General features: G+C 63.5%; 444 protein-coding genes, 8 tRNA genes, 6 pseudogenes and 1 riboswitch (1 of these 459 cut by a window edge). Of the genes and pseudogenes, 221 read left to right on the top strand and 237 right to left on the bottom strand.

What is annotated here, in order from left to right; translation table 11 throughout:
• Positions 1–150 precede the first annotated feature (150 nt).
• The 6 genes from ACVCNR_RS02625 to hemB form a co-directional block, all read right to left on the bottom strand.
• Positions 151–903, bottom strand: a complete 753-nt coding sequence (locus ACVCNR_RS02625; RefSeq protein WP_354192221.1) for an arginyltransferase — start codon at positions 901–903, stop codon at positions 151–153.
• Positions 904–953: 50 nt separating this feature from the next.
• Positions 954–1400: a fluoride efflux transporter CrcB gene (crcB, locus tag ACVCNR_RS02620; protein ID WP_447073728.1), complete on the bottom strand. Its 447-nt coding sequence runs from the start codon at positions 1398–1400 to the stop codon at positions 954–956.
• A gap of 86 nt (positions 1401–1486) precedes the next feature.
• Positions 1487–1548: riboswitch (Fluoride riboswitch) on the bottom strand.
• 36 nt (positions 1549–1584) lie between these two features.
• On the bottom strand, positions 1585–2055 hold the full coding sequence (locus tag ACVCNR_RS02615; protein ID WP_447073727.1) for an RDD family protein: 471 nt from the start codon (positions 2053–2055) through the stop codon (positions 1585–1587).
• 80 nt (positions 2056–2135) lie between these two features.
• Positions 2136–2489, bottom strand: a complete 354-nt coding sequence (locus ACVCNR_RS02610) for a DUF423 domain-containing protein (RefSeq protein WP_447073726.1) — start codon at positions 2487–2489, stop codon at positions 2136–2138.
• Between the two features lie 75 nt (positions 2490–2564).
• On the bottom strand, positions 2565–3827 hold the full coding sequence (locus ACVCNR_RS02605; protein ID WP_447073724.1) for an MFS transporter: 1263 nt from the start codon (positions 3825–3827) through the stop codon (positions 2565–2567).
• On the bottom strand, positions 3824–4855 hold the full coding sequence (gene hemB / locus ACVCNR_RS02600; RefSeq protein WP_354192227.1) for a porphobilinogen synthase: 1032 nt from the start codon (positions 4853–4855) through the stop codon (positions 3824–3826). The genes ACVCNR_RS02605 and hemB overlap by 4 nt, the downstream gene beginning before the upstream one ends.
• A 240-nt stretch (positions 4856–5095) precedes the next feature.
• On the opposite strand from hemB, the gene ACVCNR_RS02595 reads away from it, so the two are divergent.
• The 12 genes from ACVCNR_RS02595 to ACVCNR_RS02540 all read left to right on the top strand — a co-directional run bounded on the left by ACVCNR_RS02595 (position 5096) and on the right by ACVCNR_RS02540 (position 17458).
• Entirely contained in the window at positions 5096–6142 is a 1047-nt protein-coding gene (locus ACVCNR_RS02595) for an enoyl-CoA hydratase/isomerase family protein (RefSeq protein ID WP_447073722.1), read from the top strand.
• Complete coding sequence (locus tag ACVCNR_RS02590) at positions 6139–6564, top strand: DUF6163 family protein (protein ID WP_354192230.1); 426 nt, start codon at positions 6139–6141, stop codon at positions 6562–6564. Before ACVCNR_RS02595 ends, ACVCNR_RS02590 begins: the two co-directional genes overlap by 4 nt.
• 219 nt (positions 6565–6783) lie before the next feature.
• Complete coding sequence (gene ldtR, locus ACVCNR_RS02585; RefSeq protein WP_354192231.1) at positions 6784–7299, top strand: transcriptional regulator LdtR; 516 nt, start codon at positions 6784–6786, stop codon at positions 7297–7299.
• Between the two features lie 307 nt (positions 7300–7606).
• Positions 7607–8860, top strand: a complete 1254-nt coding sequence (locus ACVCNR_RS02580; RefSeq protein WP_354192232.1) for a L,D-transpeptidase family protein — start codon at positions 7607–7609, stop codon at positions 8858–8860.
• 195 nt (positions 8861–9055) lie between these two features.
• The gene (gene glyA, locus ACVCNR_RS02575) at positions 9056–10369 is read left to right on the top strand and encodes a serine hydroxymethyltransferase (RefSeq protein ID WP_447073721.1); all 1314 of its coding nucleotides are present in this window, start codon (positions 9056–9058) and stop codon (positions 10367–10369) included.
• Between the two features lie 215 nt (positions 10370–10584).
• Positions 10585–11049, top strand: a complete 465-nt coding sequence (gene nrdR / locus ACVCNR_RS02570) for a transcriptional regulator NrdR (protein ID WP_354192234.1) — start codon at positions 10585–10587, stop codon at positions 11047–11049.
• 3 nt (positions 11050–11052) lie between these two features.
• On the top strand, positions 11053–12177 hold the full coding sequence (gene ribD / locus ACVCNR_RS02565) for a bifunctional diaminohydroxyphosphoribosylaminopyrimidine deaminase/5-amino-6-(5-phosphoribosylamino)uracil reductase RibD (protein WP_447073719.1): 1125 nt from the start codon (positions 11053–11055) through the stop codon (positions 12175–12177).
• Complete coding sequence (locus ACVCNR_RS02560) at positions 12177–12794, top strand: riboflavin synthase (protein WP_447073718.1); 618 nt, start codon at positions 12177–12179, stop codon at positions 12792–12794. Before ribD ends, ACVCNR_RS02560 begins: the two co-directional genes overlap by 1 nt.
• 98 nt (positions 12795–12892) lie before the next feature.
• A complete protein-coding gene (gene ribH, locus ACVCNR_RS02555; RefSeq protein ID WP_354192237.1) occupies positions 12893–13357 on the top strand; it encodes a 6,7-dimethyl-8-ribityllumazine synthase in 465 nt (154 codons plus the stop codon).
• Positions 13354–13857 (top strand): transcription antitermination factor NusB, encoded by a 504-nt coding sequence (gene nusB, locus ACVCNR_RS02550; protein WP_354192238.1) that lies wholly within the window; start codon positions 13354–13356, stop codon positions 13855–13857. Before ribH ends, nusB begins: the two co-directional genes overlap by 4 nt.
• Entirely contained in the window at positions 13854–15092 is a 1239-nt protein-coding gene (locus tag ACVCNR_RS02545) for an MFS transporter (protein ID WP_354192240.1), read from the top strand. Before nusB ends, ACVCNR_RS02545 begins: the two co-directional genes overlap by 4 nt.
• Before the next feature lie 224 nt (positions 15093–15316).
• The gene (locus ACVCNR_RS02540; RefSeq protein WP_354192241.1) at positions 15317–17458 is read left to right on the top strand and encodes a sodium-translocating pyrophosphatase; all 2142 of its coding nucleotides are present in this window, start codon (positions 15317–15319) and stop codon (positions 17456–17458) included.
• Between the two features lie 124 nt (positions 17459–17582).
• On the opposite strand, the gene ACVCNR_RS02535 is transcribed toward ACVCNR_RS02540, so the two are convergent.
• Entirely contained in the window at positions 17583–18110 is a 528-nt protein-coding gene (locus tag ACVCNR_RS02535; protein WP_354192242.1) for an outer membrane protein assembly factor BamE, read from the bottom strand.
• Positions 18111–18233: 123 nt separating this feature from the next.
• On the opposite strand from ACVCNR_RS02535, the gene ACVCNR_RS02530 reads away from it, so the two are divergent.
• From ACVCNR_RS02530 to ACVCNR_RS02500, 7 genes are all read left to right on the top strand, one after another.
• Complete coding sequence (locus ACVCNR_RS02530) at positions 18234–18779, top strand: ubiquinol-cytochrome C chaperone family protein (RefSeq protein ID WP_354192243.1); 546 nt, start codon at positions 18234–18236, stop codon at positions 18777–18779.
• A gap of 1 nt (position 18780) precedes the next feature.
• Positions 18781–19323 carry a YceD family protein gene (locus tag ACVCNR_RS02525; RefSeq protein ID WP_354192244.1) on the top strand — a complete coding sequence of 181 codons (543 nt, stop codon included), beginning with the start codon at positions 18781–18783 and terminating at the stop codon, positions 19321–19323.
• Positions 19324–19438: 115 nt separating this feature from the next.
• On the top strand, positions 19439–20515 hold the full coding sequence (gene plsX, locus ACVCNR_RS02520) for a phosphate acyltransferase PlsX (RefSeq protein WP_354192245.1): 1077 nt from the start codon (positions 19439–19441) through the stop codon (positions 20513–20515).
• 7 nt (positions 20516–20522) lie between these two features.
• Positions 20523–21494 carry a beta-ketoacyl-ACP synthase III gene (locus tag ACVCNR_RS02515; RefSeq protein WP_354192246.1) on the top strand — a complete coding sequence of 324 codons (972 nt, stop codon included), beginning with the start codon at positions 20523–20525 and terminating at the stop codon, positions 21492–21494.
• A gap of 103 nt (positions 21495–21597) precedes the next feature.
• The gene (locus ACVCNR_RS02510; RefSeq protein WP_447073716.1) at positions 21598–21918 is read left to right on the top strand and encodes an integration host factor subunit alpha; all 321 of its coding nucleotides are present in this window, start codon (positions 21598–21600) and stop codon (positions 21916–21918) included.
• Between the two features lie 196 nt (positions 21919–22114).
• The gene (locus ACVCNR_RS02505; RefSeq protein WP_447073714.1) at positions 22115–22657 is read left to right on the top strand and encodes a MerR family transcriptional regulator; all 543 of its coding nucleotides are present in this window, start codon (positions 22115–22117) and stop codon (positions 22655–22657) included.
• An 89-nt stretch (positions 22658–22746) separates the two neighbouring features.
• Positions 22747–23070 carry an ElaB/YgaM/YqjD family protein gene (locus ACVCNR_RS02500; RefSeq protein WP_354192249.1) on the top strand — a complete coding sequence of 108 codons (324 nt, stop codon included), beginning with the start codon at positions 22747–22749 and terminating at the stop codon, positions 23068–23070.
• A gap of 61 nt (positions 23071–23131) precedes the next feature.
• Here the strand turns inward: ACVCNR_RS02500 and ACVCNR_RS02495 are convergent.
• Positions 23132–23208 (bottom strand) — tRNA-Pro (locus ACVCNR_RS02495).
• Between the two features lie 245 nt (positions 23209–23453).
• Between ACVCNR_RS02495 and ACVCNR_RS02490 the strand changes: the two genes are divergently transcribed.
• Positions 23454–23648, top strand: a complete 195-nt coding sequence (locus ACVCNR_RS02490; protein WP_447073712.1) for a DUF1059 domain-containing protein — start codon at positions 23454–23456, stop codon at positions 23646–23648.
• Between the two features lie 100 nt (positions 23649–23748).
• Here the strand turns inward: ACVCNR_RS02490 and ACVCNR_RS02485 are convergent, their stop codons facing one another.
• The 3 genes from ACVCNR_RS02485 to ACVCNR_RS02475 form a co-directional block, all read right to left on the bottom strand.
• Positions 23749–24345: a hypothetical protein gene (locus ACVCNR_RS02485; protein WP_447073711.1), complete on the bottom strand. Its 597-nt coding sequence runs from the start codon at positions 24343–24345 to the stop codon at positions 23749–23751.
• Between the two features lie 148 nt (positions 24346–24493).
• The gene (locus tag ACVCNR_RS02480; protein WP_447073710.1) at positions 24494–26026 is read right to left on the bottom strand and encodes an undecaprenyl-phosphate glucose phosphotransferase; all 1533 of its coding nucleotides are present in this window, start codon (positions 26024–26026) and stop codon (positions 24494–24496) included.
• Between the two features lie 107 nt (positions 26027–26133).
• A complete protein-coding gene (locus tag ACVCNR_RS02475; RefSeq protein ID WP_354192254.1) occupies positions 26134–26700 on the bottom strand; it encodes a polysaccharide biosynthesis/export family protein in 567 nt (188 codons plus the stop codon).
• A gap of 489 nt (positions 26701–27189) precedes the next feature.
• Between ACVCNR_RS02475 and ACVCNR_RS02470 the strand changes: the two genes are divergently transcribed.
• Complete coding sequence (locus tag ACVCNR_RS02470) at positions 27190–28005, top strand: tyrosine-protein kinase family protein (protein ID WP_354192255.1); 816 nt, start codon at positions 27190–27192, stop codon at positions 28003–28005.
• 12 nt (positions 28006–28017) lie between these two features.
• Here ACVCNR_RS02470 and ACVCNR_RS02465 read toward each other — a convergent pair whose 3' ends face one another.
• The 3 genes from ACVCNR_RS02465 to ACVCNR_RS02455 are packed head-to-tail and all read right to left on the bottom strand — an operon-like array spanning position 28018 to position 30285.
• On the bottom strand, positions 28018–28689 hold the full coding sequence (locus ACVCNR_RS02465; protein ID WP_354192257.1) for a DUF1345 domain-containing protein: 672 nt from the start codon (positions 28687–28689) through the stop codon (positions 28018–28020).
• Positions 28686–29150, bottom strand: a complete 465-nt coding sequence (locus ACVCNR_RS02460) for a YaiI/YqxD family protein (protein WP_354192258.1) — start codon at positions 29148–29150, stop codon at positions 28686–28688. The genes ACVCNR_RS02465 and ACVCNR_RS02460 overlap by 4 nt, the downstream gene beginning before the upstream one ends.
• A gap of 10 nt (positions 29151–29160) precedes the next feature.
• Positions 29161–30285 carry an S-(hydroxymethyl)glutathione dehydrogenase/class III alcohol dehydrogenase gene (locus ACVCNR_RS02455; RefSeq protein WP_447073709.1) on the bottom strand — a complete coding sequence of 375 codons (1125 nt, stop codon included), beginning with the start codon at positions 30283–30285 and terminating at the stop codon, positions 29161–29163.
• A gap of 190 nt (positions 30286–30475) precedes the next feature.
• Between ACVCNR_RS02455 and dnaE the strand changes: the two genes are divergently transcribed.
• Entirely contained in the window at positions 30476–33985 is a 3510-nt protein-coding gene (gene dnaE / locus ACVCNR_RS02450; RefSeq protein ID WP_354192261.1) for a DNA polymerase III subunit alpha, read from the top strand.
• Between the two features lie 125 nt (positions 33986–34110).
• A complete protein-coding gene (locus ACVCNR_RS02445) occupies positions 34111–34926 on the top strand; it encodes an ion channel (protein WP_447073708.1) in 816 nt (271 codons plus the stop codon).
• Between the two features lie 16 nt (positions 34927–34942).
• On the opposite strand, the gene ACVCNR_RS02440 is transcribed toward ACVCNR_RS02445, so the two are convergent.
• From ACVCNR_RS02440 to ACVCNR_RS02410, 7 genes are all read right to left on the bottom strand, one after another.
• The gene (locus ACVCNR_RS02440; RefSeq protein WP_447073707.1) at positions 34943–36295 is read right to left on the bottom strand and encodes a DNA polymerase IV; all 1353 of its coding nucleotides are present in this window, start codon (positions 36293–36295) and stop codon (positions 34943–34945) included.
• Positions 36296–36347: 52 nt separating this feature from the next.
• Positions 36348–36977, bottom strand: coding sequence for a leucyl/phenylalanyl-tRNA--protein transferase (aat, locus tag ACVCNR_RS02435; RefSeq protein WP_447073706.1), 630 nt, complete (start codon positions 36975–36977; stop codon positions 36348–36350).
• 90 nt (positions 36978–37067) lie between these two features.
• Positions 37068–38411, bottom strand: a complete 1344-nt coding sequence (gene accC / locus ACVCNR_RS02430) for an acetyl-CoA carboxylase biotin carboxylase subunit (RefSeq protein WP_354192266.1) — start codon at positions 38409–38411, stop codon at positions 37068–37070.
• Positions 38412–38421: 10 nt separating this feature from the next.
• Positions 38422–38895, bottom strand: a complete 474-nt coding sequence (gene accB / locus ACVCNR_RS02425; RefSeq protein WP_354192267.1) for an acetyl-CoA carboxylase biotin carboxyl carrier protein — start codon at positions 38893–38895, stop codon at positions 38422–38424.
• Positions 38896–38921: 26 nt separating this feature from the next.
• Positions 38922–39356: a type II 3-dehydroquinate dehydratase gene (gene aroQ, locus ACVCNR_RS02420; protein WP_354192453.1), complete on the bottom strand. Its 435-nt coding sequence runs from the start codon at positions 39354–39356 to the stop codon at positions 38922–38924.
• Between the two features lie 140 nt (positions 39357–39496).
• Entirely contained in the window at positions 39497–40273 is a 777-nt protein-coding gene (locus ACVCNR_RS02415) for a DsbA family protein (protein ID WP_354192268.1), read from the bottom strand.
• Between the two features lie 42 nt (positions 40274–40315).
• Positions 40316–41710 carry a M48 family metalloprotease gene (locus tag ACVCNR_RS02410; RefSeq protein ID WP_435521518.1) on the bottom strand — a complete coding sequence of 465 codons (1395 nt, stop codon included), beginning with the start codon at positions 41708–41710 and terminating at the stop codon, positions 40316–40318.
• A 147-nt stretch (positions 41711–41857) separates the two neighbouring features.
• On the opposite strand from ACVCNR_RS02410, the gene ACVCNR_RS02405 reads away from it, so the two are divergent.
• Both ACVCNR_RS02405 and ACVCNR_RS02400 read left to right on the top strand, forming a co-directional pair.
• The gene (locus tag ACVCNR_RS02405; protein WP_447073705.1) at positions 41858–43006 is read left to right on the top strand and encodes a pyridoxal phosphate-dependent aminotransferase; all 1149 of its coding nucleotides are present in this window, start codon (positions 41858–41860) and stop codon (positions 43004–43006) included.
• Positions 43003–43947 (top strand): glutaminase, encoded by a 945-nt coding sequence (locus tag ACVCNR_RS02400; RefSeq protein ID WP_435521519.1) that lies wholly within the window; start codon positions 43003–43005, stop codon positions 43945–43947. Before ACVCNR_RS02405 ends, ACVCNR_RS02400 begins: the two co-directional genes overlap by 4 nt.
• A gap of 81 nt (positions 43948–44028) precedes the next feature.
• Here the strand turns inward: ACVCNR_RS02400 and ACVCNR_RS02395 are convergent, their stop codons facing one another.
• On the bottom strand, positions 44029–46947 hold the full coding sequence (locus ACVCNR_RS02395) for an Rne/Rng family ribonuclease (protein ID WP_447073704.1): 2919 nt from the start codon (positions 46945–46947) through the stop codon (positions 44029–44031).
• 611 nt (positions 46948–47558) lie between these two features.
• On the opposite strand from ACVCNR_RS02395, the gene ACVCNR_RS02390 reads away from it, so the two are divergent.
• From ACVCNR_RS02390 to ACVCNR_RS02375, 4 genes are all read left to right on the top strand, one after another.
• Positions 47559–48824: an N-acetylmuramoyl-L-alanine amidase gene (locus tag ACVCNR_RS02390; protein WP_354192275.1), complete on the top strand. Its 1266-nt coding sequence runs from the start codon at positions 47559–47561 to the stop codon at positions 48822–48824.
• A gap of 199 nt (positions 48825–49023) precedes the next feature.
• Positions 49024–51480: a penicillin-binding protein 1A gene (locus ACVCNR_RS02385; protein WP_354192276.1), complete on the top strand. Its 2457-nt coding sequence runs from the start codon at positions 49024–49026 to the stop codon at positions 51478–51480.
• 134 nt (positions 51481–51614) lie between these two features.
• A protein-coding gene (gene prfB, locus ACVCNR_RS02380) for a peptide chain release factor 2 (protein WP_354192277.1) occupies positions 51615–52746 on the top strand; the annotation gives its coding sequence in 2 pieces (ribosomal slippage) (positions 51615–51680 and positions 51682–52746; 1131 coding nt in all).
• A 131-nt stretch (positions 52747–52877) separates the two neighbouring features.
• On the top strand, positions 52878–53528 hold the full coding sequence (locus ACVCNR_RS02375) for a YiaD family glycine zipper/OmpA-like lipoprotein (protein ID WP_447073702.1): 651 nt from the start codon (positions 52878–52880) through the stop codon (positions 53526–53528).
• A gap of 380 nt (positions 53529–53908) precedes the next feature.
• Here the strand turns inward: ACVCNR_RS02375 and ACVCNR_RS02370 are convergent, their stop codons facing one another.
• Entirely contained in the window at positions 53909–60397 is a 6489-nt protein-coding gene (locus ACVCNR_RS02370; RefSeq protein WP_447073700.1) for an apolipoprotein A-IV repeat region-like domain-containing protein, read from the bottom strand.
• A 298-nt stretch (positions 60398–60695) separates the two neighbouring features.
• Here ACVCNR_RS02370 and ACVCNR_RS02365 point away from each other — a divergent pair, with 298 nt between their 5' ends.
• Together ACVCNR_RS02365 and ACVCNR_RS02360 are read left to right on the top strand one after the other, a co-directional pair.
• Positions 60696–61061, top strand: a complete 366-nt coding sequence (locus ACVCNR_RS02365) for an Hpt domain-containing protein (protein ID WP_354192281.1) — start codon at positions 60696–60698, stop codon at positions 61059–61061.
• A 102-nt stretch (positions 61062–61163) separates the two neighbouring features.
• On the top strand, positions 61164–61484 hold the full coding sequence (locus ACVCNR_RS02360) for a 2Fe-2S iron-sulfur cluster-binding protein (protein WP_354192282.1): 321 nt from the start codon (positions 61164–61166) through the stop codon (positions 61482–61484).
• Between the two features lie 55 nt (positions 61485–61539).
• Here the strand turns inward: ACVCNR_RS02360 and ACVCNR_RS02355 are convergent, their stop codons facing one another.
• Positions 61540–63024 (bottom strand): MDR family MFS transporter, encoded by a 1485-nt coding sequence (locus ACVCNR_RS02355; RefSeq protein WP_447073698.1) that lies wholly within the window; start codon positions 63022–63024, stop codon positions 61540–61542.
• 45 nt (positions 63025–63069) lie between these two features.
• Entirely contained in the window at positions 63070–63684 is a 615-nt protein-coding gene (locus ACVCNR_RS02350; protein WP_354192284.1) for a DUF922 domain-containing Zn-dependent protease, read from the bottom strand.
• Positions 63685–63768: 84 nt separating this feature from the next.
• On the opposite strand from ACVCNR_RS02350, the gene folP reads away from it, so the two are divergent.
• Genes folP through folK form a run of 3 tightly spaced genes read left to right on the top strand, consistent with a single transcriptional unit; the run spans position 63769 to position 65484 of the window.
• Positions 63769–64626 carry a dihydropteroate synthase gene (gene folP, locus ACVCNR_RS02345; RefSeq protein WP_447073697.1) on the top strand — a complete coding sequence of 286 codons (858 nt, stop codon included), beginning with the start codon at positions 63769–63771 and terminating at the stop codon, positions 64624–64626.
• Positions 64627–64628: 2 nt separating this feature from the next.
• On the top strand, positions 64629–64988 hold the full coding sequence (folB, locus tag ACVCNR_RS02340; RefSeq protein ID WP_354192286.1) for a dihydroneopterin aldolase: 360 nt from the start codon (positions 64629–64631) through the stop codon (positions 64986–64988).
• Positions 64989–65037: 49 nt separating this feature from the next.
• The gene (gene folK, locus ACVCNR_RS02335; RefSeq protein WP_447073695.1) at positions 65038–65484 is read left to right on the top strand and encodes a 2-amino-4-hydroxy-6-hydroxymethyldihydropteridine diphosphokinase; all 447 of its coding nucleotides are present in this window, start codon (positions 65038–65040) and stop codon (positions 65482–65484) included.
• 18 nt (positions 65485–65502) lie between these two features.
• Here folK and ACVCNR_RS02330 read toward each other — a convergent pair whose 3' ends face one another.
• The 3 genes from ACVCNR_RS02330 to ACVCNR_RS02320 are packed head-to-tail and all read right to left on the bottom strand — an operon-like array spanning position 65503 to position 67046.
• On the bottom strand, positions 65503–66051 hold the full coding sequence (locus tag ACVCNR_RS02330; protein WP_354192288.1) for a DUF924 family protein: 549 nt from the start codon (positions 66049–66051) through the stop codon (positions 65503–65505).
• A gap of 57 nt (positions 66052–66108) precedes the next feature.
• The gene (locus ACVCNR_RS02325) at positions 66109–66813 is read right to left on the bottom strand and encodes a TIGR02281 family clan AA aspartic protease (RefSeq protein WP_354192289.1); all 705 of its coding nucleotides are present in this window, start codon (positions 66811–66813) and stop codon (positions 66109–66111) included.
• The gene (locus ACVCNR_RS02320) at positions 66810–67046 is read right to left on the bottom strand and encodes a DUF1289 domain-containing protein (protein ID WP_354192290.1); all 237 of its coding nucleotides are present in this window, start codon (positions 67044–67046) and stop codon (positions 66810–66812) included. Before ACVCNR_RS02320 ends, ACVCNR_RS02325 begins: the two co-directional genes overlap by 4 nt.
• Before the next feature lie 214 nt (positions 67047–67260).
• On the opposite strand from ACVCNR_RS02320, the gene ACVCNR_RS02315 reads away from it, so the two are divergent.
• A complete protein-coding gene (locus tag ACVCNR_RS02315) occupies positions 67261–68259 on the top strand; it encodes a nicotinate-nucleotide--dimethylbenzimidazole phosphoribosyltransferase (RefSeq protein ID WP_354192291.1) in 999 nt (332 codons plus the stop codon).
• A 17-nt stretch (positions 68260–68276) separates the two neighbouring features.
• Here ACVCNR_RS02315 and ACVCNR_RS02310 read toward each other — a convergent pair whose 3' ends face one another.
• Positions 68277–69797, bottom strand: coding sequence for a sensor histidine kinase (locus ACVCNR_RS02310; RefSeq protein ID WP_354192292.1), 1521 nt, complete (start codon positions 69795–69797; stop codon positions 68277–68279).
• A gap of 75 nt (positions 69798–69872) precedes the next feature.
• On the opposite strand from ACVCNR_RS02310, the gene ACVCNR_RS02305 reads away from it, so the two are divergent.
• The 4 genes from ACVCNR_RS02305 (at position 69873) to ACVCNR_RS02290 (ending at position 72392) form a co-directional block, all read left to right on the top strand.
• A complete protein-coding gene (locus ACVCNR_RS02305; protein WP_447073692.1) occupies positions 69873–70490 on the top strand; it encodes a thermonuclease family protein in 618 nt (205 codons plus the stop codon).
• 44 nt (positions 70491–70534) lie between these two features.
• Positions 70535–71146 (top strand): glutathione S-transferase, encoded by a 612-nt coding sequence (locus ACVCNR_RS02300; RefSeq protein ID WP_447073691.1) that lies wholly within the window; start codon positions 70535–70537, stop codon positions 71144–71146.
• 2 nt (positions 71147–71148) lie between these two features.
• Entirely contained in the window at positions 71149–71793 is a 645-nt protein-coding gene (locus ACVCNR_RS02295) for a uracil-DNA glycosylase family protein (protein WP_447073690.1), read from the top strand.
• A gap of 107 nt (positions 71794–71900) precedes the next feature.
• Positions 71901–72392 carry an Lrp/AsnC family transcriptional regulator gene (locus tag ACVCNR_RS02290; protein WP_354192298.1) on the top strand — a complete coding sequence of 164 codons (492 nt, stop codon included), beginning with the start codon at positions 71901–71903 and terminating at the stop codon, positions 72390–72392.
• Positions 72393–72515: 123 nt separating this feature from the next.
• On the opposite strand, the gene ACVCNR_RS02285 is transcribed toward ACVCNR_RS02290, so the two are convergent.
• The 4 genes from ACVCNR_RS02285 to ACVCNR_RS02270 form a co-directional block, all read right to left on the bottom strand.
• The gene (locus ACVCNR_RS02285) at positions 72516–73070 is read right to left on the bottom strand and encodes a hypothetical protein (RefSeq protein WP_447073689.1); all 555 of its coding nucleotides are present in this window, start codon (positions 73068–73070) and stop codon (positions 72516–72518) included.
• Between the two features lie 128 nt (positions 73071–73198).
• Entirely contained in the window at positions 73199–74305 is a 1107-nt protein-coding gene (locus tag ACVCNR_RS02280; protein WP_447073687.1) for a YcjF family protein, read from the bottom strand.
• Positions 74302–75777, bottom strand: a complete 1476-nt coding sequence (locus ACVCNR_RS02275; protein ID WP_447073685.1) for a YcjX family GTP-binding protein — start codon at positions 75775–75777, stop codon at positions 74302–74304. The genes ACVCNR_RS02280 and ACVCNR_RS02275 overlap by 4 nt, the downstream gene beginning before the upstream one ends.
• Positions 75778–75924: 147 nt before the next feature.
• On the bottom strand, positions 75925–76428 hold the full coding sequence (locus ACVCNR_RS02270) for a SixA phosphatase family protein (RefSeq protein ID WP_354192305.1): 504 nt from the start codon (positions 76426–76428) through the stop codon (positions 75925–75927).
• A 174-nt stretch (positions 76429–76602) separates the two neighbouring features.
• On the opposite strand from ACVCNR_RS02270, the gene dksA reads away from it, so the two are divergent.
• Positions 76603–77019 carry an RNA polymerase-binding protein DksA gene (gene dksA, locus ACVCNR_RS02265; RefSeq protein ID WP_354192454.1) on the top strand — a complete coding sequence of 139 codons (417 nt, stop codon included), beginning with the start codon at positions 76603–76605 and terminating at the stop codon, positions 77017–77019.
• A gap of 85 nt (positions 77020–77104) precedes the next feature.
• Here dksA and ACVCNR_RS02260 read toward each other — a convergent pair whose 3' ends face one another.
• The gene (locus ACVCNR_RS02260; RefSeq protein WP_354192306.1) at positions 77105–77788 is read right to left on the bottom strand and encodes a hypothetical protein; all 684 of its coding nucleotides are present in this window, start codon (positions 77786–77788) and stop codon (positions 77105–77107) included.
• Positions 77789–78023: 235 nt separating this feature from the next.
• Between ACVCNR_RS02260 and cckA the strand changes: the two genes are divergently transcribed.
• Positions 78024–80621: a cell cycle histidine kinase CckA gene (cckA, locus tag ACVCNR_RS02255; RefSeq protein ID WP_354192307.1), complete on the top strand. Its 2598-nt coding sequence runs from the start codon at positions 78024–78026 to the stop codon at positions 80619–80621.
• Positions 80622–80630: 9 nt separating this feature from the next.
• Here cckA and ACVCNR_RS02250 read toward each other — a convergent pair whose 3' ends face one another.
• On the bottom strand, positions 80631–80936 hold the full coding sequence (locus tag ACVCNR_RS02250) for a ribbon-helix-helix domain-containing protein (RefSeq protein WP_354192308.1): 306 nt from the start codon (positions 80934–80936) through the stop codon (positions 80631–80633).
• Positions 80937–81180: 244 nt separating this feature from the next.
• Here ACVCNR_RS02250 and ACVCNR_RS02245 point away from each other — a divergent pair, with 244 nt between their 5' ends.
• The 3 genes from ACVCNR_RS02245 to ACVCNR_RS02235 all read left to right on the top strand — a co-directional run bounded on the left by ACVCNR_RS02245 (position 81181) and on the right by ACVCNR_RS02235 (position 83804).
• Positions 81181–81576 (top strand): VOC family protein, encoded by a 396-nt coding sequence (locus ACVCNR_RS02245; RefSeq protein ID WP_447073683.1) that lies wholly within the window; start codon positions 81181–81183, stop codon positions 81574–81576.
• A gap of 77 nt (positions 81577–81653) precedes the next feature.
• Positions 81654–82184, top strand: a complete 531-nt coding sequence (locus tag ACVCNR_RS02240; RefSeq protein WP_447073681.1) for a gluconate 2-dehydrogenase subunit 3 family protein — start codon at positions 81654–81656, stop codon at positions 82182–82184.
• Between the two features lie 48 nt (positions 82185–82232).
• Complete coding sequence (locus tag ACVCNR_RS02235) at positions 82233–83804, top strand: GMC family oxidoreductase (protein ID WP_447073680.1); 1572 nt, start codon at positions 82233–82235, stop codon at positions 83802–83804.
• A gap of 54 nt (positions 83805–83858) precedes the next feature.
• Here the strand turns inward: ACVCNR_RS02235 and ACVCNR_RS02230 are convergent, their stop codons facing one another.
• Positions 83859–84245: a hypothetical protein gene (locus ACVCNR_RS02230; RefSeq protein WP_447073679.1), complete on the bottom strand. Its 387-nt coding sequence runs from the start codon at positions 84243–84245 to the stop codon at positions 83859–83861.
• A 265-nt stretch (positions 84246–84510) separates the two neighbouring features.
• Here ACVCNR_RS02230 and ACVCNR_RS02225 point away from each other — a divergent pair, with 265 nt between their 5' ends.
• From ACVCNR_RS02225 to ACVCNR_RS02160, 14 genes are all read left to right on the top strand, one after another.
• The gene (locus ACVCNR_RS02225; protein WP_354192313.1) at positions 84511–84696 is read left to right on the top strand and encodes a hypothetical protein; all 186 of its coding nucleotides are present in this window, start codon (positions 84511–84513) and stop codon (positions 84694–84696) included.
• Positions 84697–84772: 76 nt separating this feature from the next.
• Positions 84773–85645: a VOC family protein gene (locus ACVCNR_RS02220; RefSeq protein ID WP_447073678.1), complete on the top strand. Its 873-nt coding sequence runs from the start codon at positions 84773–84775 to the stop codon at positions 85643–85645.
• Positions 85642–86472 (top strand): 3-deoxy-8-phosphooctulonate synthase, encoded by an 831-nt coding sequence (gene kdsA, locus ACVCNR_RS02215; RefSeq protein WP_354192317.1) that lies wholly within the window; start codon positions 85642–85644, stop codon positions 86470–86472. Before ACVCNR_RS02220 ends, kdsA begins: the two co-directional genes overlap by 4 nt.
• A 110-nt stretch (positions 86473–86582) precedes the next feature.
• The gene (gene eno / locus ACVCNR_RS02210; protein ID WP_447073677.1) at positions 86583–87857 is read left to right on the top strand and encodes a phosphopyruvate hydratase; all 1275 of its coding nucleotides are present in this window, start codon (positions 86583–86585) and stop codon (positions 87855–87857) included.
• 145 nt (positions 87858–88002) lie between these two features.
• Complete coding sequence (locus tag ACVCNR_RS02205; RefSeq protein ID WP_354192455.1) at positions 88003–88314, top strand: FtsB family cell division protein; 312 nt, start codon at positions 88003–88005, stop codon at positions 88312–88314.
• Positions 88315–88496: 182 nt separating this feature from the next.
• Entirely contained in the window at positions 88497–89537 is a 1041-nt protein-coding gene (gene pdhA / locus ACVCNR_RS02200; protein ID WP_354192319.1) for a pyruvate dehydrogenase (acetyl-transferring) E1 component subunit alpha, read from the top strand.
• 12 nt (positions 89538–89549) lie between these two features.
• Positions 89550–90932, top strand: a complete 1383-nt coding sequence (locus tag ACVCNR_RS02195; RefSeq protein WP_447073676.1) for a pyruvate dehydrogenase complex E1 component subunit beta — start codon at positions 89550–89552, stop codon at positions 90930–90932.
• Positions 90933–90950: 18 nt separating this feature from the next.
• Positions 90951–92312 (top strand): pyruvate dehydrogenase complex dihydrolipoamide acetyltransferase, encoded by a 1362-nt coding sequence (locus tag ACVCNR_RS02190; RefSeq protein WP_447073674.1) that lies wholly within the window; start codon positions 90951–90953, stop codon positions 92310–92312.
• A 6-nt stretch (positions 92313–92318) separates the two neighbouring features.
• Positions 92319–92921, top strand: coding sequence for an SGNH/GDSL hydrolase family protein (locus ACVCNR_RS02185; protein ID WP_354192322.1), 603 nt, complete (start codon positions 92319–92321; stop codon positions 92919–92921).
• A gap of 2 nt (positions 92922–92923) precedes the next feature.
• On the top strand, positions 92924–93505 hold the full coding sequence (locus ACVCNR_RS02180; protein ID WP_447073673.1) for a GNAT family N-acetyltransferase: 582 nt from the start codon (positions 92924–92926) through the stop codon (positions 93503–93505).
• Between the two features lie 16 nt (positions 93506–93521).
• A complete protein-coding gene (gene lpdA / locus ACVCNR_RS02175; RefSeq protein WP_447073671.1) occupies positions 93522–94985 on the top strand; it encodes a dihydrolipoyl dehydrogenase in 1464 nt (487 codons plus the stop codon).
• A 137-nt stretch (positions 94986–95122) separates the two neighbouring features.
• A complete protein-coding gene (locus ACVCNR_RS02170) occupies positions 95123–95380 on the top strand; it encodes a GlsB/YeaQ/YmgE family stress response membrane protein (RefSeq protein ID WP_354192325.1) in 258 nt (85 codons plus the stop codon).
• A 132-nt stretch (positions 95381–95512) separates the two neighbouring features.
• Positions 95513–96484, top strand: a complete 972-nt coding sequence (lipA, locus tag ACVCNR_RS02165; protein WP_354192326.1) for a lipoyl synthase — start codon at positions 95513–95515, stop codon at positions 96482–96484.
• 12 nt (positions 96485–96496) lie between these two features.
• Positions 96497–96958 (top strand): type II toxin-antitoxin system RatA family toxin, encoded by a 462-nt coding sequence (locus ACVCNR_RS02160; protein ID WP_354192327.1) that lies wholly within the window; start codon positions 96497–96499, stop codon positions 96956–96958.
• Positions 96959–97195: 237 nt separating this feature from the next.
• Here the strand turns inward: ACVCNR_RS02160 and ACVCNR_RS02155 are convergent, their stop codons facing one another.
• A complete protein-coding gene (locus tag ACVCNR_RS02155; RefSeq protein ID WP_354192328.1) occupies positions 97196–97711 on the bottom strand; it encodes a CinA family protein in 516 nt (171 codons plus the stop codon).
• Positions 97708–98937 (bottom strand): bifunctional 2-C-methyl-D-erythritol 4-phosphate cytidylyltransferase/2-C-methyl-D-erythritol 2,4-cyclodiphosphate synthase, encoded by a 1230-nt coding sequence (locus tag ACVCNR_RS02150; protein WP_354192329.1) that lies wholly within the window; start codon positions 98935–98937, stop codon positions 97708–97710. Before ACVCNR_RS02150 ends, ACVCNR_RS02155 begins: the two co-directional genes overlap by 4 nt.
• A 139-nt stretch (positions 98938–99076) precedes the next feature.
• Here ACVCNR_RS02150 and dusB point away from each other — a divergent pair, with 139 nt between their 5' ends.
• The 6 genes from dusB (at position 99077) to ACVCNR_RS02120 (ending at position 107047) form a co-directional block, all read left to right on the top strand.
• Positions 99077–100099, top strand: coding sequence for a tRNA dihydrouridine synthase DusB (gene dusB, locus ACVCNR_RS02145; protein ID WP_447073670.1), 1023 nt, complete (start codon positions 99077–99079; stop codon positions 100097–100099).
• 26 nt (positions 100100–100125) lie between these two features.
• Positions 100126–101238, top strand: coding sequence for a two-component system sensor histidine kinase NtrB (locus tag ACVCNR_RS02140; RefSeq protein ID WP_447075621.1), 1113 nt, complete (start codon positions 100126–100128; stop codon positions 101236–101238).
• Entirely contained in the window at positions 101235–102689 is a 1455-nt protein-coding gene (gene ntrC, locus ACVCNR_RS02135; RefSeq protein ID WP_447073669.1) for a nitrogen regulation protein NR(I), read from the top strand. Before ACVCNR_RS02140 ends, ntrC begins: the two co-directional genes overlap by 4 nt.
• A 118-nt stretch (positions 102690–102807) precedes the next feature.
• Positions 102808–105090 (top strand): sensor histidine kinase NtrY-like, encoded by a 2283-nt coding sequence (locus tag ACVCNR_RS02130; protein WP_447073667.1) that lies wholly within the window; start codon positions 102808–102810, stop codon positions 105088–105090.
• Positions 105080–106441: a nitrogen assimilation response regulator NtrX gene (gene ntrX / locus ACVCNR_RS02125; protein ID WP_354192334.1), complete on the top strand. Its 1362-nt coding sequence runs from the start codon at positions 105080–105082 to the stop codon at positions 106439–106441. The genes ACVCNR_RS02130 and ntrX overlap by 11 nt, the downstream gene beginning before the upstream one ends.
• A 240-nt stretch (positions 106442–106681) precedes the next feature.
• Positions 106682–107047, top strand: coding sequence for a septal ring lytic transglycosylase RlpA family protein (locus ACVCNR_RS02120; protein ID WP_354192335.1), 366 nt, complete (start codon positions 106682–106684; stop codon positions 107045–107047).
• Between the two features lie 65 nt (positions 107048–107112).
• Here the strand turns inward: ACVCNR_RS02120 and gloA are convergent, their stop codons facing one another.
• The gene (gloA, locus tag ACVCNR_RS02115) at positions 107113–107553 is read right to left on the bottom strand and encodes a lactoylglutathione lyase (protein WP_354192336.1); all 441 of its coding nucleotides are present in this window, start codon (positions 107551–107553) and stop codon (positions 107113–107115) included.
• 183 nt (positions 107554–107736) lie between these two features.
• Between gloA and ACVCNR_RS02110 the strand changes: the two genes are divergently transcribed.
• The 3 genes from ACVCNR_RS02110 to ACVCNR_RS02100 all read left to right on the top strand — a co-directional run bounded on the left by ACVCNR_RS02110 (position 107737) and on the right by ACVCNR_RS02100 (position 109820).
• Entirely contained in the window at positions 107737–108333 is a 597-nt protein-coding gene (locus tag ACVCNR_RS02110; protein WP_354192337.1) for a cold-shock protein, read from the top strand.
• A 164-nt stretch (positions 108334–108497) separates the two neighbouring features.
• Entirely contained in the window at positions 108498–109031 is a 534-nt protein-coding gene (locus tag ACVCNR_RS02105) for a DUF192 domain-containing protein (RefSeq protein ID WP_447073665.1), read from the top strand.
• Between the two features lie 18 nt (positions 109032–109049).
• The gene (locus ACVCNR_RS02100) at positions 109050–109820 is read left to right on the top strand and encodes an alpha/beta fold hydrolase (protein WP_354192339.1); all 771 of its coding nucleotides are present in this window, start codon (positions 109050–109052) and stop codon (positions 109818–109820) included.
• A 21-nt stretch (positions 109821–109841) separates the two neighbouring features.
• Here the strand turns inward: ACVCNR_RS02100 and ACVCNR_RS02095 are convergent, their stop codons facing one another.
• Both ACVCNR_RS02095 and ACVCNR_RS02090 read right to left on the bottom strand, forming a co-directional pair.
• Positions 109842–110495, bottom strand: coding sequence for a hypothetical protein (locus ACVCNR_RS02095; protein WP_354192340.1), 654 nt, complete (start codon positions 110493–110495; stop codon positions 109842–109844).
• The gene (locus ACVCNR_RS02090) at positions 110492–110791 is read right to left on the bottom strand and encodes a DUF3572 domain-containing protein (RefSeq protein WP_447073664.1); all 300 of its coding nucleotides are present in this window, start codon (positions 110789–110791) and stop codon (positions 110492–110494) included. The genes ACVCNR_RS02095 and ACVCNR_RS02090 overlap by 4 nt, the downstream gene beginning before the upstream one ends.
• 249 nt (positions 110792–111040) lie before the next feature.
• Here ACVCNR_RS02090 and ACVCNR_RS02085 point away from each other — a divergent pair, with 249 nt between their 5' ends.
• Complete coding sequence (locus ACVCNR_RS02085; RefSeq protein WP_348779628.1) at positions 111041–111397, top strand: response regulator; 357 nt, start codon at positions 111041–111043, stop codon at positions 111395–111397.
• Positions 111394–112770, top strand: coding sequence for a PleD family two-component system response regulator (locus ACVCNR_RS02080; RefSeq protein ID WP_354192342.1), 1377 nt, complete (start codon positions 111394–111396; stop codon positions 112768–112770). Before ACVCNR_RS02085 ends, ACVCNR_RS02080 begins: the two co-directional genes overlap by 4 nt.
• A gap of 314 nt (positions 112771–113084) precedes the next feature.
• On the opposite strand, the gene ACVCNR_RS02075 is transcribed toward ACVCNR_RS02080, so the two are convergent.
• The 4 genes from ACVCNR_RS02075 to ACVCNR_RS02060 form a co-directional block, all read right to left on the bottom strand.
• Positions 113085–113408 carry a BLUF domain-containing protein gene (locus ACVCNR_RS02075; RefSeq protein WP_354192343.1) on the bottom strand — a complete coding sequence of 108 codons (324 nt, stop codon included), beginning with the start codon at positions 113406–113408 and terminating at the stop codon, positions 113085–113087.
• A gap of 131 nt (positions 113409–113539) precedes the next feature.
• Positions 113540–113707, bottom strand: a complete 168-nt coding sequence (gene rpmG, locus ACVCNR_RS02070) for a 50S ribosomal protein L33 (protein WP_035033210.1) — start codon at positions 113705–113707, stop codon at positions 113540–113542.
• A 135-nt stretch (positions 113708–113842) separates the two neighbouring features.
• Entirely contained in the window at positions 113843–115654 is a 1812-nt protein-coding gene (locus ACVCNR_RS02065; protein WP_447073663.1) for an LTA synthase family protein, read from the bottom strand.
• Positions 115655–116031: 377 nt separating this feature from the next.
• On the bottom strand, positions 116032–116454 hold the full coding sequence (locus ACVCNR_RS02060; RefSeq protein ID WP_354192345.1) for an HIT domain-containing protein: 423 nt from the start codon (positions 116452–116454) through the stop codon (positions 116032–116034).
• Between the two features lie 76 nt (positions 116455–116530).
• Here ACVCNR_RS02060 and ACVCNR_RS02055 point away from each other — a divergent pair, with 76 nt between their 5' ends.
• Positions 116531–116860: a DMT family transporter gene (locus tag ACVCNR_RS02055; protein WP_354192457.1), complete on the top strand. Its 330-nt coding sequence runs from the start codon at positions 116531–116533 to the stop codon at positions 116858–116860.
• On the opposite strand, the gene ACVCNR_RS02050 is transcribed toward ACVCNR_RS02055, so the two are convergent.
• From ACVCNR_RS02050 to ACVCNR_RS02040, 3 genes are read right to left on the bottom strand one after another with little or no spacing between them, the layout of a single operon-like run.
• The gene (locus ACVCNR_RS02050; protein ID WP_447073662.1) at positions 116829–118067 is read right to left on the bottom strand and encodes a GNAT family N-acetyltransferase; all 1239 of its coding nucleotides are present in this window, start codon (positions 118065–118067) and stop codon (positions 116829–116831) included. The genes ACVCNR_RS02055 and ACVCNR_RS02050 overlap by 32 nt on opposite strands.
• Before the next feature lie 46 nt (positions 118068–118113).
• Positions 118114–118839 (bottom strand): glycerophosphodiester phosphodiesterase, encoded by a 726-nt coding sequence (locus tag ACVCNR_RS02045; RefSeq protein ID WP_447073661.1) that lies wholly within the window; start codon positions 118837–118839, stop codon positions 118114–118116.
• A gap of 6 nt (positions 118840–118845) precedes the next feature.
• A complete protein-coding gene (locus tag ACVCNR_RS02040; RefSeq protein WP_354192349.1) occupies positions 118846–119310 on the bottom strand; it encodes a RidA family protein in 465 nt (154 codons plus the stop codon).
• Positions 119311–119447: 137 nt separating this feature from the next.
• Between ACVCNR_RS02040 and ACVCNR_RS02035 the strand changes: the two genes are divergently transcribed.
• The 15 genes from ACVCNR_RS02035 (at position 119448) to lpxB (ending at position 133998) form a co-directional block, all read left to right on the top strand.
• Positions 119448–120281 (top strand): cell envelope integrity EipB family protein, encoded by an 834-nt coding sequence (locus ACVCNR_RS02035; RefSeq protein ID WP_354192350.1) that lies wholly within the window; start codon positions 119448–119450, stop codon positions 120279–120281.
• Positions 120282–120291: 10 nt separating this feature from the next.
• Positions 120292–120576, top strand: a complete 285-nt coding sequence (locus ACVCNR_RS02030) for a DUF4031 domain-containing protein (protein WP_354192351.1) — start codon at positions 120292–120294, stop codon at positions 120574–120576.
• Between the two features lie 171 nt (positions 120577–120747).
• Positions 120748–121533: a 30S ribosomal protein S2 gene (rpsB, locus tag ACVCNR_RS02025; RefSeq protein WP_447073660.1), complete on the top strand. Its 786-nt coding sequence runs from the start codon at positions 120748–120750 to the stop codon at positions 121531–121533.
• Between the two features lie 118 nt (positions 121534–121651).
• Positions 121652–122572 (top strand): translation elongation factor Ts, encoded by a 921-nt coding sequence (gene tsf / locus ACVCNR_RS02020; protein WP_447073659.1) that lies wholly within the window; start codon positions 121652–121654, stop codon positions 122570–122572.
• A gap of 132 nt (positions 122573–122704) precedes the next feature.
• A complete protein-coding gene (pyrH, locus tag ACVCNR_RS02015; protein WP_354192355.1) occupies positions 122705–123427 on the top strand; it encodes a UMP kinase in 723 nt (240 codons plus the stop codon).
• 77 nt (positions 123428–123504) lie between these two features.
• A complete protein-coding gene (gene frr, locus ACVCNR_RS02010) occupies positions 123505–124059 on the top strand; it encodes a ribosome recycling factor (protein ID WP_354192357.1) in 555 nt (184 codons plus the stop codon).
• Positions 124060–124104: 45 nt separating this feature from the next.
• Complete coding sequence (locus tag ACVCNR_RS02005) at positions 124105–124839, top strand: isoprenyl transferase (RefSeq protein WP_435521520.1); 735 nt, start codon at positions 124105–124107, stop codon at positions 124837–124839.
• A complete protein-coding gene (locus ACVCNR_RS02000; protein ID WP_447073658.1) occupies positions 124836–125651 on the top strand; it encodes a phosphatidate cytidylyltransferase in 816 nt (271 codons plus the stop codon). Before ACVCNR_RS02005 ends, ACVCNR_RS02000 begins: the two co-directional genes overlap by 4 nt.
• A gap of 106 nt (positions 125652–125757) precedes the next feature.
• Positions 125758–126894 (top strand): RIP metalloprotease RseP, encoded by a 1137-nt coding sequence (rseP, locus tag ACVCNR_RS01995; RefSeq protein ID WP_447073657.1) that lies wholly within the window; start codon positions 125758–125760, stop codon positions 126892–126894.
• 213 nt (positions 126895–127107) lie between these two features.
• Positions 127108–129495, top strand: coding sequence for an outer membrane protein assembly factor BamA (gene bamA / locus ACVCNR_RS01990; RefSeq protein ID WP_447073656.1), 2388 nt, complete (start codon positions 127108–127110; stop codon positions 129493–129495).
• Positions 129496–129569: 74 nt separating this feature from the next.
• Positions 129570–130622 (top strand): UDP-3-O-(3-hydroxymyristoyl)glucosamine N-acyltransferase, encoded by a 1053-nt coding sequence (gene lpxD / locus ACVCNR_RS01985; protein ID WP_447073655.1) that lies wholly within the window; start codon positions 129570–129572, stop codon positions 130620–130622.
• The gene (gene fabZ, locus ACVCNR_RS01980; protein WP_354192362.1) at positions 130615–131079 is read left to right on the top strand and encodes a 3-hydroxyacyl-ACP dehydratase FabZ; all 465 of its coding nucleotides are present in this window, start codon (positions 130615–130617) and stop codon (positions 131077–131079) included. Before lpxD ends, fabZ begins: the two co-directional genes overlap by 8 nt.
• A 9-nt stretch (positions 131080–131088) precedes the next feature.
• The gene (lpxA, locus tag ACVCNR_RS01975) at positions 131089–131922 is read left to right on the top strand and encodes an acyl-ACP--UDP-N-acetylglucosamine O-acyltransferase (RefSeq protein WP_447073654.1); all 834 of its coding nucleotides are present in this window, start codon (positions 131089–131091) and stop codon (positions 131920–131922) included.
• Positions 131909–132820 carry an LpxI family protein gene (locus tag ACVCNR_RS01970; protein WP_447073652.1) on the top strand — a complete coding sequence of 304 codons (912 nt, stop codon included), beginning with the start codon at positions 131909–131911 and terminating at the stop codon, positions 132818–132820. The genes lpxA and ACVCNR_RS01970 overlap by 14 nt, the downstream gene beginning before the upstream one ends.
• On the top strand, positions 132817–133998 hold the full coding sequence (gene lpxB, locus ACVCNR_RS01965; protein WP_447073650.1) for a lipid-A-disaccharide synthase: 1182 nt from the start codon (positions 132817–132819) through the stop codon (positions 133996–133998). The genes ACVCNR_RS01970 and lpxB overlap by 4 nt, the downstream gene beginning before the upstream one ends.
• Before the next feature lie 85 nt (positions 133999–134083).
• On the opposite strand, the gene gltA is transcribed toward lpxB, so the two are convergent.
• Together gltA and gltX are read right to left on the bottom strand one after the other, a co-directional pair.
• A complete protein-coding gene (gene gltA, locus ACVCNR_RS01960; RefSeq protein WP_354192366.1) occupies positions 134084–135373 on the bottom strand; it encodes a citrate synthase in 1290 nt (429 codons plus the stop codon).
• A gap of 180 nt (positions 135374–135553) precedes the next feature.
• The gene (gene gltX, locus ACVCNR_RS01955; protein ID WP_447073648.1) at positions 135554–136975 is read right to left on the bottom strand and encodes a glutamate--tRNA ligase; all 1422 of its coding nucleotides are present in this window, start codon (positions 136973–136975) and stop codon (positions 135554–135556) included.
• Between the two features lie 268 nt (positions 136976–137243).
• Between gltX and ACVCNR_RS01950 the strand changes: the two genes are divergently transcribed.
• A complete protein-coding gene (locus tag ACVCNR_RS01950) occupies positions 137244–139634 on the top strand; it encodes a ComEC/Rec2 family competence protein (protein ID WP_447073646.1) in 2391 nt (796 codons plus the stop codon).
• Positions 139635–139961: 327 nt separating this feature from the next.
• On the opposite strand, the gene lexA is transcribed toward ACVCNR_RS01950, so the two are convergent.
• The 6 genes from lexA to ACVCNR_RS01920 form a co-directional block, all read right to left on the bottom strand.
• Complete coding sequence (gene lexA, locus ACVCNR_RS01945; protein ID WP_354192371.1) at positions 139962–140681, bottom strand: transcriptional repressor LexA; 720 nt, start codon at positions 140679–140681, stop codon at positions 139962–139964.
• A gap of 146 nt (positions 140682–140827) precedes the next feature.
• A complete protein-coding gene (locus ACVCNR_RS01940; protein ID WP_447073645.1) occupies positions 140828–142036 on the bottom strand; it encodes a molybdopterin molybdotransferase MoeA in 1209 nt (402 codons plus the stop codon).
• Position 142037: 1 nt separating this feature from the next.
• On the bottom strand, positions 142038–142541 hold the full coding sequence (gene moaC / locus ACVCNR_RS01935; RefSeq protein ID WP_354192373.1) for a cyclic pyranopterin monophosphate synthase MoaC: 504 nt from the start codon (positions 142539–142541) through the stop codon (positions 142038–142040).
• Positions 142538–143353 carry an indole-3-glycerol phosphate synthase TrpC gene (gene trpC, locus ACVCNR_RS01930; RefSeq protein ID WP_447073644.1) on the bottom strand — a complete coding sequence of 272 codons (816 nt, stop codon included), beginning with the start codon at positions 143351–143353 and terminating at the stop codon, positions 142538–142540. Before trpC ends, moaC begins: the two co-directional genes overlap by 4 nt.
• A 2-nt stretch (positions 143354–143355) precedes the next feature.
• Positions 143356–144366 (bottom strand): anthranilate phosphoribosyltransferase, encoded by a 1011-nt coding sequence (trpD, locus tag ACVCNR_RS01925; protein ID WP_447073643.1) that lies wholly within the window; start codon positions 144364–144366, stop codon positions 143356–143358.
• The gene (locus ACVCNR_RS01920) at positions 144363–146252 is read right to left on the bottom strand and encodes a SurA N-terminal domain-containing protein (RefSeq protein ID WP_447073642.1); all 1890 of its coding nucleotides are present in this window, start codon (positions 146250–146252) and stop codon (positions 144363–144365) included. Before ACVCNR_RS01920 ends, trpD begins: the two co-directional genes overlap by 4 nt.
• A 125-nt stretch (positions 146253–146377) precedes the next feature.
• Between ACVCNR_RS01920 and tpiA the strand changes: the two genes are divergently transcribed.
• From tpiA to pyrG, 4 genes are all read left to right on the top strand, one after another.
• Positions 146378–147142: a triose-phosphate isomerase gene (tpiA, locus tag ACVCNR_RS01915; RefSeq protein WP_354192377.1), complete on the top strand. Its 765-nt coding sequence runs from the start codon at positions 146378–146380 to the stop codon at positions 147140–147142.
• 153 nt (positions 147143–147295) lie between these two features.
• Positions 147296–147739 (top strand): preprotein translocase subunit SecG, encoded by a 444-nt coding sequence (secG, locus tag ACVCNR_RS01910; protein ID WP_447073641.1) that lies wholly within the window; start codon positions 147296–147298, stop codon positions 147737–147739.
• A gap of 211 nt (positions 147740–147950) precedes the next feature.
• Positions 147951–149066 carry a L,D-transpeptidase gene (locus ACVCNR_RS01905; RefSeq protein ID WP_447073640.1) on the top strand — a complete coding sequence of 372 codons (1116 nt, stop codon included), beginning with the start codon at positions 147951–147953 and terminating at the stop codon, positions 149064–149066.
• 135 nt (positions 149067–149201) lie between these two features.
• Positions 149202–150830: a CTP synthase gene (gene pyrG / locus ACVCNR_RS01900; protein WP_354192381.1), complete on the top strand. Its 1629-nt coding sequence runs from the start codon at positions 149202–149204 to the stop codon at positions 150828–150830.
• Positions 150831–150905: 75 nt separating this feature from the next.
• On the opposite strand, the gene ACVCNR_RS01895 is transcribed toward pyrG, so the two are convergent.
• Positions 150906–152354: a DEAD/DEAH box helicase gene (locus ACVCNR_RS01895; protein ID WP_447073638.1), complete on the bottom strand. Its 1449-nt coding sequence runs from the start codon at positions 152352–152354 to the stop codon at positions 150906–150908.
• A gap of 385 nt (positions 152355–152739) precedes the next feature.
• Positions 152740–153579: an SDR family NAD(P)-dependent oxidoreductase gene (locus ACVCNR_RS01890; RefSeq protein ID WP_447073636.1), complete on the bottom strand. Its 840-nt coding sequence runs from the start codon at positions 153577–153579 to the stop codon at positions 152740–152742.
• A gap of 199 nt (positions 153580–153778) precedes the next feature.
• On the opposite strand from ACVCNR_RS01890, the gene ACVCNR_RS01885 reads away from it, so the two are divergent.
• The 9 genes from ACVCNR_RS01885 to hflX all read left to right on the top strand — a co-directional run bounded on the left by ACVCNR_RS01885 (position 153779) and on the right by hflX (position 161511).
• Positions 153779–154813: a cysteine synthase A gene (locus ACVCNR_RS01885; RefSeq protein WP_354192386.1), complete on the top strand. Its 1035-nt coding sequence runs from the start codon at positions 153779–153781 to the stop codon at positions 154811–154813.
• A complete protein-coding gene (locus tag ACVCNR_RS01880; RefSeq protein WP_447075620.1) occupies positions 154813–155556 on the top strand; it encodes an alanyl-tRNA editing protein in 744 nt (247 codons plus the stop codon). The genes ACVCNR_RS01885 and ACVCNR_RS01880 overlap by 1 nt, the downstream gene beginning before the upstream one ends.
• Before the next feature lie 42 nt (positions 155557–155598).
• Positions 155599–156465 (top strand): 3-mercaptopyruvate sulfurtransferase, encoded by an 867-nt coding sequence (sseA, locus tag ACVCNR_RS01875; RefSeq protein ID WP_447073635.1) that lies wholly within the window; start codon positions 155599–155601, stop codon positions 156463–156465.
• Positions 156465–157034, top strand: a complete 570-nt coding sequence (locus ACVCNR_RS01870) for a GNAT family N-acetyltransferase (protein WP_447073634.1) — start codon at positions 156465–156467, stop codon at positions 157032–157034. Before sseA ends, ACVCNR_RS01870 begins: the two co-directional genes overlap by 1 nt.
• A 115-nt stretch (positions 157035–157149) precedes the next feature.
• Positions 157150–157707, top strand: coding sequence for an OmpA family protein (locus tag ACVCNR_RS01865; protein WP_447073633.1), 558 nt, complete (start codon positions 157150–157152; stop codon positions 157705–157707).
• A gap of 106 nt (positions 157708–157813) precedes the next feature.
• The gene (gene dapB / locus ACVCNR_RS01860) at positions 157814–158623 is read left to right on the top strand and encodes a 4-hydroxy-tetrahydrodipicolinate reductase (protein ID WP_447073631.1); all 810 of its coding nucleotides are present in this window, start codon (positions 157814–157816) and stop codon (positions 158621–158623) included.
• Positions 158624–158860: 237 nt separating this feature from the next.
• Positions 158861–159721: a D-amino-acid transaminase gene (locus ACVCNR_RS01855; RefSeq protein WP_354192391.1), complete on the top strand. Its 861-nt coding sequence runs from the start codon at positions 158861–158863 to the stop codon at positions 159719–159721.
• A gap of 139 nt (positions 159722–159860) precedes the next feature.
• Complete coding sequence (gene hfq / locus ACVCNR_RS01850; protein WP_035028646.1) at positions 159861–160097, top strand: RNA chaperone Hfq; 237 nt, start codon at positions 159861–159863, stop codon at positions 160095–160097.
• 10 nt (positions 160098–160107) lie between these two features.
• Positions 160108–161511: a GTPase HflX gene (hflX, locus tag ACVCNR_RS01845; RefSeq protein WP_354192392.1), complete on the top strand. Its 1404-nt coding sequence runs from the start codon at positions 160108–160110 to the stop codon at positions 161509–161511.
• A 49-nt stretch (positions 161512–161560) separates the two neighbouring features.
• On the opposite strand, the gene mazG is transcribed toward hflX, so the two are convergent.
• Positions 161561–162385: a nucleoside triphosphate pyrophosphohydrolase gene (gene mazG / locus ACVCNR_RS01840; RefSeq protein WP_354192462.1), complete on the bottom strand. Its 825-nt coding sequence runs from the start codon at positions 162383–162385 to the stop codon at positions 161561–161563.
• 54 nt (positions 162386–162439) lie between these two features.
• Positions 162440–162724 (bottom strand): annotated as a pseudogene (locus ACVCNR_RS01835) (GNAT family N-acetyltransferase); the annotation flags it as partial.
• A gap of 403 nt (positions 162725–163127) precedes the next feature.
• Here ACVCNR_RS01835 and dusA point away from each other — a divergent pair.
• Positions 163128–164099: a tRNA dihydrouridine(20/20a) synthase DusA gene (gene dusA / locus ACVCNR_RS01830; protein WP_447075619.1), complete on the top strand. Its 972-nt coding sequence runs from the start codon at positions 163128–163130 to the stop codon at positions 164097–164099.
• Between the two features lie 38 nt (positions 164100–164137).
• Here dusA and ACVCNR_RS01825 read toward each other — a convergent pair.
• Together ACVCNR_RS01825 and ACVCNR_RS01820 are read right to left on the bottom strand one after the other, a co-directional pair.
• Positions 164138–164211 (bottom strand) — tRNA-Gln (locus ACVCNR_RS01825).
• A gap of 157 nt (positions 164212–164368) precedes the next feature.
• Positions 164369–165302 (bottom strand): annotated as a pseudogene (locus ACVCNR_RS01820) (lysylphosphatidylglycerol synthase domain-containing protein).
• Between the two features lie 250 nt (positions 165303–165552).
• On the opposite strand from ACVCNR_RS01820, the gene ACVCNR_RS01815 reads away from it, so the two are divergent.
• On the top strand, positions 165553–166959 hold the full coding sequence (locus ACVCNR_RS01815) for a Ppx/GppA phosphatase family protein (protein WP_447073629.1): 1407 nt from the start codon (positions 165553–165555) through the stop codon (positions 166957–166959).
• Entirely contained in the window at positions 166956–167666 is a 711-nt protein-coding gene (locus ACVCNR_RS01810) for an RlmE family RNA methyltransferase (RefSeq protein ID WP_447073628.1), read from the top strand. Before ACVCNR_RS01815 ends, ACVCNR_RS01810 begins: the two co-directional genes overlap by 4 nt.
• A 6-nt stretch (positions 167667–167672) precedes the next feature.
• Here the strand turns inward: ACVCNR_RS01810 and ACVCNR_RS01805 are convergent, their stop codons facing one another.
• The gene (locus ACVCNR_RS01805; RefSeq protein WP_447073627.1) at positions 167673–169091 is read right to left on the bottom strand and encodes an MFS transporter; all 1419 of its coding nucleotides are present in this window, start codon (positions 169089–169091) and stop codon (positions 167673–167675) included.
• Positions 169092–169359: 268 nt separating this feature from the next.
• On the opposite strand from ACVCNR_RS01805, the gene guaB reads away from it, so the two are divergent.
• Together guaB and ACVCNR_RS01795 are read left to right on the top strand one after the other, a co-directional pair.
• Positions 169360–170862 (top strand): IMP dehydrogenase, encoded by a 1503-nt coding sequence (guaB, locus tag ACVCNR_RS01800; protein WP_354192400.1) that lies wholly within the window; start codon positions 169360–169362, stop codon positions 170860–170862.
• Positions 170863–170905: 43 nt separating this feature from the next.
• A complete protein-coding gene (locus tag ACVCNR_RS01795) occupies positions 170906–171328 on the top strand; it encodes an MAPEG family protein (RefSeq protein WP_354192401.1) in 423 nt (140 codons plus the stop codon).
• Between the two features lie 6 nt (positions 171329–171334).
• Here ACVCNR_RS01795 and rnd read toward each other — a convergent pair whose 3' ends face one another.
• Positions 171335–172492, bottom strand: a complete 1158-nt coding sequence (rnd, locus tag ACVCNR_RS01790; protein WP_354192402.1) for a ribonuclease D — start codon at positions 172490–172492, stop codon at positions 171335–171337.
• A 218-nt stretch (positions 172493–172710) separates the two neighbouring features.
• Here rnd and aspS point away from each other — a divergent pair, with 218 nt between their 5' ends.
• Positions 172711–174501 carry an aspartate--tRNA ligase gene (gene aspS, locus ACVCNR_RS01785; protein ID WP_354192404.1) on the top strand — a complete coding sequence of 597 codons (1791 nt, stop codon included), beginning with the start codon at positions 172711–172713 and terminating at the stop codon, positions 174499–174501.
• A 77-nt stretch (positions 174502–174578) separates the two neighbouring features.
• Here the strand turns inward: aspS and hspQ are convergent, their stop codons facing one another.
• Positions 174579–174902, bottom strand: coding sequence for a heat shock protein HspQ (hspQ, locus tag ACVCNR_RS01780; protein ID WP_354192405.1), 324 nt, complete (start codon positions 174900–174902; stop codon positions 174579–174581).
• Between the two features lie 120 nt (positions 174903–175022).
• On the opposite strand from hspQ, the gene ACVCNR_RS01775 reads away from it, so the two are divergent.
• Positions 175023–175982 carry an AEC family transporter gene (locus tag ACVCNR_RS01775; RefSeq protein WP_447073623.1) on the top strand — a complete coding sequence of 320 codons (960 nt, stop codon included), beginning with the start codon at positions 175023–175025 and terminating at the stop codon, positions 175980–175982.
• On the opposite strand, the gene ACVCNR_RS01770 is transcribed toward ACVCNR_RS01775, so the two are convergent.
• The gene (locus ACVCNR_RS01770; protein ID WP_447073621.1) at positions 175959–177185 is read right to left on the bottom strand and encodes a UbiH/UbiF family hydroxylase; all 1227 of its coding nucleotides are present in this window, start codon (positions 177183–177185) and stop codon (positions 175959–175961) included. The genes ACVCNR_RS01775 and ACVCNR_RS01770 overlap by 24 nt on opposite strands.
• A gap of 201 nt (positions 177186–177386) precedes the next feature.
• Here ACVCNR_RS01770 and pcsA point away from each other — a divergent pair, with 201 nt between their 5' ends.
• From pcsA to ACVCNR_RS01735, 7 genes are all read left to right on the top strand, one after another.
• A complete protein-coding gene (pcsA, locus tag ACVCNR_RS01765; protein WP_447073619.1) occupies positions 177387–178208 on the top strand; it encodes a phosphatidylcholine synthase in 822 nt (273 codons plus the stop codon).
• Positions 178209–178212: 4 nt separating this feature from the next.
• A complete protein-coding gene (locus tag ACVCNR_RS01760) occupies positions 178213–179190 on the top strand; it encodes a quinone oxidoreductase family protein (RefSeq protein WP_447073617.1) in 978 nt (325 codons plus the stop codon).
• A gap of 118 nt (positions 179191–179308) precedes the next feature.
• A complete protein-coding gene (locus ACVCNR_RS01755; RefSeq protein WP_447073616.1) occupies positions 179309–180901 on the top strand; it encodes an ABC transporter ATP-binding protein in 1593 nt (530 codons plus the stop codon).
• Entirely contained in the window at positions 180901–182007 is a 1107-nt protein-coding gene (locus ACVCNR_RS01750) for an ABC transporter permease (RefSeq protein WP_354192413.1), read from the top strand. Before ACVCNR_RS01755 ends, ACVCNR_RS01750 begins: the two co-directional genes overlap by 1 nt.
• On the top strand, positions 182007–182981 hold the full coding sequence (locus tag ACVCNR_RS01745; protein WP_354192414.1) for an ABC transporter permease: 975 nt from the start codon (positions 182007–182009) through the stop codon (positions 182979–182981). The genes ACVCNR_RS01750 and ACVCNR_RS01745 overlap by 1 nt, the downstream gene beginning before the upstream one ends.
• 46 nt (positions 182982–183027) lie before the next feature.
• The gene (locus tag ACVCNR_RS01740; RefSeq protein WP_354192415.1) at positions 183028–184095 is read left to right on the top strand and encodes a BMP family ABC transporter substrate-binding protein; all 1068 of its coding nucleotides are present in this window, start codon (positions 183028–183030) and stop codon (positions 184093–184095) included.
• A 134-nt stretch (positions 184096–184229) separates the two neighbouring features.
• On the top strand, positions 184230–184877 hold the full coding sequence (locus ACVCNR_RS01735) for a glutathione S-transferase family protein (protein WP_354192416.1): 648 nt from the start codon (positions 184230–184232) through the stop codon (positions 184875–184877).
• Positions 184878–184883: 6 nt separating this feature from the next.
• Here ACVCNR_RS01735 and ACVCNR_RS01730 read toward each other — a convergent pair whose 3' ends face one another.
• On the bottom strand, positions 184884–185531 hold the full coding sequence (locus ACVCNR_RS01730) for a TerC family protein (protein ID WP_354192417.1): 648 nt from the start codon (positions 185529–185531) through the stop codon (positions 184884–184886).
• Between the two features lie 232 nt (positions 185532–185763).
• Between ACVCNR_RS01730 and ACVCNR_RS01725 the strand changes: the two genes are divergently transcribed.
• Positions 185764–185853, top strand: a tRNA-Ser gene (locus tag ACVCNR_RS01725).
• A 576-nt stretch (positions 185854–186429) separates the two neighbouring features.
• Here ACVCNR_RS01725 and ACVCNR_RS01720 read toward each other — a convergent pair.
• The 19 genes and pseudogenes from ACVCNR_RS01720 to ACVCNR_RS01630 form a co-directional block, all read right to left on the bottom strand.
• A pseudogene (locus ACVCNR_RS01720) lies at positions 186430–187464 on the bottom strand (recombinase family protein); the annotation flags it as partial.
• A gap of 2 nt (positions 187465–187466) precedes the next feature.
• On the bottom strand, positions 187467–187856 hold the full coding sequence (locus ACVCNR_RS01715; protein ID WP_447073613.1) for an HVO_A0114 family putative DNA-binding protein: 390 nt from the start codon (positions 187854–187856) through the stop codon (positions 187467–187469).
• Positions 187853–188206 carry a toxin-antitoxin system TumE family protein gene (locus ACVCNR_RS01710; protein ID WP_447073611.1) on the bottom strand — a complete coding sequence of 118 codons (354 nt, stop codon included), beginning with the start codon at positions 188204–188206 and terminating at the stop codon, positions 187853–187855. Before ACVCNR_RS01710 ends, ACVCNR_RS01715 begins: the two co-directional genes overlap by 4 nt.
• Positions 188203–188523, bottom strand: a complete 321-nt coding sequence (locus tag ACVCNR_RS01705; RefSeq protein WP_447073610.1) for a hypothetical protein — start codon at positions 188521–188523, stop codon at positions 188203–188205. The genes ACVCNR_RS01710 and ACVCNR_RS01705 overlap by 4 nt, the downstream gene beginning before the upstream one ends.
• A gap of 484 nt (positions 188524–189007) precedes the next feature.
• Positions 189008–189229 carry a DUF2274 domain-containing protein gene (locus ACVCNR_RS01700; protein WP_447073609.1) on the bottom strand — a complete coding sequence of 74 codons (222 nt, stop codon included), beginning with the start codon at positions 189227–189229 and terminating at the stop codon, positions 189008–189010.
• Between the two features lie 2 nt (positions 189230–189231).
• Complete coding sequence (locus ACVCNR_RS01695) at positions 189232–190368, bottom strand: TraB/TrbI/VirB10 family type IV secretion system protein (RefSeq protein ID WP_447073608.1); 1137 nt, start codon at positions 190366–190368, stop codon at positions 189232–189234.
• The gene (gene trbG, locus ACVCNR_RS01690) at positions 190365–191360 is read right to left on the bottom strand and encodes a P-type conjugative transfer protein TrbG (protein ID WP_447073607.1); all 996 of its coding nucleotides are present in this window, start codon (positions 191358–191360) and stop codon (positions 190365–190367) included. Before trbG ends, ACVCNR_RS01695 begins: the two co-directional genes overlap by 4 nt.
• Positions 191357–192046, bottom strand: coding sequence for a conjugal transfer protein TrbF (gene trbF / locus ACVCNR_RS01685; RefSeq protein WP_447073606.1), 690 nt, complete (start codon positions 192044–192046; stop codon positions 191357–191359). The genes trbG and trbF overlap by 4 nt, the downstream gene beginning before the upstream one ends.
• Positions 192043–193404 (bottom strand): P-type conjugative transfer protein TrbL, encoded by a 1362-nt coding sequence (gene trbL, locus ACVCNR_RS01680; RefSeq protein WP_447073605.1) that lies wholly within the window; start codon positions 193402–193404, stop codon positions 192043–192045. The genes trbF and trbL overlap by 4 nt, the downstream gene beginning before the upstream one ends.
• Positions 193405–193406: 2 nt before the next feature.
• Positions 193407–193673, bottom strand: coding sequence for a putative entry exclusion protein TrbK-alt (gene trbK-alt, locus ACVCNR_RS01675; RefSeq protein ID WP_447073604.1), 267 nt, complete (start codon positions 193671–193673; stop codon positions 193407–193409).
• A 14-nt stretch (positions 193674–193687) separates the two neighbouring features.
• Entirely contained in the window at positions 193688–194464 is a 777-nt protein-coding gene (gene trbJ, locus ACVCNR_RS01670) for a P-type conjugative transfer protein TrbJ (RefSeq protein ID WP_447073602.1), read from the bottom strand.
• The gene (trbE, locus tag ACVCNR_RS01665) at positions 194461–196953 is read right to left on the bottom strand and encodes a conjugal transfer protein TrbE (protein ID WP_447073600.1); all 2493 of its coding nucleotides are present in this window, start codon (positions 196951–196953) and stop codon (positions 194461–194463) included. Before trbE ends, trbJ begins: the two co-directional genes overlap by 4 nt.
• A gap of 10 nt (positions 196954–196963) precedes the next feature.
• Positions 196964–197245: a VirB3 family type IV secretion system protein gene (locus tag ACVCNR_RS01660; RefSeq protein WP_447073599.1), complete on the bottom strand. Its 282-nt coding sequence runs from the start codon at positions 197243–197245 to the stop codon at positions 196964–196966.
• The gene (locus tag ACVCNR_RS01655; protein ID WP_447073597.1) at positions 197245–197577 is read right to left on the bottom strand and encodes a TrbC/VirB2 family type IV secretion system protein; all 333 of its coding nucleotides are present in this window, start codon (positions 197575–197577) and stop codon (positions 197245–197247) included. Before ACVCNR_RS01655 ends, ACVCNR_RS01660 begins: the two co-directional genes overlap by 1 nt.
• Complete coding sequence (gene trbB / locus ACVCNR_RS01650) at positions 197574–198554, bottom strand: P-type conjugative transfer ATPase TrbB (protein ID WP_447073595.1); 981 nt, start codon at positions 198552–198554, stop codon at positions 197574–197576. Before trbB ends, ACVCNR_RS01655 begins: the two co-directional genes overlap by 4 nt.
• Positions 198555–198700: 146 nt before the next feature.
• Positions 198701–199180 (bottom strand): CopG family transcriptional regulator, encoded by a 480-nt coding sequence (locus ACVCNR_RS01645; protein ID WP_447073593.1) that lies wholly within the window; start codon positions 199178–199180, stop codon positions 198701–198703.
• A 10-nt stretch (positions 199181–199190) separates the two neighbouring features.
• The gene (locus ACVCNR_RS01640) at positions 199191–201179 is read right to left on the bottom strand and encodes a conjugal transfer protein TraG (RefSeq protein WP_447073591.1); all 1989 of its coding nucleotides are present in this window, start codon (positions 201177–201179) and stop codon (positions 199191–199193) included.
• A 131-nt stretch (positions 201180–201310) separates the two neighbouring features.
• Positions 201311–202309, bottom strand: coding sequence for a LysR family transcriptional regulator (locus ACVCNR_RS01635; RefSeq protein ID WP_447073589.1), 999 nt, complete (start codon positions 202307–202309; stop codon positions 201311–201313).
• Positions 202310–202335: 26 nt separating this feature from the next.
• Positions 202336–202743 (bottom strand): DUF6194 family protein, encoded by a 408-nt coding sequence (locus tag ACVCNR_RS01630; protein ID WP_447073588.1) that lies wholly within the window; start codon positions 202741–202743, stop codon positions 202336–202338.
• 89 nt (positions 202744–202832) lie between these two features.
• Here ACVCNR_RS01630 and ACVCNR_RS01625 point away from each other — a divergent pair, with 89 nt between their 5' ends.
• Positions 202833–203372, top strand: a complete 540-nt coding sequence (locus ACVCNR_RS01625; protein WP_447073587.1) for a PadR family transcriptional regulator — start codon at positions 202833–202835, stop codon at positions 203370–203372.
• 50 nt (positions 203373–203422) lie between these two features.
• Here ACVCNR_RS01625 and ACVCNR_RS01620 read toward each other — a convergent pair whose 3' ends face one another.
• From ACVCNR_RS01620 to ACVCNR_RS01580, 9 genes and pseudogenes are all read right to left on the bottom strand, one after another.
• On the bottom strand, positions 203423–204850 hold the full coding sequence (locus ACVCNR_RS01620; protein ID WP_514373700.1) for a DUF3363 domain-containing protein: 1428 nt from the start codon (positions 204848–204850) through the stop codon (positions 203423–203425).
• Positions 204824–205285, bottom strand: a pseudogene (locus ACVCNR_RS01615) (relaxase/mobilization nuclease domain-containing protein); the annotation flags it as partial. The gene ACVCNR_RS01620 and the pseudogene ACVCNR_RS01615, both read right to left, overlap by 27 nt.
• 188 nt (positions 205286–205473) lie before the next feature.
• The gene (locus tag ACVCNR_RS01610) at positions 205474–205794 is read right to left on the bottom strand and encodes a hypothetical protein (protein ID WP_447073586.1); all 321 of its coding nucleotides are present in this window, start codon (positions 205792–205794) and stop codon (positions 205474–205476) included.
• Positions 205791–206723, bottom strand: a complete 933-nt coding sequence (locus ACVCNR_RS01605) for a lytic transglycosylase domain-containing protein (RefSeq protein WP_447073585.1) — start codon at positions 206721–206723, stop codon at positions 205791–205793. The genes ACVCNR_RS01610 and ACVCNR_RS01605 overlap by 4 nt, the downstream gene beginning before the upstream one ends.
• Positions 206720–207055, bottom strand: coding sequence for a DUF736 domain-containing protein (locus ACVCNR_RS01600; RefSeq protein WP_422866520.1), 336 nt, complete (start codon positions 207053–207055; stop codon positions 206720–206722). The genes ACVCNR_RS01605 and ACVCNR_RS01600 overlap by 4 nt, the downstream gene beginning before the upstream one ends.
• Positions 207056–207092: 37 nt before the next feature.
• Complete coding sequence (locus tag ACVCNR_RS01595) at positions 207093–207638, bottom strand: S26 family signal peptidase (protein WP_447073584.1); 546 nt, start codon at positions 207636–207638, stop codon at positions 207093–207095.
• Entirely contained in the window at positions 207635–208150 is a 516-nt protein-coding gene (locus ACVCNR_RS01590; protein ID WP_447073583.1) for a DUF2840 domain-containing protein, read from the bottom strand. The genes ACVCNR_RS01595 and ACVCNR_RS01590 overlap by 4 nt, the downstream gene beginning before the upstream one ends.
• 61 nt (positions 208151–208211) lie before the next feature.
• On the bottom strand, positions 208212–209288 hold the full coding sequence (locus ACVCNR_RS01585; protein ID WP_447073582.1) for a replication initiator protein A: 1077 nt from the start codon (positions 209286–209288) through the stop codon (positions 208212–208214).
• Positions 209289–209558, bottom strand: coding sequence for a helix-turn-helix transcriptional regulator (locus ACVCNR_RS01580; RefSeq protein WP_447073580.1), 270 nt, complete (start codon positions 209556–209558; stop codon positions 209289–209291). It abuts the gene before it with no gap.
• Positions 209559–210020: 462 nt separating this feature from the next.
• On the opposite strand from ACVCNR_RS01580, the gene ACVCNR_RS01575 reads away from it, so the two are divergent.
• A complete protein-coding gene (locus ACVCNR_RS01575) occupies positions 210021–210308 on the top strand; it encodes a DNA -binding domain-containing protein (RefSeq protein WP_447073579.1) in 288 nt (95 codons plus the stop codon).
• Between the two features lie 18 nt (positions 210309–210326).
• Here ACVCNR_RS01575 and ACVCNR_RS01570 read toward each other — a convergent pair whose 3' ends face one another.
• From ACVCNR_RS01570 to ACVCNR_RS01560, 3 genes are all read right to left on the bottom strand, one after another.
• Positions 210327–210851, bottom strand: a complete 525-nt coding sequence (locus ACVCNR_RS01570) for a DUF2285 domain-containing protein (RefSeq protein ID WP_447073577.1) — start codon at positions 210849–210851, stop codon at positions 210327–210329.
• 43 nt (positions 210852–210894) lie between these two features.
• Positions 210895–211110, bottom strand: coding sequence for a transcriptional regulator domain-containing protein (locus ACVCNR_RS01565; RefSeq protein WP_447073575.1), 216 nt, complete (start codon positions 211108–211110; stop codon positions 210895–210897).
• Positions 211111–211302: 192 nt separating this feature from the next.
• Positions 211303–211830, bottom strand: coding sequence for an antirestriction protein ArdA (locus ACVCNR_RS01560; RefSeq protein ID WP_447073573.1), 528 nt, complete (start codon positions 211828–211830; stop codon positions 211303–211305).
• Positions 211831–212312: 482 nt separating this feature from the next.
• Here ACVCNR_RS01560 and ACVCNR_RS01555 point away from each other — a divergent pair, with 482 nt between their 5' ends.
• From ACVCNR_RS01555 to ACVCNR_RS01535, 5 genes are all read left to right on the top strand, one after another.
• Positions 212313–214550 carry an ATP-binding protein gene (locus ACVCNR_RS01555; RefSeq protein WP_447073571.1) on the top strand — a complete coding sequence of 746 codons (2238 nt, stop codon included), beginning with the start codon at positions 212313–212315 and terminating at the stop codon, positions 214548–214550.
• Positions 214551–214573: 23 nt separating this feature from the next.
• Complete coding sequence (locus ACVCNR_RS01550) at positions 214574–216166, top strand: RNA-directed DNA polymerase (RefSeq protein ID WP_447073570.1); 1593 nt, start codon at positions 214574–214576, stop codon at positions 216164–216166.
• A gap of 169 nt (positions 216167–216335) precedes the next feature.
• On the top strand, positions 216336–217691 hold the full coding sequence (locus tag ACVCNR_RS01545) for a hypothetical protein (protein ID WP_447073568.1): 1356 nt from the start codon (positions 216336–216338) through the stop codon (positions 217689–217691).
• Between the two features lie 9 nt (positions 217692–217700).
• Positions 217701–218387 (top strand): hypothetical protein, encoded by a 687-nt coding sequence (locus ACVCNR_RS01540; RefSeq protein WP_447073567.1) that lies wholly within the window; start codon positions 217701–217703, stop codon positions 218385–218387.
• A 39-nt stretch (positions 218388–218426) separates the two neighbouring features.
• Positions 218427–219620, top strand: a complete 1194-nt coding sequence (locus ACVCNR_RS01535) for a hypothetical protein (protein WP_447073565.1) — start codon at positions 218427–218429, stop codon at positions 219618–219620.
• A 265-nt stretch (positions 219621–219885) separates the two neighbouring features.
• Here ACVCNR_RS01535 and ACVCNR_RS01530 read toward each other — a convergent pair whose 3' ends face one another.
• Positions 219886–220416: a dihydrofolate reductase family protein gene (locus tag ACVCNR_RS01530; protein WP_447073564.1), complete on the bottom strand. Its 531-nt coding sequence runs from the start codon at positions 220414–220416 to the stop codon at positions 219886–219888.
• Between the two features lie 254 nt (positions 220417–220670).
• On the opposite strand from ACVCNR_RS01530, the gene ACVCNR_RS01525 reads away from it, so the two are divergent.
• From ACVCNR_RS01525 to ACVCNR_RS01485, 9 genes are all read left to right on the top strand, one after another.
• Complete coding sequence (locus ACVCNR_RS01525; RefSeq protein ID WP_354192419.1) at positions 220671–221852, top strand: septal ring lytic transglycosylase RlpA family protein; 1182 nt, start codon at positions 220671–220673, stop codon at positions 221850–221852.
• A gap of 105 nt (positions 221853–221957) precedes the next feature.
• On the top strand, positions 221958–223124 hold the full coding sequence (locus ACVCNR_RS01520; protein ID WP_447073562.1) for a D-alanyl-D-alanine carboxypeptidase family protein: 1167 nt from the start codon (positions 221958–221960) through the stop codon (positions 223122–223124).
• A 43-nt stretch (positions 223125–223167) separates the two neighbouring features.
• Positions 223168–223842: a dTMP kinase gene (gene tmk, locus ACVCNR_RS01515; protein ID WP_447073560.1), complete on the top strand. Its 675-nt coding sequence runs from the start codon at positions 223168–223170 to the stop codon at positions 223840–223842.
• A complete protein-coding gene (locus ACVCNR_RS01510; RefSeq protein WP_354192422.1) occupies positions 223839–224879 on the top strand; it encodes a DNA polymerase III subunit delta' in 1041 nt (346 codons plus the stop codon). The genes tmk and ACVCNR_RS01510 overlap by 4 nt, the downstream gene beginning before the upstream one ends.
• Before the next feature lie 90 nt (positions 224880–224969).
• Positions 224970–226520, top strand: coding sequence for a methionine--tRNA ligase (gene metG / locus ACVCNR_RS01505; protein ID WP_354192424.1), 1551 nt, complete (start codon positions 224970–224972; stop codon positions 226518–226520).
• On the top strand, positions 226520–227320 hold the full coding sequence (locus ACVCNR_RS01500) for a TatD family hydrolase (RefSeq protein ID WP_447073559.1): 801 nt from the start codon (positions 226520–226522) through the stop codon (positions 227318–227320). Before metG ends, ACVCNR_RS01500 begins: the two co-directional genes overlap by 1 nt.
• On the top strand, positions 227317–228135 hold the full coding sequence (locus ACVCNR_RS01495; RefSeq protein ID WP_354192428.1) for an MBL fold metallo-hydrolase: 819 nt from the start codon (positions 227317–227319) through the stop codon (positions 228133–228135). Before ACVCNR_RS01500 ends, ACVCNR_RS01495 begins: the two co-directional genes overlap by 4 nt.
• Before the next feature lie 333 nt (positions 228136–228468).
• A complete protein-coding gene (locus ACVCNR_RS01490) occupies positions 228469–229845 on the top strand; it encodes an ISNCY family transposase (RefSeq protein ID WP_447073557.1) in 1377 nt (458 codons plus the stop codon).
• 344 nt (positions 229846–230189) lie between these two features.
• A complete protein-coding gene (locus ACVCNR_RS01485) occupies positions 230190–231566 on the top strand; it encodes an ISNCY family transposase (RefSeq protein ID WP_447073557.1) in 1377 nt (458 codons plus the stop codon).
• 270 nt (positions 231567–231836) lie between these two features.
• Here the strand turns inward: ACVCNR_RS01485 and ACVCNR_RS01480 are convergent, their stop codons facing one another.
• The 5 genes from ACVCNR_RS01480 to ACVCNR_RS01460 form a co-directional block, all read right to left on the bottom strand.
• The gene (locus ACVCNR_RS01480) at positions 231837–232526 is read right to left on the bottom strand and encodes a D-lyxose/D-mannose family sugar isomerase (protein ID WP_447073556.1); all 690 of its coding nucleotides are present in this window, start codon (positions 232524–232526) and stop codon (positions 231837–231839) included.
• Positions 232527–232569: 43 nt separating this feature from the next.
• Positions 232570–233322, bottom strand: coding sequence for a heme ABC transporter permease (locus ACVCNR_RS01475; RefSeq protein WP_354195628.1), 753 nt, complete (start codon positions 233320–233322; stop codon positions 232570–232572).
• A gap of 60 nt (positions 233323–233382) precedes the next feature.
• Entirely contained in the window at positions 233383–235164 is a 1782-nt protein-coding gene (locus ACVCNR_RS01470; protein WP_354195630.1) for a glucan ABC transporter ATP-binding protein/ permease, read from the bottom strand.
• Positions 235165–235438: 274 nt separating this feature from the next.
• Entirely contained in the window at positions 235439–244030 is an 8592-nt protein-coding gene (locus ACVCNR_RS01465; protein ID WP_447073554.1) for a glycoside hydrolase family 94 protein, read from the bottom strand.
• Between the two features lie 344 nt (positions 244031–244374).
• A complete protein-coding gene (locus ACVCNR_RS01460) occupies positions 244375–244716 on the bottom strand; it encodes a RidA family protein (RefSeq protein WP_447073552.1) in 342 nt (113 codons plus the stop codon).
• 214 nt (positions 244717–244930) lie between these two features.
• Between ACVCNR_RS01460 and ACVCNR_RS01455 the strand changes: the two genes are divergently transcribed.
• The gene (locus tag ACVCNR_RS01455; protein WP_354195636.1) at positions 244931–245269 is read left to right on the top strand and encodes a protein tyrosine phosphatase family protein; all 339 of its coding nucleotides are present in this window, start codon (positions 244931–244933) and stop codon (positions 245267–245269) included.
• 12 nt (positions 245270–245281) lie between these two features.
• Here ACVCNR_RS01455 and ACVCNR_RS01450 read toward each other — a convergent pair whose 3' ends face one another.
• The 3 genes from ACVCNR_RS01450 to ACVCNR_RS01440 all read right to left on the bottom strand — a co-directional run bounded on the left by ACVCNR_RS01450 (position 245282) and on the right by ACVCNR_RS01440 (position 249559).
• Entirely contained in the window at positions 245282–247330 is a 2049-nt protein-coding gene (locus ACVCNR_RS01450; RefSeq protein ID WP_447073551.1) for an oxidoreductase, read from the bottom strand.
• Positions 247331–247491: 161 nt separating this feature from the next.
• Positions 247492–247965 carry a DUF3828 domain-containing protein gene (locus ACVCNR_RS01445; protein WP_447073549.1) on the bottom strand — a complete coding sequence of 158 codons (474 nt, stop codon included), beginning with the start codon at positions 247963–247965 and terminating at the stop codon, positions 247492–247494.
• Between the two features lie 25 nt (positions 247966–247990).
• On the bottom strand, positions 247991–249559 hold the full coding sequence (locus tag ACVCNR_RS01440) for a trimethylamine methyltransferase family protein (RefSeq protein ID WP_447073548.1): 1569 nt from the start codon (positions 249557–249559) through the stop codon (positions 247991–247993).
• A 208-nt stretch (positions 249560–249767) separates the two neighbouring features.
• Here ACVCNR_RS01440 and mutL point away from each other — a divergent pair, with 208 nt between their 5' ends.
• Both mutL and ACVCNR_RS01430 read left to right on the top strand, forming a co-directional pair.
• Positions 249768–251603: a DNA mismatch repair endonuclease MutL gene (gene mutL / locus ACVCNR_RS01435; protein WP_447073547.1), complete on the top strand. Its 1836-nt coding sequence runs from the start codon at positions 249768–249770 to the stop codon at positions 251601–251603.
• 62 nt (positions 251604–251665) lie between these two features.
• Entirely contained in the window at positions 251666–251902 is a 237-nt protein-coding gene (locus ACVCNR_RS01430) for a DUF2093 domain-containing protein (RefSeq protein ID WP_354195646.1), read from the top strand.
• A 67-nt stretch (positions 251903–251969) separates the two neighbouring features.
• On the opposite strand, the gene lpxK is transcribed toward ACVCNR_RS01430, so the two are convergent.
• From lpxK to ACVCNR_RS01375, 11 genes are all read right to left on the bottom strand, one after another.
• Positions 251970–252998, bottom strand: a complete 1029-nt coding sequence (gene lpxK, locus ACVCNR_RS01425) for a tetraacyldisaccharide 4'-kinase (RefSeq protein WP_447073546.1) — start codon at positions 252996–252998, stop codon at positions 251970–251972.
• A 1-nt stretch (position 252999) separates the two neighbouring features.
• Positions 253000–254316 (bottom strand): lipid IV(A) 3-deoxy-D-manno-octulosonic acid transferase, encoded by a 1317-nt coding sequence (gene waaA / locus ACVCNR_RS01420; protein ID WP_447073545.1) that lies wholly within the window; start codon positions 254314–254316, stop codon positions 253000–253002.
• A complete protein-coding gene (locus tag ACVCNR_RS01415; RefSeq protein ID WP_447073543.1) occupies positions 254313–255080 on the bottom strand; it encodes a lysophospholipid acyltransferase family protein in 768 nt (255 codons plus the stop codon). The genes waaA and ACVCNR_RS01415 overlap by 4 nt, the downstream gene beginning before the upstream one ends.
• Before the next feature lie 23 nt (positions 255081–255103).
• Complete coding sequence (locus ACVCNR_RS01410; RefSeq protein WP_354195654.1) at positions 255104–255346, bottom strand: DUF4170 domain-containing protein; 243 nt, start codon at positions 255344–255346, stop codon at positions 255104–255106.
• Positions 255347–255427: 81 nt separating this feature from the next.
• Complete coding sequence (locus tag ACVCNR_RS01405) at positions 255428–256249, bottom strand: 3'(2'),5'-bisphosphate nucleotidase CysQ (protein ID WP_447073541.1); 822 nt, start codon at positions 256247–256249, stop codon at positions 255428–255430.
• Positions 256236–257579, bottom strand: a complete 1344-nt coding sequence (locus tag ACVCNR_RS01400) for a TldD/PmbA family protein (protein ID WP_447073539.1) — start codon at positions 257577–257579, stop codon at positions 256236–256238. The genes ACVCNR_RS01405 and ACVCNR_RS01400 overlap by 14 nt, the downstream gene beginning before the upstream one ends.
• A 108-nt stretch (positions 257580–257687) precedes the next feature.
• The gene (locus ACVCNR_RS01395; protein WP_447073537.1) at positions 257688–258533 is read right to left on the bottom strand and encodes a patatin-like phospholipase family protein; all 846 of its coding nucleotides are present in this window, start codon (positions 258531–258533) and stop codon (positions 257688–257690) included.
• Complete coding sequence (locus ACVCNR_RS01390; protein WP_447073536.1) at positions 258530–259876, bottom strand: M16 family metallopeptidase; 1347 nt, start codon at positions 259874–259876, stop codon at positions 258530–258532. The genes ACVCNR_RS01395 and ACVCNR_RS01390 overlap by 4 nt, the downstream gene beginning before the upstream one ends.
• Positions 259877–259879: 3 nt before the next feature.
• Positions 259880–261250 (bottom strand): M16 family metallopeptidase, encoded by a 1371-nt coding sequence (locus tag ACVCNR_RS01385; protein WP_447073534.1) that lies wholly within the window; start codon positions 261248–261250, stop codon positions 259880–259882.
• A gap of 71 nt (positions 261251–261321) precedes the next feature.
• Positions 261322–261876, bottom strand: coding sequence for a 16S rRNA (guanine(966)-N(2))-methyltransferase RsmD (rsmD, locus tag ACVCNR_RS01380; protein ID WP_447073532.1), 555 nt, complete (start codon positions 261874–261876; stop codon positions 261322–261324).
• Position 261877: 1 nt separating this feature from the next.
• Positions 261878–263746, bottom strand: a complete 1869-nt coding sequence (locus ACVCNR_RS01375) for a pseudouridine synthase (RefSeq protein WP_447073531.1) — start codon at positions 263744–263746, stop codon at positions 261878–261880.
• A 77-nt stretch (positions 263747–263823) separates the two neighbouring features.
• Between ACVCNR_RS01375 and ACVCNR_RS01370 the strand changes: the two genes are divergently transcribed.
• Positions 263824–264270, top strand: a complete 447-nt coding sequence (locus ACVCNR_RS01370) for a nucleoside deaminase (protein WP_354195666.1) — start codon at positions 263824–263826, stop codon at positions 264268–264270.
• 24 nt (positions 264271–264294) lie between these two features.
• Here ACVCNR_RS01370 and ACVCNR_RS01365 read toward each other — a convergent pair whose 3' ends face one another.
• The 3 genes from ACVCNR_RS01365 to ACVCNR_RS01355 all read right to left on the bottom strand — a co-directional run bounded on the left by ACVCNR_RS01365 (position 264295) and on the right by ACVCNR_RS01355 (position 269062).
• Positions 264295–264960 carry a hypothetical protein gene (locus tag ACVCNR_RS01365; protein ID WP_447073529.1) on the bottom strand — a complete coding sequence of 222 codons (666 nt, stop codon included), beginning with the start codon at positions 264958–264960 and terminating at the stop codon, positions 264295–264297.
• Between the two features lie 177 nt (positions 264961–265137).
• Positions 265138–268059, bottom strand: a complete 2922-nt coding sequence (gene ileS, locus ACVCNR_RS01360; protein WP_447073528.1) for an isoleucine--tRNA ligase — start codon at positions 268057–268059, stop codon at positions 265138–265140.
• A gap of 229 nt (positions 268060–268288) precedes the next feature.
• Positions 268289–269062: a MipA/OmpV family protein gene (locus ACVCNR_RS01355; protein WP_354196015.1), complete on the bottom strand. Its 774-nt coding sequence runs from the start codon at positions 269060–269062 to the stop codon at positions 268289–268291.
• Between the two features lie 202 nt (positions 269063–269264).
• Here ACVCNR_RS01355 and ACVCNR_RS01350 point away from each other — a divergent pair, with 202 nt between their 5' ends.
• Positions 269265–269819 (top strand): HdeD family acid-resistance protein, encoded by a 555-nt coding sequence (locus ACVCNR_RS01350; protein ID WP_354195672.1) that lies wholly within the window; start codon positions 269265–269267, stop codon positions 269817–269819.
• 10 nt (positions 269820–269829) lie between these two features.
• On the opposite strand, the gene ACVCNR_RS01345 is transcribed toward ACVCNR_RS01350, so the two are convergent.
• The gene (locus ACVCNR_RS01345; RefSeq protein WP_447073526.1) at positions 269830–270792 is read right to left on the bottom strand and encodes a bifunctional riboflavin kinase/FAD synthetase; all 963 of its coding nucleotides are present in this window, start codon (positions 270790–270792) and stop codon (positions 269830–269832) included.
• Positions 270793–270813: 21 nt separating this feature from the next.
• On the bottom strand, positions 270814–271674 hold the full coding sequence (locus ACVCNR_RS01340) for a TIGR01459 family HAD-type hydrolase (protein ID WP_447073524.1): 861 nt from the start codon (positions 271672–271674) through the stop codon (positions 270814–270816).
• A 232-nt stretch (positions 271675–271906) separates the two neighbouring features.
• Between ACVCNR_RS01340 and ACVCNR_RS01335 the strand changes: the two genes are divergently transcribed.
• Positions 271907–273841, top strand: a complete 1935-nt coding sequence (locus ACVCNR_RS01335; RefSeq protein WP_447073523.1) for a pilus assembly protein TadG-related protein — start codon at positions 271907–271909, stop codon at positions 273839–273841.
• A gap of 56 nt (positions 273842–273897) precedes the next feature.
• Here the strand turns inward: ACVCNR_RS01335 and ACVCNR_RS01330 are convergent, their stop codons facing one another.
• A complete protein-coding gene (locus ACVCNR_RS01330) occupies positions 273898–274716 on the bottom strand; it encodes a DUF2189 domain-containing protein (RefSeq protein ID WP_447073522.1) in 819 nt (272 codons plus the stop codon).
• Positions 274717–274913: 197 nt separating this feature from the next.
• Here ACVCNR_RS01330 and ACVCNR_RS01325 point away from each other — a divergent pair, with 197 nt between their 5' ends.
• The 4 genes from ACVCNR_RS01325 (at position 274914) to ACVCNR_RS01310 (ending at position 278089) form a co-directional block, all read left to right on the top strand.
• On the top strand, positions 274914–275429 hold the full coding sequence (locus ACVCNR_RS01325; RefSeq protein WP_447073521.1) for a CAP domain-containing protein: 516 nt from the start codon (positions 274914–274916) through the stop codon (positions 275427–275429).
• 170 nt (positions 275430–275599) lie between these two features.
• Entirely contained in the window at positions 275600–275896 is a 297-nt protein-coding gene (groES, locus tag ACVCNR_RS01320) for a co-chaperone GroES (RefSeq protein WP_035026152.1), read from the top strand.
• A gap of 68 nt (positions 275897–275964) precedes the next feature.
• The gene (gene groL, locus ACVCNR_RS01315) at positions 275965–277605 is read left to right on the top strand and encodes a chaperonin GroEL (RefSeq protein WP_354195685.1); all 1641 of its coding nucleotides are present in this window, start codon (positions 275965–275967) and stop codon (positions 277603–277605) included.
• A 304-nt stretch (positions 277606–277909) separates the two neighbouring features.
• A complete protein-coding gene (locus tag ACVCNR_RS01310) occupies positions 277910–278089 on the top strand; it encodes a CsbD family protein (RefSeq protein ID WP_354195687.1) in 180 nt (59 codons plus the stop codon).
• An 85-nt stretch (positions 278090–278174) separates the two neighbouring features.
• On the opposite strand, the gene ACVCNR_RS01305 is transcribed toward ACVCNR_RS01310, so the two are convergent.
• Entirely contained in the window at positions 278175–279293 is a 1119-nt protein-coding gene (locus ACVCNR_RS01305) for a metallophosphoesterase (RefSeq protein WP_447073520.1), read from the bottom strand.
• Positions 279294–279456: 163 nt separating this feature from the next.
• Between ACVCNR_RS01305 and fumC the strand changes: the two genes are divergently transcribed.
• The 3 genes from fumC to ACVCNR_RS01290 all read left to right on the top strand — a co-directional run bounded on the left by fumC (position 279457) and on the right by ACVCNR_RS01290 (position 281440).
• Positions 279457–280854, top strand: coding sequence for a class II fumarate hydratase (fumC, locus tag ACVCNR_RS01300; RefSeq protein WP_447073519.1), 1398 nt, complete (start codon positions 279457–279459; stop codon positions 280852–280854).
• A gap of 41 nt (positions 280855–280895) precedes the next feature.
• On the top strand, positions 280896–281024 hold the full coding sequence (locus tag ACVCNR_RS01295; protein WP_354195691.1) for a hypothetical protein: 129 nt from the start codon (positions 280896–280898) through the stop codon (positions 281022–281024).
• Between the two features lie 125 nt (positions 281025–281149).
• On the top strand, positions 281150–281440 hold the full coding sequence (locus ACVCNR_RS01290) for a Dabb family protein (RefSeq protein WP_354195693.1): 291 nt from the start codon (positions 281150–281152) through the stop codon (positions 281438–281440).
• A 19-nt stretch (positions 281441–281459) separates the two neighbouring features.
• On the opposite strand, the gene ACVCNR_RS01285 is transcribed toward ACVCNR_RS01290, so the two are convergent.
• The gene (locus ACVCNR_RS01285; RefSeq protein WP_447073517.1) at positions 281460–282017 is read right to left on the bottom strand and encodes a DUF1697 domain-containing protein; all 558 of its coding nucleotides are present in this window, start codon (positions 282015–282017) and stop codon (positions 281460–281462) included.
• Positions 282014–283270: a threonine ammonia-lyase IlvA gene (gene ilvA / locus ACVCNR_RS01280; protein ID WP_447073516.1), complete on the bottom strand. Its 1257-nt coding sequence runs from the start codon at positions 283268–283270 to the stop codon at positions 282014–282016. Before ilvA ends, ACVCNR_RS01285 begins: the two co-directional genes overlap by 4 nt.
• A gap of 191 nt (positions 283271–283461) precedes the next feature.
• Here ilvA and ACVCNR_RS01275 point away from each other — a divergent pair, with 191 nt between their 5' ends.
• The 5 genes from ACVCNR_RS01275 (at position 283462) to ACVCNR_RS01255 (ending at position 289121) form a co-directional block, all read left to right on the top strand.
• Positions 283462–284559: an alpha/beta hydrolase gene (locus tag ACVCNR_RS01275; RefSeq protein WP_447073514.1), complete on the top strand. Its 1098-nt coding sequence runs from the start codon at positions 283462–283464 to the stop codon at positions 284557–284559.
• A gap of 165 nt (positions 284560–284724) precedes the next feature.
• On the top strand, positions 284725–285837 hold the full coding sequence (locus ACVCNR_RS01270) for an alpha/beta hydrolase (RefSeq protein WP_447073513.1): 1113 nt from the start codon (positions 284725–284727) through the stop codon (positions 285835–285837).
• Between the two features lie 204 nt (positions 285838–286041).
• Positions 286042–287064 (top strand): tripartite tricarboxylate transporter substrate-binding protein, encoded by a 1023-nt coding sequence (locus ACVCNR_RS01265; protein WP_447073511.1) that lies wholly within the window; start codon positions 286042–286044, stop codon positions 287062–287064.
• Between the two features lie 76 nt (positions 287065–287140).
• A complete protein-coding gene (locus tag ACVCNR_RS01260; protein ID WP_447073510.1) occupies positions 287141–287602 on the top strand; it encodes a tripartite tricarboxylate transporter TctB family protein in 462 nt (153 codons plus the stop codon).
• Between the two features lie 10 nt (positions 287603–287612).
• Positions 287613–289121: a tripartite tricarboxylate transporter permease gene (locus tag ACVCNR_RS01255; protein ID WP_447073509.1), complete on the top strand. Its 1509-nt coding sequence runs from the start codon at positions 287613–287615 to the stop codon at positions 289119–289121.
• Positions 289122–289137: 16 nt separating this feature from the next.
• Here the strand turns inward: ACVCNR_RS01255 and ACVCNR_RS01250 are convergent.
• Positions 289138–289223 (bottom strand) — tRNA-Leu (locus ACVCNR_RS01250).
• A 92-nt stretch (positions 289224–289315) separates the two neighbouring features.
• On the bottom strand, positions 289316–290308 hold the full coding sequence (locus tag ACVCNR_RS01245) for an acyltransferase family protein (RefSeq protein WP_447073508.1): 993 nt from the start codon (positions 290306–290308) through the stop codon (positions 289316–289318).
• A 271-nt stretch (positions 290309–290579) separates the two neighbouring features.
• On the opposite strand from ACVCNR_RS01245, the gene ACVCNR_RS01240 reads away from it, so the two are divergent.
• Entirely contained in the window at positions 290580–291680 is a 1101-nt protein-coding gene (locus ACVCNR_RS01240; protein ID WP_447073507.1) for an NADH:flavin oxidoreductase/NADH oxidase, read from the top strand.
• A gap of 76 nt (positions 291681–291756) precedes the next feature.
• The gene (locus tag ACVCNR_RS01235; protein ID WP_354195711.1) at positions 291757–291996 is read left to right on the top strand and encodes a DUF2188 domain-containing protein; all 240 of its coding nucleotides are present in this window, start codon (positions 291757–291759) and stop codon (positions 291994–291996) included.
• Between the two features lie 90 nt (positions 291997–292086).
• Here ACVCNR_RS01235 and wrbA read toward each other — a convergent pair whose 3' ends face one another.
• Positions 292087–292686, bottom strand: coding sequence for an NAD(P)H:quinone oxidoreductase type IV (gene wrbA, locus ACVCNR_RS01230; RefSeq protein ID WP_354195713.1), 600 nt, complete (start codon positions 292684–292686; stop codon positions 292087–292089).
• A gap of 181 nt (positions 292687–292867) precedes the next feature.
• Between wrbA and ACVCNR_RS01225 the strand changes: the two genes are divergently transcribed.
• The 4 genes from ACVCNR_RS01225 (at position 292868) to ACVCNR_RS01210 (ending at position 295727) form a co-directional block, all read left to right on the top strand.
• Complete coding sequence (locus ACVCNR_RS01225) at positions 292868–293608, top strand: competence/damage-inducible protein A (protein ID WP_354195714.1); 741 nt, start codon at positions 292868–292870, stop codon at positions 293606–293608.
• Between the two features lie 69 nt (positions 293609–293677).
• Positions 293678–294511, top strand: a complete 834-nt coding sequence (locus tag ACVCNR_RS01220) for a universal stress protein (protein ID WP_354195715.1) — start codon at positions 293678–293680, stop codon at positions 294509–294511.
• 112 nt (positions 294512–294623) lie between these two features.
• Positions 294624–295121, top strand: a complete 498-nt coding sequence (gpt, locus tag ACVCNR_RS01215) for a xanthine phosphoribosyltransferase (protein ID WP_354195717.1) — start codon at positions 294624–294626, stop codon at positions 295119–295121.
• 111 nt (positions 295122–295232) lie between these two features.
• Entirely contained in the window at positions 295233–295727 is a 495-nt protein-coding gene (locus ACVCNR_RS01210) for an NUDIX hydrolase (protein ID WP_354195719.1), read from the top strand.
• A gap of 71 nt (positions 295728–295798) precedes the next feature.
• On the opposite strand, the gene tig is transcribed toward ACVCNR_RS01210, so the two are convergent.
• On the bottom strand, positions 295799–297271 hold the full coding sequence (gene tig / locus ACVCNR_RS01205) for a trigger factor (protein WP_447075617.1): 1473 nt from the start codon (positions 297269–297271) through the stop codon (positions 295799–295801).
• 362 nt (positions 297272–297633) lie between these two features.
• Here tig and ACVCNR_RS01200 point away from each other — a divergent pair.
• Positions 297634–297718 (top strand) — tRNA-Leu (locus tag ACVCNR_RS01200).
• A 111-nt stretch (positions 297719–297829) separates the two neighbouring features.
• Complete coding sequence (locus ACVCNR_RS01195) at positions 297830–297988, top strand: hypothetical protein (RefSeq protein ID WP_447073506.1); 159 nt, start codon at positions 297830–297832, stop codon at positions 297986–297988.
• 37 nt (positions 297989–298025) lie between these two features.
• On the opposite strand, the gene ACVCNR_RS01190 is transcribed toward ACVCNR_RS01195, so the two are convergent.
• Together ACVCNR_RS01190 and ACVCNR_RS01185 are read right to left on the bottom strand one after the other, a co-directional pair.
• The gene (locus ACVCNR_RS01190; protein ID WP_447073504.1) at positions 298026–298610 is read right to left on the bottom strand and encodes a GDYXXLXY domain-containing protein; all 585 of its coding nucleotides are present in this window, start codon (positions 298608–298610) and stop codon (positions 298026–298028) included.
• A complete protein-coding gene (locus ACVCNR_RS01185) occupies positions 298607–299722 on the bottom strand; it encodes a DUF2157 domain-containing protein (RefSeq protein WP_447073502.1) in 1116 nt (371 codons plus the stop codon). The genes ACVCNR_RS01190 and ACVCNR_RS01185 overlap by 4 nt, the downstream gene beginning before the upstream one ends.
• Before the next feature lie 237 nt (positions 299723–299959).
• On the opposite strand from ACVCNR_RS01185, the gene ACVCNR_RS01180 reads away from it, so the two are divergent.
• The 3 genes from ACVCNR_RS01180 to trmFO all read left to right on the top strand — a co-directional run bounded on the left by ACVCNR_RS01180 (position 299960) and on the right by trmFO (position 302042).
• A complete protein-coding gene (locus ACVCNR_RS01180) occupies positions 299960–300100 on the top strand; it encodes a DUF1127 domain-containing protein (RefSeq protein ID WP_354195727.1) in 141 nt (46 codons plus the stop codon).
• A 48-nt stretch (positions 300101–300148) separates the two neighbouring features.
• On the top strand, positions 300149–300289 hold the full coding sequence (locus tag ACVCNR_RS01175; protein WP_354195729.1) for a DUF1127 domain-containing protein: 141 nt from the start codon (positions 300149–300151) through the stop codon (positions 300287–300289).
• A 343-nt stretch (positions 300290–300632) separates the two neighbouring features.
• On the top strand, positions 300633–302042 hold the full coding sequence (trmFO, locus tag ACVCNR_RS01170; RefSeq protein WP_447073501.1) for a methylenetetrahydrofolate--tRNA-(uracil(54)-C(5))-methyltransferase (FADH(2)-oxidizing) TrmFO: 1410 nt from the start codon (positions 300633–300635) through the stop codon (positions 302040–302042).
• Between the two features lie 11 nt (positions 302043–302053).
• Here the strand turns inward: trmFO and ACVCNR_RS01165 are convergent, their stop codons facing one another.
• The 4 genes from ACVCNR_RS01165 to yajC form a co-directional block, all read right to left on the bottom strand.
• Positions 302054–302899: a phytoene/squalene synthase family protein gene (locus ACVCNR_RS01165; protein WP_447073499.1), complete on the bottom strand. Its 846-nt coding sequence runs from the start codon at positions 302897–302899 to the stop codon at positions 302054–302056.
• A 4-nt stretch (positions 302900–302903) separates the two neighbouring features.
• Positions 302904–303293, bottom strand: a complete 390-nt coding sequence (locus tag ACVCNR_RS01160) for an Mth938-like domain-containing protein (RefSeq protein ID WP_354195735.1) — start codon at positions 303291–303293, stop codon at positions 302904–302906.
• A 40-nt stretch (positions 303294–303333) separates the two neighbouring features.
• Complete coding sequence (gene secDF, locus ACVCNR_RS01155; protein WP_447073497.1) at positions 303334–305898, bottom strand: protein translocase subunit SecDF; 2565 nt, start codon at positions 305896–305898, stop codon at positions 303334–303336.
• 62 nt (positions 305899–305960) lie between these two features.
• The gene (yajC, locus tag ACVCNR_RS01150; RefSeq protein WP_354196021.1) at positions 305961–306296 is read right to left on the bottom strand and encodes a preprotein translocase subunit YajC; all 336 of its coding nucleotides are present in this window, start codon (positions 306294–306296) and stop codon (positions 305961–305963) included.
• A 177-nt stretch (positions 306297–306473) separates the two neighbouring features.
• Here yajC and ACVCNR_RS01145 point away from each other — a divergent pair, with 177 nt between their 5' ends.
• The gene (locus tag ACVCNR_RS01145) at positions 306474–307388 is read left to right on the top strand and encodes an ATP-binding protein (RefSeq protein ID WP_354195739.1); all 915 of its coding nucleotides are present in this window, start codon (positions 306474–306476) and stop codon (positions 307386–307388) included.
• A 142-nt stretch (positions 307389–307530) separates the two neighbouring features.
• Here ACVCNR_RS01145 and ACVCNR_RS01140 read toward each other — a convergent pair whose 3' ends face one another.
• The 4 genes from ACVCNR_RS01140 to serS all read right to left on the bottom strand — a co-directional run bounded on the left by ACVCNR_RS01140 (position 307531) and on the right by serS (position 311559).
• Complete coding sequence (locus tag ACVCNR_RS01140; protein WP_447073495.1) at positions 307531–308748, bottom strand: peptidoglycan DD-metalloendopeptidase family protein; 1218 nt, start codon at positions 308746–308748, stop codon at positions 307531–307533.
• A 107-nt stretch (positions 308749–308855) separates the two neighbouring features.
• Entirely contained in the window at positions 308856–309503 is a 648-nt protein-coding gene (locus ACVCNR_RS01135; RefSeq protein ID WP_447073493.1) for a protein-L-isoaspartate(D-aspartate) O-methyltransferase, read from the bottom strand.
• On the bottom strand, positions 309500–310255 hold the full coding sequence (surE, locus tag ACVCNR_RS01130) for a 5'/3'-nucleotidase SurE (protein ID WP_447073492.1): 756 nt from the start codon (positions 310253–310255) through the stop codon (positions 309500–309502). Before surE ends, ACVCNR_RS01135 begins: the two co-directional genes overlap by 4 nt.
• Positions 310255–311559, bottom strand: a complete 1305-nt coding sequence (gene serS / locus ACVCNR_RS01125) for a serine--tRNA ligase (protein WP_447073490.1) — start codon at positions 311557–311559, stop codon at positions 310255–310257. Before serS ends, surE begins: the two co-directional genes overlap by 1 nt.
• A 205-nt stretch (positions 311560–311764) precedes the next feature.
• Between serS and ACVCNR_RS01120 the strand changes: the two genes are divergently transcribed.
• The gene (locus tag ACVCNR_RS01120) at positions 311765–312460 is read left to right on the top strand and encodes a fumarylacetoacetate hydrolase family protein (protein ID WP_354195749.1); all 696 of its coding nucleotides are present in this window, start codon (positions 311765–311767) and stop codon (positions 312458–312460) included.
• A gap of 57 nt (positions 312461–312517) precedes the next feature.
• On the opposite strand, the gene ACVCNR_RS01115 is transcribed toward ACVCNR_RS01120, so the two are convergent.
• Both ACVCNR_RS01115 and ACVCNR_RS01110 read right to left on the bottom strand, forming a co-directional pair.
• Positions 312518–313018 carry a MaoC family dehydratase gene (locus tag ACVCNR_RS01115; protein ID WP_354195751.1) on the bottom strand — a complete coding sequence of 167 codons (501 nt, stop codon included), beginning with the start codon at positions 313016–313018 and terminating at the stop codon, positions 312518–312520.
• 164 nt (positions 313019–313182) lie between these two features.
• A complete protein-coding gene (locus tag ACVCNR_RS01110) occupies positions 313183–314475 on the bottom strand; it encodes a DUF445 domain-containing protein (RefSeq protein ID WP_447073488.1) in 1293 nt (430 codons plus the stop codon).
• Positions 314476–314629: 154 nt separating this feature from the next.
• Here ACVCNR_RS01110 and speB point away from each other — a divergent pair, with 154 nt between their 5' ends.
• The 3 genes from speB to ACVCNR_RS01095 are packed head-to-tail and all read left to right on the top strand — an operon-like array spanning position 314630 to position 317419.
• A complete protein-coding gene (speB, locus tag ACVCNR_RS01105; RefSeq protein ID WP_447073487.1) occupies positions 314630–315619 on the top strand; it encodes an agmatinase in 990 nt (329 codons plus the stop codon).
• Between the two features lie 28 nt (positions 315620–315647).
• A complete protein-coding gene (argC, locus tag ACVCNR_RS01100) occupies positions 315648–316580 on the top strand; it encodes an N-acetyl-gamma-glutamyl-phosphate reductase (RefSeq protein ID WP_447073486.1) in 933 nt (310 codons plus the stop codon).
• Positions 316577–317419, top strand: a complete 843-nt coding sequence (locus ACVCNR_RS01095; RefSeq protein WP_447073484.1) for an aminoglycoside phosphotransferase family protein — start codon at positions 316577–316579, stop codon at positions 317417–317419. Before argC ends, ACVCNR_RS01095 begins: the two co-directional genes overlap by 4 nt.
• On the opposite strand, the gene ACVCNR_RS01090 is transcribed toward ACVCNR_RS01095, so the two are convergent.
• Complete coding sequence (locus ACVCNR_RS01090; RefSeq protein WP_447073483.1) at positions 317403–318497, bottom strand: COX15/CtaA family protein; 1095 nt, start codon at positions 318495–318497, stop codon at positions 317403–317405. The genes ACVCNR_RS01095 and ACVCNR_RS01090 overlap by 17 nt on opposite strands.
• A gap of 152 nt (positions 318498–318649) precedes the next feature.
• Between ACVCNR_RS01090 and ACVCNR_RS01085 the strand changes: the two genes are divergently transcribed.
• A complete protein-coding gene (locus tag ACVCNR_RS01085; RefSeq protein ID WP_354195763.1) occupies positions 318650–318880 on the top strand; it encodes a DUF2842 domain-containing protein in 231 nt (76 codons plus the stop codon).
• Between the two features lie 73 nt (positions 318881–318953).
• Here the strand turns inward: ACVCNR_RS01085 and ACVCNR_RS01080 are convergent, their stop codons facing one another.
• Positions 318954–320792 carry a L,D-transpeptidase family protein gene (locus ACVCNR_RS01080; RefSeq protein ID WP_447073481.1) on the bottom strand — a complete coding sequence of 613 codons (1839 nt, stop codon included), beginning with the start codon at positions 320790–320792 and terminating at the stop codon, positions 318954–318956.
• 188 nt (positions 320793–320980) lie between these two features.
• Here ACVCNR_RS01080 and ACVCNR_RS01075 point away from each other — a divergent pair, with 188 nt between their 5' ends.
• Complete coding sequence (locus ACVCNR_RS01075) at positions 320981–321376, top strand: rhodanese-like domain-containing protein (RefSeq protein WP_447073479.1); 396 nt, start codon at positions 320981–320983, stop codon at positions 321374–321376.
• Between the two features lie 101 nt (positions 321377–321477).
• Here ACVCNR_RS01075 and ACVCNR_RS01070 read toward each other — a convergent pair whose 3' ends face one another.
• Positions 321478–322392 carry an alpha/beta hydrolase gene (locus tag ACVCNR_RS01070; protein WP_447073477.1) on the bottom strand — a complete coding sequence of 305 codons (915 nt, stop codon included), beginning with the start codon at positions 322390–322392 and terminating at the stop codon, positions 321478–321480.
• Between the two features lie 48 nt (positions 322393–322440).
• Between ACVCNR_RS01070 and ACVCNR_RS01065 the strand changes: the two genes are divergently transcribed.
• Positions 322441–322902, top strand: a complete 462-nt coding sequence (locus ACVCNR_RS01065) for a MarR family winged helix-turn-helix transcriptional regulator (RefSeq protein ID WP_354195771.1) — start codon at positions 322441–322443, stop codon at positions 322900–322902.
• A gap of 45 nt (positions 322903–322947) precedes the next feature.
• Here the strand turns inward: ACVCNR_RS01065 and ACVCNR_RS01060 are convergent, their stop codons facing one another.
• Positions 322948–323307, bottom strand: a complete 360-nt coding sequence (locus tag ACVCNR_RS01060; RefSeq protein ID WP_354195773.1) for a gamma-butyrobetaine hydroxylase family protein — start codon at positions 323305–323307, stop codon at positions 322948–322950.
• Between the two features lie 178 nt (positions 323308–323485).
• Between ACVCNR_RS01060 and moaA the strand changes: the two genes are divergently transcribed.
• From moaA to ACVCNR_RS01020, 8 genes are all read left to right on the top strand, one after another.
• A complete protein-coding gene (gene moaA, locus ACVCNR_RS01055; RefSeq protein ID WP_447073476.1) occupies positions 323486–324481 on the top strand; it encodes a GTP 3',8-cyclase MoaA in 996 nt (331 codons plus the stop codon).
• An 83-nt stretch (positions 324482–324564) separates the two neighbouring features.
• Positions 324565–325485 carry a DMT family transporter gene (locus tag ACVCNR_RS01050; protein ID WP_447073475.1) on the top strand — a complete coding sequence of 307 codons (921 nt, stop codon included), beginning with the start codon at positions 324565–324567 and terminating at the stop codon, positions 325483–325485.
• A gap of 11 nt (positions 325486–325496) precedes the next feature.
• Positions 325497–326114, top strand: a complete 618-nt coding sequence (mobA, locus tag ACVCNR_RS01045; RefSeq protein WP_447073474.1) for a molybdenum cofactor guanylyltransferase MobA — start codon at positions 325497–325499, stop codon at positions 326112–326114.
• Complete coding sequence (gene mobB, locus ACVCNR_RS01040; RefSeq protein ID WP_354195781.1) at positions 326111–326620, top strand: molybdopterin-guanine dinucleotide biosynthesis protein B; 510 nt, start codon at positions 326111–326113, stop codon at positions 326618–326620. Before mobA ends, mobB begins: the two co-directional genes overlap by 4 nt.
• Before the next feature lie 200 nt (positions 326621–326820).
• Positions 326821–327534: an ABC transporter permease gene (locus tag ACVCNR_RS01035; protein ID WP_354195783.1), complete on the top strand. Its 714-nt coding sequence runs from the start codon at positions 326821–326823 to the stop codon at positions 327532–327534.
• A complete protein-coding gene (locus ACVCNR_RS01030) occupies positions 327531–328361 on the top strand; it encodes an ABC transporter permease (protein WP_447073473.1) in 831 nt (276 codons plus the stop codon). Before ACVCNR_RS01035 ends, ACVCNR_RS01030 begins: the two co-directional genes overlap by 4 nt.
• A gap of 62 nt (positions 328362–328423) precedes the next feature.
• Positions 328424–329293 carry an NAD(P)-dependent oxidoreductase gene (locus ACVCNR_RS01025; protein WP_447073471.1) on the top strand — a complete coding sequence of 290 codons (870 nt, stop codon included), beginning with the start codon at positions 328424–328426 and terminating at the stop codon, positions 329291–329293.
• 104 nt (positions 329294–329397) lie between these two features.
• Complete coding sequence (locus ACVCNR_RS01020; protein ID WP_354195789.1) at positions 329398–329871, top strand: Lrp/AsnC family transcriptional regulator; 474 nt, start codon at positions 329398–329400, stop codon at positions 329869–329871.
• Positions 329872–329899: 28 nt separating this feature from the next.
• Here the strand turns inward: ACVCNR_RS01020 and ppx are convergent, their stop codons facing one another.
• Positions 329900–331435 carry an exopolyphosphatase gene (ppx, locus tag ACVCNR_RS01015; protein WP_447073469.1) on the bottom strand — a complete coding sequence of 512 codons (1536 nt, stop codon included), beginning with the start codon at positions 331433–331435 and terminating at the stop codon, positions 329900–329902.
• Positions 331432–333636, bottom strand: coding sequence for an RNA degradosome polyphosphate kinase (locus ACVCNR_RS01010; protein WP_447073468.1), 2205 nt, complete (start codon positions 333634–333636; stop codon positions 331432–331434). Before ACVCNR_RS01010 ends, ppx begins: the two co-directional genes overlap by 4 nt.
• A gap of 167 nt (positions 333637–333803) precedes the next feature.
• On the opposite strand from ACVCNR_RS01010, the gene ACVCNR_RS01005 reads away from it, so the two are divergent.
• Together ACVCNR_RS01005 and ACVCNR_RS01000 are read left to right on the top strand one after the other, a co-directional pair.
• The gene (locus tag ACVCNR_RS01005; protein WP_354195795.1) at positions 333804–334049 is read left to right on the top strand and encodes a zinc-finger domain-containing protein; all 246 of its coding nucleotides are present in this window, start codon (positions 333804–333806) and stop codon (positions 334047–334049) included.
• 51 nt (positions 334050–334100) lie between these two features.
• The gene (locus tag ACVCNR_RS01000; protein WP_354195797.1) at positions 334101–335303 is read left to right on the top strand and encodes an FAD-dependent monooxygenase; all 1203 of its coding nucleotides are present in this window, start codon (positions 334101–334103) and stop codon (positions 335301–335303) included.
• A 34-nt stretch (positions 335304–335337) separates the two neighbouring features.
• On the opposite strand, the gene ACVCNR_RS00995 is transcribed toward ACVCNR_RS01000, so the two are convergent.
• From ACVCNR_RS00995 to ACVCNR_RS00980, 4 genes are all read right to left on the bottom strand, one after another.
• A complete protein-coding gene (locus ACVCNR_RS00995; RefSeq protein WP_354195799.1) occupies positions 335338–336141 on the bottom strand; it encodes an amino acid ABC transporter ATP-binding protein in 804 nt (267 codons plus the stop codon).
• A 17-nt stretch (positions 336142–336158) separates the two neighbouring features.
• Positions 336159–337319, bottom strand: coding sequence for an amino acid ABC transporter permease (locus tag ACVCNR_RS00990; protein WP_447073466.1), 1161 nt, complete (start codon positions 337317–337319; stop codon positions 336159–336161).
• 3 nt (positions 337320–337322) lie between these two features.
• Positions 337323–338507 carry an amino acid ABC transporter permease gene (locus ACVCNR_RS00985; RefSeq protein WP_447073465.1) on the bottom strand — a complete coding sequence of 395 codons (1185 nt, stop codon included), beginning with the start codon at positions 338505–338507 and terminating at the stop codon, positions 337323–337325.
• Positions 338508–338606: 99 nt separating this feature from the next.
• Positions 338607–339635 (bottom strand): amino acid ABC transporter substrate-binding protein, encoded by a 1029-nt coding sequence (locus ACVCNR_RS00980; protein WP_354195805.1) that lies wholly within the window; start codon positions 339633–339635, stop codon positions 338607–338609.
• A gap of 444 nt (positions 339636–340079) precedes the next feature.
• Between ACVCNR_RS00980 and ACVCNR_RS00975 the strand changes: the two genes are divergently transcribed.
• From ACVCNR_RS00975 to ACVCNR_RS00960, 4 genes are all read left to right on the top strand, one after another.
• Entirely contained in the window at positions 340080–341252 is a 1173-nt protein-coding gene (locus ACVCNR_RS00975) for a cystathionine beta-lyase (protein WP_447073464.1), read from the top strand.
• Between the two features lie 55 nt (positions 341253–341307).
• Positions 341308–341384 (top strand) — tRNA-Pro (locus tag ACVCNR_RS00970).
• 111 nt (positions 341385–341495) lie between these two features.
• Complete coding sequence (locus ACVCNR_RS00965; protein ID WP_354195809.1) at positions 341496–341801, top strand: ETC complex I subunit; 306 nt, start codon at positions 341496–341498, stop codon at positions 341799–341801.
• A gap of 49 nt (positions 341802–341850) precedes the next feature.
• Positions 341851–341927 (top strand) — tRNA-Arg (locus tag ACVCNR_RS00960).
• 88 nt (positions 341928–342015) lie between these two features.
• On the opposite strand, the gene ACVCNR_RS00955 is transcribed toward ACVCNR_RS00960, so the two are convergent.
• Both ACVCNR_RS00955 and ACVCNR_RS00950 read right to left on the bottom strand, forming a co-directional pair.
• On the bottom strand, positions 342016–342267 hold the full coding sequence (locus ACVCNR_RS00955; protein WP_447073463.1) for a hypothetical protein: 252 nt from the start codon (positions 342265–342267) through the stop codon (positions 342016–342018).
• Between the two features lies 1 nt (position 342268).
• The gene (locus tag ACVCNR_RS00950; protein WP_447073462.1) at positions 342269–342520 is read right to left on the bottom strand and encodes a hypothetical protein; all 252 of its coding nucleotides are present in this window, start codon (positions 342518–342520) and stop codon (positions 342269–342271) included.
• A gap of 119 nt (positions 342521–342639) precedes the next feature.
• On the opposite strand from ACVCNR_RS00950, the gene ACVCNR_RS00945 reads away from it, so the two are divergent.
• The 5 genes from ACVCNR_RS00945 to ACVCNR_RS00925 are packed head-to-tail and all read left to right on the top strand — an operon-like array spanning position 342640 to position 345109.
• Positions 342640–343323: an SOS response-associated peptidase gene (locus ACVCNR_RS00945; RefSeq protein WP_447073461.1), complete on the top strand. Its 684-nt coding sequence runs from the start codon at positions 342640–342642 to the stop codon at positions 343321–343323.
• Positions 343324–343331: 8 nt separating this feature from the next.
• On the top strand, positions 343332–343814 hold the full coding sequence (locus ACVCNR_RS00940; protein WP_447073460.1) for a hypothetical protein: 483 nt from the start codon (positions 343332–343334) through the stop codon (positions 343812–343814).
• Entirely contained in the window at positions 343811–344011 is a 201-nt protein-coding gene (locus tag ACVCNR_RS00935; protein ID WP_447073459.1) for a hypothetical protein, read from the top strand. Before ACVCNR_RS00940 ends, ACVCNR_RS00935 begins: the two co-directional genes overlap by 4 nt.
• Positions 344012–344065: 54 nt before the next feature.
• Complete coding sequence (gene ku, locus ACVCNR_RS00930) at positions 344066–344908, top strand: non-homologous end joining protein Ku (protein ID WP_447073458.1); 843 nt, start codon at positions 344066–344068, stop codon at positions 344906–344908.
• A gap of 18 nt (positions 344909–344926) precedes the next feature.
• Positions 344927–345109: a hypothetical protein gene (locus tag ACVCNR_RS00925; protein ID WP_447073457.1), complete on the top strand. Its 183-nt coding sequence runs from the start codon at positions 344927–344929 to the stop codon at positions 345107–345109.
• 220 nt (positions 345110–345329) lie between these two features.
• Here the strand turns inward: ACVCNR_RS00925 and ACVCNR_RS00920 are convergent, their stop codons facing one another.
• From ACVCNR_RS00920 to ACVCNR_RS00690, 47 genes and pseudogenes are all read right to left on the bottom strand, one after another.
• On the bottom strand, positions 345330–345731 hold the full coding sequence (locus ACVCNR_RS00920; RefSeq protein ID WP_447073456.1) for a DUF1515 family protein: 402 nt from the start codon (positions 345729–345731) through the stop codon (positions 345330–345332).
• A gap of 73 nt (positions 345732–345804) precedes the next feature.
• Positions 345805–345993 (bottom strand): Rz1-like lysis system protein LysC, encoded by a 189-nt coding sequence (gene lysC / locus ACVCNR_RS00915; protein ID WP_447073455.1) that lies wholly within the window; start codon positions 345991–345993, stop codon positions 345805–345807.
• A gap of 10 nt (positions 345994–346003) precedes the next feature.
• A complete protein-coding gene (locus ACVCNR_RS00910) occupies positions 346004–346366 on the bottom strand; it encodes a hypothetical protein (protein ID WP_447073454.1) in 363 nt (120 codons plus the stop codon).
• Positions 346363–346620 carry a hypothetical protein gene (locus tag ACVCNR_RS00905; protein ID WP_447073453.1) on the bottom strand — a complete coding sequence of 86 codons (258 nt, stop codon included), beginning with the start codon at positions 346618–346620 and terminating at the stop codon, positions 346363–346365. The genes ACVCNR_RS00910 and ACVCNR_RS00905 overlap by 4 nt, the downstream gene beginning before the upstream one ends.
• Positions 346621–346622: 2 nt before the next feature.
• Positions 346623–347129, bottom strand: a complete 507-nt coding sequence (locus ACVCNR_RS00900) for a TIGR02594 family protein (protein WP_447073451.1) — start codon at positions 347127–347129, stop codon at positions 346623–346625.
• 149 nt (positions 347130–347278) lie between these two features.
• A complete protein-coding gene (locus tag ACVCNR_RS00895) occupies positions 347279–348442 on the bottom strand; it encodes a phage late control D family protein (protein WP_447073450.1) in 1164 nt (387 codons plus the stop codon).
• 4 nt (positions 348443–348446) lie between these two features.
• Positions 348447–348653 carry a tail protein X gene (locus ACVCNR_RS00890; RefSeq protein ID WP_447073449.1) on the bottom strand — a complete coding sequence of 69 codons (207 nt, stop codon included), beginning with the start codon at positions 348651–348653 and terminating at the stop codon, positions 348447–348449.
• 8 nt (positions 348654–348661) lie between these two features.
• A complete protein-coding gene (locus ACVCNR_RS00885) occupies positions 348662–349108 on the bottom strand; it encodes a phage tail protein (RefSeq protein WP_447073447.1) in 447 nt (148 codons plus the stop codon).
• Positions 349108–351258, bottom strand: coding sequence for a phage tail tape measure protein (locus ACVCNR_RS00880; RefSeq protein WP_447073446.1), 2151 nt, complete (start codon positions 351256–351258; stop codon positions 349108–349110). Before ACVCNR_RS00880 ends, ACVCNR_RS00885 begins: the two co-directional genes overlap by 1 nt.
• Positions 351259–351397: 139 nt before the next feature.
• Positions 351398–351658: a phage tail assembly protein gene (locus ACVCNR_RS00875; protein WP_447073445.1), complete on the bottom strand. Its 261-nt coding sequence runs from the start codon at positions 351656–351658 to the stop codon at positions 351398–351400.
• 71 nt (positions 351659–351729) lie between these two features.
• Entirely contained in the window at positions 351730–352242 is a 513-nt protein-coding gene (locus tag ACVCNR_RS00870; RefSeq protein ID WP_447073444.1) for a phage major tail tube protein, read from the bottom strand.
• Positions 352243–352257: 15 nt separating this feature from the next.
• The gene (locus tag ACVCNR_RS00865) at positions 352258–353721 is read right to left on the bottom strand and encodes a phage tail sheath subtilisin-like domain-containing protein (protein ID WP_447073443.1); all 1464 of its coding nucleotides are present in this window, start codon (positions 353719–353721) and stop codon (positions 352258–352260) included.
• A 167-nt stretch (positions 353722–353888) separates the two neighbouring features.
• Positions 353889–354353, bottom strand: a complete 465-nt coding sequence (locus tag ACVCNR_RS00860) for a hypothetical protein (protein WP_447073442.1) — start codon at positions 354351–354353, stop codon at positions 353889–353891.
• Complete coding sequence (locus tag ACVCNR_RS00855; RefSeq protein WP_447073440.1) at positions 354353–355945, bottom strand: pyocin knob domain-containing protein; 1593 nt, start codon at positions 355943–355945, stop codon at positions 354353–354355. The genes ACVCNR_RS00860 and ACVCNR_RS00855 overlap by 1 nt, the downstream gene beginning before the upstream one ends.
• A 10-nt stretch (positions 355946–355955) precedes the next feature.
• The gene (locus ACVCNR_RS00850; RefSeq protein WP_447073439.1) at positions 355956–359165 is read right to left on the bottom strand and encodes a DUF4815 domain-containing protein; all 3210 of its coding nucleotides are present in this window, start codon (positions 359163–359165) and stop codon (positions 355956–355958) included.
• 2 nt (positions 359166–359167) lie between these two features.
• On the bottom strand, positions 359168–359509 hold the full coding sequence (locus ACVCNR_RS00845; RefSeq protein ID WP_447073437.1) for a hypothetical protein: 342 nt from the start codon (positions 359507–359509) through the stop codon (positions 359168–359170).
• On the bottom strand, positions 359494–361953 hold the full coding sequence (locus ACVCNR_RS00840; RefSeq protein WP_447073435.1) for a phage head spike fiber domain-containing protein: 2460 nt from the start codon (positions 361951–361953) through the stop codon (positions 359494–359496). Before ACVCNR_RS00840 ends, ACVCNR_RS00845 begins: the two co-directional genes overlap by 16 nt.
• The gene (locus ACVCNR_RS00835) at positions 361950–362801 is read right to left on the bottom strand and encodes a baseplate assembly protein (protein WP_447073434.1); all 852 of its coding nucleotides are present in this window, start codon (positions 362799–362801) and stop codon (positions 361950–361952) included. Before ACVCNR_RS00835 ends, ACVCNR_RS00840 begins: the two co-directional genes overlap by 4 nt.
• Positions 362794–363177: a GPW/gp25 family protein gene (locus tag ACVCNR_RS00830; protein ID WP_447073433.1), complete on the bottom strand. Its 384-nt coding sequence runs from the start codon at positions 363175–363177 to the stop codon at positions 362794–362796. Before ACVCNR_RS00830 ends, ACVCNR_RS00835 begins: the two co-directional genes overlap by 8 nt.
• Positions 363074–363334, bottom strand: a complete 261-nt coding sequence (locus tag ACVCNR_RS00825; RefSeq protein WP_447073432.1) for a hypothetical protein — start codon at positions 363332–363334, stop codon at positions 363074–363076. Before ACVCNR_RS00825 ends, ACVCNR_RS00830 begins: the two co-directional genes overlap by 104 nt.
• 14 nt (positions 363335–363348) lie before the next feature.
• Complete coding sequence (locus ACVCNR_RS00820) at positions 363349–363852, bottom strand: phage baseplate assembly protein V (protein WP_447073430.1); 504 nt, start codon at positions 363850–363852, stop codon at positions 363349–363351.
• Between the two features lie 23 nt (positions 363853–363875).
• Positions 363876–364640, bottom strand: coding sequence for a hypothetical protein (locus ACVCNR_RS00815; protein ID WP_447073428.1), 765 nt, complete (start codon positions 364638–364640; stop codon positions 363876–363878).
• Positions 364640–365023, bottom strand: coding sequence for a hypothetical protein (locus tag ACVCNR_RS00810; protein ID WP_447073426.1), 384 nt, complete (start codon positions 365021–365023; stop codon positions 364640–364642). The genes ACVCNR_RS00815 and ACVCNR_RS00810 overlap by 1 nt, the downstream gene beginning before the upstream one ends.
• A 6-nt stretch (positions 365024–365029) precedes the next feature.
• Positions 365030–365497, bottom strand: a complete 468-nt coding sequence (locus ACVCNR_RS00805; RefSeq protein ID WP_447073424.1) for a hypothetical protein — start codon at positions 365495–365497, stop codon at positions 365030–365032.
• A 105-nt stretch (positions 365498–365602) separates the two neighbouring features.
• A complete protein-coding gene (locus ACVCNR_RS00800) occupies positions 365603–366616 on the bottom strand; it encodes a major capsid protein (RefSeq protein WP_447073423.1) in 1014 nt (337 codons plus the stop codon).
• Positions 366617–366625: 9 nt separating this feature from the next.
• On the bottom strand, positions 366626–367009 hold the full coding sequence (locus ACVCNR_RS00795; protein WP_447073421.1) for a head decoration protein: 384 nt from the start codon (positions 367007–367009) through the stop codon (positions 366626–366628).
• Between the two features lie 3 nt (positions 367010–367012).
• Positions 367013–368326, bottom strand: coding sequence for a S49 family peptidase (locus ACVCNR_RS00790; RefSeq protein ID WP_447073420.1), 1314 nt, complete (start codon positions 368324–368326; stop codon positions 367013–367015).
• Between the two features lie 6 nt (positions 368327–368332).
• Positions 368333–368596, bottom strand: a complete 264-nt coding sequence (locus ACVCNR_RS00785) for a hypothetical protein (protein WP_447073418.1) — start codon at positions 368594–368596, stop codon at positions 368333–368335.
• Complete coding sequence (locus tag ACVCNR_RS00780) at positions 368596–370203, bottom strand: phage portal protein (RefSeq protein ID WP_447073416.1); 1608 nt, start codon at positions 370201–370203, stop codon at positions 368596–368598. Before ACVCNR_RS00780 ends, ACVCNR_RS00785 begins: the two co-directional genes overlap by 1 nt.
• Complete coding sequence (locus tag ACVCNR_RS00775) at positions 370200–372101, bottom strand: terminase gpA endonuclease subunit (RefSeq protein ID WP_447073414.1); 1902 nt, start codon at positions 372099–372101, stop codon at positions 370200–370202. Before ACVCNR_RS00775 ends, ACVCNR_RS00780 begins: the two co-directional genes overlap by 4 nt.
• Positions 372102–372202: 101 nt before the next feature.
• Positions 372203–372790 carry a hypothetical protein gene (locus ACVCNR_RS00770; RefSeq protein ID WP_447073412.1) on the bottom strand — a complete coding sequence of 196 codons (588 nt, stop codon included), beginning with the start codon at positions 372788–372790 and terminating at the stop codon, positions 372203–372205.
• 130 nt (positions 372791–372920) lie between these two features.
• Positions 372921–373490 carry a hypothetical protein gene (locus ACVCNR_RS00765; RefSeq protein WP_447073411.1) on the bottom strand — a complete coding sequence of 190 codons (570 nt, stop codon included), beginning with the start codon at positions 373488–373490 and terminating at the stop codon, positions 372921–372923.
• 89 nt (positions 373491–373579) lie between these two features.
• On the bottom strand, positions 373580–374404 hold the full coding sequence (locus tag ACVCNR_RS00760; RefSeq protein WP_447073409.1) for a hypothetical protein: 825 nt from the start codon (positions 374402–374404) through the stop codon (positions 373580–373582).
• Between the two features lie 344 nt (positions 374405–374748).
• Complete coding sequence (locus tag ACVCNR_RS00755) at positions 374749–376398, bottom strand: phage/plasmid primase, P4 family (RefSeq protein ID WP_447075616.1); 1650 nt, start codon at positions 376396–376398, stop codon at positions 374749–374751.
• 176 nt (positions 376399–376574) lie between these two features.
• Positions 376575–377864 (bottom strand): DUF7146 domain-containing protein, encoded by a 1290-nt coding sequence (locus tag ACVCNR_RS00750; RefSeq protein ID WP_447073408.1) that lies wholly within the window; start codon positions 377862–377864, stop codon positions 376575–376577.
• The gene (locus tag ACVCNR_RS00745) at positions 377861–378208 is read right to left on the bottom strand and encodes a helix-turn-helix domain-containing protein (protein ID WP_447073407.1); all 348 of its coding nucleotides are present in this window, start codon (positions 378206–378208) and stop codon (positions 377861–377863) included. Before ACVCNR_RS00745 ends, ACVCNR_RS00750 begins: the two co-directional genes overlap by 4 nt.
• The gene (locus ACVCNR_RS00740) at positions 378205–378735 is read right to left on the bottom strand and encodes a hypothetical protein (RefSeq protein WP_447073406.1); all 531 of its coding nucleotides are present in this window, start codon (positions 378733–378735) and stop codon (positions 378205–378207) included. Before ACVCNR_RS00740 ends, ACVCNR_RS00745 begins: the two co-directional genes overlap by 4 nt.
• A gap of 13 nt (positions 378736–378748) precedes the next feature.
• The gene (locus tag ACVCNR_RS00735; protein ID WP_447075727.1) at positions 378749–379525 is read right to left on the bottom strand and encodes a hypothetical protein; all 777 of its coding nucleotides are present in this window, start codon (positions 379523–379525) and stop codon (positions 378749–378751) included.
• 67 nt (positions 379526–379592) lie between these two features.
• Positions 379593–380042 (bottom strand): annotated as a pseudogene (locus ACVCNR_RS00730) (DNA cytosine methyltransferase); the annotation flags it as partial.
• Positions 380043–380074: 32 nt separating this feature from the next.
• Entirely contained in the window at positions 380075–380329 is a 255-nt protein-coding gene (locus tag ACVCNR_RS00725; protein ID WP_447073405.1) for a helix-turn-helix domain-containing protein, read from the bottom strand.
• Positions 380326–380574 carry a hypothetical protein gene (locus ACVCNR_RS00720; protein ID WP_447073403.1) on the bottom strand — a complete coding sequence of 83 codons (249 nt, stop codon included), beginning with the start codon at positions 380572–380574 and terminating at the stop codon, positions 380326–380328. The genes ACVCNR_RS00725 and ACVCNR_RS00720 overlap by 4 nt, the downstream gene beginning before the upstream one ends.
• Complete coding sequence (locus ACVCNR_RS00715; protein ID WP_447073402.1) at positions 380571–380759, bottom strand: hypothetical protein; 189 nt, start codon at positions 380757–380759, stop codon at positions 380571–380573. Before ACVCNR_RS00715 ends, ACVCNR_RS00720 begins: the two co-directional genes overlap by 4 nt.
• The gene (locus ACVCNR_RS00710) at positions 380759–383578 is read right to left on the bottom strand and encodes a DNA methyltransferase (RefSeq protein ID WP_447073401.1); all 2820 of its coding nucleotides are present in this window, start codon (positions 383576–383578) and stop codon (positions 380759–380761) included. Before ACVCNR_RS00710 ends, ACVCNR_RS00715 begins: the two co-directional genes overlap by 1 nt.
• Positions 383575–383784 carry a hypothetical protein gene (locus ACVCNR_RS00705; protein ID WP_447073400.1) on the bottom strand — a complete coding sequence of 70 codons (210 nt, stop codon included), beginning with the start codon at positions 383782–383784 and terminating at the stop codon, positions 383575–383577. The genes ACVCNR_RS00710 and ACVCNR_RS00705 overlap by 4 nt, the downstream gene beginning before the upstream one ends.
• Complete coding sequence (locus ACVCNR_RS00700) at positions 383781–383993, bottom strand: hypothetical protein (protein WP_447073398.1); 213 nt, start codon at positions 383991–383993, stop codon at positions 383781–383783. The genes ACVCNR_RS00705 and ACVCNR_RS00700 overlap by 4 nt, the downstream gene beginning before the upstream one ends.
• Positions 383990–384493 carry a hypothetical protein gene (locus ACVCNR_RS00695; RefSeq protein ID WP_447073397.1) on the bottom strand — a complete coding sequence of 168 codons (504 nt, stop codon included), beginning with the start codon at positions 384491–384493 and terminating at the stop codon, positions 383990–383992. Before ACVCNR_RS00695 ends, ACVCNR_RS00700 begins: the two co-directional genes overlap by 4 nt.
• 316 nt (positions 384494–384809) lie before the next feature.
• A tRNA-Met gene (locus tag ACVCNR_RS00690) sits at positions 384810–384884 on the bottom strand.
• A 116-nt stretch (positions 384885–385000) separates the two neighbouring features.
• Between ACVCNR_RS00690 and ACVCNR_RS00685 the strand changes: the two genes are divergently transcribed.
• The 15 genes from ACVCNR_RS00685 to ACVCNR_RS00615 all read left to right on the top strand — a co-directional run bounded on the left by ACVCNR_RS00685 (position 385001) and on the right by ACVCNR_RS00615 (position 393900).
• On the top strand, positions 385001–385342 hold the full coding sequence (locus ACVCNR_RS00685) for a hypothetical protein (RefSeq protein ID WP_447073396.1): 342 nt from the start codon (positions 385001–385003) through the stop codon (positions 385340–385342).
• A 15-nt stretch (positions 385343–385357) separates the two neighbouring features.
• On the top strand, positions 385358–385663 hold the full coding sequence (locus tag ACVCNR_RS00680; protein WP_447073394.1) for a hypothetical protein: 306 nt from the start codon (positions 385358–385360) through the stop codon (positions 385661–385663).
• A gap of 193 nt (positions 385664–385856) precedes the next feature.
• The gene (locus ACVCNR_RS00675; protein ID WP_447073393.1) at positions 385857–386294 is read left to right on the top strand and encodes a helix-turn-helix domain-containing protein; all 438 of its coding nucleotides are present in this window, start codon (positions 385857–385859) and stop codon (positions 386292–386294) included.
• A gap of 290 nt (positions 386295–386584) precedes the next feature.
• The gene (locus ACVCNR_RS00670; protein WP_447073391.1) at positions 386585–387079 is read left to right on the top strand and encodes a hypothetical protein; all 495 of its coding nucleotides are present in this window, start codon (positions 386585–386587) and stop codon (positions 387077–387079) included.
• Positions 387079–387465: a hypothetical protein gene (locus tag ACVCNR_RS00665; protein ID WP_447073390.1), complete on the top strand. Its 387-nt coding sequence runs from the start codon at positions 387079–387081 to the stop codon at positions 387463–387465. The genes ACVCNR_RS00670 and ACVCNR_RS00665 overlap by 1 nt, the downstream gene beginning before the upstream one ends.
• On the top strand, positions 387465–387986 hold the full coding sequence (locus ACVCNR_RS00660; protein ID WP_447073388.1) for a hypothetical protein: 522 nt from the start codon (positions 387465–387467) through the stop codon (positions 387984–387986). The genes ACVCNR_RS00665 and ACVCNR_RS00660 overlap by 1 nt, the downstream gene beginning before the upstream one ends.
• Positions 387983–388651, top strand: a complete 669-nt coding sequence (locus ACVCNR_RS00655; protein WP_447073387.1) for a hypothetical protein — start codon at positions 387983–387985, stop codon at positions 388649–388651. The genes ACVCNR_RS00660 and ACVCNR_RS00655 overlap by 4 nt, the downstream gene beginning before the upstream one ends.
• On the top strand, positions 388648–388869 hold the full coding sequence (locus ACVCNR_RS00650) for a hypothetical protein (protein WP_447073385.1): 222 nt from the start codon (positions 388648–388650) through the stop codon (positions 388867–388869). Before ACVCNR_RS00655 ends, ACVCNR_RS00650 begins: the two co-directional genes overlap by 4 nt.
• The gene (ssb, locus tag ACVCNR_RS00645) at positions 388866–389348 is read left to right on the top strand and encodes a single-stranded DNA-binding protein (protein WP_447075615.1); all 483 of its coding nucleotides are present in this window, start codon (positions 388866–388868) and stop codon (positions 389346–389348) included. The genes ACVCNR_RS00650 and ssb overlap by 4 nt, the downstream gene beginning before the upstream one ends.
• A complete protein-coding gene (locus ACVCNR_RS00640) occupies positions 389329–389649 on the top strand; it encodes a hypothetical protein (RefSeq protein ID WP_447073383.1) in 321 nt (106 codons plus the stop codon). Before ssb ends, ACVCNR_RS00640 begins: the two co-directional genes overlap by 20 nt.
• Before the next feature lie 112 nt (positions 389650–389761).
• A complete protein-coding gene (locus tag ACVCNR_RS00635; protein ID WP_447073382.1) occupies positions 389762–390106 on the top strand; it encodes a YfdP family phage-associated protein in 345 nt (114 codons plus the stop codon).
• 26 nt (positions 390107–390132) lie between these two features.
• Positions 390133–391098 carry a DUF2303 family protein gene (locus tag ACVCNR_RS00630; protein WP_447073380.1) on the top strand — a complete coding sequence of 322 codons (966 nt, stop codon included), beginning with the start codon at positions 390133–390135 and terminating at the stop codon, positions 391096–391098.
• The gene (dnaN, locus tag ACVCNR_RS00625; RefSeq protein WP_447073379.1) at positions 391095–392219 is read left to right on the top strand and encodes a DNA polymerase III subunit beta; all 1125 of its coding nucleotides are present in this window, start codon (positions 391095–391097) and stop codon (positions 392217–392219) included. Before ACVCNR_RS00630 ends, dnaN begins: the two co-directional genes overlap by 4 nt.
• Positions 392220–392267: 48 nt before the next feature.
• Positions 392268–392771, top strand: a complete 504-nt coding sequence (locus tag ACVCNR_RS00620) for a dATP/dGTP pyrophosphohydrolase domain-containing protein (protein WP_447073377.1) — start codon at positions 392268–392270, stop codon at positions 392769–392771.
• The gene (locus tag ACVCNR_RS00615) at positions 392764–393900 is read left to right on the top strand and encodes a DUF5131 family protein (protein WP_447073375.1); all 1137 of its coding nucleotides are present in this window, start codon (positions 392764–392766) and stop codon (positions 393898–393900) included. Before ACVCNR_RS00620 ends, ACVCNR_RS00615 begins: the two co-directional genes overlap by 8 nt.
• On the opposite strand, the gene ACVCNR_RS00610 is transcribed toward ACVCNR_RS00615, so the two are convergent.
• Positions 393894–394157: a DUF982 domain-containing protein gene (locus ACVCNR_RS00610; RefSeq protein ID WP_447073374.1), complete on the bottom strand. Its 264-nt coding sequence runs from the start codon at positions 394155–394157 to the stop codon at positions 393894–393896. The two genes, ACVCNR_RS00615 and ACVCNR_RS00610, sit on opposite strands and share 7 nt — an antisense overlap.
• A gap of 47 nt (positions 394158–394204) precedes the next feature.
• On the opposite strand from ACVCNR_RS00610, the gene ACVCNR_RS00605 reads away from it, so the two are divergent.
• The 5 genes from ACVCNR_RS00605 (at position 394205) to ACVCNR_RS00585 (ending at position 398680) form a co-directional block, all read left to right on the top strand.
• Positions 394205–394924: a hypothetical protein gene (locus ACVCNR_RS00605; RefSeq protein ID WP_447073372.1), complete on the top strand. Its 720-nt coding sequence runs from the start codon at positions 394205–394207 to the stop codon at positions 394922–394924.
• Positions 394921–395193, top strand: coding sequence for a hypothetical protein (locus ACVCNR_RS00600; RefSeq protein WP_447073371.1), 273 nt, complete (start codon positions 394921–394923; stop codon positions 395191–395193). Before ACVCNR_RS00605 ends, ACVCNR_RS00600 begins: the two co-directional genes overlap by 4 nt.
• The gene (locus ACVCNR_RS00595; protein ID WP_447073369.1) at positions 395186–396307 is read left to right on the top strand and encodes a site-specific integrase; all 1122 of its coding nucleotides are present in this window, start codon (positions 395186–395188) and stop codon (positions 396305–396307) included. The genes ACVCNR_RS00600 and ACVCNR_RS00595 overlap by 8 nt, the downstream gene beginning before the upstream one ends.
• A gap of 373 nt (positions 396308–396680) precedes the next feature.
• Positions 396681–397435 (top strand): IS5 family transposase gene (locus tag ACVCNR_RS00590; protein WP_447073368.1). Its coding sequence is split into 2 segments (ribosomal slippage): positions 396681–397013 and positions 397016–397435, totalling 753 coding nucleotides; the frame shifts between segments, so codons are not numbered across the junction.
• Between the two features lie 291 nt (positions 397436–397726).
• Positions 397727–398680, top strand: coding sequence for a glycosyltransferase (locus ACVCNR_RS00585; protein ID WP_354195811.1), 954 nt, complete (start codon positions 397727–397729; stop codon positions 398678–398680).
• Between the two features lie 161 nt (positions 398681–398841).
• Here the strand turns inward: ACVCNR_RS00585 and ACVCNR_RS00580 are convergent, their stop codons facing one another.
• From ACVCNR_RS00580 to ACVCNR_RS00560, 5 genes are all read right to left on the bottom strand, one after another.
• Positions 398842–400380 (bottom strand): glycosyltransferase family 2 protein, encoded by a 1539-nt coding sequence (locus ACVCNR_RS00580; protein ID WP_354195813.1) that lies wholly within the window; start codon positions 400378–400380, stop codon positions 398842–398844.
• Positions 400381–400565: 185 nt separating this feature from the next.
• Entirely contained in the window at positions 400566–402068 is a 1503-nt protein-coding gene (locus tag ACVCNR_RS00575) for an alanine/glycine:cation symporter family protein (RefSeq protein WP_354195815.1), read from the bottom strand.
• Between the two features lie 281 nt (positions 402069–402349).
• Positions 402350–403039, bottom strand: a complete 690-nt coding sequence (gene hdaA, locus ACVCNR_RS00570) for a DnaA regulatory inactivator HdaA (protein ID WP_354195817.1) — start codon at positions 403037–403039, stop codon at positions 402350–402352.
• Between the two features lie 20 nt (positions 403040–403059).
• Positions 403060–404226, bottom strand: a complete 1167-nt coding sequence (locus ACVCNR_RS00565; protein WP_354195819.1) for an AI-2E family transporter — start codon at positions 404224–404226, stop codon at positions 403060–403062.
• Positions 404201–404755: a CDP-alcohol phosphatidyltransferase family protein gene (locus ACVCNR_RS00560; protein WP_447073366.1), complete on the bottom strand. Its 555-nt coding sequence runs from the start codon at positions 404753–404755 to the stop codon at positions 404201–404203. Before ACVCNR_RS00560 ends, ACVCNR_RS00565 begins: the two co-directional genes overlap by 26 nt.
• Before the next feature lie 179 nt (positions 404756–404934).
• Here ACVCNR_RS00560 and purM point away from each other — a divergent pair, with 179 nt between their 5' ends.
• From purM to ACVCNR_RS00540, 4 genes and pseudogenes are all read left to right on the top strand, one after another.
• On the top strand, positions 404935–405999 hold the full coding sequence (gene purM / locus ACVCNR_RS00555) for a phosphoribosylformylglycinamidine cyclo-ligase (RefSeq protein WP_354195823.1): 1065 nt from the start codon (positions 404935–404937) through the stop codon (positions 405997–405999).
• Positions 405996–406709, top strand: coding sequence for a phosphoribosylglycinamide formyltransferase (purN, locus tag ACVCNR_RS00550; RefSeq protein ID WP_447073363.1), 714 nt, complete (start codon positions 405996–405998; stop codon positions 406707–406709). The genes purM and purN overlap by 4 nt, the downstream gene beginning before the upstream one ends.
• A gap of 16 nt (positions 406710–406725) precedes the next feature.
• A pseudogene (locus ACVCNR_RS00545) lies at positions 406726–406923 on the top strand (SixA phosphatase family protein); the annotation flags it as partial.
• Between the two features lie 30 nt (positions 406924–406953).
• Positions 406954–407244, top strand: a complete 291-nt coding sequence (locus ACVCNR_RS00540) for a SixA phosphatase family protein (RefSeq protein WP_447075726.1) — start codon at positions 406954–406956, stop codon at positions 407242–407244.
• Positions 407245–407248: 4 nt separating this feature from the next.
• On the opposite strand, the gene ACVCNR_RS00535 is transcribed toward ACVCNR_RS00540, so the two are convergent.
• Entirely contained in the window at positions 407249–409126 is a 1878-nt protein-coding gene (locus ACVCNR_RS00535; RefSeq protein ID WP_354195829.1) for an ABC-F family ATP-binding cassette domain-containing protein, read from the bottom strand.
• A gap of 60 nt (positions 409127–409186) precedes the next feature.
• Positions 409187–409699, bottom strand: coding sequence for a DinB family protein (locus tag ACVCNR_RS00530; RefSeq protein ID WP_447073362.1), 513 nt, complete (start codon positions 409697–409699; stop codon positions 409187–409189).
• Between the two features lie 145 nt (positions 409700–409844).
• Between ACVCNR_RS00530 and ndk the strand changes: the two genes are divergently transcribed.
• A complete protein-coding gene (ndk, locus tag ACVCNR_RS00525; protein WP_354195833.1) occupies positions 409845–410267 on the top strand; it encodes a nucleoside-diphosphate kinase in 423 nt (140 codons plus the stop codon).
• 76 nt (positions 410268–410343) lie between these two features.
• On the opposite strand, the gene ACVCNR_RS00520 is transcribed toward ndk, so the two are convergent.
• The 6 genes from ACVCNR_RS00520 to ACVCNR_RS00495 all read right to left on the bottom strand — a co-directional run bounded on the left by ACVCNR_RS00520 (position 410344) and on the right by ACVCNR_RS00495 (position 415410).
• Positions 410344–411249 (bottom strand): YbaY family lipoprotein, encoded by a 906-nt coding sequence (locus tag ACVCNR_RS00520; RefSeq protein WP_447073361.1) that lies wholly within the window; start codon positions 411247–411249, stop codon positions 410344–410346.
• Positions 411170–411637 carry a molybdenum cofactor biosynthesis protein MoaE gene (locus ACVCNR_RS00515; RefSeq protein ID WP_447073359.1) on the bottom strand — a complete coding sequence of 156 codons (468 nt, stop codon included), beginning with the start codon at positions 411635–411637 and terminating at the stop codon, positions 411170–411172. Before ACVCNR_RS00515 ends, ACVCNR_RS00520 begins: the two co-directional genes overlap by 80 nt.
• A gap of 5 nt (positions 411638–411642) precedes the next feature.
• Complete coding sequence (gene moaD, locus ACVCNR_RS00510; RefSeq protein ID WP_354195838.1) at positions 411643–411894, bottom strand: molybdopterin converting factor subunit 1; 252 nt, start codon at positions 411892–411894, stop codon at positions 411643–411645.
• A 4-nt stretch (positions 411895–411898) separates the two neighbouring features.
• A complete protein-coding gene (pgsA, locus tag ACVCNR_RS00505) occupies positions 411899–412495 on the bottom strand; it encodes a CDP-diacylglycerol--glycerol-3-phosphate 3-phosphatidyltransferase (protein WP_354195840.1) in 597 nt (198 codons plus the stop codon).
• A 126-nt stretch (positions 412496–412621) separates the two neighbouring features.
• Positions 412622–414649 (bottom strand): excinuclease ABC subunit UvrC, encoded by a 2028-nt coding sequence (gene uvrC, locus ACVCNR_RS00500; protein ID WP_447073358.1) that lies wholly within the window; start codon positions 414647–414649, stop codon positions 412622–412624.
• Positions 414646–415410, bottom strand: coding sequence for an SDR family oxidoreductase (locus ACVCNR_RS00495; protein ID WP_447073356.1), 765 nt, complete (start codon positions 415408–415410; stop codon positions 414646–414648). The genes uvrC and ACVCNR_RS00495 overlap by 4 nt, the downstream gene beginning before the upstream one ends.
• A 418-nt stretch (positions 415411–415828) precedes the next feature.
• On the opposite strand from ACVCNR_RS00495, the gene ACVCNR_RS00490 reads away from it, so the two are divergent.
• On the top strand, positions 415829–416500 hold the full coding sequence (locus tag ACVCNR_RS00490) for an outer membrane protein (RefSeq protein WP_354195846.1): 672 nt from the start codon (positions 415829–415831) through the stop codon (positions 416498–416500).
• A 100-nt stretch (positions 416501–416600) separates the two neighbouring features.
• On the opposite strand, the gene ACVCNR_RS00485 is transcribed toward ACVCNR_RS00490, so the two are convergent.
• The 6 genes from ACVCNR_RS00485 to ACVCNR_RS00460 all read right to left on the bottom strand — a co-directional run bounded on the left by ACVCNR_RS00485 (position 416601) and on the right by ACVCNR_RS00460 (position 421266).
• Positions 416601–417197 carry a glutathione S-transferase gene (locus ACVCNR_RS00485; RefSeq protein WP_447073354.1) on the bottom strand — a complete coding sequence of 199 codons (597 nt, stop codon included), beginning with the start codon at positions 417195–417197 and terminating at the stop codon, positions 416601–416603.
• Between the two features lie 91 nt (positions 417198–417288).
• A complete protein-coding gene (locus tag ACVCNR_RS00480) occupies positions 417289–417732 on the bottom strand; it encodes a hypothetical protein (RefSeq protein ID WP_447073352.1) in 444 nt (147 codons plus the stop codon).
• Between the two features lie 52 nt (positions 417733–417784).
• A complete protein-coding gene (locus tag ACVCNR_RS00475; RefSeq protein WP_447073350.1) occupies positions 417785–418645 on the bottom strand; it encodes a 23S rRNA (adenine(2030)-N(6))-methyltransferase RlmJ in 861 nt (286 codons plus the stop codon).
• A complete protein-coding gene (locus tag ACVCNR_RS00470) occupies positions 418642–419247 on the bottom strand; it encodes a hypothetical protein (RefSeq protein WP_447073348.1) in 606 nt (201 codons plus the stop codon). Before ACVCNR_RS00470 ends, ACVCNR_RS00475 begins: the two co-directional genes overlap by 4 nt.
• A gap of 22 nt (positions 419248–419269) precedes the next feature.
• A complete protein-coding gene (locus ACVCNR_RS00465) occupies positions 419270–419719 on the bottom strand; it encodes a DNA polymerase III subunit chi (RefSeq protein ID WP_354195856.1) in 450 nt (149 codons plus the stop codon).
• Between the two features lie 38 nt (positions 419720–419757).
• Entirely contained in the window at positions 419758–421266 is a 1509-nt protein-coding gene (locus ACVCNR_RS00460; RefSeq protein ID WP_447073347.1) for a leucyl aminopeptidase, read from the bottom strand.
• A gap of 320 nt (positions 421267–421586) precedes the next feature.
• Here ACVCNR_RS00460 and lptF point away from each other — a divergent pair, with 320 nt between their 5' ends.
• The 6 genes from lptF (at position 421587) to rsmA (ending at position 429183) form a co-directional block, all read left to right on the top strand.
• Positions 421587–422786, top strand: a complete 1200-nt coding sequence (lptF, locus tag ACVCNR_RS00455) for an LPS export ABC transporter permease LptF (protein ID WP_447073346.1) — start codon at positions 421587–421589, stop codon at positions 422784–422786.
• Positions 422783–423871 carry an LPS export ABC transporter permease LptG gene (gene lptG, locus ACVCNR_RS00450; protein WP_447075614.1) on the top strand — a complete coding sequence of 363 codons (1089 nt, stop codon included), beginning with the start codon at positions 422783–422785 and terminating at the stop codon, positions 423869–423871. Before lptF ends, lptG begins: the two co-directional genes overlap by 4 nt.
• Positions 423872–424029: 158 nt before the next feature.
• Positions 424030–426306, top strand: a complete 2277-nt coding sequence (locus ACVCNR_RS00445) for an LPS-assembly protein LptD (protein ID WP_447075613.1) — start codon at positions 424030–424032, stop codon at positions 426304–426306.
• An 87-nt stretch (positions 426307–426393) separates the two neighbouring features.
• Complete coding sequence (locus ACVCNR_RS00440; protein WP_447073345.1) at positions 426394–427329, top strand: peptidylprolyl isomerase; 936 nt, start codon at positions 426394–426396, stop codon at positions 427327–427329.
• A 1-nt stretch (position 427330) separates the two neighbouring features.
• Positions 427331–428359, top strand: coding sequence for a 4-hydroxythreonine-4-phosphate dehydrogenase PdxA (pdxA, locus tag ACVCNR_RS00435; RefSeq protein ID WP_447073343.1), 1029 nt, complete (start codon positions 427331–427333; stop codon positions 428357–428359).
• On the top strand, positions 428356–429183 hold the full coding sequence (gene rsmA / locus ACVCNR_RS00430; RefSeq protein WP_354195867.1) for a 16S rRNA (adenine(1518)-N(6)/adenine(1519)-N(6))-dimethyltransferase RsmA: 828 nt from the start codon (positions 428356–428358) through the stop codon (positions 429181–429183). Before pdxA ends, rsmA begins: the two co-directional genes overlap by 4 nt.
• An 8-nt stretch (positions 429184–429191) precedes the next feature.
• Here rsmA and gmk read toward each other — a convergent pair whose 3' ends face one another.
• The 10 genes from gmk to ACVCNR_RS00380 form a co-directional block, all read right to left on the bottom strand.
• Complete coding sequence (gmk, locus tag ACVCNR_RS00425; protein ID WP_447073341.1) at positions 429192–429848, bottom strand: guanylate kinase; 657 nt, start codon at positions 429846–429848, stop codon at positions 429192–429194.
• 3 nt (positions 429849–429851) lie between these two features.
• Positions 429852–430742 (bottom strand): YicC/YloC family endoribonuclease, encoded by an 891-nt coding sequence (locus tag ACVCNR_RS00420; protein ID WP_354195871.1) that lies wholly within the window; start codon positions 430740–430742, stop codon positions 429852–429854.
• Positions 430743–430817: 75 nt separating this feature from the next.
• The gene (gene mltG, locus ACVCNR_RS00415) at positions 430818–432029 is read right to left on the bottom strand and encodes an endolytic transglycosylase MltG (protein WP_354195873.1); all 1212 of its coding nucleotides are present in this window, start codon (positions 432027–432029) and stop codon (positions 430818–430820) included.
• Positions 432030–432134: 105 nt separating this feature from the next.
• Positions 432135–433397 (bottom strand): beta-ketoacyl-ACP synthase II, encoded by a 1263-nt coding sequence (gene fabF, locus ACVCNR_RS00410; RefSeq protein ID WP_354195875.1) that lies wholly within the window; start codon positions 433395–433397, stop codon positions 432135–432137.
• 27 nt (positions 433398–433424) lie between these two features.
• Positions 433425–433661, bottom strand: a complete 237-nt coding sequence (locus ACVCNR_RS00405) for an acyl carrier protein (protein ID WP_035033204.1) — start codon at positions 433659–433661, stop codon at positions 433425–433427.
• A 195-nt stretch (positions 433662–433856) separates the two neighbouring features.
• Positions 433857–434594, bottom strand: coding sequence for a 3-oxoacyl-[acyl-carrier-protein] reductase (gene fabG, locus ACVCNR_RS00400; protein ID WP_447073339.1), 738 nt, complete (start codon positions 434592–434594; stop codon positions 433857–433859).
• A gap of 41 nt (positions 434595–434635) precedes the next feature.
• Positions 434636–435577: an ACP S-malonyltransferase gene (gene fabD / locus ACVCNR_RS00395; protein ID WP_354195880.1), complete on the bottom strand. Its 942-nt coding sequence runs from the start codon at positions 435575–435577 to the stop codon at positions 434636–434638.
• A 261-nt stretch (positions 435578–435838) separates the two neighbouring features.
• Positions 435839–438295, bottom strand: coding sequence for an ATP-dependent Clp protease ATP-binding subunit ClpA (clpA, locus tag ACVCNR_RS00390; RefSeq protein WP_447073337.1), 2457 nt, complete (start codon positions 438293–438295; stop codon positions 435839–435841).
• Positions 438296–438301: 6 nt separating this feature from the next.
• Entirely contained in the window at positions 438302–438628 is a 327-nt protein-coding gene (gene clpS, locus ACVCNR_RS00385) for an ATP-dependent Clp protease adapter ClpS (RefSeq protein ID WP_354196027.1), read from the bottom strand.
• A gap of 287 nt (positions 438629–438915) precedes the next feature.
• Positions 438916–439248: a phasin family protein gene (locus ACVCNR_RS00380; RefSeq protein WP_354195884.1), complete on the bottom strand. Its 333-nt coding sequence runs from the start codon at positions 439246–439248 to the stop codon at positions 438916–438918.
• Positions 439249–439530: 282 nt separating this feature from the next.
• Here ACVCNR_RS00380 and ACVCNR_RS00375 point away from each other — a divergent pair, with 282 nt between their 5' ends.
• Positions 439531–440925: a D-alanyl-D-alanine carboxypeptidase gene (locus ACVCNR_RS00375; protein ID WP_447073335.1), complete on the top strand. Its 1395-nt coding sequence runs from the start codon at positions 439531–439533 to the stop codon at positions 440923–440925.
• 51 nt (positions 440926–440976) lie between these two features.
• Complete coding sequence (locus tag ACVCNR_RS00370) at positions 440977–441255, top strand: hypothetical protein (RefSeq protein WP_447073333.1); 279 nt, start codon at positions 440977–440979, stop codon at positions 441253–441255.
• Positions 441256–441263: 8 nt separating this feature from the next.
• On the opposite strand, the gene ACVCNR_RS00365 is transcribed toward ACVCNR_RS00370, so the two are convergent.
• Entirely contained in the window at positions 441264–441701 is a 438-nt protein-coding gene (locus ACVCNR_RS00365) for a DUF1489 family protein (protein WP_354195890.1), read from the bottom strand.
• A gap of 87 nt (positions 441702–441788) precedes the next feature.
• Positions 441789–443192 (bottom strand): L-serine ammonia-lyase, encoded by a 1404-nt coding sequence (locus ACVCNR_RS00360; protein ID WP_447073331.1) that lies wholly within the window; start codon positions 443190–443192, stop codon positions 441789–441791.
• Positions 443193–443356: 164 nt separating this feature from the next.
• Here ACVCNR_RS00360 and ACVCNR_RS00355 point away from each other — a divergent pair, with 164 nt between their 5' ends.
• The gene (locus ACVCNR_RS00355; protein WP_447073329.1) at positions 443357–444118 is read left to right on the top strand and encodes a DUF599 domain-containing protein; all 762 of its coding nucleotides are present in this window, start codon (positions 443357–443359) and stop codon (positions 444116–444118) included.
• Here the strand turns inward: ACVCNR_RS00355 and ACVCNR_RS00350 are convergent.
• The 3 genes in view from ACVCNR_RS00350 to gatC are tightly spaced (at most 57 nt apart) and all read right to left on the bottom strand, a layout consistent with a single transcriptional unit that may run on beyond the window.
• Positions 444067–444867, bottom strand: coding sequence for a YdcF family protein (locus ACVCNR_RS00350; RefSeq protein WP_447073327.1), 801 nt, complete (start codon positions 444865–444867; stop codon positions 444067–444069). The two genes, ACVCNR_RS00355 and ACVCNR_RS00350, sit on opposite strands and share 52 nt — an antisense overlap.
• 23 nt (positions 444868–444890) lie before the next feature.
• Positions 444891–446372 (bottom strand): Asp-tRNA(Asn)/Glu-tRNA(Gln) amidotransferase subunit GatA, encoded by a 1482-nt coding sequence (gene gatA / locus ACVCNR_RS00345; protein WP_447073325.1) that lies wholly within the window; start codon positions 446370–446372, stop codon positions 444891–444893.
• Between the two features lie 57 nt (positions 446373–446429).
• Positions 446430–446526: the 3' portion of an Asp-tRNA(Asn)/Glu-tRNA(Gln) amidotransferase subunit GatC gene (gatC, locus tag ACVCNR_RS00340; protein ID WP_354195900.1), read on the bottom strand. It continues 191 nt past the right edge of the window; the window shows 97 of its 288 coding nt (coding positions 192–288); the start codon falls outside the window, past its right edge; its stop codon occupies positions 446430–446432.

Here is a 446526-nt window from a genome sequence, read left to right as displayed (position 1 = left end):
CTGTAAGTCTGTATTTTTACGCATGTCGTTATCCCGAAACCGGTTCCCACTTTCGGGCGACATGCTCCAAAAATTTCTGGAATATTACGGCAGAGCGGCCCGTCATTCGGGCGTTTTGCGTGTCCGGCAGGCCGGAGGGACGGGCCCCGCTTATTTCACCTGGTAGCGGTCCCAGCCCTTGGGGCCGAGATGCTCCTGCGGTTGGAAGCGCATCTTATAGCTCATTTTGCGTGAGCCATTGACCCAATAGCCGAGATAGACATGGGGCAGGCCCATGGCGCGGGTACGCTCGATGTGATCGAGGATCATGAAGGTGCCGAGCGAGCGCTCCTCCATGTCAGGGTTGAAATAGGAATAGACCATGGACAGCCCGTCGGCCATGCGATCGGTGAGGGCGACGGCGATCAGCTCGCCTTCGCCCTTGCCGGTGATGAAGCTGTCCGGCCCGCGCCGGCGGTATTCGATGATCTTGGTCTCGACATGGGTGTCCTCGACCATCATCGCATAGTCGAGCACGGTCATGTCGGACATGCCGCCGAGACGGTGGCGGGCGTCGAGATAGGAACGGAACAGGGAATATTGCTCGGTCGAGGGCTGGGCGTCGTGCATGGTGCCGACGAGGTCCTGATTCTGCTGCAGCACCCGGCGCATGTTGCGGCTGGGCGTGAATTCCTGTGCCAGGATGCGCACCGACACGCAGGCCCGGCAGGTTTCGCAGGCCGGGCGATAGGCGATGTTCTGCGAGCGCCGGAACCCGCCCTGCGTCAGCAGGTCGTTCATTTCCGCCGCCTTGTTGCCCACGAGATGGGTGAAGACCTTGCGTTCGAACTGGCCCTCCAGATAGGGGCAGGGCGAAGGCGCAGTCAGGAAGAACTGCGGCGATTGGGTCAGGTGCTGCGTCATCTGCAAGCGAACTCCAAGATATGAATAGCTTGGCCCGTTCTCCAAAAAATTCAAGACGTTTGCGCAGGTCCTGTTTCTTCCTCGATCGGCAGTTGAACGATGCGCACATCGCGGTTGAACCAGGTGGCGGCGAAATGGCCGATCGCGACCGCGCCGACGCACAGCACGACCGAGGCGATGATGTTGATCGCCGCCCTGCCCATGGCGCCGGACCGCAGCAGGTCCAGCGTCTGGAGGCTGAAGGAGGAGAAGGTGGTGAAGCCGCCGCATACGCCGACCATGACCAGCAGGCGCACGTTCTCCGAAACGGGATAGCGGCCATGGGTCAGTGTCAGCGTTCCGAACAGGCCGATGATGAAAGAGCCGAGAATATTGATGAGGATCGTGCCCCAGGGCAGCGAGCCGCTGATCGGCTGGGCGGCGGCGGACAGCATGTAGCGAGCCAAGCTCCCGACAGCGCCTCCCAGGGCCACGGCGAGGCAGGATGTGAAAGACATCGGCGTCAATTCCTTCTGACCGGGCGGGCACAAAAAAACCCGCCATGCGGCGGGGCTTCTTCAAGACGTACCCCTGCCGCGGTTTCGTTGCGACAGGAGCCATCAGCCGGGTCCGGCGGTTTCGGGGAGCTCCATCCCCATTTCCCTTTTAGCGTAAGCCGTATGGACGGCTCACGCAAGCCTGTCACCGGTCGGTGCGGATGACGACGGTGCCGAGCAGCAGGTCGTGCAGGGTGCGCTTGCGGTCGGCAAACAGCGTGACCAGCAGGATCAGCGGGGTCAGGATCACGTTGCCGGCCCAGAACAGCACGGAATGCACCACCGCGAAAATGCTGTCGACCGGGCGGCCATCCAGCCGTTCAAGGCGAAGGCTCATCAGCTTCATGCCGGTGGTGGCCTGGTCCTTGCTGCCCAGCGTGAACCACACATAGGTGAGCGCCACCAGCGGCACGAGAATGCCGAACAGCGCCCAGCCGAGCCCGAAGGTGAGCAGGCCGAGCAGCAGAACCAGAATGGCGAAGGGGATCGTGAGCAGGCCGACGAGGATATAGTCGATGACGAAGGCCAGCACGCGGCGTGTGCGCACGCCGTCATAGGCGCGCACGTCGTCCTGCCTCGTGGTGATGATCTCGCCGTCGAGCACGCGAGCGTTCATGGGCGTTTCCGAGCCTTTCCGTTTGCACGTCGTTACAGGCTTCAGATGGTGGGTGGGCGCGCGTTTTCAAGATTTTCGCGTCAATCGGCGGTTTTGACGCCGCGAAGCGCTGCCAGGGCGACCGCCAGCCAGCCGGCGATGAGCAGCGTGCCGCCGGTCGGCGCCGCGAAGGGGAACAGCCGCGTGCCCAGGAAGTCGCGCGCCAGCAGATCGCCGCAGAAGATGGCAAGGCCGAGCAGAAGCAGCAGGCCGGCCGCGTGCAGGGTGCGGCTGGCGGTGAGCAGGCCGATGGCCAGCAGGGCAGGCGCGTGCATGACGAGGAAGGAGGCGGCGGTGCCGGTGAAGGGGCCGCCGCCATGCGATGCGGCCGCCGAAAGGGCGACGCCGGCCGCGCCGCTGGTGCCGGCGGCAAAAACGAGGAGACGGTTGTTCATCGGCGGTTGCTCCTGCAAGAATCAGGTCGGCGGGATTTCCGATCCGCCGGCACTTTGTGCCTGGGGGCGGGCAAATCAATGCTGCAAATTGCCGTGCCGGGTTTGCGCCAGCCGGTTCCAGGCCGCGCCGCCGGCCAGAAGTGCCGCCGTGCCGAGGAAAACGGCCGGCATGCCGATATGGCCGCCGACGAAGCCGCCGAGCAGAGGCCCGACCACCTGTCCGGCATATTGGGCCGAGATCGAATAGCCGAGGACGTTGCCGCCGACGCCGTCGGGCACGTTATGGCGGATGACGCTGGTGATCGACGGCAGCAGGCCGCCGAGCGCCAGCCCCATCAGGAAGCGCAGCACGATGAGTTGCCAGCCCGCCGTGACGAAAGCCTGCGGGACCAGCAGCAGGGCGGCGACGGCCAGCGCGCCCACCACCACGTTCCAGTGCCCCGCGCGGTCGGCGAGCTTGCCGAGCCAGGTTGCCGACACGATGCTGCCGAGCGCCGCCGCGGACATGACGACGCCGGCGACCAGAGTGACATGGGCCTGATCCTCGACGAGTTGCGCGACATAGACGGTGATGATCGGTTCGATCGACATGTTGGCCAGCATCAGCAGCATGCCGGTTACCAGCATGGCGACAACCGGCCGCTTGTCCGGAATGGCGGCCCATGCGCCGGCCGGCCTTTCCGCGCTGCTTTGCTGCGGTCTGTGTTCTTCTTTCACCAACAGGGCCGTGGCCAGGAAGGCGAGGAAGATGACGCCGCCGGAAAGCAGGAAGGTGGCGCGGATGCCGATCAGCGGCGGCAGCAAGCCTCCGATCAGCGGGCCGACGAGATTGCCGGCCATGATGCCGGCCGACAGGACGCCGAGCGCCCAGCCGGAACGCTCCTTCGGGGTCTGCATGGCGACGAGGATGGTGGAGCCCGATGCATAGCCGCCGGCCAGCCCGACAGCCAGGCGCAGCAGCACGAGCTGTTCCACGCTTTGCACCATGCCCATCAGCGACATGCACACCGCCATGCCGAAGCTGGCGCGCACCAGCATCAGCTTGCGGCCGTAGCGGTCGCCGAGCCTGCCCCAGAGCGGCGCCACCAGCGCCGCGGCCAGGAAAGTGGCGCCATAGGCGATGCCGGACCATTGCACGATGCTGGCATGGCCATGCGCGCCGAGCTGCTCGACATAGAGCGGCAGGAAGGGAAGCAGCAGGGTCATCGCCACGATGGTGGAGAAGGAACCGGCGAAGCAGACGGCGAGATTGCGCCGCCAGTGACGGTCATGTGCCGTCGCCGCGGTGTTGTCGGATGGCTCTGTGGCTGTCGCTGTGGCGGGTCCCGGGCCGCTCACCCTTTCAGCATCTCGGCCACGGTCGGCGCGAAATAGGTGAGGATGCCGTCGGCGCCGGCGCGCTTGAAGGCGAGGAGCGATTCCATCATTGCCCGGTCGCCGTCGATCCAGCCATTGGCGGCTGCCGCCTTGATCATCGAATATTCGCCCGACACCTGATAGGCGAAGGTGGGCAGGGCGAAGCTGTCCTTGATCTGGCGGATGATGTCGAGATAGGGCAGGCCGGGCTTGACCATCACCATATCCGTGCCCTCGAGGATGTCCTGCTCGGTTTCGCGCAGGGCCTCGGCGGAGTTGGCGGCGTTGATGTAATAGGTCTTCTTGTCGCCCTGCAGCAGGCCGGCGGTGCCGATGGCGTCGCGATAGGGACCATAGAAGGCGGAATCGAACTTGGTCGCATAGGACATGATGGCCACGTCCTGGAAGCCGTTCTCGTCCAGCGCCGAGCGGATGACGCCGATGCGGCCGTCCATCATGTCGGAAGGGGCGATGATGTCGGCCCCGGCCGCGGCCTGAAGCACCGCGCCGGCCGCGATCTGCTCGACGGTCTCGTCATTGACGATGATGCCGTCGCGCAGCACGCCGTCATGGCCGTGGCTGGTGAAGGGGTCGAGCGCGGCATCGGTGATGACGCCGATTTCCGGCACCGCCTCCTTGATGGCGCGGGTGGCGCGGTTGGTGAGGTTGTCGGGGTCGAGGATCAGCGAGCCGGTGGTGTCGCGAAGCGAGACATCCACCTTGGGAAAGGTGGCGATCGCCGGGATACCGAGCCTTGCCGCGCGCTCGGCCTCGCGCACCGCCACGTCTACGGAGAGGCGGAAGACGCCCGGCATGGCGGCGATCGGCTCCTGCACGTTCTCGCCCTCGACCAGGAAGATCGGCCAGATCAGGTCGTCCACGGTGAGATGGTTCTCCTGCACCAGCCGCCGCGACCACGCGGCCTTGCGCATGCGCCTGAGCCTTCTGGAGCCGGTGACGTCGTCGACGGTGCGTGTACCTGCCGCTTTGGTGGGTGCGAACCTGTTCATGGCCAATCTCCCGGGAGCGGCTTCACATGCCAGTCCCGGTCCTTCTCTTGCGCAAACCGGTGGGCCCCCAGCGAGGCCGTTTTCCAGAAGCGTTCTAACATGGCTGCCGTCGCTGACCAATGCGACATCATTGTGCGAGGGCGCAATCGTGCGCGCCCGCCATGGCCGGCCGGCATTGACGCGCCTGCATGTGGCCCTTAGCACTTTCGCCTGAGAGCGTTTGAGAGGGAATCTGTGACGATGGATTTTGGCGGCGGCGATGAAATCCGCTTCGAGACCATGGGGCAGGCCGGCGTGGTGACGCTCACGCGCCCCAAGGCCCTCAATGCCCTCACCGGACGGATGGTGCACGCGCTGGCGGCCGCCCTCGATGTCTGGGAAAAGGACGCTTCCGTCCGCCTCGTGCTGGTTCGGGGCGAAGGGCGGGCCTTCTGCGCCGGCGGCGACATCATGGATGTCTATCGCGCCGGCAGGGCGGGTGAGCGCCATGTCGAATTCTTCGCGGACGAATACCGGATGAACGCCCAACTGGCGCGCTTTCCCAAGCCCTATGTCGCGTTGATCGACGGAATCGTCATGGGCGGCGGCGTCGGCATTTCTGCCCACGGCTCGCACCGGGTGATGACCGAGAACGCCATCGTCGCCATGCCCGAAGTCGGCATCGGCTTCTTTCCCGATGTCGGCGGCAGCCATGTCCTGTCGCGGCTTCCCGGCGCTTTCGGCATGTATATGGCGCTGACCGGAAACCGCGTGCGCCAGGGCGATGCGCTGGCCGTCGGGCTTGCCACGCAAACCATCAGATCGGAGAGCCAGCAGGAGCTTGTCGAAGCGCTCACGGCCTCCGGCGAGGTGGAGGAAGTGTTGGGGCGGTTTCATGTCGCGGTGCCGGCCGAGACCGATGCCGCGACCTTCGCCGCCATCGAGCGCCATTTCTCGCACGAGACGCTGGAAACGGCCCTCGCCAGCCTGAAGGAGGAAGCCGGGGCGGGCGACGAGTTCGCGTCGAAGACGCTCGCGACCATATTGTCGCGCTCCCCGACCAGCCTCAAGGTGGCATGGCGCGAGATCAGGCGAGGGGCGGACCTTTCCATGGACGATTGCATGCGCATGGAGTTCCGGGTGCTCAACCGCATGCTGGACGGCCATGACTTCTATGAGGGCATCCGGGCCGTGCTCGTCGACAAGGGCTCGACGCCTGTCTGGAACCCGCCGACGCTGGACGGTGTGAGCGATGCCGCGGCCGAAGCCTATTTCGCGCCGCTGGGAGACCGGGAACTGGTCCTGTGAGGGAGGAGCTTCCAGGCCGCGCCGCTTTGGAGCCAGGGACGATCGAGATCGCCTTTGCCGTGTTCCTGCGCCTCATCGCCTGCCTGTGCCTTGTGTCCGGCGTTCTCTACTGGATCCGGCTAATCGGCTATTATCCGGGCGATCTGTACCGCTTCGACCTGATGCCGGTGCAATGGCAGATCGCCGCCTCGGTGCTGGCGGTGCTGTTTCCCTTCGCGGCCGCCGGCCTGTGGATGCTTGCGTCCTGGGGGCCGGTCATCTGGTTCCTGTGCGCGGCCGGCGAGATCGCCATGCATGCCGGCTTTCCGCAATATTTCGGCCACCGGCCTTCGGTCGTCGTCACGCATGCGGTGGTCGCCGCGATCTATTGCGGCTTCCGCGCGGCGATGCAGAGGCGCCGGCGCGCCGAAGCCGTGCAATAGGCGCGTGCCGGCCCTGCCGGGCCCGCCGAACCGTTAGCTCATTTTTTAGGTTAATTGTCCCGTGAGGCGTGACTATTCATTAAGCGTCTTCGACGGCTGTCGCTGGTAAGCTCTTGTTAGCCTTGGTGTTTAAGTCGAATTTTATGAGTATTCGATAGTGTCGCGATCAAGGTGAGAAAAAACAAAAAATCACCAGGCGACAAACGAGAGGCAAAGACAATGAACAACCAGCGCTCGGCGGCGAAGCCCGCTAATGTATCGAATGAAAGCCAGGAAGGTATCCGTTCGCTGTACATGGAATCGCTTCAGCTTGTTGAACGGTTGCATCGCCGTCTTCTTGACGTGATCAAGGACGAATTCGAACGGGCAGGCCGCTCCGACATCAATGCCATCCAGGCGCTGCTTCTGTTCAATATCGGCAATGCCGAACTGACTGCCGGCGAGCTTCGCTCCCGCGGTTACTATCTCGGCTCGAACGTGTCCTACAACGTCAAGAAGCTGGTCGATCTGGGCTTCATCAATCACCAGCGCTCCAAGCTCGACCGCCGTTCGGTGCGCATCAGCCTGACCGACAAGGGCATGGACGTGGCGGATGTGGTGGCGCGGCTCTACGAGCGGCACGTCGGCTCCATCGAGCAGGTCGGCGGCATCAACACTGACGAGTTCAAGCAGATGAACCGGGCCTTGCAGCGCCTGGACCGCTTCTGGAACGACACCATCGCCTATCGCATGTAGGATTTCGTCGCGCACACGGATCGCGTGATCCGTTGACTGGCCGGGCGGTGCCGGAAAGGCACAAGACCCGGCCTTTGTCATTTGCGGCGGGGCTGAAAGCAGGGCTGCGCCACGTTGCCGCCATATTCGGATGGAAGCGAGAATGTCAGCAGATCGGGCGCGAATGTCCGGCGATAAGGAACCCGTTCAGGCGCGGCGCCTTCTCGGCGCCAAAGCGATGGCATGGTTGGCGAATTGTTAAGGTCGCAACCCTAGAGTGCCCGGCGGCATTGCCTGAACACTGACTGGAAGAATGTCTGGAACGCCCATGAAGACGAACCGTCGTTTGTTTCTGTCCGGGGCTTCGGCCCTTGCCGCCTCGATGATCGCAGGCGGCGCGCGTGCCCAGGATGCGGTCGGCGATATTCTCAGGGCCGCGGGGCAGGGCGGCTGGCGCGACACGTTCGACGCGCGTTCCAGCGGCAGCGCCAAGGTTCTGTCGACGCGCCCCATCTTCAGCCAGCAGACCATCGCCTATACCGAACAGGCCATCGCCCAATACAGCAACCTCGTTGCCCAGGGCGGGTGGCAGCCGGTGCCGGACACCAAGAAGCTCAAGATCGGCGTGATCGATCCGGACGTGGTGCCGCTGCGCCGGCGGCTGATGGTTTCGGGCGACCTTCCGCAGAATGCCGGCCTGTCGGAATCCTTCGATTCCTACGTCGATGCGGCGGTGAAGCGCTTCCAGATGCGCCACGGCCTGCCGGCTGACGGCGTGCTGGGCAAGTACAGCTATCTGGCCATGAACATCAACGCCCAGACCCGGCTTGGCCAGCTCGAAACCAATCTCGTCCGTCTGCGCGAGAAGGTCGGCACGCTCGGCAATCGCTATGTGCTGGTCAACATTCCCGCAGCCCAGATCGAGGCGGTGGAGAACGACCGCGTCGTGCTGCGTCATACGGCAATCGTCGGCAAGATCGACCGCCAGACGCCGATCGTGAACTCCAAGATCAACGAGATCATCGTCAATCCCTACTGGACGGCGCCCACCTCCATCGTGCGCAAGGACATCATTCCTCTGATGCGCAAGAACCCCAACTATCTCAAGGACAGCAAGATCCGCCTGTTCGCCCCCGATGGGAGCGAGGTCGATCCGATGATGGTGGACTGGTCGACCGAGGAGGCGGCGAAGTACCGTTTCCGGCAGGAGCCGGGAACCAACAACGCCATGGCTTCGGTGAAGATCAACTTCCCGAGCCCGGACGGCGTCTACATGCATGACACGCCGCAGCAGAGCCTGTTCGGCCAGATGATGCGTTTCGACTCCTCGGGCTGCGTGCGCGTCCAGAACGTGCGCGACCTGGTGACCTGGGTGCTGCGCGATACACCCGGCTGGAGCCGGCAGCAGTTCGAGGCGACCATCAAGAGTGGCGAGACCGTTCCGGTGGCCGTGACCAACCCGGTCCCCGTGCATTTCCTCTATGTCTCGGCCTGGTCGACCGGCGACGGCGTCGCGCAATTCCGTGACGACATTTATGGTTGGGACGGGGTCGATGAACTGAAGATTTCTTCGGCCCTGTAGCCGGGAAATACCAGAGCATATCGTAAAAGGGCTGTCCGTGTGGCGGCCCTTTTCTACAGGCGGGCCGGAATTGACCGCCTGGGCTATCGATAACCGGCGCAATAGGGCCAGGTAATTTCGCGGTGAAAGTGGCTAGGGCAGGGCAACTGTGCTAATGCGCCCCCGGGTCTACTCCAGTTAGGGAAACTTCCGGTAATGGCGATACAGTCGGCTGCATCCAGTTCGTTCAATTCCTTCTTCGAGACCACCCTCGCGGATGCCGATCCCGAGATTTTTGACGCTGTTCGCAACGAGCTTGGCCGTCAACGCCACGAGATCGAGCTGATCGCCTCGGAGAACATCGTCTCGCGCGCCGTGATGGAGGCGCAGGGCACCGTCCTGACCAACAAATACGCCGAAGGTTATCCGGGCAAGCGCTACTATGGCGGCTGCCAGTATGTGGACGTGGTGGAAGAACTGGCCATCGAGCGGGCGAAGAAGCTGTTCGACTGCAAGTTCGCCAACGTCCAGCCCAATTCGGGCAGCCAGATGAACCAGGCGGTCTTCCTCGCCCTGCTGCAGCCAGGCGACACCTTCATGGGGCTCGACCTGAATTCGGGCGGCCACCTCACCCACGGTTCGCCGGTCAACATGAGCGGCAAGTGGTTCAACGTCGTCTCCTATGGCGTGCGTGAGGACGATCACCTGCTCGACATGGACGAGGTCGAGCGCAAGGCGAACGAGACGAAGCCGAAACTGATCCTGGCCGGCGGCACGGCCTATTCCCGCATCTGGGACTGGAAGCGCTTCCGCGAGATCGCCGATGCCGTCGGCGCTTATCTGATGGTCGATATGGCCCACATCGCCGGCCTCGTCGCGGGCGGCATGCACCCGTCTCCGCTGCCGCACGCGCATGTGGTGACGACCACCACGCACAAGTCGCTGCGCGGCCCGCGCGGCGGCATGATCCTCACCAATGAGGAGGACATCGCCAAGAAGATCAATTCGGCCGTCTTCCCGGGCTTGCAGGGCGGCCCGCTGATGCACGTCATCGCCGCCAAGGCCGTGGCCTTTGCAGAGGCGCTGAAGCCGGACTTCAAGGTCTATGCGCAGAATGTGGTGGCCAACGCCAAGGCGCTGGCTTCCAGCCTGCAGGAAACCGGCCTCGACATCGTCTCGGGCGGCACCGACAACCACCTGATGCTGGTCGACCTTCGCCCCAAGAACGCCACCGGCAAGCGGGCCGAGGCCGCGCTTGGCCGCGCCAACATAACCTGCAACAAGAACGGCATTCCCTTCGACCCCGAAAAGCCGTTCGTCACGTCGGGCGTGCGTCTGGGTACGCCGGCCGGCACCACGCGCGGCTTCGGCCAGGCCGAGTTCCGCGAGATCGGCAAGCTGATCGCCGAGGTTCTCGACGGGCTGAAGGCGGCCAACTCCGATGACGGCAACGCCGCCGTCGAAGCTGCCGTGAAGCAGAAGGTCGTGGACCTGACCAACCGCTTCCCGCTCTATTCCTATCTCGGATAAGCCTGTAATCACGCTTTTGGAGCGGCTGCTGCGCTGAACGCGCGGCAGCCGTTTCATTTTGGGCGATCTCGCCGGTGTATGTACCCTGACGGCAGGTTTCCGCGCGAAGTCATATTGCGGACGCGACGACGTTGGATTTCTGCCTTCGCGCTTCCTACCTGAGCGGAAAGGCTTTAGCTTTCCCGGCACCGACAGAATCGCGAACAAGGCTTTCCATGCGTTGTCCTTATTGCCAATCCGAAGACACACAGGTGAAGGACTCGCGCCCCGCCGAAGACGGCTCGGCCATCCGCCGGCGGCGCGTCTGTCCCGATTGCGGCGGCCGTTTCACCACTTTCGAACGGGTGCAGTTGCGCGATCTGGTGGTAGTCAAGAAGTCGGGCCGCAAGGTTCCCTTCGACCGCGACAAGCTGCTGCGCTCGGTGGAGATCGCGGTGCGCAAGCGCAATGTCGATCCCGAGCGCATCGACCGGGCCGTGACCGGCATCGTGCGCCAGCTCGAAAGTTCGGGCGAGACTGAAATTCCCTCGGCGGAAGTCGGCCGTCTGGTGATGGAGGCGCTGAAGTCGCTGGACGACGTCGCCTATGTGCGCTTTGCCTCGGTGTATCGCAATTTCCGCGAGGCCAAGGATTTCCACGACGTGCTCGGCGAGCTCAAGGTCGACGAGGATATCGACTGAGCGATGGCTGGCGCTGCTGACACCGCACAAGAGAAACTGGACCGCAGGTTCATGGCTGCGGCCCTGCGCCTGTCCCGCCGCCATTCCGGCCGTACGTCCACCAATCCCTCGGTCGGCACGATCATCGTGCGCGACGATGGGGCGGGACCGATGATCGTCGGCACGGGCGTTACCGCCATCGGCGGTCGCCCTCATGCTGAGACGGAAGCTCTGGCCGAGGCCGGCGAGCTGGCGCACGGCGCCACCGCCTATGTGACGCTGGAGCCGTGTGCGCATCACGGCCGCACGCCGCCCTGCGCCGAGGCGCTGGTGACGGCCGGCATCGCGCGGGTGGTGGGTGCCGCCAGCGACCCCGATCCGCGCGTTTCGGGCAAGGGTTACGCCATATTGCGCGAGGCGGGTGTCGAGGTCACTGAACGCGTGCTGGCCCCGGAAGCGGCGAACCAGCTGGCCGGCTATCTCATGCGTTCCTTGAAGAAACGGCCGGAGGTCATTCTCAAGATGGCGCTTTCCAGCGATGGAAAGATCGGCGTCAGGGGCGAGGGACAGGTTCCCATCACCGGAGAGGTGGCGCGCCGCGAGGTGCATCTGATGCGGACCGAGGCGGATGCGATCCTGATCGGCATCGGCACGGCGCTGGAGGACGATCCGGAACTGACGGTGCGGTTGCCGGGGCTGGAAAACCGCTCGCCGGCGCGCATCGTGCTCGACAGCGAGATGAGATTGCCGCCGGCCTCGCGCCTGGTTTCGGGCGTGGACCGGGTGCCACTTTACATCGCCTCCAACCCGCTGATCGATGGACAGCGCCGCGCCTTACTGGAACGCCACGGCGTGCGCTTCATCGGCACGGAGGTGCACGAAGGCAAGATCGCGCTGCCTGAACTGCTGGAGGATCTGGCCGCGCTCGGCATGTCCAGCATCATCGTCGAGGGCGGAGCGTCGGTGGCGCAGTCATTCCTCGACGAGGGCCTCGTCGATCGCATCGTGCTGTTTCGGGGGCCGACAGAGGTCGGCGGGCAAGGCATTGCCGCGCCCATCGGGCCGGATACCATCCCGGCAGGTTTCCGCAAGCTGCGCGAGATGCAGTTCGACCAGGACGGTTTTGCAGAGTGGGTAAGGGCCATCTGATGTTCACGGGTATCGTCACCGATGTCGGCAAGGTTGCTGCGGTCGAGCCGCTCAAGGAGGGGGTGCGGCTGCGCATCGACACCGCCTACGATCCGCAAACCATCGATATCGGCGCTTCGATTGCCTGTTCCGGCGTGTGCCTGACGGTGACCGCACTGCCTGAAAACGGCTCCAATGCGCGCTGGTTCGAGGTCGAGGCATGGGAAGAGGCCCTGCGCCTTACCACGGCCGCGCAGTGGAAGGCGGGAACGCACATCAATCTGGAGCGGGCGCTGAAGATCGGTGACGAACTGGGCGGGCACATCGTTGCGGGCCATATCGACGGCACGGCCGAGATCGTGGCGCGGCAGGACGAGGGCGATGCGGTGCGCTTCACGCTGGAGGCGCCGCCGGAATTCGCCCGCTTCATCGCGCCCAAGGGGTCGGTGGCGCTGGACGGCACCTCGCTCACCGTCAACAAGGCGGAAGGCAGGCGCTTCGACGTGCTGCTCATCCACCATTCGCTGCAGGTGACCACCTGGGGCGAGCGCCAGGTCGGCGATCGGGTAAACCTCGAAATCGATACCATGGCGCGCTATGCTGCACGCTTGTCGGAAGCGGCGGCGCAGGGATACTGACAAGGCGAAAGCCTGACCCAAAGCATCCTCTTCGCGTGAGGCTTGCGGACTCACGCGCTTCGGCCTAATTGACCGGCTCGGCCGGAGACGCAGGGACCATGACCCAGGACAAGAAGAAAAAACTGCTCATCATCGAGGCTCGTTTTTACGACGACCTCGCCGACGCCCTGCTGGAAGGTGCCAAGACGGCGCTCGATGAAGCCGGCGCCGCATATGAGGTGGTTACGGTGCCCGGCGCGCTCGAAATTCCGGCGGTGATTTCCTTCGCGCTCGACGCCGAGGACGATGAGGGCGAGGGCTATGATGGTTTCGTCGCCCTCGGCACCGTCATTCGCGGCGAGACCTACCATTTCGAGATCGTCGCCAATGAATCGGCGCGCGCTTTGATGGACCTGTCGGTGCAGGAATCGATCTGCATCGGCAACGGCATCCTCACCACCGAGAACGAGGAGCAGGCATGGGCGCGCGCGCGTCGCAGCGAAGGCGACAAGGGCGGCTTTGCCGCGCGCGCGGCACTGACCATGATCGCGGTTCGCGATCGGCTTGGAGCTGAACGTTCGTGACGGAACCTGCTGACAAGACCCCGCAGATGCGGCATGCCAACAAGCGCGGCGCGGCGCGCCTCGCCGCCGTGCAGGCGCTCTACCAGATGGATGTCGCCGGCAGCGGGCTGCTGGAAATCACGGCCGAATACGAGGCCTTCCGGCTCGGCAAGGAAGTCGATGGCGCGCTCTACCGCGAGGCGGACGCGCAATGGTTCCGGGCCATCCTGGCCGGCGTGGTGGAGAAGCAGAAGACGCTCGATCCGATCATCCGCCAGGCGCTGACCGAGGACTGGCCGCTGTCGCGGCTCGATTCCACGCTGCGCGCCATTCTGCGCGCCGGCACCTATGAGCTGATGATGCGCGCCGATGTTCCGGTCGCCGTGATCGTCTCGGAATATGTCGACATCGCCAAGGCATTCTATGAAGAAGACGAGCCCAAGCTCGTCAATGCAGTGCTCGACCGCATTTCCCGCCGCGTGCGCGGCGAAGGACGAGGCAAGGGCAAGGAGGCTTCATGAGCGCATCGGGACAGGCAGCCACCGGCGCGCAGACGCCCGCCATCGAGCGGGAGGCACGCCGGACAGCGCTGATCCTGGCCGCCGCTCAGGCCATCGTCGGTTCGGCAGCGCCGATCTGCTTCGCGCTCGGCGCGCTTGCCGGCCACTACCTTCTGGGTCTCGACAAGTCCCTCGCGACCGCCCCGCTGACGGGCTTCAATGTCGGTGTCGCGGTCGGTGCGCTGCCGGCAGCGGCGATCGTGCGCCGGCTCGGCCAGCGCGACGGCTTCCTGACCGGAACCGGCCTGACGGCGCTTGGCGGCCTGATCGCCACCATCGCATTGTTCCAGTCCAGCTTCTGGATATTCGCATTCGGCCTGCTCGTGGTCGGCTTCGGCAGCGCATTCGTGCAGCAGTTCCGCTTTGCCGCCGCCGACAACGCGCCGCCGGCCTTCAAGGCCCGCGCCATCTCCTTCGTGCTGGCGGGCGGCGTGTTCACCGCCATGATCGGCCCCCAGGTGGTGATCTTCACCAAGGACCTGCTCGAACCGGTGATGTTCGCGGGGGCCTTCGCCGCGCTGATCGTGCTTGCGGGCATCGGTGCGCTGGTTCTTGCCCAATTGCGCCCGCGTCCTCTCGTCGAGAAGGCGCATGAGGCCGTGTCGAGCGGACGGCCACTGACCGAGATCATCGCAAAGCCGCGTTTCATCACGGCCCTGACCTGCGCCGTCGGTTCCTATGCGATGATGACCTTCGTGATGACCGGCGCGCCGCTGGCCATGGTCGGCTGCGGTTTCACCTCGGACGAGGCGACGCTCGGCATTTCCTGGCACGTGATGGCGATGTTCGCGCCGAGCTTCTTCACCGGCAGACTCATCAGCCGGTTCGGCGCGCCGACCATCGTTGCCATCGGCTTTGCGCTGCTCATCGGTTGCGGCCTCGTGGCGCTGTCCGGCATCCAGCTCTGGCAGTTCTGGACGGCCCTGATTTTGCTCGGCCTTGGCTGGAACTTCGGTTTCATCGGCTCCACCGCCATCGTGGCCGAATGCTACACGCCGGAAGAGAAGGGCAAGGTGCAGGGCTTCCACGATTTCGTGCTGTTCACCAGCGTCGCCTTCGCTTCGCTGATGTCGGGCGCGGTCTACAATGCCTGGGGCTGGGACATGCTCGCCTGGATACTGTTCCCGCTTTCGGGCCTGTGTCTCGTCATGCTCGTCCTGCAAACCATTGCCGACCGTCGCCACCGCGCGGCGTGATCTGCCCGACCGGGATCTGAAAAAGGGCTGACGATTCCGTCCTTTTGCGGCGCGAAATGATACTTTCGGGCGAAACCGGGGCAAAGCTCAACAATATCTTGACCTTGGCAGCCGGTTTCGCCTAAGCCGCTACATTAGGTCGCACTGCACAATGCAGTTCGGTCTGGTTGCAACGGCCCGGGGAGAGGGGTTCTTGCGGGCCATCATGTGAGGAAAATCCGGCAATGACCATGCTTTATGTCGTCATCGCCTGCGGCCTGCTTTCTGTCCTTTACGCCATCTGGGCGACTCAGTCGGTGCTTGCCGCCGACCAGGGCAACGCACGCATGCAGGAAATCTCCGCGGCCATCCGCGAGGGCGCGCAGGCTTACCTGACCCGCCAATACACCACCATCGCCATCGTCGGCGTCGTCGTCTTCGTGCTTGCGTGGTGGCTGTTATCCGCGACCGCCGCGTTCGGTTTCCTGATCGGTGCCGTGCTTTCGGGCGCCGCGGGCTTCATCGGCATGCATGTGTCGGTCCGGGCCAATGTGCGCACCGCGCAGGCGGCCTCCAACAGCCTGGCCGCCGGCCTCGACATCGCCTTCAAGTCCGGCGCGATCACCGGCCTTCTGGTTGCCGGCCTCGCGCTGCTCGGCGTGTCGGTCTACTACTGGATACTCACCGGGCCGCTCGGCCATGCCCCGGCCAGCCGCGATGTGGTCGATGCGCTGGTGGCGCTCGGCTTCGGCGCGTCGCTGATCTCCATCTTCGCCCGTCTCGGCGGCGGCATCTTCACCAAGGGGGCGGATGTCGGCGGCGATCTGGTCGGCAAGGTGGAAGCCGGTATTCCCGAGGACGATCCGCGCAACCCGGCCACCATCGCCGACAATGTCGGCGACAATGTCGGCGACTGCGCCGGCATGGCCGCCGACCTGTTCGAGACTTATGCCGTCACGGTCGTGGCGACCATGGTGCTCGCCGCCATCTTCTTCGGCAATGCGCCCAATCTCGGCGAGATGATGCTTTATCCGCTGGTCATCTGCGGCGCCTGCATCATCACCTCCATCGCCGGCACCTTCTTCGTCAAGCTGGGCTCCAACGGCTCGATCATGGGCGCGCTCTACAAGGGCCTGATCGTTACCGGCCTGCTGTCGATCGTCGGCCTGGCCATCGCCAACCAGCTGACCATCGGCTGGGGCGAGGTCGGCACCGTCAGCGGCATGGTCATTACCGGCGGCAATCTGTTCGCGTGCGGCCTGATCGGCCTGCTGGTGACGGCGCTGATCGTGGTGATCACCGAATACTACACCGGCACCAACAAGCGCCCGGTGAACTCCATCGCCCAGGCCTCGGTGACCGGCCACGGCACCAACGTCATCCAGGGCCTTGCGGTATCGCTGGAATCGACGGCGCTGCCGGCCATCGTCATCGTCGGCGGCATCATCGCCACCTTCCAGCTTGCCGGCCTCTTCGGCACGGCGATCGCGGTGACGACCATGCTCGGCCTTGCCGGCATGATCGTTGCGCTCGACGCCTTCGGCCCGGTGACCGACAATGCCGGCGGCATCGCCGAAATGTCGGGCCTGCCCAAGGAGGTGCGCCAGTCCACCGACGCCCTCGACGCCGTCGGCAACACCACCAAGGCGGTGACCAAGGGCTACGCCATCGGCTCGGCCGGCCTCGGCGCGCTGGTGCTGTTCGCGGCCTATTCGAACGACCTGCAATATTTCGCGGCCAATGCCGACCAGTATCCCTACTTCTCGGACCTCGGCACGGTTTCGTTCGACCTCTCGAACCCCTATGTGGTGGCCGGCCTCATCTTCGGCGGCCTGATCCCGTACCTGTTCGGCGGCATCGCCATGACGGCGGTCGGCCGTGCGGCGGGCTCGATCGTGGAGGAGGTGCGCAAGCAGTTCCGCGAGGATCCCGGCATCATGCAGGGCACCTCGAAGCCGAACTATGCGCGCGCCGTCGATCTGCTGACGAAGGCGGCGATCAAGGAAATGATCATTCCTTCGCTGCTGCCGGTGCTGGCGCCGCTGGTGGTTTATTTCGGCGTGCTGCTGATCTCGGGTTCCAAGGCTTCGGCCTTTGCCGCGCTCGGGGCCTCGCTGCTCGGCGTCATCGTCAACGGCCTGTTCGTGGCCGTGTCGATGACTTCCGGCGGCGGCGCCTGGGACAACGCCAAGAAGTCGTTCGAGGACGGCTTCACCGACAAGGACGGCGTCAAGCACCTCAAGGGTTCCGAAGCGCACAAGGCATCGGTGACCGGCGATACGGTCGGCGATCCCTACAAGGATACGGCCGGCCCGGCCGTCAATCCGGCGATCAAGATTACCAACATCGTCGCCCTGCTGCTGCTGGCGGTTCTGGCGCACGGCTGATTCGGCCTTCCGGCTGTCATCCCGGAAAAAAACCCGCGGGGAGCGATCTCCGCGGGTTTTTTGTGAAAGAACCGAAATCCGGCATCGGATCGTTCCGATGCCCGGGCGCGGCGGTCGCGTGCGATCAGTTGCCGGAGCCGCCGATCATGCTGCCGACCTGGCCGGGGTTGAGCTTGCCGGCGCCGCTGATGACCTGGGCGAGGAAGTTCTGGTCCTTGCCGGCGGTCGGGGTGGTGCGGCTGATGAAGTCGAACACCTTGCCGTCCTTCAAGCCGTAGTTGGCAATGTTGCTGACACGGCCGTCATCGCCGAAATAGACGGCAAGCACGCTCTGCTCCACCACCTTGGCGTTGGCGAAGGCGACCGGCCGCTTTCGGGTCTGGGAGATGTAGTAGAACACTTCATTGTCGAAGGTGGCGGTGGTGGAGGGCGTTCCCAGCGCCAGCAGCACCTGCTCGCGGCTGGAGCCGACCGGCACCATGTCCAGCGACTGCTGGTCGACGACATACCCCTGATGCAGCGTTTCGCCGGGGTTGAGGTCGCCGATCATCTTCGAACTGTTGCAGGCCGAAAGCACGGCGGCGACAGCCAGCAGCGATGCGAGCCCGGCAGGGCGCGACGAAAATGTCGACTTGAATCTCTTCACGCGCAACGACAACTCCATCCAATCAGCCTTGCACGCCCGCTTGCGCGAGGCCGCAAAAGCGGTAAACCAGCTTAGCCGCCGATGCAACAAGGCCATCCAAACAAGGGTCCCCGGGAGACCGTCTTTTCCATGTTCAAGCGTCTGTTCGGCGCCAAGCGCCAGGCAAATCGCGAAATCACCGACGCGCTCTACGGGGAAATCGTGGCAGCGGCGCGGCAGCCGCACTTCTATTCGCACTGGAACGTGCCGGATACGCCGCTTGGCCGCTTCGAGATGCTGTCCCTGCACATGTTCCTTCTCCAGCACCGCCTGCATGGCACGGAAGGGATGGCGCAGGAGGTCGCGCAGGTTCTCATCGACGAGTTCTTCCTCGATGTCGACCATTCGTTGCGTGAGCTTGGGATCAGCGATGTCGGGGTGCCGAAGCGCATGAAACGCCTGGCCAAGATGTATTACGGCCGCACCGCAGCCTATGCCGATGCACTGGAGAGGCGGGACGACGAGGCGCTGGTGGCCGCGCTGGGGCGCAACATCCGCCCGGATGAGGAATGGGCCGAATCGCGACGGCTCGCCGCCTATGTGAAAACGGCCGTCGCGGGCCTTGCCGCGCAGCCCGCCGAGGCCATCTGCGCCGGCAAGCTGCAGTTCCCACGTGCGGGCGAGGAAGGACAATGAGATGAAAGACACAGAAGAAAAAAGCCCCGTTTCCTTCCCGGTGCATGTCGCGCGCCTGCCGCAGAAGGGCCTGCCGGTGGTCATCGAGGCCGACGAAGCACAGCGCAAGGCGCTGGCCGAGGCGCATGGGCTGCTTTCGGTCGACAGCTACAGGGCCGAAATGCTGGTCACGGCCTGGAAGCGCAATGGCGTGAAGGTTTCCGGACATGTCGCCGCCGATATCACGCAGGCATGCGTGGTGACCCTGGAGCCGCTCAAGGCTCATATTGACGAAGCGGTCGAAGGCCTTTTCCTGCCGCAGGATTCGAAACTCGCCCGGCTGGAGCAGCAGGGAGAAATGGTGCTGGATGCGGACGGGCCAGACAGCCCCGAGACGTTCACCGGAGACACCATCGATGCCGGCGCCCTGGCGGAAGAATTTTTCGGGCTGGCCATCGATCCCTATCCGCGCAAGCCGGGCGTCACGCTGGAGGCTTCCGGCTCGGACGAGCCGGAAGAAAACGAGTTCCGCAAAAAATTGCGTGGCCTTCTCGGAAAAGACTGAAAGCCGGGCCATATCGCAAAAGCCAGTTGTGTGGCCGAGCAAAAACGCTATTTTCGCCAAAAATTCCGGCCAGCGAACAAACCTGCCCGACAACCAATAGTGAGATAGGGACGGCGTGATCAGAATTTCGATCGATGCGATGGGCGGTGATCATGGCGCAAGCGTGGTGATCCCCGCCCTGGCGACTGTCGCGGCCCGGCGTCCGGACATCAAGTTCATCATCTATGGTCGTGAAGACGCGGTTCGCCCCGAACTCGCGAAATTTCCCACGCTGGCTGCGGCGAGCGAGTTCGTCCATTGCGAGGTTGCCGTCCAGATGGACGATAAGCCGAGCCAGGCGCTGCGCCACGGGCGCGGCACCTCGTCGATGTGGAACGCCATCGAGGCGGTGAAGAACGGGCAGGCGGATGCCTGCATCTCGGCCGGCAATACCGGTGCGCTGATGGCGATGGCCAAGTTCTGCCTGCGCACCATGGCCAATGTCGACCGTCCGGCCATTGCCGCGATCTGGCCCAATGTGCGGGCCGAAAGCGTGGTGCTGGACGTGGGCGCGACAATTGGCGGCGACGCCCAGCAATTGGTCGATTTCGCCATATTGGGCACCGGCATGGCGCGTGCCCTGTTCGGCATAGAACGCCCGACGGTCGGCCTGCTCAATGTCGGCGTCGAGGAGGTCAAGGGCCAGGAGGAGGTCAAGGAGGCCGGGCGCATGCTGCGCGAGGCCGGGCTCTCCTCGCTCGACTATCGCGGTTTCGTCGAGGGCGACGACATCGGCAAGGGCACGGTCGACGTGGTGGTCACCGAAGGCTTCTCCGGCAACATCGCGCTCAAGACGGCCGAAGGCACCGCGCGCCAGATTGCCGGCTATCTCAGGGCCGCCATGGGGCGCTCCCTGCTGTCGCGCATCGGTTATATTCTGGCCAAGGGCGCGTTCGACCAGTTGCGCGAGAAAATGGATGTCAGCCGTTCCAATGGCGGTGTGTTCCTGGGCCTCAACGGCATCGTGGTGAAAAGCCATGGCGGTGCCGATTCGGCCGGATTTGCAGCGGCCGTGGAGCTTGGTTATGACATGGTCCGCAACAGGCTGCTGGAGCGTGTCCAGGCCGACATCGATCTGTTCCATGCCCACAACCCGCAAAGCCAGGCGACCGAGACCAGCAAACCCGTCGTCGAGACCGACGAAGAAGGATAGGTAGACCTTGATCAGATCAGTCGTGCGCGGCATCGGTTCGGCCTTGCCCCGTCGCATCATGAAGAACGCCGAGTTCGAGGGCATGGTGGAAACCTCGGACGAATGGATCGTACAGCGCACCGGCATCCGTCAGCGCCATATCGCGGCCGAGGACGAAACCACCGCTTCGCTGGGCGAGGCTGCGGCGCGCGCCGCTCTTGCCCATGCCGGACTGACGCCGGACGACATCGATTTGATCGTGCTGGCCACCTCCACGCCCAACAACACCTTTCCCGCCACCGCCGTCGAGATCCAGAACCGGCTTGGCATGCATCACGGTTTCGCCTTCGACATGCAGGCGGTGTGCTCGGGCTTCGTCTACGCCGTCACCACGGCGGATACCTATATTCGCTGCGGGCTTTCCAGGCGGGCGCTGGTCATCGGCTCGGAAACCTTCTCGCGTCTGCTCGACTGGGACGACCGCTCCACCTGCGTCCTGTTCGGCGACGGTGCCGGCGCGATCGTCCTGGAGGCCGGCGAAGGCGAGGGCACGATTGCCGATCGCGGCGTGCTGGCCGCGGCGCTGCGCTCGGATGGGCAGCACAAGGAAAAGCTCTATGTCGACGGCGGCGTCTCGACCACCGGCACCGTCGGGCACCTGAAGATGGAGGGCCGCGAGGTCTTCAAGCATGCGGTCGGCATGATCACTGACGTGATCGAGGCGACCTTCGCGCAGGCTGGAATCACCGCCGAGGACCTCGACTGGTTCGTGCCGCACCAGGCCAACAAGCGCATTATCGACGCTTCCGCCAAGAAACTTGGCATTGCCGAGGAAAAGGTGGTGATCACCGTCGATCGGCACGGCAACACGTCGGCCGCCTCGGTGCCGCTGGCGCTTTCCGTCGCGGTGGCCGATGGCCGCATCAAGCGCGGCGACCTCGTGCTTCTGGAGGCGATGGGCGGGGGCTTCACCTGGGGCGCGGTGTTGCTGCGCTGGTAGCGGTCATGCAACCCTGTCCAAACGGTCTTGACCTTTACGGATCAATTACTTAGGCTCCGCCGTCGTTTCTTGTGATCATTGTTTTAACGGATTGGACGGACGCATGGGGGGAAAGACGCTTACGCGCGCCGATCTTGCCGAGGCTGTTTACCGCAAGGTGGGCCTGTCGAGGACGGAGTTTGCCGAACTGGTCGAGGCGGTCCTCAACGAGATCTGCGAAGCCATCGTGCGCGGCGAGACCGTGAAACTGTCCTCTTTCGCCACCTTCCAGGTGCGCTCGAAGAACGAGCGCATCGGGCGCAACCCCAAGACCGGCGAGGAAGTGCCGATCCTGCCGCGCCGGGTGATGACCTTCAAGGCCTCCAACGTGCTGAAGAACCGCATCCTGCGCTCCCACCAGAACCGGGAAAAGAGCGGCAAGTAGCTTTTTTGCCTGCAAAAGTTCCGGACAGATGCGCCCGTCTTTTCGTCGGGCTTGAATGTTGATCCATAAACGGTTGGAATGAAGTCCGGTTCAGGTGCCGGCCGGTGAATCGATTCGGGCCGGCCGCCTGACAGCGGGACACGCCGCCTTTGCCTTTGCGCCCCGCTTGCTTGACGCATTTTCGTGAGGATCGGCCATGGAAAAGAGCCCCGACGCCTTTCGCACCATCAGCGAAGTCGCGGAAGAACTCGACCTGCCGCAGCATGTGCTGCGTTTCTGGGAAACCCGCTTCACGCAGATCAAGCCGATGAAGCGCGGCGGCGGGCGTCGTTACTACCGGCCGCAGGATGTCGAGCTCATCAAGGGCATCCGGCACATGCTCTATGACCAGGGCTATACCATCAAGGGCGTTCAAAAGCTGCTGCGCGAGAACGGCAACCAGTTCCTGGTGGCGATCGGCAACGGCGATCTGGCCGCCGTCGAGGCCATCGCCCAGCGCAAGCAGGCCGAGGCCGTGGAGCTCACGCCCGCCTCGCAGCCGCGCCCGGGCGAGGAGGAGCAGCTGGTCGGCCAGCCCAAGGCCAAGCCGAGCCGCCGGTTCTTCGGGCTCGGCAAGGCCGATGACGACGGGCCGGTGCAGGCCGATGGCGGCCGGCTTTCGCGCGACAACCGGGCGCTTTTGCAGGAGGCGCTGTTCGACCTTCTGGAATGCAAACGCCTGCTGGACCAGGTGCGCTGACAGCGGAAACAGCGGCCGCCGCTCCATCGGAACAAATCACGACGAGGGTCGTTGTCCTTCTTTCCAGTTTTCAGAAAGAAGGAAACAGCATGGCGTCTTTCTCGTCCCTTTCCGACATGGACCTCGAAAAGCAGGTTGCGCAGCTTTCGAAGGAGTTGACTTCGCTGAAGAAGCAGCTCTCGAAGCGCGGCAATCGCTATTACGATGAAGGCCGCGAGGCGCTTTCCGACTATCGCGACACGATCTCGGACTATTATGACGAGATTTCCGGCCGCATCGGCGAACATCTTCCCGATCTGCGCAAGAGGGCCCGGGCTATCGAGCACAGCGCCCGCGAGCATCCGGCGACCACGGCGGCCGTAGGCCTGATCGTGCTTGGGCTGGTCGCCTCGCTTTTGCTTTCCAGGCGATGAAATCATCGTTCCGGCCGCTTCGGCGGCCGGACTCTGCCTTCTTCGATCATGAAGAGAGAAATGGTCGGAGTGGCGGGATTCGAACCCACGACCCCTTGACCCCCAGTCAAGTGCGCTACCGGGCTGCGCTACACTCCGAACCGGGGGAAGCCTTATATTCTGCGCACTTGCGGCGCAAGGGCTAAAACGCCTTTCACCAACACAAGCCCATCATTTGCGGTGAATTGTAGCTTTCCGTGGCGCCATGGCGCCGGGAATCCCCAGCCTGTGCCTCTTGTCGCGAGAGGCCGGGAATCGGCTGCGTGCATATCTTGTGATTTTGTGGCTTTCCGGCACGAATTTATAATGGCGGCAGGAGGGGCTTTGACTTCGGGAGGAATGTTATGGCGAGGAAATATATCGACTGCCGCGAATTCCCGAGTGAGATGAAGTGCACGGTTGTCATTTCGGCCGATGGTGAAGACGAATTGATAGAGGCCGCGGTGCAACATGCGATTTCGGTGCATGGGGAGCATGATACTCCTGAGTTCCGCTCCGAAATCAGAAAGGCGATCCACGAAGGCGCGCCTGCCGCCTGAAACTGGTCCCGTATTCGAGCCCTTCGCCCGGTTCCGGCCGGGCGAAGGGCTTTATGGCAGCCGCTTCCTGATCCGCATCATCCCAGGCGGGACAGACTTTCTATTTCATGCCCATTTGCAGGCGTGGCGTGAAACGAATGTTGCGAATCTCGCTTTTCATCGTTTCATCCCGGTTGTTCAGCAGCGCTATCACGCGAACGAAGCGGGTTCCCGGCTGGAACTGGCTGTGGACGTCGTTGCCTTCGCCGCCGACGGTTCCAGACAAGGGCGCCCAGCCTCGTGCGGCGACGAGGTAATAGTCGTCCGCCGCAACGTAGCGATTGGGAGCGGACTTCGAGGACAGGCGCTTGCCGTCCTTGTCGTAGGCAACCACTCCCAGATAGGTCCTGGCGCCTTTTCGATCGTCGCCCTTGGCGGCAAGGCTGCGCACCTCGGCCGAAAGGTCGTAGGTGAGGGAGGGGTCGACCGGTATCAGCTGCGAGGTGACGGTGGTGGGTCCGTTGCCGGACAGAGGTGCCGTTTCGCCGGTGACCGTAGGGACCTGCCCGGCATCATTGGTGTGGGCATCGGCATCCGCTGTCGCGACCAGCCAGCCTCCTTGCATGGCGCCGAGGCTGACCATGCCGATGACGGCAAGAACGGAAACTATGATGCGCCCGTAGATTTTGGCGGCGCTGATGAATGCTCTGTCTTGCATCAGGGGCTGGCTGCTTTCGGTCCGCTATTGGGGTTGGCGGCGTATGCGGAGTAAGATCGCCTTGCCGGGCAAAGACCTTGACCGGAAAATGTGGCGACTCTCCGGACATGGCCTTCAAAGGCCGGCTGGATGATCGCGGGCAGCAATCTCAATAGGCGTTCTCGGTGTTGAGCAGGCGGATCGGCGTCAGCAGCAGGATCCTCAGATCGAACAGCAACGACCAGTTCTCGATATAGTAGAGATCGTATTCGGTGCGCATGCGGATCTTCTCATTGGTGTCCATCTCGCCGCGCCAGCCATTGATCTGCGCCCAGCCGGTGACCCCCGGCTTGACCTTGTGGCGGGCGAAGTAGCCATCCACGACCTCGGCATAGAGCAGATTGTGGGACTGGGCGGCCACCGCATGCGGCCGCGGCCCCACCAGCGACAGCGATCCGAACAGGGCGTTGAAGAACTGCGGCAGCTCGTCGATCGAGGTTTTGCGGATGAAGCGGCCGACACGCGTCACCCGAGGATCGTCGCGGGTCACGGTTTTCTTCGCAGTCGGGTCCGACTGGTCCGCATACATGGAGCGGAACTTGTAGACCTCGATCTCCTCGTTGTTGAAGCCGTGGCGCTTCTGCTTGAACAGGATCGGCCCCTTGGAATCCAGCTTGATGGCGATGGCCGTGGCGACCATGATCGGCGAGAACAGCACGATGCCGATGAGGCTGAAGACGATGTCGAAAGCTCGCTTGGCGACCGAATCCCAATCGTTGATGGGCTTGTCGAAGATGTCGAGCAGCGGTACCGAGCCGATATAGGAGTAGGCGCGTGGCCGGAACTGCAGGGAGCTGGAATGGGCGGACAGGCGGATGTCCACCGGCAGCACCCACAGCTTCTTGAGCAGTTGCAGCACCCGCTGTTCGGCGGTGATCGGCAGGGAGACGATCAGCATGTCGATGCGGGCGATGCGCGCGAATTCGATCAGTTCCGAGACGGTGCCGAGCTTGGGATAGCCGGCGACGAGAGGCGGAGAGCGCTTGTCGTCGCGGTCGTCGAAGATGCCGCAGATGCGGATATCGTTGTAGGGCTGCTGCTCGACGGCGCGGATCAGGTCCTCTGCCGCCTTGCCGCCGCCGACGATGACGGCGCGGCGTTCCATGCGGCCGTTGCGCGCCCATCTGCGGATCAGCCGGGCCATGGCGAGGCGCAGCGCAAAGATGGCGACGAAGCCGGCCAGGAACCACATGCCGAACATCAGCCGCGAGAAATCGGCGCTGACCTTGAGCATGAAGCCGGTGAGCGCCATCAGGGCGAAGGTTGCGGCCCACACCAGCAGGATGCGCGAGAAGGTGGCGAAGGGCCGCATCAGCGCCGCTATCTGGTAGCAATCGCTGAATTCCATGAACGTCACGGCGGCCAGCGAGCCGGCGGCGATGACCAGCCAATAGTCGGTGGCCATCTGGTTCGGCGCGACAAGGAACCAGTAAAGCACAACGCCGGATGCCAGCAGAACGGCGAATTCCAGGATACGCAGCGTGCCGCTGACCATCACCGGCGTTATCGTTTCATGGCCGAGCTGGGCGGCAACCTGCCGTGCCATCTCGTTCAGCGCGGCCGGCCGGTCGCTCTCGGTGGAGTCCCTGAGTTTGCGCACGGCTTCCGGCGAGAAGCGGCGTGCCGGATCGATATCGTTCATAGGCAGCCTGTCCAGTCACGGGTTCCATAGCAGGGCGGAGCTAAGAAACCGTTGAGTGGCAGAGTCGAGTTGTCGCTATCGATCAGGCAACGTCAAGGGCCGGGAAGTCAGAACAGGCGCTCGCGCACGTAGACGGTGTCGCCCGGCAGGATCGGGTCGGATGTCGGGACCCGGCCGGTTATGACCTTGCCGTTGATGTCTCGGGTGACATCGACGCTTTCCTGGTTGGCGCGCGGCGAGTAGCCGCCGGCAATGGCAATGGCCTTCTGGACGGTCAGGCCCGGCACATAGGAATATTGGCCGGCCGCACCCACTTCGCCCATGACGAAGATCGGGCGGTAGCGGTCGATCTCGACAGACACGTCCGGGTCGCGCAGGAAGCCTTGCCGCAGCTTGTTCGCGATCTGCTTCTCGAGCTGTTGCGCGGTGTGGCCGCGAGCCGGAATGGCGCCGACAAGCGGGAATGAGATATAGCCGGACTGGTCCACGCTGTAGGTGTTGGTCAGGCCCTCCTGCTCGAACACGGTCACGCGCACCCGGTCTCCGGCGCCGAGCTGATAGGGCTGGTCGAGCATCTCGTGGAACGCCGCCGGGGTGGGCCTGTAGCTGGAGCAGCCGGACAGGATCGCGGAAGCGGCGATCAGGGCGCTCAGCAAGAGGGCGGGTTTGCTCATGAACGACTCGACAGTTTCGATTGCCCGTGTATGGGCAACCTTTGGAACCGGCTCCGTTATCCTCCCATTAGGGTTAATGGCCGGTAAAATTCGCAAAGTCCTTGCCCGGCCTTGGCTGCATGCGCTTCTGTTCCGGGAGGATGGAGACGGCGTTGTGCCGATCTTAACAGCAGGGTTACCGCGACTGTCTACAGTGACGTGTCCGTTACCGGAGCAGGGTGCATGTCAGGACCCCGGTCGGCCCCGGCCGATGTGAGCGATAGCAGGTGTCGGCCCGCCAATGCGATCCGCAGATGGCGCGCTGCCCTTTTGCCGGGTCTCGCGGTGCTGGCCTTCTTGCTTGCCGGAGCGCTCGGGCAGCAGGCCGAGGCGAGCTTGCCGGCGGATATACGTGCTCCCGCCATGGCCCAGGCCAGCGGTCCCGAGACTTCTGGGGCGGAAACCACGGCTGGTGGACAGGCTGCAAAACCGGAGGAGCCTTGCCCGCCGATGATGCCGCTGCTTGCCGGCGCCTTGGCCGGCATACTCGTTGCCGTCGCGTTCTTCGTACTGCGGCGACGCCGGGCCCGGCAACCGGAGCCGGAAGCGCCGGGTGCTCGTGAGCCAGCGCCTGAAGCTTCGGCAATCTTGGCAAACGATGATGCACCGAAAGCGGAAACGGCCGATTCTCCGTCTTCCGGCGAATCTATACCAAGGGATGAGTCCTCCGAACCTGTCCTTGCCGCCGAATCCCAAAAGGCCGGATTGGAGCCGCTTACCATCGAATCTGTCGTGCGCAAGCTGGTCGATGGCGGTGCGGCCTCTGCGGTTTTCATCTCGCCGGAGGGGGACGAGGCAGCAGCCAGCGCGATCATGGTGGCGCGCGAAACCGCCGATCTTGGCTTGCGCGTCGCCCTGGTCGACCTGACCGCGTCAGGGGCGGCATCGCGGCCCATGCTCGATGATGCCGCCATGCCGGGCATCACCGACCTGCTTGCCGACGAGGCCCGGTTCAGCGACGTCATCCATGCCGACCACTATTCGAACTGCCACATCCTGCCGGTCGGCACGGCCGACCCTGTGCGGGCCATGCGGGCGGCGAACCGTCTTCCGGCCATCCTGCACTCTTTGGCCAGGGCTTACGACCTCGTCGTGGTGGAGTGCGGTCCGGCCGATTTGCGGGGCGTGGGCCGGCTGGGCCTGGAGGGCGCCGAAGTGTTCGTGAGCGTCCTGCGGGCGGATGACATCCGGGTCGGCAAGGCCGCTGCCGCGTTCCGCAGCCACTTCCCCGATGCCGCGTTGGTTGGGCCGGGAAGGGCAGTATAACCCGGCTTGCCGTCAGCTTCCCAGGCTGACGGCAAGGTTGACGGCCGCCGCGACGATCACCGTGTTGAAGAAGAAGGATACGATGGAGTGCGCAAGCACGATGCGTCGCATATGCGGTGTGGTGACGTCGGTGTCGGAGGTCTGTGCCGTCATGCCGATGACGGTGGAAAAATAAAGGAAATCCCAGCCTTGCGGGCGTTTCGTGCCGGGAAACTCGAGGCCGCCGGCGGGCACTCTCTTCTCCTGATCGGAGCCGGCATCGTCCATCCAGTAGATATGTGCATAGTGCAGCGCCGTCATGGCGTGGATGGTGAACCAGCCGAGCGGGATCGAAGCCAGCGCGAAGACGAGGCTGGCCGGATCCGTTCCCTGGTTGTTGATGACCTGGAAAAGGGCGCCGACGGCCACGCCGACCACAACCAAGGTGACGATGAAGATGACGGCCACGGGCTGGTCCGTCTCGCGGGCCTTGCGGCTGAGATATCCGGCGCTGAGCAGCGGCATCTCGGCCAGCACCAATGCGCTGTAGACGGCGAAGAACGCGTTGGCGCCGATGGAATAGGCCAGGGAGGCCTTCAGGAACAGTGCGGCGGCAAGGGCGATGAAGCCGACCACCGCCGAAATGCCGAACAGCGCATGCCTGTGGATGGGCAGCCAGCCGGAGCCTGACGGCAGTCCGCTCATGGCCGTGATCCCGAATTCAGCGCCAGCCGCACGATGCGGTCAAGTTCGCCGAGAAACCGGGAGCGGTCGCGCGGCGAGAAGGCGGCATTGAGACCCCTGCTTTCGCCGGTTTCACGCAGATGCTGCTTGAGGTCGCGCATGGCAACCGCCATGCCGATGGTCTCCTGCGTGAAGGGGCGCCCCGTGGGGCCGAGCACATGCGCACCGAGGGCAACGGTGCGCGCGGCCAGCGGGATGTCGGCGGTGATGACGACGTCGTTCTGCTGCGCATGTTCGACGATCCAGTCATCGGCCGCATCGGCACCGGACGAAACCACGACATTGCGGATTTTCGGGTCGCGCGAGGGGCGCAATCCGCCATTGGCGACGAAGACGGTCTCGAGGTCGAAGCGTTCGGCGACCCGCACGACCTCGGCCTTGACGGGGCAGGCGTCGGCATCGACGTAGATCACCGGCGCCATGCCTCGCTCCTCAATATATCACGACGCTTCGGATGCTTTCGCCCCTGTGCATGAGGTCGAAGCCGGTGTTGATGTCGTCGAGCGGCATGGTGTGGGTGATCATCGGGTCGATCTGGATCTTGCCCTCCATGTACCAGTCGACGATCCGCGGCACGTCGGTGCGGCCCCGCGCGCCGCCGAAGGCGGTGCCCATCCAGCTGCGCCCGGTGACCAGCTGGAACGGCCGCGTCGCGATCTCCTGGCCCGCCCCCGCAACCCCGATGACCACCGACTTGCCCCAGCCGCGATGCGAGGCCTCCAGCGCCTGGCGCATCACCTTGACATTGCCCGTGCAGTCGAAGGTGTAGTCGGCCCCGCCGATCTGATCGGCCCCGCGCCTGGTCAGGTTGACGATCTCGGCCACCACGTCCTCGACCTCGCTCGGGTTGACGAAATGGGTCATGCCGAACCGCTCGCCCCAGGCCTTCTTGTCGTTGTTCAGATCGACGCCGACGATCATGTCGGCCCCGGCCAGCCGCAGCCCCTGGATGACGTTCAAACCGATGCCGCCCAGCCCGAACACCGCCGCCGTCGCCCCGATCTCCACCTTGGCGGTGTTGATCACCGCCCCGATGCCGGTCGTCACCCCGCAGCCGATGTAGCAGATCTTGTCGAAGGGCGCGTCCGGGTTGACCCTGGCCAGCGCGATCTCGGGCAGCACGGTGAAGTTGGAGAAGGTCGAGCAGCCCATATAGTGGTGGATCTTTTCGCCGCCCACCGAAAAGCGCGAGGTGCCGTCGGGCATCAAGCCTTGCCCCTGGGTGGCGCGGATGGCCGTGCACAGGTTGGTCTTGCGCGACAGGCACGACGGGCAGGACCGGCATTCGGGCGTGTAGAGCGGGATGACGTGGTCGCCCTTCCTCAGGCTGGTCACCCCCTTGCCGACATCGACCACCACGCCCGCCCCCTCATGGCCGAGGATGGCCGGGAAGATGCCTTCGGGATCGGCCCCCGACAGGGTGAACTCGTCGGTGTGGCAGATGCCCGTCGCCTTGACCTCGACCAGCACCTCGCCCTCGCGCGGGCCCTCAAGGTCAACCTCCATCACCTCCAGAGGCTTGCCCGCTCCAACAGCTACAGCGGCACGCGTTTTCATTGAGTTCCTCCCTGCAACGCAAATCTGGTTGCCGCCAAACTAGCAGCAAGAGGCAGGCGTGCAAGCCGCCGCATGACGCTGGGACACTCAGCCGCCTGCGGGACACAGGTTGTGAACAGGGACGGGCTGGACTCGCGCCGTCCCGATCCCGACTATAAAGCTCTGTGAACGAATCCCCGGTTTGCGACATATGAGCGACGATCAATCCGTGAGTGAAAAGATGATGGCCCTGCCGGCCGCGGTTTCCGGGCGGATGTTCATCCATCTGCGCGTGCACTCGGCCTATTCGCTGCTGGAAGGCGCATTGCAGCTCGGCGCCATCGTCGGCCATGCGCTGAAGGACAATTGCCCGGCGGTTGCCGTTACCGACACCAACAACCTGTTCGGTGCACTGGAATTCGCCCAGAAGGCGACCAAGGACGGCATCCAGCCGATCATGGGGTGCCAGGTCGACCTCAGCTTTTCGGGCGAGCCGGCGGACGGCCCGCGCGATCGGCGCCGGGCAGGGCCGGAAATGGCGCCGGTGGTGCTGATCGCCGCCAACGAGGAAGGCTATGCCAATCTGGTGCGGCTGGTCAGCCATGCCTATCTGGACACGCCTTCCGGGGAGCCGGTGCATGTCACCAGCGACATGCTGGCCCAATACTGCGAAGGCGTGATCTGCCTCACAGGCGGGCCGCGCGGGCCGATCGGCGGTGCGCTCAAGGCTGACCGGCACGAACTTGCCGAATCGCGGCTCCTGTTCCTGAAGGACATGTTCGGTGACCGGCTCTATGTCGAACTGGAGCGCGTGTCCGGCTATGATCGCGGCGTGGAACAGCGCACGATTGAGCTTGCCTACAGGCACGAACTGCCGCTGGTGGCCACCAACGAAGCCTTTTTCCTAGAGCGGGAAGACTACGAGGCGCATGACGCGCTGATTGCCATTGCCGAAGGTTCGGTGATCGCGGTCGACGACCGCCGCCGCCTTTCGCCCGACAACTATCTGAAATCGCAGGCCGAGATGGCGAAGCTGTTCGCCGACCTGCCGGAGGCGCTCGACAATACCGTCGAGATCGCCATGCGCTGCTCCTATTATCCCAAGAATCGCAAGCCGATCCTGCCGCGCTTCGCCGGTGCCGATGTCGAGGACCCCGAGGCTGCCGAAAAGGCGGAATCGGAAGAGCTGAAACGTCAGGCGCGCGAGGGTCTTGCGCACCGCCTCGATGCGCATGGGCCGACCGCCGGCCACACGGTCGAGGACTACCAGGAACGGCTGGAGTTCGAGCTCGGCGTCATCGAGCGGATGAAGTTTCCCGGCTACTTCCTCATCGTCGCGGACTTCATCAAGTGGGCCAAGGCGCATGATATCCCGGTGGGGCCGGGCCGTGGCTCGGGTGCGGGCTCGCTGGTCGCCTATGCCCTGACCATCACCGACATCGATCCGCTGCGCTTCTCGCTGCTGTTCGAGCGATTCCTCAACCCCGACCGCGTGTCGATGCCGGACTTCGACATCGACTTCTGCCAGGATCGCCGCGAGGAAGTGATCCGCTATGTGCAGGGCAAATACGGCCGCGAGCAGGTGGGGCAGATCATCACCTTCGGAACGCTGCAGGCGCGCGCGGTGCTGCGCGATGTGGGGCGCGTGCTGCAGATGCCCTACGGTCTGGTCGACCGGCTGTGCAAGATGGTGCCGGCCAACCCCGCCAATCCGGTCAAGCTCAAGGACGCCATCGAGGCCGAGCCGCGCTTTGCCGAGGAGGTGGAGAAGGAGCCCATCGTCCAGACCCTGCTCGACATGGCGCAGAAGCTGGAAGGGCTCTACCGGCATGCTTCCACCCACGCTGCCGGCATCGTCATCGGCGACCGCCCCTTGTGGGAACTGGTGCCGATGTACCGCGATCCGCGCTCGGACATGCCGGTCACCCAGTTCAACATGAAGAAGGTGGAGGATGCGGGGCTGGTCAAGTTCGACTTCCTCGGCCTCAAGACGCTGACCGTGCTGGAGACGGCGGTGAAGCTGATCCGCCGGCGCGGCGTCGAGATCGACCTGTCCAAACTGCCGCTGGACGACCAGCAGACCTATGCCATGCTGTCGCGCGGCGAGACGGTCGGCGTGTTCCAGGTGGAATCGGCGGGCATGCGCAAGGCGCTGATCGGCATGCGCCCGGACTGCATCGAGGACATCATCGCGCTGGTGGCGCTCTATCGACCCGGCCCGATGGAGAACATTCCCACCTACAACGCCCGCAAGCACGGCGAGGAGGAAACGGCCTCCATCCACCCCAAGATCGACCATCTGGTGAAGGAGACGCAAGGCGTCATCGTCTACCAGGAGCAGGTCATGCAGATCGCGCAGGAGCTGGCCGGCTATTCGCTCGGCGAAGCCGATCTGCTGCGCCGCGCCATGGGCAAGAAAATCCGCGCCGAGATGGACAAGCAGCGCGAGCGCTTCGTCTCGGGTGCGGTCGAGCGGGGCGTGAGCAAGCCGCAGTCCAACTTCATCTTCGACCTGCTCGCCAAGTTCGCCGACTACGGCTTCAACAAGTCGCACGCCGCCGCCTATGCCGTGGTGTCCTACCAGACGGCCTACCTCAAGGCGCACTATCCGGTCGAGTTCCTGGCGGCGTCGATGACGCTCGACATGAACAACACCGACAAGCTCGCCGATTTCCGGCAGGACGCTTTGCGGCTCGGCATCGAGGTGGTGCCGCCTTCGGTGCTGACCAGCTATCGCGACTTCGAGGTGGGCGAGAACAGGATCTTCTATTCGCTGGCCGCGCTGAAGGGCGTGGGCGAGGCCGCCGTCGATCACATCGTGGAGAAGCGCAAGGAAGGCCAGTTCCGCAGCCTTGCCGATTTCTGCGAGCGCATCGACCCGAAGATCGTCGGCAAGCGCGTGTTCGAAAGCCTGATCATGGCCGGCGCCTTCGATTGCTTCGGCCACGAGCGCGCCGCCATGATGGCCGGCGTCGAGCGCATGATGGGGCTGGCCGCACTCGCCCAGCAGAATGCGACCTCGGGGCAGGGCGATATTTTCGGCGCCTCGCTCGGCGCGCAGTCGAATGCGCTGCACCTGCCGGTGGTCGAGCCATGGCTGCCGGCGGAGCGCCTGCATCGCGAATTCCAGGTGGTCGGCTTCTATCTCTCGGCGCATCCGCTGGACGAATACAAGCAGGTGCTGGAGAAGATGCGGGTGCAGAACTGGGCCGACTTCGCCGCGGCGGTGAAGCGCGGCGCATCGGCCGGGCGGCTTGCCGGCACGGTGACCTCCAAGCAGGAGCGCAAGACGCGCACCGGCAACAAGATGGGCGTGGTCAATTTCTCCGACACCACCGGCCAGTTCGAGGCGGTGATGTTCTCCGAAACGCTGGCGCAGTATCGCGACTTTCTGGAGGCCGGCAAATCGGTGGTCATCGAGGTGGGCGCGGAGGACCGGCCGGAAGGCGTCAATCTGCGCATCCAGGCCGTACGATCGCTGGACGATGCCGCCAGTCAGGTGCAGAAGCTGCTGCGCATCTTCGTGCGCGGGGCAGCGCCGGTGGATTCGGTGGCCGCGCGTCTTTCGCAAAGCGGCGAGGGACAGGTCAGCATCGTGGTGCTGAAGGAGGAAGGGCAGGGCGAGGTCGAAGTGGCGCTGCCCAACCGCTACCGCATCGATCCGCGCATCGCCTCGGCCATCGGTGCCGTGCCCGGCGTGGTCGACGTCGAGCTGGTATAGGCGGCAGCGTCACTGGACCGGCCTGCTGCGGCAGGCTGGAGCAACAGTCCGACTGTCCGATGTTGCTCTATCCGGTTGTTTTCGCCGGATTTGCGCAACGCCAGGTGATTCCACTTGATGGCAAAATGCTCTATCGCTTGGCGATGACCAAGCATGCCGAAGCAGAGCAATTGACGGGGGTCGCAGGGCTTAGGGACCGCCTGCGCAAACTCTATCACGGAAGTTCGCCCGCCGCATTCCGCTTCCGGATCGCGACGATCCTGATCGATCTGGCCATCATCGTCTTCTTCATCCTGACGCCGGTGTTGCAGGAGACGCCGAGCTTCCTGTGGATCGATTATCTGGTCGCGGCCCTTGTTGCCGCGGATATGGCGGGCAGGCTGCTCGCTTCCACGGACATGGTGCGGCTGATCCGCCAGCCCACGTCATGGATCGACATGTTCATCCTGCTCACGCTGCTGTTCCCGCAGGCGCTGGCCAATCTGGCGTTCCTGCGCATATTGCGACTGTGGTCGCTGTCGCGCAGCGGCTCCCTGTGGCGTCACTTCGAGATGAAGCGGCTGCGGCCATGGCGCGAGGCCAGTCACGCGGTGGTCAATCTGGTGACGTTCCTGTTCGTCGTCACAGGCTTCGTCTACACCTTCTTCTTCCGCAACGGGTCCGGCTTCGAGGGCTATGTCGACGCCATGTATGTGACAGTGGCGACCGTCACCACGACAGGCTTCGGCGATATCGTGCTGCCGGGCGTCGCCGGCAAGCTGACAGCCATCGTCACCATGATCATCGGCATCACGCTGTTCGTGCGGCTGGCAAGGGCGCTGTTCCGGCCGAACAAGGTCTTTTTTCCCTGCCCGCGCTGCGGTTTGCAGCGGCACGAGCCCGATGCCGTGCATTGCAAGGCCTGCGGCCATATCCTCAATATTCCCGACGACAACGACTGATCCGGGACACCCGGTCTCAGATGCGTTCCCATGGGTGGCGGACTTCCGGCTCGTCTTCCTCGCCGGGGCGGGCGGGCTTGCCGCGATGGCCCTTGCCGAAGGTGTAGCCGGTTTCGACGGCGCTGCGGCCGAACTTGTCGCGCAGTGCATCCATCGCGCCTTCGGCCAAGGCGCGCTTGTGGGAGAGCGTATCGACCAGATCGGGCGGGTCGGCCTTTCCGGAATCGCACAGGTCGGCCACGCCGATGCCCAGCAGGCGATATCGCGTTCCGTCGATTTCCTTGCGCAGCAGTTCGAGGCCGGTGGTGAAGATGCGGTCGGCAAGACGGGTCGGATCGCCGAGCTGGCGGTTGCGGGTGCGGATCCTGAAATCGCTCGATTTCAGCTTGAGCACCACGGTACGGCCAGCGAGGCTCGCCTTCTTGAGGCGCGCGGAGACTTTCTCCGACAAGGCGCGCAACACCGGCACCAGATCGTCGAGCTGCGAATGGTCCATGTCGAAAGTGGTTTCGGCCGATACGCTCTTGGAATCGCGGTCGGCGCTGACCACGCGCTCGTCCTGGCCTCGCGACAGATGATAGAGCCTGCTGCCCATGCTGCCATAGCGGCGCATCAGTTCGGCCTGATCCATTTTCTGGAGCTGGCCGATCAGGCGGATTCCGTCGCGCTCCAGCACGGAAGCGAAGGCCTTGCCGACGCCCCAGATCAGCGTGACCGGCTGTTCGGCAAGGAAACCGGTGGCTTCGGCTTCGCCGATGATCGAAAAGCCGCGCGGCTTGCGGAAATCGGAGGCCACCTTGGCGAGGAACTTGCAATAGGACAGGCCGACCGAGGCGGTGATGCCAACTTCCTTCTCCAGCGCCTGTGAAAAACGCGCCAGAACGAGCGCCGGCGGCATGCCGTGCAGCCGCTCGGTGCCGGCGAGATCGAGGAATGCCTCATCGATCGAGATCGGCTCGACCAGCGGAGTGAGCGCCTGCATCATCGCCCGCACCTCGCGCCCGACGCGGGCGTACTTCTCCATGTTGGGCTTGATGACGACCGCCTCGGGGCAAGCCTCCAGCGCCTTGAACATCGGCATGGCCGAGCGTACGCCGTTGATGCGGGCGATGTAGCAGGCGGTTGAGACGACGCCGCGTTTTCCCCCGCCGATGATGACGGGTTTGTCCTTCAGGCTCGGATTGTCGCGCTTTTCCACGGCGGCGTAGAAGGCGTCGCAATCGATATGGGCCAGATGCAGCTTGTACAGTTCGGGATGGCGCACGAGCCGCGGGCTGCCGCAATGCGCGCAGCGGCGCACGCCGCTCTGTTGCGGCGTCAGGCAGTCACGGCAGAAGCCGTGGTCGGGGTGATTGACGGCAGCGCGCATCGGTCGAACATACGAGGAACGTGTGGCATCCTACGCCAGCGGCGGCGGCGCTTCAACGGCCGGCGTTCGGCGTGAAGGTCACGGTGCCGACCAGTGCCTCGGCCAGCATGGTCTCATATTCGGCACGCGGGACGTCGATGGCACCGAAGCGCTTCAGGTGCTCGGTGGTGAACTGGGTATCGAGAAGCTGGTAGCCCTGCTGGCGCAGGCGCTCGACCAGCGCGACGAGGCACACCTTGGAGGCATCGACTTCCTTGGAGAACATGCTTTCGCCGAAGAAGACACGCCCCAGCGAAACGCCGTAAAGGCCGCCGACCAACCTGCCTTCGCGCCAGGCCTCGACCGAATGGCAGTGGCCCATATAGTGGAGTTGCACATAGGCCTCGCGGATCGGCCCGTTGATCCATGTCGAGGGGCGGTCGTCGCGTTTCTCCGCGCAGGCGTCGATAACCGCCTCGAAATCGGTGTCGAAGCGCACATCGAACGGGTTGTGCCGCAGCTTCTTGGTGAGGCTTTTGGGAATATGGAAGGCGTTGAGAGGGATGATGCCGCGAATCTCGGGCCGCACCCAGAACACTTCCGGGTCCGTTTCGCTTTCCGCCATCGGGAACACGCCCGAGGCATAGGCCTTCAGCAGGAGATCGGTCGGGATGCGGAAGCCGGGTGCGAATGGGCGGATCATGGCCGCCCCCTCCGGCAGGTCGCTTGTTCGAAAACACCCCCCTCGGCGAGGGGGGTGGAATAGCGGGCCCTGTCTGGCGCCGTCGGCAAGCTACTCTCCCTTGGCCAGGTACTTTTCCAGCCAATGGATATCATAGTTGCCGTCGGCAATGTCGTGGTTGCCGACGAGGTCGCGGAACAGCGGCAGCGTCGTCTTGATGCCGTCCACGACGAATTCGTCCAGCGCGCGGCGCAGGCGCATCATGCATTCCACGCGGTTGCGGCCGTGCACGATCAGCTTGCCGATCAGACTGTCGTAATAGGGCGGGATGCGATAGCCGGAATAGACGCCGGAATCGACGCGAATGCCGAGCCCGCCGGGCGTGTGGAAATGGGTGATTGTTCCCGGTGACGGCGTGAAGGTGCGCGGGTCCTCGGCGTTGATGCGGCACTCGATCGCGTGGCCGTGGAAGCGGATGTCCTTCTGCGTCACCGACAGTCCGCCGCCGGAGGCCACGCGAATCTGCTCGTGAACCAGGTCGATGCCGGTGATGGCTTCCGTCACCGGATGCTCCACCTGCAGGCGGGTGTTCATTTCGATGAAATAGAACTCGCCGTTCTCGTAGAGGAACTCGATGGTGCCGGCGCCCGAATAGCCAAGCTCGGCCACGGCGTTGGCGCAGATGGTTCCGATGCGCTCGCGCTGGGCCTCGTTGAGGGCAGGGGACAGCGCCTCTTCCCACACCTTCTGGTGGCGGCGTTGCAGCGAACAGTCGCGCTCGCCGAAATGCACGCCCTTGCCGGCGCCGTCACCGAACACCTGAAGCTCGATGTGACGCGGCTTTTCCAAGAATTTCTCGATGTAGACGGCATCGTCGCCGAAGGCGGCGCCCGCTTCCGAACGTGCGGTGGCCAGCGCCACTTCCAGTTCGTCCTCGGAACGCGCCACCTTCATGCCGCGCCCGCCGCCGCCGGCGGAAGCCTTGATGATGACCGGATAGCCGATGTCGGCAGCAATGCGCTTGGCCTCGCTCTCCTCGCTGACCGCGCCGTCCGAACCCGGAACGACAGGAATGCCGAGGCGCTTGGCGGTGCGCTTGGCCTCGATCTTGTCGCCCATGATGCGGATGTGGTCGCCCGAGGGGCCGATGAAGGTGATGTTGTGGGCGGCGAGGATGTCGGCGAACTTGGCGTTCTCCGACAGGAAGCCGTAGCCGGGATGCACGGCGTCGGCGCCGGTGATTTCACAGGCGGCGACGATCTGGTGGATGTTGAGGTAGCTGTCGCGCGAGGGCGGCGGGCCGATGCAAACGCTCTCGTCGGCAAGCCGCACATGCATGGCGTCGGAATCGGCGGTCGAATGGACGACGACGGTCTGGATGCCGAGCTCCTTGCAGGCCCTGAGCACCCGAAGCGCGATCTCGCCGCGATTGGCAATGAGGATTTTCTGGAACATGCCCAAGGGCCTACTCGATCACGACCAGAGGCTGGCCGAATTCGACCGGCTGCGCGTCCTCGATCAGGATTGCGGTGACGGTGCCGCCGCGCGGGGCGGGAATCTGGTTCATGGTCTTCATCGCCTCGATGATGAGCAGCGTCTGGCCTTCGCTCACCTTCTGGCCGACCTCGATGAACAGCTTGGCGCCGGGGGCCGGTGCCAGATAGGCGGTGCCGACCATGGGCGAAGGCACGGCGTTCTTCGAAAGGTCGGGCGCGGCGGGGGCAGCCGGCGCCGCCGGAGCCGCGGGCGCGGCCTGCGGGGCCGGGGCGGGCGCATAGGCCGGCGCGGCGACGGCGGCATGGACCGTCTGCGTGTGGCGCGAGATGCGCACCTTGAATTCCTCGTTCTCGACCTCGATCTCGGTCAGGTTGGTGTCGTTCAGGATTCCCGCCAGATCGCGGATCAGTTGCTGGTCAACACCGGTTTTCTTGTTTGTCATGGTCGAGCCTTCTTGTTGTGTGCCGGTTACAGTCGCGCAGCGAGCGCCTGCAACGCCAGCGTATAGCCGAGGGGGCCGAAGCCGCAGATCATTCCCACGGCGTTCGGCGCGATCATCGAGACGTGCCGGAACGGTTCGCGGGCGTGTATGTTGGAAAGATGCACCTCCACCACCGGCAGAGGCTGGATAGCCTTGACAGCGTCGAGGAGGGCGATCGAGGTGTGGGTATAGGCGGCGGCATTGATGACGATGCCGGCAGCCTTGTCGGCGGCCTCGTGGATCCAGTCCACCAATACGCCTTCATGGTTGGTCTGGCGGAAATCCACGTCGAGGCCGAGCGCGCGGCCCGCCTCGCGACACTGGTCGGCGATGCCGTCAAGCGTCTGCGTCCCATAAATGGACGGCTCCCGCTTTCCAAGCATGTTGAGATTGGGACCGTTCAGAATGAAAACAGTTTTCAATATGCCGACCTTGTCCTGTGGCGGAAGTCGATCACCCACGCCGGACCTTCTATAATGCGCTTAAACCGGTGCGAAAAGAGCGCAAGCCGCTTCTTTGCCTGTCCACAGCAGGCTCTGTCCGCAAAAGTCCCGTTCCGGGGTCAGAGCGCTTCCTTGGCGGCGGCGATCTTCTCGGCCAGCACTTCCTTGCCAAGCGCGCCGTAGATCACTTCCTCGCCCACCACATAGGAGGGCGTGCCGCTGACGGAGAGCTTGGTGGCCAGCTCGTAGGTCGCCGAAAGCGCCTGCGGAATGGAGGGATCCTTCATCTTGGCGCGCAGTTCGGCCTCGTCGGCACCTAGCGACAGCGCGACCTTGATGGCCTCCTCTTCCGTGGCGCGGCCTTCGCCGCTCATCAGGGCGCGGTGGAAATCGCCATATTTTTCCGGCTGCATGAGGTGGAAGGCCATGGAAACGATGCTGGCCTTCTGCGAGTCCGCGCTCAGGATCGGGAATTCCTTGAGCACGAAGCGCAGGTCGGGATCTTCCTTGGTCAGCGCTTCCATGTCGTCCATGGCGCGTTTGCAGTAGCCGCAATTGTAGTCGTAGAACTCGACGATGGTGACCTTGCCGTCCGGGTTGCCGACGACGCCGTCGAAGCTGGAATTGAAGATGGCGTCCTTGTTCTGTTTGATGGTGTCGAGATGGGCGAGGCGCTGCTGCTCCTGCTGCTTCGTCTCCAGCGCTTCCTGTGCTTCAAGCAGGACTTCCGGGTTGGCCAGCAGATAGTCGCGCACGATCTTCTCGACGGTCGCGCGATCCAGCGTTTCGGCATGGGCGGCGGGCGCGACGTCAAGGCCGCGATTGCCGGCCATGTAGCCGGTTGCAAGCAACGCAAGGCCCAGGGCCGTGGCGCCGAGCAGGCCTGTTCTCTTCATGGGGATCGTCCTTTCTGGTGCGCGGCGTGGCGCGGCATGGCGTTACTTGCGGGCAGACTTGCCCTGGTTGATGATGTCCTGCGCGCGCAGCCAGGCCGGGGAACCGGGCTTCAGCCGTGTCTGGGCACGGGCGGCGAACACGGCCGCGTCCCGATAGGCGCCGGAATAGTAGTGGCCCTCGGCCGTGGCAAGCTCGGCTTCCGCGACATTGCCGAGCATGCCCTGCGCCTGCGCGAGATAGCGATAGGCGGAGATGTTCTCGCGGTCGCGCTCCAGCCCCTTGTTGATCTGCGCCACGGCCTGCTTCACGGCATCGGGCGTGCCGATAGCCAGCAGCGCCTGCCCCTGCATGACCGGCAGCAGGCCGGACTTGGCCGGATCGAGCTGGATCGCCTTGCCATAGGCGGCGGCGGCTTCCTTCGGCCTGCCGGTCTTCATCAGGATATCGCCGCGCAACTCGTGGAAATAGGGATTGCCGGGCTGGGCCTTGACCAGCGCATCCGCCTTGCTCTGGGCGGAACGCAGGTTGCCATAGAGATAGGTGACCTGCGCGTCGCCATATTTGGCGGCCATAGTGCCGGGATTCTTGGCGATCATGCGCGAGGCCGCCGCCTGGCCCTGGGTGTAGGCCGCGATCTTGAAGCGCATCATGTCATGGCGCTGCTGCAAGGCGGCCGAATCGGCCTTGCCGTAATTCGGGCTGCGTTCGATCAGCGTTTGCAGGTTGGAGATGCGGTCCTGCGGCATGGGGTGGCTGACGCGATAGGGATCGACCCTTGCTCCCGACAGCGACAACGCGCTCTGGAAGCGCTTGAAGGTGGCGAGCATGCCCCTGCCGGACTGGCCGGTCGCATCGAGATAGGTGATGGCGGAGCGGTCGGCGGCCATTTCCTCGCCGCGCTGGTAGGACAACAGGCTGCGGCGCGCCACTTCGCTACCGCCGGTGGCAAGGCCGATGCCAGCGCCCGCCAGGCCGCGATTGTCCGAAGCGCCGCCGGCAACGATGGCGCCGGCGCCCAGGAGGCCGGCGATGATGGCCATGGTCTTGGCCCGTTCGAGCTGGTCGCGCAGCCTTTGCTGGTGGCCGCCGGCCAGATGCCCCGCTTCATGGGCGATGACGCCGATGATTTCGTTGGGCGTTTCGGCCTGCATCAGCGCGCCGGTGTTGATGAACATGCGCCGCCCGGCCACGAAGGCGTTGAAGCTCTTGTCGTTGACCAGAACGATCTGGATGCCGGCCTTGGAAAGCCCCGCGGCCTTGAAGATCGGCCGCGAATAGTCGCGCACCAGCGCCTCGATCTCGGCATCGCGGACGACCGGAACGCCCTGGGCAAAGCTCTGCGCAGTGGTCGAAGCCAGCATGGCGACGCCAAGCGTCATCGTGGCCAGCGCCTTGCCGGCCCGGACAAAAGGCCGGACGTTAATGGGCAGGTTCATCATTTCCGCTCCACTGGTAGCTGAGCCTTCGTGCGATGAAAAGGCGCCGCCGTAAAGTTCATGAACTTGTGATCCCCACAGCAATCGGGCAATTGTGCGGCGCTGCCTGCCGACCGGCGGGCCGGAACGGAACGAGGATTGGTACCAATGAATGTGTCGTCGTCGCGTCGCGGAGCGGTCGAGCCGTTCCATGCCATGGACGTTCTGGCCGGGGCGAACCGGCTGATAGCGCAGGGCATCGACGTCGTTTCGATGGCGGTCGGGCAGCCGTCCGATCCGGCTCCCGCCGCGGTTCGGCGCGCTGCCGCCGAGGCGCTGGAGCGCGGACGCATCGGCTATACGGATGCGCTCGGCCTGATGAGCTTGCGCGAAGCCATCGCGCGCCACTACGCGGAACACTATGACGTCGAGGTGTCGCCGGCCCGGATCGCTGTGACGACGGGGTCGTCGGCCGCCTTCAACCTCGCTTTCCTTGCCATGTTCGATGCCGGCGACCGCGTGGCGATCGCCGCGCCCGGCTATCCGGCCTATCGCAACATCATGGCGGCGCTTGGCATCGAGGTGGTCGAGATCGAACTGGACGGCGCTCCCTATCTGGACGCTGCCCATCTTCGAACGGCTCATGCGCAAAAGCCGCTCAAGGGCGTGCTGTTCGCCAGCCCGGCCAATCCTACCGGGGCCGTGATTCCCGAGCGCGAACTGGGCGAACTCGTCGCAACGGCCCGCGAGCTCGGCATCACCGTGATTTCCGACGAGATCTACCATCGGCTGGCCTATGGGGCGCCGGACAGGACCGCGCTTGCCTATGGCGGCGAGGTCACGGTCATCAATTCCTTCTCCAAATATTATTGCATGACCGGATGGCGCATCGGCTGGATGGTGCTTCCCGAAGAACTGGTGCGCCCGGTGGAGCGCATCGCCCAGAGCCTCTATATTTCTGCGCCGGAATTGTCGCAGATCGCGGCCATCGAGGCGTTTTCGGCCACCGAAGAGCTGGAGGCCGTCAAGGCGCGCTATGCGCAGAACCGTGAGCTGTTGATGCGCCGCCTGCCGGAACTCGGCTTTCCGCTGGCCGCGCCGATGGACGGGGCCTTCTACGCCTTCTGCGACGTCAGCCGCCACACAAACGACAGCATGGCGTTTGCCGGGCGCATGCTGGCTGAGGCGCATGTGGCGGCCACGCCGGGCAAGGATTTCGACCCGCAGCAGGGCCATCGCTACATCCGCTTTTCCTATGCCGGCAGCCATGCCGACATGATCGAGGCGCTGGCCCGCCTTGAGCGCTGGCTGAAATGACGGGGAGGCAGGGCGTGCCGGATCTTCAGGGCGTTCTGGATGAAATCGCCGCGGAAATGTCGGTGCGCACGGATCGCGGAGAGGTGGCCGCCTATATTCCGCAGCTCGCCAGGATCGATCCGGCCAAGTTCGGCATCGCGGTCGCGCTTGTCGACGGCCGGGTGTTGACGGCGGGGGATGCCGAGGAAAGCTTCTCGATCCAGAGCGTTTCCAAGGTGTTCACGCTCACGCTGGCGCTTGGCAAGGTGGGCGATGCGCTGTGGCGCAGGGTCGGGCGGGAACCCTCCGGCAATCCGTTCAATTCGATCGTGCAGCTCGAGCACGAAGCCGGCGTGCCGCGCAATCCCTTCATCAATCCGGGTGCCATCGTCGTCGCCGACATGTTGCTGGCCGGCCATCAGCCGCGCGAGGCCATCGGCGAAATCCTGCGCTTCGTCCAGTTCCTCGCCGACGATGACGGCATCGTCATCGACCATCAGGTGGCGGCATCGGAACGCGCCACCGGCTATCGCAATGTCGCGCTGGCCAACTACATGAAGTCGTTCGGCAATCTCGATCACGCGCCGGAACTGGCGCTGGGCGTCTATTTCCACCATTGCGCCATCGCCATGAACTGCCGGCAGCTTGCACTTGCCGGGCGCTTCCTTGCCGACCGGGGCCGTGGCGCCGGCGGCCATTCGGTCGTCTCGGCGGAGCGGGCGCGGCGCATCAGCGCCCTGATGCTGACCTGCGGCCACTATGACGGTTCAGGCGACTTTGCCTTCCGCGTCGGCATTCCGGCCAAGAGCGGCGTGGGCGGCGGCATCCTGGGCACGGTGCCGGGCGTCGGCTCGGTTGCGGTCTGGTCGCCGGGCCTCAATGCACACGGCAATTCGCGGCTGGGCACACTGGCATTGGAAAAGCTGGCGCGGGCGATGAACTGGTCGGTGTTCGGCGCCTGACTGCTTTCGAACGGCTCTTTAAGACAAAAAGCCCGGCTGGAAAGGACCATCCGGGCTTTTTTTCTCAATGGAAGTCAGAGTTTAAAAGAAACTCTTGCGCTGCCACCAGCCGCCGCGCTTCGGCTTTTCTTCCGCCGGGGCGGCATCCTCATTGGCAACGACGGACGAGACGACCGGTTCGGCCGGCACCTCGGCTGCGGCTACCTTGCGGCGGCTGCGGGTCGGCTTTGCCGGGGCTTCGGCGGGCTCTGCGTCCGCGGCGCCGTTCGGCAAGGGCGCATCCGCGGCAGCTTCGGCCTTGGCGGCGGGTTCTGCCGGGACGGGCGCGTCGGCTGCTTCCGCCGGGGCCTCGTCAGCCTTGGCCTTCTTGGTGCGGGTGGTACGGCGTGCACGCTTCGGCTTTTCCGCCGGAGCCTCTTCGGCCGGCGCGGGAGCTTCCTCTGCTTCGGCAACGGCTTCCGCTGGCGCTTCGCGTGCCGGGGCCTCGGCCACTTCCGGCTGGGTATCGGCGACAACCTCTTCCGTCACAGCGACCGCTTCTACTGCCTCGGCGGTCTCGCCGTCGGCCTGGGCGTCTTCGCCATTGCGGCTGCGGCGACCGCCACGCTTGCCGCGACGGCGCTTCTTGGACTGGGCATCGTCCGCCTTGGCCGCCACCGCCTCGCTTTCGGAGATGGCATCCTCCTCGTCGTCGTCGCTTCCGGTTTCGTCCGCGTCTTCCGACAGGCTGTCGGCGCCGGCTTCATGGGTCTGTTCGCCATGCTCGCGATCACGCCCGCCACGACGACGGCGGCGACGGCGGCGCTTGCGGTCGCGCTGGCTTTCGCCCTGGGCCTCGTCGCCTTGGGCGACGACGGCTTCCTCGACGTCCTCCTCTTCGACGATGATCTCGTCTTCGGCCTCGTCGTCATCGGCAAAGCCGGTCTGCGGCCGGATCTCGACAAAACCTTCCGGCTTTTCGGCGATCGCGCCGCGCGAGATGACATAGTGCTGCGAGGCGGTGCTTTCATCGGCCTCGACGGTAACCAGCACGCCGAAACGCTTCTCCAGCTCGATCAGCGTGCTGCGCTTGTGATTGAGCACATAGAGCGCCGTGGTGGCCGGGGTGCGCACGGTGATGTGGTGGCGTGAATCCTTGAGCAGGAATTCCTCGATGGCGCGAACCACCATCAGCGCAACGGAGGAATCCGAACGGACATGGCCGGTGCCGCCGCAGTGCGGGCAGGGCTTCATCGTCGATTCCAGAACGCTGGCGCGGATGCGCTGGCGCGACATTTCCAGGAGGCCGAAATGCGAGATGCGGCCGACCTGAATGCGGGCGCGGTCGTTCTTGAGATGCTCCTTGAGCCGCTTTTCGACGGCGCGGTTGTTGCGGCTCTCCTCCATGTCGATGAAGTCGATGACGATCAGGCCGGCCAGGTCGCGCAGGCGCAACTGGCGGGCGATCTCCTCGGCCGCTTCCAGATTGGTGTGCAGCGCCGTCTCCTCGATGGAGTGCTCCTTGGTGGAGCGGCCCGAGTTGACGTCGATGGAAACCAGCGCCTCGGTCTGGTTGATGATCAGGTAGCCGCCGCTCTTGAGCGTCACCTGCGGCTGCACCATGCGGTCGAGCTGACCCTCGATGCCGGAGCGTACGAAGATCGGCGTGGTGTCGCGGTAGGGCTGGACGACCTTGGCATGGCTGGGCATCAGCATGCGCATGAAGTCCTTCGCCTCGCGATAGCCCTCCTCGCCGGCGACCAGCACCTCGTTGATGTCCTTGTTGTAGAGGTCGCGCACCGAACGCTTGATGAGCGAGCCTTCCTCGTAGACGAGGGCAGGGGCCGTGGACTGGAGCGTCAGGTTGCGGACATTTTCCCACATCCGCATCAGATATTCGTAGTCGCGCTTGATCTCGGCCTTGGTGCGGCTTTCGCCGGCCGTGCGCAGGATGACGCCCATGCCTTCCGGCACCTCGAGATCGGTCATGATCTCCTTCAGGCGCTTGCGGTCCTGGGCATTGGTGATCTTGCGGGAAATGCCGCCGCCGCGTGCGGTGTTGGGCATCAGCACCGAATAGCGGCCGGCCAGCGACAGATAGGTGGTGAGAGCCGCGCCCTTGTTGCCGCGCTCTTCCTTGACCACCTGGACCAGCAGAATCTGGCGGCGCTTGATGACTTCCTGGATCTTGTACTGGCGGCGCGGCGGCTTGCGGCGGTTGCGGGCCTCTTCCAGCGCGTCTTCGGCGCCGACCGATTCGACCTCATGGTCGTCGCCATTGGAGGAAGCCACTTCCTCGACGGTGCCGCGGTCGCCGTTTTCATGCTCGGCCTCGGGCGCGGCGTCCTGCTCGGCAACCGGCTCCGATATCACGTCGGTTTCGATGGCGGCCGCGATGGAGGAAGGCTTGTCGCCGGAAGCTTCGGTTTCCTCGCCGGATTCCGCCTCGTCGGCTGCCTCTTGCGCTTCACCGGCCTCGGCTTCGCCCTGCGCATCTTCCTCGGCCTGGTCGGCCAGATCCGTCAGCTCGACGGAAACGGAAGCTTCTTCCTCGGTGCCAATGGTGTCATCGGCTTCGGTTTCGTCAGCGTTTTCGTTGCTGGCGGCTTCGACGCGATTCGTTTCCTCGCCATGGTCGCGGGCCTTGCTGCCGCGCCGGCGGTTGCGCCGGGAGCGGTCGCGCTCCTTGCGTTCCTCGCCGCCATGGTCCTCGTCGTGATCGGCCTGGGCGTCCTCGGCCTCGGCGGCCAGCAGCGCCTGCCGGTCGGCGACGGGAATCTGGTAGTAATCGGGATGGATTTCGGAAAAGGCGAGGAAGCCGTGACGGTTTCCGCCATATTCGACAAAGGCCGCCTGAAGCGAAGGTTCGACCCGCGTCACGCGGGCGAGATAGATATTTCCTTTGAGCTGCTTCTTGTCCTGGGATTCGAAATCGAATTCTTCAATGCGGTTACCGCGAACGACGACGACCCGCGTTTCCTCCGGGTGGGAGGCATCTATAAGCATCTTGTTGTTGGGCATTACTGCGTTTCCTCCCGGCAGCCGCCCGCGCCGGGCAGCCGGGCCATGCCCGCCGCTGCCGGTTCGAATGGGTAAGGGTGCCGGATAATTGTATGTCCCTGTGCTGTCCTCGAAGCGCAATGGCGGAACCGCCCGCTGCCGTTATGGCGCGGTGGGGTGCGGACCTTTCCATGATGGCGCTCGAAGGCATTTTGAGCCAGTGGACCTCTTGAACCAAAGCCCGGAAACCGGACCAGCTTGTTTGCTCTTGACCAGAGCCGGCCGGGCAGACCCGAGCCGTTTTCCTGAACGCAGACAACTCCCCGCCACGGGTTCATGCCTGCGAAAACCTTTTGTGACCAACCGCGAACCCATCGTCTCCGCGCGGAGGCTGCCGACTTTCGCCGTAATGCAGCGCGCTACGATAGGACGGTTCCGAGATTGCGGTAGTCCACCGCTGCTTTTAAGATTTGGCGAGGTGGAAGGCAACCCTGTTTTCGGATGCCGGCAAATAGGCCTTACGTCGGGTAAGGTCGCTTCTGAAAAGGCTTGGTTAACCTTCTCTGGCTACGAACTGTTAATCGAATTGCGTCGTATCGGCGCCACGATCAACGACAGGCAAAGCCGCCGCAATGGAAGCCACGCGTTACGATATAGGGTCGAATGCGCCAGCCGGCAAGGTGGCGGGCCTGTGCCGCCGCTTTGGCGCCGCCCTCATGCTGCTGGTGTTCCTCGCCGGACTGCAATGCCTGCTGCCGGCGCCGGTGCTTGCCGCCGATGGCCTCACGGCGACGGAATACAAGATGGCCGGCGACGCGACGCGCATGCGCATCGTGCTCAATTTCGACGGCGAGCCGTCGCCGCACTGGTTTCTGCTGCGTGCGCCGCACCGGCTGGTCATCGACCTGCCTTCGACCGAGATGAAGATCGCCACCGCCGACCTCAAGGCGAGGGGGCTGGTGGCGGGCGTGCGCTACGGCAAGACGGGCGAGGGCAATTCCCGCCTGGTCATTTCCGGCAAGGGGCCCTTCCTCGTCGACCGGCTCGACGTGCTCGAGAACGAGGACGGCGCAGGCCATCGTCTCGCGGTGGAAATTTCGGCGGCATCCGACCGTCAGTTCGAGGAAGCCCTTGCCGAACAGGCCCTGACAACCGCCTCGACGGTGGCGGGCGACAAGGGCGACCGCAGGGCCAAAACACCGCTGCGCCGGTTCACCGTCGTGCTCGACCCCGGTCACGGCGGCGTCGATGGCGGTGCGGAAGGCATCAGCGGCACGCAGGAGAAAGAGGTTACGCTGGCCTTTGCGCGTGAACTCAAGGCGAAGCTCGACGCCACCCGCAAATATGACGTCATGCTGACGCGCGACAGCGACGTCTTCCTCAGGCTGGACGAGCGGGTACGCATCGCGCGCCAGAACGAGGCAGATCTGTTCATCTCCATCCATGCCGATACGATCCGGCTGAAGGGCATTCGCGGCGCCACCGTCTATACCGTGTCCGACAAGGCCTCGGACGCCGAGGCGCAGGCCTTGGCCGAGCGCGAGAACCTTGCGGACCAGTTGGGCGGCATCGAGGTGAAGGTGGACAGCCCCGAGGTGGCCGACATCCTCTTCGATCTCATCCGCCGCGAGACCCATTCCTTCTCGATGAGCTTCGCCAATACGCTGGTGGGGGAACTGTCCACCACCGTCGGCCTGATCAACAATCCGCACCGCTTCGCCGGCTTCAAGGTCCTGCGCGCGCCCGACGTTCCCTCGGTTCTGGTGGAGCTCGGCTACCTCTCCAACCCGGAAGACGAGGCGCAGCTCATCAACCCGGAATGGCGCGACAAGGCAGCCTCCAGCATCATCAACGCCATTGCCGCCTTCGCTTCGGCCAAGGCGGCGGCGGGCGGCTGATGCCGGTTTCCGTTGCAAGGCGGCGTTGCAAGCGCACAACACAGTGCGATATTGTGGGCCTCTTCGAGAATCGAGTTTGCCCGTTGCCGCATTTTACCCACATCAGGGCGACAATGGTTCCCGATCTAGGACCTCCCAGGAGCCTTGCGCGCACCGTCGCGCCCATTGGGGAGGCGGCGGACTCTCGGACGGAGCGGGCATGATTCGGCTTATCGGCTATTTTTTCGGCATCGGCACAGCGCTTGCCCTGCTGGTTGCGGGCGCCGTGGCCCTTTATGTCGGGAATCTGGCGAAGGACCTGCCCGACTATGAGGTTCTGGCCAAGTACGAGCCGCCGGTGACGACGCGAATCCACGCCTCGGACGGCTCGCTGATGGCCGAATATGCGCATGAGCGGCGCCTTTACCTGCCGATCCAGGCCGTTCCGGACCGCGTCAAGGCCGCCTTCCTGTCGGCCGAGGACAAGAATTTCTACAATCACCCGGGCATCGACCCGACCGGCTTGGCCCGCGCCGTCGTTACCAATTTCCAGAACATGGGCTCGGGCCGCCGCCAGGTCGGCGCCTCGACCATTACCCAGCAGGTGGCGAAGAACTTCCTGCTCACCTCGGACCAGACCTACGAACGCAAGATCAAGGAAATGATCCTGTCGTTCCGCATCGAGCAGGCCTATCCGAAGGACCGCATCCTCGAACTCTATCTCAACGAGATCTTCTTCGGCCTCGGCGCCTATGGCGTGGCGGGCGCGGCGCTGACCTATTTCGACAAGTCGGTGAGCGAGCTGACCACGTCGGAAGCCGCCTATCTGGCGGCACTGCCCAAGGGGCCGTCCAACTATCATCCGTTCCGCCACACGGACCGGGCCATCGAGCGCCGCAACTGGGTGATCGACCAGATGGCCGAGAACAACTACATCTCGCGCGACGAGGCCGCCAAGGCCAAGGCTGAGGGGCTTGGCGTCAAGCCGCGCCGCAACGGCACCTATCTGTTCGCCGGCGAGTATTTCACCGAGGAAGTGCGCCGCGAGATCATCGCCCGCTACGGCCAGACCGCGCTCTACGAGGGCGGGCTTTCGGTGCGCACCACGCTCGACCCCGAGTTGCAGCGCGTCGCCCGCAAGGCGATGCAGACCGGCCTCATCAAATACGACACGCTGCGCGGCTATCGCGGGCCGGTAACGACCATCGACGTTTCCGGCGACTGGGGCGTGCCGCTGGGCGAGGTCAAGAACCTGGACGATGTTCCCGAGTGGACCCCGGCCGTGGTGCTGGAAAGCTCCGATTCCGGCCTGCGCATCGGCCTGAAGCCGGCGCGGCAGGTCTCCGGCGATCTGGTCAAGGAGCGTGTGGAGGCCACGGTCAGCAAGGAAGACATGTCGTTTGCCATGCGCCATGTCGTCGACGGCAAGCTCGTCAAGGCGAAGTCGCCGGCCGATGTGCTGAAGCCGGGCGACGTCATCTTCGTCGAAAAGCGCGAGGATTCCGAGAACGCCTACAGGCTGCGCCAGTTGCCCGAGGTCAGCGGCGGCATGATCGCCATGGACCCCCATACGGGCCGTGTGCTGGCCATGGTGGGCGGATTCTCCTACGCCCAGTCCGAGTTCAACCGCGCCACCCAGGCGATGCGCCAGCCCGGTTCCTCGTTCAAGCCGATCGTCTACGCGGCGGCGCTCGACAATGGCTATACGCCGGCTTCCGTGATCATGGACGGCCCCATCACCATCCAGAGCGGCAACACCACCTGGACGCCGAAGAACTATGACGGCCGCGCCGCCGGCCCGTCCACGCTGCGCTCCGGCATCGAGCGCTCGCGCAACCTGATGACGGTGCGGCTGGCCAACGACATGGGCATGAAGCTGGTGGCCGAATATGCCGAACGCTTCGGCGTCTACGACAAGCTGGCGCCCTATCTGCCGATGTCGCTTGGTTCGGGCGAGACGACGGTGATGCGCATGGTGTCCGCCTATGCGATCATGGCCAATGGCGGCCGCTCGATCAAACCGTCGCTCATCGACCGCATCCAGGACCGTTACGGCAAGACCGTGTTCCGCCATGACGATCGCGGTTGCGAAGGGTGCAATGCCAGCGAATGGCAGGACCAGCCCGAGCCCGAGCTGATCGACAATGCCGAGCAGGTGCTCGACCCGATGACCGCCTACCAGATCACCTCGATGATGGTGGGCACGGTGCAGCGCGGCACCGCCGCCACGGTCGCCGAGCTCGGCCGCCACATCGCCGGCAAGACCGGTACCACCAATGACGAGAAGGACGCCTGGTTCATCGGCTATACGCCGAACCTGGTTGTCGGCCTCTATATGGGCTTCGACAAGCCCAAGAGCCTTGGCCGCGGCACCACCGGCGGCGGTCTTGCCGCCCCGGTCTTCAAGGACTTCATGCGCGTGGCGCTGGAAGGCACGCCCAATGTCGACTTCAAGGTGCCGGACGGCATGAACCTCGTCTCCATCGACCGCAAGACCGGCATGCAGGCCAACCCTGGCCAGCCGGGCACGATCGTCGAGGCTTTCAAGCCCGGCACCGGCCCCGCCGATTCCTACTGGGTCATCGGCATGGGCGAGGACGGCTCGAACGGCTATGGGGAGGCACTGTCGCCGCAGGCCAACCAGGCCATCCAGTCCGGCGGCGGCGGCCTTTACTGACCGGCATCCCGGCAGCATCATACGGTTGGGCAGGCCATGCGCCTGCCCATTTCGCTTTACAGGCGTGGCCCTGCTGCCTATGTATCGCGCCAACCAATCAAATCACCGCAACAGCCAAGGGAACAGCGCCCGCCATGCGCGCCGAAACGCAGAACATCGTCGACGAAATCAAGCAGGCCATAAGCCTGCTGAGGAGGCATCTTTGACTGGGATCAGGCCCTGAAACGACTGGAGTACCTGAATGTCCTGGCGGAAGATTCCAGTCTCTGGAACGATCCGCAGGAAGCCCAGAAACTGATGCGCGAGCGCCAGAGCCTCGAGGACGGCATCGGCGCGGTGAAAAGCCTGACCCAGGCGCTCGAAGACAATCTCGAACTCATCGCCATGGGTGAGGAAGAGGGTGACGACAGCATCGTCACGGAGGCGGAGGACGCCCTGCGTTCCATGCGCGGCGAGGTCAAGGCCAGGCAGGTCGAGACCCTGCTTTCGGGCGAGGCGGACACCAACGACACCTATCTGGAAATCCATGCCGGCGCGGGCGGCACCGAGAGCCAGGACTGGGCCTCGATGCTGCTGCGCATGTACACGCGCTGGGCGGAGCGCCGCCGTTTCAAGGTCGAGGTGCTGGAAGTCCACGAAGGCGAAGAGGCCGGCATCAAGTCCGCCACCGTGCTGATCAAGGGTCATAATGCCTATGGCTGGATGAAGACGGAATCGGGCGTGCACCGTCTCGTGCGCATCTCGCCCTATGACAGCAACGCGCGCCGCCACACCTCCTTCGCCAGCGTATGGGTCTATCCGGTGATCGACGATTCGATCGTCATCGAGATTCCGGAATCGGAAGTGCGCATCGACACTTATCGCTCGTCCGGTTCAGGCGGCCAGCACGTCAACACCACCGATTCGGCGGTGCGCATCACCCATATCCCGACCGGCATTGCGGTTGCCTGCCAGGCGGAACGCTCGCAGCACAAGAACCGCGCCAAGGCGTGGGAGATGCTGCGCTCGCGCCTTTACGAGGAAGAGCTGAAGAAGCGCGAGGCCGCGGCCAATGCGACCGAATCCTCCAAGAGCGACATCGGCTGGGGCCATCAAATCCGCTCCTACGTGCTGCAGCCCTACCAGCTTGTGAAGGACCTGCGCACCGGGGTGGAATCGACCAGCCCTTCGGACGTGCTGGACGGCGATCTGGACGAGTTCATGGAAGCGTCCCTGTCGCACCGCATCAGCGGCAGCGAGGGGGCGGTGGTGGCCGATCTGGACTGAGTGGATGGCGGCCCGGGTGGCCGCCGTTTTTGTCCGGGGAGGTTCCGTATTTCGCCGTATTTTGTGTTAGAAGGGGCCGGAAGGGGTCAAGAGGCGCTTCGCGCGTCGCAGCTTATGAGGGACAAATCCTGATGAAGACCAGAACCGTGATCGCCATGGCCGTCGTTGGCGCGCTTGCAGCAGCCTGCACGACGGATTCTTATACCGGCCAGCAGAAAATCTCCAACACGGCCGGCGGCGCGGGCATCGGTGCTTTGGCGGGTGCGGCACTCGGCACTTTGGCCGGCGGTGACGACCGCCGCAATGCGCTGATCGGCGCGGGCGTGGGTGCGCTCGCCGGTGGCCTGGTCGGCGCCAAGATGGACCAGAACGAGGCCGAGCTGCGGGCCCAGTTGCAGGGCACGGGCGTCAGCGTCACCCGCGTCGGCGACCAGATCATGCTCAACATGCCGTCCGACATCACCTTCGGTGTCGACCAGGACGCGGTGCGCGCCGACTTCTATCCGGTGCTGAACTCCGTGGCGCTGGTGCTGCGCAAGTACAACCAGACGCTGGTCGATGTTTACGGCCACACCGATTCGACGGGCAGCGACCAGCATAATTTCGACCTGTCGCAGCGCCGTGCGCTGTCGGTGGCAAACTATCTGGCCGGGCAGGGCGTCGACCAGCGCCGCTTCGCCGTCAGCGGCTTCGGCAAGACCCGGCCGATCGCCAGCAACGCGACCGCCGATGGCCGCGCCCAGAACCGCCGTGTCGAAATCCAGCTTTCGCCGCTCACCTGATCGCGGCACCGGAACCGGCAGTAAAAATGGGCGGGTTTCCCCGCCCTTTTTTGTTGCCTGGTCGGGTGGATTCGACCGCGCGCTGGATGTGCCTTCGCTTTTGGTTTTTACGGAAACGGCCCCCATCCTTATCCTCTGCCCGCAAGCGGGAAGAGGAAGGCATCAGCGTCGTGCCACTCTCCTCTCCATGAACGGGAAGGAGGTCCCGGCTGGAGAATGAGGGGGTGATTCTGGCTTCGGCCGTTTCATCCGAAAACCGCTCCTGCTGCTGATCTGCGAAGGTGATTCGAGGCGCGTATCCGGGAGGGCCTGCTGTTTGACGGGAGCAAAAGAAAAGGGCGGGAAATCCCCGCCCTTTCCGTTTTCCCTGATCCGTTGTCTTACCGCAGGCGGCCGCTGGCGTGGGCCAGCATGGTGTAGACCTTGCCGGTATCGGAGGTGAGATAGGTCTGGGTCATGATGTTGTCGCGGTCGGTGCGGGCAACATCCTTCAGCAGCTTCTCGAAGTCCTCGCAATAACGGTCGACGGCGGCGCGGAACTCGGCCTCCGCCTGATACTTGCGGCGGATGTCGTCGAAGGTCTGCTGGCCCTTGAGCGTGTAGAGCCGGCGCGTGAACACGTCGCGTTCGCCACGGCGGTAACGGTTCCACAACTCGATCGACGCTTCATGGTCGATGGCCCGGGCGATGTCGACCGACAGCGAGTTGAGCGATTCCACCACGTGCAGCGGTGAACGCTCGGCCGGCTTTGCCGCGCGCGCCGTATCGGCCGGCTTGGCTCCGTCATCCCGCGAAGCGCCGCTCAGCAGGTCGCGAACCCAGCCGCCCTGTTGCTGCGGGCGGGTTTCGCCTTCGCGCAGGGCCGTTTCCGAACGCTGGTCGGTGTCCAGCGCGCCACGCAGGGCGGTGCCGCCGAGCGGATTGGCCGGGGCTGCCGGCTGTGCGGGCGAAGCGGCCCGGCGCGGCGGTTCGGCCGGTTGCGGGGCAGGGGCCGGTGCGGGGCGCAGGTTGCCGGACTGCGGAGTGTCCACGCTGCGGCCGGACTTGGCCACGATGGCGGACAGTTCCTTGAGCGCGTTGATCTGCTCGGAAACGGCGCGGCGGATCGCCGTCGTCGATTCCTTGGCCTCGGCCGGCATCTCCACCACGCCGCGCTTCAGCTCGGCGCGGGTGAGGTCCAGCTCGCTCTTGATGGAGGAGGCCGTCTGCCGCATCTCCTCGGTGGCGTCGGCGAAGCGCTTGGTCGCGGCCTCCACCACGTCGCCGATGGACGAGCGGATCTTGTCGGCCGATTCCAGCGTGCGGCTTTCGGCGGTCTGCAAGGTGCGTCCCACCAGCGCCTCGAAGGACTTCATGACCTTTTCCAGGTCCTCCGACTTCTTCACCAGACCGACGGCGAGGTCGTCCAGCGAGGTCTGGCGCTCCAGCGTATGCTCCAGATTGCTCTGGGCCGAGCTGAGCAGTTCGGACGCGCTGGACAGCAGGCGGCTGTGCTCGTCGAACTTGGTGGCGATGGAGGCCACCTCACGCAGCGTGGTGGACGACAGTTCGGTCAGGCGCGAGGTGTTGGAGTCGACCAGGCGCGCCGAGCTTGCGAAGGTCTGCGCGGCCTTTTCGGTGGTCGCGGCGAAGCTCTGCGTGCTGCCGGCCAGCTTTTCGTCGATCTCGCCGAGATTGGCAGCGGCCTGCTCGATGAGCTGGCCAAGCCCCTGGCTCGACGCGCCGAGGCGGCCGATGAGGTCGTTGATGTTCTCCGCGAGGGTCGCCCGCGCGTTCTCCACCGCAGACAGCGTTTCCGCCGTGCGGTTGGCGAGCGCGTTGGACAGTCTTGCATTTTCCTGGCGCAGCTTCTCCGTCGCCCGCTCGGTCGCTTCCTCCATGCTCTTCTGCAGTTCGGAGCCGCCATCGGCGAAACGCTCGACCAGCGGACGCGCCGTTTCGTCGAGGATGCGGGTGATCTCGGCCGAACGCGTGGCCAGCATCTCGTTGAGCTCACGCGTGTTGGTGCCGATGGTCTTCGCCGCCTCGTTGGTGCTCTGGCCGATATGCTGGCCGACGGCGCTGAAGGTTTCGGCGATGGTGTTGGCGCGCGCCACCAGTTGGTTCTCTGCCTGGGCGACCTGCTCGTCGAGCTTTTCGCCCATCGCTTCGGCGGAGCGGGCGAGGCGGTTCTCGACGCTCTCCACCTTTTTGCCGATGCGGCTGGCGACCGTCTCGGCACCTGCGGCAAGACGCTCGTCGGCGCCGGCAAGGGCCGCTTCAATCGAACGGGCCTGATCGGCAAGCGCCTTGCCCGTTTCGCTGGCATGCGCGGCCACCTGCCGCTCCGTCTCGGCGAAGGCGCCGACGATGCTGTCGGCGTGCTGGCCGATGGTCGAAGCCGTCTCGGCGATGCGCGACACCATGCGGTTGTCGGCCTCGTCGAACACGCGGGCGATCTCGCCGGCGCGGCTGCTGAGGGTTTCCGAGCCTTCCGTGATGCGCTGCGTCAGCTTCTGGTCGGCCGCGTCGAAGATGCGGCCCATCTCGGACGCACGGTTGGTGAGGGCTTCCGAACCTTCGGCGATGCGGGCCACCAGCTTCTCGTCGGCGGCGTCGAAGATGCGGCCCATCTCGGCGGCGCGGCCGGTGAGGGCTTCGGAACCTTCGGCGATGCGGGCGATCAGCTTCTCGTCGGCGGCATCGAAGATGCGGCCAAGGTCGGCGGCGCGGGCGGCCAGCGCCTCGGCGGAGTCGCCGATGCGGGTGCTGAGGCGGGCGTCGGCATCCTCGAAATTGCGCAGGATGTCGCCGGCGCGGGCGGCCAGCGATTGCGCCGTCTCGATGGCGCGCTGGGCAAGGCGCTGGTCGGCAACCTCGAAGCTCTCGACGATGGAGCCGGCCCGGGCGGCCAGGCTGTCGGCGGTTTCTTCGGCGCGGGCGATCAGCATGGAAGACGTGTCTTCCGCACGCGTGGCCAGACGGCCCTCGGCCTCCTCGAAGGCGCGGGAGATGTCCTGCGCCCGGGCGAGCAGGGCGGCGGACGTCTGTTCCGCGCGCTCGGCGATCTGGCGATCGGCATCGGAGAAGGCCATGCCGGCCTGCTCGTTGAGCGCCGCCGTGACCTCCAGCACCTTTTCGCGCAGGGCGCTGGCAACCGACACGGCGCTCTTTTCCAGCACGCCGCGGATATTGTCGACGCCGAGCGACAGGGCCCGCTCCATGGTTCCCGTGCGTTCCTCGATCACGCCGGTCTGGCGCTGGAAGGCATCCTCGATGCGGCTGATGTCGCCGGTGATCGAGTCGGAAATGCGGGTGCTGGTCGAGGCGATGCGATCGATGTGGTCACTGACGGCCGCATCGATCTCGCGGCGGGCATCCGCCAGCTTGTCGACTTGGCCGGCCAGCGCGTCCTCGATCAGGCCGCGGCTCTGGAAGATCTTCTCCAGATCGGCCTCAAGGGTGCGCTGCAGGATGTTGCGGCCTTCGGCCAGCTTCTCGACCTGCGTGGCAACCAGCCCGTCGATGCCGGCGCGGCTTTCGGCCAGCTTGGCGAGGTCTTCTTCCAGCACGCGCGACAGGGCGCTGCGGTCGATGGCCAGCCGGCCGGCATGCTGCTCGATGAGGGTGTTGACGCGTGCCAGTTCGGCATCCAGCGCCTGCGAAAGCTTGGCGCGTTCCTCGGCCATCTTGTCGGCCTGGTCGGCGATGGCCTGCTGAATGGTGCCGAGGTCGCCTTCAAGCGCGCGCTTGAGGAGATCGCGACCCTCGGCCAGCTTCTCGACCTGTCCGGTGACGAGGCCATCGATGCTCGAGCGGCTGTCCGCCAGCTTGGCAAGGTCTGCCTCCAGCGCGCGCTTGAGGATATCGCGGCCCTCGGCCAGCTTCTCGACCTGGGCGGCGACGAGGCCGTCGATGCTCGACCGGCTTTCGGCCAGCTTGGCAAGGTCTTCTTCCAAAGCCTTGGCCAGTGCCGCGCGCTCCTGCACCAGCCGATCGGCATGGGCGCCGACAAGGCTGTTGACGTTGCGCAAGTCGTCCTCGAGCGAGGTCGAGAAGCGCTCGCGCTCGCCGACGAGCTGCTGCGACTGCTCGGCAATCACGTTGCGGATGGTGTCCAGATCGCGTTCGAGTGCGGCCTTGAGGATATCGCGGCCTTCGGCCAGCTTCTCCACCTGCCCGGCGACGAGGCCGTCGATGCCGGCGCGGCTCTCGGCCAGCTTGGCAAGGTCGTCTTCCAGCGTCTGCGACAGCAGGTTGCGATCTCCGGCCAGCTTTTCCGAATGATCGGCGATCATGCGGTTGATGTTGGTGAGGTCGGTTTCGAGGGCGCGCTTGAGGATATCGCGGCCTTCGGCCAGCTTCTCGACCTGGCTGGCGACCAGACCGTCGATGCCGGCGCGGCTTTCTTCCAGCTTGGCGATGTCGGCTTCCAGGGCCTGGGACAACAGGCTGCGGTCGCCGGCCAGCTTCTGGGAATGATCGGCGATCAACTGGTTGATATTGGAGAGGTCGGCCTCCAGCGCGGCCTTGAGGATATCGCGGCCCTCGGCCAGCTTTTCGATCTGCCCGGCGACGAGGCCGTCGATGCCGGCACGGCTCTCCTCCAGCCTGGCGATGTCGGCTTCGAGCGCCTGCGAGAGCTGGCCACGGTCGCCGGCCAGCTTTTGCGAATGATCGGCGACCATGCGGTTGATGTTGGCGAGATCGGCTTCCATGGCGCGGCGCAGGATGTCGCGGCCCTCGGCCAGCTTCTCGACCTGTCCGGCGACGAGGCCGTCGATGCTCGAGCGGCTTTCGGCCAGCTTGGTCAGGTCGGCTTCCAGCGCGCGCGACAGGATGGTGCGGCCCTCGGCCAGCTTGCCGACATGTCCGGCAACCATTTCATCAATGTTTGCACGCGCTTGCACGAGTTTCTGCGAGTCTTCGTGCAGAGAATCGGCCAGCCGCCTGCGGCCTACCTCCAGCGTTTCGAGGTGAGTGCCCAGCGAGGCGTCGATGGCGGCGCGGGATTCGTTGACCTTGCGCAGGTCTTCTTCGAGCGCCTTCGAGATGAGATTGCGGCCTTCGGCCAGCTTCTCGATCTGGTTCGACACCATGGTGTCGATCTCGGCGCGCCCTTCGGCGAACTTCGCAAGGTCGTCGTGCAGGGCGGCGGCCATGCGTTCACGGCTCTCGGCCATCTCGATGCTGTGCTGGCGCACCGCTTCGTCGATGCCGGCGCGGGCATCGGCCAGTTTCTCGATGTCCGCGTCGAAGGCGGAGGAGACGGTGTCGCGGGCCGCCTCGAGGCGGCCGGCGAAGTCGCTGGCGCGGGCTTCCAGCATGGTCGAGGTCGAGGAGATCAGCTCGGCCATGTCGGTGCCGATCTGGCTGCGGCCCTGATCGATGAGCGAAGACAGCGAATCCTTGCCGGAGGTGAAGGCCTCGGCGATATCGCGGGTGCGCTCGGCCAGCGTCTCGTTGATCTGGCGGGCACGGGCCTCCAGCGCGGCATTGAGCTTCTGCGTTCCGGTGTCCAGCGCCTCGGCGCGGGTCTCGAACTCGCTGATGAGCGCCTGGCCGCGCTCGGCCAGCGTGCGCTCGATGCCGGAAAGGCTCGCCTCGAATTCGGAGGTGAGGGTGCGTGCGGCGCCGCCCAGCAGGGAGACCATGCCGGAGGTGCGGTCATCCAGCAGTTCGGTCAGCGAACGGGTCAGGCCGTCGGCGCTGTCGGTCAGCTTGGCGATGCGGGTGTCGAGCAGGGAGGCAAAGGCCTCGCCCGAAGTCGACAGGCGGTCGGTGATGGAATCCAGGCGGCTCTCGACCGAGTCGAAGATCGTCATGGAGCTTTCGTTGATGCGATCGATCAGGCTGTCGCCCGAAGACGTGATCGTCATCGTAAGCTGGGTCGAGGCGCCCATGATGCTTTCGCGAATGGCGTCGCCCGCAGAATTGATCTCCTCGCGCAGCGTTTCATGCGCCCCGGCGATGGAGGCCCGAACGCGCTCGGCATGGCCGATGACGGCCTCGCGCTCGCTGCCCAGACCGTCGACGAGCGAGCGGATGCGCGCCTCGTTCTCGGAATAGGAGCGTTCGATCTGGTTGACCTCGCTGTGGACGAGCGTTTCCAGCTCGACAGCGCGCGCCAGCGTGCGCTCGATGCCTTCGCCCATGGCGGCGACCTCGCGGCGCACCGCCTGGCCAAGCATCATGACGCGATCCTGGGCGAGGCTTTCGGGCTCGGCGAGGCGGAAGGCCATTTCGGTCATCGACTGTGCCGCGAGGCGCATGTCCTGCGCGCGGCGCACCATGGCGGCGAAGGCCCAGAACAGGACGATCGGCAGCACAGTCGCAACCAGGAAACCGATGAGCTGCGGGCGGGCCAGGAACTGCTCGAAGGAGCGGACCTGCCAGACGTCGGGGCCGAACACCAGATTGGCGAGCGCGGCCGCGCCGGCCACCCAGGCCAGCGACAGGAACGCCACGACCCAATAAATGGTGTTGGGCGCGCGGCGGTTCAGATTGTGGAGGAGGGACTTGTAGTCCTTCTGGCGATCGTCGTTGGCCGGGGCGAAGGCGGCCGGCTGCGTAGCCGGCGTTTCCACGGGGCGAAGATCGGCGGGTTGGGGCTGCGGCTCGGGTTCGGGCTCGGGGGCAGGCGGGGGCGCCGCGGCAACGACAGCGGCCGGCTGGGCTTCCTGTTCCTGCTTCTCCTGCGAGGTGCGGCTGGCCCGTGCCAGTTCGTCGGCCGCCTCCGCGATCTGCGCCTCCAGGTCTTCCATGGAGGCCGCGATATCGAGATCCTCAATATCCGCAGTGTCCAGATCAAGCTCCAGATCGAGGGCTTTTTCGAGTTCCTGGGCCACGTCCTTGTCGAGGGACTTCGCCGTCGTGGTTTTCTTCGCCATGCCTTCGCTACCCTGTACTAACTGCGTGGAGCGTCTTGTTTTGGTTTTTCACGCCCTGCGGAGAGGCCAAATATGGAGCCTCGTATCGTAATGACACAGGGGGGTAAATAAAACATGCATTCGTGCCGATGCGTAAAACTTTAAATATAAGGTTAACGGCCATGTGAGGCCGAAACCGCGGAAACGGTCGTTTTTCCGGTAGGCGGGGGCATCGGTTCTTAACCTGCTGTCCATCGGTTCCTGTCACATTGCGCGCCACCGCGGCCATGCCGGTCGACGCAGATCGGGAGTTGGGAGCTTGAATAAAGGCGGCCATGTGGCCAGTTCGGGACAGCCCGACGAAAGCTGTGGGAAAGTCCCTTCCGGCCCCATCGATCTTGCCCATCTGGAGCGCCAGACTATGGGCGACAGGGACCTGCAACGCGAGGTGCTGGACCTGTTTGCCGGGCACCTGAGGATGGTGTGGTCCCGAATCGGTGATGCCTCGGCCGAAGACCGGGCCGCATTGGCGCACGGGCTCAAGGGCGCCGCGCGCGGCATCGGCGCCTTCGCCCTTGCCGATTGTGCCGATGCGATCGAACGCGAACCGGGATCGGCGCACAATCTGGCGCGGCTCGGCGAGCTCATGGAAGAAGTCCTGGCTTTCGTCTCGCGGCCCGGCTAGGCGAATTTGTCTCCTGGCGCCATGGAATGGCGGTCTTGCGCCGCAGTTGACTTGGGCGAAGGAGTGATTATCTCCGCGGTGTCTTCCCCCTCAGGTGACTAAATGACCAAGCTGACATTCATAGCCCATGACGGCACCCGCTTTGACGTCGAAGCCGAAAACGGCTCCACCGTCATGGAAAACGCCATCCGCAATTCCGTTCCGGGCATCGAGGCCGAATGCGGCGGCGCCTGCGCTTGCGCCACCTGCCACGTCTATGTCGACGAGGAATGGACGGACATCGTCGGCGAGCCCGAGGCCATGGAAGAAGACATGCTCGATTTCGCCTATGACGTGCGTCCGAACTCGCGGCTGTCGTGCCAGATCAGGATCAGGGACGAACTCGACGGTCTCGTCGTGTCGGTTCCCGAGCGGCAAGGGTAACGGGTTTTTCTGCCGGACGGGGATCGCCCAGCGTCGCACCAATGCGGCCGACAGCTCATTCGGGCATGATCGGCGCCTGCGAGGCGTCATAGCCGCGCAGCGGCTTCTGCGGCATGAAGGCGAAGACCAGCAGCCCTGCCGCCAGCATGGCCGCCGTGGCCAGGAAGATCACCGAAAACGAACCGCGAGGGCCGGCGAGTTCGGCCGCCATCGCGCCTTCGCCGGCCAGCGGCAGATCGTTGCCGAGGGCGATTGCGCCCAGCGCCGCCACGCCGATGGCGCCGCCCAGGGAACGCAGGAAGGTCAACAGGCCCGTTGCGACGCCGAGATGCTGCCTGTCGACCGCGTTCTGCACCGCGATGGTGGAGACCGGGAAGATGGTCCCGATGCCGGCGCCCACGATTGCCGTGGCGATCTCCACTTCCAGCAGCCCGGCGTGGTCAGCCAGATAAGCCAGGATGCCCAGGCTCAGAATGGCACAGGCGATGCCGATATGGGCGATGCGCTTGTAATTGACCAGGCGCGGCACCAGGCGGCCGCTCATGCCGGCGCCGACGACTGTGCCAAGCAGCAGGCCCAGCATGGCGAGGCCGGTGTCGCCCGGTGACATGCCCAGCGTCGCCTGCATGTAGACCGGCAGATAGACGGCAAGGCCGATGCTGCCAGCCTGCAGCAGGAACATGGAGAAGGTTCCCGTCAGCACCACACGGTTGCCGAGCACGGCCAGCGAGACCAGCGGTTCGTTCGCCATCCGCAGCCGGAGGCCGAACAAGAACCAGATCCCGGCCGATCCCGCCAGCAGGCCGATGATCTGCGGATCGCTCCACGCATAGCGGTTTCCGCCCCAGTTGACGGCAAGCAGCAGCAGGGAAGTGGCGATGATGAGCAGAAGCGCGCCCCAGCCGTCGATGCTGTGCGTCGTGCCGGCTATGGCCAGCTTCTTCAACGGTTTGCTGGTTACGGCGATGGCGAGGATGCCGAGCGGCAGGTTGATCCAAAAGATCAGCGACCAGTGCAGATGCTCGGCGAAGCCGCCGCCCAGCAACGGTCCGGCGATGCTGGCCACCGCCCATGTGCCCGAAATCCAGGCGGCATAGCGCGCCCGCTCCAACGGCGGCACCAGGTCGCCGATCACGGTCTGGGTCAGCGCGAACAGGCCGCCGCCGCCCAGCCCCTGCACGGCACGCCCGGCAATCAGCACGAACATGTTCGGCGCCAGCCCGCATATGACGGAGCCGGCGAGGAAAATCAGGATCGCCGCGAAGATGACGGAGCGGCGGCCGTAGATATCGGAAAGCTTGCCGTAGAGCGGGGCCACGGCGGTCGCCGTCAGAAGATAGGCCGTCACGATCCACGACAGATATTCGGCATGGCCGAGCGAGGCCGCTATGGTGGGCAGAGCGGGAGCAACGATGGTCTGGTCGAGCGCGGCCAGAAGCATGGACAGGAGAACGCCGGCGATGATGACGTTCTTTTCGCGCTCGCTCAGCGAGAAGCTGGGCACGGCCCCTTTCGTTTGGCCACCGATCGGCTGGTCCATTGTTATTATTCTCCGATTTTTTGGTGCGGTGGTTCCTGGTGAACCCTAGCTCTGCCGGCCAGCTTTATCCATGCGCTCGATGCGGTAGCGCAGAAGGCGGAGCAGCCGGCTTTCGAAATTGATGGTTTCGACGCGGTCGAATTCGAGTTGCGCCTTGTCGTGGCGGTCAAGAATCCGGGTCGAGATTTCCTTAGCCCTGGCAGCGGCGGCTTCGCAAGACTTGAAACGCCCTGCCTTCCTCAGCGACTGCTCCATCTCGCGGGCATGCGCCTTGGCGATCTCGACATGGCGGTCCTCGTGCCGCTTGATGTCGGCAAAGAGCGTGTCCCAGAAGATGCGTACATCCCCATCCGCCCGGCTGCGCTGCCGCCATCTGGGCAGGACGACGCGGGCTTTCACCGTGGTGTCGGCCGAGACGATGCGGCAGTGCCGGCCATCATTGGCGTAGCCGATCTTGGTGGTGAAATTCATGCGCGTCGCGCCGGGATGACGAAGTCCGGTCGATTTCACATGCGGCCCGCGTTTCGACAGTTCACTTTCGATCTGGTCGTAGGTGGTGCCGCCGACGCCGAAATAGCTGTAGCTTTTGGCAACCGTCTCGGCTGCCGCCGGAGCCGCCATAGCGGCAAGGATCATCAGGGGAAGGAAAATTTTCTTCATAATGTTGTCTCTGGCCGCACCTTGCGTTACGGCGGCATTTGGCGCAACGGAAATCGGCTATTCGCCACAGACTGAGCGGCAAGCATGATGAGACGATGGCATCTGGCGCATGGACGCCATATCGATCTCGGCGCTCGTGCCGTGGTCATGGGCATATTGAACGTGACCCCGAACAGTTTTTCGGATGGCGGCCGCTACAACTCGTTGGACGACGCCGTGGCACAGGCGCGCCTGATGGTCGGGCAGGGCGCATCGATCATCGATGTGGGCGGCGAATCGACCGGACCCTCGGCCGCGCCGATCAGCGCGCGCGAGGAACAGGAGCGTGCCTTGCCGGTGATCGAGGCGTTGGCCTCGCTCCACGGCACGCTGATCTCCATCGACACCTATCGGGAAGAGACGGCACGGCTGGCCGTGGCGGCGGGCGCCCATATCGTCAATGACGTCTGGGGCCTGCAGCGCGAGCCGGGCATCGCGCGGGTCGCCGCCGAAACCGGGGCCGGGCTGGTCATCATGCACACCGGGCGCGGGCGCGAGAAGCTTGCCGACCCGATCGAGGATCAGTTCCTGTTCCTGCGCCGGTCGCTGGAAATCGCCCATGAGGCCGGCATTGCCGACGAGCGCATCGTGCTCGACCCCGGATTCGGGTTCGCCAAGGAGACGCCGGAAGACAATCTCGACCTGATGGCGCGCTTCGAGGAACTGCATGCACTGGGTTTTCCGCTGATGGCGGGCACCTCGCGCAAGCGCTTCATCGGCGTGGTCACCGGCCGCGAGGCGCCGCATCGCGATGCCGGGACGGCAGCCACCAGCGTCATCCTTCGCCTCAAGGGCGCGCAGCTTTTTCGCGTCCACGATGTCGCAATCAACATGGATGCCCTGGCCGTCGCCGATGCTATGCTGACGCGTCAAGCTCATCTCTCCGCCCGGTCTGGACAATAGACATGTATGTCATCCGCATGAAGAATTGCGCCTTCTTCGCAAGGCATGGCCTCCTGGACGAGGAGGAAAGGCTCGGCCAGCGCTTCTATGTCGATGCGGTGCTGCATGTCGAGCCGAGCAAGCCGCTCGAAGCCGATTCCATGGACGCCACGGTCGACTATGGCGTGGCCTTCCAGGTGATCGAGGAGATCATCACCGGCCGCCGGCGCTTCCTGATCGAGGCGCTGGCGCATGAGGTCGCCAAGGCGCTCGCGGCGCGTTTCCCGCAAATCCAGCGCGCCGAAATCACCGTCCGCAAGCCGAACGCGCCGGTGCGCGGCGTGCTCGATCATGTCGAGGTGACCGTTGCCTGGCCCCAATAGCCGCGTCTTCCTCAGCCTCGGCGGCAATCTCGGCGATCCGGAAAAATCGATGAGAACGGCGCTCAGGCTGCTGGACGCGCATCAGCAGGTGGAGGTGAGGGCCGTCTCCTCGCTCTACCGCACGCCGCCGTGGGGAAAGCTGGACCAGCCGGATTTCCTGAACGCCGCCGCCGAGCTTTCCACCACCTTGCAGCCGCATGAATTGCTGGAACTGTGCCTGGAAACAGAGCGCAAGCTGAAGCGGGTGCGTGAGGAGCGCTGGGGTCCGCGCCTCATCGACATCGACATATTGGTGTTCGGCGACCGTATCATCCAGGAAACAGGGCTGGAGGTGCCGCATCCGCGCATGCTGGAGCGCGCCTTCGTGCTGGCGCCGCTCGCCGAGATCGCACCTGACCTCGACGTCGGCGGCCGGCGCATCGACGGGCGGCTGGCGGCTGTCGACACTGCCGGCATTGAGCGGCTTGCCTCCGGCCGGGAGTGGTGGCGGGCCTGAGCGGACCGGCCTTCCGGCTCAGCCGGCGAAACCGCCGCCGTCGAGAAAAGCTTGCTCCTCGGGCGTCGTCTCGCGGCCCAGCGGGCCATTCCTGTGCGGAAAGCGGCCGAAACGCTCGATGATGTCGCGATGGTCCACGGCATATTCGAGATAGCTCGCGGCGTTGGCCTTGTGGAGTTCCACCGACAGCTTCTGGTCGGCGAGATTTTCCGAATGCTCGAACGGCAGGTAGAAGAAGACGCGAATCTGCTCGTCCACCGCCAGGTCATGCCCGGCCGCCACGGCCTTTGCCGCGAAATGGCGGGCCAGCGGATCGGTCGCGAACATGTGGCCGGTGCCGCGGAAGCAGTTGCGGGGAAGCTGGTCGAGCAGGATCATCAGGGCGAGCGCGCCTTCCGGCTCCTCGATCCAGTGGTCGAGTTCGCGGCGCGCGGCGGCATAGTGCAACTCGAGGAAGCGCGCCCTGAAATTGGCGTCGAAGGCAACGTCCTTGCGGAACCATGCCTCGGGGCCGGATTTACGCCAGAAATCGGTCACCATATGCGGGTCGGCAGTCGAAATATCCATGTCGGCTCCTGTCTTTGATCGAACATCGGATATGGAAAGCGGATCCGATGCTCCCGTTCAATCGCGAAGGATCATGCGGTCGCCGCGCACGTCGAAGCCGGACAGCGAGCCGATGAAGTTCATGCCGAGCAGGCTTTGCCGCAGGGCGCCGGGCGCGGCGATCAGTATCGGCATGTCGCGCCGCACGATGTTGCCGACGGCGATCTCGTCCGCGCGCACGGCCGAGGCATTGGTGATGCCGTTGGCGGTGGAGACCGGAACGGTGTAGCGCAGCGATACGACGTCGAAGCCCGCCGCGCGCGCATCCTCGGCGCTGAGCACGGTGGTCGTGGCGCCGGTATCGACCACGGCGTGCACGGGTCTGCCGTTGATCTCCAGCCGGGCCTCGAAATGGCCGCTGCGGCCCTTGTCCAGCGTCACGGTGGGGCGGCCGTCCTCTACGCCTAGCATCAACGGGCTGCCGGGGATCAGCCCGGCGGTGACACGATTGCCGAAGTCCTGCAATTCATAGCGGTACTGGTAGCCGGCAATCAGGGCCAGCACGATCAGGACCCACAGGCCGAAGCTGCGGGCCATATCGCCGAAGCGGTGGCCGGAGCGCAGAATCCCGGCGCCGATCACCGCGGCGAGCACGCCAAGCCATATGAGATTGGCGAAATCCTCGTTGATGAAGCCGAGCGTGCTTCCCGAATCGTGGTTCAGCATCAAAAGCACCACGGCCACGCCGATGACGACGAGGATGATCCACAGGCCGCGGCTCATCGGGAGGCCTCCGCCCGTTCGCGCGCCATGCGGGTACGACGGGTTTCGCGGCGCGGCTTGCGTTCCACGGTTTCGAGCCGGGCGGGCAGCAGGGCCATGATGTCGCGTCGCTCTTGCGGGGTCATCGAGAGCCAGCCGGAAATCTCGTCGCGCGTGCGCCCGCAGCCGAAGCAGTAGCCGGTTTTCATGTCGATGGAGCAGACGAGAATACAGGGCGACTCAATTGCCGTCATGGTTGTTCCCTTGGGCACCGGACCGAAAATGGGAATCGGTTCTCGAAAAATATCCGATGTCCGGACAAAGAGCAGGCTTCCATTCCACATGGTGCACCCGGCCGGGCGATGCAAGCCTTTCCGCCGCCGTCACCTTTTGCCGTTTTTGGCGATCGCGGTTGTCAGTCGGGCATGACGGGGCTATGCGGACGGCAGTTTTGCAAGGAGCCGCGCCATGGTCAGCGCATTGCCGTTTGAAGATTTCCGAACCCTTTTGGACAAGCTGCCTGGGCCTGACGGCCAGGCCGGGGCGAGTGTCCGCGAGGTGTTCGCCAAGGCGGCGCTGGCACAGGGGCCGCTTGGCCGGATGGAGGATATCGCCGTCTGGTTCGCCGGCTGGACCGGCCGCGCGCGCCCGCAAGTGACGCGTCCGCTGGTCGCCATCTTTGCCGGCACCCACGGCGTCGCGGCGCAGGGCATCTCCCCGCGTCCGGTTTCGGCAACGGCCGAAGCGGTGGAATTGTGTGCGGCGGGCGGCGCTGCGATCAACCAGGTGTGCCTGACCTATGACCTCGGCCTCAAGGTGTTCGATCTCGCGCTCGATCTGCCGACGGGCGACATCACCCGCGAGCCGGCGCTGAACGAGCGTGGCTGCGCCGCCACCATGGCCTTCGGCATGGAGGCGATCGCCGGCGGTTCCGACCTGCTTTGCCTCGGCGAGTTGGGCGTGGGCAATTCCACCGTGGCCGCCGCGCTGCTGGCGGCGTTGTTCGGAGGCGAGGGCAGGGACTGGGTCGGTCCCGGCAGCGGCTCCGATGAGACGGGTGTGGCGCGCAAGGCCGCCATCGTGGATCAGGCGCTGGCCCTGCACGGGCCGCATCTCGACGATCCGCTGGAAGCGCTGGCGCGCGTCGGCGGACGGGAGTTCGCGGCCATCGCCGGGGCTATCCTTGCCGCCCGCATCGAGCGTGTGCCCGTCCTCATCGACGGCTTTGCCGCCACGGCGGCGGCCGCCGTCCTGCACAAGGCGAATCCCGGCGCGCTCGACCATTGCCTGCTGGCCAGCCTGTCGACCGAACCCGGCCATCGGCGGGCCGCCGAGTTCATCGGCCTGCAGCCGCTGCTCGATCTCGGCATCGGCCATGGAGAGGGCGTGGGCGCGGCGCTGGTTGCCGGTCTGGTGAAGGCCGCGGTGCAGATGACGTCGGGCATGGCGGTGGCGCAGCGCGGCTGAGCAGGAGCGCTGCGGGCCTACCAGCCGGCGTTGGCGGCGACCTTGGTCGGCAGCGCCGGCAGCTCTTCCATGACACGCGACGGCGGGAAGATGACGATGGCCTCGGTGCCTTCGCGCAGCCGCGAATGCAACTCGAATTCTCCACCGTGCATGGCGACGAGGCCCTGCACGATCGGCAGGCCGAGGCCGGTTCCCTGTTCGGCGCTCTTGATGGCGATGGCGCCCTGGCCGAACACAGACAGCACGACCGGGATTTCGTCCTGCGGGATGCCCGGGCCGTTGTCCTTCACCGAAATGTACTGCCCGCCACCGGCCGTCCAGCCGACGCGCACGCGCACTTCGCCGCCGGTCGGCGTGAACTTGATGGCGTTCGACAGGAGATTGAGCAGGATCTGGCGGATGGCGCGCTCGTCCGCAAACAGGCGCGGCAGCGTCGGCTCGAACTCCTGGACGATGCGGATATCCTTGTTGCGTGCCCGCAGTTCCATCATGTGGCAACTGTCTTCGGCCAGCAGGGCAAGGATCACCGGCTCTTCCTGAAGCTGGTAGCGGCCGGCCTCGATGCGCGACAGGTCGAGAATCTCGTTGATGAGGTTGAGCAGGTGCTGGCCCGAATCGTGGATATCGCCGGCATAGTCGCGATAGGTCTTGTTGCCGACGGGACCCAGCACCTCGTTGGCCATGACCTCCGAGAACCCCAGAATGGCGTTGAGCGGCGTGCGCAGTTCATGGCTCATCGAGGCCAGGAAGCGCGACTTGGCGAGATTGGCCTCCTCGGCGCGGTGGCGGGCCTCGTCCGACATGGCCTTCGCGGTTTCCAGCTCGGCAATCAGCGCATCCTTTTCCGAGCGGAAGGAAAGCAGCATGACCGACGAGCGGTTCAGATGCCGCGCGACGTAGGACAGGAAGGGCAGGGCAACGACCAGCAGGCCCAGCATCATCATCTCGACGGGCGCCAGCGGCCATGTGGCGCCGTAGGCATAGGCCGCGACGGGCAGGGCGAAGGTTGCGATCAGGGCGCCGCTGAGCGACGCGGTCATGATTGCCGTGGCGGCCATGGCCAGCAGGAGCGTCACCGCCTTGACGATATGGAACTGCTCGACCGCACAGGATGCGCATCCCAGCACGGCGAAATGCGCCCAGCCGAGGCCGGCAAGCAGGTGCGCGAGCAGGAAGTTGCGCTTTTCGGCCCTGGGCTTGACGAGGGCGGCGTCGGTCTTGTCGATCCTCTGTGCCGCCAGGATCAGCGCCGTGTTGAAGAGCAGCGCCAGCCCGCCCCACACCAGTATCTGGCTGCCGACGCCGGCTGCCACGCCGGCGAGCATGACGACCAGGATCAATACCGGGATGAACAGCGCGCCGCCCATCATGGCGCGGGCGTGCAGTTTCAGCATCTCGCGGTCGAAATCGGGATTGCCGGCCTGTTGCGCCAGACGGTCGCGGGTCTTGCGCACAGCGCGCGCTACATCGCTGTTGCGATGCGGTCGGCGGCGGTCCACAATATTCTTGTCCGCTGTGGTTGAGCGTTGCAACGGCATCAATGGGTTCAATCTATGCGGCCAGCATGTTCAGCCGACACGCTACGATCGAATGCTTAAGACTTTGTTTTCCATATGAGCAGATCGCGTCGGCGTAACGGAGATCGGCGCTGGAGCCAGCGTCGGCGCAGCCCGGCACGGCGGTGGCTCGACTATGGGCTCACCATCGCCCTTTTCGCGTTGCTGGCGCTCCTCGTGGCGCGGCTGGACGCGGTCAACACCCGAACCGAGCAGGGCATGGCCAGGATCGTCGATGGCGATTCCATCGAGCTTGGCGGGCAGCGCGTGCGGCTGCGTGGCATCGACGCGCCGGAATATAGGCAGAACTGCACGCGCGAAGGCACGGAGTTTGCCTGCGGCCGGGAATCGCGGAATGCGCTCTTGCGGCTGACGCAGAACAAAACGGTGGTCTGCAGCGGCTGGCGCAACGATCAGTACGGCCGGCTTCTGGGGGACTGCACGGCGGATGGCATCGACCTCAACCGGACCCAGGTGGAGGCCGGCTGGGCTGTCGCCTATGGCGATTTCGAACGGGAGGAGGCGGCCGCACGGGCTGCCGGACGCGGCGTCTGGGCCGGCGAGTTCGAGCGGCCCCGGCATTGGCGTGACCGGCAGGGCGGCCAGCCCGAGCCGGAGCATGATGTTCTGGCCGGCATCGGTGACTGGCTGCGGCAATTGTTTCGTTTCTGGTGAGGGCAGCCCTATATTGCGGGCATGCCGATGACAGGGAGAAGTCGATGAAGCTGTTCGATGGCGGGCGGGCGCCCAATCCGCGCCGGGTGCGCGTATTTCTCGCGGAAAAAGGCATGAAGGTGCCACTCGTTCCGGTAGACATGGGCGCGATGGGCCATCGCGCCGACGAGATACGCGTGCGCAATCCCTTGCAGCGCCTGCCGGTTCTGGAACTGGACGACGGCACCATCTTGACCGAATCCGTCGCCATCTGCCGCTATTTCGAGGAGCTTCAGCCTCAGCCGCCACTGTTTGGACAGGGTGCGCTCGGCAAGGCGCAGGTTGAGATGTGGCAGCGGCGCATGGAACTGGAACTGATGATGCGGGTGGCGCATGCCTTCCGCCACATCCACCCCGCCATGAAGGAGTGGGAGGTGCCGCAGGTGCCGGAATGGGGCGAAGCGAATAAGCCGAAGGTGGTCGACTTCCTCCGGTTCCTCGACGGTGAACTGGCGGGCCGGGAATTCATTGCCGGCGATGCCTATTCGATCGCCGATATCACCGGCCTGATCGCCGTCGATTTCATGAAGCCCGCCCGCATACAGGTACCGGACGAGTGCGCGAATGTGCGGCGCTGGCATGAGGCTGTCTCGGCCCGGCCGAGCGCCGCTGCCTGACCATGGACATAAGCGAGCGGCCACCAGTCGTCGGCGATGATCTCGCCCGGCTGACGGCGCGGGTGCGGGCTTGCCGCATCTGCGTGGAACGGCCGCTCGGCAAGCCGCTTCCGCATGAGCCGAACCCGGTGCTGGTGCCGTCTTCCACGGCGCGCATCCTCATTGCCAGCCAGGCGCCCGGCACAAAGGTGCATCTGAGCGGCGTGCCGTTCACCGATGCTTCCGGCGACCGGTTGCGCTCCTGGCTGGGTGTCACCAGTTGCGAGTTCTACGATCCCGCAAAATTCGCCATCGTGCCGATGGGCTTCTGCTTCCCCGGCCAGGACGCCAAGGGTGGTGACCTGCCGCCGCGCCGCGAATGCGCGCCGGCATGGCGTGCGCCGCTGATGGAACTGATGCCGCAGCTCGACCTTATCCTCACCATCGGCATCTATGCGCAGAACTGGCACATGGGCCCGTTGCGCAAGCCTTCGCTGACCGACACGGTGAAGGACTGGCGGGCGATCTGGCAGGCGGAAGGCAGGGTCAAGGTTCTGCCCTTGCCGCACCCTTCCTGGCGCAATACCGGCTGGCTTAAGCGCAATCCCTGGTTCGAAATGGAATTGCTGCCATTCCTCAAGACGGAAATCCGGCAACGGATTGGCTGAGGTTTTGAGAATTTATCACTCGTCTTCCGCCGATATATCGGAATTTCTTTCTTGTTTAACGGCGTGTTCTGGCGGAAAATTGGGCATCTTTTCTACAAGGAGCGCTCATGGACCGCCTCGACCGAAAAATTCTGCGCCTCTTGCAGGAGGATGCCACGCTTGCCGTGGCCGATGTCGCCAAGAAGGTCGGCCTGTCGACCACGCCGTGCTGGCGGCGTATCCAGAAACTGGAGGAGGAAGGGGTCATCAAGCGCCGCGTGGCGCTGCTCGATCCCGTGCGGGTGAATGTGCGGGTCAACGTCTTCGTCTCGATCCGCACCAATTCGCACAGCCATGAATGGCTGCGCCGCTTTTCCGAGGTGATCCAGGAGTTTCCGGAAGTCGTCGAATTCTACCGCATGAGCGGTGATGTCGACTATCTGCTGCGGGTGGTGGTGCCTGATATCGCGGCCTATGACGCGTTCTACAAGCGCCTGATCGCCAAGATCGAAATCCGCGACGTGTCGTCGGCTTTTGCGATGGAGCAGATCAAGAACACCACCGAGCTGCCGCTCGATTACATGGTTCTCGACAAGGAATCGGGCGCCAACGCCGCTTGAAGCATGTCGCCCGAAAGTGGGAACCGGTTTCGGGATAACGATATGCGTAAAAACAGCAGCTTAAAGCGCAAGGAGCGAATCTGGAAGATCGCGACGTGCTTTAAGCGGTCCTTGGCAGGCTCGTCAGTTCTTGGCGAGCTTGCCGACAGGTGCACCATCGACGCGCTTGAGGTTCATGCCGATCACCGGCACCACCTGCTTGTCCACCTTGACCGAAACGGTGACGACCATCGACTGGTCGTCCGGGATACGGGCCTGCATCACGCCGTTGAGCTGGTTGCGGTTGATGGCGAACACGACCTTGCGGGTGTCGACCACATTGCCGGCCACGATATCGAGGCCGTTGCCGGACGAGCCGCCCATGAACGAGCCCTTGTAGCCGCCACGGCCCTTGTGCTCGACCGTCGCCGTCATCTGCTGGGTGAAGACGCCGACGCGGCATGAGCCGTCGAGCGTCATGCCGACCTTCAGTTCAGGCGTCGATCCGGTGAAGGTGCAGGTGAACTTGGTGCCCTTGTACTTGCCGGCGACGATCTCGCCCGGGCCGACCCATTTGCCTTCGACCGACTGGAAGAACTGCTTGTCGCGCTCGCCTGCCGAAGCGGTTGCCGGGAGCATTGCGGTTGCCGACACGGCCAGGGCCAGCGGCAGCACGGAAGACACGATCACGCTTTTCATCGAGGATACCCGGCAACGAAATACTGAGAGGAACCTTGCTCGAACCATGAACAAGAATGGTTAACGGTTTCTCACCATATGCCGGACAATTCGAATTTTCGCCAGCTTCCGTGGCGTCACAAAGTGTGTCAGCGCTGCGCGTCTTCTTGCGGTTTCCCGCGGTTTTCCTTGCCGGCGAAGGAGGTCAGGGCCGACAGGAAATCACTCATGCCGGGCCGCTTGAGCGCCTGGAAAGGCAGGGGTCGGGTGGTGTCCATGGCGGCCAACCCAATGCGGGCGGTCAGCATGCCGTTGACCACGCCTTCGCCCAGCTTGGCCGACAGCCTCGCGGCGAGGCCGTGGCCCAGTATCTGCTGGACGAAGCCGTCGCCCAGTGCGATGGAGCCGGTGATGGCCAGATGGGCGAGCACGCCGCGCGCCAGCCGGAAGAAGCCCAGCGTGCCGGGGCGGCCGCCATACAGTTCGGAAAGCCGCCGGATCAGCCGCGCCGCCTCGAAGGCGACATAGGCGATGTCGACCACGGCGCGCGGGCTCACCGCCGTGACCAGCGAGACGCGCTTGGCGGCGTCGAGGATCATGACTTTGGCACGGGCATCGAGCGGGGCGAGGATCTCGGCTTCGGCCAGCCGCACGAGGTCGGCGCCGTCGATGACCTCGCTGCGCAGCGCATCCAGCGCACGACGGCCCGCGGCGGTTTCCGGCTTGGAGGCCACGAAGGCGGACAGTTCATCCACCACGGCGCGCGCGGCCTTGGGGTCGTTGCGGGCGATGGCGTCCAGCGCGCGGCGCTGCATCTTCTCGACCTCGGCCAGGCGGGCGATGGCCCAGAACTCGCGGGCGAGCACGATGACGAGGGCGATCGCGCCGATCGCGGCCACGCCCGCCGCCAGCCAGCCCAGCCATGGGGTGCGCTCGAAAAGGGTGCGGATCAGGCCATCGACCCACAGGCCGACCGCCAGCGACACCAATATGCCCAGCGCGCTGAGCAGGATGCGCGCGGCCAGCGAGCGCTTGCGCGGCGCTGTGGCAGGCGGCGGCTCGGCCACGGCGAGATCCGGCTCGTCGAAAACATCATGCTCGGCAGCCACGGCCACGGCGAGTTCGACTGGCGCGGCACGCGGCTTGCGCGGAGCGGTCATTGTCGGTGCCTGCCGGACCTTCGCCGTCTCTTCGGCGCTCTCCGCCGGCTCCGGCGCAATGGGAAATGCGGAGGGTTTGCGGGGCGTGCTGCTCATGCCAGCCTGTCTCCGATCAGGAACTGCAAGGCGCGGTCGAGCCGGATGTGCGGCAGGGACAGGGTAACGCCCTCGGCCGTGCGTTCCAGCTTCGGGGGACGGAAGCGGACGAAGCGGATCGCCGGATCGGCATCGTCCTGCCTGTGGCCGTTCGACGTTTCAAAGACGGAATCAACTTTTTCCGGCAAGTCACCGGGAAATATGGCTGTTTCCGTCTTTCCGTCGAAGGCCTGGCCACCGATGGTTTCTCCGGCCAGCGGCGTGCCGAGAATGACGGGCAGGGTTTCGCGCCCCTGCTTGACGGTGCCTTCGCGGGTGGCGCGAACGGCGGCCATGGCGACCACGTCAACGTCGGCGCCGGTGAAATTGGCGCGTGCGATGGCCCTGTCCGCCAGCCGCCGCACGATGGCCTGCAAACGGTCGTGGCTTTCATGATGGAGATGGTCGGCCTTTGTGGCCGCGATGAGGATGCGGTCGATGCGCCTCGATACGAGGTCGGTCAGGAAATTGCCGCGGCCGGGGCGGAAGCAGGCGAGGATTTCCGTGACGGCGCGCTCCAGGTCGGCCATCGCGCCGGGGCCGGCGTTGAGCGCTTGCAGCGCATCGATCAGCACGATCTGGCGGTCGAGCCGGGTGATGTGCTCGCGGAAGAACGGCTTCACGACATGGGTCTTGTAGGCTTCGTAGCGGCGCTCCATCATGGCGCGCAGCGATCCGGGCCGTGCGCGGCGTTCTTCGCCGGGCGGCAGGGGCGCGAAGGTCAGCGCTGGCGAGCCTTCGAGGTCGCCCGGCATCAGGAAGCGGCCCGGCGGCAGGGTGGACAGGGCGCGGTCATCGAGCTTGCAGGCCTTGAGATAAGCCGCGAAACCGTCGGCCAGCCGCCGCGCGGTGACCTCGTCGGCGTCAGCATCCGCATCGATGGCAGCGGAAAGCGTCCGCCAGTCCTTCGAAAGGTCCGTACGTACCGGAAGCTCTGCCATTTCAAAGGTTTCACGAGAGAAGTCAGCGTAAGACTTTCCAAGCAGCGGCAGGTCGAGCAGCCATTCCCCGGGATAGTCGACGATGTCCAGCGACAGCCTGCCGGCGGAGAACATGCGGCCCCAGCCGGAAGCGGATTCATACTCGATGGTGAGCCGCAGCTCGGAGATCGCGCGGGTGGAATCCGGCCACAGGCGCTGTTCGACCAGCGTGGCGATATGATCCTCGTACTGGAAGCGGGGCACCGCGTCGTCCGGCTGCTCCTCCAGATAGGCCCGTGCGATGCGGCCGGATTTCTGCGCCTCGAACAGGGGCAGGCGGCCGCCATGGAGCAGATTGTGCACAAGGGCCGAGATGAAGACGGTCTTGCCGGCGCGCGAGAGGCCGGTGACGCCAAGGCGCGAGGTGGGCGAAAACAGCCCGGCGGCGCGGCCTGAAAGCGTGTCGAGCGCAATGCGCGCCTCGTCGGTGAATGTGGTCAGCGAGCTTGCCAATCCGGTTCCCGAACCTTGTCCAACTGCTTGAGATTACGCGTTTCCCGACGGATCGCGATGAAGGGCCGCATTCGATATCCTGCCCGATATAGGGCGCCGTTGCCGGCTTTGTAATAGGGGCCGGCCTAGCAATAGGGCAAGGCCCGGTCAGATGGTGACGGGCGTCAGGAAGGCTTCCAGATAGCCCTTGCCGGGTGCTGCCTGCGCCAGACTGCCTTCGAAGCGCAACACGGCCAGTCCCGAGGTCGGGAAACCGTAGTTCAGCATGTCGAGCGCGCCGGCCTCGCCATTGCCGGATATGGCGACGGTCAGATCCTCCATCATCGGGTTGTGGCCGATAACCAGCACCGAGCCCACATGACCGTGCGTTCTGACGGCATCGAGATAGAAGGCGGCGTCTTCCGTGTAGAGCGTGTCGAGGAAGACCACGCGGCCGGTGTCCACGCCGTTGGCTATTCCGGCCAGCGTTTCCCTGGCGCGGCGGGCGTTGGAGCACAGCGTCAGGTCGGGTTCATAGCCACAGTTGCGCATGATCGCGCCTGTGGCTGCCGCTTCCTCCATGCCGGTTGGATCGAGCGGACGGTCGAAATCACGCATTCCCGGCTGTGCCCAACCGGCTTTGGCGTGTCTCAGGAGATAGAGTCTGGCCACCAGCCCTCCCGTTTGTCCCTTATTCACAGGATTACCGATTGACGGAACCAAGCGCAACGCCGGGGAGAAGAGGGCGATCTTATACGATCGTGTGATGAGGGCAGACAAAGGCTTGTGCGGCCCTGCATGCGCGAATATATAGGCGCCAATTCTTGGGGCTGTCGGGTGAGTCGAATGAATCAAAACCTTGCTGCCGATTACGTACCCTCCGAAGACGAGCCGTTCATGAACGAACGGCAGAAGTCTTACTTCCGCAACAAGCTTATCGCCTGGAAGAACGATATCCTGCGCGAAGCGCGCGAGACGCTTGAAATCCTACAGCAGGAAAATGCCAACCTTCCCGATCTCGCGGATCGCGCCTCCTCGGAGACCGACCGTGCCATCGAGCTCAGGGCGCGCGACCGTCAGCGCAAGCTGATCTCGAAGATCGACTCGGCATTGCAGCGGATCGACGAGGGCACCTACGGCTATTGTGAAGAAACGGGCGAGCCGATTTCGTTGAAACGGCTCGATGCGCGGCCGATCGCGACCTTGTCCATCGAGGCGCAGGAACGCCACGAGCGTCGCGAAAAGGTCTATCGCGACGATTGAGCAACTTGTTCTCAGGCAAACAATGAAAAAGGCCGCCGGAAGGCGGCCTTTTTCATTGCGGTCATGGCATTGGGGGAGGCCGGGGCTAGCGCTTGCCGGTCGACAGTTCGCCGAGCAGCCTCGACATCTCGTCGTCCAGCGACGGCCCGGGCCTGGCGGGAGCCGGATCGTCAAGCGACAGGGCCAGTTCGCTGGCCAGCGAATCGTCGAGCGCGTCGTCGACCGACTGGACCGGCTGGCGCGGCTGTACGGGGATGTTCGCCCGTGGCGAAGGGTCCGCAACCGGCGGCGGGGCCGGCTCGACATGCCTTGCCGCGGGAGGTTGCGGCGCGATGGGAGCCGGGCGCGCGGGCGCTGAAACCGGTGCCTGCGGCGGCGCGGCGCGAGGCGGGGCAGGCGGCACCGGTGCTCTTGACGGCTGGTGGGGTACGGGCGCCGGTTCGCTGAGCGGCGCGGCGGCGCGCCTGGAAGCCGCCAGGCGGATGTCGCGCTCCACCACCACATCGGTCGGCCCGCCGATGAGAATCAGGTGTTCGACATCGTCCCGACGGACGAGGACAAGACGGCGATGGCTGTCGACGGCCGTGGCGTCCATGACTGCAAGCCGCGTCTTGCGGTTGCGTCCGCCGGCGACGAAGGTGCCGAAATTCATGCTGCGGATCGTCTTGACGATGAGCAGCACCACCGCGAACAGCACCAGCGCAGCCAGAACCCAGAAAATGGCAGTGCCATATCCGGCTCCTCCGGCACTATCGAGAAACTCAAACATCGGCACCCCCGAGAGCACGATCATGGAAACTGGCAGGACAGTAGAACGCTGCAACGCGGAACTGCAAGTTGCCGTTCCCGGCTTTCGGGCGGACTGCACCGCGATCTGCCCTTCCTGACCGCCAAACTGGCGTCATTTTCCGCTTACAGTTGCCCCTCGGGCCTTTTCCGGGCAAGGAGAATGTGATTCAACCGGTTCGGTTCGGCGAAGGGCAGGAATCGTAAGCAGGGGGCAAATGGCCAAGGACGCGCGCGCCGATTTCTATCCGATGCCGATGGTGGACCACAGCACGCGGCCGGGAACGGTCACGCGGCTCATCATCTTCATCCTGATCCTTATCGCCTCGGCGGTCGTCTTCGGCCTGTTCCGCGAGCGCTTCGGCGATCCCTTCCTGCTCGGCATGCTGGGCGTGCTGGCGATGATCGGCGTCGGCTTCCTGTTCGCCACCGCCATCGGTTTCATCCAGGTGGCGCCGCGCTCCACCGGTGACGAGCTTTCCAAGGCCTTCGTCGATTCGATGGCGCAGGGCCTCGTGGTCACGGATGCGAAGAACCGCATCATCTACGCCAACCGTGCCTATGCCGACATGACCGGGGCGGCCTCCGCGGCGGACATAAGGACCGTGGAAGGGCTGTTGTCGGATGCGCCGGAGGCATCTTCCGTCATCTATCGGCTGGCGTCCGGCCTGCGCGACGGCCAGCAGGGCGACGGCGAGTTCAGGCTCAACCAGTCGATCCGGCCCGGCGCCGAGCCCGGTGCGCGCTGGTATCGCGTCGAGGCCCGCCCGTTCCGGATTCCGGGCCAGCGCCAGCCTTTCAATGCGTGGAAACTGGCCGATATCTCGCGTGAGCGCGAGGAGCAGGAACGCTTCTTCCTCGACCTGCAAAAGGCCATCGATCATCTCGACAATGCCCCGGCCGGATTCTTCTCGACCGACGAGGACGGGCGCGTCACTTATGTCAACGCGACGCTGGCGGAATGGCTGGGCATCGACCTGGCCAGTTTCACGCCGGGTGCGGTGACCCTTTCGGATATCGTGGCCGGAGACGGCATGGCGCTGGTCCGCTCCGTCCGGCCCGATCCCGGCACGGCCCGCAATGCGGTGATCGACCTCGACCTCACCACCATGAAGGGCGAAGCCCTGCCGGTGCGCTTCCTGCACCGGGCAACTGCAAGCCGGGACGGCCACACCGGCCCGACACGCACCATCGTGCTGAACCGCACGGAAGGCGACGATTCTTCCGCCGATCTAAGAGCTTCCGAGGTTCGCTTCACCCGCTTTTTCAATTCGACGCCGATGGCCATTGCCGGTGTCGACCAGGCCGGGCGCATCCTGCGCACCAATGCGCCGTTCCTGTCGCTGTTCGCGTCGGCGGTGGACAGCGACGCGCTCGACCGGCGGGTGCGGCTGGATACCGTCATCCATGAGCGCGACCGGCCCGCCTTCGAGGCGGCGCTGGAGAAGGCGCGCCAGCGGCAGGCCGATATCGCGCCCATTGACACGGTGCTGCCGGACAACGAGGAGCGGCATATCCGCTTCTACGTCAATGCCGTGGCGGATGGCGACGGTGCCGAGGAGGCGGCGATCGTCTATGCCGTCGACACGACGGAGCAGAAGGCGCTGGAAGCGCAGATGGCGCAAAGCCAGAAGATGCAGGCCGTGGGCCAGCTTGCCGGCGGCATTGCGCACGACTTCAATAACGTGCTCACCGCCATCATCATGGCCTCGGACCTTCTGCTGACCAATCACAGGCCGTCCGACCCGTCCTTCCCGGACATCATGAACATCAAGCAGAACGCCAACCGCGCCGCCTCGCTGGTGCGGCAGTTGCTGGCCTTCTCGCGCAAGCAGACGCTGCGCCCGGAAGTGCTGACGCTGACCGATGTGCTGGCCGACCTGCGCATGCTGCTTGCCCGCCTCGTCGGCAACGACATAAAGCTTCGCATCGATCACGGCCGCGACCTGTGGCCGGTGAAAGTCGATATCGGCCAGTTCGAGCAGGTGGTGGTCAATCTGGCCGTCAACGCGCGCGACGCCATGCCGGGCGGCGGGGAACTGACCGTGCGCACCCGCAATGTGGCGACGGACGAGGCGAAGGCTTTCCCCTATCGCGAACTGGAAGCCGGCGACTATGTGCTGGTCGAGGTCGAGGATACCGGCAGCGGCATCCCGCCGGATGTGCTGAAGAAGATCTTCGAGCCGTTCTTCACCACCAAGGAAGTCGGCAAGGGCACCGGCCTCGGCCTTTCCATGGTCTATGGCATCATCAAGCAGACGGGCGGCTTCATCTTCTGCGATTCGGAAGTCGGCAAGGGCACCACCTTCCGCATCTTCCTGCCGCGCCACATTCCTGTCGCAGTCGCGCAGCCCGCGGGGGCGGCGGAGCAGAAGCCGGCGGCCAATGGCGCCGATGCCGCGGCGGCAGCGCCGGCCAAGCCCGCCGACACGGCGAAGGACCTTTCCGGGTCGGCGACCGTGCTGCTGGTGGAGGACGAGGATGCGGTGCGCATGGGGGGTGTGAGGGCGCTCACCTCGCGCGGCTATACGGTGCACGAAGCCTCCTCGGGCGTCGAGGCGCTGGAACTATTCGAATCTCTCGAGGGCCGGGTCGACATCGTCGTGTCCGACGTGGTCATGCCCGAGATGGACGGACCGACCCTGCTCGGCGAACTGCGCAAGCGCCAGCCCGATGTCAAGTTCGTGTTCGTTTCGGGCTATGCCGAAGATGCCTTCGCGAAGAACCTGCCGGAAGACGCCCAGTTCGGTTTCCTGCCGAAACCGTTCTCGCTCAAGCAGTTGGCGACAGTCGTGAAGGAAGTTCTGGAAGCTTAGCGGGGCGACTCAGGCCGCTTCGCGTTTCAGGGCTATCGCTTCTTCAGCCGTGGGCCGCGCCCCGCGCAGATAGAGCGCGCAGGTGGTACGCAGCATCGATGCGAAGTTCGGCACTTCGCCGCGAATTTCGATCGCTTCGTCATAGAGCTTCGAGATGAATTTGGGGGTCGTCAGCCCCTGGCTCTCGGCGATTTCGTCCAGCAATGTCCAGAAGGTCGCTTCGAGCTGGATGCTGGTGGAATGTCCGCCGATGCGAATCGACCTGTTGATCTGGCGATAACCCTCCGGATCCTGGCCGGCAAAAACCCTGCACATGATCAGGCCTCCCTGTCATTCCATCCTGGCCACCGGATTTTGTTTGGCACGGCCGCGCAGGATCAGTTCTCTGGTCTCTCAAAGGCACCATTTTGCCTTCTTGCACCCATTCTGGGTCCAAAAATCCCAAACGGCAATCACACTTTCGAGTTTCATGCCCCGTGGTAACCCGCTGCCACCATCTTTGCCGGGGCGGTCGCATAATCCGTGCAACGACAAACGCAGGTGAAAGGCGGAGCGCGCTTTGGCAAAGGCAATCCACAGCATGATCCGGGTGCTCGACGAGGCCCGGTCGGTCGACTTCTACAACAAGGCCTTCGGGCTGGACGTCGCGGAACGGCTCGATTTCGAGAGTTTCACCCTGATCTATCTCAGCAACACCGAGACCGGCTTCGAGTTGGAGCTCACCGTCAACAAGGGGCGCGAGGAGCCCTACCAGCTTGGCGACGGCTACGGCCATCTGGCCGTTTCGGTTGCCGACCTGGACAGCGAGCACGACCGGCTCGGCGCACTCGGCCTCAATCCGAAGAACATCGTCGAGTTCAACCGCGACGGCACGCTGCTGGCCCGGTTCTTCTTCATCGAGGACCCGGACGGCTACAAGATCGAGGTTTTGCAGCGGGGAGGCCGCTTCAAATAGGAGGTCGTGCCGCGCGGGAGACGCGGCGCCAGCCACAGCGCCTTTCCAAGGCGCTTCAGCAAGCAAGGGAGGAGAAAATGGTAACGGTTTACAGGCGCGAGCAGGGGCTTTCACGGCGTGAACTGCTCAAGCGCGGTGGCGTCGGTGCGCTGCTGGTCATCACCGGCAGCGCTGTCATCAGCCCCGAACATGCGTGGGGGCTGGAGACCTCGGCGCTCAAGCCGGAGACGATGGCGACGCTGATCCAGATGGCGCGCGACATCTACCCGCACGACCAGGTGCCGGACAGGTTCTACGCCATTGCCGTCAAGACCCATGACGAGCAGGCCGGCAAGGACACCGCGCACAAGGACCTCATCGAAAGCGGCATCGCCGATCTCGACAAGCGCGCCGGCGAGGGCGGCTATCGCGGGCTCGGCTGGGAGGAAGAGCGCGTCGAGGTGCTCAAGCAGATCGAGGAGACGCCATTCTTCCAGGCGATCCGGGGCGGGCTCGTGGTGGGCCTCTACAACCAGAAAGAGCTGTGGCCGATCTTCGGCTACGAGGGCGAGTCCTATTCGAAGGGCGGCTACATCACCCGCGGCTTCGACGACATCGAGTGGCTCTAGCGCCGCTCCGGTCCCTGAAGCTCGAATACGGATACATGGGAGGAAACCATGGCAGCACCTTATGATCTCAACGACGACAGCGTGGTCGTCATCATCGGCTCGGGCGCCGGCGGCGGAACGCTGGGCAACGAACTGGCACAGAAGGGCGTCGACGTCGTCATCCTGGAAGCCGGCAGCCGCATCGAATACGAGGATTTCATCAACGACGAATGGGACAGCTTCGCCCAGCTCTCATGGGGCGATCCGCGCACCGCATCGGGCGGCTGGCGGGTGGCGAAGGATTTTCCCGGCCTGCCGGCGTGGATCGTCAAGGCGGTGGGCGGCACCACCACCCACTGGGCCGGAGCCTCGCTGCGCTTTCAGGAGCATGAGTTCAAGACGCTGACCCATTACGGCAAGGTGGAAGGCGCCAACCTTCTCGACTGGCCGCTGACGCTTGCCGAGTTGGAGCCCTATTACGACAAGGCCGAGGACAAGATGGGGGTGACCCGCACCCACGGCATCGAAGGCCTGCCGGGCAACAACAATTTCAAGATCATGAAGGCCGGCGCCGACAAGCTGGGCTACAAGGAATGCCATACCGGCAACATGGCCATCAATTCGGCCGACCGCGACGACCGCATGGCCTGCCAGCAGACCGGGTTCTGCTTCCAGGGCTGCAAATGGGGTGCGAAATGGTCGACGCTCTACACCGAAATCCCCAAGGGCGAGGCGACGGGCAAGCTGGAGGTGCGCCCGAACAGCCATGTGGTGAAGATCGAGCATGACGACAGCGGCAAGGTCACCGGCGTCGTCTACGCCGACAAGGACGGCAAGTTGCAGGAGCAGAAGGCGCGCATCGTGTGCGTGGCCGGCAACTCCATCGAAAGCCCGCGCCTGTTGCTGAACTCGGCCTCCGCGAAATTCCCGGACGGTCTGGCGAATTCATCTGGGCAGGTCGGCAAGAACTACATGCGCCACACCACCGGCTCGGTCTATGCCATCTTCGACAAGCCGGTGCATTTCTACCGTGGCACGACCATGGCCGGCATCGTCCGCGATGAGGCGCGCCACGATCCCTCGCGCGGTTTCGTCGGCGGCTATGAGCTGGAGACGCTGGCGCTCGGCATTCCGTTCATGGCGGCCTTCCTGAATCCGGGCGGCTGGGGCCGCGGTTTCACCACGGCGCTCGACCATTACGACCATATCGCCGGCATGTGGATCGTCGGCGAGGACATGCCGCAGGAGCAGAACGCCATCAAGCTGCATCCCACGCTCAAGGACCAGCACGGCATGCCGGTGGCGGATGTGTGGTTCACCGATCATGCGAACGACATCGCCATGCGCAATCATGCGTTCCGGCAGGGCGCGGCGATCTACGATGCCGTCGGCGCGACGCGCATCATGCCGACGCCGCCTTATCCCTCGACCCACAATCTCGGCACCAACCGCATGAGCGAGAAGGCATCCGACGGCGTGGTGAACAAGCATGGGCAGACCCACGACATCAAGAACCTGTTCGTTTCGGACGGCAGTCAGTTCACCACCGGCGGCGCGGAGAACCCGACGCTGACCATCGTGACGCTGGCGATCCGGCAGGCCGACTACATTGCCCAGGAGATGGCGGCGAACAACATCTGAAAAACCCTCCCGCCGATTGACCCGGACACCCCAAGGTTCCGGGTCTCTTTTTGCTCAGCGGATCGTGCAGGTGGAGGCAGTGAAGGCGCCGTCCGGCTGGCGCATGATGATGTCGAAGGAGGCGCTGCGCGGGTCCCGCGAGGTCACCTGCGTCAGCGAAATGCTGTTGCCGCCCGACGTGAAGCCGCCAAGCGGGCCGAGCCAGGAAATCTCATCGTTCGGCTCGATCTGGTAGTTGTAGCCCTGCTGTGGGACCGGAAAATAGCTCGGCCCGGTATAGACGTCGCCCTTGATGGTGATGTCGCCGAGGCTGAGGAACTGCCCGAGCAGATAGACCTCGCAATGATAGACGCCGTCCGGCAATCGCTCGACGGCGTCTGCCGGCGAGGCGATCGCGCAGGCCATTGCGAGGCTGGTTGCAAGCGGCAAAAAGATCTTCATTGCCTTTTCCGACTGTTCCTCCCTTCGATAGCAGCGCTGCCGCGCAAGGCCAATCGCGCCATTCGGTGCAACTGTGGCGTGTCGGCGAATGCATGCTATCCTTTTTCCAGCCACTGTGAGTCGGCTGGTTTTCCGCGTCAACCGGGAATGGATTGGGGGGAGGCGTTTCAGGCGCCTGCAAGTTCCGCGCAAGCAAGTCTGCCTAGGATTCGTTCCGTGTCTGGGAGTTGTTCATGGGGTTGGACAAACGGGCAGGGGAAAAGGGATGGATCGTTTTGTCGAGGATTATCAGAAACGCCGGCTGACGGACCGGTTCGATATACTCACAGCTATCAATATCTTGAAATCGCAGGGATATCAGGACGACGAGCTGATCAGGGAGATCATCCGCGTCTTCTATGTCGATCTCGATACCTATCAGGAAGTGCTGGAACAGGCCCGCGCGGCCTGAACATTCCGGCAGGTTCCACGGGGTCGTGGCGCGTGCCGGCTTGAACGGCGCGCCGGAATGAGGCACACCGCCGGGAATGGCTCGCCCTCTCGATCACCTCGTTCTACCGACCGCCGATCTGGAGATCGCGCGCGAGCGGCTGGGCCGTCTGGGCTTCACCGTGGCGCCGCGCGGCGTGCACCCCTTCGGCACCGAGAATTGCTGCGTCTATTTCGAGGGCGGCACTTTCATCGAGTCGCTGGCCGTGGCGGATGAAGCCGCCGCTGCTGCGGCAGCGAAGACCGGCAACGTCTTCGTCGCGCGCGACCGCTTCTATCGCGAGAGTTTCGGCCCTGAGGGGTTTTCCGCCGTCGTCTTCGGCAGCGAGGACGCGGACGACGATCACCGCCGCTATGTCGAGTCGGGTATTTCGGCGGGCGACCGACTGGATTTTTCCCGACCCTTCGTCGATGCGTCCGGCAAAAGCGACATCGCTTCCTTTCGGCTTGCCTTCGCGGCGGAGCCCGGGATGCGCGGCACCTTCGTCTTTGCCTGCCAGCGGGTCAATGCGCCGCGTGTCGATCGCTCGGCCCTTCAGGCTCATGCCAATGGCGCAACGGGGATCGCGGAAATCGTCGCGGTGAGCGCCGACCCGGCCGGGATGGCGGACTTCCTGCGCGTTGCCGCCGATGCGGATGGTTCGGCGGCTAACGGCAGCGGCATTCTGGAACTGCCGAATGCCCGTATCGCCACACTGACGCCCGATCGCTATAGCCAGCGTTTCGGCCTGCCATGCGATCCGCACGGCAGCCTTGCCTTTGCCGCCGTGGTGTTTTCGGTGCGCGACATCACCTTCCTGTGGACGCACCTTGCGTCGGCCAATGTCGATCACGACATGCGGGGCAATCGCATCGTCGTTGCAGCCGCGCCGGGACAGGGCGCAGCCTTTATTTTCGAGGAGCATTCATGAGCACGCCAAACGCCGCGGTGAAAGCCGGAGCCGTCACCTTCGACAATCGCGCGCCGCTGGCGCTGATTGCCGGCCCCTGCCAGTTGGAGACGCGGCAGCATGCCTTCGACATGGCCGGCGCGCTCAAGGAAATGACCGGAAAGCTCGGCATCGGCCTCGTCTACAAGACGAGCTACGACAAGGCCAACCGCACCTCGCTTTCGGGCAAGCGCGGGGCGGGGCTGGAAGCCGCGCTGCCGATCTTCGACGACATCCGCAAGGAATTCGGCCTGCCGGTGCTGACCGACATCCACACCGAGGAGCAATGCGCCATCGTCGCGCCGCATGTCGATATCCTGCAAATCCCGGCCTTCCTCAGCCGCCAGACCGACCTGCTGATCGCGGCGGCGCGCACCGGCAAGGTGGTGAACGTCAAGAAGGGCCAGTTCCTCGCGCCCTGGGACATGAAGAACGTGGTGGCCAAGATCGTGGCCTCCGGCAATCCCAACGTGCTGGTGACGGAACGCGGCGCCTCCTTCGGCTACAACACTTTGGTGTCGGACATGCGCGCCCTGCCGATCATGGCGGAACTCGGCGCGCCGGTGATCTTCGATGCCACCCATTCGGTGCAGCAGCCCGGCGGGCAGGGCGGTTCCTCCGGCGGCGAGCGGCGTTTCGTGGAAACGCTGGCGCGCGCGGCGGTGGCCGTGGGCGTCGCCGGCGTGTTCATCGAGACCCATCAGGACCCCGACAATGCGCCTTCCGACGGCCCGAACATGGTGCCGTTGAAGGACCTGCCGCCGCTTCTCGAAAAGCTGATGGCGTTCGACAGCATCGCCAAGGGTTGAACTGTTTCGCCCGAAAGCGGCGGGCAGTCCTTCAGGAAGCGATTGCCTTTTGGCCTCCTCATTGGCTATGACGTGGCCCATCTTTTCAACAGCCGGAACGGGGATTTCGAATGACCGCTATTGTCGACGTCGTAGGCCGCGAGATTCTCGATAGCCGGGGCAACCCGACCGTCGAAGTCGATGTCGTGCTCGAAGACGGCTCCATGGGCCGCGCCGCCGTGCCTTCCGGAGCCTCCACCGGCGCGCATGAGGCCGTCGAGCTGCGCGACGGCGGGCCGCGCTATCTCGGCAAGGGCGTCGAGAAGGCGGTCGAGGCCGTCAACGGCGAATTGTTCGAGGCCATCGGCGGACTGGAGGCCGAGGACCAGATCCACATCGACCGCACCATGATCGAGCTGGACGGCACGCCGAACAAGGGCCGCCTCGGCGCCAACGCCATTCTCGGCGTGTCGCTCGCCGTTGCCAAGGCCGCGGCCGAGTCCGCCGGCCTGCCGCTCTACCGCTATGTCGGCGGTGCGCAGGCGCATGTGCTGCCGGTGCCGATGATGAACATCATCAATGGCGGCGCCCATGCCGACAACCCGATCGATTTCCAGGAATTCATGATCATGCCGATCGGCGCCTCGTCCGTCCGCGAGGCGGTGCGCTGGGGTTCGGAAGTTTTCCACACGCTCAAGAAGGGCCTCAAGGAAGCCGGCCACAACACGAATGTCGGCGACGAGGGCGGCTTCGCGCCGAACCTGAAGAGCGCCCAGGCCGCGCTGGACTTCGTCATGGCCTCCATCGAGAAGGCCGGCTTCAAGCCCGGCGAGGAAATGGCGTTGGCGCTCGACTGCGCCTCAACCGAGTTCTTCAAGGACGGCAACTACGTCTACGAGGGCGAGAAGAAGACCCGCGATCCCAAGGCGCAGGCCAAGTACCTGGCCAAGCTGGCGGCCGACTACCCGATCATCTCGATCGAGGACGGCATGGCCGAGGACGACTGGGAAGGCTGGAAGTATCTGACCGACCTGATCGGCAAGAAGGTGCAGCTCGTCGGCGACGATCTGTTCGTGACCAATTCGGCGCGCCTGCGCGACGGCATCCGCATGGGCGTCGCCAACTCGATCCTGGTCAAGGTCAACCAGATCGGCTCGCTGTCCGAGACGCTGGACGCGGTCGAGACGGCGCACAAGGCGGCTTACACCGCGGTCATGTCGCACCGCTCGGGCGAGACCGAGGATTCCACCATCGCCGACCTCGCCGTGGCGACCAATTGCGGGCAGATCAAGACCGGCTCGCTGGCGCGCTCCGACCGTACGGCCAAGTACAACCAGCTCATCCGCATCGAGGAAGAACTCGGCCGTCAGGCGCGTTACGCCGGCAGCTCGATCCTCAAGGGCTGAGCCAGACACACTTCCATAGCGACGGATCGAAAAGGGCGGGGCAACCCGCCCTTTTTCATTGCCCGTATGTGCTGCGGGCACGCGGCGTAACCGTCCATTAAGCACAATCGGCGACAAGAAGGTGAAAGGGACCTTGAGCCGAACCATGTGGACGCGTCAGTACAAGCAGAGAAAGACCGGACGGCTGATCATTCCCGTCCTGTGCGCGGCCTTTGTCGCCTATTTCGGCTTCCATGCCTATCACGGCCAGTACGGCATCAATTCTCGCGAGCGCATGGAGGAGCAGACCGCGCGCCTGCAGGCTCAACTCGGCAAGTTGCAGGCCGAGCGCGCGGAGCTTGAGAAGCGGGTGCGCCTGTTGCATGATGGGACCTTGGAAAAAGACATGCTGGACGAACTGGCGCGCAAGGCGCTGAATCTGTCCAACCCGGACGAAGTGATCATCATGCTGCGCTGAAAAGCCAGTTAACCGAATTTGGGTTAATCACTATAAATTTCAATGAATATAAATGCTTAGCTGCATGTCAGCCATGCATTTTCTACATGGCGAAATGCAGATATGCATGATAGCTTCCCGCTCTATCAGTGGGGAGGAAATCTCCCGCAAGTCCGACAAGAGACGCCCTTAGGGAGAAGTATATGGCCACCGCAGCCAGAAAAGCGCCTGCCAGATCGAAGGGCGACAGCAAGTCGCCGACCATAGCCGCGCCCAAGCCGGCGGAATTCAGCAAGGAACAGGAACTCTCCGCTTATCGCGAGATGCTGCTCATCCGGCGTTTCGAGGAGAAGGCCGGCCAGCTTTACGGCATGGGCTTCATCGGCGGCTTCTGCCACCTCTATATCGGTCAGGAAGCCGTCGTCACCGGCATGAAGATGGCGCTGATCGAGGGTGACCAGATGATCACCGCCTATCGCGACCACGGCCATATGCTGGCCATGGAGATGTCGCCGCGCGGGGTGATGGCCGAATTGACCGGACGCCAGGGCGGCTACTCCAAGGGCAAGGGCGGCTCCATGCACATGTTCTCCAAGGAGAAGCAGTTCTATGGCGGCCACGGCATCGTCGGCGCGCAGGTGCCGCTCGGCACCGGCCTTGCCTTCGCCAACCGCTATCGCGGCAACAAGAACGTGTCGCTGACCTTCTTCGGCGACGGCGCCTCCAACCAGGGCCAGGTCTACGAGAGCTTCAACATGGCCTCGCTGTGGAAGCTGCCGGTGGTCTACATCATCGAGAACAATCGCTACGCCATGGGCACGTCGGTGACGCGCTCCTCGGCCGAGACCGACTTCTCGCAACGCGGCGCCTCCTTCAAGATCCCCGGCGTCAAGGTCGACGGCATGGATGTGCGCGCGGTCAAGTCCGCCTCCGACATGGCGGTGGAATGGTGCCGCAACGGCAACGGCCCGATCATCCTGGAGATGAACACCTACCGTTATCGCGGCCACTCCATGTCCGATCCGGCCAAGTACCGCTCGAAGGAAGAAGTGCAGAAGATGCGCTCTGAGCATGACCCGATCGAGCAGGTGAAGGCGCGTCTCCTCGCCAAGAAGTGGGCGAGCGAGGACGAGTTGAAGCTTATCGACAAGGAGGTGCGCGACATCGTCGCCGACGCCGCCGAATTCGCACAGAACGATCCCGAGCCGGATGCGTCCGAGCTCTGGACGGACATCGTCCTTTAAGGGAGGGGGCACATGCCGATCGAAATTCTCATGCCAGCTCTCTCGCCGACGATGGAAGAGGGCAATCTGTCCAAATGGTTGAAGAACGAGGGTGACCAGGTCGTCGCCGGCGACGTGATCGCCGAGATCGAGACCGACAAGGCGACCATGGAGGTCGAGGCAGTCGACGAAGGCACGCTGGGCAAGATCCTGGTCCCGGCCGGCGCCGAGGGCGTCAAGGTCAACACGCCGATCGCGGTGCTGTTGCAGGATGGCGAAAGCGCCGGCGATATCGGCAATGCGGCCGCTCCTGCCAAGGCCGAGGCGCCGAAGGCCGAAGAGAAGTCTGAGCCGGAAGCCGCGAAGCCGGCCCCGGTCGCCGCCGCGCCCAAGGTCGAAGTCGCCGCCGATCCCGATATCCCGGCCGGCACCGAGATGGTGTCGATGACGGTGCGCGAGGCATTGCGGGATGCCATGGCCGAGGAGATGCGCCGCGACGCGGACGTCTTCGTCATGGGCGAGGAGGTCGCGGAATATCAGGGCGCCTACAAGGTCACGCAGGGGCTGTTGCAGGAGTTCGGCGACCGCCGCGTGGTCGACACCCCGATCACCGAGCACGGCTTCGCCGGCGTCGGCGTCGGCGCCGCTTTCGCGGGCCTCAAGCCGATCGTTGAGTTCATGACCTTCAACTTCGCCATGCAGGCGATCGACCAGATCGTCAATTCGGCGGCCAAGACGCTCTACATGTCGGGCGGCCAGATGGGCGCGCCGATCGTCTTCCGCGGCCCGAACGGTGCCGCGGCCCGCGTCGCAGCCCAGCACAGCCAGGACTATGCCGCCTGGTACAGCCATATTCCCGGCCTCAGGGTCATCCAGCCCTACACGGCGGCCGACGCCAAGGGTCTGCTCAAGGCGGCGATCCGCGACCCCAACCCGGTCATTTTCCTCGAGAATGAAATCCTCTACGGTCAGCATTTCGATGTGCCGAAGCTGGATGATTTCGTGCTGCCGATCGGCAAGGCGCGCATCCACAAGGTCGGCAAGGACGTCACCATCGTCTCGTGGGGCATCGGCATGACCTATGCGATCAAGGCCGAGGCGGAACTCGCCAAGATGGGCATAGATGCCGAGATCATCGACCTCAGGACCATCCGGCCGATGGACCTCGATACCGTCATCGCATCGGTCAGGAAGACCAACAGGCTGGTGACGGTGGAGGAAGGCTATCCGCAGTCCTCGGTCGGCGATTTCATCGCCAATCAGGTGTCGCGCCAGGCTTTCGATTTCCTCGACGCGCCGGTCATCACCGTCGCGGGCAAGGATGTGCCCATGCCCTATGCGGCCAATCTCGAAAAGCTGGCCTTGCCGAACGTCGATGAGGTCGTTGAGGCGGTCAAAGCCGTCACCTACCGGTAAGGCGCGAGGGAGGACGATATGCCGATCAACATCACCATGCCGGCGCTCTCCCCGACGATGGAAGAGGGCAACCTGTCCAAGTGGCTGGTCAAGGAAGGCGACAAGGTCTCACCCGGCGACGTGATCGCCGAGATCGAGACCGACAAGGCGACCATGGAGGTCGAGGCGGTCGATGAGGGCACCGTGGCCAAGCTCGTGGTGCCTGCCGGAACCGAAGGCGTGAAGGTCAATGCACTGATCGCCGTTCTGGCCGAAGACGGCGAGGATGCGCAAGCGGCCGCCAAGGCCGCCGGCGGTGCGCCGGCCAAGGCCGATGCACCGAAGGCGGAAGCGGCCAAGACCGAAAGCGCGCCCGCGCCGGCCGAAGAACCCAAGGCGGCGGCTTCCGCGCCCGCTAGGCCGGAGGCGAAGGCCGCGGCCAAGGAGACGGATCGCGTGTTCGCTTCGCCCCTGGCCCGCCGCATCGCCAAGGATGCCGGCCTCGACCTTTCCGGGATTTCGGGCTCGGGTCCGCAGGGGCGGGTGGTGAAGGCCGATGTCGAGGCGGCGATTGCCGGCGGCGGGGCCAAGGCGGCCGCTCCGGCTGCGGAAGCCGGCGCGCCTGCCGCAGCCGCGCCGGCGGTCAAGCCGATGTCGGACGAGGCGGTGCTCAAGCTGTTCGAGGAAGGCTCCTACGAGTTGATCCCGCACGACAATATGCGCAGGACCATAGCAAGGCGTCTGGTCGAGGCGAAGTCGACCGTGCCGCACTTCTACCTCACCTTGGACTGCGAGCTGGATGCTTTGTTTGCGCTGCGCAAGCAGCTCAACGACGCCGCCCCGGTGAAGAAGACCGAAAAGGGCGAGGAGCCGGCCTACAAGCTCTCCGTCAACGACCTGATCATCAAGGCGCTGGCGCTGGCGCTCAAGGAGGTGCCCGACGCCAACGTGTCGTGGACCGAGGGCGCGATGGTCAAGCACCGGCATGCCGATGTCGGCGTGGCCGTCTCCATCCCCGGCGGGCTGATCACGCCGATCGTGCGCAAGGCGGAGGAAAAGAGCCTGTCGTCGATCTCCAACGAGATGAAGGACCTGGCGGCGCGGGCGCGGACCCGCAAGCTGAAGCCGGAAGAGTATCAGGGCGGCACCACGGCGGTGTCGAACCTGGGCATGTTCGGCATCAAGGACTTCGCCGCCGTCATCAACCCGCCGCATGCGACGATCCTGGCGATCGGCGCGGGCGAGCAGCGGGCGGTGGTGAAGGGTGGCGAGGTCAAGGTCGCGACGGTGATGTCGGTGACCTTGTCGACCGACCACCGGGCGGTGGACGGGGCGCTCGGCGCCGAACTCGTCGGCGCCTTCAAGCGCCTCATCGAAAACCCGATGAGCCTGGTGGTGTAGCAACGCATGCGGACGGTCCTCTGCTATGGCGACTCGCTGACCTGGGGCTACAATGTCGAAGGTCCGTCGCGCCACGCACTGGAGGACCGTTGGCCGACCGTCCTGCAACGGGAACTCGGCGAGGGCGTTCATGTCGTCGCCGAGGGGCTGAACGGACGCACCACCGCGTTCGACGATCATCTGGCCGGCGCCGATCGCAACGGCGCCCGCTTCCTCCCGACGGTGCTGTCTTCGCATGCGCCGCTCGATCTGGTGATCTTCCTGCTTGGCACCAACGACATGAAGCCGTGGATCCATGGCCAGCCTTTCGCGGCCCGGCAGGGCATGCGCCGCCTGATCGGCATCGTGCGCGGCCATGACGACCCGCTGGGTCATCCCGAGCCGAAAATCCTCATTGTGGCCCCTCCCGTCGCCGCGCCGGGCGAAAAGGGCATGGGGGAACTCGCCGGCTACTACGAAAACCTAGCCGATGAAACGGGCTGCGGTTTTTTCGACGCTTCCGCCGCTGCCGGCGTGACGCCTCTCGACGGCGTGCATCTCGATGCCGAGAACACGCGCAAGCTCGGCGAGGCGCTGGCGCCCGTCGTGCGCGTCATGCTGGAGCTTTGAGCATGTCGCAGGACACCATCATCCGGCCGGCCGAGAAAAGCGATGCGGCGGAACTGGCCATACTGGTCGATATTTCCTCGCACGGCTTCGCCTCGTGGTTCTGGTATGGCGCGGTTCTGGACGGAACCAAGGAAACCGCCTTCGAGCAGGGCCGTTGCTTCATGCGCTCCGACACGCTTGCGGCCGCCTGGAAGGACGCAAGCGTCGCGATGGTCGGAGACGAGATAGCCGGTGTGATCATCGGCCATCCGATCGAGCCGTCCATCATGGATGAGAAGGCCCCGCATCCGGTGGTGGAGCCGATCCTGGAATTGCAGAAGACGATTGCGGGCCACTGGTTCATCGACAGCCTCGGCGTCTATCGGCACCAGCGCGGCAAGGGGCTGGGCAAGTGGCTGCTTGCCCATGAGATCGCGCGTGGTGGGGAGAGGCCGGTCAGCCTCATAACCGAAAGCGACAATGAAACCGCGCTCGGACTTTACAAATCCAACGGATTTTCGGAGGTGATGCGGCGGCCGGCCGTGCCGCTCTCCGAAAACGGCAAGCAACATGATTGGGTGCTGCTGACGCGCAGCGCTGCTTGAGGAAAGGCAGATATCCATGGCCGACACTTACGACGTCATCATCATCGGTTCCGGTCCGGGCGGTTACGTCACGGCCGTGCGCGCTGCGCAACTCGGCCTCAAGACGGCGATCGTCGAGCGCGAGCATCTGGGCGGCATCTGCCTCAACTGGGGCTGCATTCCCACCAAGGCGCTGCTGCGCTCGGCCGAGATCAAGCACTATGCCGAAAATCCCGGCGCTTATGGCTTGAAGATCGACGGCAAGGTCAGCGCCGACATCGGTGCCGTGGTGGAGCGCTCGCGCGGCGTGTCGCGCCGGCTGAACGGCGGCGTCGCCTTTCTCATGAAGAAGAACAAGGTCGACGTGATCTGGGGCGAAGCGAAGCTTTCCAAGGCTCCCGCTGAAGGAAAAGCCGGCGAGATCGTGGTGTCAAAAAGCTCCAAGAAGCCCATGGAGCCGCAGCCGCCGGTTCCAAAAGGCGTCAAGGGCGAGGGCACGTACCAGGCTAAGCACATCATCGTCGCCACCGGTGCGAGGCCGCGCGCGCTGCCCGGCATCGAGCCGGACGGCAAGCTGATCTGGAGTTATTTCGAGGCCATGGTGCCGAAGGAAATGCCCAAATCGCTGCTGGTCATGGGCTCCGGCGCCATCGGCATCGAGTTCGCCTCGTTCTATCGCGCCATGGGTGCCGAGGTGACCGTGGTCGAGGTGCTGCCGCAGGTCATGCCCGTCGAGGATGCCGAAATCTCCAAATTCGCCCAGAAGCAGTTCGAAAAGCAGGGCATGAAGATCCTGCTCGAGGCCAAGGTCGCCAAGGTCGAGAAGGGCGCCAACTCCATCACCGCCCATGTCGAGACCAAGGAAGGCAAGGTCGAGAAGATCACCGCCGACCGCATGATTTCGGCCGTGGGCGTGGTCGGCAATATCGAGAATCTCGGGCTGGAAGCGCTCGGCGTGAAGACCGACCGCGGCTGCGTGGCGGTGGACGGCTATGGCCGCACCAATGTGCCGGGCATCTACGCCATCGGCGACGTCGCCGGCCCGCCCATGCTGGCGCACAAGGCCGAGCATGAAGGCGTGATCTGCGTGGAGAAGATCGCCGGCGTGCCGGGCGTGCATGCGCTCGACAAGTCGAAGATCCCCGGCTGCACCTATTGCAGCCCGCAAGTCGCTTCCGTCGGTCTCACCGAAGCCAAGGCCAAGGCGGAAGGCCGCGACATCCGTGTCGGCCGTTTCCAGTTCGCCGCCAACGGCAAGGCCATCGCGCTGGGCGAGGACCAGGGCCTGATCAAGACCATCTTCGACAAGAAGACCGGCGAGCTGCTCGGCGCCCACATGGTCGGCGCGGAAGTGACCGAACTCATCCAGGGCTTCGTGGTGGCGATGAACCTCGAAACCACCGAGGAGGAGCTGATGCACACGGTGTTCCCGCATCCGACCCTGTCGGAGATGATGAAGGAAAGCGTGCTCGACGCCTATGGGCGTGCGTTGAACGCCTGAGCCGGCCTTCGAAGGGCATCGGAACGAGCCGAAAAGCGGACGCCACTTTTCAGCCCGATGCCCCGGCCGGCGGTGGAACAAGATGCGAGGCAAGACGTTGCATATGAATTCTAATCCTTTGCGGAAGGACCATTCATATGGACGTCAACGGTGTGGGCTGGATCGCGGCGATAGTGGTCGGCGGGGTCGCCGGCTGGCTGGCCGAAATGGTGATGAAAAGCAACATGGGCGTCCTCATGAACATCGTTCTGGGGATCGTCGGCGCGATAGTGTTGAACGCGATATTGCAGGCTCTGAACATCGGCTCCTTCGGCGTCGGCTGGCTGGCCTATCTAATCACGGGCTTCATCGGCGCGTGCATTCTCATTTTCGTGGGACGAATGGTGCGCCAGTAGCGCTTCCGTCCGATCTGCGTTCAGACAAGGCCATGGCGGCACCCTCCGCCATGGCCTTTCTTATTCCGGCAAAACGTCCTAGATGACAGTGGGCGCGGACGTTCTCCGCCCCGGTACAGAATTGGATCGGACATGGTCACCATTCTCGACAATATCGCAAATCCGCCGCGCGTGAGGCACCCCGAGAAGGCGCATCGCCCGGACCAGGAGGTTCTGCGCAAGCCGGAATGGATCCGCGTCAAGGCGCCGGTGTCCAAGGGTTATGCCGAAACCCGCGAGATCGTGAAGTCGAACAAGCTGGTGACGGTGTGCGAGGAGGCCGGCTGCCCCAATATCGGCGAATGCTGGGACAAGAAGCACGCCACCTTCATGATCATGGGCGAGATCTGCACGCGCGCCTGCGCCTTCTGCAACGTCGCCACCGGCATCCCGACCGCGCTCGACGGAAACGAGCCCGAGCGGGTGGCCCATGCGGTGCGCCAGATGGGGCTCACGCATGTCGTCATCACCTCGGTAGACCGCGACGACCTACCGGATGGCGGGGCGCAGCATTTTGCCGATGTGATCCATGCCATCCGTGCCGCATCGCCCGCCACGACCATCGAGATCCTGACGCCGGACTTCCTGCGCAAGGATGGAGCCAATGCGCTGGAGATCGTGGTTGCCGCCAAGCCCGACGTCTTCAATCACAACCTGGAAACCGTGCCGTCCAACTATCTGACGGTGCGCCCCGGCGCGCGCTATTTCCACTCCATCCGCCTGTTGCAGCGGGTGAAGGAACTCGATCCATCCATTTTCACCAAGTCCGGCATCATGGTGGGGCTCGGCGAGGAGCGCAACGAAGTGCTCCAGCTCATGGACGACCTGCGCACCGCCAATGTCGATTTCATGACCATCGGCCAGTACCTCCAGCCGAGCCGCAAGCATCACCCGGTCAAGCGTTTCGTGACGCCGGAGGAGTTCAAATCCTACGAAACCGTCGGCAAGACCAAGGGCTTCCTTCTGGTGTCGTCGAGCCCGCTGACGCGTTCCTCTCACCACGCCGGCGAGGACTTCGCGCGGCTGAAGGCGGCCCGCGAAGCCGCGCTTCGGAAGTCGGCCTAAGCTTTCCGTTTCATGCCCAAGTTCGAGGCCACCCGCCAAGTCGCCCATTCGCCTGACGAGATGTTTGCACTCGTGGCCGATGTCGAGCGTTATCCGGAATTCCTGCCGCTGTGCGAGGCGCTGACTGTCCAGTCACGCCGCGAGCGCGACGGCAAGACGCTGCTCGTGGCTTCGATGAGCGTCGGCTACAAGGCGATCCGCGAGACGTTCACCACGCAGGTGCTGTTGAAGCCGGCCGAGCGGGCGATCGACGTCAAATATATCGACGGTCCATTCAAATACCTCAGCAATATCTGGATATTCGAGCCGGACGGCGCCGGCTGCCTGGTGCGCTTCTTCATCGATTACGAATTCAAGAGCCGCCTGCTCAGCGCGGTGATGGGCTCCATGTTCGACCGTGCCTTCCGCATGTTCGCGGAAGCCTTCGAAAAGCGCGCCGATGCGATTTACGGGCGCTCGGCGGAGACGGCCTGAAGGGTTGCGGCCCTCAAGGTTCGCCGGTCGCTCCAAAGTCGAGAATGACGAGGATAAAACCTTTCCGTCATTCCCGGCCTCGAAATGAGAGAAGCGAATGGAGAGTGTAGGGAATCCATGCCAGACCCTCGAAGGTTACGGAATGGATCCCGGCTCGCGGTCGCTATCGCTCCCTTGGCCGGGATGACGGATAGCAAGGAGTAGAAGGCAGGCAGTGCCACCCCCACCGGAATTGCTCTACCCCAACGCCTTGAGACCCATGTTCAGCGCATGCTTCACCGTCTCGCGGCGGATGAAGTCGCGGCCGTGATTGTCGAAGATGCGCTTTTCGACATGGACGGGACGATCCGTCATCGCCAGTCCGAACCACACAAGCCCGACCGGCTTTTCCGCGCTGCCGCCGTCCGGCCCGGCGATGCCGGTGACGGCAAGCGCGATGCCGGCGCGCGAATGGGCGAGGGCGCCTTCAGCCATTTCGGCGGCCGTTTCGGCCGACACCGCGCCATGGTCGCGCAACGTCTGTTCCGATACGCCCAGCATCTCCATCTTGGCTTCGTTGGAATAGGTGACGAAACCGCGGTCGACCATGGAGGAGGAGCCCGGGATATCGGTCATGGCGGCGATGATGAGGCCGCCGGTGCAACTCTCCGCGGTGGCAGCCAGTATGCCGCTGCGCTGGCACGCCTTCAGGAAGTGGTCGGCCAGTTCGCCGACATCAGCCTGCTTGACTTCTCCGACACCTGCCTCGGTCATGCGGGAACCTCCCCCGGATAGATGACGCTGGCCGTTGCGATCGCGGCGATGCCTTCCTCGCGGCCGACAAAACCCAGCTTCTCATTGGTGGTGGCCTTGATGGAGATGCGCTCACCCGCAATGCCCAGCATGGATGATAGTTCCGCCACCATCGCCTCGCGATGCGGACCGACCTTGGGGGCTTCGCAGATCAGCGTCACGTCGGCATTGGCGATGCGGCCGCCGCGTGCGCGCACCAGCGCCACGGCATGTTCCACGAACCGGCGTGAGGCCGCGCCTTTCCACTGGGGATCGGAGGGTGGGAAATGCGTGCCGATGTCGCCGGCCCCGCAGGTGGCCAACAGGGCGTCGGTGAGGGCATGGAGACCGACATCGGCGTCGGAATGGCCGGACAGCTTGCGATTGTGCGGGATGGAGACGCCGCAGAGCACCACATGGTCGCCGGCCTCGAAGGAGTGCACGTCGTAGCCATTTCCGGTGCGCACATCGGGAAAGCTTGAGCCGGTGCCTTTAAGCCTTTGGTCTGCCATTGAAATATCCCTTGCCCATGTGAGCTTTACATTGTCCGGCGAGCCCGGCACCAGCATGACCGGCAGGCGCGCCCATTCGGCGATGGCCGCGTCGTCGGTGAAGTCGTGGCGGCCGAGCGCATGTGCCTGTTCATGCGCCGCGACGATCGGCCCATAGGGAAAGCCCTGCGGTGTTTGCGCCCCGTGCAGGCCGGCGCGCGGCACCGTCTCGCCCACCATGCCGCCGAACGCTTCCCGCTTCAGCGTGTCGGCAACGGGAAGTGCGGGCAAGGCGCCCTGCTTCTCGGTGATCGTGTCGATGGTGCGGGTGATCAGTTCCAGATCGCAGAACGGGCGCACCGCGTCGTGAATCAAGACCTTGGCGGGTGCTTGCTCATGAAGGGCGAGAAGGCCGAGACGCACCGATTCCTGCCGCGTCGGCCCACCAATGACGATGGTGATGCGATCGTGGTAATCCTCCGCCGCCTTGCGCAGCAGTTCACCGTCGTCGGCGTGGATGGCGACGACCACCGTGTCCACCTGAGGGTGGGAGAGGAACGTTTCCAGCGTGTGGGCAATGACGGCGCGGCCGCCGATGAGACGGTATTGCTTGGGGCCATCGGCCTGTCCGGCCCGCTCACCGCGGCCGGCGGCGACGATAACCGCCGCGATCCGGCATTTTTCTTGTCCCACGGAAATGTCGGTTCCCTCAGCCATTGCGGAGGCTTAGTCGGGCGACGGCCGGAAGGCCAGTCTTTTCACGCGCCCGATGCGGAACAGGCGTGATTGTGCATTGCATCATTTCCGAGGATTGTTTAAACAATGGGCATCAAAATTATTTGCATGGTTTTTGTGCATGCCTGAGCGGGCAATCCTGTCCACGCCTTTGAATATTGGTGGTGTCGAAATTCGCAATCGCGTCTTTCTGGCGCCGATGTCGGGTGTCACGGACGAGCCTTTTCGCAAGCGGGCCTATGCCCATGGGGCGGGCCTCGTCGTTTCCGAAATGGTTGCCAGCGGTGAACTGGCCAGGGGGCGCGCCGGCTTCAACCTGCGTATCCGCCATTCCGGCCTGCCGGTGCATATGGTTCAGCTTGCCGGGCGCGAGGCGGCACATATGGCGGAGGCGGCGCGCATCGCCGTGGGCGAGGGCGCCGACATCGTCGACATCAATATGGGCTGCCCTGCCAAGAAGGTGACCGGCGGCTATGCCGGATCGGCCCTGATGCTCGATCTCGACCATGCGTTGTCGCTGATCGAAGCGGTTGTCGATGCCGTCGAGGTGCCGGTCACGGTCAAGATGCGGCTTGGCTGGGACGAGAACGTGCTGAATGCCCCCATTCTGGCGCGCCGCGCCGAGGAGGCCGGCGTGCGGATGGTGACCGTGCATGGGCGCACCCGCTGCCAGTTCTACAACGGCAAGGCCGATTGGCGGGCGATCGCGCGCATCAAGGCTGCCGTTTCCATTCCCGTGGTGGCGAATGGCGATGTCGGATCGTCCAGCGATGCCGCCGCCATCCTTGAACAGTCCGGCGCCGATGCGATCATGGTCGGCCGCGCCCATTACGGCGCACCGTGGACGGCAGGCGAGATCGTGGCCGACGTCTCCGGCGCATCCATGTCCGGTATCCCCCACGCGCGCGACGAACTCGCGGACTACGTGACTGCGCATTACGAGGACATGCTGTCGCTCTACGGCACTGAAAGCGGCTTGCGGCAGGCGCGGAAGCACCTTGGCTGGTATCTCGACCGCCATGCGCCGATCGTCGCGCCGGAGCAGCGCAAGGCCTTGCTGACGTCCGGCGAGCCTCGGGCGGTCGTTACCCTGCTTCGCCAGATTTTTGCCGGGCAGGACAGCAATGTGAGGAGTGCGGCATGAGCGCGCTGCCGATCCAGCCGGGGGATATGGACGACGCCGCGCAGATCCTGCTCAACACCATCCGGCGGCCGGTGATCATGGTCGATCCGGAGGGCTACATCTCCTTCGCCAACGCAGATGCCGAGGATTTTTTTCGTTCCAGCGCCTCCGTTCTGGCGCGCAGCACGTTGTCGAAGCTCATTCCCTTCGGCAGCCCTTTGCTTGCCCTTGTCGATCAGGTGCGCGAGCGCCGCGCGCCGGTCAATGAATACCGCGTCGATATCTCCTCGCCGCGCCTCGGCATCGAGAAGATGGTGGACCTCTATGTCGCGCCGGTTCCGGAGTTCCAGGGGTCGGTGGTCGTGATGTTCCAGGAACGCTCGATGGCCGACAAGATCGACCGCCAGATGACCCATCGCGGGGCGGCGCGCTCGGTGACGGGCCTTGCCGCGATGCTGGCGCATGAGATCAAGAACCCGCTTTCGGGCATACGCGGCGCCGCGCAACTGCTCGAACAGTCGGCCTCGGACGAGGACAGGGCGCTGACGCGGCTGATCACCGAGGAGACCGACCGCATCGTGGCGCTGGTCGACCGCATGGAGGTGTTTTCCGACGAGCGGCCGATCGACCGCTATCCGGTCAACATCCATGTCGTGCTCGACCGGGTGAAGGCGATCGCCAGGAATGGCTTCGCAAGGGGCCTCACCATTGTCGAGGACTACGACCCGTCGCTTCCGCCGGTCTACGGCAATCGCGACCAGTTGATCCAGGTGTTCCTCAATCTGATCAAGAACGCGGCCGAGGCGGTGGGCAGCGATCCGCTGGGCGAGATCGTGCTGACGACCGCCTTTCGCCCGGGTATCCGCATGTCGGTGCCCGGCACGCAGGAGCGGGTGTCGCTGCCGCTGGAGTTCTGCGTGCGCGACAACGGGCCGGGCGTGGCCGATGACCTGCTGCCGATCCTGTTCGACCCCTTCATCACCACGAAACCGAACGGCTCGGGGCTCGGCCTCGCACTGGTCGCCAAGATCGTGGGCGAGCATGGCGGCATCGTCGAATGCGAGTCGAACCCGCGCGGAACGACCTTTCGCGTGCTGATGCCGGCATGGAAGGAGACGGTGCCGGACGAACAGGACCTTGGCGAAGGAAGTAACAGATGAGCGTGCATGGCCAGATCCTTGTCGCTGACGACGATGCTGCGATCCGCACCGTTCTCAACCAGGCGCTGTCGCGGGTCGGGCACGAGGTGCGCGTCACGTCCAACGCCGCCACGCTGTGGCGCTGGGTGGCGGCGGGCGAGGGCGATCTGGTGATCACCGACGTGGTGATGCCGGACGAGAACGCCTTCGACATGCTGCCGCGCATCCGCAAGGCACGGCCGGAACTTCCCGTGGTGGTGATGAGTGCGCAGAACACCTTCATGACCGCGATCCGCGCCTCGGAAGCCGGCGCCTATGAATATCTGCCGAAACCCTTCGACCTTACCGAACTGCTCGGCATCGTGCAGCGCGCGCTGGCCGAGCCGCGCCGGCCGAAAGCCGAGCCGCGGCTGGAGGACCAGCCCGACACCATGCCGCTGGTCGGCCGCTCCGCCGCCATGCAGGACATCTACCGCATGCTGGCGCGCATGATGCAGACGGACCTCACGGTGATGATCACCGGCGAATCCGGCACCGGCAAGGAACTGGTGGCGCGGGCGCTGCATGAATATGGCCGCCGCCGCAACGGGCCTTTCGTGGCGATCAACATGGCCGCGATCCCGCGCGACCTGATCGAATCCGAACTGTTCGGCCACGAGAAGGGAGCTTTCACCGGCGCCCAGAACCGCTCGACCGGCCGTTTCGAGCAAGCCGAGGGCGGCACCCTGTTCCTCGACGAGATCGGCGACATGCCGATGGAGGCGCAGACACGGCTGCTGCGCGTTCTCCAGCAGGGCGAATACACGACCGTCGGCGGCCGCACGCCGATCCGCACGGATGTGCGCATCGTCGCCGCCACTAACAAGGATCTGCGCGCCCTGATCAATCAGGGCCTGTTCCGCGAGGACCTGTTCTACCGGCTCAATGTCGTGCCGCTGCGGCTGCCGGCGCTGCGCGAGCGGTCCGAGGACATTCCCGATCTGGTGCGCCATTTCTTCAAGCAGGGCGAGAAGGAGGGCTTGCAGGCCAAGCGCATTGCCCCGGCCGGTGTCGAGGCGATGAAGCGCTATCCATGGCCGGGCAATGTGCGCGAACTGGAAAATCTGGTGCGCCGCCTTGCGGCGCTCTATGCGCAGGACGAGATTTCCGCCGATATCGTCGATGCCGAACTGAGCGCTGGCGAGAGGCCTGACCCTGTGGCGGGCGCTGCCCTTATCCCGGAAAACCTCTCCATCGGGCAGGCGATGGAGCACTATCTGCAACGCTATTTCGCCTCCTACGGCCCGTCTCTGCCACCGGCCGGGCTCTATCAGCGCATTCTGGCGGAGGTGGAGCACCCGCTTGTGCTGGCGGCAATGACGGCGACACGCGGCAACCAGATCAAGGCGGCGGAACTGCTTGGCCTCAACCGCAACACGCTGCGCAAGAAGATCCGCGAACTGGGCATCAGCGTCTACAAATCGGCAGGCTGATCCGGCATTCGCCGCGCACGGATAGTATCCGGACAGCGAGCCACAATGTCGCCTGTTTTGTTGCATAATCGCCACATTGTTGCATACATGTAACGCGATTCATGATGCCATAGGCGGTATGACGACTCACATACTCAGCACCGGCCGAGTGCGCCTGCCGAAAAGCCGTGCCCAGGAGGGACGGCGGCTGCTTGCGTTGCCGGGTATCCTCGCAATATTGGGTGCGCTGCTGACGGCCGGCGTATCGTTCGCGATCCTTGTCGGTGCGACGCCGATCGTGCCGGACAGCCAGATCACGCTCACGCTGATCGCCGCCAACGCCCTCTTCATCCTGGTTCTGACGGCGCTGATCGGCCGCGAGATCCACCGCATCGTGCTGGCAAGGCGGGTCGGCAAGGCGGCGTCGCGCCTGCATGTGCGCATCGTCACCATGTTCGCGCTGGTGGCGGCTATCCCGGCGATCATGGTCGCCATCGTTGCCTCGATCACGCTCAATGTCGGGCTCGACCGCTGGTTCGAGATCCGCACCAAGACCATCATCAATTCCTCGCTGTCGATCGCCGACGCCTATGTGCAGGAAAATGCCCGCAACCTGCAGGGCACCACGCTGTCCATGGCCTACGACCTCGACAATGCGCGCACGCTCTACGGGCTCGACCGCACCGGCTTTCTAGACCTCATGAACAAGGAGGCGGCCGGCCGGGGGCTTGCCCATGCGGCGCTGGTGCGCTCCGACGGCTCCTTCGTCATGAGCGCGCAGACCCGTGCCGATTTCGCCATGCCCGAGCCGCCCGAAGGCGCCATCCAGGAGGCGGAAAACGGGCCGCCGCTGCTGATCGCACCCGAAACCCGCAACATCATGGGCGCCATCGTCAAGCTCAGGGAACTGGAAGGGCTGTTCCTCTACACGATCCGGGTGATCGATCCCGAGGTCATCAAGGCCCGGCAGATCGTGCGGTCCAATGTCGATGAATATCGGGGGCTGGAATCCAACCGGCGTCCCTCGCAGATCGCCTTCGCGTTGCCTTACCTTTCGATGACGCTCATCATCATCCTGTCCGCCGTCTGGACCGGCATTGCCGTCGCCGACCGGCTGGTGCGGCCGATCCGCCAACTCATCGGCGCGGCCGACGAGGTGGCCACCGGCAATCTCGACGTCTCGGTTCCGGTGCGGCCTTCCGATGGCGATGTCGCCTCGCTCGGCGCCACCTTCAACAACATGCTGCTGGAACTGAAGTCACAGCGCAACGAACTGCTGACGGCCAAGGACCAGATCGATGAGCGCCGGCGCTTCTCCGAAGCGGTTCTGGAAGGCGTGACGGCCGGCGTTATCGGTGTGGATGCGGAAGGCATCGTCACCATCGTCAACCGTTCGGCCGAGACCATGCTGGCGATCGATGCGGAGACGGCCATCGGCCAGAACTTGTCCGTGCTGCTGCCGCTCGTCGGCCGGGCCTTCGAGATCGGGCGCAAGTCCGACAAGCCGGTCTACCGCGAGCAGGTAACCTTCTACCGGGCCGGGGCCGAGCGCACCTTCAACATCCAGGTCACCATGGAAGAGGAGGAGGAGGACGACGCCTCCAAGTCCTATGTGGTCACGATTGACGACATCACCGATCTTGTGCAGGCGCAGCGCTCCTCCGCCTGGGCGGACGTGGCGCGCCGCATCGCGCATGAGATCAAGAACCCGCTGACCCCGATCCAGCTATCGGCGGAGCGCATCAAGCGCCGCTATGGCAAGGTCATCACCGAGGACCGCGAGGTCTTCGACCAGTGCACCGACACCATCATCCGGCAGGTGGGGGATATCGGGCGCATGGTCGATGAATTCTCGTCCTTCGCCCGCATGCCCAAGCCGGACATGAAGCCGCTGGACCTGCGCGAGCCGCTGCGCGAAGCCTCGTTCCTTGTCGAGGTCAGCCGGTCCGACATCAGGTTCGAGCGCGATTTCGGCAACGAGCCGCTTTACGGCACCTTCGACAGCCGGCTTCTGTCGCAGGCCTTCGGCAATGTCATCAAGAACGCATCCGAGGCCATGGAGGGCGTCGAGCGCCCGGACGGCACGCCGAACACGATCCGGATACGCGCTGCCCGCCAGGGCGAGGGCATCCGGATCGACGTGATGGACAACGGCAAGGGCCTGCCGCGCGAGCATCGCCAAAGGCTGCTCGAGCCCTATATGACGACGCGCGACAAGGGCACCGGGCTCGGCCTCGCTATCGTCAAGAAGATCGTGGAAGACCATGGCGGGCGCCTGGAACTCCACGACGCACCACAGGAATTCCATGGCGGCAAGGGCGCCATGGTCTCCATCATTCTACCGGCCGCCGGAGATATCGCCCCCGCCTCCGGCAACCCACCCTCTGAAAAAGAAGCTGTAAAGGTCGAAAATGGCGTCTGATATTCTGATCGTCGACGACGAAGAAGACATTCGCGAGCTGGTTGCGGGCATCCTCAGCGACGAAGGCCACGAGACGCGCACGGCGCATGACGCCGACAGCGCGCTGGCGGCGATAGCGGAACGCGCGCCACGCCTGATCTTCCTCGATATCTGGCTACAAGGATCGCGGCTGGACGGCCTGGCGCTGCTCGACGAGATCAAGACGCTGCATCCCAACCTGCCGGTGGTGATGATTTCCGGCCACGGCAATATCGAAACCGCGGTTTCGGCCATCCGCCGCGGCGCCTATGATTTCATCGAAAAGCCGTTCAAGGCCGACCGCCTGATCCTGGTGGCGGAGCGGGCGCTGGAGACCTCGAAGCTGCGGCGCGAGGTTTCCGACCTCAAGCAGCGCAGCGGCGAGACGTTCGATCTCATCGGCATGTCGTCGGCCATGAGCCAGTTGCGCCAGACCATCGAGCGGGTGGCGCCGACCAACAGCCGCGTCATGATCATCGGCCCCTCCGGCTCCGGCAAGGAACTGACGGCCCGCGCCATCCATGCGCTGTCGTCGCGCAAGAGCGGTCCGTTCGTGACGCTGAGCGCCGCCACCATCACGCCCGAGCGCATGGAGATCGAGCTGTTCGGCACCGAGTCCAACGGCACCGAGCGCAAGGTCGGGGCGCTGGAGGAGGCGCATCGCGGCATCCTCTACATCGACGAGGTGGCGGACATGCCGCGCGAGACGCAGAACAAGATCCTGCGCGTTCTGGTCGAGCAGCAGTTCGAGCGCGTCGGCGGCACCAAGCGCGTCAAGGTCGATGTGCGTATCATCTCCTCCACTGCGCAGAACCTCGAGGCGATGATCGCCGACGGCCGCTTCCGCGAGGATCTCTACCACCGCCTTGCCGTGGTGCCGGTGATGGTGCCCGGCCTTGCCGAACGGCGCGAGGACATTCCCTATCTGGTCGATCACTTCATGAAGCAGGTGGCCCGGCAGGTGGGCATGAAGCCGCGCCGCATCGGTGACGATGCCATGGCGGTGCTTCAGGCCCACAACTGGCCCGGCAATGTGCGCCAGTTGCGCAACAACATCGAGCGGCTGATGATCCTCGTGCGCGGCGACGACATCGAGGCGCCGATCACCGCCGATCTCCTGCCGGCCGAGATCGGTGACGTGATGCCGCGCACGCCCGGCCAGTCGGATCAGCACATCATGGCGCTGCCGCTGCGGGAGGCCCGCGAGCAGTTCGAGAAGGACTATCTCATCGCCCAGATCAACCGGTTCGGCGGCAATATCTCGCGCACCGCCGAGTTCATCGGCATGGAGCGGTCTGCGCTGCATCGAAAGCTGAAATCGCTTGGTGTGTAATAGTTCCAAAGAATAACTTTCGGCGGATGGAAATACTGCCCCAGGGTGTTGAAAATATCGCATATTAATACTTGATTAATATCGCCAACTGCGGTGAGAGCCGATCTCGGCCGGCACCCTGACAAACTGTTTCGACCGGTCTCCAAAAGTGTGCCGACGCGGCGAATCAGGGGGTTGAACGCCTTATTTGCCGCCTCATTCCTTGTCTAGTGGCTCCACACGATTAATGGAGCAATTTTAATGACAAGAAGGAGAGGGCAGGCGCTGGCCTTGGCCGCCATTGCCGCGGGCATGATGATGGCTGCTTCCACGACTGATGCCTCGGCGGCGATGCAGTGTGGCCGCGCGTCGTGGTACGCCTTGCATTCCAAGACCGCTTCGGGCGAGCGGATGAACCCCTCGGCGCTGACCGCCGCTCACCGCACGCTGCCGTTCGGCACCCGCCTCAAGGTGACCAACAAGAAAAACGGCAAGAGCGTCGTCGTGCGCATCAACGACCGCGGCCCGTTCGTGAAGGGCAGGGTGCTTGATCTGTCCAAGGGAGCGGCAAGCCAGCTCGGCTTCATCCGTTCGGGCCATACATCCGTGTGCATGGCACGCGCCTGAACCGGCACCAACCGCATTCGAAGGCCGCTGTGAACGCAGCGGCCTTTTTTGTTACCAGCTTCCGGTTACCAGCTTCCGGTGTTGGGCATCGAGGCCCAGGGTTCGGCCTTTTCCTTCGCCGCGCCCTTTTGCAGCAATTCGATCGAAATGCCGTCCGGCGACTTTATGAACGCCATGTAGCCATCGCGCGGCGGGCGGTTGATGGTCACGCCCTGATCCACCAGCCGCTGGCAGGTTTCATAGATGTCATCGACCTCATAGGCGAGATGGCCGAAATTCCTGCCGCCCGAATAGGCCTCGGAATCCCAATTGTAGGTGAGTTCCAGCAGAGGCGCCTTGTCGGCGCGGCCGCTGGCTTCATCATGTGCCGCTGCCAGGAAGATGAGGGTGAAGCGGCCCTGCTCGTTCTCCTGCCGGCGCACTTCCTTCATGCCCAGCTTGTTGCAGTAGAAATCGAGCGCGGCGTCGATGTCGGCGATACGGACCATGGTGTGCAGATAACGCATGAAAACCTCCTGACGGAGCCGCAACATAGGGTCGCTCGCACCGGGCGGCAACCACGGGCGCTTGCGCCGCAACCGAATGATACGTGCAAAATGCATCTCGGCTCTTGCACAGATGCGAAGCGGCAATGCTATCCTTCCAAAGAAGAATCAGTTGCGCGTGCTAGATACAAAGGGGGCATTCTTATGGGGGAAAAGGCCTCTTTCACAGATCGGAGTCGAAGCGAGGTCGATACTGCCGCAGGGCAGGACGGCAGTGCGAATACCGATCTGACCGAGGTTTCCGGGGCCATAAAATGGTTCGACGTCGCCAAGGGCTATGGCTTCATCCTGCCGGATGACGCCCATCTCGGCGATATTCTTCTGCATGTCACCTGCCTGCGCCGCGACGGGTTCCAGACCGCGCAGGAAGGCGCGCGCGTGGTCTGCCTCGTCAAGCAGGGCGAGCGGGGGCTACAGGCGTTCCGGGTGCTGTCGATGGACATGTCCACCGCCGTGCACCCCACCGAGCTGCCGAGCCAGCGCACCCATGTGACGGTGACGCCGGAGAGCGGCCTTGAGCGCGCGCTGGTCAAGTGGTTCAACCGCACCAAGGGATTCGGCTTTCTCACGCGGGGGGAAGGCACCGAGGACATCTTCGTCCACATGGAGACACTGCGCCGCTTCGGCGTGACCGAACTGCGGCCGGGTCAGGTGGTTCTGGTGCGTTTCGGGCGCGGGGACAAGGGCCTGATGGCGGCCGAGATCCACCCCGATGTAGGCACCCTGCCGGTATCGCACTGAAGCCGGTTGGCGCTTCTGCCGCTTCCTTGAGCAGGATGCGGTCAGGCTGGATCGGATAATCGCGCTAACCCTTTATTTGAGCCGCATTTATGCGATGCCGAGCCTGTCCCTTGGCTGTAAAAGTGCTTTAGAATGCGGCCGAGAGTTTGCGAGCGAGGCGTTTCATGACCGCAAGGCGTTGGAGTTCGGTGGCCGGCGCTCTGGCGTGGCTGGCGGTTCTGGTGAGCGCTCCGCCGCCCTCTTTTGCCCAGAATTCGGGCGATGCCGTTCAGCAACCCATGCTCCTGCCTGTCGATCCCGAACCGCTGGTGATCGCGACAAAGGCCGGCCCGCGTTCTTTCACCATCGAGGTGGCGGCGGATGCTTCCGAGCGCGCGGCGGGGCTGATGCATCGCCAGTCCATGCCGGACGATCGCGGCATGCTGTTCGTCTTCGAGGAAACCCGGCCGGTCAGTTTCTGGATGAAGAACACGCCGATGCCGCTCGATCTCGTGTTCATCGCGGAGAATGGCCGCATCGAGGCGGTCCTGCCGGGAGAGCCCTATTCGATCGCTCCCATATCGCCGGGCAAACCCGCCCGTTATGTGCTTGAACTCAAGGCCGGAACGGCCGAAAGAGAAGGCATTGCCGAGGGTGATGTCGTCAACCATCCGAGGGTGACGGCGTCCGGGTCAGGACAGTCCTCGTCGGGCGGCTGAAGCAGAACGGGTGTAAGCATGCAGTTTTTCGCGCACGATGGTTTCGATCTGGCTTTTCTCGACCGCCAGCCGGCGAGGGGAAAGGGCGATCCCGTCCTGCTCATTCATGGCTTCGCTTCCAGCCACTATGTGAACTGGGTATCGCCGGGCTGGTTCAAGACCCTGAACGATGCCGGCTACCGGGCAATCGCGCTGGACAATCGCGGCCATGGCGCATCGTCCAAGAGCTATGACGAGGCCGATTACACGCCGACGAAAATGGCCTCCGATGCGGTCGCCCTGCTCGATCATCTGGGCATCGATAAGGCCCATGTCATGGGCTATTCGATGGGTGCGCGCGTTTCCGCCTTCCTCGCACTGGAAGCGCCGGAAAGGGTCGCGACGCTGGTGTTCGGCGGGCTCGGCATCGGCATGATTGACGGTGTGGGCGACTGGGACCCGATTGCGGCGGCCCTGCTTGCGGAGGATCCTTCGAAGATCACCCATCCGCAGGGCCGGTCTTTCCGTGCCTTCGCCGACCAGACGCGAAGCGACCGCCGGGCGCTGGCCGCCTGCATCACCACCTCGCGCGAACTGCTCACCGAGGAAGACATGTCGCGCATCACCCAGCCGACGCTGGTCGCCGTCGGCACCAGGGACGATATCGGCGGTTCGGCGGAGGAACTCGCGGCGTTGATGCCGAATGCCACGCCGTTCCCCATCGAAGGGCGTGACCACATGCTGGCCGTGGGCGACAAGACGTTCAAGAAACGGGTGGTGGAGTTCTACGCCGAACACCCGCTGGATTGAAATCCGGGCTGCTTGCTGCGTTCAGAAACCGAGCGCCGTGGCGATCTTCGGCCTGGCGTCATGCCAGTCGTGCACGACCGTGATGTCGTCGGGCAGCGGCGGCAGGAACTCGCGCAGGCTGTTGTCGGCCATCAGGTGGAAAAGATTGGCATCCGACACGGACTCGCGCGCCGAAATCAGGTTTGGCGGCTGGTCGTCGACGAAGGCGATGGGCCGGTTGCTTGGCCCGCGCAGCCTTGCGACGGCGGGGCCCTTGGCCATTTCCGTGGTCAGCAGCGGATAGGACAGGCCAAGCGCATCGAGATGCGCCCGGCGCGCCTCGCGGTGCTTGTGCGGCATTGCCGTCAAAAGCACGATCTCGACGCGGTCCTCGAAACTGGCCAGCGCTTCCGGTGCTCCATCGGTGATGCTTTGCCAATCCGCCTGGCCGGTGAAGAAATCGTCGAGCAGGGCGGTGACCTCGGCCTGCTCGACCAGCCTGCCGGTCGTCCTCTCGGCGATATTGCCGGTGAGCCGGAAGGAAGCCATGGTCAGGTGCAGGCCGCGCTTTTCGAGAAAGCGGGGAAAGGGGCGGATGAACTCCAGCAGAACGTCATCCACGTCGAGGATCAGGAGAGGCCTGTCGTCGGAGGAGAGTTCTTCAATCTGGCGAAGGGTTTCGGGATCGACGCTCATATCGAACTTTCATAGTTGGTGTCGCCTAATGGCAGGTGGCGAAGCGCCTGGTCTACCACAGCGGGAGGTGTTCCCGCTGCGTCGCAGAAACGCATCAGGGTGGGCTCATGCGCCAGTATGAACTGGAGGACTCCAGCCAGAAAGCCGGGTTCGCGGGCCGCGCGCCGGATCGAATCCGCGCCGATGCCGGTGATGGCAAGGAAACGTGGCAAAAGTTCGGGGTCGGCCGCAATGAAGCCAAGCGCTTCGATGGCCAACGCCTCCGCGTTCTGGTGCATTGACGCCTTGTCTGCCATTGTTACCCTTCTTCCTGCCGGGATGGTCGAATCGTTCCGGCAGGGTATGCCAATTGCCACGCACGGCAAGTTTTGCACGCCGCCTGTGGAAGGCTGGCCGATCCGACGCTTTTTCGACGGTTGATTTCCGTTTCATCAATCATCTTGGGATAGCGTGGCAGTCGGGTTTGGTGCGGTCCGGCTGGGCGCAGGGGCGACGTCATTCGAGGGAATGGCTGTCGGGACGGGAAGTCGATGCCGAAGAAAGTAATGATCGTCGAAGACAACGAGCTCAACATGAAGCTCTTCCGCGACCTCATCGAGGCCAGCGGCTACGAGACCGTGCGCACGCGCAACGGCCTCGAGGCGCTCGAACTGGCGCGCACCCACAAGCCCGATCTGATCCTGATGGATATCCAGCTTCCCGAAGTGTCGGGGCTGGAAGTGACCAAATGGCTGAAGGAGGATGACGAACTCCACGTCATTCCCGTCATCGCCGTCACCGCCTTCGCCATGAAGGGTGACGAGGAACGCATCCGCCAGGGCGGGTGCGAGGCCTATATTTCCAAGCCGATCTCGGTGCCGCGTTTCATCGAGACGATCAAATCCTATCTGGGGGATGCATGACCGCACGCATCCTTGTCGTCGACGACATTCCTGCCAATGTGCGGCTCCTGGAAGTCCGGCTGCTCGCCGAATATTTCGAGGTCGTAACCGCGAATTCGGGTCCCGAAGCGCTGGAGATCTGCGAGGCGAGCAAGGTCGATGTGGTCCTGCTCGACGTGATGATGCCGGGGATGGACGGTTTCGAGGTGTGCCGGCGCCTGAAGGCCGATCCCGCCACCGCGCATTTGCCTGTCGTGATGATCACCGCGCTCGACCATGTTGCCGACAGGGTGCGCGGGCTCGAGGCCGGCGCCGACGACTTCCTCACCAAGCCGGTGAACGATCTTCAACTGATGACGCGGGTGAAGAGCCTCGTGCGGCTCAAGATGCTCACCGACGAACTGCGGCTGCGCACCGTTACCGCCACCAATATCGGCCTCGACAGCCTGCTTTGGTCCGTGGACAAGGATGCGGAAGAGCCGGCGAGGGTGCTGCTCATCGACGAGCGCCGCGAGACTTTCGAACGCATACGCGCCAAGGTTGGCGGCGACGTCGAACTGGAGGTCGCGACCGATCCGCATGCCGGGTTTTTCCAGGCGGCGGAAGGCAACCATGAATGCGTGATCGTCTCGACGGCATTGTCGGATGTCGATCCCTTGCGCCTGTGTTCGCAATTGCGGTCGCTCGACCGCACGCGCTTCCTGCCGATCATATTGCTGGCCGACCGCGAGGACGATCACCGCATCATTCGCGGGCTGGAACTGGGTGTGAACGACTATCTGGTGCGGCCCATCGAGCCGCACGAACTGACGGCGCGGCTGCGCACGCAGATCAGGCGCAAGCGCTATAACGACCAGTTGCGGGCCAGCGTCACCCAGTCTCTGGAAATGGCGGTGACCGATGCGCTCACCGGACTGCACAACCGGCGCTATCTCGACAGCCATTTGCAGACGCTGTTCGATCGTGCCGTGGCGCGCCGGCGCCCGCTATCGGTGATGATGGTCGATCTGGACCGCTTCAAAGCCATCAACGACACCTATGGCCACGATGGCGGCGACGACGTCCTGCGCGAATTCGCCCGCCGCCTGCGCCAGAACATGCGCGGCATCGATCTCATCTGCCGGTTCGGTGGCGAAGAGTTCGTCATCATCATGCCGGATACCGACGGGTCCGTCGCGGAGAAGGTGGCCGAGCGCATACGCGCCGAAATCGCCCGTGTTCCCTTCGCCATCGGCAAGCAGGGCCAGTCGGTCGAGGTGACCGTCAGCGTCGGCGTTTCTTCTGTGCAGGGGGTGGCGGACAGTGTCGCCGGCCTGTTGAAGCGCGCCGATATGGCGCTCTACGAGGCCAAGAGGAACGGCCGCAACCGGGTCGTGGCCCGCGCGGCGGCGTGAAAACCGGCCGCAACCGCGGCTCGCCAGGCAAATATGGTTTCTGATTTACCTTAATTCGGTCGCTTCCGTTGCCTTGGTTAAGAAACGGTTGATTTTCATGTTGCCTTGCGCGACGTTGCATCAGATGGGCGTCGGGGTAGTGTATTCCTTTGCGCCGCATGAATGCCCCATGTTTCTCAGGTCCGCCGCATCTCCTGGGTCCGTGGGGTCGGCCGGCCGGCCTTGGCGTTTAGTGGCCTCCTCGTACCGCTGCCATAGCCGACCGGCCCCCAATCCACCCGGATCAGGGCTGCCAAGCGGCAGGATCGTTTCCTTTAAAGCGAGAAGGCCAGGGTGACGATGTCGACCATCGGCCGGCGCACCATGCCCCAGGCCTCGAAGCGCGGCTTGTCGATGGGGGCGACGTCGAGTTCGACCACGCCGAAATGACGCTGGTCGCGCTGGATGGACTCGAACAGCTTTTCGACGGCTTCCTTCGGACCTTCCAGAATCTGGCAGACGCGCTCGCCCTCCACGGCAAGAATACCGGTTATGTGGTTCCTTTTGTTGAAATCCGCCGCCTTTTCGGTGAGTTCGCCTATGTCCGCTTCGGTGATGTGCGGCTTGAAGGTGGAGGTGTAGGCTAGGCGGATGAGCATGCGGGCAGGCCTTATGGTCGGGGACGCCGGAGGCAGTCTCCCTCAAACGCCGACGAAAGTCACCAGACCCTAACGGCACAAACAAAAATGCCGCCCGATGGGCGGCCTTTTTGCAGATCAGGGGACGAAGATTACTTGATCTTCGTTTCCTTGAACTCGACATGCTTCTTCACGACCGGGTCGTACTTGCGGAAGGACAGCTTGTCCGTCTTCGTGCGGCTGTTCTTGCTCGTCACGTAGAAGAAACCGGTGTCGGCGGTCGAAAGGAGCTTGATCTTGATGTTCGCGGCTTTTGCCATGATTTTCGTCCGTTTATGTTCCTGGGGTTAAGCCGCAACAGCACGGGGCGGCGCCCGGAAGCGGAAACTTGGCGCGACACATAATGAATGTGCCCGGAATGTCAAGTCTCCGCTCGCCTTTCGGTCGGTTCCGCCTCAACTCGTATGTGCGACCAGATCGCCGATGGTTTCGGGGAAGAAGGCCGGCGCGCCGTGATGCTTGCCGAACATCATGTCGTACTGGAGGTAGCGGAAATCGCGGATAGCCGGGTCGATTTCCTTCTGCCGGGCCCAGTCCAGGGTCGGCTCGCCGTTTGCGCTGAGCAGCAGGGAACGTTCGACGACGCTGTACTGCTGGCGCAGGTCACTGAGGAAGCCGGTGTAGTAGGGATGGCTGATGCCAGCGGTCTTGAAGACATGCAGCGGCAGGAAGGCGGGGCTTACCGCGCCGAGGTCCTTCGCCTGGCCCGAACGATTCGACCATACGACCAGCGGTGTCGTGCGATGCAGGCGCATGTTCTCCGGCGTGTCCCTGCGCGGCGCTACGTTCGTCTTGAGGAAGCCGGTCTCGACATAGACGGGGCCGAGCGGCGGCAGATGGTCGCCGAAGAAGGCGATGACGGTCGGCCGCTCGCGCTTGCTGGCCCAGTCGATCAGGCGCTGCAGTTCGCGGTCCGAATCGGCCATGCCCTCGGCGAAACTCTGGAGGGAGGAGCGCGCCCAGTCGCTGGTCAGGGCGTTCACGCTGTGGGTGGCGTTGCCGTAGCGGTTCGGCTCGTAGGGGCCGTGATTCTGCAGGCTGACGGCGAACAGGAACAGCGGGTTCTCGGCCGCATCGGCTGACGCGATGATCTCGTCGGTCATCGCCTCGTCGGAAATCAGCAGCCCGCGCTTGGCGTTGCTTGCCATGGTCTTTTCCGAGCGGAATTCGTCAAAGCCGAAGGCCTTGTAGACATTGGACCGGTTCCAGAACCATTCCGTGCCGGGATGGATGGCAAGCGTCTGGTAGCCCTCGGAACGCAGGAAGGTCGCCATCGAAGGCAGCGGCTTGCGCACATATTGCTGGTAGGGAATGCTGCCGGCGGGCAGGAAGGCGTTGGAGAAGCCGGTCAGCGCCTCGAACTCGACATTGGCGGTCATCCCGCCGAACTCGGGCGAGAACATTTCGCCGGACTGGAGCGCGCGGGTCGAGGGGATCGGGTCCGGTGAGATGGTGACGCCGGGGAGCTTGCCCGCATCCCAGAACGATTCGCTCATCACCATGATGATGTCGGGGCGCTCGTCCGGCAGGGCGGAATCGACGGCGGGCTTCGGCATGGCATCGATCGCCTTGTCCGAATAGCCATTCGGCGCCGCGACATGCGCCATCGGTACGTTGAGGGCGAAGGCGAGCGTGAAGCCGTTGCTGGCGTAGTTCTCCTTCTGGTCCCACATCATCGGGATGATCTGGAGGCGGTCGCGAGTCCAGGAAAACGTCGCATAGTCCATCAGCGAGACGAAGAAGGCGAGGGCGGGTAGCGCCAGCACGAGCCGCGCCGCGCGTCCCTTGTAGCTCATCCGCGACACCCGGCGCTGCACGAAGCGCCAAGCGTACATGAAGAGAGTGAGGGCCATGACGATGCCGAGTGCCATCCCGGCGCCCGTCCACGGCCGCTCGCGCAACAGCAGCGGCATCAGCTCGAAGATCTGGCGGGCGTACAGGAAATCCGTCGGGTAGAGCGGGTCGCCAAGATAGAGCGACTTCTGGTAGCCGACGAAGGCCAGCGTCAGGGTGAGCGGCGCGACAATGAGCAATCCCAGCCAGGCGCGCCCCAGCAGCGCGTCCAGCCCGAGCAAAATGAGGGCGAAGACGAGCACCGTCGTCCAGCCGGGCTTGTAGGGCTGGGCGAAGAAGGTGATGGCGCTGGCGAAATCGCCGCGGAATACGCATTCTATGGCAAATACCAGCAGGGCCGAAGCCAGAACCATGAACAGCGCATGGCGGAAGCTCGAAAACAGGACGGCACGACCCCTGCGGGCGGTTTTTCCACCTGCTGGCGGTGCCTTTTCAACAAAATCTGGTCTGCCGTTCGCCAACTCACAATTCCCCGGTAAACGCCACTGTCATGCAACTGTCATGCATATGTCACGAAAAGCTATGGCGTGTGGCGAAATTGGGAAGAGCCGGCGAAAGAATCGTGTTCCGTTTTAACGATACGTGATCCCTTGCAGGGCATGGGGATGCGGGTTTTGCGGGTGTTCCGGCGTCGCCGCCGGGGCGCCAAACAGTTCCTGAACTGCCGAGGCCGGACCATCGGCGAACGATGGCCCGGCCTCGGTGTTGATCGCGGTGAGAAGGCTTTGGCCTACTCGGCCAGCGCGGCCTTGATCCTCTCGGCATTGGCCGCCAGGACCTCGGCCTTTTCCATCTCGCCGCTGTGCTTGTTCAGGGGCACGCCGTCGAAGCGCGGAATGACGTGGACGTGCAGGTGGAAGACGGTCTGCCCGGCCGCAGGCTCGTTGAACTGCGAGACGACGACACCGTCCGCGGCGAACGCCTTCTTCACCGCCTTCGCCACCTTCTGCACGGTCTTGAAGAGAACGCCGAGCGATTCAGGGTCGGCATCGTACAGGTTGCGCGACGGGGCCTTGGGCAGCACCAGCGTGTGGCCGATGCCCTGCGGCATCACATCCATGATCGCAACCGTATGTTCGTCTTCATAGACGCGATAAGACGGAATTTCGTCGCGCAGAAGTCTGGCGAAAATATTAGTGGTGTCGTAGGCCATGCTTGTTTCTCGTCCTCTGCTCGGGGGCATAATCATCTCGCACCGGCGTGCGAATCAAGGGTGAGTGGCAGTGCTCCTGAACTATATTTACCTGCTCGTGGCGATCATGTTCGAGGTGGTCGCGACAACCGCGCTGAAGGAAACGCAAGGATTCACGCGCCTTGTCCCTTCGCTGGTCACCGTCGTCGGCTATGCATGCGCCTTCTTTTTCCTGGCGCTGCCCCTGCGCACCATGCCGGTCGGCATCGTCTACGCCATCTGGAGCGGCGCCGGCATCATCTTCATCACCACCATCGGCTGGGTGTGGTTCCGGCAGATGCTGGACCTGCCGGCGCTGGCCGGCATGGCCCTGATCCTCACCGGCGTGGTGATCATCAATCTGTTTTCGAAGACGCTCGTTCATTGAGCGGCACTTCGTCCTTGCGGAAGGGCGTATGTCCGGCCAGATATTCGTTCATCCTGGCTACGTCGCGCCGTTCCTGACGAAGATAGTCCGCCACCGCGCGCCGGAAGGCGGGATGGGCGATGTAGTGCGCGGAATGGGTGGTGACGGGGCGATAGCCGCGCGCCAGCTTGTGCTCGCCCTGGGCGCCCGCCTCGACCACCTTGAGCTTGTTGGCGATGGCGAAGTCGATGGCCTGATGGTAGCAGACCTCGAAATGCAGGAAGGGATGGTCCTCGACGCAGCCCCAGTTGCGGCCATAGAGCGTGTCCGAGCCGATGAAGTTGATGGCCCCGGCGATGTAGCGCCCGTGGCGTTTCGCCATCACCAGCAGGATATCCTGGGGCATGCGCTCGCCGATCAGCGAAAAGAACCGGCGGGTGAGATAGGGCCGGCCCCATTTGCGCCCGCCGGTATCCATGTAGAAGGCGAAGAAGTCGTCCCAGACCCGCTCGGTCAGGTCGCTGCCCGTCAGCCAGTCGATGGTGATGCCGTTGCCCAGCGCTTCGCGCCGTTCCCGCTTCAGGGCCTTGCGCTTGCGTGAAGCCAGCGTGGCAAGGAAATCGTCGTAGCTGGCAAAGCCGTCGTTGAAAAAGTGGAACTGCTGGTCGGTGCGGTGCAGGTAACCGGCGGCTTCCAGCACGTCGACGTCTTCTTCGGGCAGGAAGGAAACATGGGCCGAGGACACGCCCAGCCTGTCGGTGACGATCCTGAGCGCCTCGGCAAGCCCGGCCTTGACGGACAGGGGATCATGGCCTTCGGCCACCAGCAGGCGAGGGCCGGTGGCAGGGGTGAACGGCACCGCGCATTGCAGCTTGGGATAATAGCGCCCGCCGGCGCGCTCGAAGGCATCGGCCCAGCCGTGGTCGAACACATATTCGCCCTGGCTGTGCGACTTGGCATAGCACGGCAAGGCGCCGAGCAGGTCTCCGCCGGAGGTTTCGAGGCGCAGATGATGCGGCTGCCAGCCGCTGTGCCCGCCGACACAGCCGGACTCCTCCAGCGCGCTCAAGAATGCAAACGAAACGAACGGGTTGTATGAATTTCCTGATTTCCTTTGGACACCTTGCAGCCTGTCCCATTCCTGCTGCGTGAAGGCGCCCATGCTGGTGGTGATGCGAACCGCATGCTCCGTCACCCTGCTTGTCGCCTGATCGTCGCCCTGATCCATGCGGTTTACTTAAGCCGCCGGCAGGCAGGTGCAAGCCCGCAACGGGTCAGGCGACCGCCAACGGAGGTTCGAATCCTTCGAATGTCATCTGGTCGGCATATTTGAAGGTAAGGTCGACGGCCGGCTGGTCGCGGATCGTCCATGTGATGACCGGCATGGCGAGCTTTCCGCGCACGAAGGAGATAAAGCGGTTGGGCAGGTCGCCGGCGGCATAGGACACGAATGCGATGTCGTGCGCCAGCATGGTGAAATGCGCTTCGATCTCGTGCTCGCGGCGCCCGCAGGCGGTAAGCCCGCCTGGGATGCCCGGGGCATGGCGGCTGAAATCGCGGATCAGCCAATGATCGAAGGACATGATCGCCGCTTCGCCCTGGTAGCGTTTCAGGCGTTCCCCGACCGCTTCGACAAGCCCGCCGTCCCGGCCCGGCGTGCCCTTCAGTTCGATCACCAGCGGCACGCGCCCTGCGGTCAGATCGAGCAACTCGTCCAGGGTCGGCGCATGATCGTCGGTGCCGCCGATCCGCAGTGCCGCCATTTCGGCAGCGGTGCGCTGCCAGACGAACCCGTCCTCTCCCGCCAGCCGTCTCAGGTCATGGTCGTGGAAGACCACGGGAACGCCGTCGGCGGTGAGATGCACGTCGCACTCGATGGCGTAGCCGCGATCGGCGGCTGCCGAAAACGCCGAAAGCGTATTCTCCCAGCGCCTGTTGTTGAGGTCGTGCAGGCCGCGATGGGCGATCGGACGGGCGGTGAGCCAGGAGAGGTCGGCCATCTGGGCTTATTCGACTTCGAGGATCGCCTCGACCTCGACCGAGGCGTTGAGCGGCAGAGCCGCCATGCCGATGGCCACGCGGGCATGCTTGCCGCGTTCGCCAAGCACGGCGACGAAGAAGTCGGATGCGCCGTTGCCGACCAGGTGCTGTTCGGTGAAGGTCGGGGCGGAGGCGACATAGACGGTGATCTTCACCAGCCGCTTGATCTTCTCCAGATCGCCGAGCGCGGCCTTGGCCTGCGCCAGCACATTGACGGCGCACAGTTTCGCGGCTTCCTGCCCGGCGGCCAGATCGACATCCTTGCCGAGCAGGCCGGTGACGGCGAGCTTGCCGTCCTTGATCGGCAACTGGCCGGAAGGAAACAGCAGGTTTCCGCTTTGCACGAACGGAACATAGTTGGCGGCGGGCGCCGCAGCCACCGGCAAGGTCACGCCCAGATCATTCAGCCGCTTTTCGATTGTTTCGCTCATGGTAATTTCCTATTGCTGGATGCCCCGGTGGCGGTTCGGCCGAAAGTGCAATTTTTGCCTCGCTTCCGCCACGACTATTTTTATGCTTGGCCACATTCGCCGGCAGAACGGCTGGCCGCCACGATCGGAGCTTGTACATGCGCGCAACGCGCCTTGCCTATACCGTCCTCCTGCTTCCGATCACCTTTTCCACCGTTCCAGCCCTGGCCGGGCCGGTGTTGCAGCCGCACCGCGCCGTCTACGACATCTCTCTGAACAAGGCATCGGACCGCTCCGGCATCACCGGCATTTCCGGCCGTATGGTCTATGAGTTCAACGGTTCGCAATGCGACGGCTACACGGTCAAGTTCCGTCTGGTCACGCGCATCAGCACCGCCGACAGCATGCGCATGACCGACCAGCAGACGACGACCTTCGAGGATGGAGAGGGCAAGACCTTCTCCTTCGTCACCAAATCCTTCGTCGACCAGAACCTGGAAAAGGAAGTGAAGGGCACGGCCCGCCGCGAGCAGGATTCGATTCGCGTCGACATCGACAAGCCCGAGCCCAACACGGTGACGCTGGCTTCGACCCAGTTTCCGACCCAGCATCTGTTCGAACTGATCGACAAGGCCGAGAAGGGCGAGAATTTCTACGAGACCAGCCTGTTCGACGGCTCCGAGGATGCCGACCGGGTGATGCTGACCACGGTGGTGGTCGGCAAGCCGGCTGCCGCGGGCAACAACGATCCCGAGCTTCCGGCCCTGTCCAAGCTGGAAAAGGACAAGTTCTGGCCGGTCGATATCGCCTATTTCAACACCGAGGACGGTGACGGCGGCGAGGAGATGCCGGAATATCGCATCAGCTTCAAGCTGCACGAGAACGGCCTGACCCGCGACCTCATGATGGACTATGGCGACTTCACCATGACCGGCAAGCTGGTCGACCTGTCGCTGTTCGATCAGGCGCTGCAGAAGCCCTGCGGGAAATAGGGCGTTTTGCATGGCAGTCTATGTCGATGCGCCGATCTGGCACTTCGTGGGCCGGCGCTGGTGCCACCTGATGGCCGACGAGGAGGAGGAGTTGCATCGCTTCGCGGCCCGGCTCGGACTCAAGCGCTCCTCCTACCAGGGGCCGCCGAAAACCTCGGCAGCGCATTACGACATCACCGGCTTCGAACGCGACCGGGCCGTGAGGCTCGGCGCGGTCGAGTGCAGCCGCGAGGAGATCGTGGCGATCTTCCGGCGGGTGAGGGTGCCGGGCAGGGCATTCCGCAAGGCGGCGTAAGCCTGCGGCGGTCCGGGTTGCGTTTTGCGGCGCAAGCCTATATATGCGCGCACATTCCACACACGGACTTTGGTGTCTGCCGGGAGAAATCCGGCTGAAACCTCCGGTGGCATCGAGGGATGATCCAAGATGCCGGTGTCCGTGGAGGCTAACCGGAAAGGAAAATGAAGAATGGCATTGCCTGATTTCAGCATGCGCGAGCTTCTCGAAGCTGGTGTGCACTTCGGCCACCAGACCCATCGCTGGAACCCGAAAATGGCGCCCTACATCTATGGCGCCCGTAACAACGTCCACATCATCGACCTGTCGCAGACGGTTCCGCTGCTTCATCAGGCCCTGAAGCAGGTTTCCGACGTCGTTTCCCGCGGCGGCCGCGTCCTGTTCGTCGGCACCAAGCGCCAGGCTTCGGATATCGTCGCTGACGCCGCGCAGCGTTCCGCCCAGTACTACGTCAACTCCCGCTGGCTCGGCGGCATGCTGACCAACTGGAAGACCATCTCCAATTCGATCCAGCGCCTGCGCAAGCTCGACGAGCTGCTGGCCGGCGAGGCCCAGGGCTTCACCAAGAAGGAGCGCCTGAACCTCGAGCGCGAGCGCGAGAAGCTGGACAAGGCCCTCGGCGGCATCAAGGACATGGGCTCCACCCCGGACCTGATGTTCGTCATCGACACCAACAAGGAAGCGATCGCGATCCAGGAGGCCAAGCGCCTCGGCATTCCGGTCGTCGCCATCATCGATTCGAACTGCGATCCGGACAAGGTCGACTTCCCGATCCCCGGCAATGACGACGCGGCCCGCGCGATCCAGCTTTACTGCGACCTGATCGCCAAGGCTGCCATCGACGGCATCGCCCGCCAGCAGGGCGCCCTCGGCGTCGATATCGGTGCCTCGGCCGAGGCTCCCGTCGAGCCGGCTCTGAACGAGACGCCCGCCGGCGAAGCTTCGCCGGAAGCCTGAGGCGCGGGGCCGTCCGGCCCTGCACTTTCCGCAATATGACGCGCTGAGCGTCCGGGCATTGGCGCATCGCTGACCTTACGGCGGTGCGCATTCCCGTTTCTGAACAAAGAGGCACACAATGAGCATTTCAGCAGCACAGGTCAAAGAACTCCGCGACCTGACCGGCGCGGGCATGATGGACTGCAAGGCCGCCCTTGCCGAAACCAATGGCGACATGGAAGCCGCGGTCGACTGGCTGCGCAAGAAGGGCATCGCCAAGGCCGACAAGAAGGCCGGCCGCACCGCCGCCGAGGGTCTGATCGGTGTCGATCAGGGCCTGCGCGAGGCCGCTCTGGTCGAGGTCAACTCCGAGACCGACTTTGTCGCCCGCAATGCCGCCTTCCAGGAAATCGTCGCCAATGTCGCCAAGGTCGCGCTGGCCTTCGGTGACACCGATGCCGTTGCCGCCGCCAAGTATCCGGGTTCCGAAAAGACCGTGACCGACACGATCAAGGATGCAGTCGGCACCATCGGCGAGAACCTCGGCTTCCGCCGCTCGGCCAAGCTCGGCGTTTCGCAGGGCGCGGTTGCCAGCTACGTCCACAATGCCGTTGCCGACAATCTCGGCAAGCTCGGCGTGCTGGTCGCCATCGAGACCGCCGGCGATGCCCACAAGGCTTCCGCCTTTGCCCGCCAGGTCGCCATGCACATCGCCGCGACCAACCCGCTGGCGCTGGACGTCGATGCGCTCGACCCGGCCGCGGCCGAGCGTGAGAAGACCATCTTCGCCGACCAGGCCCGCCAGTCCGGCAAGCCCGAGAACATCATCGAGAAGATGGTCGAAGGCCGCATGCGGAAGTTCTACGAGGAAGTCGTGCTGCTCAAGCAGGCCTTCGTGCTGAACCCCGACGTCACCGTCGAGCAGGCGCTGAAGGATGCCGAGAAGGAAATCGGCGCTCCGGCCAAGATTTCCGGCTATCTGCGCTTTGCGCTGGGCGAGGGCATCGAGAAGGAAGAGTCCGACTTCGCCGCCGAGGTTGCCGCGACGGTGAAGAAGTAAGCTTCACCCGCCTGTTATCTGCGAAGGGCGCCGCGTGACATCGCGGCGCCCTTCGTGTATCGGGTCGGCCCACTATGTGCGGGAAGGCGGCATCGTCCGGCCCCGCCGTTCAACGCGTATATCGAGGATCATATGACGGCCAGGCTTCCTTACCGACGTGTATTGCTCAAGGCGTCGGGCGAAGCCCTGATGGGTGACCAGCATTTCGGCATCGACGTGTCCGTGGTCGACCGCATCGCTTCCGACATCGCCGAGGCCCGCGCGCTTGGCGTCGAGGTCGGCGTCGTCATCGGCGGCGGCAACATCTTCCGGGGCGTGGCTGTGGCCTCCAAGGGCGGCGACCGGGTGACCGGCGACCATATGGGCATGCTGGCGACGGTCATCAATTCGCTGGCGCTCCGCACATCGCTGGTCAAGATCGGCGTCGACGCCGTGGTCCTGTCGGCTATCGCGATGCCGGAACTGTGCGAAAGCTTCTCGCAGCGCCAGGCCACCGCCTATATGGATCAGGGCAAGGTGGTGATCTTCGCCGGCGGCACCGGCAACCCCTTCTTCACCACCGATTCGGCTGCCGCGCTGCGCGCTGCCGAGATCGGCGCCGATGCGCTGTTCAAGGGCACGCAGGTCGACGGCGTCTATTCGGCCGATCCCAAGAAAGACCCTTCCGCGACGCGTTTCGACCGCATTACCCATGCCGAGGTCATCAATCGTGGCCTGTCCATCATGGATACGGCCGCAATTGCCCTTGCGCGGGAAAACAACATTCCGATAATCGTCTATTCCATCCACGAAAAAGGTGGGTTCGGCGATATTTTGAAAGGCGGGGGCCGTTGCACGGTCGTTGCCGACGATTGACCGGTTCGGGGCGGCGCTGGCCTGCCTACACCGGTCTACGCAAATTACGAGCCTGACGAGAGGCCGAGGAGAAGATCATGAGCGGCAATTTCGAAGACCTGAAGCGGCGTATGGACGGGGCGATCAGCGCCTTCAAGCACGATCTGGCTTCGCTGCGCACCGGGCGCGCTTCCAGCAACCTGCTCGATGCCATCCAGGTGCAGGCCTATGGCTCTGCCATGCCGATCAACCAGGTGGCGACCGTGTCGGTGCCGGAACCGCGCATGATTTCGGTTTCGGTGTGGGACAAGTCGATGGTGGGTGCGGTGGACCGCGCCATCCGCGAGTCCAATCTGGGCTTCAACCCGATCGTCGACGGCACCAATCTGCGCATCCCCCTGCCGGAACTCAACGAGCAGCGCCGCAAGGAACTGGTCAAGATTTCCCATACCTATGCGGAAAACGCGCGTGTGGCGGCTCGCCACGTCCGTCGCGACGGCATGGATTCGCTGAAGAAGGCGGAAAAGGACGGCGAGATCAGCGAGGACGATCTGCGCAAGCAGTCCGATCAGGTCCAGAAGCTGACGGACGACACCATTGCGTCCATCGACAGCCTGCTGGCCGAGAAAGAAACAGAGATCATGCAGGTCTGAGTTGGGCTTTGGAACAACCGGACCAGCCGATCTGAAGGCGGACGAATGACAAGCCCGGCGCATGTTGCGATCATCATGGACGGAAATGGCCGCTGGGCGAAAGCCCGGGGCCTGCCGCGCGTTGCCGGGCACCGGGCCGGGGTCGAGGCCCTGCGCAACGTGGTGCGCGCCGCGCCCGACCTCGGCATCAATGTTCTGACGGTCTATGCCTTCTCGTCCGAGAACTGGTCTCGGCCGAAGTCCGAGGTCAGCGACCTGATGGGGCTGCTGAAGCTGTTCATCCGCCGCGACCTGGCGGAACTGCACCGTCACGGCGTGCGCGTGCGGGTGATCGGCGACCGCGAGAGCCTCCAGCCCGATATACGCGGCCTGCTGGAAGAGGCCGAAACGCTGACCGTGGACAATGGCGGCCTCACCCTCGTCATCGCCTTCAACTACGGCAGCCGGGACGAGATCGTGCGGGCCGCGCGCAAGCTGGCCGAGGCCGCGCTTCGCGGCGAGATCCTGCCGCATCACATCGAGGCGGAAAACGTTGCCGGCGCGCTGGATACGGCCGGCATTCCCGACCCGGATCTCGTCATCCGCACCAGCGGAGAACTGCGCCTGTCGAATTTCCTGCTGTGGCAGGCCGCCTATAGCGAACTCGTGTTCGTGCCTTGCTACTGGCCTGATTTCAGCCGCGAACACCTTGCCGACGCGCTGCGCGACTTTGCCGGGCGCGAGCGCCGTTTCGGCGGGTTGTCGTCCGAGGAGGCCGTATCGCCGGCGCTGGCCAGATGAGCAATCTCCAATTGCGCATCATTTCCGGCCTTGTGCTGGCGGTCGTCGTGCTGAGCCTGACCTGGATCGGCGGCGTGCCGTTCCGGCTGCTTGCCGTGCTTATCGCCGGTGCCGTGTTCTATGAATGGACGCGCATGGCGCGGCACGCCTCTGTCCGGCGTATCGAGCTCGTGCCTGAAGCATTCATGGCGGTTCTTCTGGTGGCACTTGCCTTTGGCGTGCCGGCCATGAATTTTCTCCTTTTGACACTCGCGGGCACCGCCATCGTCGCCGGGATCAGCTTTGTGCGTGGCCTGGGGCAGTGGGACGCGGCCGGCCTGGCTTACGCGTCGCTTTCCGGCTTCGCGCTGGCCTATTTGCGCGGCGCCGACCAGGCCGGGCTGCTGGCCATCCTGTTCCTGTTCGCCGTCGTCTGGGGCACGGATACGCTCGCCTATTTCGTCGGCCGTGCGGTCGGGGGGCCGAAGCTTGCGCCGGCCATCTCCCCCGGAAAAACCTGGAGCGGCGCTATCGGCGGCACCGTGGCCGGTGTCGTGGCCGGCATCGTGGTGGCGGTTCTTGCCGGTGCGGGCAACGTGCTTTTGCTCGGGTTTGCCGCGCTGCTGCTGTCCATCGTCTCCCAGATCGGCGACCTGTTCGAATCCTGGGTAAAGCGCCGGCACGGCGCCAAGGATTCCAGCCAGCTCATTCCCGGCCATGGCGGCGTCATGGACCGTGTCGACGGTCTTGTCGTGGCAGCGCTCGCGCTTTACCTCATCGGCAGCCTGGCTGCAGCGCCCGACACGCCGGCACTTGGCCTGTTCGGGGGATGAGCGTTGGAGCCGATGACATCCCGTCACGGATTTGCCGGGTTTGGCGCGTCAGTCGCAACCAGCGTCCTCGCCAGCAGGGCGTGGCCGGGCGAATCGAGGGCTTGATTTGAACGAACTTTTCCAGGCGCTGTTCAGCACCGAAGGCTTCCTCATCGGCACCGTGGTGCCGTTCCTGTTCGTGCTGACCGTCGTCGTGTTCGTGCATGAGATGGGGCACTATCTGGTCGGGCGGGCCTGCGGCATCGGCGTGCAGGCCTTCTCCATCGGTTTCGGGCCCGAATTGCTCGGCTTCAACGACCGGCGCGGCACGCGCTGGAAACTGTGCGCCATTCCGCTCGGCGGCTATGTGAAGTTCGTCGGGGACATGAGCGTCACGTCGAGTCCGACGGACGCCGACGACGGCCTCAACGAGGCCCAGCGCCGCATCGCCTTCCACACGCAGCCCGTATGGAAGCGCGCGGCCACGGTCTTTGCCGGGCCGCTGTTCAATTTCCTGCTCACCATCGCCGTGTTCGCGGTGATGTTTTCCATCTACGGCCGCTATGTGGCCGAGCCGATGGTGGCCACGGTCAATGCCGGCAGCCCGGCCCAAGCCGCCGGGATCATGCCGGGAGATCGATTCGTCAGCGTCAATGGCGAACGGGTGGAAACCTTTGCCGATGTGCAGCGGCTGGTCTCCGGCCGGGCCGGCGATGCGCTGACCTTCGTCATGCTGCGGGATGGGCGCGAAGTGAGCCTCACGGCGACCCCGCAGCTGATGGAGCAGGAAGATGCGCTCGGCAACAAGATCAAGGTCGCCGTCATCGGCGTGGTGAACAACCAGGAACTCGGCCAGCCGCGCCTGATCACCTACACCCCGCCGGAGGCGCTCGGCGCCGCCGTGCGCGAGACCGGCCATATCATCGAGCGGACCGGCCAGTTCATGAAGCGATTCGCGGTCGGGCGGGAGGACAAGTGCCAGCTCGGCGGGCCGGTGAAGATCGCCGGCATGTCGGCACAGGCCGCCAGGCTTGGCTTCGACTGGCTGGTGCAGTTGGTCGCGCTGCTGTCTGTCGGCATCGGCATATTGAATCTCCTGCCGATTCCGCCGCTGGACGGCGGTCACCTGCTGTTCTACGCCATGGAGGTGGTCATGCGGCGCCCGGTTTCGGAGCGCATGATGGAGGCCGTCTACCGGGTGGGAATGCTACTGGTCCTCGGCTTCATGGGCTTCGTGTTCTGGAACGACCTGTTCGGCTGTTGAAATCATGAACAAATTCTGGTCACGGGGGTGGGGCGTTGAGAAGCCATTTACCATGGCTGGGGATATGCGTGACGCGAAAGCAACGCTGGCGAGCCAAGTAAACACTAATTAACCAGAAGCCTTGCGTGTAGGGAAAATCCGGTTAATACGGTATGGAAATTCGACCGCGCGTCCGGTTTCTCGCCGTGGAATACGAGAAGGTAATATAGCCCGATGAAGGCAGCATCCAAGTTTTTGAGCGCCGCTTCCGCGGCGGCTTTGTCCGCCGCGCTGGTTGTTCCAGGCGCGTTCACCGTACAGTTGATGTCTGTTTCCGCCGCTGAGGCTGCCGTGGTCAACCGGATCGAGGTGCGCGGAAACTCGCGCGTCGATGCCGACACGATTCGCAACCAGATCGCGATCAAGCCCGGCCGCACGTTCTCCAGCGCCGATGTCGACGAGGCGGTGAAGACCCTGTTCGGAACCGGCATGTTCTCCGACGTGCGCATCAACCAGGTTGGTTCTTCGCTGGTCGTCACGGTTTCCGAGCACCAGATCGTCAACCAGGTGATCTTCCAGGGCAACAAGAAGGTCAAGGACGCCCAGCTCTCGGCTGCCGTCCAGCTGAAGCCGCGCAGCCCCTATTCGCAGGCGGCGGTGGATGCCGACATCGAGGCGATCAAGGATGCGTACCGGCGCGTCGGTCGTGAGGATGCCAACGTCACCAGCCAGATCATGGATCTGGGCGACAACCGCGTGAACGTCGTCTTCAACGTCAACGAAGGCGGCCGCACCAAGATCGCCGCCGTCAACTTCGTCGGCAACCAGGCATTCAGCAGCCGTCGTCTGGCCGACGTCATCAACACCAAGCGCTCGAACTTCTTGTCCTTCATGCTGCGCGACGACGTCTACAGCGAGGACAAGCTGCGCGCGGACGAGGAACTGCTGCGCCGCTTCTATTACAATCGCGGTTATGCCGACTTCCAGGTGGTGTCGTCGTTCGGCGAGTTGGACGAGGCTTCCAACCAGTACACGGTCACCATCACGGTCGATGAAGGCCAGCGCTACACCTTCGGCGATGTTAGCGTCGACAGCTCGATCCCGGAGATCGACGCCAATTCGCTGCAGTCGCAGGTGCAGACCCGCTCGGGCTCGGTCTACAGCGCCAAGGCCGTCGAGGACACGCTGATCGCGCTGACCGAGCGCGTTGCCGAGCGCGGCTATGCCTTCGCGCAGGTCACCCCGCGCGGCGACCGCAATTTCGAGAACCGCACCATCTCGGTGGTCTACACCATCGATCAGGGCGCCAAGGCCTATATCGAGCGCATCGATATCCGCGGCAACAGCCGCACACGCGACTATGTCATCCGTCGCGAGTTCGACCTGAGCGAGGGCGATGCCTTCAATCAGGTTTTGGTGCAGCGCGCGAAGAAGCGCATCGAAGCCCTTGATTACTTTGAGCGCGTCGAGATTTCGACCGCACCGGGATCGGAGCCGGATCAGGTCGTGCTGGTGGTCGACGTCGTCGAGAAGTCGACCGGCGAGTTCTCGATCGGCGCCGGTTACTCGACCGGCGGTGACACCCCCGGCGCTTCTGTGCAGGGCTCGGTCACCGAGCGCAACTTCCTCGGCCGTGGCCAGTACATCCGCCTGTCGGCCGGCGGCGGCAAGGATTCGCGCGACTTCATGGTGTCGTTCACCGAGCCGTATTTCCTCGGCCGCCGCATCGCAGCCGGCTTCGACATCTACAAGTCGACGCGCGAATACAAGAAGTATGAGAGCGAGGTCACTGGCGCGACGGTGCGCTTCGGCCTGCCGATCACCGACAACATCACGACGCAGCTCGCCTACAACTACTCGGAAGAGAAGTACGATTATCGTGATCGCTGCGTGGACGGTAATGGCGACTATATTCCTGTTGATCCTGCCAATCCGAATAATGGGACCTGCGGTCCCTTGTCTCAGGCGATCCATGAAGCCGTTGCGGATGGAACCTGGGTCAAGTCATCGGTTAGTGCCAATCTGGTGTACAACACGATCGATGATATGAAGAACCCGCACTACGGCATCTATGCCAATTTCGGCACAGAAGTTGCCGGTGCCGGCGGCGATGCCAAGTTCGTGAAGTTCACGGCTCGCGGGACTGTCTATCAGACGCTGTCGGAAGAGATGGATATTGTTGGCCTCGTGACTGCTGGTGCCGGTCATGTCCAGAGCTATGGCGATCGCGAGCTGCGGGTGTTCGACCATTTCAAGAGCAACGACCGCATTATTCGTGGCTTCGATTACAACGGTATCGGCCCGTATGATGGTTTGACAGATGACCATCTGGGCGGAACGACCTATTTCCACGCTTCTGCCGAGGCGCAGTTCCCGCTGCCGGTCATTCCGGAGAGCTTCGGTTTGCGAGGTGCGGTGTTCGCGGATGCGGCTACGCTCTATGGCAACAAGACCGGTTTCGCTACCGCTTCCACCGACTCGAAGTTGCGCGCCTCGGTTGGCGTCGGTTTGATGTGGGCATCGCCCTTCGGTCCGCTGCGTATCGACTACGCGGTTCCGGTCGCCAAGGAATCCTCCGACGACGTGCAGGAATTCAATTTCGGCATGTCGACGCGGTTCTAAAACAGCGGGTGACGGCGGTTCCGGGCGATCGCGCCCGGAACGGACTGTCCGCGCCAGCGGGATAGTGCTCTGGAATGACCGATCCGGTGTTTTTCGTGCCGTCACGCCGCTATACGGCGGGTGAGGTCGCCACCTTGACCGGATCCACGCTGGCAAATCCGGCCTATGCCGATACGGTCATCGAAACCATAGCTTCCGCCATCGAAGGCGGTGACAATGCGTTGGTCTTCGTGGAAGGCAAGCGCCATGCGTCGCTGATGGCTGACCTGCGCGCCGCAGCCGTGCTTTGCCCGATAGAGCTTGCCGACAAGGCGCCCACCGGCGTGGCCGTGCTGGTCAATCCGCGCGCCCAGCAGGCGTTCGCCTTCGTCGGCCGGATGATGTTTCCGGCGGCTGCGACGCCGGCGCCATCGACCTCCGAGCGTGGCATTTCTCCTCAGGCTCATATCGATCCGACCGCCGCCATCGAGCCGGGCGCCATCATCGAGGCTGGCGCGGTCGTTGGCCCGGACGTTGCCATCGGCTCGGGCACGGTCGTCGCGCCCAATGCGGTGATCGGTGCCTCGTGCCGCATCGGCCGCGACAGCTATATCGGCCCGAATGTCGCCGTCCAGTACGCCCTGATCGGCAATCGCGTCATCATCCATGGCGGTGCGCGCGTCGGCCAGGACGGGTTTGGCTTCGTTCCGGGTGCCAAGGGCCCGGAGCGCATGCCGCAGATCGGCCGTGTCGTCATCCAGGACGATGTCGAGATCGGCTCCAACACCACCGTCGATCGCGGCGCCATGGCCGACACCATCATCGGCGAGGGCACCAAGATCGATAATCTCGTCCAGATCGCCCACAATGTGCGCATCGGGCGCGGTTGCGTGATTGCCGGCCAATGCGGCATTTCGGGCTCGGTCACGCTGGGCGACTTCGTCATGCTGGGCGGGCGGGTCGGCATCGCCGACCACATCACGGTGGGCGATCGGGTGCAGGTGGCGGCCTCCTCGGGCCTGATGTACGACATTCCCGCCGGCGAGCGCTGGGCGGGCATGCCGGCGCAGCCGATGCGCGACTTCTTCCGCGAGCTTTCGGCCATCCGTGCATTCACCAAGTCTTCGAAGGGGGATAAGAATGGCTGACGTTGCCGGTACCGTGCTTGAAGCGGTCGATATCCAGGAACTGCTCAAGCTTCTGCCGCATCGCTATCCATTCCTGATGATCGACCGCATCGTCGAGATCGACGGCGACGATTCCGCTGTCGGCGTCAAGAACGTCACCATCAACGAGCCGCATTTCCTCGGCCATTTCCCCGGCCAGCCGGTGATGCCGGGCGTGCTCATCATCGAGGCCATGGCACAGACGGCCGGTGCCATCTGCATTCGCCTTGCCAATGCCGACAAGCCGTCGCTGGTCTATTTCATGACCATCGACAACGCCAAGTTCCGCAAGCCGGTGGTGCCGGGGGATCAGCTTCGCATTCATGTGCGCAAGATCAAGAAACGCGGCAATATCCTGAAATTCGCTTGCGAAGGTCTCGTGGACGGCGCAAAGGTCGCCGAAGCCGAAGTCTCGGCGATGATGGTCGAGAACGACTGACGAGGTCCAATGGAAAACCAGACGATCATACATCCGTCCGCCGTCATCGAGAGCGGTGCCCGGATCGGCGAGGGCGTGCACATCGGCCCATTCTGCCATGTCAGCGCGGATGCGACGATCGGGGATAATGTCGAGCTTGTCGGCCATGTGTCCGTGCTCGGCGCCACCACCATCGGTGCGGGCAGCAAGGTGTTTCCCATGGCGACGCTGGGCGCTCCGCCGCAGAACGCCAAGCACAAGGGCGGGCGCACCACGCTCATCATCGGTGCCAACTGCACGATCCGTGAAGGCGTGACGATGCACACCGGCACCGACACCAGCCGCGGCGAGACCATCGTCGGCGAGAACGGCAATTTCCTCGCCTATGCCCATATCGCCCATGATTGCGTGGTCGGCAGCAATGTCACCTTCGCCAACGGCGCGACCCTCGGCGGCCATTGCGAGATCGGCGACAACGTCAATATCGGCGGCCTGACTGCCGTGCATCAGTTCGTGCGCATCGGCAACAACGCCTTCATCGGCGGCTGCTCGGCCGTGGTGGGCGATGTCATTCCGTTCGCCATCGCCGTGGGCAACCGTGCCAAGCTGCGCGGCCTCAACATTATCGGTCTCAAGCGTTCCGGACTGCCGCGCTCGGAAATCCATCTGCTGCGCCATTGCTACCGCACGCTGTTCGATCCCAGCCGGCCGGTTGCGGAGAACATCGAAACCGCCAAGGCCGAATTCGGCGGTTCGCCGACCGCTCTCAAGATCATCGACTTCATCGACAGCCGGGGCAAGCGCCACTATACGGTGCCGCCATTGAGGAGCGGCGCCGGCGATGATAGCGATGACGAGGACTGAGAGCCTATCCCGGGCGCCTGCCTACGGTCCTGACAGCAGGATTGGCATCATTGCCGGGGGCGGCAATCTGCCGGGCGCCATCGCCGAGGAACTGGAGCGGCATGGAAAAAGGCCTTTCGTCCTCATGGTCGAGGGTGAGCCCGATCCGCAAGCCGGCCTCGAGCGTTACGACCACGAAATCATCGCACTGGAACAGGCCCCGTCGCTCGTCGCGCGCTTGCGCCGCCACGGTATCACCCATGTGGTGATGGCGGGCGAGATCAAGCGCCGCCCGCGCATCGCCGCCATGCGGCCGGGACTTGGCCTGCTGCGCTTCGTCCCGGCGCTGATCCGGGCGATGGCCAAGGGTGACGACGGGCTGTTGCGGTTCGTCGTCGAATGGCTGGAAGGCAGCGGCTTCAAGGTGGTCGGCGCGCACCAGATCGTGCCCGATCTGGTGGCGGTAGAGGGGCAGTTCGGCAAGGTTGCTCCCACCGCCCAGGATTGGCGTGACCTTGAGGCCGCGCGCGTGGCGGCCGAGACCATCGGTGCGCTCGATATCGGGCAGGGTGCGGTGGCGATCGGCGGCCGTACCATCGCGCTCGAAGGCATAGAAGGCACGGACGCCATGCTGGAGCGGGTCAGGGATCTGCGCGGCCACGGCCGCCTTGCGGGGAAGCAGCGCGGCGTGTTGGTCAAATGCGCCAAGCCCGGACAGGAGGCGCGTACCGACCTGCCGTCCGTTGGCCCGCGTACGGTGGAGGGAGCGCATGCGGCCGGTCTCGCCGGGATCGCAGTCGAGGCCGGGCACTCGCTGGTGCTGGACGGGCCGGAAATGATCGCGCGCGCCGATGCGCTCGGCCTCTTCGTCATTGGCCTGCCGCCGAAAGGCCCAGCCGCCCGAGGAGGCGTGGCATGAAGGTGGAACGCCCGCTGCGCATCGCCATTGTTGCCGGCGAGGAATCGGGCGATCTGCTTGGCGCCGATCTGGTGCGTGCCCTCGAACAGGCGACGGGACGCAAGGTCGAACTGATCGGCGTCGGTGGACGCCATCTCGAAAGCCTGGGCTTGAAGTCGCTGTTCAATGCGGGCGAGGTGGCGCTGATGGGCATCAGTGCCATCGTGCGCGACCTGCCGCGCCTGATCCGCCGCATCGGCCAGACGGCGGCGGCGATTGCCGGCTCGGGGCCGGATTGCCTGATCACCATCGACAGCCCCGATTTTTCGCTGCGCGTGGCGAAGAAGGTCCGTGCGGCAGCGCCGTCCATCCCGATCGTCCACTATGTCTGCCCGAGCGTGTGGGCATGGCGGCAAGGGCGGGCGGCGGCGATGCGGCCCTATGTCGACCGCATCTTGTGCATTCTGCCGTTCGAAGTGGAGGAACTGGGCCGCCTCGGCGGTCCGCCGGGCACCTATGTCGGCCACAGGTTGACGCAGGACCCCGGCGTGGCCAGGGCGGCTGCCGGACAGGATGGGCCGCGCGACCTGTCGCCGGATCGCACCAAGACGCTTCTCCTGCTTCCCGGTTCACGTCGCGGGGAAGTCGGCCGGCTGCTGGAGCCGTTCGGCGAAACCGTAACGGAACTGCGCAAACGGGGGCACAGCCTGCGCCTGCTTCTGCCAACCGTGCCGCATGTGGCCGCCATGGTGGAAAAGACGGTTGCCGGTTGGCAGTTCAAGCCAGAGATTACCGCCGACCCCGAGGCCAAGTGGCGTGCCTTCGCGGAAGCGGATGCGGCGCTGATCGCGTCCGGCACCGTTTCGCTGGAACTGGCCTTGTCCGGCGTGCCGATGGTGTCGTGCTACAAACTGGATCCGATCATCAAGCCGGTCGCACCGCTGCTGCTCAAGATCTGGTCGGCCTCGCTGCCGAACCTGATCGCCGACCGGGCCATCGTGCCCGAATTCTACGACCGTTTCGTGCGGCCGCAAATGCTGGCGCGGCAGATCGAGGCCCTCTTTATGGAGGGCGGCATGCGGGCCTGGCAGAAGGACGGTTTTGCCGAGGTTCGCCGGCGCATGGCGACCGAGCGGCCGGCGGGAGCGATCGCCGCAGATGCCGTCCTCGAACTGGTCAAGCGCGCCGGCGCGATTTGACGGCGCTGGTCCAGCAACCTGTCCGCAACGACACGAAAAAAGGCCGCGGGATTTTTCCGCGGCCTTTTTTCAAGGAGTGCCGATATCAGCGCTTGGCGATCGGCACGTAGTCCCGTTCGGTGGCGCCGGTGTAGAGCTGGCGCGGGCGGCCGATCTTCTGGCGCGGGTCCTCGATCATTTCCTTCCACTGGGCGATCCAGCCGACGGTGCGGGCCACGGCGAACAGCACGGTGAACATGGTGGTGGGGAAGCCCAGCGCCTTGAGCGTGATGCCGGAATAGAAATCGACGTTCGGATAGAGCTTCTTCTCGATGAAATACTCGTCGGTGAGGGCGATCTTTTCCAGCTCCATGGCGATGTCGAGCAGCGGATCGTCCTTGATGCCGAGTTCACCGAGCACCTCATGCGCGGTCTTCTGCATGATCTTGGCGCGCGGATCATAATTCTTGTAGACGCGATGGCCGAAGCCCATCAGGCGGAACGGATCGTTCTTGTCCTTGGCGCGGTTGATGAATTCGGGAATGTGATCGACATGGCCGATCTCGGCCAGCATGTTGAGCGCGGCTTCGTTAGCGCCGCCATGGGCCGGACCCCACAGGCAGGCGATGCCGGCGGCGATGCAGGCGAAGGGGTTGGCGCCGGAGGAGCCGGCCAGGCGCACGGTCGAGGTCGAGGCATTCTGCTCGTGATCGGCGTGCAGGATGAAGATGCGCTCCATGGCGCGGGCCAGTACCGGATTGATCTTGTACTCCTCGCACGGCACGGCAAAGCACATGTGCAGGAAGTTGGCCGCGAAGTTCAGGTCGTTCTTCGGATACATGAACGGCTGGCCGATATGGTACTTGTAGGCCATGGCCGCGATGGTCGGCATCTTGGCGATCAGGCGCATGGAAGCCACCATGCGCTGGTGCGGGTCGGAAATGTCGGTGGAGTCGTGGTAGAAGGCCGACAGCGCGCCGACCACGCCGCACATCACCGCCATCGGGTGAGCGTCGCGGCGGAAACCGGTGAAGAACTTCGTCATCTGCTCATGCACCATGGTGTGGCGCGTGATGCGGTAGTCGAAATCCTCCTTCTGCGCCTTGGTGGGCAGATCCCCGTAAAGCAGCAGATAGCAGACTTCGAGGAAATCGCCGTGCTCGGCGAGCTGGTCGATGGGGTAGCCGCGATGCAGAAGGATGCCGGCGTCACCGTCGATGAAGGTGATCTGCGATTCGCAGCTTGCCGTGGAGGTGAAGCCAGGATCGTAGGTGAAGGCGCCGGTGGTGGAGTAGAGCGCGCCTATGTCGATGACATCCGGCCCGATCGTGCCACTTCGCACATTGAGCTCGTGAGTTTTGCCGCCAAGTTCCAGTTTCGCAGTCGATCCGGTCATTGCAAACTCCTTGTCAAGTCTCATGCCCAAGCGGCAAAAAATCATCTTGCGATGCAAAATCCAACAGCACGGGAATGTTCGAAAATGCAGCCTTTATAAGGTGCCGGGCCGGTCGGCCCGCGCGCTAATGTTGCACCGCAAAACAAGCCTTTCAATGCCATTTTTTCGTCGTTGCGAACCCTAATCGATTTGATCCTGGATGCGCGCGAGACTCTCCTCGCGTCCGAGCACCTCGAGCACGTCGAACACGCCGGGCGAGGTGCTGCGGCCGGTCAGGGCGGCCCGCAGCGGTTGCGCGATCTTGCCGAGCTTCAATCCAGAAGTTTGCGCATAGTCGCGAACCGCCGCCTCGGTCGACTGGGCATTCCACTCACCAAGGCCCTGGAATCGTTCCGCAACCGCCTTGAGCACAGCCCTGGCGTCGGCGTCCAATATGGCGACCGCCTTCTCATCGAGCTGAAGGGGGCGGCTTGCCGTCAGGTAATAGGTGTTGTCAGCCAGTTCGACCAGCGTCTTGGCGCGTTCCTTCAAGCCCGGCATGGCCTTCACCAGCCGGTCTCTGGCCGGTTCGTCGAAGCGGGACGCCAGCTCCTCGCCTTCGGGCAGATAGGGCAGGGTGGCCAGCAAGGCGTCGGTCAGCCTGGCCTCATCCATGGCGCGCATGTGCACGCCGTTCAGCGCCTCCAGCTTGGCGAAATCGAAGCGCGCCGCACCCTTGTTGACGTCCTTGATGTCAAACCAGGAGATCATCTGCTCGATGGACATCACCTCGTCGTCGCCATGGCTCCAGCCGAGGCGGGCAAGATAGTTCAGCAGCGCCTCGGGCAGATAGCCCATGGCCCGATAGGCCTCGACGCCCAGCGCGCCATGGCGCTTGGACAGTTTCGCGCCGTCCGCGCCGTGGATCAGCGGGATATGCGCCATTTTCGGCACCTGCCAGCCCATGGCGTCATAGATGACGGTCTGGCGCGCCGCATTGGTCAGATGGTCGTCGCCACGGATGATATGGGTCACCTCCATGTCGTGGTCGTCCACCACCACGGCATGCATGTAGGTGGGGTTGCTATCGGAGCGCAGGATGATGAAATCGTCGAGATCCTTGTTCGGAAAGCGCACCTCGCCCTGCACGAGGTCATGCACCACGGTTTCGCCGTCGATGGGCGCCTTGATGCGGATCGCCCCCTTGGCACCTGCGGGCGCCTCGGACGGATCGCGGTCGCGCCAGCGGCCGTCATAGCGGGGTGGGCGGCCCTCGGCGCGGGCCTTCTCGCGCATCGCCTCCAGTTCCGCCGGGGTGGCATAGCAATAGTAGGCCTTGCCCAGGCGCACCAGTTCCTCGGCCACCTCGCGGTGGCGGGCAGCGCGCTGGTATTGCGAAACGGGCTCGCCCTCCCAGGTGAGGCCGAGCCAGGTCAGCCCCTCGAGGATGGCCGCGGTGGCAGCTTCGGTGGAGCGCTCCCGGTCGGTGTCCTCGATGCGCAGCAGCATCGTGCCGCCGGCGTGTTTGGCATAGAGCCAGTTGAACAACGCGGTGCGTGCGCCGCCGATATGCAGGAAACCCGTGGGCGAGGGAGCGAAGCGGGTGACGACCTTCTCAGACATTCATTTCTCGCGCGGTGGCGAAAGCCGCCCGGCGGGCTTTCGCAGTTTGCGCGTTCATGTACCATAGGAGGTCAGGGGTGCAAGGGGAGAGCCGGTGACTTTATCGTCGGCGGGCGGCAAAGACGCGGCAAACGCGCCGCTCGATGTCAGTGAGCGCAATCTTTTTGTCTTGCAGAACATGGCCCTGGCACCGGCTCCACAGGCGCCGGAACCCTCAAGCTATTCCACGCCGGCTTATTGTGATGACCCAGCATCGGCAAGCACGCCGGTGCCGCAAGTTGCGAAGCCGCTGCTCCATGGCTTTTCGGCGCGCGGGCTCTGGCAGGCTGCGATCCAGGCCTTGGTGCTGGAGCAGGAGCGGGGCGCCTGCTTCCTTCTCGTGCCGGTTTTTCTTTCCATCGGCGTGCTTGCCTATTTTTCGCTGGCCTTCGAGCCGGACTGGACGCCGCTGCTTGGCATCATTGCTGTTCTGGGGGCACTCGCCTGGGCTGCACGGCGACGCTACCTGCTTCACCTGTGCCTGCTGGCGCTGCTGCTGTGCCTTGCCGGGCTGGCTGTTTCGAAGCTGGAAACCTGGCGCATGGGAACGCGCATGCTGGGCACGGACATTACCGTGCGGCTGACGGGGCGGGTCGTGACCGTGGAGGACATGGCCAGCGGCCGCAAGCGGCTTACCATCGATGTCCTCTCCACCGAGCGCCCGAAACTGCGCTATCAGCCGCAACGCGTGCGCACTTCCGCCCGCAAGCTGCCGGCGGACATTGGCCCCGGCTCCGAAGTGACGGGGCTTGTGCGGCTTTTGCCGCCCAGCGGCCCAATTCGGCCCGACAGCTATGACACCTCCTTTGCCAGCTATTTCGGCGGCATCGGCGCCAGCGGCTTTTTCCTGTCGGGGCCTGAACTGTCGGCTGCCGCCGGCCCGGCTTCGACCGGTGCGCGTATCGGCACGGCCATCGAGCAGGCGCGGCAATCGGTTGCCGACCGGATCAGGCACAGCATCGGCGGGCCAGAGGGCGAAATCGCGGCGGCCCTGATCGTCGGCGTGCGTGCCGGCATCCCCGAAGAAATCAACGAGGCGATGCGCAAGACCGGCATCTATCACATCATTTCCATATCCGGCCTGCACATGGCGCTGGTGGCCGGCACGGTGATGGGGTTGATGCGCGGCCTGTTCGCGCTGTTTCCGGATTTCGCCTCGCGCCATCCGGTCAAGAAATATGCCGCGCTGGCGGCCCTGTTCGCCATTGTCGCCTATCTGCTGATTTCCGGCATGGTCGTTGCGGCGGTGCGTTCCTTCATCATGCTGGCGGTGATGCTGGTGGCGCTGTTGTTCGACCGAAGCGCGCTCACCATGCGCAATCTCGCCATTTCGGCAATCGTCGTCATTCTCGTCACGCCGCATGAGGTGGTGGGCCCCAGTTTCCAAATGTCGTTTGCGGCGACGGCGGCGCTGGTGGGTGCCTATGCGGCGTGGTCGGATTACCGCGCCAGCCGGCTTTCGTCCGGCATGCCGCCCAAACGCTCGCTCCCGGGTGCGCTGGCGCATCGCTTCGCGGTCATGATGGTGGGGCTGGCCGCGACCTCGGTGGTGGCGGGCGCGGCGACGACGCTTTATGCGGCGTGGCATTTCCAGCGCGTCGCACCGCTCAGCCTCGTGGCCAATCTCGCGGTCATGCCGATCGTTTCGATCATCGTCATGCCTTTTGCGGTGTTTGCCTCGCTCGCCATGCCTTTCGGCCTGGACGGCCCGCTGCTGCAGGTGATGGGCAAGGGATTGACCGTGGTGATCGTCCTGTCCGAGCGGATCGCCGACATGTCGCCGATCGATGCGGTCGGGCTGATATCCGCCGGGTCCGTGGCACTGGCGACGGTCGCGCTGGTGATTGCGACCATGACCACCACCTGGCTGCGGCTAGCCGCGTTGCCTTTCGCTGTGGCGAGCCTGGCGATATTGGGTGGGGCGCGCGCACCCGACGTGCTGATTTCGGAGGATGCGAGGCTGGTTGCCGTCGCCATGGGAAGCGACCGGATCGCGGCCAACCGGCCGCGACCGAACGTCTTTACCATCGACAATTGGAGACGGGCGCTGGACGCCGAGACTGTGCTTCGGCCGAGGCAACTGAAGGACAAGGATATAGGCGCCCTTCTTGGGGAAATCACTGCGAGTACCGACCGTTCGGGAAAAGAGGAGGGCTTCGCATGTGCCGAAAAGCTGTGTCTGGCGCGTCATCCGTCAGGCGCGCTGGTCGTACAGGCCCCGGATATGGATACGGCGCGCCGGGCATGCGCTCATGCAAGTCTCATCGTGATCGAGGATGCCACTGCACGAAATCCGTGCCGCGACCGGCGGGTAGCCGTCGTCACGCGCCGCCAGTTGGCCCAAAAGGGCGGCGCCGAAGCGTTTTTTGTGAAGGGCGACCCTGAACTGGGCGGGCAGCCGGCCGAAGTGCGCTTTGCCATCGAAGGCAGCTATCGTCCCTGGCACGACCAGCGCCGGTATTCACGGGAGGCGAGGGGCCTGCCGCCCTACGAGCGGAAAGCATCCGGCAGCAAGATGACTGCCGTTACGGAAGAAGAACTTGGCAACGTCGCGGATAAACCTGCCGGCATGGCGGAAGACATCGGGGGAGAAGCGTTCTCCGAAGAACCGGCGGAATAGCCTCCTGGAATAGACCGGCTTCAAGCCGCCAATACCTCGGCGATAACGCCTACGGAGCCGGCCCTGGTCCGGGTTGGTGCTTGCGCACAGGAAGACCGGCACCTCTCCAACTGGTTGCCGGCAATCGGAATTCACCTCAATCGCTCGTTAGAAAAAGCATCTATCTAATTGTTAAAAAATGTTTTTCCAATAGTCCATGGATCGTCATCGAATGCATCATCATCCGACACTTCATCACCAGAACAATCCGGAAGGCGGTCCCGCTTCCCCTTAAGGCGAGGCGCAAGTTCTCAGCATTCGCCCGTCGTTTGGTTGCTGTGACCTTGTTCAGTAACGGCGGATGAGCCCGACCAGTCTGCCCTGCACCTTCACCCGGTCCGGCCCGAAAATCCGGGTTTCATAGGCCGGATTGGCGGCCTCCAGCGCGATCGATGCACCCTTGCGGCGGAAGCGCTTCAAGGTGGCTTCTTCGTCATCCACCAGCGCCACCACTATGTCGCCGGGCGTTGCCGTGTTGCCGTTACGGATGATGACGGTATCGCCGTCGAATATGCCGGCCTCGATCATCGAGTCGCCCTTGACCTCCAGCGCGTAATGCTCGCCGCCGGAGAGCATTTCCGGCGGAACGGAGATGGAGTGCGTCTTGTGCTGGATGGCGTCGATCGGCACACCGGCGGCGATCCGCCCCATGACCGGAATGGAGACCGCCGCCCCGGCATCGTCGTCATTGCTGGCCAACTGTGGCCGGCGCACGTCCTTCGGCGGTTGCCCCAGGCTGCCCTGGATGACGCTGGGCGAAAACTTCCTTGCCGTGTGGAGGCCCGGCGCGATGGAATCGGGCAGGCGCAACACTTCAAGCGCTCGCGCACGATTGGGCAGGCGGCGGATGAAACCGCGCTCTTCCAACGCGGTGATGAGCCGATGGATGCCCGACTTGGAGGCAAGATCGAGCGCGTCCTTCATTTCGTCGAATGACGGCGGAATGCCACTTTCCTTCATTCTCTCATGAATGAAGAGAAGCAGTTCATGTTGCTTGCGCGTCAGCATCGGCTCCCCCGGCAGCGGCGAATCCAGAATCGGAAAACAAACCCGGAACAAACACTATCTGTTCCATTTGTGTTCCGCAACCGTTTAAAGTTTAGTGAATGGATTCAGGGTTTATAAACCCTCGCCCCGCTGCGATCGCTTGCGGTTCAGCCGAGCATCAGCACCTGGCAGGCCTCGCCGGCGTCCGATGCGGGGGCGAAGGGCGCGCGCACGATGAGGCCGCCCGAGGCGGCCAGTACGCGCAGCATGGACGAGTCCTGCAGGTCGAAGGGCGTGGCGACGAGTTCGCCGTCCAACTCGTCGATGCGGGCGCGAACATAGTCCTGGCGGCGGTCGTTGGCGGGCATTCTGGCACCGAGCCGGGCCGTACGCATGTCCTGCCGGAACGGCCTTCCGCCGAGGCGGGCAAGCAGGGGTTTCAGGAAGAGCTGCGAGCATACGAGGCTGGCGACGGGATTTCCGGGCAGGCCGATGCACCTGATGTCGCCCATCCGGCCGAACATCAGCGGCTTTCCGGGGCGCATGGCGATCTTCCAGAAGTCGAGCGTCATGCCCTCGCCGGTCAGCACCTCGTGGACGAGGTCGTGATCGCCCACCGATGCGCCGCCGAGCGTGACGATGACGTCGGCACCGGCGGCAACGGCCTTCTTCACCAGCGCGGCGATTGCATCCCTGCTGTCGGGCGCGATGCCGAGATCGAGCACCTCGGCACCTGCGGCGCGCGCCAGGGCGGCGACACCATAGGCGTTGGAGGAAATGATCTGGCCGGGTCCGAGCGTGCTGCCGGGTGCGCGCAATTCATCTCCCGTGGCGATGATCGCGACCAGCGGCCGCTTCACCACGCAAAGGCGCGGATGATTGGCGGAAGCCGCGAGCGACAGGGAACTGGGTCCAAGCAACTGGCCCTTGTCGATCAGCAGGTCGCCTTCCACGAAATCGAGCCCGGCGCCCCGGACATTGCGGCCGGCTCTCGTTGGTTCGCGCAATTCGACCATGCCGGGCGAGACGACGGTCACGTCCTCCTGGATCACGACCGTATCGGCACCGGCAGGCAGGGGCGCTCCGGTGAAGATGCGCACGCATTCGCCGGCCCCGACCGTGCCGGGGAAGGTGCCGCCGGCCGCGACTTCGCCGATCACCGAAAGCCGGTTTCCGGCCACGCCGGCGTCTGCTCCCCGGATGGCATAACCATCCATGGCGGAGGCGTCGAAAGGCGGCTGCGTGCGCAGCGCCGCCACCGGTTCGGCCAGCACCCGGCCGTAAGCCTCGTGCAGCGCCACGCTTTCGCTGGCCGACAGGGGGCGGGCGTCCTCCAGAAGACGCTCCAGCGCCGTCTCCAGCGGAACCAGCGTCATGTCATGCACCTGACTGATAGTCGCCTGATTTCCCGCCCGTCTTGGAAACCAGCCTTATCTCGGAAATCACCATGGCACGATCCACGGCCTTGGCCATGTCGTAGATGGTGAGGCAGGCGACGGAAGCCGCTGTCAACGCTTCCATTTCGACGCCGGTCTTGCCGGTCACGCGCGCCAGAGCCTGCACCCGCAGACCGGGCAGGTCAGGATCCGCCTCGATGTCCACGGACACCTTGGTCAGAAGCAGCGGATGGCAGAGCGGGATGAGTTCATGCGCCTTCTTGGCGGCCATGATGCCTGCGATGCGGGCCGTGCCCAGCACGTCGCCCTTCCTGGCATTGCCTTCGAGGATCATGGCAAGCGTGGCGGGCTGCATGCGCACGCTGCCTTCGGCGACGGCGGTGCGCACGGTTTCGGCCTTCTCCCCGACGTCGACCATATGGGCTTCGCCCGAAGCCCCGATATGGGTGAGGCGGGACCCCGCCGCAGATGGGGTGTCGCTCACGTCGTCAATGCCTCCTCGGCGTCGAGACCGAGCAGGACACGCGTTGCCGTGGCGACGTCCTCATGCCGCATCAGGCTTTCGCCCACCAGGAACGTGCCGATGCCGCTCGCGGCCAGCCGCTTGCAGTCCTCATTGGTGAAGATGCCGCTTTCGCCGACCAGCAGCCGGTCGGACGGAACCATGGGCGCCAGCCGCTCGCAGGTTTCCAGCGTCGTCTCGAAGGTACGCAAATTGCGGTTGTTGATGCCGATGAGGCGGGAGGAGAGGCGCAGGGCCCGCTCCATCTCTTCCTCGTCATGCACCTCGATCAGCGCGTCCATGCCGAGGGAGAAGGCCGTCTCCTCCAGCGCACGCGCCATGTCGTCGTCGACGCTGGCCATGATGACGAGGATGGCATCCGCGCCCCAGGCGCGCGCCTCATGCACCTGATAGGTGTCGAACAGGAAATCCTTGCGCAGTGCCGGAAGCGATACCGCATCGCGCGCCGCGGTCAGATATTCCGGCGCGCCCTGGAAGGACGGCGCATCGGTCAGCACGGAAAGGCAGGCTGCGCCGCCTGCCTCATAGGCGCGAGCGAGGGAGGGCGGGTCGAAATCAGGCCGGATCAGCCCCCGCGAGGGACTTGCCTTCTTGATCTCGGCGATCAGCGCAAACTGGCCGTCGTGGTTGCGGGCCTCCAGCGCGGCCAGAAAGCCGCGCGGCTTTTCCAGTCCGGCGGCGCGCGCCTTGAGATCGTCCAGAGAAACCCGCGCTTTCGCGGCGGCGATCTCATCGCGTTTGTAGGCTTCGATCTTACGCAGAATATCGGACATGGCTAAGCGTTGGAAACCTCGACCAGTCTGTCAAGCACCACCATGGCGCGGCCGCTGTCGATGGCCTCTCTGGCCTTGGCGACGCCATCCGCCAGTGTCGTCACCTGATCGGCAACGACCAGGCCCGCGCCGGCATTCATCAGCACCGTATCGCGATAGGCGCCCGGCGCGCCGGACAGCACCTTGCGCAGGGCGGCCGCGTTGAACTCCGAATCGCCGCCTCGCAACGCTTCCTTGGTGTGGCGTTCAAGGCCCAGTGCCTCCGGAGTGAGGGTAAAGCTGCGAATCTCGCCGCCGGCCAGTTCCGCCACATGCGTTTCGCCGGTGGCGGTGATTTCGTCATAGCCGTCGCCATGCACCACCCAGACATGGGTGGAGCCGAGGGTTTTCAGCGCCTCGGCCACCGGCAAGACCCATTCCGGCGCGAACACGCCGACAAGCTGGCGTCCGACCCCGGCGGGATTGGTAAGCGGGCCGAGCAGGTTGAAGATGGTCCGGGTTCCCAGTTCCACGCGGATCGGACCGACATGCTTCATGGCCGGATGGTGGGAGGGGGCGAACATGAAGCCGATGCCGGCCTGCTCGACGCAGCGGCCGATCGCATCGGGCGCGAGCTCGATGTTGACGCCGAGCCTGGTCAAGACATCCGCCGTGCCGGTCAGGGACGACAGGCCGCGATTGCCATGCTTGGCGACCGGCACGCCGCAGGCGGCGGTGACGAAGGCGGAAGCGGTGGAGATGTTGACGCTGTGCGAGCCGTCGCCGCCGGTTCCCACGATGTCGATGGCAGCAGCGGGCGCCGAAACGCGCAGCATCTTGTCGCGCATGGTGGCGACCGCGCCGGAAATCTCGCTCACCGTCTCCCCGCGCACGCGCAACGCCATCAGGAAGCCGCCGATCTGGCCGGGCGTGGCATCGCCCGACATGATGATGTCGAACGCCTCGCGGGCCTCCTCGAAGCTCAGCGGCCTGCCTGCGGCGACACTGGCGATGAAAGGCTTCAATGCGCTCATCGGGTCAGCGCCTGCGATATGGCGACCTGATCGATCTCGACCTGGTACTGGGTCTGAAGCTGGGCCACGAGCTGGTCGAGCAGGTCGCCGGACAGGCCCGACGCGAACGAGTTGCGCACATCGTCCGGCACCGTGCTGGCATCCGCGCCGGCCGGCTCGACCACCTGCGCGACCTTGAACAGGATCTGCGCGTCGCCGGTGGGCGCGGCCACGATGCCCGATCCGCCTTCACCGACGTCGAACATCTCGGCGGCACCTTCGCGGCCGAAATCGGCGTCGTCGGCGGAGCGCTTCAGACCGCGCTTGGTCTGCTTTTCCAGAGAAAGCTCGGAGGCGATGGCTTCCAGTTCCGCGCCATCCTCCACGCGCTTCTTCAACTCTTCGGCCCTGGCCTGCAGCTTCTTTTCCGTTTCCTGGGCGGTCCAGTCGGCGACGACGCGATCGCGCACCTCGTCGAGCGTGCGGTCACGGGCCGGAGTGACGGAATTGACCTCGTAGAAGAGGTAGCCGCCATTGGCGGTGGTCAGGCTGTCGTTCTCCATGCCGGTTTCCGCCTCGAAGACGGCGCGGATCAGATTGGCCGATTCAGGCAGGTCGCGCAGGACGTTTCCATCGGGACCCCGGCCGGAGCGGTCGATCGCCTCGATCGACACCACCTTCAGACGCTGCTTGGACGCGGCTTCCTCCATGGAATCGCCACCGGCGCGTGCGTCCTCGTAGGCGTCGTGCACGTCGAGCAGCACGCGGTTGGCCTCGCTGAGCGCCAGGTCCTTGCGGATCTGGTCGGTAACCTCGGCAAGCGGCTTCACCACTTCGGGATTGATTTCGGTGACCCGCAGCAGCACCGGGCCGAACGTGCCCTTGACCACATTGCTCACCTCGTTGAGGCCAAGCGCGAAGGCTTCCTCGGCCACTGCCTGGTCGGCAATCTTGTCCTTCGACAAGGTGCCGAGCTGGATATCGGCTTCGGTCTTGCCCTGCGCGGCATAGACCTTATCGAAGGTTGCGCCGCTGTTGATCGAATCGCGCGCCGTCTGGGCATCCTGCTCTGAGGCGAACACGATCTGTTCGATCTTGCGCGTTTCGGGCGTGGTGAAGAGCGCCTTGTTCTTCTCGTAATCCTCGGCCACCTGCTGGTCGCTGATGGAGCTGACATCCACGATGTCTTCCGGCTCGAGCCGCACATAGGAGAACTTGCGGAATTCGGGCGCCGCATAGCTCTGCTTGTTTTCCTCGAAATACGCAGAAAGGTCGGCGTCGGACGGCGCGGCGATCGGCTCGACCAGCGATTTCGGCAGCACCAGATAGTCCACCGTGCGGTCCTCGCCCTGGTAGAGCGCAAAGGCCTTGAGGAAGGTGTCCGGCACTTTCAGGCCATCGGTCGCCGCCTCGATGATCTGCTGGCGCTTGGCCACCTGCGAGCGGTTGTGGAGATAATCTTCCGGCCGCATGCCGACCTGGCGCAGCACATAGTCGAACATCTGGCGGTCGAATTGTCCGCCGGGGCCGCGGAAGGCCGGGTCTTCGTGCGTCAGCGAGGCAAGCCGGTCCTGCGAGATGCCGAGGCCCATCTTGCGGGCCTGCTCGTCCAGAAGGGCGCCCGATACGAGCTGGGCCAGCACCTGCTGGTCGAGCCCCAGCGCATTGACCTGCTCCTGCGTCAGACGCTGGCCGAACTGCTGCGACAGCGCATTGATCTGGCGATCGTATGCCAGCCGGTATTCATTGACGGACACGGATGTGCCGCCGACCTTGACCACGGATTCGTGACCGCCGACGCCTGTAACCTGGCCGGAGATACCCCAAACGGCAAAGCTCAGCACCAGTATGAGGAGCAAAGTTTTGGCGACCCAGGTTCCCGCGGCTTTTCTCAGGCTGTCGAGCATGTTCACTTCCGGTTTCAGATAAGGCCCATGGGCAATAGCCTCCTTGGGCGTCACTGTCGATTGCTTTGTGGGCCGATTTTGCTACTGAAGGCGCGCATATGGAACCTGTCGGAGATCAAAAAGACATGACGCCAGGAATTCGACCGCTCGTCGCGGGCAACTGGAAGATGAACGGTACCAGCGCTTCCCTCGATGAGTTGAGAGCGATCGGTGACGGTTTCATGCGTGGGCTGGATGCGCAGACGGAAGCGCTGATCTGCGTGCCTGCCACGCTTCTGGCGCGTGCGGCCGAAATCCTTGCCCGCACCCCGGTTCGCGCCGGCGGCGAGGATTGCCATCCCAAGGAGAGCGGCGCCCACACCGGCGACATCTCGGCCGAGATGCTGAAGGACGCCGGCGCCAGCCATGTCATCATCGGCCATTCCGAGCGCCGCACCGACCATGGCGAGGACGACGCGACGGTTCGCGCCAAGGCCGAGGCCGCATGGCGGGCAGGGCTCGTCGCCGTTGTCTGCATCGGTGAAACCAATGCCCAGCGGCAGGCCGGCGAGACGCTGGACGTGCTGTCGCGGCAGATCGACGGCTCCGTGCCGGACAGCGCCACGGCGGCCAACACCATCGTCGCCTATGAGCCTGTCTGGGCCATCGGCACGGGACTTACCCCGACCGCCGACGATGTGGCCGAGGCGCATGCCCATATCCGCGCGCGGCTAGTGGACAAGCTGGGCGAGGGCGCCAAGGGCATGCGCATTCTCTACGGCGGCTCGGTCAAGCCTTCCAACGCCGTGGAACTGCTCGGCGTCGACAATGTCGACGGCGCGCTGGTGGGCGGCGCGAGCCTCAAGGCGGCCGATTTCCTCGGCATCGCGGTAGCCTACGAACAGTTGTGATCCGCCGCATGGCGGCCGGCCAATTCCTTTCCTATATGGATGGCCGAAGGCTTATTCCGGGCGCGGACTTGGAAATGCCATCAAAGCGTTGTATTGAGCCGCCTCCAAAGAGCCGTCGCGCAAGCGGCCGACAGGCATTGCCAAGGTAGACCCATGGAAACCGTACTTATCGTCATCCACCTCATGATCGTGCTCGCCCTGGTTGGCGTGGTGCTGGTTCAGCGTTCGGAAGGTGGAGGCCTGGGCATTGGCGGAGGCTCCGGCTTCATGACCGCGCGCGGTGCCGCCAACGCGCTGACGCGCACCACGGCGATTCTTGCCGCGGCCTTCTTCGTCACTTCGCTCGGCCTGTCGCTCATTGCCCGCTACGGCACCAAGCCGACCGATATTCTGGATCGCGTTCCCGCCGCCACCCAGCAGCAGAACGCGCCTGCCCAGCAGGGCGTCCTCGACCAGCTTCCTGGCCAGGTCGTGCCGGAGGCCCCGGCCGCTTCGGACAATGCAGCGCCTTCGGCACCGGCCTCCTCGGACCCGGCCGCGGTGCCCGCGCCGACCGAAGGCGCCCAGCCTGCGCAGCCGCAGGTTCCCAACAACTAAACCGCTTCGGTTTTCCGATTGACGTTGCGGCAACTGTGATCGTTTGACCACAGTTGCCGCAAATGCATTCCATCACGACGATTTGCCGGGCAAGGTGCGCGGCCGCGCTTGAGCAGGGGCCGGCCAATCGACTATAGCTACGGCGATGGCCGCCCGTTGGAGGACCGCGGGCCAGGCCGCAGGCAACAGCATTTCTGATCGGATTTTCGCCATGCAGCTTCGCAGCTTCATTTTGATGAGCCTGTGCGCCACGATGTTCGTGGGTGGCCCGGCCCATGCCGCCCCGCTTGCCGCCACCGCAGCCCCGAAGGCGCCCGCCGTGACCGATGTCGTGGAAGTGGCCGCCAAGAGCGCAAGCGCGGAACTGAGGACCTTGAAGCGGAAGAAGAAGCCGACCGACGAGGACCTGGCCCGCATCAAGGAACTGGAAAAACAGGTCAAGATCGAGCAGGCCGCGGCGCGCGCCAAGGCGATCGAGGCCAGGAAGCTGGCCATGCGCGAAGCTGCCAAGGCGAAGTCCGAAGCCGCCCGCAAGGAATTCCTCGAGAAGCGCAACCAGAGCAGAACGGCCCGCACCGAAAAGCCGGAACCCGCGCGTGCCATTCCGGCCAAGGCCGTCGTCCAGGCCAAGGTGGAGGAGGTTCGGGAGCCGCTGTCGGCGGATGCGTTGTCCATTGCCCGCACGGGAAACAACGGCGAGCTGCGCAGCGAATCGCGTGAGGTCCAGCAGCGCCGCGGCGGCTTGCTGACGGGCCTGTTCGGGTCCAGTTCATCTGCCGGCAGCAGCATTGCCTATCTGCCCGAAACCCGCGCCCTCGATTCGGTGCTGCAGGAGCGTCAGGCAAAGAAGAAGTTCAACGTGAAGCCGGAATTCGAGCCGCAGCAGGTGAATTTCACCGGCTATGAGGCCGGCACCATCGTCATCGACACCAGCGCGCATCGTCTCTATCTGGTCGAATCGGCGTTCACCGCGCGCCGCTACGCCATCGCCGTCGGCCGCGAGGGGCTTCAGTACAAGGGCACCACGGTCGTCGGCGACAAGCAGGAATGGCCGCGCTGGATCCCGACCAAGGAGATGCAGCAGCGCGAGCCGGCCAAGTACGGCCGTTACAAGGACGGCATGCCGGGCGGCCCCGACAACCCGCTGGGTGCGCGCGCCATCTACCTTTACGAAGGCAAGAAGGACACCTATCTGCGCATCCATGGCACCAACCAGCCGCAGACCATCGGCACCAACTCGTCGAACGGCTGCTTCCGGATGATCAACGACCATGTGATGGACCTTTACAGGCGTGTAAAGACGGGCACCAAGGTCGTCGTTCTCTGACAGTTTCCTGAAGTCTGGCGAGGGGCCGGCTCGAGCCGGCCCTTTTTGCTTGCAAAACCAAAGCCGGGAAAAAACCTTATGCGGCGGGTTTTTCCACTGGCGGAATCGTTCCGGCCGCGCTAAGCGATGGTTCCCATGGCGCGATATGTATTCATCACTGGCGGCGTGGTTTCCTCGCTTGGCAAAGGTATAGCATCTGCGGCTCTCGGAGCCCTGTTGCAGGCGCGCGGCTATCGCGCGCGCCTCAAGAAACTCGATCCCTACCTCAATGTCGATCCGGGCACGATGAGCCCGTATCAGCATGGCGAGGTGTTCGTGACCGATGACGGGGCCGAAACCGACCTCGATCTCGGCCACTACGAGCGTTTCACCGGCAGGTCCGCCAACAGGCAGGACAACATCACCACCGGGCGCATCTACCAGAACATCATCGAGAAGGAGCGCCGTGGAGATTACCTCGGCGCGACCGTGCAGGTCATTCCCCACGTCACCGACGAGATCAAGAACTTCATCCTCGACGGCAACGACGACTACGATTTCGTACTGTGCGAAATCGGCGGCACGGCGGGCGACATCGAGGCGATGCCGTTCCTCGAGGCCATCCGCCAGCTCGGCAACGATCTGCCGCGCGGGCAGGCGGTCTATGTGCACCTCACCCTGATGCCGTGGATCCCGGCGGCGGGCGAGCTGAAGACCAAGCCGACCCAGCATTCGGTGAAGGAATTGCGCGGCATCGGCATCGCTCCCGACATCCTTCTGGTGCGCGCCGACCGGCAGATCCCGAAGGAAGAACGCCGCAAGCTTTCGCTGTTCTGCAACGTGCGCGAGTCCGCCGTCATCCAGGCGCTGGACGTCGGCCACATCTACGATGTGCCGATGGCCTACCATAAGGAAGGGTTGGATTCGGAAGTTCTGGCCGCGTTCGGCATCGACCCGGCGCCGAAGCCGCGCATGGAGCGCTGGGAGGCCGTCGCGCAGCGCATCCACAACCCGGAAGGCGAGGTCACCATTGCCGTGGTGGGCAAATATACCGGCCTCAAGGACGCCTATAAGTCGCTGATCGAGGCGTTGTCGCATGGCGGGCTGGCGAACCGGGTGCGCGTCAAGCTCGAATGGATCGAGTCGGAAATCTTCGAGAAGGAAGACCCTGCGCCCTATCTCGAAAAGGTGCACGGCATTCTGGTGCCCGGCGGTTTCGGCGAGCGCGGCTCCGAGGGCAAGATCCTGGCCGCCAAGTTCGCGCGCGAGCGCAAGGTGCCTTATTTCGGCATCTGTTTCGGCATGCAGATGGCCTGCATCGAGGCCGCGCGCTCGCTGGCGGGGCTGGAGAAGGCATCCTCCACCGAGTTCGGTCCCACCAACGAGCCCGTCGTCGGCCTGATGACCGAATGGCTCAAGGGCAACATGCTCGAAAAGCGCAAGGCGAGCGGCGATCTGGGCGGCACCATGCGGCTGGGCGCTTATGAGGCAAAGCTGGAGCCCGAGTCCAAGATCGCCGCGATCTATGGCTCGTCCGACATTTCGGAGCGTCACCGCCACCGCTACGAGGTCAATATCGACTACAAGGCGCGGCTGGAGGAGTGTGGTCTGAAGTTCGCCGGCATGTCGCCGGATGGCGTGCTGCCGGAAACGGTGGAATATCCCGACCATCCGTGGTTCATCGGCGTGCAGTACCACCCGGAACTGAAGAGCCGGCCGCTTGAGCCGCATCCGCTGTTTGCCAGCTTCATCGAGGCGGCCGTGGAGCAGTCGCGGCTGGTGTAAGCTGCTGCCCAGACATCATCGGAAATGAAAACGGCGGGTTTCCCCGCCGTTTTTTGTTCAGGACTGTGCCGATGGTCAGGCAGCACGGGCAGCCGGCTTCCTCGGCCTGCGGCGGAACTTGCGCGGCTTGGCACCCTCGGGCTTGTTCTGGCCGCCGGGACGCGGGGCGCTTGCCTGTTCCGACCATTCCTGCCTGCCGCTTGGCCGGCCGCCCGCGGGCTTGGCACCTTTGGGGCCATTGCCCTGATGCTTCCTCGCGCCGGCGTTGACGTTGCGAGGCTTGCCTTGCTGGCGGCCGGATTCGTGGTCGTTCGCGGCTTCCAGCCTGCGCTCGCCGTTGGGCTGGCGCGGCTTGGGCTGCGGATCGGGTTGATCGAGATGATCGGCCAGCACCGGCAGCTTCATGCGGATGATGCGCTCGACCTGCCGCAGCTTGGCGTTCTCGGACGGATCGACCAGCGTGACGGCAACGCCGTCCTGCCCGTTGCGGCCGGTGCGGCCGATTCGGTGGACGTAGCTTTCGGCTTCGTCCGGCAGGTCGAAATTCACCACATGGCTGATGCCGGGGACGTCGATGCCGCGTGCGGCGATATCCGTCGCCACGAGGATGCGGACCGAACCGTCGCGGAAGCCGTTCAGCGCCTTCTGGCGGGCGTTCTGGCTCTTGTTGCCGTGGATGACGGCGGCCTCGAAGCCGTCGCGCTCCAGGTCGCGGGTGACACGGTCTGCGCCATGCTTGGTGCGGGCGAAGACGATGACGGAACGCATCGCCTCATCGGCCAGCATCTTCGACAGCACCTGCCGCTTCTGCTTGGTGCGGGCAAAGACCACGCTCTGCTTGATTTCGGTGGCCGTGGTGCCCTGCGGAGCGACCTCGACGCGAACCGGATCGCGCAGCAGCCCCTTGGCCAGTTCGGCGATTTCGTCCGGCATGGTTGCCGAGAACAGTGCCGTCTGCCTGGCCGGATGGGTGGCCTTGGCTATGCGCCGCACATCGTTGATGAAGCCCATGTCGAGCATGCGGTCGGCTTCGTCCAGCACCAGCCAGGTCGTCTCGGAGAGGATCAGGTCCTTTTCACGGGCGAGATCGGTCAGCCGGCCGGGCGTGGCAATGAGGAAATCGACGCCGGGTGCGATGCGCTTGACCTGGCTGTGGCGCGAGACGCCGCCAAGCACAAGGGCCGTGGAGATATGCGCGCCCTTGGCGAGCACCTTGATCGTCTCTTCGATCTGGACGGCCAGTTCGCGCGTCGGGGCCAGGATCAGCGCCCGTGCGGTCTTCGGCCGGCGCCTGGTGCCAAGCCCGATGATCTTCGAAAGGATCGGAAGCGCGAAGGCCGCGGTCTTGCCGGAACCCGTCTGGGCGATGCCCAGGATGTCGCGACCTTCGATCTGGGCCGGGATGGCCTGTTCCTGGATCGGCTTCGGCTGGGTGAAGCCGGCAGCGTGGGTGGCCTTGAGCAGTTGCCCGGAAATCCCGAGCGCGGCGAAGCCGGTCAGCTCCGCATTGTTGTCATTGGTCAAAATTCGTCTTCTTTCATGCGGCCCATGGCCGCCAAAACGCGCGGCGGAGCGCAATCCGCCATCACAAAATATCGGAAACGACAAGGCGACGGATGATGACATCCGCTCGGCTGCGCTGTCGCGCCCGCGGCCAGGCCGTGGGGCTTTTTCATCGCCGTTCCGACTGCCGGAAAGGGAGAAAACAGACGCAACCAGTCTCATTCGTGGAGAAAGCCGGCTCAACCGGCCCAAGCGCCTATGGACCGCATATGGAGGAGAACCGTATGAAATGCAAGCTGTTTATGTTGCGATGCAATATCGCCACCGAAGCGAGTCGTCCGAGGGAACCGGTTCAGGACAACGACATGCGTAAGAACGACAGCGATCTGAAAGATCCCGGCGCGTTTCAGGTCTTGTCGGCCTTGGAGCGGCCCATGCGCCCGAAGCTCAGCGGCCGGGAGCGCCATCCGGTCAGCGTCGCAATCAGCCAGTGGCGAAGCGGCTGCGGCATCATGCTGGCCAGCTTCAGGCCCCACGCCAGCCGTCGCGGAAAGGCGATCTCGAACCCGCCGCGCTCGATGCCCCGGAACATGCGCCTTGCCGCGTCTTCCGGTTCCATCAATGCCGGCAGCATGGAGGCCGTTTGCTGCAGTTGCAGGAGAGGGGTGTTCACGAAGCCCGGATTCGCGACCTGGATGCGAATGTTGACCTTGTCGAGATCGTATTTCAGGGCCTGCGCCATGACATTGATCGCGGCCTTGCTGGCGCCATAGGCAGCGGTCGTCGGCCAGCCGAACCAGGCGCTGATCGATCCAAGCAGCACGATATGGCCGAAACCGCGCTTCTGCATGCGGCGTGTGGCGGGCACCAGCCCGTTGACCACGCCTTGCAGGTTGACGTCGAAGGTGCGGCGGAATTTCCGTACCGAAAGGTTTTCGCCGGCGACCGGGACATAGGTGCCGGCGTTGAAAATGGCCAGCACCACCGGGCCGGCCTCGTTTTCGATGGCGGCCAGGGTGGCGTCGAGCCCGGCTTCGTCGGTCACATCACAAGGATAGGGAAGGATTCGCCCGGCGAGGTTTTCGGCTTCCGCCACCAGCGCATCGATCTCGTCGCCCTCGCGCGCGGTCACCGCCACCGTATATCCGGCACGGGCCAGCTCTTTCGTAAGTGCCCTGCCTATTCCGGAACTGCCGCCGGTGATCCAGACAGCCCCGTCCTTCGGGTTGGCCCTGTAAAGTCCCATTCGTCACCATGTTTGCACTGCAAAAGGGTCTAGCCACGTGCGGGGGAGAAAGAAAGGGGCTTGTAGCAAAGGCGGCGTGCGAGGGCATAAGGTGTAGAACCATATGCTCGGGAAGGTGGACGATGCGGAAATTATATTCTTGAAAGCGAGAGGTCACCTTTTTAGGTTCGGGCCAATCCACTGGATCGAGGAAATTTCCATGCACCGCTCGGTGATCGACGCTATCGGCAATACACCCCTGATCAGGCTGCAGAGAGCCTCGGAAGAGACGGGGTGCGAAATCCTCGGCAAGGCGGAATTCATGAATCCCGGCCAGTCGGTCAAGGACCGCGCCGGATTGTTCATTATCCGCGATGCCGAAAAGCGTGGTCTGCTTCGGCCGGGCGGCGTGATCGTGGAAGGAACGGCCGGCAATACCGGCATCGGCCTTACGCTGGTCGCCAAGGCGCTGGGCTATCGCACGGTCATCGTCATCCCCGATACGCAGGCCCAGGAAAAGAAGGACGCCATCCGGGTGCTTGGCGCGGAACTCATCGAGGTCCCGGCGGTGCCTTACCGCAACCCGAACAACTATGTGAAGCTGTCGGGGCGGCTGGCCGCCCAGCTTGCGGCCAGCGAGCCCAACGGTGCGATCTGGGCCAACCAGTTCGACAATGTCGCCAATCGAGACGGTCATATCCACACCACGGCCAGGGAAATCTGGGAGCAGACCGGCGGCAAGGTGGACGGGTTCGTGTCGGCAGTCGGTTCCGGTGGCACACTAGCCGGCGTGGCCGAGGGGCTTCGCCGGAAGAGCGGGGACGTCAAGATCGCCCTGGCCGATCCTCTGGGGGCCGCCCTCTACAGCTACTACACCAGCGGCGAGTTCAAGGCCGAGGGCAATTCGATCACCGAAGGCATAGGCCAGGGCCGAATCACGGCCAATCTCGACGGTTTCACGCCGGATTTCTCCTACCAGATCCCGGACGAGGAGGCCTTGCCGATCATCTTCGACCTGATCCAGGAAGAGGGGCTTTGCGTCGGCGGCTCCACCGGCATCAATATCGCCGGCGCCATCCGCCTGGCGAAGGAACTCGGCCCCGGCCATACCATCGTGACGATCCTGTGCGACTACGGCACGCGCTATCAGTCAAAACTGTTCAATCCCGAGTTCCTGCGGGCAAAGGGCTTGCCTGTTCCGGGCTGGATGGAGAAGAAGGTGGAGATCAATGTGCCGTACGAGCAGGTGGAATGATGGAATTCAGCACGCACGCCCTCTTTCGTGACGATTCATATCTGAAGGAAGCGGAGGCCGGCGTGCTGGCGGTCAACGACCGCGGCGGGATCATCCTCGACCGCACCATCTTCTATGCCACCTCCGGCGGCCAGCCGGGCGATACCGGCCATTTCGAGCGCGCCGACGGAAGCCGGATCGACATCGCCGCAACCGTCACCGGCCAGACCAAGGATGAGATCATCCATGTTCCGGCGCCCGACCAGCCCGTCGTCGAACCGGGCGAAACGCTGAAACTCGCCATCGACTGGCCGCGCCGGCATCTGCTGATGCGCATGCACACGGCCTGCCACCTGCTGACCGTGGTCTGTCCCTATCCGATCACCGGTGCAGCGGTTTCGACGGATGATTCGCGGGTCGATTTCGACATTCCCGACGCCGGATTCACCAAGGAAGAGGCGACCGAAAGGCTGATGGAACTGGTGCGGGCGGACCATCAGGTGTTCATCCGCCAAATCAGCGAGGAGGAACTGGCCGCCAATCCGGGGCTGGTGAAGTCCAAGAATGTGCGCCCTCCGCAGGGAACCGGCCGCATCAGGCTGGTATGCATCGGCAATGAGGGCGGCGTCGACAGCCAGCCTTGCGGCGGCACGCATGTGGCCAGCACCGGCGAGATCGGTGAAATCCACATCGGCAAGATCGAGAAGAAGGGCAGGGAAAACCGGCGCTTCCGTCTCCGATTCGGGCCTTTGCCGGCAGCCTGAGCGCGTTATATAAGATTTCCGTTCCAGAGGAGGGATACGAGAATGGCCGCAGACAGCCCTTTCGTCGTGGATCCGGACTGGCTGCAGCAGCGTCTCGGCCAACCGGGCCTCTCCGTTGTCGACGCGTCCTGGTATCTGCCGGCGCATAAGCGGGGCGCGCGCGGCGAATATGACGCGGCGCATATCCCCGGCGCGGTGTTTCTGGACCAGGATGCGGTTTCCGATCCGGAATCGGAACTGCCGCATACGCTGCCTTCGCCCCGGCATTTCTCCCGCTTCGTCGGCACGCTCGGCATTTCGGCCGACGACACTATCGTCGTCTATGACGGTCCCGGGTTTTTCTCGGCCCCCAGGGCGTGGTGGATGTTCCGCATCATGGGCGTCTATCAGGTCTACGTACTCGATGGCGGTTTCGACAACTGGAAGGCGGAAGGCCGGCCGGTAACGGCGGAGCCGACGAAGATCGCTCCCTGCATCTTCCATGCGCAGTTCGATGAATCGCGCGTCGTCAGCCTCGCCGAAATGCGCCGCATCGTGGAGAACCGGGAAAGCCAGATCGCCGATGCGCGCGGCCCCGGCCGCTTTGCGGGTACGGAACCGGAGCCGCGCGCGGGCATCCGCTCCGGCCACATGCCGGGTGCGAGCAATATTCCGGTGACGGCGCTGTCGCGCGATGGAAAGCTGCTGCCTGTGCCGGAACTGCGCGAGCTGTTCGAGAATGCCGGCATCGATCTTGCCCGCCCGGTGGTCACCTCATGCGGGTCGGGGGTTACGGCGGCGGCGCTGACATTGGCGCTGGAAACCCTCGGTCATGGCGACAGCCGTCTCTATGACGGCTCCTGGACCGAATGGGGCGGCCTGACCGACACGCCAGTCGAAACCGGCAATGGCGAGCCCGCGAAGCCCTGATGTCGATGCAGGACGCCAAACCGGAGCCTATCGAGGTCACGGTCACCTTTCTCGAGATGGAGGCCCGTCCGGCCTCTTTCCCGCCGCTCCCCTACAATCGGCAGATCGCGCTGCTGAAGACCAGCAACATACCGCTGCATTTCTATCGCTACCTGACCGACAGGGTCGGGCGGAAGTGGCATTGGGTCAACACGTTGCGCAAGAGCGACGAGGAGCTTGCGGCGGCTATCCATCGCGAGGGACGCGAGGTGTGGGTGCTCTATCTCGACGGCGCGCCGGCCGGCTTCTTCGACCTCAACCGCACCGCGCCTGACGTGGTCGAACTGGCCTATTTCGGCATGATGGAGCATGCAACCGGGCAGGGGATAGGGCGCTGGTTCCTCGGCGCGGCCATCTCCGCCTGCTGGGCCATGGGACCGCGGCTTGTAACGGTGCAGACCTGCACGCTCGACCATCCGGCCGCCTTGCCGCTCTATCAGAAACTCGGCTTTCGGCCGGTAGGGCAGGCGAAAGAGTTCATCCAGCCCATGACATTTGCGGAGCGTTCTGCCAGCGTGATGTGCGGATGAACATTGCATGGGCGTTTTCTGAACGTGCCGTTCATGCTCGCTTCAGCCGGCGAAGCTAAAAGTCTCCTCACGCCTCGGGCAGGATGAACGGGGCAAGTGATCCAAGGAGAAGACAATGCTCGATCGCCGCAGCTTCGCAACCGCCCTGATCGCCGCCGTGGTCATGCCCGGGGCCGCCTTCGCACAGGCGCAGACGCCTTCGGCCGCGACCATCGAGCGCCAGTTGCAGAGCGCGCCGCGCATGAAGCTCAACCCCAACCAGCGGGTGACGGTGCGCGAATTCAAGCGCCGGCCGGACCTGCGCCGCGCGGCGCCCTCCATCGACATCCAGTCGATCAATTTCGAGTTCGCATCCGCCGAGATCACGCCCTCGCAATATCGCAAGGTCGAGAACATCGCCGATGCGCTGAACCGCATCCTGCGCCGCGATCGTCGCGCTCAGGTGCTGATCGAGGGCCATACCGATGCGGTCGGTTCGGCCCAGTCCAACCAGGTGCTTTCGGAGCGCCGCGCGGAATCGCTCAAGCGGGTTCTGGTGCGTCAGTTCGGCGTTCCGTCCCGTGCGCTGGAAACCGTCGGCTATGGCGAGGAATTCCTGCTGGTTCCGACTCCGAACGAGAACTGGCGCAACCGTCGTGTCACCTTGCGCCGCATCGACAGCTTCATTCGCTAGCTGTTGCTTGCCGCCGAGGCGGCCTCCGCTCCCCATTTCGTGACAAGGCCCGGCTTGACGTGCCGGGCCTTCGGCGTGTCTTCTTCGATAAAAGGAAGGAGATGCGATGACGATCAAGGTGGTTATGGCCGGTGCGACCGGCTGGGTCGGAAAAGCGCTGGTTCCTGTGATCCTGGCCGAGGAGGACCTGCTTCTGGCCGGTGCGGTGTCGCGCAAGGCCGCCGGGCAGGATGCCGGCCATGCGGCAGGCCTGTCGATGACGACGGGCGTTACGGTTTCTCCCACGCTGGAAGACGCCCTGACCACGCCCTCGGATGTGGTCGTCGATTACACCAAGCCCGATATCGTCAAGGCCAACACCCTTCTTGCGATCTCGAAGGGCCGGCATGTGGTGATCGGCACCTCCGGGCTTGGCGCGGATGATTATGCCGAGATCGATGCCGCCGCCCGTGCCAGGGGCGTCGGCGTCCTTGCCGCCGGCAATTTCTCGATCACCGCCACGCTGCTCAAACGCTTCGCCCTGATGGCCGCGAAATATGTGCCCGATGTCGAGGTCATCGACTATGCGAGCGCACGCAAGCCCGACGCGCCGTCCGGCACGGCGCGCGAACTCGCCGAGCGCCTTGCCGAGGTTCGCCGGCCGGCCACCAGCCTGCCGCAATTGCAGGTATCCGGTGTGCCGGCGACCCGCGGGGCACCCGTAGGGCAGGGGGAAGGCGTCCAGGTTCACGCCCTTCGGATGCCGTCCTACATCCTGTCTTGCGAGGCCATATTCGGCTTGCCGGACGAGCGGCTGACGATCCGTCATGATGCCGGCTCGTCCGCCGCGCCCTATGTCGCCGGAACCTTGCTGGCCATTCGCCGCGTCGGCTCCATGAAGGGGCTGGTGCGCGGCCTAGATGAACTGATGGAATGAGCCACAGGTGGCGTTAACCCTTTGTTAACCACGTCGGGCGCACTCTGTCTGCAACTGTCGTATTGCCGTTACATTGCCTCTCTATAAGGCAGGTGTCGACAAGGTGGCTGACCGCGGATGTACCGGCAGCGACTGCGACAGACGAGGAAGCGGAGCACTTGCTCCGCTTTTTTGTTTGTTGCATAGCGGCGGGCGGGGAATCGCATAAGGTGCCCCTGTTTTTTTCAGGAATCCGCCATGCCGCGCATCGCTTATGTCAACGGGCGTTACGTCGCCCATCGGGACGCCACGGTTCACATCGAGGACCGGGGCTATCAGTTCGCAGACGGTGTCTACGAGGTCTGTGAAGTCGCGCGTGGGTTCATCGTCGATTCCAAACGCCATCTGGACCGGCTGGATCGGTCGCTTTCGGAACTGGCCATCGATTGGCCGATACACCGTTCGGCGCTGATGACGGTGATGCGCGAGGTGATTCGCCGCAACCGCGTGCATGACGGGCTGGTCTATCTGCAGGTCACGCGCGGCGTTGCGCCGCGTGACCATCCTTTTCCCGTGGGTGTGCGGCCATCGCTCGTCATAACGGCGAAGAAGACCAATCCTGATGCGCTCCGGCACAAGGCCGAAGCCGGCGTCAAGGTCATCACCGTACCGGAAAACCGCTGGGATCGCGTCGACATCAAGACAGTCGGCCTCCTGCCAAACGTTCTTGCCAAGCAGAAGGCCAAGGAAGCCGGCGCCTACGAGGCCTGGTTCGTCGACCCCGACGGAACGGTCAAGGAAGGGGCCTCCACCAATGCCTGGATCGTGACGAAAGACGGCGTTCTCGTGACCCGCCCCGCCGACCATGGCATCCTGCGCGGGATCACGCGGGCGACGCTGTTCGACGTGGCGGCCAGCCTTGGCCTGCGCGTCGAGGAGCGGGCCTTCAGCGTCGAGGAAGCCCTGGCGGCGCGCGAGGCTTTCCTGTCCTCCGCCACCACGCTGGCAACGCCGATCGTTGCCATTGACGGTCATCCCGTGGCCAACGGCCATCCCGGTTCGGTAGCACTTTCGTTGCGCCAGGCCTTTTTTGAGATTGCGGAAAAAAGTCCGGCCTGATAACCGCTGGGTGTAAACAATAGTAAATCTCGTCCTGCTTGCGTTGTTGCAGGCAGGGTTGTTTGTGGACTGGACACGCCCATATGGAGCGGCGTATTGGCAGGCAGACAAAAAGGGATCCGGCGGGAAGATAAGAAAAATGGCCGAACGCTCGCAAAATCTTCAGGACCTTTTCCTGAACTCGGTTCGTAAAAGCAAAAACCCCCTCACCATATTCCTCATCAACGGCGTGAAACTGACCGGTGTCGTGACGTCGTTCGACAATTTCTGCGTCCTGCTGCGCCGCGACGGGCATTCCCAGCTCGTCTACAAGCATGCCATCTCCACGATCATGCCGAGCCAGCCGGTGCAGATGTTCGAGGCCGAGGAAGGCTAAGGACACCTGATTGGCACGCAACCGCGACGCGGCTGACAAGTCCGGAAAGCAACCCGACAAGGCTGCCGACGAGGCAAGGGCCGCGCCGACGCGCGCGGTCGTCGTCGTGCCGGTCCTGACGCGCCCTACCAGCGCCGACGAGACGGCCCGGCCGCGCCTGACGCGTTCGCCCGCCGCCCGCCATGACGAGGCCGTGGGCCTGACCCGCGCCATCGATCTCGACCCCGTGCACAGCCTGGTGGTGACGGTGAACGATCCGCGGCCCGGAACGCTTTTGGGCACCGGCAAGGTGGCCGAGATCGCCGATCTCGTGAAGGACAGCGAAGCGGAGCTGGTGATCGTCGATCATCCGCTGACGCCTGTGCAGCAGCGCAATCTCGAGAAGGAAATGAACGTCAAGGTGCTTGACCGCACCGGGCTCATCCTCGAGATTTTCGGCGAGCGCGCCCGCACGAAGGAAGGCACCTTGCAGGTTGAGCTTGCCCATCTGAACTACCAGAAGGGCCGGCTGGTGCGGAGCTGGACCCACCTCGAACGCCAGCGCGGCGGCGCGGGCTTCCTCGGAGGCCCCGGCGAAACCCAGATCGAAGCCGACCGGCGCATCCTTCAGGACAAGATCGTCAAGCTGAAGCGCGAGCTGGAAACGGTGCGTCGCACGCGCGATCTGCACCGGGCCAAGCGCAAGAAGGTACCGTTCCCGGTCGTGGCCATCGTCGGCTACACCAATGCCGGCAAGTCCACCCTGTTCAACCGGCTGACCGGGGCAGGGGTGCTGGCCGAGGACATGCTGTTCGCCACGCTGGATCCGACCTTGCGCCGCCTGCGCCTGCCGCATGGCACGCCGGTGATCCTCTCCGACACCGTCGGCTTCATCTCCGACCTGCCCACCCATCTGGTCGCGGCCTTCCGCGCCACGCTGGAGGAGGTGGTGGAGGCCGATCTGGTGCTGCATCTGCGCGACATCTCCGATCCGGATACCGCTGCGCAGGCCGAGGACGTCGAGCGGATTCTGGGGGATCTCGGCGTCGATGCGAGCGACGACCGCCGCGTCATCGAGGTGTGGAACAAGGTCGACCTGCTGGACGAGGCCAACCGCGAACGGCTTCTGGTCGAGGCACAGCACGACCGGCGCCACAGCCCCGTTGCCATTTCCGCCGTGACCGGTGAAGGGCTCGACCGCCTGCTGCAAGCCATCGAGGCCCATGTTTCCGGCGAACTGGCGGAAATGACCGTCACCCTCGCGCCGGATCAGCTCGGGCTTCTCGACTGGCTCTATCGAAACGGCGACGTCGTTTCGCGCGCGGACAATGAGGATGGCAGCCTTTCGCTTGTGGTGAACGCGACCGAGAGCGCGCGCGAGGAAATCCGCAACCGGCTGCGGATCGGCAAGGACAAGCCCTCGGCGGAAGCGTAACGCGCCTTTGGAGCGTGGAAAGTCGGTTCCCGGTTTCCGGCCTGAATCTCTAAACCTTGCCCTTGGCCTGCTGCCAAAGTTCTTCCATCTCGTCCAGCGTGGCGGCTTCCAGCGATTGCCCCTGTTCCTCAAGTACCCGCTCTATGTGATGGAAACGGTTGCGGAATTTTTCGTTCGTTCCGGCAAGCGCTGCTTCCGAATCGAGGCCCAGATGGCGGCCGAGGTTGACGAGGGCAAACAGCATGTCGCCGAATTCGTCCTTGATCGCATCCGTCTCGCCCTTTGCAATCGCTTCGCGCAGTTCGCCGGTCTCCTCCTCGATCTTGTCGAGGATCGGCCCGGCCTCGCCCCAATCGAAACCGACGCGCGCGGCTTTTTGCTGAAGCTTGAGGGCGCGGGTCAATGCGGGCAGGGCAAGCGGTACGCTGTCCAGAAAACCCTTGCCGTTGTCCTCGGGGTCCCGGCCGCGCGCCAGCCGCGCAGCGCGCTTTTCCGCTTTCTCCTCGGCCTTGATTTTCTCCCACATGCCCTTCGCCATGCCGGCGCTACGGGCCTTGTCGTCGCCGAACACATGCGGGTGGCGACGGATCATCTTGGTGGTGATGGCTTCCACCACATCCGGGAAGGCGAACTCGCCTTCTTCCTCGGCCATGCGGGCATGGTAGACGACCTGTAGAAGCAGATCGCCAAGCTCCTCGCGCAGATCGTCGAAATCACCGCGCTGGATCGCGTCGGCCACCTCATAGGCCTCTTCGATCGTATAGGGCGCGATGGTCGAGAAATTCTGCTCAACATCCCAGGGGCAGCCGCCGACCGGGGCGCGCAGCGCCGCCATGATCTCGATGAGCCGCGAAATATCCCGCGATGGTGTCAGGGACGGTATCGCCTTGCCGGTATCCAATTTACGGGCGAAATAGCGCACGGTCTTGGCGCCGCCATGAATGGCGGCTTCACCGACCTCCCGAAAGCCCAACCGTTCATGGAAGGCGTCGGAAGCGGGGTTCGGCGGTTCGGCATTCACCTCGCAGACGACCGTGTCGTGGCCGGCCCTGGCCGCGCGCTCGAACAGGTTCTCGTAAAGCCGCCTGGCATGGCCGCGCCCCCTGGCCCTTTCGTCCACGACGACACGATCCACATAGACGAAGCGCGGATAGCGCTGGCGGAACCAGAGGAAATTCGGGCTGTCATAGTCAGCATCCTGATCGAAGGTCATCAGGAAGGCTTCCGCCTCGCCGATGCGGCGGGCGTGGAAGGCCTGATCAAGCAGGAAGGACAGGCGCTTGGGCTCCAGCCAGGACAGTTCCTCGGCGTGCAGATTGTTGAGCTTCAGGATGGCCGCCTCGTCCTTTTCTGTCACGGGTTCGATGGGCGGCAGCGGCTGACTGGACACGATGGTTCATCCTTCTGGGAAAGCGCCCCCACGGTTAACACTGTGGCACCGGATGCAAAAGCGCATTCCGATTCAAACCGGCAGGCCCTTGCGATTGGTGCTCGCACGACGCTATGCACACCCCATATAGGGCTGGCGATCACGGCAACAGGACAGACGAAAAGACGTGGCAAAACCGCACGCAGAACCAAGGCTTGACTACCACGCCGCAGACGGGCGGCCGACGGTGTCTGTCGCCCCCATGATGGACTGGACGGACCGGCATTGCCGTTTCCTCCATCGCCAGCTTTCGCGAAAAGCCTTGCTCTACACCGAGATGGTGGTCGCCGATGCCGTCATCCATGGTGCGCGAGACCGTTTGCTCGGCTTCGATGCGGCGGAACATCCGGTCGCCTTGCAGCTAGGCGGCTCCGACCCGCAAAAACTGGCCGACGCAGCGCGTATCGGTGCCGATTTCGGGTATGACGAGATCAACCTCAATGTCGGCTGCCCCTCGGACCGGGTTCAGAGCGGCACCTTTGGTGCCTGCCTGATGCAAACCCCGCAACTCGTGGCCGATTGCGTCGCCGCCATGAAAGCCGCTGTGACGATCCCCGTGACCGTCAAGTGCCGGATCGGCATCGATGACCAAGACCCCGAAACAGCGCTGGACGACCTGTCGGACAAGGTGTTCGCGGCAGGCGTCGACGGACTTTGGGTGCATGCCCGCAAGGCCTGGCTGAAGGGCCTGAGTCCTAAGGAAAATCGGGACATTCCGCCCCTCGACTATGATCGCGTCTATCGGCTCAAGCAGAAAAACGGCAGCCGTTTCATAGGGATAAATGGCGGTATTCAGACTCTGTATGAATCGGAAAACCACCTGAAATCGGTGGATGGGGTCATGCTCGGCCGCGCCGCATATCACACACCCGGCATCCTCATCGGCGTCGATATCCTGCTGGACGGCAAACCTGCCGACGCGTTCGATTTCGAGACCCTGATCGAAACCATGAGCGACTATGCGGCTCGCCACATCGCCCAAGGCGGGCGGCTGGGGCACATCACCCGACACATGGTCGGCCTGTTCCACGGCCTGCCCGGAGCACGGCGTTGGCGGCAAGTCCTCTCCACCGAAGCGATGCAGCCGGGCGCCGATCCTCAGGTGCTGCGCGATGCCTTCGCGGAAGTCGAACTTCCGGTAAAAGAGCAGGCGGCGTGACGAGCCGTTTAAATCTCGGATATTCTGGTAGACGAGTTTGGCTGGGGAACCTGGATTCGAACCAGGACTAACGGAGTCAGAGTCCGCGGGTCTACCGTTAACCTATTCCCCAGCAACGCATCGGATGCGATGCCTGTATGCCTGCGGCAAGGGCTCTTTCGATCCCTTGCGAAGCGCGGCGGTAGGGCGCGCCCGGCAAGTGGCTGCGTTTTAATCGCCGCATTGAATTAGTCAACCCCGCCCGTGATTTCAATTGCAGGATTGTGGATTCAGATGTCGCTGCGGCGCAGTTGCGCGCGTTCGAAGAGCAAGACCACGCCGAGGCTGATCACCAGCGGCACGATCAGGTAGAACAGGCGGAAGACGAGCAGGGCGGCCAGCACGTCCACCGGCTCCATATCCGGCAATCCGGCCAGGAACACCACTTCCAGCACGCCCAGGCCGCCCGGCGCATGGGAGAATCTGCGCGACGGAGAAGGAGACCAGGAACACGCCGAGCACCACCAGATAGCCGGGATTGCCCGCAGCCGGCAGCGCGAAATAGATGATCGCCCCGGCTGCGAACAGTTCCAGCGGCCCGATGATGAGCTGGCGTGCGACGATGGGCAGACGAGGATAGTGAATTTGGAAAGAGCCGATTCGCAGCGGCCGCAAATGCAGCCACGAACCGAAAACATAGGCAAAGATGGGCACGAGCAGGATAATGCCGGTGGCGCTGGAGAATTCCCGAAAACCGATGCTCGAAAAGCGGTCCAGCAGCCCCGGCACCAGAATCAGCACCACAGCGGCCACCGCTATGGTCGACAGCACGAAGGTGAACCAGCAGATGGCGACCAGCACGCCGACTTCGTGTCCGGTCAGCCCCTTGGTGACATAGGCGCGGTAGCGGATCACCGCGCCCGAGAACACCGAGCCGCCGATATTGTGCGACAAGGCATAGGTGGTGAAGGAGCACAGGGTGACGAACGGCCATGACACCCGCTTGCCGATATGCAGGAGGGCGATGTGATCGTAGCCGGCCAGCGCGCCATAGGCCACAACGGCGCAAAGTGCGGAAAGAGCCCAGCGGCCGGGAGGTATAGCGACAAGGCTGTCCCAAACATCGTCGAGGGAGATGCCGCGCAGTTCATCGAGCAGGAGCCAGGCCGAGAAGGCGACGGCGGCCATGCCGACGGCAGGCCAGAAATAGCGTTTCCAGTTCATGCGCGACCTGTCATGCGCGGCGAGTACCTCCACGAAGTGGGTTGACAGGGACGTGCGGTCGCCGGCCCCCCGGAGAATCCGAAATTCAGGAATGCCTCATCAATGTGGCGGCTTCAACCTTTCGCCGCCGACAAAATGCATTCGGGGGATTCTTTTGCCGCTTTGCTCTTGGTGAAAGCGGGCACCGCTGCTAATCTTTCCTCAACTTGAAATGTGAGCGCCTGCAGCGTCCGGTCTATCGGTTCGCGCGGTGCCGGAAGGAACGACTGTGAAAGACCGCGACGCCAGCGCAGATGCGCCGGGGGTTGGCGGGTCCGGGGATTCGGCAGCGCTTGGTGGAGCGTCTGCTGCCCGTGGTGGTGGCCGTCATAACGGCGCCCCGGCAGACCTGTCCGCTACGGGACAGGCAGGACCCGCAGCCCACAACGGAAAGCCCAGGAAACGCCGCAAGCGCCGTCGCGGGCGCAAGGTTTATGTGCGTGACGGACAGGCCGGGCCGCAGCCACCGCAGCGGGAAAAGGTTTCCCAGCCGCCGAAGGGCCCGCAGGCGGACACCAGCCGGCAGCCATCGATCCGGCAGGAGCGCGAGCGGACCGGGCAAGCCAGGCAATCTCCCAATGGAAACGGGGCGCGCAGGGCCTCGGACGACCTGCCGATCTTTGCCGCGCTCGATCTCGGCACCAACAATTGCCGCCTGCTCGTCGCCATCCCGACTCGCTACGGCCAGTTCCGTGTCATCGATGCCTTCTCGCGCATCGTGCGCCTCGGCGAGGGGCTGACAGCGAGCGGCCGTCTGGCCGATGCGGCCATGGACAGGGCCGTGGAAGCGCTCAAGGTTTGCGGCGACAAGCTGCGCAGCCGCAATGTCCGGCGCGCCCGCCTCATCGCCACGGAAGCCTGCCGCTCGGCCGAAAACGGCGCCGAATTCCTGGAAAGGGTGGAGCGCGAAGCCGGGCTGAAGCTGGAGATCATCGACCGCCAGACCGAGGCCCGTCTCGCCGTTTCCGGCTGCGGGTCTCTGGTGGAGCGGGAAACGCAGGGCGTCGTGCTGTTCGACATCGGTGGCGGCTCGTCCGAGATCGCATTGATCGACCTCAGCCGCGGACGGCGCTCACAGCGGCTCGCCAATCACATCGTGTCGTGGACCTCGCTGCCGGTCGGCGTCGTTTCGCTGGCCGAGCGTTTCGGCGGCCGCGTCGTCACGCCGGACTCCTTCGCCGCCATGGTCGATGACGTGGCCGAAAGGCTGTCGTCCTTCGAGGGCCGGGACCGGCTTGACCACGTGCTGGAAAGCCCCGGCTTCCATCTGCTTGGCACCTCCGGCACCGTCACCACGCTGGCAGGCGTGCATCTCGACCTGCCGCGCTACGACCGGCGCCGGGTGGACGGGCTGTGGATGGACCGCGACAGCGTCGACCGCATGATCGAGAAACTGCTCGGCTGGGATTTCCAGCGGCGCGTCGCCAATCCCTGCATCGGTGCCGACCGGGCGGATCTGGTGCTGGCCGGTTGCGCGATATTGGAGGCCATCCGGGCAGTATGGCCTTCGCAGAGACTGCGCGTGGCCGACAGAGGCCTGCGCGAGGGCATATTGAGCGAACTGATGGCGGATGCCGGCGTGTGGCGCCACACGCGACGCGACGGGGCGAGGCGATGACGAGAAAACCGGAAAAGCCGGGGGCGGGCGCTTCCCGGGTGCTGCGCACGAAGATCAAGAAGAAGAGCGGCCTGAAGGAATCGTCGCGCCGCTGGCTCGAGCGGCACATGAACGACCCCTATGTGCAGCGTTCCAAGGCGGACGGCTATCGCTCCCGCGCCGCCTACAAGCTGATCGAGATCGACGACAAGCACAAGCTGCTCAAGCCAGGCATGCGCATCATCGATCTGGGCGCGGCGCCCGGCGGCTGGTGCCAGGTGGCGGCCGTGCGCGTGAAATCGGACGACAAGGCTCCCAGCGTCGTCGGCATCGATTATCTGGAGATGGATGCCGTGCCCGGCGCTTCCATCCTGCAGATGGATTTTCTCGACGACGATGCGCCGGCCCGGTTGGTCGAGGCATTGGGCGGGGAGCCGGATGTGGTGCTGTCCGACATGGCGGCGCCCACCACGGGGCACCGGCGCACCGACCATCTGCGCACCATGCATCTGTGCGAGGTGGCGGCCGATTTCGCCATGTCCGTGCTGCGGCCCGGCGGCCATTTCCTGACCAAGACGTTCCAGGGCGGCACCGAAGCCGCCCTGCTCGATGCGCTGAAAAGGAACTTCCGCACAGTGCATCACGTCAAGCCGCCGGCTTCGCGCGACGAGTCGGTGGAGCTTTATCTGCTTGCCAAGGACTTTCGCGGCAGGTCGCAGGAGAACTGAAAGGCTTCAGCGGCCGGTCGAGGCGGCCGTCCCGGTGCCGTCGGCGACGACCCTCTTGTGGCCGGACACCGAATTGCCGGCATCGGGCGCCAATCGGATGAACCAGATCGCAGCGGTCGTCGACACCAGCGCCACCAGGAAGAAGGCGGTGTGGAAATCGGAGAGCGTCGGCGGTCCGAGATGGCGACTGGCCAGCACTTCGAGGATGCCGCCGGCCAAGGCCACGCCGAGCGCGATGTTGAGCTGCTGCGCGACGGCGACGATCGGCGTGGCCTTGCTGATGTCTTGCGGCGTGATCTCGGCATAGGCGAGCGCATTGATGCCTGTGAAGAACATCGAGCGGATGAAGCCACCCACGAGGATTATGGCGATCATGACGATGTAGGGCGTCTGCGGGGTGAAGAAGCCGTTGACGGCGATGGTGCCGGCGGCGATCAGCGAGCCGCTGATGAGCACGGGGCGGAAACCGAACCGGCGGAATACCCGGGTAGCCATGAATTTCATGCCTATGGCCCCGATTGCGGTGACGAAGGTGATCATACCCGACTGGAAGGGCGTCAGGCCGAAGGCAAGCTGGAACATCAACGGCAACAGGAACGGCACAGCGCCGATGCCGATGCGGAACATGCCGCCGCCGATCACCGCCGCGCGGAACACGGGGTTGCTGAGCAGATCGAGCGCCAGCAGCGGATTGGCGGCGCGCCGCGCATGGATGAGATAGAGCACGCCGCAAATGCTGCCGACCGCGATGATAATGAAACCGGCAGCCGGTGGCAGTACCGGCAGCGAAATCACCGACAGGCCGAGGATCACCCCCGAGGCGGCCACGCCGCTGAGCACGAAGCCGACCATATCCAGCGGCGGCGTCTGTATTTTCTCGGTACCGGGAAGGAAGCGGGTCGCCAACGCGATGCCGACCAGGCCGATGGGCACGTTGATGAGGAAAATCCAGTGCCAGGAGAAATAGGTGGTGATGAAGCCGCCCACGGGCGGGCCGATGAGCGGACCGACGAGGGCCGGCACCGTCAGCCACGACATGGCTGCTACCAGATCGCTCTTGGGCGTGGAGCGGACCAACAGCAATCGGCCGACCGGCGTCATCATCGCGCCGCCGATGCCCTGCAAGGCGCGCGAGACGACGAAGGCGCCGAGTGAGCCGGAAAGGGCGCAGGCGATGGAGCCGGCGACGAACACCGCGATCGCCGCCCGGAATACGTTCTTGGCGCCGAAGCGGTCGGCCATCCAGCCGCTGATGGGGATGAAGATCGCCAACGATGCCAGATAGGCGGTCAGCGCCAGCTTCAGCGCGATCGGGCTTGTCTGAATATCGGCCGCGATCGCCGGCAGCGAGGTGGCGATCACCGTCGAATCCATGTTTTCCATGAACAGGGCGACCGCGAGGATGAGCGGGATGATACGGTTCACGGGGGTCGATCCGAATGCGAAAGATGCAACCTGGCCGGCCGGAGTCGGTCGTTGGGGAGGTCGGTTAACATGACGGACCCGCCCTGTCGCGTTAATTTCGCGTCACATTTCCACGATCCGGCACGGGTAGAAACGAATCATCTGCGCCAGTCCTGCTTTCCATCGGCCGGAAGACGTGTTAGCAGCCAGCGTCATTCCTGAAAGGGAAAAGTCGAGTCGGCGTGGTCCATGCGGGTTCCGCGCCTTTCACGCATTCCGGGAAATGGCCATGGCAAAAATCATCGAAACGTCCACCGGCGCGTTGGCGCTCACCTTTGACGACGTGCTGCTTCAGCCGGGTCATTCCGAAGTGATGCCCGGCGAAGTTGATATCTCGACGCGAATTGCCGGCGATATCGACTTGAATTTGCCCATTCTTTCCGCCGCGATGGATACGGTTACGGAGTCGCGGCTGGCCATCGCCATGGCGCAGGCCGGCGGCATCGGCGTCATTCACCGCAACCTGACGCCGGTCGAACAGGCCGAGCAGGTTCGGCAGGTCAAGAAGTTCGAGTCCGGCATGGTCATCAACCCGGTCACCATCGGCCCGGATGCGACGCTGGCGGATGCGCTGGCACTGATGAGCGCCCATGGCATTTCCGGCATTCCGGTGGTGGAGAACGGCGGCACCGGCGGCCACACGGCCGGACGGCTGGTCGGCATTCTCACCAACCGCGACGTGCGCTTTGCCTCCGATCCCGGCCAGCGCGTCTATGAATTGATGACGCGCGAGAACCTCATCACCGTCAAGGAGAATGTCGACCAGGACGAGGCCAAGCGGCTTCTCCACCAGAACCGTATCGAAAAGCTGGTGGTGATCGACAACAAGGGCATCTGCGTCGGGCTGATCACGGTCAAGGATATCGAGAAGTCGCAGCTCAACCCCAATGCTTCCAAGGATGCGCAGGGCAGGTTGCGCGTGGCGGCGGCCACCAGCGTCGGCGATGACGGGTTCGAGCGCGCCGAACGCCTGATCGATGCCGGTGTCGACCTTCTGGTCATCGATACCGCCCACGGCCACTCGCAGCGGGTGCTGGACGCGGTTACCCGCGCCAAGAAATTGTCCAATGAAGTGCGCATCATGGCCGGCAACGTGGCCACCGCCGACGGCACCCAGGCACTCATCGACGCGGGCGCTGACGCGGTGAAGGTCGGCATCGGGCCGGGCTCGATCTGCACGACCCGCATCGTGGCGGGCGTCGGCGTGCCGCAGCTCTCGGCAATCATGGCCGCCGTCGAGGTCGGGCAGAAGGCAGGAGTCTCGATCATCGCGGATGGCGGCATCAAGTTCTCCGGCGATCTCGCCAAGGCGCTGGCTGCCGGCGCGACGGCCGCCATGGTCGGTTCGCTGCTGGCCGGCACGGAGGAAAGCCCCGGCGAGGTCTATCTGCATCAGGGCCGCTCCTTCAAGGCCTATCGCGGCATGGGTTCGGTAGGCGCCATGGCGCGCGGCTCGGCCGACCGCTATTTCCAGGCCGAGGTGCGCGACACGCTGAAGCTGGTGCCCGAAGGCATCGAGGGGCAGGTGCCCTACAAGGGGCCGGTCGCCGGCGTGCTGCATCAGCTCGCAGGTGGCCTCAAGGCCTCCATGGGCTATGTGGGCGGCCGCGATCTTGCCGAATTCCGTGAACGCGCTACCTTCGTGCGCATCTCGAATGCCGGCCTGCGCGAAAGCCATGCCCACAACGTGACCATTACCCGCGAGAGCCCCAACTATCCGGGTTCTGTCTGAGGCATAGTAGCCAGTTGCGGTCGGCGATCATGAAGGAGACTGCATGAACCCGACCGCGATGCTGTGGCCCATGGTGGCGCATTTCGTGCTGGTCGCGGCGCTTTACGCGCTGCTCGGCCTGCGCCGCCGGCAGGCTGTCCAGTCCGGAAAGGTTCGCCCGAGCCAGTGGAAGCTGCGCTCCAACGGCGAGCCGGAAATCAGCGCCACGGTTTCGAACAACATCATGAACCAGTTCGAGCTGCCGGTTCTCTTCCATGTCGTGTGCCTGGCGCTTTACGTGACGGCCGGCGTGTCATGGATTGCCGTGATCCTGGCGTGGCTGTTCGTGGCGCTGCGTTATGTGCATGCCTTCGAGCATGTCACCAGCAATCGCCCGCCGCTTCGGGGCATGATTTTCGGGGCCGGTTTCCTGGTGCTGGTCCTGATGTGGGGCTGCTTCGCCCTGCATCTGGCCGGGCTCGCCTGACGGAAGTCAGGCGTTCACCTCGAACAGCGCGATCCGGCGTTTGTCGAACTTGATGGCGATCTCGCCGCGCACGAGGCGCAGCGCCTTGTCACCGAAAACGGCGCGCCGCCAGCCTTGCAGGGCGGGCACATCTGCGTCTTCGCCCTCGGCGGCGATACGGTCGATGTCGTCGCTGGAGGCGAGCACCTTGGCGGCAACGCCTTCCTTTTCCGCCACGATGCGCAACAGCACCTTCAGCAGCTCTGCCGCGGCGTTGGACCCTTCCGGCGGCTGGTGCGGGCGCGGCAGCTTGGGCAGGTCTTCCTTGGGAACGGACAGCGCATCGTTGACGGCGCCGAGCAGGGCGGCGGCCGTGGAAGACCGCTCCCACCCCTTGGGAATGCTGCGCAGCCGGCCCAGCGCATCGGCGTCTTTCGGGGCCTGCTGCGCGATCTCGTAGATCGCGTCGTCCTTGAGGATGCGTCCACGCGGGACGTCGCGTTCGCGGGCCTCGCGCTCGCGCCATGCGGCGACCGACTTCAGCACGGCCAGTTCCTGCGGCTTGCGTATCCTGAGCTTCAGCCGCTTCCAGGCGTCGTCGGGATGGGGATCGTAGGTCTGGCGCGAGGTCAGAACCTGCATTTCCTCATTGAGCCAATGGGCGCGCCCTTCGCGCTCGAGTTCAGCCGTCAGGTGCTTGTAGACATCGATGAGGTGGGTGACATCGGCCAGCGCATATTCCAGTTGCCGCTCGGAAAGCGGCCGATAGCGCCAGTCGGTGAAGCGGGACGACTTGTCGAGCCGCACGCCGGTCACCTTCTGCACGAGCTGGTCGTAGGAGACGGCGTCGCCGAAGCCGCACACCATGGCCGCCACCTGCGTGTCGAAGATCGGATGCGGCACCAGATCGCCCTGATGGACGATGATTTCGATGTCCTGCCTTGCGGCATGGAAGACCTTGACCACCTTCTCGTTCGCCATCAGCCTGAAGAACGGCTTCAGGTCGAGCCCCGGCGCCAGCGGATCGACAAGCGCGGTGAAGCCGGGTGCGGCCATCTGGATCAGGCACAGCACCGGCCAGAAGGTGGTTTCGCGAATGAACTCCGTGTCGACGGTCACGAAGTCCGATTGCTCGAGTGTTTCTATGGCGCTCTCGAGTTCACCCTGTGTGGTAATGACGTTCATCAAATCGCTTTTCGGACCAAAGTTGCTTCTCAATTCCAGCCGCGGCCGGGCGCGTCAAGTCGGCTAACGCCAAATGGAAGGCGCTGCATGCTGCCCGCGAGCCGGTTCAGGCCCCTCTTGCCTTGACAAAGGAGACCACCCATGCGCTTTTCGCGCCAATTTTCAGGTCGGGCAAGTGCTTCGGCCCAATCGAACCAAGTTAAGCGGAAAATCAGGCGATGCATCGTTACCGGAGCCACACCTGCGCTCAGTTGAGAAAAGCCGATATCGGCTCCTCCATTCGTCTTTCGGGCTGGGTGCATCGCGTGCGCGATCACGGCGGCCTGCTGTTCATCGACCTGCGCGACCACTACGGCATGACCCAGATCGTCGCCGATCCCGATTCTCCCGCCTTCAAGACGGCGGAGACGGTGCGCGGCGAGTGGGTGATCCGCGTCGACGGCGAGGTCAAGGCGCGCCTGCCCGAGGCCGTGAACCCGAACCTGGCAACGGGCGAGATCGAGATTTTCGCACACGAGATAGAAGTGCTGTCGGCCGCCAAGGAGCTGCCGCTGCCAGTGTTCGGCGAGCCGGATTACCCGGAGGACATCCGCCTCAAATACCGCTTCCTCGATCTGCGCCGCGAGACGCTGCACAAGAACATCGTCATGCGCACCAAAATCATCGCCGAGATGCGCAAGCGCATGGGCGAGGCGGGTTTCACCGAATATTCGACGCCGATCCTCACCGCATCCTCGCCGGAAGGCGCGCGTGACTTCCTGGTGCCGTCGCGCATTCATCCCGGTACCTTCTACGCGCTGCCGCAGGCGCCGCAGCAGTACAAGCAGCTCATCATGGTGTCGGGCTTCGACCGCTATTTCCAGATCGCGCCCTGTTTCCGCGACGAGGACCCGCGCGCCGACCGCCTGCCGGGCGAGTTCTACCAGCTCGATCTCGAAATGAGCTTCGTCGAGCAGGACGATGTGCTGGCGACCATGGAGCCGGTGATGCGCGGCGTGTTCGAGACCTTCGCCGACGGCAAGCCGGTGACGCAGGCCTTTCCGCGCATTCCCTATGACGTGGCGATGCGCAAATACGGCTCCGACAAGCCGGATCTGCGCAACCCGATCGAGATGCAGGACGTGTCCGAGCATTTCCGGGGCTCGGGCTTCAAGGTGTTCGCGAACATCCTCGCCAACGATCCCAAGGCCGAAGTCTGGGCCATTCCGGCCAAAACCGGCGGCTCCCGGGCCTTCTGCGACCGCATGAATTCCTGGGCGCAGGGCGAGGGCCAGCCCGGCCTCGGCTACATCTTCTGGCGCAAGGAAGGCGACAAGCTCGAAGGCGCCGGCCCCATCGCCAAGAATATCGGCGAGGAGCGCACCGACGCCGTTCGCCGGCAACTCGGCCTGGAAGATGGCGACGCCGCCTTCTTCGTGGCCGGTGACCCGAAGAAATTCGTCGCCTTTGCCGGTGCCGCGCGCACCCGCGCCGGTGAGGAACTGAACCTCGTCGACCGCGACCGCTTCGAATTGTGCTGGATCGTCGATTTCCCGTTCTATGAATGGAACGAGGACGAGAAGCGCGTCGATTTCGGCCACAACCCGTTCTCCATGCCGCAGGGCGGCATCGAGGCGCTCAATGGCGAAGATCCGCTCACCATCAAGGCGTTCCAGTACGATATGGTCTGCAACGGCTTCGAGATCGCGTCGGGTGGCATCCGCAACCATCTGCCCGAGACCATGGTCAAGGCGTTCGAGATCGTCGGGCTGGACCGCCAGACGGTCGAGGATCGCTTCGGCGGCCTCTACCGTGCCTTCCAGTACGGAGCGCCGCCGCATGGCGGCATGGCGGCCGGCATCGACCGTGTCATCATGCTGCTGGTCGGGGCGAAGAACCTGCGCGAAGTGACCATGTTCCCGATGAACCAGCAGGCCTATGACCTGCTGATGAGCGCTCCGGCCCCGGCGACGCCGCAGCAGCTTCGCGAACTGTCCCTGCGCGTCGCGCCGCTGAAGAAAGAAGACTGAGCCGGAGGCTCGTCAAACAAAACCCCCATCGCTTCAAAAAGGCGGTGGGGTTTTGCGTCCGAATGAACGCACGGTGCCTAGTGGCGGATCTGGTATTTGGGCTCGTAATGCCCGTCCGGTGTCTTCAGGAACAGCTCCCGCAATTGCGGATGGCGAACCGGCTCGCCTGAGACGTCTTCGAGCAGGTTCTGCTCGGAAACATAGGCGATGTAGTCGGTTTCCGAATTCTCGGCCAGCAGGTGATAGAAGGGCTGGTCCTTGCGCGGCCGCACCTCGGCCGGTATCGCCTGATACCACTCCTCGGTGTTGGCGAACTGCGGATCGACATCGAAAATGATGCCGCGAAACGGAAACAGGCGGTGGCGGACCACCTGTCCGATCGAGAATTTGGCAGTTCTCATAGTTGCATTGCCCATGGTCCTTATTTGGCTTATGGCGCGTCGCAATTCAATCCTGCCTTGGTCGCACCTCCTTGACGGCCTGCCGCGCCATCGGTAGCCCACAGGCTTCGCGGAGAAATCATGTCCGATATCGCCGGCCTCGTCCTTCCGTTCTTCGGGCTGATCTTCATCGGCTTTGCCGTCGCGCGCATCACCCGCCAGCCGGTGGACGCGCTGGGCTGGATGAATACCTTCGTCATCTATGTCGCGCTGCCGGCCCTGTTCTTCCAGCTTCTCGCCAAGACACCCTTCGAGGACCTGACCGAATGGGGTTTCATCTTCGGGTCGGTGTTTTCGACCTTCCTGATTTTCCTGGCGATGTTCGTTGCTTCCCTCGTGATGGCAGGCGGCATAGCGGAATCCACCATCAAGGGGCTCGCGGCGGCTTATGGCAATATCGGCTACATGGGTCCGGGGCTGGCGGTTCTGGCCTTTGGAGAGCAGGCGGCGGTGCCGGTGGCGCTGATCTTTTGCTTCGAGAACGTCATGCACTTCACCATCGCACCGATGATGATGGCGCTGGCGGGCGATGACAGACGGCCATGGCCGCAACTGCTGGCGGGCATCGTCAGCCGTATCGCGCTGCATCCCTTCATCATCGCCACGGCATTCGGCGTGGCGGCGGCCTATTTCGAGTTTCACCCGCCGCTGCCGGTGGACCGCCTGCTGTCCTATCTGGCCAACGCAGCGGCACCCTGCGCGCTGTTCGCCATGGGCGTGACGCTGGCGCTGCGACCGTTGAAGCGTGTTCCCGCCGAGATCGCACCGATCGCCTTTCTCAAGCTGATCGTGCATCCGCTGCTATGCTACGCGGTGCTGAGCTGGGTCGGAAATTTCTCGGAGATCTGGTTGTTCTCGGCGGTCCTTTTGGCCGCCTTGCCGACCGCCACCAACGTCTTCGTCATTGCCCAGCAATACGGGGTCTGGGTCGAGCGCACCTCGGCCACGGTGCTGATCACGACCTGTGTCTCGATCGCCACCGTGACCGGCCTGCTCTACATGATCCGTGCCGGGGTGCTACCGCTGGACCTGTTCCCTTAACGAACCGGCCAGGGCCGAGAAGCCGCTGCCGGGCTGTAGCCCCTCGCGCATGAAGAAGGCGCGCAGGGGCGCGAAACGCCCGAGCAGTCCCAATGTCGTGCTGCGGGCAATCTGCGCGGGCAGCATGCTGGAAAGCAGCGAGAGATTGAGCAGGTTCACCGCGCTGGTGCGGGCGACGATGTCGGGCCGGCGTCTCAAATCGTAGCTTAGCAGAGCTTTCGGTGTGCCCGGATCAGGTCTATTTTGTGACGCAGTTTCAAGGAGATCGACGATATCCCTGATGCCGAGGTTAAGCCCCTGCGCGCCGATCGGCGGGAAGACATGCGCGGCTTCACCCACGAGGGCCACGCGCTTGTGGGCGAAACGCCATGGCGTCGATGTCGACAAGGGGTAGATCTGGCGGCCCGGTTCGACCGTTACCCGGCCGAGCATGGATTGCATGCGCCGCTCGATATGCCGGGAAAGCGCGTCGTCATCGAGTGCGGCGAGTTCCTGAGCGGTTTCCGGGCGAACCACGCAAACGAGGCTGGACCGGCGGCCGGGCAGCGGAACCTGCGTGAACGGGCCGGTCTCGGTGTGGAACTCGGTCGAGGTGAAGGCGTGGTCCACCGTGTGGGCGAAATTCAGCACCAGCGCCGCCTGCGGGAAGGGCCGCGACGAAACCGAAATGCCCGCAGCCTCGCGGGCCGGGGAAGCGCGACCGTCGGCGGCCACGACGAGCCTTGCCGAAACGGCGCTGCCATCGGCGAGCCGTGCCGTGGCCCGTTCGGGCTCGAGTTGCCACTGGGATACGAGCGTCTTGCGCCATTCGATGGAAGGATTGGCCGAGACAGCCTCGGCCAGCGTGGCGACCAGCACGGCATTGGGGATGTTGAGGCCGAAGCGGTGCTCGTCGATTTCGTTGGCATGGAAGGTGACGACGGGACTGCGGATCAGCCTTGCCGTTCCATCCACGATGCGCATCACCTTGAGCGGCGCCGATTTGTGCGCCAGCGTGCGCAGCACGCCAAGCCGGTCCAGAATGGCAAGGGCCGGATTCATCAGCGCCGTGGTGCGTCCGTCCTGCACATTCGGCTCCGGGCCGACAAGCGTGACGCGGAAATTCGCATCGGCGAAGGCGAGCGCCCCGATCAGTCCCGCCGGGCCGGTGCCGGCGACAAGAATGTTCGCTTCCGTTTCGGCAGGGGTGGCGGGCGTGGGCATGTCAGGATTCTCCCGTGTCGAACAAGATATAGCGCCGGGGCGTTGCCCACTTCAACGCGACGTTTCAGCCGCAAGAGGAATTGGGCGCAAACCATGCACGTCAGGCGTGAATTCCTGTGTGGCCTTTCATCTTGTCGTCGCTTGCGCATTGACCACGGCCGGTTGGTGGTCGATCAAGGGGGATCATAGACACCATGCAAGATGGACTGGTGGGCCGTGGACAACAAACCGACCGGCAGGAAGATCAGGGACCGGATTCCGAGACCGAGGAAGAAGGTGACCTGGCCGCAGGCGCGAGCATTCTCCGTTCATCTTCTCACCGCATCGGGCTCGTTTCTCGCCTTCGTTTCGCTGGTCGCCGCCAGCGAGGGGCGCTGGACGGCGATGTTCTGGTGGCTGGGGCTTGCCCTGTTCGTCGACGGTATCGACGGGCCGATCGCCCGCAAGCTTGAGGTCAAGGAAATCCTGCCGACCTGGTCGGGCGAATTGCTCGACAACATCATCGACTACGTGACCTATGTGCTGATCCCGGCCTTCGCCCTTTACCAGTTCGGGCTGATGGGCGAGGGGCTGTCCTTCCTGTCCGCCGCCATCATCGTCGTTTCCAGCGCCATCTACTATGCCGACACCGGCATGAAGACCAAGGAGAACTTCTTCAAGGGCTTTCCCGTGGTCTGGAACATGGTCGTTTTCACCCTGTTCGTCGTCGGGCCGGGCGAGTGGGTTTCCTTCGCCGTGGTGGTGATTGCGGGCCTGCTCACCTTCGTGCCGATCAACTTCCTGCACCCGGTGCGGGTGAAACGCCTGCGCCCCCTCAACCTCGCCGTCACGCTGTTGTGGTGCGGGTTCGGCATGCTGGCGCTGGCCGAATCCGCGCTGGTCGAATTCTACAGCCAGATCGGCGTGCTGGCCGAGAATGTCAGCCAGTTCACCAAGGTGGGCATCACCGTCACCGGTCTTTACCTGTTCTGCATCGGCGGCATCATGCAGTTTCTCCCCAATCTCGGGGCCAGGAAGGGTTGAAACCATGCCCAAGGCGATCCGTATCCACACCCATGGCGGGCCCGAGGTCCTGACTTTCGAGGAGGTTGATCCCGGCCGGCCCGGCCGTGGTGAAATTCTCGTCCGGCACACCGCGATCGGCGTCAATTTCATCGATGTCTATCATCGCACCGGCCTGTATCCGGCGGCCAACGGCCTGCCCATTACGCCCGGCGGAGAGGCGGCCGGCGTGGTGCTTGAAGTGGGCGAGGGGGTGGGTTGGCTTAAACCCGGTGACCGCATCGCCTATGTGGTGCGGCTGGGCGCCTATGCCGAACAGCGGGTGATCGCGGCCGACCATGTCGTGAAGATTCCGGACGGAATTGGCGACGAACAGGCGGCCGGCATGATGCTGAAGGGCATGACGGTCGAATATCTGCTGCGGCGCACCTTCAAGGTAAAGCCCGGCGACACGCTGCTCTACCATGCGGCCGCCGGCGGCGTGGGACTGATCTTTGGCCAGTGGGCGAACCATCTGGGGGCGACGGTTCTCGGCACGGCCGGCTCGCCGCAGAAGGCGGAACTGGCCCGCGCCCACGGATTCCATCATGTCATCGACTACCGGAGCCAGGATTTCGTGCAGGAAGTGGCCAGGATCACGGAGGGCAGAAAGTGCGACGTGGTCTATGATTCCGTTGGCAAGGATACCTTTGCCGGCTCGCTGGAGTGCCTGAAAAGGCTGGGGACCTTCGTTTCCTTCGGCCAGTCCTCCGGCCCGATCCCTCCGTTCGATATCGGCATTCTGGCACAAAAGGGCTCACTCTTCGCCACCCGGCCGACGCTGTTCTCCTACAACGTCACCCGCGAAGAGGTGGAGGCTTCGGCCGCAGCCTTGTTCGAAGTCGTGCTGTCCGGCGCTGTAAATATCAGGGTAAATCAACGCTATGCACTGACGGATGCAGCCCGCGCGCATGCGGATCTGGAGGCGCGCAAGACCACCGGGACGACGATATTGCTGCCTTGATAACCAGTATCGAATGGCCTCGAAATTCTTGAAGCTCTTTCAATCGAAGTATCGGTTTGCCTAGAGCGGCGGTCATGCCTACGATGCTTTCGGGAACACAGAACATATCTGGTTACAGATGGGAGGCACTGTGAGTTTACATGAAGGTGCTGCGAACCTGCTTGAGGTTCGCGGCCTGACCAAGATATTCGGCTCCCTCAAGGCTTGCGACAGCATCGACCTCGGCATTGCCAAGGGCGAGATCCATGCTCTTCTGGGCGAAAACGGTGCCGGCAAGTCCACCCTGGTGAAAATGCTGTTCGGCTCGCTGGAGCCGCATTCCGGCGAGATCCTGTGGAACGGCCAGTCGGTCCGCATCACCAACCCTGGCGTTGCCAAGAAGCTTGGCATCGGCATGGTGTTCCAGCATTTTTCGCTGTTCGAGGCGCTGACCGCGGCCGAAAACATCGCGCTTTCGCTGGATGACGGCGCACCGATCAGCACCATTGCGGCCAAGGCGCGGGCCCTGTCCTACAGTTACGGTCTCCCGCTCGATCCCGAAGCGCTGGTGGGCGACCTGTCGGTCGGCGAGCGCCAGCGCATCGAGATCATCCGCTGCCTGTTGCAGACGCCGGACCTCATCATCCTTGACGAGCCGACTTCGGTGCTGACCCCGCAGGAGGCGGACAAGCTGTTCGAGACGCTCGAACGTCTGCGCTCCGAAGGCAAGTCGATCCTCTACATCTCGCATCGCCTCGAAGAGGTGAAGCGCATGTGCGACCGTGCCACCGTGCTGCGTCACGGCAAGGTGGTCGGACATTGCAATCCGCGGGAGGAAACGGCGTCCTCCCTGGCCCGCATGATGGTGGGCAGCGAGGTCCGCACCGTGGAGCGTCCGCCGGCCGAAGGCATGGACAAGGCGGAATCGCTGCTTGAGATCGTCAACCTCAACCGCAGGCCGGCAACGCCTTTCTCCATCCCCTTGAAAAACATAAATCTTTCGGTTCGGGCCGGCGAGGTTGTCGGCATCGCCGGCGTGGCCGGAAACGGGCAGGGCGAGTTCTTTGAGGCCGTGTCCGGCGAGGTCCTGCAGCAGGACAAGGCGTCGGTGCGCATTCGCGGCAAGCAGGTCGGTGGGCTCGACATCACCGGCCGCCGGTTGCTGGGCGCCGCCTTCGTGCCGGAGGAGCGCCTCGGACATGGGGCCGCGCCGCGCATGAAGCTGTCGGAAAACCTCCTGCTGTCGCGCCATGCGACGGATGGCAAGGCGTTCGTCGGCACCGCGGGCATGATCGAGGGCAAGGCGATCTACAGCGCCGCCCAGCGCATCATCGAGGTGATGGACGTGCGCAAGAGCGCGCCCGATCCGGAAGCGGCCTCCCTGTCGGGCGGCAACCTTCAGAAATTCATCGTCGGCCGCGAGCTTGACCGCAAGCCGTCGGTGATGATCGTCAACCAGCCGACCTGGGGTGTCGATGCCGGCGCGGCCGCTCACATCAGGCAGGCCCTGATCGAGCTTGCCCGCAACGGATCGGCCGTCCTGGTCATCAGCCAGGACCTCGACGAGCTGTTCGAGATCTCGGATGCCATTGCCGTCATGCACGATGGCGAACTGTCGCAGAAGCTGCCCATTGCCGAAGCGACCTATGAAAAGATCGGTCTGCTCATGGGCGGCGCCGAACCCGGCCATGCCGCTACCGCGCATGCGACCGAAACGGCAGAGGTGGCGTGATGCGCATCGAGCTTGTCAAGCGCCCGCAGCGTTCGGCGCTGTTTTCCATGTTGTCGCCGTTCATCGCCTTCGTGCTGACGGTCATTGCCGGCGCCATCATGTTCGCCTTGCTGGGCGTGAACCCGGCCAAGGCCCTCTATGCCTATTTCATCTCGCCGTTGACCGAGGTGTGGCAGTTGCATGAGCTGGCGATCAAGGCGGCGCCGCTGATCCTGATCGCGGTCGGATTGTCGGTCTGCTTCCGCGCCAATATCTGGAACATCGGGGCCGAGGGCCAGTTCACCATCGGTGCGGTGACCGGCTCGATCCTGCCGGTGCTCTATCCCGACCTGAGCGCAGCCTATGTCCTGCCCCTGATGCTCCTCATGGGCATGATCGGCGGTGCGGCCTATGCGACCATTCCGGCCTTCCTCAAGGCGCGATTCAACACCAATGAAATCCTCACCAGCCTGATGCTGGTCTACGTCTCGCAACTCTTCCTCGACTGGATGGTGCGCGGGCCGTGGCGCGATCCGCAGGGCTTCAACTTCCCGCAGACGGTGCTGTTCAACGAATCGGCGCGCCTGCCGGAAATGCTGTCGTCCGGACGCGCCAATCTGGGCTTCGCCTTCTCCATCGTCGCGGCGGTGCTGGTCTGGCTGATGATGAGCCGCATGCTCAAGGGCTTCGAGGTGCGCGTGCTGGGCTCCAGCCCGCGGGCAGGGCGCTTCGCCGGCTTCAGCATCAACCGCATGGTGTTCTTCGCCTTCATGCTCTCCGGCGCTCTGGCCGGTCTTGCGGGCATTTCGGAGGTGTCCGGCGCTATCGGCAGGCTCCAGCCCACCATTTCGCCCGGCTATGGCTTCGCCGCGATCATCGTGGCCTTTCTCGGCCGGCTCAACCCGCTCGGCATCATCGCAGCCGGCCTGGTGCTCGGCCTGACCTATCTCGGCGGCGAGGCGGCACAGGCGACCCTCGGCGTGTCCGACAAGCTGGCGCGCGTGTTCCAGGGCATGCTGCTGTTCTTCGTTTTGGGCTGCGATACGCTCATTCACTACCGCATCCGCATCGTAGGCCGGCCGGCTCCGGCTGCCGATACGCTCGTCGCTCAGGAAGGGGCACACTGATGGATATCTGGATCAGCATCCTTCTTACCATCGCGACGGCGGCCACGCCCCTGCTCATCGCAGCGATGGGCGAACTGGTGGCCGAACGTGCCGGCGTCCTCAACCTCGGCGTCGAGGGCATGATGATCATGGGCGCGGTCGCCGGCTTCGGCGCGGGCTACCTGACCGGTTCGCCGTGGCTCGGCGTGATCGCCGCCATCATCGTCGGCGTGCTTTTCTCTCTGCTGTTCGCGTTCATGACGCTCACGCTGGCCACCAACCAGGTGGCGACCGGCCTGTCGCTGACCATTCTGGGGCTTGGGCTGTCGGGCATGCTGGGAACCAGTTTCGTCGGCCTGCCGGGCGTGCGATTGCCGAATCTGGACATTCCCGGCCTTACGTCGTTGCCGGGCGTGGGGCGCCTGCTGTTCGGCCAGGACCCGATCTTCTACCTGTCCATCGCGCTGGTCATTGCCGTCGCATGGTTCCTGTTCCGCAGCCGCACGGGCCTCACCATGCGGGCCATCGGCGACAGCCACACCTCGGCGCACGCGCTGGGCATACAGGTCATCCGCTACCGCTATCTGGCGGTGATGTTCGGCGGTGCCTGTGCCGGTCTGGCCGGCGCGCATCTGTCGCTCGTCTATACCCCGCAATGGGTCGAGAACATGAGCGCCGGGCGCGGCTGGATTGCGCTGGCCCTGGTGGTGTTCGCCTCCTGGCGGCCGTGGCGGGTGCTGGCCGGAGCCTACATCTTCGGCGCGATCTGGATCGGGCAGCTTCACGTGCAGGCGATCGATCTTTCCAGCTTCGCCAACTCGTCCTGGCTGATCTACCAGCCGATAGCGTTGATCAAGTCGCTGCCGTCCCAGTTCCTGTCGTCGCTGCCCTATCTCGCGACCATACTGGTGCTGGTGCTGATCTCGCGGAACAAGCGACTGACCATGATGAACACGCCGGCATCGCTGGCCCAACCCTTCGTGCCCGAGCGTTAAAGAAATCGGCATGAATGAAGTTAAACCTCAGATGGAGAACGTTGTTATGAAAAGAAGACTGATCGGCCTCATGACGGCTGTTGCCGCCCTCGCATTGACCGCACCGGTCCAGGCACAGGAGAAATTCAAAGCCTGCTGGGTCTATGTGGGTTCGATCGGCGATTTCGGCTTCTCGTTCCAGCACGACCAGGGGCGCCTGGAAGTCGAGAAGGAACTCGGCGACAAGGTCGAAACCGCCTATCTGGAAAACGTCGCCGAAGGTCCGGATGCCGGGCGCTCGTTCGAACGACTGGCGCGCGACGGCTGCAAGATCATCTTTGGCACGTCCTTCGGCTTCATGGATGCCGAACTCGAAGTGGCCAGGAAGTTCCCGGATGTGAAGTTCGAGCATGCCACCGGCTTCAAGACCTCCGAGAACATGGGTGTCTACAACATCCGTTTCTACGAAGGTCGCTATGTCAGCGGCCAGATCGCCGCCAAGCAGTCGAAGGCCGGTGTCGCAGGCTACATCGTATCGTTCCCGATCCCCGAAGTGGTCATGGGCATCAACGCCTTCATGCTCGGCGCCCAGTCCGTCAATCCGGACTTCAAGGTGAAGGTCGTGTGGATCAACTCGTGGTTCGATCCGGGCAAGGAGGCCGACGCTGCCAAGGCCCTGTTCGATCAGGGAGCCGACATCATCGTCCAGCACACCGATTCCACAGCTCCGCTCCAGATCGCGCAGGAGCGCGGCCTGCACGGCTTCGGCCAGGCGGCGGACATGGCCAAGTTCGCGCCGAAGGCCCAGCTTACCGCAGCGGTGAACAACTGGGGCCCTTACTATGTCAGCCGGGTGAAGGCCGCCATGGACGGCACCTGGAAGGCCGAAAACCTTTGGGAAGGCTTCAAGGACAACATCATCTACATGGCGCCTTACACCAATGTGCCCGATGAGGTTGCGAAGGAAGCCGAGGCCACCGTGCAGAAGATCAAGGACGGCTGGAACCCCTTCACCGGTCCGATCGCCAAGCAGGACGGCTCGGAATGGCTGAAGGAAGGCGAGGTCGCCGACGACCAGACCCTTCTCGGCATGAACTTCTACGTCAAGGGTATCGACGACAAGCTGCCGCAATAAGCGGCGGCCCTGATAGCATGAGAAGGGCGCCGTCAGGCGCCCTTTTTCATTTGACGCCTGACATGTCTCCTGACAGTGCCGTGTCAGGAGGGAGCTGTTAGCGTGGATTCGCTCATGGTGTTCTGGAGGTTCGGATGCTCACCTTTTATTGCATGCCCTGGTCGCGTTCTTCCGGCGTTTTCTGGTTGCTCGAAGAGATCGGCGCGCCTTACGAGATCGAGTTGATCGACATTCGCGCACCGGGTGGCGTTCCCGAAAGCTATCGGGCCATCCAGCCGAACAAGAAGGTGCCGGCGATAGACCATGACGGCACCGTGGTCACCGAGCGTGCGGCGATCACCATTTATCTGGCCGACGCCTTTCCCGAAGCGGGGCTTGCGCCTGCGATCGGCGACAGCGATCGTGCCGCCTATCTGACACGGCTCGTCTATTGCGATGCCGTGTTTGATCCGGTGATCGCGGCGCGCGCGCAAGGCTGGCATTATGAGGGCGGCAACAGCTTTTCCTTCGGCCTGTTCGAGGACATGGTGGCCAATCTCGAACGGCTTCTGACGGCTCACCCCTATGCGGCGGGCGACAGGTTTACGGCGGCCGACACCCAGCTCGCGTCCGGCATTCATTTCACCATGAACATCCTGAAGGTGCTGCCCGACCTGCAGGTGTTCCAGGACTACCTGGCCCGCGCGATCGACCGCCCGGCCTACCGCAGCTATGCGGCGAAGGAGGCCGAGCTTGCAGGCAGGGTCACGCCGCCACCCCAGTTCCCGCGGAACGAAGGGTAAGGGCCGTCAGCCCAACGCGCCGTTGACATGCGGCCAGACTTCGAGCGCGCCGCGATAGATCATGTCGAGTGCGACATAAAGGATGATGAGCAGGCCGATATAGGCGATCCACCGGTAGCGATGGAGAAGACGCGCGATGAAGGACGCCGCCAGGCCCATCAGCGCGATCGACAGCATGAGGCCGACGATGAGCACGGTGAAATGATCGCGCGCGGCGCCGGCGACGGCGAGCACATTGTCGAGCGACATCGATACGTCCGCGACGACGATCTGGATTGCGGCCTGCATCAACGTCTTGCGAGGTATCTTGCTGGCAGTCGACCGCTGCCCGTCGGAAAGCGCTTCGGTCGCCTCTTCCTCTTCTTCGTGGGAGGTGCGCAATTCCCTCCACATCTTCCAGCACACCCACAGAAGCAGGATACCGCCGACGAGCAGGAGACCGAGGATGGCGAGGAGCTGGACAGTAATCGCTGCAAAGACGATGCGCAGCACCGTGGCCGCCAGCACGCCGATGAGAATGGCTTTCTTGCGCTGGTCCGCCGGCAGGCCCGCAGCGGCGAGGCCGATGACGATGGCATTGTCCCCGGCAAGGACGAGATCGATGAGAATGACCTGGAGGAGCGCAGTAAGGCCAGCCGCGGTAAAGATTTCCATCGCCAGAATGCCGTTTCCGTTTGTGGGGATGCCAGTGGGCGTACGCCCGGCGGCAGGGGCTCGTCAAGGGTTGTCGACGGCCTGAACGTACAACCTGTATGAAGGCTCATTGCCGTTCGTGTTGCAGTGCGCAGGCGGGTAACGGGTGCGGCGAACGCCGGGACGAGTTGACGGCGTGGCATGCTCGGGGCTAAAGCCGTCTCCGTCCGCATCGGCAGATGCAGCGACGCGGGGAGGGATGGCCGAGCGGTTTAAGGCACCGGTCTTGAAAACCGGCGAGGCAGCGATGTCTCCGTGGGTTCGAATCCCACTCCCTCCGCCACTTCGGTATAAAACCGGGAACGCCGATTCCCGCCGTTTTCTCTCCTTTAGTGGCCACAAGCGTTCTCAAGAGGACGCTTTTGCTTCCTTTGAGATAGATCGCGTCGTCCGCGACCTCGACGTGCTGGGCGAACGCCCGGACGTGTTCCCGCCGATAGCCGCCCTTTCCAAGCCGGAGCCGGGTGCGTGCTTCGCTCGCCAGTTCCCGCACGGCTGCCCCTGTGAGGCGCTGGTGGGTGGAGCTTGCGAGCATGGCTTCGATCCGCGTGGCGTCGGCCCGCGCCTGATCCCGAAGCGCCGTGAGGCCCGCAATGCGCTCGCCAAGGGAAGACTCGGCCGGGTCGAGCGAACCGGCTTCAATGGCGTCGTAGAGGCGCTTGAGGCGGTTGTCGGCTTCGGCCGCGCGATGGTTCAACTCGGCGATATGCTGGCTGCGCCGCTCGACGCCTTCCTGCCGGCGATCCAGAAGCGAGGCGAGCACGTCTTCGATTCGCTCGGGGTCGAGCAGCCTTTCCTCGATATGGCTGACCACGATGCGGTCGAGCTTATCCATGGGGATTGCGCGGCCCTTGCAGCCCGTGTCGCCCTGCCGCGCCCGTATCGAGCAGGCATAATAGCGATAGCGGCCGTTCTTCCCGGTGCGCAGCGTCATCGCGCCTCCGCAATTGCCGCAATGGCAAATGCCGGTCAGCAGGTTCGGGCCGCTGACGACGCGCGGCGGCGTCACCTTCGGGTTGTTGACCTTCAAGCGGTTCTGAACGGCCTCGAATATCTCAAGGTCGATCAGCGGCGGCACTGCGACGGTGACGATTTCATCCTCGGGCTTCACTACGCCCTTGTTGGAGCGGCGATTGAAGCGATGCTCGCCGATGTAGGTGCGTCGGGTCAGGACACGGTGAAGCTGGCCGATGCCCCAACGCCCGCCGTTGCGGGTGAACATGCGTTGCTTGTTCAGGTGATTGACGATGTTCTTGACGCCCATCGGGCCGGACGTGCCGTCGCCTTCCGATGCAAGGCGGAAGATCAGCCGCACGGTGTCGGCATGGAGCGGGTCGATCTCCAGCTTCTTCTTCATCTTTGCGCCGCGCTGCTCGGCATCGACAACGCGGTAGCCGATAGGTGGCAGCGAGCCGTTCCAGAAGCCTTGCCGCGCATTCTCCTTCAAGGCCCGCATGACGTGCTTGCCGTTCTCCTTCGACTGGTATTCGTCGAACAGCGCCATGATCTGCCGCATCATGACGTGCATGGGGTCGTCGCCCATTTCCTGCGTGATGGAGACCAGCTTGACGCCGTTCTTGGCGAGCTTCCTGACGTTGAACTCCAGCTCGAAGTGATCGCGGAAGAACCGGCTGAACGAATGGACCACGACAACATCGAAGGGCGCGGGCTTGGACGTGCCGGCCTCGATCATCCGTTGAAACTCGGGGCGGCGGTCATTGGTGGCCGAAGCGCCGGCTTCCACGAAGGTTTCGACAAGCTGGTAGCCGCGTGAGGCGCAATAGGCTTCGCCCTGCTTGCGCTGGTCGGGGATCGACACGTCATGCTCGGCCTGCCGCGTCGTAGAAACACGCAGGTAGAGCGCGGCGCGCAAGGCGACATGGGGACTTTGCATATTCATAGCGCGCTTCCTTTCGCGGCCCGGCGCTCGATCAGCGGCAGTTCCAGCGCCACGCGATCATGCAGCACTTTGGGAACGACCTTCTGGCCCTCGCCGGGGTCCATGCGGACAAGGCCGTAGTTCGCCATCGTCTTGAGGGTTCGGGACAGGCTGGGCTTCGACCGCCCGGTGATCCGCGACAGTTCCTCCAGCGAGCCGGGCGACTGCTCGTCGATGACGCGCAGCAGCTCGCGGTTCCCGCTGGACAGGATTTGCGCGAAGGATTCCGTGGACGTGAACCACACCTTCGGATCGTCCACCGCCGGCTTTTCCTCGCCCTTGACGATCCGCATGGTGCGGGCCTTCATTTCTTCATAGTCGGCAATCCCGACTTTCAATGTGGTCATGTTACGCCTCGCTCCTTCATCACCGCGTCCACCACCTGCCAGAAGTCGGCCAGCAGCGTGGCCGCGTCCTCGTAGGCGTAGGGCTTCACGGTCTGGAGGCGGTGCCGATGGTCCATCGGCTCGCCCCTCCTGCCTCGGCCGACCGGATGGGCGTTATCGAAGCCGACCAGCCGTTCGCCCGAAGGCCCGTGAAGCGTGAGCGAGTAATCGAGGCCATGCGGCTTCTCCGGCGATGCCGGAACGCGGGTGACAACAAATTTCACCCAATGGCCGCCCTCGGGATCGACAACGAGCACCTGTCCGTCGAGGTCCAGAAGCGTGTCGAGGCTCGGGTCACGATCCTCGCTCATGGCTTACTGTTACCATCTGTTGTTAATGGCGGCAAGCCCTGATTGTCGGGATCGTCGATTGGGCCGAACAGCCGGTCGAGCACGTCGCCGAAATACCGCTCGAAGATTTGCAGTTCTTCCTCGGTGATCGGCACCTTCTCGGGCCAGTCGTCGAAGACAGGCAACGACTCCACATCGACGATGCGAAGCGGCGACCTGCGGCGCTCCCGGCCGTCCGGCGTAGGTTCGTCGGCATAGTCGAAAAGGTCGTCGGGAAGTGTCTCGGGGACCGGCTGTCGCGGTCGCCCTTTGCGGGCGCGACGGCGCTCTGCGCACATGGAATCCTCCTTGGCTCGGTGTGGATTCCGGGGCGCTCTAAGCCCCGGAATTAGGCGAACCATGGAGGGCAGTCGGCGGCCTGTAGCGTGCCGCATTTGCGCCTATGCGCTGGCGGCACCCCTGCCATTGAGGCGACTCACGATGCGTCTTGTCTCAACGCTCGTCGCAATCCATATAAATACGGGTGAGTGTTTAGCCTGACAGGTCTGGTGGGTTGGGGTTCGATTCCCCTTCATGTTCTCTGTCTCGGTGCCCTTCTAACCTTCATTACCCTTTGGGTAATGGCTTATGCCGTTGAACTACTGTCAGCGTCGAATGGAAAGGAGAACCGCATGGAAACAGAAACTGCCTTTAAGACTGAGCAACCCAAACTAAAACTGGCTTCGGCCATCAATACAATTTGGGCCATCGGGACAGGCGCATGGTCTGGTGCGGCCCTGTCAGGCTAAACACTCACTTTCCTATCAGTCGCTGAGAAATCGCCTATCCCGTTGTTCGTCGCGCCTTCGCGAAACCGCGATCCGTGGCGATGAACCGCTCCAGCATGGGCACGATCAGCCTGACGGGATCGGCGGCGGGCTGGCCGCTCTCGCGGGCCAGCACCTCGGCATAGGCGACCAGATCGCGGTGGAGTGGCGCGGGCAGCTCTATCGTGATCTTCACGGGTTTGTCGTCGGGCAACGGGCCAAGTTTCAGCTTGGTCATGGTCAACCTCCTGCCGGCTCGAACACCAGGTCGCGCGTGACGATGATCCTGACCGGGAAGCCGGGCCGGATGGTCAGCGTGGGCGCGACCTGCAACTGGCGCTGGACGATCTGCTGGCCGGCCTGATTGACGGTATCCTGCGCCCCGTCGCGAATGGCGCGGATCAGCCGGTCCTCGTCGCTGGTCGCCAGCTCCGATCCTACCGCGAGCAGCGTGGACAGCCCTGCGGCCTTCATCAGATCCCACCAATGATAATCGACGCCATCCTCAAGGCCGGCATAGCCACTGGCGTCCGCGCCCGGCAGGCGCTCCAGAACGATGGAGCGGCCGCCCGGCAGGATCAGGCGATTCCAGACCAGCAACACGCGGCGCTGGCCGAAGGTCACGCCATCATCGTATTGGCCGATGATGCGCGTGCCCTGCGGGATCAGGAGCAGGCTGCCGGTCGGGCTGTCATAGACGTTCTCGGTGACTTGCGCGGTGATCTGGCCCGGAAGGTCGGAACGGATGCCGGTAATCAACGCAGCGGGGATCACGGCCCCAGCCTGAAGGATGTAGGGCGAGGCTGGCGGCGTGACGCGATCCGGGGCGACGGTCTGCCGGTCCACGGGTCCATTGAGAAACGCCGTATGCCGGTCCTGCGTCGCGGGCTGTCCGCCGAGGCCGAGTCCTGCAAGGCCGGGCATGGCCGTCCCTGCCGGCGCTCCCGTGCGCGGGCCGGACTGGAAAAACACATTGCTCAAGCGCGCAGCTTCTTCCTCGGCGCGGCGACGTTCCTCTGCGGGATCGACAGCGGGCGTCGCCATGACGGGTGGCGCGACGGGCTGTCCTCTGTTCTGCGCGTCGAGAATGGGACGGCCGAGGTCGCCGGGCAGCGCGGGGCCGAGCACCGGGCCGGAATAGTCGCGCGGCAGGCCGGCAAGACCGTCTGCCGTGGGCCGGTTCTCGGTCGAATAGAGTTCTTCGCTACCCTGTCCCCCGTCGCGGGTCTGGAGCGCATAGATCAGCGCGCCGCCGATGCCGAGAAGTGCGACGGCTCCGACGCCCGCCAGCATCTTGCGGGACAGGCGGGTGACGCGCGGCGGTTCGGCGCGCAGCCGCATGGTCGGAGCAGTCTCGGCGATAGTGTTGTCGGTCATGACGGGGAGCCTCCAGTCACGCTGGCGGGCTGCGCGTCTGCCGCCTGCGTCGGGTTGATGCGGACGATCCTGACGACCTGCTGTCGGTTGCCGCTGCCAAGACGCAGTTCGGCCGCGCCGAACAGGCGGTCCACGATCAGGATGTTCTGGTGGATGCGGGAATTGACGATCTGCGGCTCGCCATCGGAGCCGAGCACGAAGATCGGCGGCATCTCGCCCTGCACGATGCCGGCCGGAAAGACGACATAGACGCGCCGTCCATCGTCGAAGACGGAAATGGGCCGCCATGGCGGGCTGTCTCCGGTCAGGCCGTAGCGATAGTTCCGCGCAGCCTCGGCCGGGATGATCGGCGCGGCCGGGACCGTCTGGCGCTGGCCTGCCGGCGGCGCGGGATAGGCCCATGCCACGGCGGGCATATAGAGGGCTTCACGGGCGCGCAGCTCGATCATGTAGGTGCGCCGGTCGGTGGTCACGACAAGGTTGGTGGAAATGTCCGGGCGCGTCGGCTTCACGAGGATATGGACGCGACGGCTGGCACCGCTGCCGCTCTCGGTGTCGCCGATGATCCAGCGGGCGGTGTCGCCTGCCGCGATCGGCCCCGCGCCGGTCAGGCTTTCCCCCGGCTCTAGCGCGATGGTCGTGATCTGCCCGACTGCGGCGTAGACCTGATAGAGCGCGCCTTCGCTCCACGGGAAAACCTGTATGGCGTTGTAATAGCCTTCGCGGCGCGGCTCGACGCGGGCGGCAGCATTGGCGTTCTCGACGCGGCCGGTCGGTGTGCCGGCAGCCTCGCCGCCCCGCGCTACGGTCCACGCGGGGGGCACATGCAACGGCCGGGGCGTGTCGTTTGTGACGGCCGCCTGCACGGTCGGCAGCGGCGGCACGCTGTCGTCATAGCTCCATTGCTGCGCGCGGTTGGTGGCGCAGCCGGCCAGCATGGTCGCCGAAAGCAGCATAGCCGCAACGGTGGGCGTGCGGGTGATCGTCCTCATTGGCTCATCTCCCGCGACCATGAAATCGCATTGACGTAGATGCCGAGCGGATTGGCGCGCAGCCGTTCGGCATCGCGCGGGGTCTGGATCACGATGGTCAGGATCGCGGTCCATCGCTCCGTGGTCGAAAGCTGGCCGTTCTCGAAATGGCGTTCGGTCCACGCGACGCGGAAGCTGTTCGGCGATGCGCGGATGACGCTCGACACCTCGACGGCGACCTGCTGACGGCCGACCTTGGCGAAGGGATCATTGGCGCGGGCGTAATCGTTGAGCGCCGCCGCGCCGCGATCCGTGGTCCACTCATAGGCGCGAAGCCAGTTCTGGCGGACGATGATGGCGTCGGCCGGGATCGCGCGCACCTGCTCGATGAAGCGGCCGAGATGGAACGCGATCTGCGGATCGGTCGGGCGATAGTCGGCGTTGGCAGGGGCGACGGTCTGCGCCTGACCGAGATTGTCCACCTGAACAACCCACGGCACCACGGTCCCGCGCGCAGACTGCCAGACCAGCGCCGAGGCGAAGCCCGCCGACAGGATCAGCGAGCCGAAGGCCATGAGCCGCCAGTTTTTTGCCTGCACGCGGGCCGACCCGATGCGCTCGTCCCATGCCTGCGCGGCCTTCTGATAGGGCGTCTCGGGTTCTGGCGATTTGCCGTAATGGGTTGCTGGTCGTTTGAAGATGCTCATGAGCGGTCACTTTCGGAAAGGTTGATGGAGGAACCGGAGCCGTGGCTGTCGCCGGAGCGGACGGCATGGGCGGTCATGGTGGTGCCGTGGTTCATGGCTTGCGAGCGCCGCATCCGCTGCGCCCATGCGGGAGGGCTGCCGGCCGGGCCGGATGCTGCGGTGACAGGATCGGCGCTCGCGCCGCCGACCGTGCCTGCCGTGGAAGAACCGCCGGTCACGCCAAAGGCCGCGCGTGCGCCACCGGAAAAGCTGGATTTGACGGATTCGGTGGTTTTGGAGACGGCGCGCTTCAAGGGAGAGACGGCGGCCGATCCTGCGGCGCGTGCAACACCGCCAAGACCGGAAGCGACACCGGCCGCGCCGGACTGGCCGAGCGCGCCGACGCTATAGGCAGCGGTCGCCGCGCCCGCGGTGGCCGCACCGCCGCGGACGGCCGCGGCTCCACCGGACAGCGCGGCAGCACCACCTTTGGCGGCAAGCATGGCCCCGCCGCCAGCGGCGACGCCTACACCTGCGACCGCAAGCCCGGTTCCTACGGCCGCGCCCGCGCCGAGTTGCGGGCCGCCCGACACGATGCCATTGGCGATGCCGGGGCCGAAAATGCCGAGGCCGAGCAGCGATAGCGCGGCGAGCACAATCGCCATGGCGTCGTCGATGGTCGGGGTCGCCCCGCCGAAACCGGCCGTGAATTGCGAAAACAAGGTGCTGCCGATGCCGATGATGACGGCGAGAACCAGAACCTTGATGCCGGACGACACCACGTTGCCCAAGACCTTCTCGGCCATGAACGCGGTCTTGCCGAACAGGCCGAACGGGATCAGCACGAAGCCGGCAAGCGTGGTCAGCTTGAACTCGATCAACGTCACGAAGAGCTGGATGGCGAGGATGAAGAAGGCCAGCACGACCAGCGCCCATGCGAACAGCAGGCACGCGATCTGGATGAAGTTCTCGAAGAAGGCGATCCAGCCCATCAGGTCGGAAATGGAATCGAGCAGCGGCCGGCCGGCGTCGAGGCCGGTCTGCGCCACGCGACCCGGCCGCATCAGGTCGGCAACGGAAAAGCTCGTTCCCGATGCCATAAGGCCGAGACCGGCAAAGCTCTCGAAGACGATCCGGGCCAGATTGTTCCAATTGCCGATGATGTAGGCGAAGACGCCGATGAACAGCGTCTTTTTGACTAGCCGGGCGATGATGTCGTCATCCGCACCCCATGCCCAAAACAGCGCGGCAAGCGTCACGTCGATGACGATGAGCGTCGTGGCGATGAAGGCGACCTCGCCGCCGAGCAGCCCGAAACCGCTGTCGATGTAGGAGGTGAAGACCCCAAGGAAATTGTCGATGACGCCCGTGTTGCCCATGGTCAGCGCGCCTCGCTGCGATCACGGCCGAGGAAGCGGTCGCGGGATTCAGCCCATGCGGCGAGGCAGTCGGCATCGCTGGCGGCGACCTCGCCGAGCTGCTGACAACGGCGCAGGCTATCGCGCAGGGGATCGGCCGGCGGCTGGAGGGCCGGCGCGGCGGGCGGCGCGGAAGCTTCGTCCTTCCGCGCCATGTCGATTGCGGTCACTGTCAAGGCAATCGCGACGAACACCACGGCCCCGAGCCGGGCCAGCATCTTGCCGTCCATGGCGAGCCTCCGGATCAGTTGTTGCCGTTGTTGAACATCTGCGCGTTGCCGGGCTGGTATCCGCTGCCCGGCGTCAGGAACCGCTCGCGCTGGATGCGGCCCTGTTCGGCGGCGGTCGCGCGCTCCGCTTCTGTCAGCGCATCGGCGCGGCCATTTGCCGAGATGACCGCGATCAGGTCGGAAAGCTGCTGCGACTGGAGGGCGAGAAGCTGGTTGCCGGCCTGCGTGGCTTGCAGCGCGCCGGTCGCGCCTTGGCTCTGGCCGACCAATTCGACCATCTCGGCGCGGTTGCTGTCGATGTTGCCAACGGCCCCCGCCTGCACACGCATGGCGTCCTGCAGGCCGCCGACCGTGTTCTCCCAACGGCTGCGCGCATCAGCGACAAGCTGGGTGTCGCTCGCCGAAAGCGAGACATTGCCGTATTGCTTCTGGAACGCTTGGTCGATCTGGCCGACCTCGAACGCAAGATTTTGGGCCTGCCCGAGAAGCTGCTGCGTGCGCTGGACGTTCTGCTGGAGCTGCTGGAGCGAGGAATATGGCAGGCTCGCCAGATTGCGGGCCTGATTGATGAGCATCGTCGCCTCGTTCTGGAGGCTCTGAATCTGGTTGTTGATCTGCTCCAGCGTGCGCGCGGCCGTAAGCACGTTCTCGGCATAGTTGGAGGGATCGAAGACGATCCGGCCGAAGCCGAATTGCGCATGGGCCGGGCTTGCCAGCATGGGCGAAAGCGCGACTGGCACGGCGAGCGCCAGCGCGAGGGCCGAAGCCCCGACGATCTTGGGATAGGTCATGGAAGAATCTCCTGTGTGGGGTGGGTATCGAGCCGGGCCGACGCGGCGGATTCCGGCCGGTCGGCAAGATTGGTGAGGTTCGGGATCAGGTCGGCCGCCCAATCGACGCCGCGCTCGCGCAGCCACGCGGCGAGGAAGCCGTCGCGGCCGGCCTCAGTGACGATCTGCGCAATGAGGGTCTGGTCGGATTTGGCGGATGCGGCGCAGAGCGCGAGGCCGACTTCGGACAGGCCAAGCTCGAACAGGCGATTGCCCCTGCGGCTTTGGCAGTAATAATCCCGCTTGGGCGTGGCCCGTGCGAGGATTTCGATCTGCCTGTCATTGAGTCCGAAGCGGCGATAGATGGCCGTGATCTGCGGTTCTATAGCCCGCTCGTTCGGCAGCAGGAGCCGCGTCGGGCAGCTCTCGATAATGGCCGGCGCGATGTTGCTGCCGTCGATGTCGGACAGGCTTTGCGTGGCGAAGATGACCGATGCGTTTTTCTTGCGCAGCGTTTTCAGCCATTCGCGGAGTTGGCCGGCGAACCCTTCGTCGTCCAGCGCAAGCCAACCCTCGTCGATGATGAGCAGCGTGGGGCGGCCGTCGAGCCGGTCGCCGATGCGGTGGAACAGGTAGGACAGGACGGCCGGGGCTGCGTCGGTCCCGACAAGCCCCTCGATCTCGAACGCCTGCACGTCCGCCGAGCCGAGGTGTTCGTCTTCGGCGTCGAGCAGCCGGCCATAGGCCCCGCCGACGCAGAACGGCCGGAGCGCCTGTTTCAGATCGTTGGATTGCAACAGCACGGCAAGGCCGGTGATGGTGCGTTCCTCGACCGGCGCGGAAGCGAGCGAAGTCAGCGCCGTCCAAAGGTGTTCTTTTACCTCTGGCGTAATCGCCAGCCCCTCGCGCATGAGGATGGCGGCAATCCAGTCCGCCGCCCATGCGCGTTCATAGGTGTCGTGGATGCGGGCAAGCGGCTGGAGCGAAACGGACGCCTCGGCCCCATCGGTCAACCCACCGCCGAGGTCGTGCCAGTCGCCGCCCATGGCGAGCGATGCGGCGCGGATCGAACCGCCGAAGTCGAAGGCGAAGACCTGCGATCCCGCATAGCGACGGAACTGCAAGGCCATGAGGGCGAGCAACACGCTCTTACCCGCCCCCGTGGGGCCGACGACAAGGGTGTGGCCTACGTCGCCGACATGAAGACTTAGCCGGAACGGGGTTGAGCCTTCGGTCTTTCCAAAGAGCAAAGGGGGCGCACCGAAATGCTCGTCCCGTTCCGGCCCCGCCCACACCGCCGACAGCGGGATCATGTGGGCGAGATTCAATGTGCTGATGGGTGACTGGCGGACATTCGCGTAGGCGTGGCCGGGCAGGCTGCCGAGCCATGCGTCAACCGCGTTGACGCTCTCGGGCATGGCGGTGAAGTCGCGGCCCTGAACGATCTTCTCGACCAGGCGCAGCTTCTCTTGCGCCACGCGCGGGTCGGCATCCCATACGGTGACGGTCGCCGTGACGTAGGCCATGCCCGCCACCTCCGCGCCGAGTTCCTGTAACGCCATGTCGGCGTCGAGCGCCTTGTTCGCTGCGTCGGTGTCCACGAGGACGGATTGCTCGTTGGTCATCACCTCTTTCAGAATCGCGGCGATGCTTTTGCGCTTGGCGAACCATTGGCGGCGGATGCGGGTCAGCAGCCGCGTGGCGTCGGTCTTGTCGAGCAGGATCGCGCGCGTGCTCCAGCGATATGGAAACGGCAGCCGGTTCATCTCGTCGAGCAGGCCGGGCGTCGTCGCGGTGGGGAATCCCACGATGGTAAGGACGCGCAGGTGTGCATCGCCAAGGCGCGGCTCCAGCCCGCCGGTCAACGGCTGGTCGGCGAGCAGCGCGTCGAGGTGCATCGGCACCTCTGGCACACACACGCGATGCCGGCTGGTCGAGACGGTGGAATGGAGATAGGTCAGCGTCGCGCCGTCATCCATCCAACGGCACTCGGGCATGAAGCCGTCGAGCAAGGCCAGCACGCGGTCGGTGCGGTCGATGAAGCCGCGCAGCAGCTCCCACGGGTCCACGCCGGCTTTATCGCGGCCCTCGTAGAGCCATGCCTCAGTGCGCGCGGCTTCCTCGGCCGGGGGCAGCCAGAGGAAGGTGAGGAAGTAGCCGGACACGAAATGCGCGTCCGCTTCCTCGAAACCGGCTTTGCGCTCTGCATCGACCAGCGCCGATGCGGGATCGGGAAAGGTGCTGTCGGGATAGGTCGCGGCCTCGCTGCGCTGCGCCTCGACAAAGACGCTCCAGCCGGAGCCGAGGCGGCGCACGGCGTTGTTGATGCGGCCGGCGACGGCGACCAGCTCGGCGGCGACGGCGGAATCCAGATCGGGACCGCGAAACTTCGCGGTGCGCTGGAAACTCCCATCCTTGTTCAAGACGACGCCGGAGCCGATCAATGCGGCCCATGGCAGATAGTCGGCGAGCCGGGTGGCGGTGCGGCGGTATTCGGCAAGGTTCATCATGGCCGCGCCCTCACACTGACAGAAAAGCCGGGATGCGGAGATGCCGCCGCCCGACCTCAACGAATTGGGGATCGCGCTTCGCCGCCCACACGGCCGCGAAATGGCCGATGGCCCATATGGCGAGGCCGACCAGCCAGAGGCGCAGGCCGAGGCCCACGGCCCCGGCCAGCGTTCCGTTCATAATGGCGATGGCGCGCGGTGCGCCGCCGAGCAGAATATGCTCGGTCAGCGCCCGGTGGACCGGGATCGTGAATCCCGGCACCGCGTCGAGTTGTTCGAGACCGCCCGCCATCAGATGAGCGCCCCGCCGCCGAACGAGAAGAACGACAGAAAGAAGCTCGACGCCGCGAACGCGATGGACAGGCCGAACACAATCTGGATCAGCTTGCGAAAGCCGCCGCCCGTATCGCCGAAGGCCAAAGTCAGGCCGGTCACGATGATGATGATGACGGCGATGATCTTGGCGACCGGCCCCTCGATGGACTGGAGGATTTGCTGCAAGGGCTGTTCCCACGGCATCGACGAACCGGACGCATGGGCGGCCGGTGCGAGCATGAAACTGATGGCAAAGGCGGATGCGGCGGTCGCGGCGAAGCGATAGCCGCGCGTAAGGGCGCGGATCATGAAGATTCTCCTGTGTTGGGGTTGGCAGGGGTGATGCGGTAGTCGCCGTCTGGACCGAGACCTTCGACGCGGGCGAGTTCGACCAGCCGGCGCGCGGAACCGCGCCCGGAAAGAACGGCAACAAGGTTGATGGTCTCGGCGATCAGCGCGCGCGGGACGGTGACGACAGCCTCTTGAATGAGTTGTTCGAGGCGGCGCAGCGCGCCAATGCCGGTGCCGGCATGAATGGTGCCGATGCCGCCCGGATGGCCGGTGCCCCACGCTTTCAGAAGATCGAGGGCTTCGGGGCCGCGCACCTCGCCGATGGGGATGCGATCCGGGCGCAGGCGCAGAGAGGAACGGACCAGATCGGAAAGCGTCGCCACGCCGTCTTTCGTCCGCATGGCGACAAGGTTGGGCGCGGCGCATTGCAGTTCGCGCGTGTCCTCGATGATGACGACACGATCCGCCGTCTTCGCCACCTCGGCGAGCAGCGCGTTGGTCAGCGTGGTCTTGCCGGTGCTGGTTCCACCCGCCACGAGGATGTTGGCGCGGGAAGAAACGGTTTCGCGCAACGTCGCTGCCTGATCGGCGGACATGATGCCCGCCGCCACATAGTCGTCGAGCGTGAACACCGCGACGGCGGGCTTGCGAATGGCGAAGGCCGGCGCGGCGACCACGGGCGGCAGCAGGCCCTCGAACCGCTCGCCGCTCTCGGGCAGCTCGGCCGAGACGCGCGGGCTGCGGGCATGAACCTCTGCGCCGACATGATGCGCGACCAGCCGCACGATGCGTTCGCCATCGGCGGCGGACAGGCGCTCGCCCGTGTCGGAAAGCCCTTCGGATAGCCGATCCACCCAAAGGCGGCCGTCCGGGTTCAGCATCACCTCGACCACGGCCGGGTCTTCGAGCAGCCGGGCAATGGCTGGGCCGAGCGCGGTGCGCAACATGCGTGCGCCGCGCTGGATCGCTTCCTGTCTGTGGTGGTTGGTGGTCATGTCGGCCCCGGCTTCTGGCGGGGCGCAACAGGCGGTCCCCGGATCGGGGTCGATTAAGAAAGCCCGGAATTGGGCCGGTTCAACAAGTATCTAGCTGCGTGCGGTGATCGGCGGCGAACGGCGGTAAATAGGATGGGTCCGAATACTTACTCTTGATCGCCGTTGCTCTCGGACTCGTCCGGCAACGGATCGTCGGGAAGTGAGTCGAGGTCACGCGACAGCTCTTTGAGGAACCTGTCGCCGGTCGCCAGACGCCGACCGAGATTCTGCATGAAGCCCTCGAACCGCTCCGCGCCTTTGGCACGCGCAGCGGATTGTGCGGCTCCCGTGAGCGGCGGGGTGATGGTCATCCAGAAATGGATGAACTGAGCGACCGTCTCGCCGAGGACGGCGAGGTCCAGGTCGAGCGTGTCGATCTGGCGGCCGAGCTTGTCCAGGCGGCGCGACATGGCGGCTTCAAGCTGGTCGTCGGCATCGCCGGACAGGTAGGACATGACCGCCGCCTCCACGATAGCGGATTTTGAGACATTGCGGCGTAGCGCCACCGAGCGGCGCAGCGCCATCGCCTCGATCTGCGGAATGAGCGCGGGGTCGAAGTAGAGATTCAGGCGGGTGCGTGTGGTCATGGGCGTGTCCTCAAAGGTCGATTCCGTCATCGGGGTTCAACGCTACCTGCCGCGCCACCATCCTCATGCGCTGGCGCATGGCGCGGGCCTTGGCCGCGTCAACGTCCGGTTCGTCGTCCAGAATGTCGAACTCCTGTTCGGGCAAAGGCGGCGGTTGGATGATTTCCTCATGCTCGGGCAATTCCGGCTCGCGGCGGATGCCGGCATTGGCCGTATCGCCCTCCGCCGCGTCTGCGGCGGCCGTTGCGGAACGGCTTTCCGCCGCGACCACGCGACCGGACCAGTCATCGGCGGAAGGGCTGGGCGCCAGCGGACCGGCGACCAGATCGGGCGGGGTCAGGATGCGTTCCTGCAACCGCGCGTCCTCGAAATAGCGGGCCTTGGTGGCGCGGATCGGCGGCGTTCCCGCAACCATCACGATTTCGTCGGTGGGCGGTAGCTGCATGATCTCGCCGGGCGTGAGCAGTGGCCGGGCCGTCTCCTGCCGCGACACCATTAAATGCCCGAGCCATGGCGCTAGGCGATGGCCGGCGTAGTTGGTGGAATCGCGCAGTTCGGTCGCGGTGCCGAGCGCGTCGCTCACCCGCTTGGCGGTTCGTTCGTCGTTCGTGGCGAAGCTGACGCGGACGTGGCAGTTGTCGAGGATCGCGTTGTTCGGCCCATAGGCACGCTCGATCTGGTTGAGGCTCTGCGCGATCAGGAAGCCTTTGATTCCGTAGCCCGCCATGAAGGCCAAGGCGGACTCGAAAAAATCCAATCTGCCCAATGCCGGAAACTCGTCCAGCATCAACAGCAGCCGATGGCGCTTGGCCGAAGTGGTCAGTTCCTCGGTCAACCGCCTGCCGATCTGGTTGAGGATCAGGCGGATGAGCGGCTTGGTGCGGTTTATGTCGGATGGCGGCACGACCAGATAGAGCGTGACGGGCTGGCGGCTGCCGACCAGATCGGCAATACGCCAGTCGCATCGTGCGGTGACGCGCGCCACCACGGGATCGCGGTAGAGGCCGAGAAACGACATGGCGGTGGAGAGCACGCCCGACCGTTCGTTCTCGGACTTGTTCAACAGCTCGCGGGCTGACGAAGCGATGACGGGATGAACGCCCGCTTCGCCGAGATGCTCCGTGTCCATCATCGCGCGCAAAGTGGACTCGACCGGGCGGCGCGGGTCGGACAGGAAGTTGGCGACGCCCGCCAAAGTCTTGTCCTTCTCCGCGTAGAGAACATGCAGGATCGCGCCGACCAGCAAGCTATGGCTGGTCTTTTCCCAATGATTGCGCTTGTCGAGGCTGCCTTCGGGATCGACCAGAGTATCCGCGATGTTCTGCACGTCGCGGACTTCCCATTCCCCTTGCCGGACCTCCAGCAGCGGGTTGTAGGCCGAGGATTTCGTGTTGGTCGGATCGAACAGCAGGACGCGGCCATGCTTCGCGCGAAAGCCCGCTGTCAGCGTCCAATTCTCGCCCTTTATGTCGTGGACGATGCAGCTTCCCGGCCATGTCAGCAGCGTCGGCACCACCAACCCGACGCCTTTGCCGCTGCGCGTCGGGGCGAAGCATAGGACGTGCTCGGGGCCGTCATGGCGCAGATAGTCCCGATCGTATCGGCCGAGCAGGACGCCATCGGGGCCGAGCAGTCCGGCCGCGCGGATTTCCTTGTCCTCGGCCCATCGTGCGGAGCCGTAGGTGGCGACGTTGCGCGCCTCCCGCGACCGGATGATCGACATAAGGATGGCGGCGGCGATGGCGAGGAAGCCGCCCGATACGGCGATGATGCCGCCCTCGACGAAGATCGCGGGTGCGTAGGCATCAAACGAAAACCACCACCAGAAGAAAGCAGGCGGATAATAGACCGGCAGGCCAATCACCTCGAACCATGGTGCTCCAAGCTGCGTCTGGAAGCCGAGGCGGAACGCAACCCATTGCGTCGCCGCCCACGTCATCACCAGAACGATGGTGAAGACGACAGCGATCTGGCCCCAAAGGATTCGGCCTCCGCGCAATACAGGCTCCAGTCGGCAAGAGAGACGGGGCCGATCAGAGAGTAGGCAAAATCGTGGTGGGCAACAGGAAAGCGGATGCCGGAGGGCTACCGGATACTATCGGCGGCAAATAGGACGGATCGGCTTCACCGTTATCGTGCCGTCCGAGTGCCACCGCGCAACCGATTGGGCGAATCGCTGTCACGGTTCATTTTGCCTGCGAGGTCGAGCAGGTTTTGCAGCGCGGCGCTGCGGTTGAACGGCGACCAGACGGCGGTAAATGCAACCGGCTCTGCCTCGTCGGCGAAGGGCAGGAAGACGATGCCAGTTGTCGGCAGCAGCGCCGAGGCCGCGCCGACGATGGTGATGCCGAAGCCCTGTTCGACCATGGACAGCAGCGTGCCGCGCTCCACGTCGAAGCGCAGGATCGACGGAACGGGCCAGCGCCCTGCGAGGCGCAGCACGATATGATCGTGAACCTGCGGCCCAGTGCCACCATAGCGAACAAGGAAGGTGTCGCCGATCAGATCGGCCCAGGTGATTGCTGGTTGTCCGGCAAGGCGATGCCTCTCCGGCAGCACTGCAACAAGCGGTTCGGTCCAGATCGGTCGGGTGTGGCAGTCAGGCAGTTCGGGCTTCCCGGCGACGAATACCACGTCCAACTGGTCGCCGCGAAGCTGCATAATTGCATCGCGGGCCGTGCCTTCGGTGATCTCGACCTGAATGCCGGGGTGGCCTTCCCGATATTGTGCAATCAGTTCGGCGATGAAACTGCCGGGGGTCAGGGCATGGATGCCGATGCGCAGTCTGCCACTTTCTCCGGCTGCCGCCATGCCTGCGGTCTTCACCGCATGGCCGAGTTGATCGACGGCTACAGCGATACGTTCGACGAAGTGGCGTCCGGCCCCGGTCAACCGGACGCCTCTTGCATGGCGCTCGAAAAGGAGGATGCCAAGGTCTTCCTCCAGCGCCTTCACGCGGGCGCTAACGCTGGATTGCGCCACGCCGAGTGCGTTGGCGGCATGGCGGAAGTTCAGATACTCGGCGACGGCAAGCGTCTGAATCAGCGATGCAAGGGGAATGCGCGACGCCCAACCATGTGACCTGAGCGACCCGTTGCCTCGCTCAACCTTGGAAGGACGCCTTCGCATAGCGATCTCTCCCGAGCCATGTAACTTCAGCGACGGCCCAATTCATATGCAGTACTAAGAAGGGCTTGGCACTGCGGATAGGAGCTATCTGGATTGATGGAGCAAACCCAATGCATCCGCCCGTAGACTGGATGGGGCAGGATATTGTCTCGGGTCGCATAGTCGAAATTAGCAGCCTCTAACGCCGCACGAGAGTTGTGCTCTGGGAAAAGGGTCGCAAAAGTGTGCCGGTCGAGCGAAATGTTCAGTCGAAATGCTCCATCGCGGTCGAGTTGGGCGAAGCCGTCAAAGTCGGTGTCATGTGTGACAATGGTGGCGAAGGGCATACGCCTCTCGTCACCTATGAAGAAGAAGAGATCGGGAGTGGTCGTATCAACGTGGATGTCGGGGCCGAGTGACAGAATGTCTGCCTTGATCGCATCTAGAGACGGCATAGCAAGTACCTTTAGCCAAATTTGGTCAAAGACGTGATAGCGCGTTTGGCCAAGTTTGGCTATAACTTTTGCTTGGAAGGTTGGGCAATATGAACGTGACGCGTCTCCTCGTGCTGGGCACGATCCGACATCTTGGAACGGCACATGGGTATGCGGTGCGACGCCAACTGGAAGAATGGCGCGTAGAGACGTGGACGACTGTCAGATCGGGGTCAGTTTACCACGCGCTCGCACAGCTCCATAAAGAAGGGAAGCTAGAGACCTCTGGCAGTGAAGTGGGTGAACGGGGCGCAGAGCGAATAATTTTCGCTATGGCACCCGACGGGGAGACAGAATTTTTTGGCCTGCTCGAAGAAGCTCTGGCAAGCTTCGACCTTCCTCAACTGAGTGCTGGGATCGCGTTCCTCGGCCAACTGTCCCCAGACCGGGCCGAAGACCTCCTAGCATCGCTACATGAGAGGCTTAACGCAAATAAGGAATTTCTCCAAAAGCTTGCGGCGGACATGCCGGATGATCAGGCCGTCCCCCGCACAGTTGATCTTCTGGACCTTTGGGCGAGCTACCTTGAAGCAACCGCGCGCTCCGTGGATCGACTAAAATCGAAGATTGCGAACGAGCGCGCAGTCTAGCCCTCCTTATGTTTAGCGCAGCACGGAGGGTGCGCCGCATAGCATCAAACTCAAATTCCCAATCCCCTTTGCCGCCCCAACTGCCACGACACTGAACCGCCCTGCACGACGCCCATGACCTCGCGGCCTAGCTGGCGGTCGATGACCGGCCGCCATGGGACTAGCGTAAACTCATGCGATTTCTCGACCACGGCGAACTTGCCGCTCGATAGCTGCACGGTGCCGGTGAACTTGCCGCTGACGTTCTCCCCGTCCGTGGCGGCGCGGAACGGCAGCCCCTTGCTCTCTGTCATCTCCGCACCGACGCGGGCAACCTCGCGCTCCCGCAGGGTGGCGAGAAGGTTGCGCCGGTAGAAGATGCGGCCGTCTCGCACTCGGGTGGCGTCACGCTGCTCGACATGATGCTCGCGGCGCTGCTCCATGGCTTCGCGCACCTGCCGGCCGAAGCCGGTCGGGGCAAGGTCGGCCGTCTCGCCATGGATCAGCCGCCGGTCCAGCCAGGTCGCGCCGTCCGATCCGATCTGCTTGTCTAGATCGACCGGGGAAAGCACGCGAACGCTGGCCTGCCGGTCGCGGCCGGCGTCATAGGCGGCGGCGCGGCTGACCAGATCATCGGGGATGCGCCATTGGTCGGCGTCAATGCGCTCAACGATCCCGGCGCGGCGCAATGCCTCCAGCCGGCGGACGTGAGCATCGACATAGCCCTCATAGTCGCCGTCCGGAACGCGGCCCTCGAACTTCGCCTGCTCCAGATGACGGCTCGGCCGATAGATGCCTTCCTCGGCGATGGCAGTGATGGTGCGGTCGGACGGCCGCGTTGCCGCCTCTGCTGGGCCGATCTGGATAACGCTGCCGATGCGAGCGTCCTCGAGCCGCTCGGGCGCGATACCGGCGATGTGGTGCGCGCGGCCGTCGATCCCGTCCACCACAACGGTCAGGTTCTCGCTCAACTCGTCGGACAGGTGCTTGTCCACGACACGGCCGACGATGGGCGTCTCGGGCGCACCGTCATGGATTTGGAAGCTCATGGGATGGCGCTCGCCGCCCTGTGGGCCGAGCGCCTTCTGCATGGTGCGGATAATGTCGCCACGCTCGCCCAGCTCGCGCAGGGCCGGCTCCATGTCCTTGCTCAATTCCCAAACGCCGGGCGCGTGTTCGGTCGCCAGCCCCATCTTCCCCAGCTTGCTGAGACGGCGCAGACGCAGCGTCCGCTCGAACTGCCGCCTCGGCTCTGCCGGTTCATGGCGCAGGTCGAGGAAACGGGCATCTGCTTCCTCGGTCATGGCGCGGTCGATCCGGGTGAAACGGTCTTGGTCGATTTCGGCGGACAGCTTGCGGGTCTGCTCGATCTCGGTGACGGGGCCGAGTTCGAGACTGGCAAGCTCGCTGGCGCGTTCGCGCAGGCCGGCGGAAAGATAATCGCCGTTGATGACTAGATCACCGCCCGTGTCGTCGCGGCCGTTGACGATGACATGCACATGGGGATGGCCGGTGTTGTAGTGGTTCACCGCAACCCAATCGAGTTTGGTGCCGAGGTCGGCTTCCACCTGCTTCATGAAATCGCGGGTGTAGGCTGTGAGGTCCGACAGCTCCGCGCCGTCCTCGGGCGAAACGATGAATCTGAATTGGTGGCGGTCGTCCTTGCCGCGATCAAGGAAGGCGTCGCCATCGGCGCGGTCCTCTGTCGCCGAATAGAGCCGGCCGCGCTCGCCGTCGCGTGAGGTGCCGTCGCGCTGGACATAGCGCAGATGCGCGCGGGCACGGCCGCCCTTCCATGCGGCCCGGACGCTGCGCTGCTTGACGATCACGCGGCGGCTGCCCGGCTGGCGATGATGCCATTGGCCGGATATGTTCCGGGCGCGCACGAAGCTCGCGCCCCGGCCGCGCTTCACGCCCTTGCCGCTGGCGACCATGGCGCGGGACCGCCCCGGCGATGACGGGCGCGCGGATGACGACATGGAAGGATCGCGGGAGGCCGCTGCCTGATGCTGCCGGGTGATCTTCCTGATCTGCGTGAAAAAGCTCTTGGTCTTGCCCGCCTTCGGCGTGTCAGATCGGATGCGGCCGGGCTTCGGTCGGAAGCGCTTTTCGTCGTCGGCGCTCAAGGGCGCGACTCCAGCCAAAGCCGCCGAAAAAAGGCCGGAATGGGCCTATGGTGCCGCTCGAAATCCAGTGAAGCCAAGGCTTTGCGCGAAATCGCGGCACGCCGCCCCTCAAAACCATGGTGCCGGAATCGGTCGCCTAACCAGTGTGCAGACAACAATAATTTCCAGAAGCGGCCCGACATGGTGCCGTCTTCTTTAATCTTGCCCTCCGCCCTTTCTGTCTTTTCTGCCCCTCCTGCCGGGAATCCAGCCGGGCAAAAACCTGCCTGACTGGACACCGGAATGAGCGCCGCCGAGCGCGGGAACGCCGTCCTCATGGCGTTCCCGAACCGCTCGCGTCGGCGACGAAAATGCTGTCGCCCTGCGACTCCGCATCGGCGGGATCGCGCGCCGGAACGGTCGCGCGGCCGTCGCCGGATCGTGCATCGGACGGCGGCGCGGTGACAGCCCGCGCGTCGGCCGGGCGCATGACGAACAACGGTGCCTCGCGCCAATCCGGCGGCGGTGGCGGTGCCGATGACGGCGGTTCGGTTGCAGCCGCGCCGCCGAGAACGGGCGCGAGCACGGCGACATAGGCCCGCGTCTCGGCCGGCAGCGTGCGGCCGGTCGCAAGGTATTCGTCATAGCGACCGGGACCGGCATTGTAGGCTGCCAGCATCGCCGCGACATTGCCGTAGCGGTCGAACATTTCGCGCAGATAGGCCGTGCCCGCCATGATGTTGTCGCGCGGGTCGTAGGGATCACGGCCGAGGCCATGGCGGACGCGCAGGCCCGCCCATGTGTCGGGCATCACCTGCATCAATCCCATCGCCCCGGCCGACGAAATCGCACGCACGTCGCCCGCGCTCTCGGCGCGCAGCACGGCCCGAATCCAGTGTTCGGGGATGCCGAACCGCTGCGATGCCTCGGCGATGTGAGCCGCATAGGGATGGGCGGCGGCGGGGCGCTCGACGGGCGCGGATTGCGCGACCGCGACGCCCGATCCGGCGCAGACGGAAAGCGCGCCGGCCAGTATGAGAGCGGCACAACACCATGCCGACCTGTCTCCGCTTCGCCGCCAGCCTGCCAGCGTGCTCGCTGCGGTCAAGGGCAAGGCGCAAGCGCCGGCCGATGGCCGCCCCTGACCTTCGCTGCGCGCGCCGGCCGTCCTGCGCCCGAGCGGGACGAAGGGATGAGACGGCTTTTCCGCGAACAAAGGGATAACGATCTTGGACAGGATAGCGGGCCGGACGCGCGCGGCCGTCATTCCTCGTCCTCGACTTTCCGGGGGTGCTTCCAACGCAGCGTCCAGACCGAAGGATCGTCGTTGGACTGGAACAGCTTGGCGCGGATCGGGAACGGGAAGATCGGTCCCTCCAGCCTCATCGACACGAAGTCGCCGGCATTTTCGCTGGCGTCCTTCCATGCCGGGCCAGCGTCGGGGCCGTCTTCGCTATCGAGGCGCAGGCGATAGTCGGGCGCGTTCTTCACGTCGCTCGGCTTGGCCGGGACGATGAACAGCTTTTCGTGGAGGCCGAACGAATGAAGCTCTCCGGCATAGCCGGTTTCGGTGCGGGTAAAGGTGCCTATTTCTGCCATGAAAATCTCCTGCGGTTGGTTTTTTGGGGGGATGGTTTCAGTGCGTCGGCGTGCGCCACTCGTAGCGGCCGACGCCTTCCTCATCGGTCCAGAGCGGGACCGCTCGACCGATGACGGAATCTGCGGGGACGGGTCCGAAATAGCGGCCGTCGAGGCTGTCGCGGACTTCCCAATTCATGAGGAAAAGCTGGTCGTCGCCGATGACACGGCAGCCCTGCCAGACGGGCAGATCGCGGCCGAGACTGTCGCGCCCCAGCGCCTCGCCCATCTCGATCCCGTCAACCGTGATCGTGGATCGCAAGCGGCAAACCTGCTGCCCCGGCAGGCCGACGACGCGCTTCAACAGCGGAACGCCGCGCGCGATATAGCCGCGCTCGGTCATGAAGGTGGCGAGCGGTTCGGGCGGCATGATGGCGACCAGCTCGGGCACGTCGAGCGCGTCGGCCGGCTCGACGGTGTAGAAGCCGATGGGTGCGCTGGCCGTCGCGTTCCAGATGAGTTTCACGGGCCAATCGACGGCGCTGGCGGCGACGATGCCGGTGACGGCGAGCGCCGTAACCGTGAGGATGCGGCGGCGCGTCATGGCTCGATCCTTCGGTGAAGCCATGCGGCATGTCGCTCGGGGGTGTAGGCGTGCGGCTCCAGATTGGCGGTCAGTCGATTGTGGACGTGCCGCCAGTGCTCCGGGGAGGCGTCGGTCGGATCGAGGCCGAGCGTTTCCACGGCGTCGATGGCGGCAAGCGCGCGCTGCACCTTCGGCCAACCGTCGAGGCGCAACAGGATTTCGCCGCCGGGACGGACGAAGGGCAATGTCTGGAACGGCTCGCCGCGACCGATGGCCCGCACAATGTCGATGCGGGAAACGACCGTGCCATGGTCGCCGCTCGCCCATCGGACGAAGGCGAAGACGCTGCCCGGCGCGAAGCCGACGACGCTGCGGCGGCGGTCGATGATCTGTTCGTAGCTCTTGTGGCCGAACCTGATCCAATGCTCGATGCGGCGTTTCTCGAAAGTCAGTTCGACCAATGTGGTGAAGGGCGCAGGCCCGTCCGGCAGCGGACGGCCGTGCGCGCTGCGATGGGCGCGACGGGTCATTGTGCGTCTCCGGCAATGTGCTGGTAGGGATTGCGCGCGGGCGCTACGTAAACGGCGGGCGTCATGGCTCGCCGTTCCCGGCAGAACCGGCACCACGCTTCGCCTGCGCGCGCGTCAAAGAAAAAGAGTTAGATTCTCTGTTAGATAAGTTAGCGGTCGGATTCCGCTTTTCAGGCCAAAGCGTTAGCTGCGGTTCGTGCGCCTGATCTGCCGATAGTCGTGCGCCTGATGTGCCGATACCCCGTGCGCCTGATGTGCCGATGGCATTAACAGGGTTATCAACAGTGCCTGTTGACGAATTATCGGGGCGGATGCGCAGCAGCTCGCGGCCGTCATCCCGCTCGATCTGGAGCAGGTAGCCGGGGAGCGGCTGGCGGGCCGCGATGCGGCGCAGGTCGAGCGCGAAGTCGGACGGTCGCGCGAGGCTGCCGGATTTCTGATGAAGGTGCGCGACCTCGAAAATCCAGCCATGGCGCTGGTGCCCGGCGTGCTTTCGGGCGACGCGGTAAAGCCATCGCTCAATGCCGCCAGTCAGTCGGAAATAGGCCGGGTCGATGGTCAGGACCAGCGAACGGTCGATGACGCTGTTGTAGAACCATTCGGGCAGGACGAACTCCATGCCCTCGACGCGGCCGGCGCGCGTCATCATTTCCTCCCATTCGTTGATCCATGAGAATTGCCGCCGCCGCCAATGCGGGCCGTTGCGGATGGTGGTAGCGATGACGGTCGATTGCAGCCGCGCCAGCGCGGCTTTCAGAAGCCGATATTGGTGATTGCCGGTCGGGCGGCCGATGGCACGCAACAGATGGTAGGGCGTGAACCGGACGAAGCGCGAAGTCGTGAGGCCGTCATTCTCCGCCGCGACAATCTGCGAGGCCGCCCATATCAGCACATCGGCGTCCCAAATGGTCGCCATGCCATGCTCGGGCATCCCGAATACCTGCACCTCTATGTCGGCGGCCTTGTAGAGAATCGGCTTGGTGCGCGGGGTTTTCGCCAGCGAGAAAAACGGCCGTTCCATCAAGTCGCGCTGGTCGCGCGGCGGCGCATCGCTCGTTGCGACCACGAAGGGGTCTAGGCGGCTGCGCTCGCTGTCCTCGGTCGGCTGCGCGGGGGCGTGATCGTCCTCGCGCGGCATCTAGCACTCGTCCCGTTCTTCGGGTGTGAGCCGACGCGCGGGAAAGACCGTGCCGGCGGTCTTGTCGCGGGTGGATTTGCGTTCGCCGACCGCGCTCCAGTCCTCCAGATCGCGGACGGTATAGAGGACGCGACCGCCGACCTTGCGATAGGTCGGCCCGGTGCCATAGGTGCGATGCTTCTCAAGGGTTCGGATGGATATGCCGAGGAAGCGCGCTGCTTCCTTGGTGCGCAACAGGCGCGGCGGCAGACCCGCAAGCGGGTTGGGCATGGTTCACCTCCAGTCGGGAATGGGCTGCCGATGGGCGGCAGCGGACTGTGGCGAACCATGGCGAGGGATCGGCGGCGCGTAGCGTGCCGCATTTGCGCCTATGCGCTGGCGGCACCCCCCGCTCGGGGCGGCGCGCGTCCAATATGATGAGGGATTTCAGCGGCTCATAGCCTGCCGCGCCGAATAGGCGAAGACATTCGCACGCGGTTCGGCTAAGAATGTAGCCGGAACAGACGCGCTGTTCCGGGGCTTAGTAACCCCTGACTAGCGGTTGGTGCCGGCCGTGACGGCACCATGATCCTCGAACCTATGGTCGGGGAGCCTATGGCGTATGTCCAAGGCTTCTCGCCCAAAGGTCATAGGGCCGTCTAGTCACGGTTACTAACTCCCCGATCACCAGGTTGAGGGGCTATTTGCGGGGGCGCACCGCAAGCAAGGCCCTTTCCAGATGAAGGGAAGGCTATGCGGGTTCCCGTCGAACTCGATCCCGATGTGGATGATAAAGCGCCGACCGGCGAAACCATTACCGTCTATGACGAACAGCATTACGTCACCTATCTGCGTTTGCTGGATGCGAAGGCTGAGGGCGCGGACTGGAAGGAAGTCGCGCGGATCGTGCTGCACCGCGATCCGGTCGCTGAGGAACTACGGACCCGCCGTTGCTGGCAAAGCCATCTCGAACGTGCGCAATGGCTGTCGCGCGAGGGTTATCGGAAAATTCTGGAACAGGCGGCAGCCAATAGGGCGTGAGGTCAGTGGCCGCGCCCATCAACGTTTGCCGGGCTTGATCGGATAGTGGAGCAAAAGGCGATAGCCGCCGCGCATCATCTTGATGCCGTGCGCGACCAGGCGGCGGGCTTTGTTCTTGCGCGGATCGCTCTCGAAATCCTCCTTGGTGCCGCGAAAGCCGAGCAGGATTTCGGCGATAGTGCGATAGCTCTCGCCGCTCAGCCGTGCGTCGAGCGCGCGCAGGGACAGGATATGCCATTGCCGGAGTTGGGCGGGAACGGCACGGAAGTCGGGACCGGGCGCGCGGCCGTTGAGGGATCGCCAAAGGCGGCGGGCGGCATGGGCGCGCAGCTCCAGAAAGGCATCCATCGGCAGGGTGACGGCATAGAAAGCGGCGGCATCCGGCGTTGACTCGGGCAGCCAAAATTGGTGCGCGACGCCATCCACCTGCCAGATGCCGTGCCAGCCATCGGCGGCGCGGCGCAGGTCAAGGCCGTCGAGATGCGCCAGCGTCAATATTGGTTCGGTGTCGTCGTCCTTGTGATCGACGGGCGACAACCTCACGGCTTGCGGTTGAAGGCGCGGACTCCAGATCAGCGATTGCCGATCATGCGGCCCGTCGGGATCGCACGGGAAATCGCAAACCCCAGCGATGCGCGAACTCTTCAAGGTCGCGGGTGGCCGTCCCTCCGGTCAATGCGATGGTCTGGCAGTCCTGACGATATTCGTCATTGCGGCGCAAATATTCCCAAGCGAAACCAGCGGCAGGGATGTGCTTTGTGTGCCCATATGCCGCCGGAGATCGCCAATCGATGCTGAGCATGGCGTCACCTCCCCAAGCCGGGATGCTGGGCAGCGCCCGGCAAAGAGAGGTTCAAGGAACACTGGAGATATAGAAGCCGCTCAAAGCCGATACCTTGAGCGGCTAACCCGATCATTTTTGGTGTTTTTAGCTTGCGACAGCCGGAGCTTGCGCGATGCCTGCCCGTATAAACAGGGACAGGCAGTCATGTTCTCATCTGTTGGAAAACACATGGACCTCGCCGTGCGCCGTCTCGATAGTGAACAGATCGCCGCCCATCTCGGCGTCGCGCGCCATCCCCTCCCAATCGACATAGCAGCGCAGCGCCTCGGGGATCGTGACGCTCTCGGTGGTCAATTCCTCCACGTATTCGGCGAGGCTGTCGAACTGACCATGATAGCAATCCTGCAAGGCGGTTTCGGCTTGGTCGATGTCGCCGCTGAACTGTTCCAGCAGGCCCGCGCCAAGTGCGCCATGTTCTGCGATGAAAGCGGCCATCCGCGCCACGCTGTCGATGCCAGCATATTCGGAAATGTTGACGCCCTCGAAGCCCTCATAATCGTGAATGGCGTATTCCTCCGCGTCCTCGATAGGGCAACGAGCAAGCATCGCGGCAATCTCGTCCCTGATCTGGTCAGCGTCCTGATCCGCATCGATCCAAGTTCCATGCAGAAAGCCGTTATTGTAAGCTGCAAGGCAAGCAACATAGATGCGGAGGCTGCTGTGGGATAGGTTGGTCATGTCTCTGATCCTCGGGTCTGAAGGTCAGCGAAGCGGAACGCCGCGCCTGACCTTCTGGCCGTCGCCGAGACTGGGGTAGCAACGAGCAAGGGCGGCCGGGGTGGAGGGGGATCACCCGGCCTGCACAAGCCAATTGGGCGCGGAAGGCTGGGGATACCGCCCCGGGCGGTTCCACTTACCTTGCTGGCGCGAGGGCAAGGCCCTTAGCAAACCTGTTGAGGATCAAGCGGCGGCAGCCGCGCCGGCCCGAGGGCGATCGCGGTTCCCCAAGAGGGCGAGGATGCCAAACGCCACGCCAGCGGGAACGAGACCGACCAACCCGGCAAATATCAGGCTTATAGTATTGGCCCCTCCAATCGCGCACGCATCTATAGCTTTCGGAGTGAAGCGGCATCATCTTAAAATAGTCTGGTGCCAAATCTAAGTGATCGACACGCCTGAGACTATCTCCTACCCTCTCATACGGGCGAAGGGGGGAGATCGTGGAAGCGGCAAGACGACAGACGCGGCACAGGGTCGCCAGCTTGATAATTTACGCCGCTTTGCTGGCGTTGATCCAGTATTGGATCGTTTCGACTGGCTTCACGCCTAACGAGAATGCCATCTGGCTTTATAGCGGATTCGCCAGTCTCCTATTCGGCAGTCGTCTCCTCAATCCTCACTTCACGCCTCCTGCGGATGCAGCAACGAACGCATTCATGGCGCTTGCAGCTCTGATCGCTGGGTCGCTCGTCGTTACGCCAGATAGCGCCGATGCTACGCTGCTGTGGAGCGTTATCGCGCTTTGCGCGGCCATCTGTGTTGTATCGGTCTTAGTCCTTCTCATCAGGCCCCCAATCGGTGCCGAAACTCGCCCCCTTGCTCGCCTCGCGGACAAAGCGGTTCGCGGGCTGGGAAGCCCGGTTGTGATCTTCACGATCGTCATCCTGCTATGCGTCTGGCTCTTTCATCGAACGCGTGCGGACGAGGTCGCGGCCATTCTTAGCGCCTGGGCTGTTATCGTCGTGCTGCGGCCGGTGGAATCGATCTTCGGCTTCGTCGACTGGGCCAGAGAACAATGGGACGCGGTCAAAGCCGATCACGTGATCGGCGCAATAGCGGCCTATCAGTCGCCTGGAATCGTGCTTGTGCGACAGCTCGGCGATAGCAGCGTGCCGCGCGGTACACCGATGGTGGTGGCCGACAACAACGGACCTTGGATGCTGGGCGTCGCCCTGAACTATGTGGGGCGCGACGAAGGAAATCTGCTTCGTGTGCTCACCGTGCGACTGCCGGAAGGCTTGAAGAGCCGTATCAGCAAGCTACCAGAAACAAGAGGAGCAGGCATCGCGCTCGCGCTATCCGCCACGCCGGAAGAATTGGCCGATGTGCCCGCCATACAATGGATCAACCGTTTATGCGGCGTCGTCGTCAGCGACACAAATTTAGATTACGTCCTGTTTGAGGTCACTGAAGATTGGGAACTCGCGGAAGGGCGGCTGGTGGAAACCCGTATTGGTGACCATCACGCCATTTTCCAGATCATCGACGGACTGACGAGAGAGGAAATTGTCCAGCAGAAAAACACCTACGGCTATGCTCGGGCCAAGGCGCGGAAGATCGGACGATGGGACACGGAGGTCGGAAAATTCGTACCGGTAAAATGGCTGCCTCGGATCAACGCGCCCGTCTTTCTGCTCGATTCCGACGAGCATACTGTCTCTCCCGATGCGGTCGGGCATTTTCCGAGTACGAGTTTCGGCGTTGGACTGAATATCTCGGACGTGGTGACGCACAATACCGCGATCCTCGGCATTCTCGGTATCGGCAAGAGCTATCTATCGATCGAACTGGTCGAACGAATGATTGCCGATGGGATCAAGGTGATCTGCCTCGATCTCACCAATCAGTATGCTCAGTTGCTGTCTGAATTCATCGATCCGGCCTACGAAGAAGCACGTCAGCAGGAGTTGGCCGTCGCAGGACAGGGGGGCGTTCCACACCAAAATCAGGAACAGGGCGGAAGCCATCTAGCGTTTCGGGCACGGGTCACGGAGCAACTCCGTGATTTTGTAAATCCGGACGAACAACGGTGGCTGCGTGTCCTCAATCCTGCTCAGTTCGAGGTCACGCGGCAGGCAGGCGGTATGTTTCAGGGTAACGCGAATATGGCGACCCTCACTCCTACCGAAATCACGGCAATCATATCGGATGCTGCCCTAACAATATGCCAGGAACGCGGTATGATTGACCGGGCGCGGGTGTGCCTCGTCTACGAGGAAGCGCACTCCCTCGTCCCCGAGTGGAATTCGGTGGTTGCGGAAGGAGACAAGGCGGCGACGGCGCGAAGCGCGCGGGCGATCCTGCAAGGACGCAAATACGGCCTCGGCTGCCTACTCATCACGCAGCGCACGGCCAACGTAACGAAGACCATCCTCAACCAATGCAATACGATCTTCGCCATGAGAACCTTCGACGATACGGGCAAGGAATTCCTGTCCAACTATATCGGCAGGGACTATGCCGGAGTGCTGCCTAGTCTTGAGGCGCGGCATGCCGTGATTTTCGGAAAAGCCTCGTCCTGTGAGAATCCGGTGCTGGTGAAATTGAACAATCGCGAACACTTTCTGGAGGTGTTCCGAGCAGCAAATCCAGTCCAGCCACTTCCTGCTCCGGAAGATCAAGAGGCACAGGAGCCTCCCGCACAAGATAACGCAATGGGCAATCAAATTCCGTTCTAAATTGGACCGCAAGGTAGGTAGTCGTGGGGTTTAAGCTCTCCGTTTCAGCACTTGATAAGTCGATCAAGCATCTATGCAAATACGGGGACACCGATGTGTTTCCGCACCTGCCAGAACTTGCTTTCTTTCGAGATGAGAGCACAGCCATCATCACCGAACTCAAGGAGCTTGACCTGGATTCCTACAACCCAGGTGGGGCGTTCGAGGCTCTTGCGCCAAAGAGTCGTTTTGGCTTCAGGATCACTCATCAGTTAAGTGCTGTGGATACCGTATTGCTTCTAGCTGCGGTGATAGAGATCGGCTCTTTGATCGAGGCAAGACGACCTAATGCGAAAGGCCTTGAGGCGTTTTCGTACCGTTTCGACAGCACGACCGATGGATCACTATTTCTCCCGAACCGTACATTTAAAGACTGGCTCCATGCGCAGCAGACTCGTATTCAGGGAAACCTCAAGATCAAGCAGGTGGTGCTGACAGATATCTCGGATTTCTACGCTCGCATAAATTTCCACCGCTTGGAAAATCTGCTCGACGAAGCCGCCCCCGCGAACGGGGCCGCGAGATACATCAAGAAAGTGATTAAGGTTATCCGGGCGAAGCAGTCGTTTGGGCTACCGGTTGGCGGCACCGCAGCGAGACTGTTAGCTGAACTGTCCCTTTCCGACACCGATCGGGCGCTCATAGACCACGGCATCATCGCCACGCGGTTCGTCGATGATTTTCGCATCTTTCTGAATGCAGGAGATAATCCATACGATGTCCTGAGCTTTCTGGCACAGCAGCTCAGCATAAACGAGGGTTTATCGCTCAACGCTGCAAAGACTAGAGTAATGTCGCGGAGCGCGTATGTTGATGTTCTTAAGGGGCTAACAAGCGATATTGCGGAAGAAGCCGAGGGTGATGCGCTCGAAACCTTGACTGCGGATATCTATTTCGAGGATTCACCGGACCCTGAGGATATAGAGGCTCTCAAAGCGCTTAATTTGCTTGGATTTCTTCAGGAGGAAATTGGCAAAGAGGACTATGACGTTGGCCGGATCAAGGTGATCTTCCGCGCCCTTAAAATCGTGAGGCCTCCAGATGCCATCGAATTCATCATATCAAACTTTTCGGAGTTGGTAGTATTCGCCAAGGAAGTCAGCCTCCTGATGCAAGCGCTGGAGGAGGAAATCCCCGGCTGCTTCGACGATCTCACTGATAGCGTTGTTTCAGCGATTTTGGAGCCCCCCGCATCCAGCATTCAAGTCATCCGGACATGGCTGCTCGAACTGTTTGCGCGCGGCACGGTGCCAATAAAAGGTGTACAGTTCAAGAAGATCGAGAACCTGCCATCGCTGTTGGATAAGAGGCAGCTTCACATTATCCGGAGCAGAACGAACAATAAAAATTTCTTCCGCATGCAAAAGGCTGCTGTAGGGCAGATTCCACCCTTCGAGCAGCCTGCATTTATTTCTGGCGCGGTCTGCTTGCCAAAGGACGAATATGAAAACTGGATCGTCACACTCAAACCAATTTTCTCAGGACCGACCTGCCACCTTTTCCTAAAGTGGGCGAAGTCCAATAAAGAAAAGCTTATTTCAAAGTTGGGAACCTCGGTAACCGACCAAGTTGAGTAGCGTATCGTCTTTAGTATAGGGGATTAAAATATTAGTCATCAAAGGTGCTATTTTTCTACAATCGAAGTGAGCTTCGGTTTAGCGGGCTTCTCAGCAGAACACACTGGTTTTAAAGGGCTGTACCCTAGTCCATCCATCACTGCTAAGGTCCCGTTCTGGGGGATGGGGTATGGCGTATAAGAAATTGGCGCTTAAAGCGCTTTTGGTGAACAGCGCAAACGACCGGCACGGCGAGTTGGAGAACGAAACGGCCGCCATCGCCTGGCTATTCACGCATCATGAGAGTGCCATGCGAAAGCTGGCAAAGGACCTCGCCGAGACAGGCGAGATTTACGAGCCGCCGCTGGTTTGGCCGGACGGCTCAAACTACGTCGTCTTCGACGGCAACCGCCGTGTCACCTGTCTCAAGCTCATTTCGCAGCCGAAGCGCGCGCCTAGCATGGAACTGCAAGTCTTCTTCAAGGAGTTGAAGGCGAACTGGAAGGGCGTTTTTCCCGACCGGCTAGATTGCCAGATAGAGACCAATCGCGAGCGGATCGACGAAATCCTCCTGAGGCGACACACCGGCACGCGGGGTGGTGTCGGTCGCAACCCTTGGACAGACCGGATGACGGCCACATTCGTCGAGCGAACCGGCAAGGGCGCCGGCGTGAACGTCGCCGACGAAATCGAGAAGTGCCTGGAGGCTGCCGGTATGTTGCCGGCGAAAAAGATACCCTGGTCGACGGCCAACCGGCTTCTCTCTTCTGAAGGACTGCGCAATCGCGTCGGCGTCAGCGTCAACCGAAGCAAATTCCAGCTCACTCACCCTGAGCCTTTGGTACTGCCCATCTTCAGACGCATTGCCGAGGATTTGGCAAACCGCACTGTTGTGTTGGCCGACCTGTGGAACAACGAAGGCAAGGTCGCCTACCTTGATCGCCTAGAGACCGAAGGTGTCCTCCCGCTGCCGCCGTTGCCGTTCCCGTCAGCGCCAAGGATGCCGGGGCCTACTAGCACTGGTCCCGGCGCTGGGACCGGACCCGGCAGTGGCATCGGCCCAGGTCCTAGTTCTCCGCCCAGCCCCCCGCCGGCTGTCAAGCCGATCAAGCGCTCGACCTTGGTCCCGCAGGTGAACCATGCGGTTATCTGGCAAGCTCACGTGCAGCGCCAGCGGCAAATATGGGACGAACTTCAGTTCAAGCTGAAGCTCGACGATCATCCCAATGCCATCTCGGTGCTTTTCCGCGTGCTCTTCGAGTTGTCGATCGACAACTACATCACCCGTACCAACCTCGCAGGCGTCCATCCTAACGACAGTCTGAAAAACAAGGTCAAGAAGGTCAGCGCCGACCTTGAGGCAAAGCGGAGAATTGACGGGAAATATGCTGGCGTAATCCGAAAGCTGGAGAGCGCTGATGGCATCTTTTCTGTCGACACGATGAACCGATACGTCCACTCACCAGACTTCGCGCCTTCACCGAGCCACCTGACAGCGCTGTGGGATCAGGTCTCACAGCTCGTCGTGATCTGCTTAAATGCGTAGCCGACGCCAATGAACGAAGAGCTTCGCAGCATCCCGGATCGCATCCTTGGTCTAGCCAGAGCCGCTCTGACCCAGGCGAACCACCACGCGGTCTTCATGGACCCTGGGAACGAGCACTGGCCGTTGATGTCGGTGCTGAATACCGCCCATGCTGGGGAGCTGTTCCTCAAAGCGATTATAGCCACCGAACACCCGCTGTTGATTTTCAAGGACCTCGTCAATTTGGACGATAAGAATCTTGATGAGCTTGACCTCGAGCGGCTGCTAACGCGTGGGCGGACACACGATTTCGAAAAGCTGCCGCAGGTTCTATGGGCCGCCACTGGCCTGAGGATTCCCAATCCCGAGTGCTATGAGCGCTTACGCCAAGCCCGCAACGCGATCCAACACTTTTGCCCACCAAATGATGGCGATCTCAGCGAGCTATCATTGGAATTTATCTACACAATCCTCGACCCTTTGATAGCAGACCGGTTCGGCATCTATGCAATCGAGCACCACGAAGATCATAGCATCAGCTATGATTATGTTGTGGCTTGTTTGCTCAGACATGAGCTGCGATTTTCGCTTCCTGAAGACTTTAACGTGACCGAGATAGACCTCAATGAGGAGTTTGGTGCGGCGTCAGCCGAATACCAAATCTGGTTCCGTGAGGCTCTGGCACAAATCAATAAAGCCGACCTTCTGAAGGCTTAGGGACGCACCAAAATCTGTTTCTTGGATGTAATCAGAGTCATGGCCTTAAGTTCCACCACGCAAAAATTCATATGGGGTGTCTTTGCAGCTCGATGCGCAATGTGTCGCCGCAAGGTCGTATGGGAATCGGCAGCCGGCGGACGGTCACTAACCGGAGAAATTGCACACATCGTTGGCGCTCAGCGCGCGGCCGCACGTGGTCGCGTAGCGTTCTCTGGCGACCGGGACGGCCCCGACAACCTCATGTTGCTATGTCGTGAAGATCATAAGGTTATCGACGATAATGAAGATGAGTATCCCGTCGAGCGTCTGCACCGAATTAGAAAAGAATATCTTGCGTGGCTTGAGAGCCAATTAACGTTGGCGCAGCGTTGGTCCGCGAGAATTATTTCCCAATACACCTATCTGAATGTCCCACGCCTTGATGAGTTTGCTGCAACGCTAGGATTTCAAGTTCGCCATCATCCTATCCCGGGCACTACACACTTGTCTGAGCTCAACTACCTAATGGAACAATATCGCCGGGTTATCGAGAACCTGCCCATGGAGTCCGTTTTGGTGGACAAGATTGGCTTCGCTCATGAAGGGTATGTGGGCCAGGTCGTCTCTTTCGAGCGTTTGCGATTCAGGAACCGAAACGTGCCCCTTTATCGTCCAGAGGGAAAGATGACGTCCTTCACGGGCAATCTAGAATATGACCCTCACATCTATCACGCGTTTCCAGATTGGCGGTTTGTTATCAACATAGACCTCCGATGGATAACCACCAACACAGCGTACGGCTTGGTTCGATCCAGCGGAGCCGGTGCGTTGTTCTCCGGATTTACCCGCATTAACGCTGTCGATTTCGAGACGAGGACAATGTTTGCGACCGGCTTGGCGATCGGCCTCCCGCCCAGTATTTTTGATAGGCCCCTCGATTACGAGACACCAGAAAGCGAACCGATTAACATGTCCATGTTCGAGGACGACATAACCAAAGCAAGGCAAGACGAATGGATAGGCCGCGTTGAGGCATGCGACGGCTGCGGAAAGGTGTTCGTGGAGGGCGATTACATGGTCGATGGCCCACTACAGCGCGGCGGTCCTTGGGGTAACATCTGTGAGCGCTGCTTTCTGGCCGGTGATCGTCAGCTAGGCGTTGGGCTGGGTCAGCTTTTCAGAAAGACTGCAACCGGATGGCCCATGGTTGGTGGGTATCCAAGGGCCCGAGATAACGAGGCGGATTACTAAGCTAGCTGGGGAACAGGAATCTCGGGCGCAGCGCTAGTGCTCACGCGCTGGCTTTTTATGCTAACAATTGGAATTCGGCTTTCCCGGAGAAGTTACGCAAACCAGTCGGTCGGCTTACTCCCTACTGTAACCGTTCGTTCGCATTTCATTTTTGGAGGGCTATAGCGTAGATGTAGTTCTCTGTTTCGTCGGCTTCGGCCCGCCACCAATTTTCGTAAAGGACCGGAATTCTGGGTGTTTGCCGTGAAATTGCAAGCGCTCCCGACTAGGCAGGAACGTATGTCAACCTGACCGTGCCTTCGCCAATGAGATCGGTGGAAACAAGGCGAAGCGGCGGCCGTGGGCCGGCAAAGAAGGGCTTGCCGTGACCAAGCACGACGGGGTGGAAGTAGAGCCGATACTCATCGATAAGGCCAAGGTCGGTCAGGCTTCGGGCCAGGTCTGGTCCGGAAACAGCGATCTCCCCGCCGAGCCGCGCCTTCAGGTCGCGTATCACCGTCTCGATGTCATCCCGGACAAGGGTGGCGTTGGGGCCGACTGATCTCAACGAGCGCGATACGACCCACTTCGGTTGGCGCCGCCACGCCGTCGCGAACTCGTGTTGCTCCGCATTCCAGTCAGCATGGTCTTCGTCCCAATAGCGCATGACCTCGTACATGCGGCGGCCGTAAACACTGCCGGTCAGATCGCGCACGTGCTCAATCCAGTGACGAAAGAGTGCGGGATCTGGCGCAAATTCCTGGTGGTCGACGTAGCCGTCCAGTGACTGGTTCATTCCGAAGACAAGCTTCGCCATGCTACTTAATCTCCGCTCCAAGATGTTCGCGATAGTATGAGCAGGAGGACGCAGAAAGTGAAGCTGGCCGCAAATTGCCATGCCGAGCGCACACTGACACAAAGACGCCCAGTTCCCGCCACAATCGGTTAATGGGCCGATAACGAATTCCTGCGCAAATGCGAATGAGCGGAAGCAGGATGTCTGGCTTCGGAAGCGCGCGGTTCGGGCTTCCGATAGCAAGGCTTTCTTCTTGAGTCAGGGGATTGTCTTACATGCAGGCCGTGGCGCGACGGCGTCTTCGTCGCACTTTCACAATCATGTCCTTTGCCGTATCGGCGGTCGCCCTTGCAGCCTGCGGGACACCGCAGCCCAAGGAGGCGTCGGCCAAGCGCTCCAAGGAATATTTCCCCGAATCCAAATATGGCGTGAAGGCCAGCCCGCGTGTCGCCTACGGCACCAAGATCAAGCGGGGAGGCGGGCGCGACCAGGTCGGCAAGCCCTATCAGGTCGCCGGCAAGTGGTATTATCCCAAGGAAGACCCGAAATACTCCAAGGTCGGTGCCGCCTCCTGGTATGGCGATGCCTTCCATGGGCGTCTGACGGCGAATGGCGAAATCTATGACACAGCCCACCTGACAGCAGCCCATCCGACCATGCCTTTGCCGAGCTATGCCCGCGTCACAAACGTTGCAAATGGCAGTTCCGTGGTGGTGCGCGTGAACGATCGCGGACCCTACCACGGCAATCGCATCATCGACCTGTCCAAACGAGCCGCCGACATGCTGGGCTACAGCGCCGCGGGAACCGCCAAGGTGAAGGTCGACTATATCGGCCGTGCTCCTCTGGACGGCGACGACGAGCCTTATCTGGTGGCCTCCTACCAACCCGGAAATCGCGCGCCCGATCCATCGGTCGGCCTGCCGACGGGCGTGATGATCGCCATGAATGGCGCAACGCCGAGCCTGGGCGGCGGGCGCAGAACGCCGTTCCCCGACGCGGGGCAGGCGCTGGCTTTCGGCGATGTTCCACTGCCCGATTACGGGCCGATCGTGCCGATCCGGCCGGATTCCGGCCTGCCGTCGGATTCGCCTTTTGCGCTCGCGTCGCTCTCCTATGCCGACGAGCGTATTGCCAGCGCGGCTCAGGCTTTTGCGGCTCTGGATGGCAATGGCCTGACGTCGCAGGCGGTGGCGGCCTCGTGGAAGCGTGACAATCCCGGGCAGGCAGGCCCCGGCGATTACATCGCGGCGGGCACTTTCGACAGCGCCTCGGCTGCCCGTGAGGTCGCCCGGCGCCTCTCCGGCATCGGCAAGGTCACGGTCAAGCGCTCCATGGCCGGGGGCAGGGAGTGGCATGCCGTCGAAGTTTATGCCGATGGCCATGCCGATCTCGACACCATGCTGCAGGCCGCTTGGGCAAGCGGCGCGCCGGATGCGCTGGTGGTTCGCAACTGACGCGGCACAAGGGCTGTTGGTGACTGCGCACGGCTGTTGATTTGGCGGGTCGTGGACTGGTAGCCTGAGGCACTTTCCGCCAAGGCAGTACGGACAAGTTCCTTCATGTCATTTTTCCCGCGCGTTCCGCTTATCGGCCTTGCCGTATTTGCCTGCATTTGGGCGGGAAGCGGTGCGGCCTTCGCCCAGTTGTTCGAAACCAAGGCCGCGCAGGCTTTCATGGTCGATGGAGAAACGGGCAGCGTCCTGTTCGCCAAGGATGCCGACGCGCCGGTCCAGCCGGCGTCGCTCGCCAAGCTGATGACCCTTGAAATGGCTTTCGATGCGGTGAAATCAAAGCGCCTGACCCTCGAAGACACCTTCGTCGTCAGCGAGAACGCCTGGCGCACCGGCGGGGCTCCCTCGCGCACTTCGACCATGTTTGCCGCCGTGAGGTCGAGCATCCGTCTGGAAGACCTCATGCGCGGCATCGCCGTGCAGGCGGCCAATGACGGCTGCATCGTCATTGCCGAGGGCGTGGCGGGCTCGGAAGGCAATTTCGCCCTTCAGATGAATGAGCGCGCCCGCAAGATCGGGCTGCAGAAATCCGTCTTCGTCAACTCGACCGGCCTTCCGGCCGAGGGGCAGGTGACGACGGTGCGCGAGCTCGTGCAGCTTGCCCGCCATCTCCAGCAAACCTATCCCGACCTCTACGGCCTGTTTGCGGAAACCGAATTCACCTGGAACAAGATCACCCAGCGCAACCGAAATCCGTTGCTGGCCATGGATATAGGCGCCGAAGGGCTGGCCGTGGGCGCCAGCGAGCAGAACGGTTTCACCATCGTCGGCGCGATCTCCCAGAACGGCAGAAGGGTGATCGCGGCGCTGAGCGGACTGGCCTCCGACCGCGAGCGCGCGGAAGAGGCGCGCAAGCTGCTGGAATGGGGGCTGCGCTCCTTCGAGAAGACCGAGATTTTCGCGGCTGACGAAGTGGTGGGCACCGCGCAGGTCTATGGCGGCGCCAAAAGCGGTGTGGCGCTGAAGGCCAGGGGGCCGGTGGACCTTTTGCTGCCGGTCGCCAATCGCGACAAGCTGACGGCCAGGATCGTCTATCAGGGGCCGCTACCCGCTCCGGTGGAGGAAGGGCAGCCGGTCGGGTCGCTGCGCATATGGATCGGCGACACGCTCAGCCAGGAAATGCCGCTGTTCGCCGCCGAGACTGTCGAGGTTGGCGAACTTCACAGCCGTGCCTTCGATGCCGTGAAGGAACTGGCCATCGGGTGGCTGCGCTGATAAGCGGTAGCGATACCGCGACAATGGGACGAAACATCAGCCAGTGCGCCAGGGATTCTTCATAAGCTTCGAAGGTGGGGAGGGGGCCGGCAAGTCCACCCAGATCGAGCGGCTGGCCAGGAAGCTGCGCGCCAAGAAATATGATGTCGTCGTCACGCGCGAACCGGGTGGCTCGCCCGGCGCCGAGGCCGTGCGCCATGTCATCCTATCGGGCGCGGCCGAAGCGCTCGGCCCCAAAATGGAGGCATTGCTGTTCGCGGCGGCCCGTTCCGATCATGTCGAGCAGCTTATCCGGCCAGCCATCGAGCGCGGCGCCATCGTACTGTGCGACCGTTTCGTCGATTCATCGCGGGTCTACCAGGGCGTGACCGGCGGTCTGCCGGCCGAATTCATGGACGCGCTGGAGAAGGTGACGGTGAACGGCATGATGCCGGACATGACGGTCATTCTCGATATCGATCCGGTCGAGGGCCTCAAGCGCGCCAATGCACGCCGTTCCGCCGGCGACGTCCCGGATCGTTTCGAGAAGGAGACGGTGGAGACCCATGAGCGGCGGCGCGAGGCATTTCTGGCCATCGCGAGAGCGGAGCGGGAACGCTGCGTGGTGATCGACGCCGCCGCCACTCCACAGGATGTGGAAGACGCCGTTACGGAAGCGGTCTTCGAGCGGCTCGAAAAGCGGATGCCTGCAAAGCGGTCGAAAGGCGCGGCCGAATGATGTTCGAACGGCTGGCCCCGGAACAGCACGACACGCTGGACGGCGTGCCGGAACCTGCCGAAACCCCGTTTCTGGTCGGGCACGCGGAAGCGGCCGGCATGCTGGCAAGCGCCTATCGCGCCGGCAAGCTGCCGCATGCGTTGATGTTCGTGGGGCCGGTGGGGATCGGCAAGGCGACGTTCGCCTTCCATCTTGCCCATCATTTGCTGAAATATCCCCGCCATGAAGAGGCACCCGAACAACTAGCGGTTCCCGATCCGGCATCGCCCTTGTTCCGGCAGGTCGCGCAAGGCGCCCATCCTTCCGTGCTGCACCTTACGCGGCCGCTCAACGAGCGCACCAAAGCCTTCAAGTCGGTGGTCACGGTGGACGAGATCCGCAAGGTCGGCGGTTTCCTGTCTCTGACCTCGCATGACGGCGGCTACCGTGTCGTCATCGTCGATCCGGCCGACGACATGAATGCCAACGCGGCCAACGCGCTTCTGAAGAACCTGGAGGAGCCGCCGGCGCGCACGCTGTTCATCCTCATCGTTCATGCGCCGGGCTCGCTGTTGCCGACGATCCGCTCGCGCTGCCAGGTGGTGCGGTTGTCGCCACTGGAGCCGCAGAGCCTCGGGCAGGTGCTGCAAGCCGTGGGGCAGCCGGCCGGCGACGGCGGGCTGCTGGAGCGGGCAGGGGGCAGCGTGCGCACTGCCATCCTGCTTTGGCAATATGGTGGCCTGGAAATTGCCGAAGCGCTGGAAAATCTGGTGCGTTCACCCCGTTATGAAATTGCCGCGGCCCATCGGCTGGCCGATGTGGTCGCGGGCCGTGATGGGGCCGTTCCGTTCGATATCTTCAACCGCCATGCGCTGGACCTGCTTTCGGAAACCGCGCGACAGGCGGCCCTTGCCGGCGATCTCGCCCGCGCCAAGATGCTAACCGACGCTTGGCAGGAAGCGCGCGATGCGATAATCGAAATGGAAACCTACAACCTCGACAAGAAGCAGCACGCGCTTTCGATGATCGACCGCCTGAATTCTGCATTTCGAATGTGATGCTCCGCCTTGCCGCGGGATGGCAATCGCCATTCCGATGCTATATCCACCGCACATTCGTACCCTGCAGGCTTCAAGACGGTTCATTTCATGTCGCGCGACAGTTTCTACATCACCACGGCCATTTCCTATCCGAACGGCAAGCCGCATATCGGCCATGCCTATGAGCTGATCGCCACGGATGCGCTGGCGCGTTTCCAGCGTTGCGACGGGAAGGACGTGTTCTTCCTCACCGGCACCGACGAGCACGGCATCAAGATGCTCCAGACGGCCCGCAAGGAAGGCATTTCGCCGCGCGAGCTGGCCGATCGCAACGCTGCCGAGTTCCAGCGCATGGCGACGGCGTTGAATGCCTCGAACGACGATTTCATCCGCACCACCGAAGAGCGCCACTACAAGGCCTCGCAGGCGATCTGGAAGGCGATGGCCGCCCAAGGCGACATCTACAAGGGCGGCTATGCGGGTTGGTATTCGGTGCGCGACGAGGCCTATTACGGCGAGGAAGAAACCGAGTTGCGCGATGACGGCGTGCGCTACGGGCCGCAGGGCACGCCGGTCGAATGGGTCGAGGAGGAAAGCTATTTCTTCCGCCTCTCCGCCTATCAGGACAAGCTCCTGGCACTCTACGAAAATCAGCCGGACTTCATCGGGCCGGCCGAGCGCCGCAACGAGGTGGCAAACTTCGTTCGCTCGGGCCTGAAGGATCTGTCGATCTCGCGCACCACGTTCGACTGGGGCGTGCCGGTGCCGGGCGACGAGAAGCATGTGATGTATGTGTGGGTGGATGCACTCACCAACTACATTACCGCACTCGGCTATCCAGATGAAAATGAAGCAAAATGGCGTTTCTGGCCTGCCGATGCGCATATTATCGGCAAGGATATCGTGCGCTTCCATGCCATCTACTGGCCGGCCTTCCTGATGTCGGCGGGCATCGAACTGCCGAAGCGCGTGTTCGGCCACGGATTCCTGTTCAACCGCGGCGAGAAGATGTCGAAATCGCTCGGCAACGTCATCGATCCGTTTACGATGGCCGAGCACTATGGCGTCGATCAGGTGCGCTACTTCTTCCTGCGCGAAGTGCCGTTCGGGCAGGACGGCAGCTACAGCCACGAGGCGATCGTCAATCGTACCAATGCTGACCTTGCCAATGATCTCGGCAATTTGGCGCAGCGTTCGCTGTCGATGATCGCCAAGAACTGCGGTGGCGTGGTGCCGAAGCGTGGCGACCTCGCTGAATCCGACAAGGCCATCCTCGCGCAGGCGGTGGATGCCTTGGCGACCGCACGCAAGGCGATGGCCGAGCAGGCGATCCATCAGGCGCTGGCGGCGATCTTCGGCGTGGTGGCCGAGGCAAATCGCTATTTCGCGGGGCAGGAGCCCTGGGCGCTGAAGAAAACCGATCCGGCGCGCATGGAAACCGTGTTGTGGACGACCGCCGAGATCATCCGCCGCGTCGGCATCCTGTGCCAGCCTTTCATTCCCGGTTCCGCGGCCAAGCTGCTGGATCTGCTGGCGGTGGACGAGGGAGAGCGCGGCTTCGACCGTGTCGATACGCTGGAGGCGCTGGCGCCGGGGGCGGCGCTGCCGGCTCCGCAGCCCGTTTTCCCGCGCTATGTCGAGCCGGAGCAGAACGCCTGATGCTGGTCGACAGCCATTGTCATCTGGATTTCCCGGATTTCGCCGAGGAGCGAGCTGCGATCATTGCCCGCGCCCGGGAGGCGGGCGTCGAACGCATGGTGACCATTTCCACCCGTGTGCGGAAATTCGACCAGATTCGCGAAATTGCGGAGACTTTCGACGAAGTCTACTGCTCGATCGGCACTCATCCGCACAATGCGGCCGAAGAACCGGACGTGACCGCCGAGGAACTGGTGCGTCTCTCCGGGCACCCCAAGGTGGTCGCCATCGGCGAGGCAGGCCTCGACTACCACTATGACCATGCGCCGCGCGATGCGCAGGCCAAGGGTTTCCGCACCCACATAGCGGCCGCGCGCGAAACCGGCTTGCCGCTGGTCATTCATGCGCGCTCGGCCGACGACGATATGGCGGCCATACTGGAAGAGGAAACCGGGAAGGGGGCCTTCCCCTTCGTCCTGCATTGCTTCTCGTCGGGCAAACGGCTGGCCGAGGTCGGCGTGGCGCTGGGCGGCTATGTATCGTTTTCGGGCATACTCACCTTCCGCAACTCGCAGGACATAAGGGACATTGCCGCCGCCGTGCGGCTTGACCGCCTGCTGGTGGAAACCGATGCGCCCTATCTTGCGCCGATCCCGCACCGCGGAAAGCGCAACGAGCCTGCCTTTGTGGCCCATACGGCGGCTGTTCTGGCCGAGACGATCGGTCTCGACAGCGCCGAGGTAGCGCGGCTGACGACAGATAATTTCTTCCGTCTTTTCAGCAAGATGCCGAGCCCGGATGAAGTGGTGCCGAAGGCGTGAGCGACCGGCTGCGCTTTACCGTCCTGGGATGCGGCTCTTCGCCGGGCGTGCCGCGCATCACCGGTGACTGGGGCGCGTGCGATCCTGCCAATCCGAAGAACCGCCGCATGCGCGCCGCGGCCATGTTCGAGCGCATCAAGGAAGACGGACGCCGCACCACCGTGGTCATCGATACCGGACCGGACTTCCGCGCCCAGATGCTCATGGCCGGCGTGAAGCGCATCGACGCAGTGCTCTACACCCATCCGCATGCCGACCATATTCACGGCATAGACGACCTGCGTGGCTATGTGCTGGAACAGAAGCGGTTGATCGATATCTATGCCGATAGCTTCACCATGGCGCGGCTGCGCGAGGCGTTCGGCTATTGCTTCGAGACGCCTCCGGGCAGCTCGTATCCGCCGATCCTGTGGGCGCGCAATATCGATCACGATCGGCCAATTACGGTGGAAGGAGAGGGCGGTGCCCTCGCCTTCGAGCCGTTGCCGCAGGTGCATGGCGACATCACCTCGCTCGGTTTCCGGGTTGGCGACATTGCCTATTGTCCCGATGTCAGCGCTTTCCCAGAGGCAACGGCGGCGCGATTGAACGGGCTCGACCTGCTGATCATCGACGCCTTGCAATACCGGCGGCATCCCAGTCATTTTTCGCTTGGCGAGGCGCTGGAGTGGATCGAACGGCTGAAACCCAAACAGGCGGTGCTGACGCACATGCATGTGCCGCTGGACTACGAAACCGTGCGCGCCGAGACGCCGGATATTGTCGAGCCTGCCTATGACGGCATGGCGCTGGAGTTTCCCATCCAATCAATATGATGCGTATGGACGTTGGCGTTGTGGATGCCGCAGGCCAGACGCTCGGACCTTCATTTCATGGCGGCGGGTCTGGCGCATATCGTTGTTGCCGGTCGCGTCCGAAAATCTTGATGTTGGAATAGAGCCGCAACGTCTCAACGGATCGGCAATGGCGGGGCCATCTGGCAAAGGGCCGCTTCCCGTCCTGGCTGTGGCGGCGTTGGTTCCATAATCTATCTTATGCGACTTTGATGTATTGCCGCAAAATAGAAATGTCCTGTTTCTGCAAAGTTGGAATGTCGCTCCTGCCCTTGAGGTGCCAGTGTTCACTTCGATGGCATGGGAGGCTGCAGATTGGGACTGATATTGATGAGCGAGCGCGAGCTGCAGCGTATCGAGGTGCTGTCGAAGGTTTTGGAGCGGCGCATGACGGTTGTCTCGGCCGCGCATGTCCTGGATATGACGACGCGTCAGGTGCAGCGTCTGCTGAAGGCGTTCCGGGCCGAAGGCGCCGCCGCACTTCGGCACAAGGCACGAGGACGACCATCGAACCATCGATATGACGCTGGCGTCGGCGAACTGGCGGTTCAGTTGGTTCGGGAACATTATCTCGACTTCGGGCCAACCTTTGCGGCCGAGAAGCTGGCAGCGAACCACGGCCTGGTCGTGTCGCGAGAGACATTGCGCAAATGGATGGCTGAAGCCGGAATCTGGCTGTCCCGAAAGCAACGCAGGACGTTCCATCAGCCCAGATTACGTCGAGAGTCATATGGCGAACTGGTGCAGATCGACGGCAGCGATCATCGCTGGTTCGAGGAGCGGGGCGATCCATGCACCCTGCTCGTCTTCATCGACGACGCGACCAGCACGCTCCAGCAGCTTCGCTTTGTGAAGTCGGAGAGCACCTTCAGCTACTTCGAGGCGCTCGAACTCTATCTGAAGGCGCATGGCTGTCCGGTGGCGTTCTATTCCGACAAGCACACGGTGTTCCGCGTTCCCAAGAAGGACGCCAAGGCCGGCCGTGGTATGACGCAGTTCGGCCGTGCTCTGGCGGAACTCAACATCGAGATCCTATGCGCAAATTCTAGCCAGGCCAAAGGCCGGGTCGAAAGGGTCAATCGCACGCTGCAGGACCGCCTCGTGAAAGAACTGCGTCTCGCCGGCATATCGGATATGGCGGCTGCCAATGCGTTCTTGCCGGCGTTCACGACCGACTTCAACGAGAGGTTTGCCAAGGTCCCTGCCCGACCGGACAACTTGCATCGCGCATTGAATGTTGCGCCGGATCGGCTGCGTGACGTGCTGTGCAAGCGGGAGCAGCGTTATGTCGGCCGGCAATTGTCGTTTTCATATGAACGGCGACAGATCATGCTGGAGCAGAACGAGCTTTCGCGCGGGCTGGTCGGCAAGTACGTCGATATCTACGAGTTTGCAGACGGCCGCGTCGACGTTCGCTGGAAGGCGTGTTCCCTGCCCTATACGATTTTCGACAAGGAGCAGCGTGTAACCCACACGGCGATCACCGAGAACAAGCGGCTTGGCGAAGTGCTGACCTGGATCAAGGCTCAGCAGGACGAGGCGCGGCCTCCGCCGAAGATCAAGACCAACAGCGAGCAGACCGGCTACAAGAAGCGCGGAACAAAACCGGGGCGCAGGACGGATTTCATAAACGATCCTGCTATCATCGCACGACGACAACAGGCACTGGCCAGGTTGGCCGCGGCCGAGTGAGCGGCTCTCAAAGCCAAAGCCAAAGCCAAAGCCAAAGCCAAAGCCAAAGCCGAGGCGCCGACGTGAGCGCCCGATCGAGCTGCGCAACCCCGACCAGCTATCGCCCGATCGGACGCTCACGTCGGCGCGAGGAAACGCCTCACTGTCGCATTTCTAACTTGCCGCGCCCTGCCTTCCCAAGCGTGGGAGGCGACATTTCTATTTTGCACAACCCGCGACATTTCTACATCGCCGCCACATGATGTATTGCCGCAAAATAGAAATGTCCTGTTTCTGCAAAGTTGGAATGTCGCTCCTGCCCTTGAGGTGCCAGTGTTCACTTCGATGGCATGGGAGGCTGCAGATTGGGACTGATATTGATGAGCGAGCGCGAGCTGCAGCGTATCGAGGTGCTGTCGAAGGTTTTGGAGCGGCGCATGACGGTTGTCTCGGCCGCGCATGTCCTGGATATGACGACGCGTCAGGTGCAGCGTCTGCTGAAGGCGTTCCGGGCCGAAGGCGCCGCCGCACTTCGGCACAAGGCACGAGGACGACCATCGAACCATCGATATGACGCTGGCGTCGGCGAACTGGCGGTTCAGTTGGTTCGGGAACATTATCTCGACTTCGGGCCAACCTTTGCGGCCGAGAAGCTGGCAGCGAACCACGGCCTGGTCGTGTCGCGAGAGACATTGCGCAAATGGATGGCTGAAGCCGGAATCTGGCTGTCCCGAAAGCAACGCAGGACGTTCCATCAGCCCAGATTACGTCGAGAGTCATATGGCGAACTGGTGCAGATCGACGGCAGCGATCATCGCTGGTTCGAGGAGCGGGGCGATCCATGCACCCTGCTCGTCTTCATCGACGACGCGACCAGCACGCTCCAGCAGCTTCGCTTTGTGAAGTCGGAGAGCACCTTCAGCTACTTCGAGGCGCTCGAACTCTATCTGAAGGCGCATGGCTGTCCGGTGGCGTTCTATTCCGACAAGCACACGGTGTTCCGCGTTCCCAAGAAGGACGCCAAGGCCGGCCGTGGTATGACGCAGTTCGGCCGTGCTCTGGCGGAACTCAACATCGAGATCCTATGCGCAAATTCTAGCCAGGCCAAAGGCCGGGTCGAAAGGGTCAATCGCACGCTGCAGGACCGCCTCGTGAAAGAACTGCGTCTCGCCGGCATATCGGATATGGCGGCTGCCAATGCGTTCTTGCCGGCGTTCACGACCGACTTCAACGAGAGGTTTGCCAAGGTCCCTGCCCGACCGGACAACTTGCATCGCGCATTGAATGTTGCGCCGGATCGGCTGCGTGACGTGCTGTGCAAGCGGGAGCAGCGTTATGTCGGCCGGCAATTGTCGTTTTCATATGAACGGCGACAGATCATGCTGGAGCAGAACGAGCTTTCGCGCGGGCTGGTCGGCAAGTACGTCGATATCTACGAGTTTGCAGACGGCCGCGTCGACGTTCGCTGGAAGGCGTGTTCCCTGCCCTATACGATTTTCGACAAGGAGCAGCGTGTAACCCACACGGCGATCACCGAGAACAAGCGGCTTGGCGAAGTGCTGACCTGGATCAAGGCTCAGCAGGACGAGGCGCGGCCTCCGCCGAAGATCAAGACCAACAGCGAGCAGACCGGCTACAAGAAGCGCGGAACAAAACCGGGGCGCAGGACGGATTTCATAAACGATCCTGCTATCATCGCACGACGACAACAGGCACTGGCCAGGTTGGCCGCGGCCGAGTGAGCGGCTCTCAAAGCCAAAGCCAAAGCCAAAGCCAAAGCCAAAGCCGAGGCGCCGACGTGAGCGCCCGATCGAGCTGCGCAACCCCGACCAGCTATCGCCCGATCGGACGCTCACGTCGGCGCGAGGAAACGCCTCACTGTCGCATTTCTAACTTGCCGCGCCCTGCCTTCCCAAGCGTGGGAGGCGACATTTCTATTTTGCACAACCCGCGACATTTCTACATCGCCGCCACATGATGTGCTGCTGGGCGCACCCACCTTGAAGCGCGGTCTACGCCGCGAGCCACCGCTCATAATCCGACACCAGCAGATGCACCGGCGCTACGTCTTCCTCAATATCCGAAAAGCGGCCGATCGGGTCGCGGAAGATGTTGTCGGTAAGATCGTCGTTCACGGTCGAGACCTCGCCGATCAGCACATCGCCGCCTTCGCCCCAGAAGGCGTGCCAGACGCCCGGCAGAAGCGTGACGCTTTCGCCGGGATCGAGTTTCAGCAGGCCACCGGCCGGAAGCTTGCGGATGGTGCCGTCGATGGGAACCGAAACCTCGGCGTCGGGATCGATGCCGCCGCCCTCCTCGGGCATGAACAGTTCCAGCACCAACTTGCCGCCGCCACGGTTGATGATGTCCTCGGCCTTGATGACATGGCGGTGCATCGGCGAAAGCTGGTCCTTGCGCGAGATCATGATCTTCTCGGCATAGAGCATGCCGGCGCCCTTCTTCATGTCCTCGAAGCGGCCGTTGCGCACGGTGAACAGGAACAGGCCGAGTTCATCGAACCTGCCCTGGCCGTAGTCCGTGATATCCCAACCCAGCCGGGCGTCGAAAATGCCGGCGGAATCGGCACGCCGGTCCTGCATGTCCTGCGGCGACCAGTAAGCGAAAGGCGGCAATATGTAGCCGAAGGAGCGGATGAAGGCGTCGGCTTCGCGGATGATTTCGTTGACTTGCGAGCGCTTCATCATGCCTTCCTCTCACAATAGGCGGGCCATGTCCCTGCCCAGCTCAGCGTTCGCCACGCGCCGCCAGCTTGCGCATCGAAGCGATGCGCCGGCGGCTGATTTCGGTGCGCATCGCCATCATATGCAGGGCGAAGAACAGCAGCGTGAAGCCGATGGCCATGACCAGCAGCGGCCTGAGCAGGCTGCCGTCGATGGTCGGGCCGTCGAGGCGGAACACGGAGGCCGGCTGGTGCAGCGTGTTCCACCAGTCGACCGAAAACTTGATGATCGGAATGTTGACGAAGCCGATCAGCGTGATGATCGCGGCCGCCCATGCGGACTTGCTCGTGTCTTCCAGCGCACGGGTCAGCGCGATGATGCCGAGATACATCAGGAACAGCACGAAGACGGACGTGAGCCGCGCATCCCACACCCACCACGTGCCCCACATCGGCTTACCCCATATCGAGCCGGTGACGAGCGCCAGCGCCGTAAAACAGGCGCCGATGGGCGCCGCGGACTTCAATGCCACGTCGGCAAGCGGATGACGCCAGACCAGCGTGCCCAATGCCGACGTCGCCATCAGCGCATAGCACATCATCGATAGCCAGGCGAACGGCACATGGATGTACATGATGCGTACGGTCGTGCCCTGCTGATAGTCCTCGGGGGCCGCGAAGCTCAGGTAGAGGCCGGCGGCCAGAAACAGGCAGGCCGCACCCGTCAGCCATGGAATGGCCCTGTCGGCGAAGCCGACGAAGCGCGTGGGATTGGCAAGGTCCATCCAGTTGGACAGGCGGGTGCGAGAAGCGGTCATGACAAGCTACATAGTCCCGGCTGCTGCCGTGGGCAACAGCCGGAAGGACGCATGCCGATGTCAGGCCGCGGCATCCTCCTGCACGGCGGAGATGCGGGAAAGACGACGCACTTCCTCGTCGTTGAGCAGCCCGCCGGCACGCAACAGCGCCGCAAAGCGACCGTTGCGCAGGGAGAGTTCGGCGAAGCCACCCATTTCGACCACCCTGCCCTTGTCCATGAACACGACCAGATCGGCGTCGCGCACGGTGGTCAGGCGGTGGGCGATGATGAAGGTGGTGCGGCCGCGACGCAGTTCGTCGATGGCCTGCTTCACCCGCTCCTCGGTCTCGACGTCGAGCGCGCTGGTCGCCTCGTCGAGAACAAGGATCGGCGCGTTCTTCAGCACTGCACGGGCGATGGCGATACGCTGGCGTTCGCCGCCCGAAAGCTGCCCGCCGCGCTCGCCGACGATGGTGTCGTAGCCTTCGCCCTTGGAGAGGATGAAGTCCTGTGCGGCGGCGGCGAGCGCTGCCTCATGGATTTCCTCATAGGTGGCGTCGGCGCAGCCGATGCGGATATTCTCCTCGATCGAGCGATTGAGAAGGCCCGCATCCTGGAACACGGTGGCAATGCAGTTGCGCAGCGAACGGGCGGTGACGGTGCGCGTATCGATGCCGTCGACGAGGATGCGCCCGCGCTGCGGCGTGAACACGCGCTGCAACAGGTTGATGAGCGTGGTCTTGCCGGCGCCGGTCGGTCCGACGATGGCCACGGTCTGCCCGGCAGCCACCTCGAAGGAAACATCGTCAAGGCCCTGCCCCGAATTCGGGAACTCGAAGCCGACATTCTCGAAGCGGATATGGCCGGTGACCTTGCCGATCTCGCGGAGGCCCGCAGGTTCCCGCACCTCGAGGGCCGAGTCCTCCATGCGGTAGAACTCCTCGAGCTTGGCCCGGGCTTCCGAGATCTGGTTGACGAAGGCGGAAACCTGGTCGAGGCGGGCGATCAGCAGCGTCGCGAAACCGGTGAAGGCAATGACGTCGCCGATGCGCAACTGGCCATGCATGACAAGGTAGGAACCGATCAGCAGCACTACCATCATCGAGATGGTGGAGGACAGCCGGTGCAGGGCACTCGCCAGCGCCCACCAGTCGAGCACCGGATACTGCGCATCCAGCAGGTCGCTGACGAAGCGCTTCAGCGCCGCGGTTTCATGGCCGATGCGGTTGTAGCTCTGCAGCACGGCAACGTTGCTGACGGAGTCCGACACGTGTGCGAACACCTGGTGGTAGTGGCGTTCGACGCTGGCCTGCCCTTCCCGCGTCTTGCGCATCACCAGCCTGCCGATGATGAAATAGAGCGCGCCCAGCACCAGCAGCACCATCGACATGCGCAGGTCGAGGGTCAGCGCGGTGGGGATGAGCAGCATCAGCGCCACAGCGGTGGAAAGATGCTGGCGCATGAATTCCAGCCACAGCGTGAACAACGTCTCGACGGCACGCAGCAGCGTGTGCAGCGAATTGGAGGTGCCGCGCATGTGATGCCAGGCCAGCGGCATGTTGATGATGCGCTCGAAGGACTGCGAGAGCACGTCGCCGCGCAGCCTGTGGGCGAAACGATCCGCGCCGCGCGCCACCAGCACGAAAGCGATGATGTTGAAAACGCCCAGCCCCGCCCAGAAGACGAGCGACGGCACCACGTTGACGCGATCGGAAATGGCGTCGATGACCCGGCCGAACATGATCGGCTCAAGGATGGCGACAATGGCCAGGGTGACGTTGGCGCCGCAAATCAGGGCAACCCGCTTCTTGTCGGCGGCAAGATAGCCGAGCGCTCTCCAGTAGACTTGTAGAAGGGACACTCGTTTACTCCGCTAAACAGTTCATTGTGCAATGCACCATTTCTGGAAACGTATTAAACGATGCGTGCCAGAACAATGCTCCCTTACCGCTTCAGTTCCCGTTTCGCGAACAAAACATAGCTACGGAAAGTAATCTGCCGTGATCAGCTAACGGTTTGAGTTGAAAGGTAAAATGACCGCCATAAGGCGAAATTGCGGCAATCCGCGAAGGGACTGCCGCAATTTTAGCGGGAAATCAGGGGGAACGGGCGCAATGCCTCCCGATCGCCATTCTTCAGGTGGTTTTGACGGCACCCAGCCGGCTAACCGTTTTGGCGGCCGGTAACGTCAAAATTACTTCTGCCTGGCCTTCGTCCAGCGGGAAGGAATTTCCCTTGAGCTTTTTGCCGTTCACTTCAAGCACCGGCGCGGCAGCGGTCGTGCTGCGCTGCACCCGAATGGTCTGGCGCCCGCCGCCCAGCGCAAGCGTGGCCGTATAGCCCTCCCAATGCGAGGGTATGCGCGGATTGACCTCGACGACGCCGCCTCGCCTGCGGATGCCGAGGATCGCCTCGACCGCTGCCCGGTAAAGCCAGCCGGCGGAACCGGTGTACCATGTCCACCCGCCGCGCCCGGCCTTGTCGGCCCCATAGACATCGGCCGCCACGACATAGGGTTCGACACGGTAGTGCTCCGCGGCAGCCTCGTCCGGCGCATGGTTGACGGGATTGAGCATGGAGAAGCACTGATAGGCTTCATCCATCCGCCCCATCTCGGCAAGCGCGATGACATACCATGTTGCCGCATGGGTGTACTGGCCGCCATTTTCGCGCACGCCCGGCGGATAGCTCTTGATGTAGCCGGGGTTCTTCTCCCACTCGGAGAACGGCGGCGTGAACAGCTTGAGGATCTTGTTCTCCTCATCGACCAGCATTTCGCTGGCGCTGTCCATGGCCGTGCGCGAGCGGGCAGGATCGCCCTCGCCCGACAGCACGCTCCAGGATTGGGCGATGGAATCGATCTTGCATTCCTGCGACTCGCGCGAGCCGAGCGGCGTCCCGTCATCGAAGGTGCCGCGACGATACCACTGGCCGTCCCAGGCGCTGTTCTCCAGCGCCCGTTTCAGCACGGCGGCATGTGCCTGCCAGGCCTCGCTGCGTCCCTTGTCTGCCTGTGCCTTGGCGATCGGCGTGAAATCGCCCAGCGTCTTGAGCAGGAACCAGCCGAGCCATACGCTCTCGCCCCTGCCCTCGTCGCCGACGCTGTTCATGCCGTCGTTCCAGTCGCCGCCGAGGATGAGCGGCAATCCACCCGGACTGCTGCGCTTGACGGCGAGGTCGAGCGCACGGGCGCAATGCTCGTAGAGGGCGACGGATTCGCCACTCTTTTCCGGCAGGAAGAAGGCATCATGCTCGCCCTCGCCGAGCTGCTCGCCCTGAATGAAGGGCAGCTTCTCGTCGAGAATGGCCCGGTCGCCCGTCACGTCGATGTAGTAGGCCACGGCATAGGCCAGCCACACCACGTCGTCGGAGATCAGGGTGCGGACGCCGGCGCCGGTGCGCGGCAGCCACCAGTGCTGCACGTCGCCCTCGGGGAACTGGCGTCCCGCCGCATTGAGGATCTGCGCGCGGGCCAGGCTCGGATCATGGACCAGAAGGGCCAGCGTGTCCTGCAACTGGTCGCGGAAGCCGAAGGCGCCGCTTGCCTGATAGAAGGCCGAGCGCGCGCGGATGCGGCACGCCAGGCTCTGATAGGGCAGCCAGTGATTGACCATGAAGTCGAGCGTCTGGTCCGGCGTTTCCACCTGGATGGTGTCGAGGAAACCGCGCCATGCGGTTTCCGCCGCCGCAAGACGGCTGTCGAAGTCCGCCTCCCGGTGCTTCGCGATCAAGGCCGCCGCCTCGGCCGCGGTTTCGGCATCGCCCAGCAACCAGAGCAGGCTGATCTCGCCGCCCGCCGGCACCTCGATGTCGCGCGCCAGCGCGGCACAGGGATCGTCGCCGGCCTCGACCCGTCCGGACAGGGCTGTGCCCTTGAGCACCGCCTGCGGACGTTCGCTCGAACCGCCCTGCCCGATGAATTCGGCGCGATCCGCACTGACGGAGTCAGGCTGGCGGTCGCTGGCGAGGAACGCCACGCGGCCACCGAAGTCGAGATTGTACGGATTGGTGGCCAGCAATGCGCCGGTCGAGGCATCCTGCGAGGGGACAATCGTGCCTGCCGTGCGGGACCGGTGCGTGCCCAGAACCCATTCCGCATAGGCATAGACCCGCAGCCGCATCGCGTTCGCCCCGGAATTGCGGATGCGCAAGCGCGAAATCTTCACAGGGTCGGCGGGGTCGACCACATGCGCAAGCTCCGTATCCAGCACGCCGCGCCGGGCGCGGAAACTGGAAAAACCCTGCCCGTGAGTGGCCTCATAGGTCACGGCCGGATCGCGCACGACCGCCGCGAGCGGCGAGAAGGCGGCCCCACTGTCGAGATCGTGGATATAGACCCCCTCGCCCGGCCGGTTTGTCACCGGATCGTTCGACCACGGCGTGATCTGGTAGTCGCGGCTGTTGCGGCTCCAGGTGAAGCCAGCCCCTTCGGCCGAAGTATGGAAGCCGAAAGCGTCGTTCGACACCACATTGATCCATGGCTGCGGCGTGACCCTGTGGCCGGTAAGCCGCACGACATAGCGGCGGCCGTCGCCCTCGAAACCGCCGAAGCCGTTCCAGTTGGCCAGTCCCTTTCCATCCGCCGGCTTGTATTTGGCGGGCGCCACCGCCGGCAAGGGCAGCGGCACCGGCGCCTCTTCCCGCGAGGCCGGCGCGGCGGCCGAGCCATTCTGGACCTCGCGCGCCTGCAGGGCCGTGATCTCGGCACGCTCGATCTGGTCGCTGATCGTGCCGTTGCGCGTATGCAGGACCACCCGCGCCGAGGTCAGCAAGGTGCGATAGGTCGGCTCATCCATCAGGTCGCGGCGCACCGCGAAGATATGCTGGCGCGGACCGAGTTCGGAGCCGCGCAGGCGGCTGTTCTCGCACAGATAGTCAATCGCCTGCTGCAGATCCTGCACGTAGGAGGACGACTGCTCGTTGACGATGACCAGATCGGCCGTGAGCCCCCGCGCGCGCATATATTCCTGGTAGCGCAGGCCCTGCGCGACGATTTCGAGGTCGGCCAGATCGTCGATACGGATGGCGAAGATCGGATAGTCGCCCGAAATGCTGGTCGGCCACAGGCTGGACTGCTTGCCAAGCCCGGCGGTGATGGCTTCCGAGGGCAGACGCAGGTTCGGATCGGGATAGATCAGGTAGCGCGCCAGGCTCTGGCCGATGGCAGCATCCGCGAGGCTCAGGCCGAGATGGCGGGTCTGGACCTGTGAGCGGGTCCAGGACAGCATGGCCTGACGGGCAAAGCTTTCGGGATGATCGAGCCGGTTGATCGCGTCATCAAGTTCTTCCCTGTTCGAACCCACGCAGGTCCAGAAAGTGAGCGATATCTTCTTGTTGGCGGGCACGCGTACCCTGCGGCGCAGGGCGGCTATCGGGTCGAGTGTAAACCCGGCGCGGCCTTCAAGCCGCGTGCCTCCCTCCATGGCTGCCGGATCGGCGATGGTGCGTCCGCGCCCGATGAAGGCGCGCCGGTCCGTCTCGGCTTCCGTGTCGCGCGCCAGGCCGGTCGGATCGGTGACGAAATGTACGGCAACGATGTCGACCTCGCGCTCGTCGCGCTTGCGCCGGCGGGCGAAGATAGCGCCGTTGTTGGAGGAAATCTCCGTTTCCACGAACATCTTGGAAAAGGCCGGGTGGGCATTGTCCGAAGCCTCGGGCGCCAACACCAGTTCGGCAAAGGAGGTCACCTCGATATAGCGGTCGCTCGAACCGTCGTTGTGGAGCGTCACGCGGCGGCCCTCGCCGTGCCCTTCCGAGATGACGATGCATTCCACTTCCGAACGCAGCGATTGCACGCTCTTGGCGAAGGTCGCCTTGTCGTCGGAGAAGTAGGTCTGCGTCACCTCCCCTGGCGCCTGCTTCGGCTCGACGGTGGCAGACCACCATTCGCCGGTGTCGACATCGCGCAGGAAGATGTAGGAGCCCATCCGGTCTTCCACCGGGTCGGGTTGCCAGCGGGTTACGGCGAGGTCGCCCCAGCGGCTGTGACCGGAGCCGGTGGCCGTAACCATCACCGAATAACGCCCGTTGGACATCAGGCAGGTGGATCGCAAGGCCGTCGCCGGATCGGGGATGATGCGGGTGTCGAGGCTCTGCGTTTCCTGCTCGTCCAGCAAGGGCCGCTCTTCCGCTTCCGTGCGTACCGTATCGGCGGGGATTTCGCGCGGCGCCTTCTCCTGCAGCAGCAGTTCCGCGGATTCGATCACCGGGTCGGAATGGAAGCGGTCACGCAAACGCCCTTCGAACACGACGTTCGCCACGGCGGCGATGGACATGCCGGAATGGTGTGCATAGTAGTTCAGCACCACGGCATGGTCGGCGCCCTCCGGCACACGTTGCGGGGTGAAGTCCACGGCGTCGTGATAGCCGTAGCGTCCCAGCGCGCCGATGCTCCGCAGCCGCTTCAGGTTCTCCACCGCCTCGCGCGGCATGAACTGCGCCGCCAGAATGGTGGCATAGGGCGCGATCACGAGATTCTGCGCCAGGCCGCGCTTGAGGCCAAGGCCGGGCACGCCGAAATTGGTGTACTGATAGGTCAGTTCGCGGTCGCGGGCATTGTAGGCGGCTTCGGAAATGCCCCATGGCACGTTCCGCTGGCGGCCGTACTGCATCTGGCGCTTGATGACGAGATTGCTGGTCTGGTTGAGCAGGCTGCCCTGCGGCTCCTTCATCACCAGCGGCGGCATCAGATACTCGAACATCGAGCCCGACCACGACATCAGCGCGCCGCGAAAGCCGATCTCCACGATGGGGCGGCCAAGCTTGAACCAGTGCTCGGTCGGCAGGTCGCCCTTGGCGATGCCGAACAGCGAGGTCAGGCGCGCTTCCGACGCCAGAAGGTCGTAACAGCTTTCGTCAAGCTGATGCTCCTCCGCGCGATAGCCGATGGAGAGCAGCTTGCGCTCATGGCGCATCAGGAAGGAGAAGTCCATCTCGAAGGCGAAGCGGCGCGCCCGCTCGCGCAGGCGAAGCAGGCGTCCCCGCAATTCCTCGACGGTGCGGTCGTCGCTGTGCGAATCGTGCACATGCGCCTCGCAGGTCGCCTCCAGCCGCGCAGCCCAGTCGACCACCACATCCGAACGGCCGGAGCCGACTTCCGCGTGGATAGCCGCCGCCAGCTTTCTGATCTCGCCGGCCAGCACCGACAGGTTGATGGTGCGGATGGACGCCATCTCGGGCTGTTCCTTGATGGTGTGCACCGCGCGGCGCATGCCATCCAGGCGGTCGGCCAGCCGTTGGCGCAGCGGGCGCAACTGGCGGCGGTCGTCCGGCAATTCGTCAAGGCTTTCATCGAGAATGGCGACAACGTCGAGCACGCCTTCAAAATCGCCATGGAGATGCACCGACGGCGCTTCCGCCCATTCGGCACAAGTTGCCGCGACCGTCACCAGATGGCCGGCGAGATTGCCGCTGTCGACGGCCGAAATGTAAAGCGGATGCAGCGGCTTCAGCGTCTTGGTGTCGTACCAGTTGTACAGGTGCCCGCGTTCGCGCGGCATGTTCTCGATGGTCGACAGCGTTACCTCGATGCGCGAGACGGCATCGGCCATGCTGATCCAGCCGAAATCGCGCGCCGATACCACGGACAGAAGATAGACGCCGATATTGGTCGGCGAACTGCGCGGCGCCACAACCGGTGCCGGACTTTCCTGGAAATTGTCCGGTGGCAGGTGATGATGTTCCTCGGTGACGAAGCTTTCGAAATAATGCCATGTGCGCCGGGCCGCGATACGCAGCGCGTACAAGTCGCTGGGCGCCAGGTGCAGCCGATCCTCGGTTTCGGCCGAGCGGCTGATAACCCAGGCGAAGGCCGGCGAGCCGACCCAGAACAGGGCGAAGAAGAAGGCGACGAACGCGCCGGTCGAATCGTTGAAGACCGGAATGGCCAGGCCGGCAACGCCGATGATGACGGCCCCGTACATGGCTGAATAATAGGAGCCGAGGTCATTCGCCCCGCCCTTGTGAGCCTGCGAGGCGGTGCGCCATTCGAGCAGGTTCTTGCGGGAGACGAAAAGCCGGTAGAGCGTGCGGATGATGGCATCGGTCATCATCCAAGCGGAATGCGCCATCAGCACCATGCGCAGCGCCACCATGGCCGTGCCGAAGGCGATGTCGCGCGCCAGGGCCGAGAAGTGGCCGCGCGGCGTGGAGTCCCGGCTCTTCGGCCACATGCCGTTGACGATGTTGAAGGTCGGCGCCATGAACAGGGTGAGGATCAGCAGCGCCTGCCATTGCGCGGCCTGGGTGAAAGGCAGCAACGTCCATCCGGCAATCGCCGCCATCACCCAGAAGATGGGCGTCAGCGTGCGGCGCAGATTGTCCACCATCTTCCAGCGCGACAGGGCCGGCACCCCCGACAGGGGGTTGATGATGAAGTTGAGAAGCTGCCAGTCGCCGCGTGCCCAGCGGTGCTGGCGCGAGGCATCGACCGAGTAGCGGGTCGGATAGTCTTCCACCAGTTCGACATCGGTGACGAGGGCCGAGCGTGCGAAGGAGCCTTCCACCAGATCGTGGCTGAGAATGGTGTTTTCCTCGAAGCGATCCCGCAGAGCCGCCTCGAACGCATCGATGTGGTAGAGGCCCTTGCCGGTGAAGGTGCCGGCGCCGAACACGTCCTGATAAAGATCGGACACAGCGAAAACATAGGGATCGAGGCCACGATCCGTCGAGAACACGCGCTGGAAGAACGAGGCCTCGTCGCCCGTGGTCAGCGAGGGCGTAATGCGCGGTTGCAGGATCGTGTAGCCGGCATTGACCTTCTTGCTGGCCGCATCGAAATGCGGGCGATTGAGCGGATGGGCGAGCTTGCCGATCAGCTTGGCCACGGCATCGCGCGTGGTGCGGGTGTCGGCATCCAGCGTCATCACGTAGACGACGTTCTCCGGCAGCGGGGCATCCGGCGGCATGAAAGTGGTGTCGCCGTCGCCGCGCAGCAGCAGGTTCAGTTCGTGCAGCTTGCCGCGCTTGCGCTCCCAACCCATCCAGACGCCTTGCGAGGGGTTGTAGAGCCGCCGCCGGTGCAGGAGATGAAAGCGCGGCGTGCCCGTCGTCGGGTAGCGCTGGTTGAGACGAGCGATTTCGGCGCGGGCGAAATCGAGGATTTCCATATCGGCCTGGTCAAGCTCCGCATGGCTGTCGGGCCAGTCGGAGAGAAGCGCGAAATAAAGCTCGTCCGAGACATTGGCGAGGTGGTGCACTTCGATATTGCGGATGTTCTCCTCGACATCGTCGCGCGACCCTATCAACGACGGCACCACGACGAGGGTGCGCGCTTCGGTAGGTATGTCGTCCTTGTAGTCATAACCGACGAGACGTGTCGGCTTGAGGAACAGAAGCACCACCGTGTTGAAGAAACCGAGCATGCCCTCGCTTGCCGGCACCGCGAACAGCACCAGCATCAGCACGATGGCCCACACCGGCAGGCCGAGCACGGCGAGCGCGTTGCCGCTCAGATAAAGCAGCAGCGCGGTGAGCGCGAACACGGGAACGAAGATGCCCAGCCAACCCGCCTTGCGGAAGGATCGCTTCAGCGACAGGCCGAAAGGCGGGTGATAGCCGATTTCCTTTTCCAGCACCTCGCGGCAGGCGCCGACGAGATAGAAACCGACATCGGAAGGCTCTCCGCCGGCGTCCGCGCGGCCGACCGACCTGGCCGCCATATCGACCGCAGTCTCGGCCACACTGTATTCTGAGCCGCCGGAGCGCCGCGCCAGTTCCTCGATGGCCGTGCGGTATTGGTCGCGCGAAGAGAAATCGAGCGCGGAATAGTCGGCCTTCTGGCGCAGGACCTCGTCGATGCGGCTGACTTCCTCGAACCAGACTGTCCAGTCGACGTCGTTGATGAGGCGCAGGCCGCGGATGATGTTGCCGGTGGTGACGTTGCCGGCCGAAAGCGTCTGATGCTCGGCCATGATGATCTGCTCGGCGTCCGAATCGGATTTCTCCAACTCGCCTTCCAGCCATTCGAGCGCCCTGCCCGCATTCTGCGATCCGTCACGCAAGCGATAGAGGAGTTGGGTCGCGAAGGTGGTGTCGCGGGCATAGGCGCCGTAACGGCTCAGCATTTCCTCGCGCTCGCCGCCGTCGGCCGAGGCAAGCGCCCGATCCGCGACCTCGTTGGCGATCACGCGCATCTGGCGCGCCCGCTCGACCCGCAGGGCAAGCCGGCGCAAATTCTCGATCAGGACAAAGCGCAGCAGGGACGGCAGGGCCCATATCTCACCGATCTTCATCGGCTCGACGGACTGGAACCCTTCGACGATCGCCTTGAACGTCTGCGCCGAAACGGAGCTGTCCGAATGCGCGACATAGGCCCAAGCGATCGCCAGGGCGCGAGGCACGCTGGTGCCGTCCGGAAGCTTGAGGGTCGGCAACTGGCGGTAGAAGCGGCGCGGCAGGTCGCGCTTGATCTGGTAGATGGTTTCCTCGACCAGATAATTGTTGTCGAGCAGCCATTGCGCGGCTGGCGTAATCGTTTCGCCCTTGGCCTGTGCGGAGTTGGTCGAGCGATAGACCTCCAGTATCCTGGCGGCGCTTTCGCGGATACGGGTCTGGAAATCGAAGGTGCCGAGCCCGGCCAGGCTCTGCGTTTCGCCCTCGGCCATCTGCTTGCCAAGCAGCCGCAGCCTGTCTTCCTGGTAGAACTGAGCCCTTATCGGCAATTCCGCCGCCAGGGGCATGGCAGCGGTTTGGGCTTCAAGGCGATCCGGGCTGATCTGAATATTCATTAAAAATCCACAAGGCGAAAAACGGGCGTGGCATCGGGGAGGCCATTGCAACCATAAACCGTTTTAAATGAGAATGGTTGCATCGCGCGACAGGCCGGGAGTCCTGGCTTCTCCCCTGCCCGCCACTCTGGCTGTTTCCCCCAATCCTAGAAGCGAAGCGCGTCGATCGAAAGGAAAGAATTCAGGCTTTTTCGTGTTCTGGGCGGGGTATGGCGGTTGCCGGCGGCCAACTCCGATAACGCTTTGCAACAGCCCTTAACGAAGAGGCCAAGGCGCGTGAGTCCCTGCAGATTGGAACGATGCCGCGCCCTTCGGACAAGACGGGCGCGGCACCGGCACTCTTGTCAGACAGCGGCGGTGACGATGATCTCCACCTTGTATTTGGGAGCGGCCAGCTTGGCTTCGCCGGTCGCACGGGCCGGAGCGTGTCCCTGCGGCACCCACTCGTCCCACACCTTGTTCATCTCGGCAAAGGTCGACATGTCGGAGAGCCAGATGATCGCCTGAAGGATCTTGGTCTTGTCGGAGCCGACCTCGGCGAGCAGCCTGTCGACGGTGGCCAGAATATCGCGGGTCTGCGCCTTGACGCTTTCACCCTCACCCACCTGACCGGCCAGATAGGCGGTGTTACCATGCACGACGACCTGGCTCATGCGCTGGCCAACTTCGACACGACGAATGCTCATTTTGTCTTCCTTCCTGAAACCTGTCCGCCCTGACTGGGCAGGGCTTGTGTAGATAGAGCATTCCTCCACGGCAAGCCCGGCAGGGAGCGAAGATGAGGGCATGTCGCAAAAACACCGCGATGGCAGTTCCATATCTTGTCTGCGACCTTCAGCTTTGGCATGAAGGGCGCGCCCGCCGCAGGTCATGCGGCTCCCAGTCCTTCCAGAGGTATCCATGGAAATCCGTCAGATCAGCGAAGACTATTCGGTCACCGGCCAGATCGCGCTCGAGGACGTGGCACAGATCAAGGCGGCCGGCATCAAAAGCGTGATCTGCAATCGTCCTGACGGCGAACAGGTGGACCAGCCCACGCAGGATGCGGTGCGCGCGGCCGTCGAGGCAGCGGGCCTGACCTTCCGCTATATTCCGGTCGTGAGCGGCCAGATGACCGCCGACAACGTCGCTGATCAGGCCAAGGCACTGGAGGAGCTTCCGGCTCCGATTCTTGCCTATTGCCGCTCCGGCACCCGCTGCACCAATCTCTTCCTGGCCATCCAGCAGTCGAAGGCCTGACCTCGGCCCGCCTCAGATACGCAGGCCATAGCGCAGGCCGTCATAGATCGCGGCATGTATATTGCGCGAGGCGACGGCGTCGCCGATGCGGAACATGATCAGGCCGCGTTCGCCGTTGCGGACCGGGAAGATATCGCCGCCGTGCACCAGCCGCTCATAATCGATGCCGCCCCGGTTTCGCGACAGCGGCTTGAGGGCGAGATAGAGGTCATCGAGCGGCGCGGTGCCATGTTCCACTACCACCTGATCGACGCACCGCTCGGCGCTCCAGCCGTCGGCGAAATCCGACCCCAGCGTGGCCACGAGCTGGTTGCCCTCGCGCCGCACCGATCTCAGGCGCGTGTTGATGGTCACGGTGACGCCCTTTTCGCGGAAGACGCGCATATAGGGCACATGGTTCATGCCGCCCATTTCCGGCGCGAAGAACCGCTCCGGTGAAACCAGTTCCAGCTTCGAGCCGGCATTGGCGATCACCTCGGCCGTGCCCATGCCCTGATGGCCGCCATTGTCGTCGAACAGCAGCACGGTCTCGCCCGGCTTGACGCTGCCGGCCATGATGTCCCAGCTTGAGGTGACGAGATCGTCGCCGGCCTCAAGAGGCGGATTCTGCGGCAGGCCACCCGTCGCGACCACGACCACATCTGGCGCCAGCGCCAGAACATCGTCCTGCTCCGCCCATGTGTCGTAGCGCATTTCGACGCCCAACCGGTCCAGCTCCGCCAGTCGCCAGTCGACGATGCCGATCAACTCCCTGCGGCGCGGGTTCTGGGCGGCGAGCCTAACCTGGCCGCCGGCTTCGCCCGTGGCTTCCAGAATGGTGACGGAATGACCGCGCTCGGCGGTGACGCGCGCCGCTTCGAGGCCGGCTGGCCCCGCACCGACGACGACGATCTTCTTCAGCGGCCCATCCGTCCTGCGGATGATGTGCGGGATGGCCGCCTCGCGCCCGGTCGCGGCATTGTGGATGCAAAGTGCCTCACCGCCTTCATAGATGCGGTCGAGGCAATAGGTTGCCCCCACACAGGGGCGGATCTCGTGTTCGCGGCCTTCCATCACCTTCTTGACGATGTGCGGATCGGCAATATGAGCCCGCGTCATTCCGACCATATCGAGCTTGCCGGTGGCGATCGCATGGCGCGCGGTGGCGACATCGGCGATGCGTGCCGCATGAAAGGTCGGGAACTTCGTTGCCGCCCTCACCTCTCCGGCGAAATCCAGGTGGGGGGAAGAGCGCATGCCGGTGATGGGGATCACCTTGGTAAGCGCGGCGTCCGTCTCGATGGACCCGCGGATGATGTTGAGGAAATCGATGCGGCCGGACCCCGCCAGCCGCTGGGCGATCTCCACGCCTTCCTCCCGGGAAAGGCCGGTGGCGAAATCCTCGTCGGCCACCAGCCTGATGCCGACGACAAACGCGTTCCCGACCGCCTTGCGGATCGCGTCGAGCACCATGAAGGTAAAGCGCAGCCGGTTTTCGAGCGGCCCGCCGTGCTCGTCCTCGCGATGGTTGGTGGCGGGCGACCAGAACCCGTCCATCAGATGGCCGTAGGCCTCGAGTTCGATGCCATCCAGTCCCGCCGCCTGACAGCGCTGCGCGGCGGCGGCATAGTCCGCCACGATGCGCTCCATGTCCCAGTCCTCGATGGCCTTGGGGAAGGAACGGTGCGCGGGCTCCCGCACCGGTGACGGCGCCAGCACCGGCAGCCAGTCCCCCTTGTTCCAGCCGCTGGTGCGGCGGCCGAGGTGGGTGATCTGGATCATCACCTTGCAGTCATGCTCATGGCAGGCATCGGCCAGTTCGGAGAGCCACGGCACGATGGCGTCGTCATAAAGGTGCAGATTGCCGAAGGCAGGCGGGCTGTCGCGCGAGACGATGGCCGAACCAGCCGTCATGGTCAGCGCCATGCCACCCTTCGCCTTTTCCGCGTGATAAAGGCGATAGCGCTCCTTGGGCATGCCGTCCTCGGAATAGGCCGGCTCGTGGCTGGTGGACATCACGCGGTTCTTCAGCATCAGATGCTTGAGCTGATAGGGCTGGAGCAAGGGGTCCTGGCTGGCCATCGTCTTTCCCGGTATGCGATGCTGGCGGTTCTGTTCGCTAAAGCGTGTCGCGATCTTTCAGATTCGCTCCTTGCGCTTTAAGCGATTGTTTTTACGCATGTCGTTGTCCCGAAACCGGTTCCCACTTCCGGGCGACATGCTTGTGTGCCGGATGCCGGTTCCTATTCGGTCTCTCCGGCGAAGCATTCGAGTGCGCTCAGCCGCCAGCCATTCGTCTTCGACGCAATGTCGGCGACCTTCCAGCGGCCATCGATGTTCTTGAGCGACCACACCATTTCGCGGGAGGCGTCCTCGCTGTCGGCAAACAGGTCGAATGTCGCGGTTACCTCGGCCTGGTCGCCATTGACGGTTTCGGAAAGCTTCAGCGTGCGGGCAAGTTCGGCATCGTCGAAATCCTGCGCGTCCAGTGCCGGATCGGCATCTATGCAGGGCAGACCGTCTGCGCTGGCGAGCGCCGCATCGTTCTGGTCGAACAGCTTTTTCACCGGCTCGACCAGACGGTCACGATAGTCCGGATCGCCCACGAACCGCCCCTGCGTGTAGAAGAACTTCACGGCATCGGATGCCGGGCCGGCCATGGCGGCGGCGGGAACGAGGCTTCCCAGGACGAGGGCAAGCAGCGGCAGTTTCATCATGATCCTCCTGCGATGAACCTGCCTTTCAATACCATGCATCCTCCATAGCGTCCTTGCGGCGCGCCATGAAATCCTGAAGCGCCTCGTCGATCGACTGATCGAGGGGCGGCGCTTCATATTCAGCCAGCATCTTCTTCCAGCGCCGATTGGCACGGGTGGCGGCATCCAGCGAACCTGCCGCTTCCCATTTCTCGAACGGCTCATTGTCGGCGATCTCGGAATCCCAGAAAGCCGTCTCGTAGTTGGCCAGCGTATGGGCGGAGCCGAAGAAGTGATTCCCGGGTCCGACCTCGCGGAAGGCATCGAGCGCCAACTGGTTGTCGTCGATCTTCACGCCGTCGAGATAGGTATGCAGCGCACCGCAGAAATCCGCATCCATGACGAATTTCTCGTAGGACATGGAGAGCAGCCCGTCGAGGAAACCGGCCGAATGCAGGATGAAGTTGGCGCCGCAATGCACTGCCGCCAGCATCGACATGGTGCCCTCGTTCATCGCATGCGCATCCGGCAGCTTGGAGGTGGTGAAGTTGCCGGAACAGCGCAGCGGCAGGTTGAGCCGCCGAGCCAGTTGGCCGATCACCATGGAGCCGACGGCCGGTTCGGGCGTACCGAAGGTGGGGGAGCCCGAGCGCAGGGACATGGAAGACAGGAAATTGCCGAAGATCACCGGCGCGCCCGGCCGTTCGAGCTGGGTGAGCGCGCAGCCGGCCATGGTCTCGGCCAGGGATTGCGCAATCGCCCCGGCGTTGGTCACCGGCCCCATGGCACCGCCGAGGATGAAGGGCACGATCACCGCGGCCTGGTTGGCGCGTGCATAGGCGCGCAGTGCCAGCGTCATGGTACCGTCCCAGACCAGCGGCGAGTTGACGTTGACATTGCCGAGGATCACGCAGTTTTTATCGGCAAAGTCGCGCCCGAACACGATGCGGGCCATCTCGATGGAATCCTCGGCCCGGGATTCGGCGGTGACCGAGCCCATGAAGGCACGGTCGGAATATTTGATATGGCTGTAGACCATGTCGAGATGGCGTTTGTTGACCGGCACATCGACCGGTTCGCAGATCGTGCCGCCCGAATGGTGCAGCCATGGCGAGGACTGGGCGAGCTTGATGAAGTTGCGGAAGTCCTCGATGGTGCCGTAGCGGCGGCCCTTGTCGAGGTCCATGACGAAAGGCGAGCCGTAGGCCGGCGAGAACACGACCTTGTTGCCGCCGATCTGCACCGAGCGCGCGGGATTGCGTGCATGCTGGGTGAATTCCGCTGGCGCCGTCTTCAGCACCTCGCGCAGCAGGCCCGGCTCGAACTTCACCAGCACGCCGTCGACCTTGGCGCCGGCCTTGCGCCACAGATCGAGCGCTACCGGATCGTCGCGAAATTCGATGCCGATTTCGGCCAGGATGCGGTCGGCCGTTTCCTCGATACGGACGAGATTTTCTTCCGACAGGATGTCGTAGGTGGGAATGCCGCGGACGATATAGGGACGGCCGAGCCCTTGCGGCCCATGCGAGCGCTGCTCGCGCCTGGCATGGCGCCCGCCCCTTTCCCGACGCGAAGGTTGACCGCTTGTCTCGGCAACGGCTTCGACAGTACCCATGTCCTCCCCTCCGGATCCGATACGCATTGCACGAATATCATGCTAACTCCGGTCGATCCGGCTGTAACGCCTGAAAATCGTGATTGATCGTATGAGTTTTAATTATGCGACAGGCACCACCCCTCCCCTCGCAGGCGGCATGATTTGGCTGGGGGCGAACGGCACCGGTCGCTTTCTTAGCCCGACAGAATCCGGCTAATGTAGCGCCATGCCGATCCGCCAGCTTTCCGAAACCATGATCAACCAGATCGCCGCCGGCGAGGTGATCGAGCGCCCTGCCTCGGTGGTGAAGGAATTGGTCGAAAATGCGCTGGACGCCGGTGCCGGCCGCATCGAGATCGTCACCGGCGGCGGGGGCCTCAACCTCATCCGCGTGACCGACGACGGCTCGGGCATGAACGCGCAGGAGCTGCCGCTGGCCATCGGCCGCCACTGCACTTCCAAGCTCGCCGACGATATCCACGACATCCGCTCGCTGGGTTTCCGGGGCGAGGCCCTGCCCTCGATCGGTTCGGTGGCGCGGCTTTCCATCCGCTCGCGAGCGCAGGACGGCGACAGCGGGGCAGAGATCGGGGTTGAAGGCGGGCACATTACGCCGGTGCGGCCGGCGCCTGCCAATCGCGGCACCACCGTTGAGGTGCGCGACCTGTTCTTCGCCACGCCGGCCCGGTTGAAGTTCATGAAAACCGAGCGCGCCGAAAGCTCGGCGACCAGCGACATCGTCCGGCGCATCGCCATAGCCTTCCCCTCGGTCCGCTTCACCCTGGCGGGAGCCGACCGCACGACGCTCGACCTGCCGGCGACCGGTGATGCGCCGGACGGGCATCTGGAGCGCATCGCGCAGGTGATGGGGCGGGAGTTCGCCGACAACGCGATCCCCATCGATGCCATGCGCGAAGGCGTCCATCTGCAGGGCTATGTGTCGATCCCCTCCTACACCCGCGCCAACGCGCTCCAGCAATATGCCTATGTCAACGGCCGGCCGGTGCGCGACAAGCTCTTCGCCGGCGCGGTGCGCGGTGCCTATGCCGATGTGCTGCCGCGTGACCGCCATGCCGTGACCGTGCTGTTCCTGACGCTCGATCCGGCCACGGTGGACGTCAATGTGCATCCGGCCAAGGCAGATGTGCGGTTCCGCGAGCCCGGACTGGTGCGCGGGCTCATCGTCGGCGCGATCCGCCAGGCGCTGGCCGATGCCGGCATCCGGGCCGCGACCACCGGGGCGGCCGGGATGATAGCGGCCTTCCGCTCCGCGCCTCCACCATCGGACGGCGGCGGCGCGTCTTTCATTCCCCGGAACGGAACGCCGTTTCGACCGGCGGCGGGTTTCGATCTTCAGGCGTCGCCCTATCGGCCGCTCGTCAACGGGCTTGCCGAAAGCCGGCAAGCCGCTTTCACGCCGATGACAGCAGCCAGCGCGGACATGCGGGCTGGCCAGGCGGAAGCCGACGAGCAATTGCAGCGGACGACCCTCGGCGCCGCGCGAGCGCAGGTGCACGAGAACTATATCGTTGCCCAGACCGGGGATTCGCTGGTCATCGTCGATCAGCATGCAGCCCATGAGCGGCTGGTCTACGAGGCGCTCAAGACGGCCCTGCATTCGCGCCCGGTGCCTTCGCAAATGCTGCTTCTGCCCGAAATCGTGGACCTTCCGGAAGACGATGCCGAGCGTCTCGCCCTGCATGGCGAGACCCTGGCGCACTTCGGCCTGCGGCTCGAACGGTTCGGGCCTGGCGCGGTGGCGGTGCGCGAGACGCCTGCCATGCTTGGCGAAGTCGACGTCCCGCAACTGGTGCGCGACCTGGCCGACGAGATCGCCGACCATGACACCACCGAAACGCTGACCGAACGCCTCCATCACATTGCCGCGACCATGGCCTGCCATGGTTCGGTGCGTTCCGGTCGTCGCCTCAAGCCCGAGGAGATGAATGCGCTGCTGCGGCAGATGGAAGCGACGCCGGGGTCCGGCACCTGCAATCACGGCCGCCCGACTTATATCGAGCTCAAGCTGGCCGACATCGAGCGCCTGTTCGGCCGGCGCTGACCCAAACTTGACCTCGCCACTTTTTGCGGCGATGACATGCTGATTGAATCTGGTACGCTTCCATGATGAACCGCTTTGAAGGTCCCGGCAGCCGGGAGGCCCGCATCCGTTATCTCGATGGTGACTTTCAGGTCACCAGCCCCGGCGCTTATGTCCGGTGCGCGGTGACGGGCGAGCACATCACGCTCGACGAGCTGAAATACTGGAGCGTCGAGCGGCAGGAAGCCTATGCCAGCGCAAGGATTTCCTTCGAGCGCGAGCTGGAAATGAACCCGGACCTGCGCAGCCGGGCGAAGTAGCAGGATACGGCACCTCGATCGGACATCCGGGAAAGCCGCGAACCGGTTCCCGTTTCGATCCGATGCCTTATCCCGCCAGACGCCGCAATTTCCAGCTTTCCACCGTCTCGTTGATGATGCGGGCCGGCGCCTGCTCCTGATCGAATACGGTTTCGATCTCCAGCACGTTCAGATGCTTCAGGAATTCGGGGCTGGCCGCGCCGTGGCGAAGCCGCACCGCATCCTTGGCGGTCGTGATCAGTTCCAGATCCTCTGCCCTAGCCATCGCCAGCAATTCGTCCAGCTCATCCGCGGCGTAGAAATGATGATCGGGAAAGGGGCGGGTCAGAACCACCGTCGCGCCGGCCTTTGACACGGTGTCGAAGAATTTCTCCGGATGGCCGATGCCGGCAAAGGCAAGAAAGCGTCGCCCGGCGAAGCGCCCGGCATTGCACGGCCGGGTCCGGGCATCGAAGATCGGCTTGCCGGCGCGGGCCGCCTGCCGCACCACGGCATCGGCCGCGCTTCCCTCGCCCATGCGCAGGAGCGCGTGGGCATGGACAAGCTGGTCGACCACCCTGGCCCGCAAGGGGCCGGCGGGAATGACGCGGCCGTTGCCGAGCCCATAGCGTGCATCCACCACCATCAGCGCGTAGTCGATATGAATGCGGGCGCTCTGGAAGCCGTCGTCCATGATGAGGAAATTGCAGCCGTGCTGCTCCATGAGGAGTCGCGCCCCGGCGGCACGGTTCGCCGTCACCGCTACCGGCGCATGCTCGGCCAGAAGCAGCGGTTCGTCACCGACATGCCTGGCCGCATCATGATGGGCATCGACGATATGCGGGCTGGAAAAGCCGCCGCCATGGCCGCGCGACAGGATGCCGGGCGCGAACCCCATGCTACGCGCCTGCTTCGCCAGCGCGATGGCCACCGGCGTCTTGCCGGTGCCGCCTACGGTGAAATTCCCCACGCACAGCACCGGGGCGGACATCTTCTCGCGCCGCGTCTTGTGCAGCCGGCGACCGGCGACGAAGGCATAGGCGGCGGAAAGCGGCGAAAGGCCAAATGCGCGCCAGTCCGGCTTTTCCCACCAGAAAGGCGGTGCCTCGCTCGCCATGTCAGCCCTTGCCCGCCCGGCTCAGCCTGGCCTGCACGACCAGCGGCTGAATGAAAGGCTCCAGCACCTTCATGGTGGCCGAAAGGGCGCCGCGCATGTCCTGCACGGTTGCGGCGGCGGCCGTCATCATGGTGCGGCGTGCTTCTTCGTTCACCAGCAGATAATTGACGGCGCCGGCCAGCATGTTGCGGTCACGCACCAGCTTGGCCCCGCCCCGGTCCAGCAGCCGCTTGTAGGCTTCGCGGAAGTTCTGGACATTACGGCCGGCGAGGACGGCCGTATCCAGCATGGCTGGTTCGAGCGGATTCTGTCCGCCGGTAGAGGATAGCGACCGGCCGACGAAGGCGATTTCCGTAAGACGCAGATAAAGCCCCATCTCGCCGATCGTATCGCCGAGCAGAATGTCGGTGTCGGCGGCAATCGGCTGGCCGAGGCTGCGGCGCACCAGCTTGAGGCCCATGGAGCCGATCTGTTCCGCCAGTTCTTCAGCGCGGGCCGGATGGCGGGGTACGACGATGGAGAGCAGGCCGGGATGGCGCTTGCGCAGGGCGGCATGGATTTCCGCCGCCATCTTCTCCTCGCCTTCGTGGGTCGAGACGGCGGCCCATGTCGGCCGATTGCCGATCTGACGCTTCAGGATCTGCAACGCCTTTTCGTCCACCGGAGGGGGCGGCGTGTCCACCTTGAGGTTGCCGGATACGGTAACCGGCCGCGCGCCCAGCGTGCGGAAGCGTTCGCCGTCGATCTCGGATTGCGCCACGACATGGGCAAGGTTCTCGAACAGGGCTTCGGCAAGGCTCGTCCGCTTCTTCCACGAAGCGAAGGAACGGTCCGACATGCGCCCGTTGACCAGAACTTGCGGCACGTTGCGGGCACCGAGTTCCAGGATGGTCATCGGCCAGATCTCGGACTCGGCGATGATGGCAAGGTCCGGCACCCAGTGGTTCAGGAAACGGCTGACGGCCGGCTTGATGTCGAGCGGCACATATTGATGGATGACGCTGTCGCCCAACCGCTCGGTCACCACCTTGGCCGAGGTTACGGTCCCCGTGGTCAGGATGACGTTGACGCCGTAACCGAGGATGGTCTGCACCAGCGGAACGACGGCGATCGTCTCGCCGACGCTGGCGGCATGCACCCAGATCAGCGGCCCGTCGGGGCGCTCCTGCCCGGCAATGCCATAGCGCTCGCGGGTACGGCCCTTGTCTTCCTTGCCCTTGGAGGCGCGCCAGGCCACGTAAGGACCCATCAGCGGATAGGCTGCGGCTCCGGCATAACGGTAAAGGGTCAGCAGGGTGCGGGCGGCGCGTTCGCTCATCGCGCCCCGTCCACCAGGCTGTAGGCTTTTGCCGTTGCTTCGTTCAGCGAACTTGTCACTTCCTGCCTTTTGCGTTCCATTTCCGCATCGTCGGCATCCTTGGCCACGAAGACGGGCGTGCCGACCACGATGGAAGAGCGCCCGAACGGCAGGTTGATGGTCGTCTTGTCCCAGCTTTTTTCCAGCACCTTGCGGCGGCTGGTGGCGATGGCCGCCGGCAGGATCGGCCGGCCGGAAAGACGGGCAAGCAGGACGATGCCAAGTCCGGCGTCGCGCGGGGTGCCATGGGGAATATCTGCGATCATGGCGACGTTCTTGCCGGCCACCAGCGACTTTTTGAGGGCAATCAATGCCTTGGCGCCGCCCTTGTCGAGATGGCGGGCGTTGTCGCGCCCTCCCGAGCCGCGCACCGCCTCAATACCGAATTTCTCGACCACCAGCGCGTTGAGCTCGGCATCTGCGCTGCGCGACACCATGGCCACAAGCGGCCGCCCCTTGGGATAGAATACGGGCGCCATGATGTGCTGGCCATGCCACAGCGCGATGATGCCCGGTTCGAGATGGCCGTATTCGCCACCCGCGATGGCGGTCGAACCCTTGGTCAGCGGATTGGTGAGCCGGATGAAGCGCAGCGCCTGCGCCAGCAGGCTGGCGACAGCGGATTTGGCGAAGCGCGACTGCGCCAAGGGCTGGCGAATCCGGCGCCACAGCCGTTTCGACGCCTTCTGGCGCTTGTCACCGGAGGCGGACGATCTGCTCCGCACCGATGCGGCTTCCTGCTTCATGCTCAAGCGTCAACCTTGTGTTCCGGATCAAGCAGCCTGTGCAGATGCACCACGAAATAACGCATATGGGCATTGTCGACGCTTGCCTGTGCCTTGGCCTTCCAGGCTGCATGGGCTGCCTGATAGTTCGGATAAATGCCCACTATGTCCAGCGCGTTGAGATCGCGGAACTGGTTGCTGCCAAGTTCCTTCAATTCGCCGCCGAACACCAGATGCAGAAGCTGCTTGTCGTCACCGCTGCTCATGTTCATCCTTTATCGGTAGAATTGCTGGCTTGGTCTAATCCAAACCGGCAAATATTTAAACCTGTACCAATACCCAAACTTCTAAGAATGCGTTGCAGCGCCTTCCGGCTGGGCAATGACGGCGGCAAGCTCGGCCAGGAGTTCGCCACTCCCGGCGATCAGCGCGCCATGGCGGATACGCTCGCCGGCGAACGGCGGGATACGCCCGGTCGCATCCAGCAGCGAGCCGCCCGCTTCTTCAAGGATCAACGCCGCCGCGGCAAGGTCCCAATCATGGGAATCCGGCTTGACGAAGGAGGCGTCGATGCGCCCGTCGGCGATCATGGCTAGGCGGTAGGCGAGCGACGGCACATAGTCGACCCGTTGGGTGCGGGCGAGCAAATCCGGCTCCAGACGGTCGACGAGCGCCTTGGGACCGGCGATTTCGGGTTGCGGTCCGGGCGCCCTCACCGCAAGCCGCTTGCCGTCGAGAAAGGCCCCGGTGCCATGTGACGTCCAGAAAACCTCGCCCTTCGCCGGACAATCCAGCACACCGGCCAGCGACCTGCCCTGCTCGACCACCGCGACGCTGACGCACCAGGTCGAATTGCCGGCAAGGAATGCCCGCGTCCCGTCGATGGGATCGACGACGAAGGTGCGTCGCGCCGCAAGCCTGCTGCGGTCATCGGCAGTCTCTTCGGACAGCCAGCCATAGTCAGGCCGGGCCTTCAGAAGCGTTTCGCGTAGGAATTTGTCGGCGGCATAGTCGGCTTCGCTGACCGGAGACGTGCCGGCCTTAATCCACACCTGGGGATCCTTGCCGAAATAGCCCATGGCGATGGCGCCGGCCTGCTTCGCGGCCTCGCGCAGAAGGACCAGATCTTCCTCCGGTGCCGGAAGGCCGGGTTTGTCAGCTTCCGGCAAGGGTCATTCCTTCGATGAGCAAGGTGGGTGCCGCGGTGCCGAAATTCCGGTCCAGGTCATTGGCCGGCGTCATGCGCAGGAACATGTCCTTGAGATTGGAGGCGATGGTGACCTCCGAGACGGGATAGGCCAGTTCACCGTCCTCGATCCAGAAGCCGGATGCGCCCCGGCTGTACTCGCCGGTGACCATGTTGACGCCTTGTCCAAAGACTTCAGTTACATAGAAGCCGCTTTTCAACCCATGTATCAGGTCTTGAGGCGAAACCTCTCCGGCCTCGATGGTGAAGTTGGTGGAGGAAGGCGACACCGACGAGCCGTGGCGTGCGCCGCGCCCGTTGGTGACGAGGCCCAGTTCCAGCGCTGCCGAGGTCGACAGCAACCAGTGGTTCAGCACGCCCTTGTCGACCATCACCAGCTTTTCGCCGGCCACGCCTTCGCCGTCGAAGGGACGCGAGGCCTGGCCGCGCCGGCGCAGAGGATCATCGGTCACCGTAATCGCGGCATTGGCAACCTTGCCGCCCATCATGTCGCGCAGGAAGCTGGTCTTGCGGGCGACAGCCGCGCCGTTGATCGCTCCGGCAAGATGGCCGGCAATGCCGCGCGCCACGCGCGGGTCGTAGATCACATCGACCGTACCCGTCGCCGCCTTGCGTGCGCCGAGGCGTTTCACCGCCCTTTCACCGGCCTTGCGACCGATATCCTCCGGCGAATCCAGGTCGGCGAAATGCTGGCGCGAGGAGAATTCGTAGTCGCGCTCCATGCCGGTTCCCTCGCCGGCGATCACGCTGGTGGAGCGGGAAAACCGCGTCGCCGCATAGTGCCCGACAAAACCGCCGGACGTGGCGAGCACCAGCCCGCCCATGCCCGCGCTGGCGCTGCTGCCGGCCGAATTGGTCACTCCCTTCACGGCAAGGGCTGCGGCCTCGGCAGCCAGCGCATCGTCCTTCAGCCGTTCGGCCGGTATTTCGGTGGCGTCGAACAAATCGAGGTCAGCTTGCCGCTTCATCAGAAGGGACGGGTCGGCAAGGCCCTGGTAGGGGTCTTCCGGCGACACCTTGGCCATGGCGACCGCCCTTTCGGCCAGGGTGGCCGGATCGGAGGCCGCCGTTGCCGAAACGCTGGCAACGCGCCTGCCGATGAAGACACGCAGCGAGACGTCCTCGCTTTCCGAGGATTCGGTCCCTTCAACCTTGCCGAGCCGCACCGAGACGCCGGTGGAGCGGCCGAGGATCGCGACCGCGTCGGCCGCGTCGGCTCCGGCCTTTCTCGCCGCTTCGACCAGTGCGGAAACACGGTCGGTCAGCTTTGCGGCGTCGATCTTGTCTGTCATGTCGAGTTCCCGTGGCGGGTGAGAATGCAGGCCCTTGCGTCCCCATCTATTGTCGACGCCCCGCTTTCGCAATGGCGAAGGGATATGCAGGCGGTTTTTGCGGCGATATCAATGCTTTTGGGGCTCGTAGCGGGCCTTTGCCGCTTCCTCGACCCTGCGCTTGACCTCGTCCTTGATCGAGGCGGTTTCCTTCATCACCGCATCGATCTTGAGGAAATCGAGCACCCTGAATTTCGAGACCGGCGGCCGGATCAATATGTCGGGCCGGCTCTGGCTCAGCTTGCTGTCGATGATCGATTGCATCATGAGCTGGGTGGCGCCGAACATCAGGTCGATGGAATTCGGACGCCGCAGGCCGTTTTCGACAGGGGCGCCGACCACGTCGATGGCGACCACGATATCCGCCTCATGGTCGACAAGGTCGAAAGGAACGGGGTTGTAGATGCCGCCGTCGATCAGCACCCTCCCGCCGCGCGTCACCGGCCTGAAAACGGCCGGAATCGCGGCCGAAGCGGCCAGGGCCGAGATCAGATCGCCTTCCTCCAGCACGGCGAGCTTGTGACCGTAATAGTCGGTCGCCGTCACCTTCAGGGGAATCTGCAACTGGGCAAAGCTGGAGGGTATGATTTCGGGCAGGAAGGCCTTCAGGATGCGCTCGACGTTGAACTGGCTGACATGCAGCCCGCCCTTCATCAGGTCGGCGAAACTGTCGGGCCGGGCCTGCCACATGCGGCTGGCGACCTCCGAGCGACGCGACAGGATCGAGCGGGCATAGTCGCGGATTTCGCGGCCCGTCATTCCCGACGCCATGGCGGCGCCGACAATCGCGCCGATCGACGAGCCGGCAATGGCAACGGGCTTGATGCCGAGTTCATCGAAGGCCTCGACGACATGGATATGCGCGAGGCCTCGCGCTCCGCCACCACCGAAGGCTATGCTGAATGTCGGGCTCATTGGACATTTGCCTTGTGCGCTTCGGGGCCGACCAGCATCATGGCCGGCTCGGTGGTGAGCAGTCTGGTGGCGACCCTTTTCACGTCCTCCACCGTAACGGCTTCGAGCAGTGCCGGCCGCCGCTCGATATAGTCCCTGCCAAGCCCGGCGAGCTGCAACTCCACCAATGTGCTGGCGATCGCGCCCGACGAGCTCAGATTGTTGATGGCATAGGCGCCGATCAGATATTTCCGGGCCGCTTCCAGTTCGGCAGCGGTCGGCCCCTCCTGCGCCATGCGCCGGGCCACATCCCGTACCACCTCGATCGTTTCGGCAGCTCTGTCCGAGCGGGTCGCGGTGCTGATCCCGAGGAAAGAGGAATAACGGCGGTTTGAAAGGACCGAATCGACGGAATAGGCGAGCCCGCGCTTTTCGCGCACCTCCTCGAACAGCCGGGAGGTGAAGGTGCCACCGCCGAGGATTTCGTTCATCAGGACCGCGGCGTAGAAATCGGGATCGGTGCGCTCGATGCCCGGAAAGGCCATCTGGATCGATGTCTGGGGCAGATCGTAAGTCACCTTGAGCTGCTGGCCGAGCTTGAGGTCGACGCGCTCCACCGGCTTCAACTGCTGCTTCTCGGGCAGGCTGCCGAACAGGCGGTCGAGATCGCGCTTCAGCGTTTCCGCATCGATGGCCCCGACCACGGCGACATGCAGGCCGTCACGCGCAAACTGCGCCTTGTGGAAGGCGCGCAGGTCTTCGGCGGTGATGCCGGCGAGGCTCTGTTTCGTGCCTTCATCGGGCTTCGCGTAAGGATGGTCGCCGTAGATCGCCCGCATCCACTGTTTCCTGGCCTGCTCATTGGGGTCGCGTTCGGCGGCATCAATGCCTGTCAGGATCTGGCTGCGGATACGATCGATCGGCTGTGGGTCGAAACGGGGGCTTTCGATGGCAAGGCGCAGCAGTTCGAACGCCACATCCTTGTCCTCGGCCAGCACGCGCATGCTGCCATAGATATCGTCGCGGCCGCTGGAGAAACGCATCTCCGCGCCCGCATCATCGAGCTTTTCCTGGAAGGCATTGCTGTCGAATTCACCCGCTCCTTCGTCGAACAGGCCGCTCATCAGATTGGCCAGCCCCTCCTTGCCGGTGGGATCCTGGGTGCTGCCCCCTTCAAAAGCGAAGCGCAGCGTGACGATCGGAACCGTATAGTCCTCCACCAGCCAGGCGGTGATGCCTTTTTCGGAGCGCACTTCCTGTATGTTCACGCCTGCATGCGCAGGCAACGCAAGGAAAAGCAGGAGCGCCAGCAAGGCGACGAACCCTGCACCGGCATGCTGGAATGGCATCGGAAGCTTCTGCATGGCTCAGTTCCCGCCTTTCGCCTGCGGAAGAAGATAGCCGGTCGTCGAACGCGATGGCAGGAGGTAGCGGGCTGCGGCGGCTTTCACCTGCTCCGGTGTCACCTTGGCGATGCGGTCCGGCCACTCCTGCAAGTCCTGCACCGTTCCCCCGGTCGCCAGCGTGCTGCCGAAGATGTTGGCCATGCCGGACTGGCGGTCGCGCGCGAAGATGGTGGCGCGAACGAATCGCTTCTTCGCCTTTTCCAGTTCGTCGGCGGTGACGCCGTCGCTGGCTATGCGGGCGACCTCTTTTGCAACTGCCTGCTCGACATCTTCCAGCGAGGCATCGCCGCGCGGCGCGCCATAGACGGCGAAGCTCGTATCGTCCAGCATCGTGCCGCTATAGGAGGCGCCGGCGCTCGCGGCGATCCCCTGCTTCACAACCAGTTCCTGGTAGAGCCGGCTGCGCGTGCCGCCGCCCAGTATCTCGGCCAGCAGGTCGAGCGCCTCGGCCTCGCCGGGTTTCGCGGTGCTGTAGGACGGCACCACCCATTGCGCGGAAAAGCTCGGCACGCTCACCCGCCCGTCGGTCAGCGTCACCGTGCGCCGGGTGTTCTGCTCGGGCTCGACCGGGCGCAGGCGCGGCGGCAGGTCCGGCCCGCGCGCGATCTTGCCATAGGTACGCTCGGCCATGGCCTTCACGGCCTCGGCCTCGACATCGCCGGCCACCACCAGCACCGCATTGTTGGGCGTATAATAACGATCGTAGAAAGCCTGGGCATCGGCGCGGTTCAACTGCTCCATCTCCTGCATCCAGCCGATCACCGGGATGCGGTAGGGCTGGTTCTGCCAGAGCGTGGCGCTGACTTCCTCGTCCAGCAGGGCGCTGGGGTCATTGTCGACACGCGAGCGGCGCTCTTCCAGCACGACATCGCGCTCGGTGGCGATCACCTCCTCGGTGAGGAGCAGATTGCGCATGCGATCCGCCTCGAACGCCATCATCCGCTCCAGCGCATCGGCCGGCACCATCTCGAAATAGGCTGTGTAATCGTAGGAGGTGAAAGCGTTGTTGTTGCCGCCGATCTCGGCGACGGCCCGGTCGAACTCGCCGGCCGCGTGGTTACGCGTGCCCTTGAACATCAGATGTTCGAAGAAATGGGCAATGCCGGATTTGCCCGGCGGCTCGTCGGCGCTGCCGACCTTGTACCATACCATATGGGTGGCGATGGGCGCGCGCCGGTCCGGGATCACGACCACTTCCATGCCGTTGTCGAGCACGAAGCTCGAAACCTGCCATTCCTTGCCCGCCGGCGCTTCCGCCAAGGCCGGCATTCCGGCCAGCCCCAGGAACAGAGCCAGCGACGCCACGCAAAGCCGGTACAAGTCTGGTTTCATTGCGGGCTCCGGTTGATCATGCGCCGAATCTCAAGGATTGCGGGTGATGTGAAGGCCGAAGGCGGCGGAAGTCAGGCGGCGGCGATGAAGCGGATCACCGTGTCGCCATAGCTGCGTTCATCGAGGATCGAAAAATCGGGACCGAGTTCGAACGGCACCGAGGCGGCTTCTTCCACCACGCACAGCGCATCCGGTTGCAGCCAGCCGCCGGCCCGGACGCTGCGCAGGGCCCGCTCGCCCAACCCCTTGCCATAGGGCGGATCGGCGAAAACCAGCCCGAATGGCGACATCGTCCCGATATCGCCGATGGCAGTCGCGTCACGGCGGAAGATCTTGGTTCTGCCCGTGAGCCCGAAGGCTTCGACATTGGTGCGGATGAGCCCTCGCCCCTCGGCCAATTCTTCGATGAAAACGGCATGCGAGGCCCCGCGCGACAGGGCTTCCAGCCCCAGCGCGCCGGTGCCGGCAAACAGGTCGAGCACGCGCGCGCTCTCGAGCCTGTCGGGGAACCGGTGGGCCAGCACGTTGAACACGGCCTCCCGCGCGCGGTCGGTTGTCGGCCGGATGGAATCGGTGCGTGGCGTGGCCAGCGGCCGGCCGCGGAGCGCACCACCGACGATCCTCATGCTACGACCTCTTCGGTCCCTTGCCCGAACCCCCACGGCCTGCGGGTTTGCGGGGCGCCCTCGTCCCATGCTTGCCGGCATCGGGCTCGCGCTCGCGTACCGGCCGTGCGCCGGGCGCCATCCACACATTGGCCTTGCGCTGGCCGGGCGGCTCCAGCGGCGGACGCTCCTTCTTGTGCAGACCCTCCTTGCCGCCTTCCGCCTTGCGTGGCGGCTTGAGGCCGAAACCGGGTTTCGGACGGGTGGAAAGCTTGCCCAGCGCCTCGTCGCGGCTGCTCTCGCGCATCTTGCGACGCTTGATGAGGCCGCCCTCGCCTATATCCAGCCGCGACGACTTCTTCGACGCCGGCCTTGCATCGTCACCCTCGCCATCACGGCGCTTCTCGCCCCGGACCGGCTTGTTGGAAAACGGCTTGGCGATCTCGGCATCGAAATTGGCGCCCGATTCCTCGACCAGCCGTTCGCCCAACTGGTCGCGCAGCATCCGCCCCTTGATCTCCAGCACATGACCTTCCGGCAGTTCGTTCAACTGGAACGGGCCATAGGAGATGCGGATGAGGCGATTGACCTCAAGGCCAAGCGCGCCGAGAATATTGCGCACTTCACGGTTCTTGCCCTCACGCAGGCCGATGTTCAGCCAGGCGTTGGTGCCCTGGACACGTTCCAGCGCGGCTTCGGCGCCGCCATAGAACACGCCGTCGACCGCGATGCCGTTCTTGAGATCGGCCAGTGCCTTTTCATCGACCTTGCCGTGCACGCGAACGCGGTAGCGCCGCAGCCAGCCGGTCGCGGGCAGTTCCAGCACCCGCGCCAGTCCGCCGTCATTGGTCAGCAGAAGCAGCCCCTCTGTGTTGATGTCGAGGCGGCCGATGGTCATCAGGCGCGGCAGGCCTTCGGGCAGGACATCGAATACCGTCTTGCGCCCTTCCGGGTCGCGGTTGGTGGTGACGACGCCTGCCGGCTTGTGGAACAGGAACAGGCGCGTGCGCTCGATCGGCGGGATCTCGATACCGTCGACCAGAATGATGTCGTTCGGCTGCACGTTGAAGGCGGGCGAATCGAGCACCGCGCCGTTGACGCGAACGCGACCGGCAGCGATCAACTCCTCGGCATCGCGGCGCGAGGCGATACCGGCGCGCGCCAGCCTCTTGGCGATGCGCTCGCCGGTCTCTTCCTCCCCGGCGGCCGGACGTGGCCGTGGCTTGAACTGTCCAGCCGGCTTGCGACCGCCGGAGAAGTCCCGCTGGGGGCGATCCGTGCGCGGGCCTTTGGAAAAACCTGAACCGCCTTCACTGCGGCGGACGAACGGCCTGTCGCCCTCTTCCCGCTTGGCGAAAGGCTTTCCGCCGGGACGCGGCCCCTTGCCGAACCTGTTTTCGCCCCGGTTTTTCTCACCTCGGGGCGCATCGCCGTCCTCGCGCGGACGCCTGTCCTGCCGGAAATCGCGCTGCGGCCGCTCACCGCCTTCAGCCCGGCGCTTATCTCCGTCATAGGCGCGGAACGGGCGCTCCTCGCCTTCCCGCTTGCGGAACGGCTTGCCTTCAGGGCGTGGTCCCTTGCGGAAGGGCCGCTCCGCCCGTGCCTCGGCATCCTGAGGCCGGTCGGAGCGCTTGAAATCACGCTTCGGGCGCTCGTCCCGCGCAAAATCGCGCTTTGGGCGTTCGCTGCCCTCGAATTTCCCGGGTCCGTCGGCGCGCTTGGGGCCGTCGAACTTGCGTTTCGGGCGCTCAGAGCGGGAATCTTCTCCCGCGCGCTTGGAAAAGCTCTTGCCCCCCGGCTTGGAGAAGCTCTTGTCGGTACCCGGCCCGCGTTCATGGCGCCCGCCGGACTTCGCGCCGGGTCTGCGTTTTGATCTGTCGTCTTCGGTCATGTGGTGTTTGCTCTTTTGGCGGGCTAGATAGCAGGAGAGCCATCGGCTTGCGAGTGGATAATAGGAGAACAGCCTGCATGAAGCGACCGGACTTCATGGCCCTTGCGCTTCAGCAGGCAAAAGAGGCGGCAAAGCGCGGCGAGGTGCCGATCGGCGCCGTGCTTGTGGCGGATGGGGACATCATTGCCGAAGCCGGCAACCGTACCCGCGAACTCGCCGACCCGACCGCCCATGCCGAGATGCTGGTCATCCGGGAGGCCGCTGCCAAACTATCGGCCGAGCGGCTCGGCGGATGCGATCTCTATGTGACGCTGGAGCCTTGCACCATGTGCGCGGCGGCAATCTCCTTCGCCCGGCTGCGTCGGCTGTATTTCGGCGCTGCGGATGAAAAAGGCGGCGCGGTGGTTTCAGGCGTGAGGTTCTTCTCCCAACCCACCTGCCACCACACACCGGACGTCTATTCCGGCTTGGGGGAAACGGAGGCGTCCGCCTTGTTGAAGGATTTTTTCAAGGCAAGGCGCTAAGCACCTATACCTCAAGGATAAAGCTTACCAGGGCAGCCAGTCGCGCAGGCCACCCTTCTTGGTGGCGGCCCGCTTCAGTCGACGCTCCTTGACGCTCTCGTCCTCACCCAACTCGTCCTGTGGCGCGGTGGTGGCGGCCACACGATAGTCGAGCGGCGGCTCGCTCAGATAGCGCCGGGTGGTCGGGCTGCCCTGACGCGACTGGGCAAGGCGCTTCTGGATTTCGGGGCGCTGGGCCTTCGCCACACGGGCGTTCTCGGTGAGATCAAACTTGTCCGAGACCTCCTTCGGAGCTTCGCCCCTGCTCTCGGCCGGCAGGTCGTTGATGATTTCCGATTCATAGAAACGGTTGTTCTGATTGGCCGTCGCGTTGGCACGGATGCGGTCGCGGCGCTGCTCGGGCGATTCCGGCCACTGGGTGCTGGCGGTCTGGACGACATTGTCCTGCGGCGCGGGCAGGTTGCCCTTCTGGCCCGGGGCCGGCTTCACCAATTCAGGCCGCGGCTTGTAGTCGATCTTCTCGCGCTTCGGCGGCGCGAAGGTCAGCGCGCTGCTGAGATCGGTCGCAAGCTGCTCCGTGGCCGTCTTGTCGGTGCCGTAAGTGGGCGAGGAAACGCAGCCGGCCAGCAGCAGGCCCGAAGTGGCGAGCGAAGCCAGCACGGCCAAACGGCCACGGTGGGTGTCAGTCATGCCGAAGAAACTCACTTAGAGCGGCCCCCTGATTGATGCCGGCCGGACACGGGCAGATTCTGTCCTGTCCTTGTAATGGTAAATCCGGCGACAATTTGTCGGCGGAAGCCATGGTCTTTACCTCAAGCCCGGGCCAAGGGCAACGCGCGCTCGATCTACGCGCTGCCCTCTTGCCGATCAAAGACGGCCAAGCGCTTCCAATTCGCGCAGAACGGCCGCATCGCGGGCCGAGACATCGGGGAATGCGGGGTCGCTTCCGACATCGGCCGTATAGCGCCACGAGCGCGCGCATTTGCGCAGGCCCCGATCAGCCGCCTTCTCGATCACCACGGCAACGCCCGGAACCTCGCGCAGCGTGAAGGCATCGGCCGGCGCGGCATCCCGCGCGACGCTGAGATCGCTGGTGATGGCGATCTCGGCGAGATCGACATCGGCGATCGCCTGCAAAAGCGCATCATCGGAGATATGAACGACCGGCACGGCCTCCAGCGACGAGCCGATGGTCTTCTTGGCCCGCTCCAGTTCCAGAGCCCCGGTGATGACGCTGCGCACCTGCCGCACCTTGCGCCATTTCGCGGCCAGTTCGTCGTTGCGCCAGTCGGACGGAACCTGCGGGAACTGCTCCAGGTGCACCGAGCGCGCCTGCGGGTAGCGGTCCGCCCATGCCTCTTCCGTGGTGAAGGGCAGCATGGGGGCCAGCCACTTCACCAGGCAATCGAACAGATGGCGCACCACCTGAACCGCGGCCTTGCGTTTGAGGCTGGACGGCGCGTCGCAGTACAGGGCATCCTTGCGGATATCGAAGTAGAAGGCCGACAGTTCGACCACCATGAAGTCGAGCAATGCGCGGGTGATTCGCTTGAACTCGAAGCCGTCATAGCCGGAGCGGACCACCTCATCGAGCTCGGCGAGCCGGTGCAGCATCAGCTGCTCCAGCTCCGGCATCTCGGCCAGCGGCACATCCTCGCCCTCGTCATGGGCAAGTGTGCCCAGCATCCAGCGGATCGTATTGCGCAGCTTACGATAGGCGTCGATGTTGGTTTGCAGCACGTTCTTGCCGAGCCGCTGGTCTTCCCAGTAGTCGGTCGTCATCACCCACAGGCGCAGGATGTCGGCGCCCGACTTGGCCATCACCTCCTGCGGCACGACGACATTGCCGAGCGACTTCGACATCTTGCGGCCGTCCTCGTCCATGGTGAAGCCATGGGTGACAACCGTGTCGTAGGGCGCCCTGCCCCGCGTGCCGCAGCTTTCCAGCAGGGAGGAATGGAACCAGCCGCGATGCTGGTCCGAACCTTCCAGGTAGACATCCGCCGGCCATTTGAGATCGGGGCGGTCTTCCAGCGTGAAGGTGTGCGTGGAACCGGAATCGAACCAGACATCGAGAATGTCGGTCACCATCCGCCACGGCTCGTTGGCGCGCGAACCGAGGAAGCGCTCGCGCGCGCCTTCGGCAAACCACGCATCGGCTCCTTCCTGCTCGAAGGCTTCGAGAATGCGGGCATTGACCGCCTCGTCCTTCAGGATATTGCCGTCCTCGTCGGCGAACACGCAGATCGGCACGCCCCAGGCGCGCTGGCGCGAGAGCACCCAGTCAGGCCGGTCCTCGATCATGGCGCGCAGGCGGGTCTGCCCTGCCGCCGGCACGAAGCGGGTGGCGTCGATGGCATTCAGGGCGCGGGAGCGAAGCGTGGTGTTGTCGCCCAGGTCCTTGTCCATGTAGACGAACCATTGCGGCGTGTTGCGGAAGATCACCGGCTTCTTGGACCGCCACGAATGCGGATAGGAATGCTTGAGCCGCCCGCGCGCGAACAGCATGTTTTTGGCGATCAGCGCCTCGATCACGGCCTTGTTGGCATCGCCCTTCTTGCCGTTGTCGTCGATGACGCGCGCAGCGCCGCCTTCGCGATCCGGCCCGAACCCCGGCGCGTCCTTGGTGAAGAAGCCGGCATCGTCCACGGTGAAGGGGATTGCCGTGTCGATGCCGCGCGCGGCGAGGTCGCGTGCCGCATCCATCCATGCGTCGAAGTCCTCGCGGCCATGCCCCGGCGCGGTATGCACGAAGCCCGTGCCGGCGTCGTCGGTGACATGATCGCCGGGAAGCATGGGAACCGCAAATTCATAGCCGCCGCCGAAACCGGCGAGCGGATGGGCCAGCGTGATGGCTGCCAGCTCATCGGCGCTCACGTCCCGCAGGCGCTTGAATTGCAGCTTGGCCTTGGCGAAAGCCTCTTCAGCCAGTGCATCCGCGAAGATCAGTTTTTCGCCGGGCTGCGGCCCGAAATCATTCTCGGCTGCCGTAACCTCATACAGGCCGTAGGCAATGCGCGGCGAGTAGGCGACGGCGCGGTTGCCGGGGATGGTCCACGGCGTGGTGGTCCAGATGACGACCGCCGCGCCCGCCAGCGATGATGCGCTGCCGGCCACAGGGAACTTCACCCAGATCGTGTCGCTCTCATAATCCTGATATTCGACCTCGGCCTCGGCCAGTGCGGTACGTTCAACCACGGACCACATCACCGGCTTGGAGCCGCGATAGAGCTGGCCCGACATGGCGAATTTCAGCAGCTCGCCGGCGATGCGCGCCTCGGCGTGGAAATTCATCGTCGTGTAGGGCTTCTTGAAGTCGCCGATCACGCCCAATCGCAGGAACTCCTGCGTCTGCACATCGATCCAGTGCTGGGCGAATTCGCGGCATTCCTGCCGGAACTCGTTGATCGGCACCTCGTCCTTGTTCTTGCCGGCGGCGCGATATTTCTCCTCGATCTTCCATTCGATCGGCAGACCGTGGCAATCCCAGCCCGGGACGTAGTTGGAGTCGTAGCCGCGCATCTGGAACGAGCGGGTGATGACGTCCTTGAGGATCTTGTTCAGCGCGTGGCCGATATGGATGGTGCCGTTGGCATAGGGCGGGCCGTCATGCAGCACATATTTCGGCCGGCCGGCGGCATCCTCACGCAGCAGCTTGTAAAGGTCCATCTCCTGCCAGCGGGCCACGATCTGCGGCTCCTTCTCCGGCAATCCGCCGCGCATCGGAAAATTCGTCTGCGGCAGATAGAGTGTCTTGGAATAATCGATCGTCTCGACGGTATCAGTCATCGGTTCGCCATATCAATTGCCCGGTCGTAACGGACTCTGGGCTTGAAATTCACAATTCTGGAAAATGCGCGGGTTGCGCGCGCCACAATTCCCGGCGGCTCCGGCAGGCGAGTTTCACCTCAGCCCGCCCGGAACACCGGGCTGGTAATTCGTATCGCGAACACAACATGGCGCGGCTGGCGTGTCATGGCCGCGCTTCTAACCCATGAACGGCGAAGAATAAAGGCCGCTACATGGTAAAGTCGAAGCGATAGGTGGCCGAAACGCCGACCGTGAACTGGTCGCGCGAACCGCGCTCGCGCACGATGCTGGAATCGGCCGCCGGCCCTTTCAATCGGGAATATTCGCCGAACAGGCTGGTCGTGACAGGATCGCTGACCTTCCAGGTGATGGCGCCGCCGACACCGATTGCCCGGACACCGCCGCCGGGATCATACTCACTGATGCCGGATCGCCCGCTTTCGTCGGCACTGACACCGTAATAGGCATCGAAATACTTGGAGGACGCGAAGGAAACGCGCGGCCCGCCCGAGATGCGGATTTTCGGCGTGACATCGTGGAAGGCATCGACGGCAATGTCGGCAACCACGCCCTTGTGGGCACGGATGCCCTGCCGCGCCTCGGCGCGCATGCGCAGCCAATCCAGGGGATAGAACTCGAAGAAGCCGCCGACCTCGCCGCCCCATCTGACGGGATCTAGGCCGCGAATGCCGTCTTCGTCATTGTCGCGCTTCCACAGGAACTTGCCGGCCAAACCGACGCGCAGGTCGCCCTGATCGACCAAGGCAAGAGAGATATTGTCGTTGCGCGACGAAAACCGCACCGGGTTGCCGGCCTTGCCAAGTGAAATGATCGGCGTTGCGCTGAGAAGGTACTTCTTGCTGCCCTCGAAATCCGGCGCCACCATCGCGGTCGCGCCCACGGTAAGATACCAGTCGCCGGACAGCCACCCACCGATCCCGTCGGCAGCATTCGCCGCACCGGGCAGGCCAAAAGCGATCATCGCCGCCAGGGCGGATGTGGTCTTCAGCACACGCATGTCTCACCGTTTACGCAATACAAATGGGAGTTGCAGCAACTGTTGCGCGAAATTCGGTAAAATTTGATTTAAATCCGGAATGTTATGGGGGTTGTGGAAGCTGGACGCCGTGCGGCGGCGGTACTAGCCTGTGGTCGTGGACGGGTTCTCAGTCAGGAGAGGAACCATGACTTTCGACAGCAACACGATTCGCGGCGTCACTGACGAAGTGCGCGGCAAATGGGGATGGTTCGTGGCACTCGGGGTGCTGCTGCTCATCCTCGGCGGCATCGCCTTCGGAAATCTGTACATCGCCACCGTCGCCTCGGTCTATTTCGTCGGTTGGCTGATGCTGTTTTCCGGCATTATCGAGATCATCCATGCCTTCGGCGTGAAGACGTGGGGTCGCTTCTTCTTCTGGCTCGGCAGCGGCCTGCTTTATGCGCTTGCCGGCATCTTCGCCTTCTACAATCCGCTGCTGGCCTCTGTGGCCCTGACATTCCTGCTGGCCGTGGCGCTGGTCGCATCGGGTGCCCTGCGCGCATGGGTCGGCTACCAGAACTGGGAGCAGAAGGGCTCCGGCTGGATCGTGACGGCCGGCATCGTCACCATTCTCGCCGGTCTCGTCATCACTCTCGGCTGGCCAGTCAACAGCCTGCGGATTCTCGGCCTGTTCCTGGCCATCGACCTGATCTTCCAGGGCTGGACCTTCATCGCCTTCGGATTGGCGCTGAAGAAATAGGCGGTGGCTGTCAGAAACTGACGGCCGCGTCGAGATCGGACAGCGGCCGCACGCCGGCCAGAACCGCCCTCGCCTCCTCCTCGTCGCGCTTCATCTGCGCGACGAGCGCCTCCAGCCCGTCGAACTTTTCTTCTCCGCGCAGATAGCCGAAGAACGACACTTCGCAGACCTCGCCATAAAGATCGCCGGAAAAATCGAAGACGAAGGTTTCCAGCAGCGGCGTGCCATTGTCGTCCACGGTTGGCCGGCGGCCGAAGCTTGCCACCCCGTCATGCAGCGTCCCGTCGGCGCGGCGGAACCGCACCGCATAGATGCCCTCGCGCAGCGCGACATCCGCCGGCAGGCACATATTGGCCGTCGGAAAGCCCAGCGTGCGGCCAAGCTTCTGCCCGCCTATGACCTCGCTCTGCACAGTGAAGCGGTAGCCGAGCAGGCCGGCCGCCTGCGAGACATCGCCCTGCACCAGCAGTTCGCGGATGCGGCTCGAGGAGATGATCTGCGCGCCTTCGTCGCGAAAGGCGTCGACCAGTGTCACGCCGAAGCCATGGCGCTGGCCCGCATCCATCAGGAAGGCCGGGCCACCCTGGCGATCCTTGCCGAAATGGAAGTTGAAGCCGGTCACCGCATGGCAGATGCCCAGATTGTCTTGCAGGATGACGGCGACGAAATCCTCGGCAGACTTCGTGGCGAGTTCCGCCGTGAACGGCTGTTCGACCACCGCTGCAAAGCCCATCTCGCCAAGCAGGCGCGCCTTCATCTCGGGCGGCGTCAACACGAACAGCGGCACCTGCGGGCGGAAGAACTTGCGCGGATGCGGCTGGAACGTAAGCACCAGAGCCGGCACGCCGCGCTTTTCGGCTTCCGCCAGCGCGCGCCGGAGCACGGCCTGATGGCCGCGATGGACGCCATCGAAATTGCCGATGGCCACGACGCCGCCGCGCAAATGCGCGGGTAGCTGCACATTTCCGGGCATGCGCTCCAACATGGACAAGACCTATTGGAGGCGCGGCATGACGGCCACGGGATTGTAGCCGTGCTGCGCCAGGAAGGCTTCCAGCCTCTGCGGATCGGGCGCCAGCGGATCGCCATAGTCGCGGGCATGGATGCCGCCGGATATGTAAAGGGCATCGAATCCGTTGCCGACGGCGCCCTTGATGTCGGTCATCATGCCGTCGCCGATTGCCAGAATCTCGCTGCGTTCCAGTTTCCGTCCGACGGCCTCGGAAGCCGCCTTGAGCGCGGCGTCGTAGATCGGAGCATGGGGCTTGCCGGCGATCAGCGTGCGGCCGCCCATCTGCCCATAGTCGCGGGCGATGGCCCCCGCGCACCAGATCAGCCTCTCGCCCCGCTCGACCACGATGTCGGGATTGGCGCAGATGAACGGCAGGTTGCGCGAGCGCAGCCGCACGAGCAGGTCGTGATAGTCCTCCGGCGTCTCGGTTTCATCATCGAACGGTCCGGTGCAGACCACGGCCTGCGCCTCGAATTCCTCAACCAGTTCGACGTCGAGGCCGTCATAGATGTTGGTGTCGCGGTCGGGGCCGATGTGGAAAATCCGCCGCGGCGCCTCGGCGATCAGGTCGCGCGTCACATCGCCGGAACTGACCAGCCGGTCATAGGTGCCGTCAGGCACGCCGATCGCCCGCATCTGGGCGGTGACATCGGCACCGAGACGGGGCGAGTTGGTGATCATCACCACCGCCACGCCGCGATCACGCGCCGCCGCCAGCGCGGCCGTGGCTTGCGGGAAATGGTCCACGCCGTTGTGGACGACGCCCCATACGTCGCAGAGCAGAGCTGCATAGCGGCCCGATATGGCCTCGAGCGAAGTGATGATGGGGGAATGAACCGTCATGTCGGCGGGCATGTCCATGGCTGAAAATTGTCGGGTTTGTTGGCTTCGACGCCCCGGATAAACGATGTGCCTTGGACTGTCACCAGCTTTCCTGCCTCGTCCGGCAGCCGCCTGGTTAACGTCGGCTGAAAAATTGGCCGCGTTTTCGGGCGATTTCGCAAACGTGAAATTTATCCATTCCTGCGATTGTGCGCCCTCGACACCATTATTGGGCAGCGGGGGCTGAAGCCAGATGTTGCGGAAATTCCTGGCCGACAAGCGCGGCAACTACGCCATGATAACCGGTTTGCTGATGGCGCCGTTGTTTGGTGCCGTGGCCTTGGCCGTCGACTACTCGGAAATGTCGCGCCAGCGACTGGACACGCGAAACGCGCTCGACGCGGCCAATATCGCCACGGCGCGCGAATTGCAGGCTGGCGCCACGGACAGCAAGGCAATTGCCTACGCCAACGACTTCTACTTTGCCAATCTGCGCCATGTGAAGCCTGCCAAGACCAGTCTCGATGTAACCCTGCCGAACAACAGCGTCGGTGGCGGCTCAATGAAAATGTGCGCCTCACTCAATTATTCGCCGTACTTCTTCCCGGCGGCTGCCATGTTGATGGGGCAACAGTCAAGAGATTTCGATTTCATCACCTGCTCCGAGGTGCGCCTCAAGAACACACTGGAAGTGTCGCTGGTACTCGATAATTCGGGTTCGATGACCAACAAGGGCTCGGGCACTGGCCAGCAGCGCCTGGCGTTGCTCAAGACGGCCGCAAAGCAGCTTGTCGATACGATGGCGCTCGAAGCCAATCAGATGAAACAGGTCGACAGACCCATCCAGTTCTCGCTGGTGCCGTTCGCAGCGTCGGTCAATGTCGGTCCGCAATACGACACGGCAAGCTGGATGGATACTATGGGTATTTCACCGATCCACCATGAGAACTTCGACTGGTCGACGATGACCAAAGACAATTCACCCTTCCCGGACAAATACGTCGAGAAGGTCGGAGACGTTTGGTACAAACGTGGAAAAAACTGGGGCGAAAGCGAAGATCATCCCATGACACGCTTCAGCCTTTATAACGACATTCTCTATGAATCCACCCGCACCCGCAACGCTGCCGGACAATATGTCTATTCGACAAGCCAATATGCAAGCTGGAACGGCTGCGTCGAGGCGCGGCCCTTTCCCTTCAATGCCAACGATGCGACCCCATCAACGGGCAACCCGGCGTCCATGTTCGTGCCGATGTTCGCACCTGATGAGCCAGGAACCGTATGGCTGGACTTCGATCGCGACGGCAAGGTCGACAAAGACCCCACCACTAAGAACAAGGACTTTAAACCAGTCTCTCAAGGCTACCAGAATAACTGGTGGATGGATTGGCAGGAATATGCGCGAAGATTCAATTTGTCGCCCAAAGACCAGAGTTCTTCTGAGCGGCAGCGTGACATGCGCAAGTACTTTGTCGCCAAGCCATACGGTGCCACCGGCAGTGGAAACGCAAACTACTCCTGCACCACGAGCCCAATAACACCGTTGCAGGACATCAGCGACGAAAAGGGCAAGGACATTATCAAGACCGCCATTGATGATATGGCTGCTAGTGGCAACACCAATGTGCCGGAGGGTCTGGCATGGGGCTGGCGCACTTTGTCCAGTGGCGAACCCTTCACCGAAGGCCGCCCGGAAATCGAGAGAGGCAATGACAAAGTGCTGATCGTACTGACCGACGGTGCCAATACCTATTCGTCTATGAGCGATGCCAGCTATGCCGGGAATCGTTCGACCTATGCCGCCTACGGCTACACAGGCGTCAACTATGACAATAAGGGAATGACGCGACTATTTCTCAACACCAGCAACAAGATCGGCAAGACTACGCACACCAGCACCAATTTTACTGCAGCATTGGACGAGCAACTGCAAACCCTCTGCAGCAACGCCAAGGAAGCGAACATCATCATTATGACAGTCTCGCTCGACCTGTCGATGTCAAAATCAGCAGAGAAAAAAGCCATTGAAGCGATGAAGGAATGCGCTTCCGAATCCCGGTACCGCATGGATGCGAACGATCCATCCAAGCCAGCAAAACTGTACTGGAATGCGACCGGAGCAAGCCTCTCGGACGACTTCAAGGAAATCGCAGACGAACTCTCCAACCTGCGCATCACCAGCTGACGAGAGCTGTGGAAACCAAGGCCCGGACGCAAGCACGCGCCGGGCCTTTTGCATTTCTACATCGGCCGCCGCATGGAGCGGTCGGGCTCTACCAGCTTGCGATAAAGGTGCCAGGTCGAATGGCCGAGCACAGGCATCACCACGGCCAGGCCGGCCAACAGCGGGATGGCGCCGATCACCAGAAGGGCGGCGACGATCAGGCCCCACAGCGCCAGGGGAAGCGGATTGGCCCACACGGCCCGCATCGAGGTTTCCACGGCTGCCACGGCGCCGGCGTCGCGATCGAGCATCAGCGGAAAGGCCACCACACTGGTGGCAAGGGCCACCACGGCAAAAATGAAGCCGGCGGCATTGCCGAGCAGGATGAGCATCCAGCCCTGCCTCGTGGTCAGCACCTCATTGAGGAAAACGCCGACGGAGGCTGGCGCCGCCTCGCCGAACAGGCTCGTATAGATGGATTGCGCCGTGTAGAGCCAGAGCAGGAACAGGGCGAACAGCATGATGCCGACGACGGCTATGGACGGCAAGGCCGGTGAGTAGCGCAGCTCCAGCGCATGCCGCCAGGAGGTGTCCATGCCCAGTTCGCGCCGGCGGCTGATCTCGTAAAGCCCGATCGCTGCGAAGGGTCCCAGCAGCGCGAAGCCGGACATCAGCGGATAAACCAGATGAATGGCCCCTGCCCCGGTCGTCCACCGCGTCAGGATCAGCCCGACGACGGGATAGATCAGGCACAGGAAAACATAGTGCGACGGCTTTTGCCGGAAATCATCCAATCCCAGACGCAGCGCGTCCATGATATCGGCGGTGCCGATGCGGCGAACGACGGGCTGCACACGCATGCCGCGCGCGTCCGTCATAACGTGGAAACTGGCCATGACCTTCCTCCCTGCCTAAGCAAGATGGGGCGGTCACCGCCAGATGGCCGCCCCAGGCTGCCACTTCAAAACGGTCGTGTCTTAGCAGATTTCGCTATCGCTGTCGCGCAACCGGGGCGCGTTTGCCGGTCCATTACGGAATTTTTACCGGCTGCCCGGCAAAAGCCATGATCGGCAGCCTATCAGGCGTCATGAGCATGTCCCGATCCGATTTTTCCTTTCCCGTCCTTGAGCCATGCCTCAACCGCCGCACTCTGGTGCTGGGGGCCGGTGCTTTCGCACTTGCCGGGCTGGCCGGCTGCGGGTCGCTGTCCCGGCAAGGCGCCGGCGGCGGGGCGTCGACCTCGGCCAGCGCCGCGATGGCTGGAATTCGCAATGCCGAGGGCTTGCCCGTGCTCTCGCCGGACAGCCAGTTGGAGCGGGCCGCGTTGCAGCAGGCACACTATATGGCAGCGTCCCGCAGCATGACCCATACGACAGGGTTCGGAAAAGGGTTCCCCACGCGTGTGAAGAGCAACGGAATCAAGGGTGCGGCGGCGGAAAACATTGCAGAAGGCCGCATGGATGTCGCCCGCGCCATCGACATGTGGATGAACTCGCCACCGCATCGGCACAACATGCTCGACAGCCGCTTCCATCGCTTCGGCCTAGCCTGGGCCAGCGGTCCCGACCGTCCCGAGTGGCGCTACTGGGCGATGGTGCTGGCGAGCTGAAAAAAGGGTGCGCGCATTCATTCGCGTATGAAACGCTTTCCGGTCCTTGACACCGATCTGGCTGCTGACTATCTCATTCGCCGTTAGCACTCTGTTATGCCGAGTGCTAACAGGTCCGGCAGCGCCGGACGGAGGGAATTCTTTCTCATCATTGTGACCGAGGAAATCAAATGGCAAAGACGAAGTTCCGCCCGCTTCATGACCGCGTGGTCGTTCGCCGGGTCGAGTCCGAAGAAAAGACGGCTGGCGGCATCATCATCCCCGACACCGCCAAGGAGAAGCCGCAGGAAGGCGAAATTGTCGCCGTTGGTTCGGGCGCCCGCGACGAGAGCGGCAAGCTCGTTGCCCTCGACGTCAAGGCCGGCGACCGTGTCCTGTTCGGCAAGTGGTCGGGCACCGAAGTCAAGCTCAATGGCGAAGACCTTCTGATCATGAAGGAATCCGACATCATGGGCATCATCGGCTGATCCGGCCGGTCCCATTCTTCAACACTCACTGCAATCCGAATTTCGGGCCACAGGCCCAGGAGTAAGCAATGGCTGCCAAAGACGTAAAATTCTCCCGTGACGCCCGCGAGCGCATGCTGCGCGGTGTCAACATCCTCGCCGACGCGGTGAAGGTCACCCTCGGTCCCAAGGGCCGCAACGTCGTCATCGACAAGTCCTTCGGCGCTCCGCGCATCACCAAGGACGGCGTCTCCGTCGCCAAGGAGATCGAACTGGAAGACAAGTTCGAGAACATGGGCGCCCAGCTCGTTCGCGAAGTCGCTTCCAAGACCAACGACAAGGCCGGTGACGGCACCACCACCGCCACGGTCCTCGCCCAGGCCATCGTTCAGGAAGGCCACAAGGCCGTTGCCGCCGGCATGAACCCGATGGATCTGAAGCGCGGCATCGATCTGGCCGTCTCCGAGGTCGTCGCCGATCTCGTCAAGAAGGCCAAGAAGATCAAGACCTCCGAGGAAGTCGCGCAGGTCGGCACCATCTCCGCCAATGGCGAGAAGGAAATCGGCGAGATGATCGCCGAGGCCATGCAGAAGGTCGGCAACGAGGGTGTCATCACCGTCGAGGAAGCCAAGACCGCCGACACCGAGCTGGAAGTCGTCGAAGGCATGCAGTTCGACCGCGGCTACCTGTCGCCCTACTTCATCACCAATCCCGACAAGATGATTGCCGAACTCGAGGACGCCTACATCCTGCTCCACGAGAAGAAGCTCTCCAACCTGCAGGCCATGCTGCCGGTGCTCGAGGCTGTCGTGCAGACCTCGAAGCCGCTGGTCATCATCGCCGAGGACGTCGAGGGCGAGGCCCTGGCCACGCTGGTCGTCAACAAGCTGCGCGGCGGCCTGAAGATCGCTGCCGTCAAGGCTCCGGGCTTCGGTGATCGCCGCAAGGCCATGCTGGAGGATATCGCCATCCTCACCGGTGGCCAGGTCATCTCCGAGGATCTGGGCATCAAGCTCGAGAACGTCGGTCTCAACATGCTCGGCCGCGCCAAGAAGGTGCGCATCGAGAAGGAGAACACCACGATCGTCGACGGTGCCGGCAAGAAGGCCGAGATCCAGGGCCGCGTTGGCCAGATCAAGGCCCAGATCGAGGAGACCACCTCCGACTACGACCGCGAGAAGCTGCAGGAGCGCCTGGCCAAGCTGGCTGGTGGCGTTGCCGTGATCCGCGTCGGCGGCTCGACCGAGGTCGAGGTCAAGGAGAAGAAGGACCGCGTTGACGACGCCCTGAACGCCACCCGCGCCGCGGTTGAGGAAGGCATCGTCCCCGGCGGCGGCGTCGCCCTGCTGCGCGCCACCCAGGCGATCAAGGCTGCCGGCGCCAATGCCGACCAGGCTGCCGGCATCAACATCGTGCGTCGCGCCCTGCAGGCTCCGGCCCGCCAGATCGCTACCAACGCCGGTGCGGAAGCCTCGATCATCGTGGGCAAGATCCTCGACAACAAGAGCGCGACCTACGGCTACAACGCCGCCAACGACGAGTATGGCGATCTGATCCAGCTCGGCATCGTCGACCCGGTCAAGGTTGTTCGCACGGCTCTGCAGGACGCCGCTTCGGTCGCCGGCCTGCTGGTCACCACCGAGGCCATGATCGCCGACGCTCCGAAGAAGGAAGCCGCGGCTCCGGCCATGCCCGGCGGCATGGGCGGCATGGGCGGCATGGACTTCTAAGAAGTTCTTTCACCGTGAATTGGAAAGGGCGGCCGGTGGCCGCCCTTTCTTTTTTGAAAAAAGATACGCCGGCATGGAACCAATTTCACGGCCGGCCGTTCTGGTCCTGTCGAAGCAATTCAAAGGAGAAATCCGGAGAAAGGCTAACGACAAAAGAGACGCCTTCCACACATTCAACGGTGCGGGAGGCGTCTTTTTGCGATGCGTGATGGTTTTCCATCAACCTGTTATTCTCAAAGAATAATCCGGAACAAATCGACAGCAGCTCCGTTGAAGTCGGCGAATCAACCCAGGAGATGCGATCATGGTGAACAAGGATCAGGTGGCCGGCGCGGCCAAGCAGGCAAAGGGCGCCGTCAAGGAAGCCGCAGGCAAGCTGACCGGCAGCAAGAAGACCGAACTCAAGGGCAAGGCGGAAAAGGCAGCCGGCAAGGTTCAGAAAACCTATGGCGACACCAAGGAAAAGGTGAAGAAGGCCATGTAGGCCGATTGACCCTCACGGGATATGCACGCGAAGGCGGTCTGCGGACCGCCTTTTTTCGCGCTCCGCCGACGGGCAGGCAGGCGCTTCACGTGCCCAGCTTTCTGGTGAACGCATTGGTGAAGGCGATGCCGTCCCCATCATCCCTTGCTTCCCCCAGCACCACCTCCATCACACCGTTCGTGACGCGGACAAGCGCAAAACCGCCCATGAAGGCTGCCTTCGGCTTGAATAGGTCCAACCCGTTTGCCTCATAGATCATCGGGGTTTCGTGCTGATGGCCGTGAAAGAGCCCGATAACGTTGAAAGGCTTTATGACCGCCAGCAAGGCTGCCTGTTCGGCCTTGCTCCACCAATGGGGCTTTCCGGTGCCTGTGTCGTCGAAAGTCTTGCGCTCGCTGTCCCATACTTCGAGCGAGAACGGGTCCCATCCATAATGCTGGAACAGGACGACCGGCCTTCCGTCGGCGGCGTTCGCCTGCAGGTCCTGCCCCAGCCAGTTCAGCCCGCTTACCGCTCCTTCCCGCGTATCGCCGCCGAAGCGATGCAGTTGCACCAGGTGCAGGCCGCCCCAATCCCATGAATAGCAGTCGGAATCGACGTCATAATTCGCGGCCGGCACCGGCGGCTTGAAGAATATGCCCGGCCTGTGGTTCATCTCCACGTAGTCGCGCAACTCGCGCCGATACCAGTCGACATGGGGCGGTGGTCCGTTCTGGTCGAGATCGTGATTGCCAAGGCCGGCATAGACAGGCATGTGCACCCGGTCGGGACCGGCGCCTTGCTGATAGCGCTGGCTGAACTGGAGCAATTGCGTGCCTTCGCTCGGCTGCACGGTCTGGCCCCCACTGTCATCGGTCATGTCGCCGCCGACGACCAGCCCAAGGGGTGTCGCGATGCGCTGCCCCGCAGCCTCCAGATGCGTCGCCTTGCCGTCGATCTCGGCCGGCCACACCTTGCCCGTGATTGCGTTCAGCACCGCGATGTGGCGCAACAGGTTCGCATCGGTCTTGCCTTCCTGGGCGCAATTCGGGCTAAGGCCACTGGCCATTCGGCAGGCATGGACATCGCAGATGAACAGGAAGGTCGCGTCGATGGGCGGGATTGCGGCCTGCGTGGCGGTCGGCAAAAGGGTTCCGGCAGTCCATGCAAGACCTCCGGCCAGCATTTCGCGACGGGACAGCCGAAACAAAATGCGCGCGCTCATGATCCTTCAATTGAGCACGGGAGCGGGGCCTGGTCCAGTTTGCCGCCGCCGCCTATGGCATTGAAACGATTTGGAAGCCCCGGCTTCAAATCTTGGCTTGAAGCCCTCTTGGCAAAGCGATAGGCCGGGGCCACCCTAATTCGCTTGTTCAGGAGACCTGCCCGTGAGCGCTCACAAGACCAGAACCGAAACCGATACGTTCGGCCCCATCGAAGTGGCCGCCGACCGCTATTGGGGTGCGCAGGCGCAACGGTCCCTCGGCAATTTCAAGATCGGCTGGGAAAAGCAGCCGGCCTCCATCGTTCGCGCGCTGGGCATCGTCAAGCGCGCCGCCGCGGAAGCCAATATGGAGCTCGGCAAGCTCGATCCCAAGCTTGGCGCGGCGATCATCGAGGCCGCGCAGGAAGTGATCGACGGCAAGCTCGACGAGCACTTCCCGCTCGTGGTCTGGCAGACCGGCTCCGGCACCCAGTCCAACATGAACGCCAATGAAGTGATCTCCAACCGGGCGATCGAGAAGCTTGGCGGGGAGATGGGCTCGAAGAAGCCGGTTCATCCCAATGACCATGTCAATATGAGCCAGTCGTCGAACGACACCTACCCGACGGCCATGCACATCGCCTGCGCCGAGCGCATCGCGCACGACCTGCTGCCGGCGCTGAAGCACCTGCACGCCGCCCTCGAAGCCAAGGCCAAGACCTTCGACCATATCGTCAAGATCGGCCGCACCCATACGCAGGATGCAACACCCCTCACCCTCGGCCAGGAATTCTCCGGCTATTCCCAGCAGGTGAAGAACGGCATCGAGCGCATCGAGATGACGCTGCCGGCGCTGATGCAGCTTGCGCAGGGCGGCACCGCGGTCGGCACCGGCCTCAACGCCCCGGTCGGATTCGCCGAGAAGGTGGCGGAAAAGATCGCCGCCATCACCGGGCTCGACTTCACCTCGGCACCGAACAAGTTCGAGGCGCTGGCCGCCCATGATGCCATGGTCTTCTCGCATGGCGCGATCAACACGGTCGCGGCCTCGCTGTTCAAGATCGCCAACGATATCCGTTTCCTCGGCTCCGGCCCCCGCGCCGGCCTTGGCGAGCTTGCCCTGCCGGAGAACGAGCCGGGCTCGTCGATCATGCCGGGCAAGGTCAATCCGACCCAATGCGAGGCGCTGACGCAGGTGTGCGTGCAAGTCTTCGGCAACAATGCCGCCATCACCTTCGCCGGCAGCCAGGGCCATTTCGAGTTGAACGTCTACAACCCGCTGATGGCCTACAACTTCCTCCAGTCGGTGAAGCTGCTGGCCGACGCATCGGTGTCCTTCACGGACAACTGCGTCGTCGGCATCGAGGCCCGCGAGGACAACATCAGGGCTTCGCTGGAACGGTCGCTGATGCTGGTGACGGCGCTGGCCCCGACCATCGGCTACGATGCGGCGGCCAAGATCGCCAAGACGGCGCACAAGAACGGCACGACGCTGCGCGAGGAAGCGCTCAAGACCGGCCTGGTCAGCGAAGCCGACTATGAGCGCTTGGTGCGGCCAGAGGACATGATCCATCCCGGCTAAGCCATCTGGCTGCCGGGTTGCATTTCGGCTAGTCTGCGGCCATGCGCTACGTGATCATCATCGTGACCATCGCCTGCTTCATCATCTGGGACGGCCTCTACAATGGAGGCCGTTACATCGATGCGTCGGTGACGAGCGTGAAGAACGTCGTGCGCATGGTCACCGGCTAGTTCACCTGCACCATTTTCCGGCGCGACATCCTGCCGGTTGACGCGACGCGGTCTTCCGGACCAGAAGATGTCCGCCCCCGGCCGATGCCGGCAGCCGTTCCCGAACCGATTCCCAGGAGGCCGAATTGATCCGGCACATCGTGTTCTTCACCGTGAAGCCGAGCATGGACGTAGAAGCCGTGCGCGTCGGGCTGATGGAACTCGGGCGCATCCCGCATTCACGGCATTTCGAGGTGACCGTGAACCGCAAGGTCGATCTGTTCGAGAACGAGATCGACATCGTCGTCTATGCGGAGTTCGAAAACGAAGCCGCCTTGCACGCGTTCAAGGCCGACCCGATCTACGCCGAAACCACCGCCAAGGTGCGGCCGATGCGCGAACTGCGCTTTTCGGCTGACGTGGTGGCGGCAAACTGAGCGCCGCACTAAACGGCAGTCAGTCCGCCAAGCCGATTTCGGAAGCTAGTTTCCCCAGTGCAAGGACGGTGCGCCAGTTGCGCGCGGTCGACACCGTCCCCAGCAGGCGGTCGACCACCGGCGGCAGTTTGGAGGCGCTGAAACCGTCTGGCACATGCAGATAGAGAATATTGCCGCTGACATGGAGCCGTTCACCGGCCGCGCGTGCCTGTAGCGCCTCCACATCCTTCTGTTTCGGTTCGTCCTTCAATACGAAGACATGCAACCTCGTTGGGCTGTCGGCGGCTTCCGGAAACGGATTGGCGTCGATGATCCGCTGCCACTCGTCGCGGCTGGCCAGCATGATCTCCTTGTCGAAGCCGAAATCGCGGCGGGCGATATCACCAATCAGCCTGTGTGTTTCCTGTCGGCCCCTGTCGGAGGCGAGAATGGCATTGCCGCTGTTGATGTAGGTGGAGACATGGCCAAACCCGGCCTTCGTGAGCGCCGCACGCAACTTTGCCACCGGCAACTGGGTCGCGCCGCCGACGCCGCGAAACAGCACGATGTACACATCGCCCGTGGCCTTGCCGCTCATATGATGAAGCTCGCCAGCGTCTCGTTCTCGGTAATGTCCTGATACTGCACGCCCTCGGCCTCGAACTTCGCCTGGAGCGTGGTGAAGTTGCGGCTGTCGCGGGTTTCGATGCCGATCAGCACCGAACCGAAATTGCGCGCCGACTTCTTCAGATATTCGAAACGGGCAATGTCGTCGTCGGGTCCGAGCATCTGCAGGAAGTCGCGCAGGGCGCCCGGCCGCTGCGGCAGGCGAATGATGAAATATTTCTTCAGCCCTTCGAAGCGCAATGCCCGCTCCTTGACATCGGGCAGGCGCTCAAAATCGAAATTGCCGCCGGACACCACGGCCACGATGGTCTTGCCGCGGATTTCCTTGCGGCTGAAATCCTTCAGCGCGTCGATGGTGAGCGCGCCGGCCGGCTCCAGGACCACCCCCTCGACGTTCAGCATCTCGATCATGGTCGCGCACAGCCGGTTTTCCGGTACGAGGCGCGCCGTCTCGGCGGGAAAGTCCTTGAGCAGCCGGAAATTCTCGCGGCCGATTTCCGCCACCGCCGCCCCGTCGACGAAGTTGTCGACGCGGGGCAGTTTCACGCGCCTGCCTTCGGCAAGGCTGCGGGCAAGGCTCGGAGCCCCCGACGGCTCGCAGAACAGGAAGCGCGGCGCCTGCCCGGCAGCCTCGAAATATTGGGTCACGCCTGCCGCCAACCCGCCGCCGCCGACAGGCAGCATGACGATGTCCGGCGCCCTTTCCGTGCCGATCTGCTCGATGATCTCCTGCGCGATGGTCGCCTGTCCCTCGATGATGTCGCGGCTGTCGAAGGGCGGCACCATGTGAGCGCCGGCGGTTTCGGTGAACTCCAGCGCCGCGTGATAGCAATCGTCGAAGAAGTCGCCGATCAGCCTGATCTCGACGAACTCCCCGCCGAACATGCGGGTCTTGTCGATCTTCTGCTGCGGCGTCGTCACCGGCATGAACACCACGCCCTTGCGGCCGAAATGGCGGCACACGAAGGCGAAGCCCTGCGCATGGTTGCCGGCGGAAGCGCAAACGAACAGGCTGGCCTTGTTGCCTGCGGCAAGCGTCTTGCGGAAGAAATTCAGCGCGCCGCGGATCTTGTAGGAGCGCACCGGCGTCAGGTCCTCGCGCTTCAGCAGGATGCGCGCCCCATATTTCTGCGACAGGTAGTCGTTTTCCTGCAAAGGCGTTTCGGGAAAAATCTCCCGTATCGCCTGGGCGGCAGTTCCAACCCTGTCGGCGAAGCTTGTCATGGCGCGGTCCTGTGGCGTGAATGAGCATCCGTTCCTGCCGCGATTTTGGCATTTGCGCAACACCGAACCTGTCGCAAACGGACCAGCCTCATCTAAGCGACGCTTTGACTTACTTCCGCCGTGTTCTGCGGGTGGAGGAAGCGGGGCTCTGGCATCATGCCTTGCCCACGGCGAAACCGACGGACATCGAAGTGCCCTTGAAGACCCTGCTTGCAATCGCGCTTTCCCTGGTGGTCGCCGGCTGCACCACCAACAGATCGGAAGAAATCCTCGGCAGCGTCCTCGTGCCCGCCGCAGTGACCGATATTGCCGGGAACCACTCGATCTTCATCGCCACGACGCGCAAGCGCTCCACCGACCGTTCCAAGGTGTTCGAGGGTGAACGCTCGGCCACGCTCAACTTCGCCCGCGTCAACGTCACCGTGCCACGCGAGCACAAGGTCGGCCAGATCGAACGCCGCAAGCGCGGCAGATCCGACGATCCGTCGAAATATTTCATGGCCTCCGATGCCGCCGGGTATGAGACGGGGCCGCAGTTCTCCCAGGCACTGGATGCCGATATTGCCGCGCGCGGCGGCCGCGTCATGGTTTTCGTGCATGGCTACAACACCGGCTTCGATGCCGGCGTGTACCGTGCGGCCCAGATCGCCCACGATTCCGGCTACCCGGGCACGCCTGTCCTGTTCTCCTGGGCTTCGGGCGGCTCGACCACCAGCTATGTCTACGACAAGGAGAGCGCCAGCGTGGCGCGCGACCAGCTCGAGGTGACGCTGCGCCTTCTGTCGCAAACCGGTGCGCGCCGCATCGATATCGTTGCCCACTCGATGGGCACCTGGGTGACGATGGAGGCGCTGCGCCAGCTCGCCATCACCGGCGACCGCAACCTGCGCGGCAAGCTGGGTGACGTGGTGCTGGCCTCGCCCGACATCGATGTCGACGTGTTCAAGAGCCAGATGCGCCGCTACGGCAAACCGGAAAAGCCGTTCATCCTGCTTCTGTCGCAGGACGACAGGGCGCTGCGGCTGTCCGGCATGCTGGCCGGTTCGCGCCCGCGCGTCGGCGACTATGCCGGTGCCGACAAGGAACTGGCCGATTATGGCGTGACGGTCGTCGACCTGTCCAAGGCGAAGGGCGCGGATTCCTTCAACCACACCAAGTTCGCCGACAATCCGGTTCTGGTGCGCATGCTGGGCCAGCGCCTGCGCGAGGATGACGGGTTCGCCAGCGACCGGGAAATCACGGACCGCATCCGGCTTGTCACGCAGCAGGCCGCCGCCAGCGCATTCTAAAGCCTGAACAGATCCAAGCAGGGCTGGACCAGGCAGGTTTCTGCCTATATTGCGGATGCAGGTCCAGGCGGCGCCGCAAGTATAGGGCGCCATATTGGGAGCAGCGGTGCTGTGCGCTTGAAAGCCTTGTTCGTTGTCGCTTTTGCTGCACTGCTGGCTGGATGCATGGCATCCAGCCGCCATGAACTGCTCAATATCTCGTCCTTTCCGGCCAATCCTTCCGATATTTCGGCCGAGCACGAAATCTTCGTGGCCACCACAAGACGCCAGTCGATCGACCAGCCGCGCATCGTGTTCGGTGGCGACCGCTCCCCCAACGTGGCCTATGCCAGCGTCGACATGACCGTTCCCCGTATCCATGAAACCGGCAGGATCGAGCGCACCAAGGGCCGCGCTCAGGCCGACCCGGCCAAGCATTTCACGGCACGAAGCGTGAGCTTCTACAAGGAACCGTCGCAGTTCGCGCGAGCCATCGATGCCAACGTGGCCCGGCATAAGGACCGGCGCGTGCTGGTCTTCGTGCATGGCTTCAACAACGGTTTCGATGACGGCGTCTACCGCATCACCCAGATCGTGAACGATACGAAATATGACGGGACGCCCATCCTGTTTTCCTGGGCTTCCAACGCAAGGACGACGGGTTATCTCTACGACAAGGAAAGCGCCAACGCCGCGCGCGACGATCTCGAGGCGACGCTGCGCATGCTGGCCAGGAGCAAGGCCAAAAGCATCGACATCATCGCCCATTCGATGGGCACGTGGGTAACGATGGAAACCCTGCGCCAGCTCGCCATAGCCGGCGACCGCGACCTTGGCGGCAAGCTCGGCAATGTCGTGCTTGCTTCGCCGGACATCGACGTCGATGTGTTCAAGAAGCAGATGCTGCGTTACGGCAAGCCCGACAAGCCTTTCGTCGTGCTGCTCTCGGACGACGACCGCGCCCTCCAGCTCTCCACGTTCATTTCGGGCGACAAGCCGCGCGTCGGCGACTATTCCGATGCGGCCGATCTGGCCAGCTACGGGGTCATCGTGGCCGATCTGACGCAGGCCAGCTCCGGCGACAGGCTCAACCATGCCAAGTTCGCCGACAATCCGGTCCTCGTGCAATTGCTGGGCGACAGCCTGAGGACCCATGCGGGCCTGGCGGCGGCCGAAGATGGCGATTTCGGCAGCCCGATGAGCACGATCGGCAAGGACATCGGACAAGCGGTCGGCTCGGTCGCCGACATCGTCATCACCACGCCGTTCAAGGTTCTGTCGATCGCCGCCGGGGGCTAGAAAAGGATCGCGGGACACCCGCAAGGCGGGAAAAGGTCGACGCCAGCGCCCCGCCTGCCCCTGCGTCATGTCGGAGAGCCCGCCCTAATCTCTTGATTTGACTTTCTATTTTACGTTTCTATTTCTCGGTATATAGTCCGATAGTTGTGTTGCGCTGGTGCCCGGATGTCGTGTTTCCTGCACTGGGGTCTGCGCGAGACGACAATGGGATCGCAGATACAAGACGCAAACGATACCCGGGAGGAAAACGTGAAGAAACTGGTTGGCGCCCTGGCGATGGGTGCAATGCTTTCTATGACCGCCGCATACAGCTACGCGGCCGATTATCCGGAACGTCCCATCACCGTCATCGTGCCGTTCTCCGCCGGGGGGCCGACGGATACCGTCACGCGCCTCGTCGCGGAAGCCATGTCGAAGGATCTCGGGCAACAGGTTCTGGTCGAGAATGTCGGTGGCGCCGGCGGTACGCTGGGCGCGGCGCGCGTGGCGCAGGCCGAACCGGACGGCTACACGCTGCTTCTCCATCATATCGGCATGGCGACCAGCGCAACGCTTTATCGCAAGCTGCCCTACGATACGCTCAACGCCTTCGAATATGTCGGGCTCGTCACCGAAGTGCCGATGACCATCGTGGCCCGAAAGGATCTCGAGCCGACCGACTTCAAGGCGCTGGTGGAATACGCCAAGGCCAACAAGGATTCGGTCACCGTGGCCAATGCCGGCATCGGCGCGGCTTCGCATCTGTGCGGCATGCTGTTCATGAGCGCCATCGACACGCCGCTGGTCACCGTTCCCTACAAGGGCACCGGCCCGGCGATGACCGACCTGCTCGGCAGCCAGGTCGACATCATGTGCGACCAGACCACCAACACCACCAAGCAGATCCAGGCCGGCACCATCAAGGCCTATGCTGTCACCACGCCCGAGCGGCTGGAGGTGCTGCCGGACCTGCCCACGACCAAGGAAGCTGGCGTCGACGGCATGGAAGTCTCCATCTGGCACGGCCTCTATGCGCCGAAGGGAACACCGGCCGAGATCGTCGATCGGCTGTCGAAATCCCTGCAACTCGCCCTGAAGGATGAAAATGTGGTCGCCCGCTTCGCCGAACTGGGCACCGCGCCTTCGCCTCAGGAAGATGCGACCCCTGCGGCATTGAAGGAAAAAGTCGAAAGCGAAATCACGCGCTGGAAGCCGGTGATCGAAGCCGCCGGCCAATACGCGGACTGAGGCGAGCATGGGCGGGCGGCTGCAAGGCCTCCCGCCCTGCCACGATCTTTCCCGTCAACCGCCGTAGAGAATTTCCATGAAATCCTTGTCTGTCGACAGGACGAACGGCCTGTGCGCCGTATTTTTCATCGGGCTCGGTGTCTTCTTCGCCTTCGAATCGCTTGATCTCGAACTCGGCACAGCGCTGCGGATGGGCCCCGGCTACTTTCCCCTTGTTCTGGCCGGTATCCTCATCCTCCTCGGCGTCGTCGTGCTGATCGATGCCATACGGGTCGAGAGCGAGCCGATCGGCCACATCGCGTGGCGCGGGCTGGTGCTCATCCTTCCCGCGCCGATCTTCTTCGGCCTCACGGTGCGCGGGCTGGGCTTCGTTCTCTCGATCTTCCACACCTGCCTGATCGCCTCCTTCGCCAGCCAGAAGATGAAACCGCTGACGGCCCTGATCCTGTCGGCCGGGCTTACGCTGTTTGCACTGATCGTCTTCAGCTATGCGCTCGGGCTGCCTTTCGTGCGCTTCGGGCCTTGGCTCCGCTTCTAAAGGCAAGCTCATGGATCTGTTCAGCAATCTTGCCCTCGGCTTTGCCACCGCATCCACGCTGTGGAACCTCCTGTTCTGCCTGATCGGGGTGCTGCTCGGCACGCTCATCGGCGTACTCCCCGGCATCGGCGCGACGGCCACCATCGCCATGCTGCTGCCCATCACCTTCCAGATCGGCGATCCGGTCTCTGCCCTGATCATGCTCTCCGGCATCTATTACGGCGCGCAATATGGCGGCTCGACCACGGCGATCCTCATCAACATGCCGGGTGAATCGTCCTCCGCCGTGACCGCCATCGACGGCTATCAGATGGCGCGCAAGGGCCGCGCCGGGGCCGCCCTCGCCGTCGCGGCGATCGGCTCCTTCTTCGCCGGCACTGTATCGACCTTTCTCGTCGCCCTGTTTGCCCCGCCACTCACCGTCATCGCCCTGAAATTCGGCGCGGCGGAGTATTTCTCGCTGATGGTGCTCGGCCTTGTCTCTTCCATCGCGCTTGCCCATGGCTCGGTCATCAAGGCCATCGCCATGGTGGTGCTGGGCTTGCTGCTCGGCCTTGTGGGAACCGACATCTACACCGGCACGCCGCGCTTTACCCTGGGCATCCGCGAATATGCGGACGGGCTGAATTTCGTCGCGGTGGCGGTCGGCGTGTTCGGTATCGCCGAAATCCTGCGCAACCTGGAGAACGAAAAATCGCGCGACGTGCTGATGGCCCGCGTGACGGGCCTGCTGCCCACGCGTGACGACGTCCGGCGCATGGTCGCCCCCATCCTGCGCGGCACTGTCCTGGGGTCGGCGCTCGGCATCCTGCCGGGCGGCGGCGCCATCCTTGCCTCCTTCGCCTCCTATACGGTCGAGAAACGCGTCTCCAAGACCCCGGAGGAATTCGGCCATGGCGCCATCGAAGGCGTCGCGGGCCCGGAATCGGCCAACAATGCCGGCGCGCAGACCTCCTTCATCCCCATGCTCACCCTCGGCATTCCGGCCAATCCGGTGATGGCGCTGATGATCGGCGCCATGATCATTCAGGGCATCGTGCCCGGCCCCAATGTCGCGACAGAACAGCCGGCGCTGTTCTGGGGCATCATCGCCTCGATGTGGATCGGCAACCTGATGCTGATCGTGCTCAACCTGCCGCTGATCGGGTTGTGGGTGAAGCTGCTGACGATCCCCTACTACGTGCTGTTCCCGATCATCATGGCGTTCTGCTCGATCGGCGTCTACAGCGTGAACTCCAACGTCTATGACCTCTATGCCGTCGCTTTCTTCGGTCTGCTCGGCTATGTGCTGCTCAAGCTGCGCTGCGAGCCGGCGCCGCTGCTGCTCGGTTTCGTGCTGGGGCCGCTGCTGGAGGAGAATCTGCGCAGGGCCATGATCCTTTCGCGCGGCGATCCGACAACCTTCCTCACCCGCCCGATCAGCGCCACCCTGCTCGGCATTTCGGCGCTGGTGCTGGTCGTGGTCTTCCTGCCCAGCATCAGGAAAAAGCGCGACGAGGTCTTTGTCGAGGAGGATTGACGGGACTGCCCCAGGCTGGTGCGGACGGCGGGGATCGAACCCGCATAGCCGAAGGCTGAGGGATTTTAAGTCCCTTGCGTCTACCAGTTCCGCCACGTCCGCGCGGGCTGTTTGTCAGAGGTTTGAGCGGATTCGTCAACAGATGTTTGCAGCCATCGTCGCATTCCCAAGGCTGCCGGCCATCTGGTCTGCTTTCAGGAATTTACCGCCTGTCGCCTGATAGGCTTGATTTTCACCGAACTCGGCAGGCCAAGCAGGTCGTTGAGATGGAGCCGAATGGCCGCCATCTGGATGAGCACCGGGATAGCTATCGCCGCAACCGTCGCGGTCGGGATCAGAATGGCCGGGTCATCTATTCCCATGAACCGCAGCAACATGGTCCGGACGAAGCCAAGCACGAGAATATGCAGGACATAGATCGACATCGAAAACTGGCCGAGCAGAGCCAGAAGACCGCATAACCCCTCAAAGGACTTCGACTGTTCGAGCCTTGCGCACAACGCCAGCATTGCGGCGATTCCAAGAATTGCAGCCAGAATCGGCAGGCGTTCCGGAATGCCGGCGTAATAAGCGCCAACTGCCGCCAGCAAGAACAAGGCACAAAGCGCACCTGTCGCCATCCGGGAAACCGGCAGCAAAGTCAGCCAGATGCGTTCGCGAGCCAGCATGCCGAGCGTGAAGTAAAAGAAGCCGTAGGCGATATCTCCAACGACGCCGGCGCCTGCGAAATGCAAGGCCACAAAGGCGATGAATGCGCCCGCCGCCAGCATGTCGGTGCGCAACATGGCAAGCACGTAAGCCAGGACATTGCAAAAGAACAGGGCGTAGAGGAACCAGAAGGGCGAGATAGGCACCCACAGGATTTCCAGCAACCGGTCGGCACCGACGGTCGCGTTGACGGCGCTCGAACCGGACAGGGCGACCTGAATGGTGCCCTGCACCAGTGACCAAAGGAAGTATGGATAGACGATCATCCTGAGACGGCCCAGCCAGAAACTTCCGGCCGGCTTGTCTCTGGAACCAGCGAAGAAGAGGCCGGATATGAAGAAGAAGACCGGCATATGGAATGTGTAGATAACATAGTCCGTAAGAACCAACCCGGAGTCCGGCGGCACGATGTTCGCGCTCAACAATCCGCGCAGGCAGTGGCCATAGACCACCAGGATAATGGCGATACCCTTGGCCATATCGAGCGCTTGCGACCGCTGCCCTGTGCTTGTTGACGCCAACGTCATAACCGGCCTTTGGCTGGATCCGGGAACCTTCCGACCTGAAACTGTAGCCCAACCGAGGCAGGCGGCCAGCGTCTCCTTTTGGCGAATGGGGCCATCGGATGGAGATAGGCAACCGCGCTGGAGGGTCACCTGTCCCAATCGATTTCGGAGCTTCCGGACAACCCAGCGGGTGGCAACGAAGCGGCATTCAACCTAAATAGCCAGGACTTGTACGGAGCCATTCATGACTGCAGCTCTTTTCCAGCCGATCACGCTCGGAAATCTCGCCTTCCCAAATCGCATAGCCGTGGCGCCCATGTGCCAGTATTCCGCCGATGACGGTTCGGCCAGCGATTGGCATCTCCAGCACTGGATGAACCTCGCCATGTCCGGCGCCGGCATGGTCACCGTGGAGATGACCAATGTCGAGCGTCGCGGCCGCATCAGCCATGGCTGCCTCGGGCTCTATAGCGAAGCCAACGAGGCAGCGGCCAAGCGTGCCCTCGATGCGGCAAGGCGCGTGGCGGCGCCCGGCACCAGATTCGGCACCCAGCTCGCCCACGCTGGCCGAAAGGCCTCCTGCCGGCGGCCTTGGGAGGGTGGCGGGCCCTTGCAGCCCGGCGAGGACCCGTGGCGGATCGTCTCTGCCTCGGCGATCCCCTATGACGAAGGCTGGCAGACGCCACACGCCCTGAGCGAGGACGAGATCTGGCAGGAGGTCGATCACTTCGCGCAGGCCGCCCGAAGGGCGGAACATGCCGGATTCGACTTCATCGAATTGCACGGCGCGCATGGCTACCTGATCTTCCAGTTCCTGTCGCCCCTCTCCAACAGGCGGGCGGACCGTTGGGGCGGCTCGCTTGAAAACCGGATGCGCTTTGCCGTGGAGGTTGCGCGCGCGGTGCGCAAGGCCGCCCCTTCCCTCATGCTGGGCATCCGCCTTTCCGTGAAGGAATGGGTGCAAGGCGGCTTCGACGTCTATGATGCCATCGAAGTCGCAAAGGTGCTCAAGGGCGAAGGCATTTCCTATATCTGCTGCTCCAGCGGCGGCAATTCCCCGCTACAGAAACTTCCCTCCGGGCCCGGCTACCAGGTCGATCTGGCCGAAGCGGTACGCAAGGGCGCCCACATTCCCGTCCGCGCTGTGGGCCTGATCACCGAGCCGAGACAGGCGGAAGCAGTGGTTGCCGAAGGCAGAGCGGATATGGTCGCCCTCGGCCGTGCCTTCCTTGCCGATCCGCGCTGGGGCTGGCGTGCGGCAGCCGCTCTTGGCGAAGAGATCCAGGCAGCCCCGCAATTGCTGCGCTCGGTCACCACCATGCGGCATTGGGTGGAGCAGGCTTGACAAACGTCAGGCAACCAATGACGGGCCGCCGCGTTCTGCAATCACCTCTATAACAGGTGATGAGCGGAGAACGAGGATGGCGAAGGTCGTCTATAAAATCGTCGAGCATGACGGGGGCTGGGCCTATCAGGTCGGCTCGACCTATTCGGAGACTTTTCCAAGCCGCGAGGCCGCGGTTCGGGCTGCCGAACAGGCAGCGCAGGAACAGCAGATTTCCGGAACCTCGGATGGCATCCAGTACGAGGACAGTTCCGGCAACTGGCACGAGGAACTCTCCGACGGCCGCGACCGGCCGGAGACGGAGGTTTCGGAGTAGCCGTCCCGTTCAATTTCTGTTCGATGGCTCAATTCCAAGCAAAAAGGGCGGCCAGTGGCCGCCCCCTTGCATGGCAAAGCCGTTTGAGCCTTAGCCGTGGAGCTTGGCCGCGATCTCGGCCACCCGCTTGCCTTGGAAGCGCGCGCCTTCCAGCTCCTGCGCCGAAGGCTGGCGCGAACCGTCGCCTTCCGTGGTCGTGGTCATGCCGTAGGGCGCGCCGCCGCGCACCACATCGTTGCCCATCTGGCCCTGATAGGCATAGGACAGCGGCACGATGATCATGCCGTGATGCTGGAGCGAGGCCTGCGTGCTGATCAGGGCCACCTCCGCGCCGCCATGCTGGGTTGCGGTGGACGCCATCACCGAAGCGACCTTGTTCACCAGCGCGCCTTTGGCCCACAGCGGGCCGGTCTGGTCGAGGAAGTTCTTCAACTGGGAAGCCATGGCGCCGAAGCGGGTGGAGGCGCCGAATATGATGGCGTCATAATCCGCCAGTTCGAGCGGCTCGGCGATCGGTGCTTCCTGATCGAGTTTGTAGTGGGCGGCCTTGGCTACTTCCAGCGGCACCAGTTCGGGAACCCGCTTGACGGTCACGTCGGCGCCGGCCTCGCGCGCGCCTTCGGCCGCGGCCTTCGCCATCTGCTCCATGTGACCCCAGCTCGAATAATAAAGGACAAGCACCTTCGCCATTTCCATCTCCACGGTTGCGGCCGCGGACGCCACGTCCGCTTCGAATACCGGGGCAATCTAGGGCGGTGCATGTTCATGGAAAAGTACCCCGGCGCCGACACACCGTTCACAAATCCTGCATCTTTGCGCAGTTCGCGCCAACGGGTTATGGGAAGGCGATAAAATGTTCGAGGAGTCGTTCATGACCGAGATTGTCACCGCCGCCATGCTCGTCATTGGTGACGAAATCCTGTCCGGGCGCACCAAGGACAAGAACATCGGGCATCTTGCCGATATCATGACTGCCGTGGGGATCGACCTGAAGGAGGTTCGCATCGTTCCGGACGACGAGGACGACATCGTCGCGGCCCTCAATGCCGTGCGCCAGCGCTATACCTATGTGTTCACATCCGGCGGCATCGGGCCGACGCATGACGACATCACCGCCGATTCGGTAGCAAAGGCCTTCGACGTTCCCTGTGAATACGATACCGCTGCCTACGCCATGCTGGAAGCGCATTATGCGAAACGCGGCATGGAGTTCACCGAGGCGCGCAAGCGCATGGCGAGGATGCCGCGCGGGGCCGCCCATATCGAAAACCCCGTCTCGGTCGCCCCCGGTTTCCGCATCGGTAACGTCCACGTCATGGCCGGCGTGCCGTCCGTCTTCCAGGCCATGCTGGACAAGGTCGTCCCCACGCTGAAGACCGGCGTGAAGATGCTGACCGCTACGGTCCCCTGCCCCCTGGGCGAAGGCGTCATCGGCGGCCCGCTGTCGGAAATCCAGAAGGCGCACCCGCTCACCATCATTGGTTCGTACCCGAAATTCGGCGAAGGCAAGTTCTGGACCGAGCTGGTGGTGCGCGCCCGCTCCGAGGATGCGCTGGAGGCAGCCCGCAAGGATGTCGAGGCCATGGTGAGGGACCTTGGCGAAGCAAGTTGAGGCGACACGGAACCGGAAGCGTTCCGGCGCGTTTAGCTTGGCCATTTTTCTATCGAAAAGGGGCCGGCCATGTCGTTCAAGACCATTGCAGCCATATTGCAGGGCGAGCAGGAATTTCAGCGCGTACTCGATTGCGCCATTCCGCTGGCTTCCCGTCTCGAAGCTCACCTCGTCGGCATCCATGCCGAGGTTCTGCCTGTGCCCTACACGGCGGCGGCGGGCTTTCCTGACACCGACTTCATCCAGGTTTCTACCGAACTGAACAAGGAAGCCACGCTGAAGCTGCGCGGCACCTTCCACGAACGCGTCGAGGATGCAGGGCTTTCCTTCGAATGGCGAACGCTTGAAAGCTTCTCCGGCGACGGAACGCTTGCGGGCCTGCCCAATGTCCGCGCCGCGGACCTGATCGTCGCTGCCCAGCGCGACGTGGAAAGCGACGACGGAACCGATGTCGAAAGCCTCGTCTACGATGCCGGACGGCCGGTTCTGATGGTGCCGCATTCCGGGCCGATCCTTTCCTCCTTCCGGCGTGTCCTGCTGGCATGGAACGGCAGCCGTGAAGCGGCGCGGGCGACGTTCGACGCCCTGCCCCTCCTGATCGAGGCGGATCAGACGGACATACTGATCATCGATCCGCCGGAAAGCTCCGACGACACCCCGGATGCCGCAGGCTCCCGCATCGCGGCTTCCCTGGGGCGGCATGGCGTATCGGTGGGCGTGTCGGTTCGCAATTCCCAAGGGCAGTCGGTGGAAACCCTTATCCAGGATAGGCTGGCCGCCAGCGGCGCCGACCTTCTGGTGCTCGGTGCCTACAGTCATTCATGGCTGCGGGAACTGCTTTTTGGCGGAGTCACACGCTCCATTCTGCGTTCCGCACCGGTCACCGTCTTCCTGTCGCGCTGAATAGCAGGGGTCGGTTGCAGCCGGCCCTTGCCAAGCATGTGGATTTCCGGCTAATTCCGCCCGCATTCCATATCATCTGCGCGCTCCAGCGCGCCTGCGGAGTGTGCCCGAAATGTCCCTTCCCGACAAAGCTTTCCCGGTATCCTGGGATCAGTTCCACCGCGATGCCCGCGCCCTGGCGTGGCGGCTGTCCGGTGCCGGCCAGCAATGGAAGGCCATCGTGTGCATCACTCGCGGCGGACTGGTGCCGGCGGCGGTCATTTCACGCGAATTGGGCATCCGTGTCATCGAGACGGTCTGCGTCGCCTCCTATCACGACTACAGCTCGCAGGGGCAGTTGCAGGTGCTGAAGGAGATCAGCCCGGTTCTCCTCGAGAATGACGGCGAGTCGATCCTGATCGTCGACGACCTGACCGATACCGGAAAGACCGCCGGAATCGTGCGCGCCATGCTGCCAAAGGCCCATTTCGCCACGATGTATGCCAAGCCGAAGGGCCGCCCGCTGGTCGATACCTTCGTGACCGAGGTCAGTCAGGATACCTGGATTTATTTCCCCTGGGACATGGGTTTCACCTACCAGAAGCCGATCGCCGACGATCAGGTGGGCTGAAAACCCCAGCCTGCGCCCGGAAGGCCAATGTGAGCGGATTTACTTTTCCTACACCATGAATGGCGTAGGCTTACCAAGCTGGCAAAATGATTCCATCCGGGCGCTGCTTCGATGCTGACGGGGCCACAATCTCACGCACATCTCGCCGAAAGGGTGCGCAAGCTGTTCGGCACGGTGCCATGCCGTTTGCAAGTGGCTGCCCTGCCCTGGCACGAGGTGGGCGGCGTGGTCGAGGTCATGCTCATCACCAGCCGCGACACCGGCCGCTGGGTGCTGCCGAAGGGATGGCCGGAAGCGCGCGAGCCGCTGTGCGATGCAGCGGCGCGCGAAGCCGATGAGGAAGCCGGCATTTCCGGCCGCATATCTCCCGTCGAGGCCGGCCGCTATTTCTATGCCAAGACAATGTCCGGCGGTCACGACGTGCCGTGCGAGGTGCTGGTCTTTCCCCTGCTGGTCGAGAACATGACGGAACGCTGGAAGGAAAAGCGCCAGCGCACCCGTTGCTGGATGACCGGTGAAAAGGCGCAGAGCCAGGTCGCGGAACCGGATCTCGCCGAGATCATCGGCCACTTCTGCGCCAACCGGCATCTCTACGCAGCGGTCTGAATTCCGCCGTTCCCAGATACAAAAAAGGCCGCCCGAAAGGCGGCCTTCCTGTTTTCCGGGAAAGGGAGCCGTTACTCGGCGTCCTTCTCAGCCTTCTTCTTCGGCGCAGCCTTTTTCTTCGGAGCTTCGGCCTCGCCTTCCTCGGCCTTGGCGGCAGCCTTCTTCGGCGCGGCCTTCTTCTTGGCCGGCTTGGCTTCAGCTTCGCCGTCCTCGTCCTCGGCCAGAAGTTCTTCCTTGCTCACCTTCTGGTCGGTCACGGAAATCTCGCCGAGCAGGTGGTCCACCACCTTCTCCTCGAAGATCGGGGCGCGCAGCGTGTTCAGCGCCTCGGGGTTGCTGCGGTAGAACTCGAACACTTCCTGCTGCTGGTTGCCGGGGAAGCGACGGACCTGCTCGAACAGGCCGCGCTGCAGTTCCTCGTCCGAAACCGTGACGCCGGCCTTCTCGCCGATCTCGGCCAGAACCAGGCCAAGGCGCACGCGGCGCTCGGCCAGGCGCTGATACTCGGCGCGGGCCTCTTCCTCGGTGGTCTCTTCATCCGCGAAGGTGCGACCGGCCGCCTCCAGGTCGCGGTTGACCTGATTCCAGATGTTGGTGAATTCAGCTTCCACCAGCTTGGACGGCGCCTCGAATGCGTAGGCGGCGTCGAGCTGGTCCAGAAGCTGGCGCTTCACCTTCTGGCGGGTGATCGAACCGAACTGGCTCTCGATCTGGCTGCGCACGATCTCGCGCAGGCGATCAAGCAATTCGAGGCCCAGCGCCTTGGCGGTCTCATCATCGATCTTCAGTTCGCCCGGCTTGGCAACTTCCTTGACGGTGACGTCGAAGGTGGCTTCCTTGCCGGCCAGATTGGCAGCCTGGTAGTTCTCCGGGAAGGTGACGACGACCTGCTTTTCATCGCCGGCCTTGGTGCCGACGAGCTGGTCCTCGAAGCCCGGAATGAATTCCTTGGAACCCAGAACCAGCGGCTGGTCGGAGCCGGTGCCGCCGGCGAAGGCTTCGCCGTCGATCTTGCCGACATAGTCGATGGTCAGGCGGTCGCCTTCGGCGGCCTTGCCATCCTTCGGCTCGTAGCTGCGGGTGGATTCGGCCACGCGCTGCACCTGCTCGTCGATCTCCGCCTCCGGCACGTCATAGACCGGACGGTTCACCTTGATGTCGGCGAAGTCCTTGATCTCGATCGGCGGGATGACCTCGTAGTTGAGGCTGAATTCGAAATCGGCGCCGCCTTCAAGGATCTTCTCGGCTTCCTTCTCATCCTCGGTCATGATGACCTCGGGCTGCATGGCGGCCTTCTCGCCGCGCTCGGTGATGATGGAGCGCGCGTCGTTGAGGATCTCATTGACCACTTCGGCCATGAAGGACTTGCCGTAGACCTTGCGCAGATGCTGCACTGGCACCTTGCCCGGGCGGAAGCCGTTGATGCGGACCTTGCCCCGGGCATCGGTCAGGCGCGTCATGAGCCTGGCTTCCATGTCGGTAGCCGGCACGACGACCTTGATCTCGCGCTTGAGGCCGGAGTTGAGCGTTTCGGTGACCTGCATCATCAAACCTTTATCTTGACCCATAAGACTGCAAAACGGCCCCTGCCGTTCACAGCCTGCCGGTGCATTCTTCCGGGGTTGGCTTCGGGGCGAAGCCGGATGAACCGGTCAAGGCTTGACCCAATCATCCGGGTAACGCTCCAAAATGTGAATAAGTCTTTGTTGTTCCTACTTCTTTTCACATTTTGCAGAAGCGGATCGTCGCATCCCGTCACATTCGATCCGCCTTTTGTCACAGGCGAGGCCAATTTTCAACCATCTTCGCGCCGTTGCGGGCGCATGTAAAACGGCCACCGGGCGGTCTCGTTCCCGTCACTGAACACATTGACAGCGACCGGCCTTCATGGGATTGGCGAGGCCGCGCGCATGTGGCGGAACTGGTAGACGCCCCGGATTTAGGTTCCGGTGCCGAAAGGCGTGGGGGTTCGAGTCCCTCCATGCGCACCAGCATCCAAAGATGCCTGCGAAACGTGCCGTCACCCGCGGACCATTCGGCAGGCATCGTCTTCAGGAGGCCGACAGGGCGTTGTCCCAGGTCTGATAGAGCAGAGCATCAAGATGACACGATCCGACAAGGGTGAAGGCCTTTCACCGCGCAACGCCGACAAGCCATTCCGTCCCGACGTGGAACTTTATGATCCCTGGAGCCGGCATTTCGCCTCCGACCATCACCGCAACGAGTTCCGCAAGGCGCTCGAGGCCGGCGAGGACGAATAACGCCCCGTCGCCGCCGCGCGGCCGCCAGACGGCCAACTCAGTAGAGCGGCTCCTCGAACAGCATGTTTTCGCCATCCATCAGCGCCTTGACCTGCGCCGTACCGGATGACGAGACAGCGGCCCGGACGCCGAAGGGCCGCACGCGCATGTCGCGCTCGATGGCGCGGCCCTCGCCCTCGGGCACATAGAAGCGCTCGATGCCATAGGTAACACGGACCTCTCCATCCACATGCGCGAGGTTCAGAGGCGGAACCTGGCCGACAATATCCACTTCATCGGCTCCTGCCGGATTGGGCGGTGTCTTGAGCCAGGCGCCGCCGGCACGCCAATAGCCATCCTCTTCCCTGCGCAGGCGCACGGTGACGCTGTGCATCGGGACCAGATCGTGCCGGACCTCGCCGATGTCGGCGATCATGGAGAGCGGCAGGCGCGAGATGTCGTAGTTCAGGATGACATAGTCTCCGCGCAGCAGATTCCTTGGGTCGACAGGCTCGACCTTCAGCAACACCTCGCGGCCGTCGCGCAGGACGGCGGCCCGGCCGACAATCATCCAGCCGAGGAACCCCACCTGGACGAGCGCCAGCAACAGCGCGGACAGGACAAGCTTCTTGCCGTTGTTCATGCCCCGCTCCTTTCGGCCTGCGACCGGCCCATCCGGCCTTCAAGCCGAATGATAAGCGCGGCAAGAATGCCCAGCAGCACGGCGGCGAACAGGAAGAAGCCGGCAGTCCCCAGCATCGTGCCCATGGTGATGCCATAGATCAGGCACAGCTCGATGGCGAAGGCCAGATAGGCAAGCCCGCGCAGCCCGCGGCTCTGCGGTCCTTGCAGAAGAAGGGCTGCGACAATTCCGGCCAGGGTTACGGCGGCCGCTATTATAAAGCCGGGTCCCCCTTCCAGTTCGACCTGGATCAGCGCCATGGCCACCAGGAAGGCGACCAGGGCATGCAGCGGCAAGCGGCCGTTGATGCGCACGATGTTGTCGGTTTCGCGCGGCGCGATATGCGCAACCGCAAAAATGCCCGCCGAAACGCAGGCCATCAGGAAGCCGACCTCGAAGGCATCGCCATCCGCCGCCAGCCATGTGACATAGGCGACGAGCGACAACAGGATCAGATGGCGCGCGGCCTGGCTGCGCGTCCAATAGGAAATGGCGAAGAGGGCCGCCGCAATCGGCAGGAACAGAAGGGGCGTCTCCAGGTTGGAGAGCGTGCGCAGGCCGCCCAGGAGCGAACCGGCGAGCCATGCATCGGCAATGCCGACCGCCGCCACGGTGAGCGGGCCGGAGCGCAGGACAAGGGCCGCGACAGCGGTGGCGGCGCACCAGGTCAGCATGGCGGCCGACTCGTCGCCGGACATGTGATACATCTGCCCGATCAAGGCCATGGATGCACCGAAGGCCGCCGCCGCGACGATCCAGGCCGCCTCGCCGAATGCGTCGTGATCCCTGCTTTTCAGAACCGCGCCACCGACGTAACCGCCGATTATCAGCGCAAACAACACAGCGACCCGCAAGAGCCGGGGAAACGCTTCCCAATTGGCGGCGACGAAGATGAGGATCGCCGCACCAAGCAGCAGCGCCGCCATCATGGCCAGCACGGTGCCGGACCCGAAGGAATTGCGGTCCCGCCGCTCTGCATCGGCGACCAGTTTCGCTGCCGTCGAACGGTCAATCAGCCCGGCCTTGGTCCAGCGCTCGACGTCTTGCCGAAGCCGCACAACGTAGCGCGCCATCATGCCTTTTCCATTAAATTAGTCGATTTAGAAAGCATCATTTCCAAGCCGTTGTTCAAGCGTCCTTTTTCGAATTTGGCCTTTTTATGTCACGGGTGTGAAACCGTCAGGATATTGCATTGCACAAAACGCATTGCTGCCATGCATCATCCGCTCTTTCAAAGCCCGCCGGTCGGTCGTATCTAAGCTGCGTACGAAGACGACAGAAACCGCAAGAACAATAAGACGAGCAAGACCATGAACCTGATCCGCAATTACCGCAACTGGCGCCGCTATCGGGAAACCGTTTCCGAGCTGAGCCGCCTGAGCAACCGTGAACTGAACGACCTCGGCATCAGCCGCGGCGACATTCACTTCGTAGCCCGCAAGTCGGTCTAACCCCTTCGGGGTGGCCATCACCCCGAACAGTTTCGCTGGTAAAAGACGATGAACCTGATCCGCAGCTATCGCAATTGGCGTGCTTACCGCAACACGGTACATGAGCTGGATCGTCTGTCTAACCGCCAGCTCGATGATCTTGGAATATCGCGCCACGAGATCGAACAGGTCGTGCGCCGGGTGTTCTAGGAACGAGATTTCATCGAGGCGACCTCCTCCCCGCCCCGATGGATAAGGTCAGCCCCTCCTCCTCCCAATAAAGGCTGACCACCCAAACGGCGCCCGCCGGACCTCCTCCCCCGGCGGGCGCTGTTAAAACCCGAGATTTAGCTCCCCCTGGAGCAAAGAGTTTCGTCGAAGCCGACCTCCTCCCCGGCAACGACGATCGGTCGATCTTCTCCTCCTCCCTAGGATCGACCACCCAAACGACACCCGCCGGACCTCCTCCCCCGGCGGGTGTTGTCGTTTCGGGACCCCACGGCCAAGCGTGCCGCACATTGCATTCCACCAGCCAAAGGATTAAGTGCGCGGCATGAGCATCAAGCCCGTTCACATCATCGGCGGCGGCCTTGCCGGATCGGAGGCCGCCTGGCAGGCGGCGCAGGCCGGCGTCCCCGTCATCCTCCACGAAATGCGGCCCTTGCGCGGCACCGACGCCCACAAGACCGAGGGCCTGGCCGAACTCGTCTGCTCCAACTCGTTTCGCTCGGACGATGCCGAGACCAATGCGGTCGGGCTCCTGCATGCCGAGATGCGTCTCGCCGGCTCACTCATCATGGAATCGGGAGATACCCATCAGGTCCCGGCCGGCGGCGCGCTGGCGGTCGACCGCGACGGCTTCTCGGAAGCTGTGACGGCGAAGCTGGAATCACATCCGCTCATCACCATCGTGCGGGAAGAGGTGTCGTCGCTGCCGCCCGAGGAATGGGACCAGGCGATCATCGCGACCGGCCCGCTGACGGCCCCGGACCTTGCTGCGGCCATTGCCGCGAAAACGGGCGCCGACGCGCTGGCGTTCTTCGATGCGATCGCTCCGATCATCCATTTCGACAGCATCGACATGAATGTTGCCTGGTTCCAGTCGCGCTACGACAAGGTCGGCCCCGGCGGAACCGGCAAGGACTACATCAACTGCCCGATGGACAAGGCCCAGTACGATGCCTTTATTGAGGCGCTTCTCGCCGGCGCCAAGACCGAGTTCAAGCAGTGGGAAGGCACCCCCTATTTCGACGGCTGCCTGCCGATCGAGGTGATGGCGGAGCGTGGCCCGGAAACCCTGCGCTACGGCCCCATGAAGCCCATGGGGCTCACCAATGCCCATAACCCGACCGTGAAGCCCTATGCCGTCGTGCAATTGCGCCAGGACAACGCGCTCGGCACGCTCTACAACATGGTCGGCTTCCAGACCAAGCTGAAGCATGGCGAGCAGGTCGCCATCTTCCGCACCATCCCGGGGCTGGAGAATGCCGAGTTCGCCCGGCTGGGCGGGCTGCACCGCAACACCTATATCAATTCGCCGGAACTGCTGGACGGTACGCTTCAACTGAAGGCACGGCCGGGCCTGCGTTTTGCCGGCCAGATCACCGGCTGCGAAGGCTATGTCGAAAGCGCCGCCATCGGCCTGCTGGCCGGACGCTTCGCCGCTGCCGCGCGGCAGGGCCGTCCGCTTTCGGCTCCGCCGGTCACCACCGCCTTCGGTGCGCTGCTCAACCACATCACCGGCGGCCACATCGTCTCGGACGACGAGCCCGGCAAGCGCTCGTTCCAGCCCATGAATGTCAATTTCGGCCTGTTCCCGCCCGTCGAGGTGCCGAAAGTCGAAGGCAAGCGCCTGCGCGGCAAGGAAAAGACCTTGGCCAAGAAGCGAGCCATGACCGCGCGCGCCTTGCAGGATTGCGGCGCATGGCTGGCCACGGGCGAAGTTACAAAGGCCGCCGAATAACCTTCCGGCGGCTACCGCCAGCCCCGCATGGCATGGCGCCACAAAAGCCAATGACGGCGCAGATGCGAAAGTGAGATGCCGCCGTCGAGAACGGCGCTCTCCCTGCCCTCCATGCGCCGCAGCCAGGCGGATGCCATGGCCAGCGGCAGATAGGCCGGGCGCAATGTCTCGGGAAGCGATGCTGCATTCTTCTCGAAAGCCGACAGATGCTCCCTCGCCAGCGCGACCATGGCCGCCACGGCGCGCTTCGCCGTTTCGGCGTTCTCGCCCTTGATGAAATCCTGCGGTGAAGTACCGACCGCCCGGAGGAGATCTGCCGGGATGTAGCACTGGCCTCGCGCCCGATGCAGCGGCAAAAGCAGAAGCAGACCGGTCATGGCCTGCGCGCAGCCGGCGTGCCCCGCCAGTTCGGAAAAGCCGGACGCCTTGTCCGGGTCGAGCACCACGGACGCCAACTGTATGAGAGTGCACGCCGTTTCGCCGCAATAGCCTTCTAGATCGGTGCGCGAGGGCATCGGATCGTCGTAAAGGTCGAAAATCCGGGCTTCGAGATAGTTTTCGAAGGCAGGCAGCGGCAGGCTGTAGTCCTTGATTGTCGCGCGAAGAGCGTCGGCAACCGGTTGCCCGGTCTCTTCGCCTGGATAAGGGGCGGCTAGCATATCGCGCCACCATTGCAGCCGAACCTCGCCCGGCAGGGCCTCCCTGATACGGTCGCGCACCCCGGCAATCTCGGCGTTGAAGGCATAAAGCGCCATCAGCGGCGCGCGTTTCCCGGGCGGAGCGTAGAGAGTGGTCAGATAGCGGTCGTGATCGGCCTCGCGCACGGCCTGCGTGACCAGTGACGAAGCGTTTTCCATGGAATCAGTCGACGGCGATGAGTGCGGCCGCAACGGCGCGGTCGTCGGCAAGCAGCACGTTGTAGGTGCGCACGGCCGCACCGGTCGACATCGGGTCGGAGGTGATGCCCGCTTCCTTCAACGTCGCGCGCAAGTCTCGCGGGATGGGGCGCAGATCCGGGCCGGTGCCGACCAGGAAAATCTCGACATCGGCCGCCTCCGCGAGGAGGCGGCTGAAATCATCGGCGGTCAGCCTGGCCGGATCCTGCGGCTCCCAGCCATAGATGCCGGAGGGAAGGCACAGGATCGACCCTTTGTGCGACATATCGGCAAAGCGGAATCCGCCGTTGCCATATGCCTCAATGGGCGCACGACCGGGGAAATGCGCTTCGCGTATGACGATGCCCTGCCCCATCTGCAATCACCGCCGGCCCTTGCCTTCCGCAGCCATTCGCTCAGCCGCCCGAGGCGGGAGCTATCGTGGACGACGGTCCCTTCTTGGACGTGTCTTCCTTCTCGAACAAACCCGGACGCAGCTTGAACAGGATCAGCATCGGGCCGGCAATGAACACCGACGAATAGGTGCCCACGAAGACGCCGACGATAATGGCGAAGACAAAGGACGATATCACCTCGCCGCCGTAGAGATACAGCGACAGCAACGCCAGCAACACGGTCAGGCCCGTCAGGATCGTACGCGACAGCGTATGGTTGAGTGCCAGATTGATGACTTCTTCGATCGGCATCTTCTTGTATTTTCGCAGCATTTCGCGAATGCGGTCATAGATCACGACGGTGTCGTTGATCGAATAACCGACCACTGTCAGGATGGCTGCAACACTGGAAAGATTGAACTCCAGCCCGAAGAACACATAGATGCCGACGATGACGATCACGTCATGGGCGGTCGAAACCACCGCGCCGACGCCGAACTGCCATTCGAAGCGGAACCAGATGTAGATCAGCAGCGCCAGCATCGAGACCAGGATACCGATGGTGCCGGTCTTGGCCAGTTCGCTGGAGACGGTCGGGCCGACGGTTTCGACCCGGCGGAAATCATAATCCTCCGCGAATTCGCTCTTGATCTTCTCCACGGCGGATTGCTCGGCATTGTCGCCGGCATCCTGTGCGGCGACGCGCACCATCAGTTCGCCTTGGTTGCCGAATTCCTGCACCTGCACATCGCCGAGATTCAGTTCCTCCAGGCGCGAGCGCACATCGGCGGCGTCCGCCTGCTGCGACTTCGCCTGGATCTCGATCATCGACCCGCCCTTGAAATCGACGCCGTAGTTGAAGTCCGTGACGAACATCATGGCAACGATGGCGACGGAGACGGCACCCGACAGAGCAAAGGCCCAGTTGCGGAAGCGCATGAACGGCAGCGACGGTTCCAGCGGCAGATAGTGCACGAGGCCCTTGGGGAATTCGGTGGGCCGTGCGCGCTTGATCCAGAATGCCACCATCCAGCGCGTCAGGGTGAAGGCGGTGAACACGGTGGTGACGATGCCGATGCCGAGCGTGACCGCGAAGCCGCGCACCGGGCCGGTGCCGATGTAGAACAGGATCACCGCCACGATGAAGGTTGTCAGGTTCGCGTCCACCACCGTGGCAAGCGCCTGCTTGAAGCCCTGGTCGAAGGACTGGACTATGGATTTCCCGTAGGATCGCTCCTCGCGGACGCGCTCGAAGATGATGATGTTGGAATCGACCGCCATGCCCATCGTCAGCACGATACCCGCGATGCCGGGCAGCGTGAGCGTCGAGCCGAGCGCCGTCAGGATGGCGATCATCATGGCCACGTTGGCGGCCAGCGCCAGATTGGCGATGAGGCCGAGCCTGCCATAGACCAGCAGCATGCAGACGATGACCAGAATGGCACCGACGGCAGAGGCGAACTTGCCGGCGCTGATCGAATCCGCGCCGAGGCTCGGGCCGACCGTGCGCTCTTCCACGATGGTCAAGGTGGCCGGAAGCGCGCCGGCGCGCAGCAGAACGGCGAGGTCGTTGGCGCTCTGCGGCGTGAATGAGCCGGAAATCTGGCCCGACCCGCCGAGGATCGGCTCATTGATGCGCGGCGCCGAGATGACCTGGTTGTCGAGGATGATGGCGAACAGCTTGCCGGTGTTCTGCTGCGTCGCCTGGCCGAAGCGCGAGGCGCCCTTCGAATCGAAGCGGAACGAAACCACCGGCTCATTGGTGCGCTGGTCGAAGGTCGCCTGTGCGTCCACCAGATTCTCGCCCGAAACGATCACCCGGTTCTCGATGAGATAGGGGATCGGCGGATCATCGCGCGAGAACATGACGGTGGAGCCTGCCGGCGGACGCCCTTCCATGGCTTCCTGCACCGGCACCGTCTGATCGACCATCTGGAATGTCAGCTTCGCGGTCTGGCCCAGAATATCCTTCAGGCGCTGCGGGTCCTGCAGGCCGGGCACCTGGACCAGGATGCGGTCGTCGCCCTGACGCTGGACGATCGGCTCGGTGGTGCCGAGCTCGTTGACGCGGCGGCCCACCACCTCGATCGACTGGTTCAACGCCGTGGCGGTGCGATACTGGATGCCCGCATCCGTCATGGTGAAGCGGAGCACGCCGGGCTCCGGTTCGTCCATGGACATTTCCGTTACGCTGCCGGAGCCGAACAGGCCGGAGGAAACCGGCGTGGTCAGCGATGTCAGCGCCGCCTTGGCGGCCGCTACCTGGCCGGCATCGCGGATGCGCACCTGCACGACCTTGCCGGTGCCCGATAGGCCCGTATAGCCGATACGCGCATCACGAAGCTGTGTCCGGATTTCGTCTCGCGCACTTTCCAACTGGGCCTTGATCAGGTCGTTGGTATCGATCTTGAGCAGGATGTGCGACCCGCCCTGCAAATCGAGGCCGAGCGTCATCTGCTTGGTCGGGAACCAACTCGGCAGCGAGGAGATCAGCGACTGCGGATAGATATTGGGCAGGGAAAGCAGCACGCCCAGCAGGACGACGGCCCAGATCGAAAACGTCTTCCAGCGCGAGAAATAAAGCATAAGTCGAGAACCTGTTGGCGTGCCCGTAGGCTATGCAATGGGGCCATCGGCCCGCATTACGGTTATTTCTTGGCGTTCTGGTTCGCCACCGGCTCGCCCTTGACGCGGACGTCGGCGATGGTCGAGCGCAGCGCAGTCACCTTCATCCCGCCCAGGTCGATCTCGAGCTCGTTGTCGTCGATGACCTTGGTCACCTTGCCGACGAAACCGCCGCCGGTAACCACCGTATCGCCCCGACGAATGGCCGCAAGCATCTCGCCGCGCTTTTTCATCTGCGCGCGCTGCGGGCGGATGATGAGGAAATACATTACCACGAAAATGAGGATGAAAGGCAGTATGCTGACGAACATATCGGGTGCGCCGCCTGCGGCCTGCGCGTATGCCGGGGTCACGAACATGAACAACTCCTGGATTGTAAGGAAAGCCGCAATCCGGCCAGAAAATCCGGCCGGAATATAGTCGCTCAAGCAGCCATTGCAACCGCGCTCGGCGGCCAATCCCGCGCTTTTCGCTCCATTCCGTGCGTGCTACAGCCTGTTCGTTCCTCAATTGACAGATACGAAACAATATTACCCATGACCGATAACAACATCGACATCCTCACCCGCAAGCTCGACCGCCTGATCGAGGCCGTGAACCGCCTGGCGCCGCCGCAGGCGCCGCCGAGCGACCTCGAAGCGGCCGATTGCTTCGTATGGCAGGCCGAAATGTCGTTTCTGGAGCCGGTGCACAGCGTCAACCGCGTCGACATCGACCTGATCAAGGGCGTGGATCGGGTGCGCGACATATTGGTGGACAACACCGAGCGCTTCGCCGCGGGCCTGCCCGCCAACAACGTGCTTCTGTGGGGCACGCGGGGCATGGGCAAATCGTCGCTGGTCAAGGCTGCCCACGCGACAGTCAACGCTTCGGCCAAAACCGACAAGCCCCTGAAGCTGATCGAGATTCACCGCGAGGACATCGACACGCTGCCGAAGCTGATGTCCATCCTGAAGGCCGCGTCCTATCGCTTCATCCTCTTTTGCGACGATCTCTCGTTCGACCACGACGACACCTCCTACAAGTCCCTGAAAGCGGCGCTGGAGGGTGGTGTCGAGGGGCGTCCTCACAACGTGATCTTCTATGCGACGTCGAACCGTCGGCACCTGTTGCCGCGCGACATGATCGACAACGAGCGTTCGACCGCCATCAATCCGTCGGAAGCCGTGGAGGAAAAGGTGTCGCTGTCGGATCGCTTCGGCCTGTGGCTCGGGTTCCACAAATGCTCGCAGGACGACTATCTGGCCATGGTGAGCGGCTATGCCGGCCATTACGGGCTGGACGTGGAGGAAGAAAACCTGCGTGCCGAGGCCTTGGAATGGGCGACCACGCGCGGCAGCCGCTCGGGCCGCGTCGCCTGGCAATTCATCCAGGACCTGGCCGGCCGGTTGGGCAAGCCGCTGGATCCCCATGCGACCGGCAAATCGCGCGCAGCCGATCCGGCGGTTTGATCGAACATCGGACGGAGAAGCGACCACCGCCTTTCCGTCCCTCCTTTCCTGCCAACTGAAAAACCCGCCCTTTTCAAGGGCGGGTCGAGCGGGCGGGCCGGACTGGAGGTCAGGCGGCCCGCTACGGGTCGGGTCGTTCCTGTTATTCCAGGAGGGTCGACGGATCGACCGGCGCCGAATTCTTGCGGACCTCGAAGTGCAGCTTGGGCGACGTGGCGTTGCCGCTCATGCCCGAAAGCGCGATCTGCTCACCGCGCTTGACCGTCTGGCCGCGCTTGACGTTCAACTCGCTGGCATTGCCGTAGACCGTCACCAGCCCGTTTTCGTGCCGCACCAGAACGGTATTGCCAAACTCCTTGAGGCCATCGCCGGCATAGATGACGACGCCGTTTTCGGCCGCCTTGACCGGCGTGCCCTTCGGCACCGAGATATCGATGCCGTCGCCGCCCTGTCCGAAGCCGGAAATCACCCTGCCCCGCACCGGCCAGCGCATCTTGCCGATGCCGGTCGAATCGGGAGCGGCCGCGCCGTCGTCCTCGACCTGCTCGACAGCCTTGGTCGCCTGCTTGGGCGGCGTGTAGGAGGCAAGCTTCTCGCTCGGTGTCTGCTGCTGGGCGACCGGCGGCGTGGAGGCTGTCTTGACCGGATCGACATTGGCCGGCTTTGCAGCCGCCACCGTGGGCGTGGTCGCCGCCGCACCTGCCGCACCCGGGAGCTTGAGGGTCTGGCCGCTGCGAATATTGCCGTCGGCAAGTCCGTTGGCCTGCTGCAACGCAGCCACGCTCACTCCGGTCTTGCGCGAGATTGCCGACAGCGTATCGCCCTGCTGCACCGTGTAGCTGCCGCCAGCGGCCGGCTTGGCCGGCTGCGGCTGGGCCGCCACCTGCTGGGGCTGGGTGAGTGTCGGCGCATTCGCGAGTCGCTTTGTCTCTTCGCCGGCGGACTGGAACGGCTTGTTGGACGGTGTCGGCGCGGGCTGCGCCTGACGGACGGTCCCGGTTGTCGTGGTATCGACCGCCGGAGCGGAAGCCACCTGAACCGGGGCCGGCGCAGGAGCCGGCTGGGCCTGTGCGACGGAAGGCTGCGAAGGCGGCGGCAGCGAAGAGCGTCCGACCGAACCGGAGCTGTAGCCACCGCCCGTCGACACAGGCTGGGCAGCGACATCGCCGGGGTATGGCTGGGAAGCCTGCCCGTAGTTGCCGACATTGGCCTGCGGCGTCGAGGCCGTGGTGATGCCATCCAACCCATCGGCGAAGCGCATTGCGCCCGAACTGCAACCCGATGCTGCGGCGGCAATCACGAGGACGGCACAGCCTCGCGCCAGATTGCGCCCTTTTGCCTTCAAAACGCTGAACTGCATGACACTACCCGCGCTGACCCGGAACGAACTGGGTACGATTAAAGCGCGTTAATGTTACTGGTCGGTTAAACCATTAAATTCAGCGGAAATTTTCTTAAAAGCTGTGGTCAAATGACGGCTGCGATGCCGTGAAGGATCGGCTGAAGGCGCACGATGCCGATGTCTTCGCGTTCGAAACGGCTACCCACCTTGGTCAGCTTGGCCACCACCTGCTCGCCCTCCTCCGGCCCGATCGGCGCGATCACCACGCCGCCGCTGGACAGTTGCTCGAGCAGGAAACGCGGCAGGCTCTCGAAGGCTGCCCAAACCACGATGCGGTCGAAAGGCCCTTCGTTGGGCAGGCCGTTGGACCCGTCGGCATGGCGGACGATGACGTTGGAGATGCCGAGCGCCTCGAAGCGCTGGCGCGCCTGATCGGCCAGCGTCCTGTAGCGCTCGACGGTCACCACCCGCCCGGCCACCCGGGACATGACGGCGGCCGTGTAGCCCGAGCCGGTGCCGATCTCCATGACCCGCATGCCCGATTCCAACGCCATGGCGGCGAGGATGGCCGCCTGGATGTCAGCGCCCTCGATGGCCTCGCCGCACTCGATCGGCAGCATGCGCTCCGACCAGGCGACCGCACTGAACTGTGGCGCCAGAAAACCGCGCCGCGGCGTGGCCTCGATCGCGGCGATGAGCGCCTTGGGAACGGTTCCCTTGCCGCGCAGGCGCAGCAGGAAGGCGGCAAACCCCTCGCGATCGTCGTCCGTCATGCCAGAGCCTTGGTCAACTGATCGCGGATTTCGTAGGCGGTGAAGTCGAGTTGCAGCGGCGTGACCGAGACATGGCCGTTCTCGATCGCATGAATGTCGGTGCCGGCCTTGCCGTTGCTTTCGCCCCGGCCGAACCGCATCCAGTAATATGGCAGGCCGCGCCCGTCGCGGCGTTCGTCGATCCACAGGCGATGAACGACCTTGCCCTGCGATGTCACCTGCGTTCCCTTCACGTCCTGCGGCGCGCAATTGGGGAAGTTGATGTTGATGAGCACGCCTTCCTGCTGCGGCATGGCCAGAAGCTTCTTCAACAGGGCAGGCGCAAGCGCTTCCGCCGTCTCGTAAGGCACGACGCGCTCCTCGCCGTCATGGCTGGCCTGGCTCAAGGCGATCGAGCGAATGCCGAGCAGCGTACCTTCCATGGCGCCGGCCACCGTTCCCGAATAGGTCACGTCGTCGGCGATGTTGGAGCCGGAGTTGATACCCGACAGAACGAGGTCCGGCATGCCGGGCAGGACCTTGCGGGCGCCCATGATCACGCAGTCGGTCGGCGTGCCGCGCACGGCATAGCGCTTCTCGCCGATCTTGCGCAGGCGCAGCGGCTCCGAGATCGACAGCGAGTGCGCATAGCCGGACTGGTCGTTCTCGGGGGCCACGACCCACACATCGTCCGACAGCGTCCGGGCGATACGTTCAAGCGATTCAAGGCCTTCGGCATGGATGCCGTCGTCGTTCGTGAGCAGGATGCGCATTATTTCACTTCGATCTTTTCGAGACCGCCCATATAGGGCCGCAGGGCATCGGGAACAGCGATGGAGCCGTCCTCGTTCTGGTAATTCTCCATCACCGCGATCAGCGCGCGGCCGACGGCCACGCCAGAACCGTTCAGGGTATGGACGAACAGGTTGCCCCGGCCGTCCTTGTCCTTGTAACGGGCATTCATGCGCCGGGCCTGGAAATCGCCGCAGACCGAGCAGGAGGAGATTTCGCGATAGGTCTTCTGCCCCGGCAGCCACACTTCGATGTCGTGGGTTCGGCGCGCGCCGAAGCCCATGTCGCCGGTGCACAGCACGACGGTGCGGAACGGCAGGCTCAGGCGCTTCAACACCTCTTCGGCGCAGGCCGTCATGCGCTCGTGCTCCTCGATCGAGCTTTCGGCGTCGGTGATCGACACCATCTCGACCTTGTAGAACTGGTGCTGGCGCAGCATGCCCCGCGTGTCGCGGCCGGCGGAACCGGCCTCCGAACGGAAGCACGGGGTCAGTGCGGTGAAGCGCATCGGCAGCTTTTCGTGCGCCGTGATCTCCTCGCGCACCAGATTGGTGAGCGGCACTTCGGCGGTGGGAATGAGGCCCAGCCTGTTCTCGCCGTGGGGCACGAAGAACAGGTCTTCCTCGAATTTCGGCAGATTGCCGGTGCCGAACAGCGCATCGTCGCGCACCAGCAAGGGCACCTGCACCTCCGTGTAGCCATGCTCGGTCGTGTGCAGGTCGAGCATGAACTGGCCGAGCGCCCGTTCCAGCCGCGCGAGCTGGCCCTTCAGCACCGTGAAGCGCGAGCCGGACAGCCGCGCCGCGCGCTCGAAGTCCATGAGCCCGAGCGCCTCGCCAAGGTCGAAATGCTCGCGCGCCCAGTTGGGAGGCGGCGTGACCTTGCCGACCTTGCGCAACTCGACATTGTCGTTCTCGTCCTTGCCCACCGGAACATTGTCCAGCGGCAGGTTGGGAATCACGGCGAGCGCGTCGTTCAACGCCTTGTCCAGACGGCGCTCTTCCGCCTCCCCGTCCTGGATGAAGGATTTGATGTCACCGACCTCGGCCTTCAGCTTCTCGGCCAGTTCCATGTCCTTGGCGGCCATGGCCTTGCCGATCTCCCTGGAGGCGGCATTGCGGCGCTCCTGCGCCTGCTGGAGCTTCAGCACATGGGCGCGGCGCGCCTCATCGCGGGCGACAAGGTCATCTACCGTCGACTTCGCCTCGGCCTGCGACCACGAACGCTTCGTCAGTGCACCGACAAGAGCGTTGGGGTTCTCGCGAATCCACTTGATGTCAAGCATGGCAGGCCTGTTCCCTGGTGAAGTGTCATGGGCCTAAACCGCATCCCAAGACGTTTCAAGCTTGGGCCATGCAGGGACCGCAATTTTTCACCGATTGGCCCGTTTCTCGATGTCGCTTCTTGCCGATCCGGGGAATTGGGAGGAATGTGCGCTTCGCCGCGCACGGCAAAACAGAATCACAGCAAGCGCGAAAGTCCAAGAGCCGATGACCGATTTCGTCCTGCCGCCGCCGCCCGTCCCTTCCGTCGCCGTTCACGACAGCAGGCAGCGCTTCGCGGTGCGGCGCATCTTCTGCGTGGGGCGCAATTATGCCGCCCATGCCCGCGAGATGGGCAATGACGAGCGCGAGCCGCCCTTCTTTTTCACCAAGCCGGCCGACGCCCTCGTGGATTCGGGCAGCACCATTCCTTACGCCGCACTGACCCAGAACCTTCATCACGAGATCGAACTGGTGGTCGCCATCGGCAAGGGCGGCGTACTGATCAGCCGCGACGCGGCGCTCGACCATGTCTGGGGCTACGGCGTCGGCATCGACCTTACCCGGCGCGACCTTCAGGATGTGGCCAAGAAGATGGGCCGGCCATGGGATTGGGCCAAGGCGTTCGACCAGTCCGCGCCGTGCGGGCCGCTTGTGCCTGCACAGGCCAGCGGCCATCCACAGAAGGGGCGCATCCGGCTTGCCGTCAACGGTGAGGTGCGCCAGCAGGGCGATCTCGCCGACATGATCTGGCCGGTGCCGGACATCGTGGCGATCTGCAGCGAAGCGGTGGAGTTGCAGCCGGGCGACCTGATCTTCACCGGCACGCCTTCCGGCGTCGGACCCGTCGCCGTCGGCGACCGCCTCAGCGGCGAGGTTGAAGGCGTCGGCACGGTCGAACTGGAAATCGGACCGCCACGTTAAACAGGGGCATTCTGGCGAACGCGCCCCTGCGGCTCCAGTTCGCCGGACGCAAATACCCTAGGAGGCCGAGGTGCGTGGGCCGGCCTTCCGGCGTCTTTCGTAGAACATCACCAGGGTCTCCGCGATCAGCGCCGGCTTCTCCTCGCCCTCGATATCAATGGTGTTGAGGAATTTCATCAGATACTGGCCGGGCGCCTTCTCCTGCATCGACAGCAAGGTGGCGCGCAGGCGTACCCGGGAGCCGACACGAACCGGCGACAGGAAGCGCACCTTGTCGAGCCCGTAGTTGAACGCGGCTTGCGTGTTCTCCGGAATGGCGTCGATTTCCTGGCAGAGCGCCCCGATGATCGACAGCGTGAGATACCCATGGGCAATGGTGACGCGCAGCGGGCTTTCACGCTTCGCGCGCTCGGGGTCGACATGCAGCCACTGACGGTCACCGGTGCATTCGGCGAACTGGTCGATCCGCGACTGGTCGACCAGCGTCCACGCCGAAACGCCAAGCTCCTGCCCGATCATGGTCTTCAGTTCATCGAATGTCGGTGGTCGCTTTTCCATTTCGCCTTTCCGGCACATGCCGCACGCCTGTTTCACCCCCGGTTACGACAACCTGGCACCGAGGGCAATGTTTCCCGAAGACTGGCCAGACATTTCCCAGGAACCGGCTTCATCGAAAAGATCAACCGAGCTCGGTGAAATCCGGAGACCATTCCGATTCCTGTTCAGGTAAGGAATATCCTCTCGAAGACATAGAGCACCACGCCGGCAATTCCACCCACGATCATGCCGTTGAAGCGGATATATTGCAGGTCCTTGCCGATATTGATTTCGATCAGCCGGGTAAGCTGCGCAAGATCCCACCGCTTGACCTGATCGGCGATGAAGCTCGACACGCCGCTTTTCTGGCTTTCGACGAAAGCGGCCAGCGCCACGATGAAGCCGGCGTTCATGTCGGCCTTCACTTTCGGGTCCTGTGCCAGATGACGGCCGATCTCCACGAACATGTTGGTCAGATGCGACTGGATCGCCGTATCCTTGCCCGTCGCCCCCTGTTCGATGAAGCTGCGCAAGCTGCCCCACATGGTGCCGACCAGATCGCGCATCTCCGGTCGCGCCAGCAGGTCGCGCTTCAGCTTGTCGGCACGTTTGGCGTAGTCTTCCGACGTCTTGAGCTGGACGATGAAGCCCTGCACGAAACGGTCGAATTCCTCGCGCAGCGGATGGTCGGGGTCGGCCATGACGTCGTCCAGCAATGTTGCCGCCGAAGCGACGATCTTCTTGAGGAGATAGGCGTCGGCCCGGAAAAGGTTGAACAGCGTCGGCAGTTCGGCGCGGATCTTTTCCCGCATGGCCTGCAAGGCCTTCTCGTCGGCCAGGAAACCGGAGACGCCGCGCACCAGCTCGTCGAACAGCTTCTGATGCCCTCGGTCATGGGTGAAGGCCGACAGAAGATCGGCGGCAAGCGGTGCCACCTGCACCTTCTCCAGCTCGTCCATCAACCGGCGTCCGACGAATTCGCGCAACCCGGACTGCTCGACAGCCGCCAGCATCTGCGGCACCAGCCGTCCGACGAAGCGCGACAGGCCGGCGGCGCGTTTCTCGTCCGCCAGCCAGTCGGCCACAAGGGCCGCGAAATCCACCTGCCTGAGCTTTTCGCGCACCGGCCCGGGCGCCAGGAAATTCACTTCGATGAAACGGCCGAGATTATCGGCGATGCGATGCTGGTTGGCGGGGATGATCGCGGTGTGCGGGATCGGCAGGCCGAGCGGCCGCCTGAACAGCGCCACCACCGCATACCAGTCGGCCAGCCCGCCGATGGTCGCGGCTTCGGCGAAGGCCGCGACCAGCCCCATGGCCGGGTAGCTCGGCTCCAGCATCTTGGCCGCGGCGAACAGGGCAACGCAGCCCAGCAGCGCCGCCGCCGCAGCAAATTTGGTGCGCCGAAGCGCGGCGATCTTGGCTTGGTCCTGCAAGGCGGCATCGCCATGCGCGACATATGCTGTCGAATTTTCCATTGCATCGGCCCGTTCGATTCTCCCGGCCATTATCGGCCCGGCGATGTCATGCAGCTAGCGCCGCCCCTCCCAGCATTAAACCGCCGAGGCGCTGGCAAGTTGCCCGTCACTTCTGTACTTGTTGCACCCCGTCCCTGGCGTTCAAGGAGCGAGCATGCCTTCGAGGACCATCGACCATGCCTTCACCGCGCGGAGCCAGCGCGGCGCGGCCGCCGATCCCACCTATGCCGGCGCGCTGTCCTTCATGCGTCGCAAGTTCACCAAGGACGTATCCAACGCCGATGCGGTCGTCTGGGGCGTGCCGTTCGACGCGGCGGTCACCAACCGGCCGGGTGCGCGCTTTGGGCCGCAGGCGATCCGCCGCGCCTCGGCGATCCTCGACAACGATCCGCAATATCCGTTCTCACGCGACCTGTTCGAAAATCTTTCCGTGGTCGACTATGGCGACTGCCTGCTGGACAGCGGCAATCACCAGAAGACCCCCGCCACCATCGAGCGCGAAGCGACGAAAATTCTGAAATCCGGCGCCTTCCTGCTAACGCTGGGCGGCGATCACTTCATTACCTGGCCCCTGCTCAAGGCCCATGCCGCCATCCATGGCCCGCTGGCGCTGATGCAGTTCGACGCCCATCAGGATACATGGCCGGACGACGGCAAGCGCATCGACCATGGCTCCTTCGTCGGCCGGGCCGTCAAGGAAGGCATCATCGACCCCGACCGTTCGATCCAGATCGGCATCCGCACCCACGCGCCGGAAACATTCGGCATCAAGATTCTGCATGGCCATGAGGTGGAGGAAATGCGCGCCGCCGACATCGCCTATGCCATCGTGGAGCGCACCGGCGGCCGCAAGACCTACCTCACCTTCGACATAGATTGCCTCGACCCTGCCTTCGCGCCCGGTACCGGCACCCCGGTGGCCGGCGGGCCTTCCTCGGCCCGGATGCTTTCGACGCTGCGCCAGCTTGGACAGGTCGACATCGTGGGCGCCGATGTCGTAGAGGTTGCGCCAGCCTACGACCATGCCGATATTACCGCAATCGCCGGCTCGATGATCGCCATGCATTATCTCGGACTTCTGGCGGAACGGAAGGCCAAGCAGGAAGACGGCGCCAACAACACCCATTACGGGCAGGACATCTGAGTCCCTCCCGGCTTTCAGGCAGACAGGAATGAAACCGAAAATCTTCATCGACGGCGAACACGGCACCACCGGGCTCCAGATCCGCACGCTGCTGGCCGGGCGCGACGACCTCGACATCATCTCGGTGCCGGTCGAGCGCCGCAAGGAGAAGGCGGCGCGGGCCGAATATCTCAACGCCGCCGATGTCGCCATTCTGTGCCTGCCGGACGATGCCGCCCGCGAGAGCGTGTCGCTGATCGAGAACGATACGACGCGCGTCATCGACGCCTCCACGGCGCACCGCGTCGCCGAAGGCTGGGACTACGGCTTTGCCGAAATGGACAAGGAGCAGCCGGCACGGATCGCCGCCGCCATGCGCGTGGCCAACCCCGGCTGCTGGCCGCAGGGGCCGATCGCCACGTTGCGCCCGCTGGTCGATGCCGGCCTGCTGCCGGCCGACTTCCCTGTGACCATCAACGGCATCACCGGCTATTCCGGCGGCGGCCGCACCATGATCGAGGATTACGAGGCAAAGGGCGGGAATGCCTGCGAGTTCTTCCCCTATGGCCTCTCGCTCCAGCACAAGCACATTCCCGAAATCAAGGCCTATGGCCGGCTCACCCGCGATCCGATCATGCAGCCGGCAATCGGCAATTTCGCGCAGGGCATGATCACCATCGTGCCGCTACAGCTGGGAACGCTCGACTACATCCCGAGCGGCGCCGATCTGCATGCAGCCATTGCCGACCACTACGCCGCCATTCCGGGTTCCGTGGTGGAGGTCGCGCCCTACGAGCAGGTCGAGCGCGTGCCGGATATCGACCCCCAACGCTACAACGGCACCAACCGCATGAAGGTCTATGTGTTCGCCAATGACGATCGCGCGCAGGCGCTGCTCATTGCCGTCTATGACAATCTCGGCAAGGGTGCGTCGGGCGCGGCTGTACAAAATCTGGACCTCATGATCGGCAAGGATCTTTGACGACAAGGCCGGACTTTCCTCCCCACTGGAAAATAATCGGGGCGCGGCTGATTGCGGACACATTCAGCAGCCGGGTCTGGAAGGTTGCCCTCGAAGACGGCTCCCACGCCGTGGTCAAGGACCTGAAACCGTTCGACGACGTCGAGGACGAGCTGCGCGGCGCGCACCTGCTGGCATGGCGTGACGGCCATGGGCTGGTGCGCCTGCTCGCCCGGGACGGCAATCGCATGCTGCTGGAGTTCGCCGGCGAGCGGCATCTCACGCAAGTGCTGGAAACCGAGGGCGACGCAGCCGCCACGGAGATCGCCGCCGAGGTGATGCAGCGATTGCATGCGCCGGGCGAGAACCCTGCCCCATCCGGCTTGCAGCCGCTGTCCGAGCGCTATGAGGCCCTGTTCGCAAAGGCCGATCAGGATCGCGCTGCCGATATTGCCTCTTCCTATGTGGAGGCCGCCGCGCTGGCGCAGCAACTGCTCGACGATGCGCGTGGCATATGTCCGCTGCATGGCGATATTCACCACGAAAACATTCTCGAAAGCCCGCGCGGCTGGCTGGCCATCGACCCCAAGGGCGTGCTTGGCGACCCGGGCTTCGATGCGGCCAACCTGTTCTACAATCCGCTGGAGCGGGACGATCTGTGCATGGATGCCGAGCGTATCGCCCGCATGGCGGCGCAGCTTTCGCGCTCCATGGGCCAGGATCCGCGCCGGCTTCTCGACCACGCCTTCGCCTATGGCTGCCTCTCGGCGGCCTGGCATCATGGCGACGGCAATGCCGCCGACGAGGGCCGGGAACTGGCCGTGGCCGGCGCCATACGTGCGGTCAGGCCGGGTTTCTGATCTCGCCGGGCAACGGATAAGCGCCCTTGGTGCCGCGCCAATGCGCGGCGGCGAAGCCCAGCACCACCAGCGCGAAGCCCTGATGCGTCAGCGCAAGGTGCATGGGCACCTGCATCACCAGCGTGGCGATGCCGACGATCGCCTGTATCAGCACCAGAATGAACAGGAGCACGGCGCGGCGGGCGTGGGTGCTGCCCGGCAGGCTGCGGCCGGTGGCGACCATGTGCCACAGCGCCACCACGAACAGCGTGTAGGCGCCGATGCGGTGGACGAACTGCACCGTCTTTGGGTTTTCGAAGAAATTACGCCAGACCGGCTCAAGCAGCAGCAGGTCGCCGGGAATGACCTTGCCGTCCATCAACGGCCATGTCGTGTAGCTGAGGCCGGCGTGCAGCCCGGCGACCAGACCGCCAAGATAGATCTGCACCATGACCAGCAGCGTAAGAATGCCGGCCAGTCTTTGCGTCCGGCGCCCGGCCGGGGCTTGCGAATGCGGTGCCAGACCGCGGGCCACCACCATGGTGGCCATGAAGATCAGGGAGGCGATGGTGAGATGGGTGGCGAGCCGATACTGGCTGACCGAGACACGCTCGACCAGCCCCGACGCCACCATCCACCAGCCGATGGCGCCCTGCAAGCCGCCGAGCGCGAGAATGCCGATCAGCTTGGGCGTCAGGCCGCGCTCGACACGCCGCGTCACCCAGAAGAAGACCAGCGGAATGGCGAAGAGGAAGCCTACGCCCCGCGCCAGCAGGCGATGCGCCCATTCCCACCAGAAGATGCCCTTGAACTCGTCCAGGCTCATGCCGTGGTTGATCTTCTCGTACTGGGGAATCTGCTGGTACTTCAGGAATTCTTCCTGCCACTCCGCCTCGTTCAGCGGCGGGATGACGCCATGAATGGGCTTCCATTCGGTGATCGACAGGCCGGAGCCGGTCATGCGCGTCGCACCGCCGACGAGGATGAGGGCAAACAGGACGACCAGCACGCAATAGAGCCAGAAGCGGACCTGCGCGCGATTCCTCAACAGACGGTCCCGATCGGGCACGGACGATGCGTAATCGGCATTGGCAGCCATTGCGTGTCTCCAGCAACTCGAAGGAAGCGGCGGATAGGTGGACCATGGCGCGGTTGCTGGCAAGGCCGCACAGCGCGGCACGCCGTCGCGCCGCTTTGGCTTGCGCCAGGGATGGACAGGCCCTATGCGAAGGAAACGGAAAGGACCGCCAGATGCCAGTTCGTCTCAAAAAGCTGATCGGAACGATCCTGCTGGTGCTGCTCGTGGTGGTCTATTCCATCGTCGCCACACTGATCGCCGTGGCCCAGCTTTCGCAATCGGGGCCGGTCGTCCACCTGCTGTTCTTCCTGATCGGGGGGCTGGTGTGGATCCTGCCGGCAATGCTCATCATCAAATGGATGGTGCGCGAACCGAAGCCGCGCAAACCGGCGCGCAATGGTTAGAGAATTTCTCTAACCATTTGTTTTCACGCAATTCCGGACGCAAAACCGCTTCGCAGCTTTGCTGGAATTGCTCTTAACTCGACGGTGTACGCACCGCTTCGGTCGCGTCGATCGCCTGCCGCAGCCTTGCATCCCGGCCATAGACATCGCCGAAATACTCCACCTTGCCCGACATATCCGGCCAAGCGGTGAAATAGGCCACGTAGACCGGAATCCGGCGCGTCACCTTTTCGGTCGAATGTCCTTTTTTGAGCTTGTCGGCAATGTGGTCGACCGAGGTGCCGAGCACGGCGGCCGCCATGCCGCGCGGGTCCTGCAAGCGCACACAGCCATGGCTCAGCGCACGCATATCGCGCTGGAAGAACGATTTCTGCGGCGTGTCGTGCATGTAGATGGCATGCTTGTTGGGGAACAGGATCTTCAGTTCTCCCAGCGCATTCGCCTCGCTCGGCGCCTGGCGCACGTTGAACGGCACCTTGCCGCCATATTGCGACCAGTTGATGGAGGACGACGGGATGCGGCGCCCCTTCGCATCCGTCACCTCGTAGCCCGACCGGTCGAGATAGCCCGGATCGCTACGCAGCCGCGGCAGCATCTCGTTGACGATGATCGATTGCGGTACGCCCCAATAGGGATTGTAGTCCACCTGCTCGATCTCGTCGTAGAAGAAGCTGGTCTGGTTGGTGGTCTTGCCGATGACGGTGCGCGTCTTCAGCTTTTCCTCGCCGCCCTCGATATAGCTGGCGGTGAAGGCCGGCTGGTTGATGAACACGCGCGGACTGCCAAGGTCGGAAGGCAGCCAGCGGATCTGCTCCATGGCGATCCGCACTTTTTCCAGCCGGTCGGCCTTGGATTCGCCGGCCACCACGGAAACGGTGCGCGGGCCGATAATGCCGTCCGGCTTGAGGCCGGCCTTTTTCTGCACTTCCTCGAATACCGGCACCAGTTCGGGGTCGTAGGTCTCGCTGCCTGCCAGGCGCGCCAGCGTCTCGCCATGCCGGGTGCGCATCTCGTCATCGAGGCCGCGCTGGATCAGCGTCAGCAGCTTCGGCAACTCAGGGCTCGACTGGCCCGGTTTCAGCAACAGCTTTGGATCGACGACGATCTCGTTTTCCGCACTCGCCTCCAGGGCTTCGAGCTCGACGCGCAAGGCCTCGTATTCCGGATTTTGCGGATGGCGCGATTCCAGATAGGCGCGAACCTCGCGGGTATGGGCGAGAATGCCGAGGACACCGGGCAGGTTGATAGACTTGGCTGGGAAGTCATAGTAGCCCGAGATTCGGTTGGGCTGCACGCGGCCCTGGCGCGCATCGCGAACATATCGAAGCACCTTTGCCGACAAGGCCATCTCGAAGCGCATGAGATCGTCGGCGCCCGGCCCCGTGGCCGGCACGTCAACCGCATAATCGGCCGGCAAGAAACCGTGACTTGCCGCGTCGCCAAGCACGCGTACGGCTTCGCGGGCCTTGTCGTCGATGGCGCCGTTCGAAATCCAGACGAATTCCGGATTGGCGGTGTAGTGATCGACCAGCGCCTTGGCGATGGCCGGCTCGGCCAGCAACTGGAACCCTTCCAGCTCGCCCAGCGCCTGGCGGAACGCATCGGCATTATCCGCAGGTGTGAAAGCCGCCTTCTGCGGCACAGCCATCAGCGCCGTGAAATCCACCTGCGTCAGCTTGTCAGGCTTGTAGGTGTTGTAGCCCGGGCTCGAAATCCTGGTGATCGGCGCTGCTTTCCTGGGCGCCGGCGGTGGCGGGAACTCGCCTTTCAGAGGTGCCGATTGCCGTCTCGACTGCCCGCCGAACAGCATGTCCATCAGGGTCTGGGCATTCGAGGGCTGCGCGCCCATTGCAAGGCTCGCGCCAAGCACGGCCAGCGAAACGAGCCGTATCCTCTTCCCCAATAGCTGCATCAACGACCACCTGCTCTGGAAGCGACCCCGGCTTGTCGAGCGCATCGGTCCACCCGACCTTCCAAGGGCAATTATATTGATTCACCCCTGTTTGGTTAAATTTGTCTGAATTTTTCGGCCCGGGTGGCCACCAGCGGCTCGCTGTGCCATCAATTCCCGCCAGCAGACATTGAGTGGAGGAATGGCGCATGAAGAAGGGATTCCGTGCCTTGCTGGACGAGGCCAACGCCGAGGTCGATGCCATTTCGCCTGACGAGGCCGCCGCGCTTCTGGGCGACGAAAGCGTCACCTTCGTGGACCTGCGCGACCCGCGCGAGATCGAGCGCGAGGGCAACATGCCCGGCGCCCGGCACTGCACGCGCGGCATGCTGGAGTTCTGGATCGATCCGGAAAGCCCCTACCACAAGCCCTTCTTCGCCACCGGCAACACCTTCGTGTTCTTCTGCGCCGGCGGCTGGCGCTCGGCGCTCGCGGCCAAGACCGCGCAGGACATGGGCCTGGAGCCCGTCAAGCATATCGAGGGCGGCTTCGGCGCCTGGAAAAAGGCGGGCCTGCCGGTCGAGCCCGCAGTGAAGAAGTCGTGAAACCAAAAGCGCCATAACAATTCAGGTTCGCTTGCCGCTTTAGGTTGTTGTTTTCACACATATTTTACCTCGGAAACAGTTCCTGTTTCGAGAGATTTTCTTCAATGCAGCAGCATCCGCACCTGACGGTCGCGGGTGACAAAATCCACTGCCCGCCCGACGACGGTCTTGTCGGCGAGGATACGGCGATGGCCAAGCCCTTCCGCCCAGTGCACTTCGACGTGAGGTCCGGCACGGCCATAGGCTCGCGCCTGCTCGGCCGACACTTCGCGATCGTCCGGCGCGTGGATCACCAGCGTCGGCAGGGGAAGCCCTGCAAGCTGGCGGTCGCCGAGGAAGTCGCCGAGCGGCCTTCCCGAAATCTGCCGCACGCGATCCGCCATGATGTCCTGCGAGCGGGGGCCGACATTGAGCATGCGGCTGTAGCCCTCGAACACCAGCGGCAGCGAACTGGGCGCCGCGATCAGCACCAGCCGCTTCGTCTGCAAGGGGGCGATCCCGGCAATCGCGCCGGCTGCGGTGTTCACCGCCACCGCGCCGCCGAAGGAATGGCCCACCACCGCCTCGAAAGGTCCGAACCAGTCGCCCACGGCGCTCGCGGCCTCGACCGCATTGACCATGGTAAGCTTGCGGCCGCCCGACTGGCCGTGCCCTGGCAGATCGAGCGAAACCACCCGGTAGCCGGCATCGCGATAGCCGGCGATCAGGAACCGCATATATTCGGTGCGCGAGCGCCAGCCATGCAGCACGAGGACCGTGCCGGGCTTGCGCCGCGACGGTTCCGGACGGAATTCATGCGCCGTCACGCGCCCGTGGCGCGTCGTCAGGCAGTGCCGGCGGGCACCCTCCATGAAGTCTGCCGCACCCTGCACCGCCTTGCGCTCTCCCGGCGTCAGCTTGCGGGGATCGGGCGTGCGGCAAAACAGGGCGAAAGCGGCGCGACCCGTGACACCGGGAGCCAGCCTTTCGCCGACGCCGAACATGCACCGGATGACCTTCTGCCGAAATGGTGCCATAGTGTGAAATCCAAAACTGGTTCAACAGTGAACATTATTAGTTCAATAATGAACAATAAACAAGAGCTTCCCTGGGACAACCCCCGCTTTCGCAACTGGGTGTCGGTGGCGCGCGCCTGCCACGCGCTCGAACGCACGCTGGCCGTGCGGTTGGCTCCCCTGGACCTGAAGCCGGCGCAACTCGATGTGCTGATGAACCTCTATCGCCATCCCGGCATGTCGCAGCACGACCTTGCCCGGAAACTGCTGGTGGGGCGCTCGAACATCACCATGCTTTTGCCGCAGCTCGAAAAGCGCAAGCTGGTTCGGCGTGAAGGCGACCCCAAGGACAAGCGCATCCTGCGGCTGGCGTTGACGGCTTCCGGCACCGCGCTGCTGATGGACGCACTGAAGGTCTATAATGGGCTGATCGAGATCGCGATGGCCGAATCGACACCGGACCAGTGCGATCTGGTCGGGGACCAGATGCGACGGGTTGCCGAAGTGCTCGACAAGGCCCGCGAAGGATGATCCTACAGATTCGAGATAGCTTGCAACCTGCTGTAAAATACAGAATCAGCGGTTCCTGTCCCGGCTCAATCCCTTTTCGGCCAACTCATCCAGATAGGCCTGCCAGCGGCTATCCTTCTCCGTGCCGAGTTCGGCGAGATAGGTCCAGGTGAAGATGCCCGTGTCGTGGAAATCGTCGAACGTGATGCGCACCGCGTAATTGCCGACCGGATCGATGCGGGTGATGGCGACATCGCGCTTGCCCGGCACAGTCACCCGCTGCTCGGGCGAATGCCCCTGCACCTCCGCCGAGGGCGAGAGCACGCGCAGCATTTCCGCCGGCAGTTCGAACGGCTCGCTCCCCGGGAACGTGACGGTCAACAGCCTGCGGTCCTTCGAAACCCGCAATTCGCTCGGCGCGGTCATGGCGGCATCCTTTTCGACATGCGTCGGCTATCGTTACAGCACCCGCATGCCGGCCGCTACAGATGACGATATGTCGCGAACGACACGGCAATTCGTCTTGAACAGGGCCGCGCTTCGTATCACATAGTAGTATATAACGCTTGCACATGCCGAGCACCGGGAACTGTGGGAACGCCCAATGGACATGATCGACCCCTTCGGTCGCGCCATCACCTATCTGAGGGTTTCGGTCACCGACCGCTGCGACTTTCGCTGTGTCTATTGCATGGCGGAAGACATGGCCTTCCTGCCCAAGAAGGATCTTCTGTCGCTGGAAGAGCTGGACCGGCTGTGCAGCGTGTTCATCGAAAAGGGCGTGCGCAAGCTGCGCCTGACCGGCGGAGAGCCGCTGGTGCGCAAGAATATCATGCACCTCGTGCGCGAACTCTCGCGCCATCTCAGGAGCGGCGCGCTCGACGAACTGACGCTGACCACCAACGGCTCCCAGCTCTGGCGCTTTGCCGGAGAACTCGCGGACGCAGGCGTGCGGCGCATCAATGTTTCGCTCGACACCCTCGACCCCGACAAGTTCCATGCCATTACCCGCTGGGGCCATCTGGACAAGGTCATGGCCGGCATCGATGCCGCCCAGGCGGCCGGGCTCGACATCAAGATCAACGCCGTCGCGCTGCGTGGTTTCAACGATCTGGAACTGCCCGAGATGTTGCGCTGGGCCCACGGCCGCGGCATGGACATGACGGTGATCGAAACCATGCCGATGGGCGAGATCGACGCCGACCGCACGGACCAGTACCTGCCGCTTTCGGTGCTGCGCGCGCAGCTTGAACGGCAGTTCACCCTGACCGACATTCCGTTCAAGACCGGCGGCCCGGCCCGCTATGTCGAGGTCGCGGAAACCGGAGGACGCCTCGGCTTCATCACGCCGATGACCCACAATTTCTGCGAAAGCTGCAACCGGGTGCGCCTCACCTGCACCGGAACGCTCTATATGTGCCTCGGACAGGAGGACGCGGCCGATCTGCGCGCGCCGTTGCGCGCCTCGGAAGGCAACGAGCTTTTGTCGGCCGCCATCGACGAGGCCATCGGCCGCAAGCCCAAGGGGCACGACTTCGTCATCGACCGCCGCACCAACCGCCCCTCCGTATCGCGCCACATGAGCGTCACCGGCGGCTGACCGGGCCATTTGCGGCCCATGGGCCATTGCCGTTTCCCTCCCGGCTGATACAGATTCCGGAGCCAGCCGGAGGGGACACATTCTTGGATATCTCCCACAATATGCGCGGGGCCCTTTACATGGCCGTCGCCATGGTCAGCTTTGCGAGCAACGACGCCATCACCAAACTGATGTCGGAGTCCATGAATGTCGCGCAAGTCATGCTGGTGAGGGGCGTTTTCGCTTCCACGGTCATCGTTCTGATCGGCTGGCGCAGCGGCGCCTTTTCCCGCATGCGCTTGCTGTTGCAGCCCCTGGTGGCCTTTCGCGCCGTCAACGAGGTCGCCGCGACCGTCACCTTCCTGCTTGCCCTCGCTCATCTGCCGATCGCCAATGTCTCTGCCGTGCTGCAAGCCCTGCCTCTCGCCGTCACCATGGGAGCGGCGCTGGCTTTCGGGCAAAGCGTGGGGTGGCGGCGGTGGCTGGCCATCTGCGCCGGCTTCATCGGGGTGCTCATCACGGTCAGGCCGGGCTATGAAGGCTTCAGCGCCTATTCCCTGTTCGCCCTCGCCAGCGTCGGCTTCTGCACGATGCGCGACCTTGCTACGAGCCGCCTGCCCGACAATATCCCCACGCAACTGGTGTCCGCCGTCACTTCGGTATCGGTCACCCTGACCGGCGCGATCCTGCTCGCGCCCATGGGCGGCTGGAGCGCCATGGCTCCCTCAGGCGCGATGCTCCTGGCACTCAGTGCCATGCTGCTGCTGCTCGGCTATCATTTCATCATCATGGCGATGCGAACCGGCGAGATATCGTTCATCTCCCCCTTTCGGTACACGTCGCTTCTGGCCTCGATCCTGTTCGGCCTCATCATGTTTGCCGAGGTGCCGGACCTGCCGATGACCATCGGTTCGACGATCATTGTCGCCTCGGGCCTCTATACGCTCTATCGTGAACGCGCCGTCGGCAGGTACAAGACCGCCGCCGCAAGCACCGGCCCCAGCATGGGGCCGGACGGCATATAGGAAATGACGGAATGCGCGAGGCGATTGCAGGATTGATACTGGCCGGCGGGCTCTCGAGCCGGATGGGCGGCGGTGACAAATGCCTGCTGAACCTGGCCGGCAAACCCCTGCTGCGCCATGTCATCGACCGTATCGAACCGCAACTCGATGCGCTGGCGCTCAATGCCAACGGCGACCCGCACCGCTTTGCCGCCTTCGGCCTGCCGATCCTGCCGGACACGGTGCCGGGCTTTCCGGGTCCATTGGCCGGCGTTCTGGCCGGCCTCGAATGGATGGAGGCGCAAACCTCGTTCCGCCGTCTGGTGACGGTCGCCGGCGACACTCCCTTTTTCCCGCACGATCTCGTTGTCCGGCTCGCATCGGCAGCGGATGAGGCCCCGAACGCGATAACCATCGCCAGAGCGGCCGGCCGCGAACATCCGGTTTTCGCCCTGTGGCCCGCCGGCATGGCCGCGCCCCTGCGCGCCTATCTGGCCGAAGGCGGTCGCAAGGTTTTCGATTTCATCCATTCCCGGCCTTTCGTCTGTGTCGATTTCCCGGCCGCGACGGGCCTCGCCCCCTTCTTCAACATCAACACCAAGCAGGATCTGGCCGAGGCGGAACGCATGATGGAGGGCGACAGCCAATGAGCCGGCGTATTTTCGGAATCACCGGATGGAAGAATTCCGGCAAGACGACCCTGACCGCGCGGCTGGTGTCGGAACTGGTGGCACGCGGCTGGAAGGTCTCCACCGTCAAGCATGCGCATCACGACTTCGACATCGACAAGGAAGGCACCGACAGCCACCGCCACCGCCAGGCCGGTGCCCGCGAGGTGGCCATTGTTTCCGGCCGCCGCTGGGCCCTGATGCACGAACTCGACGGCGAGGATGAACCCGCCCTTGGCGATATCCTTGCCCGGCTCGCGCCTTGCGACCTCGTGCTGGTGGAAGGCTACAAGCGCGAATCGCATCTCAAGATCGAGGCCCGGCGGCGCGGTGCGCGAGATCACACGCCGCTGGCGCGCAACGACGCCAATATCGTGGCCGTGGCCGCCGATTTCCCCCAACCCGGCGAGGTGCTGCCCGTATTCGACATCGACGATGTCGCGGCCATCGCCGATTTCATCGAGGTCGCCACCGGGTTGAGTGCCTGAGAACGCCTTTTCGTCGCAGATTGAACGGAAAACAGCCTTGCCGCAGCGTCACCGCGAGCCTGTCACAAAGCGGTTTTTGCGGTTGATTTTCAAATGGAAACAATGGGAGTATCGACCCATCAGCGGCCCGGGAGAACCGCCTGCGAATGCCGTTCAGGCATTCGTGACACCAAAATCGAACGACAAACAAGCGGGGGGTGATGCAAGGCGTGTGGACGCTGCTCAGTTGGGGACCTGAGGGCTGGATGGACGAGATCGCCTATGGCGTTTTCGTCACCGTCAGCCTGGCCCTGGCGACCCTGCCCGTCGGCCTGTTCATCGGCTTCCTGATCGCGCTTGGCAAGCAATCGCCGGAGCGCTCGCTAAGACTTGCGGCCGACATCTACACCACCATTTTCCGCGGCCTGCCCGAGCTTCTGACGCTGTTTCTGGTGTTTTATGGCGCGCAGATCGGCATCCAGCAGGTGGTGCGACTGTTCAACCCCAGCGCCGCTATCGAGGTCAACAGCTTCGTCTCCGGCATGATCGCGCTGGGCGTGGTCTTTTCCTCCTATGCCAGCGAGGTCTTCCTTTCCGCCTTCAGGGCCATTCCGCAGGGGCAATATGAGGGCGGCTATGCCATCGGCCTGTCCAAATTCCAGACCATGCGCCTCGTCGTGCTGCCGCAACTGGTGCGCATCGCCCTGCCCGGCCTCGCCAATCTGTGGCTGATCCTGCTCAAGGACACGTCGCTGGTGTCCGCCATCGGCCTGACGGACATATTGCGGCAATCGGGCGTGGCGGCGCGCGTTACGAAGCAGGCCTTCCTGTTCTTCGGCCTTGCGACCCTGATCTATCTCGCACTGGCGATCCTGTCGTCGATCGGCATCGGCCTCATCGAGCGCCGTGTCGGCAAGCAGGAGGCGCAGCGATGAGCAGCATCGACCCGACCGCCGGCGAAGTGATGCGCCCGCCCCTGCCGGAGCGCGGATGGCCACGCCAGCGCATCATCGGCTACATATTGGTGGCGCTGTGGACGCTCGCTCTGCTCGGCCTCGTCGCCTATCTCGTCTCGGCGTGGAAGCCGGACATGTTCTGGAGATACGCCCCCGGCTACGTTTCCGGCGTCTGGGTAACCATCAAGCTGGTGGCCATCTCGGTGGTGATCGGAGCGCTCCTGTCCGTGCCCGTCGCCTATGGGCGCATGTCGCACAATCCGGTCATCTCAGCCCTTGCCTACGCCTATGTCTATTTCTTCCGCGGAACGCCGCTGCTGGCGCAGGCCTTTCTGGTCTACTACGGCTTCGGCTCGTTCCGCCCGCAGCTCGACGCCATCGGCCTGTGGAGCTTCTTCCGCGACGCCTTCAATTGCGCCCTGTTCGCCTTTTCCCTCAACACGGCCGCCTATCAGGCTGAAATCCTGCGCGGCGCCATAGAAAGCGTGCCCAAGGGCCAGTGGGAGGGTGCCGCGTCGCTCGGGCTGCAGCGCCTGGTCACGCTGCGCAAGGTCATCCTCCCGCAGGCGCTCATCGTGGCGCTGCGGCCCTACGGCAACGAACTGATCCTGATGGTGAAGGGCTCCGCCATCGTCGCCATCATCACCGTCTACGACCTGATGGGCATCACCCGCCTCACCTATTCGCGCACCTTCGACTTCCAGTCCTACCTGTGGGCGGCCATCATCTACCTGCTGATCGTCGAAACGCTGCGCCACGGCATCGACTGGATCGAAAGACGCATCACCCGCCATCTCAAGCGCTGACTCCCCTAACCCGCCGCAATGCTTTAAGACGCCACCGAAGCAGGCTTGAAAGGACGCGAACGATGGCGACAGTGGCATTCCTCGGACTGGGCGTTATGGGCTATCCGATGGCGGCTCACCTCAAGAACAGGGGCGGCCATGACGTCACCGTCTACAACCGCACCACGGCAAAGGCCGAGCGCTGGGTGGCGGAACATGGCGGACGGCTGGCAAAGACACCGGCCGAAGCCGCCGAAGGCCAGGACTTCGTGTTCGCCTGCGTTGGCAATGACGACGACCTGCGCTCCGTAACGATCGGGCCGGACGGCGCCTTCAAGAGCATGAAAAAGGGCTCCGTCTTCATCGACAACACCACCGCCTCCGCCGAAGTGGCCCGCGAGCTGGCGGCAAAGGCCGATGCAGCCGGGTTTTCGTTCCTTGACGCTCCCGTTTCGGGCGGCCAGGCCGGAGCCGAGAACGGCGTGCTGACCGTCATGGTCGGCGGCGATCAGGCGGCGTTCGAGCGTGCGCGTCCGGTCATCGATTCCTTCGCCCGCATGGTGGGGCTGATGGGACCGGCAGGGGCCGGCCAGCTCACCAAGATGATCAACCAGATCACCATTGCCGGACTGGTGCAGGGCCTCGCCGAGGGCATCCATTTCGGCAAGAAGGCCGGCCTGGACATCGAAAAGGTCGTCGAGGTCATTTCCAAGGGCGCTGCCGGCTCCTGGCAGATGGAAAACCGCCACAAGACCATGAACGAGGGCAAATACGATTTCGGCTTCGCCATCGACTGGATGCGCAAGGATCTCGGCATCTGCCTTGCCGAGGCCGACCGCAACGGGGCGGCACTTCCGGTTACGGCGCTGGTCGACCAGTTCTACAAGGATGTGCAGGCGATGGGCGGCGGCCGCTGGGATACATCCTCGCTTCTGGCCCGCCTCGAACGCTGAACTCTCGCCCCCCCCTGTAACGGAGCAGCATTCTTGCTTGCTCACACCCTTCAATCCGATAATCATTGCATCCCATGGCCAGCGCATCGCAAGAACAACGCAAAATGACCCTCGACCGTATCGATATCGCCATTCTCGATACGTTGCAGAAGGACGGCCGCATTCCGAACGCCGCGCTGGCGGAAAAAGTCGGCCTGTCGCAATCGGCCTGTTCGCGCCGGCTCGACAATCTGGAGCGTTCGGGAACCATCAGGGGTTACCATGCGCGGCTGTCCAATGCCGCGCTTGGCCATCACACCACGGTCATCGTCCATATTTCGCTGTCCGGCCAGTTCGAAAAGACGCTGTCCGACTTCGAGGCCGCCATCAAGCGCTGCCCGAATGTGCTCTCCTGCCATCTGATGTCCGGCGAATACGACTACATATTGCGCATCGCTGCGCGCGATCTGGCCGACTATGAGCGCATCCACAAGGAATGGTTGTCGGCCATGCCGCACGTCACCCGCATCAACTCGTCCTTCGCGTTGCGCGAGGTGGTCGACCGCACGGCCCTCGGCATGAAGCCGGAAATGGCCTGAACCGGTCATTGCCGGTTTTTGATGCCCGCTACTTGGCGGCGACCACTGCCGGCTGTCCTTCGACAGCCAACGCCATGCGGCGCCCCAGCACCTTGCCGAGCTGAGCCAGCCGGCCGGCGGGCCGTTCGCCATAGAGCCCGGCAAGGTTCGACGGGATGATGAGCGCCAGAACGCCGTCGTCGCGCAGTTCCCATTTGAGTTGCGGGATGACGCCGGGCATCGCGGCCGAGAGCAGATAAACCACCCGCATCGTGCCGGCGAGAATGCGGGCACGCTCCAGATAGCGCGGCGTGGCCAGCGACCGTATCTCGGCAGCCGATTCGCTGAACAGCCCTTCGTGCCGGAACAGGTTTGTCAGCGCCAGATAGGCGCGCCCGGGATGGTCGACCCCGAGAAAAGCCGCATGCGCAATGATGTTGAGCGACTGGGTGCCCCGATATTCGGGATGCGCGCGCCAGCCGATGTCAGCCAGCAGGCAGGCGGCCTTGCGGTAGCGCGCCTCGTCCACCGTTTCCTCGACGCCGAACATGTCGAACGCCCGGCCGGTCCAGTCCGCCAGCTCCTGCGCGTGGGTATAGGAGCGGGACCGCAGCCGCGCCAGTTCCTCGCAGGTGGAAAGCAGCGGGTCGGTCTCCTGTTCCGCCGACGTCAGCAGCGAATAAAGATAGCCTTCGCGCACGCCCACCGCCGACACCACGATGCGCGCCGGGTTCATGGCGTTGATGATTTCGCGCTGGACGATCGCGCCATAGGGCAGCAGCGCGCGGCGCGCCTTCGAGACACCCTCGATGCCTTTGATGCGCTCGATACTGCCCTTGGCCACCTGCTTGAGGAACGACAGCGCGCTGGCCGTGTCGATCTCGTAGTGATGCATGACGCCGAGCGGGTAGCCGGTCTTTTCCATGTGCAGCCGGGCAAGGTTTCGCCATGTGCCGCCCACGGCATAGAAGGTGCGTCCCTGTCCTGCCTTCAGCAGCGTGGCCTTGGCGACTTCGCTGCGCGCGATCTTCGCCGCCTGCTCCAGCGAGTTTCCGGCCATGTCCTGGAGGCGCAGGCCACCCAGCGGCAGCGTGATGCCCTCGCCGATCGCCTCGCCGTCGATATCGACCAGTTCCAGGCTGCCGCCGCCGAGATCGCCGGCAATGCCGTTGGCGGGCTGGAAGCCCGAGATCACGCCCAGCGCCGAATAATAAGCTTCCTGGCGACCGCTCAGCACATGGATTTCGGTACCCAGCACCTCCTCGGCACGGTGGATGAAATCCGGGCCGTTTTCCGCCTCGCGCGCCGCCGCCGTCGCCAGAACATGCATGTGCACGGCGCCGGCCTGGTCGGACAGGCTGCGGAAACGCCGAAACTCCTCCATCGCCCGCGTCACCGCCTCGGGATCAAGCCTGCCGGTCGACACGATGCCCCGGCCAAGGCCGGCCAGCATCTTTTCGTTGAACAGCACGGTCGGAGAACGGGCCAACCCCTCATAGACGACCAGCCGGATCGAGTTCGAGCCGATGTCGATGATGGAAACCGGTCGCCGGTCCTGAAGCCGGCCTTGCGATGCGGCCATCATCCGCCGATCGTCGAATCGATTTTCTTGCGGCGCTTGAATTGAGCGATCCGCTTCGGCGCATGCGACTTCAAGGCATCACCCCGTCCCGACAGGCTGGGATTGGTCATGAAATATTCCTGCGCATTGAACGGCTCCTCGCCATCTTCGGGCACGACGCGCCGCGACGTGCCATCCGGCAATACTTCGAAACTTTGCTGGTTGTCCACCAGATTGCCGAGCATGATCTGCTCCAATATCTGCTCGTGCACGGTGGAATTGGTGATCGGCACCATGGTTTCGACACGCCGGTCGAGATTGCGCGGCATCAGGTCGGCCGAACTGATGTAGACGATGGCGTCGTCGGAGGGCAGGCCGTGGCCGTTGCCGAAGCAATAGATGCGGCTGTGCTCGAGGAACCGGCCGACGATCGACTTGACCCGGATGTTCTCCGAAAGGCCCGGCACCTGCGGCCTGAGACAGCATATGCCGCGCACCACCAGATCGATCTCCACGCCGGCGCGGCTCGCTTCGTAAAGCGCATCGATGACCTGCGGGTCGACCAGCGAGTTCATCTTCATCCAGATGCGCCCCGGCCTGCCCTCGCGGATGTGGGCGATCTCTCCTTCGATATGGCCGAGGATGCGGCTGCGCAGCGTGTAGGGCGACAAGGCGATTGTCATTTCATCCGCCGGCTCCGCGTAGCCGGTGATGAAGTTGAAGATCTGCGCCACGTCGCGCGCGATCTGCGGATCGGTGGTGAAGAAGGACAAATCCGTATAGATGCGCGCCGTGATCGGGTGGTAGTTGCCGGTGCCAAGATGCACATAATTGCGCAGCCTGCCGTCCTCGCGCCGCACCACCAGGGACATCTTGGCGTGCGTCTTCAATTCCAGGAAGCCGAAGACCACCTGCACGCCCGCCCTTTCGAGGTCGCGCGCCCAGCGGATGTTGGCTTCTTCATCGAAGCGCGCCTTGAGCTCGACCAGCGCCGTCACCGATTTGCCGGTTTCCGCGGCATCGATCAAAGCGCGCACGATGGGGCTGTCGTTCGAGGTCCGGTAAAGCGTCTGCTTGATGGCCACGACCTCCGGATCGACCGCCGCCTGGCGCAGGAACTGCACCACCACGTCGAAGGATTCGTAAGGGTGATGGACGACGATATCCTTCTCGCGGATGGCCGCGAAACAGTCGCCGCCATGCTCGCGGATACGCTCGGGAAAGCGCGGGTTGAACGGCGTGAACTTCAGGTCGTCACGGGCAACGGCGACAATTTCCGAAATCTGGCTGAGAGCCAGCGGCCCGTCGATGACGCTGATGCGATTGCCCGCGACACCGAGCTCGCTGGCCACGAAGTCGCGCAGTTCCTCCGGCATGCGGCTGTCGAACTCGATGCGGATGACCGAACCGCGCCGCCGTCGCTTCAACGCCGTCTCGAACAGGCGCACCAGGTCCTCCGATTCTTCCTCGACCTCGATATCGCTGTCGCGGATGATCTGGAACGTGCCCGAACCCTTGACCTCGTAGCCGGGAAACAGCCGTCCGATATAGAGTCCCACCACGTCCTCGAGCGTGACGAAGCGGACACGCCCCTTGCGATCCGGCAGGCGGATATAGCGCTTGAGCGCCGGCGGCAGGCGCAACAGCGCGCTCATGTCCTCGCCCTCGCGCAGATGGCGCAACTGCAACGCCATCGAGAAGCCGAGGTTGGGAATGAAGGGGAACGGGTGCGCCGGGTCGATCGACAGCGGCGTCAGGACGGGGAAGACCTGTTCGCGGAAATGCTCCTCCAGCCAGACCTTTTCATCCTTGGTGAGCGCGGAGACGCTGACGGTCTCGATGCCCTCGCCGTTGAGCAGGGCCATCAATTCGGCCAGCACCTTCTGCTGGTCCTCCTGCAACCTCTCCACTTCGCGCAATACCTGTTCGAGCTGCTGTTCCGGCGTGCGCCCGTCCGGGCTTTTCAAGGTGATGCGCTGGCGCACCTGCCCGGCAAGGCCGGCCACGCGCACCATGAAGAACTCGTCGAGGTTGCCGGCCGAGATCGACAGGAAGCGGACGCGCTCGAGCAGCGGATGGCGTTCGTTGCGCGCCTCCTCAAGCACCCGCCTGTTGAACTGCAACCAGGAGAATTCGCGGTTGACGAAACGGTCAGGGTTGCCGCTTTCGGTCGCGGCCACATCCGAAGTGGTGAATTCTGCCTGTATCGGCCTCAATTCGCTCATATCCCCGCTTTCTCCACCGCCGGCAAGGTCGATACTCCCCGGCCTGCCAGCCGGCTACACGTTTCACATTATCCTCTGGCAGGGTTTTGCGACAGTTTGATTTCAGCGCGCTTGCAAAGAACGGTCTTATGTTCCAAACGCTGGATAACAGCTCGAAGGAGATGATCATGGCTGGCGGTATCATTCCCCACTTCCAGAACGATCAGGGTCACGCGGCGATCGAGATCGGCGTCAAGGAATTCATGTGCGTCGGAGCCAACCCGCCGTTCGACCACCCGCATGTGTTCCTGGACATGGGCGCGGACGACGAAAAGGTCTGCCCCTATTGCTCGACCCTTTACCGTTTCAACGCAGAGCTCGGGCCGGCCGAGACCATTCCTGCCGGTTGCGCCTATATCCAACGCGTCGCCTGACCCGCAGCTGGTCCGTTCCCCCGGATGACGAAAGAGGGCAAGAGCCCCGTATTGATCGCCGGGGCCGGCATCGCCGGCCTTACCCTGGCGATCGCGCTGGCCCGGCGTGGTATCTCAAGTCATCTCTACGAGCAGGCGCCGCAACTGGAAGCCTTCGGTGCGGGCCTGCAACTTTCTCCCAATGCCTCGCATGTGCTGGCACGGCTCGGCGTGCTGTCGGGCCTGCGCCCGCAGGCCGTGCAGCCGCAAGCCGTCCGCCTGCGGGATGCCTCGACGCTGCGCCTGCTGACCAGCGTTCCCCTTGGGCAAGAAGCCGAGCGGCGCTGGAGGGCACCCTATCTGGTGGTGCATCGGGCGGACTTGCAGCAGGCGCTTCTGGCCGAGGCAGCCACATGGGCCGAGATCGAGCTGACGAAGGGAATGCAGTTCACCGCCCTGGCGGCCGATGCCGGCGGCGGCATCGACGCCCGTTTCCTTGATCAAGGCGGAAAAACCCGGGAAGTCCAGGGCGCCTTGTTGGTCGGCGCGGACGGTGTCTGGTCGAAGGTGCGCCGAAACGTCCCCGGTTCGGCGCAGAGCCGTTTCAGCGGGCAGATTGCCTGGCGCACGACGATCAAGATCGACAGCGAGGCAGGATCGGCCTTTTGCGGGCTGGCCGACACTGACTGCGTCACCGCCTTCCTGCATGGCGATTTCCATCTCGTCGCCTATCCCTTGCGGGCGGGAGCCGAGATCAATCTGGTTGCTTTCACACCCGCCGAACGCATTGCGGAAGGCTGGGCCATACATGCCGACCCATCGATCCTGCTGCAGGCCGTTGGCCGGAGCGCGCCCCAATTGGCAAGGCTCGTCGAGATCGCAGGGCCATGGACGGCGTGGCCACTGCATACCGTCGACCCCAAAGGCAGGTGGACCGCGCCGGGCATCGCCCTGATCGGCGATGCCGCCCATGCGGTGACGCCCTTTGCGGCGCAAGGTGCCGCCATGGCGATCGAGGACGCGGTCACCCTCGCCCATTCATTGGCAACGGCCTCGAACACGCGGGAAGAGCTTTCCCGCTGGGAAGAGGGGCGCAAGGCGCGCGTCAGCAGGGTCGCCAAGCGTGGGGCGCTGAACAAGCTGGCCTGGAACGCTGCCGGGCCGGTCGCGCTGGCCCGCAATGTCGTGCTCGGCCTGCGCTCGCCGGAACGGCTCGCAGCCGACCTCGACTGGCTCTACGGCTGGCGCCTGCCGCAAGCCGAACTTGAGATCTGACAGCGATCCGCCTGCGGCGAGTGCCTGCAAATCCTCAGTGCAGAATCTGGCTGAGGAATAGCCTGGTGCGCTCGTGCTGGGGATTGTCGAAGAACTCGGCCGGCGTGTTCTGCTCCACGATCTGACCCTGATCCATGAAGATCACTCGGTTCGCGACCTTGCGTGCGAAGCCCATCTCGTGCGTCACGCACAGCATGGTCATGCCCTCTTCGGCAAGGCTCACCATCGTCTCCAGCACTTCCTTGACCATCTCAGGGTCCAGCGCCGAGGTCGGCTCGTCGAACAGCATGATCTTCGGCTTCATGCACAGCGAACGCGCGATCGCCACGCGCTGCTGCTGGCCGCCCGAAAGCTGGCCCGGATATTTGTGGGCCTGCTCGGGAATCTTGACCCGCTCCAGATAGTGCATGGCCGTCGCCTCGGCTTCCTTCTTAGGAACCTTGCGCACCCAGATCGGCGCCAGCGTGCAGTTCTCCAGGATGGTCAGGTGCGGGAACAGGTTGAAGTGCTGGAACACCATGCCGACCTCGCGGCGCACCTCGTCGATCTTCTTCAGGTCGTTGGTCAGTTCCTTGCCGTCGACGATGATCTTGCCCTTCTGGTGCTCTTCCAGCCGGTTGATGCAGCGGATCATGGTCGACTTGCCCGAACCCGAAGGCCCGCAGACGACGATGCGTTCGCCTCGCATCACCTTCAGGTTGATGTCCTTGAGGACGTGAAACTCGCCATACCATTTGTGCATGCCGATGATCTCGATCGCAACATCGGTCTTCGAAACCTGCATCTTGCCGGTATTGACCTGGATTTCTTCCGCGCCGACTGCGTTTTCGGTGGCCATGTGCGGTTCCCTTGTTTCTAGCGTTTATGCCCGGTATCGAGCCGGCGCTCCATATATTGCGAATAGCGTGACATGCCGAAGCAGAATATCCAGAAGATGGCGGCGGCGAAGATATAGCCCGTCTTGGCGGTCTGCGGCGTCGCCCAGGTCGGATCGCCCGAGATGTTCTGCTTGACCACGCCGAGCAGGTCGAACATCGAGATGATGAGCACCAGCGTCGTGTCCTTGAACATGCCGATGAAGGTGTTGACGATGCCCGGGATGACCAGCTTCAGGGCCTGCGGCATGATGATGAGGCCCATCTTGGGCCAGTAGCCCAGGCCGAGCGAATCCGCGCCCTCGTATTGGCCCTTGGGAATTGCCTGCAGGCCGCCACGCACCACTTCCGCCATATAGGCCGATGCGAACAGCGCCACGCCGATCAGCGCCCGCAGCAGCTTGTCGAAGCTCACCCCTGGAGGCACGAACAGCGGCAGCATGAAGCTGGCCATGAACAGCACGGTCACCAGCGGCACGCCGCGCACCGTCTCGATGAAGACCACCGACAACAGCTTGACGATGGGCATGTGGGAGCGTCGTCCGAGCGCCAGAAGGATACCCAGCGGCAGCGAAACCACGATGCCGACATAGGAGATCACCAGCGTGACCATGAGGCCGCCCCACAGCGGCGTTTCGACATAGCGCAGGCCGAATGCTCCGCCGACGAGAAGGAAGAAGGCGACGAACGGGAAAACGCCGAAGAACAGGATGGCATTGAGCCGCTTGTAGGGAACGCGCGGAATGAGCAGCGGCGCGAGCAGCGCGATGAAAAGCACCCCCGTCAAAACCACGCGCCAGCGCTCGTCCATCGGATAGCGGCCGAACATGAACTGGCCGAAGCGGCCGCTGACGAAGGGCCAGCAGGCCCCGGACCAGCCGGCGGGAAGCTGCCCGCCCTGCTCCGTCGTCAGGCAGGCGGTGCGGTCGGTGCCCGTCCATACGGCGCCGAAGAAAAGCCAATCCAATATGCGCGGCAGGAACGACGCGATGGCCAGAAGCGCGATGACCGTCAATACCGAGTCGAACGGCGTCGCGAACAGGTTCTTGCGCACCCATGCCGTCAGGCCGACCTGCGAGCGCGGCGCCGTCTCGGCAAGGACCATTTCAGTGCGCACCCAGGACATGTCATGTTCCTGCATCGCTCACCTCTCCTTCAGCGCCATCTTGGTGTTGAACCAGTTCATGAACAGCGAGGTAATGATGCTGATGCTGAGATAGACGGTCATGAAGATGACCACCACCTCGATCGCCTGCCCTGTCTGATTGAGGATCGTGCCGCCAACCGCATAGAGGTCCGGGTAGCCGATGGCCACGGCGAGCGACGAGTTCTTGGTCAGGTTCAGATACTGGCTGGTAAGCGGGGGAATGATGATGCGCATGGCCTGCGGGATCACGACCAGCCGCAGCCCGTCATTCGACCGCAGGCCGAGCGCGGAATAGGCCTCCGTCTGTCCCTTCGGCACACCCATGATGCCGGCCCGCACGATCTCGGCGATGAACGACGCCGTATAGAACGAGAGCGCAAGATAGAGCGACAGGAATTCCGGCCGCACATTGGTGCCGCCGGTCAGGTTGAAGGTGCCTTTCTGCGGATAGTCGACAGAAATCGGCATGCCCGAGACCACATAGGCGAGAAGAGGCAGGCCGACGATCAGCGCGACGCTGGTCAGGAACACCGGGAACCGCTCGCCGGTAGCCATCTGACGCGCCCTGGCGCGCCGCGCCACATACCACGACAGCACGATCGCGGCGATGAAACCGGCCAGGATCAGGCCTGATCCCGGTTCCCACACCAGCCGCGGGAAATAGAAGCCGCGATTGTTGAGATAGGAGCCGAGGGGAAGCGACAGGCTGTCGCGCACGCTTGGCAGCACCGCCAGCACACCCTGATACCAGAACAGGATGACGAGCAGCGGGGGAATGTTGCGGAATATCTCCACGTAAACCATCGCCAGCTTGCGGATCAGCCAGTTGTTGGACAGCCGCCCGATGCCGACGAGGAAGCCCAGTATGGTCGCGGTCACGATGCCTGCCGCCGCAACGGCCAGCGTGTTGGCGATACCGACCAGCAGCGCCCGGCCGTAGGACGAATCGGATGTATAGTCGATCAGGCGATCGGAAATATCGAAGCCCGCCCGACCGCGCAGGAAGGCAAAGCCGGTGGAAATATTGGAGCGGCGCAAGTTCTCGATGGTGTTGTCGACGATCCACCACACGCCGAGCGCAAGCAGAACGACCAGAAGGACCTGGAAGAAGATACTGCGAACCCTCGGGTCGTAGATCAGCGGGACCCGCGCGGACTCGTCTCTGATGACATCTTGTGACACATGGTTCCCCTTAACCTGGTGTCGGATCCCGCCGGCTCTTGTGTTGTTGTCCCGGCGAGAACGAAGGCCGGGGAGACTGGCTCCCCGGCCCTTTTATGCTTAGCGGATCGGCATGCCGTATTGCAGGCCGCCCTTCGTCCACAGCGCATTGATGCCGCGGGCGATCTTGAGCGGGCTTTCGGCGCCGACATTGCGCTCGAAGATTTCGCCGTAATTGCCTGTAGCCTTGATGATATTCACCACCCAGTCATTGCTGAGGCCCAGATCGGTGCCGATCTTGGTTTCCGCCTCGGTGCCGAGCAGACGGCGAATGTCGGGGTTGGAGCTGTTCTTCATCTCATCGACATTGGCCTGTGTGATGCCGGCTTCCTCGGCATTCAGCAGCGCGAAGTAGGTCCACTTGGCGATATCGAACCACTTGTCGTCACCCTGACGCACCGAAGGCCCCAGCGGCTCCTTGGAGATGATTTCCGGCAGAACGACGTGGTCGTCCGGCGCCGACATCTGCAAGCGCACCGCATAGAGGCCCGACTGATCGGTGGTGTAGGCGTCGCAACGGCCCGCATCATAGGCCGCATTGGCCTCTTCGAACTTCTCGAACACCACAGGATTGTATTCCATCTTGTTGGCGCTGAAATAGTCGGCGAGGTTGAGTTCGGTCGTCGTGCCGGCCTGCACGCAGACCGACGCGCCCGAAAGCTGCAGCGCGGAATTCACGCCCGGCAGCTTCTTGGCGTTGATCATGAACCCCTGGCCGTCATAGTAGGTGACGCCCGCGAAGTTGAGGCCGAGCGCCGTATCGCGGTTGACCGTCCAGGTGGTGTTGCGCGAGAGGATGTCCACCTCGCCCGACTGCAGCGCGGTGAAACGGTCCTTGGCGCTGAGGCCGGTGAACTTCACCTTGGTGCCGTCGCCGAAGATCGCGGCGGCAACGGCACGGCAGTAGTCGACGTCGAGGCCGGTCCATTCGCCCTTGTCGTTCGGTGCCGAAAACCCGGCAAGCGCCGTGTTCACGCCGCATTGCAGAAAGCCCTTGGCTTTCACATCGCTCAGCGTATCCGCGCTCGCCGCACCGGCAGTGATGCTGATCGCGGCCGCGCTCAGGATACCAATTGCCAATTTCTTCATAACCCACTGACCCTTTTCTGTTATCCGGGATACGACCCGGTTTTCGTCGTGCCTCCGTGGCCGTCCGCAGCCACGCATCCCGGGATGTGATGTCGCCTTCGACCCATAACCCGCTCCCATTCACGAACCTCATCGAAGGCGATAATCTTCGTGAGGTCAAGAAAAATGAATGATTGGGCCAGCGTTTCACCACCCTGCGAAAGAAGGGGTTGATATTTCAGGCTGAATCGCCCGAAAGCGGGCGCCAAAGTTCCCTTGCGGCAGCCTCGACAATAGCCTGAAAGCGACACAAACTGCCGCCGACCCATCGGTAGACGACATAGGCCCGAAGCGCCGCCGACACCTGTGGATCATCGCAACTTCCCGGGCTGGCGGGCTCGCCAAGATTGCACCTTGGCGCACTCGGCTCTAAAGCTCTTTCATCTTCTTCTAGGGCGATCTCACATGGTCAAGAACAGCATGGAACTGGGCGTCAACACGCGGCTTGCGCATTGCGGCAACGATCCGCGCGATTTTCACGGCTTCGTCAATCCGCCGGTCGTCCATGCCTCCACCGTGCTTTTTCCGGACTCGGCCACGCTGGTCAACCGCGCCCAGAAGTACACCTACGGTACCCGCGGCACCCCGACCACCGACGCCCTGGCGACGGCCATCGATCAACTGGAAGGCTCTGCCGGCACCATCGTCGTTCCCTCCGGCCTGGCGGCCGTCACCGTTCCGCTGCTGGCCTTTTCGGACGCCGGCAGCCACGTGCTGATCGTCGATTCCGTGTACCATCCCACCCGGCATTTCGCCGACACCATGCTGAAGCGGCTGGGTGTCGAGGTGGAGTATTACGATCCGCGGATCGGCGCCTGCATCTCGGCCCTGATGCGACCCAACACACGCGTCGTGTTCACCGAATCACCAGCCTCGAACACCTTCGAGATGCAGGACATCCCGGCCATCGCCAAGGCCGCGAAGCAAGCCGGCGCGGTGGTGATGATGGACAACACCTGGGCCACTCCCCTTTATTTCCGGCCGCTCGACCACGGCGTCGACATTTCCATCCACGCCGCCACCAAATATCCCGCCGGCCATTCCGACGTGCTGCTCGGCACGGTTTCGGCCAATGAGGAGCACTGGCCGCGCCTGCATGACGGGCTCATCACGCTGGGCTGCTGTGCCGCGCCGGACGATGTCTACCAGGTGCTGCGCGGATTGCGCACCATGGGCGTCAGGCTGGAGCATCATCGCAAGAGCGCGCTCGACATCGCACAGTGGCTGGAAGGCCGACCCGGGGTTGCCCGCGTGCTGCACCCTGCCCTGCCCAGCCACCCGGACCATGCCCTGTGGAAGCGCGATTTCTCCGGCTCGTCCGGCATCTTTTCCGTGGTGCTGGCCGGCGGCGGCCAGAAACAGGCCCATGCCTTCCTCGATGCGTTGCAGATTTTCGGGCTTGGCTTTTCGTGGGGCGGATATGAAAGCCTGGCCGTCCCGGTGTCCCTTGGAGACCGCACGATCGCCAAGGGTCCCTATGAAGGGCCCGTCATCCGCCTCCAGATCGGGCTGGAGGATGTGGAAGACCTGAAAGCCGATATCCAGCGCGGGCTTGAAGCCGCCGCTTCCGCTGCATAGCCCACTTTTTGCCCTTGCCATCAAAGGCCGAAACCAATAGGCAGCAGCATGGTTTCGGAGTGTAGCGCAGCCTGGTAGCGCACCTGATTTGGGATCAGGGGGTCGCGTGTTCGAATCACGCCACTCCGACCATCTTCACCAGCCATGGAAAGCCCGACTGCGGCGTTTGCGGCCTTGCCGCCGCGCGCTTTGCGCAGTAAGCAGTCGGCAACGGCTGACGAGCCGAGCAGCAAAGAGGTTTCCATGTCCGCGCGCATCTTCAGCCCCGCCAAGACGGCCATGCAATCGGGTACCGCCAAGACCGGCTACTGGATTCTGGAGTTCGAGCCAGAGCAGCCGCGCAAGATCGACCCCTTGATGGGCTACACCTCGTCCGGCGACATGAAGAGCCAGATCAGGATCAGGTTCCAGAGCAAGGAAGAGGCGATCGCCTATGCCGAGCGCGAAGGGCTGGCCTACCGCGTGCAAGAACCCAATCCGCCCAAGCGCCGGCAGATCTCCTATGCCGACAATTTCCGGTATGACCGCCGCACGCCCTGGACGCACTGACGACAGCCGAGTTTCCCGCCGCCCGCGCAATGAAGCGCGGCGGCTGGACGGTCCCGTAGCTCAGCTGGATAGAGCACCGGCCTTCTAAGCCGATGGTCGCAGGTTCGAATCCTGCCGGGATCGCCATAAAATCAATTGCTTAAGAGGCTCACCCTACAAAAGTTCCAACTCGCAAGAACGCCGAGTTCCAACTTTTGTTCTTCAGCGGTTCTCATCAACGCCCATCCCACATGCCTTTGTGCCGAGCTGGATCAGGCGTGTAACGCAGGCCGCAATTCTTGCTGCCACACTTCGTGCATACAAGTTTCGGGACAAGATCCTTGTTCATGGCGGGTGCGTCGAGGCCGTAGTGATCGGCCAGCAGCGTTATCGGCAATTCGGCGTGGTGGTCGCAGCCGTAGGCATAGCAATATGCGTGCAGGTTCATCCCTTCCTCGATCAAGCTGCGAAACGTCCACTCGGCCACATCAATCATCCTTCCAGACCGGAACCCGCTGGAACTTGATCGCCGCCAGGCGCCTGATACGCAGACCGACGAGCTCGGAGCCGCTCGGCAGGAACCCTTTCACATCCAGTTGACCGTGGCCTGCGCCGCCCTCGCATTTCATCCGATGCATTAGCGAATCCACGTCAACATCCCCGAAAATTTGGATTAAATCGTCCGGGCGGTAGACATGCGATCTTTTGCAATAGCGGCAGGTGACGCGCACCAGTTGCAAGTGCTCGTTAAGGCGGGACAGCGGAAAATCGTGGCGTCGGTATGACTCCGGCATAACGTGAACGAAATAGGAACAAATGCCCATTGCCGTCAAGCCCGGCCGGTGGCAGGATCGATCACATGTGCGGACGCTTCACCTGCTGCCATACCTGGCGCGAAATTCACGAGATGTACCGGTTGACCGATTCGGAAGCCGGCCGGAACACCGAGGCGCGCTACAACATCGCGCCAACGCGGGACGTGCTTTTCGTCACTGCTGGCGATGGCGGCTTTCAGAAGGTCCGCGAGGGCCGCTGGTGGCTCGTGCCGGGGTGGGCCAAAGAAATCCCGAAATTTGCGATGTTCAATGCCCGCTCGGAAGAAGCAGCCGACAAGCCAGCCTTTCGGGATAGCTTCAGGGGCAAACGCTGCCTGATCCCCGCCGATGGGTTCTACGAATGGACCAAGAGCGAGGAGGATGCCGGCAAAGACCCTTGGTTCATCCACCTGCCAGACAGGCGGCCATTTTCGTTTGCCGGCCTGTGGGCCTACAACCCCACACTCGATATTACCAGTTGCACGATCCTGACCGCCGCGGCGCGAGATCCGATGCGGCAGCTTCACACCCGACAGCCCATCATCCTCGATCCGGCCGCATATGATGCCTGGATTGATCCGGCCACCTCGGTCGCCGACGCCAAGGGCTTGCTGCAACAGGATCTCGACGGCGACCTGCAATTTTACCGGGTCGGCCGCGAGGTCAATTCGACCAACAAAGGCGGTGCCGACCACCCGGGGCTGATCGGTCCGCTCAACCCGCTATGAGTTTTGAGATGCACAAGATCACAATCGACGTCCCTACCGACGTCTACAAGGCGCTCCACCGCTTTGCCTTGCAGGACCGGCTCACGGCCGAGGAAGCCAGCCTTTTGGCCCTGCGGGATTGGCTGACCGGCAATGGTTATCTCGATGCCGAACTGGCGCTGGGAGACGACTACCAGCGCAAGGAGGCGCTTGGGCGACAACCAGCAAGGCGCAATGAGAACCCTCGCCCGACAGCCGAGGAAGAATTCGCCGCGGCGGATGTCGTTTTCCCGATGAACGACGAGGCAAAAGAGCAATGGATGATCGCCGCCAAGGATGCCAACGGCGAGTATGCCCATATCCGCTGGCGCAAATGGCCAGACTCAGACTACCCGACCGCTGAAGAGCATGAGGAATATTGGGCGCTGATGTCCACCGACGATCCATTCGAGCCGATCGCGTGGGTGCCGACCCAGTACACCTATGACGACATGACCAAGGTTTACGGATGAGCGACGATCCAATCCGCATGCCCGGCGAAGCCGTTGCAGCACCGGCCGGCATCTACGAGCACTGGTGCGAGCATCCCGGGTGCACGAAATGGGGCGGTTGGGGCTACAGCATCAACAAGCACACCCCGCCGCGCTGGTTTTGCTGGGAGCACCGGGACGATGGCGAGGCGTTGCTCGGCGGCATTGCTCGCCAGTAGCGGAACCAATCTCTCTCACCCGGCGTTGAGGCTTTTTCGTCGATGGAGGTCGATATGGCAGCGCCGCGTGCAGCCTGGAAGGGCTTTTTGAGAGTGGGATCGGTCACCTGCGCGGTCAAGATCATCGGCGCCGTTACCGAGGCAGAGAAAATCCGGTTCAACGTCCTCAATCGCAAGACCGGCAACCGGGTGCGCAGCATCTATGTCGATGAGGAAACCGGCGACGAGGTTCCGGCAGAGGAACAGACCAAGGGCTGGGAAGCCGACAAGGGCGATTTCATCCCCATCGATTCGGAAGAGATCAAGAGCTTGAAGCTGACCTCGGAGCACACCCTCGACATCGAGGACTTTGTGCCGGTCAAGGAAATCGATACCCGCTATCTGGAAAAGCCCTTTTACCTCGTCCCCGCCGACGCGCCGTCGATCGAGGCCTTTGCGGTGCTGCGGGATGCCATGGAGCGCGCCAAGATGGCCGCTCAATCCTGCGTGGTCATGTACCAGCGCGGCCATGAGGTGATCATCCAGCCGTATGGCAAGGGCATGCTCATGACGTGGATGCGGCCGCACACGGAGGTGGCCGAGGCCGGAGACGTCTTCGACGGCATCCCGACCGGCAAGCAGGACCCCGAGTTGCTGGAAATCGCCAGTTTGTTGATCGACAAGAAACTCACCAAATTCGACCCTTCACACTTCGAGGACCGGTACGAGGAGGCCCTCGCCGAACTGATCGACGCCAAGCGCAAGGGCAAGAAGGTGCCGACGAAGGCACCGCCGGCACCGAAGGAGAATGTCGTCAACCTGGCCGAGGTGCTGCGCAAGAGCCTCGAAAAGGAAGGCGTCACGGCCCCGAAGAAGAAGCAGGCGGCAAAGGGAAAATCGAAAAGCAAAGCAGCGTAGCGGCAAGTTGGAGGGAGCATGCAACTACATCAAAGAGGCGTCGACCTTTTGCTGAAGGTCATGGACGCCGCCGATCACGTGGAAGAACTCGACCCCAACCAGATCCAGTCGCTCTTGCGCGAGGTGGTGGAAGTCATGGGCGCCATCCTCGAACGGGACGCCAAGTTTGTCCTTCAGGCGAACGATCCGGCTCACATATAAAAGGGCCCACCGGCAGAGGGGGACAACTGCCGGCGGGCGCTTGGGGCCTGAGGATGCGGTGGCAGGCCCTTATCGATGGTAGGCAACAGCTATCGATGGTAGGCAACAGCTACAAACGGCAGTTGGGGCGGAAAGTTCCCTCCCCAAACGCGAAAAAGCCCGCCCAGCCGAAGCCGAGCGGGCAATTTACGGGAGGAGACCGGAAGGTTAGCACGATTCGCTAAGGCGGAGGCCGTCCGGTCAGCCACGTGTAAGCCATGCCGATAGTGCTCGCCGCCGCGATAATCCAGCCACCGAACTTGATCAGCCAGCGGCCGAGCGTTCCTGCCCCCGCTGCCTGGTCGCGCATGGTCTTGATCTGGATCGTCACCTGCTCGTGCTCATTGACCTTTCTCCGGACCGATTCAACGTCCTTCTTGATGGCGCTAACCTCGCTTTCCATGTCGCCGGTGCGCTCGACGATATCGTCCAGCCGGCGATGGACATTGGCGCGGCTCTCGGAGGCTGTGCGCTCCGAGACTTCGAAGCGGCGCGTCTGGTCATCGACCTTGTTTTCAATGGCCTTCACGGCTCCGATCAGTTCCCCGATGGTGCGGTTGATCTCATTGAGGGAAACCGCCATCAGAGTGGCCTCACTACGACATAGATCACGATGGCAAAGAGCAGCTCGATGCCGAAGATCAAAGACAGATCAGTCATTTCGCCCCCTCGCTCCACTGCCTGATGCCTTCGACCTGTGCGCTGCAGGTCGCCAGAGCCACCTCCGTGTAGGTCAGGCGGTTGACGATATCGGCGGTGGTGACCAGCGGCTTGCGCTGCTTGCCCGGACAGGGGCGCAGGAGCACGGCCGGCACCTGCTCGCGAACAACCGTCGGTGCGGTCACCACTGCCGGCCTACCTGTTAAGCACCCGGTCAAGATCGGCAGGCACGCGGCCAGCCAGATAGGCCCGCACATCTTCATTCGCATCTTTCAATTCCCCTATTTGCTGGCTGGTTTCATTCATGGTTTCGTTGATGGCGGCCACCTGGTCCGCCATCTGCGAGATAATCCGCTCATTGGCGGCGGCCGTTGCCTGCATGCGCGAGATGGCGGCCTGCTGCGCCTCGTTTGCGGCCACGGCGGCATCGAGGTTCCTGCGCGCCTCCGCTGCTTCCGCCTGGGCAGCGATGGCGTCGCCCCGATACCATGCCGCCACGCCGGCCAGTCCGAGGAAAGCAAGCAGGATCACGCCTGCGACCGCGAGTCGTAAGCTCATTCTTCGGGCTCCGTTGGATAGGGGACGTCGGGTCGGCGGCGCCGGCGCATGGCCATGACGTTACGGTCATCCCAGACCGCGCCGAAAACATAACTGCCGATCACCGATCCCGCGAGGATCAGCACGCCGTTGGCGATCGTCGACGCGAGATCCGTGTCATCCCCCCAGCCGGTGAGATAGATCACTTCGCCCGCGCAGAAGATCAGTGTTGCGACGATGATGCGCCGACGCATGCGCCAGGATGGCTTGTCCATCGTCAGGCCTCGTCGGTGGAGACCTTGCCGTCGCTCGCAAGCACCGGCAGCGCGAAACGTTCCTCGGTCGGCCAAATGGAGGGCCAGCGGTAGCCCAGCACACGGGACCGACTGAAGGGCTTGATGCTCACGGCATCGCCCTGGTTGCCGCCCAGAACCATCAGGTTGCCATGTTTGTCCTGACCGACGACGAAGCCGACATGACCGGACCATCCGCTCGGACTGCCGCGCCAGAACACCACGATGCACCCGACCGCCGGCCGATCCAGCGGCACGCCGCATTTCAGCCAGTTGCGCGCGCCGGCGGGGCCCTTGACGATCTGGCTGGCCATACCGCATTCGGCCAGCACGCCGCCGACGAAGGCGCCGCACCACGCCGTTTCGTCGTCACGGAACGGAGCCTTGATCGCCTCCCACCAGCGGACGATCAGCGGGTTGTGGCGGGGGCCTTTTATCTCACGCTGCCCGATATGGGCGCGCGCGCGATCGAGCCAGCGAGGTCCACTCATGGCCAGTTCCTTTCAGATTGTCACAAGATTTTTGCCGGGTAAGATGCCGGTGCTAGCTCACCGGTGAGATGGCTAGGGCCGGCGCACCCTCACCCCCAAAGTGATTGCGTCGGCCCGATTCCTTGTGGGCACCGGAAGGCCAGGTCTTGTCAGGATGCGTCGGTCGACCCGTTGCGGCGGCTGCCGGTCCACGCATCGGGCGTCGCGGGTGTTCCGGCCGGGCTGTTCGGCGCAATTGTCCCTTCAGCCTCATCCTCACCGGCCGCCGCTTCCTGCCCGCCCGCGCCACCGGTTTTGCCGCCCGTTTTGCCGGACTTGCCATCATAGAGCTTGGCCGAGATCTTCGTGGTAAAGCCGCCGCGCTTGGAAACCTCGTGGGTGACAGTATCGATCAGATAGGGCACGCCATTGAGGCCGGGGCGCACACCCTGGAACAGCAGGGGTGCACCGGCGACGATGCCGGTGTCGCCGACAACCGTGACGCTCGCCGCGCCTTCATCTCGCTTGAGCTGCTTGGATTTGGCCTGCGCCGCCTTGTCGGCCTCGGCCACATCCGCAAAGGGCTCCGGAATTCGATAGATACTATCACCATCAGCATCGGCGTCTGCCTCGACCTCGACGCGCTGGGCCTTTTCCTTGTCTTGATAGTAGGCAACAACCTTCTTGTATTTTGCCCGGTCGTTAGCCTCGAATGCGCAGGATCCTTGCAGGATAATGGCGGGCGTCACGATCACCGATCCCAAAAACGATCCACTGGCAGAGAGGCCCGATCCGCGCTTCAGAAACACAAGGCGACCCTCTTTAACCGTGAAGACGGCATTGTGCTTTTCGGCCAGACGCGAAAGGAAATGCATCGAGCTTTCGTCTTGCTGCCCGACCCACGAATAGCGATGCGCACCAACCTCATCGTCCACGGCAGCTTGCAGGCCACTTTCGCCAGCGATTTCCTCGACGATCTCCTTAATCGTCTTGTCGTCCCAATGGCGTTCCTGCTTCTTTTTCAGCTTTCCGTTCGAAAGGTCGACAGATTTGCCGCTCATCGAGACGCTGTAGGGCAGGCATTTGACCGAGACTTTGTCGACCGTAAATCGGCCGACAGAGCGCAATGCGCCTCCGCCATAGCCGAGGCGGATGTCGACGATCGCGCCGGTGCGCGGCAGAGCGAGAAACGCTGGCGGACCATCGTTCAATTCGGCCGAGAAAGAATCGGAGGTGAACCCTTCCTTGTCAGTGACAGACAGGGAAATGAGGCGCTCATAGAACGCCCCGGCGACGGGCTGGCCGTCGACCGTGATTTCAATGCGAACCTGCATGACGTCACTCGTATAACTTGACCAGGGGCCGTGCCTTGCTGACGGGCGCCGGCGGCATCAGCAGCACAGTGCCGACCGGCAGGATCGGGCCGAGGGCTGCGACACCGCGGTTGGCCGCGAGAACAGCCTCGGATACCTGCGCCGTGCGCCCGTAAAAACGGTGACAGGCAAGATCGACGGTCTCGCCGGCTTTTGTGGTGTAGCTGTCCATGGGGTACCTCAAAACAGCGAGATCAAATTCGCGAGGAAGGTCGGAGCCGAAATGCCGCCGCCGGCCGAGCCGTAGCGTTTGAGCGTGATGGTGTAGGCGTTGCGCCATGGGCGCCCGCCCCGATCATGGTGCGAGCGATCCTCATCAATCGACTGGATCGTGAACATGCCGTGCACCGCCCCCGCCAGGGCGTCGCCGGAAACGAACATCAGAGGCGTGCCAGCCTGCGCCGCGCCGATCAACCCTTGCAGGCTCGCCGGAAACTCGGCCGGGAACAGCACGCCGCGAATTGTAATGTCCTCGCTGGTCGGCCCCGTCCATTGCTGCTGGTTGATATCCTGCGCCACTGCAATATCGGCCCATGGCGTCTGCACGCGCCGCTGGACCTCGGTATAGCTGAAACCCGTGGCCTCGAAGGCGTGCGGACCGAGCATCATTGAAGTACGGCCGGGCATTAATACCCTCCATCCGACAGAAGTCCCTCGACCTCTGCCCGAACTGCAGATCCCGTAGCGCCACCAACAGCATCGGGATCGCTGCTTGTGGCGTGTACCGTGACGCTGACGTTAACATTTGGGCGAACAGGGTTGATGATGTTCACGTCCTGCGTGCCCGTTGGCTTGGTTTGGAAAATGGTATTGCGCAAAGCTTCCGTGACATCTGTCCCATTGCCTTGTTCATTCAACGCTTTCGACCCGGGGGCCATGCGCATGTGGTCACGAAAACTGAAATTTGGATCAGCCGCCTTGCCGAGGAAGAATCTCTTCCAGCTAAAGCTTTCGTCTCCAATGCCGAGCATCCGCTGCAATCCCTCGCGGGCCTTGCGCTGGTTTTCGACCTGCTTATCGAATGTATCGCCCGGAGTGTCGCCCATGCCTTGCACGAGTGAGCCGAGCGAACCCAGCGCACCGGAAACACCCAAAGACTTGAACCATTTGCCCCAGGTGGCGATGAACCCGCCCGCCGCAACACCCGCGCCCGCAGCAGACCCTGCCGCAGTCCCCGCTGCGGCACCGCCGATGCTGCTCGCTCCCGTCAGCCATGCCCCAGCTTTCGCCAGCCCGGCGATAATGCCGACCGCGGCTTTGGCGCCGGTGAGGAAGAACAGCGCACGCGCCAGCTTAGTAATCGCGCCGGCGAACAGCCCGAAGCCGACAGATGCCATGGCGAGCGAGAAACCATAGCCTGACACCGACTCGATAAATTCAAGAACCGGGCTGTCCTTTGCCACATCCCAGAATTCCCTGACGGCGACGCCGCCCTGCCGGAACTGCTCAAACAGGCGGCCAAGCTGGTCGGCGGCACCGCTGGCATCCGCCTTGCCGAACAGCAGATCGCCGATCATGCCGATCGTTTCGCGGACGCCGCCCTCGTAGCCGAGGCCCTTGACGAAACCGCGCACCGAAGCGTCGATCCTGTCGAAGATGCTGGCGCGCTCGCCGAGTGTGTCCAGCACATCGCCAAGGCCGAGGCCTGCCTCCTTGATCGTCGGCAGCATCGAATCGCCAATGCCGATGAAGGTCGCCTTGACCTTGTTGCCGATGATGGCCAGCGCGTTGGCCGCCGTGTCGGCGCGCACCATGTATTCCCGATAGGCGCTGCCGGCATAGTTCGCCTCGTCGCCCACCATGGCAAGCTGGCGGCGCAGCTCGGTGGTGTTGCTGATCACCGGCATCAACGCGCGCGCCTCGTCGCCGAACAGGGCCGAGGCGATGCTGATTCGCTGCCATTCCGGCAACTTCTGAATGCGCTCGATCACGTCCAGCGTGGTGCCGAGCGCGTTTTTCTGCATGTTCTGCGCCGTCTTGACGCTGTCGATGCCGAGTTTCTGAAAGGCGATACGCTGCTGTTTCGTGGCCCGCTCACCCATGGTGAGCGCGCGGCCCATATTGCGGAAGGAGGTCGCGGCAACCTCCGTCTGCGCGCCCATGGCCACCATCGCGCCGCCGAACGCGAGCGTCTGCGTGGCCGTGAAGCCGAACATCTCGCCGTTGGCCGCAACGCGCTTCGAGAAATCGACCAGATCGGGCGCCTTCGCGGCCGTGTTGTTCGACAGATGGTTGATCGCATCCGCGAACAACCCGATCTGACTGACATTGAGCGACAATTGCGTTTTGATCTTGGCCAGCGCCTCCGAGGTCTCACCCTCGGTCGTATCCCAGGCGACGGCCACCTTGGCGACCATCTCCGAAAACTTGCCCAGTTCCTCGATCGGGATGTTCGACTGGCCGGCCGCGGCAAAGATCGCGGCGATGCCTTCGGCGCTGGTGGGCAGCGCCCGCGACAGGTCGAGGATCTGGTTGCGGATGTTGCCGAGCTGCTCGTCGGTGCCATCGACGACCTTGCGCACATCGGCAAAGGCTTCCTCGAATTTCATTGAGGCGCCGACCGTGCGGCGAATGCCCTGATCCACGCCGATATAGCCGGCGCCCATGGCAACAAGCCGCCCGGCAAAACCGCGCGCCATGGCAACGCCGGCCGCCTGGCTGCGGTTGAAGCGATTCACGCCTCGGTCGATGCCTGCTAGCGCGCCGGCGATGCCGCGCGCCTTGCCGGTGATGCCGTCCGTCAACTGCAGGATCAGGCGGCTGGTCAGCGTTGCCATGGTTATTTTTCCGATTGCATCTTGATCACGCGGATCAGGGCATCGCGCTCTGCAAGCGCGAAGTCCGGGCTATAGGTGTCGATGACGTTGCGCGGCGTGCAGGTTTCGCGCGCGAGGAAGATGGCCAGTTCGTGCCAGCCTATTCCTCGCGGCCCAACAAAGGGGCGGCCTCCTCGTTGATCTTGGCGAAATCGCGGGCCGAAAGCGAATGGAAGGCCGGCAGCGGAATGTCGGCCATGGCGGCGAGTGTCGCGGCAACCTTGGCCAGATTGTTGCCCTTGCCAACGGACTCGGCGGTGATGAGATCGCCAAGCGTCGGCTCGCGCAGGCTAAGCGCAGTCACTTCCTTACCTTCGACGGTGATCGGCTTCGACAGGGTGACGGTGATTTTTCCGGACATGAGTTCTCCTTTGCGGCCCGGCACAGCGGGCCGCCTCCGATTCATTGATGGGTTGATGGGTTGGTTTCCTGCTATTCGAGCAGGAGCGCGTTGCGGATGCCGGCATTCTGGCTGACGCCGCCGATCTTCACGTCGAAGGCATCCATCTCGAAGATCGGGTTGCCGTCGATCTCCAGCTTGTAGTGGCGCACGGAGAACTGGTAGTCGTTCTCGGCCATCTCGCCGGGCTTCCAGTTGCCCGGATCGGCCTGCTTGATGAAGCCGCGCAGATTAGCGACCGCGCTGTGCGTGGTGCCATCTTCGTCGACCGTCGCCCCAGTGATCATCAGCGGCGTTTCCGCCCCCGGCGCCAAGCCGAACAGTTTGAGCACTTGCGGGTCGAGGCCCGGCATTTTGAAGCTCGCTTCGAGCTTTTCGTAGCCGAGCGACACCTCGATCGGCATCACCATGCCGGCGTTGCGCATCTCCTCGACCTTCGCCTGCGGCACCGGCAGGGTCACGTCTCCGATCTGGCCGAGTTTGGAAACTCGGTCGATCCAGGCCGTGCAGTTGCGAAGAATAAATCCGGGCATATTGCTCGCCATGTCTGCGATCTCCTCTTAGGCCGCCAGCGACAGCGGGCCGTTTTCGATGGCGCCCCGGACATCATCCAGCAGGAGCTGGTAGTAGAGGATGTTGCGGTGCGTGGTGATGTTGATTTGTTCCATGATGCCGACCGGTTCGAACTCGACCTCGAGGAACACCTTGCCGCCGGCGTTGAGCGTCGGCGTGTTGACATCGGACAGCCAAACGCGACCGCCGAGGATGTCGTTGTTGAGCACGAAGGTGCGCAGGGCGGCGTTGCCGTCCTCGATCATCATCTTCAGGTTGGACTTGGTGAACTTCTTGTCCACCCAGCCGAAATAGATGTCTTCCAGCGCCTCGTTGACCATGTCAGCCGTGGCGCGCACGCTGTCGAAGGCCCAGGCAAGATCGTCAGTGGCAAGACGCGAGCCCCAGGTGCGGAAGCCCCCGCGCTCGTTGATCACTGTGTTGACGTGCTGCTCATTGAGATAGTTCGCGTCCTCCGGATAGAGGATCGTGCGGGCAACGCCGTCGATCGTGCGGATGATCTTGTTCGACACGGAGCCGGACACGCCCTCGGCCGAGCCGACGACGCGGGCGCGCACGCCGGCCCACACCGCCGCCATGGGCCGCACCACGGGAACCCCGGCAACATTTTTGATCGCCAGCGGATCGATCGGAAGGATACGCCCGCCATTGATGGTGTTGCGCCAGCGAACCGCCTCGGAATTGCTGGTGTTGGGGCCGCTGATATAGGCCCGGGCGCGGATCTTCGGGCAGATGGTGTTAAGCGCCGAAACATAGGCGTTGGCGACGTCACCCAGATTGCCGGTGGCTGCGGGCAACACCTTGTCCTCATCCGTGCCGCCCCCCGCGAAGACAACGGTCGGGGCAACGGTCATCTTCTTGCCGGGCGTCACCACCCGCACCGAAACGACCTTATCGGCATTGGCGCCGGTGCCCATCACCGCCTCCAGCGTGGGCAGCACCTTGCCCGGGTCGGCGCCGCCGCCGGTTGCCGTCACAGTCGGCGCCTCGGTCATTTTCTCGCCCTGCGTGGCGAGCGTCACCGAGACAAGACCGTCATCGATGAAGGCGCCCGTATTGCCGGCGGTGACGATGACGCGCGGCTGGTATCCCAGTAGTGCCTTGGCACGCAGCGCGGCATAGAGGCCGGTGCGGGCAGTCGCATCGCCGATGAGATTGGCCTCCAGCACGGCCGGATCGTCGTCGTGTTCGACGCGATTGACGATGACGTAGGAGCCGCCCTCGCCCAGCACCGACACGACATCGTCGCGCAGCGTGCCGTCCCCGCCCAGCGCATCGGCCTGCGCCAGCGAGGTCACCAGCGTCGGGGTGTTGACCGGGAACGCGGCCGGATCGGCATCCGGCGCAGTCCCGTTGACGAAGGTGACGCCGAAATTCTGCACGCGCAGCAACTGCGGCGTGTCGGCGCTCTCGGCGAGTTTCACGCCGTGGAAGTAGGACAGGTCTGCCATTTCGGCTGTCTCCTATGGTTGCGACAAGATTTGCCTCGCGGCGCATCGCAGCGAGGTGAATTTCATTCGATTGTCTGTTGATGCCGATCTGCTATAGCCGCCCGGCGGTTCTAACTGGCCGCAAAGGCTGGCGCGCTATCCGGCAGGAAACGAGACGGCGCGTCAGCCTACAGGGCAGCACAGAGGCGCCAGAAATCGTCCACGTCCTGTTCGGACATCGACTGCGCAATCGCAAAAACCATCACGAGCGGATGGCTGCGGCTGAATTCTCCGGCGCCGGATAGGAGCATGTCCACCGCGAACTGTTCACCCGGGTCTGTCATTGCGTCCAACATAGCCTGCAAGGCCGTCGGGACAGTGCCGGTCTTGATCGCGGCAAGGGCATCGGCCGTGCTGATTTTCTCGGCAACCGCCAAACCCTGATAGAACTGGCGACGAGAAATCAGATCGGGGACCGGCGCCGGCTGTGTCGGTGGAGGCGGAGGAGGCGTGAACACGCCATCCTCATAGGTGCCGCCAATATCTGCGCCCTCTGCCGCAAGGACAAGCAGCTTGCGGGGGAGTTCAAAGCCTTCCTCGGCCTCGATGATGTTTTCGACGGTCGTGCCGTCGATCACGGCGTAGCGAGCCATCAGAAATACTCCTCGACAATGACGAAGCCATCCGACCCACCGCCACCTTCGCGCCCTGCAACGGCACTACCAGTGCCGGCGACACTCCACCCCCCGGAACCTCCTGTTCCCGGTATATAGCTGGAAGCATCCACGCCAGCGGCGCTAGCGGGTCTGCCCGCAGATAGCGTGGGATTGGGCGTCTTCTGTCCTGGCGAGAAGGCGCTGGCCCCGTCTGGGTTTCCAGACCAGCGGATCATGCCCTCCGTACCGTCGCCTCCGGTTCCAGCAGTTCCGTTAGTGGTCCCAGAGCCCCCAGTGCCTCCGTCCCCTCCAGAAGCACTACAGAAAGTACCAAAGGAGGACGTTCCGCCTGTGCCACCTTTACCCCCCGGAGAACCCCCGGAGCTACCTCCAGCGGTCCCGGCGTTTCCACCAGCACCTACCTGAACGCCAACTGTTGCGGGGAGAAGCGCCGCCGCGATTTCCTTCATGGCATAGCCGCCACCACCTCCCCGGCCCCCAAGGTTCTGGTTGCCCGCGCCCGATGAGGAGTGGCCGCTGCCGCCACCACCGCCACCACCACCGAGCACATGCACAACAACCTTGGAGAGGCCGGCTGGCTTGGTCCACGTGGCCGACGAAGTATAGATGCGTTTGTTGGCTGACGCTGGGGGCGGCGGCAGCGTGTCAGGCGTGACGGCCTCTTTCCAAGCCGACCATGCCGAGGTTGTCCCGATGCGCCAGTACAGCCGCCCGGTGGAATATAGGGTGTAACGCTGGACTGTCTTGACGTTCGTGGCTACGCCATCGATGACCTCCAACAAACCCGCAGTGGGCGCAGGGTAGTTTGATCCGCTTGCCGCTCCCGCGTTCTGGTTTTGGGAATAGGCACCCGGCTCTCTGATCGTATTCAGGTCTTCGCCCCCACCAAGGGCCTTTTGGTATTGGAGTGCGGCCCCGCCATCAGCAACCGTTCCGGTTTGTTTTCCGATATTGAGGGTGGCCGCGCCTCCGAGACCTGCAACATCGGCCACGCCGATCGAGAGCGCGCCCTTGAGAGCCTCCGCGGATATGGCTCCGCGCAACCCGGCGACCGAAAGCACCTGGTCGGTATTGTCGATCTTGTCCCATGTGGTGCCGTTCGAAACGATCCAGTCGCCGACCTCCCAGTCGTTGATGCCGCTGATCGTCGTGGTGCCGGTCGCCGACACCTTATAGTAGTGCCCTTTGTTCCCGGCATTCGCCGCCGGGATCGTCGGGCTGTTCGTGCTGGCATTCCATGCGCCCTGGTAGGAAAGCGCGCCGAAGACCGTCGACGGAAGCTGCGCGGCCGGCACCTTGCCGTCGCTGCCGAGGGAGGCGTAGCCATTGGCCTGCCCCTTGGCGGCAGTCTCCTGCCGCGCTGAAAGCGCAGCCGCCAGCCCGACGATGTCGGCGATGACATGCTCATGGTCTTTGTCGGCCTTGGTGAGCAGCGCCGCCAGAATATTGGCAACATCCAGATCGACGCCCAGCAGCCCGGCGATGAGCCGGGACACGTCATCGATCAGATCGTTCGCCGCGTGCGGCAACTGATAGCCCCGGTTGGGCGTCACGTTTTCGATAGGCATCGTGGTCCTCTTAAGGTGCCGAGATGACGCGGAAGTCGTAGGCCATAGGGCGCGCCGCCGGGGTTCCCGAAAGCATCAGGCGGACTCTGCCGGTTGGGTTGGCGGTGTGACCGGATTTCGCATAACGCCGCTCGACCCAGCCGGGGTCTTGCAGTGGCGATTGTGCCGTTTGAGCGACGCTACTGAACGAGCCCGCTCCGTTATCCACCGCCAGAGCGATCGATGAGCCGGTGGGGATGTACGTCTTGAGCCAGGCGATCAGATCGACCGCAGTGCCTATGTCGAAGGCCCGGCTGATGTAGGTTCCGGTTGCCTCGAGCTTTCCTGCCACCGCCAAAATGACGGGAAACAGCACTGGCGAGACCGTCGCCGAGCCCGACAGTACCGCCCTGACCTTGACCTGCCCGTTATAATGGTCCTGTCGCTCCCATGCCTGCCCCGGCCGCAGCAAGGTGACCGAACCGTCCAAAAGTTCCACCTCGAAATGCAGCGAGGCGGCGGCGGTCGGCAGCTCGACCTCGGCCATAATCAGGAGGTCCGACATGGCGCCGGCGTTGAACGTCCCGAGCGGCACCGTCTTGGTGACCGGCGCGAAATGGGCCTCGATCAGGCGGAAGGTGATGTCTTCCTCCTGATGCGGGGTCCATGTCCGCGCATTGGCCGACGAGAGCATGGTACCAATCGAATAGGGCTGGCTGGCCACAGGGCGCTGATTGACGGCATCGAAATCGCCAAGCTTCGCGGTGTGGATCGAATGCTGGCTATCATCGGTCTTGACGACGAAGGCATACTCGACACCTCCTGACAGCCAGATCGGATAAGCGAAGCGGATGGCAGTCCAGTCACCGATCACCGCCGCATGCATGTCGTAATAGGCTTGCGCCACGATATCAGCTGTGGGGATGCCGTTTTCGACAGTTACGATCTCCAGAACGATCGCGTTCTCGGGATTGCCGATAGCGCAAATTTTGATGTCGACGCCGGCAAGATGGCGGCCCTGCAAGAGCGTGAAAGTTTGCGCCAGCGGATCGGCCCAGCCGCCCGGCGGGCGCTCTTTCCGCTTCGCCTGCTGGATCACCTGCTCCGAAACCGTTGTCGTGATGGTGCGGCGCATCGTGGTGATATCGATGACGCCTTGCCCGACAAATACGGACGCCGCCTCGCTGCCACCCTGCCCGGTCGCGACCACGGCCTTCGAACCGGCCGGGACATCCGCCGGGATCGTGAAGGTGCCGGTGATCTTGCCGGTGCCATCGGCCGCCAGTTTTGGCGTCGGCGTGATGTCGATTCCGTCGAAGGTCAGTTCATCAAGGATTTCGCCTGCAAAAAAACCCTTGATTTCGAAAGCCACATTGATCTGGCGCAGGAAGTCGAGCAGTTCTTCACGCTCGTCGACAACGCGGGTGTCCTCGACCTGCCGGGTCGTGGTGATCGTGTTGCCGCGTGTCGACGTGGTGACGGGCACAGCGATCGCCTGCGTGCTGTCCGAGGTCCATTCTGTTGCCGTCTCCGTCCAGAAATCGAATGCCGGCGTCAGGCTCATCTGCCCGGGCATCGGCTCGAAATTCATGTAGGGGTTGATCAGCCGGCAGGACGTGGCAAGTGGCTGTTCGACCGCAACGCGCTCGGTCCAGTCCAGCAAGGTCACGCCCGGCTGGTTGAGCGCATGGTGCGTCACCGTGATCGGCAGGCGGATCAGACCGTCGAACACCGCGGCTGTCTGCGGCGCGCCCGCGTCGCGATAGCGATCGGAGGTGAAAGGGTCGACAAAGAGGCCAGCCTTCGCCACCGGTTCACGACTGTCGATGTCGCGTTGCAATCGCTCAAGGGCAACCAGATTGAGCGTGTCGATCAGGCGCATCTTGAGCTTGTAGTTGTCTTCCATCGTCATCGCCGGAATACCGACCCAGGCGATGTCGGGTTTACCACCCCATTTGTTGTCGATCATCGCCAGCGGCAGCACGTCGCTGGGAACCTGCGGCGGAAGCGGGTTGGCCCGGTTGGAAATCCCCTTGATGTAGATCGGCAGACCGTCCTCATCGAGGCCAAGGATATCGACTCGCGGCAAATGGAAGTCATAGTCGACATGCACCTGACCGCCATTGACACCGCCCGCGACGGTAATCGCGGTCGCCGTGACCACCGAAGGCGCTACGACGCCCAGAAACCGATACTTGACCGTGTAGCTGGTACCCGAAGTTGGTTCCGGACCGCCCGGCGACCAGTCCACCGTGTCGCCAGTGCGGACAAAGCTTGTGCCCTCAACATAAGTGGTGCCGCCAGCTTTGACCTCGACGATGGACAGCACACCGGTGTTGGCAAGATTGTCCTTCCCGTTCGGCGTGCCGCCGCGCGTCACCGTCTCGGTGATCTCTTTCTCGACCATCACCTGATTGATGGTTGCGATCGGGCCGTGATTGAGCGTGATGGTGGTCGGGTTGCTGCCGAAGGTATGCACCTCCGTCGGGATACGCATCTGGTCGGATGCTTCGGGCTCACGATGACGGATGGCGGCGTGACGCACACGCTTGAAGCCATTGATGTTAGCCGTGCCCGCGCTGATCGAAAACACCTGGTCACCGGCATCCTTGCCCAGCGCCGTCACCTTGCAGCCGGACACGACATAATTGCCGTTGGCGTCGTAGTCGTAGATCGCGATCTGCGCGTTGATGCCCGAGAGGTTCGGAGGTGGCGACTGGTCGATCGCCACACCATCCTTGAGCAGATAAACGGAATAGAGATCGCCAGGCTTGCCGTCGTCGGCAAAGCCCCAATCCAACGACACGATCCCACGCGCCGCGCCGGCCTCACCCTCGGCATCCGAACCGGGATGCAGTCCCATCAGCGACGGGTCATCCTCCTCGGTGATCCACGTCTCGACCAGGCGTACGCCGACCGTCACCGCGCCGATCATCGGCACGCCCGAGAGGGTCACGCCGGCCACCGGCAGCACCCGGCCGGCGACGTAGACGCGCCCGGCGGTGAGCGTAACCGTGCCGGCATCGGCGTCGATCATGATCTCACCACCCTCGATGCGGTCGCCGTCGCGTGCCGTCAGGTCGCCGATGGCCCTGATCTTGCGGCGCAGGATGGTCTGCGCCTCGACCAGTTCCGCAGCCTGCGCGACATGCTGCTCGCGCGTGATGACCTCATCCCACTCGGGATGCGCACGCGCGCGGTCGTAGGCCCCGGAGAGCCCGCTCTTATGTTCGTGCGACATGACTATTCCTGTGGCGTGCCTGCCCAGATGCGGGCGGGTGTTTCAGGTGGGGCGATCCTGACACCGGTCGGGATCGCATCTGCAAGTTCTGGCGTGCAGCGCAGGTTTGCGTGAAAACGCTGATCGATGACGGGAGCTACAAGCTCGTCGCCATCATCATCATAGGCGCCGGCGGCAATCATCACCGGCCCGATTATGTCGAGAGCCCAGCCATCGCCGCAGGTGTACCAATGCGGTTCGGCGTCGCCATCCTGCTCGCGTGCCCATGGGAGGGCAGCAATCAGTTCGGCCTCACCGGTCGCGCGCAGATAGATATCGACCCTATCCATCACAATGCGCTCCATGCCTGCAATTCGGCATTGCTCATGGCGCGCGGCAGATACCGCAACGACCGGACATGCGACCCGAGATTGACATTGTTGCCGCCACCGTAGGAACCATAGGCAATGCCAATTCTGGTGGGCTCGACATCGGCAACCGTGGCGATCTGTGCGATCGGGCCTCCGTTCAACACGCCTCGCAAGCCAGTATCGATAGCGACCGCCGCCCGATATCGCCCAAGCTCGACGGGGAGTGACCCGATCAATGCCGTATAAGTTCCTGCACCGTCGCGGCTTGTGATGAGCAAGCCTCTATCAGGACGGAGAACCAGGCCAGCCCGATGGCTGTAGCTGGTCGCAAGCCGAAGTGCGGCGACAAATCCATGCGTCTCCGGTAGCCGGTCGCACCACCCCTCAACCAGCAAAGTTCCAGCTTCCGCGTCATACGGCACGGCCTCGATCGGCACCAAGGGCATTTCAGTTGCCCGGGTGGCAGGAGCGGCCTCGGTCGGTACGTACGTCGTAGCCCGCAACCCGGCTTCCACCTGCGAGCCCCATATCGCGATGCCGGACACGCCGTCACCATCGTAGATGGCATTACCGTTGGTCGGGTCATTGGAAAAGTACACCGCGAAGCTAAATTCTGTTGCCGGTTCAGGAAGGTCCAATGCGACTGTCAGTCGGAACCATCCGTCCGCCAGAGGTACGATTTCCGCCCTACCGAAGCCGCCTGACGGCACCGCCGTCATGGTTTCAAGATTGAAGTCGACAACGCTGCCGTGGCCCGAATTCGCAACGTTGTATGGGTACAGCGTGACGCCTTTGCGATTGGCGTCGGGCCGCACAAACACCGATGCGGTGAACTGCGTGCCCTCCTGAACAATAATCGCATTCAGCCTGACATATCTCTGCGCTCCGTTGGCCGTGGTCTCGATAAGGCGGGTAGCAGCCATTGATCCGTCGGGGGCCACGGCCGCGTTTGCCACCACCGTCAGACCAACTTTGGTACGCCCGGTTTCGAAGTCGTTCGATCTGGTGACCCAGTTTGTTGCCGTGATCTCACTCAAAAGGCCGCGGGGCTCGCCGGTCACCGGATCATGATCGAGGCGCGGCAATTCGTTGCCGAGCCATTCAAACTTGCGGTCGGCATTCCACCGACCTGCACCGGACGCACGGGCAACAGTGACCTTTTCAGCCGCACGGCCGATGAAGTTCTTTGCGGTATCCACGCGATCACGGACAAAGACCTGATCGGCGGCAAAGTCGACTGCAAAGCCGTCCTCGTCGCCCAGCATCAAGGCTGCTGGCTCGCTGCGGAACACCGTCGAACTGTCCATGTGCACGATGCAGCGCAGCCGCTCTCGCGAGGTCTGGCCGAGCACGACGCTGCCATCCATGTCGAAGGTGCCAAGCCGCACGCCGCCCACCAACGAGTCCCCGTCGAGCCACATGACGCCCGGCTTGACGTCGGCCGGCAGATCGCCATCGAGCACGACAGTCCATGCGGTCGCCTCGTCGCCAATGCCTTCGCCGAAGCCGGTCAGAGCCTCGACATAGAGGCGCGGCGTATTGCCGCCGGCAAGATTGTACCGACTGCCGCCGACCTCGTAGATGCCGCCAAATTCCGACGCCACGGAATGCCAGGCGCGTGCACGGCGATAGCCGATCACCGATCCGTCGGCGCGAAGCAGGCCGACCCAGCACGATTTCGGCAACAGGCCCGCCGACAGGACGGTGTACCAGGCCTTATCACCACCCGAGGACCACGACAGGCCCGGCGTGGTCCACGGGAACGCCCCCCATGACACGCTGCCCGACACCGATGGCATCGACCAGACGCCAAGGGCCGCAAGCTGGCTGTAGGTCAGGTCGTAGCTGCCGCCCTCCGGCTCATGCGTCCGGCCGAACGACCACTTCACCCCGCCATCATGCAGGCGCACGCCCGAGCTATCACCCCAGATCGCCTGGCTCCAACGCCTCTTGCTCCATTCGATTTCGCGCACGTTGTACTCGCGCCAGCCGCGCCAGAACGGCGAGCGGGCCGGCTCCGAAAGCCGCACCACCGCCTCGATCACATCAAGGTCAGCCTCGCCATCCCAGAAGCGATCAAGCTCGAGCTCGAACAGATGCCAGCGCGTGCGGTGCGTCGGAGCCTCGTAGAGCGTGTCGTAAGTGTAACCGAGCCATGACAGCGCCTCGCGGATGCCCTGTGGCGTGCCTTTGACCCGGTTCCATCTCACGCCATATTCGATGACGGTTGCGAGGTCCGGCAGATAGGGCGTGATCGGGCCGAGGCCATATTCGATCACCAACCACGGCAGCACGCTTTCGGGCACCGGCAAGCGCAGCTTGAAGCTGTGCAGAGCGTTGACACCCGGGCCGAGTTCCGGGGTGCGATCGATCGCCTCGGAAATCGCCCGTTCCAGCAGCGTCGAATTGCTGGGCAGAAGGTGCAGGCGATCCGTCATCGACCGCGCCCCTTGTAGGTCAAAGCCACCGTTCCAAGCGTCGCCGCTGCATTGTCGCCGACAACGGCATCGGATGCGGGAGTGTGCAGGACAACTTTTTGCACACCCGGCTGATGCAGGGTGGCGACAAGCCAAGAACGGGTCACGTCAAAGCCGAGACCACCCTGCGCGGCGAGGGCCGCGCGCAAGCCATCCTCCAACCCATCAAACACAGTCTGGGGCGCATCCGGCAGCAACCAGGCATCGGCGGCCAGGTCGACCGTGGTGCTGGTAGCGGCGATAACCTCGATTCGATCCGAGATCACCCGAACAGCATCGCTGGTCACCACATTCCGCACGGCCGCGAGCAGAGCGGCATCCGGCTCGCCGTAGTTGTCGGTAGCCAGCACCGCCACGCGAATGTCAGGGCCGAGCCCGATGCGATAGACGGCCGCATCTTTGACCCGATCGCTGGCGCGACGAGCGGCGGCTCGATACCAGTCACGCGGCCCGGCAGTTGAGCGCCCGGAGATTGCGAGAATGACGCGCTCTCGCAGCGCCTCGTCCAGTTCACCCTGTAAGCGAGCAACATCATAGAATGCGGCCAGATGATCGAGATCTGTTCCCTCGGAGAACGCGACCAGATTGGCCTTCGCCGCGTCGTTTACCCGGGCGCGCAAAAGCATTTCCCGATAGGCTGCCGCCTCGAGGACGATCTTGACGGGATCGGTTTCCAGGTGCCCGACATCGTAGTCGATCCCGGCCCCCGCGAACCGATCGCGCACATCCGCCATAAGCGCGCCAAGGATAGCCTCATAGTCGAGGCCCTCGATGATCGAGGGCGACGGCAGAGCAAGCGGATCAGCCATTGCGACCACCAAGCACCACCCGCACCACGCCATCCTCGGCAATCGAATAATCGCCGAGGTGCCCGCGCGGGAAATATGTTCCGAAAATGTTGAGGACGAGCCGGCCGGCGGCGGAAAGCTCGTCGATGCTGGCTTTGGTCACCCTGAACCTCGGCTCCCACCTGGCGATGGCGAGCGCCGTTGCCGAATAAACCGCCAGCACATTTTTCTGCACCATCTTGGCGTCGATCAGGTCGAACAGGTTCGACCCGAAATCGCGCCGCATGATGCGGCTACCAATCGGCGTGGTCAGGATCGTCGCTATCGACTGCTGGACGTGCGACCAGTCGGTCAGCACGGTGCCGGCGCTTGCGTTGACGCCCGTCGAACTTGCCATGGTCGACTTTCCTTTTTTCAACCACGGGGATCAGGATCGTGCCGAGTGGCGGCGCGAGATATTTCGCCTCCGCCTCGGTCATCTCGATCCGCTCACCGGCCACATGCCAGCGTCCGGCCACCTCACCGGCGGCCGACACCTCGTAGATTTTCTTCATTGGATGCCTCCGGTTCAGGCCGGCTCGCCTGTCAGCGCCGGCCCGGGCTGCACACCCTTGTGCCGATGGGTATCACCGATGTTCTTGCCATTGTGGGTAACGCTCGCCCCTTCGATAGCGAGCGCCCCCCTGATCGTCACGTCCGCGACGATTTCGACCGATCCATCCGCGATCGTAATGCGAGATTTTCCTTTGGTGATCACCGCCTCCGGTCCATCGTGCGGCCGTGGATTGGCCGACGATGGCACCGACATGTCAATGACGGCATCGGTCAGGTCGCCACTTTCCGACACAACGTCCACCTGCTCTCCCTTGGTCGGCGGAATGTGGCTCTTGATGCCACCCGAGGCCACCTCTTTCCAGGGCATCCATGGCGTCAGGTAAGTCTTGCCTTCCTGGGTCGACAGTTCGACACGGGCGACACCCTTGCCATAGTCCACCTCGGCAACCTTGCCGGTACGCTTGCGGTTGCGGTTCCGCCGCTCAACCTCGGCAACCCGCCGATAAAGATCGGCCATCTGCTCATGGAGCGTTCGCGGGATCATCGGATGATCACCTCGCTGATTGTCTCCGGGGCACCCTCGACCGGTTTGATCTGCATCTTGCAGGCCTCATCGTCGGTGAGGCCATAGCGGCGCATGTCAAGCTTCCAGTCGGGGTCGGCTCCGGCAAGCGCCGCCTGCATCGCCTGGGCCTTTTTGACCAGCACAGGATCGGGCGATGACAGGGCCCTCGCAAAAAATTTCGTCATGGTAGCCGTCGAGCGCAACGTCTCGCCTTTGATCGGATCGGCCATCAGGTCGACGGTGATCGTCATTTGTTGCGCTGCGACCCGAGTGCCGCCCGCTGCATCGGCCGTCCGCTTCCGCTCGATCTTCTGGACATTGCCAGCGATAGAGCGCCAGATATCGGCCCACTCATTGTCCGGGTCGGCCAACGCGGCCGAGATTTGGTAGCCGATCAGATCGAGGGTGAATTCCAATCCGGCATCGGTCGCCGGAATGCCGGCCATCACCGTACTTTCGCCGGTCTCCTCATCGGTCACCGTCATGGCGGCTGTCACGCCATATTCCAGCACCATATCGAGCGGGCCGGACTTCTGCAGGGCTCGGCCAGCCAGATCGACCTCGACCTTGCTGGCATCGGTATAGGCCGCGATGAACGGCTTGTCCGCGTCGGTCCGGACGCTGCCATCCGCCGCAATGTCGATGGCACCGATTTCGCTGTCGAGCACATTATTCCCGACCAGTGTCGCTCCCTTGAGCGCCTCGACAGCCGCGATACGGAGGGCAATGCGGGTCAGCATCAGGCTTCCCCGAGCTGCAGGATGAGGCGGGTCTCACCGCGATCGTCGACGCCAAGAATCTCGAACCACGGCTCGCCCGGGCGCGCGAGACCACGCGCCTTGTCCCCGTGACGGCAATTGAGATCAGGATACTTCGTACGATCGACATGCAGTTCCGCGCGCTGCGCCTGAATCTTCGATCGCCACGCCTTGTCCGTCCGAAGCCCGGAAACCAGCGTTTCCTTGCCGCCCCCGACGCGCAAGATCGCCTCGATCTCGACCACCGGCCGATCAGGATCGACCACGCCCTTTTTCATCGGGTGCAGCCGCACGGGCTCGGCGAAGACGTGATCCGTCACCGCCAGCACCCGGTTGCGGAGGGCATGAAAACGCGCGGGGATCATCGACGATCAGTCCTTGGCCCCGAACAGAGACTTGTCCGACTTCTTCAGATCGGCCTCCACCTTGGCAATTGCGCTTTCACGCTCGGCCAACGCGCCCTCGGCCGTCTTCGCCTCGGCCTCACGGGCGGCGATGTCAGCCTCGGCCTTCGCAACCGCGGCTTCCCGCTCGGCCAATGCGGCCTCGGCCGTTTTCACGGCGGTTTCGCGTGCGGCGATGTCAGCCTCGGCCTTCTTCAAAGCCGCTTCACGGACGGAATGAGCATCCGGTTCCGACTGACGCGCACTGCGTGCGGGCTTTGCCGCTGCAGCATCGGCCTCATAGGCGAAGCGATCGGTCACCAGGCTCTCGCCATAGTCTCTCGGCACCTTCACCGCCTCGTGCGGCCCCACTCTGCGTTCCGTCTCATCCACGAGTTTCGCAGGAATAATGCCGCCATTGGGGAATGCGATATACATGGTGCTGGATTTGCTCATCGGATTTCTCCTTTCAGGTCGGACAAGCTCTCCACGCCGAGAGTTTGCCGGAGATGAATGACCCCGCGCTTGGGGCGCGGGGTCCATATGGCGAACTGAAGCCGATCAGGTGAGCGTCAACTTGCGCAGCGTCTTGGGCTTGGTACACAGGTTGATCGGGTTCATCTGGATCTCGATGTTCCGGCCCTTTCCGTTCGGCTTGGGATACTGCTTCATGTAGAACGGCAGCCCGATCGTGTTCACAGTCTCTTCGTAATCGGCGGGAGCGAACCGGGTGATGAACAGATCGGGGACACCCTTGACGATGACGCGGGCCTCGTTGGCGGCGATGTAAGGCGAGCCAAGGTCGGAAGTCGCCTTCGCACCGGTCCTGTAACGCTCCCAGGTGGCGCCACCGAACTGGAAGACATCTGGAACGTCCTGTCGCAGAACTGCGGCACCGCCATGGTAGAGGAACGTTTCCGTCACCGACTTGTGGGTCCACAGGGACTTGTGGAAATCGCGGCCGGTGAAGACATGGATGCCGTCATACGGCTCATCGAGATCGTCCTCGATCGAATAGATGACATCCTGCCAGAGAGAAGCCACCTTGGTCGCCTCGACATCCAGCTCCAGAGACACGGCAGCGGGAACGGCAATACCGAAACGGTTGTAGAGATCGATCAGCGTCTTGCCGCTTTTCGAGGTGACGATGCCCTTGATGGCGCCGACCCGCAGATGCTCCAGCGTCATCGTCAAGTCCTGCGCGTGACGCTTGCCCTTGCGTTCCACCCGGTCCTGGATCGTTTCGAGCTGGTCTGTGGTGCCGAAAGCGCGCACTCCCTGCACTTCGTCGGCCAGCACGGAGTCATCGCGCTGGAAGTGATCGATGTCGAAGGGGATCAGGTTGCGATCTTCGTCATCGGTAGTCTCGCCGGGCCCACCGCGCTTGCTGGGCTCGACCAGCCCGAGCTTGCCATTGCGCTCTTCGATCGAGATGCGCGTGGTGGTCACGCCCTCTTCCTCGAAGATGCCGCTGGCCGAAATCTGCCCCGGTCGATACGGCTCGTTGTTGATCGCCGCCGTCAGCGATTCGATGGTGAAGCCCTCACCATCCCAGATGTCTACCATGCCGGACATGAAGCCCTCCTATCGAGCGATGATGGTGGCGGACGCGAGCTGCTGAAGCTTCGCACCGCGTTTGGTGTCGTTGTCGACCGACGCGTGGAAAACCAGCATCGGGTCCTTGACCTCCGCATGACGGCTGACGACGACAGCCTCGACATCGGCATCGGTGGCGTCCACGCCATAGGCCAGAACGGCCCTGGCCGTTTCGGCACCCTCCGAACCTTCCACGCTGGCGTTCGGAGAGGCGACGAATTTTTTGCTGGCCGTGATCTGGCCGAGCACCGTACCGGGCTCCAACTTACCTGCACCCGAAGCGATGGTGACAACGTCGCGCGAGATCATCCCGTTGCCTTCGGAAAGAACAAAGGCCAGAGCGCGCGGCCCCATGGTTTTGATATCAAGCATCGATCAGCCCTCCTGGCTCTGCTTGCGACGGGCGGCATAGATGCCGCTGGTGTCGATGGAGGCCTTCTTGCCCGCGCGTGGCGCAGGCTGCGACTGGCCGGAAGCGGCGAGGCGCGCAGCCTCATAGTCCGCGTGGGCATCCGCCTTGCCGGAACTGGCCACATTTGCGGCGACGAACGTCGCCACATCTTCGCCCGACATGCCGGGCGACTTGACCGCGAGGTCGAGCGCAGCGGCCATGCGGCCGGCGTCGCCCTTGACGCCCTCGGCACCGAGCGCGGCAACGAGACGATCGGTGGCCGCCTTGCTGCCTTCGGCACGCGCCGTGTCAGCCGCCGCCTTGACGGCCGCGTCGTGTTCGGCCTGTGTAATGCCCGCAACTTCGGCGGCGGGCGCGCCGCTGGTCTCGCTCATCGATGATCTCCCGTTGTGCGAGGTTGAGCGCCCGCCCTTCGGCGTGGTGGCGCGGGAAAGTTCGGAAAGCACGGTCTCAAAACTGCCGACGCGATCGGCAATTCCGGCTGAGACGGCATCCTGTCCGATGAAAGTACGAGCCTCGGTCTTCCGGGCTGCGGCAGCGGTAAGCCTGTTGCCTCGGCCCTTGGCGACGGTGGCGAGAAACGCGTCGTAGAAGGCGTTAACCTCAGCTTGCAGGTCCTCGCGCACATCGTCCGAGAGCGGTTCGAACGGATTGCCGTCCACCTTGTGCGCCCCGGCATGGATCAGTGTCGGCGTGATGCCCTCACGGTCGAGTTGCCGGCTGAAATCCGCATGCAGCAGGACGACCCCGATTGACCCGGAAACGCCGGTCTCGGTCGTGACGATCTCGGTCGCACCAGATGCGATGGCGTAGGCGGCTGATGCCGCCATGCCGTTGACGATGGCGACCGTGCGCTTGCGGGCGGCAAGATCGCGCACCAGGGCGGCAACTTCGAAAGCACCGACAGCCTCACCGCCAGGCGAATGCAGGTCGAGGATAACAGACTGGACCGATGGATCAGCCAGCGCCGTTTTCAACTGGTAACCGATCCCCTCATAGGAGGTCAGGCCCGATGACGCGCCAACCCACGCGCCGCGATTGACCAGCGAACCGGTAATGGTGACGATGCCGACGCCCTCGCGCGTGACGCGATAAGGCACGGATCGGCGCGCGCCATTATCGTCCTCGACGATAGATGAGCCTTCGAAACGGCTCGCCTCCGGCGCGTTGACGCCGATGCGGCCAGCCAGCACCGAAAGCACCACCTGCGCCTTGTCGCGCGTGACAAGAAGCGGCCGGTTCAACACCCGGTCGGCAATATGTATCAACGATGTCATGGCGATTTAGCGGACGAACCGCATCCTCTTTGCATAGCGCAGGCGCGTGCCGCATTTTGCGGCGCACAAGACCTCGTAGCGGTTGATCAGCTCGCGCAGCGCCGACAGGCTGGCGCTCGAAAACTGGACGTCATCATCCCCAAAACGTGCCCGCACGATGCCGCCACCGGTGGCGAGCATCAGTTCGGCCTTCCGCAGTTCCTTCACCAGCGCGCACGGATCGTCGATATCGACGGTGACACCGTTGATGACCACATCCCCGGCAGCCATCACGCATCTTCCTTCTTTTGCGACTTGTCGGCCGGGATGAGATCTTCCTTCTGCTCGCCCGAGCCGGGATTGCGCACGAACGGCGAAGGCATGCCGGCTGCGACATAACGATTGTGCCAGTAAGCCCGCCGCTCGAAGACCTCTTCTGCGTCGGCGCCGATCTCGGCGCATTCCATGTCCAGCGTCGAGGTGCCATTGAGCAGGCGCTCGCTCGCTGCCTTGGCGCTCTTCTGGTCGTCGGCGGTCGCCTTTGCCGGCCCCTGCCATTGAGCCCACAGGATCTTGTCACGATTGGCCAAGAAGGCTTCGTAACCACCCTTGAACGGCAGTTTCCCCGTTCCTATCAGCTCATCGACGCGGTGCTCGTAGGCTAACTGGCAGATCGGCGCCGCGATACGCTCGCGCCGGCGCGTCACCACCGGATGCAGCGAAGCGCCCTCCATACGCGTCGACGAATAGGTCGCGCCCTCGTAGTTCATCGTATAGCTGGCATGGCTGATGCCGATGGCTCGCGCCATGCCGCGCTGCAATTCTGTCGAAACCGGCAGAAACTGCGGTCCCGGAATGCCCGTAGACATCAGCTCCAGCTTTTCGCCCGGACCCAAGTGTGAAATCTTGGGGTCGCTGCCAACCGAGATTTCGCTTTCCGACGCCTGTTCCAGCGTCGCGAGGAAATAGTCGCGGTACTCATCGCGCAGCTTCCTCTCGTCCTGCCCCTCGCCTAGGGCTTCTATGGCCTCAAAGGCCTCGGCCGAGAATTTCTCGCTGGTCAGCACCTGCGCGAACACGGTTTGCAAGATTTGCGCTTGCACCGTGGCATCGACCAGCACTTCCCATTGCAGGTACTCACGAAAGGCTGGTACGAGCCGGGAAATACCGCGCACGTCATTGCTGTCTACCGGGTCGAAGACATGCGCAACCATCTGCCGCCCAGCCGCGTCGTAAGCGCGATAGTCTCGCTTCACGGTGAGACCGTCTTCCTTCTCGGCGAGGCGGTAGGCGCTCGGGCGACCGATTTCGTCATGGATCACGCCCTGATAGATGTTCTCGAAGGCATTGGTGTCCTGCACCAGAGAGGTCGGCGTGGTCAGGCACATCTTGGCGCCCGATCCGATACCATAGCGTCGGCGCAGCCCAGCGGGCATATAGTCCATGAGCATCAGCGCCTCACCATAGACAACGTCATGGCGCAGGGCGACGTCGACCATCTGCGGCGCGATGAACTTACCCTTGAGGTCGCATTCCCGCTGGTTCCACGCCCAGTGCTTCCACTCCGCCTTCAGGAGCCTGACAAAGTCATCCGTCTCCTTCTTGTCGTAGCCGAGCTTCGAAAGGTCCGGAACCGGGTTGAGGATCAACTCGACGCCGACAGTGTCGGCGATGACCTGGTCGACCGCCCCCCGCAGCCGCCCCGAATTCTGGATAATGTCCATGGCAAGACCGGCCGCGCGTCGCCATGCGATCCGAACATCGTCGCGATGATGGCGCAACGAGGCGCCGCGGGTCGAAAGGATCTTTGACCGGCTGTCGCGCAGATATCCGGATTTGGGCGACGGACGCGGAGCGGACGCGCCTCCCCTGCCGAATATCCGGTCGAGCAGCTTCATGTTCGCCGTTTCCACTTCTGTCGACGGGCTTTCGAGGCCTCGTCACCTGTTGTTTCCACCGGCTCGGCCGGTGCTTCCGCTGCCTTTGCCATGCGGCGCAACCCGTCGAGCAAATCCGGCTCAGACGAGGGCTTCCACCGCTCACGCAAGGCCGCCCAGTCGTCAGCCTTCATCGTCGACAGGCCGAGCAGTTCGGCCATGGCCATGGCATACACCTGGGCGTCGAGGCAGTGATTGTCGCGGCGCAGGACCTTCCAGTCCTCACGAATCTTGCCGCGTACGACCTCGGCCACGAAGGTCTCGGCCGTGATCTGCAAAAAGTATTCCTTCGGCAGGAATTCTCCGAAATGCACATAGCCTGGCGGGTCAGCAGGCTCACCGGAACGCAGGCCGGGCTTGTGCAGATTGGCGAAGAATTCCGACTTGAGCCCCCACGTGCCAACCGGCCACAGCATCGCACTGCCGAAGCGCTTGCGCTTGCCGCGCTTGGTGACCGACTTTTTCGCCGGCACACTGATCGCCGGCACGCCGCGCCCGCCGACGCCTTTGATCGCATAGGCGTTCGCCCGCCGGCGACACCATTCGAGCACCTGGTTGGTGCGGCCGCCGTCGCCGCCGTCGACCGCCAGCGCCTCGATATTGCGCTGGCCCCCAAATGCATCGTCGAGCGGTGCGATCAGGAATGCGTCGAGCTTCTCCCAGGCGCCCTCGCCCGGATTGTCCGTGGCTCCCTCGAAAAAGCGGACACCCAGCACCCAACTCTGCCGATCCTCGCCGAACGCGACGACCACGCACCAGATGCCGTTGTGCTGCACGTCGGCGCCCGCGACGAGGATAAGGCCATCGGCCGGCACCGTCATTTCGGCGAACGGCTCGCGCCGTTCCATCAGGCGCTCGTATTCGGGCGCGTTGCCCTTCACCTTGGCCGGCAAACCCAGCACAAGGTTGTAGATGCCCTTCTCGCCGAGCCCTCCGGCTTTGGCGTGGTTGAGCACGTCCTCCGCGATCGCCTCGTAGCTCATCATGAGCGAATCGAAAGCGTCGACGTGAAAACCAGGGTGCCTGTCAGGCCCCGATGCGGTCGCGATATACCGTCCGTTGCGGACGCCGATCACGCGCTCGGTCTCCGAAATCTCGTGAGAGCAGTTCTCGCACAGATAGCGGGATCGGTGCGGATGGTCCCGGTCGAGAATGAAGTTCTCGTAGAACTGCTTCTGCCATGCTCCGCATTCCGGGCACTCGATGTTCCAGAAGCGCTGGTCGGATCGCTTGAACGAACGATCAATCCGGCAATGCCCCGGCGCATCTCCCAGCTCGTCACCCGTGTCGATTTCCGGCGTAGACAGTTCGAAGATTTTGAACGATTTCGTCCGCCGGAACGCGGTGAAGCGGCCGAAGAACAGCGTCTCCGGATCGTCGCCGTTGATGTGGGTCTGCCACTTGGACACCTCGTCCTTGACGCCGTAGCGCGTGGTCTTGCCCGACAGGTCGGTGGCCACATTGGCATTGGCCAGCATCAGCGAGCCGCCGGCAAAGCGCTTCTCGTAGATCGTCGAACCCGCCCCGGAACGGCTGACCGCAGGAAAAATCACCCGCTTGCCGGTCTCCTTCTGCCAGGCCTCGATGAGAGGCTGGAGCTTCTGGCTGTTCATGTCCTGCAAGAAATCGATCGACGGCAAGCCGTAGATCGTATTGTCCGGCGCGGTGTCGGCGATGTAGAGCGACCAGGCCAAGGCAAGGATCGAGACGCCGGTCTGCTGCGACTTGCGCACCGTGACAAGATTGCACGAATGCTCGATCGACAGGCAATCGGCGATCTCGCCGAGATAGGGCGCGTCTTCCAGCGCCCAGAACTCTCCCTTTTTCGGCCCGTCCACGAGCACGATGTTTTGAGGCAACCAGTCTCGGAAGCGAGCTGGTGGTCGCGGCCTGATCGCCTCTGCGAGGGCAAGGCTGGCAAGCCGAAGCGCGCCGGGATGGCCTGGACCGACATGGATGCTCAAAGCTCTTCGTCCTCAAGCACGTCATCATGTTCGGCCGCCGTCTCCACGATGGCCGCGAGCCGTCCGGCGATTTCCATGTTCAGATCGAACGCTATCTGCCGCAACAGGACCCTCAGTCCGTGCGAGCCCTCGCGCGAAACGGCCAGCGCCATGTCGTCGGCCTTGTTCTGAAGGCGGGCGATGCTCGACTGGATTTCCCGGCCGCAGACAGTCAAGGCGTCCCGCATCCTGTCGGCGCGCACCAACTGGCCTATATGTTCCTGCCTGCGCAGCTTCTCGCGCCCGACCTTCAGCCAGGCCTCCTGCCGGAGCGCTTCATCGCGCGATGTGCTCGAATTCGCCGGCTGAATGGACGGCGCGTCTTTACGAGCCGCGGCGACCTTCTCCGAACTCGCGAATTCACCGCGATAGTGGTCGTAGTGCGCCAGCGAAAATCGCACGATCCTGTCGCGGCCATCGCGCTCGACCGGCAGGTCGTGTTCCTCGACCAGACGCCGCACCAGTTTCGTCACGGCCTGCTTGGTCACACCATCGCGCGCCGCCACCTCGGCCGGCGTCGTCATCACATCTTCACCGGCAGCCATCCTGACAACTTCCGTTATGCCGCTGACAACCGTGACAACCCAATTTTTTCGATGGTGCGACTGGCAAATTCCCGCAGTAGCCCCGCTCCGTGCCGGGTTTTTGCCGGAATACGGTCCCTAGACCGGGGGGTCAGGGCAGCAGCTTGCGCAGCGCCGCGTCGATCCTCACCTGCAGCAATGGCGCCGCCGTCCGCTCGAAAGCCGCGCGCGTCGCATCCCGCGTCATCTCCACCGGGATGAACATGCCGGATCGTGCCTGGGTTATCTTCGTGCCCGATGTATTCAGTCGGCGGAAAACATGGCCATCGAACTTCGCCACCGTCTTCCGGTTCGGGAAGCGGCCACCCTTCATGAACGTCCCGCCAAACAGCGTTCGCTTTCCCCATGGGGCAGCCGTGACGCCGGGCCGCGTCTCCCTCGGCGCGAGATATTTCAAGCGGATGTTTCCGCCCCGCGTGACCATCTCATAGGACAGTTGCCGCCCATTCGCCCGGCGCGGATCGCCGACAGCCTTGACGATGGTCCGGCGCGGCAGGCCGGTCTGTTTCGTCAACGCGCGGATAACCTGCGTCTTCGAACGGTCGCCGACCTGATTGACAATACGTGGCAGCACCACCGGAAACTGCCGATGCAGCTTTTCAACGCGACTGCCGAACAGGTTGATATGGTTGTCCGCCCATTTCGCAATGACGACAGACATCCGGTCACCCATAGAAAAACCCGCCGCGGTTGCCCGGGCGGGTGATCTTTTTATCCGTGACAAGGTATAGGTCAAGTTTCTGCCGCAGGTCAACAGGCAACGGCGGATTTTTTCGAGGCGGTCCGCACAAAGAGCCGAACACCACCACGATCCCGCTCGAGCCATGGCGTCATGGACCGGTCGGAATGCGCAACACGGTGGCTCCCCAGTCTGCCGGAAAGCTCCTGCTCCAGATGCCGCAACGCCGCGACCCATATCTGGTAGTCGAGACGCGCCAGAATATCGCCGGTCGGGTCGACCGAAAACTCATAACGGCGATAGGCACCACGATGGGGACGCCCGGCCCTGCGGTTGAAGCCATCAACCTCGATCTCGAACTCGCGCCCCAGTTCGTCCGTCGCCTTGCGGATCATGAACCAAGCCGGGCGCCCTGCCCGCTCGACCATCCTGACATTCGACGGCTCCGACTGCCAGTTCGGCTCGCGCCCGAGGATGGCGGTGCCGACGATCAGGCTGACGATGCCTGCACCGCGGCGCTGGGCCGAGCGCAACCGGTAGCGCTCCACCGCCCTGCTCACCGCCGTCATCACCAACCCATCATCGTCTGACCAGTCAGCCAAGGCATTCCAGCCGGGCGGGATGAAGGTGTCGCAATGGGCTAGATCGCTGACCGCCTGCCCGATCACGATGGCGTCGTCATGCGGCTCGCCCTGCTCCAGCCATGTGCCGCCGTCGCCCCGGTCAACATCCACCTTCGCCATCAGTTCGGCAAAAGCGGTGACCTTGCCCCAGGAAGACGCCTGCAACATGCGCCAGGCCGAATTCATGCTGTCCAGCCCGTCCACGCCCCCGCCTTTCGGTAATTCATGAACAAAAGCCCACGCCAGCAACTCCTCAACGGTTTTTGTCTTCATGTCAGGCCACCTTTTCCAGTCTCTGCACCATTTCGCACCATTCCAGCACCAATATTGACAGCATTAAGCACCAATATTTTCTGTTATTATTCAATGGCTTGCAGCATTATGCAGTATTTTTCCCTAGCGCTTACGTATGAGAGATAATTTTCAAGGCTCCCCTCGCCCCTTTTTGTTCTCGAGTATATGCGCGGGGAAAATGGTGCATAACGGTGCAAGTCTTTGATTTCATTCCCCGTTCCCCTCTTTCAGGAATGGTGCACCACATGGTGCATATCCCTGCAAATCCCTGCAATTTCCGCCTCCCCGCACCAATCCGGCGACATGCCGATGGGGTTGCGGGGTCAGCTTCCGGGGCCTCCATAGCCATCGGGATAGGTGTGGGGCGGCTCTTTGGCCGGCACGTCATGGAGGCGGACACGGTAAATGGTTCCGCGATCGTCACGCCAGCCATATTTTCGTTTCATGATGCGTCCGAAGCGCTGGATCTTGATCAGGTTGGCGTGCTGCTTGCCGCCGGCCTGTTCCTCCCCATGCCGCACATAGGCGTCGTACAAGGCACTGCCGCGCACCTCGCCCTGCTCGTCGGCAACCACGCAATCGCGACAGAACTGCGCCGTCGGGTCCATCTCGAAGCGCATTTCGGCGGTGGCAGCCGTCACCTCATCAGGGATTTTGAGGCCGTCACGCAGATAGATCAGGACGCCCTCGATCAGCCAGTTGAGAATGCCTGGATATTCCGGTTCGAAGCGCGCGACCATTTCCTCGAATGGTAGTCGGGCCTCGACAGGCACTTGTACCGGCCAGTGCACCACGGCCATGCGTCGCCATATACCCTCGTCGGTGCCGGTGATGCGTGGGAACCCGTTACCGGACATGTGCGCAGTGAACAGCGGCTCGAAATCGAAATAGCCGAGAAAGAGATCACGCGCGCTCAAGGCTTCGCCGCCCGTCGCCTCCTTCACGAAATTCTCTCGCAATTCCTCGCCTTCGGGCAATTCCTTCACGCGAAGCATCCTTCGCCCGTACAGGCGGGCGATATCCGGCGTCGCCTGCCCGCCCGATGCGCCCTCACCGATGAACGACGATGCAGGCAAGGTCACCGCCGCGTCACCGAGCAGCCGGCACAGTGTTTCCATGTAGACCGATTTGCCGTTGGCGCCGGCACCGTAGTGGAAAAAAAGCTTCTGCACGGTGATACCGACCAGTCCGAGACCGGACGCCACCTGCACCATGCGGCGCACATCCGCAATCGGCAGCATCTGGCTCATGAAGGCGCGCCATCGGGGGCAGTCCGCATCCTTGTCGTAATCGACCGGCACCACCTGGGTGATCAGATCCTCGCGCCGGTGACCCTGATGAACGATCATCTCGGCATCCGGAACCTCGATCTCCCGCTCATTGTCCGGATCGCCACGATGGATAACCTCGTCGCGGACAAACTTCCGGAAAACCAGCGTATGCCCGTTGACGGCAACCTTGAGCTTGTCGGCGTTGAAGGCGTTCGGATCGCGCATGACGTGCGGTCCGCCGCAGGCGAGCATCGCCTCGATGCGGCCTTTGTTCTTGGAGGTGACGGCGTGCTTCATGCGGCTATCTTTGCGCTTGCGCACCCGCTCCCCGATCTTCCCTGCCAGATCGAGCGTAGCCTTTTCGGAGGCTTTCAGTTCATCCGGCGCCTTGTCGGCCAGCGCCTCGGCCATCGCCAGCACCTTGGCTTCCGCCTCGGTCGGCCCGATCAGCGGGATTTCCATGGCAATGCGGCTGCCCACCTTCTGCGCTATTGCGAAGGCGCGAGGGCCGCCCGTGTCGGCATCCCAGTTCCGCCCTGTCCACGCAGCCCACAAGGGCGCGCGAGCCTTGGTCTGGGTGACGACCAGCAAGTCGCGGCCGAAGTGCGAAAGCAGACGCGCGGCATTATCGGTGTCAGAGTGATCCAGCCTGGCGCACCATTGCACGACATGGTCTTCGGGGGTTGCGGGGTCCGCAGCCATTTCTGGCGCTTCGGGTGCGAATGTAGCGAGAAGGTTCGCGCCCCCAACGCGAGGCTCGGCTTCGCGCTGCGGGCTATCGTCCGCGACGGCCTCACCGGCCGCCAGCGCCGCCTGTCTGTTGGCCTCCTCGAGCATGGCGGCGACGGCATCGGGCACACCACTGGTTTTCCTGTCCGTCACGCACAGACCCCGTCTTTCTCGAATGCTGTTCCGGCGAGCAGGCCCGCCCAATCGGTTCCCGGCCGGGGCCAAACCACCGGTATGCGCCGGCCGACACGCGCATGACGGGCACGCGCCCGCGCCATCGCGGCGGCGGTCATCACCCGTTCCGAATCGCCATCGGCCAGCAACACCAGCTCGTCGACATGATCGGCAACCACCATGGCATCGGGCTCGACATTTCCGGTTTGCGCACCTGCGGCGTCGCGGCGATCCCGCATCAGCGGCACCGGCCCCGCGACCGAGATCGGCCGCTCGCGCCCGTTCTTGTCCGGCTTCGTCAGGCTCGGATGCGCAAAACGCGATTTGGGATCGGCCGGGCCGACCATGTTGCCGAGGTCACCGGCGGCGAAATAGAAAGTGTCCTCGCGAAAAGCCTCATAGCGTCCGAAGGCCAATGTGTTCTCAATGCCTTCGGCGCCAAGCCAGCGACGGGACGATGGCTGGCCACACAACGGGATGAGCCCGCCCTTCTTGGTGCCGCGCATCTTCTTGGTCGGCAACACTTCACTGGTGTCAGGATCGACTAGCAGCGGCCGGAACTTCGGCGGACACTGAAGATCAATCCAGGTGATGTGGCAGCCGACAATCTCGCCGGCCGGATCGAGGAACGGCGCGATCATGGCGGGGCCGGAATAGATCTCGACCGGGCGGCCGTTGGCATCCTGCCCATGCCAATAAGGCACCTCGGCCGATACGCGCAGCCATCGATCGTCGGGCACGCCGCAACCCCGATTCATCAGGTAGAAGCGGCCGTTCGGCAGGGCGGCGGAAACGAGCACGGAGCCGGCGTGATAGATGCCGCGCGCCTTGTTCCGCTCCCTTTCGCGAAATCCGGCCTGATCCTCGGCGCGCTTCGCCTCGGCCTCGGCATTGCGCCGCCGTTGATCCTCGATGCGAGCGAGCCGTTCGGCACGCGCCTCTTCGGTTTCCCGTTCCCCGCCCTCGGGTATATCACGGCCGGTCACGGCCTTGCAGGCCTCCAGAAAGCCGGCCTTGTCCTTCAGGTCGAGTTCCAGGCAGTGCGCCGCCATTCCGATCGCATCCTTGCCGCCGACATCGCAGTGGCGGCAAATCCAGTTGTTTTTCGAGGTGTTGAAGGAAAAGCGATCGGTGCCGCCCGACACCGGGCATGGCTGCGGATGCTCGTCGCCCTTCGGGCTGAAGGCAAGGTTCAGCCGCTCGGCCGCTTCCTTGATGGAGACGCCGCGGGCCTCCTCGACGAAGGCTTTCAGAACCGAACTCATGGCAGCGGTTCCAGTCTGTAGCGGGATTGTGCGCCGCGCCCAGCAGAACAACGAGGAATCGTCCAGCCGTAGGCCAACAAACTCTTTCGCAAGTGCGCCAGGTGCACCCCGATGACCATGCTGGCCGTTTCAGGCCCACCGTTCGGGTCCGCCGCATAGAGGGCATCAACCAGATGCGCCTTCGTGGTGCCGCGTGGATAGATCCGGGCAAGCGCCTGCACGATCAGCCGTTCCGACGGCGTGAGCGGTGCAGCCTCCAGCGCCTCAATAGGCGCCCGGCCGGCGTGCATAGGCTGGCCGCAGCATGGGCAGGAGCGCTGCATCCGCGCAATACTCGCCGTCATCGCTCCACCTCAACGATATGGGTGAAGTGCCAGCGGCCGTTGGCGCGGGGAACACATTCCTCCAAAATCCACGGCACGAGGATGCTTTCCCAGTCCTGAAGGGCGCACCAACCCGAGCCGTTGCCAATCGCATTGATGTCGAAGATGCCGATCGACACACCGCCGCCGCAGTTCGCGCGTTGCGCGGCGCCGATCCAGTGGGTATGCCGGTATCGGGCCCGCATAGGCACGCCGGCCTGCGTCCAGGGCCCTTCCCATTGCACCCGTGCCAATCCGTAGGCAGGCAGATCGGCCGAGCCGAATTGGCCAGCCCGAGCCTTGAAACGTGCTCCAACGCTGTGCAGCACCTGCCACATGAGCGTCGGGTTGGTGTAGCGCTTGTCCTCAAAATCACCCATGTGCGGCCGCAGCTCGTCGAGCGTTAGTCCGCAGATCGCGGCTATCGCGCCCGGCCCGCAATTCGCGCCCCACTCGTCATAGGCGCGGTCGGCATCAACGGCAGTGAAACGGGGTGAAAAGTCACTCATCCTCCCACCCCCATCATCCGAACAAGGCGAGCTGCGCCGGTGGAGCCTCGGCCGGCAAGGCGAGTTGCGAGAGTGCGGAACGCATACGCTGCCTGTAGCGGGACAACTCCGTTGCCGAGCATGCGAAGTCGGTCCACACGAGCAGTGTCCAGCCGGGAGGCCAGCCCATCAGCCATTCGACGAAAAGCGGGTTCAAGCTCCGGCGCTCGTCCGAGAACTGCGCGCCATCCTTCGAGGTCTCCGGGACCGGGAGGGAAATCCGGGAGGCTAGGTCCTCCAGATATAGCGGCACCGTGTTTTGGCCGGCCTTCGCCTTCCGAATCGCCCTGCACTTCTCCAGCGTCTCGTCGGAGCGTGGCCGGTTCATTGCTGTTGGCGTCGGCCAGATGTTCGCCGAGGTGTAAGCCTCCAGATCGAGCGCCTGCCCGGTCAATGTCTTCACCGCCGGAGAGCTGCCCGACTTCTGCCACTTGCCGCCCTTCTCGCCCTCGATGGCGCGTGGCGACGCCCAAAGTGTGTTCACCTGCTGCGTCAGGCTCGACCCCGACATCGCTTCCGTGATCACCCCTCCGCGCAGGCCGTCGCCCGCCGATGGTGTTGTCCACAACGCCGCGTCTCTGCTCAAATTGGCGCCCTGTGTTGAATGGATGTCTGCTCCCGGCCGCCGCTCGTCGTGCGCGGTCGGCGTCGACCATAGGTATTGGACAAAGTTCGGTAGCTGATCGAGATGCAGACGGCCCGTGCCATTCTTCAGATGCTCGGGACCGTTCGCGCCCTTCTCGTCCCTCACCGAGGGCGTCGGCCACGCCGAGGATGAACACCCGCTCGCGTTCATGGCTCGCGCCAGCTTCCGCCGCCGTGAACAATCCGATCTCAACCGCGAAACCAAGCTTGCGAAGGTCTCGCCATACCCGCTCGGCTCCAGCGACTTCGTCAGCCCCCGCCGCGAGCATGCCTGCGACATTTTCGATGAGGACCCACCAGACGCGAGACTGGACGACGATGCGCCGCGCCGGCGACCAGAGGTCGCGCTCGTCGAGGCTGCCGCGTTTGCGGCCGGCGAGGCTGTGCGGCTGGCACGGAATACCGCCAATGAGGCCGTCCACGCATCCACGCCAGCGGCGGCCGTCGAAGGTTCGCACATCGCTCCACACAGGAGCCGGATGAAGGAGACCCTGTTCCATCGCTGAAACCAGGTGCGCGACGGAAAAGGCTTCCCTCTCCACCATACAGACGCTTCGAGCGCCGGGAACCGCCAGTCCGATTCCGAGATCGAGCCCGCCGCCGCCTGTGCAGATGGAGAGCATGTCGAGACGTTGGGAACGTGTAGCCACACCTTTCACTCGTCCCCCGCCGGCTGGACCATCTCGCCCTCTCGCCGATATGGCGAGAACCCCGCATGCTCGATGCGCTGGAGGCATGCCCGCGAGATGCCGAGATGGGCGGCAGCCTGCGGACGGGACAGACCCATCTCGCGCAACAGCGCGACGGCCTCCCACTGCATCTGCACCGGCAGCCCCTCCAGGCAGCCGGCCCGCATTCCTTCCGGCCGGCCGAAACCGCCAACGGGTTGCGTCGTCGCAATGCAGATCATCGGGCGGCCTCCATGCGGTCGCGATTGGAAGGAAGGTCGAAAAAGGAAGCGTCGCGGCCGAGCCATTCGCACAGCGCGTCCACCGCATCCGGCCCAACGCGACGGCCGGCGATGGCCATGCGGACATCGTCCACCATGATGTCGCAGGTCCGGGCGACATCGGCCTCGCTCCAGCCAAGCAGGATGCGCTTGCGGTCCACATACATGCCGAACACCGTGAAATCGGTGGTGTGGCAGCCCGTCATTGAACTGCCTCCGCCACGGCTTCGCGCAGCGCGCGGACAATGCGCAGGCGCCGCACCAGGTCATGGCGCCGCTGCCAGTAGCCGGCGCCGATCTGGCGCGCAGCGACCGCCGCATCGATGGCGGATTGCTCGGCTGCCAGGTCGGCCTCAAGGCTGGCGATCGTTCGGTCTAGGGCGGCGAGCATTATTCCGCGGCCTCCACATGCTGGCCCGGAAAGGCGATGATGTCGGCCGAGCACTCGCGGTCGAGATCATCTTCGCTCATGGCCATCAGCCGGTCGCGAAGGTCGCGCAGCGTCATCACCATGGCATCGGTCGCCGCCTCTTCTGCGGCAGAGATCTCGGCCTCCATCAGGTCGAACAGCGTCGGCCCCTTGCGCCCGGCCGAGGCCTCCTGCGCATACATCACGCCATCGGCGAAATAGTCTGGGCTAAGCTCCGTGGCGATGGCCTTGCGGCCCATGCGCAGCGCGCAATAGGGCACCGTCATGATGCCACCGAACGGGTCGAACACCGTCTCGCCCGGCATGGTGTAATCCTCGATCGCCCGCTCGACGATGTCGAACTGCAGCGGGCAAAGATGCATTTCCCGGCCCTTGCGCTGCTGGTGCATGTTGAGCGTGCGCATGCGGGCGACATCGGTGCGGATCGCCGGATGGTCCATGTGCGGCGGCGCGATCATGAAGGTCGGCGGCAGGCGCCCCGCCTCGTCCAGCTCCTCGCAGAACGCGACGTGAAGCTCGTGGTTATAGACGTGGCTGCGGCACCATTCCTTCCAGCCGCGATAGATCGACTTGCCATCCAGCCGCACCAGCCGGGCCAGTTCGTCGGGCAGAAGCGGCCGGTTGCCGTCCGACCGATAGACGCCATGAGCATCGAGTTGCCAGCGGCCGCGCGAATAGCCGGTGCCGGCCACCGGGCGGATGCGCTTGTCGTCGAAGTCGTCATCGCCCGGCTCGACCGGCCGCCCGTCGATGACGCTGACGAAATCAGGCTTGGGCTTGACCACCGGCACATCGGCATAGCCGCGGCTGCGATCGGTCTGCGGCTTGCGGAATTCCAGCAGATATTCCGGCATGCCGTGGCCCATGCGGGTGCCATCCTTGCATTGCTCGCTCCAGCCGAGCCGGTAGGTCTGGTTGTTCTCGCGCACGACATCGGTGCCGATGGTGACCCGCGACAGGAAGGCGAAACCGTGCTTGCGGAAATGGGCGACGCAATCGTCGGAAAACGGCGACACGGTCTGGAAGCCAAGTCCGTTGATGCCGCCCGGCACGATCCGGTCCTTGACGTGGATGACGGCCCTGCGGCCGGGCTTCAGCACGCGCAGCAGCTCGGGCGTCAGGAAATCCATCTGTTCCCAGAAATGCGCGTCGTCGTCGGAATGGCCGAGGTCGTGATAGGACGGCGTGTATTCGTACTGGGTGGAGAACGGGATCGAGGTGACGATCAGGTCGACGCTGTCGGCCTCCATCGACGCGGTTTCCAGCACCGTGTCGTTGTTCACCAGAAGGTAGTTCTCACCCCGCACCTCGCGGCGTTCGACGCCGAGGGAGCGCTTGAGCGCCTGGGCGAAGGCCTGCTCGGCCAGCCCGTAGCGGCGGATGATCGCCGCCATCTTCTCGGCCTGGCGCTCGAATTGCCGCCAGCGGCGTTCAAGTTCGCGCCGCGTCTCGCGCTCGGCCTCGGTGTAGATCAGGTCGATGCGCACCGGATGCTTCTGGCCGTAACGCTGGATGCGAAACAGCGATTGATAGAAATCGTGGAACTTGAAGCCGATGCCGAGATAGACGGCCCACCAGCAATGCTCCTGAAAATTGCAGCCGGAGCCGTTGAGGATCGGCTTGGTGGCCAGTTCGGCGAACTCGCCCCTGGCAAAGCCGACGATCCGCTCTTCCTTGCCGTCCGGCCCGAAGTCGTGAAGCGAGCCATAGACGGAGCGGATGGCGGGAACCGCCTTCTCGATGGCGCGCCGCTCATCCTCCAGATCGTGCCAGATGATGCGGTGCGCCTCTGGTTCTTCGGCCCGGATTTCCTGCATCTTGGCGATGCGGGCTTCGAGCGAACGCTTTTTCTCGCGGCTGGCCTCGACCACGCCATGGGCGGCATTGGCCAGCAGTCGCCCCTGCCCGCTGCGTTCCTCGCCGGCCGTGCTGTGGTCGGAAGGGATCTCGTGCCAGCGGATGTCGATCGGCGGCAGGTCGTAGCCCTCGTCGGAAAAGCCGAGGTCGGACGGCATCTGCACGAACAGCGCCCAGCTCGACACCCACAGCCAGAACTCCTCCTCCTTGTGCGGGTGCAGCGTCAGCCGGTCTGCCTTGGTCGAATCCCGCTTGAAGAACCGGGTCTTGGCCTCGCCCACATCCATGATGCCGAGGAAGGCCGCATAGGCCAGAAGCTCGACATATTCGTTGGGGTCCGGAATGGCGGTGGCGACGAAGCGCCAGCGCACACCCTCGTGCTTCACGCCCGCCTGCCGGTCATCGCCGGCGAAGGTCGCCATGAAGTTGCGGAAGGTCTTGGTGCCGCCGAAGCCGCGCAAGCAGGCAGCCTCGTCGAGCGAAGCGGCGGTGAACAGCAGCTGGTCGAGCTTGCCGTCGCGCACCGTCTCGTAATTGGTGACGTGGATGAGTTTTTTGCCCGGCCCGGCCTCATTGGCCTCTTCCATCTGCTCCGGGCGGTTGACGAACTTCAGTTCGACATCGGGGTGGTAGCGCGCCTGCTCCAGAAAGAATTCATGGCGCACGCCGAGGGGCACCACCTGCAGGGCGTGGCCACCGGCCTCCATCATGCACTGGCGCAGGATTTCGAGCTGCGTCGAGGTCTTGTGCAGGCCGAAACGCAGGAAGAGGGCACGGCGCCCTCCCCGGCAGGCCCACGGCACAATCGCCTGCGTCATCGGTTTCAACAGCGGATTGATGGTCGCCGGGTCGACGTCGAAACCGAGGGACGGCGCTGGCTTGGCCTTGGCTTCAAGGAATTGCTGATAGGCCGCGAGGTTCATGCCGAGGCCTCGACAACCCGCGCCCGGCGCACCCCATAGAATTCAACGGCGCCCTGATCGCGCAGCCCGTTCCATGTGGATCGGGTGAAAGGCGCTTTTTCGCCTTGCGCATAGAGCACCTGGTGTGACTTGTCGGCGAACACACCGTCGCCGCCATGGTCCTTCAACCAGGTCAGCGCATCTTGCTGGGAGCGCGTCAACTTCATACCGCACCACCCCGACGCGCTTCGATCGCCTCACGCTGGCGCACACGCCGCGCGCATTCCTGCTTGCCCTGATGCGATCTGTAGCGGGACGTGCCCTTGAGCCGGTTGCGGCCGATGTTCTTGGAGGTGACAGGCCGCATGCGCTGATATTGGCGCGAAACCGATGCGCCGAGCGCGGCGGCCAGGGCTGCCAGGTGCTTCACCTTCATGCCGCACCGCCTTTCCGGGCCTGCAACACGGAAACGCCGCCGGAAGCCTTCACGGACGCGAGCACGTCGTCGAGCTTGTCGGCGACGCTGCGGACCTCGGAATTGATCTTGAGAAGTTCGTTGACCTCGCCCACCGAATAGAAGCCATCGCTTCCGGCCTGCGCGGTGCGCGCCATCAGCGACGACACCTGCCCGACCAAATCCGCGACCTGTGTCGACAGGCAGGCGATCTGCGCCTCGCGCTGGTCTGGTGCCGTGAGCGAATAGCCGCTGAAATCGGCCATGATCTTGCTGACAAGCGGCCGGCCGCAGTCCTCCTCGAGGATCATGACGCAATTGACCGGCATCAGGTCCGAATCTGTCGGGCTGCGCCAGCGGCCCACCTGGCTTTTCGACATGCTGGTGAGTTCGGTCACCCGCTCGATCGTGCCGCAGGCTTCGATGAGATCGCGCTGGGCACCGCGGAGGCGGTAGAACCAGCGGTCGGTGAATTCAGGCATGGCCTGCCCTTTCAAATGGACAAAAGGTTTCCCGCGCCGGGAAATCCCGGCGTGTTTTCCCGTGGCGGGAAAGGTTCGGAACTGGTCAGATCGCAGGCATGAAAACCCGCGCACACATCACGACATCAAGGTGGCCCCTGCCCGGATCGGCACCGGAAGGGCGCCCGATGGCACGCCCTTCCGGCCCTGCGGTCATGGCGGGCGGCGGACCTGTGGTCCTTTACGGCGGCCGGGTGGCCACCGTTCCCAGCGGGTACAGGGGGCCTTGCGAGCCGTACCTGACCGCCCTCTCTCTCGGGGGGTATGGTGTAGAAACTGGTTGCAGGGACCGGACTCGAACCGGTGACATCCTGGGTATGAACCAGGCGGGATGCCGCTTCCCTACCCTGCAGAAAGAAGGAATTATCCATGGCCGCGGTCTCCCGCAGTCTGGTAATCCAGTGCCATTCCAAATTGAGGTTCTGGCCGGTACCGCCCCTTCGAAAGCTCACCAACAGGAAGTTTGCCATGAATGCAAAAAAGCCAGCGCACTTTCACGGCTCGGAGAAATCGGCGTCCGTGCCGAATGCCGCAACGCAACTTGTTCTGGAGCGGGTCGAGCACGAACTCTTCACGAAGGCCCTCATAGAGCTTGCCATAGAATTCGTCGGAAAAGACAGGAGCCGCCTTCAATTGATGGAGCGTATATTCATCCGGGCCATCGAGAGAGCCGACCTGCGCCCACAATCCTATACGGCGGGAACGCAGGCAGAGTCTCTCGACTTCGAGACTTTGAAGCAGCGCTGCGGACCCGACGCGACCACGGCTTTGGGCATACTTCTCGAAAAGATCGCGAGACGACTGCGCTGATCCACGGAAGTACTCTTGGAAGAACTCATTCTCAGCCGCGATACGTTCCTGCCTCTCGACCCAACGGCGGCCCAGCAGTGTCAGCCGCCGGACGCGAACCCGATCCAGGTCACGGCGGGAATGGCCGGTGCGAAAGGCACAGAATGCGTCATCCAGGCGGCGAAGAAGCGACCGGCTCATTACTCAGCGGCCTCCAGTTTTTCGGAAGCTACACACGCAGAGCGCCGCAGCCTCTCTGCCTCCATAAACGCTCGAATTTTTGCCTCGGTTTCGGGCCACACCCTTGCCGGCTGTCCGTTCTTTCTCACCTTTCGGAGCTGAACGAGAAGACGACCATTCCGCGCCGCCAACAGGCCAAAGCGGTATTCGCCCATGCCGGTTTCAGCCAAAAATTCGAGAATGTCATCCAAGAGAGGCGGTTGCATGCGGCACACTATGATGCACGTTATTTCGTGCGTCAAGTACACGAAACAACGTCCGTGCACTTTTTGACGTTCAAGGGTAAACCGTGGCTATGAGTGTAACGTCCATCAAGGGTTGGCGAAGGCGCCTTGTCGATGAAATCGAGAAGGCAACAAGGCCGCGAGATAGCAAGGACAAGTCGGACACCCGGCCGTCCATGCGGCAGGCCTCGACCGCAGCGAAAGTCGGCCCCAACTATATTTCACAGTTGGTGGCCGGTCAGGAAACCGACGCTCGCATAGAGAAGCTGATTGCCATTTGTGAAGTCTTGGACATCGATGTGCTTCACGTTCTCACTGGCGTCCGATGGGACCCGGAAATTCAAGAAGCAGTGGCGGCCTTCTCCGCGCTCAAGCAACACGATCCGGAGGCATGGGCTGACTTTCGGAAGCTTCTGGGCCGCTTTCAGCAACGAGTTTTAGATGAGGTGGACTCCAATATGGAGGCCGCATCCCAGCGCGTTCGCAAGTCTGATAGAGCGCAGCAATAATTTCCTTACGCGTTTCAGGCGAAGCCAGAACAAGGGTTATGGCGAACTCGGCAAGGTCGCTTCCGAGTTCGTCTGCGGCGGCTTCAATCCAATCGCGCTGTGCGTACCTTATCATGGCCGCCTCCCTACCCTGATATCGAGATAGAACAAACCGGAAACAAATGCGAGTCGTTTAAACCGGGTATGGTTTATGCCAGAACCAAATCGCACGATATTTCGTTCATGTCACTTGCCATGAACGTAATTTCGTGCATTTTATTGGTGCATCGCATCAGCCGATGGAGTGATCAGTGCAGCCTTCGCTCAAGAAGATACCCGCCGTTCGCAGGCCCGAAAGCCTTTCGCCCGTAATCACACACAGTAGTCTGCGGCGCGGCAACCAATTCCCTGATCTTCTCGGGGCTAGTTCTCCGGCCTTCCTCAATAACCAGCGTCCATTGCTGGCGGGTGAAGCCGGTGGGCATCGCCCCGGCTGCAAGGGCTCTGTCGTTAACCTCAAGGTCTGGGCACAGCGCCGCTACCGCGAACAAGTCAGCGAAAAAGCTGACGGAACTTTGCATATCCACTGCGAGCCCCTCGACGGTCCAGGCCGCTACGAGCGCCGCCGCAATGTTCAATCTTCTGATCAAATCAGCCTCCCCCGCAATCTGGGCGTCATCGAAGGTGAACGCCTGCGGCACTGCCGAGGCTACCACGACGAGACGAGCACGGCCAAGGCGCTGCTCTCGCTGGTTGCAGTCTCCCTTTCCCTTCTTGTCGTCGCCGTCGTCACGGGAGCGCTGTGATGGCTCCTGCTGAACGCATCAATGTCGCTTTCGATGACGGCAACAGCGTGGAGATGTCGATCGACGAGTTCCGCGAGGCCAACGAACTGTTTCCCGAAATGGTCGAAGCAGCGTGCGAGGCTCTTTCCCGCGGTGAAACCTACCGCGGCGGGGGCGGTGCGAGCCCCGCCTTCACGATCAGCAGGATCGAGCAACGCGAACTTCCCGAAATTTCCGAACTTGTCGATGCTATCCGCAATGCAGTTAAGGCCGCGGACGCCTTCAACATCGCACATCCCGAACTTGAATTCCCTGACAGCGCCGCCGGTCAAAACTGGAAGTCTGCGTTCGAGCGGCTGCGGCAGGCCCTTTCTGTCTGCGACAAAGCCTTGGAGGCACATTTCTGATGACCCACTCACCTCACTCCGAGATTGCCCACCGTCGCAGCTCACCCCAGACGCGGCCGATTCACCCCGAGGCCGGGGCCGAGGTGCACCCGCGCTGCGCCGAAATGGCCGAAAGCATGCGCGAGGGCGCCGATACGTGGAAGGCACTGCTGGCCGCAGGTTACAGCCCGGCCGAGATCAACCTGCACTATCACCGCGCCCACGATCTGGCGCTTGACCGCAGCGTGCGCCAGGTCGCCTGCCGCGCCGACACGTTGGAAGACGTGATCCGCAAGGCGCGCGATGCCGTGGCCAGTCGTCCACCGCTGCCGCGCGGCATCGAGGAGACGCAGGACACGCTCGTGCGCTGGAGCCTCTACTGCCAGGCGCGTGCCTCCCTGACGCTCGATCCATGGTCCGGCCAGCGCGAACGCTGCCTCAATCTTCTGCGCGTCTATCTCGACCGTTCCGAGATGTTCGCGCCGTCCAAGAACGTGGTCGTCGCAAGGGTGGCCGACACTCTGCCGCAGGTGGCGCAATGAATGCTGCTGTCCGGAGAGCGGCGCGCACACCCGGCATCGCCGTGCCATCGTTCAATTCGGACGGGTCCGTGATGGACCTTACCTGCCCGCAGGCCGCCGATATCGATTTTTCCGACATGGCCGGCGCACTAGGCAAGATCGCCCGGTTCAATGGCATCTGCCGGGGTCCGGCCTATTCGGTGGCACAGCACTCGGTCATGGGGGCCGACGCGCTGGACCATGAGACCGGCGACAAGATCCTCGCGGGCTATTTCCTCCTCCATGACGGGCACGAATACAGGTTCGGCGACTGGCCCTCTCCTTCGGTCGATGCCGTCATCTGGCATGCCGAGCGGCTCCTGCCGCAGGCCGCCGCAGGCATACGGCTCGCCATCGCCGCACAGAAGAGCGCTCTCGACCACGCGATCTGGGAGGCCGCCGGCATCGCCCCGATCCACCGCATGCCACTCTATGCCCGGCAGGTGAAGGACATGGACGCCCGCATGTTGCGGGCCGAGGGGCTGGCGCTGTTCGGCCCGAAGGCCGCCGCCAATCTTCCCGCCGCGGATCGTCCGCCGCCGCGCGTCACCGGCAATTTTCTCAAGCCATGGCCGGCGGAAAAGGCCCGCGAAGCCTTTCTCGACCGGCTCGAACGCTATCTCGGCATCGTCGTGAGGTCCGCATGACACTTTCTGAAACCATAATCCGCCTGTCGGTCGCGACGCTGCTGGTCGCGCTCGCCTGGCTGGCTGCGTTCCTGTTCTTTCTCATGCCGGAAACCGGCGACCATACGCAGCCCGCGCTGCGCGCCATGATCGTGATCGCCAAGGCAGTCATGCTCATGGTGGCCGGCTTTTCCGTGCTCGGCGCCGGCCGCTACATCGTCAAGGGAGACCTCGACTGATGTCCTCCCTCAACAAGGTCCAACTCATGGGGCGTCTCGGCGCCGATCCCGAAGGGCGCGCCCTCAACAATGGCGACCGGGTGGTTTCCATGCGCCTCGCCACATCCGAGACGTGGCGCGACAAGAGCACCGGCGAGCGCAAGGAGCGCACCGAGTGGCACACGGTCGTCATCTTCAACCAGAACCTCGCCAAGGTGGCCGAGCAGTATTTGAAGAAGGGCCACCTAGTCTATGTCGAGGGCATGCTGTGCACCCGCAAGTGGGAGGACCAGCAGGGCCAGACCCGCTACGCGGTCGAGGTCGTGCTGAAAGCCTTCAACGGCGACCTGGTGCTGATGCCGAACGGTCAGGGCGGCCGTCCCGGGGCTGAAAGCCAGGACGATTACGGCCGCGAGAGCGGCACCCAGCAGCGCACCGCCAGCCAGCAACAGCAATCGCCCGGGATGACCGATCTCGGCGATGACGAAATCCCATTTTGAGGTGCACGACATGGCCACTCCTACAGGTTCGAACCGCGCCGCAAAGCGCAAGGCCAGCCCCGCGACCGCCTCACGGGCCGACCTGCAGGAAGAGTTGAAAAAGGCGGCCACCACGATCGCGAAGGTCCGTGCCGAGTGCGATCAATTCCGGCGCTGGTGGCACGAAGAGCGGTCCCACCGCGACAAGCAGGAGGCGCGGATCAGGCACCTTGAGGCTGCGCTGACCGCAGTCGGCGTTCTGGCCTCCGAAGCGACCGGCAAACTGGTCGCTCCCGAACCCTACGCAGATATCCCCTTCTAGCCCGCGATTCGCGGGCCGGCGATAGTTCGCCGCCCCGTCCGGAGGCCAGCCCGCCGGCGCCTTCGGTTCCGCTCCACCAACCGGCGGGCGAAACGGCCGAGAGGACAAGGAAATGAAGAAGATCCGCGACGGGCAAACCATCATCGGCATGCTGGAGGGCGGCGAGCTTGCCGCAGCGCTCGGCACCGAAATTACCGAGACGTTGGCCAAGCTCAAGGAGCTTGCGGGCGACCGGCCCAAGAACAAGGCCAAGGGCTCGGTGACGCTCAAGATCAACCTCGAGGTCGAGGCCGGCGCCGTCACCATCAATTGCGATATCGATTCGAAGCGGCCCAAGCCGCAGCGCGGCTCGTCCTTCTACTGGGTGGTCGATGACGGCTCGCTGTCGACGGAGCACCCCCAGCAAACCGACATGTTCGCCGGCCCGCGCGAAGCGCGCCAGCGCGAAAGCGTCTGACCCTCCAAACCTGAAAGGAACCGTCAATGACCGACAAGACAACGAACGCCGAAGCCACTACCCTCAGCCTGCCAGGCTGCCTGGGCTTCGATCTCGACATCGCCGCACAGCTCGGCACCAAGGCTAATGGCGTCGAGATCGCCGCCCTGAAGAATATGTCCAATATGCCGGGCCTGCCGGGCGAAGTGCCGGTCGCGCTGCGCCGCGGCGAAACGCCGACCGTCGAGGGCCTCGAAAGGCTGTTCGAGCCCTACCGCCTCCACCCAACTCGCAAAACCGGCACGGCGCAGGCACAGACCTTCGAAAGTTTCTGCGACCTGACCAACCGCCACAAGACCGAAAACAGTGCCATCTTCGCGAACATCGACTGGCGCAAGCCGACGCTCACCACCGTCATCGACTACCATGAGGCGACAAACGGCGGCAAAGCCGACTTCGCCAAGCATCGCATCCACTACGCCTTCCCGCTTTCCGAGGAGTGGAGGAAGTGGGTGGAGAAAGACGGCGAGCCGATGCAGCAGAACGAGTTCGCCTGGTTTCTCGAGGATCGCATCGTCGAGGTTTCGAGCCCGACCGAGGAAGACAAGGCCCTTTACGAGAGCCAGTTCAACACGAAGATCGCGCTGGCCAGCCAGTTGGTCGAGCTTTCGCGCGGGCTTTCCGTGCGCGTCGATGCGACCGTGAAAGCGACCACGACGCTGCAGACCGGCGAAGGCCAGATCGCATTCGAGGAAACCCACAAGGGCGATGACGGCAAGCCGCTCAAGGTGCCGGGCCTGTTCATGCTCTACATCGCGCCCTTCTTCATGGGTGAGAAGGTGCGTATTCCAGTGCGCCTGCGCTACCGCCCGGTCAATGGCAAGATCGTCTGGTTCTACAACATCTTCCGGCCGGACCAGTTCGTGACACAGCATATCCGCGACACGCTGTTCGAGGCGGCCGACAAGACCGGCCTGCCGACCTACAGCGGCACCCCGGAGAACGGGGCATGACGAAGGCGGCCTCAACCATCGTGATCGGGCGGGAGGCATTGCTTCCCGCTCTGGCTCTGGTCAGCCGTGTTGTAGAGCGGCGCAACACGATCCCGATCCTCTCCAACATCCTGCTGGCGGCCGATATGGGCACGCTGACGCTGACGACAACCGATCTCGACATGGAGATGACCACGGCGCGGCCATGCCAGCTTGCCGGCAAGGCGATCTCCACCACTCTGCCGGCCGCGCACCTGCACGACATCGTGCGCAAGCTGCCCGAGGGCTGCGAGGTCCAGCTTTCCGGCGACGAACAGGCATGGACGATTTCCGGCGGCCGTTCGCGTTTCCAGATTTCCTGCCTGCCGGCTTCCGATTTCCCGGCCATGACGCGGGCCGACCTCACCGCCACCTTCACCCTGCCGGTGGAGGTGCTCAAGCATATGATCGAGACAGTGCGCTTCGCGATTTCGACCGAGGAGACGCGATATTATCTCAACGGCATCCACTGGCATGTCGGCGAAAACGGCACGCTGATCGCTGTCGCAACCGATGGGCACCGCCTCGCCCGGCACGTGTCCGTGCTGCCCGAGGCCGCCGATTTCCCCGGCATCATCGTGCCGCGCAAGACGGTCGATTCGATCCTTAAGATGCTGCCGGAAAAGGGCAGCGTGACCGTCGGCATCGCACCGACGCGGATCGTCGTGACCCTGGAGGACGGCACCGTGCTGGTTTCCAAGCTGATCGACGGCACTTATCCCGACTATCAGCGGGTCGTGCCGCAGGGCAACCAGAACAGGTACATCGTCGACCGCGCCGCTCTGCTGGCCGCCGTAGATCGCGTCTCCACCATTTCCACAACAGGCCGGGCCATCCGATTCAACTTCGGCGACGGCGAGCTAGCGCTCACCGCACACAATCCCGACGCCGGCACCGGCGAGGACGCCATCCCCGTCGTCATGGAGGCCGGGCAGCCGGTGGAGATCGGGTTCAACGGCCGCTATTGCCTCGACCTGCTCAACGCCACCCAGGCCGAGAACCTGCTGGTCGAGCTCGGCGACGCCGGCGCCCCGGCCAGGCTGCTGCCGCAGGATGCCGGCGACAACCCGCCTTATTTCGTCCTGATGCCGATGAGGGTTTGAGCGATGGGCACTTTCACTGTGGTATCAAGCGTTTCCCACAAGTCGCTCATGAACAAGAGCAAGGATGATCTGGCCAGATGGATCTTGCACCTTCTCGATTGCCGGGATGAGAACGAACGCCTGCGCGTTCAGCGTGTGGTCGACCTGCTGGAAGCGAACAACTGCTACCAGCAACTGGCCCGTGACGCGCGCACGACACTCAAGACGCGCTTCGATCTGGTCACTCACCTGGAGCGCCAGCGAGAATTCTCTTTGAAGACTTTCGGCCCCGGCACCCGCGCCGCCGGCGTTGTCGACCACATCCGCAAGGAGTTGCGCGAGATCGAGGCTGACCCGACCGAGGTCGAGGAATGGATCGATGTCATCATCCTCGCCTTCGACGGGGCATGGCGCGCAGGCTATGAGCCGGCCCAGATCGTTAAGGCGATCGTGGCCAAGCAGGCCAAGAACGAAAAGCGCCGCTGGCCGGACTGGCGAACGGCCGATCCAGACAAGGCGATCGAGCACGACCGGAGCGCGGATCGCCCGGCTGAGGGTGAAAGCCATGGCTGATCACTCCTCAATCGAATGGACTGATGCGACGTGGAACCCGATCACCGGCTGCTCTGTCGTCTCGCCCGGCTGCACGAACTGCTATGCGATGCGGCTGGCCGGGACGCGCCTCAAGCATCATCCGAGCCGCGCTGGCCTCACGCGCGAGACGAAGGCCGGCCCAGTTTGGACCGGAGAATCCCGCCTCAATACCGAATGGCTCGACCAGCCGCTGCGCTGGAAGCGCCCCCGCATGATTTTCGTCTGCGCTCACGCGGATCTGTTCGCAGAGAACGTGCCTGACGAGTGGATCGACAAGGTTTTCGCCGTCATGGCGCTGGCGCCGCAACACACATTCCAGGTGCTGACCAAGCGCGCGGCCCGCATGCGTACATATTTGTCGTCACTCCCTGCTCGGGTCGAATCTGTGGCCCGCGCAGCCGCCTGCATTTGGCCCGGCGAAGACAGCGACGAAGCTTACTATCCTGTCGAGGAGGCGATCCGGAGGCCGCTGCCCAATGTCTGGCTTGGCGTCTCGGCCGAGGATCAGCAGCGCGCCGACGAACGCGTTCCCGAGCTACTCGCCACGCCGGCAGCGATCCGATTCGTCTCGGCCGAGCCTCTGCTGGGGCCTATCGACTTCTCTTTCCTGCGCCAACCCAACATGGGCGGTGGAGAATGGTGGCTGGACGCCCTCAAGGTAGGGCGCGGTGGCTGGTTCAGTGACGAAGCGGCGACGCAGCCGATGGACGACAAGGATGCGCGGGATGGTTATGCCGCGCTCGATTGGATCATCGTTGGCGGCGAGAGCGGCAAGGACGCCAGGCCCATGCACGGGGATTGGGCGCGCACGATCCGCAATCAATGCGCAGCCGCGGGCACGGCGTTTTTCTTCAAGCAATGGGGCGCCTGGGCGCCAAACGTCGGCGCGGTCGACGGCTGGGCCCTCGACGACGATCCCGAGATCAGCCGTTTCGAGCATCGCGAATGGGAAGACGGCCGCTGGAGCGAGCCTTTTTATCCCATGTGGTGCGACTGGGCCGATGGCAATTACGATCCCCACCACTGTGTCTCGCGGATCGGGAAACGCCGAGCAGGCCGGTTGCTAGACGGCCTCCTGCACGATGCAATGCCCGGGGCTGGTCAATGAGCCGTTTCAGCCAAAATCTCGGCTTCGCGCGCGGCTTCCTCGAAAGCCCTCTGGGCTTTTGCCTGCGCTCGATCGTCGGACGGATTGGAATAGGCCGCCAGCGCAGCTTGTCGTGCCTTGAGATAGGCAGGCCCCTTGCCAGGCCAATCCCCCAACAACAGTTCGACCGCGCGGCCGAGGCGAGTCACCGCCACGGTTGTGTGGCTGTTGATGAAAACGTACGTGGGCTTGTCCCACCAGGCAGATGTGTCGGCCATGCAGGCCTCCTTTCCGATCCGCAACGAATCACCTGGAGGGTTGTTCCATGACCGGCCGCGACCTACCGATATTGTTTTCCGGCAGCATGGTCCGCGCCATCCTGCGCGAAATTGAGCAGCCCGGCACCGGCAAGACGCAGACGCGGCGGGTTCTGCGTAAGCTGCGTAAATTCGGCCCCATTCTGGAATTCGAGCGCAGCGACACTCGCGGCTACAACTGGCATTTTCGCGACAAGGCGATGCGCTGGCACGATCTTCGCCACTCGGAATTGCTGACTGTAGTGCCGTATCAGGTCGGTGACCGCCTCTGGGTCCGCGAGGCATGGCGGGTCACAAAGGCGCTTGATGAACTCGCCCCGAGCGATCTCGACCGCTCAACGATGCCGGAATGGCTCACCACCGATCCCAATCTCTATGAGGGTCGTAAGCGCCCCGGAATGCATCTTCCTCGCTGGGCCAGTCGCATCACACTGATCGTCACCGATGTCCGCGTGGAGCGGCTGAAAGAGATCAGCGCAGAGGATGCGATCGCGGAAGGTCTCGAAGACGATCTGGTAGGACATCTCGATAGCTGCGGCCGACGCAGCGTCGCGAAACACTACCGTGGGGCCGATTTCCTTCCCTGGCTTCAAGACCCCATCGAGAGCTATGCCAATCTGTGGGACCAGATCAACGGCGCAAGGGGGCACGGTTGGGAAACCAACCCGTTTGTCGCTGCCTACACGTTCCGGCCGGTCCTCGGCAACATCGACGAGGTGGCGCGATGACATCCATCCGCTTCAAGGTCGATCCGCGGGACGTGCCGCCTATTATGGCCGCCCGTCGCCTCGGCTTGACCATGGAGCAGTTCGAGGCCGCGCTTCCACGGCTGCTTGGCCGAGGCTTCCCGCCATCCGATCCCGACACCGGGAATTACGACCTCGACGCTATCGACGCGTGGCGCAGCTCTCGCCACCGTCGACTCTTGCAATCGCCTGCGCCGCAGGAACATAATCTCGGCCTTGTCGCTGCAAGGCTGGAGCGGATGGGTGGCTAAGGTGGATATCCCCTATTACGTAGTAAAAAAGGGGAAATACGGATACTGGCAGCCCACAAAGACCATGCGTGATGCCGGTTTTTCTGCCATCCGCTGTGGGCTTGACGGGCCCGATGCATGGAAGATCGCGGCAACGTGGAACGAGCGCTGGCAGCGCCACAGGCAGGGCCGCGCGCAAGACGAGACAGCCAAGTGGCCACCACGTTCTGTCGGCGAAGGGTTCGAGCGCTTCCGCAAGACCGATGAATGGTTGATCAACAAGCGGCCGCGGACCCGCGAAGAATGGGAGCGTGCCTGGGCGCGGATATCCCCGATATTTGGCGACCTGCCACCCACCAGCCCAGAAATTAATCTGGAATCGCTGTCCCAGTTCCGGACGATCATCGCCAACACGGTGTCGCTTCGCGAGGCCTGGCGTACGATCAAGATCTGGCGTGCGCTCTGGAATGTGCTCATTGCTCTTGGCTATTGCGGTGGCAAGGAAGACCCGTCTCTCGGCATCACCAATTCCGCGCCGCCGCCCCGATCCGCCGCATGGACCGAAGGCGAGGCTGTGCGGCTCGCAAAGAGAGCATGGCGCGAGGGCTATCACGGACTCGCAGTCGCCATAGCGTTTGCATGGGACACACAGTTTTCGCCCGTTGATCTGCGCGCCCTTACCGTCGCGATGATCGCGGGGGAAGACAGCAATCGGCACTTCCCGATAAACCGCACAAAAACGGGACGCGCAGGCATCGGCACGCTCGGCCGGCGCGCGCTCGCTTTGCTGGATGCATATCTGGAAAAGCATCCCTGCGAGGTCGGTGCGATACTACGCAACAGGTCGGGGGCACCCTACTCACGGTTCACCATGCCTGACGACTTCGCAGCGGTGCGCGACTTGGTCTTTCCCGCAGACAAGCGCACATTGGCCGACATGCGGAGATCTGGTGCCATCGAGCTACAGGCAGGGGGCGCGGCGCCGGCCATCACCTCGGCCAAGATGGCCAACTCAATCGGTTCTGCCAATGCCATCCATCGAACCTATCAGCCCGTCGACATCACCACTGTTCGACAGGCCGACGAAGCGCGTCGAGTAGGCCGCCGCAGGATACGGGAAACATCCAAGAAATGAGTTCCAAGTTTCGCGATCTGTTCACGTCGTTTCGGCGAGATGAAAGTTGGAACTATCGCAGTAAGTAATGAATATCGGATGGCCTTCTAAGCCGATGGTCGCAGGTTCGAATCCTGCCGGGATCGCCAGTATCCGCAATTTTTTTCGTTGTCAGGATTTTTCTTGCAGTTGTTCTTAGAAACCCTTTGCTCCAATATTATTTGAGCCGCCAAAAATTCCCGCTTCACTTAAAAATTTAAATCCTTGCAGAAATCTTGCTGCACGGTTTCTTCTGGCCTAAGCAGTAGTTGGGGTTATTAGGGTCCGGACCCAATAACGGGGTTCCCCCTGCCAGCCAGATCGTGATTCACTGCCTCATCGAGGAGGCGGTTATATGGGTGATTTCTTTTGGTTTTCCGATACGCAGTGGGCTCGGATCGAGCCGCTGCTTCCGACCGACGTGCGCGGCAAGCCTCGCGTAGATGATCGCCGTGTGCTGAGTGGCATCGTCCATGCTCTGCGCTGCGGCGGCCGTTGGGCCGACTGCGCCGATGTCTATGGACCGAAGAAGACGCTTTATAACCGGTTCGTTCGCTGGTCCGAACGCGGCATATGGGAGGGCATATTCAGCGCGCTGGCGGGAGCAGCAGATGCGCCGGACCGGTTGTTTATCGATAGCTCCTGCATCAAGGTCCACCGCTGTGCGGGTGGCGGAAAAGGGGGGCCTTGGCCCATGGTATCGGCCGCACGAAAGGCGGACGAAACACCAAGCTCCATGCCGTCTGTGACGAGAAGGGCCGCCCCTGCGTCCTGCTCCTGACGCCCGCAAACGTGCACGATTGCAAGGTCGCACAGCTTTGTATCGAGGCGATGCCGCCGTCCGCCGAACTCGTCGCTGACAAAGGATATGATAGCCAGGCGCTACGGGAATGGCTGGTCGAGCGTGGCACCGAGCCCGTCATTCCGCCCCGCAAGAACCGTAAGGTCCAGTACGACTATGACCGCGCTGTCTACAAGCAGCGCAACATTGTCGAGCGCATGTTCTGCCGCTTCAAAGACTGGCGACGCATCGCAACCCGTTTCGACCGCAACGTCAAAAACTTCATGGGCGCTATCAGCCTCGCCGCCGCCGTCATATGGTGGCTGTAGTGAGTCCGGACCCTATTGTTTGGGGGACCGCACCATGCTTATGTGCGGAAAATGCGTCGGACTCGGGTGCGTTTTTGATTGTCCGCGTTGGCCGGACTGCAGTTGTCCGGATGGGACTATCGATGACGATTGCCCGGGAAAAACGGTCGTCTGCTCCGAATGCAATGGAACGGGAAAGGCCCGTCCCGCATTTCAATCCAATGAAGACCGGCAAAGGAAAGCGCAACGTTGACTGTGCATACGAAGGTGGACTAGGAAACCTTTCCGTCGATATAGAACCGGAGTGGAATAATGGCGGCTAGGCGCAAGGTGCTTTTTATCGGCCCCGGGGTGAAGGCGACTAACCAGGTCTGGGGCGGCTCCATTGCGACCTCGTACAATTTCCTTCGAAGCATGGAGCTTTCCAAGCGATATGAAGTGCAACACATTGATCGGAGGCACATAAAAGGCCCTCGGGAATTGTACGACACATTGAGATCGACAAATTACGATGTGCTCCACGTGGATGATGCCGGGAGCGGGCTTCAGATATGCTATTCAGCCGGCGTTCTGCCCGATGTCATTGGCCCTATCTCCCGCGCTCCCAACGGCGTGAAGGAGTATAAGATCGGAGGCGAGCTCTGGGAATCGATTTACACTCCGGAATGGTTTTATCAGGCTGTTGTGATCCGCCTGAACGCCAACGAGGAGCGCGCACCCTACTATAAGGATAAATATCTTAGAATTTCACAAGGCGTTGACACGGAAAAGCTACGTCCGGAGACCAATCCTAGGGAGAGGCGCTATGTTCTATGGGCGGGTGACGCCAATCGTCCCGCCAAAAACTATGCTCTTATAGAAGAAATTATATCCATAACGGTGCTGCCCGAGCCTTATGAATTCAAGGTCATGTCGGGATACCAGGTTGAGGATTACTGGAATACTCTTAATGACACAGTGATACTTATAAACACTAGCAAGTATGAGAGTTTTTGTGCAGCCATATTCGAGGCGAAGGCCAAGGGCGTACCAACAATATACCGGCAAAAACTTCATAACGACCGCTTCCCGGATGGCCGCATACAAGTTCCCTATACCGCTGAAGCTTATCGCGATGAAATCCTCAAACTCCTGGGCGATCCTGAACTCCTCGAACAGGAAGGTCGCATGAGTCGCGACTACTGCGTCGAGAACGCCTCATTCGAGGTCATGAAGAACTCATATGAGGCAGCCTACGATATCGCCTTTGCACGCAAATCATCCTAATGCCATTATTCGATGGAGTCCGTGTTGCACCTCCCGTTTCAGTCTTGCTGGGAGTTAGAGCGGGGAATAGTCGCAATGCTGGTTGCCCTTGAATTTCCCCATTTTTAAGCAACCAAAAATGTTCAGAAGCTGGCCAAGCGACGACATAGAGCGGTAGTAAATTACTCGTACGACTCGCCCGCGGTGACAAAGAATTGGCCGGCATCGTGACGTTGACGGTACATCGTGCGGTATCTGCAGCGCGCCGACGCCATTGTTCCTCCATCCGTTATTCCGGTTCGCAGAGAACCCGTCAACGAGGATTTGGACCAGTCGGCGAACAGAAGTGGCTTCGATATTTTTACGACCGCATCTCCGGCGACCGCTCGCAATCTCGATAGGAATTCTGAATCTGCTCCGAACGGGACTGTTTCGTAGAAACCCAGATTCTGCGCTACCCAACTCCGCCTGTAGCATAAAGAGGACTGATCCTCCTGGACATAGCCGCGCTGCCGCGGCTTGATGCCGATATCCTTGTTGATGCGGAGCAGGCTGCCGATTGTCGCTACAGACTCTTGGTTTGCCATCAAAGGCGCGACCAGTTCCTCGATCTTGACTGGGTGCGCCCAATCGTCGGAGTCGTTGCAGGTGAAGAATTCACCCTTGGATTCATGTAGTGCCCTGTTCCTGGCTCGGTATGTGCCACCATTCTGCGGTTGGCTGAATACGCGCACCCGAGGGTCGCGCTTTGAAAACAGCGTTGCAATTTCGACCGTGGCATCGCTGCTGCAGTCATCGACCACCAGCACTTCGATGTTCTTGTAAGTCTGGCGCAGAAGGCTTTCGAGCACCGGCCCCAGGGTTGCCTCTGAATTGAAGGTCGACATGGCTATACTCACCAACGGATCAGCCCAGAATCCCTTGTCCGTGGCAGAGGTCAGATTTTTTACCGAGATGCCCTTGTCATCATTTTTCAGGCTTACCTCCGACAACTGAAGCATGGCCAGAGCCCTATTGAACTCTGTCACCTGCCCAACAAAATCGCCGCGCCGCAATCTCAGATTCGACCAGAACAGGAACAAATCTGATGAAGCCGAGGAGCCTCGTGATCTTAGGCCATGCCTGAGGCACGCCTCCTCGCCAAGATAATTCAATGCCGTATTATTGGCAAATATCTCTTCCTTCAATGTCATCTTGAACTTCGTTTCGCCAGCAATTTGATCGAAAATTGATCCCAGCAGATGTTTGTCTTCAAGAAGATATGCCTCACCCAGCATCCTGAGGAGCGAACGCTGATCGAAAGCACCCAAAATCAGGGTATCCCGAGCGAATTCATTCGCTTCCTTGAACTTTGCGAGCGAGAGCAAGGCAATGAAATAGTCTAACCGGAATGTGGGATGTAACCAAAGACGCGTTGGGATCTGTGACGATGCGGCAAGGAGCGCTTCAGGCTCGCCGGTTTCCAGACACTCTTTTGCAAATCGCCGATAGCGTTGAGCTTCGGAAGGCTCCGCCTGACCCGCTCGTGAATCATCGACGGCAAGACCGTAAGCATAATCGGCGTTACCAGCATGGCGCCGTTCACCGAACCGACGAATATAATACTCGTCGTATGTGGCAAAGTTCGCAACGGTGCTGTGATTGAAGCTTTTCCGAAGCGAGTAGGACAGGCGTGGTGGCAGATTGGCGTTGATTCGCTGCAAGAGGGATAGCTTCGTCACTTGATGCCCTTTCATTCCACCCGCGTGTTTAGAATAGCCGTTGGTCAGGTTTCAAGACGAGCCGACACATAAACTCGCTCAATCTTCGGCTTTGTCGCCTCGGGGTGCCCGTCTCCTCCCGCCATACAAGCGAAACGGGGTCTCGATCGAGGCCCCGTTTCTAGTTTCGAGCATGTCAGCCAGTGCTATCCGACCCGGACCGCAGCCGGCGGCGTTTCGCCGGAGGGTGCGCTTTCGCTGGCTTTCCATTCGGCCCAGCCGGGCTCACCCTTCATGAAAGCCTCGATTTCGGCACGGCTGGCTTCAAGCTTGGGATCGTGCTTCAGGTAATACCTGGTCTCGCGCACGATCAGTCCCGAGAGGATCAGCAGGCCGATCAGATTGGGGATCGCCATCAGGCCGTTCATGACGTCCGAGAAGTTCCAGACCACGCCGAGCTGCACCGTGCAGCCGAAGAACACGACCAGCGAGAACAGCACGCGGAACGGCATCACGCCGCCACGGCCGACAAGGCGCTCGACATTGCGTTCACCATAGTAGGCCCAGCCCAGAATGGTCGAATAGGCGAACAGCACCAGGCCGATGGTCACGATCCAGTGGCCCCACTGGCCAGGCAGGCCATGGCTGAAGGCCTGGCCGGTCATGATGGCCGCCGAGATCTGCTTGCCGGTTTCGGGATCGACCGAATTCCACACACCGGTGGTGATGATGACCAGGCCGGTGCAGGAAACCACGATGATGGTATCGATGAAGGTCTGCGTCATCGACACCAGCCCCTGCCGGACCGGATGGGTGGTCTGCGCCGAGGCAGCGGCGATGGCCGCCGAACCCATGCCGGATTCGTTGGAGAAGATGCCGCGAGCCACGCCATATTGAACGGCGATCATGATGGTCGAGCCGACAAAGCCGCCCACCGCCGACGAACCGCTGAAAGCCGAGGTGAAAATCTCGACAAAGGCGGCCGGAACCGAGGCGATGTTGACCATAAGGATATACAGCGCGCCCAGCACGTAGAACAGGATCATCACCGGCACCAGCCCGGCGGTGACCTTGCCGATCGACTTGATGCCGCCAACCAGCACGAGCATCGTCATTGCCGCAAGCACCGCCCCCGTCGTCCAGGTGGGAACATGGAAGCTGCGCTCCAGATTGGAGGCGATGGAGTTGCCCTGGGTCATGTTGCCGATGCCGAAGCAGGCGCAGACGGTGAAGATCGCGAAAGCCAGGGCGAGGAACTTGCCGAAACCGTTGGGGATGCCCCGCTCCAGATAATATTGCGGGCCGCCAGACTTCTCGCCGGCTGCGTCGGTCGCCCGGAAGCGAACGCCAAGGAAGGCTTCCGAATATTTCGAGGCCATGCCCAGCAGCGCCGTCACCCACATCCAGAACAGCGCGCCCGGGCCGCCGATGCCGATGGCGGTCGCCACGCCGACGATGTTGCCGGTGCCAACCGTGGCAGCCATGGCGGTGGTCAATGCCTGGAACTGGGAAATGTCGCCCTCGGCATCATCGTCCTTGCGCTTGATCAGCCCAAGCCGCAACGCAGCTCCCAGCCGCAGGAGCTGGATGCCCCTCAGGCGCACGGTCAGATAAAGACCGGTACCGAGCAGCAGCGGTATCAGCAGGTACGGCCCCCAGACAATGCTGCCTATATCTCCCAGAAACTGTTCGAGCCCATCCAAATTCATATGCAGAATCCTCCGCCTACATTCCAATTTGCGGGATGGGTCAGCAAGTTTGCCCCGCAATGTCAAGCAGCCGGAGATTGGGCCAGAACGGATTTCCACTTTCTTCACTGCCCGGAATTCGACTTTTGTACTATAGAAAATTTTCCACGTTGGCGGTATCGGCCCCTCCCCTTCAGGTTGTATTTCCCATAGAACTTCAAACAGCAAACAAGCCTGTCGAGGCTTCCGCTTCATATTCCTGAATGTCCGGGAAAGGCTGCCGACCGGCAGTCGAGAAAGGGTCAGAAGCCCAGTTCGCCCTGACCTTCATCCATGGCGCTGACGGCCTCGGCCGCGAGCGCACGGGTGATGCGGCTGTGCTCTTCCAGCGCCATACGGTCGAGCTTTTCGACGACACGAATGGCGGTCGCCAGCGAGCGCTCGATACGGCGTACCAGATATTGCACGACCGCAAGGTCCACTTCGATCTGGCGGTCGGCGAACAGCTTGGTGATGACGCCGGCCAGCAGCATGTCGTCCGGCTCGTGAATCTCCACGGTCGGGGCGGCCGTCAGGCGCGAAACGAGATCAGGCAGCCGCACGCCCCAGGCCGAGGGAAAGCGCCGGGCCGTCATCAGCAGATGGCTGCCATTGGCGCGCACGTGGTTGATGAGATGGAACAGGCCGTTTTCATCGATGACCGCGCCGTCGACATCGTCAAGCAGCACCGGCCGGGCGTCCAGCGAACCGACCGTCTGCGAAAGATCGTCCGCGCGCAGCGAAACCGCGCCCGAAAGGGATCGCCAGATTGCGGCCAGATGCGTCTTGCCGGCTCCCGTCGGACCGGAAAGCACCATCACCGGCGCCGGCCATTCCGGCCAGCGGTCGATCAGCGCCACCGCCTCCTCATTGGCCGGCGACACGACGAGATCGTCGCGCGAGTAGCCGGGAGCATGGCTGAAATCCAGCGGTAACTGTCGGGGCCTGTCCATTTCCTGCACCATATAAGGCGTCAGTCGTTCTTGCCGGAAGTGCCGGTGCGCGCAACCGCGGGCGCGTCTTCATCCCCGTTTCCCCGATAGAGCGGGGAGTCCAGATAGCGGGACAAGGCAAACCGCACCAGGACGGCGATGGCCGCTGCCGCCGGCACGGCAATGAGCAGGCCGACGAAGCCGAACAGGGCGCCGAAGGCGAACAGGGCGAACATCAGCCACACCGGATGCAGGCCCACGCTTTTGCCGACAAGCTTGGGCTGGAGGATGTTGCCCTCGATGAACTGGCCGACGAAGAACACGCAGGCCACCGCCACCACCATGATCCAGTCCGGCCAGAACTGCACGAAGGCGACGCCGACGGCCAGAACCAGCCCGGTCAGCGAGCCGACATAGGGAATGAAGCTGATCAGCCCGGCGAACAGGCCGATCAGGATGGCGAAGTTGAGGCCGGTTAGCGTCAGGCCGAACGCGTACATGGCGCCCAGCACCAGGCACAACGTGCCCTGCCCGCGCACGAACCCGGCCGTCGCCGTGTTGATGTCGGCAAAGATGGTCCGCACTGTCTGCACATGGTCGCGCGGCACCCAGCTATCGACCACGGTGATCATGCGATCCCAGTCGAGCAGCATGTAGAAGGCCACTACCGGCGTGACCACCAGCAGGCTGACCACGGAAACCAGCGCCATGCCGGAGCTCCAGATCGACTGGAACAGCGTCGTCAGCAGCCCAAAGCCGGAGGTCAGCAGCGAATTCAGCCCTTCCTTCAGCCCCGCCGCATCGACCCCGAAACGGCGTTCCAGCCATTCCGGGTCGAAATTGGTGACCAGCGCCTGCAAGCGGGTCATGTAGTCGGGCAGCCTCGCGGCGAAATCCGCCATCTGCGAGGCAAGGACCGGCACCAGAACCACAAGCGCAAGCACCAGCACAATGATGAATGCGAACAGGATGACGATGGTGGCCATCAGCCGCGAAAGGCCGAGCCGCTGCAAGCGGTCGGCCACCGGATCGAGGAAATAGGCCAGCGCCATGCCGGCCACGAACGGCAGCAGGATGCTGGAAAACACATAGAGGAAAGCCACCAGCACAAGGGCAGCGGCGCCCCAGAATAGCGCCTGCCGTCGCCACGCAACGGACATCTCGGCCCTGGCGGCGCCCTCATCAGTTCTGGATCGTGCCTTTGCCATTGCAGCTCATATGCTTAAGCCAGCCGAGGAGATAGGCTGCCGCCGAAGCCACGGTCAAGAGGCCCGACAGGATTATCAGGAGAAGGCGGAGGGGGCCGAAGCCCATGCCGAAGGCGAGTTCCGCCAGAACGATGCAGGCCAGCAGGATCTGAACCGCCGTGTTGACCTTGGACACCAATAGCGGCTTCATCTCGACCGGATTGCCGATGATCGTGGACAAAAGCACGGCACAGACGATCAACCCATCGCGCGACACCGCGGCAATGACCAGCCAAAGCGGCAGTTCGCCGATATAGCCCAGAACCACGAACACGCTGACCAGCAAGGTCTTGTCGGCGATGGGATCGAGATAGGCGCCGAGCTGCGAGCGCTGGTTGAACTGGCGCGCGATGAAGCCGTCCACTGCGTCCGAAACGCCGGCCACCAGGAACCCCGCGAACGCCCACTCCCAGCGTGCCTGCAGCATGGCCAGCACCACGCCAGGGACAAGCAGGAGACGCAATATGGTGATCAGGTTCGGTACGGTCACTTCGGTCTCGACATTCAACCGGCAATAGATGGATCAGCAAGGCCGGCGCGGCAAGGGAAGACAAGGTTCCGCAAGCTCGCGGCGCATGCCTTTCCCCAGTTCCATCCGCCTGCACATCTGCGCTACCTTGCGGGACAGGGCCGTTCATGCGAAGAGCCCGCCATAGCAAGGGGAAAGCGATGGCCGAACGCAAGACCGGGCTGACTTATGCCGAAGCAGGCGTCGATATCGATGCCGGCAATCTGATGGTGGAAAAGATCAAGCCGCTGGTGCGCGCCACCCGCCGGCCGGGCGCCGATGGCGAGATCGGCGGATTCGGCGGGTTGTTCGACCTCAAGGCCGCAGGCTTCACCGATCCGGTTCTGGTGGCTGCCAATGACGGCGTCGGCACCAAGCTCAAGATCGCCATCGATGCCGGCAAGCATGACACCATCGGCATCGATCTGGTCGCCATGTGCGTGAACGATCTCGTCGTGCAGGGCGCCGAACCGCTGTTCTTCCTCGATTACCTCGCCACCGGCAAGCTCGATCCGGACCAGGGCGCCGCCATCGTCGGCGGCATCGCCAAGGGCTGCCGGGAAGCCGGCTGCGCGCTGATCGGCGGCGAGACGGCGGAAATGCCGGGCATGTATCACGGCGACGACTACGACCTTGCCGGCTTCGCCGTGGGCGCGGCCGAGCGCGACCAGTTGCTGCCGACGAACGACATCGCCGAAGGCGACGTGATCCTCGGCCTTGCCTCCTCCGGCGTGCATTCCAACGGCTACTCGCTCGTGCGCCGCATCGTGACGGCGGCCGGCCTCGGCTGGAGCGACCGCGCGCCCTTCGACAAGGGCCAGACGCTGGCCGAAGCGCTGCTGGAGCCGACCCGCATCTATGTGAAGCCGGTGCTGAAGGCGATCCGCGGCACCCATGGCATCAAGGCGCTGGCCCACATCACCGGTGGCGGCTTCCCCGAAAACATTCCGCGTGTGCTGTCCAAGGACTTCTCGGCCGAACTGGACCTCGACACCATCGAGGTGCCGCCCGTCTTCTCGTGGCTAGCCGAGGCCGGCGGCGTGGAAGCCACGGAAATGATGCGCACCTTCAATTGCGGCATCGGCATGGTGATCGTGGTCGCGTCCGGGCAGGCCGCACAGGTCGCGGCCGTGCTTCAGGAAGCGGGCGAGACGGTGACGTCGATCGGCCGCATCGTACCGCGCCGCGATGCCGGCGTGATCTATCGGGGGACCATCGGCCTATGAGAACTGCACGCAAGCGCACGGTGGTGCTGATTTCCGGGCGCGGCTCGAACATGACAGCGCTGATCGAGGCGGCATCCGATCCGGCCTATCCGGCGGAGATCGTCGGCGTCATCTCGGACAAGGCCGATGCCCACGGACTGCGTGTCGCCGCCGCGCGCGGCATCCCGACACACACCATTGCCCGCAGCGACCACGCCAGCAAGGCCGACCACGACAAGGCCATCGACGCCGCGCTTGCCGGCTTCAAGGCCGATATCGTGGCGCTGGCCGGTTACATGCGCCTGCTGACCACGAGTTTCGTGGAAAAGTGGTCGGGGCGCATGATCAACATCCACCCTGCCCTGCTGCCGGCCTTCAAGGGGCTGGACACGCACAAGCGCGCGCTGGAGGCCGGCATCAAGGTGCATGGCTGCACCGTCCATTTCGTCACGCCGGAAATGGACGACGGGCCGATCATCGCACAGGCTGCCGTGCCGGTTCTGGTGGGCGACGACGAGGCCACGCTTGCCGCGCGCGTGCTCAAGGCCGAGCATCCCCTTTACGTGCTGGCGCTCAAGCTGCTGGCCGAGAACAAGGTGACCATGGCCGGCGGAAAGGTCCGCTTCGCCACCGGCAACGGACTGGTCGAGAACCCGGACACGACCCTGTTCTCGCCTGCCGACCTGCGCGACGAGGTCGACCTCGAAGCCCTGGCCCGCTTTACCCCCTGACCGGCCGGTGGCGGCAATGCGCCAGCTCCTGTTGCTGCGTCACGCCAAATCGAGCTGGGACGATCCTGCGCTTGCCAATTTCGAGCGCCCTCTTGCGCCGCGCGGCAGGCAAGCCGCCCCGCTGATCGGCAGGGAAATGGCACAGCGCGACTGGCTTCCCGATTTCGCACTGGTATCAGCTGCAGTCCGGACACGCCAGACGTACGAACTGGTTTGTGGGCAATGGCCCGCCGGAACCCCTGCTATGGCATTCACCGAAGCGATCTATGAAGCGGCGCCCCGCGACATTCTGGGTGAGATCCGGCAGGTTTCCGCCGATGTGCGCTGCCTGCTCGTCGTCGGCCACAATCCGGGCCTCGAAACGCTTGCCCGCGACCTTGCGGGACCGGGAACCGACCCTGCCGCCCTTGAACGCCTCAAGGCCAAGTTCCCGACCGCCGCGCTGGCCCGATTCGAGGTCGTGACGGGCTGGCCGGAGCTTTGCGCCGGCTCGGCCCGCCTCTCGGATTTCATCCGGCCGCGCGATCTGGGCTGACGCCTTACTCGGCGATGCCCTCCTCATATTCGGCTGACATTTCCAGCCAGCGCTCTTCCTGCCCGCTTAGTTGCGTGACGAGGTCGGAGCGCTCCTTGGCCAGTTTCGTGGCCTTGGCGGCGTCCTTTTCGTAAAGCGCGGGATCTCCCAATTCGTCCTCGATCAGGTCGATGCGCTTGCGCAGCCGGTCCATCAGGCCTTCAGTGGCCCTGATCTGCTTGGCCAGAGGTTCCAGCGCGGCGCGCCGCTGGGCGGCCTCGCGCCGGCGATCCGCCTTGGACGCCTTCTCCGCCTCGCGCCTGTCGCGGCGGTCCGCCGGCTGGCCCGTCACCAGCGTCTTGTAGTCGTCAAGGTCGCCGTCATAGGGATGAACCGCCCCGTCCTTGACCAGCCACAGGCGATCGGCTGTCGCTTCAAGCAGGTGGCGGTCGTGGCTGATGAGGATCACCGCGCCCGGAAAGTCGTTCAGCGCATGGATCAGCGCTTCGCGGCTGTCGATGTCGAGGTGGTTGGTCGGCTCGTCGAGAATGAACAGATTGGGGCCCTCGAAGGCGGCAAGCCCCATCAGCAGCCGCGCCTTCTCGCCGCCCGAAAGGTCCTTGGCAGCGGTGTTCATCTTCTCGGTCGAGAGGCCGAACTGGGCGACACGCGCCCGCACCTTCGATTCCGGCGCGTCCGGCATCAGCCGCCGCACATGCTCATAGGCATTCTCTTCCGGCCGCAGATCGTCGAGCTGGTGCTGGGCGAAGATCGAGGTCTTCAGGCCCGGCGCAACGGTGATCGTCCCGGTTTCCGCGGTGAGGCGCCCGGCCAGCAGCTTGGCGAAGGTGGACTTGCCGTTGCCGTTGGCGCCCAGCAGTGCGATGCGGTCATCGTTGTCGATGCGCAGGGTCATGCGCTTCAGCACCGGCTTGCCGGGTTGGTAGCCGACATCGACGCCCGACAGCGCCACGATGGGCGACGCCACGGTCTTTTGCGGCTCGGGGAAGGAGAACGGCCGCACGCTTTCGTCCAGAACCGCGCCGATCGGCTTCATGCGCTCCAGCGCCTTGATGCGCGACTGCGCCTGCCTGGCCTTGGATGCCTTGGCGCGAAAACGGTCGATGAAGGATTGCAGGTGCTTGCGATGCGCCTCCTGCTTGGTTCGGCTCTTTTCCTGCAACTCCCGCTGCTCGGCAAGCTGGCGCTCGAACTGGTCGTAGCCGCCGCGCCAGAAGGTGAGCTTCTTGCCGTCGAGATGCACGATGGAATTGACGGCGCGGTTGAGCAGGTCACGGTCGTGGCTGATGAGCAGCACGGTGTGGGGATATTTCGCCACATAGGTTTCGAGCCACAGCGTGCCTTCGAGGTCGAGATAGTTGGTCGGTTCGTCCAGAAGCAGCAGATCGGGCTCCGAGAACAGCACCGCCGCCAGCGCCACGCGCATGCGCCAGCCGCCGGAGAAGGACGAGGCGGGACGCTTCTGCGCCTCCTCGTCGAAGCCGAGGCCCGACAGGATGGTGGCGGCGCGCGCTTCGGCGGAATGAGCGTCGATATCTGCCAGGCGGATATGGATTTCGGCGATGCGATGCGGATCGGTCGCCGTCTTCTCTTCCTCCAGCAGGGCGGCGCGCTCCTTGTCGGCCTTGAGCACGATATCGATCAGCGGCTCCTCGGTGCCCGGCGCCTCCTGTGCCACCTGTCCGATGCGCAGCCCCTTGGGCAGGCTGATCGATCCCGTTTCCGAAGGCATGTCGCCGGTGATGGCGCGAAACAGCGTGGTCTTGCCGGTACCGTTGCGCCCGACAAGGCCGGCCTTGGTCCCGGCCGGGAGGGTGAGCGAGGCATGGTCGAGCAGCAGGCGCCCGGCAATCCGCAGCGAAAGGTCGTTTATGATCAACATGGTCGCGCGTTTTGGCCTGCCGGCACGCCGAAGGCAAGGCCGAAAGCATGGGCCAAGCGATCAGGCGTAGGCCCTGCCCTCTTCCGTGCGCTGGAAATAGACGAGGTCCAGCACTACCGATTGCCGCCCGAGCATCGTCAGGATCGTGTGCGCCTGTCCGCGATGGTGGGTCTGGTGATTGAAGAAATGGCCGAGCGCCGGCGAAAGCCGCTGCGAAATGGTGCGCATGTCGGTCACGGTAATGTAGGTGAAACGGCCCGCCAGGTCCTCGGCCCCCAGGTTTTCAACCCAGCCGGAAATGCGCCTGTCCTCGGCTTCGCGCGCCGCCCGCAGTTCCGGCAGGTCCTTGTGGAGGATCGTATCCAGTTGCGTGGGTGCATCGCCCTCGCCCGTAAAGCGCTTCATCCAGATGCGGTCGGCGACGAGCACATGGTTGAGCGTACCCATCATCGAGCCGAACGCGGCGCCGACATCACGGCGGAACTCGTCATCGGTGAGATCGGCCGCCGCATCATAGATGCGCGTATTGGCCCACCGGTTGTAGGCTGCAAACATCATGAAATGGCGCTTCATCCGCTTTCTCCCGCCCCTTTGCCGAAAGAGGTCTAGCGCTGCGGCTTCCCATCGCCAACCCCTGTTGCGGCCTCCCCTTGGCAATAGGCCGGGCGGCCTGTATAGAGCGCGCCACACAGCAATCCCAAAATCAAAAGGACCACCCATGGCGCTCGAACGCACCTTTTCCATGATCAAGCCGGATGCCACCCGCCGCAACCTGACCGGCGCCATCACCAAGATGCTCGAGGATGCCGGCCTGCGCGTCGTCGCTTCCCGCCGCGTGTGGATGAGCCGCCGCGAAGCCGAGGGCTTCTATGCCGTGCACAAGGAGCGCCCCTTCTTCGGCGAGCTGGTCGAATCCATGTCCTCCGGCCCGACCGTGGTGCAGGTTCTGGAAGGTGACAACGCCATCGCCAAGAACCGCGAAGTGATGGGCGCGACCAACCCGGCCGACGCCGCCGAGGGCACCATCCGCAAGACCTTCGCCCTGTCGATCGGCGAGAATTCCGTGCACGGCTCCGACGCCCCGGAAACCGCGGCGCAGGAAATCAGGTACTGGTTCTCCGACACCGAGATCGTCGGCTGAGCGAAAGCTGCCGCAACGAAAAAAAGCCGGGGCATGTCCCCGGCTTTTTTATTGTCTGATCAATGCGTTATCTGCTTTATCTGGTAAAATGCAGCAATTCCTTGCCGTCTGTGTCGCTCAGCACCAGCTTGTCCTCGGCCGTAGCGTGGCTGGCGACCTTGCCCAACGCCTGGAAGAAGGCGTGCTCGGCTTCCATCCGCTTTTGCTCACAGGCCATCTGGGTCGCGCCGACCTGGCTGAAGGAAATGGCTTCGCCTTCGATCTTCACGCCGGCGAAATAGCCGTTGCACGGCCCCTTGCCGTGGGCGCGGCCATCCTGACCGAGGGTCAAGGTCGCAGGGTTTTCCGGCAAGTCGTCAAACCCGTCCATGAAGGTCAGCTTCCACTCGATGTCGTGGAGCGCATCGGTGCTTTCCTGGGCAACACGCTTCACCAGCACGGTCTGGGCCTCTGTCGTCCGCGGATCGACTTCATGGCGCGTGTCGTTGATGAACCAAAGCTGGTTGTCGACGGTGATGCGCGCCTGAAGCGCATAGGTCATGTTCGGCTTGATGACCGAATCGTCGAACTTGATTTCAAAGTGCACCGGCACCTGTCCCGAAGGCGAAATCTCCTGCTTGCCGATCACGGCCGCCGGCGCGTCGGCAAGCGACACATCCGCCAGTTCGACCGACACCACCGCATTGTCGGGCAGCGCCATGCGCTCGCGATAGGTGACCTCGCCTTTGAGCACCATCTCCGCCGCGAGAGACGGCCCGTTCATGGCCAGAAGGCCGGCAACAGGCACCAGACCCAACAAAATCAGTTTTTTCAGCATCTTCTGTCCTCGTTTCGATGTCCCACAGCGCAGCAGGATTGAGGAAAAACCATGACGCAGCGCAAAATCTGCGGTTGACCCAAGGTTATCTCTTCCAACCGGAGATTGCCAGTTCGTCGGCCTCCTTGGCCTCGACCCAATCGCCTTCGGAGCCGTCCGCGCCATGCTCCTTCTTCCAGAAAGGCGCGCGCGATTTCAGGAAATCCATGACGAAGGTGGCAGCCTCGAACGCGGCCTGCCGGTGGCTGGAGGCGGTGACGACCAGCACGATGTTGTCGCCGGGGTTCAGTTTGCCATGGCGATGAATGGCGGTGAGGCCCTGCAGTGGCCAGCGGGTACAGGCCTCGGCGGCGATGCGCCTGATCTCGGCCTCGGCCATGCCGGGATAGTGCTCGAGTTCCAGCGCCGACAGCCGCCCGGCCTCGTCGCGGCACAGGCCGGTGAAGGTGACGACCGCACCGATGTCCTTGCGCCCCTTCGTCAACCGGGCGATCTCTTCGGCCACGTCGAAATCGGCGGCCTGGATGCGGATGTCCGGCTCGACGTCGGCCATGGCCGTCAACCGCCGGTCATCGGCGGAAACAGGGCGATCTCGCTGGCACCGGCGATCTTCTCGCCATGGCCGACATGTTCCTGATTGATCGCCACGCGGATCACTTCGGGATGCTGCAAGGCGTTTTCATATTCCTCGCCGCGCTGCCTCAGCCATTTCAGCAGATCCGAGACGGTCACCACATCGGCCGGCAGATCGAGGTCTTCCTGCGGCTTGCCGATGCGTTCGCGCACCCAGGCGAAATAGATGAGCTTCATCGCCCTACTCGTCGACAATGTGCTTCAGGCCGGCCCTGAAGTAATCATAGCCCGTATATAGGGTCACGATGGCCGCGATCCAAAGGAGCACCAGCCCGGTCAGCGTCGTGTAGGGGAAGATCTTGTCGCCCGCCGGCCCCGCCAGCAGGAAGGCGATGGATACCATCTGGATGGTGGTTTTCCACTTTGCGAGCTGTGTCACCGGCACGCTCACCTTCAGCGCAGCCAGATATTCGCGCAGGCCCGAAACCAGGATCTCGCGGCACAGGATGATGATGGCCGCCCACAGCGACCAGCCGGCGATGCCACCGCGGTGATCCGTATCGGCGGCAAGAAGCAGAAGGCAGGTCGCCACCAGCAGCTTGTCGGCGATCGGATCGAGCATGCGGCCGATATTGGAAGTCTGCTTCCAGGCGCGGGCGAAGTAGCCGTCGAAATAGTCGGTGATGCTGGCGGCGAGGAAAACCGCCAGCGCCGACCAGCGGGCGAAGTCGCTCGATTTGAGATGCCCCTCGAGATAGAAGCACAGGACGACCAGCGGCACCGCCAATATGCGGGCATAGGTCAGCATGTTCGGCAGGTTGAAAGCTGGGCTGGCCATTTTTGAAAAGTACTCGTCGCAGGCAAATCGGATCGGATTGACCATAGTCAAATCAGAAGGCGGTCATCGGGGCAACTGTCGAAAGCCGTCAACGCGGCAAAACAATGACGATTCCGGCACTGTGGCTCAGCCATTATCGTGGAAGTGGTCATAAACCAGCCGCGCGACCCGCTCGGAAATGCCCTCTACTTCCATCAGGTCGTCCATGGCGGCGCGGCTCACCGCCTTGGCTGTGCCGAAATGGTGAAGCAATGCCCGCTTGCGCGTAGGCCCGATGCCGCCAATCTCGTCCAGAGGGTTGCGCACCATCTCCTTCTTGCGCCGCGCCCGGTGCGAACCGATGGCGAAGCGATGGGCCTCGTCGCGCAATCGCTGCACGAAATAGAGCACCGGGTCGCGCACCGGCAGAGTGAACGGGTTCCTGCCCTGTGCAAAGAAGCGCTCGCGGCCTGCCTCGCGATCCTGCCCCTTGGCGACGCCGATGGCAACGACACGATCCTCGATCCCGAGATCGGCGAGGATCTGGCGCACCGCCGTCATCTGCCCCTGCCCGCCGTCGATCAGGATGACATCCGGCCAGGCTGGAAAGCCGTGCGTATCCTCGACCTCGGCGGCGTCCTCCTCGCCATGCTCCTTGAGCAGGCGTGAGAACCGCCGCTCCATCACCTCGCGCATCATGCCGAAATCGTCGCCCGGCGTGATGGTGGTCGAGCGGATGTTGAACTTGCGGTACTGGTTCTTCACGAAGCCTTCCGGCCCGGCCACGATCATGGCGCCCACCGCATTGGTGCCCATGATGTGGGAATTGTCGTAGACCTCGATGCGCGCCGGCGCCTTGTCGAGCCCGAAAGTGGCCGCAAAACCCTCCAACAGCCGCGCCTGCGTCGAGGTTTCGGCAAGACGCCGCCCCAGCGCCTCGCGCGCATTCTGCAGGGCGTGGTCGGTCAGGTCCTTCTTTTCGCCGCGCGCCGGCACGGAAACGGCGATCTTGCGCCCCGCCCGCGCGCTGAGCGCCTCGGCCAGAAGTTCTCTCTCCTCGATATCGTGGGAAAGCAGGACGGCGCGCGGCGTCGGCTTGTCGTCATAGAACTGGGCAAGGAACGAGCCCAGCACCTCACCCGCCTCCAGCGCCGGGTCGGCCTTGGGGAAGTAGGCGCGGTTGCCCCAGTTCTGACCGGTGCGGAAGAAGAACACCTGGATGCAGTTCTGCCCGCCCTCCTGATGGATGGCGAAGACGTCCGCCTCCTCCACCGACTGCGGATTGATGCCCTGATGGCTCTGGACGTGGGAAAGCGCGGCAAGCCTGTCCCGATAGATGGCGGCATGCTCGAAATCGAGATTGTCGGAGGCGCGCTGCATCGCCTGCGATATCTCCTCCTTAACCTTCTGGCTGCGGCCGGAGAGGAAATCCTTCGCCTCGGCAACCAGCGCCGCATAGTCCTCGTGCGAAATCTCGCCGGTACAGGGGGCGGCACAGCGCTTGATCTGGAAAAGCAGGCAGGGGCGCGTGCGATTCTCGTAGAAGGAATCGGTACAGCTTCTGAGCAAAAACGCCCGCTGCAACGAGTTGATGGTGCGGCCGACCGCCTGTGCCGAGGCAAAGGGGCCGTAATAATCGCCCTTTCGCGAGCGCGCGCCACGGTGCTTGTAGATCCCCGGAGAGGGATGATCCGCCGTCAGCAGAATGTAGGGAAACGACTTGTCGTCCCGCATCAACACGTTAAAGCGTGGGCGCAACCTCTTGATAAGGTTTGCTTCAAGAAGCAGAGCTTCTGTCTCCGTGCGGGTGACGACGAATTCCATGCGCGCCGTTTCGCGCACCATGCGGCCGATGCGGTTGGTGTGGAAACGGCCTTGCGCATACTGTGTCACGCGCTTCTTCAGGCTGCGGGCCTTGCCGACATAGAGCACATCGCCGGCCGCATTCATCATGCGGTAGACGCCGGGCGCATTTGGCAGGCGTTTGACCAGCGCCTGGATCACCTGCGCCCCGGTTTTGCTTTCACCTTCCTCGCCGTCACGATCGAGATCGATGCCGGTGAACGAAACCTCCGGCACAGGGGCCGCCGACTCCTCCGCCACCTCTTCCAGTTCCGTGTCTGGCATGTCTTCGAGGCTGCCGCCCGGCCTTCCGTTTCGCCTCACCGCGTTCATTCCACGACACCCGCGATGTCGGGCGTCTGCCACGCCAGGTGCTGGCCGCCGTCAAGCGCGATCATCTGGCCGGTGACGGAACGCGCCTGCCACAGATAGCGGATCGTGGCGCCGAATTCGGAGAGTTCCGGCCCCCTTTGCAGCAGCAGGGCATCCACCTGCTTGCGGAAATCAGCCTCGTCCTGACGGGCATTGCGCAGCGTCGGGCCCGGGCCGATGGCATTGACGCGGATGCGCGGCGCAAGGGCCTGCGCCATGGTGCGCGTGGCGGTCCACAGGGCAGATTTGGAAAGCGTATAGGAGAAGTAGCGCGGCGAAAGCCGCCACACCCGCTGGTCGATAATGTTGACCACCAGCCCGTCGGCTCCTGCGGGCAATCCTTCCGCCATATCGCGCGCCAGGAGCACGGGCGCCTTCAGGTGGATCGAGAAATGCGCATCCCAGCCCTGCCAGTCGAAGTCGAGGACCGAATCATCCTCGAACAGCGAGGCGTTGTTGACCAGCAGCCTCACCGGCCCAAGCGCCTTCGCCACGCGCTCCATCAGGAATCCGGATTCGCCCATGTCGGTCAGATCGCCATCGAAGACTTCCGCTGTACCGCCCTGGGCATTGATCTGCGCCGCCAGTTCGAAAGCTTCGGGCGAGGAATTGTGGCCGTGGATGGCGACGGCAAAGCCATGGGCGCACAGGTCCTCCACAATGGCGCGACCGATTCGTTTCGCCCCCCCGGTTACCAGCGCTGTTGCGGCCGCCTCGCCCATCTATCGATTCCCATTCTCGTCCATGCGGCCCGAACAAAGGCGGCGCACCTGCCCGCGATCGCCGGTCGGCGTTCAGACTCCGTTTGTGCCTACGGCAGGATTGTGGCAGAAACGCCCAAGGTTCTATCCGATTCACGGGTTCATGGAACCGTGACACGGGCAATATAGGTCCGCCAACGCCTTGTACCAAGCGCGTTTCGCCCGATAGACCGGCAGTCTCCTGACAAATCCTGTTGCATGATTGCAACGCCCTGTTTCGGCCTTATTCGTGCCGGAGAATCACCTAAATTCAGGTTCGCTTCCGCCGCATTTGCCGACGAGATTTCGGAACCGATGAGCGGCGGGATCGTTTTCCTCCCAAAACATTCCCGTTCTCACGTCAGAGAAGCCAGTGTCTGTGGCTGAAGGAGTAACGACCATGACAACCAAACTCAAATTCGCAAGGCCCGCAGCGGCAGCGCTCGGTATCATTGCCTTCGCCGCATCCGCTCCGGCATTCGCCGCCGATGTGGTGATGGAAGAGCCGCCGGCACCCGCGCCGATCGCCGAACTTCCGGTGGCTTCGTGGACTGGTCCCTATGCCGGTGTGAACCTCGGCTACGGCTTCAGCGGCCGCGTGAGGGAGCCGGGCAATTCGATCAGCACCGACGGTTTCCTCGGCGGCGCCTTTGTCGGCTACAACTACCAGATGGACAACAACTTCGTCCTCGGTGCGGAAGGCGACATCGGCTATAGCGGCGTCAAGGGCAGCAATGCCGGCGTCGAAGCCAAGGCTGGCGTCGAAGGCTCGCTGCGTGCCCGTCTCGGTTACGCGATCAGCCCCGACATCCTGCTTTATGGTACCGCCGGTGGCGCGGCCCAGAGCCTGAAGGTTACCGATCAGACGACCGGCGACCGCGACCGCAACACCATGCTCGGCTGGACCGCCGGTGCCGGTACGGACATCAAGTTCACCGACAACGTGTTCGGCCGCGTCGAGTATCGCTACACCGACTACGGCAAGGAAAGCTTCAACCTTGGCGCTGCCGGTACGGCCGACTTCGACTCGCGCGACCACCGCATCAACTTCGGTGTTGGTATGAAGTTCTGATCCAGACACCGGATCGCATGAAAAAGCCGGGGCAATCGCCCCGGCTTTTTTTTGTTGGCCTTGTTCCCGGCTGCGAAATCGGTTCATGCCTTGATGCAAATCAGGACGGAAGAGAGGACTTCAGCTCAGGGAACTTCTCGTCGAAACGTGCCGCCCAGCGGGTCAGGCGACCGCGACCCCGCTCCCATTGTCCGGCGAATCGCAGCGACAGGTATCCCAGCATGGCGCGAACCGCGATCTGGCCTGCCGTGATCTTCTTCGGCAGCTTCGGCGGATTGGCGTTGAGATGGTCGAGCGCCCGCGCGATCTTGCGCCACTGGCCATCGATCCACTCTTGATGCACCTTTTCCTCCGGACGCATGCGGCGCTCATAGACGATCGCCAGCGCACAATCACAGATGCCGTCCGCCAGAGCTTCCATCACCTCCGCTTCGGTGCGCCTGTCCGGATTGCGCGGGAACAGCGCGTTCTTCGATTCGCGGTTCAGATATTGGGTAATGGCACGACTGTCGAAGATCACGCGCCCGTCATCGAGCAGCAGCGTCGGGATCTTGCCCAGCGGATTGGCGCCGATCAGCTCGGCCGGCTGGTCCGCGGTCTGGGTAAGCGCTCCCTCGATGGCAATGCCCGCATAGGCCGCCGCCATGCGCACCTTGGCGCTATAGGGTGAGGCTGGGGCATAAAGCAGCTTCGGCATATTCTCTTCCAATCCTGGTTGCATGCGAACGAAAGCCTGCCCCGGGGCGTCCACCTTCGGGGCTGGAGGTCATTCCAATCTGGTCAGCGTGTTAGCGCAGAACCCGGCAATGCGCGTTGTAGACCAGCCAGCGGTCAAAGCCCGACACGCAGAATTCGACATTGTTTCCGACCGAGGCAAATCCCTGCCCCTCCTCGATCAGATACCAGATGTCGCGGTCATAGCCGTCCGAGAGCGTCACCTTCGCTCCGCAATAGTGGCGCGCGATCGGCCAGCGCTCGCTTGCGGGCTCGCTCCGGCGCAGGTGGATGCGATGGAAATCGGAAATGGCGACCTGCGGCAGGTTCGGCACGTTGCGCACCTGATGCGAGAACTTGCTGGTGATCCGGTTCAGCACCGAAGGCGTGCTGCAAACGCTGGGCACGCTCTCCTCAACATAGGGAGCAAGATCCGCCGCATGCGCAACGGGCTGCATGAGCAGCGGAGAACAGATGCCGGCAATGGCAAGAAGGGCGGACTTGGCGGCGCGGATCATTTCAACCTCTCAAGGTGATTTGGCGGCACTGTGAGGATTTCGCGAGGCGCGGTCAAGCGTCTGCCTTCTCTCCCGCAAGCCAGCGCAGGGACCATTTCGAGCCGGGTTCCAGCGCCAGCAGGCGATGAAGCTCCGGCAACAGGACCTTCAGTTCCGCCTCCAGCGTGAACGGCGGATTGACCACCACCATGCCGCTGCCGTCCAGCCGGGGAACGGAGGCTGCCGGCCGTATATCGAAGGCGATATCGAGCACGCGCGGAATCCCCGCTTCCGACAATGCGGCGTGAAAGGCCGCAACGGCCCGGCGGTCCTTGATCGGATACCACAGCGCATAGATGCCGCCCGGCCAGCGGCGATGCGCGCGCACCAGCCCGTCCACCAGCCGCTGGAACTCGCCGCCTTCCTCGAAGGGCGGGTCGACCAGCACAAGCCCGCGCTTTTCCTTCGGCGGAAGATGGCCCCCAAGCGCCAGCCAGCCATCCAGCTCGATCACCCGGGTCTGAATATCGCCTTCGAATCGGGCTTTGAGCGACGCCGCATCCCTGGGATGCAGTTCGATGGCCGTCAGCCTGTCCTGCCGGCGCAGGAGATGACGAACGATCAGCGGGGAGCCGGGATAATGCGCAAGATCCTCTGCGTCATTCACCGCACGAACGGCATCGAGATAAGGTGCCAGCAACGCCTGCGCCTCGGGACCGAGCTTCGTCCCGGTGACCTTGCCGATGCCATCGCGCCACTCCCCGGTCTTGCCGGCTTCCTCCGATGCCAGATCGTAGAAGCCGATGCCCGCATGGGTATCGATGACGCGGAAAGGCTTTTCCTTGCGCTTGAGATATTCGACGATGCGCGCGAGCACCGCGTGCTTCACGACATCGGCGAAGTTGCCGGCATGATAGGCGTGACGATAATTCACGGCCCGTTCCCCCTGCCCCAGCGCGGCGGTTGGGAATTCGGGTTGTCCGGCCGGTTCCTGCGGCGCCGGAACGCCAGCACCAGTCCGACGACCCCGACCCCCATCAAGGACAGGCCGACCGGCTGCATGCGCGAATCGACCGCGCCTGACTCGCGCCGCAACACCAGTTCCACGGCCTTGATGTCGGCATCCACCACGTTGCCCCTGCTCAAGTCGAAGCGGTATGTCCCCGCATCCACGGCTTCGATCAATCCGGCATCGTCACGGAACACACGCTCGGTGATCTGCGGGCTCTTCTGACGCGGCGTTGGGCCGGCACGGAAATCCAGCGTCTCCTCCAGCACCCTGCGGCCGTCATGCGCGGCAGTGATACCAAGCTGCGCCCTGCCGCTCTGGACGGCATGCGGGCGCCAGACGGTCAGATCGACCAGCACCCGAACGGGCGCATCGAAAGGCCGCAACGAAATTTCCGCCGGCACGAAGCGGCCCGCCTCGTAGACGCTCCATGTGCCGATTTCCGAGCCGGAGAAATTCGCAATGGCCCAGGGATAAAGACCAAGCGCGGCCCCCGCCAGCAGGACCAGCAAGAACAGGAAACGCATCACCAGTCCCGCCCGCACCACGTCATGCCTTGCGCTCCCAGCGGCGATCCGGCGTCTGCTGCCAGTAGGTCACCTCGTGTCCGGCGGCCTTCATCGCCTTCCAGTGGTTGCGCGCGGCCTCGAGCTGCACCGCGTCATGGCCATCGAACAGGAACACGGCCCGTTCATAGGCCGCGAGATCGGGCGGTTCGGCCCCATCGACGAGAAAGCGGATCTGGGCGCCGTTCGCATTGTCCGTTCCGGTCGTCAGCAGGACCGGCTGCTCGCCAGGAAATGCCTCGCGATCGGTGCCATGGGCGAGGAACGAATCGTCGCGAAATGTCCACAGATGCTGGTCGAGCGCATCGCGGCGATCTTCCGAGCCGGTTTGCACGACCACCCGCCAGCCGCGCTGCAGGCTGCGCTCCAGCAGGCCGGGCAGCGCATCCTCCAGCGTCGATTCGGTCAGGTGGTAGAACAATATCTCGGTCATGGCATCGCAGTCGGTCCGGCGCGGATCAGCGGTCTTCGTTATTTCTCATAATGATCGTGCACCAGCCGGTCGAGCAGCCTGACGCCGAAACCCGAGCCCCACGAGTGGTTGACGTCCGTGGACGGCGCGCCCATGGCCGTGCCCGCGATGTCGAGATGCGCCCAGGGCACATTGTCCTTTATGAAGCGCTGCAGGAATTGCGCGGCGGAGATCGCGCCGCCATAGCGGCCGCCGGTGTTTTTCATGTCGGCGTTCTTGGAATCGATGAGCTTGTCGTATTCCGGGCCGAGCGGCATGCGCCAGAGCCGCTCCTGCGTGGCGAGACCAGCCTGCGTCAGCCGGTTCGCCAGATCGTCATTGTTAGCGAACAGGCCGGCGTGATGCTGGCCCAGCGCCACCATGATGGCGCCGGTGAGCGTGGCAAGATCGATCACGGCCGTGGGCTGGAAGCGATCGCAGCAGTACCACAGCGCATCCGCCAGAACGAGCCGGCCTTCCGCGTCGGTGTTCATCACCTCGATGGTCTGCCCGGACATGGAGGTGACGATGTCGCCGGGGCGCTGCGCATAACCATCGACGGCGTTCTCCACCAGACCGACGATGCCGACCACATTGGCCTTGGCCTTGCGCGAGGCAAGCGCGTGCATGAGCCCGGTGACCGCCGCCGCGCCGCCCATGTCGCCCTTCATGTCCTCCATGCCGGACGGCGACTTCATGGAATTGCCGCCGGTATCGAAGGTCACGCCCTTGCCGACCACGGCCAGCGGCTTTGCGCCCTTGCGGCCGCCTTCCCAGCGCATGACCGCCAGGCGCGCGCCCCGCGGCGAGCCTTGCGCCACGCCCAGCAGCGCGCCCATGCCGGCCTTCTTCATCTCCTTTTCGGTCAGGATATCGACCTGCACGCCGAGCGCTTCCATATCCTTGATACGGGAGGCGAACTCGACCGGGCCAAGGACATTGGCCGGCTCATTGACCAGATCGCGAGCCAGGTTGACGCCGTCGACCATGGCTTTCAGGCCGGCAAATGCCTTGCGGGCGCCGGCCGGGTCCGCACACATAATCGTGATGCGGGCCGCCTTGCGGCGCGCCCCTGCGCTCTCGTCGTCCTTCTCGGACTTGCGGGTCTTGTATTTGTCGAAGGCGTAGGAGCGCAGCAATATCCCTGCCGCGACATTCGCCGCATCGGCGGCCTCGGCCGCTGCATTTGCGGGCAAGTCGAGCACGATGGTCGCATCCTTCGCCTTCGCCGTAGCAGCCGCGATCGTGCCGCCGAGACGCAGCCATGCATGCTCGTCCAGATCGTCGGTCTTGCCGGCTCCGATGACGGTCAGCTTGTCGAGCTGCGTGCCCTGCGGTGCCAGAAGATCGAGCTTGGCCCCGAATTTGCCGGAAAAGTCCGCGATCCCCAGAATGCGCTCAAGTACGCCGGCCGGATCGATGCCGGCGACCGCCTCCCCGAAGCCGGCCTGCTCGGCAAACAGGAGGCAGGCGCTGCCCTTCGTGGGCACGGAGAACTTGGCGAAGCTTATGGCAGGGGTCGATGTCATCAAACTGTGCTTTCGGTATCGTGGAAGATCGCGAGAGTTGGTCGTTTTGCGTGTCTTGGCAAGCTATGGTGAATGCCATGGATAGCAGATCGCGCGATTCGGTTGCGCATCGTCGGTCGCATTTTTAAACCATCCTTTTTCGAAACCTGTTGTTAACCATGAGCCTTCGCGCTTTTTTATCCATTCGGAACGACATTGCGCCCATGGGAAGCGCGATCCGGGCCATGGTTTCGGGTCGCGTGAGTGTGCGGGCGGCACCAGGGCCGACATCCCTCTTTGTGAGGCACGATGCCAGATAAACCGCTCGAGACGCCATCCGCATGAAGGTCATCGAACGCTATATACTGCGCCGCATGCTGACGCTCTTTCTTGGAGCGCTGGCATGGACGCTGGCTATCGTGTGGACAACGCAGGTTCTGGCGCGCATCGATCTCGTCACCGACGGCGGCCAGTCCGCCTTCACCTTCTTCGAGGTCGCGGCCCTGATCATCCCGACGGTCATTCCCATCGTCGTTCCCTTCGCGGTGGCCGGTGCCGTCGCCCAGACGCTGTCGGGAATGAATGCCGATTCCGAACTCGTGGTCATCAACGCCGCCGGCGCATCACGCATGACCGTGGCGAAACCGGTGCTGCTCCTGGCGGTGGCGGCCAGCATATTCTGCTTCGTGATCCAGAACGGCGTCGAGCCCTATGCGCGCCAACGCAACCGCGACCTCATCGCCGAGGCGCGCGCCGATTTCCTGTCGCTGGTCATCCAGGAAGGCACCTTCCGCAAGATCGAGGACGGCCTGTTCGTCCAGGTCGGCGAGCGGCTGCCCGGCAATCGCCTGGCCGGCATTTTCGTGGCCGACAGCCGTGAGGAGGGCATCGATCTCATCTATTACGCCAAGACCGGCGCGGTGGTGGACCGGAGCGACACCAAGGCCTTGCTGATGAATGACGGCGTCGTCCAGCGCAAGGCGGTCGGCGGCGACATCTCCATCGTCCACTTCACCTCATACGCCTTCGACCTTTCGGCCTTCGACGCGGACACGGGCAGCGCGGTGCGCATGCCCAAGGACCAGACGACCGCCTATCTGCTCAACCCGAACCGCAACGACGAGGTCTACAAGAAGTCGCCGCATCTCTACAAAAACGAGCTCAACAAGCGCTTCTCGGAATGGCTTTATCCCATCGCCTTCGCGCTCATCGCGCTTGCCGTGGCGGGTGATGCCAAGTCGCATCGCGAAGCACGTATCCACCCCCTGGTGACGACGATCTGCATTGCCCTGTTCGTCCGCTGGATGGGCTATTTCGCCGAGGGCCAGACAAAGACCCAGCCGCTGTTCAACTATGTGCTCTATGCCGTGCCGATCGGCATGGCGCTGGTATCGGTGTGGTGCATCAGGACGCAGCGTGCAATGGAGCTTCCGATCGGCTGGGTGGATGCGATCAACGCGTTTTCCGGCCGCGTGTCGCGCTTCCTCACGGATCTCAGGCTGCGCATTTCCAACAGCCGGATCGGCCGGGGGTCCGTCTGATGGGCTGGACGCTGGGCCGCTACTTCTTCTTCCGCTACGCGACCATCGCAACATGGTTCTTCCTGGGCATTTTCGCGCTGGTCTTCCTGATCGATTTCACGGAACTGACCAGCCGCACCGCCCGCATCCCCGGCTTCACCTACTGGATCGGCGCCACCATATCGGCCCTGCGGGTGCCGATGCTGGTGCTGCAGACGGTGCCTTTCGTCGGCCTGTTTGCGGCGATGGCGACGCTGGTTTCGCTGAACCGCAAATATGAGCTGGTGGTGGCGCGGGCAGCCGGCATCTCCGCCTGGCAATTCCTGCTGCCGGTCTGCCTTGGCGCGTTTCTTTTCGGCGTGCTCGCCGTCGTCGTGCTGAACCCTCTGGCCGCCAGCGGGCTGGTGCATTCGCAGCAGGTGGAAAATCTTCTGCGCTCCGGCAATTCGAATACGGTCGACAGCAGTTCGGTGCCGTGGCTGCGCCAGAAGACCGCCTCCGGCGACACCATCATCGGCGCCCGCGCCATCCTCAGCCAGGGGCTAGAGATGGCCGACGCCACGTTCTTCATGCTCGACAGCGACGGCGACATATTCGAACGCAGGGATGCAAAGCGGGTGTTCCTGCGCGACGGCTATTGGGAGCTGCAAAACGTCACCGTTCGGCCATCCAACGGTCCCGGCGAGAAGAAGGATATCGACCGGGTTCCCACCGACCTGAAGCCGGAATTCGTCCAGGAACGGCTGGCGCAGCCCGAAACGATCCCATTTTTTGAGTTGCCGAAGAAAATCGAGGTTGCCCGCTCCTTCGGCCTCGGGGCAAATGCCTTCGCGATGCAATTCGATTCGCTGATCGCCCTGCCCTTCCTGCTGGTGGCCATGACGCTGATCGCCGCGACGGTGTCGATGCGCTTCGCCCGCATGGGGCAATCCGCGACGATGATTCTGGGTGGTGTTGTCGCAGGCTTTCTGCTTTATGTCGTCTCGGTTCTCGTCAAGGCGTTCGGTGTGGCGGGGTTCGTGCCCACGGTTGTGGCGGCATGGTTCCCGGTTGTCGTTGCCATGTTTTTCGGAGTAACATTCCTTTTGTATAAGGAAGATGGCTAGTGAGGGGGGCGGTTTTGCAACGCGGTCGGTTCAGCCGATTGTCGCTCCTGTGCGGCGTCAGCGGGCTTGCGTGCCTGCTGGCAAGCGGCTTGGCGACTGCTCCTGCCTTCGCGCAATCCGTGGAGGATCTGGCTTCGGACGTTCCCTCCAATGCCCAGATGCTGCTGGAATCCGAGACCCTCGTCTACGATAACGATTCGCAGACCGTGACCGCCGTCGGCGGCGTGCAGATCGACTATGCCGGCAACCGGCTTGTCGCGCAGCGTGTCGAATACGACCGCAAGACGCAGCGCCTCGTCGCCAGCGGCGATGTCGAGATCATCAACAGCGACGGAACCAAGATCAATTCCGAGCACATCGACATCACCGACGACTTCGCGGACGGTTTCGTCAACGCGCTGCGCGTCGAAACTGTGGATAAGACCTATTTCGCCGCCGAAAGCGCCGAGCGCATGGGTGGCGTGCTGACCACATTCCACAACGGCGTCTACACCGCCTGCGAACCGTGCGAGGACAAGCCCGACAAGCCAGCCATCTGGCGGGTGAAATCGCAGAAGATCATCTGGAACAGCCAGAAGAAGACGATCCGCTTCCAGAACTCCAATTTCGAGTTCTTCGGCATGCCGATCGCCTATCTGCCGGTGTTCGAGATCGCCGACCCGACGGTGAAGCGCAAGAGCGGCTTCCTGTTCCCGTCGATCTCCTACAAATCCGACCTCGGCGTCGGCGTCGGCATTCCCTATTATTTGGCCCTGTCGCCCACCTACGACCTGACGGTGAAGGGCAACTACTATTCCAAGCAAGGTTTCCTCGGCGAGGCCGAGTGGCGCCAGCGCTTCAACAACGGCCAGTACAACCTGAAGATCGCCGGCATCCGCCAGCAGGATCCCGGTGCCTTCGATGCGAACACCGAAAACAGCGGCCCTGATGACAAGCCGAACAGATTCCGCGGCATGATGGGAACGGAAGGCCAGTTCGCGATCAATTCGCGCTGGGATTTCGGCTGGAACATCCTGCTGCAGACGGACAAGAACTTTTCCCGAACCTACGGCATCGACGGCTTCGAGGAATATGTCCATCGCTCCGAGGTCTATCTGACCGGCCTGAACGACCGGAACTACTTCGACCTGCGGGGCATGAAGTTCCAGATTCAGGAAGATATTCTGGAAAGCAATGATAATGGCCGTAGCGAGAAGCAGCCCTGGGTGCTGCCGTCGTTCGACTATGCCTATATTCCCGACACGCCGTTGGCTGGCGGTCAGCTTTCATTCAACGTCAATGCACGCGCGCTCCACCGCAGCCGGTTTGACGGTTCATACCTGCGGGATTCCAACACTAACGCTATCATCCGCGAACCCATAACCAACGATCCGATCTATCAGCGTGTTCGCGGCATTGATGGCAATAGCGGCCGCCTGACAGCCGAGGCGGAATGGAAGCGTTCTTTCGTCACCGATGGCGGCATGGTGTTCACCCCGCTGCTCGCGTTCCAGGCTGATGGAAGCTATCTGAATGCGTCGTCCGAATCGCTGGCGGCGATTGACAACATGGCGCGAAACAGCGGCACCACCGCCGACATGCGCTCGTCCTTCTTTCGGGGGATGGCGACGCTGGGCCTCGAATGGCGCTGGCCGATCCTGTTCTCGGCCACGGGCTCGTCGCATGTGCTGGAGCCGATGGCGCAGCTTTTTCTGCGCCCCAACGAATCCTATGTCGGCGGGCTCGCGGTTCCCAACGAGGACGCGCAAAGCTTCGTCTTCGACGCCTCGACCCTGTTCGAGCGCGACAAGTTCTCCGGCTACGACCGCATCGAGGGCGGCACCCGCGCCAATGTCGGCTTCCGCTATGTCAGCAGCTACGACAACGGCTGGACAACGAACGCCATGTTCGGCCAATCCTACCACCTGAATGGCGAAAACTCCTTCGCGGCTCCCGACCTCGTCAATGTCGGCGCCAATTCCGGCCTTGAAACCGACCGCTCCGACTATGTCGGCCTGGTTGGCCTGAGCAGCCCGAACGGCATTTCCGCCTCGCTCAGCGGCCGCTTCGACGAGCAGACCTTCGAGGTTCGCCGCTCGGAAGTGAAGCTCGGCTACTCCGGCAGCCCGATTTCCTTGTCGGCACGCTATGCCTTCATCCAGGCACAGCCGGATTATGGCTTCACCGAGGATCGTCATGAAGTGTCCTTCGGCGGCTCGGCCCAGTTCGCGGAAAACTGGCGTGTCTTCGGGTCCGGCACCTATGACCTTGAGGAGAACGTCATGGTCAGGAACGGCATCGGCTTCGGCTATGCCGACGAGTGCTTCACCTACCTGATGACCTATTCGCAGACGCGAGACCGTGACGACAAGGAAGTGTCGCAAAGCATCGGCTTCAACATTTCCTTCCGTACGCTTGGCGACTTCGGTTCCGCGACAAGCAACTTCATCCAGTAACGGATATGGCGCTCGACACGGTTTTGCCGCATAACGCGGGCAGAAACGTCTTTTCCAAGTTATCACCCGACGTGAACTGAAAGCTGGATGCCTGGAATGAGGAAATACTTCCTGTCAGCGAGCCTTGCGCTGTTCGTCGCGGCAACGGCCGTTTCGGCGGTGGCTGTCCCGACCCCGGCCGCGGCCGCCGAGATCAAGTATGTCGTCAACAACGTGCCGATCACCACGACCGACATCCAGCACCGCAACGCCTTCTTCCGCCTCCAGCGGCGCAAGGGCGACGCGGGCAACGAAATGATCGAGCAGACCCTGCGCCTTGCCGAGGCCCAGCGCCTGGGCATCCGCATCAGCGACAAGCAGGTCAACGACGCCTATGCGCGCTTTGCCTCCAGCAACAAGATGCAGGTCGCCCAGCTCGATTCCATCCTGGCGCAGGCCGGCGTCACCAAGCAGCATTTCAAGGATTTCATCCGCTCGCAAATGGCGTGGAACCAGGCGATCGGGGCGCGCTACCGGGCCGAACAGTCGAGCACCGGCCTCTCCAGCCAGCAGGAAGCGGTGCGCAACATGCTGAAGAAGGGCGGCAGCAAGCCTTCCGCCACAGAATACATGCTCCAGCAGGTGATCTTCGTCATTCCCCCGGCCGAACGCAAATCGACGCTGGGCAAGCGCAAGCGCGAGGCGGAGGCGTTGCGCGCGCGCTTCAACGGTTGCGCCAACACGCATCAGTTCGCCAAGGGCCTGCTTGACGTGACCGTGCGCGACCTCGGCCGTATCCTGGCGCCTCAACTGCCCCCGGAATGGGCCGACCAGATCAAGAAGACCAAGGCCGGCGGCGCCACCGGCGTGCGCGAAACGGATCGCGGCGTGGAGTTCATCGGCGTGTGCAGCGCCCGCGAGGTCTCCGACGACCGGGTGGCGCAGCTTGTCCTTCAGGAAGAGAACGCCAATGCCGATGCCGACGAACTCGGCAAGAAATACATGGAAGAGCTGAAGAAGAAAGCCAACATCGTTCGGCGCTGAGATGCATAGCCAAGGCGCTCCGCTTGCCCTCAGCATCGGCGATCCGTCCGGCATAGGCCCGGAAATCGCCATGGCCGCCTGGCAGCGGCGGCATGAAGCCAGCCTTCCGCCCTTTTATATGCTTGCTGATCCGGCACTCGTCACCGCGCGCGCCCGGTTGCTCGGCGAGGATATTCCCCTTGCAGAGGTGAACCCGGCACAGGCCGTGGCGAGCTTTTCCGATGTCTTGCCCATTGTTCCGCTTGAGAATCGCTTCATCGACACGCCCGGCCGGCCCGACAAGGCCAACGCCGCCGGTATTGTCGAGGCCATCGACCGTGCGGTGGCGGATTGTTTTTCGGGCGCCGCCGCTGCAGTGGTGACCTGTCCCATCGCCAAGAAGCCGCTTTACGATGCCGGCTTCAGCTTTCCCGGACATACCGAGTATCTCGCCCATCTCGCTTCCGGGCGCGCGGGCAGAGCCGTCATGCCGGTCATGATGCTGGCCGGCCCGGAATTGCGGACGGTGCCTGTCACCATCCATATCGCGCTCGCCGAGGTGCCGAAGGCGCTAAACACCGAACTTGTCGTCGAGACGGCCCGCATCACCGCTGCGGACCTGCGCGACCGTTTCGGATTGGCCGATCCGAGGCTCGCCATTTCAGGGTTGAATCCGCATGCCGGCGAGGATGGCGCAATGGGTACTGAGGACCGCGATATCGTCGCGCCCGCCATCTCGACCTTGCGGGCAGAAGGGATCAACGCCTTCGGCCCGCTGCCGGCCGACACCATGTTCCATGCCAGCGCTCGGGCCCGCTACGATGTCGCGCTGTGCATGTATCATGACCAGGCCCTTATCCCCGCCAAGGCGCTCGCCTTCGACGACGCGGTGAATGTGACGCTCGGCTTGCCCTTCATCCGTACATCACCGGACCATGGCACCGCCTTCGACATAGCGGGCAAGGGGATTGCGCGCCCAGACAGCCTCATCGCGGCGCTCAAGCTTGCGGGCCGACTGGCGCTCACCGGCAGAACGGCGGAAACCGCTTGAGCTTCGACGGTCTGCCCCCGCTGCGCGACGTCATCGACCGCCATGAATTGCGGGCGAAGAAGGCGCTCGGGCAGAATTTCCTGCTCGACCTCAACTTGACCGGCAAGATCGCCCGCGCCGCCGGCGATCTGACGCATGCAACCGTCATCGAGGTCGGCCCCGGGCCGGGAGGGCTGACGCGCGCCCTGCTCGCCCATGGCGCCAAGCGTGTCATCGCCATCGAGAAGGACGAGCGTTGCCTGGCCGCGCTCGACGAGATTTCCCGGCACTACCCCGGCCGCCTGCAAGTGGTGCCGGGCGATGCGCTGAAGACCGATTTCGCGCAGCTCGCCAGCACCGGCGAGCCGGTCAGGATCGCCGCCAACCTGCCTTACAATGTCGGCACCGAATTGCTGGTGCGCTGGCTCACGGTCAGGCAATGGCCGCCCTTCTACCAGTCGATGACGCTGATGTTCCAGCGCGAGGTCGCGCAGCGCATCGTGGCGGAGCCGGGCAGCGAGGCCTATGGCCGGCTGGGCGTTCTGGCCGGCTGGCGCACGCAGGCGCGCATAGCCTTCGACGTGCCGCCGCAGGCCTTCACGCCGCCGCCCAAAGTCACCTCGTCCGTGGTGCATGTGGTGCCGCGTGAAGAGCCCCTGCCTGCCGATGTCGGAAAGCTCGGAAAGCTGACCGAAGCGGCCTTCGGCCAGCGCCGCAAGATGCTGCGCCAGAGCTTGAAAGGACTGGGCGGCGAGAGACTTCTGGAAAGCGTCGGCATCGACCCGACGCGCAGGGCCGAGACGCTCAGCGTCGAAGAGTTCGTCCGCCTCGCCAACGCAACCTGAGAGCGGCCTCAGGCGACGGCTTCGTCCATCAGCCCGGAAACGAAATCGAACAGGCCCGGACGGCGGTCGCGGCGCAGGCGTTCGGCCGTGACGATCGATACCACCTCGGTGAAGGCACGGTCGAGGTCGTCATTGACGACGACGAAATCATATTCCGTCCAGTGCTCGATCTCGTCACGGGCGTTGTTCAGGCGGGTCTCGATCACCGCTTCCTGATCTTCGGCACGGCGCATCAGTCGCGCCTTCAGCTCGGTCATGGACGGCGGCAGGATGAAGATCGAAACGATGTCGCCCCGCATCTTCTCGCGCAATTGCTGGGCACCCTGCCAGTCGATGTCGAACAGCATGTCGCGCCCTTCGGCCATGGCCTTTTCGGCGGGACCACGCGGCGTGGCGTAGAAATTGCCGTGCACTTCGGCCCATTCCAGCAGTTCATCGTTGTCGCGCAGGATCTCGAACTCGCGGCGGCTGCGGAAATGATAGTGGCGGCCGTCGATTTCACTGCCCCGGCGCGGGCGCGTGGTGACGCTGACGGAGAGTTCGAACTGGTTGTCGCTTTCCAGCAGATTGCGCGCAATCGTCGACTTGCCCGCGCCGGAGGGCGAGGACAGGACCAGCATCAAACCCCGGCGACGGATTTGGGAACCGACATCTCTTGGCGGCATCTGCTACTCCAGATTCTGAACCTGCTCGCGGAACTGATCGACGACGGCCTTCAGGTCAAGCCCGATGGCGGTGATCGAGGCGGCGTTCGATTTAGAGCATAAGGTATTCGATTCGCGATTGAATTCCTGCGCAAGAAAGTCGAGCTTGCGGCCGACCGCTCCACCCGTGGCCAGCAAGGCACGCCCCGAGGCCACATGGGTCTTCAGCCGGTCGATCTCCTCGCGGATATCGGCCTTGGTGGCAAGGAAGGCGGCTTCCTGATGGAGCCGTGTTTCATCCAGTTCCCCGCCGGCGTCGAGCAAAAGCTTCACCTGCTCCGCCAGCCGCTCCCGAATGGCCGTCACCTCGCGGGACGGGTCGGCTTCGGCCCGCAAAGTCAGTTCCTCGATCCTGTCCAGATGGCCGAGAAGAAGGCTGCCCAGCGCTCCTCCCTCATCGAGCCGCGCCTGCTCCAGTTGTGCAAGCGCTGCTTCGAGCGCCTGCTGGATGGAGGAATCGAGTGCGGCGCGCATTTCCGGTGTTTCCACCACCTCCGGGATTTCCAGAACGCCGCGAAGAGCAAGCAGGCCGTCGGCACTGGGCGGGGCCACGCCGAACTGCTCCTGCAGACGCTGCGCCAGCCCGGCAACGTCCCTGAGGAAGGCTTCGTTGACCACCGGCTGCGCCAGCGTCCCGGCCGGCCGGGTCACGGTCAGCGTCGCCTGAAAGCTGCCGCGCGCGAAGCGCTTCTGGATCGACTGGCGTACCGGCAGTTCCAGCCTGTCGAAACCGGGCGGCAGGCGCAGCCGCACCTCGGCGCTCTTGCCGTTGACCGATTTCAGTTCCCAGGCGATGGCCGCCCCTTCGTGTTCGGCCGCCACCCGGGCAAATCCCGTCATGCTTTGCAGGGTCATATGATCCTCCCCCGGCCCGCCATCGGAAATCCCCGGCACACCCGTTCTGCCCGGAAACCGGCACGGCCTTCCGTTCTACTGTGTGGAGCTGGGTGCGGCCGCGTCACCGCTTGCATCGGTGCCGGTTTGCCCGGGAGCAGCCTTGGCCGCCTCTTCCGCCTGCTTGCGCTGCCAGGCGCGATAGCGGGCGACGTTGTCGTTGTGCTCTTTCAACGTCGTCGCAAAAGCGTGGCCGCCGGTGCCATCCGCCACGAAGTAGAGTTCCTCGGTTCGGGAGGGGTTGGCGACAGCCTCAAGCGAAGCGCGACCGGGATTGGCGATCGGCGTCGGGGGCAGACCGTTGATCGTGTACGTGTTGTAAGGTGTCGGCTTCTCGATGTCGGACTGGTAGATCGGCCGGTCGCTCGGCTTTCCCTTGCCGCCGAACAGGCCGTAGATGATCGTGGGGTCCGATTGCAGGCGCATGCCCTTGCGCAGCCGGTTCAGGAACACCGCGGCGATGCGCGAGCGCTCATCACCGCGCGAAGTCTCCTTCTCCACGATGGAGGCAAGCGTGACGAACTCGTTCTCATCGGCCAGCGGCAGGTCGGAAACGCGGCGAGCCCAGATCTCGGTGACCATCGCCTTCTGGTCGGCCAACAGCTTGTCGACCATCTGCTGGCGGGTGGCGCCACGGGTAAAGCGCAGCGTATCGGTGGCGATGCTGCCCTCGGGCGGCAGGTCCTTCGGCATGTCGCCGCTCAACGCCTCGTGCGCGGCAATACGGTCGAACGCCTGATGCACGGTCAGGCCCTCGGGAATGGTGAGCGCATAGGTCACCGACTTGCCGCTCTTCAGCAATTCCATGATGTCGCGCATGGACGCATGCGGCTTGATTTCGTACTCGCCGGCCTTCAGCGCCTGGTCGTTGTCATAGGCGCGCACGCCAAGACGGAAGATTCGCGAATCACTGATCAGGCCGCGGCGCTCGAGCTGCTCCGCGATCTGCGCCACGCCGGTGCTGGGCTTGACCAGGAAGGTTTCGCCCGTTGCCGACGGGCCAGGCTCCACGAACGCCTTCTTGCCGAAATAGACGGCAAGGCCCGCGCCCACCATCACCAGCAGGATCAGCGAGAGCATGAAATTCATGAAGACGATGATCTGGCTGCGGGAACGACGCGACCGCTTGGCCGGCGGCGGCGTTCCCTTTTCCGGGCGCAGTGCTTCGTTTGCCGTCTTCGGCACAATGGGACCGCCCGGCGGTACCGGGCGCTGGCCGAACTCGTTGCCCCCAGGATTGGTGTTCATGGCACCCCGATCTGATGTCGTATCGATTCCCCTCCGGCAGAGTAGGAGCGAATATGGCAAAATTCGCGGCGCCCGGCACGACCGGACGCCGTACGCGACGGCTTGTCAGCCATTAAAGCGCTGGAAGATCAGCGAAGCGTTGGTGCCGCCGAAGCCGAAGGAATTGGACAGCGCCACGTCGATCTGGCGCTGGCGCGGCTTGTTCGGCACGAGATCGATCGCGGTCTCGCGTTCGGGATTGTCCAGATTGATCGTCGCCGGCGCGATGTTGTCGCGGATGGCGAGGATGGAGAAGATCGCTTCCGCCGCGCCGGCGGCGCCAAGCAGGTGGCCGATCGACGACTTGGTCGACGACATCGAAATCTTCGACGCCGCATCACCGACCAGGCGCTCGACGGCGCCGAGCTCGATCGTGTCGGCCATGGTCGAAGTGCCATGGGCATTGATGTAGTCGATGTCGGACGGCTTGAGATTGGCGCGCTTCAACGCCGCGGTCATGCAGCGGAAAGCACCGTCGCCATCCTCGGAAGGGGCAGTGATATGGTAGGCATCGCCGGTGAGGCCATAGCCGGTCACTTCGGCGTAGATGTGCGCGCCGCGGGCCTTGGCGTGTTCCAGTTCCTCCAGAACCACGACGCCGGCACCCTCGCCCATGACGAAGCCGTCGCGGTCGCGGTCATAGGGCCGCGATGCCTTTTCGGGCGTGTCGTTGCGCTCGGTGGAAAGCGCGCGGCAGGCAGCAAAGCCGGCCAGTGAAAGCCGTGTCACCGGGGCCTCGGCGCCGCCAGCCAGCATCACGTCCGCATCGCCCCACATGATCAGCCGCGCCGCATCGCCGATGGCGTGCGCGCCGGTCGAGCACGCCGTCACGACTGCGTGATTGGGACCCTTGAGGCCGTGGCGGATGGAAACCTGGCCCGAGACCAGATTGATGATCTGGCCGGGAATGAAGAAGGGGCTGATGCGGCGCGGGCCACGCTCCTTGAGCGTGAGGGCGTTTTCGGCAATGCCCTCGATGCCGCCGATACCCGAACCGATGAGGACGCCGGAGGCGCAACGCTCCTCCTCCGTCTTCGGCTCCCACCCGGAATCCCTGATCGCTTCGTCGGCGGCAGCAATCCCGTACAGGATGAACTCGCCGATCTTGCGCAGTTCCTTGGCTTCGAGCACGGCCTCCGGGTTGAAGGTGCCGTTCGTCCCGTCGCCACGGGGAATGACGTGGGCGATCTTGCAGGCAAGATCGTCCACCTCGAACTCGGTCACACGGCGTGCTGCGCTGCGGCCGGACAGAAGCTCCTTCCATCCGTGCTCGTAACCCATACCGAAAGGCGAAAGCAGGCCGAGACCCGTAACGACAACGCGCCGCATGTCAGAAATCATGTCCGCCGGAAGAGATCAGGCGGAAGCCTTGTCGATGAACTTGACGGCGTCACCGACGGTCAGGATGGTCTCGGCGGCATCATCGGGGATCTCGACGCCGAATTCTTCCTCGAATGCCATGACGAGCTCGACCGTGTCGAGGCTGTCTGCGCCCAGATCGTCGATAAAGCTGGCCTGCTCGGTCACCTTGTCGGCGTCGACGCCGAGATGCTCGATAACGATCTTCTTGACGCGCTCTGCGGTGTCACTCATTTGGGCATCCTCGTCTTCAGGTTAGGTCTGTCTTCGTTAGCGGTCGCAATGCCGCTAATCAAGTTGAAAAGATGGTCCTGCAACAAACGCTACAAAGCAGGCCGCTTCCGGCGAGAGCCTTGGAATTGCGGGCCGCATTACACGAAAATTCCCGCGCGTCCAAGGCGAAAAGCCGACTATACCTAGATCATCGACCTAGATCATCGCCATGCCGCCATTCACATGAATGGTCTGGCCGGTCACATAGGCGGCTTCGTTCGAGGCGAGATAGGCGACCGCGGCGGCGACTTCGTCGCCGGTGCCCATGCGCCTGGCCGGAATGGCCGCCATGATGGTTTCCTTCTGCTTGTCGTTGAGCTTGTCGGTCATGGCCGATTCGATGAAGCCCGGCGCCACGCAGTTGACGGTGATGTTGCGGGTGGCGATCTCCTGCGCCAGCGACTTGGAGAAGCCGATGATGCCGGCCTTGGAGGCGCAGTAGTTCGCCTGGCCCGGATTGCCGGTCACGCCCACGACGGAGCTGATGTTGATGATGCGGCCGTGGCGGCGGCGCATCATCGGATGCGTCAGTTCCCGCGTCAGCCGGAACACGGCCGACAGGTTGACGTTGATGACGTCGTCCCAGTCGGCGTCGCTCATGCGCACGAACAGGCCGTCGCGGGTGATGCCGGCATTGTTGACGAGGATGTCCACGCCTTCGAGCTCGGCTTCCGCCTTCTGGCCGAGTGCCTTGACCTCGGCGGCATCCGACAGGTTGGCCGGAAACAGCTTCACCCGCTCGCCAAGTTCGCCGGCCAGCGTCTCGAGCTTTTCAACGCGCGTGCCGTGCAGGCCGACGATGGCGCCATTCGCATGAAGCACGCGGGCGATGGCCTCGCCTATTCCGCCGGTCGCGCCCGTCACCAGCGCCTTGCGGCCAGTCAGATCAAACATTTCTGCCTCCTTCAACGCCCCACAAGGCGGCTTGTCCGAAATCAGCCGAGAGCGGCGAGTGCCGCATCCACATCGGCCGGCGTTCCGACGGAACTGACAGCGATATCGCGATTTATACGGCGCGCAAGCCCGGAGAGCACCTTTCCAGCGCCAATTTCATAAAGCGTGGTGACGCCGTTGGCGCCGAACCACTCGACCGTCTCGCGCCAGCGCACGCGGCCCGTCACCTGCTCCACCAGCCGGCTGGTGATCAGCTCGGGATCGGTCGCCGGCTCCACGGACACGTTCGAAACCACGGGCACCACCGGAGCATTGCGCTGCACGCCGGCCAGCGCCTCGCGCATGGCGTCCGCCGCCGGCGCCATCAAGGCGCTGTGGAAGGGTGCGGAAACCTGCAGCATCAGCGCCCGCTTGGCGCCCTTTTCGGTGCACAGCGCCGCCGCCCGCTCGACCGCAGCCTTGCTGCCCGAGATGACGAGCTGACCGCCGCCATTGTCGTTGGCGATCTGGCAGACCTCACCTTGCGCGGCTTCGGCGCAGGCGGCGTCCACGTCCGCCTGTTCGAGACCGATGATGGCAGCCATGGCGCCCTCGCCCGGCGGAACCGCCGCCTGCATGGCGTTGCCGCGAATGCGCAACAGCCGCGCCGCATCGGCAATCGAGACGAAACCGGCCGCAGCAAGCGCCGAGTATTCGCCGAGCGAATGGCCGGCGACATAGGCGACCTTGTCCTTCAGGGAGAAGCCCCGCGCTTCCAGTGCGCGCATGGCAGCCAGCGACACCGCCATCAGCGCCGGCTGGGCGTTGGCGGTGAGGGTCAGCGTCTCTTCCGGCCCCTCGAAGATTAGGGTGGAAAGCTTCTCGCCGAGCGCCTCGTCGACTTCCTCGAACACCCGGCGCGCCTCCGGATAGGCATCGGCCAATTCCTTGCCCATGCCCACGGTTTGACTTCCCTGCCCCGGAAAGGTGAATGCGATTGCCATGATCCGCCTCGGTTAGCGCCAGGAACAGGCGGCAGTCAGGCCGGAATCGCCTGGAGCCGCGCATGCGAAAAAATCAAAACGGTGACCGGCATTCGTCGGAATGCGCGCCGCTCTGCCCCCGCGTGTCGCGCATTGAGGCCCGCCAAGTCAAGTCCGGCCCATACATTATGAGGCCGGAACATCGGTCATGATGTTCCGGCCTCATCGATGATCGGGCTGGCCAATCGCGCCGCCGTTGCCCGAAGCGGGCATGGAGTGCCGCTACTTGCGGGGTAGCTGGGGCACCAGGCTGCGCTTGCCTCCTTCCCTGGATTTCGGCTGGGCCTTCGGAGGCGAGGCCTTCTTGGCCACGGTCTTCTTGGCGGCGGGTTTGCGGGCTTTCGGCCGCTCCTCCGGCTCCTTCTTCGGCTGCACCTTCGCTTCGTCTGGCACGGTTTCCAGCTTCAGGCCGGTTTCCCCGGTTTCCTTCTTCTCGACGGTCACCCGCACCGTGCCGCCCTTCTTGAGCTTGCCGAACAGCACTTCCTCGGCCAGCGGCTTCTTGATGTGCTCCTGGATGACGCGGCCGAGCGGACGGGCGCCCATCTTTTCGTCATAGCCCTTGTCGGCCAGCCACGCGACCGCCTCCTCCGACAGGTCGAAGGTGACGCCACGCTCGGAAAGCTGGGCTTCGAGCTGCATGACGAACTTCTGCACCACCTGATGGATGACCGGCACCGGCAGCGAGCCGAACGGGATGATCGCATCGAGACGGTTGCGGAACTCCGGCGTGAACAGCCGGTTGATGGCCTCCATGTCGTCGCCTTCGCGCTTCGACGAGCCGAAGCCGATGGCCGCCCTGGCGAGATCCTGTGCACCCGCATTCGTGGTCATGATGAGGATCACGTTGCGGAAGTCGATCTGCTTGCCGTTGTGGTCGGTCAGCTTGCCGTGGTCCATCACCTGCAACAGGATGTTGAACAGGTCCGGATGCGCCTTCTCGATCTCGTCAAGCAGCAGCACGCAGTGCGGATGCTGGTCGACGCCATCGGTCAGCAGGCCGCCCTGGTCGAAGCCGACATAGCCGGGAGGCGCGCCGATTAACCGCGAAACGGTGTGGCGTTCCATATATTCCGACATGTCGAAGCGCAGCAATTCGACGCCGAGCGACGCAGCAAGCTGCTTCGCCACCTCGGTCTTGCCGACGCCGGTAGGACCTGAGAACAGATAGGAACCGATCGGCTTGTCGGGCTCGCGCAGGCCCGCGCGGGCCAGCTTGATGGCCGAGCTGAGCGCGGTGATGGCGGTGTCCTGACCATAGACCACGCGCTTCAACTCGTTCTCGAGACCGGCCAGCACCTTCTCGTCATCGGCGGACACCGTCTTGGGCGGGATGCGCGCCATGGTGGCGATGGTGGCCTCGATTTCCCGGATGCCGATGGTCTTCTTGCGCTTGTTCTCCGGCACCAGCATCTGCGAGGCGCCGGTTTCGTCGATCACGTCGATCGCCTTGTCCGGCAGCTTGCGGTCGCTGATGTAGCGGGCCGACAGCTCCACCGCGCCCTTGATGGCGTCGTTGGTGTACTTGACCTTGTGGAACTCCTCGAAATAGGGCTTCAGCCCCTTCATGATCTCGATGGCGTCCTCGACCGTCGGTTCGTTGACATCGATCTTCTGGAACCGGCGCACAAGTGCCCTGTCCTTCTCGAAGAACTGGCGGAATTCCTTGTAAGTCGTTGATCCAATGCAACGAATTGCACCAGAGGAAAGCGCCGGCTTCAGCAGGTTGGACGCATCCATGGCCCCGCCGGACGTCGCCCCGGCACCGATCACGGTATGGATCTCGTCGATGAACAGGACCGCGCCCGGATAGTCCTCAAGCTCCTTGACGACCTGCTTCAGACGCTCCTCGAAGTCGCCGCGATAGCGGGTGCCGGCCAGCAGCGTGCCCATGTCGAGCGCGAAGATGGTGGCATCGGCCAGGACTTCCGGCACGTCGCCCTCGACGATGCGCTTTGCCAGTCCCTCGGCGATGGCCGTCTTGCCGACGCCGGGATCGCCCACATAGAGCGGGTTGTTCTTGGAGCGGCGGCACAGCACCTGGATAGTGCGGTTGATCTCGGCCGCCCGGCCGATCAGCGGATCGATCTTGCCGGCACGGGCCTTCGCATTGAGGTTGACGCAATAGGCGGTGAGCGCGTCCTGCGCCTTCTTCTTGCCGTCCTCGTGCTGCTCGCCGGGGCCGCCGCCGGGCTGCTCGTCCTCGGCACCGCGCGGGGTGCGGGATTCCGAGGCGCCGGGACGCTTGGCGATGCCGTGGGAAATGTAGTTGACCGCGTCGTAACGGGTCATCTGCTGTTCCTGCAGGAAATAGGCGGCATGGCTCTCGCGCTCGGCGAAGATGGCGACGAGCACATTGGCGCCCGACACTTCCTCGCGGCCGGACGATTGCACATGGATCACCGCACGCTGGATGACGCGCTGAAAGCCGGCGGTCGGCTTCGAATCCTCGTCATAGCCGGTGATCAGGTTGTCGAGTTCGGTGTCGATATAGTTCATCACCGTCTGCCGCAACTCATCGAGGTCGACGTTGCATGCACGCATTACCGCGGCCGCCTCGGCGTCGTCGATCAGTGCCAACAGCAGGTGTTCCAGGGTCGCATATTCATGATGACGCTCATTGGCGATCGTCAGCGCCTGGTGAAGTGCCTTTTCCAAGCCTTGGGAGAAAGCTGGCATGTTACCTCACTTCTTCTCCATCACGCATTGCAGCGGATGCTGATTTTGTCGGGCGAAATCCATGACCTGAGATACTTTGGTCTCGGCCACCTCGAATGTGTAAACGCCACATTCTCCCACACCATGGTTGTGCACATGGAGCATGATACGCGTGGCCGCCTCCCGGTCCTTCTGGAAGAAACGCTCCAGAACGTGGACGACGAACTCCATCGGCGTGTAGTCGTCGTTGAGAATGAGCACGCGATAAAGATTGGGACGCTTGGTCTTCGTCTGGGTGCGCGTGATGACGGCCGTGCCGCGGCCGCCGCCATTGCCGCCTTGATCCTTCTGCATTCGCGCCGCATTTGCCACGGCAACCAGACTGCCAGTCACTTTTATCCCTGCCTCTCGATCCAGCCCCAGGGCCAGTCCCCGGGCCAGCCCCATTGAGCAAATCGACATGTAGGTCGTTCTTGTCGAATTTTAAGCCCTTCTGTGTCCCTGACAATACGGTCGTAAGACCAATAATGCGTCAACGCCAAATAACGTTTCCGCCAGCCGCTCCCAAAAGCAAAAACCCGGCTGCGCGGGAACGCAGCCGGGTTCTGGGCGGATAGGCCGGCAAAAGAATGTCGGGAACCTTAGCGGGCCTTGGCGACGATGCCTTCGAACGGCTTGTAGGCTTCCTTGGCGAGTTCCGAATAGAGGTCGCCGAACTTCGTCGCCTCGGCCACGAAGGACTCGTAGGCCTGCTTGACGTAGTCGGTCTGGATGCCGAGCGCGTCCTCGAACGACTTGGCCGAAAGCAGCTTCTCGAAAGTGGCGCTGCCGGCTTCGAGGCTCTTCTTGGTGTATTCGCTGGCCTCGACGGCGATTGCCTGCGCGCCCTTGGACAGGGAGGCAATGCTCTTGAGACCCGAATCGGCAAATTCCTTGCCGTACTTGCTGAACTCTTCGTAGGTGGTATCGGACATGTGCTGTCCTCCTTCGTGGATCCAAATGGCCGGACGCAAAACCGGATGCCGGCACTTGTGCAATGCCGTATAAATATTGTGCGATGCACAAAATGTCAATCGCGAGGTTGTCGGCCGGCAATTGCTAAGAAACCCATAAAATTTGCCTCGACTGTGCCGGAATTGGTGAACGCGGCGGTTACCATAAACGGATTGGTAACGGTGGGTGGATAGGCTCGGAAAAATCAGGCTGGGATAGGACCTTTGCCATCCCCACCGCAATGAAACCCAAAGGAAGTAACAGTGCGTAAGGCGTTCTCCGGTATCGTTTCCCTTTCCGCGCGTTCTTTCCGGGCAGTGGCCACCGTTGCGGCAACGGCCGCCTTTCTCGTCGGAGCCACGGCGGCATCGCAGGCGGCTGCCAAGGATGCCGCCATCGTCATCGATGCCAATACCGGCAAGACGCTCTATTCCTCCAATGCCAATGCGCGGCGCTATCCGGCGTCCCTCACCAAGATGATGACGCTCTACCTGACCTTCGAGGCGCTTTCGAAGGGCAAGATAGCCAAGTCGACGCAGGTTCGCTTCTCCGCCAATGCGGCGGCGGAGCCTCCGACCAAGCTGGGTGTTCGCAAGGGTGGCTCCATCACCGTCGAAACGGCCATCCTGTCGATGGTCACGAAGTCCGCCAACGATTCATCGACCGCGCTTGCCGAACTGCTCGGCGGCAGCGAGGCGAATTTCGCCAAGATGATGACGGCGAAGGCGCGCTCGCTGGGCATGTCCAACACGGTGTTCCGCAACGCCCACGGCCTGCCCAATCCGGGCCAGTTCACCACCGCGCGGGACATGGCCACGCTCGGCATCGCGCTGCGCGAGCATTACCCGCAATATTATGACTATTTCGCGCAGCGCTCCTTCATGTACGGGCGCCAGCGCATCAACGGCCACAACCGTCTGCTCGGCCGCATCAAGGGCGTGGACGGCATCAAGACCGGCTATACGCGCGCCTCCGGCTTCAACCTCGTCTCCTCGGTGGCGGTGGACGGACGCAAGCTCGTCGCCGTCGTCATGGGTGGCAAGTCCGGCGCCAGCCGCGACAACGAGATGGCGCGCCTGATCAACGCCTACCTGCCCAAGGCCTCGCGGCGGGGCGGCGGCGCCCTCATCGCCAGGACGGACAACGACAGCGCCTCGCAGGCGATCGCCAAGGTCGTGCTGCCCAAGCATGATGCCCCGACGCCGGACGCCAAGCCGAGCACGGTCGAAGCCATCGTCGCCAGCGCGGCGCCGGTCGCCGCCAGCGCGGCACCGGTTCCGTCTCGGGCACCGACGCCCAAGCTGGCGGTCGGCGCCGACTCGGCCGAGCCTGCGGACATTCCGTTCGCCCAGGCCTATGCCGGCCCGGAACCGTCGCAGCAGATCGACCCGGTCAACACTGCATCCCTGCCCACTGGCTGGGTGGTTCAGGTGGCGTCGTCGCCGAGCAAATCGGAAGCGGAAGCCGCTCTCGGCAAGACCGCCACCCAGGCGCGCGCCATCCTCGCCAGCGCCTCGGGCTACACCGTTCCGTTCAGGAAAGGCGGCGTGACCTATTTCCGCGCCCGCTTCGGCGGCTTCGAGACGCAGACCGCCGCGCTCAAGGCGTGCAGCGCCCTGAAGAAGCAGCGCATCGAATGCTTCGCCGTGCAGCAATAGCAGCGCGGCGAACGACTCCCGGAAGAGTTCAGTGTCGAAGGAGTTTCAGTCGTGATCGGAGATCAGCAGGTTGCCGGCTTCATCAACCCGCTTCGCCAGCAGAAGGACCCGGCCAGTGACATCGGAACGCAGGCCCTCTACCAGGCCGCGACGCGACTGAAGAACATCCGCCCCGGCAACTCCCGCTTCAAGACCAAGGATCTGGTGGGGCTGCTTCTCAGCCACGGCGCGCGCACCTGGCGCAACACCCAGCCGGTGGTGCAGATACGCCTCAAGGCCTTCGCGCCGAACGGCCAGCCGGCCATCAGGCTGAAATTCCAGAACCGCTGAATCCCGGCTTAAAGAAGCCCCAGTTCGGCCAGTTCCTGGCGCAGCTTGGGCGGCATTTCCGCCATCCCTGCCCTGCCCTTGCCGAGGTCGGCGGGGGCATCTTCTGCCTTCAGATAGCGCCAGCCCTGAAACGGCCGGCGCGGCTGCCAGTCGGTGCGGACGATCACCGGATCGAGGATGAGCCGGCACCGCCCAATCCCCTGGTCGTCGGTGAAGGGTCGTATCTCGGTGATGAGCTGGCGGCACTGCACATTGCCCTTGATCACCCAGTAAAGCGAGCCGCCATCGGTGATCTCCGGGCCCCGGGCCGGCACCATGCGCGTGGTGTGCCAGTGCTCGACCGGCTCGCCATTGCGGCGGCGCTCGGCCAGTTTCTGGGCGACCCACGCCTCAAGTTCCTCGACGCTGTCGCAGCCGACGCACAGTTTGAGAATGTTCAATGCCATGGCGAGAAACTAGCGTCTGGCCGTTTCGCGTTCAACGCGACATCGTGTTCTGCATCAGCGGGTTTTCCACAGGGGCCGGCTTGTGGATCAACACTCCACAACATTGACGGCGAGACCGCCAAGGCTCGTCTCCTTGTAACGCTCGTTCATGTCGGCGCCGGTCTGGCGCATCGTCTCGATGGCGGCATCCAGCGGCACGAAGTGCTTGCCGTCGCCCTTGATGGCCAGCGAAGCCGCCGTCACCGCCTTGACCGCGCCGAGCGCGTTGCGCTCGATGCACGGCACCTGCACAAGTCCGGCGACCGGATCGCAGGTCATGCCAAGGTGATGCTCCAGCGCGATCTCGGCTGCGTTCTCGACCTGCTCCGGCGTTCCGCCCATCACCGCACACAGGCCGGCGGCGGCCATGGCGGAAGCGGAGCCCACCTCGCCCTGGCAGCCGACCTCCGCACCGGAGATGGAAGCGTTGGTCTTGATAATGCCGCCGATGGCGGCAGCGGTCAGCAGGAAATCCCGGATCGAGGCCGGGTCGGCCTCGGGGTGGAAATGCAGCCAATAGCGCAGCACCGCCGGCAAGGTCCCGGCCGCGCCATTGGTGGGCGCGGTGACCACACGGCCGCCGGCGGCGTTTTCCTCGTTGACCGCCATGGCGTAGATCGACAGCCAGTCATTGGCGAGCAGCGGATTGGGCCTGTTGCGGCTCCACTCCTCCTGCAACTTCTCATGAAGCTGGCGCGCGCGGCGGCGCACCTTGAGCCCGCCCGGCATGATGCCTTCCTGCGACAGGCCGCGATCGATGCAACCCTTCATCGCCCCCCAGATTTCGTCGAGTCCGGCATCGAGCTTCTCGCGCGACATATGGGTTTCTTCGTTGATCCGCTTCATCTCGGCGATGGACAGCCCGCTCTTGGCGGCCATGGCCAGCATCTCGACGGCGTTCTTGAAAGGATAGGGCACCTTCTTGCCTTCGGTGGTGATCGAACCGCGCTGCTTCATGCGCTGCAGTTCCTCGTCCGAAACGACGAAACCGCCGCCGATGGAGTAGTAGATGCGCTTCAGGAGCAGCCTGTCGCCCGCATCATAGGCGTAGAAGGCCATGCCGTTGGCGTGGCCGGTGAGCGGCGTCTTCTTGTCGAGGACGAGATCGCGCGCCGGATCGAACCGATAGGCGGGATGACCGGGCGGGGAAACACGCTTCTCGGCGGCTACCTTGTCGACAATGGCATCGGCCTTGTCCGGGTCGACCTTGACCGGTACCAGACCGGTGAAGCCGAGGATGACGGCGCGGTCGCTGCCATGGCCGACACCCGTATAGGCCAGCGAACCATGCAGGCTGGCCCTGACCCGATCCACCTTCGCGTCTGCGGGGCGCGGCCAGTCGTCCGACAGGATTTCCGACAAGAACCGCGCCGCAGCCGTCATCGGCCCCATCGTATGGGAACTCGACGGCCCGATACCGATCTTGAACAGGTCGAAAACCGAAAGAAACAACGCCCGCTACCTCCCGAGGCCAACCAACGCATCTTTGCGCCCGACGCCTATATAGTGGTTCCAGCGATGGTTTTCTGCACTTTTCCATAGGGCCACACCCAATTCATGGATGTGACCGACCTCGCCTGCTCCTTGCGCGACATCACGTGTGATAGAAGGGGAACATGGGCGATTCCTTCCATCTCTCCACGGCCGATTTCGCCGCGCTGGGCTTCTTCCTGCTGGCGTGGGGCCTGCACACGCTCGCCTCGGACGGGCGGATATTTCATCGTCCGTCCCTCACCACGGCCATGAGCCGCCAGCGCGAAATCTGGATGGAGCGCATGGCCGAACGCGAGATCCGCATCGTCGACACGGCGATCATGAGCGGGCTTCAGCAGGGCACGGCCTTCTTCGCCTCAAGCGCGCTGATCGCCATCGGCGGCTGTTTCGCCCTGCTTGGCGCTTCGGATCAGGTGGTCGGCGTGCTTGCCGACCTGCATCTGCAAGGTACGGCCACCCGCACGGCATTCCAGCTCAAGGTCGTCGGGCTGGTCATCATCCTGGCGTTCGCCTTCTTCAAGTTTGGCTGGTCCTACCGGCTGTTCAACTACTGCTCGATCCTGATCGGGGCGGTGCCGGTGGCCTATGGCGAGCAGGCGCATAACCCGGTCACACGCGCGGCTGTCCAGCGTGCAGCGAAGATGAACAAGCTCGCCGGCAAGCATTTCAATTCCGGCCTGCGCGCCGTCTTCTTTTCAATAGGCTATCTGGGCTGGTTTGTCGGTCCGATCGCCTTCGTGCTCTCCAGCGCGCTGCTGACGGTGGTGCTGCTGCGCCGGCAGTTCTTCTCGAATGCACGTGCGGCGGTGCTGGCGGTAGACGAGGAAACGGGTCAATCAGCCGGTCCCGGCAGCGGCGAATCGATCCGGCCGGACAGCCAGTAGGCGAGAAGGCCGATCCATTCGCGCATCGCGACGGTCAGGTTCTGCAACGAATCCGCCACATTGTCCTGGGTCAGGCCGACATGTTCGTTGCCGGCGGTGCGATAATCGGCCGGCCACGGCACCACATCGAAGCCGGCCTTGCGAAACAGGGCGACCGAGCGCGGCATGTGGAAGGCCGACGTTACCAGCAGCCAGGTTTCTCCTGCCTTCGGATCAACCATTTCGCGTGTGAAAACAGCGTTTTCATAGGTGTTGCGCGAGCGGTTCTCCAACACCAGCCGGCCGGGCTCGACGCCGAGCGCCGTCAGCAGGCGCGGGGCGGTGTCGCCATCGCCCTCGCCTTCCAGCATCAGGCTGCCGCTTCCGCCGGTCACCACCACGCGCGCCTGCGGGTAGCGCCGCGCCAGCACGGCAGCCTCGACGAAGCGGTCGCCGCTGGAATTCAGCTCATAGCCGCCGCGAACGAGGTTCACGCCGCCCTCGAAGCCGCCGCCGAGGACGATGATGCCGGCAACCTGTGCAGGCGCAGGATCGGGCCGCGTGAAACGATCCTCAAGCGGATGCAGGAGCAGCGCGCCGGTAGACGTCCATGCGCCGATGGCGAGGATCAGGAAGGCGCAGAACGACAGCAAGAGCGACAGGCGACGCCAGCCGGCGATGGCCAGCAAAATGCCCGCCACTATCAGCAGCCCGATCAGGTTGACCGGCTGGGCGACGAACCAGAACAGCTTGGAGAGATAGAAAAACACGGCCTATCTCTCCATCTGGAAGCCTACCACCACTTCTCGGGCTGGAAGGTGCCGGCGGCCTGCTCGACGGCGTGCGCGGTGCGGAACAGGGTTTCCTCATCGAACGGGCGGCCGATAAGCTGGAGGCCGAGCGGCAGGCCCCGACCGTCGAGGCCTGCCGGAACGGCGATGCCGGGAAGGCCGGCCATGTTCACGGTCACGGTGAAAATGTCGTTGAGGTACATCTTCACCGGATCGCTCGCCATGTCCTGATCGGCGATGCCGAACGGAGCCGATGGCGTGGCCGGGGTCAGGATGACGTCGACGCCCGCCGCGAAGGCATCCTCGAAATCCTTCTTGATCAGCGTGCGCACCTTCTGCGCCTGCAGGTAATAGGCGTCGTAATAGCCTGCCGACAGCACATAGGTGCCGATCATGATGCGGCGCTTGACCTCGTCGCCGAAGCCGGCGGCGCGGGTCTTTTCGTACATCTCGACGATGTCCTTGCCGGGCACGCGCAGGCCATAGCGCACGCCGTCATAACGGGCGAGGTTCGAGGAAGCCTCGGCCGGCGAGATGATGTAGTAGGTCGGCAGCGCGTATCTGGTGTGCGGCAGCGAGATGTCGACGATCTCGGCGCCCGCTTCCTTCAACCAGGCGATGCCCTGCTGCCACAGCGCCTCGACTTCCTGCGGCATGCCCTCGACACGGTATTCCTTCGGGATGCCGACCTTCAGGCCCTTCACCGACTGGCCGAGCGCGGCTTCGTAGTCCGGCACCGGACGGTCGACCGACGTCGTGTCCTTGGCGTCGACCGAGGCCATCGACTTCAGCAGGATGGCGGCATCGCGCACGTCGCGCGCGATCGGCCCGGCCTGATCGAGCGAAGACGCATAGGCGACGATGCCCCAGCGCGAGCAGCGGCCATAGGTCGGCTTGATGCCGACGGTGCCGGTGAACGCGGCCGGCTGGCGGATGGAGCCGCCGGTATCGGTGGCCGTCGCGCCGGCGCACAGGAAGGCCGAAACGGCGGCGGCGGAGCCGCCCGAGGAGCCGCCGGGAACGAGATCGGCGTTCGATCCCTTCGCTCGCCACGGGTTCTTCACCGGGCCGTAATAGGAGGTCTCGTTGGAGGAGCCCATGGCGAACTCATCCATGTTGAGCTTGCCGAGCATCACCGCGCCGTCCGCCCACAGATTGGCAGTCACCGTCAATTCATAATGCGGCTTGAAGCCATCCAGCACATGGCTGCATGCCTGCGTGTGTACGCCTTCGGTGGCGAACAGGTCCTTGATGCCGAGCGGAATGCCCTCCAGCGCTCCCGCCTGCCCCGAGGCAAGCCGCGCATCGGATGCCTTGGCCATGTCGCGCGCCTTGTCGTGGGTGACGGCGACATAGGCATTCAGGGCCGGATTGGCCGCGTCGATGGCGGCAAGATAGGCGTCCGTGAGTTCCACGGCAGAAATTTCCTTGCCGCGCAGCTTCTCGCGCGCCTGCGAAATCGTCAGTCTGGTCAGATCGGTCATCGAAATAGCTTCTTCTGGAAAACCTGGCAGGAAAGGTATGACACGCGGCGTATACCGCTATTCGACAACCTTCGGCACAAGGAAGAAATTCTCCTCCGTGGCGGGCGCGTTGGCGACGATGTCGGCGGCCTTGTTGCCGTCGGTGACCTCGTCC

This window comes from Aquamicrobium terrae, from assembly GCF_052978165.1.
The sequence above is the reverse complement of the archived record's forward strand: the minus strand, read 5'-3'. Positions and strand labels throughout refer to the sequence as shown.

Excerpts from the sequence above, each read along its gene's own strand:
- ACVCNR_RS00905 (WP_447073453.1), bottom strand. The coding sequence starts at position 346,620 with ATGGACAAGCCATCCTGGCGCATGCGTCGGCGCATCATCGTCGCAACA.
- ACVCNR_RS00815 (WP_447073428.1), bottom strand. The coding sequence starts at position 364,640 with ATGCTGACCCGCATTGCCCTCCGTATCGCGGCTGTCGAGGCGCTCAAG.
- ACVCNR_RS01775 (WP_447073623.1), top strand. The coding sequence starts at position 175,023 with ATGTCCGATATCGCCGGCCTCGTCCTTCCGTTCTTCGGGCTGATCTTC.
- aspS (WP_354192404.1), top strand. The coding sequence starts at position 172,711 with ATGCATCGTTACCGGAGCCACACCTGCGCTCAGTTGAGAAAAGCCGAT.
- ACVCNR_RS01325 (WP_447073521.1), top strand. The coding sequence starts at position 274,914 with ATGTCCCGATCCGATTTTTCCTTTCCCGTCCTTGAGCCATGCCTCAAC.
- ACVCNR_RS00885 (WP_447073447.1), bottom strand. The coding sequence starts at position 349,108 with ATGCCCGGCCGTACTTCAATGATGCTCGGTCCGCACGCCTTCGAGGCC.
- guaB (WP_354192400.1), top strand. The coding sequence starts at position 169,360 with ATGGCAAAAATCATCGAAACGTCCACCGGCGCGTTGGCGCTCACCTTT.
- ACVCNR_RS02560 (WP_447073718.1), top strand. The coding sequence starts at position 12,177 with ATGTTCACGGGTATCGTCACCGATGTCGGCAAGGTTGCTGCGGTCGAG.
- ACVCNR_RS01020 (WP_354195789.1), top strand. The coding sequence starts at position 329,398 with ATGACCCTCGACCGTATCGATATCGCCATTCTCGATACGTTGCAGAAG.
- secDF (WP_447073497.1), bottom strand. The coding sequence starts at position 305,898 with ATGCTTTATTTCTCGCGCTGGAAGACGTTTTCGATCTGGGCCGTCGTC.
- ACVCNR_RS01160 (WP_354195735.1), bottom strand. The coding sequence starts at position 303,293 with ATGGGGCAGGGCATCGTCATACGCGAAGCGCATTTCCCCGGTCGTGCG.
- ACVCNR_RS01920 (WP_447073642.1), bottom strand. The coding sequence starts at position 146,252 with ATGCTCGACAGCCTGAGAAAAGCCGCGGGAACCTGGGTCGCCAAAACT.
- ACVCNR_RS02455 (WP_447073709.1), bottom strand. The coding sequence starts at position 30,285 with ATGAAAACGCGTGCCGCTGTAGCTGTTGGAGCGGGCAAGCCTCTGGAG.
- ntrC (WP_447073669.1), top strand. The coding sequence starts at position 101,235 with ATGAGCGTGCATGGCCAGATCCTTGTCGCTGACGACGATGCTGCGATC.
- ACVCNR_RS00705 (WP_447073400.1), bottom strand. The coding sequence starts at position 383,784 with ATGAAGTTGACGCGCTCCCAGCAAGATGCGCTGACCTGGTTGAAGGAC.
- ACVCNR_RS02230 (WP_447073679.1), bottom strand. The coding sequence starts at position 84,245 with ATGAAGATCTTTTTGCCGCTTGCAACCAGCCTCGCAATGGCCTGCGCG.
- ACVCNR_RS00635 (WP_447073382.1), top strand. The coding sequence starts at position 389,762 with ATGAAGAAGATCCGCGACGGGCAAACCATCATCGGCATGCTGGAGGGC.
- dapB (WP_447073631.1), top strand. The coding sequence starts at position 157,814 with ATGACGATCAAGGTGGTTATGGCCGGTGCGACCGGCTGGGTCGGAAAA.
- ACVCNR_RS01370 (WP_354195666.1), top strand. The coding sequence starts at position 263,824 with ATGAAGCGACCGGACTTCATGGCCCTTGCGCTTCAGCAGGCAAAAGAG.
- ACVCNR_RS01740 (WP_354192415.1), top strand. The coding sequence starts at position 183,028 with ATGAAAAGAAGACTGATCGGCCTCATGACGGCTGTTGCCGCCCTCGCA.
- ACVCNR_RS00565 (WP_354195819.1), bottom strand. The coding sequence starts at position 404,226 with ATGGCAAAGGCACGATCCAGAACTGATGAGGGCGCCGCCAGGGCCGAG.
- ACVCNR_RS00685 (WP_447073396.1), top strand. The coding sequence starts at position 385,001 with ATGAATGCAAAAAAGCCAGCGCACTTTCACGGCTCGGAGAAATCGGCG.
- trmFO (WP_447073501.1), top strand. The coding sequence starts at position 300,633 with ATGAGCATCAAGCCCGTTCACATCATCGGCGGCGGCCTTGCCGGATCG.
- eno (WP_447073677.1), top strand. The coding sequence starts at position 86,583 with ATGACCGCTATTGTCGACGTCGTAGGCCGCGAGATTCTCGATAGCCGG.
- ACVCNR_RS01705 (WP_447073610.1), bottom strand. The coding sequence starts at position 188,523 with ATGTGCGCAGAGCGCCGTCGCGCCCGCAAAGGGCGACCGCGACAGCCG.
- ACVCNR_RS00495 (WP_447073356.1), bottom strand. The coding sequence starts at position 415,410 with ATGGGCGAGGCGGCCGCAACAGCGCTGGTAACCGGGGGGGCGAAACGA.
- ACVCNR_RS02045 (WP_447073661.1), bottom strand. The coding sequence starts at position 118,839 with ATGGCCGACCTCTCCTGGCTCACCGCCCGTCCGATCGCCCATCGCGGC.
- ACVCNR_RS02505 (WP_447073714.1), top strand. The coding sequence starts at position 22,115 with ATGGAAAAGAGCCCCGACGCCTTTCGCACCATCAGCGAAGTCGCGGAA.
- ACVCNR_RS02510 (WP_447073716.1), top strand. The coding sequence starts at position 21,598 with ATGGGGGGAAAGACGCTTACGCGCGCCGATCTTGCCGAGGCTGTTTAC.
- ACVCNR_RS00485 (WP_447073354.1), bottom strand. The coding sequence starts at position 417,197 with ATGCCGAAGCTGCTTTATGCCCCAGCCTCACCCTATAGCGCCAAGGTG.
- ACVCNR_RS01865 (WP_447073633.1), top strand. The coding sequence starts at position 157,150 with ATGCTCGATCGCCGCAGCTTCGCAACCGCCCTGATCGCCGCCGTGGTC.
- ACVCNR_RS01075 (WP_447073479.1), top strand. The coding sequence starts at position 320,981 with ATGAAGAAGGGATTCCGTGCCTTGCTGGACGAGGCCAACGCCGAGGTC.
- ACVCNR_RS01460 (WP_447073552.1), bottom strand. The coding sequence starts at position 244,716 with ATGAGCATTCGTCGTGTCGAAGTTGGCCAGCGCATGAGCCAGGTCGTC.
- uvrC (WP_447073358.1), bottom strand. The coding sequence starts at position 414,649 with ATGAACGCGGTGAGGCGAAACGGAAGGCCGGGCGGCAGCCTCGAAGAC.
- nrdR (WP_354192234.1), top strand. The coding sequence starts at position 10,585 with ATGCGTTGTCCTTATTGCCAATCCGAAGACACACAGGTGAAGGACTCG.
- ACVCNR_RS01240 (WP_447073507.1), top strand. The coding sequence starts at position 290,580 with ATGACTGCAGCTCTTTTCCAGCCGATCACGCTCGGAAATCTCGCCTTC.
- ACVCNR_RS01750 (WP_354192413.1), top strand. The coding sequence starts at position 180,901 with ATGCGCATCGAGCTTGTCAAGCGCCCGCAGCGTTCGGCGCTGTTTTCC.
- trbK-alt (WP_447073604.1), bottom strand. The coding sequence starts at position 193,673 with ATGGACGGCAAGATGCTGGCCCGGCTCGGGGCCGTGGTGTTCGTCGCG.
- ACVCNR_RS02610 (WP_447073726.1), bottom strand. The coding sequence starts at position 2,489 with ATGAACAACCGTCTCCTCGTTTTTGCCGCCGGCACCAGCGGCGCGGCC.
- trpD (WP_447073643.1), bottom strand. The coding sequence starts at position 144,366 with ATGAGCGCATTGAAGCCTTTCATCGCCAGTGTCGCCGCAGGCAGGCCG.
- mltG (WP_354195873.1), bottom strand. The coding sequence starts at position 432,029 with ATGAACACCAATCCTGGGGGCAACGAGTTCGGCCAGCGCCCGGTACCG.
- tsf (WP_447073659.1), top strand. The coding sequence starts at position 121,652 with ATGAGCATTTCAGCAGCACAGGTCAAAGAACTCCGCGACCTGACCGGC.
- mutL (WP_447073547.1), top strand. The coding sequence starts at position 249,768 with ATGCCGATCCGCCAGCTTTCCGAAACCATGATCAACCAGATCGCCGCC.
- rnd (WP_354192402.1), bottom strand. The coding sequence starts at position 172,492 with ATGAACGTCATTACCACACAGGGTGAACTCGAGAGCGCCATAGAAACA.
- clpS (WP_354196027.1), bottom strand. The coding sequence starts at position 438,628 with ATGCAGAAGGATCAAGGCGGCAATGGCGGCGGCCGCGGCACGGCCGTC.
- ACVCNR_RS02075 (WP_354192343.1), bottom strand. The coding sequence starts at position 113,408 with ATGCTCATCCGCCTAGCCTACACCTCCACCTTCAAGCCGCACATCACC.
- moaD (WP_354195838.1), bottom strand. The coding sequence starts at position 411,894 with ATGAAGCTCATCTATTTCGCCTGGGTGCGCGAACGCATCGGCAAGCCG.
- ACVCNR_RS02545 (WP_354192240.1), top strand. The coding sequence starts at position 13,854 with ATGAGCGCATCGGGACAGGCAGCCACCGGCGCGCAGACGCCCGCCATC.
- ACVCNR_RS00465 (WP_354195856.1), bottom strand. The coding sequence starts at position 419,719 with ATGACCGAGATATTGTTCTACCACCTGACCGAATCGACGCTGGAGGAT.
- tig (WP_447075617.1), bottom strand. The coding sequence starts at position 297,271 with ATGCAGGTCACCGAAACGCTCAACTCCGGCCTCAAGCGCGAGATCAAG.
- ACVCNR_RS00630 (WP_447073380.1), top strand. The coding sequence starts at position 390,133 with ATGACCGACAAGACAACGAACGCCGAAGCCACTACCCTCAGCCTGCCA.
- ACVCNR_RS02375 (WP_447073702.1), top strand. The coding sequence starts at position 52,878 with ATGAAGACCAGAACCGTGATCGCCATGGCCGTCGTTGGCGCGCTTGCA.
- ACVCNR_RS01235 (WP_354195711.1), top strand. The coding sequence starts at position 291,757 with ATGGCGAAGGTCGTCTATAAAATCGTCGAGCATGACGGGGGCTGGGCC.
- ACVCNR_RS01065 (WP_354195771.1), top strand. The coding sequence starts at position 322,441 with ATGAACAATAAACAAGAGCTTCCCTGGGACAACCCCCGCTTTCGCAAC.
- ACVCNR_RS02320 (WP_354192290.1), bottom strand. The coding sequence starts at position 67,046 with ATGACGGCAATTGAGTCGCCCTGTATTCTCGTCTGCTCCATCGACATG.
- gpt (WP_354195717.1), top strand. The coding sequence starts at position 294,624 with ATGTCCCTTCCCGACAAAGCTTTCCCGGTATCCTGGGATCAGTTCCAC.
- ACVCNR_RS01145 (WP_354195739.1), top strand. The coding sequence starts at position 306,474 with ATGACCGATAACAACATCGACATCCTCACCCGCAAGCTCGACCGCCTG.
- ACVCNR_RS01530 (WP_447073564.1), bottom strand. The coding sequence starts at position 220,416 with ATGGCGAAGCTTGTCTTCGGAATGAACCAGTCACTGGACGGCTACGTC.
- ACVCNR_RS00660 (WP_447073388.1), top strand. The coding sequence starts at position 387,465 with ATGACCCACTCACCTCACTCCGAGATTGCCCACCGTCGCAGCTCACCC.
- ACVCNR_RS00810 (WP_447073426.1), bottom strand. The coding sequence starts at position 365,023 with ATGATCCCCGCGCGTTTTCATGCCCTCCGCAACCGGGTGCTGGCGGTG.
- ACVCNR_RS02305 (WP_447073692.1), top strand. The coding sequence starts at position 69,873 with ATGAGCAGATCGCGTCGGCGTAACGGAGATCGGCGCTGGAGCCAGCGT.
- ACVCNR_RS01350 (WP_354195672.1), top strand. The coding sequence starts at position 269,265 with ATGACTTTCGACAGCAACACGATTCGCGGCGTCACTGACGAAGTGCGC.
- ACVCNR_RS02090 (WP_447073664.1), bottom strand. The coding sequence starts at position 110,791 with ATGGCAGACAAGGCGTCAATGCACCAGAACGCGGAGGCGTTGGCCATC.
- ACVCNR_RS02120 (WP_354192335.1), top strand. The coding sequence starts at position 106,682 with ATGACAAGAAGGAGAGGGCAGGCGCTGGCCTTGGCCGCCATTGCCGCG.
- ACVCNR_RS01270 (WP_447073513.1), top strand. The coding sequence starts at position 284,725 with ATGGCATCCAGCCGCCATGAACTGCTCAATATCTCGTCCTTTCCGGCC.
- ACVCNR_RS01635 (WP_447073589.1), bottom strand. The coding sequence starts at position 202,309 with ATGCGAAGGCGTCCTTCCAAGGTTGAGCGAGGCAACGGGTCGCTCAGG.
- ACVCNR_RS02530 (WP_354192243.1), top strand. The coding sequence starts at position 18,234 with ATGTTCAAGCGTCTGTTCGGCGCCAAGCGCCAGGCAAATCGCGAAATC.
- ACVCNR_RS00540 (WP_447075726.1), top strand. The coding sequence starts at position 406,954 with ATGGCATTCACCGAAGCGATCTATGAAGCGGCGCCCCGCGACATTCTG.
- ACVCNR_RS00600 (WP_447073371.1), top strand. The coding sequence starts at position 394,921 with ATGACATCCATCCGCTTCAAGGTCGATCCGCGGGACGTGCCGCCTATT.
- ACVCNR_RS01630 (WP_447073588.1), bottom strand. The coding sequence starts at position 202,743 with ATGCCGTCTCTAGATGCGATCAAGGCAGACATTCTGTCACTCGGCCCC.
- ACVCNR_RS00740 (WP_447073406.1), bottom strand. The coding sequence starts at position 378,735 with ATGAGTGACTTTTCACCCCGTTTCACTGCCGTTGATGCCGACCGCGCC.
- ACVCNR_RS02490 (WP_447073712.1), top strand. The coding sequence starts at position 23,454 with ATGGCGAGGAAATATATCGACTGCCGCGAATTCCCGAGTGAGATGAAG.
- ACVCNR_RS00940 (WP_447073460.1), top strand. The coding sequence starts at position 343,332 with ATGCACAAGATCACAATCGACGTCCCTACCGACGTCTACAAGGCGCTC.
- ACVCNR_RS01255 (WP_447073509.1), top strand. The coding sequence starts at position 287,613 with ATGGATCTGTTCAGCAATCTTGCCCTCGGCTTTGCCACCGCATCCACG.
- ACVCNR_RS02060 (WP_354192345.1), bottom strand. The coding sequence starts at position 116,454 with ATGGCCTACGACACCACTAATATTTTCGCCAGACTTCTGCGCGACGAA.
- ACVCNR_RS00900 (WP_447073451.1), bottom strand. The coding sequence starts at position 347,129 with ATGAGTGGACCTCGCTGGCTCGATCGCGCGCGCGCCCATATCGGGCAG.
- ACVCNR_RS00855 (WP_447073440.1), bottom strand. The coding sequence starts at position 355,945 with ATGCCTATCGAAAACGTGACGCCCAACCGGGGCTATCAGTTGCCGCAC.
- ACVCNR_RS02280 (WP_447073687.1), bottom strand. The coding sequence starts at position 74,305 with ATGAGCAGCACGCCCCGCAAACCCTCCGCATTTCCCATTGCGCCGGAG.
- ACVCNR_RS01595 (WP_447073584.1), bottom strand. The coding sequence starts at position 207,638 with ATGACGCGCCGCCGCATCCTCACGGTTACGGCGCTCGCCGTCACCGGC.
- rpsB (WP_447073660.1), top strand. The coding sequence starts at position 120,748 with ATGGCATTGCCTGATTTCAGCATGCGCGAGCTTCTCGAAGCTGGTGTG.
- ACVCNR_RS01185 (WP_447073502.1), bottom strand. The coding sequence starts at position 299,722 with ATGGCGCGCTACGTTGTGCGGCTTCGGCAAGACGTCGAGCGCTGGACC.
- ku (WP_447073458.1), top strand. The coding sequence starts at position 344,066 with ATGGCAGCGCCGCGTGCAGCCTGGAAGGGCTTTTTGAGAGTGGGATCG.
- ACVCNR_RS01375 (WP_447073531.1), bottom strand. The coding sequence starts at position 263,746 with ATGACCGAAGACGACAGATCAAAACGCAGACCCGGCGCGAAGTCCGGC.
- ACVCNR_RS00890 (WP_447073449.1), bottom strand. The coding sequence starts at position 348,653 with ATGGACAGCTACACCACAAAAGCCGGCGAGACCGTCGATCTTGCCTGT.
- ACVCNR_RS01385 (WP_447073534.1), bottom strand. The coding sequence starts at position 261,250 with ATGAAACCAGACTTGTACCGGCTTTGCGTGGCGTCGCTGGCTCTGTTC.
- ACVCNR_RS01175 (WP_354195729.1), top strand. The coding sequence starts at position 300,149 with ATGAACCTGATCCGCAGCTATCGCAATTGGCGTGCTTACCGCAACACG.
- ACVCNR_RS01480 (WP_447073556.1), bottom strand. The coding sequence starts at position 232,526 with ATGAAGCGCTCGCAAGTCAACGAAATCATCCGCGAAGCCGACGCCTTC.
- ACVCNR_RS01395 (WP_447073537.1), bottom strand. The coding sequence starts at position 258,533 with ATGAGCCCGACATTCAGCATAGCCTTCGGTGGTGGCGGAGCGCGAGGC.
- ACVCNR_RS00675 (WP_447073393.1), top strand. The coding sequence starts at position 385,857 with ATGAGTGTAACGTCCATCAAGGGTTGGCGAAGGCGCCTTGTCGATGAA.
- ACVCNR_RS00935 (WP_447073459.1), top strand. The coding sequence starts at position 343,811 with ATGAGCGACGATCCAATCCGCATGCCCGGCGAAGCCGTTGCAGCACCG.
- ACVCNR_RS00895 (WP_447073450.1), bottom strand. The coding sequence starts at position 348,442 with ATGCAGGTTCGCATTGAAATCACGGTCGACGGCCAGCCCGTCGCCGGG.
- ACVCNR_RS01465 (WP_447073554.1), bottom strand. The coding sequence starts at position 244,030 with ATGAATATTCAGATCAGCCCGGATCGCCTTGAAGCCCAAACCGCTGCC.
- ACVCNR_RS01195 (WP_447073506.1), top strand. The coding sequence starts at position 297,830 with ATGACACGATCCGACAAGGGTGAAGGCCTTTCACCGCGCAACGCCGAC.
- ACVCNR_RS01035 (WP_354195783.1), top strand. The coding sequence starts at position 326,821 with ATGCAAGGCGTGTGGACGCTGCTCAGTTGGGGACCTGAGGGCTGGATG.
- ACVCNR_RS00850 (WP_447073439.1), bottom strand. The coding sequence starts at position 359,165 with ATGTCGCACGAACATAAGAGCGGGCTCTCCGGGGCCTACGACCGCGCG.
- ACVCNR_RS02540 (WP_354192241.1), top strand. The coding sequence starts at position 15,317 with ATGACCATGCTTTATGTCGTCATCGCCTGCGGCCTGCTTTCTGTCCTT.
- ACVCNR_RS01660 (WP_447073599.1), bottom strand. The coding sequence starts at position 197,245 with ATGGCGGGCGGTCTCGAACAACTCGACGCGGTGCCGGGATTCACGATC.
- ACVCNR_RS02005 (WP_435521520.1), top strand. The coding sequence starts at position 124,105 with ATGACAAGCCCGGCGCATGTTGCGATCATCATGGACGGAAATGGCCGC.
- ACVCNR_RS02040 (WP_354192349.1), bottom strand. The coding sequence starts at position 119,310 with ATGAGCGAAACAATCGAAAAGCGGCTGAATGATCTGGGCGTGACCTTG.
- ACVCNR_RS01855 (WP_354192391.1), top strand. The coding sequence starts at position 158,861 with ATGCCGCGCATCGCTTATGTCAACGGGCGTTACGTCGCCCATCGGGAC.
- trbF (WP_447073606.1), bottom strand. The coding sequence starts at position 192,046 with ATGAGCATCTTCAAACGACCAGCAACCCATTACGGCAAATCGCCAGAA.
- ACVCNR_RS02595 (WP_447073722.1), top strand. The coding sequence starts at position 5,096 with ATGGATTTTGGCGGCGGCGATGAAATCCGCTTCGAGACCATGGGGCAG.
- ACVCNR_RS00710 (WP_447073401.1), bottom strand. The coding sequence starts at position 383,578 with ATGAACCTCGCGGCCTATCAGCAATTCCTTGAAGCCAAGGCCAAGCCA.
- ACVCNR_RS01225 (WP_354195714.1), top strand. The coding sequence starts at position 292,868 with ATGACCGAGATTGTCACCGCCGCCATGCTCGTCATTGGTGACGAAATC.
- ACVCNR_RS02195 (WP_447073676.1), top strand. The coding sequence starts at position 89,550 with ATGCCGATCGAAATTCTCATGCCAGCTCTCTCGCCGACGATGGAAGAG.
- ACVCNR_RS00575 (WP_354195815.1), bottom strand. The coding sequence starts at position 402,068 with ATGAATTTGGATGGGCTCGAACAGTTTCTGGGAGATATAGGCAGCATT.
- ACVCNR_RS02100 (WP_354192339.1), top strand. The coding sequence starts at position 109,050 with ATGCAGTTTTTCGCGCACGATGGTTTCGATCTGGCTTTTCTCGACCGC.
- ACVCNR_RS01565 (WP_447073575.1), bottom strand. The coding sequence starts at position 211,110 with ATGCTCAGCATCGATTGGCGATCTCCGGCGGCATATGGGCACACAAAG.
- ACVCNR_RS01810 (WP_447073628.1), top strand. The coding sequence starts at position 166,956 with ATGACGAGAAAACCGGAAAAGCCGGGGGCGGGCGCTTCCCGGGTGCTG.
- ACVCNR_RS02295 (WP_447073690.1), top strand. The coding sequence starts at position 71,149 with ATGGACATAAGCGAGCGGCCACCAGTCGTCGGCGATGATCTCGCCCGG.
- ACVCNR_RS02350 (WP_354192284.1), bottom strand. The coding sequence starts at position 63,684 with ATGAAGAAAATTTTCCTTCCCCTGATGATCCTTGCCGCTATGGCGGCT.
- hdaA (WP_354195817.1), bottom strand. The coding sequence starts at position 403,039 with ATGGACAGGCCCCGACAGTTACCGCTGGATTTCAGCCATGCTCCCGGC.
- ribH (WP_354192237.1), top strand. The coding sequence starts at position 12,893 with ATGACCCAGGACAAGAAGAAAAAACTGCTCATCATCGAGGCTCGTTTT.
- ileS (WP_447073528.1), bottom strand. The coding sequence starts at position 268,059 with ATGACTGATACCGTCGAGACGATCGATTATTCCAAGACACTCTATCTG.
- cckA (WP_354192307.1), top strand. The coding sequence starts at position 78,024 with ATGGCCAAGGACGCGCGCGCCGATTTCTATCCGATGCCGATGGTGGAC.
- ACVCNR_RS01305 (WP_447073520.1), bottom strand. The coding sequence starts at position 279,293 with ATGAGCGCGCGCATTTTGTTTCGGCTGTCCCGTCGCGAAATGCTGGCC.
- lpxA (WP_447073654.1), top strand. The coding sequence starts at position 131,089 with ATGGAAAACCAGACGATCATACATCCGTCCGCCGTCATCGAGAGCGGT.
- dnaN (WP_447073379.1), top strand. The coding sequence starts at position 391,095 with ATGACGAAGGCGGCCTCAACCATCGTGATCGGGCGGGAGGCATTGCTT.
- ACVCNR_RS00765 (WP_447073411.1), bottom strand. The coding sequence starts at position 373,490 with ATGTCTGTCGTCATTGCGAAATGGGCGGACAACCATATCAACCTGTTC.
- ACVCNR_RS00945 (WP_447073461.1), top strand. The coding sequence starts at position 342,640 with ATGTGCGGACGCTTCACCTGCTGCCATACCTGGCGCGAAATTCACGAG.
- ACVCNR_RS01165 (WP_447073499.1), bottom strand. The coding sequence starts at position 302,899 with ATGGAAAACGCTTCGTCACTGGTCACGCAGGCCGTGCGCGAGGCCGAT.
- ACVCNR_RS02235 (WP_447073680.1), top strand. The coding sequence starts at position 82,233 with ATGGCAGCACCTTATGATCTCAACGACGACAGCGTGGTCGTCATCATC.
- rpmG (WP_035033210.1), bottom strand. The coding sequence starts at position 113,707 with ATGGCAAAAGCCGCGAACATCAAGATCAAGCTCCTTTCGACCGCCGAC.
- ACVCNR_RS01760 (WP_447073617.1), top strand. The coding sequence starts at position 178,213 with ATGCCCAAGGCGATCCGTATCCACACCCATGGCGGGCCCGAGGTCCTG.
- ACVCNR_RS00795 (WP_447073421.1), bottom strand. The coding sequence starts at position 367,009 with ATGCTTGATATCAAAACCATGGGGCCGCGCGCTCTGGCCTTTGTTCTT.
- ACVCNR_RS00520 (WP_447073361.1), bottom strand. The coding sequence starts at position 411,249 with ATGGCGCGGACGGCTCCGAAGGCGATTGGGTCGAGGCCAAGGAGGCCG.
- ACVCNR_RS00615 (WP_447073375.1), top strand. The coding sequence starts at position 392,764 with ATGGCTGATCACTCCTCAATCGAATGGACTGATGCGACGTGGAACCCG.
- ACVCNR_RS01310 (WP_354195687.1), top strand. The coding sequence starts at position 277,910 with ATGGTGAACAAGGATCAGGTGGCCGGCGCGGCCAAGCAGGCAAAGGGC.
- ACVCNR_RS00825 (WP_447073432.1), bottom strand. The coding sequence starts at position 363,334 with ATGAAGAAAATCTACGAGGTGTCGGCCGCCGGTGAGGTGGCCGGACGC.
- trpC (WP_447073644.1), bottom strand. The coding sequence starts at position 143,353 with ATGTCCGATATTCTGCGTAAGATCGAAGCCTACAAACGCGATGAGATC.
- ACVCNR_RS00480 (WP_447073352.1), bottom strand. The coding sequence starts at position 417,732 with ATGATCCGCGCCGCCAAGTCCGCCCTTCTTGCCATTGCCGGCATCTGT.
- ACVCNR_RS01030 (WP_447073473.1), top strand. The coding sequence starts at position 327,531 with ATGAGCAGCATCGACCCGACCGCCGGCGAAGTGATGCGCCCGCCCCTG.
- sseA (WP_447073635.1), top strand. The coding sequence starts at position 155,599 with ATGGCCGCAGACAGCCCTTTCGTCGTGGATCCGGACTGGCTGCAGCAG.
- ACVCNR_RS01390 (WP_447073536.1), bottom strand. The coding sequence starts at position 259,876 with ATGCAGAAGCTTCCGATGCCATTCCAGCATGCCGGTGCAGGGTTCGTC.
- ACVCNR_RS02065 (WP_447073663.1), bottom strand. The coding sequence starts at position 115,654 with ATGGTTCTGGCTTCGGCCCTGCTGGTATTTGCCATAGAATGCGTATTC.
- ACVCNR_RS01715 (WP_447073613.1), bottom strand. The coding sequence starts at position 187,856 with ATGACCACATTGAAAGTCGGGATTGCCGACTATGAAGAAATGAAGGCC.
- ACVCNR_RS01535 (WP_447073565.1), top strand. The coding sequence starts at position 218,427 with ATGGCCTTAAGTTCCACCACGCAAAAATTCATATGGGGTGTCTTTGCA.
- trbL (WP_447073605.1), bottom strand. The coding sequence starts at position 193,404 with ATGGGCAACACGGGCGTCATCGACAATTTCCTTGGGGTCTTCACCTCC.
- ACVCNR_RS01890 (WP_447073636.1), bottom strand. The coding sequence starts at position 153,579 with ATGGGACTTTACAGGGCCAACCCGAAGGACGGGGCTGTCTGGATCACC.
- ACVCNR_RS01060 (WP_354195773.1), bottom strand. The coding sequence starts at position 323,307 with ATGACCGCGCCGAGCGAATTGCGGGTTTCGAAGGACCGCAGGCTGTTG.
- groES (WP_035026152.1), top strand. The coding sequence starts at position 275,600 with ATGGCAAAGACGAAGTTCCGCCCGCTTCATGACCGCGTGGTCGTTCGC.
- ACVCNR_RS01575 (WP_447073579.1), top strand. The coding sequence starts at position 210,021 with ATGCGGGTTCCCGTCGAACTCGATCCCGATGTGGATGATAAAGCGCCG.
- accB (WP_354192267.1), bottom strand. The coding sequence starts at position 38,895 with ATGACAAACAAGAAAACCGGTGTTGACCAGCAACTGATCCGCGATCTG.
- ACVCNR_RS02205 (WP_354192455.1), top strand. The coding sequence starts at position 88,003 with ATGTGGACGCGTCAGTACAAGCAGAGAAAGACCGGACGGCTGATCATT.
- ACVCNR_RS01335 (WP_447073523.1), top strand. The coding sequence starts at position 271,907 with ATGTTGCGGAAATTCCTGGCCGACAAGCGCGGCAACTACGCCATGATA.
- ACVCNR_RS01755 (WP_447073616.1), top strand. The coding sequence starts at position 179,309 with ATGGGAGGCACTGTGAGTTTACATGAAGGTGCTGCGAACCTGCTTGAG.
- ACVCNR_RS01500 (WP_447073559.1), top strand. The coding sequence starts at position 226,520 with ATGCTGGTCGACAGCCATTGTCATCTGGATTTCCCGGATTTCGCCGAG.
- ACVCNR_RS00420 (WP_354195871.1), bottom strand. The coding sequence starts at position 430,742 with ATGACCCTGCAAAGCATGACGGGATTTGCCCGGGTGGCGGCCGAACAC.
- lpxK (WP_447073546.1), bottom strand. The coding sequence starts at position 252,998 with ATGGCGAGCGAGGCACCGCCTTTCTGGTGGGAAAAGCCGGACTGGCGC.
- ACVCNR_RS00460 (WP_447073347.1), bottom strand. The coding sequence starts at position 421,266 with ATGACATCGACCCCTGCCATAAGCTTCGCCAAGTTCTCCGTGCCCACG.
- argC (WP_447073486.1), top strand. The coding sequence starts at position 315,648 with ATGAAACCGAAAATCTTCATCGACGGCGAACACGGCACCACCGGGCTC.
- ACVCNR_RS01345 (WP_447073526.1), bottom strand. The coding sequence starts at position 270,792 with ATGCCCGGAAATGTGCAGCTACCCGCGCATTTGCGCGGCGGCGTCGTG.
- lexA (WP_354192371.1), bottom strand. The coding sequence starts at position 140,681 with ATGCTGACGCGCAAGCAACATGAACTGCTTCTCTTCATTCATGAGAGA.
- groL (WP_354195685.1), top strand. The coding sequence starts at position 275,965 with ATGGCTGCCAAAGACGTAAAATTCTCCCGTGACGCCCGCGAGCGCATG.
- ACVCNR_RS01610 (WP_447073586.1), bottom strand. The coding sequence starts at position 205,794 with ATGAGGACGGCGTTCCCGCGCTCGGCGGCGCTCATTCCGGTGTCCAGT.
- ACVCNR_RS00875 (WP_447073445.1), bottom strand. The coding sequence starts at position 351,658 with ATGTCCGGAAAAATCACCGTCACCCTGTCGAAGCCGATCACCGTCGAA.
- ACVCNR_RS00470 (WP_447073348.1), bottom strand. The coding sequence starts at position 419,247 with ATGCGTTTCCTGTTCTTGCTGGTCCTGCTGGCGGGGGCCGCGCTTGGT.
- ACVCNR_RS00715 (WP_447073402.1), bottom strand. The coding sequence starts at position 380,759 with ATGCTCGCCGCCCTAGACCGAACGATCGCCAGCCTTGAGGCCGACCTG.
- ACVCNR_RS00725 (WP_447073405.1), bottom strand. The coding sequence starts at position 380,329 with ATGATCTGCATTGCGACGACGCAACCCGTTGGCGGTTTCGGCCGGCCG.
- gltX (WP_447073648.1), bottom strand. The coding sequence starts at position 136,975 with ATGTCTGAGAAGGTCGTCACCCGCTTCGCTCCCTCGCCCACGGGTTTC.
- ACVCNR_RS01880 (WP_447075620.1), top strand. The coding sequence starts at position 154,813 with ATGGAATTCAGCACGCACGCCCTCTTTCGTGACGATTCATATCTGAAG.
- ACVCNR_RS00830 (WP_447073433.1), bottom strand. The coding sequence starts at position 363,177 with ATGGCAAGTTCGACGGGCGTCAACGCAAGCGCCGGCACCGTGCTGACC.
- ACVCNR_RS01430 (WP_354195646.1), top strand. The coding sequence starts at position 251,666 with ATGATGAACCGCTTTGAAGGTCCCGGCAGCCGGGAGGCCCGCATCCGT.
- ACVCNR_RS02330 (WP_354192288.1), bottom strand. The coding sequence starts at position 66,051 with ATGGATATTTCGACTGCCGACCCGCATATGGTGACCGATTTCTGGCGT.
- ACVCNR_RS01580 (WP_447073580.1), bottom strand. The coding sequence starts at position 209,558 with ATGCCCAACCCGCTTGCGGGTCTGCCGCCGCGCCTGTTGCGCACCAAG.
- ACVCNR_RS01090 (WP_447073483.1), bottom strand. The coding sequence starts at position 318,497 with ATGGCTGCCAATGCCGATTACGCATCGTCCGTGCCCGATCGGGACCGT.
- ACVCNR_RS01645 (WP_447073593.1), bottom strand. The coding sequence starts at position 199,180 with ATGACCACACGCACCCGCCTGAATCTCTACTTCGACCCCGCGCTCATT.
- crcB (WP_447073728.1), bottom strand. The coding sequence starts at position 1,400 with ATGTCTTTCACATCCTGCCTCGCCGTGGCCCTGGGAGGCGCTGTCGGG.
- ACVCNR_RS02240 (WP_447073681.1), top strand. The coding sequence starts at position 81,654 with ATGGTAACGGTTTACAGGCGCGAGCAGGGGCTTTCACGGCGTGAACTG.
- ACVCNR_RS00585 (WP_354195811.1), top strand. The coding sequence starts at position 397,727 with ATGGCGGCTAGGCGCAAGGTGCTTTTTATCGGCCCCGGGGTGAAGGCG.
- ACVCNR_RS02155 (WP_354192328.1), bottom strand. The coding sequence starts at position 97,711 with ATGACCGAGGCAGGTGTCGGAGAAGTCAAGCAGGCTGATGTCGGCGAA.
- ACVCNR_RS01510 (WP_354192422.1), top strand. The coding sequence starts at position 223,839 with ATGATGTTCGAACGGCTGGCCCCGGAACAGCACGACACGCTGGACGGC.
- fabZ (WP_354192362.1), top strand. The coding sequence starts at position 130,615 with ATGGCTGACGTTGCCGGTACCGTGCTTGAAGCGGTCGATATCCAGGAA.
- ACVCNR_RS02080 (WP_354192342.1), top strand. The coding sequence starts at position 111,394 with ATGACCGCACGCATCCTTGTCGTCGACGACATTCCTGCCAATGTGCGG.
- ACVCNR_RS02290 (WP_354192298.1), top strand. The coding sequence starts at position 71,901 with ATGGACCGCCTCGACCGAAAAATTCTGCGCCTCTTGCAGGAGGATGCC.
- ACVCNR_RS02220 (WP_447073678.1), top strand. The coding sequence starts at position 84,773 with ATGGCTCGCCCTCTCGATCACCTCGTTCTACCGACCGCCGATCTGGAG.
- ACVCNR_RS01605 (WP_447073585.1), bottom strand. The coding sequence starts at position 206,723 with ATGACGGCCGCGCGCGTCCGGCCCGCTATCCTGTCCAAGATCGTTATC.
- ACVCNR_RS01005 (WP_354195795.1), top strand. The coding sequence starts at position 333,804 with ATGGCTGGCGGTATCATTCCCCACTTCCAGAACGATCAGGGTCACGCG.
- ACVCNR_RS01260 (WP_447073510.1), top strand. The coding sequence starts at position 287,141 with ATGAAATCCTTGTCTGTCGACAGGACGAACGGCCTGTGCGCCGTATTT.
- ACVCNR_RS02465 (WP_354192257.1), bottom strand. The coding sequence starts at position 28,689 with ATGAGCGGACTGCCGTCAGGCTCCGGCTGGCTGCCCATCCACAGGCAT.
- ACVCNR_RS00860 (WP_447073442.1), bottom strand. The coding sequence starts at position 354,353 with ATGGCTCGCTACGCCGTGATCGACGGCACGACCGTCGAAAACATCATC.
- ACVCNR_RS00515 (WP_447073359.1), bottom strand. The coding sequence starts at position 411,637 with ATGGCCGACGTCGAGCCGGACATCCGCATCCAGGCCGCCGATTTCGAC.
- ACVCNR_RS01365 (WP_447073529.1), bottom strand. The coding sequence starts at position 264,960 with ATGACTGACACCCACCGTGGCCGTTTGGCCGTGCTGGCTTCGCTCGCC.
- mobA (WP_447073474.1), top strand. The coding sequence starts at position 325,497 with ATGCGCGAGGCGATTGCAGGATTGATACTGGCCGGCGGGCTCTCGAGC.
- ACVCNR_RS00700 (WP_447073398.1), bottom strand. The coding sequence starts at position 383,993 with ATGAAGGTGAAGCACCTGGCAGCCCTGGCCGCCGCGCTCGGCGCATCG.
- pdhA (WP_354192319.1), top strand. The coding sequence starts at position 88,497 with ATGGCCACCGCAGCCAGAAAAGCGCCTGCCAGATCGAAGGGCGACAGC.
- ACVCNR_RS00760 (WP_447073409.1), bottom strand. The coding sequence starts at position 374,404 with ATGAAGACAAAAACCGTTGAGGAGTTGCTGGCGTGGGCTTTTGTTCAT.
- ACVCNR_RS02225 (WP_354192313.1), top strand. The coding sequence starts at position 84,511 with ATGGATCGTTTTGTCGAGGATTATCAGAAACGCCGGCTGACGGACCGG.
- ACVCNR_RS01625 (WP_447073587.1), top strand. The coding sequence starts at position 202,833 with ATGAACGTGACGCGTCTCCTCGTGCTGGGCACGATCCGACATCTTGGA.
- ACVCNR_RS02480 (WP_447073710.1), bottom strand. The coding sequence starts at position 26,026 with ATGAACGATATCGATCCGGCACGCCGCTTCTCGCCGGAAGCCGTGCGC.
- ACVCNR_RS02325 (WP_354192289.1), bottom strand. The coding sequence starts at position 66,813 with ATGAGCCGCGGCCTGTGGATCATCCTCGTCGTCATCGGCGTGGCCGTG.
- ACVCNR_RS01440 (WP_447073548.1), bottom strand. The coding sequence starts at position 249,559 with ATGGGTACTGTCGAAGCCGTTGCCGAGACAAGCGGTCAACCTTCGCGT.
- ACVCNR_RS02625 (WP_354192221.1), bottom strand. The coding sequence starts at position 903 with ATGACGCAGCACCTGACCCAATCGCCGCAGTTCTTCCTGACTGCGCCT.
- pgsA (WP_354195840.1), bottom strand. The coding sequence starts at position 412,495 with ATGGCCAGCCCAGCTTTCAACCTGCCGAACATGCTGACCTATGCCCGC.
- ACVCNR_RS01080 (WP_447073481.1), bottom strand. The coding sequence starts at position 320,792 with ATGCAGCTATTGGGGAAGAGGATACGGCTCGTTTCGCTGGCCGTGCTT.
- ACVCNR_RS00380 (WP_354195884.1), bottom strand. The coding sequence starts at position 439,248 with ATGTCCGATACCACCTACGAAGAGTTCAGCAAGTACGGCAAGGAATTT.
- ntrX (WP_354192334.1), top strand. The coding sequence starts at position 105,080 with ATGGCGTCTGATATTCTGATCGTCGACGACGAAGAAGACATTCGCGAG.
- serS (WP_447073490.1), bottom strand. The coding sequence starts at position 311,559 with ATGCTTGACATCAAGTGGATTCGCGAGAACCCCAACGCTCTTGTCGGT.
- ACVCNR_RS02370 (WP_447073700.1), bottom strand. The coding sequence starts at position 60,397 with ATGGCGAAGAAAACCACGACGGCGAAGTCCCTCGACAAGGACGTGGCC.
- ACVCNR_RS02470 (WP_354192255.1), top strand. The coding sequence starts at position 27,190 with ATGATGCCGCTGCTTGCCGGCGCCTTGGCCGGCATACTCGTTGCCGTC.
- ACVCNR_RS00980 (WP_354195805.1), bottom strand. The coding sequence starts at position 339,635 with ATGAAGAAATTGGCAATTGGTATCCTGAGCGCGGCCGCGATCAGCATC.
- ACVCNR_RS00925 (WP_447073457.1), top strand. The coding sequence starts at position 344,927 with ATGCAACTACATCAAAGAGGCGTCGACCTTTTGCTGAAGGTCATGGAC.
- ACVCNR_RS00920 (WP_447073456.1), bottom strand. The coding sequence starts at position 345,731 with ATGGCGGTTTCCCTCAATGAGATCAACCGCACCATCGGGGAACTGATC.
- ACVCNR_RS02260 (WP_354192306.1), bottom strand. The coding sequence starts at position 77,788 with ATGTTTGAGTTTCTCGATAGTGCCGGAGGAGCCGGATATGGCACTGCC.
- ACVCNR_RS02405 (WP_447073705.1), top strand. The coding sequence starts at position 41,858 with ATGAATGTGTCGTCGTCGCGTCGCGGAGCGGTCGAGCCGTTCCATGCC.
- ACVCNR_RS01085 (WP_354195763.1), top strand. The coding sequence starts at position 318,650 with ATGCCAGTTCGTCTCAAAAAGCTGATCGGAACGATCCTGCTGGTGCTG.
- ACVCNR_RS00975 (WP_447073464.1), top strand. The coding sequence starts at position 340,080 with ATGGTCAAGAACAGCATGGAACTGGGCGTCAACACGCGGCTTGCGCAT.
- ACVCNR_RS01340 (WP_447073524.1), bottom strand. The coding sequence starts at position 271,674 with ATGACGGTTCATTCCCCCATCATCACTTCGCTCGAGGCCATATCGGGC.
- hemB (WP_354192227.1), bottom strand. The coding sequence starts at position 4,855 with ATGAACAGGTTCGCACCCACCAAAGCGGCAGGTACACGCACCGTCGAC.
- surE (WP_447073492.1), bottom strand. The coding sequence starts at position 310,255 with ATGCGCATCCTGCTCACGAACGACGACGGCATCCATGCCGAAGGCCTT.
- ACVCNR_RS00785 (WP_447073418.1), bottom strand. The coding sequence starts at position 368,596 with ATGGCTGCCGGGGATGTGGTCATCAACGGTGTCACCGTCGATATCGAC.
- ACVCNR_RS01070 (WP_447073477.1), bottom strand. The coding sequence starts at position 322,392 with ATGGCACCATTTCGGCAGAAGGTCATCCGGTGCATGTTCGGCGTCGGC.
- pyrG (WP_354192381.1), top strand. The coding sequence starts at position 149,202 with ATGGCGCGATATGTATTCATCACTGGCGGCGTGGTTTCCTCGCTTGGC.
- hfq (WP_035028646.1), top strand. The coding sequence starts at position 159,861 with ATGGCCGAACGCTCGCAAAATCTTCAGGACCTTTTCCTGAACTCGGTT.
- ACVCNR_RS02180 (WP_447073673.1), top strand. The coding sequence starts at position 92,924 with ATGTCGCAGGACACCATCATCCGGCCGGCCGAGAAAAGCGATGCGGCG.
- speB (WP_447073487.1), top strand. The coding sequence starts at position 314,630 with ATGCCTTCGAGGACCATCGACCATGCCTTCACCGCGCGGAGCCAGCGC.
- ACVCNR_RS01770 (WP_447073621.1), bottom strand. The coding sequence starts at position 177,185 with ATGCCCACGCCCGCCACCCCTGCCGAAACGGAAGCGAACATTCTTGTC.
- fabF (WP_354195875.1), bottom strand. The coding sequence starts at position 433,397 with ATGCGGCGCGTTGTCGTTACGGGTCTCGGCCTGCTTTCGCCTTTCGGT.
- ACVCNR_RS01795 (WP_354192401.1), top strand. The coding sequence starts at position 170,906 with ATGAACCCGACCGCGATGCTGTGGCCCATGGTGGCGCATTTCGTGCTG.
- ACVCNR_RS02440 (WP_447073707.1), bottom strand. The coding sequence starts at position 36,295 with ATGCGCGCTGCCGTCAATCACCCCGACCACGGCTTCTGCCGTGACTGC.
- dusB (WP_447073670.1), top strand. The coding sequence starts at position 99,077 with ATGCCTGAGCGGGCAATCCTGTCCACGCCTTTGAATATTGGTGGTGTC.
- lptF (WP_447073346.1), top strand. The coding sequence starts at position 421,587 with ATGAAGGTCATCGAACGCTATATACTGCGCCGCATGCTGACGCTCTTT.
- ACVCNR_RS02190 (WP_447073674.1), top strand. The coding sequence starts at position 90,951 with ATGCCGATCAACATCACCATGCCGGCGCTCTCCCCGACGATGGAAGAG.
- ACVCNR_RS00355 (WP_447073329.1), top strand. The coding sequence starts at position 443,357 with ATGGGCGATTCCTTCCATCTCTCCACGGCCGATTTCGCCGCGCTGGGC.
- kdsA (WP_354192317.1), top strand. The coding sequence starts at position 85,642 with ATGAGCACGCCAAACGCCGCGGTGAAAGCCGGAGCCGTCACCTTCGAC.
- ACVCNR_RS01400 (WP_447073539.1), bottom strand. The coding sequence starts at position 257,579 with ATGACAGACAAGATCGACGCCGCAAAGCTGACCGACCGTGTTTCCGCA.
- dnaE (WP_354192261.1), top strand. The coding sequence starts at position 30,476 with ATGAGCGACGATCAATCCGTGAGTGAAAAGATGATGGCCCTGCCGGCC.
- ACVCNR_RS01695 (WP_447073608.1), bottom strand. The coding sequence starts at position 190,368 with ATGACCGACAACACTATCGCCGAGACTGCTCCGACCATGCGGCTGCGC.
- ACVCNR_RS02395 (WP_447073704.1), bottom strand. The coding sequence starts at position 46,947 with ATGCCCAACAACAAGATGCTTATAGATGCCTCCCACCCGGAGGAAACG.
- ACVCNR_RS00665 (WP_447073390.1), top strand. The coding sequence starts at position 387,079 with ATGGCTCCTGCTGAACGCATCAATGTCGCTTTCGATGACGGCAACAGC.
- ACVCNR_RS01600 (WP_422866520.1), bottom strand. The coding sequence starts at position 207,055 with ATGGCAGAAATAGGCACCTTTACCCGCACCGAAACCGGCTATGCCGGA.
- ACVCNR_RS02460 (WP_354192258.1), bottom strand. The coding sequence starts at position 29,150 with ATGGCGCCGGTGATCTACGTCGATGCCGACGCCTGCCCCGTCAAGGCC.
- ACVCNR_RS02250 (WP_354192308.1), bottom strand. The coding sequence starts at position 80,936 with ATGTGCAGGGTTTTTGCCGGCCAGGATCCGGAGGGTTATCGCCAGATC.
- ACVCNR_RS02110 (WP_354192337.1), top strand. The coding sequence starts at position 107,737 with ATGGGGGAAAAGGCCTCTTTCACAGATCGGAGTCGAAGCGAGGTCGAT.
- ACVCNR_RS01190 (WP_447073504.1), bottom strand. The coding sequence starts at position 298,610 with ATGAACAACGGCAAGAAGCTTGTCCTGTCCGCGCTGTTGCTGGCGCTC.
- ACVCNR_RS00790 (WP_447073420.1), bottom strand. The coding sequence starts at position 368,326 with ATGACATCGTTGATACATATTGCCGACCGGGTGTTGAACCGGCCGCTT.
- rsmD (WP_447073532.1), bottom strand. The coding sequence starts at position 261,876 with ATGAGGATCGTCGGTGGTGCGCTCCGCGGCCGGCCGCTGGCCACGCCA.
- ACVCNR_RS02580 (WP_354192232.1), top strand. The coding sequence starts at position 7,607 with ATGAAGACGAACCGTCGTTTGTTTCTGTCCGGGGCTTCGGCCCTTGCC.
- ACVCNR_RS00845 (WP_447073437.1), bottom strand. The coding sequence starts at position 359,509 with ATGGAGCGCATTGTGATGGATAGGGTCGATATCTATCTGCGCGCGACC.
- ACVCNR_RS00365 (WP_354195890.1), bottom strand. The coding sequence starts at position 441,701 with ATGGCATTGAACATTCTCAAACTGTGCGTCGGCTGCGACAGCGTCGAG.
- ACVCNR_RS00870 (WP_447073444.1), bottom strand. The coding sequence starts at position 352,242 with ATGGCGAGCAATATGCCCGGATTTATTCTTCGCAACTGCACGGCCTGG.
- ACVCNR_RS01330 (WP_447073522.1), bottom strand. The coding sequence starts at position 274,716 with ATGGCCAGTTTCCACGTTATGACGGACGCGCGCGGCATGCGTGTGCAG.
- tpiA (WP_354192377.1), top strand. The coding sequence starts at position 146,378 with ATGACGCCAGGAATTCGACCGCTCGTCGCGGGCAACTGGAAGATGAAC.
- ACVCNR_RS01735 (WP_354192416.1), top strand. The coding sequence starts at position 184,230 with ATGCTCACCTTTTATTGCATGCCCTGGTCGCGTTCTTCCGGCGTTTTC.
- waaA (WP_447073545.1), bottom strand. The coding sequence starts at position 254,316 with ATGAGCGAACGCGCCGCCCGCACCCTGCTGACCCTTTACCGTTATGCC.
- wrbA (WP_354195713.1), bottom strand. The coding sequence starts at position 292,686 with ATGGCGAAGGTGCTTGTCCTTTATTATTCGAGCTGGGGTCACATGGAG.
- ACVCNR_RS00880 (WP_447073446.1), bottom strand. The coding sequence starts at position 351,258 with ATGGCAACGCTGACCAGCCGCCTGATCCTGCAGTTGACGGACGGCATC.
- ACVCNR_RS02300 (WP_447073691.1), top strand. The coding sequence starts at position 70,535 with ATGAAGCTGTTCGATGGCGGGCGGGCGCCCAATCCGCGCCGGGTGCGC.
- gloA (WP_354192336.1), bottom strand. The coding sequence starts at position 107,553 with ATGCGTTATCTGCACACCATGGTCCGTATCGCCGACATCGACGCCGCG.
- ACVCNR_RS00655 (WP_447073387.1), top strand. The coding sequence starts at position 387,983 with ATGAATGCTGCTGTCCGGAGAGCGGCGCGCACACCCGGCATCGCCGTG.
- ACVCNR_RS01525 (WP_354192419.1), top strand. The coding sequence starts at position 220,671 with ATGCAGGCCGTGGCGCGACGGCGTCTTCGTCGCACTTTCACAATCATG.
- fabD (WP_354195880.1), bottom strand. The coding sequence starts at position 435,577 with ATGGCAATCGCATTCACCTTTCCGGGGCAGGGAAGTCAAACCGTGGGC.
- ACVCNR_RS01730 (WP_354192417.1), bottom strand. The coding sequence starts at position 185,531 with ATGGAAATCTTTACCGCGGCTGGCCTTACTGCGCTCCTCCAGGTCATT.
- ACVCNR_RS01120 (WP_354195749.1), top strand. The coding sequence starts at position 311,765 with ATGACCGATTTCGTCCTGCCGCCGCCGCCCGTCCCTTCCGTCGCCGTT.
- ACVCNR_RS00780 (WP_447073416.1), bottom strand. The coding sequence starts at position 370,203 with ATGAAGCTGCTCGACCGGATATTCGGCAGGGGAGGCGCGTCCGCTCCG.
- ACVCNR_RS02035 (WP_354192350.1), top strand. The coding sequence starts at position 119,448 with ATGCGCGCAACGCGCCTTGCCTATACCGTCCTCCTGCTTCCGATCACC.
- ACVCNR_RS01455 (WP_354195636.1), top strand. The coding sequence starts at position 244,931 with ATGGAAATCCGTCAGATCAGCGAAGACTATTCGGTCACCGGCCAGATC.
- purN (WP_447073363.1), top strand. The coding sequence starts at position 405,996 with ATGAGAACTGCACGCAAGCGCACGGTGGTGCTGATTTCCGGGCGCGGC.
- gmk (WP_447073341.1), bottom strand. The coding sequence starts at position 429,848 with ATGCCGCCAAGAGATGTCGGTTCCCAAATCCGTCGCCGGGGTTTGATG.
- metG (WP_354192424.1), top strand. The coding sequence starts at position 224,970 with ATGTCGCGCGACAGTTTCTACATCACCACGGCCATTTCCTATCCGAAC.
- ACVCNR_RS01710 (WP_447073611.1), bottom strand. The coding sequence starts at position 188,206 with ATGAGCGAGGATCGTGACCCGAGCCTCGACACGCTTCTGGACCTCGAC.
- ACVCNR_RS02310 (WP_354192292.1), bottom strand. The coding sequence starts at position 69,797 with ATGCCGTTGCAACGCTCAACCACAGCGGACAAGAATATTGTGGACCGC.
- ACVCNR_RS01355 (WP_354196015.1), bottom strand. The coding sequence starts at position 269,062 with ATGATCGCTTTTGGCCTGCCCGGTGCGGCGAATGCTGCCGACGGGATC.
- ACVCNR_RS00805 (WP_447073424.1), bottom strand. The coding sequence starts at position 365,497 with ATGAGCAAATCCAGCACCATGTATATCGCATTCCCCAATGGCGGCATT.
- ACVCNR_RS02400 (WP_435521519.1), top strand. The coding sequence starts at position 43,003 with ATGACGGGGAGGCAGGGCGTGCCGGATCTTCAGGGCGTTCTGGATGAA.
- trbB (WP_447073595.1), bottom strand. The coding sequence starts at position 198,554 with ATGACCACCAACCACCACAGACAGGAAGCGATCCAGCGCGGCGCACGC.
- ACVCNR_RS02285 (WP_447073689.1), bottom strand. The coding sequence starts at position 73,070 with ATGAAAAGCGTGATCGTGTCTTCCGTGCTGCCGCTGGCCCTGGCCGTG.
- ACVCNR_RS01140 (WP_447073495.1), bottom strand. The coding sequence starts at position 308,748 with ATGCAGTTCAGCGTTTTGAAGGCAAAAGGGCGCAATCTGGCGCGAGGC.
- ACVCNR_RS00650 (WP_447073385.1), top strand. The coding sequence starts at position 388,648 with ATGACACTTTCTGAAACCATAATCCGCCTGTCGGTCGCGACGCTGCTG.
- frr (WP_354192357.1), top strand. The coding sequence starts at position 123,505 with ATGAGCGGCAATTTCGAAGACCTGAAGCGGCGTATGGACGGGGCGATC.
- ACVCNR_RS01905 (WP_447073640.1), top strand. The coding sequence starts at position 147,951 with ATGCAGCTTCGCAGCTTCATTTTGATGAGCCTGTGCGCCACGATGTTC.
- ACVCNR_RS01445 (WP_447073549.1), bottom strand. The coding sequence starts at position 247,965 with ATGATGAAACTGCCGCTGCTTGCCCTCGTCCTGGGAAGCCTCGTTCCC.
- ACVCNR_RS02525 (WP_354192244.1), top strand. The coding sequence starts at position 18,781 with ATGAAAGACACAGAAGAAAAAAGCCCCGTTTCCTTCCCGGTGCATGTC.
- ACVCNR_RS02105 (WP_447073665.1), top strand. The coding sequence starts at position 108,498 with ATGACCGCAAGGCGTTGGAGTTCGGTGGCCGGCGCTCTGGCGTGGCTG.
- ACVCNR_RS00750 (WP_447073408.1), bottom strand. The coding sequence starts at position 377,864 with ATGAGTTCGGTTCTGAAAGCCTTCGTCGAGGAGGCCCGCGGCGTCTCC.
- ACVCNR_RS00835 (WP_447073434.1), bottom strand. The coding sequence starts at position 362,801 with ATGGCTGATCCGCTTGCTCTGCCGTCGCCCTCGATCATCGAGGGCCTC.
- ribD (WP_447073719.1), top strand. The coding sequence starts at position 11,053 with ATGGCTGGCGCTGCTGACACCGCACAAGAGAAACTGGACCGCAGGTTC.
- lipA (WP_354192326.1), top strand. The coding sequence starts at position 95,513 with ATGGTCACCATTCTCGACAATATCGCAAATCCGCCGCGCGTGAGGCAC.
- ACVCNR_RS00720 (WP_447073403.1), bottom strand. The coding sequence starts at position 380,574 with ATGACGGGCTGCCACACCACCGATTTCACGGTGTTCGGCATGTATGTG.
- ACVCNR_RS02390 (WP_354192275.1), top strand. The coding sequence starts at position 47,559 with ATGGAAGCCACGCGTTACGATATAGGGTCGAATGCGCCAGCCGGCAAG.
- ACVCNR_RS02140 (WP_447075621.1), top strand. The coding sequence starts at position 100,126 with ATGGACGACGCCGCGCAGATCCTGCTCAACACCATCCGGCGGCCGGTG.
- ACVCNR_RS02030 (WP_354192351.1), top strand. The coding sequence starts at position 120,292 with ATGGCAGTCTATGTCGATGCGCCGATCTGGCACTTCGTGGGCCGGCGC.
- ACVCNR_RS01700 (WP_447073609.1), bottom strand. The coding sequence starts at position 189,229 with ATGACCAAGCTGAAACTTGGCCCGTTGCCCGACGACAAACCCGTGAAG.
- ACVCNR_RS02500 (WP_354192249.1), top strand. The coding sequence starts at position 22,747 with ATGGCGTCTTTCTCGTCCCTTTCCGACATGGACCTCGAAAAGCAGGTT.
- ACVCNR_RS01410 (WP_354195654.1), bottom strand. The coding sequence starts at position 255,346 with ATGAGCAGCGGTGACGACAAGCAGCTTCTGCATCTGGTGTTCGGCGGC.
- ACVCNR_RS00535 (WP_354195829.1), bottom strand. The coding sequence starts at position 409,126 with ATGTTGATCATAAACGACCTTTCGCTGCGGATTGCCGGGCGCCTGCTG.
- ACVCNR_RS01560 (WP_447073573.1), bottom strand. The coding sequence starts at position 211,830 with ATGACCAACCTATCCCACAGCAGCCTCCGCATCTATGTTGCTTGCCTT.
- ACVCNR_RS00800 (WP_447073423.1), bottom strand. The coding sequence starts at position 366,616 with ATGTCCGGCATGGTAGACATCTGGGATGGTGAGGGCTTCACCATCGAA.
- ACVCNR_RS00990 (WP_447073466.1), bottom strand. The coding sequence starts at position 337,319 with ATGCAGGAACATGACATGTCCTGGGTGCGCACTGAAATGGTCCTTGCC.
- bamA (WP_447073656.1), top strand. The coding sequence starts at position 127,108 with ATGAAGGCAGCATCCAAGTTTTTGAGCGCCGCTTCCGCGGCGGCTTTG.
- ACVCNR_RS01245 (WP_447073508.1), bottom strand. The coding sequence starts at position 290,308 with ATGGCCAAGGGTATCGCCATTATCCTGGTGGTCTATGGCCACTGCCTG.
- ACVCNR_RS00820 (WP_447073430.1), bottom strand. The coding sequence starts at position 363,852 with ATGGCCGATCTTTATCGGCGGGTTGCCGAGGTTGAGCGGCGGAACCGC.
- ACVCNR_RS00745 (WP_447073407.1), bottom strand. The coding sequence starts at position 378,208 with ATGACGGCGAGTATTGCGCGGATGCAGCGCTCCTGCCCATGCTGCGGC.
- ACVCNR_RS02415 (WP_354192268.1), bottom strand. The coding sequence starts at position 40,273 with ATGAAGAGAACAGGCCTGCTCGGCGCCACGGCCCTGGGCCTTGCGTTG.
- ACVCNR_RS00965 (WP_354195809.1), top strand. The coding sequence starts at position 341,496 with ATGTCCGCGCGCATCTTCAGCCCCGCCAAGACGGCCATGCAATCGGGT.
- ACVCNR_RS01870 (WP_447073634.1), top strand. The coding sequence starts at position 156,465 with ATGTCGATGCAGGACGCCAAACCGGAGCCTATCGAGGTCACGGTCACC.
- ACVCNR_RS01025 (WP_447073471.1), top strand. The coding sequence starts at position 328,424 with ATGGCGACAGTGGCATTCCTCGGACTGGGCGTTATGGGCTATCCGATG.
- trbG (WP_447073607.1), bottom strand. The coding sequence starts at position 191,360 with ATGAGGACGATCACCCGCACGCCCACCGTTGCGGCTATGCTGCTTTCG.
- ACVCNR_RS02000 (WP_447073658.1), top strand. The coding sequence starts at position 124,836 with ATGAGCAATCTCCAATTGCGCATCATTTCCGGCCTTGTGCTGGCGGTC.
- ACVCNR_RS01545 (WP_447073568.1), top strand. The coding sequence starts at position 216,336 with ATGGCGTATAAGAAATTGGCGCTTAAAGCGCTTTTGGTGAACAGCGCA.
- ACVCNR_RS02130 (WP_447073667.1), top strand. The coding sequence starts at position 102,808 with ATGACGACTCACATACTCAGCACCGGCCGAGTGCGCCTGCCGAAAAGC.
- ACVCNR_RS02485 (WP_447073711.1), bottom strand. The coding sequence starts at position 24,345 with ATGCAAGACAGAGCATTCATCAGCGCCGCCAAAATCTACGGGCGCATC.
- ldtR (WP_354192231.1), top strand. The coding sequence starts at position 6,784 with ATGAACAACCAGCGCTCGGCGGCGAAGCCCGCTAATGTATCGAATGAA.
- ACVCNR_RS01745 (WP_354192414.1), top strand. The coding sequence starts at position 182,007 with ATGGATATCTGGATCAGCATCCTTCTTACCATCGCGACGGCGGCCACG.
- ACVCNR_RS02160 (WP_354192327.1), top strand. The coding sequence starts at position 96,497 with ATGCCCAAGTTCGAGGCCACCCGCCAAGTCGCCCATTCGCCTGACGAG.
- trbJ (WP_447073602.1), bottom strand. The coding sequence starts at position 194,464 with ATGACCTATCCCAAGATCGTCGGGGCTTCGGCCCTCGCGCTGGCGCTC.
- lpdA (WP_447073671.1), top strand. The coding sequence starts at position 93,522 with ATGGCCGACACTTACGACGTCATCATCATCGGTTCCGGTCCGGGCGGT.
- moaA (WP_447073476.1), top strand. The coding sequence starts at position 323,486 with ATGGACATGATCGACCCCTTCGGTCGCGCCATCACCTATCTGAGGGTT.
- hspQ (WP_354192405.1), bottom strand. The coding sequence starts at position 174,902 with ATGAGAACTGCCAAATTCTCGATCGGACAGGTGGTCCGCCACCGCCTG.
- ACVCNR_RS00490 (WP_354195846.1), top strand. The coding sequence starts at position 415,829 with ATGACAACCAAACTCAAATTCGCAAGGCCCGCAGCGGCAGCGCTCGGT.
- ACVCNR_RS00865 (WP_447073443.1), bottom strand. The coding sequence starts at position 353,721 with ATGGCAGACCTGTCCTACTTCCACGGCGTGAAACTCGCCGAGAGCGCC.
- ACVCNR_RS01010 (WP_447073468.1), bottom strand. The coding sequence starts at position 333,636 with ATGAGCGAATTGAGGCCGATACAGGCAGAATTCACCACTTCGGATGTG.
- ACVCNR_RS00445 (WP_447075613.1), top strand. The coding sequence starts at position 424,030 with ATGCTGCTGGAATCCGAGACCCTCGTCTACGATAACGATTCGCAGACC.
- ACVCNR_RS02185 (WP_354192322.1), top strand. The coding sequence starts at position 92,319 with ATGCGGACGGTCCTCTGCTATGGCGACTCGCTGACCTGGGGCTACAAT.
- folP (WP_447073697.1), top strand. The coding sequence starts at position 63,769 with ATGATGAGACGATGGCATCTGGCGCATGGACGCCATATCGATCTCGGC.
- ilvA (WP_447073516.1), bottom strand. The coding sequence starts at position 283,270 with ATGACAAGCTTCGCCGACAGGGTTGGAACTGCCGCCCAGGCGATACGG.
- ACVCNR_RS01970 (WP_447073652.1), top strand. The coding sequence starts at position 131,909 with ATGACGAGGACTGAGAGCCTATCCCGGGCGCCTGCCTACGGTCCTGAC.
- ACVCNR_RS00995 (WP_354195799.1), bottom strand. The coding sequence starts at position 336,141 with ATGGCCACCGAAAACGCAGTCGGCGCGGAAGAAATCCAGGTCAATACC.
- ACVCNR_RS01940 (WP_447073645.1), bottom strand. The coding sequence starts at position 142,036 with ATGACGCTGGTTCCGCTGGAGACGGCGCTGGAGCGTCTTCTGGAGGAC.
- ACVCNR_RS00605 (WP_447073372.1), top strand. The coding sequence starts at position 394,205 with ATGACCGGCCGCGACCTACCGATATTGTTTTCCGGCAGCATGGTCCGC.
- ACVCNR_RS02385 (WP_354192276.1), top strand. The coding sequence starts at position 49,024 with ATGATTCGGCTTATCGGCTATTTTTTCGGCATCGGCACAGCGCTTGCC.
- ACVCNR_RS02085 (WP_348779628.1), top strand. The coding sequence starts at position 111,041 with ATGATCGTCGAAGACAACGAGCTCAACATGAAGCTCTTCCGCGACCTC.
- ACVCNR_RS00840 (WP_447073435.1), bottom strand. The coding sequence starts at position 361,953 with ATGACGGATCGCCTGCACCTTCTGCCCAGCAATTCGACGCTGCTGGAA.
- trbE (WP_447073600.1), bottom strand. The coding sequence starts at position 196,953 with ATGATGAACCTTGCCGAATACCGCCGCACCGCCACCCGGCTCGCCGAC.
- dksA (WP_354192454.1), top strand. The coding sequence starts at position 76,603 with ATGAATCAAAACCTTGCTGCCGATTACGTACCCTCCGAAGACGAGCCG.
- ACVCNR_RS00610 (WP_447073374.1), bottom strand. The coding sequence starts at position 394,157 with ATGGCCGACACATCTGCCTGGTGGGACAAGCCCACGTACGTTTTCATC.
- ACVCNR_RS02410 (WP_435521518.1), bottom strand. The coding sequence starts at position 41,710 with ATGAACCTGCCCATTAACGTCCGGCCTTTTGTCCGGGCCGGCAAGGCG.
- ACVCNR_RS01655 (WP_447073597.1), bottom strand. The coding sequence starts at position 197,577 with ATGATCCGCGCCCTTACGCGCGGCTATCGCTTCGCCGCGACCGCCGCA.
- lpxB (WP_447073650.1), top strand. The coding sequence starts at position 132,817 with ATGAAGGTGGAACGCCCGCTGCGCATCGCCATTGTTGCCGGCGAGGAA.
- ACVCNR_RS00405 (WP_035033204.1), bottom strand. The coding sequence starts at position 433,661 with ATGAGTGACACCGCAGAGCGCGTCAAGAAGATCGTTATCGAGCATCTC.
- ACVCNR_RS02475 (WP_354192254.1), bottom strand. The coding sequence starts at position 26,700 with ATGAGCAAACCCGCCCTCTTGCTGAGCGCCCTGATCGCCGCTTCCGCG.
- ACVCNR_RS01450 (WP_447073551.1), bottom strand. The coding sequence starts at position 247,330 with ATGGCCAGCCAGGACCCCTTGCTCCAGCCCTATCAGCTCAAGCATCTG.
- folK (WP_447073695.1), top strand. The coding sequence starts at position 65,038 with ATGAGAACGGCGCTCAGGCTGCTGGACGCGCATCAGCAGGTGGAGGTG.
- ACVCNR_RS01180 (WP_354195727.1), top strand. The coding sequence starts at position 299,960 with ATGAACCTGATCCGCAATTACCGCAACTGGCGCCGCTATCGGGAAACC.
- ACVCNR_RS01520 (WP_447073562.1), top strand. The coding sequence starts at position 221,958 with ATGTCATTTTTCCCGCGCGTTCCGCTTATCGGCCTTGCCGTATTTGCC.
- ACVCNR_RS00530 (WP_447073362.1), bottom strand. The coding sequence starts at position 409,699 with ATGAAGCGCCATTTCATGATGTTTGCAGCCTACAACCGGTGGGCCAAT.
- ACVCNR_RS02050 (WP_447073662.1), bottom strand. The coding sequence starts at position 118,067 with ATGGATCAGGGCGACGATCAGGCGACAAGCAGGGTGACGGAGCATGCG.
- pyrH (WP_354192355.1), top strand. The coding sequence starts at position 122,705 with ATGACGGCCAGGCTTCCTTACCGACGTGTATTGCTCAAGGCGTCGGGC.
- ACVCNR_RS00640 (WP_447073383.1), top strand. The coding sequence starts at position 389,329 with ATGACGAAATCCCATTTTGAGGTGCACGACATGGCCACTCCTACAGGT.
- ACVCNR_RS01475 (WP_354195628.1), bottom strand. The coding sequence starts at position 233,322 with ATGACCGCTTCTCGCACCCGCCTGTCCAACTGGATGGACCTTGCCAAT.
- ACVCNR_RS01135 (WP_447073493.1), bottom strand. The coding sequence starts at position 309,503 with ATGACGGACGACGATCGCGAGGGGTTTGCCGCCTTCCTGCTGCGCCTG.
- ACVCNR_RS00695 (WP_447073397.1), bottom strand. The coding sequence starts at position 384,493 with ATGCCTGAATTCACCGACCGCTGGTTCTACCGCCTCCGCGGTGCCCAG.
- ACVCNR_RS01285 (WP_447073517.1), bottom strand. The coding sequence starts at position 282,017 with ATGAGCGGCAAGGCCACGGGCGATGTGTACATCGTGCTGTTTCGCGGC.
- pdxA (WP_447073343.1), top strand. The coding sequence starts at position 427,331 with ATGCATAGCCAAGGCGCTCCGCTTGCCCTCAGCATCGGCGATCCGTCC.
- folB (WP_354192286.1), top strand. The coding sequence starts at position 64,629 with ATGTATGTCATCCGCATGAAGAATTGCGCCTTCTTCGCAAGGCATGGC.
- ACVCNR_RS01115 (WP_354195751.1), bottom strand. The coding sequence starts at position 313,018 with ATGGAAAAGCGACCACCGACATTCGATGAACTGAAGACCATGATCGGG.
- ACVCNR_RS01540 (WP_447073567.1), top strand. The coding sequence starts at position 217,701 with ATGAACGAAGAGCTTCGCAGCATCCCGGATCGCATCCTTGGTCTAGCC.
- ACVCNR_RS02355 (WP_447073698.1), bottom strand. The coding sequence starts at position 63,024 with ATGGACCAGCCGATCGGTGGCCAAACGAAAGGGGCCGTGCCCAGCTTC.
- ACVCNR_RS02615 (WP_447073727.1), bottom strand. The coding sequence starts at position 2,055 with ATGAACGCTCGCGTGCTCGACGGCGAGATCATCACCACGAGGCAGGAC.
- yajC (WP_354196021.1), bottom strand. The coding sequence starts at position 306,296 with ATGTTCGTGACCCCGGCATACGCGCAGGCCGCAGGCGGCGCACCCGAT.
- mobB (WP_354195781.1), top strand. The coding sequence starts at position 326,111 with ATGAGCCGGCGTATTTTCGGAATCACCGGATGGAAGAATTCCGGCAAG.
- ACVCNR_RS00755 (WP_447075616.1), bottom strand. The coding sequence starts at position 376,398 with ATGGCTGCGGACCCCGCAACCCCCGAAGACCATGTCGTGCAATGGTGC.
- ACVCNR_RS01110 (WP_447073488.1), bottom strand. The coding sequence starts at position 314,475 with ATGGAAAATTCGACAGCATATGTCGCGCATGGCGATGCCGCCTTGCAG.
- gltA (WP_354192366.1), bottom strand. The coding sequence starts at position 135,373 with ATGACCGGATCGACTGCGAAACTGGAACTTGGCGGCAAAACTCACGAG.
- ACVCNR_RS02315 (WP_354192291.1), top strand. The coding sequence starts at position 67,261 with ATGGTCAGCGCATTGCCGTTTGAAGATTTCCGAACCCTTTTGGACAAG.
- ndk (WP_354195833.1), top strand. The coding sequence starts at position 409,845 with ATGGCGCTCGAACGCACCTTTTCCATGATCAAGCCGGATGCCACCCGC.
- aat (WP_447073706.1), bottom strand. The coding sequence starts at position 36,977 with ATGATCCGCCCATTCGCACCCGGCTTCCGCATCCCGACCGATCTCCTG.
- accC (WP_354192266.1), bottom strand. The coding sequence starts at position 38,411 with ATGTTCCAGAAAATCCTCATTGCCAATCGCGGCGAGATCGCGCTTCGG.
- ACVCNR_RS01590 (WP_447073583.1), bottom strand. The coding sequence starts at position 208,150 with ATGACCCGTCGCGCCCATCGCAGCGCGCACGGCCGTCCGCTGCCGGAC.
- ACVCNR_RS01585 (WP_447073582.1), bottom strand. The coding sequence starts at position 209,288 with ATGCCGCGCGAGGACGATCACGCCCCCGCGCAGCCGACCGAGGACAGC.
- lpxD (WP_447073655.1), top strand. The coding sequence starts at position 129,570 with ATGACCGATCCGGTGTTTTTCGTGCCGTCACGCCGCTATACGGCGGGT.
- ACVCNR_RS01220 (WP_354195715.1), top strand. The coding sequence starts at position 293,678 with ATGTCGTTCAAGACCATTGCAGCCATATTGCAGGGCGAGCAGGAATTT.
- ACVCNR_RS02150 (WP_354192329.1), bottom strand. The coding sequence starts at position 98,937 with ATGGCTGAGGGAACCGACATTTCCGTGGGACAAGAAAAATGCCGGATC.
- clpA (WP_447073337.1), bottom strand. The coding sequence starts at position 438,295 with ATGCCAGCTTTCTCCCAAGGCTTGGAAAAGGCACTTCACCAGGCGCTG.
- ACVCNR_RS02170 (WP_354192325.1), top strand. The coding sequence starts at position 95,123 with ATGGACGTCAACGGTGTGGGCTGGATCGCGGCGATAGTGGTCGGCGGG.
- fabG (WP_447073339.1), bottom strand. The coding sequence starts at position 434,594 with ATGTTTGATCTGACTGGCCGCAAGGCGCTGGTGACGGGCGCGACCGGC.
- ACVCNR_RS00770 (WP_447073412.1), bottom strand. The coding sequence starts at position 372,790 with ATGGCTGCCGGTGAAGATGTGATGACGACGCCGGCCGAGGTGGCGGCG.
- ACVCNR_RS00620 (WP_447073377.1), top strand. The coding sequence starts at position 392,268 with ATGAACAAGAGCAAGGATGATCTGGCCAGATGGATCTTGCACCTTCTC.
- secG (WP_447073641.1), top strand. The coding sequence starts at position 147,296 with ATGGAAACCGTACTTATCGTCATCCACCTCATGATCGTGCTCGCCCTG.
- ACVCNR_RS00910 (WP_447073454.1), bottom strand. The coding sequence starts at position 346,366 with ATGAGCTTACGACTCGCGGTCGCAGGCGTGATCCTGCTTGCTTTCCTC.
- ACVCNR_RS01885 (WP_354192386.1), top strand. The coding sequence starts at position 153,779 with ATGCACCGCTCGGTGATCGACGCTATCGGCAATACACCCCTGATCAGG.
- pcsA (WP_447073619.1), top strand. The coding sequence starts at position 177,387 with ATGGACTGGTGGGCCGTGGACAACAAACCGACCGGCAGGAAGATCAGG.
- ppx (WP_447073469.1), bottom strand. The coding sequence starts at position 331,435 with ATGATGGCCGCATCGCAAGGCCGGCTTCAGGACCGGCGACCGGTTTCC.
- ACVCNR_RS01210 (WP_354195719.1), top strand. The coding sequence starts at position 295,233 with ATGCTGACGGGGCCACAATCTCACGCACATCTCGCCGAAAGGGTGCGC.
- ACVCNR_RS02445 (WP_447073708.1), top strand. The coding sequence starts at position 34,111 with ATGCTCTATCGCTTGGCGATGACCAAGCATGCCGAAGCAGAGCAATTG.
- gatA (WP_447073325.1), bottom strand. The coding sequence starts at position 446,372 with ATGACCGATCTGACCAGACTGACGATTTCGCAGGCGCGCGAGAAGCTG.
- ACVCNR_RS02095 (WP_354192340.1), bottom strand. The coding sequence starts at position 110,495 with ATGAGCGTCGATCCCGAAACCCTTCGCCAGATTGAAGAACTCTCCTCC.
- ACVCNR_RS02360 (WP_354192282.1), top strand. The coding sequence starts at position 61,164 with ATGACCAAGCTGACATTCATAGCCCATGACGGCACCCGCTTTGACGTC.
- ACVCNR_RS01265 (WP_447073511.1), top strand. The coding sequence starts at position 286,042 with ATGGGATCGCAGATACAAGACGCAAACGATACCCGGGAGGAAAACGTG.
- glyA (WP_447073721.1), top strand. The coding sequence starts at position 9,056 with ATGGCGATACAGTCGGCTGCATCCAGTTCGTTCAATTCCTTCTTCGAG.
- purM (WP_354195823.1), top strand. The coding sequence starts at position 404,935 with ATGGCCGAACGCAAGACCGGGCTGACTTATGCCGAAGCAGGCGTCGAT.
- ACVCNR_RS00440 (WP_447073345.1), top strand. The coding sequence starts at position 426,394 with ATGCCTGGAATGAGGAAATACTTCCTGTCAGCGAGCCTTGCGCTGTTC.
- ACVCNR_RS01295 (WP_354195691.1), top strand. The coding sequence starts at position 280,896 with ATGCGCTACGTGATCATCATCGTGACCATCGCCTGCTTCATCATCTGG.